This window comes from Haloarchaeobius caseinilyticus, from assembly GCF_051207395.1.
Lineage (GTDB): Archaea > Halobacteriota > Halobacteria > Halobacteriales > Natrialbaceae > Haloarchaeobius.
Genome location: NZ_JBPJZC010000001.1, coordinates 826,495 through 1,270,702 on the forward strand (window position 1 = coordinate 826,495; position 444,208 = coordinate 1,270,702).

The following is a 444,208-nucleotide window of genomic DNA, read 5'->3' on the forward strand; positions in this document are numbered from 1 at the left end:
GCGACTCGGTCGCGATTCCGCGGACTCGCTCGTCCGTCCGCATTGGCGGCCACCGTCAGGTCTCTATCTCTCTCACTCTCTCTAAGCACCGTCGCTACTGCCGTCGATGACCGTGTTCTCGAACGTCGAAGAGGCGGCCGTCTCAGGGTGCGAGACGGTTCTTTCGGTTACGCATCTTTGCCTCGTAGTACTCGAACGTGAGTGGACACCAGTCCGCGGCGAGGTCGAGCACCGACTCGGTCAGTTCGCGAATCTCCCACTGTGCGTCGGCGGCGGCGCGCATGTCGGCGACGTGCATGAGCATGCGGACGTTCATCGTCATCACCATGTTCACCTTCGTCCCGATGGGCAGGACGAAGCGGGCGTCCTCCGGCGGCATGCCGAGGTCGAGCAGTTCCTGGTACTCTTCGACGCTGCGCGTGACCGACTCGCGGAACAGTTCTTCGCGCTGTTCGATGGTGGCCTCGTCGACCGACCCACCCTTCTGGTTGCGGCCGATCCAGTCTGCATCCGTCGCCGACGGCGGCGTGACGACGAACTCGCCCTCGCCCACCTGCTCCGGGTCCACGTCGTCGAACGCCACGTAGCGCATCGACTGCACGTCGAAGCTGACGTGGCGGTGGCGCGTAATCTGCGCCATGCACGAGCGACTGATGCCCTTGACTGCGAACGTCGCGTTCGGGTGCTCGAACGGCCCGAAGTGGCCGTGGGTCATCAGGTGGCCGATGAGGGTGCGCTGTTTCTCTTCGATACTGTCGCCGTCGACACCCTCCATCACCGTCTCGAAGTCGTCCTCGCCGACGAAGTCCGCGTAGTAGTCGTTTCGTGCCCCTTTGCAGATCAGTTCCTCCGGGTTCGGCGTCGCCTCCAATAGTGTGACTTCCATGTGTGCCCCGTTGGCTACGTGGTCACGGTACTGGTTTTTGAATCTATGCTTGTGCGTCTGAGAGTTGTGCCGGGTCTAATTACGGGGAGGCGGAACAACGGTTCACGTCGCCGCTGGTGCTGGTTCCGAGAAGCAATTCGCGACTGCTGACGGAGCACGACCGCTGCGTGGCTCTGTCGTCGTCGCAGATTGTGGTTCCGGGGAGCAGTTCACGAATGCCGATGGAAAATACCCGCACCGCACCTCCCGCCCTCGCCACAACCTCCCCATCCGATTCGCTCGACTCCGTCTCACTCATCCCTCGCGCGATTTTCGCTCGCGGCCTGCGGCACGCGAGCCAGCGCGCGCCAGAGTGGAAGTTCAGATATCGACGACGACCGCCTGCGGAGAAAACGAGTCCTGCCTTACTTCCGGTCCAGACGCTGCAACCCGTGCCAGATTGCGTCGACCATGCGGTCTTCGCCCTCGCCGTCGGCGTCGTCCCAGCCGCGGGCGATGGCGTCTTCGAGAACCGAGAGCGCGTGGTTCTCGAAGTTGTTCATCCCGCGGAACGCTTCGAGAGCGTCGCGCTCGGTCTCGCCGAAGTCGTCCGTCGCGTCGCCGTCGTAAAAGCCGAGTTCGGCGAGCGTAGCGGTCACTTCGCGTGCGGTGTCGCCGTCGAGTTCGCGAGTGTCCTCGGGTTGCTCACGTGCGAGCAGGGTGATGTCGTAGAGCCGGAAGACGCGCTCCAGTTCGTCGATGGGGTGTTCGTGGTCGTCGACACGCACGTCGACCCAGCGGTCGTTTCGGCCGTCGTAGCCGCCCTCGGGCTTGGCGACGTAGAGCGCGGCCGACTGCTCGCCGCGGGAGTCGCCGCCTGCGTCGTTGCCGGCGTGGAGCGCGGCGATGAGTCGCTCCGGCAGGCCGCCGTCGGTCTCTTCGAAGGTCTCTGCCATCGCGGTCAGCGTTTCCTCGTTCTCCAGAATGTTGCCCTGCACGGTGTAGTGCTCGCCCTGTACGTCGCCACAGACGTCGAAGCAGTCGTCGCCGGTGAAGGCGTCGACCGAGCCGTCTTGTCCGACGACGCCGACTTGTCGCTGCGGCGCATCGGGGTCCGCGCCGGTGAGTTCGTCGACGACCGCCGTGGCGGTGCGACCGTCACGGAGCATGTCCAAACCGTCCGGGCCGTAGGCGACGTTGGCGTAGCTCTGTGTGGCGATGGCCCCGGCGTCGGCACTGACGAACGGGACGACCGCGCCGACGCTGATGAACTTCGACTGGACGGCGACGCCGACCGCGGCTGTCTCGGGGTCACGTGCAGCGATGGAGAACGTCGAGGGTCGTGGTTGCATACGGATGCACTTGCGATCGACCGGCAAAAGACTACGGCAGGCGGCAGGCTACTCGGTTGTCTGTGTAACACAGAACACGGTTCGACGTGGTTCGACGAGGCCTCAGTCCGCGGGCATCACCTCGGGGTTGGTTCCAGTCGTCTCTCCGTCGTCCGCGCCAGACTCCGCCTCAGCGGTCTCGGCTGTCTCTGTCGCCTCGCCTGTGTCACCGGACGGCGCTACCTTTCGAACCGTCAGCGGCTGGCGCGAGACCAGCTCGCAGTCGTAGTTCGGGTGTTCGGCGAAGTGCCAGACGAGCATGTGCCGGCGACCGCCGGTCAGGCCGGTTCGGCCGACGTCCTCGGCGGTGAACTCCTCGGGGAGGCGGTTAAACAACCGCTCACACTGTGTTTCAGTGTCGAACACCTTCCGGTGCCCGGCCGAGTTCGCGCCACGTCGTTCGACCACGTACCCGCCGTCGTCGCGGTGGGTACACGTCGTGTGGACGAACTCGTGGGTCTGCGTGAGTGCGTCGCTCAGTTCTTCGCGGAGCGCGGCCGCTTCGCTACGGGTCAGTTCGTACGTCTCGTCGCCGACGGCGAGTAACAGACCGCGGCTGTCGGCTACGACGGCGCAGCTATCGTGGTCGGGGAATTTCTCGACCAGCCACGTCGCCGTGACTTCCTCTATCCTCGTGCGAGTATGTAGACATCGCACTCTCTCGTAGGGAGTCGGTCGTGGTAAACGTGGTGGTCGTACAGGTCGGGACTGTCCGACCGGCCCGATGGGCTACTCTTCACTGCCGGTTTCCCGACGTTGATACACTGGACGAGCGAACGTGTCTGTATGGCATACACCAAAGCGAGCACCGCGGACGTGGACTCAGTTATGGACGAGGAGTACGGCGGTATGTGGTTCCTGCGTGACGCCCTCGACTGCGAGGCCGTCGGTGTCACCGTCATGGAGATGAAACCGGGCTGTAAGGGCAAAGAACACGACCACACAGGCGACGGACAGGAGGAAGTGTACGTCGTCGTCGCGGGGAAAGTCGACGTCGAACTCCCCGACGAGACGGTTACCATCGAGACGGACGAGGCCATCCGCCTCTCTGCCGACCAGACACGCCAGTTGCACAACCCGTACGACGAACCCACGAAGCTGGTGCTGGTCGGCGCGTCGGCCTGAGTCGTCGTTGCGTCCTCCTTCTTCGCCAAGCGACACCGCGAACGGAACCGTGAAACACCTCCCGCGAGTAGCACGAGGTAGATGATTTCGAACCTCGCTGCGGACGTGCAGGCGTTCACGAGCAACGTCTTCCTCGTCGACGGCAACCGGCGGGTCCTCGTGGACGCAGGTGCGAACTTCGACGTGGTGTCGAAGCTGGAAGACAGAGGCGGCATCGACGCCGTCGTCATGACGCACACGCACCCGGACCACGTCGGGAATCTGGAAGACGTGAAGGAAGCCTTCGGAGTCGAGGCGTGGGGCTTCGACACGGACCAACCCGGCGTCGACAACGCCATCGCCGACGGCGAACAGGTCCGTATCGGTGACCACGACTACCTCGCCATGCACACGCCGGGGCACAAGAACGACCACCTCTGTTTCTACGCCGAAGCCCCCGAGATTCTGTTCGCGGGCGACCTCGTCTTCCAGAACGGCGGTTTCGGTCGGACCGACCTCGCAGAGGGCGACCACGCCGCACTCGTCGAGAGCATCGAACGCGTCGCCGAAACGACCGACGAGAACCTGCGAGAGATGCACGTCGGCCACGGTCCCTCGATTACGAACGAACCGTACGGCCACGTCGAACTCGCCTTGCAGATGGCGAAGTCGTCGTTCCGACAGTGAACGAGCAGTAGTCGCTCGGAGAACGCGGAGTTACTCCTCTTTCAGACCGTAGTACCCCGGTTCGTCGTCGCTCCGGGGCGTCGCCACGACGAGGTCGTCTGCGTTGCGCATCACCCACGGGATGGCCCAGTCGAGCAGGATGTCCTCGGTGTCGCGGTCGATGTCCGCGTCGGGTTCGAGGCCTTGCAGGAGGCGGGCGATTTCGTAGACGGTGTACATCTCGTCGTCGTCGAACAGTTCCTCGGGTGTGTAGAAGTCACAGGGATGCAGCGCGTCGAATTCTGACTTCGGAACGGGCATACACGATGCTATGGCAGGTCGGTTCCTAAACCGTCCGGTCCATCGTCGTGTAGAAGGGTGGTTATGAAGGGAAATGCTACCAGCCTGCGAGTGATAGCACCCCACCGCCACCGATGTCGAGACACGGGATGACAGATTAGTTATGATGTGGTGACAGGTACCGTCGCGATTTTGCGCGACTCGTGTGTCTCGGACTGTCGGCATCTAAGAGAGGGCCAGCCCAGCCCATAAAACTGTCGAGAAGGATATATTTTGGGGGATGGTCCCCCTCGCATCGCTCGATACGTCACTGTTACACACGGGACTTCGCTGCAGAAATAGTGAGCCACAACCCCACCACACACCTTATTTAGTTCTAATATGTCTTTTATGATTCGTGTCTCACAGCGGCCAACGCACCTAATACGGAGAAACACCGTTCGAATGAACACACAATGAGTGGGTTGTTTACAATCAGTGGCGCGTCGTTCGGGGTGTACGACGTCGTCCTCGTCCTGTCGATGCTCGCGTCTGGAACGGTGGGCTTTCTGGCGTGGCAGAAGCGACGGAAGCCCGTAGCCAAACCACTGCTGGCGATGATGCTGGCGTCGGTCGTGTGGGGTGGCGGGACACTGGTGTATCGCTACGGCGTCCTGAGTGGGTCGTCCGAGTTGGCGATACTCGGCACGAAGCTGACCTACCTCGGCATTCCGGTCGTGGTGACGGCGTGGTTCGTCCTCGCACTGCGGTACGCGGGTCGCGACGACCTCCTCTCGACGGGGTTGTACGTCGTGCTGGGGGCCGCCCCGGTCCTCGTGAACCTCGTCGTCTGGACTGCGGAGATGCACACGCTGTGGTGGAGCGACTTCGGTGCCGGCACCTCGCAGGTCGTCACCTACGGCGACTGGGGCGTGCTGTTCTACCTGTACATGGCGTACGGATACGCGCTCACGCTCGGTGGCGCGGTGTTCGTCCTTCGGCAGGTCTCTCGCTCGAAGAACGTCTACCGCGGTCAGGCGTTCTCGATGGTCACGGCGGCTGTCGTCCCGCTCGTCGGGAACGTCCTCTTCGTCGGCCTCGGACTCGCCGGGTCGGCCGCACCGGACCTGACGCCGGCCGTCGCTTCGACGCGCGTGCCGGACTTCACGCCGGTCGCGTTCGCCATCAGTGGCGTCGCACTCGTCTTCGGCATCTTCCGCTTCGGGCTGACCGAAGTCGCCCCCGTCGCCCACGACACGGTCCTCGACAACATCACGGACGGCGTGTTCGTCCTCGACGCCGACGACCAGTTCGTCGAGGCGAACCCTCGCGCGACAGAGATTCTGGGTGTCGCCGACCAGCGAGTTGTCGGCCGTTCGTTCGCCGACGTGCTCGGCGACAACCCGGCCGTCTACGAACGGTACGCCGATGCCACCGACGTGACCGAGGAAATCGCCCTCGACACCGACGACGGCCGCCGGTACTACGAGGTCGAGGTGTCCTCGCTGTCGACCGACGGCGGCGAGGCCGTCGGCCGGTTGTTCATCGTGCGCGAGGTGACCGACCGCAAACAGCGCGAGCAGGAACTCGAACGCCAGAACGAGCAACTGGAGCGATTCACCACCATCGTGAGTCACGACCTGCGCGAACCGCTGGCGACGGCGGAGCAGAGTCTCGTCAGCGGCCTCAAGCAGGGCGACCGGGGACAGCTACGCCAGACGAGAGAGGCGCTCACGACCATCGACGAAATCGTCGACGACATGGTGACGCTCGCCCAGCAGGGCGAGACCATCGCCGACGACGACCAGGAGTTCGTCGCCCTGCGCGACGTGGCCCGCGAGGCGTGGAACAACCTCGACACGCGAGCGGCGTCACTCACGGTCGAGTCGGACCAGTACGTCCGGGCCGACCGCAGGCGACTCGTCCGCCTGTTCGAGACGCTGTTCCAAAACTCGGTCGAACACGCAGGTGAAGACGTGACGGTCCGCGTCGGTGGGCTGGGTTCGACTGGGTCGTTGCTCAACGCGGACGAACAGGGCTTCTTCGTGGCAGACGACGGGCCGGGCATCCCGCAGGCCGCACAGGAGCGCGTCCTCGAAGCGGGGTACTCCACCGACGGCGACACCGGCCTCGGACTGGCCATCGTCGCTTCGACGGCGGAAGCACACGGCTGGGGCGTGCAGGTCACGGCCGCGAGCGACGGTGGATTCCGCATCGAGTTCACGGGTGCCGTGGTCGACTGAACGACAGGCGTCGTCGACTGAGCGACGCTTCTGCAGCCTGTTGGTGATATCGACAGTCGACGCGTCGCTCTCGGAGCGAGCGACTGAAAAAATGGTCGTGGTTCGACGGAGTCAGCGCGTCCTTACTCGAAGTGCCCGGTGCACTTCTGGTACTCTTCTGCGACCTTGTCCCAGTTCAGGACATCGAAGAAGCCTTCGACGAAGGAACCGCGGTCCGGGCCGTAGTCGTAGTAGTAGGAGTGCTCCCAAACGTCACAGGCGAGGATGGGGTGTGCGCCCCAGAGCGCGCCCTGGTCGTGCTTGTCGACCTTGACGTTGCGAAGCTGCTTGGCGACCGGGTCGTAGACGAGGAGTGCCCAGCCACCGGCGGCGGAGGCAGCGGCCTCGAATTCGCCCTTCCAGCCCTCGTAGGAGCCGAAGTCGGCCTCGATACGGTCGCGGAGGTCACCCGACGGCTCGTCGCCACCCTCCGGGGACATGTTCTCCCAGAAGAGTGTGTGGAGGTAGTGACCACAGCCGTTGTGGGTCACGTTCCCGAGCGCACCGGCCGTCGAGGAGTAGTCGCCCGACTCACGGTTGTCGGCGAGTGTCTCCTCGGCCGCGTTCAGGCCGTTGACGTAGCCCTGGTGGTGCGTGTCGTGATGCCACGTCAGAACCTGCTCGGAGATCGAGGGTTCGAGCGCGTCGTAATCGTACGGAAGTGGCGGAAGTTCGGCGTTGGATTTCTCAGCCATTTGTATCACCCAGTATCGATATTCGGCCGACATCCGTTTAAAAGTATGGAAGCCCAATGTTCTCACGACACATCCGCCCGCTGGCGGGTCGCTTGCGGCGTCGAGGTGGCCGGGACGTGGACCGTGACCGCGTTACCAGTGTCGGCGTGGCTCTCGAAGTCGACCGTCCCGCCCATCGCACGAACGCCCCAGACGACCAGCCAGAGACCGAGGCCGCTGGCGTGGTCGAGCGGCGTCTCGGTCCCAGTTTGGAGGACCGCTCGCTCCGCCCGTGGGATGGGCGGCCCGTCATCGGCGACCGTCACCGAGACGTAGCCGCCGCCGTCGGTCGCGACGAAGACGCGGACGTTCGCGTCGTCGTGGGCCGCGCCGTGCTGGAGCAAGTGCCACAGCACGGGTTCGATGGTCTGGCGAACCTCGACCGCCTCGGGGACGGTCCACTCGACCGAGAACGTCGCTGTCGGATACTCCGACTCTGCCCGCGTCAACAGCACGTCGACCGCCTCGCGGAGGTCGACGATGGGTGCGTCTTCGGACTCGTCGAGCAGCCGTTCTATCTGGCGGGCGGTGTCGCCGAGCGAGGCGACCTCGTGGGCCGTGTCGGCGATGGTCGTCGCGAGTTCCACGTCGTCCTCGCCGACCCGAGTCGCCAGTTCCTCCGCACAGCCCGAGACGACGTTCATCTCGTTTCGCAGGTTGTGTCTGAGGACCCGGTTGAGGACGGTGAGGCGCTGTTCGTCCTGCTCTCGTTCGGTCACGTCGCGCATCGTGACGACCGTCCCGAGTTCACGGTCGTGCGCGTCGGTGATGGTAGACGTCTTGATGTCGAAGTACTGGACGCCGTGGGCCGTCTCCACAGTCACGGTGTCGCTCTCTGTCGAGTTCTCGTGGTAGCCTGGCACCGTCTCTATCGCGTCGAGGCCGGTGACCGTTTGCGATGGCAGTCCGATGACCGTCGATGCCGCCGAGTTCACGTCGACGATGCGACCCCGTGTATCGACCACCACGACCGGGTCGTCCATCCCGTCGACGACGAACTCCCGCGCGATGTGGTCGGGGACGGGCATCGCCTCGAACAGTTCCAGCCGCGAGAGGGCGACGTAGGCGGCGATGCCAGAGACGAGGAGTGCCATCGGCGTCGGGTCGATGCCGCCCAGAAAGTCCACGTCGAACAGATAAATCGCGTGCCCTACCCACGGCGCGAGGATGGCGACGAGTAGCGCCGTCGACTGTTCCCGGTGCGTCGCGCGGCGCTCTACGAGCATCGGAATGAGTACCGCCGACCCGACGAGGCTGCACGCGAACGAGTACGCCGCACTCGCGTAGAACGCCGGACCGAAGGCCTTGTCGACGACGTAGCCGCCTTCGGTCTGGACGACGGTCACCGGTTGCTGGTAGACGAGTTCGTGATGCTCGAAGGTGAACACGAGCACGAGAACGGCCGCTGGAACGACGAACAGGCTGGCGACGACCCGACGAGTGACGTACCGGTCACGGCCGGTGTACTCCAACGCGAACAGCAACCAGAAGACGGGAATCGCCGCGCTGGCGAGCCACTGGAGTTTCATCAGCGGTCGGCGAGTTGCGATGTCGGTTACGAGCAGTTCGAATGCGTAGAATCCCGCCCACCACGCGACACCGAGGAGGAGGAGCGTCAGCCACGTCGCTCCTGGCTTCGGTCGCTGCTGATACGCGAGCATTGCTACGAGTACCGCGACCACAGCCGTTGGCAAGAGCACACTCATAACGACGAGGGACGAAGACATCTTCGAATTGACGATTCAGCGTAACCATTGTTGCCCCCTGTCTTAACTGAACTGGTGATTTCGAAAGCTGTGCCGTTTACAGAATAAGCAACACACCAGCCAGCATGAGCGGGTATTCGGCGTTTCGCGCCGTCGCCAGGCGGGAGAGGTCGATGTCCCGACCGACCATCGCCGTCACGGCGAGCGAGAACCCGACTGCCGGCAGTAGCGCCAGCAACTGAGCGGTCCCGAGGACGCCAGTCACCGTGGCTGCGACGAGGAGTCCGACCGTCAGCGCGTCGATACCGTAGAGAGCTCGGCGCGCGCCGCCGACGCCGAACCGGGTCGACAGCGTCGAGACGCCCTCGCGCCGGTCGCCAGCCACGTCACGGGCGTTCATCACTTCGCCGGCGACGACCGTCTGCAGGAAGAAGAAGCCGAAGATAGTCAACGACGCGAGTCCCGGTACTTTGTCTGCGTAGGTGAGCGGCAGGAACGTCAGCGGGATGGCCCACGCCGCTGCGACGAGAACCGTGTTCACGAAGAGGACGTCCTTCAGGCGCGTCCCACCGTCGTTCGGGACCCACTCGACGCTGTAGAGGACGGCGGCGATACCCGGCAGCAACACGAGACCGAAACTGGCCACGCCCTCGACAGCCGCGAGTCCCAGTGAGAGCAGGTAGCTCCCGACTGTGAGTATCGTCAGTCCGCGACGGTGGCGCTCGACGAACGCCGCGCGGTCCGGGCAGTTCACCGCGTCTTCGTCGTCGACGAGTTTGTTCGACCCGTAGACTGCGATAGCGACGAGGAAGCCGTGTACCACCGACAGCGAGAACGGCAACGACAGGAGTAGACAGACCACGACGACCTTCGTCGCAGCGATAGCGCCATCGAACAGTGACGAGTGAATCGCGACCGCAGCCGCACTGGTGTCTTTATCCGACCGGTTCAGTACCCCACCGACGACGTGTCCCACCGAAAAGTGGTCGTTCGATTGACTCATAAGGCCAATGGAGATGTGTATCGGTATCGAGATAGTTTTCCCGGTTCCGGCGAGAAATAGTAATTCTAGATATTTCTACTTCCGAAGCTAAAATAAACGTTTTAGGAATTCGCATGGTGTGACGAGACGCCCCACATCTGTCGTCGTCACTACCCGGCTGTGCCACTCGAGCGTGGTCACTCGATGACAGTCCAGTCTCCACGTGGTAGCGGCGCTCGCCACTGCCGATACGCACTGGTCCGGAGAAAATGTCTTTCGACAGACTCGTCTTACTCGTCGCCGCGGGCCCGCTTGAACATCGACAGTGCTCGCTCGCGCCGGTCACCGTGGTCACAGATTGGTCCGGGATAGTCCGGCGCGCCCTGTTCGCGCATCATCTGAGACGCCTCGTGCCACCCGTGAATCAGGGTCGGGTCTGCGTCGCGGAGTTCGGGCACGTGCTCCTTGATGTACTCGGCGTCTTCGTCGTAGCGTTCGCCCTGCGTCATCGGGTTGAAGATACGGAAGTACGGCTGGGCGTCGGTGCCGGTCGAGGCGGCCCACTGCCAGCCGCCGTTGTCGTTCGCGGTGTCGTGGTCGGTGAGCTTCTGTCGGTACCAGTCGTACCCCTCGCGCCAGTCGATGAGCAAGTCCTTCGTGAGGAACGAGGCGACGATCATCCGGATGCGGTTGTGGACGTAGCCCTCCTCACGGAGTTGGCGCATGCCGGCGTCGACGATGGGGTAGCCCGTCTCGCCGTCTTTCCACGCCTGTAGCTCGTCAGGGTCGTCACGCCAGTCGATGGGGCGCTCGTACGACTTGTAGTTCGCCGAGACGACGTTCGGGCTGTAGAAGAGCACGTGTGTGTAGAACTCGCGCCACGCGAGTTGGCTCTGGAACTCTTGGACCGACTCGCGCTCGGGTTCGGTCTCGGCGACGCCCGCGGCCGCTTCAGTCTCCTCGTACACCTCTCGGATGCCGATTGTGCCCCACTTCAGGTCGGCCGAGAGCCGCGACGTGCAGCCCTCGGCAGGGTAGTCCCGCCGGTCGTCGTAGTCGTAGATTTGTCCGTCACAGAAATCGACGAGTCGCTCGCGGGCCGCCTCGGTACCCGCAGACTGGACCGTGGCTTCTGGCTCGTCGAAGTCGAGGTCGGCCAGCGTCGGGAGGTCCGGGTAGTCGACCGACAAGTCGTCCGCCGAGGCGAGTGAGTCAGCGGCCGGGTCGTCGTAGGGGTCGTGTTTGGGGCGGTCGCGCCACTTCTTCCAGAAGTAGGTGTACACCGAGTACGGGTCGCCAGCGTTCGTCGTGATGGAACCGGGTTCGTGGTGGATGGCGTCGTGAACAGCCACTCTGGCGACGCCCGCCGCGTCGAGCGCCTGCCGGACTGCCGCCTCTCGTTCCTTCGCCAGTCCGGAGTAGCCACGGTTCCAGCCGACGCGTTCGACATCCAAGGAGTCCGCGAGTTCGGGCAGCACCTCGCGCGGGTCGCCGTGGCGAATCAGCAGGTCGCTCCCGTGGTCGCGGTACCACGCCCGGAGTTCAGCGAGGGCATCCAGCATGAACGCCACACGTGGTGGTGACGCGTGTTCGAGAACGCCCGGGTCGAACACGAACACCGGCACGACCGGCCCATGCTCGTCGGCGTCTCGGGCTAGTGTCGAAAGCGCCCGGTTGTCGCTCACCCGCAGGTCGTCACGGTGCCAGTGAAGTTGCACGGGAGGAGGGACGGCTGGAAGGCGTATGAAGGCCGTGCCAACGGGCGGATAGAGGACTCAGACCTTGCGGTCCGGCGGCACGACGCGCTCACTGGCAGCACCTGCGAGCGGGTTGGTTCGGATACCCGCGCCGAGACCGACGAGCGCCGCAAAGACGGCCAGTGCCGGGCCAGCGTACGGCACGGCGACCGCGGCCGCACAGAGGAGGCCAGCACCCGCGACGGCGTAGCCGAGGTGGTCACGCCCGACACGACTCGCAGCGAGGTGACTCAACCCGACGAAGCCGAAGGCCGTCCAGACCAGCATGAGGACGAGCAGCGCGCCCAAGAACGGGAGCGCGATGAACGCCGCCGTCTCGTTGGTGGTCGCTGCGACCCACAACACGAGCGCGCTCGTACCGAATAGGCCACCGACGACGGTGCCGACGACGAGCGACCAGAGTGCGTGTTTCTTCACCCGCTCGACGCCCTGCACGCCGTAGTTCGGGAACAGGCCGACGAGGAGAATGGAGAGGACGACCATCCCGCCACCGACGACCACCGCTCGCTGCCAGACTGGTAACTGCCAGAAGCTGTCTACTCGTCCTGCTATCGTCGCGCCCGTGACGGCTGTGCCACTGCTCAGAACCGCTGTTGCCTCCCCCATGGGAACAACCCACACGGCCGAGTGCCATATATACAACACCTAATTTATTCTGATCGAAGTACAAGTATATAATATTCCGTTCTGTTTTAATACCTGTCCGGATTAGAGATGAATCCGAACCAGATCGACTCGGTGGCGCAGAACGGCCAACAGAGGACGAATTGAAGCACGTAGACCGCGAATGAGAGTGTATGGAAGGGGAGTACACACACGTCCTGATACCTGTCGACGGGAGCGACGTGTCGCTGCGAGCTGCGGAACACGGTATCGCCATCGCCCAGCGATTCGGGGCCAGAGTGACGGTGTTTCACGTCGTCGACGAGGACCTCCTCCCTATCGACGGGCGGAGCAAATTGCTCGTCGAGGGACTGGAAGCCGAAGCCGAGGAAATCGTCGCGGAAGTCCTCGACCACGCCCTCGAAGTCGGCATCGCCGCAGAGTCCGAAATCGGGCACGGCTCGCCGGCACAGGAGATTCTCGCGACCATCGAAGACACCGGGGCGGACCTCGTCGTCCTCGGTAGCCACGGCCGGAGCGGCCTCGACAAACTCCTCATCGGGAGCGTCTCAGAGCGCGTGATTCACCGCTCGCCCATTCCCGTCCTGACGGTCAGGAAGTAGTCAACAGTAGCAATAGCAGCAACACCAGCAACAGCAGTCCTACGCCCGATTCAGAGCGGTTCGTCGCCGTCGACGATGCGCTTCGCCCACTCGCCCAGCCGCGGCACAGCTTCGCGCATCTGCGGGTAGAGCGGGTCGTCGGCGTCGCCCGCGAGGTGACGTGCGAAGAACATCTCACCGAGTGCAGCCAGTTTGTACACCGCGAGCGCACGATAGAACCGGTCGTGCTCGTAGTCGATACCCGTCGCGGCCTCGTAGCGCGCGACGAGTTCGGGCCGACTCGGGTAGCCCTCGCGCTCGGGGAATCGGTCCAGCAGCCCCGGTGCAGCCGGGTCGGGGTCGCCGGGGTCGCGCCAGAACGCCAGCATCCAGCCGAGGTCGGTCAGCGGGTCGCCGAGCGTACTCAGTTCCCAGTCGAACACGCCCGCCAAGTCCGGGCCGTCGTCGCCCATCGAATAGAGCACGTTGTCCAGTTTGTAGTCGCCGTGGACCAGCGTGTGCTCGTAGTCCTCCGGAACGTTGTCCTGTAGCCACTCCAGCACGTCGTACAGCACCGGCACCTCGCGCTCGTCGCTCGTCTTCGAGAACGCCCACATCAGTTGCTCCGACCATCGTTTCACCTGTCGCTCGGTGAAGCCGTCGGGGTAGCCGAACTCGCCCAGTCCGACCGCCTCGTAGTCGACCTCGTGAATCGCCGCGAGCGTGTCCACGAGTTCCTCGCCGACGCGCTGGCGTGCGGCGTGGGTGGCGTACGCGTCGGGTTCCTCGCCGCGAAGGACTTCCCCGTCGAGTCGGTCCATCGCGAAGAAGTCACTCCCGAGGACCGCGTGGTCATCACAGGCGAGGACCGTGTTCGGCAGTGGGACCGCGGTGTCCTGTAGCGCGTCCATCACGCGATACTCGCGCAGCACGTCGTGTGCCGAGTCGGCGGTCTCGCCCGGCGGCGGTCGGCGGATGACGAGGTCGCGTTCGCCCCAGGTGCAGAACAGCGTCTCGTTCGAGTGGCCCTCTCGATGGCGCTCGACCTCGAACGTGTCCGCGTCGCCCAATTCTTCGCGGAGGTACGCTCGGAGGGCGTCTTCGTCGACGAGTCGCGCGAAGTACGCGGCGGAGTCGTCTGTCATACGCTAGCGGTCGACTCGTGGGCACGAATAGCCTCGGGTGTCGGGTATCGAGGCAAACTGTGGTCGGAGATGTTCCGTCGTTCTCGGTACCCTCGTCGACGACTCCGGATGCTGCTCCGGTCCGCGACTCTGAATTTTCAAACCACCAGTTCCCGAACGCCGACGGCAGATACCGAAGCCACACCCTCCCCATCCGATTCCGCTCCTCGCTCACCTTCGGTTCGCTGTGGTGCTCATCCACTGTGGAAGCAAGCTTCCACAAGCCGCCGTTCGCAGGCTCACGACGACCTCGCGCGATTTCCTGCTGGCCACCTCACAGTGTTCGGTGGCCAGCACAGCGCGCGCCAGAGTGATTGACCAGTCGCACATCGCAGCCCGAACCCACCGACAGTGCCGCCTCGCCAACCTACTTCCCGCGACGGCCCGAAGCCGGTGCCATGGAGTACCACGACCCCGAGGTCGGACAGGAGGTCGCCGCCCGAACACGCGAGTTCGTGTCCGAGGAGGTCATTCCGGTCGAGCGCGAGTGGCTCGGCAGCGAGTCAGTCCCGCAGTCGGTCGTCGACGACCTGCGCGAGAAAGCCCGTGAGTACGACGTGTACGGGCCACAGATTCCCGAAGAGTACGGTGGGCTGGGCCTCGATTTCCGGGCGATGTTGCCCGTGTTCGAGGAGGCCGGGCGCAGTCTGCTCGGTGGAACCGCCATGCGCTGTGACGCCCCGGACGAGGGGAACATGCACACGCTGGAAATGGTCGGCACAGAAGCGCAGCAAGAGCAGTGGCTGGAACCACTCGCGGCTGGCGAGGTGAACTCCGGCTTCTGCATGACCGAACCGATGCAAGGCGGTGGGTCGGACCCGAAGATGTTGCAGACGAGTGCGAGCAAGGACGGCGACGAGTGGGTCATCGACGGCCACAAGTGGTGGACCACGGGCGGCGGCGACGCCGACGTGTTCCTCGTGATGGCCCGCACGAATCCCGACGCGCATCCGTACGAGGGGACCAGCATCATCCTCGTCCCGCGCGAGACGGCGGGCGTCGAGGTCGTGCGGAACATCCCGCACGTCGGCGGGAAACCGGTCGGAGAAACCCACTCCGAAGTAACGTTCGACGGCGTCCGGGTCCCCGTCGAGAACACGCTCGGTCCCGAAGACGCTGGGTTCGCGGTCGCACAGAAACGACTCGGCCCGGCCCGACTCACACACTGCATGCGCTTCGCCGGGATGGCCGACCGCGCACTCGACATCGCCACGGCGTACGTTTCAGAGCGCGAGGGCTTCGGCGAGTCCCTCGCCCAGAAACAGTCGATTCGGTTCGCCATCGCCGAAGCCAGAACCGACCTCCACGCCGCGCGGACGATGGTTCGCCACGCCGCCGACGCCATCGCCGACGGGAGGGAGGCCCGCATCGAGGTCGCCATGGCGAAGGTGTTCACCGCCCGCGTCACCCAGCAGGCCATCGACGAGGCGGTCCAGTGCTGCGGCGCGAACGGTATCGGGAAGGACCTCCCGCTCGCCGACTTCTACGAGAACGTCCGGGCGTTCAGGATCATCGACGGGGCAGACGAGGTCCACCTGCGGAGTATCGCACGAGACGCCTTCGACGACCCGAACACTGACGAACTCGCTGGTCTGACCAGATTCGACGGCTGACGGTCAAAAGCGGACTTCGAACCGGGCACCGCCCAGTTCGCCCTCGGCGAGCGAGATGTCCCAGTCGTGCGCCTCGACGATTTTCGAGACGATAGCCAGTCCGAACCCAGTGCCGTCACAGTTGCTCGTCACACCGAGTTCGAACGGGTCCGTGTCGGTCGTGTCGCCGAACCCGGCACCCGAATCCTCGACGTAGAACCCTGCTACCTCGTCTGTCTCCCGTGGTTCGTCAGCCTCTCGTGGTTCGCCAGCGTGCCTGTCGTCGATTCCGCCGTCACTCATCGTCGCCCGTTCTGGTGCCTCTGGCCGGGTCACTGCGATGCTGCCGACGCGGACAGTCACTGCTGGCCCACCGTGTTCGACGGCGTTTCGGAACAGGTTCTCGAACGCCTGCTGGAGCCGTCCCGGGTCGGCCTCGACGACGGCGTCGGTCGGTGTTTCGAGCGTCGCGTCGGCCGTCTCGACGATAGACCACGCGTTGCGCGCGAGGACGCCGATACGGACAGATTCGCGCTCGCCGATTTCCTGGCCCTGTCTGGCGAGCGTCAACAGCCCCTCGATGATGGACTGCATTCGGTCGTGAGCGCGCTGCACGTCGACGATGTTCTCGTGGTCGGTGTCTTCCGCGATGAGGCTGAGATAGCCCTGTGCGACCGAGAGCGGGCTCTTGAGGTCGTGGCTCACGAGTTTGGCGAACTCGTCGAGGTGTTCCTTCTGGTGTTCGAGCGCCGCTTCACGCTCTTTGATGTCGGTGATGTCTGTCGAGATGCCACAGACACCAGTCGGGTCGCCCTGTTCGTCGGTCAGTGGCACCTTCACCGAGTAGTACACTCGCTCTTCGCCACCGAACTCGGCGGTCTCCTCGACTTCGATCGCTTCGTTCCGCTCGATGGCGAGCTGGTCGTTCTCCTGGACGCGCGCTGCGTGCGACCCCGGCTGTAGCTCACTGTCGGTTCGGCCGAGTATCTCGGACCGGTCGCGTTCGAGTTCCTCACAGAACCGGTCGTTGACCAGTTCGTACCGGCCGTCGAGGTCTTTGACGTAGACGTTCGCAGTCGTGTTGTGGAGAATCGCTTCTAACCGCTCGTTCGTCCGGCGGAGGTCACGTTCGGACTCCAGTCGGTGGACCGCCTGCGTCGTGTGTGTGACGAGCAACTCGGCGAGTTCGAGGTCGCTCGACGAGAACGCCCCGGGACGCGTAGAGATGGCCTGAAACACGCCGTACTCCCCGACTGGGACGCTGATAACCGAGGTGAACGACGGTCGGTCCGGCGCAGCGTGCGGGTTCGAGTCGGTGTCGGCGATGTGGAACGAGTCGCCAGTGCGATACGTCTCGCCGAGGATTCCTTCGTCGACCGTCGGCAGTGGACCCGCCGGGACGTAACTCTCCTCGGTGACCGGGACGAACGTCTCGTCGTCGACTCGGTAGATGCCACACACGTCGAAGTCGAGTATCTGGTTCGCCGCGTCGAGCGAAAGTTCGATAGCGGTCTCTACGTCCGACGCTCCGGCGATGTCGGCCGCACTCTCGTGCAGTCGCTCCAGTCGAGACCGTGTGTCTCGCATCGTGGTGGCCGACCGGTACTGGTCGACGGCGCTCTCGATGCGTTCCAATAGTCCGTCGTCTGCACGACCGTCGTCAGTCACGAGGTAGTCGGTGACGCCTGCCGAGATGGCTTCACTGGCGATCCGTTCTGACCCGTCTTCGGGGACGAGGAGAAACGGGAGCAACTCGTCGCGGTCACGGACTGAACGAAGGAGTGAGAGTCCAGTCTCGTCGCGGAGTTCGTAGCCGCTGACAAGACACTCTACCGTCGTTTCCTCCACGATTTCGAGTGCTGCTTCGACCGAGTCGGCAGTCAAGCACTCGACACTGTCCCCCGCTCCTTTGAGGAGTGTGGCCGTCGAACGCCGGAACTCGGCGTCGGTATCGACACAAAGAACAGTCAATCGAGTGAACATCTGTGCTACAGTTGAGCAGCCCCCCGAGCATCATGATTCTTGCGTTTCACGAGCGACTGGTACCACACGGTCCATCGCGCCGGTAGCTTCGACTGGGCAGGCGGGTCACTCGCTGTCGCCGCATCGCCCTACTCAGCCAGTAAATCAGCGATACTGTACTCTTCGGAATCGTCGGGCGAGAGAACCATATCCGCCAATTCCGCATCGAGGTCGGCGACCGATGCCTGCTCTGTCTCGGCTTTGAGTTCGGCGAACGCCGCTTCGGCGTCGTCGACCGTGTCGTCGTCTGCATCGTCGCCGTCCGCACCGTCGCCGTCCGTACCATCGCCGTCCGCACCGTCGCCGTCCTCGAACGATAGCCCGTCGTCGTCGTACTGCGTCGGGCCGAGTATCTCGATGCCGTCTGCATCGACCGCGTCCGAAGACGTTGGCGATTGGCTCACTGGCTCGAAGCCGTCGAAGTCGTCGAGACTGCTGGCGGTTCCGAAGTCGTCCAAACTGCCAGCGTCCCCGAAGTCGTCGACTGCACTCGTCTCGGACGTGGCTTCTGCTGTCTCGGTTGGAGCGTCTGTTGTCTCGGCTGTCGTGTCTCCCACCCCAGATGTGGTGTCTCCTGTGTCGGATGCAGCGCTTCCTTCGCGTGAGCTTGGCGGCATAGCCGTAATCGGCTCGTCGACCGAACTATCGGTGTCAGCAGCTACTGGCCCTGTGGCAGTAAATGGGGGTTCGCCTCGTTCCTGTGCGTCGGCTGCGTCGCTGCACGTCCCATCTACACTGGTCTCCTGCCCAGACGGCTTCTGCCCAGTGGCGGCCTCCTCAGCATTCTCGTCTGTGGCCGACTCCCCACCGAACATACTCGACGCGAGTTCGTCCGGCTTCGGGTCGGCTCGTGTCCCCGGTCGACGGGGTCGTCCGTCGACGATCGCTCCAGTCAACTCCGTGACGAGCAGCCCGGCGACACGGTGGTCGTCACCGAGTGCAGTGACGATGCGCTCGGCTTGCCAGTTCGTCCCGATGACCACGTCGAGCACTCGCCACGTGCCGCCGTCGCGGTCGTCAGCGTCGGCGTACAGCACCGACAACGCGTTCGTCAGGTCCTCCAACACGGAGACCTCTCGCGCGCCTCGACCGGCCGTCTCGACGGCCAGCCGAAGGTGGTAGAACCGGTCGTGTGACGGCACGGCTGCACCACCGACGACGGCGGCGACGACTTCGTCCAGGTCGCGCTCCGTCGGCGGCGTCAAGCCCTCTCCGGCTGCCGGCAGGTCACTCGTCTGCGAGACGCTCGCCCCGGTCGCACGGAGCGCGTCCGCTGGCACCGCAGCAGCGACGCCGTCACGGATGTCCGCGAGGCCCGGCTGTGGCGACTCGACGAACGTCTCGTCGAGGACCTGTGGCTCCGCGTCGTCGACGACTCGAACGGCTTCGACCGTCGGTGGATGCAACAGCGACGTCGCCGTCTCGGGCGAGTCGAGCCACACACCGACCACGGTTCGCCGATGCTCCCTCGGCCGAACGACGCCTCGCCAGACGAGTTCGCCGTCGTCGTAGCACGTCCAGTCGTCGGCACCCATCGCCGGATGGAGCCCGATACGGTCGGTCGAGAGCCCCGGTGGCAGCCGCTCGACGACGGTCACCTCGACCGGCTCGGCTCGCTCCGAGACCACGTCGAACGAAACCGCTGGCAGCGGCAGCGTCTCCACGTCCCACCGCTTCTCGACGACGACACCGTCCCGTGCGACCGTCATGCCGTGTCGCCGTGTCTCGTCTGGTCGGTTTACCATACACTCTCCCCCTCGATAGGAGAACCTTACGACGAGCCAGAGTTTATACTTGATTGTCAACATTCGGCCCGTGGTAGGTTATTTCAACGCAGGAACCCGCGAACGCTGTCCAGTTCCGGCCGACTGCGTGGGGTTGGTGTACGTTTATCCCCATCTAGCACCCAGCCCACCGTATGCGAAGTACACGCACGGAGGCTGTCCGATGACGACCGACCAGTTCAGCGTCGACGGCGACGTCGCCATCGTCACTGGTTCGTCGAGCGGTATCGGGCGCACTATCGCCGAGCGATTCGCCGACGACGGCGTCGACGTAGTGGTCTGTTCGCGCGAACTGGGGAACGTCGAACCCGTCGCGGACTGTATCAACGACAGCGACCGCGCAGGCAACGCGTACGCTGTCGAGTGCGACGTGACCGACAGAGAAGCGGTCGAAGCACTCGTCGAAGCCACAGTCGAAGAGTTCGGCGGTATCGACGTACTCGTGAACAACGCCGGGGCCTCGTTCATGGCGAACTTCGAGGACATCTCCGAGAACGGCTGGAAGACCATCGTCGACATCAACCTAACCGGCACGTACCACTGCGTCCAGGCCGCCGAGGACCACCTGAAGGAGGCGAGCGGGAAAATCATCAACCTCTCCAGTGTCGCTGGCCACCAAGGTGCGCCGTACATGAGCCACTACGCCGCGGCGAAGGCCGCCATCGAGAACCTGACGAAGACGCTCTCGTTCGAGTGGGCCGACGACGACGTGCGGGTGAACTGCATCGCACCCGGCTTCGTCGCCACTCCCGGCGTCGCCAGTCAGATGGGTGTGACCGCGGACGACATCGACCGGAGCGAGGTGAAGCGACGTATCGGGACGAGCGAGGAGATCGCAGACCTCGCGCAGTTCCTCGCCTCCCCCGCGTCGTCGTACATCGTCGGCCAGACAATCACGGCCGGTGGCGTCCCGAACATCATGGAGACGCCCGACGTCTGATTCGGTCGTCGAAAAGAAACTATCGAGACTACCAAACGCCGTTCAACTGAACACAACTTCCATCCCTCTTTTTGTTCACGGAGTGGCATCGATTCACAACGCATGACCGAACGACACGTCCACCTGCCGGTCGCCGCACAGGAGAGCGTCGACGACTTCGTCGAACAGGCCGTTCTGGCCGAAGAGCTGGGATACGACTTCGTCTGGCTGCCCGAGACGTGGGGTAGAGACGCCGTCACCATCCTCACGAGCATCGCCCACGCGACCGAGGAAATCGGCTTCGGCTCGTCCATCATGAACGTCTACTCGCGCTCGCCAGCACTGCTGGCGCAGACGGCGGCGACGCTCCAAGAGGTCTCAGACGGCCGATTCCGTCTCGGCATCGGTCCCTCCGGTCCGGCCGTCATCGGCGGCTGGCACGGCGAAGACTTCGGCAACCCACTCCGGCGCACTCGCGAGTACGTCGACATCATCAAGATGGTCCTCGCAGGCGAGGAACTCGACTACAACGGCGAGTACTTCAACGTCTCCGGCTTCCGTCTGCGCTGTGACCCGCCCGAACCCGAACCGAAGGTCGACGTGGCCGCGATGGGCCCGAAAGCGGTCGAACTCGCGGGCCGGTTCGCCGACGGCTGGCACGCTATTCTGTTCACGCCCGAGACGATGGCTGACAGACTCGAAGACTTCGAGCGCGGCGGCGAGATGGGCGACCGCGACCGCTCGAAGCAGCAGGTCACGCTCTCACTGACGTGCTGTGCGCTCGACGATGGTGACCACGCACGCGAACTGACCAAGCAACACTCCGCGTTCTACGTCGGCGCGATGGGCACGTACTACCGCGATTCGCTGGCGCGACAGGGCTACGAGGATGAGGCCCACGCCATCGCCGCGAACTGGATGAACGGCGACCGCGAGGCCGCACTCGACATCTTCTCCGACGAGATGCTCGACGACTTCTGTGCGGCCGGCACGGCCGAGCGCACGAGCGAGGAACTGGCGAAGTTCGAGGACATCGACGGCGTCGACGCGGTGAGCATCGGCTTCCCGCGGGCTGCGTCGCGCGAGGAGATTCACGAGACGCTCGAAGCACTCGCGCCGCAATAGGCTGGTCCCGTTCGACGACTGCCATTCTTTTACAGAAGACTGACACCGTGGCGAGCGACGAGTTCGAGGCCACCGAGGACGAGGAGGCCCACGGTGACCATCGGTCCGTACAGGACGTACAGGCCGATGGGGTCTGACTCACCCCGGACACCGAGGAAGACGTTCGTGAGGAACCACGTTACCAGGGCCAGAACTAGCAGCGGGACGACCAGCCCCCAGCGGACGTAGCCGTAGGCGGGAATCGCGGCCTGCAAACCGAGGACGACCCAAGCAGTGCTGACGAGCGCCACCGGCCACCGTGGGTCGTCGCGCAGGTCCCAGACGAAGTCGTCGGCCACGTACCGGGCCGCCGCCCAGACGGCCAGTAAGACGACGGCGTACAGCAGGCCGATACCGAGCGCGAGGGGGACCGCGGGGGCCGCGTCGCGAAGGAGCACGGCCGGCAGGAGCAGGGCGACGGTGAGGACGGCCGCGGTGCTGGCGTTTGCCCGCTGACTACCGAGTGAGGGTTCGGGCGTTCCGGGCACTACTGTCGCTGTTCGAGTCGGTGATAGGTAGCCCTTCTGCCGTCGCTAGCACGCGTGTGATTGCGAACAGGCGACACCCAATCCAAGCAGTTCCGTCCAGTGGTGTGTCGCACACCCGCCGTGTTCACCGGACGGCCGTTCTCACAGGATGGGTTGTCTGGGCGCGCCATCGTACTTGAACGTCGGCCCGGCGAGCGCTCGGCCGGAGTAACGACTTTGCCACCGCCCCGCATTGCACGAAGCATGTCAGAATCCTGCACGGGTGCAGAGTTGTTCGTCGACGCGCTCGAATCGTACGGCATCGAGCACGTCTTCGGCAACCCGGGCACGACCGAGTTGCCCGTCGTGAACGCCATCGGCGAATCCGACGTGGAGTACGTGCTGGGCCTGCACGAGGACGTGGCTGTCGGCGCGGCCGCGGGCTACGCCAGCGTCCGCCGCCAGTACGCCGACGAACTGGACGGGCTGCCGGCGGGCGTCGTCAATCTCCACGTCGCGCCGGGGATGGCCCACGGCCTCGGTAACCTCTACGGGGCCTACATGGCCGGCGCGCCACTAGTCGTCACGGCAGGGAACCACGAGCGACACTTCCGCCACGAGGAGCCGATTCTGTCCGGTGACCTCGTGACGATGACCGACCAGTTCACGAAGTGGGCCGACGAGGTGCTGTCGGTCGATGCACTACCGGCGATGCTCCGTCGGGCGTTCCGCGTCGCCTGTACCCCGCCGACCGGCCCCGTCTTTCTTGGGCTACCACTCGACGTGATGAACGAGGAGACGGACCTGTCGCCGGAGCCAATCGGCGGGACGATTCCGAATCCCGGTCGCGGCGACCCGCGAGCCATCGACGATGCGGCCGACGTGCTGGCCGAAGCGGAGAATCCCGTGCTGGTCGTCGGTGACCACGTGGGCCGCCATCGCGCGTGGTCGGGCGTCGACCCAGTCGAGGCGGCAGTCGAGTTGGCTGAGGCTGCCGGCGCACGAGTGCACGGCGAGATTCTGGGCTACGAAGTCAACTTCCCGACCGACCACGAGCAGTGGGTGAGCCACGTCCCGCCGAGCGAGCAACTGGCCCAGACGCTGTTCCATACGGACACGCTCGTCTTCGCTGGCTGTTCGACGAACACGACGCTGTGGGCACCCGACGACTCACTCGTCCCCCACGACGCGACCATCGTCGACCTCACCGACGAACCGTGGGAAGGGGCGAAGAACCATCCCGCGACGGTCGTCACGGGCGATTTGGGCCACGTCATGCAGGAACTGGCTGCAGAGGTCACGAGCCGCGTCAGCGACGAGACGCGCGAGGAACGACTCGTACAGGTCGACGCGATGAAACAACTCGCTAGCCAGCAGATGGACTCGATGGGCGACGACGAGGTGCCCGAGGGCACGATTTCGAAGGCAGACCTCGTGGACACGATGCGCTCGGTCGCCCCCGACGCGTTCGTGATGGACGAAGGCATCACCTCACGGTACGCTCTACTCACTCGCTGGGACTTCGAGTCGGGACAACGGATGGGCAACAAGGGCGGCGGCCTCGGCTACGGTCTCCCGGCGGCCGTCGGCGCGGCACTGGCCGAACGCGAGCGCGCTGCGAGTGGCCACGGCGACGGTGAGGAACGAACCGTCTACGGCTTCGTCGGCGATGGCTCGTACCTCTACTACCCACACTCGCTGTACACCGCGGCGCGCCACGACCTCGACCTGACCGTCGTCGTCCCCGACAACCGCAACTACCGCATTCTCAAGGACAACACGCTCGCCATGTTCGGCGGCGACGAGGACGACTACGAGTTCGTCGGGATGGACTTCGACCCGGCCGTCGACATCGCGGCCAACGCGGAGAGTCACGGCGCGTCTGGCTACCTCGTCGAGTCGGCCGACGACCTCGAAGCGACACTCGCCGAGGCTATCGACGAGTCTGGCCCATCTGTCGTCGACGTGGTCGTCGAGGACTGACCCACTGGCGCAAGGTTTTCTTCGCTCGACAGAAATTTCGGTGTATGAGCGACGACCACGACGACTTCTTCGAGAAGCTTCCCGCACTGATGGTGTTCGGGGTACTCGGACTGGTCATCGTCCTCGGAACGCTTGGGTTCGGCAACGCGGCAGGACTGGTCGCTGCCGTCGGGTTCGCCGTGCTCTTGCCGCTGAGCGCTATCCTGCAGGACGACCTGCGCCGGTGGTTCGGCCGCGACTCGCGGTCGCAATCGGTTCCGGAGGACGAACATGGACCACTCGAAGAACTGAAGAATCGCTACGCGGCGGGCGAACTCTCCGACGAAGAGTTCGAACGACGAACCGAACGACTGCTCGACAACGAATCACTCGGCGACGTCCGAGCACGGGTCGACCGGGACCGAAGAACGGACCGTGACCACGACCAGAAAACGGACTACGACCACGACCGTGAACTGGAGTACGATAACTGAATCTAACCGCCGAGTCGGCCAGCGCTACTCGTCTCTGACTCGCTTGCCCTCCATCGTCTCCGGGAACATCTTGCCCGGATTCAGTGTGTCTGTCGGGTCAAGCGCACGCTTCACCTTCCGCATCGCCTCGACGCTCGCCTCGCCGTATTCACGGACGAGGAACTCGCGCTTGCCGAGGCCGATACCGTGTTCGCCCGTCGAAGTTCCGCCGCAGTCGATGGCGAACTCGACGATTTCTGCGTACGCCCGTTCCCCGCGAGCGACCTCTTCGCGGTCGTTCTGGTCGACCAGTACCGAGTAGTGGACGTTCCCGTCGCCGGCGTGACCGAAGCAGGGAATCAGTAGGTCGTACTCCTCTGCGAGTTCTTTCGCGTAGCGGACGATGTCGGCGTACTTCGAGATGGGCACGGTCACGTCGCCAGGATGCAAGGGCGTCAGGTTCGGGTCGTAGGACTGGACGGCGTACGCGAGGTCTTTGCGGGCCTGCCACAACTCGGCCATCCCGTCGTCCTCAGGCGCGACCTCGAACTGGCGCACGTGGTGGGTCTCGAAGATGGATTCACAGAACTCGACCTCACGCTCGATGCCGTGGTCGGCGTGGAATTCGAGGAAGACCAGCGGACTGTCCGGCAAGTCCGTGCCAGAATACTGGTTCGCCATCGTCGCGCTCTCCGCGTCGACGAGTTCTATCTTGGCCACGTCGACGCCGGACTGTACCGCGTCGGCGACCGCCGCGGCCGCGTCGTCTAGCGAGTCGAAAACGGCGCGCCCGCCCCACACCTGCTCTGGGCGACCGGCCAACCGCAACGTCGCCTCGGTGATGACCGCGAGCGTGCCTTCGCTCCCGATGAACAGGTCGCGCAGGTTGTAGCCTGCAGATGTCTTGACTGCCTTCGAGCCAGCGGAGACGACGCTGCCGTCGGCGAGCACGGCCTCGATTTCGAGCACCCAGTCGGCAACCTCGCCGTACTTCACCGTCTGCATCCCGCTCGCGCCGTTGGCCAGCATCCCGCCGATGGTGGAGATGTCGCCGGACGACGGGAGTGGCGGGAAGAACAGCCCGGCTTCGCCCGCCTGGTCGTCGATGACGTAGCCCATCACGCCGGGTTGCACGTCTATTTGGAAGTCTTCAGGGCGAAAGTCGACGACCGCGTCCATCCGAGTCATGTCGAGACTGATGCCCGCGTGGGCTGGGACCGCGTTCCCTTCGAGGCCGGTCCCGGCGGCGTACGGTGTCACTGGTACGTCGTTCTCCGTCGCGGCTTCGAGTACGGCCGACACGTCGGCGGCCGACTCGGGGAACACCACAGCGTCGGGGACGACCTCGGCACTGTCCGGTGTGCCCCAGTCCGACGAGTGGCTCTCGCGTGTCGCGTCCACGAACGACACCTGGTCGTCGGCGAGCGAGAGTGCGGAGAGGAACGAGCAGTCGTGTGTCATGTGTGCCCGTGCGACGGGTGGTCGAATAAAGTTCCCTCTCAGAAAACGCTGAACTCGTGGAGGGTTTCGCCGGTTCTCTCGGACTTTTCATCGTCGGGCGGCTACCGAGATACCATGTCGATGCGTGTAATCGAGGTCACCGAGTACGGCGAGAGCGACGCACTGGAAGTCGTCGAAGACGAGATTCCGGAACCCGGGCCGGGCGAGGTCCGTATCGAAGTCGAGGCCGCAGGCATCAACTTCGCAGACATCATGCAGCGACGAGGCCACTACCCGGGCGGGCCAGACGTGCCGTTCCGGCCTGGTTTCGAGGCCGCCGGGACGATCGACGCCGTTGGCGAGGGCGTCGCCTACGAGGAAGGGATGCGCGTCGTCGGGATGGTCGGCGTCGGCGGCTACGCCGAGTACGCCGTCACCGACGCCGAGAGCCTGTTCCCGATTCCGGACGGGATGTCTTTCGCCGAGGCTGCGGGCTTCCCGGTCCAGTTCCTCACGGCCCACAACTGCCTGTTCGGCTGGGGCGGACTGGAAGAAGGCGAGTCAGTCCTGATTCAGGCCGCCGCTGGCGGCGTCGGCACGGCAGCAGTCCAGCTCGCCTCCCGCGCCGGGGCCGAAGTGTTCGGCACCGCGAGTACGCAGGAGAAGCGCGATCTCGCGGCCGAACTGGGCTGTGACCACCCCATCGACTACACGAGCGAGGACTTCGTCGAAGTCGTCCACGAGCACACCGACGGCGAGGGCGTCGACCTCGCGCTCGACGGTGTCGGGGACGACGTGTTCGACGGCTGTATCCGCGCCACGAAGGATTTCGGCCGCGTCGTTCCCTACGGCGCTGCCAGTGGTGTCCCGGGAACCATCGACACCACCGAGATGTTCTTCCGGAACCAGTCGATAATCGGCTACCACCTCGGCAAGGCGATGCAGACGCGACCGCAGAAGGTGCTCGAAGCCGTGCCCGACCTGACCGAGGGTCTGGAGTCCGGCGAACTCGAAGTCGTCGTCGGTGAGACCTTCGCACTCGAAGACGCCGCGAAGGCACACCAGTACATCGAGGACCGCAAGTCCTCAGGGAAAGTCGTCCTCGAACCCTGAGTCAGTAGCAGAAGCAGCACCCGTTTCAGGGTAGTTCGAGTCCATCGCGTCGCCCGTCGAGTATCGAAAATCGGTCTCCACGGCGCTGTTCTAACCAGTAGAGCAACCGTTCGGCCCACACCAGCTTCTTTCGTTTCATCGGGTCGACCGTCTGGTCGTCGAAGTCCCACCCGGGGAAGACGAGTTCGGCCGCCCCGAAGTGGTCCGCCAGAAACGCCGCCCGGTCGCCGTCGGTGAACCCACCGTAGTTGTGGACGTGTGCGACCGGCGCGGCCTGTGTCGTCGCCAGCACGTGGTCCCGGTCGAGTCCCGGAACTAGCGCGCGAATCGCCTCTCGATTGTCGCCGTGGGCGTGGACGACGGTCGGTATCCCTGCCGCAGACAGTTCTGCCGCGAGTTCCGGGTCGGCGTCGAGGTCCGTCACGTACACGTCGACGTGGATGTCCAGCGCTTCACAGACCGCGGCTGCCGACGACGCCGCGACGACACGGTCCACTTCGCCGGTGTCGAGTTCGGCGAGGTCCTCGCGTAGCGACGGGCCAGCGCCACAGACCGCGACTCGCGCACCGGAGAGTTTCGAGAGTCGTGACTCGTCGAACGGTGTCGTCAGTTCTGCGAGCAAGTCACGTGCCGCCTCGTCGCCCTCGCGGCCGAAACCGAAGTCTCGGAGGATTCGGTCGTACACTGGCTCGAATGTGCTGAACTCCATAGCTGTCGCTGTGCAAGTAGTTCCAAGATAACCGTTGGTGTGGGCCGGAATTGCCTCTTACAAGGTACCCCTACCCGAGAGGCCCTTCCGGCTTCCACCCGTTCGTTCTGAACCCACTGGTATAAGTTTTCTCTTTAGGAATCGAACGCGGCCGGGAAATACAAGGCCGGCGGCGAGTTCGGGGCGGTAAATCGTGGTGACGAGCACGTGAAGCGCCGGAAATCCGTAGATTCACGCTAACCGACTTATTCGGCGGAATCGACCGCTCCGGAACGAGTCAACATGCCAACAATCCCTCGGTAGAGTGTGCTGAACCCTTACTCGACAGTCGCGGCGACTGTCTCCAGCACCCACGCCAGCGTCTCGTCGCCAGGCGACTCGTCTGCGAGGCGAGAGAGCGCGCGCGCGGTCCCGACGAGCAACCCGGACGTTGCCGCTGCGTCCTCGGCAGGCGTCGTGCCGCTTGCGAACGTCGCGCTCGTCGCCGCCGCCAGCAACGACAGTCTGTCCGCCTGCCTCGGGGTGAGACCCGAAACTTCGAGGACGACCATCGTCGCGTCCGCAGCCACGTCGCCAGCACCGACGCGTTCCGCGTGGCGGGCCACGTCGTCGGTCGTCTGTACGTCGAGTTCTTCGACAGTCACGTCGCCGAGTTCGCCCCCGGTCGTCTCTCGGGTCCGCGCTGGTGTGAAGGCGTCGCCGACCGCCGCGGCGTCCACCGTCTCGCGAACGTCGTGCGTCCGAATCACGTGTGCGCCACGCTCGATGGCCATAGAAGTCGCCGCGAGCGACACCGACAGCGCCTGTTCGGTCGAGCGCTCGGTCAACTCTCGCAGGAAGTTCTTCCGGTTGATGGAGACGAGAATCGGCTGACCGAGCGCACGGAACTCGCGCAGGCGGCGGAACGTCTCGCGGTCCTGCTCGGTCGTCTGCGCCTCCGACCAGCCGCCGAACGCCGGGTCGACGATGGTCTTGTCCGTCAGCCCGTTCTGTTTGAGTGCTTCGTACACCATGTCGACGTAGTCCGCGGTGTCGGCCCAGCCTGCGCCCTTTCTCTCGTCCCACGGCGTCTCTTCGACCGCTCCGGGACGTTCGAGGTCCGGCGGACTCGCCATCTTCGCCACGGCTACGTCGTACTCCTCGCACACGCGCGGAAGCTCCGGGTCGGCGAAGCCACAGATATCGTTCACCATGTCGAAGCCGCCCTCGATGGCCGCCTCGGCGACCTCGTGATAGCGCGTCTCGATGGACCAGATTGCGTCGCCGCTGGTCGATTCGAGCGTTTCCAGTGCCAGGTCGAGGCGGTCGAGTTCCTGCTCGGCCGTCAGCACGTCGAACCGTTTGTTCGCGGATTCGAGACCCACGTCGACGATGTCCGCACCTTCGTCGAGCAGTTCCGTGTCCACGTACTCCGCGGCTTCGCCCGGGTCGTCGAACACGCTCGGGGAGTACGGCGACTCCGAACTCACGTTCAACACGCCCATGATTCGGGTCGGGTGGCCGTCCCCGATACCGAGTCCGGCGGCGTCTACGTCTCTCATTGGGAGAGCGTCGGGGTTCCGTCACTGAAAAGGGGCGTGTTCCCCGGGCGGTATGCCGGAAAGTCGCAGTCAGTTCTCGTCTTCGACGAATTCGACCTCGAACGTGGTCGAGCCTTCGGCAGTCTGGAACCCGTACCGGAAGTCGGTGTGGCCGTCACCGCGTGACTCCTCGTCGACCCACGTTCGGCTCAGCCGCTCCTCCTCGTACTCGATGGTCGTCGTCTCTCCGGCGGGAACTGATTCTGAGAACGACTGGACCGGCATCGACGCGACGCTCGGACCGTACCGGTTCAGCCCACCGACGAACTGTCCGGGACTATCGCCGTCGTTCGTCACCGTGATGCGGACGGTCGGGGCCGTCCCGGCCGGGACTGTCGCCGGAACTTCCGCGGTGGCGGAGAGATTGGGCGGCTTCGTCGCCAGTCGCGTCCGAACGTCGTCGGGGAGCGACCACTCGCCGCCGGGCCACGTGAGAGTCGCATCGTCTCTCGCGGCTTCGCTCGACCGCGGCAGGTCGAACAGGAGCAGCCCCGAACCGGTCTTCGCTGAGTAACCCTCATTGCCGTAGAACCGCCAGGCTCGGTACTGTTCGCCGGGGTCCCGCGGACGGAACGACTGTTCGCCGAGTCGCACCGAGAACTCGTCCCAGTTGGGCGCGTCACCGGTCACCGAGACTCGCAGAAAGAGGTATCGCTGGCCCCCGTCGTGCACCGTCAGGTAGTCGGTGTTCATGTTGACGAGCGATGGTTGTAGCGCGACGTGTTCTACCGAAACCTCCCGCGATGGCGTCGCAGTCGTCGTCTCGGTCGGGTCGGTGGGCGACTCGGTCGTCCTCGTCGTCGAGGTCGTCTCCGTCTCCGATTCGGTAGCTTGGTCTACAGTCGGTTCGTCACCCGACAGACAGCCAGCGAGCCCGGCGACGGTCGAGAGGGACAATGCGAGGTACGAGCGGCGGCGCATACCCTCGAATCAGTTGTGTCTGGTATATGTCTTGTGTGCAGTGCATAGCCGAATTTGGTCTGGTGCGACGTGAGCCGTCGGAGTCACTCTGGCGCGCGTAGACGAGCGTGTCGCACGTAATGTGCGACCGCGAGGACGCGCGAGGGATGAGCGAGACAGAGTCGAGCGAATCGGTTGGGGAGGGCGTGGCTGCGGTCATGTTCCACCGGCAGTAGTACACTGCTCCACAGAACCACCAGCGCAGGTAACAACCGAGCGTAACACCCAGAACTTGACCACGAGTGCTGAGAAAACAGACAACGATTTTCGACGGGAGACGCGTCGCTTTTATCCACAGACCCGATACTCACGTCTATGTCCAAGATCAGCATCGGCCTCCGCGGGTGGCGCTTCGACGAGGAGGAGGTGTTCACCGAGGACGGGGGTGTGGTCCCGTTCGACGAGATGGACGAGGACACGAAGAAACGCCTCGTCCGCCTCGGGGTTCTCTACGGCGGGCCGTGCGACTGCTGCTGGCTCATCCACGGCGACGCGAACCTGAACGAGTGCAACGCGTCCACGGTCGTCTACGGCGAACCGCTGAACGAAGTCGTCGTCTGCGACGAGCACGAACCGGACTTCATGTACTGGTTCCGTGAAGAGGGCGGCATCGACTTCGCCGAGACGAAGGCGTTCGAAGACGAGTTCCACGAGTGGTTCGTCGACGGCGGTCGCGCACCCGACGGGTACGAGGGCGTCGACTACGTCGACACTGACCCACGGGACCTCCCGAAACCGGACCTGCCGGACCCGTCCGACCTCGGCGACCACGCGGGCGTCGACGACGGGAAGCCGAAAGAGCGCATCGACATGCGAAACTTAGAAATCACGAAAGAGTACCCGACGAGGGACACATGACCGCGCCAGCAGTCGCCGTCGTCGACGGCAAGACGCCGGGCAACATCGGGACCATCGCACGAGCGATGAAGAACTTCGGGATGTCGGAGCTATTGCTCGTCGACCCGCCAGAGGGTGTCCAGAAGAAACACAGCGAGGCGTGGGGCTTCGCGGGCCGAGCGCGCGAGGACGTACTGGCGAACGCGAAAGAGGTCAGCTTCGACCACCTCGTCGAGAACTACTACACCATCGGCACGACCGCCACGACGAACGAGGACTGCCGCAAGCACGTGCGCTTCCCGTTCTTCACACCGGAAGAACTCACGGACCACCTCGGCGACGTCGAGGCCGAAACCGTGCTCATCTTCGGGCGCGAGGCCGACGGCCTGACGAACGAGGAACTCGCGCGCCTCGACGCGGTGTGTTCCATCCCGGCCAGCGACGAGTATCCGGTCTTGAACCTCGGCCAGTCCGCGACCATCACGATGTACGAACTTCGCGGGCTGACCGTCGACGAGATACAACTGCCGGACCGCGAACACGAACGCGCCGAGGAAGCGATGTTCGAACGCGTGTACGACCAGTTCGACGACTTGCTCGACGCCATAGACCACCCGGAAGAGAAACGTCCGAAGACTCTGCGGATGGCCCGCCGCGTGTTCGGTCGTTCGCACCTCACCCAGCGCGAAGCCCGGACCCTGCTCGGCGTGTTCCGCCGCGCGGCGAACCGGCCAGAGCGCGACGACCTCGGCCGCGAGGTCGAGCGCAACGACTGACCGGGACGACGGTTTTGGCGGCGTTGGTGGTTTCGGACCAATCAATCAAACGACCACTTTAGTAAACGACAGGAGTATGCTGGCGGGGGGCCTCTGTAATAGTCTGGTGAGTGAGCCCACCGTGACAGACTTACACCTTCGGTACAGCGACCTCCGTACCGAAACGATAATACGAAGTTGGCACAGTATCGATATGTAGAACTATGGAACAGCTACTGCCCTCCCTCTCGCCCGGGACGATGTTCTCGCTCCTCGTGGCTGTGCCCACGTTGCTGACGTTCGCCCTGGGCTTTCGGCTGTTCGTCCCCGACACCTCCCCACGTCGGTTCGTCAAGCAGTTGCTGACGACCGACTGGAAGTACCTCGGTCTGGCGTGGGTCGTCACGTTCGGCGTGAACACGCTGGCCCACCACTTCTACGCCGGCAGGGCGTACACCAACGTCATCTACAATTTAGAAGGCACCACCGTCATGGCCTTCCAGTCCTTCACGTGGGAACCGCTGACGTACGCGATGACGTTCGTCTACCTCATCTTGTTCCCGTTCGTCACGCTGTTCAGTTACTGGAAGATAAAGGCGCACGACCCCGAGCAGGCCCGACGCTACTGCGCAGCCTACGCCATGCTCGTGCTGATGGCGCTGCCGTACTTCCTCGCGTTCCCGGTCGCGGTCACCTCGGACTACCTCGGCCACACCGCGAGCGGTGGGCGAGTGATGCACGCGCTGATGTACGACCTCGACCCCATCATCACGCAGGGCATCACGTCGACGGACACGCTCGTCAAAGCGTTCCCGAGCCTGCACACCGGCATCTCCGCGCTAGCGGCGGTGTACTCTCGCTACAGCACGAAGACGTACGCCCGACTCACGGGGTTCCTTACGGTCTGCATCATGTTCTCGACGTTCTACCTCGGCGTCCACTGGCTGACCGACGCCGCCTTCGCGCTGGTCCTCGTCGGCATCGCGTTCTACGCCTCACAGCGTATCGCGGACCCCGCGACGTACGAAGCACGTATCAAGGAGGCGCTGCGAGCGAAGAACGACTCGGGCAGCGGTTATGGGCGCGGTGCAGATTGAGAAGCGAGAAGAACCGCTCTGAATCGCTCCGAACCGCTTACGACCGCTTCTGAATCTCCTCACGCAGCGCGGCACTGACGGTGTCCCCACCGGCCTTGCCACGCAGTGCGCCCATACACTCACCCATGAGTGCGGAGAACGCGCCCATCCCCTGTTCGTCGACCTGGTCCGAATTGCGTTCGACGACCTCGGCGACGGCTTCGCGGACTTCGTCCTCGGAGACGCCACCGAGTCCTTCCTGTTCGACGGCTTCCTCGGCCGATAGCTCGGGGTTCTCCGCGAGCGCAGTCAGCAGGTCGTTCAGCCCTTCGTTCGGGACCTCGCCGTCGTCGACGAGTGCGAGCGAGTCGCGCAGGTGGTCGTCCGTCAGGTGCTCGACGGCCACGTCGTCGCGGCGCAATTCCGTCAGGGTAGATTCGAGCGTGCCCGCGGCGAGCGTCGCGTCGATGCCGTCGGCGACGACGGACTCGAACAGGGGCATGCGACGGCCGTAGGCGACCTGTTCGGCGAGACCCGCGTCGAGGCCGAACTCGGACTGGTAGCGCTCCACCTTCTCGGTCAGGAGTTCCGGCGTGTCGACTTCGCTCGGGTCGAGGTCCACCGGTGGCACGTCAGTCTCGGGGTACATCCGGGCCGCGCCGGGCAGCGGGCGCATGTAGCGCGTCGTGCCGTCTTCGTTCGCGCCGCGCGTCTCCTCCGGGACGCCTTCGAGGGCCGTCTTCGCGCGCCCGGCGGCGGCCTCGATAGCCTTCTCTGCGACTTCGGTACTGGCGGCGACGATAGCGACTGCGTCCTCGTCGCCCGCACCGACTGCCTCACGGAGTGCGGCGACTTCGTCCTCGGTGACGCCGTAGGCCGGGAGTTCGTCCGTGTGGAAGATGCCACCAGCGCCGTGGCGCTTGGCGTGGTCGGAGAACTCGGTCCCGAGGCGGCGGTCGGGCTGAATCTCCCGCCCGACCAGTCCGTCGAAGCCGAACAGCGGGACGGCCGTGACCTTCCCGCGGGAGTCGAGCGCGCCGCGGATGACGCCGCTTTCGGAGTCTTCGAACACTGCAGTCACGTCCTGCGTCTCGCCGACGCTCGCGCCGCGGGCGTCGAGTTCGTCACGGATTTCGAGCAGTTCGACCTGTCGCCCGGCCTCGTTGCGGACGATGTCGTCGATGTCGTCGAGGCTCTGGACGCCTTTGACCTCCACACGCGCACCGTCGGCGATGGAGATGTTCACGTCCTGCCGGATGGTGCCCAGTCCGCGCTTGACGTGGCCGGTCGAGCGAAGGAGCATCCCGATGCGCTCTGCGGCCTCGCGGGCCTGTTCCGGCGTCGAGATGTCGGGCTTCGTGCCGATTTCGACGAGCGGAATGCCGAGGCGGTCGAGGCTGAACGTGACGCCCTCCTCGGTCTCCTCGACACGCTGGCACGACTCTTCTTCGAGCATCAAGTCGGCGATGCCGACTGCGCCCTCGCTGGTCGAGATTTCTCCCTCGGTCGCGATTTGCGTCGAACGCTGGAAGCCGGAGGTGTTCGAGCCGTCGACGACGATTTTGCGCATAACGTGTGCCGTGTCGACCGGAATCGCGTCGAGCAGTTGCGCGATTTCGAGTGCGACTTCGCGGGCCTCGTTGTCGAGTCGGTGCGGCGGTTCGTCGTCCTCCTCGACGAGACACGTCGAGTCGTACGCGAGGTAGGTGAACTCGCGTTCGACCTGACTCTCTTCGAGTGCAGCGTCGTCTATCTCGCCGAGTTCGGACTTCGTCGGGTGGAGATAGCGCGTGAACTCGCGTTCGGCGTCTTCCGGTTCCCGAAGCCGTGTCGGACAGCCACAGAACAGCTTGCTCGCCGTGTCCAGTTGCTGGTGGATTTCCAGCCCGGCGACCAACCCCAGTTCCTCGTAGTCGTAGTCGGTCATTGGCCACAGGTCCGCGTCGGAGGGGTAAAAAACCGTCCAGTCGCGGCCGCGATTGCGTCGTCCGACTCGCCCGCCATACGCACCGCTATCGCGGGGCCGTCGTCGTCCGTCCAGACGCCGTCGCTGGTGGGTCGTGATTTCGTGAGAACTACTGGCTCGTCGGGTTATTGCGTGGCTGCGCGAATATTTTCGATCTGAATAATGTCTTCCCCAAGTCCCTCGCCGTCGCAGTCGTCGTTCGGGCATCGATAGTGCCAGCCGTCTCGTGTGCTTACGCGCTCCGAGAACCGGTCGCCACATTTGTCACAGAACAGCTGGCCTTCCTCGCACGAGTCGAGGTGAAGCTCGAGTGCAAGCTCTGTGCTGAACGATTGGTTGCAGTTGCGACAGGTGTGCATATACTAATTTGGACCGCATTCCCCATAACACCCGTGGATTGTTCGCCGTCGCGCCGTCTATCGGTCACTTTCGGTAAGTTCGTGCCGTCTATCGATTTTCCTGCGGCTCGTCCGGCTACCACTGGGTAATAAAGATTTCCCCTGATATTCTGCTCGCGCCGCCGTGAGGTGTGTGAACGGCCCACCCGCGGAGGTTCAGTCGAAAATCGCGACCGAACCGTGACTACCGACTCGGTTCGTCGGTGGCTGGGCTCAGTCGTCCTGGCCGAGGATGCCGCGATGCGTCATCGCTTCGGGGTCGATGATTTCGTCGGCTTCCGCTTCGCTGAGGTAGCCCTTCTCGACGACGACCTGCCGGACGGTCTTGCCCTCTTTGAGCGCGGTCTTCGCGGCTTTGCTGGCCTTGTCGTAGCCGATGTGCGGGTTGAGCGCCGTCGCGAGCGCCATGGACTGTTCGACCTGCGTCTCGCAGTGCTCCTCGTTCGCTTCCAGTTTGGCGACGAACTTCCGGGCGAACACCTCGCTCCCGTTCGAGACGAGTTCGGCCGACTGCAGGAAGTTGTACGCACACAGCGGCTTGTACAGGTTGAGGTCTATCTGGCCTTCGGCGGCCCCGGCGGCGACGGCGGCGTCGTTGCCGACGACTTGCTTGTGAACCTGGTTCACCGCTTCGGCGACGACCGGGTTGATCTTGCCGGGCATGATCGACGACCCGGGCTGGTTCTCCGGCTGTTCGAGTTCGCCGAGTCCGTTGCGCGGACCGGAGGCGAGCAGGCGCAGGTCGTTCGCGATCTTGTTGAGGCTGCCGGCGACGGTCCGGAGCGCACCGTGTGCCTCGGACATGGCGTCGTGGGCGGCCTGTGCCTCGAAGTGGTCGTCGGCCTCGCGGAACTGGACGCCGGTCTCCTTCGTGATGTACTCTGCGGCGCGCTCGGGGAACTCGGGGTGGGTGTTCAGGCCGGTCCCGACGGCGGTGCCACCCAGCGCGAGTTCGGCGAGGTGTTCGCGCACGTTGTCCACGCGGACGAGGCCCTTCGCGATTTGCGTCTCGTAGCCACCGAACTCCTGACCGAGACGGACCGGCGTCGCGTCCTGCAGGTGTGTGCGACCCGTCTTGACGATACCGTCGAACTCCTCGGCTTTCTCTTCCAGTGCCTTGCGGAGGGTGTCGAGCGCCGGAATCACGTCCTTCTCGACGGCTTCGAGCGCGGCGACGTGCATCGCGGTCGGAATCACGTCGTTGCTGGACTGGCCGAAGTTGACGTGGTCGTTCGGGTGAATCTCGCGGCTGCCGATGTCGCCGCCGTAAATCTCGGTCGCACGGTTCGAGATGACCTCGTTCGCGTTCATGTTCGAGGAGGTGCCCGAACCGGTCTGGAACACGTCGACCGGGAACTGGTCGTCGTGCTCGCCGGCGATGACCTCGTCGGCGGCCTCGATGATACACTCGGCCTTGTCCTCGGGAATCATCTCGAGGTCGCGGTTCGCCTGCGCGGCGGCCTTCTTCACGACGCCGAGTGCGCGCACGAAGCGGCGACCGAACGTCAGACCGGAGATGGGGAAGTTCTCGACCGCGCGCTGGGTCTGTGCGCCCCAGTAGGCGTCGGCCGGTACCTGCATCTCGCCGAGGCTGTCCTGCTCGGTTCGGAAGTCGTCGGACATACCTGAGCCGACGGCTGGCCGGGGGGTAAAACCCACCGAATCCGGTTCGTCCCGCCGTCGGTCTCGCGCCGCCGAAGACACGTCGTCGAGCGGCGACTATCGCCGACTGACATGCCTGCCGTGCGTAACGTCCCCGAAAGAGCCAACGTTTCGAGACGAATCCACCGCTTTCCTCGACTATTTATCCGGTCCGCGCGGAGATTGTTGTGAACGATTTCATCATCTTCTCTGGACCGGTCGAAAATCGAGAGCCGGTAACGAGTTCCTGAAAATCTGCAACAACAGGCGTTGTACCGCTTCAAATTCACTCGTTAATGAATAAATTTGGGGAACTATTAAGTAAACGGCATCGGTATCGTTGTCTAGGTCTCACACCGTGAGACATGTGGTGGCATGACAGGTCACGATTCGAACCAAGACGTTTCGCGGCGCACAATGCTGAAAACGACCGGCGCAGTCGGCGCGCTCGGTCTCTCTGCTGGCTGTCTCAGCGGTCTGACCGGCGGCGACGGCGAGGACTCCGGCTCGCTCGAAGTCCTCCACGGCTGGGCAGACGGCGACGGCTCCGCTGCCTTCAAAGCCATGCTCGAAGGCTTCAAAGAGGCCCACAGCGACGTGGACATCAACGCGAAGTCCATCGGCGGCAGTGGGAACACGAGCCTCGACCAGCGCGTCAACACGCGCCTCGGCAACGACAGCCCGCCGGGGTCGTGGGCCGACTGGCCCGGAAAGAACCTGCTCCAGTTCACGAGCGAAGACCTCCTCGGCGACATCGAGGAGGACGTCTGGGGCAAGAACGACATGAAGAACGCCTACCTGCAGGGGCCGAAGGATGCGGCCAAGCCGGACGGCAAATTCGTCGCCGTCCCCATCAACATCCACCGGATGAACAACCTGTTCTACAACAAGTCGGTCGTCGAGGAGGCCGGCGTCGACCCGTCGTCCATCTCGGACGCCGCGTCGCTCACTGACGCGCTCAAGAAGGTCGACGAGAACACCGACGCCGTCGGAATGGCCCAGGGCGGCAAGAAACCGTGGCCGACGCTCCAACTGTGGGCGACGGTCCTCCTCGCACAGCAGGGCCCCTCCGGCTACGACAAGTTCGCCAAGGGCAACATGGGTCAGGAACCCATCGCCAAGGCGTTCGAGACGCTCGTCTCCTACAGCGACTACTACACCGACGACGTCGGGACCATCGGCTTCCAGGAAGCCGCTGGGAAGGTCGTCAACGGCAAGGCGGCGTTCATCCATCAAGGTGACTGGGTCGCGGGCACGTTCGCGAGTCAGGACTTCGCCTACGGCGACGACTGGGACTACGTGCCGTTCCCCGGTACGGACGGACACTACGCCCTGAACATGGACAGCTTCGTCTTCCCGAGCGGGTCCGCCGCGCCAGAGGCGGCGAAGAAGTGGCTCGCCTACTGTGGCACGAAGGACGCCCAGATTCGCTTCAACAAGGAGAAGGGCTCCATCCCGCCGCGGAGCGACGTCTCGCCGGACGAGTTCCCCGAGTTCCAGGCCAAACAGATGAAGGACTTCAAGAACTCCGAGGCCCAGCCGCCGTCGGTCGCACACGGCCTGGCCGTCTCGAAGGAAGTCCTCTCGAACCTGAAGGGCGCAATCAACAACGACTTCTCGGAGTACTCCGAGTCCTCCGCGAGCGCCGTCGCGAAGTCGTTCACGCAGGCCTTCTAACGAGGGCTGTCGTTTTTACGTATCATGAAATCCATACTACGAACCGTCCGCGGGGTCGTCGGCGACGACGACGAGGACGGCGAGCGGCCGGTCCGGACGGACGGGGGCACTGCCTCAGAGGGGCGGACACTCCCGGTGAGCCGAGAGTTCCTCGGCGCACTTCCGTTCTGGCTGCCGCCGTTCCTCGTCGTCGGGCTGTTCGTCTACGGCGCAATCGGCTGGAACGCGCTCATCTCGCTGACTGACTTACAGGCGTTCAACGACCCGAACTACGCGAATCTCGACTTCGAGATGTACGCACAGGCGTTCGGGGACCCGGCGTTCATCAGCGCGTTGCGGAACACGTTCGTGTTGATGCTCGCGTTCACCGTGGTCTGTCTGGTCGTCGGCCTCGGCCTCGCACTGTTGCTCGACCAGCACATCCGCTTCGAGAACACGCTTCGCACCATCTACTTGCTCCCGATGAGCCTGTCGTTCGTGGTGACGGCGCAGTTCTGGCTGTGGATGTACAACTACAACGACGGCATGGTGAACACCGTTACGACGACGCTCGGACTCGGCAGACACCACTGGATTACGAATCCCTCGCTGGTGCTCGGTGCGGTCGTCTTCGCGCTTATCTGGCAGTTCAGCGGCTACGCGATGGTCGTCTATCTCGCCGGCTTGCGTGCGATTCCGAACGAACACTTCGAGGCGGCCCGCGTCGACGGGGCGTCGACCGCGAAGATGTATTGGCGTATCATCATCCCGCAGTTGAAGGGCGCGACCATCAGCGCGACGGTCGTGCTGATGGTGTTCGGCCTGAAGGCCTTCGACTTCATCTTCTCGCTGACGGGGTCGTACTACCCGCCGAAGGGGTCGGACATCCTCGCGACGATGATGATTCGACAGGCGTTCGCCCAGAATCACCGGGCGTACGCGGCCGCCATCGGTATCATGCTGTTCCTGCTGGCACTGGCCATCGTCGCGCCGTATCTGGTCTACCAGTACCGCAGAGGTGAGCTATGAGTACAGAAACCACAGACACGACGACGACCGACGGCTACCTGGGCATCGGCACGAGCCGACTGCTCCTGTACGGGTCACTCGCCGCGATGACCGTGTTCTATCTCATGCCGATCGAGATCGGACTGGTCACGTCGCTGAAGTCGAACCCACTCGCGTCGGCACCGTTTCTGCCGCCGACGCCGGACGGATTCACCCTCGGCGAGTGGGAACGCGCGTTCTCGGCGTTGCAGAGCGGACTCGTGAACAGTGTCCTCCTGACGGTACCGGCGACGATTCTGTCGGCACTCATCGGGAGTATGGCCGCCTACGGCCTGACGAACGTGGAGTGGGACGGGAAGACGCCGATTCTCGCGCTGTTCATCGCGGGCATCTTCATCCCGTATCAGGCGGTCCTCATCCCGCTCTCGAAGTTCTGGGCGTCCTACGTCCCGCTTCGCGTGTGGCTGGAACCGTTCTGGCTACTGCCGGGGCTGACCGAAGCACACGGTGACCTCGTCGCACTCATCATCTCGCACGTGGCGTACGGTATCCCCATCTGTGTGCTGCTGTTCCGGACGTTCTACAAGAACCTCTCTGGCGAGATGATCGAAGCCGCACGACTCGACGGTGCGAGCACGGCGCGCATCTACCGGCGCGTCGTCCTCCCGCTGTCGGGGCCGATGTTCGCGGTGACGCTCATCTACCAGTTCACGCAGGTGTGGAACGACCTGCTGTTCGCGCTCATCGTCATCGGGCCGAGCGGCACCGCACCCGTGACGGTCCCGCTCGCGACGCTCGGGAACAGTCTGTCCGAAGTCGGCTTCGGCATCCGGATGGCCGGCGCGTTCATCACGGCGCTCCCGACCATCCTCGTCTACATCTTCTTCGGCGACCAGTTCGCCGAGGGGGTCGCAACGTGAACACGACTACCAACGAGACAACACGGAGGTACACCAATGGCTGAACTACACTTAGACGACGTAACGAAGGTGTTCGACGACGGCGGTGACGACATCGTCGCCGTCGACGAAGTGAACGTAGATATCGACGACGGCGAGTTCCTCGTCCTCGTCGGCCCGTCGGGGTGTGGGAAGTCCACGACCCTGCGGATGATAGCCGGTCTGGAGACGGTCACCCGGGGCGAACTCCGCCTCGCGAACGAGCGTCTCAACGACAAACAGCCCGCGGACCGAAACATCGCGATGGTGTTCCAGTCCTACGCGCTCTACCCGCACATGAGCGTGGCGGAGAACATGAGCTTCGGGCTGGAGGAGTCCACAGACATGAGCGACGACGCCATCGGCGAGAAGGTTACCTCGACCGCCCAGATGATGGGCATCGGTGACTTGCTCGACCGCAAGCCCGGCGAACTCTCCGGCGGGCAACAACAGCGTGTCGCGCTCGGCCGCGCAATCGTGCGCGACCCGGAAGTGTTCCTGATGGACGAGCCGCTGTCGAACCTAGACGCGAAACTGCGCGCGAAGATGCGCACCGAACTCCAGCGCCTGCAGGAAGACCTCGGCGTCACCACGGTCTACGTCACGCACGACCAGACCGAGGCGATGACGATGGGCGACCGCATCGCCATCCTCGACGACGGTATCCTCCAGCAGGTCGGCACGCCACTGGAGTGCTACCACGAGCCGAGCAACGAGTTCGTCGCGGACTTCATCGGCGAGCCGTCGATGAACTTCTTCGACGTGACCGTCGACGACGGCCAGCTCCACGCCGAGGAATTCACCTACCCAGTCTCGCAGGAGACCCTCGACGCCGTCGGCGACACGACCGACCTGCGCATGGGTGTCCGACCCGAAGACATCGAGATTCGTACCGAGGCAGCCGACGCCCACGACTTCGAAACGGTCGTCGACGTGGTCGAACCGACCGGCGACGAGAACAACCTCTACCTGACGTTCGACGAGAGCGCGGCCGACCCGGAGACGTTCATCGTCACCATCGGCGGGATGCAGCGCGTCGAATCCGGCCAGCCGGTCGTCGCACACATTCCCGAGGACGCCATCCACCTCTTCGACGCGAAGACTGGAAAAGCACTGAAAAATCGCTCGCTGGAGAACGTCGAAGCACTCGGACAGCCGGTCTGAGTTCGTCTCGGCGCAGAAACCGCAATTTCGTTTTTTCGCTGCGACTCACCCGTGCAGATGCGTCTGTAACCGCTCACGCAGCGTCTGCTGTAACTCGTCGACCGTCGTGGCGTCTAAGTCGAACGCGGTCGGCGCGGACCCAGTCAGGGTCGCCGAACTCGCCGTGTCGGCGACGAGCGTCGCCAGCGACAGGCGTCGCTGGAACACGGTCGCCTCGCTCACGACCGTCTGGAGGCGGTAGTACGGCACGATTTCGGTCTGGCGGTTCCAGAACCCGGACCGGACGACGACGTGGTCCTCGCCGACGTAGTAGCCACGGTTCGCCCACTTGTAGTGTGCCGCGACCGGCGCGAGCAGGTACAGCACCGCGAACAGGTACCAGAGCGTGAAGTCAGGGACAGCCTGCGAGACGCCCCACGCGAGGGCGAGCAAGACCGTGACGGCGATGCTGTACCGGACTGCGTACCGTCGCCGGGCCCGCTTCGGGGCGCGCTCGAACTCGACTCCAGACAGGTCGATGTCTGCGAGGTCGTCCGCGAGTTCGAGCACTCGTGCTTTCGGTGCGAGTGGGACCGCAGACTGACTCCCGCTCTCGGCCCGCTGTCCGGCGTATCCCGCCGTCTCGACGCCGAGCGCGGCGTAGCCGAGCGGTCGCATCACGACGGTTTCAGTGAGTGAGACCGTCTGGACCTTGTCGGTCGGAATCGACCCGGAGTAGCGCTGGAGCAGGCCACGCTCGTAGACGAGGTCCTCACCTCGGCGCGCCAGCTCGAACCCGTAGAACTCCTGTATCGAGACGACGGCGCTGACGACGTAGGACGCGGCGAGCACGAGCGGCGTCCCGACGATTCCGGTCACGAACACGTCGTTGGCCGTCATCGTGTCCGGGTCAAGCGTGGTCGGCCCGCCGAACGTCCCGAGCACCCGGAGCAGTCCGTCGATAGCCACGTCGCCGACGATTGGGGCGGCGATGACGAAGATGACGAACGAGCCGAACCGGAAGCGGGCCAGCGCGAGAATGAGGAGGTCGACCGGCGAGAGCGTGAACAGCGTTCGCTCGGCTTCCGCCGACGCCGTGCCCGTCTCTCTCGCGGGCGATTCACTGACCGACGTCGCGGTCTCGGTCGACTCGGCTGGTTCCGTCGGCGACGTGTCGGCTTCGGCTCCCGCCATGGGTGCGCCTGGACGGTCATCCGGGGCGGCACGGTCTGCCGGGGCGACAGTCTCGTCGGTCGTTTCAGTCCGCCCGGTCACTGCGGCCGCTTCTCGACTCCCGTTCCGTCGCGCCCGAATCTCGCGCTGGAGCCGGTCTGCCTCTTCCCGGGAGACGACCGAGAGTTCGGCCTCGGTTCCGCCGCCGCCCGCAGTCTCGATTCGAACGACCGCCACGTCGAACAGTCGATGGAAGAGGTTCTGTTGTACGTCGACGTTCTGGATACGGCGAATGGGAATTTCTCGCTCAGTACGGCCGATGACGCCCGAGGCCACGTCGAGCGTGTTCTCGGTGAGTTCGTACTCGAAGCGCGTGTAGACGAGGTAGCCGTACACGATGCCGACGACGAAGCCGACCGGCGCGAGGACGAACACGAGGTCGATGCTCGTCCCAGTCGTGTCGATGCCGAGGACTTCACTGAGGACGCTCCCGCCGAACAGCGAGAGGAAGAACGGAATCGAGAAGCCGTTCACCCCGTAGCGGAGCATCCGCGTCACGGCCGAGAGCGGATGCAGCCGCCTCATACCGCGTCCTCCGGCTCGGCGGCGACCGCGAGTTCGCGGAGTTTATTTCGGAGTTCGCGGGCTCGCTCGGGGACGAGGCCGGGCACGGTCACGTCTGCCCCACGTGACCCGGCGGTGTAGACGACGACGCGGGAGAGGCCGAGTGCGCGGTCTAACGGCGTTCGCTGGGTGTCGACGTGCTGGACCCGAACGTAGGGGACCGCTGTCTCGACGCGCGTCACGACACCGCGTTCGAGGTAGAGCGCGTCGTCCTGGAGTTCGAACCGCCAGTCGCGGTAGAGCGCGCTGGCGTGTCCGACACCGAGGCCGAGGACGACGACGAGGACACCGGCTGCTGCGAGCGTCTGCGGGAACCACGATTCGACGCTACCGAGGAGAAAGACCACGCCAGCGAGGACGACCCCACCGATGGCCGTTCCGACGACCCACTGGATGCGAACTCGCTCGTGGAGAGTTTCCATACCGTTTCAGAGACAGTCCGCCGACAAAAAGTGAAAGGCTCCGCGCCGGGTGGCGGTCTGGTCGCTCGCGCAGTACGGCGAGGCGAGCGACAGTGACGCGTGACAGTACCGCGCTACAGGTCAGCGTACTCCTCGGGTGTGTACGTCTTCAGTTCGAGCGCGTGGATGTCGGTCGTCATGTGCTCGCCGAGTGCGTCGTAGACGAGTTGATGCTGCTGGACCAGTGGCTTCCCCGCGAATTCGGGCGAGACGACGGTCGCGCGCAGGTGGTCGTCGTCGTGTTCGCCGCGAGCGCGTTCGACGGTCGCTTCGCAGTCTTCGATACCGGCCTCGATGAGATCGGCGACTTCGTCCGGAGTCATCTGTCTGTCCGGCAGTACGGCACTCCGTGCCTTACGGATTGCGTCATGGAGAGCGTCACCGGCTCAGGTCCACTGGTCGAGGCCGGTCTGGGTGACACCGGTCTCGATACGTTCGAAGCCGCGGCGAACTTCGTCGGGGTCGACCTCCCACTCCTCGACGACGTACTCGCGGGCAGCTTCCACGTCGGGCGAGATGGCCGTGTCGAACTCGTACTCGTCGGTGACGTTCGGGTCGCGAAACAGGGTGCGGACGAGGTCTGCGTTCTCGACGTACACGTCCTCTTCTTCGAAGACGGTCCAGATGTCGCCGTGTTCTTTGACCTTCTTCAGGGCAGTCTTCGGGCCGTAACCGTGGACGCCCTCGTTGAAGTCGGTCCCGCAGAGGATGGCGATGTCGATGAGCTGTTCGAGGGTCACGTCGAGGTCCGCGAGGGTCTCTTGCAGGTCCATGCGCTCCGGGTCGCCCTTGCTGGTTAGCTGGCGAAGCGTGACCGGCGCGCCGAACAGCAACGCGTCGTAGTCCTCGGTGCCGACGTAGTCCACGTCGCCGCGCTTGGCCATGTTGGCACACTGTGCCTCACCCTCGGCGGGCGCTTCGACGACCGGCACGTCGAGCAGGCGGAGGAGTTCGCGGCTCGTCTTCTGAATCACTGGTGTGAGCCGCTGTGTCGCCGAGTCGAGTCGGGCGACCTCCTTCGAGTCGCCCGCTTCCTTGGCTTCTTCGAGGCGTTCTTCCATCTTCTCGCGTTGCTCGCGCCGGTCGGCGATTTCGTCGGCCTTGAGTTCTGAGGGGCCGCCGTCGAACACCATCACCGGAATCAGGTCGTGTTCGAAGAACTTCGGCAGGCCCTGCACGATGCCGATGAGGTTCGCCACTTCCTCGCCAGCGTCGGTCGTGTAGCGGTGGTCGCTCGTCCACCTGACCGTCGTCGTCAGATAGCGATAGAGCCAGTTGTGCGCGTCGACCGCGACGACGCCGCCGCCAAGTTCGTCGAACGGGACTTCCTCGATGTGTGCGAGGTCCCGGAGGTCTGCGTTACCCATCGGCGGACCTAGGTGACCGAGCGTATCAACTCTAGGGATGTGGTTCGACGATGGGACCCACAGACTCCCGGTCGTTCTCGCCGACCGGACTACCCAGGAAACCCGGGTGGCCCACGTTCGCGTTTTTCGGCGACGAACGCCCGTTCCTGCTCGGTGAGGTCGTGGTCGTCGCCGGTGACGAACGCGTCGAGTCCAGCGCGATAGCTGTCCGCTCTATCGGTCGCGTAGCCGGGTGCGGGGTGTTCGAGGACGAGTTCTGCTAGGCCGGTTCGGTCGCCGGTGAATCCGAACCCAGCGGCGTACAGCGCCTCGTAGGAGTACGGGTTGTTGACCGCGATTCGGACGCGCTCGTAGCCGTGCTCGCTCGCCTGCTCGACGACGAAGCCGACGAGTTCCGGCGCGAGCCCCTCGCCGCGGTGGTCCTTGCGGACAGTCACGTATCGGAGCCAGAGCGTTCCCGGGTCGGTTCGGTCGGTGTTGAACGCGACGGCCGCGAGCACGTCCTGGTCGTACTCGTCGGCGTCCGGGAGTTCGGGCGGGAGGTCTCGGTCGAGCGTATCGGTCGGCGGGTCGCCGCGGATGACCGCCTTGCCAGTGCTCGACATCACGAACTTGCCGGCGTAACTGAACCGTCGGTAGTCGAGACGGAGTGTGGGACCTTCGGCCTCCCATCCGAGCAGTTCTGGCGTCTCCGCTGTCACGATAACAGGTGAGGGCGTCGGGGTATTACGCTCTTTCGTCCGATTCTGGCCCGGTGGTGCCTCCGACTGCAATCGAGCGAACTATGTGTCGGCATCAGAAGACAACCACTCATCCGGCCAGGTATATTTCCGTCGGCCATGGCCATAGACAGTTATCCCCGACGTGGCCCTGCCGTGGATTTCTTCGATTGTACGAACGAATTACCCGATTCTTTTAGTCGCCACCGGTACTGTGACAACTATTGTCTTGACGCCATCACATAGCCGATTTTATCAATGGTGGTTGTGGACGATTGACGTGTATGCGACGCTTCACAGCCGTCTTACTCGCGATATGTCTCGTCGCGTCGGGGATGCCCCTCGCCGCCGCGGGCGCGATAGACAGCACCGATACAGCAGTCACGGACACAGCAGTCGACGCACCGACACCGGCCTCGGCCGATGAGAGACTCCCGGCAGCAGTCGCCGACAGCACGGGGAACGCCGACACCGACGAGGCGAACGAGTCGGCGTCGACGACGGTGACCATCCTGTCGTACAACGACATCCAGACGGCGATGGCCGAGAACGGCACGGCCCCGCGGATGGTCCACCTCATCAACGAGCGCCGCGCCGCGCACGACAACCCGACGGTCGTCATCGGTGGCGGCGACGAAGTGAGTCCGCACTCGCTCTCGCCGCTCAGCCAGTGGGAACTGCCCATCGAGGTGCTGAACGTCATCGACCCCGACGTGGAGGGCATCGGGAACCACGACCTCGACTACGGCTTCGAGGCAGTCCAGAACTTCTCTGCCGCCTCCGAGTTCCCGTGGGTCATGGCGAACGTCGTCCAGAAGGAGTCCGGTGAACCGATTCCGGGCACCGAACCGTACCACGTCGTCGAAAAAGGCGGCGTGAAAGTCGGCGTCATCGGCCTCGCCGACGAGAAGATCAAGTCGAAGACCGCGGTCGACTTCGACGAAGAAGGGTACGAACTGCAGGACTACACCGACGTCGGCAACGAGTACGCCCAACAGCTCAAAGAAGAGGAGAACGTCGACGTGGTCGTCGTCGCCGGGCACTTCGGCGTCCCGGTCGCACAGGACCTCGCCGAGAACTCGGAGCGAATCGACGCCATCGTCGTCGGTGACGACGAGGTCGAGTACCCGCCCCAGGAGACCAGCGGCACGGTCATCATGGAGGCCGAGGCCCGCGCAGAACACGTCGCCGAACTCAACCTGACGGTCGAGAACGGCGAGGTCACGGCGTGGAACGGTCGCCTGCTGAACGTGACCGAGAACACCACGTACAACCAGACCGCCGCCGACATCATCACCGAGACGCGCGGCAGCGAACTCGACCGAGTCGTCGGTGTCACCGAGACGCCGCTCGACTCGCGCTTCTCGTCGAACTACCACGACGAGACCGCACTCGGGAACATGATTACGGACGCCTTCCGCTGGAAGGCGGACTCCGAAATCGCCATCACGAACGCTGGCGGCATCCGCTCGAACACGCAGTACGAAGCCGGCAACGTCACCGTCGGCGAGATTTACAACGTCCTCCCGTTCCGGAACTCGCTCGTCACGGTCGAGTTGACCGGAAGCGAGGTCAAGTCACTCCTCGCCAGTCAGATAGTCACGCTCGAAAGCGAGACCGGTTCGCAGTACGGTGCGGAACCGTCGCTGCAAGTCTCCGGTATCGCCTACGAGTACGTGCCGCACGAATCCGTCCCCGCCGAGCAGCGGATTCAGGACGCGTGGGTCGGCGACCAGCCGCTGAACGACTCGCAGACGTACACCGTCACGGTCAACTCCTACATGGCCGGCTGGGACGGCTCCGTCCTCGAAAACGCAACGCGCGTCTCCGAAACCCAGTCGCTCTACGGCACCGTGACGCTCGAATACGTGCAGGCGATGTCGCCGGTCTCGCCGACCGACGCCGACCGCATCCGCCGCGTCGACTACCTCGCCGGCACCGCGACGGCGACCCTCGACAGCGAGGGCGAGACGACACTCACGTTCAAGCAGCCGCCGAACGCGACTGAGTTCGACGCCGGGAGCTTCTACGCGACGACCGACACGAGCACGCGTGTGAACGCGACGGCCGTCGAGACGATGGAAGACGAGGTGGCAGTCACCTTCGACGACTCGGCACTGCAGACGCTCGCCGATGGCCCCGGAGCGGTCCAGATTTACGGGCTGTACGACGACTCGGGGTACAACCACAGCTACTTCGAGAAGTCCATCTTCGGTGGCGACCTGCAGGCGGCCATCGAGAACCCGACGACGACGACATCGACCACGACGCAGCCCCCGACGACGCAGCCGCCAACCACGGCGGACACGACGACCGGCGAATCGACCGATAGCACGGCGGCTCCAGGCGATTCGACGACGACCGAAGGCGTCAGTGACGGCACGCCTGGCTTCGGCCCCGCCGCCTCGCTCGTCGCACTCGCTTCGGTGGCGCTGCTCGCGTTCCGTCGGCAGTAGTCGCTGACAACGACTCCAGTCGATTTTCGTTTAAGCGTCTGTCCTGCATTCGGGAATATCGCACATTTCCGAACTTCTTTCTGATACGTTCGATATAGTCGAAAGGAAGACTATCGTTACTACTTATATTCGACCTCTAATTACAAGCGATGTATGCCCGGACTCTCCGCCATCGCTGGGGCTGTCGTCGACGAGACTGTCGAGCAGGCCCTGTCCTCCGTCTGTTTCACAGACAGATACGAGCGAACGACACGACTCGACACCGGGGGCTTGCGCGTCGCCGAGACGAGTTACGAGAGCTACCCGGTTCGGTCGTTCGAAATCGACGGCTATCGCGTGTTCTTCGAAGGCTACCTCTACGGCGTCGAGGACACGGCCGCGGCTGTCGCCGACGTGCTTCCCTCGCTCGTCGCGGACCGCCACAGAGCAGTTGCGGAGTGGATCGCGGCCCGCGACGGTGAGTTCGTCATCGCCGTGGTCGACCCAGAATCGGAGACGCTCTGGGTGTGTAACGACCAGTTCGCACGGCTCCCGTTGTTCCACGCCCGTGTCGGAGAGACCCACATCGTCTCACGCGAACTCGGATTCGTCCGAGAACTCGCCCGCCAGACGGACGACGGTTTCACCATCGACCGATTGGGGACCGCGCAACTGCTCCTCTTTGGGTACCCGCTGGGGACGCGGACACTGTTCGACGGCGTGACGATGCTACCACCCGGTGGCGTGTTGCGAATCGACGGTTCTCGGGAGGTAGAACGAGTGCAGCAGTTCGACCTCGGTGGGGACCGACACGCCGAAAAGGACCGCGAAACGAACGCGAAAGCACTCGAATCTCGGTTCGTCGAGGCGTGCGAAGCGCGAGCAGCGGCCGGCGGCCAGAACATCGTCGCGTTGAGTGGCGGGATGGACTCGCGCACTGCACTCGCCGGATACGAGGCGGCCGACGGTGTCGCCTTCGCAGCCACGTCCAGCCCGCCACACCGCGCCGAGCGAGGCGAGGCACGCGTCGCCAGCGAACTCGCAGACCGAGTCGGCGTGGACTGGCGCTGGTACGCGTCGGACCCGACCAATCGCCATCACGAGGAGTTGCTGGCCATGGCACAGGGGATGAACAGTCTGGCGAACGCGGCCGGCCTCGACTTCTGTGAATCGGTGGCCCACGAACACCCCGGCGCGACACTGGTCACCGGTGACGGCGGCGATAAAGCCCTCCCAGACCTCACGCCCGCGCACTCGCTCGACTCGAAAACGGACCTCGTTGACACGCTCTTGCGCTCGCAGCATCGGCTCTCCGTCGAGGACGCGGCCGGTATCGCGGGCATCAGTCCGAACCGACTGGTCGACAGCGTGGAGGCGCGTATCGATTCGTACCCCGAATCGGCCCTGGAGGACCGCTACGTCCACTTCCTCGTCCGTGAGCGCGGTATCAACTGGCTCAATCACGGCGAGGAGCGAACACGAAACCACCTGTGGGCGACGACGCCGTTCTACGCACCGGACTTCTTCTTCTACGCGATGCAGTGTCCCCCCGACCAGAAGTCTCGCCGGGACCTCTACCGGTCGTTCCTGCGCGAACTCTCCGACGAGGCCGTCGCCGTGGAGTACGCCGACTTCGGCGCGAGCATCGACTCGCTGGAGTTCCGCGTGAAACAGACCGCCTACGACGCGCTCGACCGCTTCCCGCGGGTCAAGACGACCGTGGTCGACCTCTTTCGAACGCTCGAACGGACCGAGTCCGACGTGTCGGCCGAGATTCGCCAACTCACCGACGCCGACGATGGAGACCAGTTCACGCCCGCAGCTGTTCGTCGCACGGTTCGAGATGGCAACTACAGCGATTCGGCACTCTACACGCTGTACACCGTCCTCGCGGCTCGTCACGGGGCTCTCGCCGACCGGCAGCCGAAATTCGCCTGAGATATCGCGGGGCTCTACGACGACAGTGCGCGGTCTGGGTGACGGTCGCAGACGAGCGGGACCCTTTTTCGTCGTCCCGGAGTGGGTTGGAGCATGACGACGCCCTCCGCCGACATCGACACCACTCGACTCGAATCGTATCTCGCGACGGAAATCGACACTGCCGTCGTCGAGACGACGGTTCTCAGCGACGGACTCAACCTCGTGTTGACCGTCACGACCGCCGATGGCGGCGTCGAGTACGTCGTTCGCCAGGCGAAGGAGCTCCGCGACACCGACGTGTTCAACGACCTGCGCGACGAGTACGCGCTCCTCTGTGAACTGGAGGACACCCCGATTCCCACACAACGACCGGTGCTGTTCTGTGACGACGAGTCGGTGCTGGGTGACGAGTTCTTCGTCACCACGTACGTCCCCGGAGAGCCGTTCCCCCGCGGGTCGTTCCTGCCCGAGCGGTATCAGGTCCCGGAGGCACGCGAACACATCGCCACCGGACTGGTCGACACGCTCGCCGAGATTCACTCGCTGCCGGTCGCGCAGTACGAGCCACACTGTTCGCGCTGGTCGCCGCTGAAGCAGGTCGAACGCGCGACTGCACGGCTCGACGCGACCACGGACGTGACCGGGCGCGAGATGCCCACGCTCCGGGCCGTTGGCGACTGGCTCCGGGAAAACGCACCCACGGAATCGGTGACGAGTCTCGTCCACGGTGACTACCGGGCCGGCAACGTCCTCTTCGCGGGTGACCAGCCAGAGATAACCGCGGTCCTCGACTGGGAGGCCGCACTCGTCGGCGACCCACTGACCGAACTCGGCTACCTCTTGCTCGACTTCCGGCGCGACGACGACCCGCGGCCGTCACTCGACGAAATCGAAGCGAAGTACCCTGAGGATGCGCTGACGGGCGTCAGAGAACTCCATCGAGACGGGCTCTCACCGTTCGGGTCGAAGCCTGGCAGTCCGACTCGACGCGAACTGGTCGACCGCTACGAAGACCGGACGGGGCTCACCTTCGACCACGAGCAGTTCTACCGCGCCCACGCGGCGTTCTTGCTCGCGTCGGTCTGGGCCGACCTCGGCCGGCAAGAGGTCGAAGCCGGCGGCGAGTCGTCCTACGCACCGATAGTCGACTACATGGCGCTCGTCGCGGACAGCATCACGAGTGGCGAGTTCCCGTTGTAAGTGCGTCTCCCGTCTCCTCACTCGCGGACTTCTTCCAGCACGCTCGACCCACCGCCGGCCTTCGACTCCCACTCCCACTCGTCTTCGATGCGGACTCGCCCGTCGTCGAGGAGCGTAACCGCACCGATGGAGTGGCCGGTAGCCGTCTCGCCGTCGTCGTGCAACTGGACGTACCGAATGTCTAATCGCTCGCCGTCGAAGGTTCCCACGAGGTGACCCTCGACGATGCTCCCACCGGAATACGTCGCGCTGACGCGGTCACCGTCCTGTTCGAAGCGCATCGTCGTGTCACCAGAAACCTCGCCGCCGTCGTTCTCGACGCCTGCGAACGTCCGGCCGCCGAGGGAGATGTCTGTCGGCATGACAGTCGGTTCGTCGGTTCCAGACCTAAAGCTAGCCCGAGAAACTGATAAATAGCGTTCATGACCTCCCTCTGGCTATGTCGTCGGCAGAACCGAGTGGGACGTGGAACCTCGGCTGGCTGGTCCTGACCGTACTGGTCGCAGTCGTTGCGTTCGCGGTCACGATGACCACGTGGACGCTCGTCGTCGGTGCGTTCGGCCGCGACCTCGCCGCCGTCGGTCCGATTCGGCTGCTGGCCGAAGCCGTCGCGACCCTCGCGTTCGTCGGGACGTTCGTCGCTTCGTTCGCGCTCTATCACCACCTCCTCTTGCGCGACGACGTCGACACCGAACGGGCGCAGACAGCGGTCGAACACACTGTTGGCTGGCTCCTGCTGTCGGTGGTCGTCGCGTTCGTGGTCGCCGGAGGTGTCTCGAACGTTCTCGGGCCGTCGTCGACGGGAAATACTGTCGGCGTAACTGCGTTCGTCGTGACGCTCCTCGCGTCGCTGTCGATGTTCTTCCGGAGACGACAGGCCGAACAGAGACGATGTAGTGACCGAGCGAAACGCCACGCCAGCCAGTCGCGGCGCTATTCGGTCGCGGTTACGAGAGAAGTGCACCAGCCGGGAATTGAACCCGGATCATTGGCTTGGAAGGCCAAGGTCTTGCCATTAGACCACCGGTGCGCGGTCTTCGCATTTGAACAGTCGCACCGAGGGGCACAAAACACTTCGGAATTTCGTCGACCGGCGACGAGTCGAGCGCCGTCGCTCGTGACGAAGTCCACAGCAGAAGTGCCTGCACGCGTCCGCGTTCCGGGGTCACTACGACTTGCCGGCGCACGAACGGGGCGACGCGGGATGCGACGCCGAGGACGCCGCGTAGAGCCGTGCGCGAGGGCCCAACGCGGCACGCGATTCCCACACCAACGGGTGTGCGCATCTATCGGTTCTCAGTCACGCCTTATGGGCTTTACTGTTCACTCGCCGTAATCGTCGCGTAACAGTTGCCGGAAGAAAGTTCGGAATGCAGGACAGTACAGTCGCTCGATTCGAGGTCCGCGTCGAACTCGTCGGGCGAGTAGATGTGGTAGTACCGCGGGACAGTGACGCCGCCGGGGAGCGTCCAGTCGACCTCGGTGTCGAACGACTCCTCGCGGTCGAAGGTGTCGTGCGCGGTCGACCAGACCGAGACGAGCGCCCGGCCGCCGGGTGTGAGCACGCGAGCGAGTTCGTTCAGACTGGCACGACGTGCCTCGCGCGTCGGCAGGTGGTGCAACGTCGCGACGTACACTGCGAGGTCGACGCTGTCGTCCCGAATCGGGAGTCTGGAGGCATCGCCCTGCACGAGGTCGACGGCGAAGTCGCGTCCCGTGGCGCGCTCGCGAGCAGTGTCGAGCAAGCCACGCGAGAGGTCGAGTCCGACGACGTGGTCGCACTTCGACGTCAGTACCTCGGCGTGGCGGGCGTTTCCGCAACCGAGGTCCAGTCCGCGTTCGCCAGCGGGCGCGTCGGCGACAAACGACTCGACCTCTGGCCAGGCGTACTCGCGCGTCTTCGCGAAGTGGGCCGAGATTCGGTCGTATGTGTCACGAGTCGTGCGCCGCGAGCGGTCCATGTCGCACTGGTCGCACCACGGCGAAGTAAGGGGTTCGACTCGAATACGCAGAGAGTGACTCCGGGTCCGGTATCGAGTCAGGGACCGGGAATCAGTACGAGGAACGTCGCGTACGCGAGCGCGACGAGGACGGCGGCGTGTTTCGCGCCGGTCCGCACGTCACCGGAGGAGAGTTGCCCCGCGATGAGGCCAGAGAGGAGCCCCTGCAAGACTGCCGCGTGGAAGAACACCAGCGTGTAGGCGTCCTTGTCGACGCTGCCAGCCTGCCCGACGCCAGCGACGGCCGGGACGTTCGCTGCGCCCGACCCGGTGCCGGCGTTGCTCGCGTTCAGTGCCGTCGCAGTGCCGCCGTCGGGGAGACTCGGGAGCAGCCACACCGAGAGGACGACGATGATGAACAGGAAGACGAAGAAGCCGAGGTAGACGACGACCATGTACGTCGACATCTCCTGTCTGCGGGTTCGCTGGAGTCGCCGGTCGGCTTTGGCCTGACTGGCCGCGATTCGCAACACGGTGGCGAGGTCGCCGCTGGCATTCATCGCCTTGGTCGTGAGCGTGACGACCCGAGAGATTATCTGCGTCCTGAGCCGGGCTTCGAACCGCTTGAGCGCGGTCTCGATGTCGGCACCCCACTTGATGTCGGCCCAAACGCGGTCCATCTCGGTGTCGAGCGCACCGAGTTCGGAGTCGCGGACGCGTTTGATGGACTCGACGACGGTCATCCCGGCCTCGTTGACGCTGGCGAGGCGGTCGAGCAAGTCCGGAACCGCGGCCTCGATGGCCTCGCTCCGACGGCGGTGCACCTCGAAGGCGATGGCGAACGTCCCGACGACGAACAGGAGCGCCTGAATGAGCACGTCGTCGAACGTCCGGATGTTGACCCCGGCCGGACCGAGGTTCGCCGGGAACCGGACCAACACGAGCAGGATGGCGAGCGGAACCGTTACCCAGAACACGGCGATTGGTCGCTCGACGACCGTCCGGACCGGGTTCCCGAGTTTGCCCCGGAGCCAACGGAACTGCCGATACGCGTCGAGACGCAGGCGATTTTCGGTCGCCGTCTCGTAGCCTCCGTCGGGCTGTACCTGCGACGGCCCGGCCCGCCTGATGCCCGCGAGGCCGTCGACGGGCGGGTCGACCTGCTCGTAGCGACGACCCACACCGAGCGTGTCCGTCACCGAGAGCAGGTAGATGATGAAGATGATGTTCCCACACGGGACGATGACGTAGACGAACACGCGAAGCGGGTCGAGCGTGTCGCCGACGGCGATGCCGAGGACGACGAGGATGGTGATGAGAAAGAGCGGAAGCGCGACGAGCGCCGTCACGTACACTTCGGCGAGCGTCGCCAGCCTGCTCAAGAGCTTCTCCTGTTGTGCCTCGGCTTCCTCCTGAAAGTCCTCGTACTGCTGGTGGAGGAAGTCAGAGAGCGACCGGCCGGACTGCAAGACGCTGGCGAGGTTCTCCGAGAACTCCTTGAACTGCCCACTCGGCGAGCGCCGAGCCATGGTGTGGATGGCAGTGATGAGGTCTTGCCCGAACATGTCCATGTTTCGGACTGCGACGTGGACTTCGTCGGCAGAGTCGCCGTAGATGTGCCGGTTCTCGGCGAGGATGCGCATCACCTTCGGGAACTCCATCCCGGAGCGAGACAGTGCGTAGATGAACGCGATGGTTCGCGGCAGCGACGCCTCGATGCGTCGTTCGCGCTCGTCGGCGACGTACTGCGGATACCACCAGCGGTACCAGTAGACCATCGCCCCGAACCCCAGTCCCAGCGTGAGGCTGGTGACGGCCATCAGCGCGAACAACTCGAACACGGAGATGGTCGGGAGGCCGACGAAGTTCGTCAGGAAGTGCAGGTTATCGGGGAAGACGGACCGAATCGTCTCCTCGTCGATGGCCAGCAGGATAAGTCCGAACCAGATGAAGTACATCCCGGAGATAGACCCGACGAGTGCGAACACGCCCGCGTACAGCAACGTCTTCGCCGAGTACGTCCGGTACGTCGTCGGGATGTGGGCCGCTCGCAAGAATCCTTTCCGAATCGCCTTGTTCCGACCGTGGAGACTCGCGTAGCTCCCGAAAATGACGAGCGCGAGCCTCGTGATGATGCGATTCGCCCGCACCGAGTACGGAGCCAGTACGACCGGCAGTGCGAGCGCGATGGCGACGACGAGCGGGACGTAGTTCGCCCAGGACATTTCAGTCGGTCTCCGCCATCTCGGCCTCCCCGTTCGCCCCATCCTCCCCGGCCGCCGAAGTCGAGTCGTCTTCGACCGTGTCGACCTGCGTCATCGCCCGTTCCGAGTCCGCGTAGTACTCGTTGATCATCGCGGTGAAGCGACGGTAGTCCGTGATGTCGTGCTCCCACAGGTATTCGAGGAACCGCCTGCGATTGCGCAGTTCGCTGAGCAGTTCCTGCTGGGTCCACCCGCGTTCGTCACGAATCTCGTCGAGGACTTCAGACCCAGACGAACCGAACGTGTCGTCGTTCGGGTCCCACGTGAACGCGGTCGAGTAATCGAGCTCGCCGGTCCGTTGGTCGATGCCCTCGATTTCGGCGATGGTCCGGTTCCGGCGGACCCGCTCACCGTTGAGTCGGGTGAGGCCCTGCACACAGAGGATGTCCAGACTCTGGACCATCGACCGTGGGACGTTGATGGGTTCGTTCTCCAGTCGATTGATGACCGTCCGCACCGAGTCCGCGTGCATCGTCGAGTAGGTGGTGTGACCGGTGTTCATCGCCTGGAACAGCGTGATGGCCTCTTCACCACGGACCTCCCCGACGATGATGTACTCGGGCCGGTGACGCAGTGCAGAGCGTAGCAGGTCGTACATCGTCACGTCGGTTCCTTCGTGGATGCGCTCACGAGTCACCGAGGAGAGCCAGTTGTCGTGATACAGGGCGAGTTCCCGGGTGTCCTCGATGGTCAACACCTTCGAACGTGGCGGAATGAACATCGAGATGGCGTTCATGCTCGTCGTCTTCCCCGACGCCGTCCCGCCGGCGAAGATGAGCGACTTGTTGTTCTCGATGGCGAGCCAGAGGTAGGCCATCTGGTCGATGTTGAACGTCCCGTAGTCGAGCAGGTCGATGGGCGTGAACGGCTCGTCGGCGTACTTCCGGATGGTGAACGCCGAGCCACGGGGCGTGACTTCCTCGCCGAGCGCGAGTTCGGCACGCGAGCCGTCGGGCAGCGTCGTCTCGACCATCGGGTCGCCGATACTGATGTGGCGACCGGAGTGCTGGGCGAGCCGGACGACGAAGTTGTCCAGTTCCTCTTGTGCGAACGAGACGTTCGTCTCGATGTCGGTGTAGTCGTCGTGGTAGACGAACAGTGGGAGCTCGTAGCCGTCACACGAGATGTCCTCGACGTGTGGGTCGTGCATCACGGGGTCGAGTTTCCCGTAGCCCCGGAACGCCCGCCAAAGGTAGTAGAACAGCTTGTGGTACGTCTTCATGTCCACGTCCGCCCCGTACTTTTCGAGATGGTCGTGTAGTGCGTCGTCCAGCACTTCCTCGGCGTCGCGGCCGTCCAAGTCGCGTCGGTAGACGAGCGGGTCGCGGATGTCCTCGAACAGCGTTTCGAGCAGGTCGTGTTCGTAGTCGTCGAGTTCTGGTTCGACGACGTGGTACAGGTGTTCGTTCCGTTTGTCGTCGTGGTTGATGCTGACGAAGGCGTACGGTGCGTTCACCCAGTACCGATTTCGTTCCTCGTAGCCGTCGAGGCCGTCGAACGAGACCAGCGGGCCGTGACTCGCTGGCGTGTACGGTTCGCGGGAGATGGTCGTCCCCTGCAGCAACTGGAGAACCGACCGAATCCGGTCGGTGAGCGAGGTCGGTTCGGCCCGGGCAGCCGACGCTGCTGCTCGGCTATCGCTGGCCGACCGACTCTCGTTTCCTGTCGTTTCACCTGACATTGTAACCGACCGGTCGGACCGGGGTCGAAACGAGACGAATCGACGACTCGGCGGGGGACGACCGGGTTATCGGCAACGTAAGCAGACCCGCGACTTAAATCAGATGGCCGTTTCGCGGACGAGATGTCCGCTCACGTCCGGTCTGCGAACAGGTTCAGCCCGCCGAGGACGAAGACGATGAGCGTTCCGAGCAAACCGATGGGCAGGAACTGCTGGAGCCCGAGAAGCTTCGTCCCCTGCGTCGCGCTCAGTTGCAGCGATGCCGCGGTGTAGACGACGCCGAGCAGGACGAGCAACGCACCGACGACGTACACGCCGTTGCCGGGGAGTGCCTTCGCTTCGTCGTATTCGAAGTACATCAGCAGGCTCACCACGAAGAGGACGAGGATGATTGCGGCGGCGACGACCCAGGCGAGATGCGCCGCTGCCTGTCCCGGGAGTTGGCCCGAGGTCTCCTGAAAGAATCCCCACGGCGTCTTCAACGTCGTCCCGTCTAAAATGCCCGACCCAAGGACGTATCGTAGCCCGAACAGCGGAAAACGCAGGATGACGACCGTCGTCTCCTTCTCGGCCCCACCCGTCACGGAGAGACGCCCGTAGGCCACCGACCACGGGAGCAACAGCGAGAGCCACGCCGAGAGGACGGCGAATTCCTCGCTGTACTCCGAATTTATCCATACCATACACCGACAGCGCGCACGGACCACCGTAAAACCTGTCGAACCGCCCCCGTCGAAGGGTGCTCACCGAATCACCGACCGGCCCCAGTCGTGGCCCGAACTGGCGTCCCGACACTTGAAAGCCTGCACATCGAGGTTCACGGTAGCGTCACGTTCTTACGCCATGAGTACTAATCCGCGTACGACTGATGAGGCGCGACTACTTCACCCTGCAGGTCAGCGACACTGCCTGGGTCGACGACGGTGGGGAACCGACGAAGCCGACGGTCACTATCGAGTTCGAAGGCCCCGTCTCGACACTCCGTGAGCGCCTCACGGGAGTCGACGACGAAGACCCGCTCGATGCCCGAGAGACTGACGTGGCGTTCAGGTTACAGACGAACGTCGACGCCGACGACGCTCGCGGCGTCGTGAGCGTCACGAACCGAGTCACGGGCGACTTTATTCTCGAACTGAACGAGGACGCCGACGACGTACTCCGATTTATCAGAGCGGCGCGACGCTACGGCGAGTCCGACGACGGTGACGGCCTGTACACGGTCGATATCGAGATAGAAGGTGAACAGTACGTGACCTACGAGAAACGAACGTTCCTCGTCTACGACCAGACGGGCGAGTTGCTGCGAGGCGAGAGTCTGATTCCGAGCGGCGTCGAACTCTGAGGAGGCGGCTCCGGCGACACCATTTTCGAGCAGTATCGACCAGCCTCAGCCGAGTCAGAACCGTTCCCAGTCGGTCGGCCCGTCACCGAGCCCGACGACACGCAGTTCTCGCCCCGCTTCGCCGTTTCGTGTCTCAACCAGTCCGTCGAACAGTTGCCGGACCGTATTGTTCGTCTGTCCGTCGTGTTGCGTCGCGTCGAGCGTCGCGAAGCCGACGCCATCGGCGGCGCTGATTCGGCCCGAGAGGATGTGGAGGAACCGAAACACGGTCTTCACGTCGGCCTGCCCGAGCAGCGTCGAGATGGAGTCGACGACGACGCGCGTCCGGACGTCTCGCTGGTCGAAGATATCGAGCAGTCGTGACGAAGACATACCGGCCGCGGTGAAGTCACCGGGCGAGGAGACGTAGCGCGTCGTGTGGTCGTCGGTCACGTCACGGCCTCGTTCGCGCGAGACGCAGTCGACGACGGCGAGCGGCGGCGTGTCCGCTGGTCGGTCCACGTCGCTTCGAACGTCGTCGTCCACGTGCTGCGTGGTGAGGAACAGGCCACTGTCACCGTGGCCGTGTCCATCTCGCAACAGCGCACAGCAGAGGTCGTACTTCCCGGTCATCGGCGGGCCGGTGACGAGGAGGTTCGTCCCCGGCCTGAGCGCCGCCACGGGAAGGACGTCGCTCACGTCGTACATCCCGACTCACCGGCTCCCTGTCGTGGCGGTATCCAACGCATCGTCCACTGGTTCGCCGCACTCCCGCATAAACCCGAGGTCGATATCGCTCGGTGTGTCGTCGACTGTCGGGCCGTCGAATCGGCCGAAATCAGGGCTCTCTGCCATGGCCGCAGCCCGAGTGGGGTGGAGCGACTGGATGCCAACACATACGTACTCCCCGGCAAAATCCCCGGCAATGACGCTATTCGGGACTGCAGGGATTCGAGGCCCCGTCGACGAAGTCGTCACGCCCGAGCTGGCACTCGCCGTCGGGCGAGCGGTCGGATTCGACGGAGGGGAGTTCGTCGTCGGTCGAGACGGCCGCGAGACCGGTCCAGCGCTCGCCGCCGCGATGGAAGCCGGGTTGGAGAGTGCGGGGGCAGATGTCTACCGTGTCGGGATGGTGCCGACGCCAGCACTCGCGTACGCCTCGAAGGGGCGACGCGGCGTGATGCTCACCGCCAGTCACAACCCGCCGACGGACAACGGTATCAAAGTGTTCGACGACGGTACCGAGTACGACCGCGACGCCGAGCTGCAGGTCGAAGACCGTGTCGCCGACGAGACGCCCACCGTGCCGTGGGACGAGTGGGGTGACAGCTATCAGCAGGCTATTCTCGACGAGTATCAGGACGCGATCGCAGACTACGCCCGCAGTATCGGTGACCAAGACGGCTCCGACGTCGACGCCGTCGAACCGCTGCAGGGTGTCAGCGTCGCCGTCGACTGCGGGACCGGCATGGGCAGTCTGGGCACGCCGCAAGTCCTGCGAAAGCTCGGTGCAGAGGTCGTCGCACTCAACGCGAACGTCGACGGGCACTTCCCGGCCCGCGAGTCGAAGCCGACCGCCGAGACGCTGACCGACCTCGTCGCCTTCCTCGGTCGGAGCGACTTCGACCTCGGGCTGGCACACGATGGCGACGCCGACCGCATCGTGGTCGCCACCGGTGACGGTGAAATCATCCACGAGGACACCATCCTCGCCATCCTCGCCGAGTTCTACGTCCGGCAGGCGACCAAAGCCGACCCCGTGGTCGTGACCACGCCGAACGCGTCTGCTCGCATCGACGAACGTGTCGAAGCCGCTGGCGGGCGGGTCGAGCGCGTCCGACTCGGCGCACTCCACGAGGGTATCGCCCGGGAGGAAGCGGCAGGTGACGAGGACACCGAAGTCGTCTTCGCCGCCGAACCGTGGAAGCACATTCACGTCCCCTTCGGTGGCTGGATAGACGGCGTCGTGAGTGCGGCGGTCCTCTCACGACTCGTCGCCGAACGCGGCAGCGTCGCGGCACTCAGAGCCCCGGTGAACGAGCGACCGTACCGGAAGGTCAGCGTCGACTGCCCGGACGACGCCAAGACGGGTGCGATGGAACGACTGGCGACGACGCTCCCCGAACAGTTCCCGGAGGGAACCGTCGACACCGACTACGGTGTTCGCGTCGACCGACCGGACGGCTCGTGGGTCCTCGTTCGCCCCAGCGGGACCGAACCGTACGTGCGCGTGTACGCCGAGAGCGAAGACGTAGAAGCACTCGTCGAGTCGGCCGTCGCCACGGTCGAGGAAGCGGTAACCGCGGCACAGTAACGCCCAACTCACTGCCGAAACCGGCACAAATTTATGAAAATTTTACGGCAATTTCGGGCTGTGGTTCCGGTCGCCGTCGGACAGATTTTCGGTTCCGGCGAAGTTGACAAGACAGACAGAAGCGCGTGTCTACCGACGGCCGACGCAAGCGTTAGTGCCAGCCTCCGGCCGCGAAGCAAATATATATTCCCCCTGGATATTGCGTACGAGTAGTAATATTTCACACTAATTATTGCTAAATATTTCTGTCCAGTTGGCGAGGTAGCGACTGTGCTCCGACGGGTTTAAATCACGGTCGTTCATGGTACACCGATATATGAAGGGTGACAGGCGGACGTACCTGAAAAGCATCGGAACACTAGGACTTGCAGGACTCGCCGGATGTATGGGTAGCTTCGGCGGCGGCAGTGGCGGTGCAGCAGCCAACATCGGCATGGTGTACGCCAAGGGTGGCCTGGGCGACAAGTCGTTCAACGACATGGCCCAGCGCGGCGTCAAGGACGCGAAAGAGGAGTACGACATCGCGTTCCAGGAGCGCCAGCCGGAGTCCGACCCCGACTTCAAGCCGGCACAGCGCCGGTTCGCCGAGTCGACCGACCCCGAGTACGACCTCGTCTGCTGCATCGGTTTCGCCCAGACGAAGGCACTCGAAGCGAACGCGAAGGACTACCCCGACCAGAACTTCATGCTCGTCGACTCCGTCGTCGAGTCCGACAACGTCGCGAACTACGTCTTCAAGGAGCACCAGGGCTCGTTCCAGGTCGGCTACATGGCCGGCCTCCTGACGAACCAGGAGTTCGAGACCTCGAAGGCGGCCACGAAGTCCGGCGAGTCGAAGGTCGGCTTCGTCGGTGGCGTCGAGGCTCCCCTCATCAAGAAGTTCGAGGCTGGCTACAAGAAGGGCGTCGAGCACGCAGGCAACGACGTGAGCGTCAGTTCCACCTACGTCGGCGACTTCGCCGACCCGACCGGTGGCAAGGAGGCCGCCCTCTCGATGTACGAAGACGGTGCGGACATCGTCTACCACGCCGCCGGTGCGACCGGTCTCGGCGTGTTCCAGGCTGCGAAGGAGAAGGGCCGCTACGCCATCGGTGTCGACGCGGACCAGTCCGAGAGCGAGGCCGACTTCAAGGACTACATCCTCGCGAGTATGGTCAAGCGCGTGGACGAAGCGGTCCTCACCGCCGTCGGCAACGTCGTCGACGACAACTACAAGGGCGGCGATGTCGTGACCCTCGGTCTCGACAAGAACGGTGTCGAGGCCGTCTACGGCCAGACGCTCGGCTCGGAGATTCCGCAGGGCGTCAAGGACAAGTTGAAGACCTCGCGTGAGGAGATCATCGCAGGCGACATCAGCGTCCCCACGGAACCGTAACGTAGCGTAGCACCTGACCAACGATGAGAGCCCTGAGGAGGAGACGAGATGAGTAAGAATTCCGCGGTCCGACTCGAGGACATCACGAAGCGGTTCCCCGGCGTCGTCGCAAACGATTCGGTGACGCTCGACGTCGAACGGGGAAGCGTCCACGCTTTACTCGGCGAGAACGGTGCCGGGAAGACGACGTTGATGAACGTCCTCTACGGCCTGTACGAACCGAACGAAGGAACGATATACGTCGATGGCGAGCCACAGCAGTTCGACACCCCAGCGGACGCCATCGACGCGGGCATCGGGATGATCCACCAGCACTTCATGCTGGTCGACACGATGACCGTCGCCGAGAACGTCACGCTCGGAAACGAACCGCGAAAGTGGTTCGGCACGACGGTCGACCACGAGCGGGCCCGCGAAGAGATTGCCGCCCTGAGCGAACGCTACGGCTTCGACGTGAGCCCGACCGAACTGGTCGAAGACGTGAGCGTCGGCGAACAACAGCGCGTCGAGATTCTGAAGGCACTGTACCGCGGTGCGGAAGTCCTCATTCTCGACGAACCGACTGCCGTCTTGACGCCACAGGAGATCGACGAACTCCTCGGCGTCATCGACGAACTCACCGACCGTGGCAAGAGCGTCATCTTCATCACGCACAAACTGAACGAGGCGATGGAGGCGGCCGACGACATCACCGTCCTGCGAGACGGGAAGGGTGTCGCCACGGTCGACGCGGCGAACACGACCCGCGAGGAACTCGCGGAAGCGATGGTCGGGCGCGAAGTGATGCTAGAAGTCGACAAGGACCCGGCCACACCCGGTGACCCTGTCCTCTCGACCTCGGACCTCGTCGTCGAGAACAGCGACGGGATGCGAGTCGTCGACGAACTCGACTTCGAGGTTCGCGAAGGCGAGGTGTTCGGCATCGCTGGTGTCGACGGGAACGGACAGGCAGAACTCATCGAAGCCGTCACTGGCCTCGACACACCCGACAGCGGTGTCATCGAGTTCTGGAACGAGGACATCACCGACATGTCTCGCCGCGAACGGATTCACTCGGGCATGTCCTACATCCCCGAGGACCGCCAGAAGCGCGGCCTCGTGATGGAGTACGACCTCGTCGAAAACGGTGTCCTCGGCAACCAGCACACCGAGGCGTTCACCGACGGCGAACGCATCGACTGGAAGCACGCCGAAGAGCACGCCTCCGACATCGTCGAGACGTACGACGTTCGACCACCGTCGACCGACGCGACGGCAGAATCCTTCTCCGGCGGGAATCAGCAGAAGTTCATCGTCGGGCGGGAGTTCGAGCGTGATCCGGACGTGGTCGTCGCTACCCAACCGACACGTGGTGTCGACATCGGTTCCATCGAATTCATCCACGACCGACTGCTCGACCTCCGGGCGGAGGGGAAGGCGATTCTGCTCGTCTCCTCGAAACTCGACGAGGTCCAGCAGCTCTCGGACCGACTCGCAGTCATCTACGAAGGACAGTTCATGGACGTAGTCGACCCGGACGACGTAACGGAAGAAGAGATCGGCCTCCTGATGGCCGGGCAGCAACTCGACGGCGGCCAGTCGACACAGACGGCCACGACCGACGGAGGTGACGCTCGATGAGCGACAGTGGCTGGAAAGCGTACCTCCAACGACTGCTGGACGCCTCCTACGGCGAACGACTGCTCATCAGTCTGGCCGCGCTGGCCATGGCAGTCGTCGTCGGCGGCGTCGTCGTCTTCCTCGCCGGCTGGCCCGCGTCGTGCGCGCAGGGACTGGAAATCGCCGGGCAGACGTTCTGTTACAATCCGGTGTACGTCTACATGCAGTTCTTCCTCGGCTCCGTCGGCTTGACCGGCGGCGGCTGGAGCCCGACGAACATCGCGATGGGACTGTTACTCCGCCAGACGGTCCTGCTGATGTTCACGGGCCTCTCCGTCGCGGTCGCGTTCCGCGCCGGGATGTTCAACATCGGAACGCAGGGACAACTCGTCCTCGGTGCGCTCGCGACGCCGCTGACGGTCATCGCGGTCGCACCGTACGCGCCGAGTGGTATCGTCGGAACGCTCATCCTCGTCCCCGTCGGCCTGTTCGCCGGTGCGGTCGCCGGCGGTATCTGGGGTGCGATTCCCGGAGCGCTCAAGGCGTACGCCGACGCGAACGAGGTCATCACGACCATCATGCTCAACTTCGTCGCGCTGAGTCTGGCGACCACGCTCGTCAAAATCTGGTTCCAGGACCCCGGCGCGAGCGGTCTCACGGCGACCAAGAGCGTCCCCGAGAACGCGATGATTCCGACCGTCTTGTTCGACTCGAACGACGGCGTCTCGCTGCTCGCACTCGGACTCGCCGTGGCACTCGCAGTGGGTGTCACGCTCGTCCTGACCCGGACTTCATTCGGGTTCGACCTGCGAGTGAGCGGTGTCCAACCGGACGCCGCGACGTACGGTGGCGTCGACGCCGAAAAGACGATGGTCTCCAGTATGGCCATCTCCGGCGCACTCGGCGGTATCGGCGGCGCGATATACGTCCTGATGCTGCAGGGCCGCTGGGCCTCTGCCATCCCGTCGCTCGGCTTCGACGGCATCACGGTCTCCATCCTCGCCGGGAACAACCCGCTGGGTGTGGGACTGTCGGCGCTGCTGTTCGGCGTGTTCAAGAGTGGCTCCGCGGCCATCGAGTCCTCGACGGACGTGCCGAGCGACTTACTCGGTGTCCTCACTGGCCTCATCATCCTATTCGTCGCCATGCCGGAGTTCTTCCGGATGCTCGGTCGTCGCTTCGTGACGCTCGACGACGACGACCGGGCCGTGGCTACCGATGGCGGTACTGCGACCAGCGGAGGTGAGTCCGATGAGTGAACTCGGTACCCGCGAACGCGTCGGTGCCGGACTCATCGGCCTCTTCGCCGTGTTGCTCGTGCTCGACGTCGTCGTCGGCGACACCATCTCTGTGGTGTTCGCCGAGGCCGCCATCGACGCACTCCAGCGGCCGACGACCTACGAGTCGGCGCTGCGACTGGCGACACCCATCGCGCTCGCCGCTATCGGCGGCATCTTCGCCGAGAAGAGTGGCGTCATCAACATTGGTATCGAAGGCCTGCTCATCGTCTCCGCGCTGTTCGCAGTCATCGTGACCCACCTGCTCGACACGAACGGTATCGTCGGCGGGACGGGCGCGATGTGGCTCGGTGCAGCCGGTGGCGTCCTTGCGAGTATGCTGCTCGCGCTACTGTTCGCCGCGGTCTGTATCGAGTTCAAGGCCGACCAGATTATTGCGGGCCTCGCCGTCTGGCTCATCGCCCTCGGCGTCGCGCCGTTCGCGATGATCGTCCTCTACGGACAGAAGACGACGCCGACGACGCAGTCCGTCGGCATCTGGTCGATTCCGCTGCTCTCGGACATCCCCGGTATCGGCCCCATCCTGTTCGAGGCGAACCCGTTCGTGTTCTTCATGATCGCGTCCGTCCCGACGGCGTGGTACGTGCTGAACCACACCTCGTTCGGCGCGTGGGTTCGCGCGAGCGGGGAGAACCCGAAGGCACTGGATACGGTCGGCGTGAGCGTCGACCGCGTCCGCTACAGTGCCGTGCTCCTGTCCGGCTTCTTCGCCGGACTCGGCGGCACGTGGATCGGCCTGAACATCGGTCGATACACGACGGGTGCGACCGGTGGCCGCGGGTTCATCGCCATCGCCGCGTTCCTGTTCGGGAACTACAACCCCATCGGCGCGTTCGGGGCGTCGTTCCTGTTCTCGGGCCTCACGGCACTCCAGCGCCAGACGCAGGATGCCGTGCCCGTCCCGAGTGACGTGTTCACGATGCTCCCGTACCTGCTGGTCATCGTGGTGCTGGTCTTCGTCGGGAAGACCCGAATCCCGGAAGCGGCCGGGGACCACTACGACTCCGGCGAGGAGTAACGCGACACTCCTCGACGGTTACGCGACTTCTACTTCCACTACTTCACCCTCGGAGTCCGCGCTCGGACCCCGTTTCATCCCGACGAGTGCCAACAGGACGAACAGCAGGCCTTCGAGCCGTGCCGAGGTCACTACCCACCGTTTGACTTCGAACTCTTCCGGCGTCTCGTAGGCGACTCGCGTCCAAAAGTCGACGAACCGTTTCGGGAAGAGGAACTCTATCAGTCCGAGACAGAAGACGAGTGCTCTGAACATACCTGACAGTACGGGCCTGTCGACCTTGAGCAGATATTCAGCGCGCTGGAGAGTCCCGGCAACGGCCCATCGCCGACGCTCCCGTCTCGGTGGCTACTTCAAACCCGTCGTCGTAGTTGTCGCTATGGATGACGACGACCTCGTCGCCGAAGCGCGCACGATGCTCGACCGAGCGTACGCTCCCTACTCCGAGTACACCGTCGGGGCGGCCATCGAGACGGCCGACGGGACGGTGTACCGTGGCTGCAACATCGAGAACGCGAACTACTCGAATAGCCTCCACGCAGAAGAAGTCGCCATCTCGCACGCGGTCAAAGACGGCCACACCGAGTTCGAGCGTGTCGCCGTGGCCTCCGGGAACCGCGATGGCGTCCTTCCGTGTGGAATGTGCCGACAGACGCTCTCGGAGTTCTGCGACGACGACCTCGTCGTGCTCTGCGACGAGGGCGAGGACGGCATCGCGGCGTACTCGCTGGGCGAGTTGCTGCCGAACGCAATCAGCGCCGAGACGCTCGGCCGAGGTGATTGAACAGACCTTTTTCGGTCCCCGCGAAATTTGGGGGCATGACTGGCGATAGCGAAGACCCGAACGCTGACGTGCAGTATCACCTCGAAGTCGGTCCCGGCGACGTGGCCGACACCGTGTTGCTCCCGGGCAACCCGGAGCGCGTCGAGAAGATCACCAGCTTCTGGGACGACCACGAAGAGCGAGCGTACCACCGCGAGTACCGAACCGCCACCGGCACCTACGACGACGCACCGATTTCGGTCACCTCGACGGGTATCGGCTCTCCCTCCGCGGCCATCGCGGTCGAAGAACTCGCTCGCGTCGGCGTGGACACTTTCATCCGCGTCGGCTCCTGCGGCGCAATCCAGTCCGAGATGGACGTCGGTGACCTCGTCATCACGACCGGCGCGGTCCGGCAAGAGGGAACCAGTGACGAGTACGTCCGCGAGGACTACCCGGCGACGGCCGACTTCGAAGTCGTGAGCGCGCTCGTCGCCGCCGCCGAGCGCCTCGGCTACGACTACCACACCGGCATCACGATGTCTGCGGACTCCTTCTACGCCGGCCAGGGTCGCCCCGGGTTCGAGGGCTTCATGGCCGAAGGCGGCGAGGAACTCGTCGACCACCTCAAAGAGGCGAACGTGAAGAATATCGAGATGGAAGCCTCTGCCATCCTCACCATCGCTAACGTCTACGGCCTGCGCGCCGGCGCGGTCTGCTCTGTCTACGCGAACCGCGAGACTGGCGAGTTCCGCACCGAGGGCGAATCTCGTGCCTCCGAGTGCGCGTCGCTGGCGACGAAGCTGCTGGCGAAGATGGACGCAGTCAAAGCTGAAGCTGGCGTCGACCGCTGGCACGCTGGGCTGTCCATCGAATAACGACTTTTCAGGGTTGGCGAACAGACGACGACGGCACCGCTCGCGCGGCGGTTCGTCGCACACCCGCCGAGTTCGCCGCGCGACCGTTTTCAGGTGATGCCGAGTGTGGCCGCGGTATCAGGTAAAAATCGTGGCGTGGAGGAGCGACCGGTGTCGAAGGCGAGCCTCCACAACGGCTCTGGCGCGCGCTGGCGAGCGAATCGAGTCGGTTGGGGAGGACGTGGCAGCGGTACTGTTCGGTGGTGGTCACGTTTCACCGGTAGTCGCACGCTGCTCGTCTGAACGAACACCACGAGATGCCGTGAAAAGAGCAGCCACTCTCGCACTCGAGTTGAAAGAGAGTAGGAAGAAACCGAAAGCTCGCCTACAGCCTGTTTACAGCGCGTCCCAGGACTTCCGTGCCTGGTTCCACGACGTAATGCTCGCCAGCCAGCGGGCGGCGATGAACTTCTTCAGGAACTCGGCGGGCATCCCACCGAACGTCGACATCGGCAGCATGTCGATGTCGTGGGCGACGGCCTCGTCGCCGACGGAGATGACGGTCCCCTTGTCGTCGTAGGTCCACGTCTGGAGACGCTGTCCGTTGATGGCGCGGACGACGTTCTCGGCCATGACCTCGGCGGCCTGCCAGGCGGCCTGTGCCGTCGGCGGCGCGGGCATGTCGCCGGGCTGCTCGACGACGGCGGAATCGCCAAGGGCGAAGACGCGCTCGTCGGAGGTCTGGAACGTCATGTCCGCGTTGACGCGGTTGTGCTCGTTCTCCAAGTCGACCTCGTCCATGCACTCGCGGCCGGTGACGCCACCGGTCCAGAGGAACACGTCGTAGTCGAGGGGTTCGCCCTCGTCGAAGTGGATGGTGTCCTCGTCGGCTTCGGTGATGGGGTCGTTGGTGAGAATCTCGATGTCCTTGTCCTCGAGGCGCTTTCTGAGCGCGCCCTGAATCTCGGCGTCGCCCGGCGGGAAGATCTCTTCCAGTGCTTCGACGAGGTAGATGTCCATCGGGGCGCGGTGCTTGTCGCGGAACTCCGCGATTTCACCGGCGGACTGGATGCCGGAGAGGCCGGCACCGCCGACGACGACCTGTGCGCGGTCGTCGCGGGTTGCCTCCTCGGCGGCCTGTTTTACCTGCTCGTGGATATCGAGCGCGTCGTCGAGCCCCTTGAGCGTGAGTGCGTTCTCGGCCATCCCGGGGATGCCGTAGAACGCCGTCTCACTGCCAAGCGCGACGACGAGATAGTCGTAGTCCACGTCGGCACCGTCTTCGAGTTCGACGACGCGCTCGTCCACGTCGACGTTCGTGACGGTACTCTTGATGAACTGCGTGCTCCGGTCGGCGACGTCGCCGACAGGGACGGTAATCTTGCTCTGGCGAGCGGGGTCGCGGATGCAGCGGTGCGACTCGTGGAGTACGAGGTGGTAGTCCACGTCCGCGATCCAGGTGAGTTCGACGTTCGGTCCGACCTTCTGTTGCAGGTCAGCGATAGTGCCGGTGCCAGCGTAGCCCGCACCGAGCACGACGACCTTAGTTGCCATACGGGAACGTCAGAAACCGACCGATACAAAGGTGTTGAAACCCCGGCAGGTGTGCGAGAGGTTGCCAGTCTAGTGTTCCGGCTCTTCAGCGGGCGCCTCCATCTCGTCGATGCGAAGGATAACGATGTTGCTGGTGTCGTCTTTTCCGTCGACGGTACCCTTGATTCGGAGCTTCGAAAGCGGCGTCGGCCCGACGACGACCGAATCACCCTCGTGGATGTCACGGACCGACCCCTGCAGATGAATCTCGGCACGGCAGAGTTCGGGGTGATGGACCGACGAGAGGTCGATCTCCTCGACGATGGCGTCTTCGACTTCCTCGCCCTCGTGTGTGAACGGGACGGTGGCCGGTTCGTCCATCTGCTGAATCTCCAGGGCCTCGTACGCGGCCGCGGTCGGCTTGTAGCCGCCCTTCGGCCCGGGGACACCTTCGACGAGCTGCAGGGCCTTCAGGCTCTGCATCTGGTTTCGGATGGTCCCGGGATTGCGGTCGACGCGCTCGGCGATGTCCTCGCCTTTGACCGCGTCTTCGCTCTTCCGATGGAGATTGATAAGGGCCTGTAGGATGTTCTTCTGGCTCGGGGTCAGCTCTATCGACGACATGAAGAGTGATTCGGTATTCGCGTTCTTAAATGCGTGGGATGCCGACGGCTGCTGATTCGCCGTCGCTGAGGGACCGACGTTGTGAGGACCGATAGAGATACCACGGTCCGACTTACTTGACTACATATGCAGGACAAACGCGTCCTCGTCACGGGGGGTGCGGGTTTCATCGGATCGAATCTTGCGAACCACTTGGCCGTCGACAACGAGGTGGTCGTCGTCGACGACTGTTATCTGGGAACGCCAGAGAACCTCGACGACAGCGTGGAGTTCCACGAGACGAGCGTCCTCGCCGACGACCTCCCGACCGAGGGTGTCGACGTGGTGTTCCACCTCGCTGCGCTCTCGTCGCTCAAGATGCACGAAGACTCCCGAGAGAACCTCCTAACGGGTCTTCGCGTGAACGTCGAGGGCTTCGCCAACACGGTCGAACAGTGCCGCCAGGACGGGTGTGACACGGTCGTCTACGCGTCGACATCGTCGATTTACGGCTCGCGAACCGACCCGTCGCCGGAGTCCATGGCCGTCGACGCCAACACCGGGTACGAAGCCTCGAAGCTCGCTCGCGAGCGCTACGCGGAGTACTTCGCCAACTACCACGACATGTCGGTCGCTGGCATGCGCTTCTTCTCGGTGTACCAGGGCTACGAGGGTGGCGCGGAGGAACACAAAGGCGAGTTCGCCAATATCGTCGCACAGTTCGCCGACTGGATCGCGAACGGCGAGGCCCCGGTCGTCTACGGCGACGGGACCCACACCCGCGACCTCACCCACGTCGACGACATCGTTCGCGGTATCGAACTCGCCGCCGACCACGAACTGACCGGAATCTACAACCTCGGCACGGGCGAGGCCTACTCCGCGAACGAAATCATCGAGACGCTCGCAGACCTCCTCGGTTCCGACATCGAACCCGAACACGTCGAGAACCCCATCGACGACGACGTGTTCGTCCAGCATACGATGGCCGACTTCTCGAAGATGCACGACGCAACCGGCTGGGAGCCGGAAGTCAGCTTCGACGAAGGGATGCGACGCGTCTGCGCGCCGTATCTGGACTAGAACTGAGCAACAACGTATTCTACTGTTCGGGGACGGTCGACGGTCGTCAGTCGAAGTCGCGGTCGTCCGTGATGGCTTTCCATCGCCGAGCATCGGCGCGTTCCTCGCTGTCCGCGCCGATGGTCATGATGCGGATGAACAACACCGGGATACCGAACATCATGAGCAGGTAGCCGCCAGCCACTGTCGCGACGATGGCGGTGACGTCGTGTCGGGCGAGGAACACAATCCAGTAGAAGAACGAGCCGAGAATCGAGAGCGTCCCCAACCGAATAGCGACCTGTTTGAACGTGAGCTGTTGAACGTCGTACAGCGAGTTGTTTCCGTAGAAGCGACCGAGGAGGATCGCAGCGAGGACCCAGACAGTGAACCGAAAGAGGAGACCCGGCTCGTTGCTAGCCGGGGTCGTGTTATCCACTCTCATACAGATGAGTAGTTCTCGTTCTAATTTAAAATTACTGCAATGTCAAATCCGTGCTGTCGCCAACCGCGTCGTTCATACGAGCGCCACGAGAAGCCGTGTATATGACGAGACAGGTCCGAATCATCGGGGCACCGACCGACTACGGCGCGAACCGACGTGGCGTCGACATGGGGCCATCGGCAATCCGCTACGCGGGACTCGCGGCTGAACTCGAAAAAGTGGGCGTCGAGTGTGTCGACACCGGCGACCTCCTCGTCCCGGCCGCGGAGACCCGCGATCCAACCGTCCGCGAACCCGACGAAGCCGGCCGGGACGCGAAGTTCGTCCGTGAAGTCGAAGACGTGTGTACCAGACTCGCCGACCAGGTCGCAGAGACCATCGACGACGGGTCGACGCCTGTCGTCCTCGGCGGCGACCACTCCATCGCCATCGGGTCGCTGAAAGGGGCGTCCCGTGACGCCGAAATCGGGACCATCTGGTTCGATGCGCACGGCGACTACAACACGCCCGAAACCTCTCCCAGTGGGAACATCCACGGGATGCCGCTGGCGGCCGCGCTGGGCTACCGCGACTGGGCGGACGTGGAATGGGCGAACTCGCCCAACTTGCGCGAGGAGAACGTCGTCTGGGTCGGCCTGCGCGACATCGACGAGAACGAGGCGAACGCGATCCGCGACAGTGCTGGGACGGCGTTCACCATGTCGGACATCGACGAGCGCGGTATCGCCAACGTGGTCGACGAGGCGCTCGAAATCGCCACGGACGGGGTCGACGGCCTCCACGTGAGCTTCGACCTCGACTGGCTCGCGCCGAACGAGGCACCGGGTGTCGGGACGCCGGTCCACGGCGGTGCGACCTACCGCGAAGCGCACTACGCACTCGAACGTGTCGCCGAGTTCGACCGCAACAACGACGACGTCCTTCGCTCGCTCGAACTCGTCGAAGTGAACCCGGTGCTCGACGAACACAACCAGACCGCGAAACTCGCGACCGAACTGGCGGCGAGCGCACTCGGCAAGCGAATCCTCTGAATCGGCCGCCGAGCATCGGGTATCCGAACTATCCGAATCCTTCTGCCTGCAAGTCGGCTTCGTCGACACCGACGGCTGTCACGGCCTCCGTCAGCGTCTGCACCATCGCGCTCACGCCGCAGGCGTACACTTCGACGTTGTCTGGGTCGATTCGCGCGTCGGTCGTCACTGCCAGTTTTTCGTCGAGGAACGGCCGCAGGTCTTCGGGGACGTCCCCAGACGAAATCGCGTCGCCGTCGAGATATTTGAGCAGCGTCTGCTGGACGTAGCCGTCTTCCCCGTCCCACGAACCGAGCAAGTGCTCCCGAGTGAGACAGGGGACGAAGTGAAAGTGCTCGTGTTCGTCGGCCAGCGTCTGCCAGTGGTCGTAGTACGGGGTGTCGTCCAGATAGGCACTCCCGAGGAACAGCCACACGTCGCGTGGCTGTCCGTCGTGCTCGTCGCGCCCCTCCTCGAACGTGAAGTCGATCATGCTCTTGAACGGGGCGACGCCGGTACCCGTCGACAGAAACACCATGTCCCGACCGCTCACTTCGTCGAGCACCATGTGGCCGTTCGGTCCCCGAACCGTCACGTCGTCGCCCGGTTCACACTCGACGCACAGCTCGCTCGTCAGTTCGCCGTCGGGAACCCGACGGATACACAGTTCGAGGTCGTCGGCGTTCGGCGAACTCGCTACCGAGTACGGTCTCGGCGTGTCGTTGAACTCGATGGTGACGTACTGCCCGGGCGTGAACGACAGCGACTCTGCTGGCGAAACGTCGAGAGTCACCAGCGACGGGTACGGACGGTCGAAGCGTTTTCGAAGCGTCTCGAACCGGTCGAGAATCGTGTCGGGGACGTCACTGTCTTCGACCCGAGCGAACAGTTCGTCCCAGTCGAACGCGGTGTCGTCACAGCTCTCGACCCAGTCGGCGTGGTCGTGAGGGGTGAGTTCCGTCCGAAGTGCATCGAGGACGTCACTTGTTCGGTTGTCGTCGAGTTCTCGAACCGCTGTCACCGTCGCTGGACAGGTGACGAGCGGTAGTTCCTCGGCGACCTCGTGCTGGTCGAGGTGCGAGGGGTAGTCCATGTCACCTGAGTAGCGAGGGAATCACCAAAACGTGTAACCTCTCCCTGTAGGGTCGAACCGACCCCACAGTATTCAGTCGGAAGACGGACGTTCCGCAGTCACGGCGACTGTACCGACGAAACCGAGTCGCCTGACGAAACCGAGTCGCTTCGGCCACATAGTAGACTCGGCACGTCGAGGTAGAGCCGTGACTCGGCGATTCGACCGTTCTCGAACGCGTACGTGACGACACCGTCTGTCGTCAGTTCGTCCCCATCACCGGAGACCCCAGCGAGGTCACCAGTCTGGGTCCCCTGCGCGCCGAAGCGAATCGAAGCGAAGTCGCCCTCGCAGATGACCGCACGGACGACGACTCGCAGGTTCGGAATCGCGTTCCGAACCGCATCGATTGCCGCCTGTGCCGTGTCGATGTCGTGCGGGCCACCCGGGAGCCCGAACGCTCGATATTCCTCCGTGACCAGTTCGGTGTCGAGTCGGCCGGTCCGCCAGCAGTGTTCGAAGAATCGGCAGGCGTGTTCGCGCTTCTCTCTGACCGTCTGTGCAGTGGGGGTGACTGTCGGCATGGTCTCTGTCACGCGGGCACTCGCGTGCCTTCTCCAAACGCGCCGTGGCAGGATAGCTAACGTGAGAATAGCCGCAATCTTGCGAAGAAAATCATCGGTTACGCCGGCGAGCAGTGGCCGTGTTTCGGCGCACCCCGGCCACCTGACTAGGTGCTTACTCGTCTACCTCGTCTGCGTCGTCGGCGTCGTCTTCTTCGTCCTCGGTCGCTGCCGGGAGGACGTCCACCGTCGCGACGGCGTCGTCAGCCGCTACGTCCATCACGGTCACACCCATGGTGTTGCGGCCCTGGAGCGAGATGTCGGAGACACGCGTCCGCATAATCTGCCCTTGTTCGGACATGACGATGGCGTGGTCGTCCTCTTCGACCGCCTTCACCGAGGTAACGCGACCGTTGCGCTCGTTCGTCTTGATGTCGATGAGGCCCTTCCCGTAGCGGGACTGGCGGCGGTAGTTCGACAGCAGCGTGCGCTTGCCGTACCCGTGCTTCGTGACGGTCAGCAGCGCGCGCTCGTCGGCTTCGTCCGTGGCGACCAGCCCGGCGACGTGGTCGTCGGCACCGAGTTTGATACCGCGAACACCGCGGGTGTTGCGGCCCATCGTCCGGACTTCGTCCTCGTCGAAGCGGATGGTCATCCCCTTCTCGGTGGCGACGACGAGGTCTTTCGTCCCGTCCGTGACCTCCACGTCGACCAGTTCGTCGCCGTCGTCGAGTTTGGCGGCGATGATACCGGTCGAGAGGATGTTCTGGAAGTCCTCGGTCTTCGTCCGCTTGACGTAGCCGTCACGCGTGGCCATCGTGATGGCCTCGTCCGCCTCGAAGTCGTCCGTAGTCACGACGGCGGTGATCTCCTCGCCGTCGTCGAGATTGAGGATGTTGACAGCACTCTTGCCCCGGGCCGTCCGAGACATCTCTGGTATCTGGTACGTCTTCAGCTGATACACCTGTCCGTGGTTCGTGAAGCAGAGCAGGTAATCGTGCGTGTTCGCGCGGAACACCTTCGAGACGCGGTCGCCCTCTTTGATGTCGCCGCCGATGATGCCCTTGCCACCGCGGTGCTGGGCGTCGAAGGCGTCGACTGGCATCCGCTTCACGTAGTCGTCCTCGGTGACGACGACGAGCACGTCTTCCTCCGGAATGAGGTCTTCGTGCGTGACCTCGCCGGTGTCCTCCACGAAGGAGGTGCGCCGGTCGTCGTCGTACTGGTCTTTGACCTCGCGCAGTTCCATCTTGATGACGTCGAGGAGTTTCTCCTCGCTGGCGAGCACCGATTCGAGGTACTCGATTGTGTCTTGCACGCCCTCGTACTCGTCCTCGATTTCGACGCGCTCCATGCTGGTGAGCGAGCCGAGTTGCATGCGGACGATGTGTTCGGACTGGTCCTCGGAGAGGTCGTACGTCTCTTCGAGTCCCGCCTTCGCGGCGTCACGGTCGTCGGAGTTCCGAATGAGTTCGACTACGTCGTCGATGTGGTCGAGCGCCTTGAGCCGGCCTTCGAGGATATGTGCGCGGTCTTCGGCCTGCTTCAGGTCGTACTGCGACCGTCGGCGGACGACCTCCTTGCGGTGGTCGACGTAGTGCGAAAGCGTCTCCTTGAGCGACAGTACCTTCGGCTGGCCATCGACCAGCGAGAGGTTGATGACGCCGAACGTCGTTTCGAGGTGGTGTTCGACCAGCTGGTTCTTCACGACCTCGACGTTCGCGCCACGTTTGAGGTCGACAACGACGCGGACGCCATTGCGGTCGGACTCGTCGCGCAGGTCCGTCACGCCCTCGATTTTGCCCTCGGTCACGTCGTCGGCGATACGCTCGACGAGGCGGGCTTTGTTCTCCTGATACGGAATCTCGGTGATGACGATGCGCTTTCGGTCCTTCTTCCAGTCCTCGACCTCGAACTCGGCACGGACACGGATGCGCCCTCTGCCCGTGGTGTACGCCTTTCGAACCGTGTTGCGGCCGACGATGTTCGCACCGGTCGGGAAGTCCGGCCCCTTGACGTGTTCCATCAGGTCGGTCACGTCACACGCCGGATTGTCGATGACCTCGATGGTCGCGTCGATGACCTCGCCGAGGTTGTGCGGCGGAATCTTCGTCGACATCCCGACCGCGATACCCGTACTGCCGTTGACCAGCAGGTTCGGGAAGGCCGCAGGGAGTACGTCGGGTTCTTGCAAGCGGTCGTCGTAGTTCGAGGAGAAGTCGACCGTGTCCTTCTCGATGTCTTCGAGGAGCGTCTCGGAGATGGGCGACATCCGGGCCTCTGTGTACCGCATCGCCGCGGCCGGGTCACCGTCCATCGACCCGAAGTTCCCCTGGCCGTCGACGAGGGGGTAGCGCATGGAGAAGTCCTGCGCCATGCCGACGAGTGTGTCGTAGATGGCCTGGTCACCGTGGGGGTGGTAGTCACCCATCGTCTCACCGACGATGGACGAACTCTTCCGGTGGCTCGTTCGACTCGTGATGCCCATCTCGTGCATCGCGTAGAGGATGCGCCGGTGGACGGGCTTCAGACCGTCACGAACGTCGGGCAGCGCGCGCCCGACGATGACGGACATCGCGTAGTCGATGTAGCTCTGCTCCATCTCGTCTTCGATGCGGACGCGCTCGACGCGGTCCGCCGGTGTGTCGGGGGATTCGGGGGCTTCTGAACTCATCTAGATGTCCACCCAGCTAGCCTCGGGTGCGTGTTCTTTGATGAACTGCTTTCGCGGTTCGACGGCGTCGCCCATCAGGACGGAGAACATCTTGTCCGCGGCGGCGGCGTCTTCGATGTTTATCTGCTTCAAGACCCGGCTTTCGGGGTCCATCGTGGTCGACCAGAGCTGTTTCGGGTTCATCTCGCCGAGGCCCTTGAACCGCTGGACCTGCGTCGGGTTCCCGTTACACTTCTCTTCGACGACCTTCTCGCGCTCGGCCTCGTTCATCACGTCGTACGTGTTGCCGTTGTAGCGGATGCGATAGAGCGGCGGCTTCGTCGCGTAGACGTAGCCCGCTTCGAGTAGCGGGCGCATGTGCCGGTAGAAGAACGTCAGCAGGAGCGTACGGATGTGCGCCCCGTCGACGTCGGCGTCAGTCGCCATGATTATCTTCTTGTAGCGAGCGTCCTCGATGTCGAACTCGTCACCGATGCCCGTGCCGATACCGGTGATGAGGTTACGAATCTGCTCGTTCTCCAGAATCCGGTCGAGGCGGTGCTTCTCGACGTTCAGTACTTTCCCACGGATGGGGAGCACTGCCTGGAACTCGGGGGCGCGTGCTTGCTTCGCGCTCCCGCCCGCGGAGTCACCCTCCACGATGAACAGTTCGGCCTCGTCCGGGTCGCGGGTCTGGCAGTCCGCGAGTTTGCCCGGGAGCGAAGTCGATTCGAGCGCCGACTTCCGGCGCGTGAGTTCCTCGGCCTTCTTCGCCGCCTTGCGTGCCTTGGCGGCCTCGACGGCCTTGGAGACGATGGCCGTCGCCGTGGTCGGGTTCTCCTCGAAGTAGGTGGCGAGATGTTCGTGCATCGCCGATTCGACGATGCCCCGGACCTCAGAATTGCCGAGTTTCGTCTTCGTCTGGCCCTCGAACTGTGGGTCAGGGTGTTTGATGGAGATGACCGCGGTGAGCCCTTCGCGGATGTCGTCGCCCTTCAGCGTGTCGTCTAAGTCCTTGAGCAGGCCGTTGCTCGACCCGTAGTCGTTGATGACGCGGGTGAGCGCCGTCTTGAACCCAGTGAGGTGGCTCCCTCCCTCGCGCGTGTTGATGTTGTTGGCGAAGGCGTGGATGCTCCCTTGGAGTTCGTCGGTCGCCTGCATGGCGACTTCGACCTGAATGTTCTCTTCTTCGTCTTCGAAGTAGATGACGTCGTCGTGCAGCGCCGTCTTCGTCTCGTTGAGGTAGCGGACGAACGCCCGAATCCCACCCTCGTAGTGGAACGTCTCGGACTTCGGCTCGTCGCCACGTTCGTCGGCCAGCGTGACGTTCACGCCGGAGTTGAGGAAGGCGAGTTCGCGGAGGCGGTTGGCGAGCGTGGAGTAGGAGTATTCGGTCTGCTCGAAGATGTCGGTGTCGGGCCAGAAGTGGATACGTGTGCCCGTCTCTTCCCCGTCCTCCATGTCGCGGACCTTCTCGAGGTCGCTGCGGGGGATGCCACGCTCGAATGTCTGCTTCCACACAGCACCGTCGCGTGTGACCTCGACTTCGAGCTTTTCAGAGAGCGCGTTGACGACGCTGACACCCACCCCGTGGAGTCCACCAGACACCTGGTACGATTTGTTGTCGAACTTCCCACCGGCGTGGAGGACGGTCATGATGACCTCCAGCGCCGGTTTCTCGTACTCGGCGTGCGTGTCGACCGGGATGCCGCGCCCGTCGTCTTCGACGCTCACGGAGTTGTCCTCGTGGACGGTCACCGTAATGTCGTCACAGTACCCAGCGAGTGCCTCGTCGATGGAGTTGTCGACCACCTCGTACACGAGATGATGAAGCCCCCGGGAGTCAGTAGAGCCGATGTACATCGCCGGTCGTTTTCGGACCGCCTCCAGGCCTTCCAAGACCTGGATTTGACCGGCGCTGTAATCACTTTCGTCGGACATGAAAACCTGTTCCGCAGTAGAGTGCGGGTACTTATAAAACTCACGTGTGCGCTCGCGCGCGAAAGCCAGACCGGGTCGAGTATAAGCGCAACCCATGACCAACACTGGAGGAGAACAGCGATAGCGACCTGCTCAGACGTCTTCGACGTCGTACGCTGTCAGCAGTTCGTTCCGCGTCTGCTGGTAGCCGCCGACGACGGCGAAGAAGACACCGAACGCCATGAGTAGCATGAGGCCCGAGGCCTCGCGGCCAGTCACCAGCGTGACCACGGCCAGCGCCGTGAGCAACACCGCGTTCACCTCGCAGAAGGCGATTCCCACGAGGAACCAGGGCCGGCTCCCGGTAGCTGACCACGGACTGTTCTTCAGTGTCCACACGGTCGCTGTCGACACCAGCAGTGCCGCGAACGACACCGCAGCGACGACGAACGTGTACTCCGCCCCCGTTGTCCCTGTCACTGGCATCAGTTACCGATTTGATACGATAGTCCTCCCTAAGACTCTACTGGCCGCCCCCTTCACTTTCACCGTGCCAGCACACGGTTTTTAACCACGCGGGGGGAACGGTAGCCCACAGAATGACCTCATTCCAGTCGTCACTCGGCGAGGAGGAGGGGATCGCCGAGGAGTTGGCCGAGAGCCAACGGGCCATCTCCATCGCCGAGTTCTTCGAGAAGAACAAGCAGATGCTCGGCTTCAACAGCGGAGCACGAGGGCTCGTCACCGCGGTCAAGGAAGCCGTGGACAACGCGCTCGACGCCGCCGAAGAAGCCAAAATCCTCCCCGACATCTACGTCGAGATTCAGGAGTCCGGTGACTACTACACCCTCATCGTCGAGGACAACGGCCCGGGCATCACCAAGGAGTCACTGCCGAAAGTATTCGGAAAACTCCTGTACGGCAGTCGGTTCCACTCTCGCGAGCAGTCACGTGGGCAGCAGGGTATCGGTATCTCCGCCGCCGTCCTCTACTCACAGCTTACCAGTGGGAAACCCGCGAGGATCACCTCTCGAACCGAGGGGGCCGCCGACGCGAACTACTACGAACTCATCGTCGACACCGACGAGAACGAACCCGAGATTCGTGCCGAGCGTACCGCGTCGTGGGACCGCCCGCACGGGACCCGCATCGAGTTGGAGATGGAAGGCAACATGCGCGCCCGCCAGCAGCTCCACGACTACATCAAACACACCGCGGTCGTCAACCCGCACGCCCGCATCGAACTGAAAGAGCCGCAGGAGCACTTCAAGTTCGAGCGCGCGACCGACGAACTCCCGGCCGAGACCGAAGAGATTCGCCCGCACCCGCACGGCGTCGAACTCGGGAACGTCCTGAAGATGCTCAAAGCGTCGGAGTCCCACTCCGTCTCCGGGTTCTTGCAAGGCGAGTTCACCCGCGTCGGTCGCAAGACTTCCGACAGCATCGTCGACGCGTTCCGCGACCGCTACTACGGCCGCGAGATGACGTGGACGATGCCCGACGACGAGGCACTCCACCACGCCATCGCGGACGCGGTGAACAACAAGCCCGCCGACGCGAAGGCCGCTTTCGCCGAGGGTGTCGTCTCTGGACTCCACGACCTCGCCAGCGACGACCGGGTCGCACATAACCACGTCGAAGCGGCCGTCGAGACCGCTGCCGAAGCCGACGCCATCAACACGACGTTCGGTAAGACAGTCCAAGAGAACGTCGTCGACGCGACGTGGCGCGCCATCACGGGCTACGGCGTCACCGAGGGCACGGACCGCATTCTCGACGACGTTCGCAAACACGCCGACGCCGCGACGAGCGTCCAGAAGGACGACGCGACCGTCGCCGCCTTCGGCGAACGCCTCGCCGCGAAGTTCGTCCCGGACGAGGACGAAGACGTTCGCAACCGACTCACCCGGAAGGAACTGCGCGAGTACGTCGACCGCGCGGCCGATATGACCGAAGAGCGTGAGGAAGCGACCTTCGGTGACACCGCCCGAGAGAACATCGTCGACGAAATCTGGGACGCGATGGTCACCGTCCCGGACGACCCACCGTTAGTCCGGGAACTCGCCGACGACCGCGACGGCACGAGCGACTTCGTCGCCGCGATGCGCGAGACGGACATCATGGCCCCGCCGACCTCCTGTCTCTCGCCGATTACGGCCGAACTGGTCGAAGCCGGCCTGCGGCAGGTGTACGACGCGGAGTTCTACGCCTCCGCGACACGCGACGCCGAAGTCCACGCTGGCGACCCGTTCGTCGTCGAAGCCGGTATCGCCTACGGTGGCGACCTCGAAGCCGAAGGGCAGGCCGACGTGTTGCGCTTCGCCAACCGCGTCCCGCTCGTCTACAAGCGCGGTGGCTGCGCAATCACGGGCGTCATCAAGGATATCGGCTGGCGAAACTACAACCTCGACCAGCCCGGTGGCCGAGGTGTGCCGAGCGGCCCGGTCGTCATCATGGTCCACGTGGCCTCGACGAACGTCCCCTTCACGAGCGAGTCGAAGGACGCCGTCGCCTCGGTCGAGGTCATAGAGGACGAGGTAGAACTCGCCATCCGCGAGGCAGCACGCGAGTTGAAGTCGTATCTGAAGAAGCAGCGCTCGATGCGAAAGCGCCAGAAGAAGCAGAACGTCCTCGCGGAGATTCTGCCCCAGATGGCCGAGAAAGTGGCCCACGTGACCGGCCAGCCGTCGCCGAACATCGACGACGCGATGGCGCGCATCATGAACAACGTCTTAGTCGAGCGCGAAACCGCGGAGAACGGCGACGGCCAGACAGTCACAGTCGTCGTCGAGAACCACTCCAGCACGAACGAGTCACCCGACGTGACCGACATCGTCACCGCCGAGCCATCGAACCTGTCCGATGGCGCGACCGTCGTCGAGATGGACGGCGAGTGGTTCGTCAAGTGGAACCCCACGGTGAAAAGCGGTGACGAGGCAGTCCTCGAATACACCGTGTCCGCCGACGCATCGTTCGACCTCTCCGTGAGCGAGGTCGAGGCAGCCAAACTCACCGTCAACCAATGAGCACCGATACAGACGCCCAAGCACGGCAGAAACTCATCGACCTCGCCGCAGAGTTCTACGACCAGTTCGAGGGGGGCCAGATTCCCGCGATGACGCTCCCGACGCGGACCAAGTCCAACATCATCTACGACGAGGACAAGCACGTCTGGGTGTACGGCGACCGCACCTCGTCGCGCTCGGCCAACTCCGTCCGCGGAGCCAGAAAGCTCCTCAAGGCGGTGTACACCATCGAGTTCCTCGCACAGCAACTCGACGAAGACCGCTCGTCGACCCTGCGTGAGTTGTACTACCTCTCCGAGTCGTGGGACAACGAGGAAGCGCAGTTCAACGGCCAGGACGAGTCCAACAAACTCATCGAGGACTTAGAAATCGTCAGCGAGGTCAAGCGCGAGGACTTCCACATGCGCCCGGAAGAGTCCGGCGCGAAACTCATGGGTCCCCTCAAACTCCGCGAGCAGACGAACCGCGGCGACCGCGAGATTCACTGCCAGTTGGACGTGGGCCAGGGCGGCTACCAGATTCCGAACAACCCAGACACCATCGAGTTCCTCGAGCACGACATCGACTTCGTCATGTGCGTCGAGACCGGTGGTATGCGCGACCGACTCGTCGAGAACGGCTTCGACGACGACTACAACACGCTCGTCGTCCACCTCGGTGGCCAACCGGCGCGCGCCACCCGGCGCATCACGAAGCGCCTGCACGACGAACTCGACCTGCCGGTCGTCGTCTTCTGTGACGGTGACCCGTGGTCGTACCGCATCTTCGGCTCGGTCGCCTACGGTTCCATCAAGTCCGCACACCTCTCCGAGTACCTCGCCACCCCGGACGCCCAGTACGTCGGCATTCGGCCGCAGGACATCGTCGACTACGACCTGCCGACCGACCCGCTCTCTGACTCCGACGTGAACGCACTGGAGAGCGAACTCTCCGACCCACGCTTCCAGAGCGACTTCTGGAAGGAACAGATCGAACTCCAGCTCGACATCGGCAAGAAGGCAGAACAGCAGGCACTCGCCGCGCGTGGTCTCGACTTCGTGACGGAGACCTACCTGCCGGAGCGCCTCACGGACATGGGCGTCATCTGAGGGAGGCCGTCTCCATCGGCGGCTGGTACTCGTAGAAAGTATTTACCGAACGGCGTCATGTCGTCGGTATGAAACCGAGTTCCTCCCGCCGGACGCTTCTCGTGCAGTGTGCGACAGCACTCGCAGTCGGCACAGCAGGCTGTCTCTCGGGTGAGGAAGGTGGACCGAGTAGCGGCGAAACTGCGTCGACGAGCGAGTCGACAGCAGCGGGCGACACGACTTCGCAGGCCGAGTCGACCACCACCGTCCAGACGACAGTCGACCCGGAACGTGCAGACGATGCCAAAGAGCGGGCGCTCTCCGCGGAAGCAGCGTACATACAATCCGCGTTTCAGAACGCCAGTTGCGTGACAGACTGGGGACTCGATGCAGTGACTGGAGAGAAAGAAGCGACAGTCGTCGAAGAGACCGGAGAGGGACTGTCTGTCGAGGTTCACCATCCGTACTGGTACGAAACAGAGAAAGACCAGGCAGACTCGATTTCGGTTGCCACCTACCGCGTGACCGAGGGCAGCGTCGAACGCGTCGACGGCGACACGAACCAGAATCCGTGTCCGTAAGGAGGAACCGAGTTCACGACGACTCGCCGTCGCTGTCGACTTCGAACACAGCGTCTTCCGGCGTTTTCTCACTGACCTCCGTTTCAGCGTCATCGACGTCGTCGTCGCCCGCAGTGGCCTCATCGCTGGTAAACTCGCTATCCGCCGATTCCGCAGTCGTGCTGTCGGCTGCTCGGTCGTCGTCTTCGACCACCGTCGGCGATTCGTCTTCGGTCGCAGCAGTCGACTCGTTCTCTGCCGCGGACCTCGATTCCTCTTGTCCGACCGATTCTGCCTCGCGCTCGTCGCGCACCGACGCTTCGTCGAGTTCGTCCTCGACCGACATGTCCGCGTTCCCGTCGGCACAGGACCGACAGTAGTGGTTCGTGCCGACCTCGTACGTCTTGACGGGGAAGCCAGCGAACAGATACTGGTCACGGTAGGTCCGCTCGACCCCCGTGTCGACGGGGTCGAGACAGGCGGTACACGGGCGGTCGGGGTCGGTGACGACTCGTTCGGAGACGTCTTTCGCCCGGCCGAACGCCGTGAACTCGTGGTCCGACGCGCTCGCCTTCGAGACGGCGAACGCAGCGCCGAGCAGCAGCGCGACGACGAACATCGCAGCCGCAATCTCACTGGAGAGTGCGAAGAAGACGAGCAGTAGCGGAACGAGCGTCACCAACAGCATGACACCGACGATGAACCCGGCGACGGTCACGAGCGACCCGCCGTCGTTCGACTGCTGGACGTCTTCGGTGACGATAGTCCCGTTTTGCGTCTCTCGCGACCTGATGATGAGGCGCTCCGCGTCGACGTAGTACTTGTACGCCGCATACGCCGCGTTACCGAGGCCAGAGGTCCACCAGACGGTACAGAGCGCGATAAGGACGTGCATTCCCGTGTCGCCGTAGGAGCGGTCGACCATGATGACGCGGTCGCCGTAATCGTGTTCGATCTCCCACCCGTCGACGAGTCGCGATTCGACCCGGTCGCGGAGGGAATCGAACCCGGGCGGTCGCTCGCGGCGTGGTGGCGTGCGCTCGGTCGACGTATCGCTGCGACTGGCGTCGGCACGGTCGCGCCACCCGTCGGTCGAATCTGCACCACGCATTGAGTCAGACCCGCGCGTCGACTCCGAACCGCGCACCGACTCTCGTGACCTCGCCCCGTGGTCGTCGTGCGCTGACTGTTGCGAGTCGCGCTCGCCGACGACCTGCGTCCCGCACTGCGGGCAGAACCTGACGTGAGGACCGAGCCGCGACCCACACTGTGAACAGAACGGTGGGGCGGTCGCGTCACCGCGGGAACTGCCAGAGTCCATACCGAAACGTGGCCACTGGATGGGTAAATCGTTTTGGTTGGAACAAAATCCTATTTTTTCTAATAATTCAGATTCGGCTGCCTGCGGTCGAAATCTCCGAGAACCCGATAGTCAGCAGACACAGCCTACAGCTCGCACAGCCAGCATACGTAATTTTATATCTATGTCTATCATACACGTTCCATGAATCGGAACCTGTTACTGGTGCTGGTGGTCTCGGCGTGTATCGTCCTCGCTGGCTGTACCGGTGGACTCGGCGGCGACGGCGCCGCTCAGGGTACTGCCGGTGGCAGCGGCGACAACGGTGGGAGCGGTGGGTCCGGCGACGACGCCGGTGCTGGCGCGGGTGACAGTTCCGCACTCCAATCCGGTGAGTGGGAGCCGTTCGACTTCGACGAGCCAGCGAAGTACACCTACGACGTGTACACCGAGGGCGACGGCGAGGGAACCCTCGTCCTCGACGTGCAGGAGGTCTCCGGCGACACCATCACGGTGAAGACCGTCTACGAGATGGCCGGGGAACGCTACGAATCGACGTTCACGGGCACGAAAGAGAACGTCCAGGGTCAGATGATGATGAACCCCGCAGGCATCATCCTCATGACGACGATGATTCAACCCGGTGCCTGGTACGCCGGACAGGACCTCGAAGTGGGCACCCAGTGGTCGTACTCCACGCAAGAGGGCTCGGCGAGCTTCGAGGTCACCGGCACGGAAACGGTCGCCGGCGTCGAGTGCTACCACTCCGAGATGACGGTCAACTCCTCGGTGATGTACGAGGGCTGCTTCGCGCCACAACTCGGCCTCGCACCCTACACGGCGTACTACGAGGAGGACGGGACGCTGTCGATGGAACTCGAACTCGTCAGCTACGAGAAGAACTGACGACAGGAATCACTCGCTGACGAGGTTTTTTGGCTACTGTTCGTCCAACACGACCGGGATTCCCCGCCGAGCCACGTCTTTGGCGAACTCGCCAGAGTCGGTGGTGAGGATGTCGATGGTGTTGTAGTGGACCGGCAACACGAGGTCCGGGTCCATCGCCTCCGCGAGTTCAGCAGACTCGTGGCGGTCCGAGACGACTGTCCCACCGATGTTCGCCAGAAACAGCGACACGTCGAGTTCCGCGTAGCCGTCTAGCGCGTCGGAGTCACCGGGCCAGAACACTGTGACACCGCCGAGTGCGACTTTGAACCCACAGCCGAAGCCCTCCGGGTGGGAGACGCTTCCATCGGCTTTCACGCGCGGCCCATCCGGTTCGTTGTACGCCGGAACGGTCCACACGTCGACCCCGGCCTCCGAGAGGTACGACTCGTCGCCGACCCGGACGACCTCGTAGGGCAGGTCCTCGACCGCCTCGACGTCGCGGTCGATGTTCGACGCGTCGACCGCCTCGTACACCACGAGCGTCGCATCCGACTTCGCCACGCGCGTGATGGCGTCCGAATCGTAGTGATGGTCGTGCGTGACACAGATCACGTCGCCGTCTTTCGGGTACTCGTTCTGCGGTTCGGGATGCGGCAGGTCCTCGTTCGTCGGCGAGGTCCACCCGCCCGACAGCACGCCGTAGCGACCCGGGTCGAGGTAGACGACTGTCCCGTTCGGCGCTTCGAGGCGTGTCGTCGCGTAGCCGAGCCAGTCCACTTGGAGGCCGTCGTGCCTGATGGTCATGCACGCGAGTTCGCGTGGCGATGGGAAAAGCGCGACGACGGCGGAAACGTATTCAACCCTGTATCGGCTAGTGAGAGTGACGAATATCCCGCATGTCACTGGAGTTCCGCCCGACGACGAATCCGACCGGTATCGAGGTGGTGGACACGCTGGCGCAGTCGAGTTTTCACCTGGGTACGTCGTCGAACGCGTTCACCGAGTACACCGACGACGTGCCGTTCTCGGACTACGTCACTGATGTCGTCGAATTCGAGACTGAGTACATCGAGTTCGACGAACCGTTCGGTGTCACTGTTAGAGACTCAGAGCTGCAAGTTCTCGACGACGCGGACTACAATCAGGAGAAGACGTATCCGCAGGATAACTACGTTTTCAAGACGAAGACGACGGTGAACTTCTACATACAGGTCGAAGGGAAGCCAACGCTAGTGCTCGACCCGCAGCAGACGAAACTCCAGTTCGGAACGACTCGGTCTGTCGTCGCTGGCTGTCGCTCCGTGTGGACGACACCACGTGAGCAGATTACGACGACAACCGAACCCGAGGACCTCGCGACTGCGTTGAGCGCACTTTCCAGTTCCCTCACAACAGTCTCGCCGGAACGGTCGTGGCCGTCGCTTCGTAATCACCCGCCTACGCTTGAGTTCGGTGACGAACTCTACATCCCTCCCACAGTCACGCCACCAGAGACGGGAATCACCATCGTCGTGCCCCCACGGTATGGGCCACTATTGACTGCGGCACCGCTCGCGTACTACCTCGGGGCGACGCTGGAACTCGGACGCGATGCGAGAATCGAAACGAGTGGATGCACTCGGCCGCTCGGTCAGGACCGTCCCTTCGAGGACGATGTCGTTCGGCTGGTACAGTCCACGTTCGTCCTCGACTGTCTGGTTCGGGGAGAGGGAATGTGTCCCCACTGGGAGTTCTACGACCCAGCAATCGTGGACCAGCTGCCCTTCGACCGTTCGTGGGCGTTCGACGCGACCCCAGCAGAACGCTTCGACGCCTACGAATCAGTCGGATATGAGACGCTAGAGGAGTTAGTACCCCGATGGTCTCTCGTTGCATACTTACCACCGACCACCGATTCGTTCCGAGCCCTTCCACACGTGTTAGACAGGCTTGGGCTGGTCCGAATTCCGAGCGGTGAGCCAGTGAGACCGAACGGTGAAGTGGTTTCCGGGTTCCTTCGCGAGACCAACGACATCCCATCAGGTTCGCGATCCAAAGTCCCGGCCATCGAACCGGCTCGGAGTGAGAACGCGGTTACCCATGCATGGTTCGGTCCGGGGACGCCGTTCGGGGCGAGCCAGGGAGCAGTTTCGAGCTACGAGAACGCCATCAGGAACCGGGCAGAGACAGATGTGTTGAACATCGCCGTCGTCTGTGCGGAAAAAGAGATGCTCGCCGAACGGGCCTCCATTGGTGGGCTCTACGATGGAACAGGTGGCTTAGAACGAGACGTGTCGTTCACGCTGGAGCCTACCGCAGACGAACTCGCTGAGCGATTGCGCGACGGTGATATCGACCTGTTTCACTTCATTGGCCATGCCACTCAGGATGGATTACACTGTGAGGACCGGTCGCTGGACGTGTTCGAGTTGGACAATATCGGACCACGGTTCTTCGTACTGAACGCGTGTGAAACGAACCGGCAAGCCATCGGACTCGTCGAGCGAGGAAGCCTCGCCGGAGTTGCGACGCACGCGAAAGTCGCAAACTCAGATGCGACTCGAATCGGCCGAAACGTTGCTGGGTTACTCGGCAGTGGATTCCCGATTAGCGGCGCCGTCGAACAGGGGACGATTGGTCTCGAAGCTGGGTCGCAGTATCAGGTCGTCGGCGACGGGAACGCCCGGGTCATCGCGAATCGGGGGACCCCGCCAGTTATCAAACACGTCGAACCCCGTGGTGACGAGACGTACGCGTACTCCATGGAATACTTCCTGACGAACGAGTATAAGATCGGGAGTCTCTTCACCCAATTCTGCCAAGGGGAGGAAGAGTTCTTGCTCGGCGCTGGCCTTAGTTCGGTTCGTCTGCTCTCACGCTCTCAGGTGTTCGAAGAGCTCGGCAGGTTGGTCTACCCAGTCCGTTTCAAAGACAGGCTCTACTGGCCAGAAACAGACGAAGACATCGAATCCATGCTGGAAGGCTGAGACATCTATATTCAATGCCTGCTGGAATCGCATTCGACGGCGGAAACGTATTCAACCGCGTAGCAAGTAGTCCAGGTGACGAATAACGACCATGGGACTGCAGTTCCGTCCGACGACGAATCCGACCGGTATCGAGGTGGTTGACACACAGGCACAGACAGGGTTCCATCTCTCACTTTCGTCCAACGAGTTCACCGTGAGTACTGCGAGAGTCCCGTTCGAGGAGTACGTTACAGAGAAGGTTGCGGTAGAGACGGACCACCTCACGTTCGACGCTGGGACCGATATCCACGTCAGAAACGAGGAGATGGAGGTCCTCGAAAGAGTGGGTTTTCGAGAGCAGACGTCGCTCCCGGCAGGCACGTACGTGTTCGATACGACCGGTCCATTGAAGTTCTATCTTCGAGTCGACGGAGCACCGACCGTCAGCCGGGAAGTGGAACAAACTCGAATAGTGTTGGAACGAGCTAAGTCAGTGGTCATCGGCTGTCGTTCGACGTGGACGACGCCGCAATCGACAATCGAAACCACTCCTGCACCGACCGACCTGGCACAAGTTCTCAGTGCTCTTTCTAGTTCGCTGACCACCCTCTCGCCGGAACGAGCCTGGCCGACGTTGCGAAATCATCCCCCGAAGATCGAATTCAGTGACGAGCTACGGATTCCTGAGGGAACGAACGCACCAGAGACAGGTATCCGACTCGTCGTCCCACCGCGACTCGCCCCCATGTTGACCGCTGCACCGCTTGTGTACTATCTCGGTGCTACAGTCGAGGTGGGTGATGAGCCCCTACTCGTAACAAATGAGAAATGCCACCATTTTGGTGGCTCTTTGGGGGATGAGTTCGTGCGATTACTCCGACACACGTTCATTCTCGACTGTATGGTTCGTGCAGAGGGAGTGTTCCCAGTCAATCCGTTCTTCGACGAGAGTATCGTGGAGCAGTTGCCGTTCGGCCTTGCCTGGGCCTTTGAGGCCGACCCTGCCACACGGCTCGATGCGTACCTCTCCGTCGCCCATTCGACGGTCGAACACCTAGTTCCACGATGGTCCGTCGTCGCATATCTCCCGCCAACTACTGAATCAGTCTGCGCACTACCGTACATAATCGACAAACTTGGCATCGTCCGGATGCCACACGGAAGACGCACTGAACACGTCAAGCAGACAGTTTCTGGGTTCCTCAGAGAGACAGAACCAAGTTCGGAGTTTCCGGGTAATTCCCAGCACTACATTGAGCCTATTCGCCACGAGGAGGCGGTCGAATATGCCTGGTTCGGCCCCGGAACACCGGTTGGCGGGACCTGCGGTACCCTTTCGGGGTACCAGCACGGAGTCGGTGAGAGACAGAAGCCCGACACTGTCGATATCGCCGTCGTCTGTACCGATACAGGGATGCTCGAAGAACACAGGTCGCTTGACGCCCTGTACGATGAGTCGAGTGGTATCGACAGGAACGTCACACTCCATACCGCGGCGAGCGTCGACGAAGTCGTCTCAGTTCTCACTGACGAATCGGTCGATCTCGTCCATTACATCGGTCACGCGACCGCAGACGGACTCCTGTGCACCGACGGGGAACTCGACATCGGGTCCATCGAGACCGTCAGCCCGAGGTTCTTCGTGTTGAACGCCTGTGAGACGTACAGCCAGGCGAAGGAGTTCGTCCAGCGAGGCGGCGTAGCTGGTGTCGCGACACACACACGAATTGCGAACGTGGACGCGACTCGAATCGGGAGAAACATCGCGCGACTACTCGGCGACGGCTTCCCGATGAGTGCGGCCGTCGAACAGGGAGCGACACGCCTCGAAGCGGGCTCTCAGTATCTCGTCATTGGTGACGGGAACGCTCGTGTAATTGCAAGTCGCGGTGCATCACCGACGATACTACACTTGTATGGGCCACAAGAAGGAACATACTCGTCTTCAATGGAGACGTATATGACTGGGGGGTTTCAGTTAGGTGGACAGTTTACTCGGTACATGGATAGTGGAAACGACTTCCTGTTGATCGCAGGGGAAACCCCCCGGAGAAAGTATAAAGAAGTAGATGTTTGTGAAGATGTGGTCGAACAAAAATTCCCAATACGCTACAAAGACAGACTCTACTGGCCGGAAACGCCCGAAGACGTCGAAGCAATACTCAAGGAGTGACTCTACTGGCCGGAAACGCCCGAAGACGTCGAAGCGATGCTCGACGACTGACTCACTCGACCTCCATCCACGAGCGGACGGTGTCGTAGTCCAGAATTTCGACGATTTCGTCCACTTCTTCGAGGTCTACCTCGAACGCACGTCGCAGTATTTCGTCGGCGACGTGGGCGTCGGCGGAGGCGACGGGGTTCTCGAATCGGACGGCGACACCGACGTCGCCGTCGACTTCGATGGTCATCTGTTGGTCGGCGGCGACGGCGTGGACCATCCGGCGGACGTCGCCGGAGACGTCCTGTGCGTAGTGGACGCCTTTGATGTAGTCGTATCTGCCGAGGGGGCCGTCGTACAGTCGGACGCGTGTGTGGTCTGAGACCATGGGGCGGGCGAGGTGCCCGTTGAGAAGTTTCGCGAGCCGTCGCCGACGGCCGTCGGGGGAAACGACCGCAGAATCGCTGTTTCGTTCGAGAAAGTCCCACACGACAGCGGGGGGAACGTCGAGTTCAGCGGAGCGTTGCATCACCCACTCCGTCTGGTCCGTTCCCATCCCGCCGGGGGGATGGCCGAAGCTCATACGCGAGAAAGCAATTCCCGAGGGTGAAAAAGATGTTGGCTCTAGCGCCGGTATGTTCAATACAGCAGGGTTTTCAGCCCGGGATATCCCACGTTTGTCAGAAAATGTGGTCTCCAGTGAATGAAGAGTGGTCTCCAGAAGATACTTCGGGACACACGGAGACGGGGTAGTCGATGCGTGAAGACGACTCGTTCGAACCGGCACTGCTCCGAGCGTTGCAGTATCCTGCTCGCGTCGCGATTCTGGCGACGCTCGTCGAGCATCGTGACGAATCACTGGGTGCGACGACCATCACGGCCGAGGCCGGTCTGGCTGCGAGTACGTTCCACTCGCACCGGGAGACGTTGTTGGATCTCGAACTGGTGGAGAAACACGAGGGTGATGGCTATCCCTCGTACTCACTCGCGGACACGGAGCAGGCTCGGCTCCTCGCCGACCTCGACGAGGCCCTGCAGCGGGCGTACGAGCGTCGTGACGACTTCGTCACGTCGGTCGAAGAGTTCGTCGAGTAGCAAGAACCGTTTTGCGTCTCGACCGGCAACGAGTCTGACATGGACCCAGAACGTGTCGCGTTCGAGCGACGGTTGGCCGGCGCGACGTTTCGGGATGCGGCGCAGACGGCGGATTTCTCCTCGGTCCTCGCGGAGTTCAAGCGACAGGGGTGTGGGATGCTCGTCTCGGGTACTGTCGGTGAAGCAACGCACTCGCAGGTGTTTCGCTTACTCGGTGGTGCGGCCGACGCGGACCGAAAGCGAATCGTCGTCACCGAGTCGAACCAGGCCGAAGCGAACCGGTTGCTCCCCAGCGACGTCGCCCCCGGCGACCCAGACGTACGCGTGTTGCAAGTGAGCGATTACGTCTCGCTCGATGGTCTTCGACAGGCCGTACTGGAGGCGGCCGTCGGCTTCGACACCAGAGCGGGTGGACTCGGCGCGGGCCAGTGTCGGCTGCTCGTTCCCGACCTGAAGTCGGTCGTCGACGAAGGGTCGCTCCTCGACTACGAGCCGTTCGTCAGGGCACTCGCGACCGTGATTCGGGGCGTCCGTGGGATGGGCTACTTCCACGTGCACACCGACGAGGTGCCGCCGGAGTTCGTCGAGGTGTTCGACGGCTGGATAGAGCTTCGTGAGGGGGCGACCGGTGCACAGCATCGATGGCACGTCCCGAGAGACGAGTTGACCACGAACTGGATGCGGCTGTGACGACGGACCACGAGCCGAAGGCACGGGATTCAAGAGTTCTCCACGCGGAGTGACGCCCATGCCGGACGACGACCTCGCCACCCGGGTCGAAGACGTTCTCGCGGTCGACGGAGAGACGTTCGAGGACCAGGTCATGGCGGACGCCGAGACCATCAAAGCCGAACTCGCGGCGGGGACGTTCGACAACCCGCAGGACATCGTGGGGTTCGAGTACGAGTTCTACGCCGTGGGGGACGACGACGCGGAGACAGCCGCAGCGTCGAGTCAGTACACGCTCAAGCGCGTCCCACGGCGACTACTGGAGTTCATCGGCTTCGAGAAGGAACTCGGCCTCCACAACGCGGAGATGTCGACCAGCCCGCAGCCGTTCAACCGCCACGGATTGCTCGCACAAGAGCACGAAGTACTGTCCCGACTCCGGACCGCCCTCGACTGTACGGAGTCGGAGGGGATGCGGCTCGTGAGCGACGGGATGTGGACCATCCCGCCAGAGGGTGAGACCGCACGGGAGTACCTCACCGACAGCGTGGAGGACCGCGGCGTCCGAATCGGGACGAACATGAGCGACTCCGCGCGCTACCACGCGATGGCCAACACTGAGCGCGCGACGGCGGCCGGGATGCGCCTCGACGCGCCCCACGTCGACCTCGACGCGGACACCGTCCTCCCCGAGAGCCTCATCACGTCCATCCAACCGCACTATCAGGTGTCTCACGCCGCGGACCTGCCGACGTACTTCCGGTACGCCATCCGCGTCGCGGGGCCACTACTCGCCGTCGGCGTCAACTCGCCCTTCTTCCCGCCGGACCTGTACGAGGACGGCGCGACGGCCGACGAGGTCCTTTCTGACGCGTGGATGGAACACCGCATCAGCGTGTTCGAGACCGTGCTGAACTCGAGGAACGGCACCGCCGGCAAGGTGCGGTTCCCGCGAGAAATCGACACCGTTGAGGATGCAGTCGACCGCATCGCCGAGGACGACACGCTCGTGCCGATGCCCGTCTCGACCTCCGACCGCTTCGACGACGAGTTCGCGCACTTCCGGACGAAACACGGCACGTACTGGCGGTGGGTTCGCCCGGTGTTCGACGGGCCGACGCGCTCGGCCGCGAACGCCCGCATCGAGTTCCGACCGATCTCGGCCCAGCCAACAGTCAGAGACTCTGTCGCCTTCCAGGCCGTCTTCGCTGGGCTGATGGCCAGCCTCCCGCAGGTCGAACACCCCGTCGCCGACCTCGACTGGCAACTCGCGCACGACAACTTCTACCGGGCGATGCGCGACGGCCTCGACGCCGACCTGACGTGGATTGCCAACGACGGCCACCAGACCACCGACACGGACACCATCTTCGCGGACCTCTTCGACCACGCCGAAGAAGGCCTGAAGCGTCGCGGCCTGAGCGACGACGAAGCCGCGCACTACCTCTACCCGCTCCGCACACGGGTCAGACAGCGGACGACGCCCGCCCGCTGGAAACACGAGCGAGTTCGGGAAGCGGTCGACGACGGTGCCGAGCTCGACGAGGCCATTTACTCGGCTCAGCGCGCCTACATCGACCACCAGCGCGAGACCCTGCTCGAAGGGACGTTCGCGGACTGGTTCTGGGAGGACCGGACGCAGGCCTGAGTGGAAACGGGCGGCGAAACCTGCTTTTCTGGCATCGACGGTTCCCGACCAGCCGGTCTGGCGCGCGCTGGTGAGCGTGGCCGAACGAAGGTGAGGCCCGCGAGTCGTAGTCGCGCGAGGGATGAGCCGTCTCGCCAGAGGCGAGCGGCGAATCGGATGGGGAGGTTGTGGCTGCGGTCACGTGCACCAGCATTCGAGAGTTGCCTGTCGAACCTGGCTCCTCCACGTCTACTGCCGAGCGTCACCAGGAAACCACACTGGCAAATTTCTCCCTCGGTATCGACGACGAACACAGAACACCTCAACGAACCGAGGGCCGGAACTGATTATATGCCCCACGCAGAACGGTCCCCGTATGGTGACGTTCCTCTCCGGTGGCACCGGCACGCCCAAATTACTGGACGGTGCCGCTGCCGCGTTCTCGCCAGCCGAGACGACAGTTATCGCCAACACCGGAGACGACATCGAACTCGGGGGGCTGTTCGTCTGCCCCGACATCGACACGCTCCTCTTCCAGGGTGGTGGCCTGCTCGACCGCGAGAAGTGGTGGGGAATCCGCGGTGACACGACCCGCACGCACGACGCGCTCCACGACATCGCGGACGCAGTGGGCCTCGAAACAGGGCCACAGTATCTCGACGACGAGTACCAGACCGCGGGCCGCGACCTCGCGCAGTGGCGGCGATTCTCCGGCGTCGCGGAGTTCATGGAGATCGGCGACCGTGACCGGGCGGTCCACCTGACGCGGACGAGTCTGCTCGATTCGGGCCACTCGCTCTCCGAGGTGACACGCAAGCTTGCGGAGGGCTTCGGCCTGCAACTCGACCTCCTCCCGATGACCGACGACCCAGTGTCGAGCCTCATCCACACGCCCGACGGGATGATGCACTTTCAGGAGTTCTGGGTGGGCCACGGCGGCGAACCCGACGTGACCAACGTGGAGTTCCGCGGCTCGTCGAAGGCCGAACCCGCGCCGGGTGTGCTCGACGCGCTCTCGGACACGGTGGTCATCGGGCCGTCGAATCCGGTGACGAGCATCGGGCCCATGTTGTCGATTCCCGAGTTCGGGGCCGCGTTGCGCGACACCACCGTCGTCGCCGTCTCGCCGTTCCTCGGCGACGAGGCGTTCTCCGGCCCAGCCTCCAAACTCATGTCGGCTGTCGGTGGCGAACCGAGTACGAAGGGACTCTCGGCGGCGTATCCCTTCGCCGACGCATTCGTCGTCGACGAGGACGACGAAGTCGACTTCGACGTGCCGACCGAGCGAACAGACATCCGTATCGACGACAGGAGCGACGCGGCGCGCGTTTGCGAGTCTGTCGCTCGCGCCATCGACGCGGCCGAATGAGGTCGTGGAGTGAGCAGTCGTGACTGACACATTCGAGCCCTTCGAACCACGCATCGCACTCGCCAGTCTGAGTGGCGAAGCCGACGCCGACTGGGCACGACAGGGCAGCGAGTACGCCGGACTGGCGTTTTTGGGTGGCATCGCACTCGACGACGGCTCCAGAGACGCCGCACGGAAACTGGTCGCGCGAGACCGGAACGAGTTCTTGCCCGACGACCCACTCGCGTTCGTCGACGACCAACTCGCCAGCCTCGCCGACGCACCGATTCGCGCCGGGTTCAACGTCCGGAGTGCGACGGCCGAACCCGTCGGCGAAGCGGCGGCCATCTGTGCCGACCACGACGCGATTCTCGAAGTGAACGCACACTGCCGACAGGACGAACTCTGTGCGGCAGGCTGTGGCGAAACCTTGCTGCGCGACACCGACCGACTCTGTGAGTACGTCGCCGTTGCAGCCGACGCTGGGGCGACTGTGAGCGTGAAACTCCGAGCTGAGGTGCCGGGCGTCGACCTCGTCGACACCGCCGCGAGAGTCGAAGCCGCCGGTGCGACCGTCCTCCACGTCGACGCGATGGACTCCGAGTTCGTCGTTGGTGACCTCGTCGACGCGACCGACTGCTTCGTCGTCGCGAACAACGGCGTCCGCGGGCGCGAGTCGGTCCACGAGTACCTCGACTACGGCGCGGACGCGGTCAGCGTCGGCCGGCCGAGCGACGACCCGCGAGTCATGAAGCGGGTGCGGCGAGCAGTCGACGAGTGGTTCGCGGCCGAAGTCTGAGCGAGGCTCGTTTTTCACTGCGGCCGGCGGTCCTCTCCGGTGGCGCGTCATTCTTCACGGTTCGCCGCGAACGCGCAGCCATGCGAACCGCCGCCCAGAACGCGGAACTGGCGCTCCTGCTGGAGGTCGCGGGGACGCCCAAACCGGGGAACGTCGACCGGCACCGCGACTTCGACGACCTCCGATTCGAACACTTCCTCGCGGGAGCCGTGGGGTCGAGCGAGGGGCTGCGAGCCGCCGAGCGCGGCGACCCGGTCGGCGAGGCGTTCGAGCAATCGGTCGCCGGGATGGCCGACCAGCGCGGCGGCAACACCCAGTTCGGCGCTCTCCTCTTGCTCGTCCCGCTGGTACGCGCCGCGAGCACTCGAAAACTGACCCGCGATGACGCCGCAGCCGTGGCCGAGGAGACGACAGTCGACGATGCGGCCGGGTTCTACCGCGCGTTCGACCACGTCGACGTGTTCGTCGACGACCCACCCGAGGACGCCGACGACCTCGACGCGCGACGCGGGAGCGACGCGATTCCGGCAGTCGAATCTCGAAACCTCACGCTGTACGACCTCATGACGATGAGCGCGCCCGAGGACGGAAACGCGGTCGAGTGGGCCGAAGGATTCCCTAGAAGCTTCGCGGTCGCGGACCGTATTGCGGCCGACGACGGACCGATTCCCGACCGCATCGCCGCCGCCTTCCTCGACCAACTCGCCGAGTATCCGGACTCGCTCGTGGCGAAACAGCACGGACTGGCCACAGCGGAGGAGGTGGCCGCGCGCGCCGCCGAACTGCGCGACGCCTCGGCCTCGTGCGAAGAACTCGACGCCTTCGGCGACGACCTCGTCTCGCGTGGCGTGAATCCCGGGACGACGGCGGACATCGTCGCCGCCGGGACGTTCGTCGCACTCGAACGTGACGAGGTGGTCGTCTGATGGCCCAGGATGCGGGCGACGATGTGGCAGAAACCGACGACTGGCCCGTCGACCTCACGGGCGTCACCGAGTCAGTCGTCGCCACCGAGGGACCGAACGGGAAGTGGAACCTCGCCGCACTCGGCCTGCACGCGGGCGAAGACGGCGACCCCGTCACCGCCCGGACGTGGGGCCGAACCAGAACCCGAATCAACTTCGACCGGCGCGGCGAGTGCGTCGTCCAGTTCACTCGTGACCCACTGCACTTCACCGAGGCCGCACTGGCCGTGTTCGAGCGTGACGACCCAGTGCTCGACAGCGCCGATGCGTGGGCGCGCTGTTCGGTCGAACACGTGACGACCGGTGACGACGGGACGACGGACTGGGCGGCGTGGAACCTCTTCCCCGAGGAGTCACAGGTCGTCCGCGAGTCGGTGACACCGATGAACCGCGCGACTGGTGCAGTCGTCGAGGCGACCGTCGCGGCGTCTCGACTCGACGTGCCAAACTACGACACGACGACGCTCCGACAGCGGCTCTCGTACTTCGAGGCGGTCGTCGACCGGTGTGGCGGCCCGCGCGAGCGCGAGGCCATGGCCCGCATCGGGAGCCTCACCGACTGGAAGACGGAGAACGAATGGTTTTAGGGGACGACTAGGAAACATCCGGGTATGGCAATCAAGCCCGACTACGTCAAGAAGACGGGGACCATCCTGCTGGAGCGGTACCCGAAGGCGTTCACAGAGGACTTCGACACCAACAAACAGAGCGTCCAGAAGCTCACGAACATCGAATCCAAGTCCGTCCGCAACCGCATCGCGGGCTACGTCACGCGAAAGAAGGGCGCGAACGGCGCGCAGTAAGTACGCAGCGAGTAGTTCTCTCTCCACTCGAATTCTCCGCTGACCGCTACACGTCCGAGTAGCGTGTCTTCCACGTGTCGTTCCCACCGCGGACAGCGACAGCGACACCGGAATAGCCGTTTTCGTAGTGCTCGGTCCCGACCACGACTATCGTCCGTGGGTGGCCTTCGGCGAACGACTCGGCGACGATGGCGTCGTCGAGTTGGTGTCGCCACGAGAGGTTTCCGTCTTCGTCGCCAGCGATGACGACCGTCCGGTCGTTGCCTTCCTCGGCCAGCACGGCCCAGCCGCCGTTGCCGAAGCCGAGCACGTCGTGGACATCGACGAAGTTGGGCGACGCCTCCCAGCGGGTGTCGCCGTCGCGCGTGAGCCCGCGGACACCCGACGAGATGGTCGACCCACCGGCAGCCGCGACGAAGCCGTCCGTCGTCGCGGCGACCGGTCCGAACGTTCCGGGGTCGAGTGTCCGCTGTGAGTCGAGTTCGCCGTCGGCGTCGAGGACACCGACCCACTTCTGCTGGACCGGGTCCTCCCGCGCGCCGACGACCAGTCCGCCCATGCTGGTCATCGCCACGCCCGAGACAGAGTCCGCGTCGAGAGTTGTCGGGGTCTCCCAGTCGTCCGCTCGCAGACGGGGTAAATGCCACAGCCGACCGGCCGCGCTCGCGGTGGCGACGGTGCCGACGGCGAACACCGAATCGTCCTGTGTGGCGAGGTCGGTGATGGCAGTCGTCCGTGACGGCCCGACCTGCAGGGACCAACGCCGTTCGCCGTGGTCGTAATAGCGCGCGGTGAAGGCCCGGTCGGTTTCGGGTTCCGTCTCTCGGTCGACGGCGACGACACGGCCATAGCCGGTGCCGGTGAGTGTTTGAATCAACTGCGAAGACTCGGGTTGCCGTCGTGCAGTGCGCTGGTGCCAGCGGACGCTCCCGTCTTCGTGTAGTCCGAGTAGGATTCGCTTGCCGTTGTCTTCGCCGACCACGACGAGGTCTTCACCAGCCTTCGTGACCGCCTCGAACCCACTGTTCGGTCCCTGAAACGGGAGAGAGAGTTCCAGCCCCGGAATCGTCGCGGCCCCGCCCGCGAGCAGGCCACCACCGAGCACGGCCGTGCCGAGGACTTCTCTGCGGATCCAGCCGTCGTCGTCGCTCGTGTTGACACCGATTGCTGCCTCCTGCTCGTCGTCGGGGTGCGTCTTCGTCGTCTGCCTGGAGGGCATCGATATAGCGAACCTTACGCTTCAGTTGACAAAACTCTGGCCCACGGGCTGCCGCCGTGCGAACGGTTTTTTGCGCGACCGACGAGGGTCCGACCATGAACACGAGAACGCTGGGGTCGACAGGATTCGAGGTCTCGGAAATCGGACTCGGGACGTGGCAACTCGGCGGCGGTTGGGGTGACGTCTCCGACGAAACAGCACAGGAAGTACTGGAGACGGCACTCGACGAGGGCATCAGGTTCCTCGACACGGCGGACGTTTACGGCGACGGCCGAAGCGAACAGCGCATCCAGTCGGTCCTCGCCGACCGCGACGAATCGCCGGTCGTGGCGACGAAGGCCGGCCGCCGACTCGACCCGCACGAGGCTGGCGGGTACGACTACGAACACCTCTCAGAGTTCGTCGACCGGAGCCGTGAGAACCTCGGCGTGGAGACGCTCGACCTCGTCCAGTTACACTGCCCGCCGACCGACGTGTACTACCAGCCCAGTACGTTCGAGGCACTTGCCGACCTGCGCGACGAGGGGAAAATCGACCACTACGGCGTCTCGGTCGAACGCGTCGAAGAGGCGATGAAGGCCATCGAGTATCCGGGCGTCGAGACGGTCCAGATAATCTTCAACCCGTTCCGACAGCGACCGACCGAGCGGTTCTTCGACGCCGCGTTGACCGAAGACGTAGGCGTCATCGTCCGCATTCCGCTCGCATCGGGGCTGCTCTCCGGAAACATGGAGGCCGACGCCGAGTTCCCCGAAGACGACCACCGCAACTTCAACCGCGAGGGCGAGGCGTTCGACGTGGGCGAGACGTTCGCCGGGATTCCGCTCGATGTCGGAGTGGAGGCGGCCGAAGACCTCCGGCCGGTGGTCCCCGACGACGCGACGATGGCCCAGTTCGTGCTTCGGTGGATTCTCTCGTTCGAGGCCGTCTCGACCATCATCCCGGGCACCACGTCGCCGACTCACGTCGCCGAAAACGTCGCCGCGGCCGACCTGCCCGCGCCGTCGTTCGAGGACTACGACCACGTCAAATCGGTGTACGACGAGCAGGTACGCGAATTCGTTCACCATCGCTGGTAAGTGTCGCTTCCACGAACGATGTTCACATCGTGAAATCGTATTTGGGGCGCGTTCACAGCCTGTTCAGCGCCAATTTCCGCCAACCCTAAGGTTATATAAATTTTGTTACTTTCAGCGCAGAAAGACTTTTGTCGAGGGACGTTACTCTGCATGGTATGCCAGGCGACAAACGGGCCGTCGGGGACACTCCCCGGCGAGCGTTGCTGAAGGCGATGGGCGCAGGGGCACTCTCACTCCCCATCGCGGGGTGTAGTTCGATAATCGACGACGGCGACTCGACGGCAGCACCGTCGGCGACCGAGACAGCGACTGACGATGGGACGGCGAGCGAGACGGACTCCACGGGAGGCGACGGTGATGACCCGGACGGAGACTCCGGGAGTGGGACAGTCGGCGACACGGCCGGGCTCGAACCGTGTCTGCGCTCGGAATCGAGTGACGACGAACCGATGGAAGTCGGCGGGGCTATCACGTCCGACACCACGTTCGGTGCCGAGACGAGCGAGTACACCGTCACGAACTCGCTGTCGGTCCAGGACGGCGCGACGCTGACCATCGAGCCGGGCACGCGACTCCGGTTCGCACAGGACGCAGGGCTGTCGGTGCAGCAGGACTCGGCACTGTCTGCGGTCGGGAACTGTGGCGCACCCATCGTCTTCACCGGCGAGCAGCAGTCGCGAGGCTACTGGAAAGGCATCCACGTCGACGAGGCTGACCAGACTCGCAGCGAACTCGTCTACAGCGTCGTCGAGTACGCAGGTGGGAGCGACTTCGGGTGGGCGAGCGCCGCCGCCAACGTCGCCGTGAGTCGGGGTGGACGACTCCGCATCGACAACTCCTCGATTCGTGAGAGCGCGGCGTACGGGGTCGCGTTCGGTGGAAATTCGACGGTCGACAGCTTCGAGCAGAACGTCGTGACGGCGAACGCCGACGGCGCGGGGCACGTCGCCGCGACCAGCGCGCAGTTCCTCTCGGACACGTCGACGTACACCGGGAACGACGTGGACGAGGTCCGGCTCGTCGGGAACACGCTCGGCACCAAGTACGAAGAGACGTGGGACGCTATCGACGTGCCGTACACCGTCCAGTCCGGGTCGACGGTGGAAATCGGTGGGCACCTCACCATCGACCCGGGTGCGACCCTCGAATTCGGCCAGCGGGCCGGGATGCAGGTGACCGGGGCCGGTCCCGGCGAACTCACCGCAGTCGGTATCGACCCCGATACCGAGGCGTCGAAGCCTATCACGTTCACTGGCGGACAGCAGACCCGCGGCTACTGGAAGGGCATTTCGTTCGACGAGAGCGACCGGGTTCCCAGTAAACTCCAGAACGTCGTCGTCGAGTACGGCGGCGGCGAGCAGTACGGCTGGGCGAATGCCGCAGCGAACGTCGCCACGGCCCGCGGGTCGCGGGTCGCTATCAGCAACTCGACGATTCGCGAGAGTGGTGCCTACGGATTCACGTTCGACGAGACCTCGACGGTCGACGCCTTCGTGGCGAACACCGTGTCTGCCAACGAGGAAGCCGCAGGACACGTCACGGCGAACGTCGCCCACTTCCTCTCGGACACGAGTACGTACACCGGCAACGACCACGACCACGTCTTCGTCGTCGGGAAGAAAATCGGTGAAGACCTCGAAATCACGTGGGACGCCATCGACGTGCCGTATCGCGTCCAGACGACCACGGACGTCGCAGTCAACGGGCACCTGATCATCGATCCGGGGTCGACCGTCGAGTTCGGCCAAGATGCCGCCCTGCGGACGCTCGGTTCGGGTCCGGGTCGAATCACCGCCGTCGGTATCGACCCCGAAACCGAGGAGTCGAAGCCCATCACGTTCACCGGCGAACAGCAGACCCGCGGCTACTGGCGGGGTATCAAGTTCGACGAGAGCAACCGGACCGAGAACCAGCTGAATAACGTCGTAGTCGAGTACGCAGGTGGCGAAGAGTTCGCGTGGGCACCGGAGCGTGGGAGCATCGTCGCGACCCGTGGCTCGCGAGTGCGTATCGACGGCTCGACCATCCGTGAGAGCGATTCGTACGGGGTCGTCGTCAGCGCGAACTCGCAACTCGACAGTTTCACGCGAAACACCGTCACGAGGAACGCCGACGGCCCAGCACACCTCGCCAGCAACCGGGCACACGAACTCTCCGACACGGGGACGTACACCGGCAACGACGACGACCGCGTCGTCCTGCAGGGGAACACCATCACCCGCGACGTGACGTGGGACGCACTCGATTCGCCGTACATGGTGAAGGCGAACACCCACGTCGAAATTCAGGGCCACCTGACCGTCGACCCCGGCACGACGGTCGAGTTCGGGCAGGACGCGAAGATGGCAGCCGTGGGCGAGGGCGACGGTCCCGGCGCACTGACCGCGAAGGGCTCCGCCGACGTGCCCATCACGTTCACCGGCGAGCAGAAGACGGCTGGCTACTGGTACGGGCTCGCCTTCGACGAGACGGCACGTGCGGAGAACGGACTCGAATTCGTCACCGTCGAATACGGCGGTGCCGACGCGTACTCGTGGGCAGACGACCCGGCGAACGTCTCGGTGATTCGCGGCTCGTCGCTCACCATGGAGAACTGCACTCTCAGCAACGGCAATGGGTACGCGGTCATCGCCGAAGACGGCTCGGTACTGAGCGAGACCGCGAACGACTTCGGTGGCAACGCGCTCGGCACGCAGCCCTGACCGCAGTCGGCACTCGGCTGTAGTTGCTGTCGGCACTCGGCTGTCGCTACTTTTTCGAGAATCAGTTCGACCTGTCGTCCCAGACTGCTGTATTACTCCCCGACAGATGACGACCGCGATTCGGTGCCCGCTGCTGGTTCGTCGTCTTCTCCGGGAACTGCATCCACGTCGGCGGTCGTGTCCGTGGTCGTGTCGGCGGTCGTCGCTCCGTCTTCTCCAGCCTCGATAGCGTCGGTTCCGCCTTCCACGTCGCCGTCTTCGCCATCGTCGTCACCAGCGAGTTCCGCTTCCTCGTCGTCTTCGTCCTGTAACGTCGCCGCCGTCGTCGCGGCGTCGGCGACCGTCGACGCGACCGAATTACCGGTTCGTCTACTCGCGACCGCGGCTGCAGTCCCGGCTTCGGTACTGGCCTCGGCCGCCCGCCGGACCTGCGCGAGCGAGACGAGGTGTCTGTCACAGCCAGCGATGCCGATCGTCGCGTACGACGCGCCGGAGAGGAGCAGTTCTCGGCGGTTCATCGGGAACGACCCCGACTCCTCGTCCTCGCCGCCGTCTGTGCGAAGCCGTCCGTCTCGCTCGTTCGGGTTCGGTGGTGTATGGTCCATGGGAGGTATCTCGGTCGTCGTGCCCGCGCCGTCCGGGAGAGCGATAGCAGCGTTTGCAGGTCGTGACACGCTCGACCGTACGACTGCGTGCAGTCGGTCGTGAAAACAGTTGCAAACGCTACTATAATTCGCTACCGAGGATTCGCTTGGGGCCGATAAACAAGTTCCGGCTCAGGGAGCCAACAGCCCGCAGTCGGTGCGTCCGCGGCACCTGCAACGTCTGACCCCACCCGAAGGATTTTGCCCGGGCGGGGCCGATTCCCAGCAACGATGACTGTACGCGTAGGTGTCCTCGGCGCGACCGGTGCGGTCGGCCAACGCCTCATCCAACTGCTCGAACCACACGACGACTTCGAAATCGCGGCCCTGACCGCCAGCGACGACAGCGCGGGCAAGTCCTACCGCGAGGCCGCGAAGTGGCGCGTCGACTCGCCGATTCCCGAGTCGGTCGCCGAGACGACCGTCACCGCGACCGACCCCGACGAAGTCCCCGACGACGTGGACCTGCTCTTCTCTTCGCTCCCGTCCTCGGTCGGCGAGGCGGTCGAACCCGCCTTCTGTGAGGCTGGCTACGTCGTCTCCTCGAACTCCTCGAACGCCCGGATGGCCGAGGACGTGCCGTTGGTCATCCCCGAGGTCAACGCCGACCACCTCGACCTGCTCGACGTCCAGCGCGACGAGCGCGGCTGGAACGGCGCGCTCGTGAAGAACCCCAATTGCTCGACCATCACTTTCGTCCCGACGCTCGCCGCCCTCGAAGCCGCGGGCTACGACCTCCGACGAATCCACGTCGCCACGCTGCAGGCCGTCTCCGGCGCGGGCTACGACGGCGTCACCTCGATGGAGATCATCGACAACGCCGTCCCGTACATCGGCGGCGAGGAGGACAAACTGGAGACCGAGTCCAGAAAGCTCCTCGGCGACTTCGACGGCGCGGAACTCTCGCTCAACGACTTCGAAGTCGCGGCGTCGTGTAACCGCATCCCGACGCTCGACGGCCACCTCGAAAACGTGTTCGTCGAAGGCGCAGACGATATCTCGCCCTCCGGCGCGAAGCAGGCGATGCGCGACTACCCGAGCCTCGACCTGCCGTCCTCGCCAGACCCGCTCATCCACGTGTTCGACCAGCCGGAGCGACCGCAGCCGCGTCTCGACCGGAACCTCGGGGACGGGATGGCCGTCGCCGCTGGCGGCTTCCGCGAGTCGACGTTCGGCCTCCAGTACAACTGCCTCGCACACAACACGATTCGCGGTGCGGCCGGTGCGAGCGTGCTGAACGGTGAGTTGCTGTTGTCGGAAGGCTACCTCTAAGAATCCTTTCCTGTACTGACCTGTCCTGTTACACCCCCCAGCAAAGCCCACAGTCTCAGTCAACCACGGTGGCTGAGGTGACGCCACAATACTGAAACGAATAGGACACGCTATCCAGCACCAAGAAATTGGATGGTCGAGCTCGACGTTACCGCTGGAAGAGATGAACTTGAGGACGGGCCAGATATGAACGAACCACGGAGGCGGTTCTACCTCTGGTATTCGAACACAACGGATTCAGAAGGAAGAGAAATAGAAGCCGGCCGGCTGACCCTCGCAAAGTCGATTGCTGAAACTCTCATGCACCCTGAGGGTCCTTTTTACGAATTGCAAATCGACATAAACGAGCCCTCTGAAGCCACGACCGTTACCGAGAAAGGTGGAACTTCGCTCAACGGTGTCCTCTACGATGTCCGTCGGAAACCGTACGACCATACCGAAGATGGAGAGGAATACACGTTCGTAGTAACTTCTGAGGACGCAACGGTTGAGGTCGGTACGTTAGCACTCAACGGCCAAAACTTCAGAGATAGTCTCGACCGAGCGGAACTGCCAAACGTTGGGGATGCGTGTGAGGTCAGAATTTCACTTCAGGACTGACATTTTCAATCTCGTGTGCGAGCGTGCTGAACGGTGAGTTGCTGCTGCGCGAAGGCTACCTCTGAACACAGGCTCGGCGGCTACTTCTCCCGCTCGTGCACCCGCATCTCGATAGGTGACCTCGGCCGCGTCGTGATGCTCGCCACGAGGTCGAGCGACGGGTCAGAGACCAGTTCGAGGTGGTACTCCTGCAGAATCTGGGCGAGTAGTAGCCGTGCCTCCATCATGGCGAAGCGGTCGCCGATACAGCGCCGCGGCCCGCCGCCGAACGGGAAGTAGGCGTACCGCGGCAACGCCTTCTCGAACGCGTCGGTCCAGCGGTCCGGGCGGAACGCCATCGGGTCGTCGTAGTACTCGGGGTCGCGGTGGACCGTCCACTGCGGCATCGAGATGGGCGACCCAGCGGGGATGCGGTAGCCGTCGAACTCCACGTCCTCGGTCGGTTCCCGAACGATTGCGTGGACCGGCGGGTAGAGTCGCATCGACTCTTTCACGACGCGTTCGAGATACGGCATCGCGGCGAGGTCGGCCACGGTCGGGGTGTCGCCGCCGAGCGTCTCACGAATCTCTGCGACGAGTTTCTCCTCCACGTCGGGGTGCTGTGCCAGCACGAAGAACGTGAAGGAGAGCGAGAGTGCCGTCGTCTCGTGGCCCGCGATGAAGAGCGTCATCACCTCGTCGCGGACCTGTTCCCGACTCATCGTGTTCCCGTCCTCGTCCTCGGCGGCGAGGAGGGCCGACACCACGTCGTCGCCGGGGTTCGCGCGACGTTCGTCGATGATGTCGTAGACGACCGTGTCGAGGACCGACTTCGCCGCCTGCGCGCGACGCTTGCTCGGGAGGGGCACCCAGTTCGGGACCATCGACGCCCGCAGGTTCTCGGCTTGGCCCATCACGGTTTCCAACGCGTCGGCCACGACCTCGGTTCGGTCGCTCACGTCGACGCCGAACAGCGACTGGGCGACGATTTCGCCGGTCAGTCGGAGCATGTCCTCGTGGATATCTCGAACCTGTCCCGGTCGCCACGTCGACAGCTCGTCCGCGGTCTCTGCGACCATGATGTCGGCGTAGTGCGAGAGCGCGTCGGGCCGGAACGACGGCTGGATGAGGTGGCGCTGTCGCCGCCACTGCTCGCCTTCGCTGGTGAGCAGTCCGTGGCCGACGAGCGGCGTCAGGAGCGTCTGGAAGACCTCGCCTTTGACGTACTTCTCGTTCTCCCGGACGAGCACGCGCTCGATGTGTTCGGGCGCGGTCAACAGGTAGAACGTCTGGTTCAGTACGTCGAAACTCGCGACCGGGCCGTAGGTTCGTGCCACCTTCGTCCGGAAGGAGAGCGGGTCGCGTCTGAAGTCGAGTGTACTGCCGAGTACTGGCAGACCACGGGGACCGGGCGGCTGCCAGTCCGTCGTCGGCTGAGACATGTCACTAGAGAGGTGCGCTGTGAGAAAAATCCTGCCGGCACGGTCGTGGTCGTCGTCGCAGGCAGGCGGTTACAGGTGAACCTCGTTCCGGAGTCCCTCGTACTCGCCGGTCTCGTCCACGCGCCGGACGTTCTCGGCGACGATGTCGGCCAGTCGCTCGTAGTACTCGGGCGTCAGCCCCGCGTTGTGTGGGGTAATCTGAACGTTTCCGAGCGTCCACAGGGTGTGGTCCGGCGGCAGCGGTTCCGGGTCGGTCACGTCGAGCGAGGCCCCACGAATCTCGCGCGTCTGGAGTGCGCTGACCAGCGCATCGGTGTCGACGACCGGCCCACGCGCGATGTTTACGACGACGGCCGACGACGGCATCGTCACGAACTCCTCACGACCGAGCAATCCTTCGGTCAGGTCCGTCAGGGGACACGCCAGTACGACGTACTCACTCTCGGCCAGTGCCTCGTGGAATGCCGCGCCGTCGAACCCGATGACCTCGTCCGTCGGGCCGCCTTTCTCCGGGGAGTATCGGACGCCAATCGTCTTGACGCCGAAGCCCTGCAATCGCTCGGTGACCGCCTCGCCGATTGCGCCGAGGCCGACGATGGTGACAGTCGACCCTTCCAGTTCGTACGCCTCGAACGACCGCCACTCGTTGCGTTGCTGCTGGGCGAACCCCTGGTGGAACCGCCGGGTGAACGCGAGGATGGCTCCGACGACGTGCTCACCGATGTTCGGGCCGTGGACGCCCGAGGCGTTCGTCAGCGTCACGCCCATCTCGGTGAGTCGGTCGCGCGGGAGGTGACCAGTCCCCGCGTAGGCGCAGGCGAACCAGCGCAGGTTCTCGGCGCGGTCGAGTCGGTCCTCGTGCAGTTGGTGCCCGGTCACGATTTCGGCGTCTTCGATGTACTCGCGCTCCTGTTCTGGTGTCCGCGCGAGGACTACCTCGTGCTCCGGTAGCCGCGCTCGGAGTGCCTTCGCGTACGCTTCGACCGGAATCCCGTGACAGCCCTTTCGCAGGACGAGTACGTCGGCCGTGTCGCTCATAGTTCATCATCACCGGGGACCGGCTAACTGGTTTCGAGACGTGCGGGTTCTTGCCGGTACTCTGCTGCGTCACGGCGGTAGAGGCTCGACAACCCCTCCCCCATATCCGCCATATCGCTTATCACGGGGTAACACATTGGACAGCCTATGTTTCGCACGGCGACTCGTGCGGTTCGGGTCGTAAACCGCCGTCCTGCCGTCCTCATGGCCGGATTCGGTCTGGCCGTCGTCGACGGACTCGCCATCGCCGTCGGTGCAGCAGTAGCGACGAGCGTCGACCTACCGGTAGGCGGCGGTGAGCTCGCGGGGTTCCTCGCAGCCAGCCTCGTCTGGTTGCTCCTCGCGCCGGCACCGATCGCCGCACTGTACGTTCTCGGGCGTGAGACCGTCGTCTACGGTCGCCGGGAGACGGACTGGCGTGAAGAGGCAGTGCGGGTGGTCGCGGTCGCTCGTGAGCACTATCGCCCACTGTTCGTCGCCACAGTCTCGTTCTCACTCCTCTCGTCACTCGGCAGTCTGCTCACCGTCGTCGCCCTCGCCGGCTCCGTACTCGTCTTCCTCACACCAGTCCAGTTCCTCGGCTACCACACGCCACTCACACCGCTACAGACCGCACCGAGCGCCTATCTCCTCGGTCTCGGCTTGCTCGTCGCCATCGCCCGCCCGCTCGGGTCGCTCCCGTTCCGCTTCTACGACACTGTGTCGCTGTTCTCCACCGCACGGCCAGCGACGGCGTGGGCTGCGAGCATTCGATTCGTACTGGCGTCCCCCGGTGCACTCGTCCGGTACGCCGTCGGCATCTGGCTCCCGGTCGCCGTGTTCGCGCTCGTGTTTCTCGCGACGGTTATGGCACTCCCTGCGCCAGCGACGGTCCCGTTCGGCCTGTTCGTCTACGTCGTCCTCGGCGGTCTGCTCGCGGCGTATCTGCGGAGCTATCACCTCGCGTTCTTCGAGTACACCGTCTCGCCGACGGTGTGTCGCCTGGCACCCGCGAGCGACACGCCGGTTCGGGTCGCTACGCGCGAGGAGTTGCCGCTACTCACCCAGAAACGACGGTACATCGCGGTCTGTCTCGTGTTCTGTGTCCTCGTCTCTGGCGTGACGGCGGTCCGAGTCGCGGACGTAGGCGGGGCGAACGCGCCCAGTCCAGATTCCCTCACCGCGTCGGGGTCACCTCCAGCAGACCTCGCAGTGGTCACTGCGGAGGCAGACACGAATCGGGGAGAGAACCCCACTCGGGCAACCGTCGACCGGGCGACTCCCGCCACGGACCAATGGGCGATAGAGTGGTTGTGGGACGTGTTACTCTACTGAATTGCGATAGCTGTCGCGGGACCGCCTACTCGCCCTCGAACGCTGGTTCTTCTTTCCCGAAGAACGCCGCGTAACCGCGCTCGTAGTCGCCGGTTCGAGCGAGGCGTGCGATGCCGTCTTTCTCGTCGGCGAGTTGTGTCGACAGCGACTGCTCGTCCGATTCGTTCAGGAGTCGCTTGCTCGTGGCGTACGCTTTGGTGGGGCCGGCCGCGAGGTCCGCGACGACTGCCTCGACGCGTTCGTCCCAGTCGTCGTCGCCGACGAGTTCAGTCGTCAGTCCCATCTCGACGCTCTCTGGTGCCGAGATCGGTTCGTCGAGCAGGACGATTTCGCGGGCTTTGCGGTAGCCGACGAGTCGCGGGAGGAACCACGTCGACCCACCGTCTGCAGAGAGTCCGATTCGTGGGTAGGTGAACTCAAAGCGGGCGTCTTCGTGCGCGAGGACCACGTCGCTCGCCAGTGCGAGACCGAGGCCGCCACCTGCCGCGACGCCGTCGACGGCTGCGACGGTCGGCTTCGGCGCGGTTGCGAGCGTCTCGACGGTTCGGTGAAGTCGCGTGGCGACGCGGTCGAGTCGACGCGCGTCGGTCTCGTCTCCCTCGAACGCGGAGAGGTCCGCGCCGGAACAGAACGCCGGCCCGTTGGCGGCGAGGAGGATGCACCGAATCGCGTCGTCGTTTGCGAGGTCGATGGCGGCATCGCGGAGCGCGTCGGCCGTCTCGACGTCCAGCGAGTTGTAGGATTCGGGGCGGTCGAGGGTGATGCGGCCGATGCCGTCGGTTCGCTCGACTATGATGGGCTGAGAGTCGGACATGATGCAGGCTGCGACCGGAGCCGAGAAAAAGACGGCGGGTGTCTCGGCGGGCACGTGTGTCGGCGGGTGTCTCGGCGGGCAAACTGGTCCGCATCGCTTCAGGGGGTTTAATAGGGCCTACCGAGAGCAATCGGGATATGAAGCGCGTAGACGTGGCCATCGTGGGCGGTGGTCCGGCAGGAACCTGTGCCGCCATTGAGGCGGCCGAGCACGGGGTAGACGCCCTCGTGCTGGAGAAGGGCGTCCCCCGTGCCGACCGCGAAGGACTCGGCCCGGATTCGACGGACGCGGCCGGGATGCTCGACTACTGGGTCGACATCATGCAGTTCGACCCGGCCGACTTCCCCGAGGGTGTGAAGCTGCAAGAACTCGACGCGGTCGACTTCGTCGGCCCGACCGAGACCTGCACCCTCGAAAGCACCGGCATCGACTCGTCGTACGACCGACTGGGCTACACCTTCCAGCGGGCGCGGATGGACGACTACCTCCGCGACCTCGCCGAGGAAGAGGGTGCGAGCTACGAGGTCGGTGTCTCGGTCAAGAACGTCGAGACTGACCTCGACGAGGAGTACCGCCACACGGTCGAACTGGCCGACGGCGAGAACGTCGAAGCGAAGTACCTCGTGCTCGCGGACGGCCCGCAGCGGACCATCACCATCCCGACGCTCGACCAGTTCGTCCCGGACGGCCAGAGCATCGCCGACGTGATGTCGCCGCCGACGGCGAACCACATCGCCTATCAGGAGCACCGCGAGGTACCCGAAGAAGTGTTCGAGGAGACCAACCTCAAGTTCTGGTGGGGCTGGATGCCCGGCGAGACCGCGTACCCGTGGGTCTTCCCGAACGACGGTAACGTCGCCCGTATCGGCCTGACGATGCCCATCGGGATGACCCTCGACGACGTCGAGAACCCCGAAGGGTACCGGCTGCTCGAATCCGCCGACGAGCGCCTGCCGCGCGCTGGCGAGTACATCCGCCGCCTGCTCGAAATCGAGTACGGCGACGAGTACGATATCGACGAGGACTTCCCGCTCGTCGAAGACCGCGGGAAAACCGGCGGCACCGAGACGTACCCCATCTCCTCGACCCGCCCCATCGACTCGCCGACCGAGGCGGGCATCGCCGTCGCGGGCGGCGCGATGGGCACCACCTCGGCGTTCCACGAGGGCGGCTACCACGTCGCCTGCCGAACCGGAAAACTCGCCGGCCGCCTCGCCGCCGTCGACTCGCTCCACCGGTACAACGACCTGTGGAAGGACGCCATCGGCGACGAAATCCTCCGCAACATCACCTTCGCGGACATCGTCGGCGACTACGACCCCGACGACTGGGACAGCACGTTCGGTGCCGCGCGCAAACTCATGAGCGACGGGAGCGACGGCTCGCTCGTCAAGAGCAAGCTTTCCGGCGGCTTCAGCGGAATGAAACTGCTCGCGAAGTACAAGCGTGAGAAGCGGTCCATCAAGAAATCGGGCTACGTGCAGTTCCGCGAAGACCAGTACACGGTCTGAGTCCGAGGCCACGGTCGGGGCTGGAAGGCGAGTCGCAAGACCTTACCCCACCGACCGGCTACGGTCTCCTGCGTGCCATTAGTCCCCGCTCCGAGCGGACCCATTTCGGCAGCGATGACGAAGCGGAGAACCCAGGTACGCGATATCGTTACTGCTGGCCGCATCCGCGGCCTGCCGAACAGGCTTCGGTCGGTTCGGAACGTCGACGGCTCTGGCAGCACCGTCCGCCCGGCACGAGGGTTTCCCGGTTGACGCGGCACGCCGCCACGGGATGATACCGGTCGTTAGTGTTCCGGGCGATATTCTACTCGGAGACGATTCCGTTCGAAAGACCCGCGACATCGTCACAGATTAATGTAGACAGAGGGAGTCATGCTAGAGTATGACAGGGGACGAAACGGTCGATAGAGAACTTCTTCTCGAAGTAGTCAGGCGAGCGCCGATGCTCGCGGCCCTCCGCGAAGGGCCGATGACTCGTCGGGAGTTAGAAGACCGACTCGGCGTCTCGAACTCGACGGTTCATCGGAACACGAGGTCGCTCGCTGACCGAGACATGCTCGAGAGATCCGACGGGAAACACACTCTCACTGCGTTCGGGCGGGCAGTCTCGGACGTGGTGCGGACGTTCGAAGCAGACATGCACGCAACTGCCCGGCTCTCACCACTGCTCGAAGCCGTTTCTGACACCGTTCCGGCGTGCCCAACTGGCGTCTTCGCCGATGCGACGGTCACGACTGCGGAGAGTGGGGACCCCTTCGGGCCGCTGGCTCGGTTCATCTCCCTGGTCCGCGAGACAGCGTCACTCCGCATGGTCGACTCGTACGCCATCGCACCGACCTACATCGACGAGATCCACGGACGAGTTCTCGACGGATTGGAGACGAACGTCATCGAGCGTCCCGACGTTGCCGCGGACGTCATCGAGAACTACCCCAAAAAGTGCGTCCAACTCTGCGCGAGCGACTTTCTCACGATGAAGTTGCACGACGACCTTCCCTTCGGGCTCGTCATCCTCGATGACCGAGTCGGCATCGGTGTTCGGGACGCAGAGACTGGTGTGCCTCGGATGTTTGTCGACTCTGAAGCTGACAAAGCACGTGAATGGGCCGAGTCGATTTTCGACTCCTACTGGAGCGAGGCGACCCAATTACATCGATTCAACCCGACAGGACTCGAAGAAGCCATCGGATCCGAGGCCGAGTGACACACGTCCCGGACCGCGCTTCGTCAGTGGTGAAAGAAATCGGGCGACTGGTTACGAGTTGGCCGAGCGGTACGGCCCGTCGACGGGGGTGCTTCGTCGTTCGATACGCGTCACGGGAATCCCGGCACAGTCTGCGTGGTCACGAATCGCGTCTTCGCTCTCGGCCTTGAAGTGACACACTGTGCCGGTCACTTCGTCGTCTTCGTTCGTCATTATCTCGGAGCGAACCCAGTCGATGCCGACGCCGCTCTCCCGCGCCGTCTCGGCCGCCGCGATGGACCGTTCGCTCGCACGTTCTCGCTCAGCGTGGGTCACCGGCTCATCCAGTATGCGAAGGATGAGGAAATCCACCAGTGCTTCTTCAGTCATGGATTCCCTCCTCGGTTCGCAACCGCTTTTCGGATGCTGTATGTGGCTACCGCGTTGCCTCGATGAGACATAGATAGTGGTACGCGAGTCTGGAATTTGTACTTATTTCCCGGAATTTTCCCGGGTACTGGGACTGTCCTGACTCTCGGGACGACGTCCGTGGTGACGGATCGGTATGTCGACCCGAGTCCCTCATCGCCAGTCGTCGATGCTGGGAACTACGAGTAGATTCTCGGTCGGTCGTGTTCCGGGCGACGTTCTACTCGTCTCGGAGACGGGCCTCGACTATTCGCACGGTTCAGACGGGGCGATGCAGTTCGGCCTGTCGACAGACGAGCGCTGCGTGGGTCTGTCGACGGGTCACCAAACCCAATCGAGCACTCACCAGCGCCCAGTCCGTGGAATACCCAGTGGTACGCGCACGTTTTTCCGGATTCGGTACCACTAGATATCATCCGACGATGGTATCGCTTCCTCGGTCACTTCGCAAACTGGAACCGAGCCGTCGAGTCCGACACGTCATCTACTACCTCACCGGACTCGTGCTACTCGTTCTCCTGTACACGGTCGCGTACAATTACGCGATGGCGCGACTGGAAGGCGTCGACCAGTCGATCTTCGCGTCCTTCGAGTTCGTCGTCCAGACGATGACCACTACGGGGTACGGACAGGACTCGGGCATCTGGAGTCACCCGTTGATGTTCCTGTTCGTCGCCTCGGTTCAGATCTCTGGCATCGCTATCGGCTTCTTCACCCTCCGCCTCATCATCATCCCCCTCTTCACCGGTGCGGAGGTCAATCTCGACGACCGACTCAGTCCGAAAAACGACCACGTCATCATCTGTGAGTACCGCCGTGACTCTGCGGTCCTCCTCGACGAGCTCAGAGAATTCGATATCGACTACGTACTCATTTCTTCCTCGCGTGAGGACGCCGAGGCACTCTCGAACCGTGGATACGCCGCGATACACGGGTCCCCACAGGAGACAGAGACGTTCGAGCGAGCGAGTATCGACACCGCACGGGCAGTCATCACCGACGCAGGTGACGCGAACGTCGACACGATACTCACCGTGCGGTCGGTGCAGCCTGACGTCGACGTCATCGCGCTGACCGACGACAGTGAAATGGAAGAGATACTGCACCAAATCGGTGCGGACACCGTGCTGTCGCCCCACGGTGTCCTGGGCTATCGCCTCGCCGAGAAGGCTGTCGCCTCGTTCAGTTCTGAACTCAGGGATACGGTCGAAATCGGCGGCGACACGAAGCTCATGGAACTGCCGGTCTCGGAGTCGAGCGAACTCGTCGGTCGAAGGGTCCGAGATACCAGAGTCAGGGAGCGAACGGGCGCGAATATCATCGGTGCCTGGATAGACGGCGAGTTACAGTTGCCCCCCAGTCCGGACGCCATCGTCCGTCCGAACACGGTCCTCTTGGTGTCGGGTAAGGAGAGCGCGCTCAAGGAACTGAGCGAGTTCACCCGACCACCTCGGCCGTTCACTGAACACGAACGTCTCGTTCTCGTCGGTCTGGGTGAGGTCGGTCAAGCCGCCAGGGCAGTCATCGAGGAGTCCGGCGGCGAAACCGTGACGATCGACCTCGCAGACAAGGCAGGGGTGGACATCGTCGGTAACGGTGGCTCCCGAGATGTCTTGAAAGAGGCAGGTGTCGAGAACGCTGGTGCCATCATCGTCGGCGTGCCCGACGATTCGATAGCCCTCCTCACGACGGTGTTGGCACAGTCTTTGAATCCAGATATCGAGGTTCTCGTCCGCGTCAGTGACGCGGATGCCACCCCGAAGGCGTTCACCGCCGGAGCCGACTACGTCCTGTCGGTTGCGCGAGTAAGTGCCAGGATGGTCGCCAAGGAACTTCGCGGCGAAGACGTGCTCGCGCCGGCGATTCAGATTCGCCTGGTCCGAGTGCCTGCCACGCCGTTCGCCGGGTCGACGCTCGCGGATTCGAACATATACGAACAGACCGGGTGTCGCGTCATCGCCATCGAGGACCACGACGGACAAACGATCACACTCGACCCGCAGTGGCAATTCACCGGTGACGAACGGATGACTATCGTCGGGTCTGACGAGGCAGTACAGACGTTTCTCAAGCGGTTCGACGTCTCCCCGACCGACCTGCCGTGACGGCAGTAGTCGCCGAGTGAACGCACGGGGACGATGGTCAGGTCGGCGGGCGCAGTTGTTTTGTCTTCACGATCAGTCGGTGCTAGCATGGCATCCGGTCTCCTCATTCCGGAGGATTTCGACGACTTCGCAGCGCTCGCCGAACGTGCAGAATCCCTCGGCTACGACGCCGTCTGGGCGACAGAGTTGTGGGGCCGAGACGCGTTCATCGCGCTCACTGTCGCCGCAGAGCGAACCGAGACGATAGACCTCGGGACGGCCATCGTCAACGTCTACGGTCGCTCGCCAGCGACGCTGGCACAGGCCGCAGCGACCCTCGCGGACGTGGCAGACGGCCGGGTCCGCCTCGGCGTCGGGACGAGCACGCCCAAAGTGGTCGAAGACTTACACGGGATGGCCTTCGACAACCCACCGCGGCGACTGCACGAGACCATCGAACTCACGAAGGCGTTCCTCACTGGCGACGGGCGGGTGAGCTACGAGGGAGAACTCTTCGACGTGGCTGACTTCCCCGCTCTCGGCTGCGACGTTCCCGTCTACGCCGCGGCGCTCGGTCCCGCGAACCGACGAGCGACCGGCCGCGTCGCCGACGGCTGGTTGCCGCACAACATCCCGTTCGACGAGTTGTCCGAGGCGTTCGAGACCGTGGCGAAGACTGCCCGGGAGGCGGGCCGCGACCCAGACGACATCGTGGTGTCACCGTACGTCCCATGTGCGGTCAGCGACGACGCTGACGAGGCAGAAGCGGCGATTCGGAACCACCTCGCGTACTACCTCGGAAGCAGTGACGGATACAAGAACGCGGCCGCAATGTCGTTCCCGGAACAGGCCGAGCGCGTCGCTGCGGCTTGGCGAGATGGGGACCGCGACGCGGCTCGGGCGGCGGTCACCGACGAGATGATGGCCCAGCTAGCGGTCGTCGGCTCGCCCGAGCAGGCACGTGAACAGCTCGACGACCTGACCGCTCGGGACGTGGTCGACGATATCCTCGTCGTCATCCCCATCGGCGCGAGCGACGACCTGCGTGAGCAGACCGTCGAGGCACTCGCACCTGCGGAGTAGCACGCCTGCTGAATAGCGTCCCTGCAGTGACGGCGGTTATCCAGACCCGAACCGCGGGGGGAGGACCCGCCAGGCGACACGGGGATGAGTAGACTGGTCACGGACTTCTCCAGCTGGAACACGCGGAAGAACGCTTCCGTCAGGTGCCCGTCGTCGTGGGCTCGCTGGATGAGGCGCGCGACGTAGGTGTTGAACAGGTCGGTTCCGACCGGCTTCGGTCCCGTCGTCTGGTCGAAATAACGCGGGGCCAACCCGTCGAGACCGTCGCTGAGTTCGTGATGGAGTGCGAGTGCGTCCAGTGCGGCGACCGACGTTCCCTGTCCGTACACCGGGTTGAAGCTGGCTATCGCATCGCCAGTGACAACCAACCCGTCCGGGAACCGGTCGAGGGAGTGGTAGTGTCTGCGGACGCTGGCCGGGAAGGGGTAGTGTCGAACCTCCTCCGAGACCCAGTCTTGCTCGCGGAGGTGCCGGGCGACTTCGTCGAGTGGGAGCGAGTCGGCCCAGTCGAGGAACGTGTCGCGGTCGCTCGGCGCTCGCTCACCGTGCAATCCCTGCAGGAGGACTTCCCAGCGGTTTCCTTCCGCGGGAAGCATCGCTGCACCTCGCGGTCGGTGTGGCTCAGGTGCGACGAGTGTCGCATCGAGCGTCGTCTCCGTGCCAGTCTCGTCTCGGAATCGGACCCCAGTCACCCGCCCTCCGGCGTCGTCGTGTTCGTAGTCGAGGAAGTGGCACCCGCCTCGTAGCTGGATAGCGGGACGGTCTCTGACGCGCTCGCGGACGACGTGTTCGAACAGGGCACGGCTCGCATAGAGTGCGCGAAGTTCGCTCGCCGCCGTTGTGATGGTCCCGCCCTGGTCGTGCCAGACCAGGTCCTCGGTCATATCGAGTTCCAGCCCACCGGCAGCCTGCACGTCGGCACTGAAGCCGGGGAAGAAGTCCTCCAGTGTCACCCGCCCCGCTTCGAGCATCGCGTGTGGCTGGCTGGTCTGCGGTGCGCCGTCGCGGGCCGTCGGCTCGCTCGGGAACTCGTCTCGTTCGAGTATCACGACCTCGTCGAATGCGTCGTCGAGGACGCGAGCGGCACAGAGTCCGGCGATGCTTCCACCGGCGACCACGGCCCGCTCCCCCACGGACTGCGTCCGGCTCTCGTCGTATCGGTCGACCTTCGCCAACGTCATTCGCTCGACTCTCTCTCTACAGAGCGTTCCGGGGTTCTGGTAGATAGTGTCTCTGAAACCCGAGTTACCGCCGCGGCCGAGCGGCGGACTCGTCCTCGTCACGGTCGCGGGTTCCTTTCTGGTCGCGTTCCACTTCGGCGAGTTGCCGCCGCCAGAACGGCTCGGGACCGGAAGACCTCGACTCCGTGAGGTCCCACTCGCCGGCCAGTGCACGGCCGAGGTCGCTGTCGACGTCTTCGAGGAGGCGGTCGCCCACGCGGCTGCTTATCTCCCCCCGCTGTATCGCCTCGCGGATTGCCCCGTGTTCTGCGACGAGGATACGGTGCTGAGCGAGGTGTTCTTCGTGTTCTCGGATGGAAGGGTATCGGTCGAGCAACGACTCGATGGCGGCGACGAGTTCGGTTCGCTCCTGTCGGTAGACGGCCGTCACGTCGTCGAAGACACTCGTCGAGAGTTCGTCGTTCTCGTGGAGTCGGGCGGCCGTTTCGAGGGCGGCGTCGACCCCGTGCAGGCGACCGACGAGCGCCTGATACAGTCGCTGCGGTGGCCGCTGGGTACTGATTCCGAGCCTGTCGATGAGTCGGCCCATCGTCGTGCCGTTGACGAGCAGCGTGCACGCGGCGACGCCGAAGACGAGCGCCGAGAGCTGTTCTGCGAGCGGGCCAGAGTACGTCTCTGAGACGCCGAGTACCAGTGCGATTGACGTAGAGGCGTGGATGCCGCTCCACGAGAGGACGTGCTGGTAGGCGAACGAGACCGAGTCGTCGAGCCACCGATTGAGGAGGCCGACGAGTGGGTAGACGACGACCGCCCGCGCGAGGAAGACGACGACGATCGCGGCGACGATTTGTGGGGCGTAGCTGAGGAGGAGGTCGAACGGCGTGACGATGCCGATAGCGACGAAGATGAGCGTGTTCGCGACGAGGGCCGCGTAGCCCCAGACGGTCTCGACGGTGAAGCGCGTCTCCGGTGAGATGCCCGTCGGCCCCTGTCGGGCCGCGAGGAAGACGCCAGCCGTGAGGGTGCCGATGACACCACTGCTGCCGAGGAGGTCGAGGAGCAGGTAGACGCCGTAGGCGACGAGTACCGAGGCAGCCACGGCCGTCAGTTCGTCGTCGACCGTGGCGATGAGTTCGTGGGCGACGAACCCGGCCGTGGCACCGAGGACCGCCCCGCCGACCAGCGCGCCGAGGATGCCGACCCCGACGTCGGCGAGAAACCCCGACGGAGTCACGATGGCAGTGGTTTCGACGCCCTGTGACTCTGCTTCGACGACGACCGCCAGCACGGTCGAGTAGACGACGATAGAGACGCCGTCGTTCAGCAGGCTCTCTCCCTCGACGAGGATGGAGAGTCGCTCTGGCACGCCGAGGTCTTCGAAAACCGCGAGCACCGAGACGGGGTCAGTGGGCATGATTATCGCGCCGAAGAGGACCGCGATAGCCAGCGAGAACCCGAACAGCGTGGCGCCGACCACGGCGATGAGCGCGATAGAGACGAGCAGGCCGACGACTGCCAGCGCGAGAATCGGGACGAGGTTCTCCCGGAACACGGCGAGGTCGATGTTTATCGCGTCGTTGAAGATTAGCGCCGGCAGGATAGCGAGCAGGATGAAATCGGAGGTAAGTTCGACCTCGACCGGAGAGCCGAGTATGGAGACCAGCAACCCAGCGAGGAGGAGTCCGGTCGTGTACTGCAGTCGCGGATATCGTTTACTGAGGATGCCGACCACGCCGGCTATCGCGAAGAGATAGAGCAGTTGGAGTAGTAGTTCTTCGACCCCCGACATCCCTGTCAGATAGGACACTCAAAAACATAAATTTTCGGTCAATTTCACCGAGTGACAGATGCGATTACACAGACAAAGACGGTACGATGCGGTTTCACCGGCTCTATCGAATCTGCCATATCGTTACCGTCGCGCGTCGCACGTTTCGGCGATAGACGCAGCACGCTCCCCGTCGGTATCGACCCGAGGGCGACCGTGTGGCGAGCCACTCGCTGCGACGAGTACTTAAATTTACTTACAGGTTAGCATACGACTCACCACGGTGGCGGGAGTTCGTCTCTACAATGGCAAACACGACATCCTCGAAGGAGTGGACCGCCGCGGACATTCCCGACCAGTCGGGCCGGACGATCGTCGTCACCGGCGCGAACAGCGGTCTCGGGTTCGAAGCGACGAAGGCGCTCGCCGCGAAGGGCGCACACGTCGTCATGGCCTGTCGCAGTCTCGAACGCGCGAACGAGGCCGCGAGCGAGATAGAGTCGACGACGCGCGGCGGGTCGCTCTCGACGCGAAAACTCGACCTCGGGAGTCAGGCGTCCATCCGGGAGTTCGTGACCGACTTCGAGTCGGACTTCGACCGCCTCGACGTGCTGGTCAACAACGCCGGTGTGATGATGCCGCCGTACTCGACGACGACGGACGGGTTCGAGTTGCAGTTCGGCGTCAACCACCTCGGCCACTTCGCGCTCACCGGCCTGCTGCTGGACCAATTACGCGAGACCGACGGCGACACGCGCGTCGTCACGCAGAGCAGTATGGCCCACACCAACGGCGATATCCACTTCGAGGACCTGAACCGCCGAGAGTCGTACGGCCGGGTCGAAGCCTACGGACAGAGCAAGCTCGCGAACCTGCTCTTCACCTACGAACTAGACCGACGACTCCGCGCCGCTGGTGCGGACACTATCGCCGTCGCCGCCCACCCGGGCTGGTCCGCGACCGGCCTCCAAGACGGCGACACTGAGCAAGGGGCATCGCTCCCTCGCCGGATCTTCGGGCGCGTGGCGAACGCCGTCTTCGCGCAGTCAGCCGCAGACGGTTCGCTGCCGGCCCTCTACGCTGCGACGGCCGCGAACGTCGACGGCGGCCACTACTTCGGCCCGGACGGGTTCAGAGAGATGCAGGGGCACCCGACCCGTGTCACCTCGAACGCGAAGTCGTACGACCACGAGACGGCACGCCGGCTCTGGGAGGTCTCTGAAGAGATGACCGGCGTGACGTTCGACCTCGAACCACGGCTCGTGGCGTAAGGACTCGCTGAAAAAGAGAGGGAAAAAGCGAGACGGTCGGGTGCTCTCGTCCGGTCTACTCCTGCCCGGTCGGCATGATGAGGAGTTCGTTCACGTTCACGCGTTCGGGCTGGCTCGTCGCGTACACGACGGACTGGGCGATGTCTTTGGCTTCGAGCGTGGGCAACTCCATCTCCCCGAACTGTTCGAGAATCTGCTCGTCGGTGATGTGCGTCGGCAGTTCGGTGTCGACTGCACCCGGTTCGATGATGGTCGTCCGGATGTTCTGGCTCGTGACCTCCTGTCGCACCGCTTCGGTGAAGGCGTTGACCCCGAACTTGGTCGCGTTGTAGCCGCTGAAGTTGGCGTTCGCTCGCCGGCCCGCGACCGAGGAGACGTTGACGATGTGCCCCGATTCCTGGTCCTGCATCACCGGCAACACGGCGTGGGTGAGGTTCATCAGGCCGAGCAGGTTGACCTCGACCATCTGGCGCAGGTTCGAGCGCTCGGCGCGTTCGAGAGGTTCGACCAGCATCACGCCGGCGTTGTTCACGAGCACGTCGATGCGACCGTATTCGTCGGTGACCGTCTCGACCAGTGCGTCGATATCGGCTTCCTCGGTCACGTCTGTCGGGACGACGAGGGCGTCGCCGCCGTCGGCTTCGATACGGTCCGCGAGTTCCTCCAGTTCCTCGACACGCCGAGCGGCGAGGACGACGCTCGCGCCCTCGTCGGCGAGGGCTTGGGCAGTCGCTTCACCGATACCGGAGGACGCACCAGTTACGATGGCCACGCCGCCGGCGAGTCCGTCTGTGTCACGTGTGTCGCTCGTCGAAGCTGTCTGGTCTGACATCACCAGTCGGTACGACCAGCAGCCACGAGAGTGAGACGCTAATTGGCAAGTGTGTTTAAGTACTGCTGCGGCCCGAGCGTTTGACTGAGGAGTTGCTGCTCGGCCCGACGGAGGAGGTCAGACGCGGATGGGCCAGCGATGCCGAGTTCGTCGGCGAGGTCCTGCGTCGACATCTGGCGGGGTGAGTCGTAGTACCCACCGGAGAAGGCCATAGAGAGGGCGGTGAACTGCCTGTCCGTGAGTCCGAACCGGTCGCGCTCGCCGGGGTTCTCGGGGTCTGAAGCGATGTTCAGTAGTTCGAACGGGATGTCGTGGACCTCACACCGGTCTCTGAGCGTGCTAAACGCCTCGAAATCGGAGAACACCTTCTGTTCTCGCAACCCGTCGCGGGTCACCGTCGCGTCTAGTAACACGCCCTCGAACGCCTCCGGGTCGTGGGCGGCGAACAGTGCGGAGTCGGTGTCGATAGTTACCTGATAGAACCAGCCATCGGCCGTCTGTCCAATCTCCGCAGCGTCCGTAATTTCCGATTGTGCGTCGAGCTCTCGGTCGAACGCGTCTCGGGAGTCTGTGTCGACCCTCACCGTGACGAGGTGCCTGCCGTCTTCGAGCGCGACCGAGTTCTCGACGTCGATTTCCCCACTCGGGAGTGCCTTCGCCAGTCCGACCAGTGGGAGTGTGTCGTCTGCGAGGAGAATCTCTGCGACGATTGCCATGGTCCGGCATTGGCCGCGAGACGGTTAAGCGCCGCCGTCGCGGAACGACTCGGGCAGAGCCGTACCAGACCAAAGCCAGTGTGAACGCCGCACTACTCAGGGAGGACCCGCCGAAGATGGTCCCCGTCAGGAATACCCTGTCCTGGGTCGCTCTCCCCGATATCGGGGAACAGCGGCATCTCGTACCCGAGCCAGAAGAACCGGCCTGTCGGGCCGTCGGCGTCGAGGCCGAGCAAGTAATCCACGGTCGGGTGACACTCGGTCGGCGAGAGTGGCCCGGGATACATCTCGGTGTCGCTCGGGCCGGGGCCCATGAGGTTTATCTTGATGTCCCGGTCGTCGTTCTCGAGCGCGGCCGCGACGCCGTATGCGTTCCGGGCCATGATTGAGGCGTACTGGGCGGCCCACCCGCCCGTCGGGACCAGCGACCCCGCACCCGAAATGTTGACGATGCGCCCGAAGTCGTGTTCGCGCATCGCGGGCAACAATTCTCGCATGACGTGGACGTGCGAGAAGGCGTCGACCTTCATCGCGTGCAGCATGTCCGCTTCGGTGAGTTCGAGGACTGGTTTCGGGTTCCACGCCCCGGCACAGTTGATGACGTACGGGATGTGTCCGTGCTCGTCGAGCAGTGCTTGCAGCAACTCCGCGATGGCGTCGGCGTCGGTGAGGTCGAGTTCGTACGGGTGGATGTACGGGTCGTCGCCGTACTCGGTCTCCATTCGGTCGATGCGCCGCGCCGCGGTGAGGACCGTGTACTTACCAGCGAGGTGGCGGACGAGCGAGGCACCGATGCCACTGCTCCCACCCGTGATGAACAGCGGCGGGGCGTCTTCTGCGACACTCATCGTCCGTTCCCTGGTTCAACGTCATCTGCAGACGCTACAGTCACCGGTTTGTTACAGTATGCTGTCGATTGCATCGTCGAAGTACAGGACTCCCCGCGACATGATAACTATATTCTGTATGATATTTTAGTCGCGGCGCTGTCTGAACCGGTGTTAAGATACTGTTCTGATACGTCCACAGACAGAGATACGTTTACTGTGTCTGTCAGTATCGTGAGCGTATGAACACGGATGGCGACGGACCCGAGCGCCCGACCCCGGAACAGGCGTTTACGGTCCTCGGTAATCGAACACGGCTCGAAACCCTGCGAGTCCTCGCCGACGCGGGCCGACCGGTATCGTTCACTGAGTTACGCAACCGCGTCGGCCTCTCGCAGGGGACGCAGTTCAACTATCACCTCACGAAACTCCTCGGGCACTTCGTGGAGAAGACCGACGCAGGGTACGAACTTCGTGAGCCGGGGAGGCGCATCGTGCAGGCTGTCCTCGCAGGTGCAGTCGACGAAGGGCCAGCCCTTGAACCGACCGCCATCGACTACGCCTGTCACTTCTGCGGCGACGACATCGAGGTCAGTTACGCGGATGGGCACGTCGCGTTGCACTGTCCAACCTGTGCCGGAAATCCGGCGACGCCGACGAATCCTGCAAACCCCGAGCACGGCAATCTCGCTCGTCTGCCGTTCCCACCGGCAGGAATGGTGGGTCGGTCGCCGGAGGCGGCGTTGCGCGCCGCCGCGACGTGGATTCATATGGACTCGCTCGCCGCCGCGAGCGGTGTCTGTCCCTCCTGTGCGGCGACCGTCAAGGTCACTATCGCCGCCTGTGGTGAACACGAGTCGGCGACACGCGACGGTCGCTGTACTTCCTGTGACCGAAATCGGGCGGTGCGAGTGACCTACGACTGTACCAACTGCGTGTTCACGTTCGACGGTCCCGTCGTGATGGCGCTGCTCGCCACGCCAGAGGTACTCGCGTTCGTCGGTCGTAACGGGCTCAATGTGACCTCGAAGGGCTTCGACTGGGGATGGGAGTACGACGAGACGGTAGTGTCGACGGACCCGTTCGAAGGCTGCTTCACGTTCACCATCGGTGACGACTCACTTACGCTGACAGTGGACGACGAACTGTCGGTCGTCGACGCGACACTGTGAGCCTCACGCTGGCCCGTCCACGTTCACGACCCACGGCTCGCCACCACAGAGCCAGATGATGCCGGTGTGAGCTTCGTCCGTGGGGTTCGTGTCTCGGTGGACTACACCCGGCGGGACGTGGAAACACTCCCCGAGTTCGATGCGGGCGACCTGTTCGCCGCCGGGGCCGTATTCTGTCTCGCTCGGCCCGTCGACCGCGTAGCCGAAGTAGACGTTGTTACCGTGGTGGTGCCAGCCCGCGGCTGCACCGCCCGCTGCAGTGACGCGCAACAGGAGGACGTCGTCCTCGGGAAACGGCGACTCTCGAATCAGGTGCGGCGACTGGACGGTCGGGAACAGTTCGTCCGAGCCGACGACGGCGATTTCTGCTCCGTCCGTCGCCGAGACCGTTTCCGTCGATGCTCTTCCGACGCGAACCCGCGGGTCGGCACTCGGCGTCGCCGACCCAGCCGCGGCGACCGCGAGGATTTCGAGCGGCACTGTGCCGGCGACGAACCTGTGCGCAGTATCGGCGGGAACGCGGACGAAGTCACCTGGCTCCAGTTCTCTGTCCGAACCCAGCCGTGACTGAACGTGGCCGCCACCGCCACGGACCCAGCCGTAGAGTACTCCATCACGTCGATGCCAGGCCGACTCGTCGTCGACCACGACCAAGAGGAGTCGAGCGTCTCCGACTCGTAACACCGTCCGCTCGACGAGGCCAGTGACCGATTCGACCTGCTCGACCGTCGCCGGGTCCACGACGCGGATTCGCTGGTCGAGGCTCATCGCTTCGCCTTCCGCCGGTCAGCACGTTGGTCGAGTCGCCCGGCGAGTTCGTCCGACACGCCCGAGAGGTAGGCCGTCCCGAACAGTGCGACGAGGAGACCGCCGAGCGTGTTGTACGTCAGATCGAGGACGGTGTCGTCGAGACCGTACTGCGTGAGGACCGACCCAGTGCCGAGCAACTGCGCGGCGACGCTGATGTAGAACTCGATGAGTTCCCAGACCACGCCGAACGCCATGACGAACGCGAGCAGGTAGACGAACATGAACCGCGGCGAGAAGTGGATGGCGTCGGTGTGTTCTTCGATGGCCCGCGCCGTGGCGTAGGCGACCGCAGCGACCAGCGACGACGAGAGCGCGTGGGTCAGGTGGTCCCACCACCAGGTCGACCCGTACAGTGTCGAGAAGTTCAGCCCCGGTAGCGGGAGCGTCCCGACCGCGTGGAGGAACATCGCGACGGTTATCCAGAGGACGAGTCCCACGTCCATCGTGAAACCGTAGTTCCTGCGGAGGAGCGCCGGCAGCATCGTGACGCCGAGGCCGATGCCCGCGTTGACGACGACACCAGCGTTGCCCAGCCAGAGGCCGATGGAGAAGATGCTGAACATGAGTAGCTGTAGCGCGTGGACCAGCGTGACTTCCCGCTTCGGCGTGAGGCCAACCCGACGGGCGACGCTCATGCCGTCCACCCCTCAGCTCCGGGCGTCGACCGAGCCTGCCGGCGGAGTTCCCGCCGGAAGTACAGCCTGAAGGCGAGCCCGCCGACGAGGCCACCCACCAGCGCGGCCGTGAAGATGTTCATCAGTTCCGTGTTCGTCTGCACGAAGGTCCCGCCGAAGTACGCCGCCTCGAACGCGGAGGAGACAGCCCACGCGCCCGCGAACGCGAGCGTCATCATCACGACGAACCAGACGGCGAACCCGGGCGTCATCCGGACCGCCGTCGTCAACTGCAGGTCGACGACGAGGAGCATCCCGAGTGCGGCGACACCCGCGCCGATGACGGCGAGTTTGAAGAACGTCGGGTCGAGCGACCCGACGAGAATCGGTAGCGCGGCGATGAAGACCAGCGGCCACGGAACGGTTCGTGTCCACGACCGGGAGACGACGGCCGGAATCGACGCGAGAACCACTGCGGTCCCGGCCAGTAACAGGTCGACCAGTCTAAAGTCGAGCAAGTTGTTCACCGCCGCGAGTACCAGTATTCCCGTGATAGTCCACGCGATGACTGCGTTCCACTTTCCGTCTGTGACGAACCACTCTGTCTGCAACTGTTGTGACATCTCTGACTCCCCCTGCGAGCGGTGGCACCGATAATCTCGACAGTACCCCGATTGCTCATAGAATCAGAGGGGACAGGCGTCGATAAGGATATATTTCGGATTCTGAGTGGATAGGCCGAGAACCACGGGAGCCAGGCTTTACTCGCCCAGTCCGACGACGTAGCCACCTTCCACAGCGACGTAGGCACGCGTCCCGTCGACGACCGGCCGCGACAGGTCCCCGCTGTGCCTGAACGACCAGCGTTCGCTGCCGTCTGCCCCGTACGCGTACACGCCCGGGACGGCCTTGCCGTGGGTCCACGTTACGACGCCGTCCGCGTTCGCCGACACACCGCGAGCGATTCCTTCGACGGTCTTCGTCCAGCGGGCCTCGCCCGTCTCGGCGTCGAGCGCGTGCAGCGTTCCGTCGAACGCCGGGACGTACACCGTCCCGTCGGCGACGGCGGGAGCGTTACGAGTCTCCGCGTCGACCGGGTAGGTCCACAGTTCGCTCCCGTCCGCGGCGTCGAGGGCGAACACCAGCCCACCGTACTCTACGCCGTAGACCGTCCCGTCGACGACAGTCGCGCCGGGGCAGACGAACGGTCCCTCGTCACCTTCGTCGCTCGTGTACCGCCACTGCTCGGTCCCGTCTGCCGCGTCGACCGCCAGCAACGGGTAGTTCCCGTCGTCGTCCTGCTCCTCCTGGTCGACGAGGAACCAGCCGTCGAACAGTTCGGGGCCGTCGTAGCCGACCGGACTATCGCCGCGCGACCACTCTTCGCTCCCGTCCGTGATGTCGTACGCGACGATGGTGCGCCCGCCGGGCGAGGCGATGAGGGTCCCGTCGTGGACCGTGCCGTCGTGCATGTCGCCCGACTCGACCGACCACTGCTGGCTCCCGTCAGCGCCGAGCGCGTACAGTGTCTCGCCCGACGTGCCGATGGCGTCGTCCCCCGTCCCGACGAACACCCTGTCCCCGGTGGTCCCGAGTATCGACAGGAAGCGGTCCTTCTTCGCGCTCGCCCATTGCTGCTCGCCGCCGGCGACGAACTCGACGCGCTGGTCCCGCCCCGACAGGCCGGTACTCCAGCCGGTCACGACGTACACGCCGTCGTCGGTCGCGATGGGGTCGTACACGCCCGCGTCGGCTGCATACTGCCACTGCTCGCTCCCGTCGGTCCCGAGCGCGTAGAGGTTCTGGCTGGTCGTGGGTTCGATGTAACCGCCGTCCGGCGGCGTCCCGTTCCCGTTCGTCCCACCCGTGACGTAGAGCGTCCCGTCGTACAAGACCGGTCCGTCGTTCAGCGGGCCGCCCAGTTCGAACGTCCACTGGACTGCCTCGCCTTCCGGCGGGTCGTCGCTCGGTTCCGTGGTGGTCGGGTCGTCGGTGCCGGTCTCGGACGGCGGGTCTTCGACGTTCCCCGTCGGCGTGTCGGTGTCCGACTGCGTCGCCGGGTCGTCTCCCTGTGAGGTACAACCTGCTGCGAACACGAGCGCCGCACTCGCGACGAAGTTGCGTCTGGAGGGCATCACCGGGAGTTGTTGGCTGCCCGGCATAAGCTTCGTTCTAGGTGAAAGAAGGATTTTGGGTGGATAGACATCGGCTGTAGTTCAGGTCGGGGATAAGGTGACCCGGCTGAATCGAACTACAACCACCGGTTCAAACTGTGAAACAGACCGAATTCGTGTCTCACAAAACCGGCGGGTTGGGGCAGATTTGAACTTTGGTCACTCCGCTCACTGCGTTCGCTTCGCTCCCGAGTTCAAACTGCCCAACAGAACAAATTTGTGCCTCACGAGTTGTTCGGCACAAAATTAATGGGTTGGGGCAGATTTGAACTGCCGACTTCCTCCGTGTGAAGGAGGTGTCATAACCGGACTAGACCACCAACCCGCGTACACCATCGGCTACCCGGTTACCAGACTTAAGGATTACGTATGGAACCGACAGTCGGCACGCTCCTGTCCTACGTGAGTAGCCTGCGACGCTACACTCCCCGAACCCCTACACCACCACGAAACAGCCGATGCCCGACGACGACCCGCCATCCATCGAACAGACGCTCTCGGACCTCCTCAAACGCGCCACGAGAGCCATCCAAGACGGCCAGCACGCCGGAAGGGCCGACGAGGCGAAACCGACCGTCGACATCGTCGAGGCCGGTGCGGACCCGACCGGCGACGAACCGATTGACCGAGTCCTGCAAGACGTCGCCGAACCGGAGGCCGTCGTCGCGTTCCCCCCCGGCCGGTATCTGGTCGGGTCACTGGGCGAACTCGCGCAGGACGGTCTCGAACTCCGGGGGACCGACGCGACGCTCGTCCCCGACGACCGAACCGACCCGGAGGCGTTCGTGACGTTGGCCGGGCGCGAGCAGGTCGTCGACGGCTTCGAGTACGAGGTTCACGGCTGTCGGGTCGCGCCGACGTGGCACGTCCGGACCGACGCGAGAATCAGCGACGTGACCGTGACAGGGGACGCGAGCGCCGGCCCCGAGTACGCACCGGCGGACAGCGGCAAGCGCGCGTGTTCGTTGTTCACCGTGAAGCAGGTGCCCGCAGGGACACAGGCACTGCTGCAAGACATCGCGATGCGCGACGGTGTCGCGAACGACCGGGACGCACGCCGGGGCTGGTTCCTCGAAGACAACGACGGCGCAGTCGTCTTCGACGACGTGGCGATGGCCGGCTGGGCGGAGAACACAGTGTACGGGACGTACTGCAACGGGCAGGACCCAGATGCTCGCGCGGTCTTTCGGGAACTCGAACTCAGGAACACGAACGTCGGCCTCCGGACGACCGGGGACTGTCTCGTCGAGGACTCGGTGTTCGTCCACGACGGGCCTGTCCCGGCCCAGCAGTGGAGCGGCGGCCGCCGCCAGCGCGGGGTTTGGGTAGAGGGCGGGAAGTCGGCGCACCCGGGCGGGACGACGGTCCTCCGTAACTGTGACTTCCGGTGGACGGCCGACGCGCCAGAGCACGCTGGGCAACCCGTGGTCGTCAACCCGCCGCCGAAGCGGGTCGTCCTCGATGGCCTCCGAATCGACAACCGCCACCCGTCGTGGCCGAGTGTCGAACTCGACCCGCACGAGGGGCCACCAGTCGAACTCGTCGTGCGTAATTTGCACGTCACCCAGCGCAACGACACGCCGGTCTTCCGACTCCGCGGCGAGTACGAACTCGTCGAGGCGAGTGGACTCCACGTCGACGCCGACGGCCCGCTCTCGTCCGAGCGAGTACAGCCGCTACAAGACGCGGTCGTGGACACAGCCCCAACTACGCCGCGAGTCGACTAACGCGACGAAAAAGCGAACCGAGCGAATCGAGCGATCTGAACCCAACCGGGCCGATGGACCGAGGGACCGACTGCCTCACTGCGCGCCTGGAAATCAGGCTCGCTGCTTTCGGTAGCCACCGATTTTCTTGCGGGCTTCGGCGGCGTTCGTCTTCACTTTGCCCTCGGCTTTCTTCTTCGATTCACGGAGGTCTGCCTGAATCTTCTCGACGCGAGTCGGTTCGGGTTCTTCCTCTATCCCTCGAAGCTCGTTCACTTTCTTCTGGATGCCTTCGAACTCTTCTTTGACTCCCGCTTTCGTGTGTTCGCCGGCGCGCTTGAGGTGGTACTGGGCGTCTTCAAAATGTCTGTTCATGCCTGTCAATACGCATGATTCGAGTTTAACCCTTTCTCATTGACAAGTGGCAGACAGGTTATCAGCCCCTCACTTTTAGGCAGACCAAAACCGCAGCACTTTTCTAATTGTTAGGCACACCTAAAACCACGGCCGGCGCACACACAACCAGACCAGCGCTCCCATAGCGAAGTCATGCTACGTGCGTCGTCGAAGGTGCGGCGCGCGCCGGGACTGCCGTGGGCATCACTTCGGTCGTCCCGACTCCAGCTTCTCGCCGGCCGACTCTCACACGCCGACGAGTCGCCACGCCCCCAAGCGTTTACCCGGGCCCGCAGAGAAGGAGGCGGTATGTTCGAACGGTTCCCGATTCCGACGCCGTTTCAGGTCGGTCCGGTCAACGCGTACCTCGCGGGCCGGACCATCGTGGACCCCGGTCCAGACAGCGAAGAGGCGTGGTCGACGGTACTTTCTGCTCTGGAGACGCGAGAACTCGCGCCCGAAGACGTACAGCGCGTCCTCATCACGCACCCGCACCCAGACCACTTCGGGTCGGCGCATCGATTCGCCGAACTGGGCGCGGAGGTGTTCGCCAGCCAGCCGTGTGCCGACATCGTCGCCGACTTCAGCGGCCGCTGGGAGTACGAACGCTCGTTCTTCGTCGACTTCTTCGAGGCGAACGGGATGGCGCGCTCGACTGCGGAGACGGTGACGGAACTCCCCGAGGTGTTCCTCCAGTACGCGCCAAACGTCGAGACCGACCGTGTGTTGGCAGACGGCGACGACCTGACCGTGGACGACACGCTCGTCGACGTGACCCGCGTCGAAGGGCACGCCCCCGGCGAAATCACGTTCTCCTACGAGCACGAGGGTGCGTACATCGGCGTCGTCGGCGACAACGTCCTCCCCGAGATTACGCCGAATCCCTTGCTCCAGCCACCGGGACAGACCGGTGGCGAACGACCGCACGTCCTGCCACGATACAACGAGGCACTGGCACGCCAGCGAGAGATGGGCTACGACCGCATGCTGCCCGGCCACCGCGAGATAATCACCGACCCACCGGGTCGAATCGACGAGATTCTCGAAGCCCACGAGTCCCGCTCGCAGGACGTGCTGGAACTCGTCGACGGCCCGACGACCGCGGTCGACGTGATGCACGGCCTGTTCGACGACCTCCCCGTGACCGAGCAGTTCTCGGGGATGAGCGAAGCCGTCGGCCACCTCGACGTGCTCGAAGAACGCGGCGACGTGACCCGCCGCGAAGCTGGCGGGATACACGTGTACGAACAGGCCTGAGCCCGAAAACAGTCAGCAGAAGTTCTGTGTGACGTACACCGACGTGTTGTCACCTTCTTCGAGGATGGCCACGCCGATGCCCTGTCGGTACCAGTGTTCCGCGAGCAGGTTCTGGCGGTGGCCAGTCGAGTTCATCCAGCCCTCCATGGCGCGTTCTGCGATGTCTTCGTTCGTGTAGCCCGCGCCACCGAACGTGATGACGAACACGTTCTCGCCGCCGTAGATGACGTCGTTCCCTTCGAGTCGGATACGACAGTCGTAGTCGAACCGCTCGTACCGGTCACGGACACCCTCGCCGTCGGGCGAGTCGTGGCCGATGTAGCCACGCTCGGCCATGTCGGTACTGTGGTACCGCCCGATAGCGGCGAGTTCGTCGTCGGAAACGAGCAGTCGTACCTCCTCAGCCAATCGTAGCTCGTTGACCTCGGCGTGGACGGCCGACTCGATGCCCGGGGCGTCGATATCGGCCTCGGGTGTGTCGAATCGGGCTTCCTCGGGGAGGTACGCTGGGTTCATCGCGAGCACGAACGAGATGGCTGCGAGGACGAGCAGTAACCGCGCCAGGGAACTCACGTTCGAACTGAGGTGTCGCGGATGAATAAGTTCGCCGTGGCCTCGCAGTAAGGCGGTTCTGCCGCCGGAACTCGGTCGGCACTCCGTAAGTCGGTCCGGCCCGAGAAACCGAGGAAGGTATCAGTACGTCGGGTTCTCCTCGGGAACGCCGTCGCGCTGGTTGACCACGCGCGCCCAGACGAACAGCCCGTCCGAGAGCCGGTTCAGGTACTGAATCGCGTCTTCGTTCACACGTTCGTTCCCGGCCATCGCGACCGCGCGACGCTCGGCTCGACGACACACCGCGCGGGCGTGGTGCAGGCGCGACCCCTTCTCGGAGCCGGTCGGCAGGATGAACGACGTGAGCGGTTCGAGTTCGTCGTCGTACTCGTCGATCCACGACTCGATGGTTTCGACGTGTTCCTCGTCGACAATCGGGTCGTCCTCGTCGGGGTCCGGGTTGGCGAAGTCCGCCTGCACGATGTGGAGGTGGTTCTGGACGCCTTCGAGTTTCTCGTCGACGTCGTCGTGCCCGGTTGGTCGGACGGTCCCGATGAGCGCGTTCAACTCGTCGACGGTTCCGTACGCTTCGATACGGGGGCTGGTTTTCGAGACGCGCGACATGTCCTTGAGGTCAGTCATTCCCTCGTCGCCACGACCGGTGTAGATCTTCATGTACGGGGGTTGGAGCGGTCGGTACTTAACTTGGAACGGGCAGCGGCCACTCGGTATCTCCGCGCGATGAGTGCGAGCAGAGAGGCCACCTTTTTGTCACCTCTCGCCGAACCGTCGAAACGGATTGAACAAGGTCTCTGGGCCGAATCAGGCACTCGTCGCGTCGTAGACGCGAAGACCCGGTTCGGCTGGCTCGCCGACTGTGGGCGAATCGACGACCCGAACGGACTCGACCGGTCGGCAACTCGTCGGCGCGTCACGCTGCTCGGCATCAGGTTCGCGCTCCGCTAGCCGTGCCTGTGTCTTCTTTGGTCACACAGTGCTCGCGGAGCGTCTGCCGTCTCGTTTCTGACCACTGAGCTGCCGAACCACCCAGAATGACGCGAACGCCGCCACGACAGGCGCACGACCAGCAGTATCGCTCCGAACCCACGACTCGGCGAACAGGACGACTCCGCACTTAGCAGTCGCCGGAGGTCGGTCGATGACCCGGACACCGGACGACCTCGCTCTCGAAGCGAGGGTCGACGCCGGTCCAGCGACCTATCGCTTCGCCACGGCCGACGGCCTCTGCTCGACCGATTCCTTCAGGCCATCCGAACTCGCCCTCCTGGACGCGCTCTGGGACGAAGAACTGGGTCACCTCTGCTGTCTCGAAGCGAACTATGGGGTCGTCCCGACGGTCCTCGCCGCCCAGGCCGACGCAGTCCATGCGACCGAAACCAGTGCCCGCGCGGTTCGACTCTGTGAGCGGAACAGCCGTGCGAACGACGCCGACGCAGCGGTCTCACTCTGTGCCGACCTCACGACCCCGAACACGACGTTCGACACTATCGCGTACGCGCCCAAGCCCTACACACCGATTTCGCTCGGGAAGCAACGTATCGCCGACGCGCTGACCACGCTTCGCCCCGGCGGGCAGTGCGTCGTCGCTGGGTCGACCGACACTGGTCTCACGCGATACGAAACCTGCCTCCAAGACATCGCAGCGCAGGTCGAAACGGTCACGACCAACGGAGGGGCCCGTGTCCTGCGAGCGACGCGACCCACGACACTCGACACACCCGCTTACGTCTCACCGACTGAACGACGCGCGACAGTCGACGGTACCGACCTCACGCTCGTGACGATGCCCGGGCTGTTCTCCGCTGGCGGCCTCGACGACGGCACCAGACTCCTGTTAAAGACGGTCACCGTCGAGGACGGCGAGCGAGTCCTCGACCTCTGCTGTGGCTACGGTGCAGTCGGAGCGTACGCCGGGGCTGTCGCCGACTGCTCCCTCTGGCTCAGCGACGACGACGCACTCGCGACGACCTGCGCACGTCGGACGCTGAGAGCCTCGAACGCCGAGGGCACCGTCGTCACAGGAGACTGTCTCGCTCGGGTGCGTGACCAGCGGTTCGACCGGGTGCTGTGCAATCCGCCGACCCATGCTGGCGATGGCGTGCTGACCGACCTGTTCGCGGGCATCGAAGCGGTGCTCGCTCCTGATGGGGACTGCTTCCTCGTCCACCATCGCGACCTCGACCTGCGGCCACACTTGCATCAGTTCGGAACGGTCGAGCGACGACGCACTGGTGCAGAACACGTCGTCCTCCGCGTAGCGCCGTAGCACCGACCTCGACAGCCGATTTCGGGCCTCGCACTGCTGTCGAGCGACACCATATTTTGTATCGTGGAATACAGTTTACCGCAGCCGATTGGCTCGCTGGCCCGTTCGAGAGCGAAGACCAGTCAATCCACTCGACAGAGCTTCGCAGGTCGAAACCGGCCATCGTCTGCCAATCGTCTGACGAAACTTGATGTGTGAGTGTCACGCACAGTCTCGATATGGCACTCCCGACCGGCCGCGCGGCCCCAGACGAGGTCTTCGAGACGTTCGCGGAGGACACCCCAGAAGAAGTGATGGCACTCGCCGACGCCGAACCCGAACCGGCACCGACGCCAGCCCCCGGTTTCGAGGGCTTCGTCGCGGGGGTTCGCACGGACACGACGACGGCCGTCGCGGAGGACGCAGACGACTCGATCGACGACCTCGACATCGACGAGCTGTTCGGGTGACCGCGGTCCGAACGAATCAAGTGCTGTCGCCACGGAGCGACGTGTATGAGCCTGGAAATGGAGCACTTCTGCCCCGAATGCGGGGACGACGAGACGTTCTACCGCGCGGCGAGTACGCTGATGCACCTCGGTCAGAAAGTCAAGTGGCACTGCACCGAGTGCGATTACGGCTTCGTCAAAATCGACGAAAACGTCGACACCAGCGAGTCTGAAGCCTGATTCTGGAGTTCGTTCTCTCTGATTACGTAGTTGTCTCCAGCGACTGCACCGCCTTCTGCAACCCGGTATCGACGGTGTACCACCACGATTTCTCCGGCTCTAACTCCGTTCCGTCGACGTAGAACGTCGGAGTTCCCTCGACGCCGAGGTCGACGCCACGTTGCCGGTCCGCTTCGACGACCGACTCGTACACGGCGTTTTTCGCGTCCGAGACCACCCGAGACGAGTCAGCACCGACGTCGCTCGCGATGTCACGAATCGTCGACCAGCCCATGTCGGTCTGTGCTTCGAACGCCGCCTTCGAAAAGGCGAAGAAGGCCGCCTCGCCCTCGTTCGCCTGGACGCTTCGGGCAGCGAGGGGGACGTTCCACGACCACTCGTTGAGTGGGATGGGGAAATCATGTTGCTCGTAGCGGACCTGCCCGGGCTCGATGTACTTCTCGACGATCTTTGGCACGACGTCGAGGTGGTAGGTCCTACAGTGGCTACACTGGTAGTCCGAGAACGAGGCGAGCGTTATCGGTGCGTCGACTGCACCAAGTGTCGGCACTGCGATTGCGGGGGCTCCAGTCACGCCCCGGCCCCCATCTGCCGTGTTCTCTTCGACCGTTCCCACACAGCCCGCCAGTGTCGTCACGAGTCCACCAGCGATTCCACGCATTAGCCACCGTCGAGAGGTTCGAACGCTCATATGACCATCTAGGAGATTTTTCTGTATAAGCGGTAATCGCGCCCCAGTGAGGTTTGTAAACTGCATGTTGCGATAGCAAATCTGGTTTCGTCGGCGAGTACGGGCGCTGGAGCACTGACGGGAGCAGGCCTTGAGCGTCGAGATTCTGGACATCGGCGGGAGACGACAGCCGCGGCTCGGCGACGAACACACGAAAAACCGCGAACGACCGGTTACGGATGAGACCGGACTACTCGTCGGTGAGCGCGTGCCACGACAGGCGCAGGTCGCGCGCCGCCGAGGTCTGGTCGATGCGCCGGGCGGTCGTCCGCTCGGGCGCGGCGTGGAGCGTGTCGTCGTCCTCGCCGGCGACCGCGTTGAACGCCTCGGCGAGCTGGTCGAGCGTCTCCTTGTTCTCGATTTCGGTCGGCTCGGTCATCAGCGCCTCGCTGACGATTTCGGGCCACTTCGTCGTCGGCGGATGGACGCCGTAATCGAGCATCCGCTTCGCCACGTCGGCCGCGTCCTGGTCGCCCGCGCTGGCGACGAACTCGTGGTGGAACGGTCCGTACGGGACCTCGTACTCGATTTGGCTGGCGAGGTAGTTCGCGTTGAGGACCGCCTTCGCGCTGGCGTCGCGCAGGCCGGGGTCGCCCAGTCGCGCGATGTAGGCGTAGGCCTTGACCAGCACGAGCCAGTTGCCGAGGTAGCCGTGGACCTTGCCGATGGAGTGTTCGGGGTCGACGAGTCGGTAGCCACCGTCGTTCCGTTCGACCTGCGGTCGCGGCAGGAAGTCGGCGAGGCGGTCGACGACACCGACCGGGCCAGCGCCGGGGCCACCGCCGCCGTGCGGGGTGGCGAACGTCTTGTGAACGTTGTAGTGCATGATGTCGAAGCCCATGTCACCGGGGCGGGCCTGTCCGAGGAGCGCGTTCAGGTTCGCGCCGTCGTAGTAGAGCAGTCCGCCGGCGTCGTGGACCATCTCGGCGACCTCCTCGATGTTCCGCTCGAACAACCCGAGCGTGTTCGGGTTGGTGAGCATGAGCAGGGCCGTCTCGTCGGAGAGGGCGGCCTCGAGTGCGTCAAGGTCGACGCGGCCGTCCTCGCCGCCGGGGAGTTCGACCACGTCGAACCCGGCGAGTGCCGCACTGGCGAAGTTGGTCCCGTGGGCGCTCTCGGGGACGATGATTTCCGAGCGGTCCTCACCGTTGTGTTCGTGGAACGCCTTGGCGACGAGGACGCCGGTGAACTCACCGGCCGCGCCCGCGGGCGGCTGAAGCGTCACGTCGTCCATCCCACCGATGCGGCCGAGGTAGTCTTGCAGGTCGTACAGGAGTTCGAGGCTCCCCTGCACCGTCTCGGGCGAGCGGTCCGGGTGGACTGCCCCGCTTTCGAGTGCGGCCACGTCCTCGGTGAACTTCGGGTTGTACTTCATCGTACACGAGCCGAGGGGATACGGACCGGACTCGACGCCGTAGTTCATCTCGGAGAGGCGCGTGTAGTGTCGCGCCAGTTCAGGTTCCGAGAGGTCCGGCAGTTCGAGTGAGTCACGGGTCAACTCGTCGGGGAGCGGCGAGTCGTCGAGGTCGGCCTCCTTCGTGTGCTTCTCGCTCAGGAGCGGTTCGTACCGGGTGTCGTCGTGGGTCCAGCGTGCCTGGTCGTACTTCATTTTGCCACCTCCGTGAGTGTCTCGACGAATCCATCCAACTGCACGTCCGTCGCACCAGTCACGCAGATCTGTATCTGGTGCTCGCCGACGACGTGGACCGCGTAGCCCTCGTCTTCGAGGTCTTCGGCGATTGCCTTCGCGGGCTGGTCGGTGTGGGCGACGAACTCACGGACGTGGTGGCGGTCGTGGACCGGAGACTGGACGCCGACGACCTCACCGACGCGCGAGGCGAAGCCTTCGGCCGTCGTTACGGACTCCTTCGCGAGGTCTGCGAGGCCATCCGGGCCGAGTGACGCCGCGTGCATCGCGGCGCGCAGGGCGACCCACGCCTGGTTCGTACAGATGTTCGACGTGGCGCGTTCGCGCCGGATGTGCTGTTCGCGGGTCTGGAGCGTGAGCGTGTACGCACGCATCCCACGGCCGTCCTCGCTCGCGCCGACGAGTCGGCCCGGCACCTGCCGGACGTAGTCCTCGCGCGTGGCGAACAGACCGAGGCCCATCCCGTAACTCGTCGGCATCCCGAGCACGTCTGCGGGGCCGACGACCACGTCGGCACCGACGCTCGCTGGCTCCTGCAGGAGTGCGAGCGAGACGGGGTCACTGCCGAGCGTGAACAGCGCGTCGTGGTCGTGTGCGAGGTCGCCGATGTCGGCGAGTCTTTCCTCGACACAGCCACGAACCGTCGGGTTCTCGGCGTAGAGCATGACGACGTCGTCGTCGACCGTCTCGGCGAGGGCTGCGAGGTCGACGTTGCCGTCGTCCATCGGATACTGTTCGACTGTGAGGTCGGTGCCGGCGACGTAGTTCGCCAGCACTTCACGGCGGCCTTCCTGCAACTGTTCCGGAATCAGGACGCGAGTACCGGACGTCTGGCGGAGTCGGTCCGCCAGCGTCGCGGCCTCACCGAGCGCGGTCGCGGCGTCGTACATCGAACAGTTGGCGATGCCGAGGCCCGTGAGTTCGACCAGCATCGACTGGTACTCGAACAGCGCTTGCAGGAAGCCCTGCGTGATTTCGGGCTGGTACTGCGTGTACGAGGTCAGGAACTCGGAGCGCTGAGAAAGGTGGTCGACGAGCGATGGGACGTAGTGGCCGTAGTGGCCCCGTCCCAGCAACTCGACGAGGTTGTCGTTTCGGTCGAGCGTCGCAGCGACTTCCGCTCGAACCGTTTGTTCGTCCCGCGCGGCGATGCCGAACTTGCCGTCGAAGCGGACCGAGTCGGGAATGTCGAAGAGTGCGTCTTCGTCATCGACACCGATTTCGTCGAGCATCGCGGCGGTCTCCGCCGGGGTGTGTGGCGCGAACGGACTGCCTGTCGTGTGGTTACCGGTCATAGTTACAAAGAAGCCCCCGCGGTCGAGGGGGATGTCGGTGACGGCGACCGTGCATCGACGTGCGCGCGTCGAGCAGGTCCCCGCTCACCGACGGTGGTCGTGGTCACAACGTTCGTGGCTTACGACCGGGGGGGTATGATAGATTTGGTTTCGAACCGAAATCGTGTCGGCTGCTGAGGCGTAGCTGTCCGGGAAACGACAGCGACGAGCCTACTCCTATTGGGAACGCAATATATACCGCATCCGTGTGAGTCTCTGGCTATGCGAAGCCTTCCCGTCGAGCCCGCGGCAGCAGCCACAGTCGTGAAACGTGCGATGGCGGCGTACGAACCCGTCGACGTCATCACGGAGTCTGAGACGCAGGTCGCCGGACGAACTCGCCGGCTCCAGCGCAACCACGAGGTCGTCGTCGACATCGGTGACGCCGAGTGGGGCCAACCAGACGAGACGGTCATCGCCGTGTTCGTCCGTGCCTCGACCGGCTACGCAGACGCCGTCCCGGTCGAGCGCTATCGCTCCGAGTTCCTCGATACGCTCTCACAGGTCGTCGTCTCGGAACAGTCCGGTGCGGTCGCGACACCCAGCGAAGTTACTCGACAGCACAACGAATCCTGACGCTTCTGCGGCACTGAAAGAAGAATTCTGACGCCGGACGCCGACTCAGGCGACCTGGTCAGCGTACTCGTCGGCACTCATCAGGTCGTCCAGCTCGGACTCGTCCGAGGGGGCGACCTCCAGCATCCACCCGTCGTCGAACGGGTCCTCGTTGACCAGTTCGGGCGCGTCGAACAGCGCTTCGTTCACGTCGGTGACCTCACCGGAGACGGGTGCGTACAGGTCAGAGACCGCCTTGATGGACTCGATGACGCCGAACGCGTCGCCCTGTGTAATCTGGTCGCCGACCTCGGGCAGTTCGACGAACACGACGTCGCCCAGTTCGTCCTGTGCGAAGTCGGTGATACCGATTCGGACGGTGTCCCCGTTCTGTAGTACCCATTCGTGCGATTCCTCGTACTTCCGGTCGTCTGGTGTCTCGAAGCTCATTGGTTGCGTTTGTAGAAGGGGAGTGATTCGACGCGGGCTTTCTTCGACCGGCCGCGGACCACGACGCGCAGGTGCGTGCCGGGGTCGGTGAACTCGGTCGGAACGTAGCCCAGGCCAATCGGTTCGTCCAAGGTCGGGCTCATTGTCCCGCTCGTGACCGTCCCGATGACGTGGTCGTCCGTGTCGGTGATGTCGTAGCCGTGCCGAGCGACGCCACGGTCCACCAGTCGGAATCCGACCAGTTTCTCTGCGACGCCGTCTTCTTCGGCTTCCTCGAGCGCGTCGCGCCCGACGAACTCGGTGTCGAGTTTGACGGTGAAGCTGATTCCAGCCTCGTACGGGTTGCGTGGCTCGTCGTCCGGGTTGAAGTCCTGTCCCGAGAGCAGCAGTCCCGCTTCGAGGCGGAGCGTATCACGCGAGCCGAGACCGCAGGGCTGCACGCCATCGAACGCCTCCCAAACGTCCTCGGCGGAGTCCCACGGCACCACGAGTTCGAAGCCGTCTTCGCCGGTGTAGCCGGTTCGCGCGACCAGACACTCGACGCCGTCGATGGGCGTCCGCATCGCGGTGAAGCGCGACAGGTCGGCCACGTCGCCCGCGGCCTCGTCGGCAACGAGGTCTTCGGCGTCCGGTCCCTGCACCGCGAACATCGCGTAGTCGTCGGTGCGGTCGTGGACGGTCGCGTCGAGGTCCCACTCGTCGCGGTGGTCGGTCCAGCGCGTGTGCATCTGCTCGTTGTGCCCCGCGTTGGGGACGAACATGTACGTCGGTTCGCCCTGCTCGTCGGGGTAGCGGTAGACGACGGTGTCGTCGATGATGACGCCGTCTTCCCGGCAGATGCAGGAGTACTGCGAGTCGCCGGGGTCCAGTCGCTCGACGTCGTTCGTCGTGAGCCGCTGCATCAGCCGGGTCGCGTCCGGCCCGGACACCTCGATCTCGCCCATGTGCGACACGTCGAAGATGCCCGCGGCGGTGCGAACGGCCTCGTGTTCGGCGCGGATACCCTCGAACTCGACGGGCATGTCCCAGCCGCCGAACTCGGTGAACTTTGCGCCTGCTGCGTCGTGTACTGTGCGCAACGGCGGTGTCCTGAGGGCCATGTGCAATCCGTCTCTCGCCGGCAAGTAATGTTTTCGTATCCCGGCCGACGACTCACTCGGTTGGGGAATCGCTGGAAGCGTTTCAGAGATACACCACGGGGCACTATACGAAATCGACAGGTAAGTGCCGAGCAGCGGCTCGAACGACCCGATATCCAAGCGCCTATTCCTCCGACGCACCACGTCTCTCCCACGACCACGCCATGACCCGTTTCGCCGCGACCAGCAGTGAAAACCGAATCGACCTCGTCGAGGACGCAATTGTGGCCCATCGCGAGCGACAGAGCCCTTACGCCGAGTTTACGACCGACCCGAGCGACGACGACATCGAACTCGGTCACGGCGCACCGTGGGTCCAGTACTTCGACGCGACACTCGCGCTCGACTGCACCGACTACGAACTCGACCACCTGAAGTCGCTCTGTGACGAGTTCCCGTCGATGACCGTCGACGAACTGGTCGAACCGGAAGAAGCCGAGGGGACGCACGCACGAATCACGGCGCGAACCGACGACGAACGCGTCGCCCAGTTCGTCGACCGCCTGTTCGCCGACGTGTACGGTCGACCGGACGACTACCGACTGTGGGTCGTCGGTGTCTGAATCGGGTCGCTGTCATCTAATTCCGGGAAAGAGAACTATTTCAGCAATGGGGTTCAATGCCACCCCATGCAACAACCGTATCGCGACGATAGCGTCATCACGCCATCACGGCGATGCAACTACTCCGTGCCGGGTGGGGGTGGTGGGTGATGTCGCTGTTCAGTCACGCTCTCGTACCAATCGCCAACGCTGACGACGCCGCGGCGACACTCGATTCTCTCTTTCCCTACCTCGACGAGGACGCCCACATCACGGTCGTCCACGTCATCGAGAAAGCTGGCGGTGCCCCGGACAAAGCCAGCGTCGAACAGCGCGAGGAACACGCGGAAGAAGCGTTCGAACTCGTCCGTCAGCGGTGTGCCGACGCAGGCGTCGACTGTGAGACACGGCTCACGTACGGGACCGACGTGCCAGAGACGGTGTTCGACATCGCCACGGAAGTCGACGCATCGGCCATCGCGTTCGTCTCCCGGCCAGGGAACCGACTCATCCGCTTCCTGTCGGGCGACAATGCACTCGATTTCGTGACGAAGGCAAACCTGCCCGTCGTCGCACTCCCCGGTGAGGACGAATGAGCGACGAGGAACTCGCCAAAGACCTCGGCCCGCTCGCGGCCTTGACCATCGGGGTCGGGACGATGATCGGAGCAGGCATCTTCGTCCTCCCCGGACAGGCGGCCGGAGAAGCAGGCCCCGCCATCGCCGTCTCGTTCATCGTCGGTGGCGTCATCTCGCTGTTCACCGCACTCTCCGCGTCGGAACTCGGGACGGCGATGCCGAAAGCAGGCGGTGGCTACTACTACGTGAACCACGCGCTCGGGCCGCTGTTCGGCTCCATCGCCGGGATGGGGAACTGGATCGGTCTCGCGTTCGCCTCTGCGTTCTACATGCTCGGGTTCGGTGACTTTCTCATTCAGTTGGTGGACGTCCCGAGCGTCGACCTCGCGGTTATCGCCCTGTCGTCGGAGCAGGTCGCGGCGCTGTTCGCTGGTCTCGTGTTCATCGGCGTAAACTACGCCGGTGCCAAAGAGACGGGACGACTACAGAATATCATCGTGTTGACGCTGGTAGCGATACTTACGCTGTTCAGCATCGTCGGTTTCTTCAGTGCCGATCTCTCGACGCTGCGCCCGTTCGCACCGCCAGAGACTGGTGGATACGGGGCGATTCTCCCGGGAACTGCACTGGTGTTCGTCTCGTTCCTCGGCTTTGCAAAGATAACGACTGTCGCCGAAGAGATACGCAACCCAGGACGGAACCTGCCACTCGCAATCGTCGGTTCGGTCGTCATCGTCACCGTCATGTACGCCATCATCATGGTCGTCCTGATGGGTGTCATCAACTGGGACATCCTCGCGAGTTCCGAGACGCCGGTGGTCGACGTGGCGGAGGTCGCGTTCGGCAACGCGTTCGAAATCGCCTGGCTCGGTGCAGGCCTCATCATCTTCGCAGGGTTGCTGGCGACTGCCTCCAGTGCGAACGCGTCGATTCTCGCCTCCTCTCGAATCAATTTCGCCATGGGTCGTGACAAACTCATCACGTCGAAGCTCAACGACATCCACCCTCGCTTCTCGACGCCGTACCGGTCGATCGTTGTCACCGGCATTTTCATCCTCGCGTTCATCGCGTTCGGGGACATCAAAATATTGGCAAAGGCAGGAAGCGTCCTCCACCTGGTGGTCTACGGCCTGTTGAATCTCGCGCTCATCGTGATGCGCGAGGCTAACGTCGACGAGTACGACCCGGACTTCACGGTACCGCTGTACCCACTTACGCCGATACTGGGCGCAATCCTCTCGTTCGGACTCATCTACTTCATGGACCCTGCCGAAATCGGTGTGAGCCTCGTCTTCATCGCGTTCGGTGTCGTCTGGTACTTGCTGTACGCCCGCTCTCGAACCGACAAACAGGGCATTCTCAGCCAGTACATCCTCCACCGGAGCGACGAGATGCCCGACGCTGCAGTCAGTGCCGCGAACACCGTCGCTCCCGACGGCGGCCAATACCGCGTGATGGTTCCGCTGGCGAATCCGGCCCACGAGAAAGACCTCATCTCGCTGGCGAGCGCCATCGCCAAACAGCGCGGTGGGACCGTCGTCGCGACCCACATCGTGCAGGTGCCCGACCAGACGTCGCTCTCGTACGCGAAGGACCACATCGACGAGCTCGACGCGACCGGGAAGGGTCTGCTCGACGACGCGCGTGAGCACGCCGAAGCGTTCGACGTGCCCGTCGAGACGCACACCATCCTCTCACACCGGTCGTTCGAGGAAGTGTTCGACGCGGCCGAGACCCACAACGCAGACCTCGTCGTGATGGGTTGGGGTAAGCATTCGCACGGCCGCGCCGAGTCCCGCGTGGACGAACTCACGCAGGACGTGCCGTGTGACTTCCTCGTGCTGAAAGACCGCGGGTTCGACCCCGATCGTGTCCTCGTCCCGACCGCTGGTGGTCCGGACTCCGACCTCTCGGCAGCGGTCGCCCACTCACTGCAGCGTCAGTACGACTCCGAAATCGAGTTGCTCTACGTCCGCCGTCCGGACGACGAGACTCACGACGAGGCCGAAGCGTTCCTCGACGACTGGGCGGCAGACCACGACCTCACCGACGCGACCTACATCGTCGACGACGGTGGCGACGTGGAGGAAGCAATCGAACGACACGCCCGCGACGCGTCGATGCTCGTCCTCGGGGCGACCGAGCGTGGCCTGCTCTCACGGCTGCTCCGTGGCTCGCTCGTCATGGAAGTCGTGAACGACGTGGACTGCTCCGTCCTGCTCGCAGAGAAACAGCGAAAGACGAGCGTCCGCCAGCGGCTGTTCGGTCGGAAGTAGTCGAGACGGGCCGACCGTCTCACCGCTGATTTTTCGATATCACACTGTCCGTACAGTTTCCGGTTACCACCAACTCGCTGGTATCCTCAAGCCGCCTGACCGTCTACTCTGCAGTAACGGGGGGAGAGAATGTATCGAAGAGAGCCAGAGCCATCTCGAAGAACCCGGCGTATCGTACTCGAAGCAACAGCAACGGTACCTGCACGAGCGGTGGTGACCAGCCCGTGATTGGGACACTCCGCCGTGGGACGAACGCACTGGTCGCGTGGGCGCTCGTCGCTGGCCTGCTCGCGCTCGCCGCGACGGCCTACGCGACCGCGGCGTACCACTGGGCGTCGCTCATCGTCGTGGTCGCCGTCCTCTCGGTCGTCCCGGCACTCGTCGCCCGGTCGCTCGCGCGGGTTCCGCCGTGGCCGCTGCTGGTCGTCGCGAGCGTCCCACTGACGGTCCGAACGCTCGGGGCAGCGACCGTCGGCGGGACCGCTGACGACGCGTCGGGCCGGGCGTTCGACTACGCCGCCGACGCTGGCCTCGAACTCTCGTGGCTGGTCACGCCACAGTTCGTCGGCGACAGTGTCGAACTCGTCGTGACGTTCGCCGACGCGGCTGCACTCGCGGCTATCGCGTTACTGGTCGTCGCACAGGTCCAGACGTTCACCCGGTTGCGGATGACGACCGGCTTCGGGATGCTGTTCGTCGTCGTGACGACGATGGGGCTCGCAGGGTTCTGGGCTATCGTGCGCTGGGCGACCGCCGACGTGTTCGGCCTCACTTTCGTCGCCACGAACGAGGCGCTCATGCACGAGTTCGCCACGACGGCGCTGGCGGGCTTCCTCGTCGCGGTCGTGTTCGGCCCCTACTTCTGTCGCGCGAGACCCGCACCGAGACGGCAGCCAGTGGGACAGCGCGGGGTGCGCCGATGAATCCACTCGGCCCGGTCGAACGTGCCGCAGGCTTACTCGTCCGCGTCCTCCAACTCGCCCTGTTGGCCATCGTCTTCGTCGGCCTCGACCAGTCGAGTCTCGGTATCGTCGTCAACGCGCTCGGCGCACTCGGCGTCACGCTCCTCCCGGCCGTCCTCCGAAAGGACCGCCGCTTCACCATGCACGTGTACCTCGTCCTGTGGGTGACCGGTGCGGTGGTACTCCACGCCGCCGGGACACTCGGTCCGTACGTCGAATACAGATGGTTCGACAACTTGACCCACGCTTCCTCGGCCTCCGTCGTCGCGGCCGTCGGCTACGCCGCCGCACGGTCGATGGACGTTCATAGCGAACACCTCCGGCTCACACCCGGATTCACGTTCGTCTACCTGCTCCTGTTCGTCATGGCCGCCGGCGTCTGCTGGGAACTCTTCGAGTACGGCGTCACGCTCGGTGCCACAGAATTGGGTCAGCCGACACCCCTCGTACAGAACAGCCTCGACGACACGGTCTCCGACCTCGTCTTCGATACCCTCGGCGCGCTCGTCGTCGCCCTGTTCGGGACGGTGTACCTCCGGGACAAGATGGGTATCAGACCGGCGACGACTTCCTCGGTGGGGCCGCGATAACCCCTCGGCAGTCTGCCGGTTTTGGCGTCAGCTCCATCTACGTCCCCGTCCTATTTTCTCGTAACCAAAGACATGTCCTCTACTACGAAACGTTCGGAAACTGCCACGGTCGATGCCAGCCGTCGACGCGCACTGCTCGCTTCACTCGCAACGACCACCGTCTACGTGACTGCGGGCTGTCTCTCCGGTGAACAGACGGACGACACCTCGCCAGCGGGCGACCCCGGTGTCGACAGCCCAGCGAGCTACGCCGACGACGCCAGCGTCTCGTTCGTCACCCCGACCGACGGGCAGACCGTCCGTGGCGGCGTCTCCGTCGTCATGCAGGCGGAAAACGTCGAACTGGAACCCGCCGGCCAGCCTCGTGACGGCGCGGGCCACTTCCACCTCATCGTCGACGGCGACCCCACCGCCGCGGGCGAAATCATCCCCGCCGACGAGACGCACTTCCACTACGGCGACGCGTCCACAGCCACTGTCCTCGACCTCTCACCCGGTGAACACCGCCTCGTCCTGCAGTTGGGCGACGGCAACCACCGCGCGACCGACCTCACCGACGAAGTCACCGTCAGAGTCGAAGACGACGCCATCGCGACCTTCACCGAACCCGAAGACGGCGCGACCGTGACGAGTCCCGTCCACTTCGCGTGGGAGACGGAGAACTTCGCCCTCGAACCGGCCGGTGAGATTCGGCAAAACTCGGGACACGCAGTTCTGCTCGTCGACAACGACCCAGTGCAGGTCGGGAAACAGATTCCGGACGACGAGGGGCACATCCACTTCGACGACGGTGAGACCGAAACGACGCTCGACCTCGAACCGGGTGAACACCGCATCGTGCTGCAAGTCGGCAACGGCCAGCACCTGGCGACGCCGCTGGTCGACGAAATCACAGTCACTGTCGAAGCGGCCGACGATACCGGGGAGAACACCACGACGAACGAACCCACTACGGCGACCCGTTCGGTTCACCGTCCCTAGAGAGGTTCCCGTCGATACAGTCAGACAGTTCCACATCTACCGTGTGTCTGAATCTATACACGTAACTCGTTCTTCAAGCTCTCTGGCGCCCTCTCTCCACATGGGTGAAACCCTATGGTGACAGTACTGGGAAGAGAGACGGTCGAGGACATCGAAGTCTGGAAGCGAGCGCTCCACGAATCCGCGGACCGACGGAAAGAACACGGTTCGATGGAAGCGTCGACGGGCTACCGAGTGTTCACCGTCTCGGACGACCCGAACGAACTCGTCTTCCTGTTCGAGTGGGACTCCATCGAGAACGCCCGAGCCTATTTCGACAGTTCCGAAACCGCTGTCATCGTCGAGGAAGCAGGCGTCCTCGAACGAGAGATTTCCTTCCTCGACGAGGCCGAAACGAAGTCGCCCGAACGACCGACCGCGTGACGGCAGTCGACTCGTCGCTGGCGTCGTCACTAGTCGTGAGAGAATAAACGAGAGAAGTGCTGTACGCGGTGTACAGCGATTAGTTGCCGAACATCTGGCGCATCATCGGGTGCATCTCCATGAGCTGCTCTTCGGCGATCTCCTCGTACAGTTTGTACGTGATGGAGACCGTCAGCAGCAGCCCGGTCCCGGTGACGCTCCCGACCGTACCGAGCATGTTCGCCATGACGGCGAGCAGCCCGACGAGGGCACCACCGATGACAGTGACTTGCGGAATGTACCGCTCCATCACCTTCTCGATGACGCCGACGTTCTGGCGGAAGCCGGGAATCTGCATCCCGGAGTTCTGAATCTGCTTGGCTGTGGACTCGGGACCCATGTCCGTGGTCTCGACCCAGAAGATGGCGAACAACGCGCCGCCACCGATCATGAACGTCAGGTCGATACCCACGCGCAGGAGCACCTGCCACACCTCCATCGAGGCAGCCGTCCCGGTCGTCGACCACCACATCCAGTCAGACGGCGACTGGATGGGTGCCAGGTAGTAGAACAGCCCACCGGTGGCCTGTCCGCTACTGTACTGACCGAGCCAGGCTGGGATACCGACCGCGCTGTCGAGACCGCGCCCGAGGAACTGGATGTTCGCCTGCAGGGCGCGGACGAGGATCATCGGCAGGACGGACGCGTAGATGAGCTTCACGGGGAAGCGACCACGCGCGCCCTTGACCCTCGCGTGACTGAGCGGAATCTCGACACGGACACTCTCCGCGTAGACGACGATCGTGAAGATGAGGATCGTCGTCGCGAGCGCGATGATGTGTCCCTCGTTGCCGAGGAAGTCGGCGAAGCCCGAGGTCGTCAGGATGTTGAAGCCGGCCTGGCCGGCCACGATGGCGTACCAGTCACCGAACATCTGGAGGATGCCGGTGACGAGGCTCTGGCTCACGCCTGCGATGATGAACAGGCCGATACCGGAGCCGACGCCCCACTTGCTGACGATCTCGTCCATGAACAGGACGAGGACGCCGCCCATGAATATCTGGGCGAAGATGAGCCACTTGACGGCTGCGCTCGCGTTCGCGGCTCCGACCATCCCGGCGACGGTCTGGGCTGCCGCACCTTCGACGGGCAGGATGCCCCCGGAGAGGAACACCATCGGGAGGCCCGTCAGACAGATCATCACCAGTACCAGCAACTTCTGGAGGCCCTGGTAGAGGATCTGGTCACGCGGATCGTTCGTGTCGAGACCGAGCAGATTCGCCCCGCCGAGCAACTGTAAGACGATGCTCGCCGTGACGATCGGCCCGATGCCGAGGTGCAGTATCGAACGATTCGCGCCAGCCAGTATCGACCGGAACTGGCCGAACGCGTCCCCACCTCCTGACCCCACCGGTTGCGTCCCGTAGACGGTGATGGTGGTCAAGAAGAAGTACAGTACCAGCACGCCAGCGGTCCATCCCAGCTTTCGCTTGAACGGGACGTGACCCTCTGGACGCTGGACTGCGGGCATTCGCGTCAGGACCGGTTCGGCAGCCTCCTTCCATCCCATGGCTTATTCCTCGTCTGACTCGGCTTCTTGAGTGTCTTCCGGTTCTTCCGCGCGGTCTGTCAGGACTGCCTCACCGCCGGCCTCCTCGATGAGACCGCGTGCGCTCGCGGTGAACGCGTCGGCGTGAACTTCGAGTTCGTTGCGAACCTGCCCGTTGCCGAGCACTTTCACAACGTCAGCCTCGTGACCGTCTTCGACGACATCGCGTGCGTCGATGACGTAGCGGTCGCCGTCTTCCTCAGCGAGGTCGTCGGCGACGTAGAGGACTGCGTCCTCGTCGAGCTTCTGGACGGAAATCTCGACGACGTCGTCCTGTACGCCCTGCGGGCGCTTGAAGCCGTGTTTTCCGAGCGGTTCGTAGTTGTGGAACTCGTGCTTGGATCGACCTGCGCGGCCGCGGCCACCGCGGTGACCGGCACCGCGCCGGTTCTTGTGCGTACCGCCACCGTGCGTGCGCGAGCCTCGCTGGCGTCGTTTCTTGCTCGTCATGGTTATCGCATCGCTTTGAGGAGCTTGTCGATCTCCTCTGTCGTGTGCTTACCGAGTTCGCCACCTTCCTTGGTCGGGTGCTTGACACCGTCGTGCCCCTTCCGCGGCGGGTGCAGGCGCAGGACCGGCGAGAGACCCTGCTCGCGCAGCGTCGTCTCCTCGGCCAGCAGCGCCTCGGCGAGACTCTCGAAGCTGTCGTAGTCGGTGTTCTCTGCGAGCCACTCCTCGTCCACGTCGCCTTCGCCCTGCTCGGGCTCGGCGCGCTTCGTGAGGACCGTCACGAGGACGTCCGCGCTCGGCTCGCCCATCGCGACGTAGTCGTTCACCTTCGTGAGCATGCCACGGTACGTGTCCGTCTCGGGGACGAGCGTGGCGTGGTTCACGCGGTGGACGTTGAGCATCTTCAGGGTGTCGTCGATGGAACCGGTCCGGTCGACTTCACCACGGAGCTGGACGACTGCTTGCATCAGTCAGCCACCTCCTCCTCGGCCACGTTTCGCGCGCGGCGAGACTGCGACGCGTTCTCCAGTGCGTTGAACGTCGCCTTGGCGAAGTTCACCGTGGTACGAGTGTTACCGTAGGACTTCGTCCAGGCGTCCTCGATACCGGCGAGTTCGAGCACCTTCGTGACCGTCTCGCTCGCGGCGAGTCCCAGCCCGAGCGGGGCGGGGATGAGGTCGACCTCGACGGACCCGGCCTTGCCGGACGTCCGGTGCGTGAGCGAGTGCGGCTTGGTGGACCGGTCCTCCCAGGAACCGGAGCCACGCGGCACGTCGATGATGTTCAGCTTCGCGATACCGATCGCCTTCTGGATGGCAGCGCCGACCTGGTCGTCGCGTCCTTCGGCGTATCCGACGTATCCGTCGCGGTTGCCGATTGCGACGACACAGCGGAACTTCACACGGCGGCCGGAGTCGGTCATACGCTGGACCATGTTGATGTCCAGCACTTCGTCGTCCATTCCGGGGAGGAGTTGGTCGACGACTTCGGGCTCCTTCAGCGGGAGACCCGAGTTGAGGGCCTGCTCCATCGAATCGATGTCGCCCTCCTGTACCATCTTGCCGAGCCGCGTGACGGGCTCCCAGCCGTTGTCGTAGTCGTTTCGGGCCATGTGTTTAGAGCTCCATCAGCGTTTCACGCACTTCGTCGAAGTGCGCGGGAAGGTCTGTTGCGTCGAAGTCGCCGCTGTACAGCGGCTCGTCGAGTTGCTCTGCGTACTCGGCGATGTGCTCACCGCGGTTTCGCTCCCAGTCGGCGAGCACGTCGTCGTTGTGCGGGATGTCGAGGCCAGCGTCGATTGCGCCCTCCTGCACTGCGAACACCTTCGAACCGGGTGTCGCCGTGTTGAGGCCGATGTCGAGCACTGCTTCCTCGACTCCTGCGTCGAGCGCGCGCTTGCCAGCCAGCAGACCGGTCAGGTAGGCCGCGGAGATGTTCCCCGTGGGGGCCTCCCAGCCGTGCTCTGCCAGGTCGGACGAGTGCGCACTCGCGAGTGTGTTGTCGCCGTCAGGTCCGGGGGTGACCAGCTGCGCCGTCATATGCTTGTTGCTCTTGCGAGCCACGAGCCGGGGTTTCCCGGACTTCAGCAGACGCAACCTCTGATGGTAATCAGTCCGGACCTCTCGGCGACGCCGCATCGGAACCTTGTATCGTGGTCCTGTCGCCATATTATTCGTCACCGTAGTTGTTGTCGATGTAGTTCAGCAGGTACTGGACGCTGCGGAACTCCCCACCGCGGGACTTGTTGTAGAGTTCACGGTACTGCGTACGCGTGAGCTCGCCCTCGCCGCGGAGTTCGTTGAGCTTCTTCCGCTGTGCGCGAATGCGCTGCTGCCAGTCCTCCTTCGAGTCCTGACGGCCGCCTTTCTTACCCTTGCGCTTGCCCGGGCCCTTCTGGTGGCCGTAGGCGCGCTTGGCTTTGCGCTCGCGGGAGCGTCCTTTCGAGTTCCCTTTCTTGTCCTTCGCTCGAATCGAGCCCTCGTCGACCAGTTCGCGGATGTCCTCACGCGTAATCGCTTCCGCGATGTCGCTCTGTGCGTCGGGGCTGAACCAGACACGGTTCTTGCCGACGTCGAGGACGTCCGACGCCAGTCGCTTCTGGGCGGAGAGGTCAGTCATTCGTCTACCTCCACTTCGACGTAGGTCGGGTTGAGAACCCGAATCTCGTTCTCTTCAGCCTGTTCTTCGATGCGCTCGCGCTTGCGAGCACCGACGGTCGAGGCGATACGGACCGCTTCCGTGTCACCGTCGACGCCGTCGAGGTCGTCCGTGTTGTGCACACGAACCTCCTCGAAGCCCGAGGGGTGCTTGCCGCGCACCTCGGTGGGCGTGCGGTAGCCAGCCTCGACCTTCGGGCCCTTGCCCTTGATACCGCGGCGCTGCTTGGACAGGCCACCGCGGGGCTTGCGCCAGGACTCGGGCGTGCGCTTCTTCTTGTGGTAATCCTGGCGCTTGAACGCCGGCTTACCGTCGCGCGCACGCTTCTGGAGCATCTGCTCCGTCTGCTCGTCGAGTTCGGGCGTCTTGTCGACCAGCCCACGTGGCTGGAGTTCGGTTTCGACGTCCTCGGCCGCCTCGGCCTCGGCTTCGTCTTCTTCCTCGTCGCCCTCGATCTCGGCCTCGGTGTCTTCCGACACTTCGAGGTCGCCGACGTCGGCCTTGATACGCGCAGCGAGCGCGTTCCCAATGCCTTCGACTTCGGCGAGGTCGGACTGCGAGGCCTTCTTGATGTCTTCGACGTTCTCGTAGCCTGCGTCGCGCAGGGCGTCGGCTTTTGCGGAGCCGACACCGCTGATGTCTTCGAGTTCCTGTGGTTCGTCAGCCATACGTTAGGCACCTCCCTTCGCGGGCTTCTGTGTGATATAGACGCCGTCCTGGAAGACACGGGTGTCCTTCCCGCTGACGCGGGTCAGCTGTTCGATGTCTGCGGCGGTCTGCCCGACGTGTTCCTTGCTGGGACCACTCAGGGTCAGCTCCTCGCCGTCGACATGAACCTCCGTGTCGCCGTGGATGGTCGTTCGTCGCGGTGCTTTCTCGCCGAGGAAGTTCTCGATAACGACCTCTTCGCCCTCGACTGCCACCTGCATCGGGAAGTGAGAGTAGTAAACCTCCATCTGGTACTCCCACCCGTCGGTGACGCCGTGGAACATGTTCGTGATGTGGCTCTCGAAGGTGCCGACGGTCGAACGCGTCTTCGCGTTCTCTTCGTCGGACTCGATGACCACTTGGTCGTCCTCGACGCTCACGGTGATGTCGGGGTACCAGAGGCGTCGTGTGACCGACCCCTCGGGACCGTCGACGGTGATGTCGAGATGGTCCATCTCGGCGCTTACTTCGTCCGGAATGTCCAGTTCTACTCGCATTGTTTAGTAGACGTATGCGACAACTTGGCCACCGACGCCCAGGTCACGTGCCTCGTAGTGGCTCATGACGCCCTCGCTGGTCGTCACGATGAGCGCACCGTAGTCACGTGCGGGGAGGTATCGCTTCTCCCACTTCTCGTACTCGTCGACACCGACGGAGTATCGGGGCTTGACGGCGCCGCATTCGTTAATCGCGCCTTTTAGTTCGACCTCGAACCGACCGGACTTGCCGTCGTCGACGAACTCGAAGCCGTCGATGTACCCGTGGTCGTAGAAGACCTCGAGGACGGAGCCGATCTGGTTCGAAGCGGGCTCAACTTCGTGGGTGAGATGCCCGACGCTCTCGGCATTGTTGACGCCGGAGAGCGCGTTGCTGAACGGATCGTTCGCTGTCATGGTTATCGGTACTTTTTGAAGCCCATGTCTCGGGCAATCTCTCGGAAGCACTGTCGGCAGAGCCAGATGTCGTACTTGCCTACGAGGCCCTGCTTACGGCCACAGCGCTGGCAGTCTTCGATCTGACCCGTGCGCTTTGCTGCGTGCTCACCGGTCTCTTCTTGTTCACTTTCACTCATCGTCAGTCACCTCTACGTCGAATTCGGATGCGATGAACGCGACGGCGTCCTCGGGGTCCAGGCGGTGGTTCGCCGGAATCTGGCGGGAACGCTTGTCGCGCTTGTTGACGCGGTAGCCCGGACGGACGAGGTTGACCGTCACGTCCAGTCCGAAAATACCGACGTTCGGGTCGTACTCCTGCGACGGGAAGTCGGTGTGCTCTTCGACACCAAAGCTGAAGTTCCCGGTCTCGTCGAACTGCGACGGTGTGACCGTCGCGAGCGGGAGCGCGGTGTCGAGGAACTCGCGAGCCGACTCACCGCGAAGGGTAACCTTCGCGCCGATCGGGTCGCCCTCACGGATACCGAAGTCCGGCAGCGTGGCCTTCGCCTGCGTGCGGACGGACTGCTGGCCCGTGACGGCCTCGAGGATGCCTTCTGCGTTCTGGAGCTTGCGCCCGCCCTCGCCGACGCCCATGTGGACGACGACCTTCTCGATGGTCGGGGTGCGCATCTCGTGGAACTCGGCTTCGCTCATTCGTCATCACCTGTGAAGTTCTCGTCGATGACGACGACGTAGTCCTCGATAGTCTCGAAGGAGTCCTCCTCACCCTCGACGAACACGGTGTTGTGGCCGGAGCCGGCTGTCACCTTGATCTCCGAAATCTCGCCGATTTCGCCCGCGTGACTGCCCTTGACGGCGGTCACGAGTGCGCCTTCCTCGTACGGGAAGTGGGCGACGATTTCGGTCGACTCGTTGTCGACGATGATGGAGTCCTTCGCGCTGTACTCACTGGCGTCTTCGAGCTGCAGCGTCTGGCCGTCGTGGAGCGAGAGCTGCGTCTCGCCACCAGTGACCTGGCGCTTGCCCGTGATCTTGCCGAGCTTCGAGTCTGCCGCGTCTGCCTCGATGGGCGAGAGGGCCAGTCGGCCGCCCTCGTCCGGGAAGACGCGGTAGTACTCGTTACGCTCGGTGAACGCGACGATGTCGAACATCCCGACAGGTCGCTGCTCGTCGGAGACTGCCTTGCCGTTGATCAGGACGCTGTCCTGATTCAGGGCGTAGCGGGCTTCCTTCTTCGAGTCGACGTAGCCGAGGACGTCGCGGAGCAGGATGACCAGCGGGACACCCTCCTCGCCGTGCGGGCCGGAATCGGCCTTCACGGTGAACGTCTCGGTCTTACGCTCGACCGGCCAGGACTTCGGAACGGAGAGTCGCTTCTGGTGTTTGGTCATTCGTCATCACCTTCCAGACGCGCCTCGCGACGCTCGTCTTCGAGGTCGAGTTCCGTGATACGGACGTTCGAGGGCTCCAGACGGCGGGGAACCTCCTCGCCGTCGGCCTTCTCGAGCGTGACTTCCTCGACCGAGATGGTCGCGGATTTGAGGTCGACGTCGAGGACTTCGCCTTCTTCGCCGGCGAAGTCACCGCGCATGACCTCGACCGTGTCGCCCTCGTTAACGCGGGCGCGACGACGGCCGTACTCCTCACGGAGGTCCTCGCTCAGCGTCGCGCGGACCTGCTTCTGCTTCTTGTGCAGGGGGGCGCGTGCTGCCTGGTTACGCTGTTTGCGTGGTTGTCGTGTCATACTATCATCGTAGCCGTGGACGCGATGCTTCCGAATCGCTCTGCGACTTCGCGTGCGATGGGGCCCTTGATTTCCGAACCCTGGGGCTCCTCGTTCTCGTTGATGAGGACGGCCGCATTGTCCTCGAACTTCACGCGCGTGCCGTCGGGGCGTCGGATGGGCTTGCGCTGCCGGATGATGACTGCCTCTTTGACCTGGCGACGCTCTTCGGGCGTCCCCTTGGTCACCGAGACGGTCACCTTGTCACCGAGACCAGCCTTCGGGTGGCGGTTCTTGGTGCCGTGGTAGCCAGCGACCGAGATGACCTTCACCTCGCGTGCGCCGGTGTTGTCGGAGCACGTCAGCAGCGAGCCTTTCTCGAGGCCCTGCGTGACGTCAGCCTTCAGAGCTTCCATCAGGCGTCACCTCCATCGGCGTCGATTACTTCAACGACCACGTGCGATTTCGTCTTCGACAGTGGTCGGCACTCTGCGATCTTGACCGTGTCACCGAGCTCGGGCTCGAGCACGCCCGGCACGTGTGCCGGGATGCGCGAGCGACGCTTCATGTACCGGTCGTACTTGGGTACACGAACGTCGTACTCTCGCTCGACGACGATGGTCTTGTCCATGTCCGTCGAGACGACCTTCCCCTCGAGGGTCTGCCCTCGAACGGAGAGTTCGCCGTAGAACGGACACTTCTCATAGTCGTACTCCTCCGGGTTGTCTGGTTCCGGAGGCTTTGTTACGTCAAGTCCTATCGCCATTTCGAATCACCTTTTGTTTCGGTGCGAAGAGCAGGTCGTGAGAGCAGTCTGACTCCATCCACCGTAACGTAGGCCACGTCGTCGCCGGTAGGGAGGCCCGGTTTCGACGTAGTCCCCGACTCCTTCTTGAAGTCGGCGGTTTCATCTGTGAGTCTGAACTGGAATACCGTTCCTTGCTTGGGCACCTGGCGCACCCGAGACTCCCCGTCCGCGTGCTCGACGGCGAACTCGTCGCCGTCTCGCTGCCGTCGCGCTTCGGGCGCGACGCACTCCACGTGGACTGTCTGCATCGTCTCGATGACGATGCGACCAGCTATCCCGACGAGGTCGGGGTTCGAAGCGTCGACGACCTCTACGTAGAGGCCGTTGAGTTCGTGTCGCGGGAGTGTTTCGGGTGTGAGCGCCATGTTGGTGGATTACTCTTCGTCTGCTTCTTCCTGCTGAATCGTCTTGATGCGCGCGATGGTCTTGCGCAGCTCACCGATGCGGCCCGGATTCTCCGGGGCACCACCGGCGGCCTGCACGGCCTTCGCGTTCAGCAGTTCCGTTTCGAGTTCGTCGAGTTCTTCCTCGCGTTCCTGCTCGGTGAGCTCTCGAATCTCGTCGGGGTGGAGAATCGCCATGGATTACTCCTCCTCCTCTTCGTCGTCTTCCATCTCTTCGACCATCGCGGCGGCCTCTTCCTCGACGGCGTCGTCGAGTTCGTCGAGTTCCTCCTCGATGTCCTCGTCGTCGCCGGGGAGTTCGACCTCCTCGTCGTCGAAGTCTTCAGGGGACTCGTCGAGGACTTCCTCGACGACTTCCTCGTCCTCGGCGGGCTCGGCAGCCTCGCTGGGCTCGCCCTCCTGGACCTCTTCTTGAATCTCTTCGAGTTCTTCCTCGGTCGGCTCGTCGAGGAGTTCCTCGACTGCCTCGTTGGCTTCGACGGCTTCGGGGGCGACTTCGTTGACGTCCTCGCCCTCGTAGATTTCGAAGTCGTCGGGGAGTTCGGCTTCCGGCGGGATGATTTTCACCGTGACACCGATGGTCCCGAGCTTCATGACGGCGACGCCCTGACCCTCGTCGACGATGGTCTCGGCGGGTTCGCCGTTGTGCTTGATGTAGCCGTCGTTGAACTTCTCGACGCGCGAACGCGCGCCGGTGACCTTCCCGGACAGGACGATCTCGGCACCGAGGGCGCCGGAGTCCATGATGCGTTCGAGCGTGGTGTGGCCTGCCTTACGGAAGTACCAGCCACGTTCGAGCGCGTTGGCGAGACGGTCGGCGACGATACGTGCGTTGAGGTCGGGTTGCTCGACCTCCTGCACGTCGATCTGCGGGTCGTCGAGGTTGAACTTCTCCTCGAGCATCGTCGTGACCTTTCGGATGTTCTCACCGCCCTTGCCGATGACCATACCGGGCTTCTCGGCCTTCAGGACGATCTGGGTGCCCATCGGCGTCTTGGCGACTTCCATGCCGCCGTAGCCGGCGCGACCGAGTTCCTCTGCGAAGAACTCGTCGATCTGGGACCGCTGCATACCGTCTCGGATGAACTGGTGTTCGTCTGCCATTAGTTCTCGACCTCCTCGACGACTATCTCGACGTCGACCTGGGGTGTGTTCCAAGCCGTCGCGCGACCCATCGCACGGGGCTTGCGGCCCGGCGACTCTCCGACCTTGTGGGCGGCGACGTGGACGATCTCCATCGTCTCACCGTCGAAGCCCTGGTGGTCGGCGTTGGCGGCGACGTTCTCCAGCAGGTCGAGGAACGCCTTGCTGGCCTTCTCGGGGTAGCGACCGGCGTCCCAGCCGTCGATGTCGCTCTTGTGGCCGACGCCGCTGTTGTGCTGCTTGAACGGGACCGAGCGGTCGCCCTCGATGACCGCATCGAGGTACTCCTGCGCCTCGGCGACCGTCTTGCCCTTGATCTCGCGGGCGATGGCCTTGCTGTGCTTGTTGCTCATGTGACGCTCCCGAAGCATGGCTTTCGCCGTCTTCTCCGGGTCTGCGTCGACGCTGTAGTTGATTCCCATGGTATCACTTCAGGGGCACGAACTTCGAGGAGCGCGTCGCACCGATACCGGCCTGTCCGTGCGTGACGGACGAGCGGGTGAGCTGGAACTCGCCAAGGTAGTGTCCGATCATCTCGGGCTGGACCTTGACGCGCTCGAACTCCTGACCGGTGTAGACCGCGAACGTGAGGTCTACGAACTCCGGGAGCACCGGCATGTCGCGCAGGTGCGTCCGAATCGGGTCGTTGGCGCTCTGTTGTTCGTCGTAGTCGCTAGCCTTCTCCAGGAGTTTCTCCTTCTCCACGGAGAGGCCGCGGACGATACTTCGCCGCTGTCGTGCGGGGAGCAGTTCTGCGACCTCGTCGAGGTCCATGTCCTGCAGCTCGTCGAGCGTGTGGCCACGGTAGGTGAACTCCTCGTCGTCCTCGCGGCCAGTTCTGTAATCTTGGCTCATTTGTTACCACCTCGGCCTGTGCGCCGAGATGCAATGTCACCGACCTTCCGGCCCGGCGGGGCGTCCCGCGAGACGGACTTGGGTCGGCCAGGGTGCTGGCGGCCACCGCCACCGAACGGGTGGTCGACGGCGTTCATCGCCACACCACGGACGTTCGGCCACTTCGTGCCGCGCGCTTTCATCTTGTGATACTTCGAACCTGCCTTCACGAACGGCTTCTCCGTACGACCGCCACCAGCGACCACACCGACCGTGGCGCGGCACTGCGGGTCGAGTCGCTTCATCTCGCCGCTGGGCAGTTGGACGACCGTCGAATTACGGTCGTGCGTGATGATGTCGGCGCTCGTCCCGGAGGACCGGGAGAACTTGCCGCCGTCACCGGGCTGGCGCTCGATGTTGCACACCGGGACCCCTTCCGGAATCTCGGCGAGCGGGAGCGTGTTACCCGGTGCGATCTCGGCGGACACACCGACTTGCAGTTCGTCGCCCACGGCGATGCCCTCGGGCGCGAGCACGAGGCGCTGGTCGCCGTCTTCGAACTCGACGGCCACGACCGGTGCGGACCGGGCGGGATCGTGTTCGATGTCGACGACGGTACCGCTGACGACGTCCGAATCTTCTGGCGTCTTGTGCTTGAGGTCAGACTTGTATCGGTGCGAGGGGGCACGGAACGTCGGCCCACCGCGACCACGTCGCTGACCCTGGATTCTTCGTCCCATTGTCAGAACACCCCGATTCGAGAGGCGACTTCTTGTGCGTCGTCGTCTTCTCCGAGTCGGACGACTGCCTTCTTGTGACCCTTCATGGTCATCTGCGTGTTGACCTTCGCGACCGACACGTCGAAGCGCTCCTCGACGTCGTTGCGAATCTCAGTCTTGTTCGCGTCCGCGTCGACGACGAACTGGAGCTTGTTCTCGAAGTCCATGTCGTTCATCGCTTTCTCAGTGACGAGGGGGAACTTGACGACGCTCATCGGTCGGCCACCTCCTCGACTGCGGCCTCGGTGAACACGGTCAGGCGACCGGCGTGTGCGCCGGGCGCGAGGTCTTCCACGTTCACGTTCTGGGCCGTGGCGACGTCGACGCCCGCGAGGTTACGTGCGGCCTTCGACTGGCCGGCCTCGCTGGACGTGACGAACAGGACCGACTTCGGGCGCTTGTACTTGCGGCCACGGGTCGTCCCGCGACCGGCTCGGACTTTCTTGCCGTCGTCCGCGCGCTCGACGTCGTCGTGTGCGCCGACTGCTTCGAGGAAGGAGACGACCTCCTTCGTCTTCAGCAGGTCCTCGAAGTCGTCGGAGACGACGAGGGGCAGGTCGAGGCTGTCGTCGAAGCGGTGTCCGCGCTCGGCGACGCGCTCTGCGTCGACGGTCGCGGCGAGTGCGCTCCGGAACGCGAGTTTGCGCTCTTTCTTGTTGATGGCCTCGCCCTGGTCTTTCTCTTCTTTCGGCGGGTGTGCTTTGCGACCGCCCACCGTCTGGGGGACGCGGGCACCCTGCCCGTTCGAGCGCGGTACGTGTGCCATACCGCGGCCCGAGCCGAACGATTCTGCGGAGGTACGCATGCCGGCGTAGTCGTCGGCACCGTACGGCTGCTTTCGGTTGGCCTGGGCGGCACGGACTGCGCGCTCGATGAGGTCGGGTCGGTACTGCGTACCGAAGACCTCGGGCAGGTCGAGCGAGTCGGCCTCGGAGCCGTCCAGGTCGTAGATGGTTGCCTGCATGGTTTATCCCTGATTCGATGCTGTGGAGACGAAGCGCACCTCGGGGTCGAGGCGCGGCTGGTCGTTCGGCCGGACGGCCGGGCGGAACCGGAGAAGACGCTTGTCCGGACCGGGCAGCGAACCCTTCACGAGCGTGAACGGGCCGCTGATTTCGCCGTAGTTGACGAAGCCACCGTCGACGTTGACGTCGTCGACAGCTTCGTCGTCGCCGATCTGGACGAGGCGCTTGTTGAGTTCCGTGCGCTGGTGGTAGCCCATCTGACCCTGCTGCGGAACGGTCGAGCGAACGCGGCTCGGGTTCCACGGGCCGAGGTTACCGATGCGACGCCGCCATCCCTGGCGGGCGTGCTTGCCCTTGCGCTTCTGGACGCCCCAGCGCTTGACCGGGCCCTGGGTGCCCTTCCCTTTCGTCACGCCGGAGACGTCGGTGTACTCTCCGTCGCGGAACTGGTCTTTCATCTCGTGAACGCCGCCCTCGGCGATGAGTTCGAGCCCGAAGTCGACGCGCTCCTGCACGGAGCCGCCGCCGATTCGAGTCTCCATCACGTCGGGCTTCTTCTTCGGTACGGAAGCGACGTCGCTCGGGACGGTGTGCGTAATCGCACGAACGTCCGAGACGTCACCGGACTCGACGGCCTCGCGGAGCTCGTCCGCGGCGGCCTCGGTGTCCGATTCCTCGGGAAGGTCCAGAACGCGGTCGAGTTCGTCGTGGAACTCGTCCGTCCAGACTTCCGTCAGCGGCTTCTTTCCGTACGGCGTGTCTTCGTACGCTCGCAGAGCGACCGCTCGCATTGGCGGTGTCTCCACGATGGTGACAGGGACGGTCTCCTCCATCCCTTCGCGGGGGGAGTTGGACTCGTCGTTGATCATCACCACGTGGGTCATACCGGCCTTGTAGCCAGCGAAGCCCTGCAGCGTCGGCTGTCCGTCGTCGTCCGGCCACGAGTTGAAGCGCGGGACCTCGGAGGTCGCACGCTTTCGTGGGCCGAACCCCATGGAGCCTTTACGTGGTCTGCTTGGTTGTGGCATCGTTGTTCACTCTCTGAGTGTCAGGCAGGCAAGGGTAGCGAACAGAGCCTCTTCCGTTCGCACGACCTTGCTGCCTTGTTGCGGAATCGAGTTCAGCCAAAGGTCGAACCCGCCGGCGGTGGGTTCGGTGGCGTCCTCGGTGTCCGTGGCCTGTATATCGGCCACGTCGATTCCGAGTATGTCAGGCAGTCCTCGACCTGGCGAACCGAACACGACGGTCATCCCGTCGTGCTCGATTTGCCCGACCAGACTCCCGAGTCGCCCCACGGAGAGTTCTTCCCCGTGGCGCGACGTCGCGATTCGGAGTCCGGCGTCGTTACGGTCGAGCGCTTCCTGGAGGTCCGTGCGTTCGACTGTGAACCCGGATATGGGCTCGTTGGCCAGTCGTGCACGGACCGGACGTCTCGAAGATACCCTGACGGTTACGCGCTCCCGCTCCCCGGGCACATCCATATCGGATGGCACGACGAGCGAGATCGGGTGTTGCAGTCCGCAATTGACCCGGACGCGCCTGTCAGGTCCGACCTCGGTCACGATTCCCTGTCTTATCGACCCCGAATCGTCTGATTCGGAGCCGGTCTGCGACGGTGCGCGCAGCGGCGGCAAGATACCGGCGTACTCCAGTTCGCTGCGTTGCCCCCACGCCTCCTTTCGGAGGTATGGCGGCGTCGCGGCGTATTCGAGTACGGTGCTTACGAACCCGCCGCCCCATCTGGTCTCGCCGTCTTCGTCGGGGAAGACGACCAGCCTGTCTGCCCGGAACACCGTCGCCGCGCGGGCGACGTAGCCGATCTTACGAGTTGCCTCGCGTTTGTCTTCGGCTTCCCGGACGAGGGACGACGGCACGAGCACGCTAGTGGTCATGCCGTGACGCTTGGACGCCTCGTCACTAGACTGTAGCGAATTTATTCTGACGATGGTTAAAAGGGTGCCGGATTCCATTTCCGGTTGTGATGGGTCCTCACGCCCGCTAGAGCGTGTTTGGCGTTGTCATGCTTGTGCAATCAGGCCCGCGTGCGTGCGGGAATCAAAAATTGGTGTGTTGGCACCGGGCTGTGGGGTGAATTGGCCTACCGCAGACCGCTCGATTCAGAAGTCTTATATCATCGCCGGCGGTTAGAATTGAGTGCAGACAGGCGCTGGTAGTGTAGTGGTATCACGTGACCTTGCCATGGTCACAACCTGGGTTCAAATCCCAGCCAGCGCATTTCTCCGAAACCAACGACGAGGAGCGAAGCGACGAGTCAGGTTTCGGAAAATCGCAGCTGGCGTTTTGAACGTTCGAGCGAACGCAGTGAGCGAGAGAAGTTCAAATCCCAGCCCAGTTCTCTTGGCGGCTCAAGTCGTTCACTTCATCGTCCTCCCGTACCGCGACGACGTCGACGAACTGCCTGAGTCACCCCGATTCTGCAGCGACACGACAGCGGCTTGTCTACTCAACGTGTCAACATATGCCCCCGCCGCGAGTCAGTCGTCAATGGAGACACGATGCGCTGGTAGTGTAGTGGTATCACGTGACCGTTCCACGGTCGAGACCTGGGTTCGACTCCTAGTCAGCGCACTTCTTTCGGATTCGTCGTCACGAGCTGGTGTTGTCCCTACCGATTGACCCCTCAATCACGCCGCAGTAACCGGTATCACCGATTCTCCCTTCTGTTCAGGTGAGATGACTTTCGAAGTCGCAACGGGTTGGCGGACGTACCTCAGGGACTTACTCATCGTCTTCGGTGTTCTCGTGTTCTTCAGCCTCGTCTTCGCCGGGTACGACACGTTCAGCATCCTCGCGATGCAGGCCGCGCGCGTGACACGGGACATGTTCTTCACGGACCTGAACGACGAGCTCGGGTTGTACGCACTCGCGGGAGTGTATCTGTTGCTCGAAGCACTCGTCATCACGACCGGTGTGTATCTGGTCCGTCGACGGCTGGCCCGGCTTCTCCGGCCGTCGCCACCGACGACGCCCTGAGCGGGTACGGGTGGTCGGTCAGTTCGCCTCGGTCGCCACAGTGACTGGGCAACGGTTTCTTCGCAGTTCACCGTCTCGTGGGACGCATGGACTGGCGAGACATTCGCCCGACGGCGCTCGGAATCGTCCGACGGGAAGGCGACGAGATTCTCGTGCAACGCTACGAAGACGACGGCGAGCAGTTCTTCCGGCCGCTCGGCGGCGGGCTGGAGTTCGGCGAGCGGGCAGCCGACGCGCTCGTCCGCGAGTTCGACGAAGAACTCGACGAGGCGGTCGTGCCGGGCGAGCGACTCGGCGTGTTAGAGAACGTCTTCGAGTTCGAGGAGACTCCGGGCCACGAGGTCGTGTTCGTCTTCGAGGCGCACTTCGCCGACAGGTCGGTGTACGAGTGCGAGGAACTAGCTGGCTTCGAAGACGACGGGAGCGGGGAGTTTACGGCGCGCTGGGAACCGATGTCTCGGTTTACCGACGGCGACGACACGCTCTATCCCGAGGGGCTACCGACCCTGTTGGCCGAGTGATTCCGGCGAGGGCGTCGACTCATATCGTAGGGTTTTAAAACTCGCGGGCCATCGGTCAGAATGTAGTCGCACTGCGCTGGTAGTGTAGTGGTATCACGTGACCTTGCCATGGTCACAACCTGGGTTCAAATCCCAGCCAGCGCATTTCTCCGAAACCAACGACGAGGAGCGAAGCGACGAGTCAGGTTTCGGAAAATCGCAGCTGGCGTTTTGAACCCGACGAGACGCAGTTCCGAACAGAGTGAAGAAACCGTCTCGGCTCGGTTCAAATCCCAGCCAGCGCACTTCTCTCGAAACAACTCCGTGAGCAGTCGCTCTGCGACTGCGAAGACGACGTTGTGAGAGGAAGTCGAAACGGTGGGAGTTGAACGTTCGAGCGAGTGCAACGAGCGAGAGTAGTTCAAATCCCAGCCAGCACTCCGGTCCTACCGTTTACGACGACTGACACCAGCACCGATACCCATCACCCGAAAAACATTCTCCACCAACCACTTCGAAATTTTCACATTCACTCCGCGGTCCGTCTTTTTATTCAGGCGCGTTCCGATGGCAGACGATGAGACTACTCCGGCGGATTACGGGCATCTTCGGGAGTGAGGAGACGGCCGAGGCGACGACGGGAACGGCCGGTCACCCCGGAACAACTGACACAGGCGAGGGAACGGCGACGACTGCAGCGACGACCAGTCCGAAGACACCGGGACAGAGAGAAGCGTCGGCCGACGACGACCGCACCGAGACGAGTGCGAGCGAGGCGGCTACAGATGACGACGCGGCAGCGGCCACTGACCGCGTCGAAGACGAACCGGACCCGCGCGACAGAGTCGACGTGTTCCGCGAACAGGCGACGGCCTGTGTCGAGCGCTGGCCGGCGTACGACCTCGACTACACGTTGGAGTCCCTCGCCAGACTGGACGACCTCGTGGACGACCTCGAGGCCAGTGGGGCCGACCAAGAACTCGTCCTCGCGCTCGGGAGTTACTTCGGTGAGACGCTGCTGAATAACGGAGACGGCGAGTGGGAGAAGCCCGCAGGCGGGAACTGGGCGGTCGTCCTCGACGGTGGTGAGACGGACGTAACGCTGAACGTGTTCCAACTCGCTGCAGGCGCGTTCCGTGGGACGAGTGGCTTCGCAGCGACGTATCGGGCGGTCGAGCAGCGGTTGTAGGAACTGGTCCTCCTGTTTTTCCTTCTCGGGAGACTACACGGCGTATGAAGCGACTCTCCCGGCCTCGGGTGTGGGTGTTCGTCCGCGAGTCCGTAATCGTTCGTTGGTTGGTGGCACCGATGTTGCTCCTCGGGACGTTCGCGCTCCTCATCGGACTGGCAGCGTCGCCGATGCCCCCGGCGCAGGTCGCGGAGGTGTCGATATACTTCGTCGCCATCGGGAGTGCGGTGATGTTCGTCGGGTTGTCGGTCGAGTACGTGGTGAAGCGACTGCTCGAATCGGACGACCAGCGTGAGTACTACTGACACGCGAAACCTCGGCTCGGCGCGGTAAGGTTTTTTTCACCCCCTCTCGAACAGTGGTCGATATGGAACGCGCACTCGCCGTCATCCGTAACGATTCAGACACCACGAAAGCCCTCGTCCGCGAGGCAGGAGAACTCGCCGCGGGCGTCGACGCGGACCTGGTGTTGCTTCACGTCCTCCCAGAAGAGGAGTACGACGAGATCATGTCGTCGCGACTGGAGACGAAGAGCAAGAGCTTCTCGCTGGACGAAGCGGAGATGGAGGCCGAACACTTCGCCACACAGGTCGGGAGCAAGGCGCTCGAAGACGTCGACATCGAGTACGAAATCCTCGGTATCGTCGGCCGCGAGGAGACGACCATCCTCGACGTCGCCGACGAGAAGGACGCCGACCACGTGTTCATCTCGGGTCGACGACGCTCGCCAAGTGGGAAGGCGCTGTTCGGTGACCTGACCCAGCGCGTCATGCTCAACTTCGAGGGGATGGTCACGGTGCAACTCCACGACGACGAATGACCGTCGTCGCATTCCTCTCGGTCGCGCCGGTCGTCGAGGACAGCATGGCCAGTGAGGTGGCGAAAGCCGTCGCCGCGCTCGACGACTTCGACGTGACGTACGAGACGACGCCGATGGGGACGACCATCGAAGCCGACGACATCGGGACCGTCTTCGCGGCCGCACAGGCTGCACACGAAGCGGTCGACGGCGACCGCGTCTCGACGTTCCTGAAGATAGACGACAAGCGGACGAAAGAGACGACGGCGGCCGACAAGGTCGCGGCAGTCGAGGGCCACCTCGGCCGGGCGGCACGAAGCGACGCCGACGAGTAGCCGCTACTGCCCCCGCTGACGGGGACCGGCCGCGACGAGAACTGAAACCCTTTACCCCGAGACGCACAACCCTCGCGCATGGAGAGTCTCAACCGGATGGCCATCGAACTCGTCGACGAGGCCATCGACTTCGCTGACGTGCTCGGGACAGGGGCGTACGAACTCGGAAACGAAGCGACCGTCCTCGACTTCGGCGTCGACTTCGACGGCGGCGTCGAGGCGGGTATCCTCCTCACCGAGATTCAGACCGGCGGACTGGCGACCGTCCAGAGCCGGATGGGCGAGGTCGCTGGCGCGCCGATGCGCTACGTCGAACTGTCGACCGACCACCCGGACCTCGCGCTGCTCTGCTCGCAGAAGGCCGGCTGGGAACTCAGCGTGCAGGACTTCGAAGGACTCGGCAGCGGCCCGGCCCGCGCGCTGGTCGGCACCGAAGACGTGTTCCACCGCGTCGGCTACCACGACGCCTTCGACCTGACCGTCCTCACCATCGAGTCCGACGCCCTGCCCGGTGAAGCCGTCGCCGAACAGGTCGCAGAACTCGCAGAGGTCAACGAGTCGAGCGTCTTCCTCGTCGGCTTCCGCACGGCGAGTATCGCGGGCAGCGTGAGCATCGCGGCCCGTGCCGCCGAACTGGCGGCGTTCCGGCTCACGGAACTGGGCTACGACCCGACCGACATCGTCTCGGCTTCGGGTACCGCACCGGTCGCGCCCATCGCCGCCTCGGAGGAGAAGGCCATGGCCCGGACGAACGACGCACTGGCGTACGGTGGCGAGGTCCAACTCACGGTCCGCGAGGACTTCGACCGCTTCGACGAGGTGCCCTCGGTCGCCGCCGAGCAGTACGGCGAGCCGTTCGCCGACATCTACGACACCATCGAGTGGGACTTCCACGAACTCGACGAGGGCGTCTTCGCCCCCGCGAAGGTCACCATCGACGTCATCGGCGGTCCGACGTACGTCCACGGCGAAACGAACGAGGAGCTGCTCGCGGAATCGTTCGAGCTGTGAAGGTCAAACACGTCCCCGCCGCGCCCGACTCGCTCGACTTCGTCGAGAGTGCCCAGCGTGCCGTCCCGTTGGTCCCAGGCAGCGAGGACGACTGCTGTGCCCGACTCATCGACCGGACGGACATCGTGGCCAGAGACGACGCGGCGACGTGGCTCACCTTCATGCGCGGGCTCGGATTGGCCGAGGAAGGCGAACGCGGCTTCTCACGGATTCGCCGCGAACCCACCGCAGACTACCTCCGCGAAGCCATCGTCGAGGGCATCTTCGGCGTCGCCGATGTGCTCGAAATCCTTCGCGAAGCCGACGACGCGGGCGACGGACCGCTGTCGCTCGACAGCGTCTTCGACCGGTTCGAGGACACCGTCCCACGCTGGGAACGACACAAGCACCCGAACGACTGGCGACACGTCTGGACCGAGAAGGTCGAACACGAACTCGACTGGCTCGTCCTGCTCGACCTCGCCGAGAAGACCGACGACGGCTATCGGGCGGTCTGAATCGGTTTCGCACCGGACAGTCTGAATCCGTCACACGGCGGGGTGTCCCGAACCATCTAAGCCCACCGAGTTTTCTCGTCGGCCAGCGTAGCACGAATCGATGCAGTCCCAGCCCGTCGACACGGTCCTGTTCGACCTCGACGACACCCTCTGTACGTACCGACGCGACCAGTCGGAACTACTCTCCGTCTCGTTCGACAGCGTCGGCGTCGACCCGTTCTTCGACGCCACCGACTACGTCGACCGATACGAGACGTTCGTCGACGACAGCGACGACATGCTCGACCTGCGTCGACGGTGCTTCGCCGACCTCGCCGAGAGCAGTGGCTACGACCCCACTGTCGGCCACGACGTCGCGGCCGCCTACGCCGAACAGCGTGACCACGCGAACGTCGACCCGATTCCCGGCGCGAACGAAGCCGTCGAGGCACTCGCGGCAGAGTACCGACTGGCGGTCGTCACGAACGGCGACCCGGAGATGCAGGCCGAGAAACTGTCCGCACTCCCGTTCGGGGATGCGTTCGAGTACGTCGTCTGTGCAGGCTACGACGCCCCGTCGAAGCCGCACCCGGGCGCGTTCCACCGCGTCCTCGACCTGCTCGACGCGGAGCCGGAACGGACGGTCCACATCGGGAACTCGCTTCGCTCTGACGTGGCCGGCGCGCAGGCCGCCGACATCCGGGCGGCGTGGCTCTCTGACGGGTCGACGCCGGACCCAGTGCCGACGTACGAAATCGACTCGATGACTGCACTGTTGACGCCACCGTGGAAGACGACCGAAGTCGGCCGGTAACGCCCTCGACAGGTCACTGAGTCCGCCGTCCGCCTCGCTCACTGAGTCCGACAGCTCACTGAATCTCGATTCGCTGCCACTCCGATTCGGCGCGGTCGACCAGTCGCTGGATTCGCTCCGACATCGGCGGATGTGTCGCCAGCAACTGACTCAGCGAGTCCTCTTCCTGCCCGTGGATGTACAGCGACGAGAGCAGGCCCCCCGGCGGTTCAGACGCCCGTTCGATGCGTGCGAGTGCCCGAGCCAGCGACATCGGTTTCCCAGTCACTGCAGCGGCCCGTTCGTCGGCGGCGATTTCGCGCCGTCGGGAGTGTGCCCGGAGCGCGAGCGTCAGGCCGAGCATCACGATGACGACGACGCTCGCGACCTGCGCGTGTGTCCGTCGCAGGTGCCTGACGAACGGTTCCGTCCGTCGACCCGTCATCCGGCGGAAGGCTCGGCGGAGGCCCGCGACGAACAGCCCCAGTGGGAACAGACAGACGAAGACGAAGCCGGTCGCGGTCTGTGCGAGGCTGAATCCGAGCGTCTGGACCAGACTGTCGCGACTCTCCAGATGTGCCAGTTCGTGTGCGACGATGGTCTCCAGTTCGACCGACGAGAGCAGGCGAAAGAGGCTCACACTGAGGACGACCACGCCGCCGTCTCGACCACCGATGGCGAGTGCGTTCGGGGTCGCCATCTTGGCGACGAGGACTCGCGGTGTGTCGACGCGCATGGTCTCGCACAGTTGGTCGATACGACTGTACAGTTGCGGTGCGCGTTCGCGCGGCAGTTCGGTCGCGTCCAGCGACGCGAGCAACTGGGTGGTGCCACCGCGATAGCTCAGATAGCCGAAAAGGAGCGAGGTGACGACGAGCGACCCGACGAAGACGAACGGGTCGACACCGCGTGTCCAAACCGCCACCACGAAGCTGACGGCTGCTGCGCCGACGAGGAGGTACGCGGCGAAGAGGACCACACCGGCGAGGGCCAGCAGGAGTCGGATGCCCAATCCACGTGACTGCATTCCTGAGTGTTCGTAAGTGTTGGGAGCGCAAACAGTTACCGGGACTCGGTGTCGGTCACGCCGAGATGCAGTCGGTCGTCGACTATGAAGGCAGCCACCACCACGACGCACAGTAGGTCGACGACTGTGAGCAGTGCCGCAGTCGTCGCGAACGACTGCTGTCCGTGGCCGTGGACCGATGCGACGTTATCCGCGCCGGGCAGCAGGTAGTGGAAGCCGGTTCCGACCGCGAGAGACCCGACCAGACCGACGAGAAGCACGGCGGGCGCTGCGGCGGCAGTGTTTCCTGCGGTCGCCCCGGTCGCCCGTCGTCGATTCCAGACGAGCAAGCCGAGTGCGACCACCGGCAGGACGAACACGAAGCCGCCGACGAGCGCGTTCTGCGTGTCGGTGAGTGGAGCTTCCGCCACCTCGTGTGCGACGCCGTGGGTCAGGCTGGCGAGGAGGTGGACGAGTGCGACGACCGCGAGCAGTCGACGACGAGTCACGTGGTCACCTGTTCGTCGTCGCGGTGGTCTGGAGCCGTGGCGTGGTGCGTCTCGCCGTGGTCTCGCCCTTCCTCGATCATCTGCGCGACCACACGGTCGAGTCCCTCGCGGTAGGTCGGCAGTTCGGGTGCCCAGTCGAACGCGGCACGGAACCGGTCGTTCGACGTCGGCATCGGTCGCGTGAAGAAGCGAACCGAGTCTCGGCCGGCGAGCGGTCGGGCGAGCCAGCTTGGAATCCGGTGCGGCGTCGGTGCGTCGAGGCGGTCCGCGAACGCACGGAAGAATTTCGCCGCGGTCACGGTTTCGTCGTCGACGACGTGGAACAACCCAGTCGCATCGCCCCCGACGGCCGCGACGAAGGCTCGGGCCGCGTCATCTGCGTGTAGTGGCGAGAGTTCCGCGTCGCCGCGGCCGAGCAGCCCACTCCCGATAATTGGCAGTCGCCGGTTTCTGAGGTTTTCGGCGATGAGTCGAGTGTGGGCTGCGTCAGCCCCGTAAAACCAGCCACAGCGCAGAATCGTCACGCCGAGGTCGTGCTCGTGCCCGGCGTCCCGGGCGAGTCGTTCCCCGTCGAGCGCGGCTTGCGTGGTCCTGTCTGGGTGTGGTTCGCTGTCCTCGTCGAATCCGGACCCATCTGGCTGTCTCGCCACCCAGACGACGCTCTGTTGGAGGTACCGGTCGGCGTCGGCCGCAACAGCGGCCGCGAGCAAGTTCTCGGTTCCCTCGCGTCGGAGGCGGTTCGTCGGCTCCCAGTCGGCCGCCGTCGTCTTCGTCGCGGCCGGGATGGCGGTCGCGGCGTGGATGATTACGTCAGGGTCGGCAGCGGTGACCGCAGCGTGGGTCGCCGCACTGTCGAGCAGATCACCGTCGACGGCCGTCCCACCCGCCGCCCGAACCACGGCCGCACCGGCCTCATCTCGCGTGAGTCCTGTGACGGCGTGTCCCCGGTCGGTGAGTCGGTCGACGAGTCGCTTCCCCAGTACACCGGTCGCGCCGGCGACGAACACGTGCATGGTGTGAAGATGGACGGGAACCGGCCTATCGGTGCTGCGCCAGTGGCGCGGGGGATTCAAGTACCGAGACGTCGACTCGCCCGTATGCGATTCGTGCGATTGCGGGTGCAAGTGCCACGAGGCGTCCACCCGGTCGTGGACTGCTGGACACACTCACCACACGTCGAGCGCGTGCAGGGCTTACACTGGAACGTCCACGACGACGGTGTCGCTATCATGGATTACGTCGAGGGTGACGAGGCGGTCGTGAAAGACGTGCTCGCGCGCGCTGACGAAGTCCTCCAATACGACGTAACGCCCGCGGGCGACGGCTTGTATGTGCACGTGGTCGACCGGACGACCCCCGTGACAGCGAGTATCTTCGCCGCGTTCACCAGCGGCAGTCTCCTCATCGTCCCGCCGGTCGAGTACAGCGACGGTGAGGTTCGCGTCTCGGTCGTCGGTGCAGACGAGGACTTACAGCACGCGGTGGACGCACTCCCAGACACTATGCCCACGACAGTCGAGGCCGTCGGCGAGTACGACCAGACCCCCGATTCGCCACAGTCTGTCCTCTCCGACAGACAGGACGAAGCACTCGCTGTCGCCGTCGCTGTCGGTTATTACGACGTGCCGAGGACGGGTGACATCGGCGCAGTGGCTGCCGAACTCGGCTGTTCGGCCTCGACCGCAGCAGAGCACGTGCAGAAAGCGGAGTCGAAGCTGATTCGGTCGGTCTATTCGGGATAGATACGCGTCACGGTCCCGACACCCTTCGACTGGCCCTCACGGAAGACGAACCGCTGGCCCTCCTCGACCATGTACGGTTTGAACTTGAACCTGACGCGAGTGCGGCCCTTGTCGCCGGGGAGCAACTGCCCGCCTTCTGGGTGGAAGACCGACGCTTCGCTGATGGTTTCGAGGTGGACGACCGGTTCGTAACCGTCGCCGATGTTCGTCGGGTGGTTGAGGACCATCACCTCGGCTTCGAACTCGCGGACGGTGGTCGGGTTCGCGTCCCGGGGGACGAGTGCCATCCCGCGCTGAAGGTCGGCCTCGGCGACGCCCTTGAGTGCGATACCGACGATTCGGCCGGCTTTCGCCTGGTCGACCCGGTGATAGTGCATCTCGATGGAGCGGACTTCGACCTCGCGCCACGTCCCGTCCGGCATCGGGCCGAGCAGGAGTTCGTCACCGGCTTCGACTTCGCCAGACATGATGGTGCCCGAGGCGACCGCGCCGACGCCGGTCACGGAGTAGCTCCGGTCGACGTACATCCGGAAGTCGCCGTCGACCCCGGCGGTCTTGGGCAGGCGCTCGAACAGTTCGTCGAGCACGTCGAGGCCCTCCATCGTGATGGAACTCGTCGTGAGGATGGGGACGACCATGTCGCTGATCTCCTCGATGGCGGCGTCGACGCCGTGTCGGTCGACCCGCAGCGGCGTCTTGCCCACGTCGCGAAGCAGTCGCTCGACTTCGCGTTCGACCTCCTCGAGTCGCTCTGGGCTCACGGCGTCTTGCTTCGTCAGCGCGACGATGGTCGGGAGTTCGGTCGCGAGGAGGACACCGAGGTGTTCCCGGGTGGTCTTCGTCGGGCCGTCGTCGGCCGCAACCGTCAGCAGGCCGTAGTCGAGTTTCTGCCCGACGAGACCGCGAATCGTGGTCCGGAGCCACGGCTCGTGGCCGACCGTGTCGACGAACGAGACGAGGCGGTCGGCTTCGGCGACGACACGCGCCCGGTCTTGCTTCCTATGCGGATTCTGCAGGTGAACCGGTCCGTCGTCGTTGAAGCCGTAGACCGCGTACGAGAGGTCTGCGGAGAGGCCGCGCTCGACCTCGTGCGGTTTCACGTCGAGGTAGGCCCGGGTCGCCCCGTTGCCGTCGTCGGCCTGTCCAGTCACGAGCGACCCGACGAGTGTCGACTTGCCGTGGTCGACGTGGCCGGCAGTCCCGACGACGATGTGCTGGTCGTCGGTCTCCAGTACGGCACCCTCACGAATCGAGGCGACGCCGACGAGACCGCCGCTCTCACCGACGCCCCACGTCTGCACGTCGGCGATGTGTGCACCCGCCTCTTCGGAGAGCAGGCTCAGTACGTCCAGCGATTCGGAGAACACTTGCGGTTCGATGCCCGCCAGTCCGCCGTCGTCTGTCACCCCGACGACGTACATCGCTTCGCCGTCACCCGAGAGCACTCGGTGGCGCAGTTGCGCCGCGAGGCTCTCCCGCCGACCGCTTGCCAGGTGGACGTTTCGGGTCAGCCGTTCCTTGAACTCGACGTTGCCGCCCTCTTGTTCACCGCGTTCGAGGGCCTGCTCCAACACGGCCCGGTCAGGGCTCATATGACGCGCTATAGGAGACTGACAGCAAAAGCCTTCTCGTCTTGTGACAACATATAACACAATATCGGTGAGTACTGCCGCGAACCGGTCTGTATGGCCGCGTTGACTTCGCGAGGAAACCCGGCAGTCGACAGAAAATTCGTCTCGACCGACGCGATAGGTCGGGCTTCGAATCGCTGTTTGGCCAGCGTTCAGCCGTCACTCGGACGGTCAGACCTCACACAGCCGTTCTGACGGTCAGTCCTCTCGTAACCGTTCGTACGCCTCGTTGACGCGCTTGAACCGGTCTTGGCTGCCGGTTTCGGTGTCGGGGTGGACCTCTTTCACTTTCGCCCGGTAGGCTGCTTTGATGGCCTGTTGGTCGGCACTTCGCTCGAGGTCGAGGACCGAGAGCGCTTCGGCACGCGTCGGACCAGTGTTCGGTCGCGGTGGTCGTCGCTGGCGCTGTTGTCGGCGCTGTCTGCGGCCACCACCGACCCCTCCGGCCGCCTGTGCCCGTGCCCGTCGTCGTCGTTCTTCGGCGGCGCGGCGGGCCTCGCGGGCGAACCGGCTCCGACCGCGGTTCGCGCCCTCTCTCGCCTTCTGTTCCGCGGCTCGACGACGCTCGCGTTCGCCGTCGAAGTGTGTCGCAGCTTGTACTCGCTCCATGAGGCGACCGCTCACCTGGAACCAGATGAGGTACGTCGTCGCCGCGAACGGAAGCGCGATGCCGAGGACGAAGAGCTGATGGGTCACGATAGCGACCACTGCCAGCACCGTCGTCAGCCCGGCGAAGACGGCCGCGAGGCCGAAGAGGAGGGGCGAATCTCGCACGCGATGTGCTACGTGCTACGCCATCCTAAACGACTCGGTGAGGTGGTGGGAACGGTCGTGGCTGCGGGTGCCCAAATCGGCGACAGGGGAACGGCTGCATACGCAGGTGCGGGAGTGAAGTGCCTTCGTGTGGTAACGGCTCGCATGAGTGTCGCCGGACTCTGCCAGATTTGTGAGGACGCCCGAGCGGAACAAGACTGCAACCAGTGTGGAGCGCTCGTCTGTGCCAGACACTTCGACAGAGAACACGGGATGTGTATCGAGTGTGCGACTCGCGCCGACCCGACCGGAACGCACAGCGATACGTATCAGTTCTGAGCCGACCGACGGACCGGAATCGTCCCGACCCCGTTCGCCTACCGATGGCGGTTCAGGCGCTTCTTGAGCCGACTGGCGGCCTGTCCGGCCGCGCCGAAGAACCCGTCCTCGTCGTGGGCGTTCTCACCGGCGAAGATGATGCCCCGCGAGGAGTTCACGAGGCCGACCCCGTCAGCGAGGCCGTACTCGACGGCTGCCTCGGCATCACCGCCCTGCGCGCCGACACCGGGCACGAGGAAGGGGAGGTCCGGCACCTGTTCGCGGAGTTCTTCGAGTTCGTCGTTGTTCGTCGCGCCGACGACCAGCCCGACGTTGCCGTGTTCGTTCCACAGGTCCGCGACGGCAGCGACGCGCTCGTACAACGGCTCACCCGTGGCGAGTTCGAGGTCCTGAAAGTCCGCACCGCCCGGATTCGACGTTCGACAGAGGACGAACACACCCTTGTCGGCCCGCGAGAGGAACGGGTCGAGCGAGTCGCGACCCATGTACGGGTTCACCGTGATGGCGTCGGCGTAGTCGAGCAGTTTCGCGTACTGGCGCGTCGTGTTGCCGATGTCGGCGCGCTTCGCGTCGAGCAGGACTGGCACGTCCTTCCCGTGGGCGTACGCCATCGTCTCGCGCAGGGCGGCCCAGCCGTCGTCGTCCTCGTAGAAGGCCGCGTTCGGCTTGTAGCAGGCCGCGTGTTCGTGGGTCGCGTCGATGATGCGACGGTTGAACGCCCACCGGGGCATGTCGTGGTCCGCGAGGAACGCGGGGATGCGGTCCGGGTCGGGGTCGAGGCCCACCGAGAGGACGGTCTCTTTCGTACGGATGCGCTCGCCGAGACGGTCGAAGAAGCTCATTTCCTGTGGGTGTGCAGGGGTCGACTAACAAGGTTGCTATCGCTTCCTGCTTGCGAGGGGAGTCGAGAAACCATTAGCAACCACGGGACCGGCTTATTCGCACGAATCGCCTACTTTTCGCATGCGACTCGTACAGGTCCTCGTGCCAAACGGGAAGCGGGCGAGTGTCCTCGACCGCCTCGACAAGGAAGGCATCGACTACGCCGTCTTCGAGGAGACGGGTCGGAGCGACTTCGAGGCGATGGTCCAGTTCCCCATCCCTTCGGGGGGCCTCGAACCAGTCTTGAAACAGCTTCACATCGCTGGGATTCGAGAGGATTCGTACACTATCGTCGTCCCGGTCGGGTTAGTCATCTCGCGGCAGTTCGAGGCACTCCAGGCGAAATACGCGAGCCTGCGTGTCTCCCGGGAGGAACTGCGCTCCATCGCCGACGAACTGGCTCCGGTCAACGAGACGTTCTTCCCGATGTTATTTCTGAGTACCATCATCGCCGCGACGGGGCTGTTTCAGAACTCGGCGGCGACTATCATCGGCGCGATGGTGGTCGCCCCGCTCATGGGACCGGCCATCGCGGCCAGTGTGGGCACCATCCTCGAAGACGCAGACCTCGCCAGTCGCGGCGTGTTCTTGCAGGTGACGGGCCTCGTCGGCGCAATCGCGCTCTCGCTCCTCTTCGCGTTCGTGCTGAAAGAGTCGGTCCTCGTCGAACCCGACCTCGCCGTCAGGCAGGTCGACCAAATCGCCGAACGTGGTTCGCCGAACATCCTCTCGCTCGTCCTCGCGCTGGGGTCCGGCGCGGCCGGTGCCATCAGCATCATGCGCGGGTCGGGGTCGACGCTCGTCGGCGTCGCCATCGCCGTCGCGCTCGTCCCGCCCGCGGCCGTCGCGGGTATCGGCATCGCCTACGGCGACCTGTTGTTAGCGATCGGTGCGACCGCCCTCGTCGTCGTCAACCTGCTGGCCATCAACCTCGCAGCAGTGGTCATCTTCTGGTCCGCCGGGTACCGGCCAGAACGGCTCCTGGAAGCGAAGCGGGCGAGGGCTGCGGTCAGAATGCGCATCGCGAAACTGGTCGTCGCCATCGCCGTGTTGTCGCTGTTGCTCGGACTCATCACCGTCACGACGCACGACCTCCAGACGATGGAGAAGGGAGTCGTCGCCGACCTCGACGAGACGTTCCAGTCCGGCGAGTACGGCCGGATGGCCTTCCTGGATGCGGACATCGAGTACCGGCCCATCGACTACCTCCTGCGCGAACCAGTCGCGGCACGAGTCGTCGTCGGCCACGCGGCCGACGTGGACCCACCACGAGACCTCGCGAAACAGCTCGCCGACCGACTCGAAGCCACGTACGACCGTGAGTTCCGCCTCGAAGTCGTGTTCGTCGAAGGCCAGCGCTCGTGGGTCGAACTACCGCCCGCCGAAGAGACGAGTGGTTCGGGTGCTAGCCAGCCGGTTCAACGAGCACGTCTCCACCGCGCTTCCCCCGTATTTCCCGGCGGGTAACACTTCCAGGGCGTGACTGTCGACGACGTATCCGGACCCTCAGTCGGACCACTCGCTGTGTTGCCAGCAGTACCGACCGGGTATCGTAACCGTCCGGTCACACGTCGTTCCGTCCTCACAGACCGCACCGCATGCCGTCTCATCTCCAGACCCTCCCAGTGACATGTATAGTGAAAATCACTCAATACTGGTAAAGTATGCGGAAGAGGCCACTGAAACGTACACTATTGGAAATTCCTGTCGGTGTATCCTGTTCAATGCACCCACGGGTCGGATTTATGTCTCGCCCAGTCGCCACTTCCAGTATGACGGTGTACGAGACGGACGTTCCGGGGGTCGGTCGAAAGTTCGAGGTTGAGCTCGACGACGACGGGCGACTGGTCGTACTGCTCCACCACGACGGCCGGCGTGAACTGTATCACCGAGAATCGCCCGAGGCGGACAGCACCAGACTGGCCAGTCTCTCCGGCGAGCAGGCCCGCCAAGTGGGTGCCATCCTCGGCGGTGCGTACTTCCAGCCGGTCGAGTTGGGGACCGCGCAGGTGCCACTCGGCGAGGCCATCATCGAGTGGGTGACCATCGACGAAGACTCGCAACTAGCGGGCCAGACGCTCGGTGGCTGCGGTGTGCGCACCGCTACCGGTGTGTCCATCATCGCGGTCCAGCGCGACGACGAAACCATCGCGAACCCCGACCCAGACTTCACACTGGAGGGTGACGACATCCTCGTCGCACTCGGCACACGCGAAGAACAGGGCAAGTTCCGCAGCTTCGTCCACGACGACTGATGGCGGCCCTCCTCTTAGAGGCCGGTGTCGCCCTGAGCGTGCTGGCCGTCGTCGGGGCGCTCGCCCACCGACTCAAGCAGTCGGTCATTCCGGCGTACATGGTCATCGGCCTCGTCGTCGGTCCGCACGCCCCCGTCGTCGGCGGCGTCTCGTTCGCACTCATCGAGCGCCGCGAGTTCATCGACTTGCTGGCCGAACTGGGTATCGTCACGCTGCTCTTCTTCATCGGGCTGGAGTTCAGCATCGACCAGTTGCTCGCCCGCCGCGAGAAACTGGCCACCATCGGCGCGGTCGACTTCGGCATCAACGCCGGTGTCGGCGTCGTCCTCGGCCTCGTCTTCGGCCTGACGCCGCTCGCGACCGCGTTCGTCGTCGGCATCGTCTACATCTCCTCGTCGGCCATCATCACGAAGTCGCTCATCGACCTCGGCTGGGTGGCCGACCCCGAGAGCGAGGCGATTCTGGGTGGGCTGGTCGTCGAAGACCTCGTCATCGCGGTGTACCTCGCCCTCCTCTCGGCGGTCGCGCTCGGCGGTGGTGGCTCACAGGCCGCAACCTCGGTCGCCATCGCGGTCGCGGTCCTCGTCGTGCTCGTCGTCGCAGCCAGATACGGCACGCCCCTTCTCCAGCGTGCGCTCGGGACGGACTCCGACGAACTGCTCGTCCTCGGCCTGCTCGGTGGTACGGCCCTCATCGCCGGCATCGCCCTCGAACTCGGCGTCAGCGAGGCCGTCGCGGCGTTCTTCGTCGGCACCGCGGTCAGCGAGACCGACGCGGTCCACCGGGTCGAACGGGTGCTGACCCCCGCCCGCGACCTGTTCGCCGCGGTGTTCTTCTTCGCCATCGGACTGGAGACCGACCTCGCCGTCCTCGACCAGCGCGCGCTCGTCCTGCTCGCCGTCGCCGTCGTCCTGACCACCGCGAGCAAACTCATCAGTGGCTACTGGAGCGGTCGGCTGTACGGGCTGAGCGAACGCCGGTCGGTTCGCGTCGCGCTCGGGATGGTCGCCCGCGGCGAGTTCTCGCTCGTACTCGCGGCACTGGCGTTGCAGGTCGGAACTGGTGACCTTGGCGGGCTGATTCCGGGCTTTGCCGTGGGGTACGTGCTCGTGATGAGCGTGCTCGGGACCGTGTTGATGCGGTTTTCGCCTGTGTTCGAGCGATATGTGGATTCGTCAGTCTGAGTCGTAGCTGTATTCAGTTGGTTCTGGAATTGCTGCGCTGGTATCTGTTGGGTCGTCATCGTTCTCGTCGATGGCGGGGAGACACAGGTCACGAATGCTGGTGTACATGACCGAAGCCACACCCTCCCCATCCGATTCCTCACTCGCTTCGCTCGCTCGTCATCACCGGAATCGACGATTCCGGTTAGCAGTCAGCGGCTCTGCCTCTGACGACATTGCCGGACTACGTCCGGCAGGCAGCCAGAAACGCAGTTTCTGGCCACATCCCTCGCGCGACTTCGAGCCGAGGTCTTCGACCGTCGGCTCAGCGCGCGCCACACGGTTGTCTCGAAATCGACGACACCAGTTGTCCGAAAATTCGCCGTTTTTGGCTCACTCTGCGGCCTGACTCGCCGCATCGAACACGTCCGTCGCGCGCTTGACCTCGGCCCCACTCTCGACGAAGACGAGCGTCTTCGGCGGGTCGGTCGCCTTCGGTCGGACCCGGAGGTCGCCCGCTTTGGCGGCCTCGACTGCGGCGTCGAGGCCCACTGTGAACTCGACTCTGATTCGGTCGGACTGCACGAACACGTCGGCGAACGGGTCGTCGTCGCGGGTCGCCCGATAGGCGAGCGCGCCCTCGTCGGTCGGTTCCACGTCCGGGTCGGCGTCGACCACGGCGAAGCGGTCGAACTCACCGTCTTCTCGCCCGTCGAGTTCCGAGGAGAGCAACTGAGCGATGCGGACGCCGTCGGTGACACGACGCTCGGTCATGCCTCCTCACCTCGGAGTTCTGCCGCGGCCTTCTCGCGAACGCCGCTCACGTCGATGTCCTGTTTGCGGGCGTAGACGAGCGCGGCCGCGGCGATGGTCACGTCCAGTTCCTGCTGGAGTTGGTTGATGGTCCCCACGACTTCGTGTTTCTCGTGTCCAGCCGCGACGAGGTCGTCGAGGACCTGCTCGAACGCCGAGCGCGAGCGAAGCACGTCGTCGCCGGGGACGAACTCTTCGGGAATCTCGGTCTCGGCGGGGTCGAAGGTACAGCGCAGGTCGTTCCCGTCACGTTCGAGCAATCCTTCGCCGGTGGCCACGTCGACCATGCGCTTCGCCTGGTCGGGCGAGAACCAGTCGCGGTCGAGCGAGAGGGCGACGACGAACTCGTTTTCCGGCAGCACGCGCTTGCCTCGCTGGCGAAACGGCGCGGCGACGGCGATGCGCAGACTCATGTCCATGCCGTGGAGAGTCGACGGCCTAAACGCTGCGATTCCGGCGTCACAAGTCGAGTGATTCAAGTAGCTCCTGAGACTTTTCCCCGATATGCAAGACCAGGGACGCTCTACCCGCAAGCGAACAGGTGGTCGCCGTCGTCCGATCAAGAAGCGCAAGAAGCACCAGCTCGGCCGTCTCCCGACCGAGACGCAGGTCGGCGAAGGCCGCTTCCGCACCATCGACACCCGCGGTAACACCGAGAAGGTCCGCGCGCTCTCGACCGACGTTGCCAACGTGAACAAGGGCGGCGAGACGGTCCACGCGACGATTCAGGACGTCTCCGAGAACGACGCCAACCCGAACTACGTCCGTCGTAACATCATCACGAAGGGCGCGGTCATCGTGACCAACGAGGGCAAGGCCCGCGTGACCTCCCGTCCCGGCCAGAACGGACAGGTCAACGCCGTCCTCCTCGACCAGTAAATCGTTCTGCATTTTCACCTTTCGAGCACCGAACCGGTGAGCGACGCGTCTGTTCGCAACTGGTCTAGCGCGCGCTGGTGAGCATGTGGACGGGGGGCGTGTGGGAGGTGCGGTCGTGTTCCGTCGGTGTGAGTGAACTGCTCGATTACGACACCCCCAGCGACGACAACACAGACAGAGAAGTCACGATACCGAACACGCAGACGACCACAGACAGAAACAGAAAAGACTGATTACGGGCGTGGGGCAGCCTTCTGCAGCGCGGTTTCGGCGATGTTGCCGGCGTAGTCGGCACTCCGCGAGAGCGAGTCGAGCACGAGACCGAGGGACTGGGCGGTCTGCGGGTCGTACTCGCGCAGGAGTTCGTCGATGGTTCGCGCGTGGTCGTCCATCTCCAGCACCATCTCGCGGGCCGCGTTCGCGTTGTGGGTCGCTTCGTCGCTGTCCTCGGCGAACAGTGCGTCCATCGCCTTCTCCAGCACGTCGTGTGCGTCGCTGTGGAGTTCCCGGAAGGCCTTGGCGAGGTCGTCGTCAATTTCTTCGGTCTGTGCCGCTGTGTTGGCGATCTTCGCGGCGTGGTCGCCGATTCGTTCGAGTTGGCGCGCACTGGAGTGGTAGTCGAAACAGACCTCGCGGGGGACGCCGAGTTCCTCGGCGGCGCGCGGGGAACGCAGCGTCGCGCGGAAGATACGAGAGACGACGTACCAGAGTCGGTCCACGTCGTCGTCGCGTTCACGCACGTCCTTCGCCATGTCGTCGTCGTTATCGATGAGCGCGGTGAGCGCGTCGTTGAGCATCGACTGCGAGATGAGGCGCATCCGGGTGACGGCGTTGTGGATGCTGAGTTCAGAGGAGTCGAGCAGGTCCTGAATGACGACGCTGTCACTCGTCTCTTCGAGGACTTCGACGCCGACGAGACTCTGTGTCGCAGTCCGAATCGCACGCCGCTGGTCGGTCGTGATGCGCCCAGCCTCCAGCGAGATGACGTCGAAGCCCGAGACGTACATCGTCATCACCGCGCGTGTGAGACGCTGCCCTTCGAGGTCGGAGACGTCCAGCGTGCCCTCCGTGCGCTGTGTCTCGCTCTTCGGTGTGAGGAGTAAGGAGTCCTCTTCCGGGTAGAACTCGACGGTCGTTCCGGCGGAGACGCCATTGTCGGTAGCCCACGACTTCGGCAACGAAACGGTGAACGTCGACCCACCCGTGACTTGCACCTTGCGCGTTTCCATGCTGGACCTTCAGTGGAGGGAGAAAATAAAAGTAATTGTTTCTATATAGCGCCAGACACGGCGAACCATTTGCGATTACCGTTCCATGACTACGCAAGCCCGACTGATTCGGAGGAGCTACGGGGAATCACGTTCAAGCAGAGGTGATGACAGTGCCACACGGTCCACCATACAGCTCTCTCGTGGGTTACGCCGCCGTTGGTGAACGTGGATTCGACCGGGACAGTGATAGTGGTATGTCGAGGTCCATTGTGGTATTTACGGATATATAGTTATCATAGTGAGGTATTTATTCAAAACAGGATGTCGTTTCGATGATGACCGAGAACACCGACACCCCCTTCGAGAACGTCTCGCGACGGAAGTTCGTGACAGCTGCCGGCGCTGCTGGGCTCGCCGGTCTCGCAGGGTGTGCGAAACGGACCGCATCCGGCGACGAAGGCGACGAGGGCTCGTCGCTCTCGGGGAACATCGCCATCTACGGTAGTTCGACGGTGTTCCCGCTGGCGACCGCGGTGAAGCAAAAGTTCAACGAAGACCACGAGGACGTGAAGATTACGGTCAGTTCGACCGGGTCCGGCGGTGGCTTCTCTAACTACTTCTGCAAGGGCAAGTCCGACTTCAACAACGCCTCGCGACCCATCAAGAAGTCCGAAGAGGAACTCTGTGGTAACAACGACGTCGAGTGGCTCGAGCTCAAGGTGGCCACCGACGCCCTCACCGTCGTCGTGAACAAGGAGAACGACTGGGTCGACTGCATCACCATCGACGAACTCAAGCAAATCTGGGAGCCCAACGGCGCGACGAAGTGGAGCGACGTCCGCTCCGAGTGGCCCGACGAGGAGTTCGAGCTGTACGGTCCGACATCCGCGTCCGGAACCTTTGACTACTTCACCGAAGTCGTCGTCGGCGAAGAGGACAGTCACACGCAGAACTACTCGGCGACCGAGCAGGACCCCCAGATTCTCAACGGTGTCAGTGGGTCGAAAAACGCCATGGGCTACCTCGGCTTCGCACACTACACCGAGCAGAAGGACAAGGTGAAAGCGCTCGCCATCGATAACGGGAACGGCAAGTGCGTCAAGCCCTCGCTCGAAACCGCCAAGAGCGGCGAGTACAAGCCACTGTCGCGCCCGCTGTTCACGTACCCGCGTGTGCAGTCGCTGGAGGAGAAAGAGCAGGTTCGCGCGTTCGCCGAGTTCTTCGTCGAGCAGTCGGCAGAGAAGTCCGTCGTCGCGGATACGGTCGGATACGTTCCGAACGACGAGGAGACGATGCAGAAGCAGATGGACAAGCTGTCGGAATATCTCGAATAACGCCGACGACAGAGCATAGAAGCGCTTTTTGGCGCATCTACATACCAACCTATAGAGACTGAGTTCAATGAGCACGGACAGGGTGACACAGGACATCACGGAGAGTGCGAGCGACACGCCCGAGGAGAAGGTGATGAACGCCTTCTTCTTCGGCTGTGCGCTCCTCTCGGTGATAACGACGGTAAGTATCGTTCTCCTGCTTGCCTCGGAGACGGTGAAGTTCTTCGAGTTGACGGCAGGACTCACAAGCTATGGCGGGGATGCAGTCTCACTCGGCGAGTTCTTCCTCGGAACCAACTGGGCCGCAGGCTTCCAGCCGTACGCCTTCGGTGTCGTCCCACTGGTGCTCAACACGCTCGTCATCACCATCGGGGCCGCCGTCGTCGCGATGCCGCTCGGCGTGGCCACCGCCATTTACCTGAGCGAGTACGCGAGCAAGCGAAAGCGCGCAGTGTTGAAGCCCGCACTCGAAGTCCTCGCCGGTATCCCCACCGTCGTCTACGGCTTCTTCGCCGTCGCGTACGTGACGCCGTTCCTCGGCGGCGTGTTCACCGCGCTGAACAACGACGTGCCGGTCCTCTCGGGGACGGTGTTCAACTTCCCCGAACTCGGGACGTTCAATGCGCTGTCCGCAAGCCTCATCGTCGGCATCATGATCATCCCGATGGTCTCGTCCATCAGTGAAGACGCGATGAGCGCGGTGCCCGACGACCTCCGCCGTGGTGGCTACGGCATGGGCGCGACGAAGTTCGACGTCTCCGTCGGCATCGTCGTCCCGGCGGCCGTCTCCGGTATCGCGTCGTCGTTCATCCTCGCCCTCTCACGGGCAATCGGCGAGACGATGATTGTCGCCATCGCGGCCGGGTCCAGCCCGACGATGCCGAACTTCGGTGAACTCTCGGTGCTCGGGATGCAGATTCCGTATCCGAACCTCGGCACGCTCGCCATCTACTTCGAGCCAGTGCTCCCAATGACCTCCGCGATGGTCAACATCGCGAGCGGGGACATGCCCCAGAGCGGTGTCGCGTATCACGCACTGTTCGCCGTCGGGTTCACCCTGTTCGTGATGACACTGGTCATGAACGTCGTTAGCGACCTCATCGCCAGCCGCTACAGGGAGGAGTACGAATAATGGCGACCGAACGCAAACATATCGAAAGCTTCGGGCAAGTGAGCCGCCGGACCGGGACCGTCTTCCGGTACCTGCTGCTCGCGTCGACGCTCCTCGGCATCGTCGCCCTCGGCGCGCTCCTCGCGTACGTCGGGGTACAGGCGATTCAGCCGTTCACGGCCGAACCGAGCTGGTGGGCGTTCTTCGCAGCCACGTTCGCCCTGCCGACGCTCGGAACGAGTGCTTGGGTCTGGAACAGACACCAAGACGCAGTTACGACCGCACTGGGCGGCATCGGCATCCCGTTCGCGGGCCTGTTCCTCGCCGGCGCGCTCGCGATGATTTTCCTCGACGTGCTGGCCCCAGACACCTGGCTCGGCTACTGGCTGGCCATGGTGCTCGCTGGTGGTACACTGGTGCTGTGGCGGCGCGTACGGGGTGCGACCAGCTTCCTCGGTGAAGTCATTGTCACGGGCGTCTCGTTCGTCGTGTTCGCCGCGGTGATTCCTGGTCTCGTCGCGGCCAGCCCGTACTACATGCTCCCGTGGGCCATCATGTGGGTCACGCTCACGCTGCCGATGGCAGCCGGTGTAGCCTGGTTCGTCGGCGGTGAACTCGACGACCCAAAGACCGGCCGTATCGCCGGTGGCGTCGCCGCCACAGTCGGCCTGCTCGCCGCGTTCGTCGGGCCGTACCTGTGGTTCTTCCCGATGCCGAGCGTCATCCTCGCGACGACCGTCGTCCTGCCGACGGCGGCGTACGCGTTCGTCACCATCCGCGACCGGCCCACGCAGGTCCCCGGTCTCGTGGTCGCGGCGACGTTCATCCTCGGCGTCCTCGGCATCCGGTATCTGGCACCGGTCCTTGGCCTCGCCGGGCCGGAATCGTGGGTCGACTGGGAGTTCCTTACCAGCCCGCACAACTCGACCGCGGAACTGGCCGGTCTCTACCCGGCTATCATCGGCTCCATCATGCTGATGGTCGTCGTCGTCGTGTCGTCGTTTCCCATCGGCGTCGGGGCTGCTGTCTACCTCGAAGAGTATGCACCGGACAACCGCCTCACCCACCTCATCCAGGTGAACATCTCGAACCTCGCGGGCGTCCCGTCGGTCGTCTACGGCCTGCTCGGGTACGGGGTGTTCGTCAACACGATGAACCTCACCATCGGGTCGGTGCTCGTGGGCGGGATGACGCTCTCCCTGCTCATCCTCCCCATCGTCATCATCTCCTCGCAAGAGGCAATCCGCTCCGTCTCCGACTCGACTCGGCAGGCGTCGTACGGCCTCGGTGGGACCCAATGGCAGACAGTTCGAAACGTCGTCCTGCCACAGGCGATGCCCGGTATCTTCACCGGGACCATCCTCTCCATCGGCCGCGCTATCGGTGAGACCGCACCCCTCATTTTCATCGGCTACGCGCTGGTCGCGCCCGAGCCGAGCGGCTTCATGTCGCGTGGGAGTGCCATCCCCATGCAACTGTACGCGTGGGCGACCCAGTACGCGGGCGAAGCGTTCTACACGACCGCACTGGCCGCGGGCGTCGTCGTGTCGCTCGTCGTGCTGCTAACCATGAACGGGGTAGCCATCGTACTGCGCAACAAGTATGAGCGAGAAACGTAACTATGACACGAGAAATGAGTAACGAACAGGCGGAATCGACCTCGACGAACGACCCGGTTGCAGACGACGCGGACTCGCTGCTTCAGACCGACGTGACCGCGGCGACCGACGACACCGCAGTCGCCGACGGTACCGGCCGGACCATCGTCGAAGCACAGGACGTGAACGTCTGGTACGGCGACGAGCAGGCCCTGCAGAACATCTCTATGCAGGTGCCCGAGAAGCAAGTCACCGCGATGATCGGCCCCTCGGGCTGTGGCAAGTCGACGTTCCTGCGGTGCATCAACCGCATGAACGACCTCATCGACGCTGCCCGCGTCGACGGTGACCTCTATCTCGGCGACAAGAACGTCTACGACGGCGACGTGGACCCGGTCGCGCTCCGCCGCCGCGTCGGCATGGTGTTCCAGAAGCCGAACCCGTTCCCCAAGAGCATCTACGACAACGTCGCCTACGGCCTGAAGATTCAGAACAAAGAGGGCGACTACGACAAGATCGTCGAAGAGTCGCTCCGCCGTGCCGCGCTCTGGGACGAGGTCAAGGACCGTCTCGACGAGTCCGGTCTCGACCTCTCCGGTGGACAACAGCAGCGCCTCTGCATCGCGCGTGCCATCGCTCCCGACCCGGAAGTCCTCCTGATGGACGAGCCGGCATCCGCGCTGGACCCCGTCGCAACTTCGCAAATCGAGGACCTCATCGACGAACTCGCACAGGACTACACCGTCGTCATCGTCACGCACAACATGCAGCAGGCGGCCCGTATCTCCGACAAGACGGCCGTCTTCCTCACCGGCGGTGAACTCGTGGAGTTCGCCGACACGAAAAAGGTGTTCGAGAACCCCGAGAGCGAGCGCGTCGAAGACTACATCACGGGCAAGTTCGGGTAGACGAACTGTCGTTTTCTCTGGCTATTCTGGCGATATTCACCTGGCTAGACGGAACGTTCTTTAGGGTTCGTCCAGTCGGCTTCGTCCATGCCACGCGAGAGCTACCAGAGTAAGCTCGACTCTCTCGAAGACGACGTTCTCTACATGGGTGAGGTGGTCCTCGACCGACTCCGCGACACGCTCGTCGCACTGGAGAACAAGGACGAGGAGACCGCAGACCGCATCATCACGACCGACGAGGAAGTGAACCAACTCTACCTCGACATCGAGAAGGAGTGCATCGACCTGTTCGCGCTCCAGCAACCGGTCGCGGGCGACCTCCGCTTCATCGCGGCGTCGTTCAAGATTATCACCGACTTAGAACGCGTCGGCGACCTCGCGACCAACCTCGGCCAGTACACGAAAGACGCAGAGCGCGACGCGTTCCCGGAAGTCGACATTCAGGAGATCGGGGCACAGACCATCGAGATGATAGAGGACGCACTCGACGCGTACTCCGAGTGGGACACCGAGGCCTGCTACGCGGTCGCCGCGCGCGACGACGAGGTCGACGAGAAGTGCGGGCGCGCGAGCGAAATCGTCGTCCGCGACCTCTTAGAGACGGAACACGACGCCGACATCGAGACCGTGATGAACGACGTGTCGCGGCTCCTCTTGACGATTCGTGACCTCGAACGGGTCGGTGACCACGGCGTCAACATCGCGGCGCGGGCGCTGTACATGATCGAGAACGACGACGAACTGATTCGGTGAGACGACGCTGCCCGTCCGGACGCGACGGATTCTGGCGGCCGCGCGGGAGCAGCCACACTCACCTGTAGAAGCCGTTCTCGACTCCGCTCACCGGAGCGGGGCAGTGACGACGTGGGCTGGTATCGGAACACGACGAACCGATAGCCACAGTGTTTTGCCAGTCACACCGACGCGAAGTCGCGACCCATCGCGTCGCTGTGAGACGGGTAGTCGACCGTGAGGACGATTTCGACGCCGCCAGTCTCGGCCTCAGTGAACTGGACCGACCCACCGGCCTGGTCGATGAGGATACGAACGGCCCAGAGCCCGATACCTTCCGAATGCGTCAGTGGGTCTTCGAGTTCCTGCAGGGCGAGTTCACGCTCGATTGCCGGAAGCCCGGGACCGTCGTCAGTCACGACCAGTTGGACGCCGTCGTTCGTCGTCGTGACGGCCACACTGGCTCGTGCAACCCCGGAATCGTTGTGTTCGACGGCGTTCTCCAGTAGTTCTTCCAGCAGCCACTCGAACGCGGATGGAAGCACGACGTTCTGTTCACTCTCATCGGCGAGGGTCGTCGAGATGTGTGCAGATGGAAACCGCATAGCGGTACGTTCGGCGGTTTCAGAGACGGCTTCGTTGAGTGCAGAAACAGTCCTGAGAACCGGCTCACGGTCGAGTTGTCTGTTGAGGTGAGCCGCTTTCTCACTGATCGTCTTCAGCTCTTCCACCGCTGTGCGAATCTCGTCAGTCGTCCCGGATTCCTCGTCGGCTAACTGTGGAGCGACGGCGTGGGTGAGATACCCATCGATAATCGTAATCTTGTTACGGAGATTGTGTCGCAGGATTCGATTGAGGATACTGTTGAGTTGCTTTTCTCGCTGTAGTCGCCGGTTGAACTCCCGGTTTTGTTCGGACTGCAACTTGATCAGCCCATAGATGAGGATACTCGAATAGACGACGAATAGACCGCCTTTAATCGACTGGAGGGTCGTAATCGTCGATTGGCTTCGAGCGAGTATCCGCACGAGATTGTCGCTAAAGACGATCCAGAGCCCCCCAAGAATAGCGTAAATCACTGCCCCCCTGAACGGGGTGACTTGGGGTATGCGCTCGTACCACGCCATACCAACGTCATTCCAGTATATTACATAAGTGTAACTTCCCACCGGACGGGGTCCCGAGCGGTATTCGCTACGCCGTCAGGTTGGGCACGCGAAACTACTGTCAGCGTTCTGTTTCGAGTCCAAACACCAATAGTTTGTCAGTGAGAATCGACGTGTATGCCCCGCGAGAGCTACCAGTCGAAGCTCGATTCGCTGGAAACCGAGGTGTCGTATATGAGTGACATCGTCGTGGACCGGCTCCGCACCGCACTCGTCGCCATGGAGGTTGGCGACGAATCGACTGCCTGGCAGGTGGTCAACGGTGACGACGAGGTCAACCAACTGTACCTCGACATCGAGCAGGAGTGTATCGACCTCTTCGCGACGCAACAGCCGGTCGCGGGCGACTTGCGCTTCGTCGCCGCCTCGTTCAAGATTCTCACCGACCTCGAACGAATCGGAGACCTCGCGACCAACGTCGGCGGCTACGCCATCGAAGCGAAGACCGACGCGTACCCAGACGTGGACGTGCCCGAAATCGGCACCTACGCGGCCTCGATGGTCGAAGCCGCCATGGCCGCATACGCGGACGAAGACGCCGAAGCGTGCTACGCGGTCGCCGAGCGCGACGACGAACTCGACGCGATGTGTGAGCAGGCGAGCCAGGCGGTCATCCGCGACCTCGTCGAGTCGGAGAAGTCACGGGACCGTTCGGCGGAAGTCGTCTTCGACGACGTGTCGCAGTTGCTCCTCACGATTCGGGATTTAGAACGCGTCGGTGACCACGCCGTCAACATCGCGGCGCGGGCACTGTACATGGTCGCGAGCGACGACGAGCTCATCTACTGACGAGAAACAGTTGGTCCGCCACTTGCACTGACGCTACTCGTGCTACTCGTCGACAGTCCAGTGGCTACGCTCGCCTGTTGGTGGAGTGACGCCGGGGAGTCGCGCAAGGCGTGGTTCGAGGAACGCGAGCCACGCCGACTCATCGTCGTAGCCTGCCGCGTGAGACCTGAAGACGCTAGCGCAGAGGTCGTCGGCTGTCGCTGGCGCGTTCTCGCAGAGGTGTTCGTACGCCGCGCGGACCGCGTCCCGTCGCCAGTCGCGCATCATCTCACTCGTTCCGGGGACCGACAACCCGGCCAGCACGTCCTCGACCGACTCCTGTGTGTCTCCAACTTCGTCGGTTGTCATCGGCCGATACCAGACCACGACGGTCTCCTGCTCCCCCTCCAATCGTTTCCGCTGAAGGTCGCCCCGGTCGACGAGGGCCAGACAGGCGGCTTCGACGCTCGCTGGTGGGGTCCCCATGGTGGCGGCCAGTTCGGCCGTCGTCTTCGGTTCGTTCCCGTCGAACTGGTCGTGGACGAGGGCCGGGGGCACCGACTCGGTCGACAGGCTGGTTCGCCCGTTCCCATCTCCCTGCATGTCCCGAACTACCGCACCGCACACACATCATATTTTCTGTCCACTCCTCTAGCAACAAAATACAGTCGAGGCGGAAACGACCTAACTTTTAGATAGGGTGCGACCGTGACTTACTCCGATGACAGACGCGAACGGACCCCGTGCGACGCCGACGAGGGCGACAGCCAGTGGGGTACCACGATGAGTTCGATAACCATCGAGGTCGAAGACCCCGACGAGGCGTACGAGAACGTGCAGGCGATGCTCGACGCCGCACCCGTCGATTTCTCGCGGGTCAGTTCGGTCCGCCTCGAAATCGAATACGATGCTGCGGCCGAGACCGAGGACACCTCGGCCGAGGCAGCACCCGCAATCGACGTGGCTGACGACGCCGGTGACGACGAGGATGGATTCGACGAATCCGCAGACGCGACCGGCGACGACAGCGACACTGCTGCGAAGGCTCCCGTGACGGACGCTGTCGAATCGCCACCAGTCAAATCACCGCCAGTCGAATCTCCAACCCCCTCCCCGACCGATGACGTCGACGAGACGCAGGATGACGCGGTCGAATCGCCCTCGATTGCGGATGCAGAGGGTGGAACCGTCTCCGGCGACGACGAAGCGTTCGAATCGACCGACGACGAGTCGGACGAGACGCTCGACCTGGAAGACGCCGCGGCGGAGATTTCGTTCGGGGCGGAGTCCACGGACGACACGTCGACTGCCGGTGACGACGCCGACGACGACGACGATACAATCTTCGATGCAGAGTCGACGGCGGGGACCGACACCCGAACTGGCGACTCCATCTTCGCAGCCTCGGGGACGACGACCGAACAGCGCGAGACGGAACCCGTCGACGAAACCGACGGACTGGACGGCGTGACCTTCGAAGAGTCGACGGACACGTCGACCACCACGTCGCCGGACCCCACCGACACCGAATCCGCGGATACTGACCAGACGCGAGCAGAGACGAGGACGCCGAACACGCCGGCTGGTGCAGAGGCGAACCGAGAGAGTGAAGCGGCAGAGCAGTCCGACGCCGCCTCGGCACCCATGCCGTCCCCACGGACGTACAACAAGGTGATGCGCCTGCTCCAGAACCGTGACTTCCCCATCGAGCGCGCCGAAATCGAGGAAGTCGCCGTCGGTGCCTACGATGTGGACCCAGACGAGTGTCGGGCTATCGTCGACGCCGCTATCGAGAAGGGACTCGTGGCACAGGACGGCCCGAAACTGGTCGACCCAAGCGGGTGACTCGACTCTCCGTTCGCGCCGAGTGACCTGAAAAATCGATTGCTGCCGTTACAGCCGACTGACAGCGCCGATAGCCGAATCGATTGGCGGCGCGTCGAACAGTTGCAAGCCGGTGTAGGCGTTCGCACCGGCAGTGTACATGTCGCTGGCGACGGCGAGTACGTCGTCGTCCAAGTGCTCGGGTTCGACCTCACAGAGCGACTTCCAGTCGGCGACGTTCTCGCGCTTCGCGCGTTCTTTCGCCTCGCGGACCGCTTCGACCCACTCCGGCTGGGTGCGCTTGTGGTACTGGCGGATGACCTCTTTCGAGAGTTGCGTACCTTCGTAGCTGAAGCGGTTCTCGTCGAACGTGCCGACCACGTCGGCGACGCGAATCTCGCCGTCGTAGTACAGACACTCGATTTTTCCGTCGTCGTGCGTGAGCCCACCGGATTCAGCTTGTTCGGTGACGATACGGTTCACGTCGCGCGCGACGGCTTCGAGGTCGGCGATGTCGGCCGTCCCGGCGATGGTGTCGGCTTCTTCGCGCGTGAGGTAGCGGTCGCCCTCCTCGTACTTCGTGGAGAATTCGACGATGGGTTCGTCGAGGTCGATGGCTTCGTCGGGCCACTCCTCGGCCTTGAGGCCGTGGTCTGCTGGCTTCGTCCGTCGGCGGAGACTCGACCCGACCGGGATGCGGTTCCGGAAGACGACTTCGAGCGGAATGAGGTAGTTGTCGCCCGCGGCGGCGTGGTACGCGCCGTAGTCGTAGTCGCGGCCCTCGTGCGGGAGGTCCGGCACTTGTGTGAGGTCGATGGCCATCTCCCACGGGGGACTGGAGGCGTCCCGGAGCGAGACGACCTCGCCACCGTCGACGACACCGCGGTAGTGCGTCGGGACGCCCTCGTCCTCTAGTAACTCGAAGTTGAACGCGCCCATCGAACAGAGCGACGCGCCCTTCTTCGGAATCTGGTCGGGCATCTTCCCCCAGTCGAACACGGAGTAGTCGTCCGTGAAGACGAACGACCCGCGGCCGAGGTCGTCGGCGGTCGCTGCCTCCTCGATACGGAACTCCTTGACCGATGTCATGCGAGTCGCCTCCTTCGAGGGTCCATACTGAGAGTGGCGACTAGAAGGGATACATAAGTACCGGTGTCGGTCCGACCGGCGGTCGCTCCCGTCTCCGTTTCACCGAAATTCGTGTCGAACCAGCCGGCCACATGGCTTAAATAATGGCCGTTCTATTCGATAGAAGAACATGACAGTGGAACTGATGGTGGTGCCGCAGTGAGCACGATTGGGACGGTACTGGGCTATGCGTCGCTTTTCGGGTTCGTTTTCGCGTGTGGTGGGTACTGGCTGACGATGCGAGACGCTCGCGTGGGGGCGGGCGTCGCGCTGGGCACGGTCGGTATCGCGCTAACGCTCCCGTTCGGCCTCCCAGCACTGGGTGCCGGGGCACTCGGTGCGGCGGCCGGCGTCGCCGTCGGGACCACCGACACGCGCATCGGCTGGAGCGTCGCCGCCGGGTCCGGTGGCTTCCTCGTCGGAACCGGCATCGCCGGCGCGATGCAAGGGACGGCAGTCGCCCTCGGCGTCGGCGCGGTCACAGGTGCGACCCTCGGTGTCGTCGCGTGGAAGTTCCCCCGCGGTGGTGTTCCCCTCGGAACGACCGGCGTCGGCGCGATGTTCGCAGGTGTGCTGCCAGCAGTCGCCGCGTCGCAGCCGCCCGCCCTCTGGAACATCCCGGCGGGAATGAGCGTGGGTATCGGCCTCGGTACATTCATCGGTCTCATCGTGCAGCCGTGGGCTGCCGAACTCGGCGACGACGTGCCGGCACTGTTCCCGCTGTTCTTCCGGCGCTGGTTCGACCTCGTCCCCGAAGGCGGCGTGAACGACGCGCTGTGTCCGAACTGTGGCGTCGACGTGAACCCCACGGCGGCGTACTGTCCGGACTGTGACGCCTCGCTCGTCGGCATGGTCGGGCCGGCAGACGACTCGCCGACAGGAGCCGTCGACCAGAGCACGGCGAAGGTCCCGGCCGACGCAGTGGCGGTCGACGTAGCCTGTCCGCAGTGTGGCGAGCGGCCTATCGAGGAGCGCGCGACCGGCGTCGGCCTGCTGGGCATGCTCCTGGCGTACCGCTGGCGAACCGAGTCCATGGTCGGGTGCCACAAGTGCAACCGCCGACGGCTGTTCGGAATGGCAGGGAAGAACGTGGTGCTGGGATGGTGGAGCGTCATCACGCTCTTCGTCAACCCGTTCACCATCACGTACAACGTCGGCCGCGGCCTGTACAACGCCGGGCCGAGCAACAAACTCGCCCGCGCACTCGACACGTCCGGCGTCGACTACGAGTGGCTGACCGACCGCGACGCGTTCGACCCGGTGGCCCACGGGGAGAACGAACTCACGCTTCGTGGTCTCCTGCGACTCGGGACGGCCGTCATGCTCGCCGACGGGTCGCTCAGCCACGCAGAGGCGAACACGATGCGAGACGCTGCCCTACAACTGTTTCCGGACCAGTCTGCTGACCGCATCGAGGAGCGCATCAAGCAGTACGCCGGTGAGGTGACGAACGCCGACAAGGTCGCCGCCGGCCTCGCGGACATGCTGACGGCCGAGGGTCGCAGCCTCGCACTCGTGTTCGCGGCACAGGTCGCGACGGCTGATGGCGAAGTCACTGACGACGAACGCGTCCTGCTCGGGCGCATCGCCGAGGGGCTCGAACTCGACAGCGAGGCGGTCGAAGGGGCACTGTCGACGGACGAGGACACGGCCGAAGTACCGACGGCGGCCTGACCGACTGTCACAGCCGGGACTGTCGTCCCGCGACGTTTTTACCGCTCCGCGTGGACTGTTTGGAGTAATGACGAGACCCGACATCTCCGCGGCCGACCTGCCGCGAGACGGGTTCGACTTCGAACACGTCCCCCAGACGGACCAGTCGTTCGAGAACGCACTGGCCGCGGCCCGGGACGGCGACCGGCTCACGGTCGCAGACGGTATCGAACTCATCACGACCGGCACGGACACCGAGGGTATCGACCAGGAGCGCAAAGAACAGGTACTACAGGTCGCCGACCAGCGCCGACGCGACGTCGTCGGCGAGGAGGTTACCTTCGTCGCCAACCTGAACAACAACGTCACGACGGCCTGCAACACCGGCTGTCTGTTCTGTAACTTCAAGAACACGGCCCATACGTTCGAGGAGGGCTACGAGGGCGAGAACGACGGCTTCACCAAGACGCCGGCGGAGTCCCGCAAAATCGTCGCCGACGCCGTCGACCGCGGTGTCTACGAGATTACGTCTGTCTCCGGTCTCCACCCGGGGTTCGCACTCGACGACGAACACCACGAGATTCTTCGGGACTCGAACTGGAAAGAGACGAACTACAAACCGCCCGAGCAGTACGTCACCGACCCCGGCACCTACGTCGAACAGATGGAGGCGATGTCGGTCGACGACGTCCACCTGCACTCGATGACGCCTGAGGAGGCGTACCACGCGAAGCGCGGCGCCGACTGGAGCTACGAGGAGGTCTATCAGCGACTCAAGGACGCGGGGCTCGACTCGGTTCCGGGAACCGCCGCCGAAATCCTCGTCGACGAAGTGCGCGACGTCATCTGTCCGGGCAAAATCGGCACCGGCGACTGGCTGGAGGCGATGGAAGCCGCGGGCAACGTCGGCCTCGGCCTGACCGCGACCATCATGTACGGCCACGTCGACAACGCGGCCCACCGGATTTTGCACCTCGAAAAGCTCCGTGACCTGCAAGAGCGCGTCGACGGCGCCATCACCGAGTTCGTCCCGCTCTCGTTCGTCCACGAACACACGCCGCTGTACGAACACGGCGTCGTCACCGAAGGCGCGAGCCGCGACGAGGACGAACTCATGATCGCAGTCGGTCGCCTCTTCCTTGACAACATCGACCACGTCCAGTCGTCGTGGGTGAAGTACGGCGACGAGTACGGGATGAAGATGCTCAACTGCGGCGCGGACGACTTCATGGGCACCATCCTCTCCGAGGAGATTACGAAGCGCGCAGGTGGCGCATACGGCGAGTTCCGGACCTTCGACCAGTACGTCGAGATGATTCGGGCCATCGGTCGCACGCCGGTCGAACGCTCGACCGACTACGAGCAGCGTCGGGTCGTCACCGGCGACGGGCCACACGGTCCGATGCTCGGCCCGAAGGCGGACGGGACGCCGCTCGTCGAACCGGGACAGATTCCCGAGACGGCGGGTGACGTGGCGAGTGCGGACGACTGAGGACTCGTGCGACACGAGACCATCGAAGGGTCGCGCGAGGACGTTCGCGCGTGGTGCAAGGACGCGCTGGAAGCCTTTGCGCCGATTCGGACCTATCTCGACGAGAAACGGCGACTCCGCGCGAGTACCAACGCCCTCCGGGCCGTCGACGCGGTCGAACTGACCGTGAAGTTCACCAGGACCGTCGACCACGTCCAACTCGCAATCGAGGCCACCGAGAGCAGTCGAACGCTATCCGTCCCCCTCGTCGGCGGGCCGACCGACGACCGTCTGGAGGCCATCGAAGTGGGCTTTCTCGAACACCTGCACGCTGCTGTCGACGGGCGACAGGGCGGAGACGGGCCGACGGAACCGCGGCGGGAGAAAGCGGTCGGCTCGGTCGCGTCGCTCCGAGGCGTCGCAGTCGGTGGGGCGCTCCTCCCGTGGTGGTGAGTCGAACGACACCCGTTTTATCGTCGGCTCACGAACAGCGAGGCATGAACACGCTCGCACCGGCCGAGACCGACGACGAGTGGCGACTGCCACAGCACGCGCACATCGTCGTGTACGAGCGCGACGGGGGCCGCGGGCTGGTGACTATCTACGACTGCGGCGCGGCACAGAAGCCGCCGTCGGCGCAGCTACTCGGTGACCTCGGCAGTGTCCGCGCCGACCACACGGTCCAGACGAACCCGACGGGCTACGTGGTTCGAATGCGTGAACCCTCGGTGCTGGTCCGAGACGGCGAGGGCCACTGGGTCGTCCGTCGTACGTAACCGTTCCGGGTACGCACGGCTGGGCGCGTCACAGCCGACCGTGCGACGACTCGGTCGCTCGCTACTCTGAATACCCTTCCTGCACGAACCGTGTACTCTCGTAGATGTTGAGTAACTCCTCGATGAGTTCCGGCACCGTCTCGTCCTCTTCGAGATGGGTCTTCAGGCGGGCGTACAGGTCACCGTCGAGTTCGATAGTGTGTGACATGGCCTCACTGCACACTATGTGGGCACCACAGAAGAAACTGTACTCGGTGTCACAAGCCGGTCGAAAAAACAGCGGTCGTGGTCAGGGCATCTGTTGCGGGCGTTGTACACCCTTGCGGAGTAGCACCCGCAAGCGCTGTTCGCCCGTCGATGTGATGCTGTAGAGTCCTCCTTCCCGGGCGCGAACGTGCCCCGCGCGTTGCAGGCGGAAGCACTGCCGGTCGACTGCGACAGGGTCGCTGTCGACGGCGCGAGTCAGTTCTTCGATGTGCATCGACGGGACGGCGTCGAGTGCGCTCAGAATCGCCTTCTCACTCGGAACGGCTGCTGTGATACTCTCTCCCATCCACGTAGAGAGAGGTGAGAATCATACATGAATTCGACTAGGAGCCGTATTGACATCTCGGGAGTTGCGACTATCGTCGTCGCTCCAGTCAGATAGTCGTCTCACGCGCCAGCACCGCCCGGTATCGGTTTCCGGCCGACGTGTCACCGGTCAATGCGTCGCGAATCGGGTCTGAGAGCCAGCCGTCACCGGGGGCCGGCTCGCCGTCGAAGTCGTCGGTTCTGAGTGCTGCTGGCAGGAATCGCTCGTACACTGGGAGTCGCTCGCGCAGCGGGACACCGGCTTCGTCGGCGATGTCGCGTAACTCACGCAGTGCAGGCCACTCGTAGTCCGGATTGATGTAGTCGTCCGTGATGGGTGAGACGCCGCCGAGGTCGTCGACACCGCAGTCGAGCAGCTCACGGGTCGGCGAGAGGTTCGGCGGCACCTGCACCGACACCGTCTCCGGGAGACAGTACCGCGCCATCGCGACGACCCGGCGCATCGTCTCCACGTCGGGTCGCTCGTAGCGCGAACGTTCGTTCGGGACGACGTTCTGGACGATGACCTCCTGAACGTGCCCGTAGCGCTCGTGGAGGTCACGAATCGCCAGCAGGCTCTCCGCGCGGTCGCGCCAGTCCTCGCCGATGCCGACGAGGATACCGGTCGTGAACGGCACCTGCAACTCGCCTGCGTTCCGAATGGTGTTGATGCGCTGCCCGGGCGACTTGACCCGGCGGCCAGCGTGTGCGTCTACGTCCGCTGTCGTCTCCAGCATCACACCCATACTGGCGTTGTAGGGCGCGACGAGCGCCATCTGCTCGCGGGTCTGGTCGCCCGGGTTCGAGTGCGGGAGGACACCCCGCTCCAGCGTGTGGCGACACACCGCCCGCAGATAGTGGTGAATGGAATCGTAGCCCCACGCGTCCAGTTGCTCGTGAATCTCGGTGTAGCGGTCGTCCGGGTCGTCGCCGAAGGTGAACAGCGCCTCCGTACAGCCAGCGTCCGCGCCCGTGTCGAGCGTCTGGTTCACGTCCTCGTCGTCCATCAGCGTCGCCTGTCCCGGCGGGTCGAAGAACGTGCAGTAGGTACAGGTGTAGCGACACGCGGTCGTCAGCGGCAAGAAGACGTTTCTCGCGAACGTGAGTTCCTCGGCAGGTTCCACGTCGTCGGGCGTCACTGCTAGCAGCGAGTCCACGTCGTCCTCGTCGAACGATAGCTGTACGTCGTACTCGTCGGCGCCCGGAATCACGACTCGTCGTCTATCCGCAACCGACAAAAACGTGTCTCACCACTCGTCACCGCCACCCAAGAAAGCCAAAAGGATGGTGGTGGAGTTTGCCAGAACACGAGGCCTCGTGCGTTTTACGCAACACGGGGTATATATAAAGAGACTCGTACTGGCTCAGCCGTCGACTCGACGGACGTTCACGCGCCCGTTTCCGCGTTCGAGTCGAAAGCTGTGTTCACGAAGCCACGCGGCCGCGCCAGTGTGGCCGTCGTCGTGGACGAGGACCTCGACGAAGTCCGCCGGTTCGTCCACGTCGGTCGCGAGGCGGTGCGAGTCGACGACGCGAAAGTCGGCGTCGACGGCCGCGGCCGCCGCTCGATGGTCGAGGAACGACGCGCCGTGATAGTCGACGCGGAACTCGGGGTGGCGGACGACGAGCGCGTTGGTTCCGCTGCCGCGCCCCGGCGCGACGACTACGTCGCCGTCGACGTCGAACAATCGGTTCAGGGATTTCGGCGTGGCCAGCGCGAGGTCGGCCATCACGACGGCGACCGGTTCCGTCGGTTCGCCAGCGGCCGCACCGGCTACCGACTCGGCCAGCACGCCGTTGACTGCCGCCGAAAGCGACCGGTCGTCGACCGTCACCGGGGCGTCACAGTCGACCTCCCGCGTCGAGAGGAGCTCAGGCTCGTAGCCGGTCGCTCGAATCGTGTCGAGCACGTCGTCGCGCATCGCCCGCGCGAACGCCGCACGTTCGTCGACGTCTAAGACGGGCGAGAGTCGAGACTTCGGCTGGTCTGGCGCGTACGGAACGACGACACGCATAAAAGGAAGTTGAGAATCCGCGCGACTCAGCCGAGGCGGCTGTAGTCGTCGCCCTGCTGGCTGTACCAGTAGATGCCACCGCCCACGAGCAGGAGCGCGACGAGCGCCGCAGCACCGTACATGATAAGCTGGTTGCGGCTCTCGTTCGCGGCCTTCGAGTCGGCCGAACTACCTGCTTCCTCACTGGCGCGGTTCGCCAGGGTCTGGGCGTTCTCGAAGTTCCCGTTCTCGTACGCCGAGACGGCGGAGTCGAACGAGGACTGTGCGTCGGAGACCGACGCGCCACTGGACTCGGCCGAGTCGATGCTCTCTTTGGCCGAGTTCAGTGCTTCACGCGCGGATTGACTCTCGCTCGTGAAGTGGTGCGCGGTCGTGGTCCCGATGTCGTTCGTCGTACCACCGTCGCGGACCTGCGTCAGCGAGGCGACCACGAACTGCTCCTCGTCGGCGTAGGTGTAGTTCGTGACTTCGGGCACCGTCCCGGTCACCTTCACCGTCACCTGATTCGTGTCGGTCTTCTCGGCGTCGATCTTCGTGTAGTTGAACGACTGCCCGTCGAACGACTGTTGGTCGATCTGACTGCCGGTGTCGGTGTCTTCCGTGACGACCGTCCACGTCACGTCCTGCAGTTCGGTTTCACCCTGCAGCGTCCAGTTCGTGTAGCTCGGGTTCTTGTACAGTTCGCTGAGCGTCACCGTCGCCGTGTACTGTTCACCCACCTGCTTCTCTTCGGGGACGTCCTCGTTGGTAATCGTCACAGCTGTCGCTGTGCCCACCGCCGCGACTGCGAAGAGCGCGACGACCGCGAGGATTGCCCACCTAGAAGAGCGGATCGAGTTCATCCTCGTCATCTTCGACCAAGTTCTGTAAGTTCTCTTCGCTTTCCTCGCGGATGGAATCGATGTTGTCCTGTGCCTCGATTGCGACCTGCTGCAGTTCCTTGATACGCGGGACGTTGTTGACGCCCGACAGGAGGATACAGGACGCGACCTGCGGTTCGTTGAGCGGGTAGTCCCCACCGCGAACCTCCATGGAACCGGTCTGCTCCTCGAGCCACTTCCGCCCGCGCTCTATGCCTTTCCGGTTGAGGTGCTTCGTCGGCCCTGCCATCACGAGCAGTGCGCGTTCGGCACCTTCGATTTCACACGGGAGTGTGAGGCGGCCGAGTGCGGCCTTGCGGACGAGCGATGTGATGCGGTTGGTCGTGTGCGCCGTGTCGACCTGTTCGTCGCCACTGCCGGTGAAGCGCGAGAGGAGGCCGCCGTCGTCGTCCATCTCGACGTCTTCTGTCGCGTAGCCGACTGTCGAGACACCGCCACCCGCGAGGGTGTTGATAATCTCTGAGGAGTCGACGACGCTCTCTGCGACTTCGTCGCCCGCGCCGATTTCACCGGCACCGAACAGGACGCCGAAGCGTCGCACGATTTCGTCGTTTATCTCGTCGTAGCCGCCCTCGACGGACTCGCCGGCCTGTCGCCAGGAGTCGTTGTCGAAGACGAGGAGGTTGTCGACCTCGCGCACGAACGTCTGGAACGAACGTGCGGCGTTGAGTGTGTAGATGCCACCTTCGTCCGACCCGGGCAGTACGCCCAGTCCGTACACGGGAATCGTGTAGATTCGCTTGAGGTGTTTCGCGAGGACTGGCGCGCCACCACTGCCAGTACCGCCGCCCATCCCGGCCACCACCAGGAAGGCGTCAACCTCGTGCGTCGGAATCGAGTCGATGGCACCCTGCACCTCGTCGATGTCCTCTTCGGCGATTTCCGCGCCGAGTTCGTTGTCTGCACCCACGCCGTGCCCTTTGACGCGAGATTGGCCGATGAGCACACGGTTCTCTTGCCTGATATTGTCCAGCCCCATCAGGTCAGCTTTCGCCGTGTTCACCGCAATTGCAGCACGTATGATGCCGCTTTGCGTCCGTTCGTCGTAATCGACGAAACGGTCGACGATTTTTCCACCTGCCTGACCGAAGCCTATCATCGCCAGTTTCATTGAAGGGGGGTCTCCGTTGACTCGACAAGAATGGGAAGAACACTATAAGCCTTTGGATGGTACGTCTCTCTAACATGTGTCAGTAGTAGGCACAAAACCGCCAGATGACCGCGCTATCGCCCGAAAACGCCGCCGTCAGACAAACGATTATTCCGTGACAGGTGTGCAGTCTATTTAAGCCGCAGCCGCACCCGGTTCGGCCGTCGCCTCGTCGCGGGCGATACCGAGATAGTCCGTAAGCGTCCGTAACTCGTCGGGTTCGACACCGAAGGCCGTCACGTCGTTGTCCGTAACGGTGTTGTCCATCTGGAGCGACCGGGCCTGGTCCGGACCGAACGGCACGAACGGAATCGGCCCGGCGACGGTCAGGCCGAGCTTCGCCATCGCCATCGGGATTGGGAGGATTTTGACCGACTTTCCGTCTGCCTCGTAGGCGAGATGGGTCACGTCGGCCAGCGTCAGCACTTCGGGACCCCCGATTTCGTAGGCTTGACCGACGTGTTTCTCGTCCTCGACCGCGTCGGCGAGCAGCGGAACCAGGTCGTCGATCCAGATGGGCTGGAAGCGCGTCTTTCCGCCACCCGGCAGCCCGGTGACGACCGGCGTCGAGAGCTTCTTCGTGAACGTGACGAACTCCCCGCCGTCGCCGAAGACGACCGAGGGCCGGAAGATGACCCAGTCGAGTGAGGAGTTGCGGACGATTTCTTCGGCCTGCCCCTTCGAGCGAATGTACGCCGTCGGCCCGTTCGAGTCGGCACCCAGTGCCGACATCTGGACGAGCTTCCGGACGTCGTGTTCCTCACACGCGCGGACGACGTTCTCCGTCCCCTGTCGGTGGACCGAGTCGTGGGTCGCGTTCCCCTTCGGCTTGAACAGCGGCGAGAGTGCGACGAGGTTCACCGCCACGTCCTGTCCCTCGAAGGCGTCCGCGATGGACTCGTACGCGCTCACGTCACCCATCACCGTGTTCACGGTGTTCGGTAGGTCCCCGTCGTCGGGGTGTCGCGCGAGTGCCGTCACCTCGTGCCCGCGGTCGGCCAGTTCCGCACAGAGTCGCTCTCCGACGAAGCCAGTCCCACCAGTGACGATTACTTTCATAACTGATAGATAGGGTGGTAGCTGGATAAAGGCATCCCCGAACAACGGGCGACAGTGAGAGACGGCGACGGGACCGACGCAAACACCCTGGCGCGCGCTTTCGAGCGTGTCGAACGAGAGCGAGGCGGCATCGCCGCCTCGTAGCGAACGGGGAACGGAGTGATCCGTGAGCCAGTGAGACCACGAGATGTAGCCGTGCAACGTGCGAGTCGACAGAAATCTCTGATTTCTGGAGAGGAGTCGGATGGGGAGGACGTGGCTGGGAGGATGCTGGGGAGGCGGTGCGGTCATGTTCCGCCGGCATTCGCGGGCTGCTCGGCAGAGTCAGCAGTCGTCGACGCGACCGGAAACCCGACTGAACCAGTAACTAACGACCCGACCGACCCAGCCCACGACACGACGAACAGGAGACGACAGACAGAAAGCCCCCGCGAGAATACCGCGAGTATGCTCGTCACACTGGAGGGACTCGACGGGAGCGGCAAGACGACGGTGTGGGAGGCGCTCCACGACACCTACCCGGACGCGACGTTCACGCGCGAACCCACGAACTCGTGGTACGGCGACGTGGTGAATCGGGCCATCGACGACGACGACTCCGATTCGCTCGCCGAACTGTTCCTGTTCATCGCCGACCACGCAGACCACCTCGAACGCGTGGTCAAGCCTGCACTGCGCGACGGCGATCTCGTCATCTCCGACCGGTTCTCCGACTCGCGCTACGCCTACCAGGGCGCGACGCTCGACGGCCGCATCAAGCGCCCGATGGAGTACATCCGCGGCGTCCACCAACCCTTTACCGTCCAGCCCGACGTGACCATCTATCTCGACGTCGACCCGCGAACGGCCATGCAGCGTTCGGGGGCGACGAACAAGTTCGAGCAGTCGAAGTATCTGACGAAGGTACAGCAGAACTACGAGCAACTTATCGAGTGGCAACCGGAGCGGTTCGTCCGCGTCGACGCGACCAAGTCTCCCGAAGAAGTGCTTGACCGCGTCGAGGACGTGTTCGAGACGATTCTGGCCGACGAGTAACACGAATAGCGTTGTCGCGGCGGGACACCACCGTTGCCACGTCGATATCTCAGTCGCTGGTCGCCGTGAACGTCGCGCCGAGTGCGTACTCCTCCCTTTAGTCTACTCTCGCGCTCTCGCTCGCTTGCTCGTGAGTCCCCGGTAGACGACCCGACACCGTCCGGGGTCGACCGAGCCACACACCGATACGCCGGAACCCGCCGAGTCGCTCAGCCCCTCCGCACAGGTCACGAACGACCACCCGAACCCCGCCCCGCTCGCGGTCGAGAACAACACGTGCCTGAATTCACGAATCCCCGATTATGACAGCATCAGAATCATATCTGACTGTGAACACCGGCCACGTGAAAATCCGCCCTGTTGTAACCAATCTCGATGTTATCGAATCAACCAATATCGCCCCATAGAGGGCTCTTACGTCAATTTCTGTACGTAGAGGGGCGCTCAGGCTTTATCAGTGCCTAATACCTTACTAGTTGGGAGTTCCGTTCAATCCGATGAGGTCCTAAGCGTCGTTGAGGTCGAAAATGACAGAAATACCACGTCGAACGGTCCTGAAAGGTATCGGTGCTGGAACAGCCATCGTCGCCGGCGCGACCGGCTCTGCACTGGGAGCCACTGCCGGAGCGGCCGAGGAGAACGCGGGTCTCAGAGTCGCACACGCGTCACCGGACGCACCCGCGGTCGACGTTCTCGTCGATGGTTCGGCCGTCGTCGAGGGACTGGAGTTCGGAACCGTGACGGACTACCTCGAAGTCCCTCCGGGCGAGTACGAAGTCGCGGTCAACGCCGCCGGCACAGACCAGACCGTCTTCGGGCCGGTCGCGGTCGAGTTGGAAGCCGCGCACTACACGGCCGTCGCACGCGGTGAAGTCACGTCCGAGGATTCCGAGTTCACCGTCTCGCTGTTCCAAGACACGTACGAGGGTGACCTCGGCGACGACGAGGCCCGGGTTCGCGCGATACACGCGTCCCCCGACGCGCCACAGGTCGACGTGACAGTGGACGACGACGCACTCACGGTGTTCGACAACGTCGCCTACGGAGAGTCGAGTGGCTACACCACCGTCCCGGCGGGGACCTACGACGTCGAAGTCAGACCCTGTGCAGGGGGTGACGCGGTGTTCGAGGTCTCCGACGTGCCGCTCGAAGGCGGTACCACGTACACCGTGTTCGCGATTGGCTACCTCAGCCCCGACGACGACCCGAGTGACGAGTCCTTCCGACTCAAGCCCGTCGTAGACGCGAGCGCACCCGGGGACGGGAGTGCCGACGAACGCGTCAGCACACCACGCCGCCGCGTCCGGCAGTCGCGGCTGGAGGAGATGCTGGCGCGTGTCGGTCGACCTTGGTAACCTCGCAGAACAGCACACTCGAACCAACCCCCATTTCTGAACCGGTCGTCACCGACTCTCTCGGTGCTGGAGAGCGGTCAGTCTGACGCACGATACTCGAGTCCAGCGCCCAGAAACGCCGAATCATGTCGACTCATCGCATCGTCTCGGGCAATTCCACGTCCTCCGGCGCCGGCATCCAGAAGAAGTCCACGGTGACGCCGAGGACCAGCGGGAGGGCGATAGCCACGAGCAGGGCGAGGTTCGTCGAGCCGAGATTGGTTCCGAACTGGAACGCGCCGGAGATGACCAGCGTCGTCGCCAGCAGGAGGACGGGCGTGATGACGACGACGTAGACGACCGACCCCCAGTCCGTGTCGAGGCGTTGCCGGAAGAACCGCGTCGAGACCGCCGCGACGAGGGTGTTGACCACCACGAGGATGACGAGGCCGATGACGCCGACCAGTGCTACCATACTCGCCCTAGGCAGTCGGCCCCCTTTTCGGTATCGGAACGGCTTTCACGTGGGCACAAATTGCAAGAAATATGCACCGAGTCATCGGAGAGCGCGACCTGTCGGAGACACCGTTCTCACCCGACGAGGCCCGCGCACTCTTTCGCGACATGGTTCGCGCGCGTCGCTTCGACGAGCGAGCCCTCGCGCTCCAGCGCCGGGGGTGGATGAGTGGATACCCGCCGTACAAGGGCCAAGAGGCCTCGCAGGTCGGCGCGGCACACGCGATGGCCGCCGAGGACTGGCTGTTCCCGACGTACCGCTCGAACGCGATGCAGATCGCCCGTGACGTCCCGATGAGCGACATCCTGCTGTTCCGGCGCGGCCGCGCCGAGTACGACTCCGGCCACGACGTGCCGGTGTTCCCACAGGCCGTCCCTATCGCGACACAGATTCCCCACGCCGCGGGCGCGGGCATGGCCATCAGCCACGAAGAGGACGACGCCGCCGCACTCTGTTACTTCGGCGACGGCGCGACCAGCGAGGGCGACTTCCACGAGGGACTCAACTTCGCGGGTGTGTTCGACGCCCCGGTCGTCTTCTTCTGTGAGAACAACAACTGGGCAATTTCACTCCCCCGGCGCAAGCAGACCGCCGCGCCATCAATCGCCGCGAAGGCCGAGGCCTACGGCTTCATGGGTGGACAGGTCGACGGGAACGACCCGCTCGCCGTGCGTGAGTTCGTCCAGAGCGCACTCGCCACCGCCAGAGACGGTGAACCGGTCCTCGTCGAGAGTCTGACCTACCGGCAGGGCGCACACACCACGAGCGACGACCCGTCGCGCTACCGCGGCGACGAGGACGACGACCTGCCCGAGTGGCGCACGGCTGACCCGCTGGAGCGCTACGAAGAGTACCTCCGCGAGCAGAACGTCGTCACCGACGAGTACGTCGAGACCATCTACGAAGAGGCAGACGAGGAACTCTCCGAGGCCGTCGAGCGCGCCGAGGCGAAAGAACCCGCCGACCCCGACGAAATCTTCGAGTCGGTGTACGCCGACATGCCGAAGAAACTCGTCGACCAGCGCGAGTGGCTCCGCTCGTTCACCGAGGAGCACGACGTGCAGGAACTGGAGCACTGAGGCTGGCAGCGATATCGAGAAACACGGCGGCCACGCGGTCGAACTGCGACCGCAGGTCGCGTGCGTTGGTTACTTCGACCGGTTTCGGCCTGGCTAGTGGTTTCGGACTGGTTCGTTTCAGACTGACTTTCTTCTGCTGGCTGTGGCTGTTTCGTCCCGTCGCATCGGCTCAGTGGAGCGCGATGTACGTCTTCGTGTCGGCGACGCCATCGAGCCCTTGTAACTTGCTGGCGACGGTGTGCATCACGTCGTACACCTCGTCCGCGTCGACCTCGGTTATGATATCGAAGTTCCCGGCGACGATGTGCGCCTCGCTGACGGACGCGAGACCCCGGATGGAGTCGAGGAGTTCTTCGGACTTTCCTGCGGCGGTCTTCACCATGATGAACGCGTGAACCATCCGAGATGTGGTACTCCCTGACACAGCAAAAAGGTTTGGACGACCACCACCGCCCTCTGGGAGTTTTCGGGTCGGCCGTGGGGCGAAACGTGCTGTATCACCGACAGTCTGTGAGTGTGGTTCAGAAGACACATATCGTCCGAGCGACCACAGAGTGACCGTCTCGATGGCCGAGCAGCGACTCCCGACGGACGCCGACGCTCGTTCCCGCCTGTGGCACGCGGTGAGCAGCCGGTTCGCCGTCGACGCACGAGCGCTCGCCGCCTTGCGGGTCGCACTCGGTTGTCTCCTGCTTCTGGACCTCTCGCTCCGTGCGCAGGACCTGGCCGCGTTCTACACCGACGCAGGCGTCATGCCTCGGGCCGTCCTTCGTGCGCAGTTCCCAGCGTTCGCGAGTATCTCACTTCACACACTCTCCGGGGAACTGTGGTTTCAGGGCTGCCTGTTCGTCGCCGCCGCACTGGCAGCCGTCGCCCTCCTCACCGGGTACCGGACACGGCTCGCCACCGCGGTTTCGCTGGTGTTGCTCATCTCGCTCCACGCACGGAATCCGGTACTGCTCAACGGTGGTGACTCGCTACTGCGGCGACTGCTGTTCTGGTCGCTGTTCCTGCCACTGGGTCGGTACTGGTCGGTCGACGCGCGACGGCGAGCGGCCACAGCCGGTGAAGCGCGAGTACTCGACACATGGGTCGTGAGCGTCGCCACGGCGGGCCTGCTCGTGCAGGTTACCACTGTCTACGTCGTGAACGCGCTGTTCAAGTTCCGTGGGGCGGCGTGGCCGTCGGGCGAGGCGGTCCGCATCGTCATGCAACTCGACGAACTGACGTACCTGCTCGGCGACGTCCTCGCGGGACAGACCCTGCTCCTCACCGCGGCGACGTACGCCTGGCTCGGTGCGGTCGTCCTGTCTCCTCTGCTCATCCTCGCCACCGGCTGGACACGTGCAGGGCTCGCTACCGTCCTCGCAGTGATGCACCTCGGAATGGCGCTGACGCTCCGACTCGGACCGTTCCCACTGGTCTCCTTCGCCGCGTTGCTGGTGTTCCTGCCACCGGGTGTCTGGGACCAGCTTTCGGCGCGCCTGTCGGCGGCGACCGACTCGATTCCTGTCCGGTCTAGCGAGGCCACCGACGGGACGGCCACTGCCGACACGACTGAGACGACTGCATCTCGGCGCGACTGGCGAACCGTTCGTGGCCACGACTGGACCCGAATCGGTTCTGCCTGCCTGGCCTGCCTCGTCCTCTTCATCGTCTTCTGGAACGCGGCGACCCTCGGCTACGTCGATGCGCCCCCAGCCGTCGAATCGACGCTCGACCCCGACGAACACAGTTGGGACATGTTCGCCCCGGAGCCGCGTCAGACCGGTAGCTGGTACGTCGTGTCCGGCCAACTCGAAACTGGAGCGCGAGTGGACGCCCGCCACGGCGGCCCGGTCGACTGGACGCGGCCAGCGGACACCGCGTCGACGTACCCGACCCATCGCTGGCTCGTCTACCTGTCCGACCTCCAGCGACCAGGATACGCAGCCCTCCGTCCCGCGTACGCGGACTACGTCTGTGGCCAGTGGGCGGCCGAACACGACCGTGACCTCGTCTCGGTCAGAGTGACGGTCGTCGACGAGCGAGTCATCCTCGATGGGCCGCACTCGACCCGCCGTGACGACCTCGGTCGCTACCCCTGTCCGGGTGCGAACGCGACAGCACAGCGACAGTGAAGGGTCCATAAATCCGGCGTATCAGCCGGTCGAAGCGGTCAAAGACGCCAGACGGGATGGGGATTCGACCGGGGTAAGTTATTCAAGGGGTGTGAGCGTATGGAGTGATATGCGGTTCGTTATCATAGGCGCTGGTCGAGTCGGTCTCCGCACGGCGCGTGTCCTTCGGGAGGAGGGACACGACGTCACGCTCGTCGAGACCGACGAGCGGAAGGTGAAGCGAGCCCGTGAGCAGGAGTTCACGGTGGTAGAGGGTGACGGTTCGCACGAGGACGTGCTGGATGAAGCGGGCATCACCGACGCCGACGCCCTCGGGGCGTTGACGGGTGACTTAAACACCAACTTCGCGGCGTGTATGATCGCCGACCACCACGGGGCTCGGACTATCATGCGCATCGACGAAGACTATCGCGAAGACATCTACCGGAAGTACGCCGACGCAGTCGACGAGGTGGTCTACCCCGAACGGCTCGGGGCCATCGGTGCGAAGAACGCCCTGCTGGGCGGAGACATCCGCGCTATCGCGGACATCGCCCAGAACCTCCAACTAGTCGAATTGACCGTCGCGGACGACTCACCGATGAGTGGCTACTCCATCGCAGAGGTCGCCCTCCCGAAAGACGCGACCATGATCGCCTTCGGCAAGAAGGACCAGCCGATGGAGATTCCAGACCCCGACGAATCGCTCGAAGCCGGCGACCGCGTCGTCGTCCTCGCGGACTTCGACGTGCTCGGAGACGTGCGCCAGCTCATCGTCGGTGACGCTAGCCGCGCAGCACCCGCAGGAGGACTCTGATATGCCAGTCACAGCGTACATCATGATCAAGGCGAACACGGGCGAGGCGGACAGACTCAGAGACAACGTCGAAGCCATCGACGGCGTCGTCTCCGCGTACATCGTCGCCGGCGACGTGGACATCATCGCCAAGGTCACCGTCGAGACACCGGGCGAAGTCAAAGACATCGCGGCGACCCAGATTCAGGGTATCCGCGGCGTCGAAGACACGCAGACGTACATCGCGATGGACTAGCGACGGAGAATCGAATAGCGGCGACGAATCGAACCGACGAATCCGAACGAATCGAACGACTCGGTCACGGCGCTGGGCCGCGCCCGTGGCGTTCAGTCGCGTTTTCGCTGTTCTGCACTGCGTTTTCGAGGAGCTGTGCTGCTGGCCCATGGTACTCGTAGCCCGGGACAATGCCCTGTGCGTACGTCCCCTCGACGAACTCGACGAGTGCCTTGGCGTCGTCGACACCGTCGCTCGCAGTCCACGAGACGAAGTCGAGTTCGACGATGACGACATCGTTCTCTGTCTCACGAGCCACCGTCGGTTCGTCGTGCGTGCTCGTCGTCGCCACGTCGAACGTGTCTTCGAGGCGGAGTTCGAGGGTCTCGAACCAGCCCGCTTCGACGGCCTCGTGGACCGTCTCCCCGGCGACCGCCGCGTCGAGCGTCGGGAGTCGAACCTCGACGTGGAACGACCCGTCTCGCTCACCGTCGGCTGGTCCGGCCGTCACGACCGCATCGAACACGGTCGTATCGAGTTCGAAGCCGTCGGTACTCGGCGTGAAGGCGTCGTGGCGGTCGAAGGCCCGCGTGACCACGTCTGGCGTATCCGTCATCGGCCGCTGGTAGGAAGTCAGCCCGGAAGGGCGTTGCGCTCTTTCAGCCCGTGTCGGTCGCTCAGTCTTCGACGTGGTCGAGGACGCCGCGGACTGCCATCGCCAACTCGTCGAAGTTCGACAGCGTCAGGCCGTCGGTCGTCACGAACACGCCCTCGCGTTCCGTCGTCACGCGGACGAGGAAACCGTTCTGGAACTTCCGAATCGTGTAGTCGTAGTCGCCGAGTTCGGAGGTCTCGTAGGCTGCTTGCGTGGTCTTGAACTCGCGCCACTCGTGGCCGACGAACGTCGAGAGGTCGGCGTCCTGTTCGAGGTCACTTCGCAAGTACAGTTGCCCGAAGTCGTCGCGTGTGAAGTACGTCACCGACCGGAGACTGTCGCCCACTGTCGTCCGACACGCAGTCACCAGTCTGTCCTCGTCACGTTCGCTCAACAACGTCGCCATGGACACAATCGCCCATCCAGGACCATAAGCGCGGTGTTGCACACGCGGACGATGGGGAATCGAATCGGTTCCGCGACAGTGGATGCAGATGACCTGTCACAAACCGGAATTTTTACTATTGATTAGACTCTGGTATGAAGTGGTTCCTGAGCGTTCGGGGGCCACGGCCAGAGCGGACGTCTGTCATGACCCTGTTCGCGTTGGTCGCTGCGACTACCCTACGCCATGCCCGGGTAGTCGCTTTCGGTGGGTGGCGGTTTCACGACCGCACAACCGATTCTCACGAAGCACTTCGTTCCGACTGAGCGACGCTGCCGACCAGTTCGCGTAGTTTTTTCACCTCACTCGCAGAAGAACCGACAGATGGAAGGCGTTCTCTGGCACTTGCTGGCGAGTTCGCGAGGTGGCCCAACGCGGGTCCGCATCCTCCGCGCACTCGACGCCCGGCCACGGAACGCCAACGAACTGGCGACCGAACTCGACATGGACTACACGACCATCCGCCATCACACGGATATCCTCGTGAAGAACAACGTCCTGCGGCGAACCGACGACGACTACGCCGCAGTCTACCTGTTCACGGACCAGTTACGCTCGAACTGGGACACCGTCGAAGAGATTCTCGCAGTCGTCGACACGGAGGACCCATGAGACACGATTCTGGACGAATTTTGGACAGCACATATACCGGCCGAGATGGAACGGTGAGACGATGACCCTGTGGCTGGAGGCTGCCCGCGTCGCCGCGGGCGTGAACGTGGTCGTCCTGCTCGCGCTCGGGTGGGTCTGGCTAGGGAACTACCGCCGACACGGTGCCCAGCACACGCTCGGCCTGCTCGTCTTCGCCGCGTTCCTCCTCGTCGAGAATTTGCTCTGGCTGTACCTCTACGTCCTCCACCCCGACTTCATCGGCTGGTTCGAAGTCGCGGGCACCGACGTGCAAATCGGTGTCACCATGCTCTGCGGGTTGGAACTGGTCGCACTCGCCTTCCTCGCTCGGCTGACGCTCCAGTGAGCGTCGACCCCTAGACGGCTGCCGATTGTGGACGAATTTTGGACGCAGTTCGGAAAACGCTCTTTCCCGTCCCTCACCTATGGTACCCCATGGCACGCACCCGACGCGCCGTCCTCGCGGCGGCGACGACCTCGCTCGTATTCACTGCTGGCTGTCTCGGCGGCGACGGTGACGGCGATTCGACCGACACCGACACCGAGACCGACAACTCGGACACCACGACCGACGGCGGCGAGATGACGACGACAGCCGGGGAGGGGACGACCACCACCGAGGGCGGCATGTCCGGCGCGACCGTCATGGTCAGCGACCACCCCGAACTCGGAGAAATCCTCGTCGACGGTGAGGGCATGACCCTCTACATGTTCGACAACGACACGAACGGATCGAAGGAGAGCACCTGCTCCGGTGGCTGTCTGGACGCGTGGCCTCCGCTCACCGTCGAGGGCGACGTGACCGGTGACGAAGGCGTCTCGGCTGCGCTCTCGACCTTCGACCGCGGCGGCGGGACGCTGCAGGTCGCCGCTGCCGGCTGGCCGCTGTACTACTTCGCCAGCGACCAGGCCGCCGGCGACGCGAACGGCCAGGGGGTCAACGACGTGTGGTGGGTTCTCCGACCCGACGGGACGCCAGTGAAAGGCGACGAGATGATGACCGAAACCGAAAGTGGCGGTAGCGGCGGGACGCCGACCGAACGAGACTACTGACAGGCCGGTTTCCGAACGCTAGCACCGATACGAAACACTTTCGCCCCAGTAATCTGCCACGATTTGTATGGACGAGTCAGCAATCGAGCAGGAACTCGCAGACATCAAACTGACGTTCGAGAAGGCATGCGAGGGGCAGGATTCGAACCCGCGAACCTCTACAGGAGCGGATCTTAAGTCCGCCGCTTTTGGCCAAGCTCAGCCACCCTCGCGCAGTCAACCGATTGACGACCCCGTTTAAAATCGGTTTCGCTTACGATGCGTCAGCCGGACAGCACGGTCGACTGAACTGCCCGGTTCGATTGTCGGTTCGGCCCGACTGTCGGACAGAACCGAAAAAATCGCTATCCTCGTCGGTCGCCTACCCTCGAACATGGCGTACACACGTCGGTCCGTACTGCTCGCGAGTGCCGCCTCACTCGGTCTCGTTGGAGGTGCCGGCGTCGCTGCCGGCGCGCTGGAAACCGTTCACACCGAGCCGCAGATGGCGACAGGTACCGAGACGCTCCAAACCGCGACCATCGACCCCCACGGAGAGATTCTCGTCGACGGCGACGGGATGACGCTCTACATGTTCACCGGAGACACTCAAGAGAGCGGCGAGAGCACCTGCACCGGAACCTGCGCTGAGAACTGGCCACCGCTGACCGTCGAGGGCGATGTGACGGCTGCGTCGACCGTCACCGCCAGCATCTCGTCGTTCGAGCGTGCCGACGGCACGACGCAGGTCACGGCCAACGGCTGGCCGCTCTATCGCTTCGTCGGTGACGAATCGCCGGGCGACGCGAACGGCCAAGGCATCAACGATGCGTGGTGGGTGGTCTGTCGCTGTGGCAACCCCATCCGGTCGTGAGTAGGAAGTGAGAACGATTTTTCCGAGATGCGTCTCTCCAGTGTTCGAGAATCGCAGAAGAGACGGCCGTCTACCAGTCCACACTCAGCGTTCCATCGCCGTGCGGATTCGGCGCGATTTCCTCGTCGGTTCGGCGGTCGACGATGTGGATGATGCCGGTGCCTTTCTTGGCTGGGCAGGCTTCCGCGGCCTTGAGGTTGTGTTCGAGTTCGTCTTCGTCGAAGAAGTACTCGTTCGGCCGGGCCAGCGCCGTCGTGATGTCCATCTCCCAGTTCGGGGAGACCTCGGCGCACTTGCCCGCCCCGAAGCACTTGTTCGCCTCGAAGATGAGTTTGTACGGCTTCTCGGCGACCGGCGGGGCGTTCCCCTCGCCAATCTCGCTCGGAACGTGGGCGTCGTCGGCGTCGCTCATTGGCGGGAGTTCGGGTAGCGAGGGACTTTCGTGTGTCGGTTGCTGTCGGGACCGGAGACAGCGATGTCACTCTTCGCCTCTGCACAGGAAAATCGGTCCTACTCGGTGAAACGCTTACTCGTCGTGGACTTCGATGGACTCGATGACGACGTCCTTCGTCGGCTTGTCGCGGGCGTCGGTCGGGAGATTGCCGATCTCCTCGACGACGTCCATGCCGTCGATGACCTTGCCGAAGACGGAGTGCTTGCCGTCGAGGTGCGGCGTCGCGTCGAGCGTGATGAAGAACTGGCTGCCGTTCGTGTTCGGGCCGGCGTTCGCCATCGAGAGGACGCCTGCGCCGTCGTGGCCGAGGTCGTCGTGGAACTCGTCGTCGAACTGGTAGCCGGGGCCGCCGCGGCCGGTTCCGGTCGGGTCACCGCCCTGAATCATGAAGCCCTCGATGACGCGGTGGAAGATGACGTCCTCGTACAGCGGCTCACCCTCGATGGTCTCGCCCGACTCCGGGTCACTCCACTGCTTCTCGCCTGTGGCGAGACCGACGAAGTTGTCGACCGTGTTCGGGACGCGCTCGTCGTACAGTTCGACCTCGATGTCGCCGCGGTTCGTGTGAATCGTCGCAGTCAGGTCGCTCATACCACCCCCCACGACCGGGTGGGGGGAAAACGTTGTGCATTGGCGGGGACAGAGATGGCAGACAGTAGACTGATAGCCCCTGTCGCGTCCCGTGGATTCAAGAGTTATCGCTCCGAAACCATCGAGCGAATGACCCGCTCGGCCCGCCATCGGAGAGAGCGCGTGACACTCACCAGACTCCCCTCCGGTGTCGAGGTCACGACGACGGTTCACAGCTACGAGGGGCCAGAAGACGGCCCGACCGTGTACGTCCAGGCGGCCCAGCACGGCCGGGAGATAAACGGCACCGAGGTGTGCCGACGATTGCACGACGAGTTACCCACCACTGAACTCACTGGACAGGTCGTGGTCGTCCCCGTCGCCAACCCGCTCACGTTCGACCGCGTGTCCTACACCACACCAGAAGTCCTCGACTCGGTGAATCCGAACATGAACCGCGTCTGGCCCGGTAACGAAGACGGTTCGCTTCACGAACGTATGGCCGCGGCCCTCTGGGAGTATGCGAGCGACGCCGACGTCATCGTCGACCTCCACACCGGAAGTCCGGACATGCTCACGCACACGGTGTTCATGGAGGGCGACGAGACGGCGCGAGAACTCTCCGAAGCGTTCGGGACCGACCTCTTACTCGCCGAACAGGCCGGCGACGACGCCCCCGAAGCGTGGCACCGCCGGAGCTTCGACGGGAAGTTACGCGTGGCCGCCGCCGACGCAGATATCCCGGCCATCACGCCGGAACTCGCTCACAACAAGCAAATCGTCGAAGTGGCCGTCAACACTGGTGTCCGCGGCGTCCTCAACGTCTGTCGGCACCTCGGTGTCCTCGACGGGCAAGCGATTCCGAGCGGCCAGCCTCGTGTCGCCCGGAACCACCTCGGTCGGGTGAACGCCACCGATTCGGGGCTGTTCCGGCCGAACCCGTCGCTCTCGCTCGGGCAGGAAGTCGCCGCCGGAGACGCCATCGGCACCGTCTACGACCCGACGACCTACCAGACGCTCCAGCGCGCCGAGTTCACGCAGGGCGGCATCCTCTACGCGATTACCCGCGAGGCAACCGTCAACGGCGGCGACCGACTGGCGAGCGTCGCCATCCCGCTGGAGGAATGAGTCGCTGTCGCGTCACGCCGAAATCACGCCGATTCCTCGGCGAACACGAGCAGTCCGTTTCTCTCGGCCGTGACCTGTCCCGTCGCGTAGAGTCGCCCGTGTCCCAGTGACAGCGGTGACTCGATTTTCGTCTCGCTGTGAGACCAGACGACTGTCCCGTCGTCCGGTGAGAACGCCCACAGGCCCTCGCCGCCGACGTAGATTCTGTCACTGCCGATGGCTGGCGCGGCCGTCGCGTTCGTGGACGGTTGCTCCCACACGACAGTCGCGTCGGCGAGGTCGACCGCGACGACACCGCGGAGACCCGCCGTGGTCACGAACGCCGTGCCGTCGCGGACGCTCGGCGGGCCGAGCGGCGTCCCATCCACCACTGAGAGTCGTTGAGTGACCTCACCCGAGGTGGCGTCGAGGACGAGGAGTGTACCGTCTTCGTCCGTACAGACGACGCGGTCGCCGTCGACCGCTGGGGCGTCCCAGCTCGTGAGACCGGACTGTTCCCACACTTGCTCGCCATCGTCGCGGGACAGTGCGAGGGTGGTGTGTGGCCCGTTTCGCCGACGGACCGAGACGTACACCCGGTCGTCGTCCAGCGCGAGGCCTTCGGGACTGGCACCGTCGCCGACGCTCGTTCGCCAGCGAGTCTCTCCGTTCCCGGTGTCGAGGACAGCCACGTCTTCGTCGACTCCCACCACGAGGGCGTTCCCGTCCGTCACGGGATCGGTCCGGAGTGCGGCTGCGTCGAAGGTCTGCTTCTGCCACGGCTTCGACCCGTTGTCCGGGTCGATGCGCAACAGCCCATCGTTCGACTGGACGAACAGGTCCGAACAGCCGAGTGTCAACGTATTCCCGCGACGCGACCCGCCCCTGCGCTTGTGGAACCAGCGTTCGACCTCGCCGCTCGGACTGAAACTACTGATTCGGGGCTGGCTGGTGCCGAAGATGCCGTGTTCGCCGACGACCCAGCCGGCCGGACTAGCGATAGTCGGGTGGGGGGTCGGTTCCGGTGCCGTGGCTGGGCCGGTCACGTCGGCCGCGTACCCAGTGTTAGCCGCGTCGTGTCTGACGCTCGGCCACGGGGGGTCACGCTGGCAGTCGAGGTCAGCAACCGTCGTCTGCGTCGGCGAGTCGGCGGGTTCGTCGTCGGTGGTCGCGCCGCAGCCGGCGAGAAACGTCGCACAGCCGGCGAGAAACGTACGTCTATCGGTGACGAGGGAGTTCGATAGCATCGGTGGAGGGCAGTCGTAATTCGTTCTGTGAATCGACACGACAAAAAGACTACCGTCGGTCGAGAGAGGCCGTCGCTGTGGCGATTTCCGGGGAACTTGCCGCTGAAACGGTGTGTGCGACTCAGACGCGGCCGGGCAGCAAGTCGGCGACGCTTGCCTTCTTCACGTCACCGTCTTTGAGGACGACGACGTCCATGTTCGCGTCGTAGTCGTACAGCAGTTCACGGCAGACCCCACAGGCGGGTGTCACCGCTGGGGCGTTCTCGGGGTCGTTCTCCGGGTAGTACACCGCGGCGGAGAGGTCGAACTTCGTGTGCCCGTCTTTCAGGGCGTTCGCGATAGTGACCGCCTCGCAGTGGATACCGGCGTTCTCGATGCGCGAGTTGACGTTGATCGCCGTGTACATCTCACCGGATTCGGTCCTGAGTGCGGAGGCCACGTCGTGGCGCTCCGGGTGATAGTGTTCTTTGAGGCAATCTTCGGCTTCGCGGATGAGGTCGTAGTCCGCAGCATACAGCGAACGTGCGTCCATGCCCATCCTTAGACAACCGCCGTTAAAAAGATACGAGGAGCGCGTCAGAAGGCCCGCATTTCGTCGAGAACCGCCGCAGCGTCGCCTGAATCGATGGTTTCGCGGGCGAGTTCGAGGCCAGCGTCGAGATTTTCCACGTCGTCACGGGCGTAAATCCGAAGTGCCGCGTTGAGTGCGATGGCGTCTGCGAACTGGTCGTCGCGCTCGCCAGCGAGCACTTCTTCGGTGATGGTTGCGGAGTCGCCGGCCACGTCGTCGACCGCGAGGTCTTCGGACTCGAAGTCCATGCCGAACTCTGCCGTCTCGATTTCGTAGTCCGACAGCTCTCCACCAGTCCATTCAGCGACCTTCGTGTAGCCGGGCCGGATGTCGTCGTAGCCTTCCATTCCCTGGAACATCACGACCTTGCCCACGTCCATCTGCTCGCTCGCGGCGAAGGTGTCACACACCTTCTTCGCGAACGCGAGGTGGTAGAACGAACCGAGGTGCACGTCGGCGTTGGCCGGGTTCGCCAGCGTCTCGATGGTGTTGACGAACGTTCGGACGCCCATCTGGTCGCGGCGGTCGAACAAAGCGTCGATGCCGGGGTTGAACGCGGGCTGGTAGTAGAAGCCGAAGCCGGTCTCGTCGACCATGTCGGCCGATTCCTGTACCGAGAGTTCGGTCCGAACGCCGAGTTCGTCCAGTACGTGCTTGTACGCGTCCTGTTTCTGCGTCGGCACGCGGTCGCCCGAGTGGACGACGATGGGCGTCCCGGCGGCGGCCGCGACGACGCCTGCACCGACGCCGAAGATGGCGCTTCTGCCCTTGCCGTCGTAGTTCGCACCACAGTCGACCGGGTCGCAGTCCGGTTCGGCCGTCACGACCGACTCCTCGCGCATCACGTCGGTGTACGCCGCGAGTTCATCCGGGTTGTTGCGCTTCCAGCGGTTCGCCAGCCAGAACGCGCCGAGCGTCGTGTGGTCGGGTTCCCCACCGAGGATTCGCTGGAACGCCTCGCGGGCCTGTGCCCGGGTCAGGTCGTCAGCGGATTTGTGACCGGAGCCACAGACCTCTGTCATCAGCCGTTTCAGCGGCCACTCGCCGTAGTCCTGTGTCGCCTTCGCCATGTGCGGGCGTTGGGAACGTCGGTGCAAAAGTCGCCCGGTCCGTCCGCACCGAGTCCATGGCGGTCCTCGTCACTCTGTGGTGTCGACACATTCGACGCCCGCGTCGGTCACCCGAACCCGAACCTCGTCGCCGTCGAGCGAGAATGCGACCGTCGACGACGACGGGTCGCCCGATGAGTCGACAGTCTCGGCGGCCGCGAGCGCGGTCACCAGTTCGTCGAACCCGTCTCGCGGGTTCGCACCGTGGGCAGCCAGAAACGCAGTCGCATCCGGCTGGACGAGTGCAGCCGCTGGGGCCGACAGCCGGAACAGGACGCCACAGGCGCGACAGGTGCCGGCGAAGCCATGGCTGGCCCAGCCAGTCTCGTCGTCCGTCGCACGCAAGGTGCAGTCGACTGGCCCATCGCAGAACGCACAGACACCAGCGAGTGCCGCTTCCGCGTCCTGCACCAGTCCGAGAGCAGCCACGTCGAGCATCTCGCCGAGGTCACGGTCGGTCGCCGCCGCGGGCGGGAGGAAGTTCTGCGGGACGACGTGCCCGGCGGGACAGGACACCGTAATCACGCAGTCCTCGTACGTCGCCGCCATCGGGTCGTCACAGATGGGGCAGGCCGTGTCGAGGTCGACCGGTCCGACCGACTCGTGCGGGGCGTAGGTGCCGGCGGCGAGGCGGCCGTAGGCCATCATCCCGAGGTACGTGAGTCGGTAGCCGTCGTCGACGTGCTCGACGAAGCGGTCGCACAGCTTCTGGAGGTGGTAGTTGAAGTTCCCCGCGTCTCGGCGACTGACGCGCTTTCTGAGTTCGGCGAACGGGAGTGCCCGAGAGTCGCGGTTGTCGCGCTGGTGTGCTGAGAGCGTTCGCAAGATGGCGAAGCGAGTGTCCTCGGCGAGCAGGTCGAGACCGGTAGTCGGGTCGTCGTCTGCGACCGGGACTGAGTGGGCGGTCGAGTCGTCGGCAGCCGAACCGTCACCGGTCGGCCCATCGTCGGACGAGTCGCCGTGAGTCACGTGTCACGTTCGTGAGCGGGAGGACAAATACGTTGGAGTGGCGTGAGACTACACTGTGACAGAAATTTTATAGTACCGTGGTATCGGAATCACCTATCACGGCTCCGACTCGTCATCTATCTATGCCGTCTTTGAACGGACTGCTTCGTGATTCCGCGACGAACCGCGTCCGCGCTGGCTGGCGACTCCTGCTCGGGGTGAGCGTCGGCCTGCCAGCCGTCCTCGTCTGCTCCTCGCTGGCGAACGCAGCCCTCCCCCTCCCGTTTTCGGTCACTGCGGCCAACGCCGCGGCGACAGTCGTCGTCCTCGCGCTCCTCGCCGGGCTGACGCGTCTCGACGGGCGCTCGCTCGCCGCGTACCGACTGGTCCGTGACCGTGGCTGGCGCGGCGACCTGCTCGTTGGCTTCGCCGTCGGTGCACTCGTCCACGTGCTCGCGCTCGCCGTCCTGCTGGCACTCGGCTGGGGACGAATCGATGGCTGGTTCGTCCCGGGCGATGGCTCGATTGCGGTCGGCTTCGTCGCCTTCGTGGCGGCGTTCTGTCTCGTCGGCGTCTGGGAAGAGGGGTACTTTCGCGGCTTCCTGCTGACCACGCTGACCGACCTCCTCCCCGTCTCTGAGCGGGCAGCGGTCTGGGCGGCAGTCGGAGCGAGTGGGACTGTGTTCGGACTGCTCCACTACGCACAGGCCGGAACCGGCCTCGCACTTCTGTTCTGGGTCGAGATGGGACTCGTCCTCGGGGCGCTGGTCGTCCTGACGGGGCGACTCTGGCTCGCCATCGGTCTGCACGCCGGCATCGACGTGTTCGCCAACGTCGGTATCTGGCGCTACGGCGAGACGCCCCTGCCGGTCGTCGTCGACGTGGCGGTCGATGGACCGACGTGGGCGACGGGCGTCGCGGGTGGTGTGAACGTCGCAGTCGGCAGCCTCTGCTCGATAGCGCTCCTGTGGTGGGCGAGCACGCGCAGACTGGCAGGCCGGGACGACTCGGGGAGTGTCGAGCACGATGGGCCGGCGACTGCTGACTGAAGCGCCGACTCCCGGCCGCACCGACCGCGACCCCAGACCCTACCAGTGTCGCGCTCGTCCGGACAGATATGGTCGACAAAGAACTCGGTCAGGCAGTCATCGTCTACGAAGACCCGGACGGCGAGACCGTCGAGAAGACGGTCGACAACGAGCACATCGCCTACTTTCAGGACCACTGGATTCTGAAGACCGGCGAGGACGACGACGGCCGAGACCTCGTGCGACGCATCCCGATTCAGCGCGTCCACTACGTCGAGCGCTCGGTCGAGAAGTTCGAAAACGAGGTGAATACGGTGCGGAATCAGGTGCAGTCGGTCGCCGACGACCTGCGCTCTAAGTTCCTCGGCAGCGACGAGGAGGCGGAGAGTTCGTCCCAAGAAGAGGCCATCCGCATCGACGTGACCGACGATTCCGACGACGACAGCACTCGCACCTGAACGGGAACTCCGACTCTTCGTATGCCCGAAATCGGCTGTACCACACAGTCCCGGCGCTTAGCAGACCAGTAACAAGGTACGTCACTGGCGTCGGTTCGAGTGAATGGGTTCGAACCGAACACGCCGTCGGTTTCTCGAACTGGTCGGTGCCGGGGCGGCAGTCGGCCTCGCCGGCTGTACCGGCGAGCAGTCGACCGGTGCCGCGACCGGAACCACAGTCACCGAGTCGGAAACCGAGACCGCGACCGACACGGCGACCACGACCGAGACCGAGACGACCGACGAGACCACTAGCGAACCCGAGGACCCGACGATGAGTACCGTCTTTCACTTCGCCAAGCCGCCGGAAGAACAGAATCACGCCGTCGCCAACGTCGCCAACCTGCTGGCCGACGAGTCGACGGACGTCGAAGAAGTCGTCCTCGTCGCCAACGGGAAGGGTATCTACCTCCTGACCGAGGGAGAGTCGAACCAGGCCGAGAAGGTGCGCGAACTCATCTCGAAGGGCGTCTCCTTCCGCGTCTGTGAGAACTCGATGGAGGCACTGGACGTGTCCGAGAGCGACCTCATCGCGGGCGTCGAGACCGTTCCTGCGGGCGTCGGTGAACTCACCAAACTACAGGCCAGAGACGGCTACGCCTACATCGAGACACCGTAGCCGCAGCTGCTTTCGTCCGGTGCGGCCTCGCCACGTCCGCTCGTCCCCATCCACGAGTCGAAACACGTACCTACCACTTCTCCCTAGACCGGGGCAATGAGCACTCCGTCCGGCGACTGGCGAAGCGACCTCGACGACGTCGACGCCCGACTCGTCGACGGCTACCAGTCCGGGTTTCCGGTCGAAGCGCGCCCCTTCAGCGCCGTAGGCGACGACCTCGGTGTCTCGGAAGCCGAAGCGTTCGAGCGCGTGCAGGCACTCCGCGATCGTGGCGTCTTCCGGCGCTTCGGTGCGGTGTTGAACCCGCCGGTCATCGGGTCGTCGACGCTCGCCGCGGTGAAGGCTCCCGAAGACCGCTTCGAGGAGATAGCCGCGGTCATCAACGGCTACCAGCAGGTGAACCACAACTACCGCCGCCAACACGAGTGGAACATGTGGTTCGTCGTGACCGCTGGCTCGCGCGAGACCCGCGACCGCATCCTCACGGAAATCGAGGAACGGACCGGCTGTGTCGTGTTGAACCTCCCGATGCTGACTGACTTCTACATCAATCTGGAGTTCCCCGTCGTGAACGCCGACAGATTCGCTCGTGAGTCACTGGACTCGACCGAGGTGTCGGCGACGCGCATCTCCGAGACGGCTGCTGGCGACCTCACTGCGTTCGAGGCCGACCTGTTGCTGGCGATTCAGACGGGTTTTCCGCTGTCGAAGACGCCGTATGCTGACCTCGCGGCCGAGCTCGACGCAGAAACAGACGACGTGTTGGCGGCCATCGACCGCCTGCGCGAGAACGGCTGCATCAAACGCGTCGGCTGCGTCGTCAACCACGTCGTCACCGGCTTTTCGAACAACTGTATGGTCGTCTGGGACGTGCCCGACGACGAACTCGACGAGCGCGGACTGGCCGTCGGCGAACTCCCGTACGTCACGCTGTGTTACCACCGGCCGCGTCGGCCCGAGCAGGACTGGCCGTACAACCTCTTCACGATGATTCACGGCCGCGAGGCCGAGGCGGTCGACGCGAAGGTGGACGAACTCGCGAGCGAACACCTCCCGTTCGACCACGAGCGACTCTACTCGACGGCGACGCTGAAACAGACGGGCGCGCAGTACGAAGACCTGCTGTCGTAGGACTGCTCTCGCGAGATTCCTCTCGCAGGGTTACTGTCGCAGCATTGTTGTCGCAGAGTTCGTGTCGTGCGCCGTGTTCGAAATCGAGACTGCGAGAAGACGGTGTGTGTACGGACCGCGTTACTTCCGGCCGATGACGAAGACCATCGGGCCGACCACGAGGAGTGCGACGCCGATGCTCGTGAACATCAGGGGAGCGAGCGTGGAGGGAGTGAGTACGAGCAACGCGCCGAACAGCGTGAGGTTGATGCCGAGAACCTTCATCGACTGGAGCACGAGCGCCGCGACAGACGCGAGAGCGAGTCCGGCGAGAAGCGCGTGCCCGACGTTGTAACTCAGCAAGAAGTTGTCTATCACTTGCAGTGGGAGCGCGTTCATCCTTGAGTGATACTCCCGACGAAGCGGTCTTAACGCTAACGAAAGGTGGCTACGACGGGCCGGTCAGGTCGAGTGGGCGAATCCAGCGGAACCAGAAGGCGAGGGCGACCCCACCGTAGCCCAGCACCCAGACGACCGTCCCGAGCGTGTCGTAGCCGACTGCAGTCAGCGCGTACTTGCCGATACCGGGAAGGATGACGCCGAGCGCGAGCGTCAGACCGACGACGAGGGCTTTCGAGGTCGGAATATTCGACTCCGCGGTCGATGTCTCTGCCATGACTATCTCTTCGAGTACAGAAGCGTCAAAGTCACGGTTCGTGGTCGGACAAGGGGTGGATGCACTCGCGGTGAACATGGAGCGTGCGCATCCGACAGTTGGTAACACGCATCGATGCAAAAATACCGTACCTGACTGGTCAGACGCTCAGTCGAGTGCTGCGGCCAGCAACTCGATGGGGGTCGGTGGCTCCTCGGTCGGACTGTCGCCCGCATCCTCGGCCAGTACGTCGCGGTCGCCGAGTTGGCTCCGACAGGACGCACCGGGCGCGACCACTCGGTCGCCCGGACTGTCGTCGACCTGTTCGTACAGAATCGACGCGATTCCCGCGCTCATGCCCTGGTGCTCTGCTTCGTAGCCGAAGTTCCCGGCCATCCCACAACACGTCGAGTCGAGTGGGTCGACCTCGTAGCCGGCGCGGCGGAGGACACCGACCGCGTGGTGGTCTTTCTGTGTCGCCTTCTGGTGGCAGTGGCCGTGGTAGGTGAGTGTCTCCGCGGGCGCGTCGAAGTCGATTGCTGCGTCGAGTTGGAACGCGTCGACGTACTCACAGACCCCGTAGGTGTTCGTGGCGACCTGTTCGACCGAATCGCCACCGAGCAAGTCCAGATAGTCCGACTGCAACATGACGGCGTTCGACGGCTCGACCAGCACAACATCCCAGCCGTCGCGGACACGCGGTGCGAGGGCCGCCACGTTCGTTCGGGCACGGTCTCTGGCCTTCTCGACGAAACCCTTCGAGAGCGGCGGGCGGCCAGTCCCGGTCACGTCGTCGGGAATCGCGACGTGGACGCCCGCTGCTTCGAGGACTTCGACGGCGGCCTTGCCGGACTCGGGGTCGTTGAACTCGGTGTGCGTGTCGGGAAACAGCAGGACCCGTCGCGTCGCCTCGTCTTCTGCGACCTGTGCCCCGCCGCGTGACTCGAACCAGTCGGTGAACGTCTCACGGTGGAACGTCGGCAGGGTCCGGTCGGCGGCGATGCCGGTCAGTTTCTCGCCGAGTTTCCGGAGCGGGCCGAGTCGGGTACCGAGGTTCGACACTGGTGCGAGTGCGCTCCCGAGTTTCGAGAGCGGGTGGATGTCTGCGAACAGTTTGTCGCGAAGGCTCGCCCCCTCACGCTGATGGTACTCGTGTTCGACTTCGGTCTTCAGCTTCGCCATGTCGACCTCGCTCGGGCAGTCGTGGGCACAGCCCTTGCAGCCGATACAGAGGTCCATGACCTCGTGGACGAACTCGTCGGAGAACACCTCGTCCTCGGGGAGGTCCCCGCTCATCGCCTGTCTGAGCATGTTCGCCCGGCCTCTGGTCGAGGTGACCTCCTCCTGACTGGCGCGGTAGGTCGGACACATCACGCCGCCGGTCGTCTCCTGTGGGCCGCGACAGCCGCCACAGCCGTGGCAGAGTTCGACCATGCCCTGCATCCCGTTCTCGTTGTCCCAGTCGAGAACCGGGTCGAAGCCAGCGTCAAAGTCGTAGTCGGGGCCACTGCGCAGGTTCTCGGTCATGTCGACGACTTCGGCCCGTCTCGGAACCGCCGCCGGGCGCTCCTCGTCGGGTGCATAGCCACATACCTGACCCGGGTTCAGCAACCAGTCGGGGTCGAACGCGGTCTTCAGGTCACGGAACACGCTCCAGAGGTGGTCGCCGTACAGCTTCCGGTTCCACTGGCTTCGGGCGCGGCCGTCCCCGTGTTCGCCCGAGACCGACCCGCCGAGCCCGACCACGAGGTCGGTGGCGGCGTCGGCGATGCCGAACAGCGTCTCGACGCCCTCGACCGTCTTCGTGTTCACCAGCGGTCGGATGTGCAAGACGCCGGGACCGGCGTGGGCGTAGAACGAGGCGAAGGTGTCGTGGTCTTCCAAAATCTCCTGGAAGCCCTCGACGAACTCGGGGAGGTTCTCCGGCGGAATGGCGGTGTCCTCGATGAACGAGACGTGTTTCGCGTCGCTCGTGCGCGAGAGCAGTATCGGGAGACCGGACTTGCGGAGTTTCCATATTTTGGCCCGCTCGGCCTCTGTGTGTGCTTCGAGGGCATCGAAGGCGCGAACCGGGGACGAATCGTCTTCGGCAGCGTCGTCCTCCTCTGCTGCCGCATCGCCAGCCAACCGGTCCGCCAGTAGTGCCTCGATTCGTTCCCGCCCCTCCTCGTCGTCCTCGGCGTAGAACTCCACGAGCAGGGTCGCGTTCGTCCCGTCTGGGAGTCGATTCGCCACGTCGGTGAACTCCGCCGTGTCGCGGGCTAAGTCGAGCAGTACCTCGTCGACGAGTTCGACTGCGGCCGGGTCGTGTTCGAGGATGGCGGTCACGTCCTCCATCGCCGTCACGAGGTCCGAATAGCAGAGCATCGCGAGCGACTTCGTCTCGGGGACTGGCTCCAGCGAGATTTCAGCCTCGGTGACGACGGCGAGCGTCCCTTCGCTCCCACAGACCAGTTTGGCGAGGTTGACCGTCCCGCCCGGTGCATCTGGTTCGCCGACATCACGTTCTGCGCCGAGCGCGTCCTCGACCAGCCAGTCGAGGTTGTAGCCCGAGACGTTCCGTTTCAGGTCGGGGTATCGCTCGCGAATCTCGTCGGCGTCCTCCTCGACGATGCGCTCGACTGCGGCGTAGATGCGCGCTTCGAGGTCGCCGTCGGGGTCGGCCCGAGCAGCCACCTCGTCGAGAGTCACCTCCTCGAACGTCGTCACGGTCCCGTCCGCGAGGACGACTTCGACCGATTCGACGTAGGCGTCGGTCTTGCCGTACTGCAGCGAGTGTGAGCCGGTGGAGTTGTTGCCGATAGCCCCACCGAGCGCGCTCTTGTCGCCCCACGCCGGGTCGGGGGCGAACTTCAGTCTGCGTTCACTGATTTGGGTGTTCAGGTCACCGAGGCGGACGCCGGGCTGGGCACGAGCGCGGCGAGCCTCGGGGTCGACAGACACTACGTCGGTCATGAATCGCGAGAAGTCGAGGACGACGGCTTCGTTCACGGTTTGGCCCGCGAGTGAGGTGCCGCCGCCGCGGGGGAGGACCGGCAAATCCACGGCAGCGCAGTACCGGACGACTGACGCCACGTCGGCGGTCGAGCGCGGGAAGACGACGCCGATGGGCGTCTGTTCGTAGATACTCGCGTCGGTCGCATAGAGCTGTCTGGAGTAGCTGTCGAGGCGCACCTCGCCGTCGACGCGCTCTTCCAGCGCGGCCAGTAGCTCCGGTCGCGCCACGTCGTCGCTCCGATAGTCGTAGTTCGCCCGGTCGTCGGCCGCGGCCGGGTCGGTTCCGGGGTCGGTCGCCATGTCCGGTCCTGCGAAGCCGAGCACGATAAAACGCCACGAGGCTGCAAATTATGGGGCGGGCGCTCCAATCGAGGATATGGATTCGACCAGTCGCCGCCAGTTTCTCACGCTGGCGGGCACCGCCGCGAGTGCGTCGCTGGCTGGCTGTGGCGGGACGCCGGTCGGTGAGCAGGGGGCGACGGGGACTCACAACTCGACCGACGACGGGACAGGAGAGAGCCCCCAGCACGCCGACAGTAGCGTCTACACCGACGTGTACGAACAGGCCATCAGCTCGGTCGGACTCGTAAAGGCGTTCCTTCCCGAGGGCCAGAGTCAGGGCTCGGCGTGGGTGTTCGACGAAGAAACGCTCGTCACGAACCACCACGTCGTGGCGAACGCGGAGGCCGTCGAAGTGCAGTTCCACGACGGGACCTGGGCCGTCGCGGAGATCCACGGGACGGACATATTCAGCGACCTCGCCGCCCTCGACGTGCCCGACGCGCCGGAGAGCGCGGCCCCGCTCTCGCTCATGGAACGGGACCCGCCAGTCGGCAAGCGCGTCGTCGCTATCGGCAACCCCTACGGGTTCGAGGGGTCGATGTCCGAGGGCATCGTCTCGGGCGTCAATCGCCTCTTGCCCAACATCAACGGCGTGCAAATCGCGGACACCATCCAGACCGATGCGGCGGTCAACCCCGGCAACTCCGGCGGTCCGCTGGTCGGCCTCGACGGCGAAGTCGTCGGCTGTATCAACTCCGGTGGGGGCGAGAACATCGCGTTCGCCATCTCGGCCCCGATGGTGAACCGCGTCGTCCCAGAACTCGTCGAACACGGCGACTACAGCCACGCCGCGATGGGCATCAGCATGGTCAACGTCACACCGACGGTCGCACGAGTGAACGAACTCGAGACCACCGACGGCGCGATGATCGTCGGCGTGGCCGACGGCGGGCCGTCGGACGACCTCATCCAGCCGGCGACGGAGACGACGAGTGTCGGCGGCGTCTCAGTCCCCGTCGGCGGCGACGTACTCGTCGCTATCGAAGGTGCGAAAATTTCGAGTCAACAAGCGTACGCGGCCTACCTCGCGCTCGAAACGAAACCGGGCGACACCGTGACCGTGACGCTCTTGCGCGACGGGCAGCGAATCGAGCGAACGGTCACGCTCGGTAGCCGCTCGGGCGTGAACTGACTCGGGACGACCGACCACCGACTCACTCGGCGTGGTGTCACTCTTGCTTCCGACGGCGCGCCAGTCCGAGGATGGCGAGTCCGGCACGTTCCAGCGCGTCGTAGTCGTCGCTCGCGACGGCGAGTCGCGCGGCGTCGACCGCGTCGTGGACCTCTTCGTCCATGTGTGCCTGTTGCACGCATCGGTACAAAAGCCCGACCCGTGCGGAGTGAAAGTGAAAGTGATTTTCGCACCGTTTCAGCCCGAAAAATTATATCAGAACCCGTCGTCGGCGGGTTTGTATGCGCTCGTTCGACCGCGTCAGGCGAGGGCTGCTGGCGGTCACCCACGGCCTGACAGGGGGAAGGGAAGAGACCTACGTCTGTCGCAGTTGCGAGACCGGGTACGACGTCCAACACCACGTCTGTCCGGAGTGTGGTGGCTACAGTGTCGACAGCGTCGAGTGGTGAGGTGGTGACCAGTGGGCACACCGTCGCGAGACCGATACAGTTGTTCCGTTCCAGTCGCGACTAACGTAGCATGCCCCGACCGCACGTCTTGCTCACGAACGACGACGGTATCGACGCGCCCGGGCTGGGTGCCCTCCACGATGCACTCCGGTCGGTCGTCGACGTGACGGTGGTCGCGCCGAGCGAGGACCGAAGCGGTGTCGGCCGCCGGAAGTCACACCGTGTCACACTCGCCGACCACGAGCGGGGAACGGCCGTCGACGGCACACCGGTCGACTGTGTCGCGGTCGGACTCCACCGGTGTGACACCCCACCGGACCTCGTCGTCTCAGGCTGTAACGCCGGGCCGAACCTCGGCGCGCACAAACTGAGCCAATCCGGGACCGTCGGTGCCGCGATGGAGGCCGCCTTCTTCGGCGTCCCCGGCATCGCCGTCTCCGCCTACGACCCCGAAGAAGGTGGCCTGCCCGAGTTCCATCCCGAAGACTTCGAACAGGCCGCTCGCGTCACGCGGTATCTGGTCGAGCGACTCGCCGACGCGACGTGGGTCACGGACAACTGGTACTTCAACGTCACCGTCCCGAACGAACCACCGGTCGACGACGAACTCCGACTCACCCGGCCTGCGGGTGGGTTCGACCGCCGTGTCGTCGACGCCGACACCGGCGACGAACTCACCTTCGACAATCGCTTCTACGACCCCGTTCGCCCCGACCGCGCGGCCGAACCCGACCCCGAAACCGACCTTGGTGCCTGCGCCGACCGAGTCGTCAGCGTCTCACCACTCCGAGCAGGTCCGGACACGGTCACCGACGACAGATTGGCAGCGGCGCTCGCAGGGTTCGGTTCAGAACAGGTAGACCGCGGATAAGCCGCCGTAGCTGTCTCTTATAGTGGCACCCACTCGTCCTCGGTCAGCGCCGACGGTGCCGTCAACACGGAGATAGTCTGCGTCCCGCGTTCGGTCGTGATAGTCAGCCGCGCCACGTCTTCACTTCCGAGCCCGATTGCCTGACTGCCACCCGGTCCACCCCGTATCTGTGCCACCGCGACGACGATGTGGACCGTGTCCGTCTCGTCGTTCAACACCGGCACAGAGCCGTCGTGGTCGATGGGCGCGACCGTCGTGAAGTTCGACGCGTTCGCGCCGGTCTCGTTCCAGTACAGCGTTCGGTTCACCTGCCCGTCGTCGTACTGTATCGTCGCGTTCGAGAGGTCCGTCTCGTTCATTCCCGCCCCGAGTCTGACCGTCAATCTGGCGAAGCCGACGCTTCCGTCGGACTGGTCGACTCGCCCGACTTCGTTGGTCACTTGGACTCCACCCGAAATGTGTTCGAACGCGCCTTCGGTCCGGTCTGCCGCGTCCTTGCGCAATTCGTTCGCGCCGCCGAGCAGCGTGCCAGACGCGAGTGCAGCGACGGCGACCATCGCCACGAACATGATGAGAATGCCGATGGAGACCTGCGAGCGCTCGTCTTCACCGACGGTCAGTCGCGGCACGCTCGACATTTGCAGTTCATCGTGTTGGAAGCCACATAGTTCTACCGAGCATGAACGTTCGGGTATCGAGACCGCCGTCGCGAATCACACCGAACTGGTCGGCTTATCGGTGCGATAGGCCCCGACGGCCCGTCGTATCGACTGTGCCTGTGTCCGGGCGTGTGACAGTGCCGGACTGATGAGCGTCGTCCGATACCGAAGCTTCGAACCACGTTCGCCGGAGGGAAGAACCGTGTTCGTGAGAGTCGCCAACAAGACACCGGTGTTAGAGCGATACTGTATCTTGTCGTCCGTCGTCGTCGACCGAACGTCGGTGACCTTCTTCACTATCTGTTCGTGGGCGGTGTCCTTATCGAGAGTAAGATAAACCTCGTCGTACCTCACGGTGAGTCACAGTACGTCGACCACGTAGTTAACACTCCTGGCGGAGCGAGTTGCGGTCACACGTGACAGTCCTCAAGTCGGTACACACCGGCGACTTACGGTCGTAGAATCGTGGAAAAGTGGGCCGACTCGGACGAACCAGAGGTAGACATTCCGGGATGCTCGCTTCGCTGCGCTTCCGGGCTGTGACTACCAGGGCTCAAATCCTCACGGATTCACTACTCACTGCTCGGCGTACTTACTACGTTCGTAGCTTCGCAGAGAAATAGTGGGCCGACTCGGATTTGAACCGAGAGCCTCCACCTTATCAGAGTGGCGCTCAACCTGATTGAGCTATCGGCCCGCCGTCGTTCGCATTTCCGAGTTGTGCGGTGGGAAGTATAAGGGTTTCTTTCTTACAGGGCTGCGTCAGTCAGTATCACTCGTCGTCGTCGAAGTCGATGCGGTACGAATCCTCACCGAGGTCGACCGTGTCGTCGCTGTTCGAACCCGAAGACGACGAACCGTTCATGCCGCCCATCGGGCCGTTGCCACCGTCGCCGGCACCTTGTCCGAACTCGCCGCCGGGGAAGCCGACGGTCCAGACCTTGCCGGAGGCGATGCCACCGGTCTGCTTGTCGAGGTACGGCGTGACGATGTACTTCTTCAGCACGGCCCGGATGGGCATGCGCGTGATGGGGATGGTGAGCAGCAGGGCGACGAAGTCAGTCACGAACCCGGGCGTGAGGAAGAACGCCCCGGCCGCGATGAGCAGGCCGCCGTCCATGAGTTCGTTCGTCGGTACCTGTCCCGACGCGAGCTGGCGCTGTATCTTCCGCAGGGTGCGTCGGCCCTCCGCGCGCACGAGGAGCATGCCGATGAGCGCGGTCAGGACGACGAGTGCGGCCGCGATGACTGCTGTCACTTCTGGGAGGAACAGCGTCATCGCCAACAGCAACGCGGCATCGAGCGTCGGGATGATGAGTAACAGCCCGATGTACCGGAGCGTTCGCATGGGCGGGAGTAACCGTCCCTGGTTCAAAGCCCTTGTTCCATCGCGCAACTCTTAGGCCCACGTGCCTGAACCCACGACTATGGACGAGTCAGCGGCCCAGACACGCGTCGAGTGGCACGAGTGGGGACAGGAACCGTTCGACATCGCCCGACGGACGGGAAAACCAGTTCTCCTCTCGCTGTCGGCGACGTGGTGTAGCCACTGTCACGAGATGGACCGCGAGACGTACGACGAACCGCGCATCGCGGCGAACGTGAACGACGGGTTCGTGCCGGTTCGCGTCGACGTGGACCGCCACCCGCGCGTGCGAGACCGGTACAACATGGGCGGGTTCCCGTCGACAGTGTTCCTGACCCACGAGGGGACGGTCATCTCCGGCGCGGGCTACCTCGGTGAAGGCGGGATGCGACAGGCCATCGACTCGGTACGTGAGGTGTGGGACGCGAAGGGCGCGAGCGCAGGCCGCGTCCCCCGCGCTGTGCAGGGGACCGAACCACCGGCGGGCGAATTGACCGACGACGTCGAGACGATGATGGACGGCCAGTTGCTCGCCAGCTACGACGAGCGAAACGGTGGCTGGGGCGAAGCCGAGAAGTTCCCCATGCCCCGGACCATCGAGTTCGCCCTGAAGCGTGAGCGAGAGCAGGCACTGCGGTCACTGAACGCCGTGAGCGCGAACTTGCTCGACGACTTCGACGGCGGCTTCTTCCGGTTCGCCGCCAACCCGGACTGGAGCGAGACGCACCACGAGAAGATGCTGGACACGAACGCGGCGCTGGTTCGCGCGTTCGCCAACGCCTACCTCTCAACAGGCAAGGAGGAGTACCGCCAGCCAGCCGAGCGCGGCGTCGACTTCCTGACGACGACGCTCTGGACTGGCGAGGCGTTCGCTGGCAGTCAGGCCGCGGGCGAGAATCGCAGTTACTACGCGATGGACCCCGAGGACAGAGACGCCGCAGACGAGCCGCCCGTCGACGAGACGGTGTTCGCGGACTGGAACGCACTGGCAGTCGACGCCCTCCTCACCTACTACGCCTACACGGACGAAGAGCGAGCGAGACAGTACGCCGAGCGAGCACTCGACTACCTACTCGACGAGTTGGTCGACGATGGCGTGGTGACACACTTTCAGACGATTGGAGACGGAGACGAAGACGACATCGGGGGCGGCCCCGAAACCGGTCTGCTCGTCGACCACGCTCGTGTCGTCGCGGCCCTCACCCGCGCACACCAGGTCCTCGGCCGCGACACGCTCGACACCGCGCAGGCGGTCGCCGACCACGCCATCGAGACACTACGCGACGGCGACTCCTTCGTCGACGGGCCGAGAACTGGCGCTGGGTTGCTCGACCAGCCCCTTCGCCCACTCGACGGGAACGTCGAGTTCGCCGACGCACTCTGTGACCTCGCGGTGTTGACCGGCGAGGACCAGTATCGAACTGTCGCGAGCGAGACGCTCGCCGACTTCGCCGGTGCAGCAGACCGCTTCGGCGTGCGCGTCGCGGGCTACGGGTCCGTCGTCTCGCGCCTGCTCGGCGACCCGCTCGTCATCGAGGTCACGAGCGAGGCCGGCAGCGACCTTCACCGCGCTGCACTCCGGATGGCCGACCACGAGAAGGTCATCGTGCCGGACGCCGGTGTAGTCGAGGACAGCGACGTCGAAGACGACGTGGCCTACGTCCACGTCGGCGACTACACGGCCGACCCCGCCGAGACACCGGCAGAACTCGCAGAGAGAGTTTCCGATTCGCTCCACTGACACCGCGTCGTCGGGACAAACTACCGTTGTGTTTATGGTTGTCCACTCTGATTTGGTTTATTATGGCGAGTCTCAGGGACCTCGGGTTGTCGGAGTACGAAGCGAGAGCATACCGCGCGCTGTTGAACACAGGCCCGACAACGGCCAAAGAGTTGTCACGGGCCAGCGACGTGCCCATGGGGCGAATCTACGACGTCCTCAACAGCATCGAACAGTACAACCTCGTCCGCAGTCAGACCGCGAGCCGACCCAAGAAATACGTCGCCGTCGAGCCGGCGACCGCGCTCGACCGACTGCTCGAAGACAAGAAACGAGAACTCGAAGAAAAAGCCGACCAGTACCAGTCTATCGTCGACGAACTCTCGGAGGAACTGGACGCGGCCGAACCCGTCGAAGAACAGTTCTGGACCGCAGCCGTCGGCCAAGAGGAGACGACCGACCTGTTGCTCGAACGTCTCACCGCGGCCGACCGCCACATCATCATGGTGGCGTCGACCCCCTCGCCGCAGTTCGACGTGACCGAACTGGGCGACCAGATCATCGAACAACTCGAAGCCGCACTCGAACGTGGCGTCGAAATCGACCTCCTGCTGACGCGTGAACTCGTCGCCTCGCTCTCCGAGGAAGTCGGCCAGCGATACCGCGAGCGACTGTCGGGCAACCCCGACTTCGAGGTCAGAACGAGCGAGGAGGTCACGGGCACCTTCAACCTCGTCGACGACATCGAGTGCGTCATTCAAGTGCCGAACCCGCTCGGCGACGGCGAGACGTTCGCGATGATAGACCTGAAAGACCCCGAGTTCGCCGCCGACGTGTACGGGGAGTTCAAGCCGACGTGGGACGAGGCGGAGCCGCTGAGTTTCTGAAGCCAGTCGTCACTGGTCGTTCTCTCTGCCGATAGCGCTGCGTGTCGGATTCGAGACCGACTCGACGCATCGAGTAGTTTCGTCAATCCGACTGGTCCGGCTGGTCGTCCCAGAGCGACATATCGGGCTGTACCGATTCCTGGCCGCTCCCCCACCCGAACGAGTCCTCGACACGCTGGCTGTCCGTCTCGACGTCGTCCCGTGTTTGCCCCACGGTCGGCGCGAGGTCGTCGGCCGAGTCGTCCTGCGTTGGCGGCTGATAGCGGTACAGGTACTCGCCGTGAACGACGTAGTACACGTCTTCTTCCGGGTCCTCGACGACCGCGTTGTCGGTGTCGATGGCGAAGTCGACGAGCGCCTGTAGCGACTCGGCCTCGGCGACCGGTCGGTCGAACGCTTCGGGTGGCAGCTGGATGGTCGAAATCCACTCGTCGAACTGCGTCCGTTCGCCCGCGAACGACAGGTGTTCGCGTTCGCCGTCGCTGAGACCCAGTGCGTCCTGTCGCCGAGCGACGACGAGGCCGGCGAGGGCGACGAGTGAGCCGACAGCGATGGTCGGCCCGACGACAGCGCCGGCGAGGCTTCGCTCGGGTTCGACCGGAACCGTCGTCGCCTCGGTGAACGCCTCGGACTGGGGCGACTCACCGGTGACCGAGTAGGTGTTTCCGCCGACCGTCAGGTCGAGTGGCTGGGTTTGCTCGTGCTGGACTGGCGCACTATTCACCTGCCCGTCGACGGTGACCGTCGCAATCACGGAGACGGTCGTTTCGCCGGGACTCCCAAGTTCCCGTGAGATGTTCGCCGCCCGCTCTTCGACCGCGGTCGTGTTCACCGAGAAGGGGACCTGTACGCGGTCACCCGGCGACAGCGACTCGACGCTGTACTGTTGGAGCTGTCGTCGTTTCTCCCAGTGGACGGTCTGGTTCTGGCCGTCACCGCCGCTGTCGACGCTGCGGAGCAACAGCGTGAGCGAAACCGTGCCCGAAACGTCACCGCTTTCGCGGGCGTCGTACTCGAAGAGATACTTCCCGTCGAGCCGTGGGGCGATTTTCGAGAGATAGACCGACCGATTCGAGAGCGTCGTCCCGACGGGATAGACCTCGTTCTCCTCGGTGACCGTCGCCGAGTGGTCGAACCAGCCCGTCGTCGACCACGCTTCTCGCTGGTCGAGCGTCGTCGTCGGCTCGTCGGTGGCACCGTACGCGCCGTACGTCATCCAGCCGCCGGCCAGTGCGAGCACGACCAGTACCACGACGACCGCCTGCAAATACCGGTCGAGAAACGCCCGGAGTCGAAGCGTTCCGTCGCTCATCGGCTATCGTGTCCGGTCGTCCCGTTCGTCTGGGTCGTCCCGTTCGTCTGGGTCGTCCCGTTCGTCTGGGCCGTCTCGTTCGCCTGGGCCGTCTCGTTCGCCTGCGTCACATCGCTTTGCTGCGTCGTTCCGCCGGGGCTGGCCGGTGTACAGGTGACGGTGAGCGACCGCTCGGCACTGTTCCCATCGATGGTCGCAGACACGTCGTCACCAGCGACTTCCACCGTGACGAGTACCGTCTCGGTCGTCGCTTCCTCACAGGAGACGGTCACGGTGACGGTGCCAGCCTCGCCGATATCGAGCGATGGCGGACTACTCACGTTCGAAATCTCGATGTCGTCGGCGTCGGCCGTCGCCGTCACGTCGTCCAGTGGACTGTGCAGTCGGTTCGTCACCTCGACGAGAGTGACCGTCGCACCCGATTGGACGGTCGCTTCGTCCCCGGCGTCGTAGCCGATCATCGCCTCGTCGTCGTTCACGACGTTCACCGACACGCCTCGGTCGGCCGACATCGAGGTGAACGCGACAGTGCCGCCAGCCATCGCGACCGCCGCAGCGACCGCGAGGACGACGCTCGTCGTCTTGAGTCGTCCCATCACTCTAACTCCGGTGGTTCCTCGGTCGACCCGATGGCCAGTTCAGTCACGTAGTGTCGATGCGCGACCGCAGAGCAGGTGAACGCGATGACGACGAACACCATCCACGACAGCGGTGAGAGCATCGTGAACGGCGGGATGCCGAATCCGACTACGGTCACCAGCGCCAGCGAGAGCGCCGAGAGCCCGAGGTAGTACTCGTTCCAGGGAATCTCGTTCCCGCGTGCGACGTCCAGATACAGGTCGACCTCCTCCAGCGCTGGCGTCGACTTGACGACGCCCCGGTCCTTGTCGAAGTCGACGACACCTGCCTCGTGCATCGTGGGCAAGTGCTGTTGCTGGAGTGCAGTGTACACCCGCTTTCGCTCCGTGTAGCCGACCTCGGCGAGGTCGATGCCGTTCTCCCACGCGGCTATCTGCTCCGCCATCGGCCCGATATCGACCGACCGATGCTCCTCTCGCTTCAGCACGTGGACGGCGTAGCGTCGCCGCCGGTTCGCCAACACGTCGAACAGTTCGTCTTCGGAGACCGACCGCTGCAGTCCTGTCTCCCCGTCCCCCGCTTGCGTTGCAACCCCCATACGTCGTCTACGACTCGTCGTACGAGAATAAAAAGCAGACAGACCTTTCAACCGAGATGAAAGAACTGTGGTGAAAATAAGAACGTATTATCGCCAGTCACGAACGGTTATGACGAGGATATCGACGCCCATGACCGGTGAACTGCCGGAATTTTGGATTGGGCTCGATTGCCGGAAAATGCAGCGATAGTGACTCGTTTGTTCGTTACGACCGACATAGTGGCAGGTCAGACCGAGCATGCCGCTCCAGGTTGGGCGTTCAAGCAGACCGAGATATTTCTGACGTCACGATACGTCATCGAAGCCTCCCTAATACAGTACGGGCCTCCACCGACGCTTCGCATAGGCGACTCAGTGTAGCACAACCATGTGGCACCGCCTCCGGGGGTATGGGGCGTTCAGTCTACACGGGGTCGCTCGGAAACCAACAATGGAACGACGAAAGTTCATCATCGGGATGGGATCGCTCGCTGCCGCCGGGGCAGCTGCAATGGGGACGGGTGCGTTCAGTCGAACGAGTGCGACCAGAGATGTCCGCGTCAGAGCGGCTGGTGACGCGAGCGCACAGTTGAAGCTACAACCGACGAGCGATTACGCCGGGTACAACAGCGACGGACTGCTGTCACTGCAGTTCGACGGTCTGAACGCGAACGCCGACGTGGAAATTACGGACGTCTTCAGAATCAAGAATCAGAGCGACCGGAACGTCGGTATCTTCATCGACGAAGGGAGCGCAAGCTACGCGTTCCAGAACGGGAGTGGGGACGCAGAACAACCGTCCGAGGCTGGCGCAGATGGGATGTACAACCAGCTTCAGAACGCTGGGTTCAACCAGAACGGCTGGTTCGACGACGACAACAGCACGGAGGACATCAACGGTCCGAAGGCACTCCCGAGTGCGTATCGGTCGTCACCGTCGAACTCGGCGAATCGACCGGGGCTCGACCCCAGTCAGTACGACCACGTGCTGGCACCGGGACAGAGCCTCAGCCCAGACTGGTACATCTTCGACACGCCAGCCGACCCATCGGACCTGAACGTGACGGGCGAAATCGTGGTTCTCGCGTACTCGCAGGACTACGTCGACGCTGGCAAGGGGCCCTAAGACGGACGACGGACCGAGCCGACACTGCACTCCCTCCACACGACTTTTTCGCAGGACCTCGCTGGCTCTGTTTCCTCGGACGACGAGTGGCCACAAACGGGACCCGAGCGGCTGGTGTGAAACCGGCTACGGTTGCAGGAGTATGGGGCGGTTATCCGCTCTCAGGTGTTCGCTGACGCTCCGCTGACCGAGTCGGAGGCGCCCGTTCACGACGGCAGACCTGTCCTGCTGCTCGGCAGACACCTCAATACAGTACCGGTATCTCACCTCTCTCGAATCGACGCGGCCCGGGACGACACCGCCCTCCGAAGGGGAGTATGGGGTCACGACGGGGTCGCCGCGAACGCGGTGAATTCAGAACCATGGAACGACGCAAGTTCATCATCGGTATGGGATCGCTCGCTGCCGGCGGGGCAGCTGCAATGGGGACCGGAGCGTTCACGAGCGTGAGCGCGGACCGGGGAATCAGAGTCCACACGCCGTGGGACAGTGACGCGCTGCTCGGACTGGCCCCGGAAGACTCGCCCAACTCGCAGTACGTCGTCGCCAACCAGGACGCGATGGAGATCGACTTCGGTGGCGGGACGAACCAGATCACAGACAACGGCGCGTACGGTGTCAACAACGAGGCGGTGACCATCGTGCGGGACATGTTCAAGATCACCAACCAGGGGACGCAGGACGTGTACGTCTGGATCGAGGGCTGCCCCGACGGTATCAGGTTCTTCCACGACGACCCGAGCGGCGAGAACTACAAGATGACCGGGACGGGGAACAACCAGGGGGCGCTCTCCGACACGTCCAACCTGAACCCGAACGACCCGGCGGACGCGAACGACCCCGCCAATCCCGGTGGCTACGAAGCAGCACCGCTGCTCAAGCCGGGTGACACCCTCAACGACGCGGGCATCATCATCGACACGCACCAGTTCAGCAACCTGCTCGACGGTGTCGACGTGACGGTCAAGGCCGTCACGCCGAGCGAACTGTAGTCGGCCACACTCGACCCACGTCGGCACCCGACTGACGGCGGTTCGACTCCGCCGGTGGGTCCTTCAGACGGAGAGTCTGCATTAGCGATGGCGCACACGAACACGACTGTCGTCGGGCGAGAGACTAAGAGGTCGTAGTGATGCGTCGACTGCGACTGGTTCTTGGCTGTGCCGTCTTTCTCAGCTCGATACTCGTGTTGCAAGGTACGGGCGCGTTCGAACTCACGCAGACCGACGAGGTCGGTGAGGGTATCGAACTCGCCCCACATCCTGGACCGAACGGGCAGTACGCGTACTACGACGCCGGCGGAGAGTTGGCGCTCGACTTCGGTCCCTCGAACCCGCACATCGCAGGCGACGGCCTCAACGTTCGAGCGCAGACGTACGCGGCAGACGTGTTCACCGTCACGAACAACGGTTCACACCGCGTGCAAATCTGGCTATCGGGCGGCCATCCACTGGGGAGGTTCGTCGCGCGTGGTAGTGTAATCGAGACCGAGACGAACGGCATCTGTCTCGACCCCGGCGAGCATCTCGCAGTCGGGGTCCGGTTCGACACGACCGACGAAGTCATCGTCGACGTGCGCGCGAGCGAGTTCACCGTGAACGCGGTCCGGGTGAACGATTCGGGAGCGCCGTCCCACGATTCGGCGACGGTCTTCGAGGGGCCGGCGACAGTCTCCGACGATCCAGTGTCGGATTCCGAAGGGCCGACAACAGTCTCCGACGACCCGGTGTCGGTCCCCGAGAATTCGGTGCCAGCGACAGACACGAGCGACGAGGGAGTCGAGGGCGACGATACCGCTCCATCCGCCACCGAGAACGCCCAGTCTGGCGCGAGACGCGGAGTCGTAGAGCGTGGAAGCGGCGGCGGCTTGCTGCCAGCCGTCGGCATCGTGGCCCTGTCGACGCTCGTCGTGTTCATCGTAGTCGCTCGACGTCTCGGCGTACTCGGTGGTCGACGACAGTGACGACAGGGGCACTCGGACTGGGGTTTCATTACAGCACGATACCATGTTACAGGACGACAATGGGGGGAGGGGGGTGGTGACGCTCCGACGCGTCGCGTCGCTAGGCGCAACCATACTGGTCGTGTTCGTCGCCGTCTCGTTACTCGCGGGATCGCTGCTCGGACAGCCAATTCTGTTGAGCTACGTCGAAACCGGCAGTATGCAACCGACGATGGACCCCGGCGACGGCTTCGTCGCGGTGCCGTCGCCAGTCGCGGGTGACGTATCAGCCGGCGACGTCATCGTGTTCCGAGCAGAGGAACTCCACGGCGGTGGGCTCACGACACATCGCGTCGTCGAGGAGACTGAGCGAGGGTACATCACGCGCGGGGACGCGAACCCGTTCACCGACCAGGACGGCGGCGAGCCACCGGTGAAAGACGCTCAAATCGTCGCCCAGGCCATGACGGTCGGTGACAGCGTGGTCGTCGTCCCACACCTCGGGACTGTCGTCACGTCGATACAGGGTGTCCTCCGCTGGACGCAGTTCCAGCTGGCCGGCCTGTTCGGGACCCGGTCACTGCTCGGGACGCAAGGGCTCGCGATGCTCCTGTTCGGACTCTCGGTCGTCGCGTACGCCCTCGACTGGTACGTCACCGACGACACTGGCCGCACCCGAACCCGGTCACGGAGCCGCGACGACGGCACGTCGACGCGACTACTCCTCGCGGGCTTCGCGCTGTTGGTCGTCGTCTCGGCCACGGCAGCGATGGTGGTCCCGTCCGGCACACAGCAGTACGGGGTCGTGAGTGCCGAATTCGACTCGGAACGACCGACAGTCATCAAACAGGGGACCGCGGACGACCTGCCGTATCGCGTCAGTAACAGCGGGCTGGTTCCGGTCTACGTCTACCTCGAACCGGCGAGTGAGGGCATCGACATCGCGCCCGGGCACCTCCGGGTCGACGGGCGCAGCCAGGCGAACGCGACGATGACGCTCGAAGCCGACGACGAGACGGGGTATCACCGCCGATTCCTCACGGAACGGCGTTATCTCGCGGTCTTGCCGACCTCGGTCGTCGACGGCCTCTATCGCGTTCATCCGTGGCTCCCCATCCTCGTCATCGACGTGTTACTTGGTGGAATCGTCTACCTGAGCGGCTCGCTCGCGCTGAAACACGGCCGGCTTCGGAGTCGGAGCCGTGACGGGCCGCGGCGGTCGCTCACTCAGCGATTGTTGGCGAAGAAGTAGTTCGCACCGAGTGGCCGTCTCGTCGCCCGATTCGTCTGTCGGTCGGTGCTGCTGTCTGCTCGGTTCCGCGGTCCGTTCAGGGCTGCTGTCCGTTCAGTTCTGCCCGGAGCGTCTCCAGCTCGACCAGTCGCTCAGCGTGTGCGTTGTGCTGGTGGATGGACTCGTCGTTCGACTGCTTCATGTGGACGACGGCGTCGTCCGGCAGGTCGGGGAACGTCTCGACGACGCCTTCGGCCATGGCTCGGACACAGTCCTCGACGAACTTCGCGTCGGCGTGGGCCTCGTAGGTCATGTGGTCTTCGTCGGGGCGCTTCGCGAGGTTGTAGATGCGCGCCGACATGGAGTCGCGGGCGACTTCGACGATGTCCATGAGGTCCACGTCGGGGCTGCCGTTCGACTCGATGGTGATGGTCGCGTGGCCGCGCTGGCTGTGGCCCGGTTGCGGGACACGGTCGAGGAATTCTTCGGCGGTGTCTTCGTCGACGCCGAGGTCGTCCAGCACGCGACGAGCACGGGCGGCGGACATGCCCTGCGAGCAGGGACAGACCGTCATCCCGACGACGTGTGCGCCGATTTCCTCGCGCGTGCCGTCCTCGGTCGCCGTCGCGCTGGCGATGATGTCGACGACGCTCTGGGTCTCCAGTCCAGAGGCGGGCGTCTCCTCGCGCGTGACGAGTTCGGCTTCCATCGACACTTCGGCCTTGCTCGTGTAGTCGTGCTTGGCCAGCAGGCGCTCTGCGGCGTCGCCACAGACGTCTTCGACGCGGAGGACTTCGTCGCGGGTGGCTGCTTCGAGCGTCTCGTCGATGACCTGCATGTTTCGGGACATGTCCGCGCCCTTGCGCCACGACGGCAGGTCGACGAACACCTCGAACTCGGCCATCAGCACGATGGGTCGCTTCCCGTCGCGGTGCAGTTTGACGAGTTTCTCGACCCCTGTGACCCCCACCTGACTCAGCCCGACGGTCACGTCGGGGCTGGACGCTTGCACGTCCGGCAGTTGCTCACTCATTGGTCGAAGGGTAGGAGAGGACCTGATTAGGGCTTTCGAAACTCGGGGGGATTGCCCGTATCGTGTGCTGGAGGTGGTGGTTGCGTGTTTCGTCCGTGTTTGTTCCGACGAACAAGTGGAGAGTTCGTTTCCAATGCTTTTCTCAGCCCTGCTCACAGAGAGTTTGGGCAAAAAAGAGGGACAAGGGAGTTTATAGCGATCCAAATGCCGAGAGAACGACTTAGACGAGGTAGAGTTAACTTTCCTCACAGCAGGATTACTGTCAGGAACTACACGACAGCAGAGACGACGTTGTAAGTCGAAGGGTCGTAAAAGAACTCGATGTGAATCTCGGAGACGGAGAATAATGGCACTAGACTCAATTGCGACGTATGCTCTCTATAGCGAACCAGAAGACAGTCTATTGTGTACCGTCGCTGAGGGACTCCTTAGTTCACATTGGGAACTAAAACGCATCTGGAGTGGCTCAGGGGAGATGATAATTGACCAATTCGATGAGACGCCGAGCAAAGATTCGGTCGTCCAGATACTCACATCCACTGAAAAACCGTTGTTCGTCATTCATAGAGAAAATTTCTCCATTTCGCTCTCCGAGGAGGATGAAATCTCTGGAGACAGTATTTCTATTAGCTATCCTTCAGTATTAGAATTGCGGTGCGACGAAGTCCAGCTGAGGGCCGGTAATCCCGGAATCGAATGGTATCTCGAGTTGGTCGAGACAATCACTCGTACAACAGATCCAGACTACGTGTTTGCGACTCACGCCTGGCCAGACAACAAGAGCGATGTTCCGACACTGGAAGACCTGCAATCTGGGAGAATTCCTGAGGTTCACTGGCTCAACGTCTTCTCGACAGCGACCGTCAACCGTCTGGGTCGGGAGGAAATACTCTCTGCTCCTGCGTGGGAAATCCGAGAGACCGGCTCTGACCACATCATGGTAGTTTCTCAGGATAGCCCGGCCAACCCAACGACAGAGTGGAAGTATGGAAGGGACGAAGTAAAGACTGCACTGTCAGAGGCAGAAATAGACATAAAGGACAGGACACACGAGGGCGAGTGGAGCGAAGCATCAGTCGCAAAGTGGCTCGTTCCGCCCTCAGATACCGAGGATGAGTAGTGGAACACGTGACATCGCTACCTTCGAAGTCGTCTAATTAGACAATGCCCCGGGAACTGATTGGTTGTCTGTCTCGACCAGCAGGTCCCGAACGCCGATTGAAAATTACCGCCTCCGCCACCGCGCCACACCCTCCCCAACCGATTGTGCGCCGAGTGCAGTAGCGACCGGGAAGTTCGGCCCTGTCGCTACTGGACCACCTTCGCGACAGCGCGTGATGAAATAACAAGCAGTTCCTGTCAGTCCAGCTTGTTCAGCGCCTTGAAGAACTCGCTCGGCGGGCCGGCCATCCGGACCGGTTGGTTGGCCCGTTCGACCCGGATGGTTTCGGGTGGTTCGATGACCTGCTGGGCGCGGCCGTCGCTGATGACGTAGGCTGAGTCGGCGTCGTCGACGCGAATTTCGACGACGCTGTCGGCGGCCGAGACGAGCGATGGCATCGACTCGCTGGCGCACATCTCGGTGACGACGACGCCGTCGACTTCCGGGCGGATGAACGGCCCACCCTCGCTCAGGTTGTAGGCGGTGCTGCCCGCGGGGGTCGCGATGAGGACGCCGTCACCCTGGCTTCCAGTGTACAGTTGGCCGTCGACGCGGACTTCGAACGACGCGCCGTTGCCGTGCCCGCGCTGGGGGCCCTGCACGACGATTTCGTTCACGGCCGCGTCGAGTTCCCAGTCGTCGCCGCTGGCTTGCAAGCGCATCATCTCGCGGATGCGCGGGCGGCCGGTCTCGCGGACGTGGGCGACCTCGGACTCGACGGCGGCGAGGGCGTCGTCGGGCGAGACGGCGTTCAGGAAGCCGACTTCGCCGAGGTTCACGCCCATGATGGGCGCGCTGCCGGCCCCGCGGGCCGTATAGAGGAACGTGCCGTCCCCGCCGATGCTCACGACGAGGTCGCACTCGCGCATCGCCGAGGGCGGGACACCGCCGGTGTCGACGTCGATAGCCTCGGCGGTCGCCTCGTCGACGAGGACGCTAACGTCACTCTCACTGAGACTCTCGCATATCTGCTCCGCCAGCTGGGCCGCGCGAGCGTTGTCTTTCTGGGCGACCACTCCGACCTGCATGCCCGTGGCTTCCCGCCACGAGACTAAAAACCCCCCGTCACCGACGGGTGATTCGTCGTGGGCAACAAGCTTCATTTACCAGCGGGGCATCGGTTGCGCTGAACGACCGCCGTGGCCACAGAGCGGCGGCACGACGCGACACCACACTCCAGATGGCAGACTCTCACCGCACCACCGATTCCACCGTCCTGCCCGCTACGCACGAGCGAGGCGGATTCACGACGACGACGGTGACGCGACGCCGTGCAACACGGGGGTGGCCATGAGCGACGACGACTGGTTCGAGCGGGCGATTCGCGAACGCGAGCGAGGAGCAGACGACGCCGGCGGCGCCGGCGAGGACCAGTCAGAGAGTGAGCAGTCAGGCGGCGACCGCCCGTCCGAACGTCCCAGCGAGAAATCACACGAACAGCCTGGAACACCCGCTACGGCCGAAGAAGCGGACGATTCCGAAGCAACCAAAGCAACCGAGGCAACCGAGGCAGCCGAAGCAACCGAAGACGACAGCGGTTCACTGTTCGACGACGACTTCGGCGCGGCCATGGGCGACGTGCAGATGCCCGACTTCGGTGACGACGAAGACGGCTCGGCCGGCCCCCCCGGCCTCGACATGGATGGGAAACTCGACGGCAACGTCGAGGACTTCGGCATGGGTGGTGGCGGCGGATTCGGTGGCGGTGGCGGCTTCGGCGGCGGTATGGACTTCGGCAGCGGCGGCGGCTTCGGCGGCAGCGAGTTCGACAACGACGAGTTCGACTCGGAGTTAGCCCGCATCGACCTCGGTATCGAGGGCCTCGACGAGATGATTCTGGGTGGCGTTCCGGAACGGTCCCTGATGGTCGCCGTCGGTTCCGCCGGGACCGGGAAGACGACGTTCGGACTCCAGTTCCTCGACCACGCGATGCGAAACGGTGAGCGAGGCATCTTCATCACGCTCGAAGAGAGCAGACAGCGAGTCATCGACTCGGCGACGGAGAAAGGCATGCCCTTCGACGAGTACGTCGAGGAGGACTTGCTCGCCGTCGTCGACCTCGACCCGGTCGAGATGGCCAACAGTCTCGGCTCGATTCGCTCCGAGTTGCCACGACTCATCAAGCAGTTCGGCGCGAGCCGACTCGTCTTAGACTCCGTCTCGTTGCTGGAGATGATGTACGACGAGCGGGCGAAGCGGCGCAACGAGATTTACGACTTTACGAAGAGTCTGAAGGAAGCCGGCATCACGACGATGATGACCTCCGAAGCCAGTGAGGATTCGCCCTATGCCTCCCGCCACGGCATCGTCGAGTACCTCACCGACGCCGTGTTCATCCTCCAGTACGTCCGGCCTTCCGACTTTCGCGAGACGCGACTCGCCGTCGAGATTCAGAAGATACGCGACGCGAATCACTCACGCGAGACGAAGCCGTACGAGATTACGGACGAGGGCATCTCAGTCCACCGGCAGGCGAACATCTTCTGAACCGGTGCAGTCGACGCGTCGATTCGCTAACTATCTGGGGTCACTGTCTATCCCACTTCGGCCCTATCTTTCTACTATGGGGGAGAAAGCACGAGCGACGACCTTACTCTCACGGAGTGAACTCGCCGACACACTCAGAGAACTCGCCGACCAGTTCGAGATGGAACGAGACACTGTCACGGTGCCCATCGCCAACGAGACGATGACCGTCCGGCCACAGGGCAGGGTCGGCTACGAAGTGGCCATCGTCGAAGGACAGTCGACACCCGACGGGCCGACGGAGACGCTGGCGCTCGAACTCTCCAGCGCCGGCTGAGAGACGCAATACACGACACGCGATACACAACACACGACACGCTGTCTGCGCGCCCGCACTGGCTGAACACTCGCGTTTTCGAGGATATCGAACACGACCTATTGCTGTTCGGCGCGTAGAACGTGTATGATTGCGTGTGTCGACACTCGCGTACCGACTGTGAACATCGGCAGTGGAGGTGAGTGACGTGGGACTCATCGACTCGCTCGTCGTCTTCTTCGTGAGCTGGCTGGTCGGAACGGTCGGTATCTTCCTCGGTGCGCGCGCCACCTTCGATACCGCCAACGTCTCCTTCGGATACGCGGCGTTGACGGCCGTCATCGGGGCCGTCGTCTGGGGCGTGTTGAGCTTCTTCCTCGGCTGGATTCCGCTCCTCGGACCCGTACTCCTACTGGTCGCGTGGGTCGGCGTCATCAACTGGCGCTACCCGGGCGGGTGGTTCGAAGCGATCATGATCGGTCTCGTGGCGTGGACCGTCGCGATAGTCGTCGTGTTCGTCTTCGGCCTCCTCGGGTGGGTCACGCTCGACGTGTTCGGGATTCCGGGCGTGTAAACGAAGCGGAAAACAGGCTACACTATCCGACTCAGTCGTCGTCGGCTGCGATGCCGTCGGCGGTTGCAGACTCCGATACCGACCCGCTTTCGGGGTCGAACGACTCGAAGTGGAGCACTTCCTCGGTCGGCCGGCGGAACTTCTGTGGCTTCTCCAGGTCGGCAGCGTCGTCTTCGGGGTAGCCGAGCGAGACGAGCATGACGACCTCGTAGTCGTCGGGGATGTCGAACGTCTCGTGGACGGCTTCGTTGTCGAAGCCACCCATCGGACACGAGGCGACGCCTTCGTCCCACGCCGCGTACTGGAGCGTCATCGCGGCGAGTGCCGTGGAGTTCGTCGTCCAGCGAACGCGTTCTTCCTCGGACTGTTCGGCCATGCCTTCGGCCGTCTCGACGAGGTTCGCCTTCGTCTCCTCGTCGGGGATGTAGCCCTTGTCGAGGAAGTCGGCGAAGACGCGCTCAGCGTGCGCCGACGGGTCTTTGTTGCCGAGGATGGCGACCGTCGCGGCGGCGTCCGTGACGTGTTCCTGGTCGTAGGCGCACTCGCGCATCTGTTCGAGTCGGTCGTCGTCCCGGACGACGAGGAACTCCCACGGCTGGAGGTTGTAGCTGGACGGCGCTTCTGTGGCCAGTGATACGATGTTCTCCAGTGTCTCGTCGTCGAGCGGTTCGTCAGAGTACTGGTGGACCGAGCGGCGACTCTCTATCGTCTGCTGGAAGTTCATCGGGGGCCTCTACCGGACTCACAGAAAAGGCAGCCACGGTGGCGGAAGTCTCGTCCGGGTTCGCGCGGGCCGCGCACGCCCGGTACGGGCTGTCTTGGCAAATTTCGCTGCTGTAACACGTTCCTGGCCAGTCGAGTGGTCACCGGACGACCGTCACCGGACAGTCTGCCTGCCGGATGACGGTCTCGGCGACGCTCCCGAGCAGGATTCGCGAGACCCCGGAGCGGCCGTGACTGCCCATCACGATGTGGTCACAGTCGTGCTCGTCGGCGTACTCGACGACCTGTCGGGCGGGGCGGCCGACGACGACCTCGGACTCGACAGTGATACCTTCGGTCGCGGCCCGGGCCTTCGCGTCGTCGAGTCGGACGGTCGCTTCCTCTTGCGCTCGCTCGTACCACTCCTCGGGATAGTTCGGGAGTGAGAGAGTCCGTTTGTAGCCAGCCTCGGCCGGGTCGATGATAGTCAACACTGTCAGCCGTCCCGCGTCGCCGAACTCGCGGAGCGCGAGTTCCAGCGCGTGGTCTGCCTGGGGTGAATCGTCGTAGGCGACGAGGACGTGGTCTGCCATTGGTAATAGATACCGCACGAGGTGGGTTAAAAGGTACCCAAATCCGGAACGAACCGTGTCACTGCGCGGAGATAAACCGGCTCAGCGACCGTGGTTCGTCACACAGGTCGAGAGACCGATACACTCGACGGGTTCGGAGTTGTCGGGCGAGTAGACGACCATCTGGCCCTTCTCCATGTAGGGGACCTTACTCTCCAGATTCGCGGGGATGTTGACGCTCTTGATGGCGTCCTCGTCGCCGAGGTTGAGGACGACCGTGGTGTTGACCTGCTTGAAGACCGGGTCGGCGATGTCCTGCGGGTCCTGCGTGATGAGGAAGAGCCCGAGTCGCTCTTTGCGCCCCTGTTTGGCGGCTTCCGTGAACTTCCCGATGACCTTGCGGGCCTGCACGGTGTCGGCGTCGGTGAGGAAGTTGTGCGCCTCGTCCATCGCCAGCACGACCGGCGTCTCTTTGATGCGGTCGTAGAACGGGTCGTTCGACAGTTTCTCGTCGACGAGCAGGCTGGACAGCGCGAGGACGACGACCTCGGTCGCCCGCGTGTCGTTGACGTGGTACGTCGGAACGACCGTGATGCCGCCGGGCCGGACGAACTCCGAGACGAGTTCGGTGATGGGCTGGGCGGCCTGGTCGAACACGCTCCCGAAGCCGCGAACACGGCGCACGATGGCGTCGAAGGTGGCTTCGTGGACGCGGCCGGATTCGTTTAGTTCCTCCTTGAGTGCCGGGTCGTCGAGGAACGAGAGGAACTGCTCGTAGGTGCCCTCGTTGCCGTGGGTGCGGAAGAACCGTGGCAAGAGTTCGTTCGTCAGCGCGGGGTACTGGTTCTCGTTCAGGCCGCTCCCAGCGACGAGCCACGGGTTCCCGCGAACCATCGAGAACGGGATAGTGAACTCGCGCTGTTCGGCGCGGTGGTGGTCGGCCGCGTAAGAGGAGTCGCCGATTTTCGGAATCAGGGCGAGCGTGTCGTCGACGCCACCGTGGGCGATGTCCTCGCGTTCGAGTTTTCGCGAGAAGTCGTCGGTCATGCCCGGATTGTCGTCGTGCATCTGCGCGTACTCGTCCTGCGGGTCGAAGACGACCATCGCCGGGCGCACGTCGCGGCCGTCTTCCATCGGGTACGAACGTTCCTCGGCGAGGTACTGCCGGAGGATGTTCTTCGCGCCGTGGGTCTTCCCGGACCCGGTCCCGCCGGCGACGAGGGTATGGCGGAACACGAGCGGGTCGCCCGCGTCGTAGTCATCTTTGAGACGGTAGTCGATGGTCGGCGGTTCCGCGTTCGTGCGGACCTTCTCGCCACCGACGGAGAGGTGGCCGAGGAAGACGCCGTCTTCGGGCATCTTCAGGCCTGTCTTGATTTCGGTGGTGTCTGTCGCTTCGCGCACGATGGTCTCCGGTTTCGGCACCCGGTCGACCATCCGGCGCTTCAACTCGCCCCCGTCCTCGAACAGGACGGCCATCGGGTCGAGCGTCGCCATGAACTTGTAGTCGGCCTCGTCGATGCCGTCGCGGCGCATGGCTCTGCGGGCGTGAATCTCGGTCGCGTCGTCGGCGTGGAACGCCTGAGCGTACTCCAGTCCGGTGATTCTGGCGAACAGTTTCTCGCCGTCGGGATAGGGTGCGAGCAGATAGCTGCCGATACGGACGTTCGGCCGGTTGCCCGTCGTCACGTAGGCTCGCAGGCGAGTGTCTTCCTCGCGTTCGGCGATTCGGAGGCCCTCGGAAACGGCCACCGTGCCGATGCCGCGGTCGCTTCCACGCGGAGACACGTCGAGTGTCTCGAAGTCGTCGCTCGCGGCCGTCGCGGCAGTCGCGTCCGATTCGTCGCCTGCGTCCGCACTCGCAGCGGCCGAGTCGTCGCCAGCCGCTGGCGTCGACTCGTCGTCCGCGTCGAAGTCCCCGAAGTCGCCGAGGTCGGTCATACCCGGGCCAATGCAGTGGGTCGTGAAACCGATTTCCCCTCCGGCCGCACCGACGGAGCTATCTCTCTCCCGGCACCGTCCCCGGAGGCCATTTACGTCCACGCTCCCTATTTCGAGTATGTTATTGGTCCGTGGCAGCGCCGCCGGTACCGAGCTGACGGGCACCATCTACGAACGTGGTGAGGATTCGCCACAGTTCCAGGGCGCACCCGACGAGGACGCCGCCTACGTCTGGGTCTGCGATGAGTTCTACGCCGTCGAGAGCGGCGGGTCGGTCCAGGAGGTGAACGGCGAGGAGATTCACGTCGCATTCGAGACGCCGATGCCCCGCGGGTTCGACACCAAAGACCAGGCGGTCACGGCCGCGAAGGAACACCTCCGAACGCAGTTCGCGCGAATCGGCGTCGACCCAGACACGGTCGACATCTCTGTGCAGAAAGCCGAGACAGTCTGATTCCGGCTCGATTCCGGTCCGTTTTCCGACTACTCGCCCCAGCGTGAGTCGTCGTAATCTCGCGTCTGTCTGGCGTCGAACGACTGTTCCAGCGTCTCGCCGAGCGCACGCTTCTCGTCGCGACTGATGCGTGCGAGTTCGTCGGCCTTGGCGACGGCCCGCGGCGGACCGCCTTCGGCGGCGATTTCTTGGAGGGCGTACAGTCGGAGGTCCTCGCGTGTTTCCTCGTCTTTCGTCACGGCGTAGGGCGCTTCGAGGCGGTAGACGAGGTCCTCTCGCGGGTCGTAGATGACGCAGAAGGTGACCTCGTACTCGGCCGCGTCCATGCGGCGGTCGACCCCGAGGGCGTCGCCAGCCGACGACAGCGGGTGGTCTGCCCCGCCGCGGGAGACGAACCAGTTCGTGCAGGTGAGCGCGCTCGTGTCGCGCTCCCAGCGCTCCGCGTCGTGGTCGAACTCGCCGCGTTCGAGGATTCGTGCGAAGAAGGCCGTGTCGTTCACCCACGGCGCGTGCCCGCCCTTTTTGCGGACTGCCCGGGTGAGAATCGTCGCGGCGGGGTTCTTCACGAAGCCACACAGTGGCACGTCTCGCGCGACGAACGTCTCGACTAGTTCGACGTAATTCTCGACGACCTCTTCGACCTGCTGCTCCTCTTCGAGCAGCGCCGCGAGTTCGGGGTGTCGGTCGGCCCACTTGAACAACCCTTTCGGGTAGAGTGGGCCGTCCAGAATCAGCAGGTCGTCGACGACCTCGGCCTGCGTGAGCGCGTGTTTCGACTCGGCGAGGTAGAGCGCCAGTGCGTGGACGACGCCCTCGACGAACCGATTCACGTGCGGGGCCTGGCGAATCTGCGAGCGGATGTACCCCTCGTCGGCCATGGCCCAGTCGGACTCGTCCATGTCGACCGTCGCGTCGTTCGTGTGGACGGTCATCACGAGCGTTCGTGCCCGGTGCAAGCCGAGGTCAGACGGTGTCGACGACATGGCTGCCTGTGCGATGTCGAGCACCAGTCCGTTCGTGAACGTCGTCGGGTTGATGGTCCCCGAGTCGAGGCCGTGGACCGTCTCGTACGGTACCTCGGCCAGCGCCACGTCTTCGACCGGCGCGACGTGGCGACCCTGTTCGTCGATAGGTTCCAGTAGCCGTGTTCCATCCACGACGAGTGGGTCGAGGAAGTCGGCCCACACCGTCTGTGCGAAGTCCCGGTGGTCCTCTTCGTCCACGTCGTATCGGATGCGACGCGCCAACTGCGCGATGCCCTCGAAGTGGACCGGGTCCAGCGTCATACCCCGACTCTCACTTCGCTTCCCGAAAAAGCCGACGGTTAACTCGATTCCGAAATAAGATTTTTCAAGAAATTTATACGTCTGGGCCGTGAAGCCCGAAACGATGCGGGAAACCGCCGAGACGAACTCCCCCGAGACCGAGCCGACGTACGACTGGACGCGGACCGACGACGGCGTGCGTATCCACGACCCCGAGAACCCCGACGCGTGGGTCCAGATGTCCTTCGAAGCGGGCGTGCCGCCGGAGAAGCGCCTGTTCATGGTTTGTGACGACTGTGGTGCCGTCGCGGCCCAGCGGACCCGACCCGGCACCATCTCCATCTGCGGCGAGTGCGACGCGTCGTTCGAACTGGAGTGAGCGACACGAGTTTTACGGGTTTTCGAACCGGTGATAGATTCTTCTGTGACAGTCTTGTATCGGTACGCGATGGTCTCGCACTCCACCACCGAGGACCTCGACCTCGACCCACCGGACTATCCCAAAATCTGTCTCGTCAACCGGGACCGACCGGAACTGTGTCTCAGTGCCGAGGTCACGGACGACACCGGTGAACTGGTCGCCTCCTACGAAGGGCGGCTGTACCCGTATCGGAGCGTCACGCTTGCGTGGGTACCACCGGACCAAAGGTACCGAATATCGGTCGAGTACGACGACGAACACCACGAGGCGGAGTGGAACCCCGAAGAACGGAGCGACGGGACGCACGATACCTTGTTCGTGCAGGTCATCGACGGAGAGTTCACCAGTAACGGTATTCGGTTCAAGTGACCGCTGGCGCGGTGTCTCAGTCGCATTTTGCGGTTCGACAGCGCTGACACAGCCGGTCTGGCGCGCGCTGACTCCCGTGCCGAAGGCCGGGAGTCGTAGTCGCGCGAGGGATGAGCACCGCAGCGAAGCGAGGAGCGAAATCGGTTGGGGAGGGTGTGGCTGCGGTCATGTTCCATCGGCGATAGTGAACTGCTCCCCAGCACCAACACTGCCAGCGACGACGACGGCACCAGCCGCCACAGCAACGACCGGCCGAACTCACGAAGATAGTTTACTTCAGACGTAAACCATCGAACGGACCGGACATACGGAAAATCATCGCCCCGAACGAACCTTTCTTGGCACCGACCCCCGACTCCACAGACATGAACGCGGCACTCGTCATCCTCGACGGCTGGGGCCTGAACGACGACCCGGGCGACCACCGGGACGCGGTTGCAGCGGCCCACACGCCCGTCTTCGACCGACTCACACGGACCGGCGCGGTCGGTCGCCTCACGGTCTCCGGCCGGCGCGTCGGCCTGCCCGACGGCCAGATGGGCAACTCGGAGGTCGGCCACTTGAACATCGGCGCGGGGCGCGTCGTGTTGCAGGAGTACACCCGTATCGAGGACGCGGTTTCGGACGGCTCGTTCTTCGACAACGACGCGCTGAACTCGGCGTTCGATTACGCCGACGAGCACGACGGTCGGGTCCACTTCATGGGCCTCGTGAGCGACGGCGGCGTCCACTCCGCACTGACGCACCTGTACGCGCTCATCGAACTCGCGGCCGAGCGTGAGGTGCCGGCGGTGACGCACGCCTTCACCGACGGGCGTGACACCGCGCCGGAGAGCGGCGAAGGCTTCCTCGCGGACCTCGACGCACACGTCCAACAGTACGGAACCGGCGACGTGGCGACCGTCTGCGGCCGGTACTACGCGATGGACCGCGACGAGAACTGGGAGCGAACGCGGCAGGCCTACGACGCCATCGTCGAGCGCGACGCACCGCACCACGCCGAAAGCGCCGTCGAAGCCGTGACCGAGAGCTACGACCGCGGCGACACCGACGAGTTCGTCGAGGCGACGACGGTCGGCGACCACGACGGGCTGAAGGAGGGTGACGCCATCGTCTTCTTCAACTTCCGCTCCGACCGCGCGCGCCAACTCGTCCGAATGCTCGGGGGCATCGACGCGCTCGACGACTGGCCCGAACCACCAGAGACCAGACTCGTGACGATGACCGAGTACGACAAGACGTTCGGCCTGCCCGTCGCGTTCGAGCCGAATCAGCCCGAGGACACGCTCGGCGAAGTCCTCTCGGAAGCGGGCAAGACCCAACTCAGGATGGCCGAGTCCGAGAAGTACCCGCACGTCACGTACTTCCTGAACGGCGGCCGTGAGGTCGAGTTCGAGGGCGAGCGCCGCGAAATCATCCCGAGTCCGGACGTGGCGACCTACGACGAGCAGCCGGAGATGAGCGCGAAGCAACTGACCGAGACCGCCATCAGTATCATCGAGAAAGAGGACCCCGACGTGCTGGTGCTCAACTACGCGAACCCGGACATGGTCGGCCACACGGGCGATTACCGCGCCGCCGTCGAGGCCGTGGAGACGGTCGACACGCAACTTGGGCGGCTCGAAAGCGTGGTCAAGTTGGCTGGCGGGCACCTGCTCGTCACGGCCGACCACGGCAATGCCGACGACATGGGCACCGAAGAGAGTCCGCACACGGCGCACACCTACAACGATGTCCCATTCATCTACGAGACGCCCGACGGCGACGCTGGCGGAAAAGTCGTCCGCGAAGGCGGCTCGCTCTGTGACATCGCGCCGACGCTGCTGTCACTGGTCGGGGTTCCGAAGCCCGACGCGATGACGGGCGAAAATCTGCTACGAGACGAGTAGGACGTCCTGCGAGTCGTTACTGAAACTGGTCTCTCTGTACGCTCTCTTCGTCGTCTTCACCGTCGCCGTTCTCGCCGTCCTCGCCGTCGCCACCGTCCATTCCTTCACCGTCACCGTTCTCACCGTCTTCGCCGTCGCCGCCTTCCATGCCTTCTCCATCGCCGTCTTCGCCGTCTTCTCCGTCTTCACCGGGCCCGGTGCAGCCGGCGACGAGCGCGAGCAATGTGGGTGCCGAACCAGCCAGAAGCTTGCGGCGGGAGTACCGTCGGTCCATACTCGAACATCGCAGGCTGGCGAGGTAAATTCGAGGGCAAGGTGTTTGGCCTTCGGGGCCACGACCACTGACCGATTCGTCACGGTCAGTCGGACGGTTCACTCGTCATCCCCGTGGCAGGTGCGAGCGTGACTCGTGCAGCCACGAGAGCCGTGAGTCCGACCAGCACGACACCAGCCACGCCCAGCGCCAGATACGTCGAGATATCGGCGACGCGCCCGACGGCCACGCCGAACGGGATGGCGACGACGGCGTTCACCATCGAGACGCCGGAGAGGACCGTCGCCCGACCGGCCGTCTCGACGCGGTCGTTGACGAACTGGGTCGCGATGGTGTTCGTCGGCGAGGTCACGGCACGGACCGCGACGAACGCCGGGAACGCGGCGAGCGGGGCGGCGAGGACGAGGGCGAGCGAGACGCCGAGCAGGGCAGGCGCGAGGGTCAGCCAGCCGGCGACGCCGAAGCGGTCGCGAAGCCACTCGGCGCGGTAGCTGGCACCCGCAGCGAGCAGGGTGAACCCGCCGTAGAGCCAGCCGAGCCACGCCTCTGGGACGCCCAGGTCGACCACGACTGGCTGCGTGAGCCGACTGACCGACGTGGCCACCGCGAGAACCACGGCGACCCAGAGTACGAACGCCCGGAGGTCGGTCGAGAGCAGTCGCTCACGCAGAACCGGGAGCGCGTCGGCCGCCGTGATTCGGTCGTCGTCCGCGACCGAGACTTTGGGGAACGTCACGAGGACGACGACGCCGACCAGCCAGAGCGCGCCGGTCGCGTAGAACGGCCAGCGGAGGTTCGCCGCGCCGAGGTAGCCGCCGACGACTGCGCCGAGCGCACCGCTCGCGAGCGTGAGCGACTGACCGCGGCCGCGGACCCCGGCGAAGGCGTCGGAGTCGTCGCGCCGGTCGAGTGTCTCGTAGAGCCACGCGTCGGTGCTGCCAGACTGGAGCGTCGACCCGAGCGCCCAGAGCAGGTAGATGCCCGCGAGCGCCCAGAAGGTGCCCGAGGCACCCATGGCGACGACGGCGACCGCCCGGAGCGCGTTGCCGACGACGAGGCTGTTCTTCCAGCCGACGCGGTCTCCGACGTAGCCCGTCGGAATCTCGCCGAGCGTGATCCCGACCCACCAGATGGCGTCTAAGACCATTATCTCGGTGAAGTTCAGGCCGTTCGCGCGGAGGAAGAGAACCCAGATAGGGACCGAGAGCCCGGCCGACGCTGTCGCCTTGTAGGCGTAGTACTTCAGAACCGGTGGGGAGGGCGGGGACCAGTGCACGCTCGAAGCCTCTCGGTCTTCGCCAAAAGGCGTTCCCTGAAACGGAATATTGTTTGGGGCCTGTTACTTCAGCGGATGAGTCGGGACGACTCGTCGAGACCGGTCCGAAACGCCGACACGATTTTGAGTGCCGCGAAGGCGAGTGCCAGCAGCAAGAGTACTGGCAGGAACAGTGCCACGGGCGTGGCCTCTCGTGCGAGTTCGGACACATACAGACTCACTGTGAGGTCGAGCAGCACGACCGCGACGGCACCGACGACCAGCCAGACAGCACCGAGTCGGACTGCGTGGCGCCGACCCTCGCCACGGAACACGTCGAATCCGCGAAACTGGACGTCGACGGCGAGCGATGCCGTGTACAGCGCGACGACGATAGCGAGGAGTCGGCCAAGACCGACCGCGATGGCACTGCTCGGAACCGCAGCGGGAAGCAAGTTGGCGACGACACCTGCCGCACCGACGAGGCTCTGATAGACGAGCGGTGCGACGAGGAGGAGGGCGCCGGCCGAGACCGCAAAGACGCGAGCGGCTTTCGACCAGTCGGTGGCGGACATGCATCCGCTTTGGAACCGCGCATCGATAAAATGTTCGTATTTGGACTAATTTGGGTCGATATCGAGAAAAATCACCAGACACGAACGTTCCAAGATGCAACTATTTCATTCTCCAGTTCGGAACGAATAGTCCAGACTCGCCGCAGAGTGGGTCAGACTCCCCATCGAGATGATGTCCACCCCAGTCGTCGCGTAGTCGGGGACCGTCGCCAGCGTGATGTCGCCGGAGGCCTCCGCGAGCACGCCACTGGGCAGCAGGTCGACGGCTTCTGTCGTCGTTTCGGGGCGCATGTTGTCGAGCAGGACGATATCTGCGCCGGCCTCGGCCGCCTTCGGGGCGTCTTCTGGCTCCTCGACTTCGACCTCTATCTTCGTCGCGAACGAGACACGCTCGCGGAAGTGAGAAATCGCGCCGTCGAGTCCCATCTCGGCGACGTGGTTGTCCTTCACCATGACCATGTGCGAGAGGTCGAGGCGGTGCGTGTCGCCGCCACCGGCGACCACGGCACGTTTCTCGATGCCGCGAAGTCCGGGCGTGGTCTTGCGCGTCGCCGCGATTCGCACGTCGTCGTCGACTTCGCGCGCCGCGTCGACCGCTTTGCGGGTTCGCGTGGCGACACCTGAGGCGTGGCCGACGACGTTGACCGCGATGCGCTCGGCCCGGAGTACGTCTCGTGCCGCACCGTCGACGCGGAGAACCACGTCCCCGGCGTCGATTCGGTCGCCGTCCTCGACGGTTTCGGTCACGTCGACGCCGACGTAGTCGAACACGCGGCGAGCAGCGTCCATCCCGGCGACGACGCCGGCTTCCTTGGCGACGAGTCGGCCAATCGTCTCGCCGGGCACGTCGTTCGTCACGTCGTGGTGGCCGAGGTCCTCGCGGAACCAGTTCTCGACCTGTGAATCGTGAATCATGCGTTAGTCGTCCGCGGGCGGTTTCGCCCCGGGTTCTTCGGCGTCTGCGTCGTCCAACACGAAGTGACAGCCGACGCTCTCCTCGTTCTGGGCGGCGGCCCGCGCGACGAGCAGCGCGGTCACGCTCGCGTGGCGCAGTTCGTACAGGTCGCGCGCAGTGCGGGTGCGGCTGTAGGCGTCGACTTCGCCCTTCAGTCGCCGGAGGACGGCCTGCGCGCGGCCGAGTTCGCGCGTGTCGCGCCGGAGACCGACCCGTTCGCTCATCACGCGGCGCAGGCGGTGGAACTTCTCGGCGGCGAAGCGCGGCGGCAGGTCCGGGTCGCTGTCCAGCAGTTCGGGTGCTTCGACCGGTTTCGGGTCGACACCGACCGCGTCCTCACCGGCTCGGAGGCCCCAGACGAGTCCTTCGAGCAGACTCGTGCTGGCGAGTCGGTTCGCACCGTGGACACCGGTTCGGGCGCACTCGCCGACGGCGTACAGTCGGTCGAGCGTCGTCTTTCCGTCGTGGTCCACGTCGATGCCGCCGCAGAGGAAGTGTTCGCAGGGCGCGACCGGAATGCCGGCTTCCCAGTCCACGTCGCGCTCCTCGCACTTCGCGGCGAGGTCCGGGAACTCCACTTCGAAGGCTTCGTCGAGCGTCGACACGTCGAGCGTGACCTCGCCCGTCGCGTCGATTTCGTCCTGCACAGCGCGGGCGACCACGTCGCGCGGCGCGAGTTCGGCGTCCGGGTGGTACTCGGGCATGAATCGCTCACCCGCGGCGTTTCGGAGGAGACCGCCTTCTCCCCGAACTGCCTCGGAGAGAAGGAAGGGGTCCTCACCTGCAAATGCGGTCGGGTGGAACTGCACGAACTCCATGTCTGCCACGTCTGCACCGGCGAGTGCAGCCATGGCGATGCCGTCGCCGGTCGAACCGCTTGGGTTCGTACTCCGGTCGAACAGGTCGCCGATGCCACCGGTTGCGAGAATCGTCGTCCCCGCGAACACCGGTTCGCCGGTTTTCTCGGTGTCGACCATCGCGCCGTGGACTCTTCCCTCGTGGGTGATGAGTTCGAGCGCGGCGGTGTCTTCCAGAATCTCCACGGACTCGTGCCCGTCGAGGTAGTTGAGGAACGGCCGCAGGATGTGCTTGCCCGTCGAGGCGTCGACGTGCAGGATGCGCTTTTCGGAGTGGGCGGCCTCGCGCGTGTAGTCGAACTCGTGGGTATCGGCGTCGGCGTCGAATTCGACGTCGAGCGTGTCGACGAGCACGTCTTCGACCGCGGCGTCGGCGTTTTCTACCAAAACATCGACTGCGGCCTCGTCAGCCGTGTGGGCGCTGGCTGCGACGATGTCGCGTTTGAACTGTACTGGGTCGGTTCCAGTCGTGGAGATGCCACCCTGCGCCCAGTCCGAGGAGGCGTCTTCGGGCCGCTTCGCCTTCGTGACGACGAGGACGTTCGCGCCCTGCCGGGCCGCACCGAGTGCGGCCGCACAGCCGGCGATGCCGGTGCCGACGACGAGGACTTCGGTCTGTTCCATGAGTCAGACCTCCAGCATTCGGTCGAGTGCGACTTTCGCCAGTTCCTTCTCCTCCGGCGCGACCTCGATGACGTTGCGCTCGCGCCCCTCGACCAGTTCTTCGAGCACCCACGTCAGGTAGTTGGGGTCGATTTGGCGCATCGCGTTGCAGTCCATGCAGGCGTCGCCACACAGTGGCAGGACGTTCACCTCGGGGTGCCAGCGCTGGAGGTGCTGAGTCAGGTGAATCTCGGTGCCGATGGCCCACGTGTCGCCCGGGTCTGCGTTCTCGATGGTCTCGCAGATGGCTGCCGTGGAGCCAGACACGTCGGCAGCTTCGACGACCTCGCGGCGGCACTCGGGGTGGACGATGACCTGTGCGTCGTCGTATTGCTCGCGGACCTGTTCGATGTGGTCGACGCGGAAGCGCTCGTGAACCTGGCAGTAGCCGTCCCAGAGGATGATGTCCGATTCGGCGACCTCTTCGGCGTCTTTGCCCTCGGGGTCCCACGGGTCCCACTTCGCGATGCGGTCTTCCATCCCCATCTGGTAGGCCGTGTTCTCGCCGAGGTGTTTGTCGGGGAGGAACAGCACCTTGTCACCCTTCTCGAAGGCGTACTCGAACGCGCGGTGGGCGTTCGACGAGGTACAGACCAGCCCACCTTGTTCGGCACAGAACGCCTTCAGGTCGGCGTAGCTGTTCATGTACGTGATGGGGATGATGGTCGAATCCGGCGCGGCGCTCGTAATCTCTTCCCACGCGGCGTCGACCTGCAGCGCCTCGGCCATCCCGGCCATCGGGCACGAGGCCTCCATCGACGGGAGGATGACGGTCTGGTCGTCGTCGGTGATGATGTCGGCCGATTCGGCCATGAACGTCACCCCGCCGAAGACGACGTATTTCGCGTCGGCGTTCGCGGCCTCGACGCTCAGCTGATACGAGTCGCCGATGAAGTCGGAGTGCTCGACGATTTCGCGGCGCTGGTAGTTGTGGCCGAGGATGACGAGGTCGTCGCCGAGTTCGGCTTTCGCGGCCTCGATGCGGTCGGTCCGTTCGTCTTCCGTAAGTTCGCGGTACTCCGGCGGCAGCTGTTCCAAGTTGTCGTACTTGAACAGACTCAGCTCCGTCTCGAAGTTCGCAGTTTCCATCTTTGGCACGATGTAGGCACCTGTAGTTATCTGCCACTCCGAAGCCCATATTGAAGAAATTTTCTCTTCGATACGACTTACTGGTGGAATACTACTCGTGAATTTCCGATAGCAGGTTCGGGACGCCGACAATCAGCAATATCGTCCTCGAATCGTTTGTGCTGGCGCGGGTCGTACAGAATCAAAGTCACACGGACGACTCTGCAAGGGTTCACCCGGCGAGTGTAGCGCGACGCGACGGCGCAGCGACGGAGCGTCGACCTCCCGTGCTCGGCGTCGAAAAGAGTACCAGCAGAGATTTCGTTGGCGTGTCGCCGACGATTACGGCTGTCTTCGCCAGCAACCGCAACGCTCAGACGCTGGCGTCGTACACGACCTCGCCGTCGACGACCGTCATCGCTACGTCGATGTCGCGAATCGCGTCCTCGTTCTCCCACGGCGACTCGTCCAGCACGACGAGGTCGCCCAGCTTGCCCGCCTCAATCGTCCCGAGCCTGTCCTCCGCGAAGCCCGCGTACGCACCACCGAGGGTGTACGCCCGGATAGCCTCGGTCACCGTGAGGCGCTGGCTCGGTTCCGGCGCGTTTACCGCGTGGTGGATACCGAGGAGCGGTCCCATCGGCATCACGTCGCTGGAAAACGCGAGGTTTACGCCCGCGTCGAGCAGGTCGCGGTAGCGATTCGTCTGTTTGCGCCGCTCGCTCCCGAGTCGGTGGTCGTACAGGCCGTCCTCGCCGGCCCACTGGAGGAAGTTCGGCTGGCAGGAGGCGATGATGCCGGTGTCGGCGAAGCGGTCGATGTGCTCGTCGGTGACCAGTTCGACGTGTTCGACGCGGTGACGTGACTCGCCAGGATTTCCGGTCTCCTCGAAGGCGTCGAGCGTCGCCGTGATGGCCTCGTCGCCGATGGCGTGGACGGTTAGCTGGAAGCCCGCATCGTCGGCCTCGCGCGCGATGTCGTCCAGTTCGTCGGGGTCGACGACCCACGTGCCGGTCTCCTCGGAATCGTCGGCGTAGGGTTCGGAGAGCTTCGCGGTCCGGCCGCCGAAGCTCCCGTCGGTGAACGACTTGATGGCTCCCGTCTCGACCTTCATGCAGCCGTGGTTCGTCCGGAGGCCAGCCTCGCGCACCGCACCGAGGTGGTCGCTCCAGTAGTTGATTCGCACTCGCAAATCGAGGTCGCCGGCGGCCGCCATCTCGCGGTACACCCGCGGGGCGTGGCTCTGGCGAACCATGTCGTGAACGCCGGTCACGCCGCGTTCGACCGCGAACGACTGTGCCGCGGCGAGCAGTTCGCTCGTCTCCTCGGGGTCAGGTTCGATGGCGTCCCACACCGGTTCGATGGCGTCTTCGACGACGACACCCGTCGGTTCGCCGTCGTCGGTCTGCACGTCCTCGTCGGGCATCTCGTCGCGGAGCATCGAGAGCGCGACCGAGTTCAGGGTTGCTGTGTGCATGTCGACGCGAATCGCCGCGACGGGCCGCTCCCCGCTCACTTCGTCGAGGTCGTCCCGGGTGAGGTAGCGGTCGTCGTCCCAGCCGGATTCGTCCCAGCCGAAGCCGAGTATCCACTCGCGGTCGTCGTGGGCGTCACTGGCGAGTATATCGGTCGCGTGGTCGGGTGAGTCGGCCTGGCTCAGGTCGGCGTGGACTTGATACTGGCCGAGTTCTCGCATGTGGGTGTGCGCGTCGACGAAGCCGGGCAGGACGACCCGCCCGCCGCAGTCGACCACGTCCGTCTCGACGCCGACGAGGAAGTCGACCTCGAACTCGTCGTCCACCCGGACGATGTGGCCGTCGCGAATCGCGACCGCCTCTCGTGTCTCGTCCGGGTCCGTAAGCGTGTGGACCCGCGCGTTCGTCAGCACGAGGTCCGCCGGTGCCGTCATACTTCGACAGGTGATTCGCGGGTGGGTAAACGTTTGGATGGGGCCGGCGACACCAATCGGTGTGTCGACGTTCAAGTAGGAAAGCGCAGCCACGGTCGGTGTGTCCTGACGAACTGCCGCCGGGCGGCCAGCGGGTGTGCGACACACCGCTCGGCGAGTCGAGCGTGTCGCCTGTCCGCAACACAGTGCGCTCCAGTGCACTCCTCAGGTGCACGCTTTAGCCTGCTCAGTTCGGTTCCTGGTCGCCTGGCTCCCGTTCACTCCCCTCGCCGAACCACTCTGTCGACGGCGGGAGGTAGCCCGCGACGACGAACGCCGCGAGCGTCAGGTACCCGGCGAGACCGCCCCACAGCACCGAGAAGACGACTGCCGGAGCGACGAACGCGCCGACGAGCGCGAGGACGACGGTCGCACCGACCGCGACCGGCCTGACGCTCGGCAGCGTCCAGAGTCGGCGTACGAGGTCGGCACGGAACGCGAGAACGACTTCGAGGACTAGCGCACCGCCGAACGCGGCGAGCAAGAGCGGCGTCGACACGTCGACGTCCGCGGCGAAGCCGATGGGGACGACGAGCGCCAGCGTCAGCGCTGCGAGGACAGCGTCGTCGGCACCAGACCCTCTCTTCATCACCTTAGTCGAGGTAGCCGGTCAGGATAAAACCGAGGCCGAGGAACCAACAGCCGACCGCCACGAGGACGACCGCCCAGTGGAAGACGAGGGCGGCCCCTGAGAGCGTCGTTGGTGACGCGACCGCGGCGGTCACCAGTCGGTCCACGGTCGCTGCTGGGGTGAGTGGGCCAGTCGAACCAGCGACGGCGATGGCGCCAGTTCCGACTGCGACGAGGCCCGCGACGAGCGCGAGTGCTGCACCACCTCGTTCCGCGAGCCAGCCGACTCGCTCGACAGGGTGGCTGGCGAGCGACAACTGAAACGGTGGTCGACTGGCTGCCATGCCAACACATAACGTTCTCCAGCGGCTTAACTACCGGGCGTACCTGTCGCTCTCGTTTTCGTTTCTGACTGAGAGGAGCGTCGTGCTGCCGGAACGTCGGTATCGTCGTCGATAGCGGAGGTAGTCTGTTCGCGTCTACCGGAAAATCTGTGCGCCCTGTCCGATGCTGGTCTGGTACGCTCGCGCGTCGACGCCATGGGACTCGAACGCATCGAGCATGGCGCTCGCGACCGCCCGCCGGTCGTCCGGCGAGCGACAGATGGCGAGGACGCCCGGGCCAGCGCCGCTGACCGTGACCCCGGTCGCACCGGCCTCGCTCGCGGCCGTCGTCGCGGCGTCGTAGCCCGTGATGAGGTCAGCTCTGGCCGGCGTAACGACCGCCTCTTCCAGCCCGCGACCGACGAGTTCTGGGTCGTTTCGCGTCATTCCGACGGTGAGCGTCGCGGCGCTACCGACAGTGTCGACCATCTCCGACATCGAGACGGTCTCGGGGACGACCTTTCGAGCGTCACGCGTCGAGACGACGAGGTCCGGCAGGCACGCGACTAACGGGAGCGACGCGTCGACCTGCGTGACGCCGTCGTCGCGGGCGATGGTGAAGCCGCCAAGGATGGCCGGCGCGACGTTGTCGGCGTGGGCCGCACCGGAGACGACCGCTTCGCCTTCGGCCGCGACGTGAACCAGTTCCTCGCGCGTGAGACCGCGGTCGTACAGTTCGCTGAGTGCGACTGCGGCGGCGGCCGCGCTGGCGGCCGACGAGCCGAGGCCGGACGCCGGTCGAACGCCCTTGTCGATGCAGATTCGCGCGGGTGCGTCGAGTTCTGCGGCGACGACGCCCGCGGTGTTCTGGGTTGGGTCTTCCGGGATGTACTGGCTGCCGGCACCGGACACCTCGATAGTGGTCTCGTCGGCCCGCTCGACGCGGACGACGTCTGCTGGCGCGTCGAGGGCCAGCCCGAACACGTCGAACCCACTCCCGAGGTTCGCGCTCGTAGCCGGTGCACGGACGGTGAGCATGCCACCGAATTGGCTCAGTCCGTGTAAAAAACTAGCGAACGACGCGGCTTTCGCGCACGCGGTTGCGGTGACTATCCGGCCGTGTCGGTTATCACGTCGAAGCGCGCACCGTCGTCCTCGTTCTCACCGGGATAGACCGCCCAGCCGTGGCTGTCGGCGATGGACGCGACGATAGCCAGTCCGAGGCCGGTGCCTGTCTCGCTCCCGGTGACGCCAGACTCGAAGACGTTCTCGCGGAGGTGCTCGGGGAGGCCGACGCCATCGTCTGCGACGTAGAACCCACGGCCGTCGTCGCGGACGCCGACCGAGACGGTCAGTGGTTCGGCCCCGCCATCGGTCGCAGGATGGGACGGTGGTACTGCTTGGCCGTGTTCTATCGAGTTGCGAAACAGGTTCTCGAACAGACGGAGGATGCGGCCACGGTCGGCCTCGACCTGCGTTTCTCCGCCTAGTTCGAGCGTCACGTCTTCGGCGTCGATGCTCTCCCATGCGCGGGCCGCTGCCGTCTGCACCGAGACGGGTTCGGTCTCGCCGAGGTCGCCGCCGTCGCGGGCCAGCGCGAGCAGGTCGTCGACGATTGCTTCCATGCGGTCGTGTGCGCGGACGACGCTATCGTAGTGGACTGACTGGCCTGTCTCGCGATAGAGGTCGAGGTAGCCTTCGGCGGCACCGAGCGGATTCCGCAGGTCGTGACTGACGACGCTCGCGAACTGGTCGAGGCGTTCGTTCTGTCGACGGAGTTCGCGCTCGCGCCGGACCCGGTCGGTCACGTCGCGGAAAACCACGAGCGTCCCGATGACGCGCTGGCCGTCGGTGAGGTCGGTCCGGGTCCGCTCGAAGTGGCGGTCCGCGCCGTCGTCGGTGACGGTGACCAGCGCCTCGTCGCTGTCGTCCTCGCCGCCAGTATCGAACGGAACGGCGGCGACCCTCGTGGCACAGTGGCCGACCGGCGCGGTCGTGAACAGCGCACTGGCTGCGGGGTTGCTGTCCAGCACGCGACCGTCCGGGTCGAGGACGACCGCCGGGTCGACCATCTGTTCGAGGGCCGTTCGGCGCGCGATTGGCGCGAGCGAGAGGAGTCGGTGCCTGCGGACCGACCACGCGACGGCCGCCGCAGTGACGGCGAAGCCGAAGGCGGTCAAGTTGAACTCGCGAAGCGGCGTCGGCCCGACGAGATACACGCCGCTGGCGACGAACGGAGCGAGCGACCCGACGAGCAGCCCGAGCGTCTGTCGGCGATAGAGACCGACCGACCCGGCGTAGGCGCGGACGAGCAGCGAAGTTGCGGCGAGCACGAGCGCGTAGGAGTAGGCGACGAACGCGTAGAAGGCGACGCCGTGCTCGTTGACGAGAACTGGGACTGGCCCGTCGGTCGCCAGTGACGCACTGGGCCAGAATTGGTGATGGAACGAGTTCGTGAAGACGACCACCGGAGTCAACACGGCACCGGCGACGATCAGTCCCCAAACTGCCCGCGGGACTCCGTCGTACCGCGTGAAACGGACGGTGTAGCAGAACCAGAGCCCCGGTACCGCGGCCATTCCGAGGTACTGCGCCATGTTCCACAGCACCTTGGCGTCGTAGACACCGGCTGTATCGGGTCCAGTGATTGCGAGTTCGACCGCGTACGTGAGCATCATCACGCTCACGGCGACGAGCAACGCGGCGGCGACGCGGGACCCTGGAACGTGTGCGTACCGTTCTCGTCTGCTGAGGACAGCGAGGGCGACGACGAGTTGGACACCGGCACCGAACAAGAGCGGCACGGCCAGCAGCGTCCACTGTAAGCCCATAGACTCGACAGTGGTTGACTGGCGAGACGGTTAACGCTGCTGGCCAGTATCCAAAAGACCCTTCGCTCGTCGCCCCGGAGTCGGTGGTAATGACAGTCGGCATCGTCGGCGGCGGTATCGCCGGACTCGCGGCCGCGCATCGACTCCAGCAGCAGGGGTACGACGCGCAGATATTCGAGGCGAGCGACGACCTTGGCGGCCTCGCGGCCGTCTACGAGACCAGTGGCCAGCCGATAGAGAAGTTCTACCACCACCTCTCGAAGTCGGAGGAGACCATCGTCGAACTCGCCGAAGAACTCGGCGTCGGCGACCGACTGGAGTGGCCGTACAAGTCCGACGCGTACTACGTCGACGGCGTCGTCCATCCGATGGACAAGGCGTGGGAAATCGCGGCGTATCCGCACCTCTCGCTCTACGACAAGTTCCGTCTCGGGATGCTCACCATGGAGGTCGACATCCGCGGCGGCATCCCGTCGTTCGACACGTACGAGCGACTGGAGGACTTCGAGCAGATTCCCATCAAGGACTTCGTCCTCGAACACACGACGAAGAACGTCTACGAGAGTTTCTTCGAACCGCTGCTGGACGCGAAGTTCGGCAGTCGGAAAGAGGACGTTTCCGCGGCATGGCTCCTCGGACGCATCAAGTTCCGCGGCGAGCGCGACCTGCTCAAGGGCGAGCAACTGGGCTACTTCGACGGCTCGTTCGCGGTGCTCATCGACGCACTCGTCGACGCGGTCGGCCGGGAGAACATCACCACCGGCGCACGCGTGACCGAGGTCGGCATGGCCGGCGGTGACGTGTCCTCGCTGACGGTCGTGACCGACGACGGGTTCGAGACGAAGAAGGTCGAGTCGGTCGTCGTCGCCGCGATGCCGAACGTGCTCGAAGACCTCACCGGCTACGAGTGCGACATCGACTTCCAGGGGACGGTCTGTTCCGTCTGGAGCATGGCCGGGTCGCTGACGGACACCTACTGGCTCAACATCAAGGACGAGGCACCCTTCGGCGTCCTCATCGAACACACGAACTTCATCGACGAGTCCCGTTACGGCGGCGAGCACCTCTACTACACCGCGAGCTACGTCCAGGACCCGAGCGAAGACCTGTGGAACATGGACGACGAAGAGGTCGAACAGTACTGGCAGGACGGGATTCAGGACCTCTTCCCCGACTTCGACCCCGAGATGGTCAACTGGGTCGAGACGGCGCGCAACCCGCGGACCGCACCCGTGTACGAACGCGGCTACCTCGACATGGTCGTCCCGTACGACCTCGGCGACGAGGTCGGCGATGGCGTCTACTACGCCGGGATGGCCTCGCTCGCGCAGTACCCGGAGCGCTCGCTCAACGGGGCAATCGTGGCAGGATACGAGTGTGCCGACCTCGCGTTGGAGCGTGCGGCTGACGAGTCGAAATCGTCGGTCGAGTCGTCGGTGGCGGAGTAGGCGGCACGGCGGAGCGCCGGCTCGGTGAAGAACAGACAGCGGCCCGAGACGCGAACTCGTCGCTCTCGGATGTAAAGAACGCAAAACCCGGAAACCACGGCTTGGACCCGGACGGGAAACGTTGTCCCCAGACCACACGGCCATGCCTGGCTTTCGTCGGAATTACACCGACTCAGTCGACCGAAGCCGACCTTGGCAGGATTCTCACCTGCATGCCGAGATATTCCCGAAGTCCCTTTACAGGTACTCCGATACTTGGCCTTCGCCTTCGACCGCCATGGCGGCCGAACACTGGTCCGGTACGGTCTTCCTTCGGAGTCGTGACCTCGTAATCGTGTTACGGATTCTTTGGTGTTGTCCCCTACTTCCGTCCGTCTCGTCCGGTTCAAGACCGGTTCGATCAGGGCGCGAAGCGTCCGGTGTGCCCCCGTGATTCCCGGTGGGCAAGTTAGTGTACGACCGGGGAGGACATAACCATTTTGTGCGGTAACATGGCACATGGTTCTGAGAACACGCAGGACAGAGGCGAGAGGCTGGTGAGAGCGGTTGTCGAGCGAATCGAGAAGCGGGCCGCCACGAACGAGCGTCGTCGAGAACGACGGGATTATTCGTCCGACGAGATGCCGAGCGTCTCTGACGGGTCCACGTCCTCCGGTTCGTCCTGCCCACCGACGACGATTTCGCCGTCGGCCGTCTCGACGTACACGTCGTCGGCGAAGCCGCCTTCGGCGTGGGGGTGTTCGGGGTTCTCCAGTTTCTCGGGCGTCGACGGTGCCTCGGCGATACCGTCGGCGGGCCGGAACGCGCCGAGCGGGTCGTCGATGGTGATGTCGTTCGCGCGGAAGAACGACTCGTAGCGCTCGTAGTGGGTCTCCAGTTCGTCGGCCGGGAACTCCATCATCTCGGTCCAGCCGTGGTTGTAGAAGTCGAAGTTACCCTGCACGTGCGTAATCTCGCGTGCCTCAGCCTCGGGGTAGTGGTCGAGCGCGGCGAGGTAGGTGTCGATGGTCGCCGCGAAGAAGTCGTCGAGGTGTTCGCGGCGTTCCTCGCGGTGGGCCTCGTCGGCCTTTTCGAGGAAGATGCGCGTGTGCAAGTCGACGAGTTTCTCGGTCGCGACGGGACCGAGGACCGGTGCGGACAGCGCCGCCTTGTACGCGAAGTGTTTGACGTTCTGGCGTATCTTCATCGTGGACGGGGTTGGGAGTGGACCGCCTTGAACGTCCCGCCACCAGCAGTACGAGAGGCGTAGCCATCCGATGTCGAGGTGACCGACGGACGGTCGACGACGAGTCAACGTGGTATCATATCACAATACGTCGCGGAAAACGACTGAATGGCAATCCACTTTAACCCCCGTACCGAACCCTGCGCGTATGAGTGAGTCGTACGTCATCATCGGCGACGGTATCGCCGGTGGTTCCGCGGCCAAAACACTCCGTGAGGAGTCACCCGACGCCGACATCGCCGTCCTGACCGACGAGGGTGAACCGCTGTACAATCGTATTCTCATCAAAGAGTACGCGAAAGGGAAAATTCCGATGGAGGACCCACTGTTCCTCCACGACGAAGAGTGGTACGAGGAGCGTGACATCGACCTCGAACTCAACACGCACGTCACGCGTGTCGATACCGACGCACACGTCGTCCACACCTACTCGGGCGACGAGTACGAGTACGACAGTCTGCTCGTCGCGACTGGTGGGACGCCGACGCAGCTCCCCGTCGAGAACTCAGACGCCGAGGGTGTCAACCACTTCTGGACCTTCCAGGACGCTCGTGCAATCGCCGAGCGCTCGGAAGCCGCAGACACCGGCATCGTCGTCGGTGCGGGCCTGCTCGGCATCGACTTCGCCGCAGTGTGTGGGGCCCGCGGCATCGACGCCAAGTACCTCATGCGTGGTGACTGCTGGTGGCGCTACGCCCTCAGCGAGGACGGCGGTGAAATCATCCACGAGGCCCTCCGCGAGATGGGCGTCGAACCCGTCTTCCAGTCCGGTGTCGACCACTTCACGACCGACGACGACGGCGTCGTCAACGGTGCGGTCGACCCGAACGGCGAAGCGTACGACGGCGACTTCGTGGGCGTCGCCATCGGCCTGAACTTCAACACCGAGTTCCTCCGTGGCTCCGGCATCGAGACGGACAACGGCATCGTCGTCGACAAGTTCATGGAGACCAACGTCGAGGACGTCTACGCCGCCGGTGACATCACGAAGTTCTACGACGTCATCCTCGAAGAGCACGCCCAGAACGGTTCGTGGGACTCCGCGAAGAAGCAGGGTGCCATCGCCGCGAAGAACATGGCGAACGACGAGCCCGAGGAGTTCCGGCACGTCTCTTCGTACTCCATCTCGCACTTCGACGACCTCCCGTTCGTCTCGTTCGGTCACCCGACCATCGGCGACGACGACGCAGAGCGCAAGTACTCCGATACTGAGTGGCGTCGTCTCACGTTCAAGAACGGCAAGCTCATCGGTGGCGTCCTCATCGGCGACCTGAAGCTGCAGTCGACGTTCAAGCGCATCATCCGCGAGGAGCGCGACCTCACCGGCCAGGAGGAGGTCCTGCTCGAAGAGGACTTCGACGTGGAGATGCTCGACGCGCCCGCACAGGAACAGTAAGTCCGACGCGAACTGGAGCTGAATTTTTCCGGTTGGTTGCTGCAGTAAGGCGAAGCTTTATCCCATAGTGTGACATACGTTACCACGACCTATGGCAGTTAGTGACACTTTATCGGGTAGTCTCCGTTTCACCGCAGTGGACGCCGTCCCTGCGGGAGCGACCGTTCGCCACGCCGACCAGCTCTCGGAGGAAGCGTTCGACCAGCTCGTCCGTGTACTGGCCGACGACGGCCCGAACATGCTACCGGATCGCCCAGCCGCCGACCTGAGAGACGGCGAAATCATCGTGTTCACTGAGTACCTGCAGGTCGAACTGCGCTAACCGCGCGAGCACCCCTACCCGAGAGGCCGTCGGTCCACTTCCGACACCGTTTTCCCGGCCCCGAAGCGACTCACAGGCATGAACGGCGGGAACTCTGGAACGATGACGCTCGCGTTCGAGCTGTCCGCACTCGAAGCGCTGGCCGACCCCGAAGTGGTGTTCGACGACGCACGACGCTGGAGCAAGTACGTCGGTGTCGTCTCGGACAAACCGACCTACGTCGTGACGAACTTCACGCGCAAGAACCGCATCCGACAGGACTTCTTCTCGGGACCGCGTGGCAAAGCAGAGAGTCTGGAGAGCGTCGGCGACCAGTTCGATACTGACCGCCACGTCTTCGTCTCGACCACGCAGGAGGACGCAGACCTCGCCGACGAAGTCGGCTGGGAGTACCTCCCGGTGACCGACGCGGCCGAGGCCGCAGGCTGGGAACTGGCGAGCGAAGACGAGGACGAAGACGCCGAAGAACCCGTGCGCGACGACTGGCCCTGAGACCGGAACCAGAGCGCGCCACTTTTTGCTCCCGGTCGCCGAGACCCCTGCATGAGCGAACCACGCGTACCGGGTGGGCCGGGGACCGAACTCTCCCTCCCGGACGGCCCGACCGTCGACGTGAGTACCATCGACCTCGGGATGCGCGAGTACGTCGAGGACGGCGAACACTACGCGGTCGTGATGGACGTCCACCCGCCCTCGCGCTTCTTCCCCGAGTCGCTGGTCCAGGTACTCAGAGAGACCGTCGAGACGGCCGACGAGTTCGACGAGTTCGGCACGCCACACCTCATGGGCATCGTGCTCGAAGAGTTCCCCGAGAAAGTCGCGAGTGCAGACGTTTCCGACGACGGGACCATCGGCTGTTCGATGGTCTGGCTCACCGAGTTCGACGCGGTGCGCCTCCACGAGATAATCGTGGAACTTGTCGTCGAGATGATGGAACACGCCGTCAGCCACGCTGAGGACGACGCGACGATGACGGACTTCGAACGCCAGATGCTGGAGTTCGACGTGAGCGAGTTCGTCGCCGAGTACCGCGAGCAGCGCGAGTTCACGTCAGAACACGACACCGCGCTCTGACCTATCGTCGTCTCTGTGTGACACTTGTCTGCATTGTACTGGGTTCGTTTTATGCCACTGGACGTTCTGTTCTCCCGTACATGCAAGACCGCCGGAGCGAGTTCGAGCGCATCAAGGCCGTCCTCGCGGAGGCGGACGCAGACGAGCCGTTGTCGGCGCGCGAAATCGTCGCCCTCCTCGAAGCCCACGGCGAAGACGTGGGGAGCGCTCACCGTGTCGCGACCATACTCGGTCGACACGCCGAACACGGAAACGTCGAGGTCATCCGCGAGCAGCCCTACCAGTATCGGATTCTCGAACAGTCGAACGTGTCGAACTGATTTTCGGTCGCGCGCACCGGCTACGAATCTCGTAACTCGTACTCGACTTCGACAGTGACGTGTGTCTCTATCGGCCCGCTTTCCGGGCCGGAACGCGATTGTTCCGTGTCCAGTACCAGTCCGGACCCCGTCTGCCGTGGTTGGGACCCACCGTCAGTCTGCATCTGTACTACCTCGCCGACGGTCAGCCCTTCAGCTGCTGCTGCAGCTTCGGCTTTTCCGCGTGCCGTTTCGACCGCGTCAGCAATGGCTTCGCGCTGCAGTGCCCGCCGGGTCGGCGTCTGAAACGTGAACGTCACGTCCCCGATTTCGACCCCAGCGTCGTCGACGGCGGTCGAGAGCGTCTCGCTCAAGTCGTCGAGTGCGTGAAGCGAGACGCTGACGACCTCGGTCGCGAGATACTGGTCCGCCTCTCGGTCGTCGGGTTCGTTCGGCGCAGGTCGGTGTTCTCGGACGTTGAACCGGACCGTCCGAGTTCGGTCGGCCGGGATTCCCCGTGCGTCGAGGAGTCGCCGAAGGTCGGCGGCCGTTTCGGCCACGGTACGGCGGGCACTGGTGATGTCGGGCTCGATTGCTGTGGCGGAGAACTGGATCGTGACCTCGTCCGGTGGTTCGCTCGCGACACCGACTGCACTGGTCGTGATGGAACGACTGGCCATGGTCGGGATTCAGCCCCAACCCAGAAGGGTGTTCGCCAGTGGTAGACAGGCGTCACCGTCTCGTCGACGTGCCAGTTGGGAAGGTACCTGTCGGAAGCGACGACGGCCAATCGGAAGTGACGGCGGCCGTTTCGACTGGTACTGGTACTTACTGGTATCGTCTTCACCTCGCGCATGCACGCGAAGGCGCGCGAACGGGCGAGAGCGGCGTCTACACGACTGAGAAATACGATAGCGACACGCGACGAGCCTTGTTATCGACCGACAAGTTCGAAATTCGAAAAACCACTACGTTTCTCGTAGGTAATCGTGGACCTTATTACGATGTACGAATTTGCACTGAACAGAGAAGCATGACCGGCGGGAAAACTGACGCAGGCGATGGACGTACTATCCTCCTCATCGGCAGCGGCCCAATCCAGATCGGACAGGCCGCAGAGTTCGACTACTCCGGCGCGCAGGCGTGTCGCGCGCTCCAAGAGGAAGGCGCACGAGTCGTCCTCGTCAACTCGAACCCGGCGACCATCATGACGGACCCGGAGATGGCCGACCGGGTGTACATCGAACCGATTACGACCGAAGCCATCGCGGAGATCATCCGGAAAGAGCGCCCCGACGGCGTCATCGCCGGACTCGGTGGCCAGACCGGCCTGAACGTCACGGCGGAACTCTCCGAGGAGGGCATCCTCGAAGAGTACGACGTGGAGGTCATGGGCACGCCGCTCGACACCATCTACGCGACGGAAGACCGCGACCTCTTCCGCCAGCGTATGGAGAAAATCGGCGAACCCGTCCCGAAGTCGACGACCATCCGCCTCGAAGAAGGCGAGAAAGTCTCCGAGTTGAGCGAGGAGGCAATCGCGGACCGCGTCGAGGCAGCAGTCGAGGAGGTCGGCGGTCTCCCCGTCATCTCGCGCACGACCTACACGCTCGGCGGGAGCGGGTCCGGCGTCGTCGAGGACATGGACGAACTAAAACGGCGCGTCCGCAAGGGGCTGCGCCTATCGCGCAACAGTGAGGTGCTGATTACGGAGTCCATCGCGGGCTGGGTCGAACTGGAGTACGAGGTGATGCGCGACGCCGACGACTCGTGTATCATCATCTGCAACATGGAGAACATCGACCCGATGGGCATCCACACCGGGGAGTCCACGGTCGTCACACCCTCGCAGGTCATCCCCGACGATGGCCATCAGGCGATGCGCGACTCCGCGCTGAAGGTCATCCGCGAACTCGGTATCGAGGGCGGTTGTAACATCCAGCACGCGTGGCGCGACGACGGCACACCCGGCGGCGAGTACCGCGTCGTGGAAGTGAACCCACGTGTCTCGCGCTCGTCCGCACTGGCGTCGAAAGCGACCGGCTACCCAATCGCCCGCGTCACGGCGAAGGTCGCCCTCGGCAAGCGCCTGCACGAGATTACGAACGAGATTACCGGTCAGACGACGGCCGCCTTCGAACCGGCCATCGACTACGTCGTGACGAAGGTGCCGCGCTGGCCGAACGACAAGTTCCCCGAGACGGACTTCACGCTCTCGACGGCGATGAAGAGTACCGGCGAGGCGATGGCCATCGGGGGAACCTTCGAGGAGAGTCTGCTCAAGGCCCTGCGTTCCACCGAGTACGACCCGGACGTGGACTGGGACGAGGTGTCCAACGAGGAACTCGACGAGCAGTACCTGATTCGCCCGTCGCCCGACCGCCACTACGGGATGTTCGAGGCGTTCGAGCGCGGCTACACGGTCGAGACGGTCTGTGAACTCACCGGCATCGAGGAGTGGTACGTCGAGCGCTACAAGAACATCGCCGACGCCGCGGTCGCCGCACAGGACGGCGACTTCACCGGCGCGGCCGCACTCGGCTTCACGAACGCGGAGGTCGCCGAACTCGCGGCCCCCGACGGCGGCGAGGCGACCGTCGACGACGTGGAGGAGGCAGCACCGAAACGCTCGTACAAGCAGGTCGACACCTGCGCGGGCGAGTTCGCTGCCTCGACACCGTACTACTACTCCTCGCGCGACCCCGCCGAGATGGGTGGGCGCACACGTAACGAAGTACAGGTCGACCGCGACGCGAAGAGCGTCGTCGTGGTCGGCGGCGGCCCCATCCGCATCGGACAGGGGGTCGAGTTCGACTACTGTGCAGTCCACGCCGTACAGGCCCTGCGCGAGATGGGCATCGACGCCCACGTCGTGAACAACAACCCCGAGACCGTCTCGACCGACTACGACACGTCCGACGGCCTGTTCTTCGAACCCATCACCGCAGAAGAGGTCGCCGACGTCATCGAGGAGACCAACGCCGACGGCGTGATGGTCCAGTTCGGTGGCCAGACCTCGGTCGACATCGGTGAGCCACTGGAGAAAGAACTCGCTCGCCGCGGTCTCGACTGCAAAGTCATGGGGACCAGTGTCGACGCGATGGACCTCGCCGAGGACCGCGACCGGTTCAACCGGCTGATGGACGACCTCGGTATCGCCCAGCCGAGCGGTGGCTCCGCGACCAGCGAGGACGAAGCACTCGACCTCGCCCACGACATCGGCTACCCGGTGCTCGTGCGCCCGAGCTACGTCCTCGGCGGCCGCGCGATGGACGTGGTGTACGACGACGACGAACTGAAGACGTACATGGAGGAAGCAGTCAGAGTCTCGCCGAACAAGCCCATCCTCATCGACGAGTTCCTCGCGGACGCGGTGGAACTCGACGTGGACGCGGTCTCCGACGGCGAGGACGTGCTCATCGGCGGCATCATGGAACACGTCGAGTCTGCCGGTGTCCACTCCGGTGACTCCGCGTGTATGATTCCGCCGCGCTCGCTCGACGCCGAGACACTGTCGAGAGTCCGTGAGGTCACGGAGGACATCGCCCGCGCGCTCGACACCATCGGGCTGCTGAACGTCCAGCTCGCCGTGAAGGACGGCGAAGTGTACGTACTCGAAGCGAACCCGCGCTCCTCGCGTACCGTCCCGTTCGTCTCGAAGGCGACCGGCGTCCCAATCGCCAAGTTGGCCGCGAAGGTCATGGCCGGCGACTCGCTGGCCGACCTCGACGCGAAAGAGCAGATTCCGGACCACACGAGCATCAAGGAGGTCGTCCTGCCGTTCGACCGCCTGCCGAACTCGGACCCGCGCCTCGGCCCGGAGATGAAGTCCACGGGTGAGGTCATGGGCACTGCGAGCGACTTCGGCATGGCCTACTGGAAGTCCCAGCAAGCCGCGATGAACGCGGTCGAGGAAGGCGTCGCGGTCGTCGACCTCCCGGTCGACGGCTTCGAGGAGTTCTTCGACGTCCAGACGTTCGACGACACACCGCAGGCAATCCGCGAAGGCAAGGTCCAGTTCGTCGTGAGCGACGAACTAGAGACGCTGAAGACGGCCGTCGACGAAGACGTGCCCTACCTGACGACGGAGGCGAGCGCACACGCCTACCTCGAAGGACTCGCCGCGAAAGACGGCGACCTCGAAGTGATGGCCGTCGCAGATCGCCCGCGCCGCGTGGCGCAGTGGGGCCTGTAAGTCGACCAGTAGCGGGCGGCCAGAACGTCTCGGACGCTCAGAACGTTTTCACGGCGCGAATGCCGACCAAGAGTACGACAGCCGCGACGAGGACACCGCCGGCCCCACCGACGAGTGGACCAGTAGCCGCAATGAAGAACTCTGCTGCCACCGACCCGACGAGGACCGCGAGGATTCCGACGGCGACGAGGAACTGACTCTGTTCGAACCGTCGCCAGAGACGGTCGAAGAGGTGGTCTGCCATAGCCCCTCTTCTCAGGACCGTGGCAAATCTCTTTTGCCAAAACGATCACTTCCAGCATCGCCGCACATCGCTAACTGTCTTGGCTGCAGTCCTACACGTGTCGATACCCAACTCGTCCACACGAATGGCAGGGAGCGAGAAGACACAGGACCCGGTGAAGCGCGAACTGGGCGGCAAGTACGAGGTCACCGACTGGGACGAGCGCAGCCGACTCGACGCCGTCGCCTCCTCGCTGCACACCGGCTTGACCGGCGTGGCGAAGTGGCTGGTCGTCCTCGTCGCGCTCGTGCTGTTCCTCGGACAGATGGGCCTCGTCCTCTACGCGCTCGCGGCCCGGCCCGGTCTCGGCGTGTTGACGCTGGCGTCCATGGTCCCGGCGTTCGTCCTCGTCGGCATCATCTGGTACGGTGACCCGACGATGCGCGAACCGGTGTGGACGCTCTCGGTGACGTTCCTGCTCGCGGTGTTGTTCGCCAGTTTCGCCGCGACGGCCAACAGCGCGCTCCAGCCGCTCGTCACGGCGCTCCCGTTCGTCGGGATGGTCGGCTTCTTCTTCCTCGTCGTCGCCCCCGTCGAAGAGACGGTGAAGTGGCTCGCGATTCGCTCGTACGCCTACAACACGGACGACTTCGACGCGGTCGTCGACGGCGCGGTGTACGGCGCGGTCGCCGGTCTCGGCTTCGCTTCCATCGAGAACGCGCTGTACATCTCGAAGGTACTCATCGAGGCGGGGACGCTGCAGGCGAGTCAACCGACGACTGCCGCCATCGGCACGGCGACCCAGCGCGCGTTCGTCGGCCCCGGCCACGTCCTGTACTCGGCAATCGCGGGCTACTACCTCGGACTGGCGAAGTTCGCGAACGACCACTGGGGACCAATCGTCGTGAAGGGACTGCTCGTCGCGGCGGTCGTCCACGCGACCTACAACTCACTGACAGCACTGCTGCCCTTTGGCGCGTTCGGCGGCGTCGTTAGCGTCGTCGCCTTCCTCGGGTTCGTCCTCGCGTTCGACGGGCTCGTGGGCTACTTCCTCTACCGGAAGATATCGCGCTACCGTGCGGCGTACAAGCGCGTCAGCGCGTAAGCAACGGACACCGGTTTTTCGCGCTGCTCGACCCATCGTCGGTCCGCTACCAAGGGTGTCGAACCTGCGCTGTTACGGACACCTGTTGAAACCCCAACGTGTCAAAGTTTTGGTGCGCGGAACGATTAACCGCTCGCACTCCGTACCGTGTGAGTGTGACCCACGACACCTATCGGATACTCGTAGCGGGGGTAGGCGGGGGCACTGGTGCTGCGCTTTTGGAGTACCTGAAGGGGACCGACTACACGGTGCGCGCGTTCGTCGACCAGCCGAATCCGAACGAATCGTTGCGTCGAAAGGGCGCGGACGAGGTCGTCGTCGGCGACCTGTTCGATCCGGACGATGTCGCGAGCGCACTCGCGGACGTCGACGGCGTCCTCTGTGCGGTCGACACTCGCTGGACTGACCTGCTGTGGGGCACCCCGGCCGTCGGCGCGGGTGCCCGGACACTCGTCGACGCTGCGGCCCGCGCGGGTGTCTCGTACTTCGTGCTGGAATCGACCATCGGCGTCGGCGACTCGCGCGCGCAGTTGTCGCTCCCACGGCGACTACTGTACCGACGCGTGTTGCGAGAACGAGAGAACACCGAACGAGCCTTGCAAGAGTCCGGGCTGCCGTTCACCGTCCTCAGATACGGCCGACTCGTCGGTGGCGAACGCTCCGAGGACGTGGTCGTCGCAGAGGGCGGCGACGCGGTCTCGGGACGCATCGCCACGGCCGACGCGGCGTGGCTCATGACGGCTGCACTGACGACCCCGGAAGCACGCAATCGAACCTTCGAAGCCGTCTCGCCCGACAGCGTCTCCGGAAGCGTCGAAGACCACGTGACGTTCGACTGGCGCGGTCCCGAGTCGGGACTCGTCGCCATCCGCTCTGACTACTCGATTCCGTCGTAAGCCGGTACGTCGACCACTTGCGCGTGGTCAGGCGGCCGAACGAGCGAGTTCCCATCTCTCCGCTTCTCGATAGTGCTACGGATGGAGAGTGAGAAAAATAGCGGCCAGACCGTTCGAAATCAGTCGTCAGCGACGGCGAGCGTCCGGCCACTCGTCGTGTCGACCATGCCGAGTACCTCGTCGAAGAAGCCGAAGGTGTCGTGCGGGCCGGGGTTCGCCTCGGGGTGGTACTGCCGCGTGAGGACGTTCAGTTCCTCGCTGTCGAGGCCCTCCGGCGTGTCGTCGTTGACGTTGAGCTGCGTGACTTCGAGCTTGTCACCGGGGTCGACGACCGTGTACCCGTGGTTCTGCGTGGTCATGACGACCTTCCCAGTGCGCTGGTCGCGGACCGGCTGGTTGACGCCGCGGTGGCCGAAGTCCATCTTCGCGGTGGTGCCGCCGAGCGCGCGGGCGACGATCTGCTGCCCGAGGCAGATGCCCGCGATGGGCACTTCGCCGACGAACTCGTCGACAAGATTTACCGCGCTTTCGAAATTCGCAGGGTCGCCGGGGCCGTTCGAGATGAACAGCACGTCCGGGTTCACGCCCTGTACGTCGTCGACGCTGGCGTCGTAGGGGAGGACGTGGACCGTCGCGTCCCGCTTGACGAGCGAGTCGATGATGGACTGCTTCGCACCACAGTCGACGAGCGCGACGGTCGGGCCGTCGCCGGTCTGGTTGTAGACGGTCGTGGTGTCTACGGAGACCTGTGCGCCGATGTCGGTGTGCTCGCTCATCGTCTTGCACTTCGCGAGTTCGTCGAGCGCGTCCTGCGGCGTCACGTCGTCGCCGACGGCGATGCCGCACTTCATCGCACCGCTCTCGCGGATGTCGATGACGAGGTCACGGGTGTCGAGGTGGTCGACTGCTGGAACGCCTTCGGCGGTCAGCCAGTCGGCCACGTCGTCCGTCAGTTCGCGAGCGACGACCGCACGGGGGTGGACGCGGTCGGACTCGAAGCGTTCGTGTCGGACACCGTAGTTGCCGATGAGCGGGTACGCGAAGGTGAGAATCTGCTCCTCGTACGAGGGGTCAGTGAGACTCTCTTCGTATCCGGTGTAGGCTGTTGTGAAAACCAGTTCGCCACGGGCTGTGCCTGGTGAGCGACCACGTGCCTCGACGACGTGGCCACCCTCCAGCGCGACGTAGGCATCCGTCATTACGAGATACGTATTCACCGAGCCCAATAAGTCTTACTTTCGAAATCTGATTACGATTTTCGTAACGGTCAAGTTTCGCCGGTCGCTACAATCGTATCTCCATGGACGAACTCGACCGACGAATACTGAACATCCTCCGACGCGACGCCCGCACACCGTACACCGAAATCGCCGAGAAAGTCGGGACGAGCGAGGGCACGGTTCGTAACCGCGTCGAGCGGATGACCAGAGAGGACGTCATCGAACGCTTCACCGTCGCGACCCGGACCGGGAACGTGAAGGCGATGATCGAAGTCGGCGTCGCGGTCGATGTCGACACGACCAACATCTCCGACCGGATGGCCGAGTGGGAAGAGGTCGACTTCGTATGGCAGGTCTCCGGGGAGGAAGACATCGTGCTCGTCGTCGACTGTGCCGACACACAGGGTGTTAATAGACTCATCACGCAGGCACGCGAGATGGAGGAAGTCGTCTCGACGAAGACTCGGCTGATTCTGGACGAGCGGCTTGGGTGAGTACCCCGTCGGGTGACGAGCGTCGTCGACGCAGCACCGTCGACGCAGCACGCCGGTCCGTCGCGCACACCGTGACTGGTGTCGCCGTGTGCTCGTGTCGCCGTGTACTGGTGTCGCGCGCAAATCAGAACATGACATGAGTCGCGCACAGTTGGGGAGTGGCAAACAGACGAGTCCGAAATTCGTGAGCCGCAAACCTCGTTTTCCGAACCGAACTGGCGGTCCAGTTTCGTCTTCGAAGAGTATCGGCTGTCGAGGGGAGAATCAGCAAAAATAGCCACAAGGTTCTTACGATAACGAGTGGCTAAATCGGTCTAACCTGCAATTACAGGCCGACGCAGTCTGGCGTTTTTACCGAAAGCGATGGCCAGAAATACTTTATACAGACCGATAATTAGTAGGAAACCAACAGATAGATATATTTGATGGCCAAGGAAAACCCCACTCGGTTCACATGGCCACCCCGAGCAAACGATTCGGTGACGACCAGGTCACTCTCGAAGCCAACGTCGACACAGGCGCTGCCTTCGTGATGCTGATGCTGGCACAGATGGTGTTACTGTTCACGTTCTGGATCACGCTGTGGCCGACCGCGTTCGGCATTCCGCAGGACGTTCGATTGATGTCGGCCATTGGCGGTTTCTTCACCGGGGCGGCCGTCCTCGGGCTGTATGGCGGTATTCGGACCCTCATGCAACAGACCGTCGAAGTGAGCGCGTGAACCACAGGAACTGAGACACGAAACACGGGGTTGGTGGCCATGTGGGGGTGCCGGGTGACTCCCGGCGATTGCGGTAGAGTGTCGCGTGGAATCGACGCTCGCGCCGTCGCGACGCGGCGGGCACGACAACGACTGGTAACAACGACTGGTAGCCGAACCGGCACGACTGACGTCGCACTGGATTCGGCAGCATCCCCCAGTGTCTGCCACGGTCGCGGCGGCGTTTTTCACACGCTTCTCACGGGTCGACAGTGCCCTCGCTATCCGCCATCACCGACGCTCAGCGGGTGGGAGGTGTCCCTTTCGTCTGTGGACCAGCGTGTACACCCGATTGAGCGCGTCGTGTATCGGCCCGAAATCGGTCTTCGCCGTGACACGCCCGTCTCGAATCGCCCCGACGACTGCACTGGCAGTCGGTTCGTCGGCGTCGACGACCGTGTAGGCGCGACCCACCTCGAACGGGAAGTGTGCGTCGCTGCCGCCGACCATCGGGATGTCACGCTCACGGGCGATGTCCTGCACCAGCGGCTGGTTCTCGGGGTGTTTCCCGTTCAACTCGACGGCGTCGAAATCCGCCGTCGAGTGGCGGATGTCGCCGTTTCTGAACGGGTGGGCCATCACTGCAACGCAGTCGCGGGCGTGGGCGAGGTCGACTGCCTCGGTCGGCGTGAGCGCGCCAGCGGTCGTCTCGCGGGGCGGGTCTTCACCGAGGACCAGGACGTGTCCGCGCGTAGTCGATATTTCGATACCGGGGAGTAAGACGGGGTCTCGACCCGAGAAGGACGTGTAGTAGTCGTGGTTCGTTAACGCGAGAGCATCGAGGCCACGCCGACGCGCCGCGAGCGAGAGCAATCGGACGCCGACCGGATCGAACCGGTCGCCGAGCCGACGGCGTCCGTGGAAGAACCGCGTGTGTGTGTGCAGGTCGAGCGTGAACACAGGCGGGAATCGCGGGCCAACGCCTTTGTCGTTGCCCCCGAACAGAGTCCTATGACCGACCGCGTCCTCGTGTTGAACCCCAAGAGTGGGGGTGGCAAACGTGCCGCCCAGACCCGCCGTCTCGCGGCCGAACACGGTTTCGTCGTCCGGGAGTCGGGCGGACCGGGCGAGACCCGCACCATCGCCGAGACGGCCGCCGCGGAAGGAGCGAAGATGGTCGTGGCAGCCGGCGGCGACGGGACGCTCAACGAAGTCGTCTCGGGAGTCGACGACGCCGAGGGTCTGTCGCGAACTGTCCTCGGCGTCGTTCCGGCGGGGACCGGCAACAACTTCGCCGAACGCGTCGGGATTCGTGACGTCGAACACGCGTTCGAGGTTCTCGACGCGGGCCGGCGTCGCTGGCTCGACCTCGGCGAGGCGAACGGGCGACTCTTCGTCAACTCCTGCGTCGGCGGACTGACCGCGGACGCGAGCGTGGCGACGACGCCGGAGATGAAGCGGAAGTTCGGCGTCCTCGCGTACGTCATCGCCACGATGCGCGAGTACCGCGACTTCGAGGGATTGGACGTGGACGTGCGCGACGCGGCGGGCGAGGAACTGTGGACCGGCGAGGCTATCGGCGTCCTCGTCGGCAACGGTCGGCGGTTCGTCGGCGAACTGGGCACGCAGGCGAACATGGAAGACGGACTGTTGAACGTGGTTCTCATCCGGGACCGACCGGCGAGTTCGCTGGCGACGGACGAGGCGATTCGCCGGTTCCTCCGTCGCGACGCCAACCACCTCACCAGGATTCGTGCGCCGTACCTCCACCTCACGGTTCACGACGACCGTGAGGCCCAGTTCAGTCTGGACGGGGAGGCGCTCGCGACTGACGAACTCACGGCGCGCTCACAAGTGGGCTGTCTGCGCTTTTGCGTCGGGGAGCGTTACCGCCCCGTCCCGTGAGGAAAGTCGACATTCATTTTTAGGGGGTTACCGATTGTTCAGCCATGAGTACACCTGACCGGTCCGAAGAGGCCGTCGAGGACCTGCCGCACAAGAACGCGGCACAGGACGTCATCGCCGTCGACTCCGACGACACCGAACAGGGCCTCGTCAACCGGCTCGACGCCCACACGGGCGAGGGTATCCGCCACCGTGCGTTCACCTCGCTCGTCTTCGACGAAGACGACAACATCCTGCTCGCCCAGCGCGCCGCCGACAAGCGCCTCTGGGGCACGTGGTGGGACGGTACGGTCGCCTCGCACCCGGTCGAAGGGCAGTCTCAGGAGGCCGCGACCCGCGAGCGACTCGAAGAGGAACTCGGCATCTCGCCCGACCAGTACGACAACCTTCGGCTCACGGACCGCTTCGAGTACAAGCGCTACTTCGAGAACGCAGGCGTCGAACACGAGGTCTGTGCGGTTCTGAAGCTGACCCTGACGAACACCGACCTCGACCCCGACCCGGAAGAGGTCGAGGGTCTGATGTGGGTCCCGTACGAGCACCTCCACGACCACCCCGAGTTCTACCGGCAACTCCGTCTCTGCCCGTGGTTCGAAATCGCGATGCGTCGCGACTTCGAGTAACGAGTTTTCCGTTTTCGGCACCTTATCGTCAAGTGTTAGCACAGCCCAAAGAGATATGTCCTCGTTAGTCGTTCCTCCAGATTGGGGAATCTCCCCGGAATCATGTCGACCGCACACGAACCACAGCCGACGACCACCACCGACCTCGGACTGACCCGGGCGGAGGAGTGGGTCGTCCACTACGTGATGGTCGAACAGCTCACGCGCGAGACGGCCATGGGTGAGCGACCACCGTGGTGGGCACACGACATCGTGCGAAAACTCGAAGCTGATTCGTGTACCTTCACACAGTACGAGGCGTGGCGGCTCCGACGAGACTTATTGACGTACGCAGCGGGGGATGCGACGCCAGCAGCCGACGTGACGCTCGCGACGACGGTCGCAGAACGATTGGGCGAGCGATACGGCGACCCGCCGCTGCCGAGTTAGGGCCGGGTCGTCGCCCACACCGCGACCGCGCCGAGCAGCAATGCAGGGAGCATCGGGAACGCGAGCAGGGCGACCCAGTACGGCAGAAACGGCGGTCGCAGCAGGACGATTGTGGGCACGACCAGCAGCGAAAGGACGAGTACCGCGACGACGACCCAGCCGCGACGACCAAACTCTCTGTCGACCGTCGCCGGGTGGACGTCGCTGGCGTCGTCCGGGCGATGCACGTACCCGCCGTCTGTCTCCTGCTCAGAGCTCACTATCTGGAATGACGACTACTTTGCCAAAGCCCTCACGGTTTTCGAGCAGCTCGTGCGCCCGCGCCGTCTCGCTCATCGGGAGCGTCTCGCGGATGCGCGGTTCGAAAGTGCCGTCCCAGACGAGCGAGAGTGCTTTCTCGGCCGACCCGTGGCTCGCCATCGTCGAGCCGATGACCGAAAGTTGGTTCCAGAAGATGCGGTTGATGTCGGTCTCGGGGCGGCCGCCAGTGGTCGCGCCGCAGGTGACGATTCGACCGCCCTTCGCCAGCGACTTCAGCGAGTCGTGCCACGTCGCGTCGCCCACGTGGTCGACGACCATGTCGACGCCGCGTTTGCCCGTCAGTTCCCGGATTTCGGCGGCGAAATCCTCGCTCTCGTAGTCGATGACGTGGTCTGCCCCGCACTCTTTCGCGTGCTCCAGTTTCTCCTCGGTGGAGGCCGTCGCGTACACCTCGGCCCCGGCGTGGGCCGCGACCTGGACTGCGGCGTGTCCGACACCGCCGGAGGCACCGAGGACGAGAACCTTCTCACCCTGCGTGAGGTCGCCGCGTTCGATGAGCATCCGCCACGCGGTCTGGAACACGAGCGGCGCAGCGGCCGCGGTCTCCCAGTCGACATGGTCGGGGACCGGCGCGAGGTTCTCCGCGGGGACGACAGCCTGTTCCGCGTGGACGCCTCGTGAGTGCTCGCCGATGATGTAGTAGCGCGCACAGAGTGCGGGTTCGCCCGAGCGACAGAACTCACAGTCGCCACAGCTGACGCCCGCGAGCAGGGCGACGTGGTCACCGGGTTCAAACCGTCGCACGTCGTCGCCGACTTCGACGACTTCGCCGGCCATGTCGCTCCCGGGGATGTGCGGCATCTCCAGGTCGATTCCCGGCAGGCCGCGACGTGTCCAGATGTCCAAGTGGTTGAGCGCGCCCGCCTTCACGTCGACGAGCACCTCGTCGGCGTCGGGCTCCGGGTCCGGGTAGTCGCCGTACTCGATGACGTCTGTGTCGCCGTGCTCGCTGAACTGAACGGCTTGCATGGAGAAGTCGTCACACGGACCAGTCAAAACCCTGTGTGTACGTCGAATGTCTTGCCAGTAGTTCGGCAGCTGTCGAACCACCCGCGGTTTTGTGCCCCGCGTGGCAATCCAACCGCATGAGCGACGAGGGACACGACGACGACGGCCACGGCCACGGAAACGCAGCCCACCAGCGCGAGAACCACATCGAACACGACCACGGTGAAGACGAGGACGGCGGTCACAGACACGACGAGGGGCACGAGGAAGACGATCACGGGCACAGTCACGACCATCACCACCACGACCTCACCGACATCGGCGTCGGCGTCATCACGGTCTCTTCCTCCCGCTCGATGGACGACGACCCGTCTGGTGACGCCATCGAGTCAGCCGTCGAAGACGCTGGCCACACGGTCGTGGTCCGCGAACTCGTCCGCGACGACTTCGACGGCGTGCAGGGGACCGTCGCGCGACTGGTCGAACGCGACGACGTAGATATCGTCGTCACCACCGGTGGGACTGGTGTCACACCTGACGACGTGACCGTCGAGGCGGTGCGACCGCTGTTCGACAAGGAACTTCCCGGGTTCGGCGAGTTGTTCCGCCGACTCTCCTACGACGACATCGGCACGACGGTCGTCGCCACGCGAGCGGTCGCCGGCGTCGCGAACGGCTGTCCCGTCTTCTGTCTGCCGGGGAGTCGAGCCGCGGTCGAACTCGGCGTCGAAGACATCGTCCTCCCGGAAGCGCCGCATCTGGCCGGACTCGCTCGGCGGGACGACGACGAAGAAGAGGAGTAATCAGCCGGGGAAGGGCGCGAGCGTCGCCGTGATAACGGCCAGTTCGTCGCCGTCGTTTCGCGCACCGTGGGCGACACCCCGGTCGTGGAAGACGACACCGGGTGCGGTCACTGCTTCTTCCGTGTCGTCCTGAATCACGGTCACTGTGCCTTCGACGACGTGGAACACGTTCGCCGACTCGGGATGTTCGTGCGGGGAGAGTTCGGCCCCAGGGCCGAGTGCGAACGCCTTCACGAGGACGTCGTCGGCGACGACGACCTCTGCATCGACGACTTCGCCGTCGTCTGGGTCGAGCGTGGGATAGCGGTCGAGTGCCATACCAGCGACTGCGTGACCACTCGACATAGGGATGGTGGTGCCACGCAGGAACGACTCGTTCTCTCGGGGATGAAAATGGGGGAATGAAAGTAGACACAGCGGCACGGTGGTGAGCCGTGTGGTGGGCCGCTGTGTCTGTGGTGGGAACCGCCCGCGGCATGGTGGGTGCCGCCGGCGGATGGGTGGGGGTGGTGCCTGTCGCGTGGTGGGGGCGACAGGCGACCGTGGTGGGTGGATGCGGCGGGTGCGCCGCAGTGTGGGATGGAGACGACAGGTGGTGTCGTCGGGAGGCCACTTGTCGTCGGAAGATGGCGGGGTGCCTGACGTTCGCGAGGTGGGTGACCTCCACTTCTCTCTGGGAGCCACACCTACTTGAACCGATGACACCGTCCACGAAATTTCACGGTGTTAAACCGTCTGAAACAGTTTCCCGCCACTTCAGCCCGGAAATAAATAATCTGCAACCGACCGCAATAGTCCCTGCTGAAGTCGAAAAAGAATGGTGAAGGCGGTACGTCTTCACTTCGTCTGACACCTCTTCGACTACGCAGTTGCCCGCGGCGACCGCTGGTGGTCGCCTGACGGGGCTCGGTGACGACGCAGTCGGCTGTCTGAGCGGAGTAGCTTAGCTCTTGATCCACTCGATGGTATCGCGACTCTTCGATTCGCCTTCTGCGGGCTGCCCTGCCGGAGTCTCGCCCTCGGAAGGTTGCTCAGCCGGAGTCTCACCCTCGGAAGGTTGCTCAGCCGGAGTCTCGCCCTCGGAAGGTTGCTCAGCCGGAGTCTCGCCCTCGGACGGCTCTTCTTCCGATGCCTCACCTTCGTCTTCACCCATCTCCTCTTCCTCAGCCGTCGCGTCCTCTGCGACGATGAGGGACAGGCCGGGCTGCTCGCCCTGCGGCTTGAGGAAGCCCAGCGCGAAGACGGTGTACGCGGTACCCGGTTCGAGGTCGAGGTCGAGCGTCGAGATAGCGTCCGCCTCGGTGTCGTCGGCCGGCATGACCTGTGCGACGCTGGTTCCGGCCGGGACAGTGAGATACTCGCTGATGTCACCGAACTCGAGCGTGTCGGTGCTCATCGTCTCTTCTTCCGTCGTGTCTTCCGACGCTGCTTCGTCGTTGGAGCCGCCGGCAGCCGGTGCCTCTCCGGTCTCTTTGCCTTCTTTGACACGACCGATGATGGTCTTGATGGCAGGGGCGTCGGGCGAGCCGTGGATGACACGCACGAGGGCGGCCTTCTTCTCCTTCGCCTCCTGCAGTTTCTCCGTCTCGACGGCTTTGACTACCAGCACCTGGAGCGAGCCATCCTCGACTTTGCCGATGGCGACGAGCGTGAACCGCCCTTCACCGATCTCTTTCTCGGTCGCGAATACTTCCGTCTCCGGTTCACCTGTTGGGGTGATCTTCAGCCGGTGCATCCCGGGTTCGAGACTCATGTATTCACTGACGGTCGTGAACGACACGTCCGACAGTACCTTGTTGTCGTCGACGAAGACGTCGACGTTCGGCGCGTCCGGCGAACCGTGGACGGCGCGGATGGCGAGGGCCTTTTTCACTTTCTCTTTTTTCCCCTCGTCCATTCCCTGCCCACCGTTCTCCTGTTCTTGCTCCTCCTGCTCCTGTGCGTAGGCGAAGCCACCGAATGCGACTGTTCCCCCCACGATACCGACAGTCCGAAGGACCGTGCGTCTGGTCGTTACCATAGCGAATGTAGGGAGGCGTGATGGCGGCATAGGTAAGCGGCCGTTCTCTTCGACGCGTCGAACAACTCATTTTCAGACAGATTATTTCGTTCGTGAATACGATAGACTGGGTTGGGAAAATAGTCGGGAACCGACTGAAAGAGCAGTTCTCTGTCAATTCTTTTTCGGTCGTTTTCGACACGGGTCGACGCCGTTCTGCCGACGTTGGTAACACGGCCGTCACGAAGGGACGGTGAACGGTCGGTACGCGATATGTTCTCGGCTACTGCCACCCCGTCAGCACGGATAACGACCAAGGGACGCGCACCGAATACGGCGTTCACGCCGCCGCCACGTCGGCCGAATCCCGGTCCAGTCGGGGGCAGTCGGTTCCTGCCACGTCACACTGCACCCACGACAGGACTGTGTGGGGAGGTGGTGCGCCGACTGGGTCGTTAGTCGCCACAGCCCAGTGGGCGAACGGAGAACGACGGGCGTGCTGTGGGCTCAGAACCACTCGCCGCCGCGGGGGAAGCGCCACCCGGGCCGACCGCGGCCGCGGTCCCCATCGTCGTCGTCCTGGTCACCTCGTCCGTCGTCACCGTCGCCCCAGCCACCGCGCCCGCCGTCTCTATCGTCGTTGTCCCAGCCGCCGCGACCGTCGTCGTCCCACTCACCACGGTCGTCTTCCCACCCGTGGCGACCACGACCACCGCGGCCACCGCGACCACCACGGTCGCCCCGTCCGCCGCGACCGTCACCGCCACCAGAACGCGGGTGGACGTTCGAGAGGAACGGCCGCTGACGGAGCGTGATGTCGTCGACGACTGGCAACAGGGTGAGCCCCTGTTCCCCACCGATCGAGCGTTCCCCATCCTCGTCGTAGAGGAACCCGACCACGAAGACGGAGTACGTCGCCCCGCCAGCCAGTGCGAGCGTGACCGGGAGCCGCTGTCTGTTCTCGCCGGGTTTCACCAGTACGAGGTCGACAGTTCCGGCGGGGACAGTCACGTAGTCCGAGTCGTCCTCGAACGCCAAGCCACGCGCGAGTCGGCCGTGACCGACGATACGGACGTTCACCTCACCGGCGTCGGGCGAGAGGTGGACCACCCTGACCTTCGCCTCGTCGTGGGCGACCGGCGAGTTATCGTCTTCGAGGACGAGGAGGTTTGGGTCCGGCCCACGCTGGATTGACCCGGTCGCAACGACCGTGTAGTCACCCTCGTCGAAGTAGTCGGTCTCGTCGATGCCACCGCGATTTCTCCGGCCACGACCCCGCCCCCGACCCCGGCCTGTGACCGCCTCCAGTTGATACAGCCCACTTCGGAGTCGAGCGTACGGGCTAATCTCTTTGAACGAAAAATCGTCCAGCACCTCGAAGTCGTTCAGCAACAGGTCTATCGCCGGTGCGTCGGGCACGGCATGGAGCGTCCGAACACTCGCTGTCTCGCCCTGCGCCGTCGATGCGACCGCGTTCTCGTCGGCTGCCCCGCTGACCCCACCGAACGCAGCTGCCGTTCCCACAATACCAACAGACTTCATCACGTCTCTGCGAGTAGCCATGACGTGCTGAGAGAAGCGTTGTAACTGGATAGGAATTTCTTCAGCGAACCACAGTTACGATAATAATATCCGGTGGGCTGAAAAATCACCCGGCCGAACGGTATGGGCGACGTACCCTCAGCCGTGTGCGAGTTCTTCCGCGACGGTCTCTGCGTCGAGGAGTGCCGGGTCGACGGCGAGGACTTCCTGCCCGCTGACGAAGTCCGGCAACGAGTCGGTGGTGTAGACGACCACACGAACGTCTTCGTTCATCGTCTTCGCGATGGGGATGGACGTGGCCTGTGCGGTGTCCGTGAGGACGAACAGGTCGGCGTCGATGATGCCCGCGTCTTCGAGCGCGGGACGGTTCGCCACGTCCGGAATCACGACGACCTCGATACCCTCAGCTTCGAGCGCCGCGACGAGCGCGTGCTCGTCGGGGCCAGTGAATACTGCCTTCGTCATCGTCTCACTCGTACTCGATGGTCGCCGGGGGTTTGTGCGTTACGTCGTACACGACACGGGCGACGCGGTCGTGGGTGCCGGTGATACGCGACTGGATGCGCTGGAGCGTCTCCCAGTCCAGTTCCTGTGCGCGGGCGGTCATGCCGTCGCGCGACTCCACGGAGCGAACGGAGACGACCCAGCCGTGGACGCGGTTGTCACCCTTGACGCCGGTCGCCTTGCCGATGACGGCGGCGAGCGCCTGCCACGGCTCGTACTCTTCGAGTTCGTCCTCGACGATGTGGTTCGCCTCGCGCGCGACTTCCAACTTCTCCTCGGTGATTTCGCCGATGATACGCACGGCGAGACCGGGGCCGGGGAACGGCATCCGTTCCGCGACGACTTCCTCCAAGTCCATCGCGCGGGCCACGTCGCGGACCTCGTCCTTGTACAAGTCACGGACCGGTTCGACGATGCCCTCGAAGTCGAGGACATCGGGCAGGCCGCCGACGTTGTGGTGGGACTTGATGCCGCCTTCAGACTCGATGCGGTCGGGGTAAATGGTCCCCTGCACGAGGTACTCTGCGCCGACTTCCTTCGCTTCGCGCTCGAACTCGCGGATGAACTGCTCGCCGATGATTTTACGCTTCTCCTCGGGGTCGGTGACGCCCGAGAGCGCGTCGAGGAAGCGCTCCTGTGCCTCCACGATGTCGAGCGAGTGCATGTAGTCGAACGTCTCGCGAATCTGGTCGGTCTCGCCCTTACGCATCAACCCGGTGTCCACGTAGATGGGCACGAGGTTGTCACCGATGGCCTCGTAGGCCAGTGCGGCCGCGACCGAAGAGTCCACCCCGCCCGAGAGGGCGATGATGGCCTTCGAGTCGCCGATTTCGTTCTGAATCTCTTCGACTGCTTCGGGAATGAACTCGTCTGTGTCTACCATTATGCTTCGACCTCTGTTTCGTCAGCGACGCGCTCCTCACCGAGGACGGCCTCGACGAGGCCGACGAACGGCGGCGACGCTCGACCCGGCCGCGAGCGGAACTCGGGGTGGAACTGGGTCCCGAAGAAGTACGGGTGGCCGTCCAGTTCCAGTATCTCCATGCGGTTCCCGGCGGTGCCGGAGAACACCATGTCCGAGGCGTCGAAGTCCTCGAAGTATTCGGGGTTGACCTCGTAGCGATGCCGGTGACGCTCGGTGCACGAGGTACCGCCGTAGACCGACTCGGCCAGCGTGCCCGGCTTGATGTCCGTCTCGTGGGCACCGAGGCGCATCGTGCCGCCCATGTCCGTGATCTCGTACTGCTCGGGCAGGATGTCGATGACCGGATGCGGCGTATCGCCGTCCATCTCGGCCGAGTTCGCGTCCTCGTAGCCGAGGACGTTCCGTGCGTACTCGACGACAGCCATCTGAAAGCCCAGACACAGACCGAGGAAGGGCACGTCGTTCTCGCGGGCGTGGCGAATCGCCTCTATCTTACCCTCGGTCCCGCGGGCACCGAATCCACCGGGCACGACGATACCGTCGCACTGGCGCAAGCGCTCGTAGTGCTCGCTGTCCTGTCCGTCGGCGGCGAGTTCGTCGGCGTCGACCCAGACCACGTTCACGTCCACGCGCTGGTCGAGTCCGGCGTGTTTCAGCGACTCGTGGACCGACATGTACGCGTCTTCGAGGTCGTACTTCCCGACGAGTGCGATGTCGACCTCGCCCGAGCGGTCTCTGGTGACGATGTTCCGCCACGTGTTGTCGCGTTCTCGCTTCGGCAGGGCGCGCGAGAACAGACCGAGCTGGTCCATCACGTACTCGTCGAGGCCTTCCTCTTCGACCATCAGGGGCACGTGGTAGATGTCCTCGACGTCCGAGTTCGAGAAGACGGCCTTCGTCGGCACGTCACAGAACAGCGCGATTTTCTCCTTCGTCTCGGGGTCGAGTTTCGTCTCACACCGCCCCACGAGCACGTCGGGCTGGAGGCCGATGCTCCGGAGTTCCTTCACCGAGTGCTGGGTCGGCTTCGTCTTCTGCTCGCCGTTTTTCGAGTACGGGACGAGCGTGACGTGGACGAACAGCAGGTCGTCGTCGGACTCCTCGTGGGCGAACTGACGCAGGGCTTCGAGGTAGGGCATGCCCTCGATGTCGCCGACGGTGCCGCCGATTTCGACGATACACACGTCGGTTCCCTTGGCTGCCTCGCGGATGCGCCGCTTGATGTCGTCGGTGATGTGCGGGATGACCTGCACCGTCTTCCCGAGGTAGTCGCCAGCACGCTCCTTCTCGATGACGTGCTTGTACGCCTTCCCGGTGGTCACGTTGTGGTCCGAGGTCATGTCGATGTCGAGGAAGCGCTCGTAGTTCCCCAAATCGAGGTCGACCTCACCACCGTCTTTCAGCACGTACACCTCGCCGTGCTGGAACGGATTCATGGTGCCAGCGTCGACGTTCAGATACGGGTCTACCTTGACCGCGGTCACGTCGAATCCAGCGTTCTTGAGAAGTCGTCCTGTACTCGCGGCCGTGATACCCTTGCCCAATCCGGACATCACGCCGCCCGTCACGAAGATGAACTTGTTCCCGAGTGTGGGGTCGTACCCCGTTTCGGAATCGGTCGGCATACTGACTGTGCGCGAGAGTTCCTCAAAACGGTTTCGGAGAGAGCCAGACTTGTGAACCGCTGTCTTTCAGCGGGACGAAAGGAACCGAGAAGACGGGGCGAAAACGGCGTGTGAGTCGGTCCCACAGGACCACCAGTTTCTCGTACTGGGCAGCGGAACACCCGGCCGTGTCCGACGACGTGACCCTCCGCGACGCGACTCGGGCCGACGCCGAGGCAATCCAGCGCGTCGCCCGCGACTCGTGCCACGCGGTGTACGATTCGATATTCGGCAGCGACCGGACCACCGAAATCGTCGAGACGTGGTACGCGCCCGAGACGCTGGTCTCCGACGACATCGACCCCGACGAGCGGCCGTTCTTCGTCGCCGAGGTCGACGGACGAGTCGTCGGTTTCGTCGAGGGTATCCCAGACGAAGACGGCCAGACCGCCAACCTCTACCGCATCTACATCGTCCCCGACCACTGGGGCGACGGCGTCGGCGGCGCGCTCCTCGACAGATTGGAGTCGGTCTTCGCAGCGCGCGGCTTCGACCGACTACTGGTGTCGGTCCTCGCCGACAACGAGACCGGCGTCGGCTTCTACGAGGCAGTGGGCTTCGAACACGTCGAGACGGTCCGAGACGAACAGTTCGACGTGAAGCGAGCGAAGTACGCGAAACCGCTCCCCTGAGTCGTGCTGGGACTCGACGACCTCCTGTCGCCGGTACTCGTCCAGCAGGGTGGTCTCACAGCCCTGGCCCAGTCAGCACGCGACGAACTGCGAACGCGGTTTCGGCAGCGAGCACTCAGAGACCCACCAATTCCTATCGCCGACCAGTTCGAACTGTACACGCGACTCACCGGCCTGCGAAACCGTGTCCGATACGACGCCGAGACAGAACCCTGGTCCTTCATCCACGTCGACCCCGCCGAGGTCGACCACTACACCACCGGTCTCGAACTCCCGTGGGGACTCGGCCGCGTGCAGGACGGCGACTGGGACCGCGACCGTCACTGCGACCACATCCGCGAGAACGCCAAATACCGCGGCCTCGTCGAACGCTTCGAAGAGGGCCACGACTGGGCTGACACCGAATACTACGACGACGTGAAATCGCGGTTCGAGGCGGGCGAGAACCCCCGCGGCTTCGCAAACTTCGAGACGTTCGAGAACGAGCGCCTGCCCGCGGTCGACGACCTGTACGAGTCCATCGCGGCCCACGGCTGGCGGCCGAACCACGAGAGAGACCACGAACCCGCCGACTGGACCGCCTACGCCAGCAGCCTCGACCCGCTGGTCGCCATCGGCCGCGAGGGCGACGTGCTGTGGTACGAGGGCTACACGCGGTTCATGCTGGCGGACGTTCTCGGCGTCGCCGAGATTCCAGTGCTGGTCCTCTGTCGCCACAGCGAGTGGCAAGCGACGCGGGACGCGGTCGCTACTGGCCAGTCTCTCGACCGGAGGCAGGTGGCAAACCATCCCGACCTCCGGATTCTTCGTACCTCGAAGCCGTAGTGTGAGCACGACAGAGACCCACGGCGTAGCAGTATCAGGTCTGATACTTTTCATGATGGCTACCGAACCATCGACGCATGCCTACCGTCCAACGGGACTCACACCGCGGAAAAATCTGCCAAGCACTCTCGAAAGAGGCGTGGATGACCTGTCACGACGTCGCGAACACCAGCGCGTACTCTGCAGGCGGGGCGTCGAGCATTCTGGCCGACGTGTACCGTGCTGGGTACGTCGACAGACAACAGACCGAACCGACAGCGGAGGACAGAGTCGAGTACGAGTATCGATTGCGAGAGAACGTGAGCTTCGACTGAGCGCTCAGTCGTCGCTCTGTGCCGTCGACTGCTCGACGGCCGATGCTTCGGCGTGTGACAGCGGGTCGCTGTCCCAGTACTCGTGAGTCGCGTCGAGTCGGAAGCACGTCGCCTCGTGGCGTTCGCCGACCTCGTACGCGGCCGGAGACTGCTGCGTGCAGGCCTCGGTGGCGTGCGGGCAGCGCGTGTGGAATCGACACCCTGACGGCGGGTTCCGGGGCGACGGAACGTCGCCGGACAGCACGTCGCCGCGGCGACCGTACTCGTCGACGCTCGGCCGCGGGACGCTCTCCAGCAGCGCCTGCGTGTAGGGATGCTGCGGGTCGTCGAATATCTGGTCGACTGGTCCGGTCTCGACGATTTCACCGAGATACATCACCGCCACGCGGTCGGAGATGTGCCGAACGACCGAGAGGTCGTGGGCGACGAACAGGTACGTCAGTCCGTACTCGTCTTGCAGGTCCTGTAGCAGGTTGAGCACCTGCGCCTGCACGCTCACGTCCAGCGCCGACACCGGTTCGTCGAGCACGATGAACTCGGGGTCGATGGCGATGGCCCGCGCGATACCGACGCGCTGGCGCTGGCCACCCGAGAACTCGTGTGGGTAGCGGTCGACGTGGTTCGCGGAGAGACCGACGCGTTCGAGCAGGTCGGCCGCTTCGGCCATCCGCTCCTCGCGGTTCGCGACGCCGTGGATACGCAGGCTCTCGGTGACGATTTCGCCGACAGTCATCCGCGGGTCGAGACTGGAGAACGGGTCCTGGAACACGATTTGGGCGTCCCTGCGGAACTGTTTCAGTTCGCGCTTGTCCATCTCGAACACGTTCTGTCCGGCGAACTCGACCGTGCCGCCCGTGGCTTCGCGCAGGCGAAGCACGGTTTCGCTGGTCGTGGACTTGCCACAGCCAGACTCGCCGACGAGGCCCAGCGTCTCACCCTCGTGCACGTCGAACGAGACGCCGTCGACGGCTTTGACGCTCTGTTTCTCGTTGCCGAGCATGCGGTCGAGCAGCGTGTCGTTCTCGTAGTAGTACTTCTCCAAGTCGGTCACGCGAAGCAGTGAGTCACTCATGGCTGGCACCTCCGGATTCGGCAGTCGCGTCGCCGCCAGGAGTGTCCTCGCGCTCGAAGTAGTCGTCTGCGAGGGCGTCGCTCGGGTCGAACTCGCCGTCTGCGAGCACGCATCTGGCGGTGTGGTCCGGGTCGCCGTCGACACTGTGGTGTTGCGGGTGACTCAGACACGACTCCATCGCCTGCGGACAGCGGTCGGCGAAGTAACACCGCTCGCCCATCTCGCTGTCGAGCAGGCTGGGGACGTTCCCCTCGATGGGTTGCAGTCGCGGGTCAGGTTCGTCGAGGTCCGGCAACGAGCCGAGCAGTCCCTGCGTGTAGGGGTGCGTCGGCCGGTCGAAGATGGCTTCGAGCGAACCGCGTTCGACGACTTCACCCGCGTACATGACGGCGACGCGCTCGCACATCCGCGCGACGACACCGAGGTCGTGCGTGATGAGCACGACGCTCATCCCGCGTTCTTCCTGAATGTCTCGCAGCAGGTCCAGAATCTGGGCCTGAATCGTCACGTCGAGTGCGGTCGTCGGCTCGTCCGCGATGAGCACGTCCGGTTCGCCAGCCAGCGCCTGGGCGACCATCGCGCGTTGGAGCATCCCACCCGAGAACTCGTGTGGGTGCTGTTCGGCGCGCTCGGCCGGGTCGGGGATACCGACCTGTTCGAGCAGTTCGACCGCGCGGGCGTGGCTCTCCTCTGACGTGTAGTCACGACCCGGGACGATGCTATCTACGAAGTAGCTGGCCAGGCCGTAGCCCTGACTCCGCGAGCGAGTGCTTCGCGGGTTCGACGACGCGCGTCGCTGGACCTCGACGGCCTCGGCGATTTGTTCGCCGACGGTGAGCGACGGGTTGAACGTGCTCATCGGGTCCTGGAAGATGGTGCTGAACGTCGGGCCGCGGAGTGACCGGCGCACACCTTCCGGCAGCTGTCGGAGGTCGACGTAGTCGCCGTCGACCGCCTCGGGACGGTCGCCGCGGAACTCGTCCGCGAGGTCCGGATTCCGGAGCCAGACCCGGCCGTCGGTGACTCGCCCCGGGGAGTCCACGAGGTCGATGACCGACAGCGCGGTGACCGATTTACCTGAGCCGGACTCACCGACGATACCGAGAATCTCGTTCTCGCGCACGTCGAATGAAACCGACTCGCAAGCGTTGACCACGCCCTCTTCGGTGAAGAAGCGCGTCGAGAGGTCCTCGACGCGGAGCAGGTCGTCCGCTCGCTGTGTCGTTCGGCTCATACGCCACCCTCCCCCTCGATACCGGGGTCGAGTGCGTCTCTGAGCCAGTCACCGACGAGGTTCAGGCCGACGACGGTGACGACGATGGCCAGTCCGGGCATGGCAGCGATCCACCACGCCGATGTCTGGTAGTCGCGTCCGAGGGCGATGTCGCCGCCCCAGGAGATGTTCGCGGCCGAGAAGCCGAGGAACGACAGCGCGCTCTCCAACAGGATGATGGCCGCGACCTGAATCGTCGCCAGCACGAGGATGGGCGTCACGGCGTTCGGCAGGATGTGCCGGAACAGAATCGAGCGGTCGCTCGACCCCATCGACCGGGCCGCCTTGACGTAGGACTCCTCGCGCAGGCTCAGTGCTTCGCCACGGGAAACCCGGGCGAACCACACCCAGTTCACCAGTGCGACGACCACGACGACGGTTCCCGGGACGATGGTCTGGTCGGGCATCTGGCCCGAGAGACCGACGAGGTCACGGAACGCCCCGGCCGCGCCGCTGCTGACGAACGGGTCGGGGACGGTGAGTTTCGCCTGTCCCCAGACGCCGACCAGCGCGATGGCCAGCACGAGCGAGGGGAACGCGAGCATCACGTCCGCGCCGCGCATCAGCGCGTCGTCGACCCGACCACGGTAGTAGCCCGCGGAGAGACCGACGGCGACGCCGATGACGGCGGCGAGCGTCGTCCCGAGGATGCCGACGAGCAGCGAGACACGAGCACCGTAGATGAGCCGCGAGAGGATGTCGCGGCCGTTCGAGTCCGTCCCGAGCGGGTGCGCCAGCGTGGCGTTCTCGTACACCGTCTGGTTCTCCGTCTGTATCACGCCGTTCTCGATGACGACGCTCCCGTTCTCGATGACCTGGACTTCCTCGGTCGAGGTCGTCGAGAACCCGAGCGGCGGCGACTGCGCCTCGTCGAGGTTCTGTTTCGTCGGCTGATACGGCGCGACGAACGGTGCGAACACCGCCGTCAACACGACCACCGCGACGATGGCGATGCCGACTTTGGCGAGCGCGTTTCGCCGCAGTTCGTTCTGCAAGTTCTGCTTCGTCCGGGCAGATGGGACGGCCGATTTCAGGCCCTTCCACACCGCACCGAGTATGTCGTCTCCAATCATCAGTCGTAGCTCACCCGCGGGTTGATGTACGCGTACAGCGTGTCGACGGCGATGTTCACGAGGACGAAGCCGACCGCGATGATGATGAGCGACCCCTGTACCATCGGCCAGTCACGGGCGTTGATGCTCTTGATGAGCACGCTCCCGAGTCCCGGCCAGGCGAACACCGCTTCGGTGATGACCGCGCCTCCGATGAGCGACCCCAACTGGAGGCCGACCACCGTGATGATGGGGATGAGCGTGTTCCGGAGCACGTGCTTGTACCGCACGAGCACCTCGGGCAGCCCCTTCGCCCGCGACGCGCGGACGTAGGACTTCCCGAGTTCGTCGAGCATCCCACTGCGCGTGAGTCGGGTGATGAGCGCGGTGAAGTACGTCCCGAGCGTGATGGCCGGGAGTGTGATGTAGCTGAGCCACTGAACGAATTTGGGAATCACCGACCCGAACTCGCCAGCGAGCAACACACCGACGACGGCCGGGAAGCCGACCTCACGGCCACTGGTGTGGAACCACTCGAACTGGACGGCGAAGACGATGACGAGCATCACACCGAGCCAGAAGTTCGGCGTCGAGATGCCGCCCAGTGAGAACAGCGTCGCTGCGTAGTCCGGCGGCTCGTGGCGTCGGGTCGCGCTGACCACGCCGAGCGGGATGGCGATGACGACCGCGACGAGCGTCGCCGCGACAGCGAGTTCGAGCGTCGCTGGGAGCGTCCGCCCGACGCGTGCTGCGACCGGGGTGCCCGTCGTCAGCGAAGAGCCGAAGTCACCCGTCGGGACGTCCAACAGGAACTGGAGGTACTGAACGTGCAACGGTTCGTTCAGCCCCAACTCCTCGATGACTTGCTGGCGAACTTCCGGTCCGACGTCTGGCGGTAACAGCACGTTCGCCGGATTGCCGGGTGCGATGACTCGCAGGCCGAACACGACCGTGATGACGCCCCAGACGACGAGCAGCCCTTGCAGTACTCGTTTGACGAGAAACCGGGCGAGTGACATGTGGTCAGTTGGGACTCATCGCGTAGGCGTCGATGCGCTCGTCGGAGCGTGGCTCCCACTGGACCCGGTCACTGACGCCGTAGACACTGAACTGCTGGTTCAGGAAGATCCACGGACACTCGTCGTGCGCCAGTTTGTTCGCCTGCTGGAGCGTCTGGATCCGGGCGTCGCCGGTCTGGCCCGCCGCCTGTTCGAGCAGCGAGTCGAACTCCTCGTTGTTCCACGTGGTGAGCGAGCCGTTGCTTGCGAGCAGCGCCTGCATCACGAGCGCGCCTTCGAACGTCGCCTCACCCCAGCCGATGAGGTACCAGTTCGGCTTGTCCGTAATCTCGCCAGTGAGCAGTTCGTCGACGAGCGACCCGAAGTCGCGCTGTCTGACCGTCGCGGAGACGTTCGACAGTTCGTCGATGTAGCCAGCGACCGCCTGTGCGATTTCTAAATCCTTGAGGTAGCGGCCCGAGGGCGTGTGGAGCTCGATTTCTACGCCAGCGTGTCCGCTCGCCTCCACCAGCGACTCGGCCTCGGCCTTGTCGTACGGATACGGCGCGACGTCCGAATTGTGGCCGACGAACTCTTGGAGCGTCGGCTGGCCGGTCTGTCTCCCGAATCCGCCGAGGATGTTCTTGACGATGCTCTCTAAGTCGATGGCGTAGTTCATCGCCTGCCGGAACTCTCTCGACGAGAAGGGTTCGACGTCGTAGCGCATCGCGTTGTAGAGGATACGCGTACTCGGGGCCGCCTTGACGGAGGTGCCGTCGTTGTTGTTCACCCGTGAGACCTCCTGTGGCGGGACGTTCACGACGATGTCGGTCTCGCCGGAGACGAGTTGGTTCACACGCGTGCTGGACTCGCTCGCCGCCTTGAACGTGAGCTTCGACACGTCGGCGTTCTCCTGCCAGTACTCTTCGTTGCGGACGAGGACGACCTGTTCGTCCTCGGTGTAGGAGTCGAGCTTGAACGGCCCAGTGCCGTTCATGTCCTGTGAAATCTCTGCCTTCTCCAGTCCCTCTATCCAGGATTGCTGGACGATGTCGCAGTACGTCGCAAACTCGGAGAACACGATGGGGTTGACCCCGTCGGTGTTCACGCGCAACGTCATGTCGCCGCTGGCGGTGGCCTCGGTCACACCCGCGAGTTGGTCGCTCTGCGGGCTGGCGAAGCCGACGTCTTCCTGGACGATGCGGTTGATACTGTAGGCTGCGTCGTCGACGGTGAACGAATCACCGTTGTGGAAGGTCACGTCCTCGCGGAGTTCGAACTCGACGGCCGGTTCGCCGTCGACACGGGAGTATCCCGTGGCGAGAGCTTCGACCATTTTGCCGTCTGCATCACGCGTGAGTAGTCCCTCGTACGCGTGGAGCATGACGACGTCCGTCGGCGTCTCACGGTGGTCGTGCGGGTCCAGCCCCGACGGCATGTTCCCCTGTGTAATCGCGACCTCGAAGTCACCTTTCACCTCCGTCCCGTCGTCGGTCATTTCGGTGCCACTGTCGGTCTCCTCGCCACCACCAGTCTCGGTCGGCGCGTCGGACTCGGTTCCCTCACTATCCCCACCGGTCGTGCAGCCAGCCAACGAAAGGGCGGCAGCACTGACTCCGGCACGCTTCAGGAACCTCCTCCGTGACGTGGTTTCACGCATCACGGCCGTAGATACCAGCAAGCGGTATTAAAAGGCAGTACTGTCCCGGCGGTATGTTTAGATTTCTCACATTATTTTTCCGGTCTAATCGGCAATTATTGCCTGCCGACGGAAACCGATTTGTCGGCAGCCACCCAGTCCTCCACTCGATGCGCGTCGAACACGTCGGTACGGGCGACCCGGTACTCGCGGTCGTGACCACCGTCCACGGTGACGAGGTGTGTGGGTCGAAGGCGCTCGAACGGATTCTGGCGGCCGACCCGACCGTACGGCGACCCTACCTCGCCGTCGTGGCGAACGAAGCAGCCCACGAGTTGGGTGTCCGGTTCGTCGACGAGGACCTGAACCGAGCGTTCCCGGGCGACCGCGACGCCGACACCCACGAGGGCCGACTCGCGGCCGAACTACTCGCCGAACTCGATGGCCTCCCCGTCATCGACTTGCACTCGACGCTCTCGACACCGCGTCCCTTCGCGCTGTACCAACAGCTTACGCCGACGACGCGGCGACTGCTCGCGGCGACCGGTCTCTCTGACGCGGTAGACATCAGCCACGTCCCCGGTGGACTCGTCGGCTGTGTCGACGGCGTCGCAGTCGAGTGTGGCCTGAAGGGCAGCGAGGCAGCCGTCGACGCCGCGGAAGACCTCATCTGGAACGTCCTCGCGGCGTTCGGCGTGGTCGACCGCCGCCACGCCGACGGTGACCCGACCGTCTTCGAAGTGACCGAGACGGTCGCTGGCACCGGTTACGAATTCCTCGGCGAGAACTTCACCGCGGTCGAGCGTGGGACGCCGTTCGCCCGGCGCGGCGACGACGAACTCGTCGCCGAGACGGACTTCTACCCAGTGTTGATGTCGACCGACGGCTACGACGACATGGTCGGCTTCGGTGCCACTCGGCTCGGTAAACTCTCGTCGCTCGGCGCGAACGAGCCCGATGCCGACGACGAGTGAGTTTTCTCGTCGGCATCCTATCGAACCGTCGAATCGAGTCGTTTTTTGCTGCGTACCCGGTGGATACACCCGATGCGAGTCGAACAGCTAGGCGAGGGTGAACCGGACATCGCGGTCGTCGCGGCGATTCACGGCGACGAGCCGTGTGGCGTCCACGCGGTCGAGCGACTGCTCGACGAGCGACCGCCGGTCCGAAAACCCGTGAAACTCGTCGTCGCCAACGAAGAGGCGCTGGCACAGGGTGTGCGGTATCTGGACGAAGACATGAACCGGGCGTTCCCGGGCGACCCGGACGCCGACACCCACGAGGGCAGACTCGCGGCCGAACTGTACGCCGCCGTCGAAGACTGCCTGACGTTCTCCATCCACTCGACCCGGTCACACGCCGAACCGTTCGCGGTCTTCGACGAGATGACCGAGTACGTGCGCGAGGTCATCCCCCGATTGCCGGTCGCGACCGTCGTCGAGACTGGCCCGTCGGTCGATGGCCGACTGTTCACGTCGCTCGACGTCGTCGAGGTCGAAGCCGGGCTACAGGGGAGTGACCGTGCCGTCGAGAACGCCGACCGCTTGACCCGGGCCTTCCTCACGGCGACCGGCGTGCTCCCGGGCGACGCACCGCCGAAACCGATTCCACACTACCGACTCCGCGAGCAGATTCCGAAACTCGAAGCCGACCAGTACGAGGTGTTCGTCGAGAACTTCGCGTACGTCGAACCCGGGACGACGTTCGCCGCCGTCGACGGCGAACCGCAAGTCGCGGACGAACCGTTCTACCCGGTGTTGCTGTCGGCCGACGGCTACCCGACCGTGTTCGGCTACACCGCCGACCGCATCGGCGAACTGACCGCCGAGGCCTGAACGTCGGCTCACCCACGTACTTTTCGCCGAGTCAGTCCCGCAGCAGCAGTGCGACCACTCCACCGAGGACGACGAGTCCGACGCCGAGGCCGACGAGTCGCAGGTCGAGCGTCCACGGTGCTGCGCCGCACTGTAGCAGCACGAGGTCGGTGCCAGTCACCTGTAGCTGGAACTGCCACGTGTCGAGTGCTTCGGCCCGGCAGCCGACGCCAGGCGCGAACAGCGCCCACAGTGAGACGAGCAGGCCGACGAACAGGGCGGAGGTAGCGAGTTCTGGCAGCCAGCGGCGAGCGACTCCGGTCATTGGCGGCGCTTCTCGGGGTCGGACCAAAGGCGTTCTGTCTCTGCGGGCATGCGGCTTCGGGCGGTCGTGTTCAGCGCGACGGCGACCCAACTCGGCCGGTCGACTTCCGTCGACCCGACCGCCCGGATTGACTGGTCGTAGTCGCGGACGTAGTCGGTGCCGTTTCGGCTAAACAGTGTGTGGACGGAGAGGCCCGCGACGACGCCTTTGTGGACTACATCGGCGGATAGCCGAAACTGTGACCGGTTGGGAAACACGGTGGGATACGCCGAGGCGAGCGAAGCGTTCACCGTGTAGTACGAGTCGCCGCTCCAGTACTGGGTCGTGACGTTCACCTGAGTCGCCGCCGCGAACGTCGTTCGAACGAGTTCTGCCCCGGTCGGGTCGTCTGGGACGCGCTGGCGACCGTCGAGCACCTCGTATCTCGCCTCACCACCGTCGTTTCCAGTCCGGACGGCGGTGACGGACCCGTTCGTCCAAATGGAGACGTTTCGTTCGAGCAGTCCGAGTTCGGCCAGTCGCTCGCCGCTCGACCAAATCGTGTAGAGCGCCGACCCGTTTGAACCGATGGAGAGGGTTCGAATCTCACGTTCACGGACTGTCCCGTTTCGGCCGGTAACAGTCGTCACGCGTTGGCGGACGTAAGAGGTGTCTTCGACCACGGCACGGTGTCGTGCCGCGAGTGCGGCCGGGTCGGTCACGCCCGTTGCGCGTAGCCCGGGAACGATTTCGGGCGCAGGCGGTTCGGTCGTCGTCGGGACATCGAACGGTTGGCGGGTCGTCGTCTGCTCGCCCGCGAACGACCCACACCCGGCGGTCAGTACGCAGCAGACGACACAGACGAGGGCCACCACCCGTCGCATCGTCCCCGGCTACGGGGCCGACCGAGTAGGCTCTTGGGATGCGGTAGAGACCTGCATCACGGAATCAGACCGAGAGTTTCGGAACGAGGAACCCGCCGACCACGTCGGCGACCTTCTCGTGCTGGCCGACGAAGTGGTGGTCCGCACCGAAGGCGTGCGTCTCGAAGCCCAGTTCGGTCGCCCGGTCGACGACGCGTTCCCAGTTCACGAGGTCGTCGCGCTCACCGTAACACACCTGTACCGGACACGAGATATCGCCCAGCGCGGCCACTGCGTCGAGGTCGCCGGCAAGTCGGTCCGCGGGGGCGAGGACGGAGACCGCAGTGATGGACACATCGGCGGTCGAGGCTGCCAACAGCGCGAGACAGCCGCCGAAGCTGTAGCCGAACAGTGCGACGCGGTCGTAGCGCTCGGCCGCCCAGCGGAGTGCGTTTCGCACGTCTTCGAGTTCGCCGTAGCCCTCGTCCCAGTCGCCGTAGTCGAAGCGCAGACAGTCGATACCCGCGTCGGTCAGTACGTCGCTCAGCGCGGTGAGTCGGCGGTCGGTCCGGTTCCCACCGTGCTGGGGATGCGGGTGACAGGTCACGACACAGGAATCTGCGTCGGTGGAAGCGGCGTCGAGAACCGCTCGAACGTCCCGCGCACCCGGGACGAGGATGTCATCGTGCATACCGATACATTCGTACAGTGACGTTTTTAAGTTCGTGGAAGCAAGGTAACGGTTATGGGAATACTGTCGCGGGCCTCGTACGTGATAAGGTCGAAAATCAACTCGGTCCTCAACCGGGCCGAAGACCCGACCGAGACGCTAGACTATTCCTACGAGCAGATGCGCGACCAGTTGCAGCAGGTCAAACGCGGTATCGCGGACCTGACGACACAGAAGAAGCGACTGGAGATGCAACAGCGCCGGCTCGAAGAGGACGTCGAGAAGCACAACCGACAGGCCCGCGAGGCGGTCCGCCAGGACCGTGAAGACCTCGCCCGCAAGGCGCTGGAGAAAAAGAAGACGAAGATGACCCAAATCGAGCAACTGGACTCGCAGATCGACCAGCTCCAGAACACGCAGGACCAGTTGCTCGACAAGAAGGAGAAGCTCCAGAACCGTATCGAGGAGTTCCGCACGAAGAAAGAGACGATGAAGGCTCGCTACGAGGCGGCCGAAGCGAGCAACCGTGTCTCCGAGGCGATGACCGGCGTCGGCGACGAGATGGAAGACGTAGGCATGGCCATCGAGCGCGCCGAAGAGCGCACCGAGGACATGGAAGCCCGCGCGGCCGCGATGGACGAACTGTACGACGAGGGTGCGTTCGACGACGCGCTCTCGGACAAGGACTCCATCGACCGCGAACTCGAAAACCTCGGCTCCTCCAGCGAAGTCGAAGCCGAACTCGACACCCTCAAAGCCGAGATGGGAAAGGGTGGCGAGCCGGCCGAAACCGACACCGAAAGCGAGGTGAGCGACGACGACGTGAGCGCGGAGCTCGACGAACTCGAACAGGAGATGGAGGCCGCCGAAGCGACGAGTGGCGGCAGCACCAGTGGCGGCGCAGACGACGTCGAGGCAGAACTCGACGACTTAGAAGAGGACGACGCCGAGACCCAGAAGTAAGCGAAATCGCTGCTGACGAAGCGTCGTCACGACGCCTTTTGCTTCTCGGGATATCGAGTCTGACGCTGGGAACGACGCTGGCGTATCGAAAGTCGGGGCCGACATCTGTTCTGACGGCGAACTAGCCACTTTAGTGACAGTAAGAGAGATTATCAGGGGGCGTTGCTAGAAACAATCATCTCCACTCCACACGTACGACTAGTGTCATGGCTGAGAGGGTCACAACGGGGGTGCAGGGTCTCGACGAAGTACTACACGGCGGGTATGTCAAGAACAGGAGCTATTTGGTACGCGGAGAGCCAGGCGTCGGGAAGACGCTGCTCGGCCTCCACTTTCTGGTCGACGGCGTAGAGAACGGAGAGTCGTCGCTGTTCATCAATCTCGGTGCCCCGGAAGCCGACATTCGGTCCGACGCGGCGGAAATCGGCCTCGACCTGACGGGCGTCGAAATTCTCGACCTGAGTCCCGCGTCGGATTTCTTCGTCGACAATCAGATGTACGACATCTTCACGGCTGCGGAGGTCGAACGTGGAGAGTTCACCGAGGTCATCTCCGATGCGGTGCGGAAACTCCAGCCGACCAGAGTCTTCGTCGACCCACTCACCCAGTTCCGCTACCTCTCGCCGGACGAGTATCAGTTCCGTGAAGAGGTGCTTTCGTTCCTGCAGTTTCTCAAAGAAGAAGGCTGCACCACGCTGTTCACGTCGCAGTCGACGCGGACCTTCCCAGACGACGACCTGCAGTTCGTCAGCGACGGGAACATCCACCTCTACTACGGCGAGGTGTTGCACCACATCGAGGTGACGAAGATGCGCGGCACAGAGTTCGAACACGGTCCGCAGACCCTCGAAATCGGCGACGGCGGGATGCGGGTGTTCTCGCTCTTGCGGCCGGGTCGGTTCCAGGTCGACTTCGAACCGGAACTGCTCCCCTCGACGAACGAAACCCTCGACGCCCTGCTCAACGGCGGCATCGAGCGAGGCACGACGACGCTCATCAGTGGCCCGACCGGTGTCGGCAAGACGACGGTGGCGATGCAGTTCATGATATCGGCTGCACAGCGCGGTGAACGAGCCGTAATCTACCTGTTCGAGGAGTCCGAGAACACGTTCGTCCTTCGGGCCGAGTCCATCGGTTTCCCCATCAAACGGCTCGCCGAAGAAGAGAAGCTGTCGGTCATGCAGGTGGAAGCGTACGAACACTCCGCCGAACAGTTCTCCGGACAGGTCCGTCGCGAGGTGGAGTCGAACGGCACCAAGTACGTGATGATCGATGGTATCGACGGCTACGTCGCGTCCATCAACGGTGGCGAAGAGGAACTCATCTCACGACTGCACGCGCTGGTCGGCTACCTCCGCAACGTCGGCGTGACGACGTTCCTGACGACCGAGATGGAGACCATCACGGGACAGTTCCGGCCAACCAGTCGCCGTGCGAGTTACCTCGCAGACAACATCCTCTTCCTCGGCTACTTCGAGTTATCCGCGAAGCTTCACCGCTCCATCGGGGTGTTGAAAAAGCGCGCCGGTGACTTCGACCACGACATTCACGAGTTCTACATCTCGCAAGACGGTATCCGAGTCGGCCGAAAACTGAGCAAACTCCACGGCATCCTCACCGGGACGCCACGCTGGGTCGAAGACATCCCCGAGATGGACGATATGTTCGCCGACGACAGTGGTATGGCCGGGGACGACTGATGGTCCGAGCGACGTACCACGAGGAAAACACAGAGGAGACGGTCGTCCTCCTCCTCGTCCACCGGCGGAATCGAGAACTGCTGTCCGAATGGCTCTCCGAACACTTCTCGGTCCAGATGCCAGAGGAGGGGGAACTTCCCGAGACGTTCGACCTCTGTATCATCGACTTAGCGACGCTCCGACACCACCACGAAGCACTCGAACGACAGAAGAAGAACGCTGCACCACTGTTTCTTCCGTATCTGCTCGTGGTGCGTGAACGCGAGCGGTCGCATCTGACCGACGATACGTGGAGACTCATCGACGACAGTGTCGTCATCCCGACGAGTCAGGCCGAACTCGGCGCACGGGTCAGCACGCTGTTGACCGCCCGCTGGCAGTCGCTCGAACTGCAGCAGATACGACAACAGGAGATAGAGCAAGAGCGAGCCTTCACCGAGAGCGCGCTCCGAGCACTTCCCGACGTGTTCTACGTGTTCAACGACGAACTCGAACTTACGCGATGGAACGACCGGCTGGCGACTGTTTCGGGCTACACCGACGAGGAACTCGCGGGGCTGTCGCTGGAGGAAATCGTCGCCGAGAACGACCGAGAGGTGGTCGTTTCGAGCTTCCAGCGCGTTCTCAGCGACGGCGGGACAGCACAGGTCGAGGCGACGTTCGTCGCGAAGAACGGACTGGATGTCCCCTACGAATTCACCGCTGCACGGTTGCAAAACAGTGGCGACGAGCGTCCTGCGGTCGTCGGGATGGGCCGTGACGTGACCGACCGTGCGCTCCGGCGCGAACTCACTCGACAGAACGAACGGCTGGAGAAGTTCGCCAGCATCGTCAGTCACGACCTCCGAAACCCCCTCACCGTCGCCAACCTCAACTTAGACCTCGGGCGCGACACCGGCGACGACGAGTACTTCGAGAAGGTCGACCGTGCACTGGGGCGGATGAACGACCTCATCGAGGACCTGCTCGCGCTGGCCCGGAAGGGACAGGTCGTCGGCGAGGTCGAACCAGTCTCACTCTCGTCTGCGGTCAAAACGTCGTGGTCGAACGTCGACAGCGGGACGGCGACGCTCGAACTGGTCGATTCGGCGGTGATTCTCGCAGACGAGCCCCGACTCAGTGACTTACTGGTGAACCTGTTCCGGAACGCTGTCGAACATGGTTCCACGAGCCCCCAGCAAGCTGAGGACGCTGTCGAACACGGTTCGAACGGAAGTCAGAACGAGTCCGCAGACACCACCGAACACGACGACGGTGGCAGCACCATCCGCGTGGGCCTGCTCGACGACGACTCCGGCTTCTTCGTCGAAGACGACGGGGTGGGGATTCCCGAGAAGGAGCGCGAGAAGGTGTTCGAGTACGGCTACAGCACCTCTGAGGAGGGGACTGGGTTCGGACTCGCCATCGTCCAGTCCATCGCAGAGGCCCACGGCTGGACCGTCTCGCTCACCGAGTCCGACACTGGTGGTGCACGCTTCGAGGTACGGGGTATCGGGTTCGCAGCAGAGACGGCAAACGACGAAGACGCAACCACGGGCGAACCGAGTGGAGCGTCGGTGACGGCTGCCGACGAATCACTCGAAGGCGAAACGGACGGACCGCGATAGGCTACACCCTTTTCGGTGTCGGTAGAGTTCCACCCGATATGGTAGACGACGGTGGTAGTGGCGACCAGCCGCGGGACACGATGCGACAGCGGGCGGACGCGAGTTCGCTGAAACTCAGACTGCTGATGGACGTGAACCGCCTGTGGCTCACTGCTGGTATCGCCGCGTTCGTCTTCGTCTCTCTCGTCGTCATCGGTATCCTCCATCCATCCGATACCCACGCGCTCTTAGCCGACGGTGACCCAATCGAGACGCTGTTTCAGGCGTTCGTCACGGCCATCATCACCGGGGTGACGCTCGTGCTGACGTTGAACCAGCTCGTCCTCTCGCAAGAGCTCGGGGCGGTCGGCGACCAGCGCGAACGGATGCAGGGTGCGATGGAGTTCCGTGACGACCTCGCCGACGTCGTCGAGGCTCCCGTCGCACCGGCCGAACCTGCAGCGTTCCTTCGGGCGCTCGTCGACGTGTCGCGCGAGCGGGCCGAAACGCTCCGAGACACGGTCGCCGACGGCGGCAACGAGGAGTTGCAATCACAGGTCGACCAGGTCGTCGATGGCCTCGTCGAGAACGCAGACGGCGTCGAGGAACGACTCGACGGGTCGAACTTCGGGACGTTCGACGTGCTGTTCGCCGCGCTCGACTACAACTACTCGTGGAAGATTTACGCGATTCGTCGGGTCAAACGCGAACACGTCGACTCCCTCGACGACGAGGCCGCACAGGCGTTCGACGACCTCGTGGACACGCTCGAACTGTTCGGGCCAGCCCGTGAGCACATCAAGACGCTGTACTTCCAGTGGGAACTCGTCGACCTCTCGCGCGGGATGTCGTACGCGGCGGTGCCCGCGCTGGTCGTGACGAGTGCGATGCTCGTCTTCTTCGACGCCGATGCATCGGCGTTCGCCGGGTCGATACTCGGCATCGACAAGTTGCTCCTGTTGCTCGCCCTGACCACGACTATCGCCATCGTCCCGTTCGCCCTGATGCTGTCGTACGTGCTGCGAATCGCGACGATTACGAAGCGGACGCTCTCCATCGGCCCGCTCATCCTCCGCGAGACCGACCGGACGGACGAAGTGGACTGGGACTGATACGTTTCGGAAGCGAGAAGCAGAGGCGGCAGGATTTTGTCCGTTCCGCGTGACGATGTATCATGCGACTGTTGTTCGTTCACTCCGACCATCTGTCGTTCGAAACCACGACCGAAGCGACGCCCGACGCGGAGACCGAGGGTGTCCCGACAGCGGGGGAACTGGACGACTGCCTGACGACGTTCATCAGCGTCGAAACGGGTGACGTGAGTGACCCGGAGAGCGTCGTCACGAACGCGGCCAACGAGTTGCGCGACGTTGCCGAACAGCTCAACACGCGCAAGGTGGTGCTGTACCCCTACGCGCACCTGAGCGACGACCTCGCGCCGCCGGACGTCGCCAAATCGGTGCTGCAGGGGATGGAAGACGAACTCGCAGGCGATTTCGAGGTGTTGCGTGCGCCCTTCGGCTGGTACAAGTCCTTCGAGTTGCACTGCAAAGGCCACCCACTGTCGGAACTGTCGCGACACGTCACGCCCGGCCGACCGGACGACGACGACGAACTACGTGAACCGAGCGAGTGGTTCCTGCTCACGCCTGGGGGCGACCTGCAGGACCCGCACGACGCGGCGGACGACCTGTCGGCAGACATGCAGGCGTTCGTCGCCGCCGAGGTCGACGGCGAGACGGCGAATCCGGGACAGGAACCGCCCCACCTCGAACTGATGCGCGAGAAGTCCATCGCGGACCACGACGACCTTTCCGACGTGGGCAACTTGCGGTACTACCCGAAGGGGAAACTGATTCGTGATGCACTGATGGCGTACGTCTCCGACCGTGTCGTCGATTACGGCGGAATGCCGGTCGAGACGCCCGTGATGTACGACCTCGGCGCACGCTGTGTTCGAGAGCACTCGGAGAAGTTCGGCGAACGCCAGTATCGCTTCGAGTCCGGCAACCGCGAGATGATGCTGCGCTTCGCGGCCTGTTTCGGTCAGTTCTCGGTGATGCGCGACATGCACATCGCCGACGCCGACCTCCCGCTTCGCCTGTACGAGATGAGCACGTACTCCTTCCGCCGCGAGCAACACGGCGAGGTCCAGGGCCTGAAACGACTCCGCGCGTTCACGATGCCCGACATGCACACGGCGGCCGCGGACATCGAAGGAGCCAAGACCGAGTTCGCCGCACAGGCACGCCTCGCACTCGACGCCAGCCACGACCTCGGACTGGACTACGTCGCCGCGATGCGCGTCACCAGGGAGTTCTACGACGCGAACGAGGACTGGGTCCACGACCTCGTCGCGGACCTCGACCAGTCCGTCCTGCTCGAAGTCCTCCCAGACCGTCACCACTACTGGTCCGCGAAGATCGACTTCGCCGCCATCGACGGCCTCGGGCGGCCAATCGAGAACCCGACGGTCCAGATAGACGTGGAGTCCGCGGAACGGTTCGAAATCACGTACACCGACGACGAGGGGGCACACTACCCGACGCTGCTGCACTTCTCGCCCTCTGGCGGTATCGAGCGCGTCATGGCCGCACTGCTGGAGCAAGCCGCGACGATGGACCGACCCCGCTTGCCCACGTGGCTCTCGCCGACGCAGGTCCGGTTCGTCCCTGTTCGCGAAGAACACCGCCATCACTGCGAGGCACTGGCGGACGACCTCGATGCCGCCGGTATCCGCGTCGACATCGACGACCGAACGGGCGAGTCGGTCGGCAAACGCGTCTCGAAAGCCGAGCGTGACTGGGTGCCGTACTACGCCGTGGTCGGCGACCGCGAAGTCGACGCCGACACCCTGAAGGTCGCGGTTCGAGAGACCGGAGCGGAAGCGGAACTGACGCCACCGGAACTTGAGCAGCGAGTGGCCGCCGAAATCGACGGACTTCCGCGCGTCCGGCGGTACCTCCCGCGCCGACTCTCACGGCGACCACAGTTCCCCGGCAACTGAGTCGGGAGACGAGAGACGGCCGTAACAGCTTTTTACCACGCTCAAATCGGCCGGAACAACTTATGTGGAGTACTTGGTTTCTCAAGGTGTATGCTGGGGAGCGCAATCGAGGGCGGCTTGCTCGCACTGCTCGCCATCGGCACGTGGCAGCTCCGTCGGACCAGACAGTCGACTAGTGGCGCGCACGACGAACTCTTCGCTGCACCACGGTTCGTGACGCGACGTGACCACGATTTCTCGTTCGACCCGAAAGTCACAGCGAACCTCGGAATCGCGTGGTTGGAGATGGTCGTCGTCGGCATCGCGGGAGCGTTACTCGGTGTCCTCCTCACGATGCCAGGCACCCCGCCGCTGCAGAAAGGACTGTTCACGGGGACGTTCCTCGTCGGGAGCGCACTGCTCGGCCACAGCCTGTACGTCAGACTCGGCTTCCCGGTTCGGGGCCAAACCGTCTCTGAGACGGGCCAGACTGCCGGCGATGCGCGAACCGACCTCGCCGCGACGGTCGGCGAACCGACGGCTACCGACTTCGACGCCATCCGCTCGGCGATGGCGACCGCACGCGGCGACGCCACTCCCGCACCGGACGTGCTGACCATCGGACTGCTCGCTTCGGCCTACAACGAGGACGACGTGCGCGACGTTCGGTGCTGGGCGGCCCGGACCGGGTTGGCGAGTCCGGCGACGTTCGACGCGCGGCGAGCCGAACTCGTCGCCGCAGGCGTGCTGGCCGAGGATAGTTTCCGCCTGCGCGTCAGCCGTATCGCGTCGACCGAACCGGCGGACGTGGCTGCGATGGCGACCTCGTTACTCGCATAACGACTGCTTCTCTCGGTGCAGGTCACGGTTCAAGTACGGAGCGGCGGCCACGCCCGTCGTGCCCTGACAGTCGTCGCGCGAGGGGCAACGGGTGTACGGCGAGTCCTCGCGCGAGCGTCGCCACTCGCCGTCTGTTCGTCACTGTCGGATAGCGACCGCCTCACCGATTCTCCACGTCGACCCGGTCGGTCGGCGTCGCATCGATTCGTGCGCCATCGCTTGCCAGCGCACAGACCCGAACCTCGCCACTGACGCCAGCAGCGTCGAGCGCGTGCCGTGCGGCGTCTTGGGCTCGGTCGACGTGTGCTGTGTCGGTCAGGCCGTACACCGTCGGTCCCCACGACGACTGGCCGACGCCAGCCACGGCGGGGTCGTCGCCGAACTGGGAGACGATGGTACCGACCGGCGGCCGGAACACGCCGCCTTGCTCGTCGGCGTACCACGCGCCGTTTCGTCGCTCGATGTCGGTGATGGCCGCACCGAAGGTGTCGAGGTCACCCTCTGCTGCGGCCGGGAGGAGTCGCCGAGTGACGACCCCAGCGATTTCGTCCGCGATGCTCGCATCCGCTCGCTCGACCACCGAGCGCATGCTCTCGTTCTCCCGGTCACCGCTGCGACCAGCAGGAACGTCCGGAACCGCGATGACGGCCCGCCAGTCGTCGGGCAGGTCGTGGCGGGCAGCGACCGCCGGGACCCGCCACTCGCCATCGGCTGGTGGCTCGGTCGTGAAGCGTTCGGTCGGATGTCCTGCGTCGACGACGAAGCCGCCGACCTGGAACGTGGCGACGCCGATGCCCGAGCGGCCGCCACGGCCAAGCTGGGGTGCGAACTCACGGACGTCCACCTCGCGGTCGTAGGCGGCCCCGACCGCGACCAGCGTGGCGAGCGCGAGCTGTGTCCCGCTGCCGAGGCCGACGTGTCGTGGGAGGTCCTCGACGACGGTCACGTTCGCACCGGGAACGTCGAGTACCTCGACGACCCGCTCGGCGTACGGCCGCACGTCGGGGTCAGCACAGCGAAGCGTGTCTGCACGTGTGGCCTCGACGCGCACCCGCGGCTCCGCGAGGCCGAAGCCGATACCGCCGTAGAGTCGGTCGTGCGCGAGCGAGAGGTTCTGGAACCCGACGTGTAGTCGGGCACCAGTCGAGACCACTGCCATACCTGTGAGTACGGTGGTGTATCAGAAACGGTTGCGGCGGTGGCAACGGTGTCCGGTGTCGGTAGCCGTGGCGCTGTCCTCTGTCCCGTAGCGACTACCGACGCCGCGCTCAGAGGTGTCGCAGGATGTGCTTGGCCGCGACTTCGTCGCCGTTCTCGAACTCGGGTGCTTCCGGCGGTTGCTTCACTGCGCGGGCGACGTGGGGCACCGAGTGCTCGACCTGAAAGCCACAGATACCCTGTTTCTCGATGACTCGCGAGACGCCGTGTTGTTCGTCGGTGAAGGGCCAGATGACGCACGGGGTACCAGCGACGGCCGCTTCCATCACGGTCGAGTAGCCCGAGCAGACGACCACGTCGGCGGCGCGGAGGTGTGGGAGCATCGCCGGGACGGCGTCCCAGTCGTCACCCCCGACACGGGTCACGTCGTGGCCGTCGGCTTCGAGGCGTGCTTCCAGTTCGTCGAAGCAGGCGGAGTAGTGACTCGGGACGAGCAGTGCATCGGTCGGGTCTGGGTCGGCCTCGCCGTCGCCTTCGAGGGCGATGGGCGGAATGTGTGAGACACCGACGGGGTCGTCTTCACACGGCGGCCACACAGCAGGGTAGAGGAATTGCTCGCCCGCGTTCAACTGGAACTTCGTGAGTAGCCACGTGAACAGCTCTTCGACGACCGCGTCGTAGAAGTGCGGCGAGTTGTGCGTGAGCACGTGCAGCGGCGTGTCGGTGATGGCGGCGGCCATCGCCGCGAACATGTCGTCGGTGACGATGGCGTCGGGTTCGAGTCGGCGCAGCCAGCCCACGTAGTCGAAGACGCGCTTGCCACTCATCGGGACGCTGTGCGTGAGGACGCGCAGTAAGTTACCACCGTCCTGATAGTCACCGATGTAGTCCACGACCGCGGGAACGAACTCCTCGTAGCCCTGCAGTTCGACGAACTTCTGGCCGGGGCCGCCTCCGGCGAGGTGAACCGTCACACCTTCGTCTTCGAGGGCCTGCGCCACGGCGAGCATCCGTGTGGCGTGGCCTGCTCCTTCGGGATAGTGGGCGACGGCGACGACGGGGTCCATGGAGGAACGTCACTTCGCGGTGCGCAAGAAGTTTTTGAATTCCGAGGCAAGTTCGGTGCGTCATATCCCCGCGCAGTGTGGGGATTTTGTCGGTGCTTACGTCGATTCCTACCCACCCGGTCTGGCGCGCGCTTGCGAACGTGCCTGAGCGAACGCGAAGGCCGTGAGGAGAACTCGCGCGAGGGGCGAGGAGGCAGAAACCTGCGATTTCTGACGACGAGTCGGATGGGGAGGGTGTGACTGCGGTATCTTCCATCGGCGTTAGTGGACTGATAGCCAACTGTTCCACCAACTGCCACGACTGTGGAAACGTCTCGGCCATGTAGTACAGCGGCTCGGCGAGAATCACTGCGCACCTATCGAATCGCCAGCAACATCTGTCCCGTCGGGGGGACTTATGACCCAGCGTGGCCACCTCCCGCACATGAGCGACCGACACGAGAAACCCGAACACCTCCGAAGCCGCGAGGTGACAGAGGGACCAGAACGCGCCCCGCACCGGGCGATGTTCCGCGCGATGGGCTACGACGACGCCGACCTCTCGTCGCCGATGATCGGCGTGGCGAACCCGGCAGCCGACGTGACGCCCTGCAACGTCCACTTAGACGACGTGGCCGACGCGGCCATCAACGGCATCGAAGCGGCAGACGGCATGCCCATCGAGTTCGGCACCATCACCATCTCCGACGCCATCTCGATGGGGACCGAGGGGATGAAAGCCAGCCTCATCTCGCGCGAAGTCATCGCCGACTCCGTCGAACTCGTCTCCTTCGGCGAGCGCGTCGACGCACTGGTGACCGTCGCGGGCTGTGACAAGAATCTGCCCGGGATGTTGATGGCCTCCATCCGGACCGACCTCCCGAGCGTCTTCCTCTACGGCGGGTCCATCATGCCTGGCGAGCACGAGGGCCGCGAAGTCACGGTCCAGAACGTCTTCGAGGGCGTCGGCGCGGTCGCCTCCGGCGAGATGACCGAGGACGAACTCGACGACCTCGAACGCCACGCCTGCCCCGGCGCTGGCTCCTGTGGCGGCATGTTCACCGCGAACACGATGGCCTCCATCGCCGAGACGCTCGGCATGGCCCCACTCGGAAGCGCCAGCCCGCCCGCCGAGTCCGACGAACGCTACGAGGTCGCCGAGCGCGCCGGCGAACTCGCGCTCGACGTGGTCGAAGCAGACCGCAAGCCATCGGACATCCTCTCGAAGGAGTCCTTCGAGAACGCCATCATGCTGCAGGTCGCCATCGGCGGCTCGACGAACGCCGTACTCCACCTGCTCGCGCTCGCGGCCGAGGCAGGCATCGACCTCTCCATCGAGGAGTTCGACGAAATCAGCCATCGGACGCCCAAAATCGCCGACCTGCAACCCGGCGGCACGCGCGTCATGAACGACCTGCACGAGGTCGGCGGCGTGCCGGTCGTGCTGCGCCGACTGCTCGACGGCGGCTACCTCCACGGCGACGCCATGACCGTGACCGGTCGAACGATGGCCGAGGAAATCACCCACCTCGAACGCGAGGGTGACCTCCCCGACGACGAAGCCATCGACGTGGACTTCCTCTACCCGACCGACGACCCGCTCCACGAGGAGGGCGCAATCAAGATTCTGACCGGGAATCTGGCACCCGACGGCGCGGTCCTCAAGGTCACCGGCGAGGACAACTTCCACCACGAAGGCCCGGTTCGCGTCTTCGAGAACGAAGAGGAGGCGATGCAGTACGTGCAGGAAGGCCACATCGAATCGGGTGACGTCATCGCGATTCGGAACGAAGGACCCCGCGGCGGCCCCGGCATGCGCGAAATGCTCGGCGTCACCGCGGCCGTCGTCGGCGCGGGCCACGAAGACGACGTGGCGCTGCTCACAGACGGCCGGTTCTCCGGCGCGACCCGCGGCCCGATGGTCGGCCACGTCGCCCCCGAGTCCTACGTCGGCGGGCCAATCGGCGCGCTGGAAGACGGGGATGTCGTGACTGTGGACATCCCGAACCGAGAACTCTCGGTCGACCTCTCGGACGACGAAATCGAGGAACGGCTGGACGCTCGCGACGAGCCAGAACCGGCGTACACCTCCGGCGTGCTGGCGAAGTACGGCCGCGACTTCGGGTCCGCCGCGAACGGTGCGGTGACGAACCCGGCCGTGAAACGGGACTGAGTTCGGGTCCTTTCTGTTCGATGGGAGGTTTCACAGCCGGTTTGGCGCGCGCTGTCTCAGAATCGCTCTGCGATTCTGATGGCCAGTGAGAGCCTGCTCTCACGCTGGTGAGCGTTCCTCGCGCAGTGAGACCGCGAACCGTAGCCGCGCGAGGGATGAGACGCGCCGCTTGCGGTGCGTCGAATCGGTTGGGGAGGACGTGGCTGCGGTCATGTGCACCAGCATTCGTGACCTGTTTCTCTATCTTGTGAACTGCGACGACGCTCTCCACCGCCTGAACTGGGACGACGACTGAGAATCGCGACCGAGAGAAAGCTTACTTCCACGACACTCATCTGACACGGCAGCATGCGACAACTATCGCGGCGTGCCCTCCTCACGAGCGCCGCAGCAGCGACGGCCACCGCCACACTCGCAGGCTGTCTCGGCGGCGGTGACGACGCGCCAGAGTCGGTCAGACTGACTGAAGTGTACCTGAAGAACGAGAGCGAGACAGCACATACGCTCCACCTCGAACTGTCCCGCGACGACGAGCGCCAGTTCGAAGAATCGATTCCCGTTCGCGGCCGAACCGACGAGCAAATCTACAACGCGAACGTCGCCCCGCCGGACTTCGAGTCGGTCGCTGGCCACTGGGTAATCCGGGCACGACTCGACGACGAATCGACCGCACACGAGCTCACCAGCGACCAACTCACGGCGAAAGACGGCTGTGTTCGGGCGCTCGTCTCGGTCGAACGTGACGACAGCGTCGCCTACGCCTCCGGAATCGGCCCGGACCAGTGTACGGCCGACGATTCCTGGCGCGACGACGATTAGCGGGCTTCTTCCCAGTCGACCACACGCGCCGCCAACACGACACTCCCGACACCCAGTACGACACCCGCAGCCACGTCCGTCGCCCAGTGGATGCCGAGGTACATCGTCGCCACACAGACGCTCACCGCGCCGAAGACGCTCATCCACGCCCAGCGGGGGTAGCCGTCCCGATGCCGAATCGCGAGCGTCGCCGCCGTCACCGACATCGACGCGTGCAGCGACGGGAACACGTTCGAGTTCGAGTTCACCTCGCCGGTGAGTAGCTGGGTGTCCGGATACGTCGAGTACAGCAGCGGGTCGACCATGTCCGGGAGCATGTTCCGCGGCCCGTACGAGATGAACAGGATGTAACAGACCAGCCCGATGGAGTAGTTCAGCGTGTACGAGAGGATGGTCTCTTTGAGCGGGCGCGGGTCGCGCAGTGCGACGTAGAGGACGACGGGGAACGTGAGCAAGAACACGTAGCCCGGCAGGTAGATGAACGAGAAGTAGCTAGTGAGCCACGGTGTCTGGATGGACTGGACGGTGGCGACGAGCGTTCCCTCGACGGCGTACAGTTCGTCGGTGACGTTCCAGCCGATGACCCACGAGAGGTCGGGACCGGCTTCACGGGCGACCCGATTGACGAGCAAGACGACGCCGAGCACGACGAGGTAGGGCACTAACTCGCGAACTTTCGTCCGAATCCCGCCGCGTGCGACGTCCAGTGACCGTCGGTCGAGCAGGACGACGCCGACGACGACGTACAGCAACAGCGTGCCGAGCAAGACGCTCCCCGTGACGGCGAGGAGACTCATCGTGGCTCACCCGCCCGCCCCGTCATCGTGAGAGCAACGCCCCGTTGTTGGAGTAGCGATAGCCGGCGTCGACGAACGCCTGCTTCGCTCGCTCGACGTTCAGTTCGCCGTCCTCGCCCGGGAACGGGAAGTTCGGGTCGGTGCCAGACCACTGGAGCGATTTCGGGACCAGTTGGTCCATCGGGAGCGGACTCACCGTCGGTTGGGCGAAGCCGCCCATGAACTCGTCGACGATGTACGACCGGTCGAGCAACGCGGCGACCGCCTGTCGGAAGCGGATGTTACTGAACGGAGCCGAGCGCACGTCGAAGCCGACGTGGTACGGCGACGGCGAGTTAGTGACGCGGAGTCGCACGTCGGCTGCACCGCCGACTGGTTCGACCGCCTCAGCCGACAGCGACGTCGCAGACACGTCGGCCTCGCCGCGGAGGACGAGTCGGCGTGCGACGGCCGTAGAGGGGACCACCCGGAAGTGGAGTTTCTCGAAGTCGAACCCGTCGACGCGGTCGGGGAGGCCAGTACGGTCCTCCCGGTGCAGGAAGTGGTCGTCGTTGCGCGAGAGCGTGAGTGAATTCCGGGTGGCGTGCGACTCGTAGCGAAGCGGGCCACTGCCGACCGGGTTCATGTTCTCGCGGACGAGTGCTCGCGTCACGGGACCGTTCTGGACGCCCGGAACGTTCGCTTGCTCGCTCGCGCGTTCCCAGTCGTGTTTCGGGAGGACCGGGACGGTCAGTGCGCGCCAGGCGACGCGCGGACTGCACTCACCGAACGACAGGCGGACCTGCGAGTCGCCGATCGCCGACGCCGACTCGACGAGGCTGACTCGGCCGCGGAACGCGGGTGCCGGCAGTGGACTCTCCATGCGACCGAGCGACGTGTCCTGTAGGAACTCGTAGGTGAACGCCACGTCCTCGGCCGTCACCGGTTCGCCGTCGTGCCACGCGCACTCGTCGCGGAGGGTGACGATAGCGGTCGGCGTCCCGGCCGCCGAGTTCTGTTGCCAGTCGATGCTGTCGGCGAGCCACGGACGGAACTGTCCGCCGACCTCGCGTGCGAGCGAGTCGTACAACAGACTCGGAACGACCCAGTCGCCACGGTACTCGGTCGCGATCGGGTTGAGGTTCTCCGTCGGCCGGCCGTCGTCGAGCGTCGCCGTCAGGGTGTCACCGCCGGCGGCGTCTCCGGCGTCGAGGGTACAGTAGCCGACCGGCGAGTGGAGGAGCCCGTCGCTCTCGTAGTGGACGCGCTCGTTTCGCACCGCCCGGACCTGGTTCGGGAACGCGATGGGGACGAACGGGAGCGAGCGCGCGAGCCGCTGTTGCAGCGTCGCGAGCACGGACCCGCGTCGCGAACCAGTGAGGCGACGCTGTCGGTCGAGCAGGTCGTCGACACCGAGGGTCGAGTAGCCGAAGGGGTTCTGCCACCCCGGTTCGACGACGAACTTCGAGTGCAACAGTGACCAGAGCGCGTCCGGGTCAGTGATCGGTGGGAATCGCCAGACGTAGCAGTCGAACGACTGCTTGAACAACACGTCGATGAGCAGGTTCTCGCGACGCATCAGTTCGACCGAGGCGTCGATACCCACGTGTTGGAGTCGCGTCGCCAGATAGCGCGCCATTCGCGTCGCAACCGGGTCGTCGTCGGCTGGGACGGTCTTGACGGTGAGCGATACCTGACTCGGGTCGGACCGGTTGAGCATCGAGTGTGCTTGCTTCGCACAGCCGGCGCTCGACGCGGCACCCGCAGTTGCGAGGCCGGCGAGTACGCGACGACGACTGACCGCCGAGTCTACCGATGGAGGGGAGGTGAACGGGTTCTGCATGGATTCAGAGGAAATCGAGGAGTGGCCACACTACCGCGGCGGTCCAGCAGACCACCCCAGCAGCGAGGAGTTCGTTCGCGCGCCAGTGCCGTTCGTGCCGGACGCTGCCGGCCGCTGCGACGGCGGTGAGTGCGACCACGAGGGCCAGTCGCTGGACGATAACGTACCGGGGAATCACCGCGATTCCCATGTGGCCGTAGTCGAGGACGACGCCAGTGAGGAGCCCAAGTGCTGCGACGAGGGCACTCTCGGCGAACCCGAGTCCGGCCGCGAAGTGGTACGCACATATGGGTATACCCAGTACCAGCAGGGGGTAAAAAACGGCGGCGATGTACTTTGGGTTCTCGACGAGTTGCCACGTCTCGACAGTGACGCTGCCAGCCCGGACGGCCAGCGGAAATACGGCCAGCGTTCCGAACAGGAAGACGTGGTTGCGAGTGACGCTCCACTCGGCACGGAACTGTTCGAGCGCGTCGGTCGCTTCCTGCTGGAGGTCTCCCAGTCCGGTCTGTAACTCGTCGAGTTCGTCGGTGGCCATGCCCAGTCCGAGCGTCGCGCCCGTGAGGACGAACAGCGACCACGCACCGTGACTGTCGGTCGACTGGGCTGGCCCGTCACGGACACCTGCTGGCTGGTCGGTGGCGACCACCGACTGCTGGTTGCCGGTCGCGTCGACACCGATGGGTGGGACGCTGCCGTCTCGCACATCGACGACGGTGACCCAGCCGTCCGAGTCGAGGATGCCGCCGTTGGCGAATCGTTCGCGGCTCACGCGCTCGACCGTCGGAACGCCGTAGAACTGCTGTTCGACGTACACCTGTCCGGCGGCGGTGCTGCCGACGGTGTGGCGCAGTCGAAACCAGTCCCAGTGTTCGTTGTGGGCCTGAATCGCGGTCGCGCCCGCCCCGTCGGTCGGCACCTCGTACAGGCGGACGTGCTGCCGGCTGCCGAGGTAGGACCCGACGTGGAGTTGGCTGTACTCTTCGGCCCAGGTACCGGTTCCGTCGTCCAGTTGCCGGACGTACGTGTAGCGGGTCGCACCGTGGGTCGCGTCCCACGCTGCGCCGTCGAGCGCCGGCAGCACGCTCTCGTTCGAGGCCTCGTCGACGGTCGCGTCCGGGAGTTGCCGTGTCAACATCGCCTGAACGAGGTCGGGGTCTTCGTGGACCAGTACGTTCAACGGCAGCGTGAGCGTCTCGAAGCGTTGTGACCGACTCGTGTAGGGCCACAGGGCGTTCTGGCCGTCCTCGTGGACCGTCACGAGCTTCACGTCGTCGGGGGACTTGTACTCGTCCGAGTTCGCGGTCGACCCGCTATCGAAGCTAACCATCGCGACAGCCACCAGCAGCGCGAGCAGCAACACTAACCGGCTGCGGGAGACACGCGATGACCCTGTCATCTGTTCGCAGTCTACCAGTGGGAGGGGGATAATTATGTAGGGGTTAAGTGTTAGGTCCGTCCCGACCCACCCCTCTACAATGCCTCCATCACGCCCATCGACTTTCGTTTCTCCCGATGTTATCGACTCTATAGTAAACCCCGGCGCGCGCGTCTAGTCATATAGATGCCGTCGAGACGAGCCCTCCGTATCGTCCTCGGAGCAGCCTTGCTGCTCTCTGTGGCGACTGTAACGTTCGGACTGGTGACTGCGGACACCGAGACAGACCTCGCGACGGCCGACGCAAACGTGTCGGCTGCCGAGCCACGTGACGGAATAACCGTCGTTGCAACGGATTCCAACAGTTGGCTCGGGGATGCGAGCGGTGGTCCCCGCTCGCGCGCCGAGCTCGTCGCGTTCGCACCCAACGGGAGCGTCATGTACTACAACGATTCGCACACTCGGTACTGGGACGTTGACCCGGTCGAGGGAACGAACGCAACCGTCGAGTACCTGTACGCAGACCATCTCACGCCCGAAGCGTGTGACGCCGAAACCGTCTGTACCGAGAACGGTATCGAGCGCGTCAACCTCACGACCGGCGAAGTAACAGACATATACTCGCGAGTAACGCCGGGCAAACACTCGACCCGGTGGCACGACGGCGACCGCATCTCCGAGACGGAGTACGCCATCGCCGACATCGCCAAAGACCGCGTGTTCGTCGTGAACACGAGCACGGAACTCGTCGAGTGGTCGTGGGACGCCCAGGCCGACTACCCGCTCTCCGGCGGCGGTCCCTACCCCGAAGACTGGACGCACGTCAACGACGTGGAAGTCCTCGAAAACGGGACGCTGATGGCCAGTCTGCGTAATCAGGACCAGGTCGTCTTCCTCGACCGCGAGACCGGCCTCGTCGAGAACATGACGCTCGGCGAAGACGGCGACCACGACACCATCTACGAACAGCACAACCCGGACTACATCAACGAGTCGAACGGCGGGCCGGCCGCCATCGTCGCCGACTCCGAGAACAACCGCATCATCGAGTACCAGCGCGGTGAGGACGGCAACTGGACCGAAAGCTGGCGCTACACCGACGCGCGACTCCAGTGGCCCCGCGACGGCGACCGCCTCCCGAACGGGAACACACTCATCACCGACTCGAACGGTAATCGCGTCCTCGAAGTCGACCAGAACGGCAACATCGTCTGGAGCGTCGACATCGCGTTCCCGTACGAGTCAGAGCGCCTCGGCACCGGTGACGAGAGTACCGGCGGCCAGAGCATGCAGTCGCTGAACGGCGAGTCCCGAACCGAGGACGACTCGGACGGGAACGTCTCCGCGAGTGCCGGGAACATCGCCGGCGCCAGCGCCAACAGCGGCACCGGCGGCGAGAGCGGCGTCTTCGCCAGCATCTGGGGCGGCATCAAGGACGTCATGCCGTCGAAGGTGTCGCAGGCGGTCTCGTACGTCAAACCGCTCTGGATGGGCCCGGCGGAGATACTCGCCAGCCTACTCGCCATCGTCGTACTGCTCGTCTGGGTCCCACTCGAACTGTACTGGGCACCCTACAGCGTCTCGCTGCACAGTCCCCTCAGACTCCACCGCGACTGACACCGTCGCGGTTGCTTCGCAACCTCGCAACCCCACCCCACCCCGCTCCGTATGGCACACCGCTCGCACGAATCCCGCACGAACCGCATCGGCACACGACTGGCGACCGTTTCGCTCAGTCAGCGAACGTGGCTCGCCATCCCGCTACTGGCAGCTATCGTCGTCTACGTCAGCTATCTGGCGACCCACCCGTATCCGGCATTCGGCGCCGGCCTGTACGTCGAAATCGCGGACACCATCAGCGCGAACGGCTACGCACTGCCCGCGACGGTACCGGGCTACACCGAGGGTGGCGTCCCGGCCGCGTATCCGCCACTGATGTTCTACCTCACGGCAGTCGTCCGTGACCTCACCGGGGTCGACGCGATGCTGTTCGCCACGATCTTCCCCGGACTCGTCGTCATCGCGACGGTCGTCCCGTACTTCTACGTCGCTCGTGAGTTCCTCGCGACCGACCGACGCGCAGCGTTCGCCACGCTCATCTTCGCCGTCGCGCCGCCGGTGCTCCAGTGGCACCTCTCCGCTGGTGGACTCAACCGCGCGCCGGCGTTCTTCCTCGTCGTCACGGGCGTCTACGCCGGGATTCAACTGTTCCGCCACGACGACCTGCGCTGGCTCGGTCCGGCACTCGGCCTGTTCTCGCTCACCATCCTGACGCACCCGACCTACGCGGTCTGCTTCGGGCTGAACTACCTGCTGCTGTACGCCGCCTTCGACCGGACGTCCCGTGGTCTCGTCCACGGCGCGGTGGTCGCACTCGGCGGCGTCCTCGTCACCGCGCCGTGGTGGCTCACCGTCGCCGGCACGCACGGGTTCGACGTGTTCACGGGCGCAGCGGGCACCCACTCGGGCCTCGGCGGCGGCACGGGCCGGCTGTACGACGAGTTCGTCCAGCCGATTACGGACAAGAACGTCGAGACGCCGTTCTTCCTCGCAGCGTACGCTGGCAGCCTGTACGCACTCGTGAAGCGTCGGTTCTTCCTTCCCGTCTGGCTGTTCGTCTCGGCGTACGTTCTCGGGAAACTCCGCTTCCAGTTCCTCGCGGCGAGCCTGCTCATCGCGATTCTCGTCTTCGAACTCGCGCCGCGCCTCGCCGACCGGGTGGACGACTACGCCATGCCCGACTGGCGCGCAACCCTCTCGTTCGTCATCGTCGGACTCGTCGCGCTCTCGGCTCTCGTCGCCGGGTCGGCCTACGCGGCCGGGGCCGTCGACGCCCACGCTGGCTCCCCCTCGCAACCGGCATTCGTCGACGAGCACGACGTCGACGCGATGGAGTGGGCCGCGGCGAACACCGTCGAAGGAGAGGACTTCGTCGTGTTGGGTGACGCCGCGGAGTGGTTCCCGCTGTACACCGACCGGACCATCCTCGTCGGCCCGTGGGGCGTCGAGTGGACCACGCCCGCCCAGTACGAACACCACCTGAATATGTTCCGCGACACGTCGACCTGTAACCGGGCAGCCTGTATCACCAGCCAACTCGAGGACTCTGGGCACAACCCGGAGTACATCTACGTCCCGAAGGGCCACTACACCGTCCGCGGGATGTCGCACCAGCAGTCCTCGGGAATGGTGCACTCACTGGAGCAGAGCGACCGCTACCAGAAGGTGTACGAGAACGACGGCGTGCTCATCGTGAAGGTGACTGTCAGCGACGACGCCGCGGCAGGCACCGACCGTGTCGAGCAGTCCGCTGCACTGGCCATCGAGAACCTACGCGCACCGGCCGACGACTCGCCCACTCGGCCGACGGCAGACCGTCCGCGTCGGTCTCGGACGAGTCTCCACGACTCATCACTGCCCGTAGTGTCGACTCCACAATAGTCAGGGAAAGCCACTAAAACGCCACAACGTCAGTCAGTCACCCGGTTTATCGGACGTTGTGTTCAGAGTTCGGTAGTTCGCTGGTCGGTACGACGTTTACTCGATTGTCGTGAGCCGTGTCCTGTATCCATTCGAGGTCGAACCCGACACGCCGGTATACCCGCGCCGAGCGCGGGGACCAGTCCGACTCGGTCTCCAGTCGGACGGTCAACGTCTCGGTCGGGTCGAACGTGACGGTTTCTCCCCCGAGGACGAGACGAACTTCACCGTCGCGCTCGAACTGGTCGGCCAGTACGCGGAGACACGCGGCGATTTCGGCCCGGGACTTTTGCTCCTCGGTTTCGATTTCAACCACGTGATTACCTAGTCCTCATTCACATATAAGCCAGCGCGTGTCTCAATTTACCGAGTTGACCGGCCGAGTCAGCCGTTTCTGGGCCGGTACTCACGCGTCGGCACTCGACGGCGATGACGTCGAAGCGAGCGTCATCCAACCGGTCGGCGCGCCATCGATTCCCACACAGCGGACCTGGCGCTGGCCGTTGCGACGGCGAACCCGAATCATGCCGTCGAACAGGTGTTTGAGGCGTTCGAAGTCGGTCCCGTCGGTGACGTTCGTGTAGATGGGAAACAACGTACACGCTTCGCGCGATTCCGACAGCAAGAGCAACTGGTGGGCGTAGCGAGTGACCGTCTCCGAGTCGGCCGAGACGAGCAACGTCGACAGCGAGTCGAACACGAGATGTCGTCTGTCGACGTCGCGCTTCCACAACGTCTCCAGACACTCGTGGACGGCCATACTCGTCCCAGTCAGGTCGGTCGGCGACGGGACGCTCCAGTGGAGGTCACGCGGCGACGACCTGACCACGTCGTGCGTCGGCGTACAGTCGACGACGCCGAGGCGGTCGCGCCCGAGCGTCGTCGCCGCACGACTCATCCGGTCGAGGACGGTCCTCGGGGCGTCGCGTGTCGTGACGAGGACGGCACCGTCGCCCGGTTCAGCCGCTCTGTCGAGGAGGCGACTCGGGACGGTTCGGACGGTTTCGGGACTCGGCCCGGCGACCAACAGGTTCCGGTGGCGCGCGAGCGTCTCGTCTGAGAGAACGTCGGTGAATCGATGCGTCGATGACACGTCTTGCCTCGGTCGAAGCTGTTAGATAGAGGACTGCTCAGCGTCTTAGCACTGTCGGTGAGTCACTGCTCGTTCGGCCACCATCCGGCCTCACTGCGCGTCGAAGGACACCGAGACGACCGCCGCGTCGTCGTACTGTTTGAACCGCGGATGCTGCTCGCACTCGGGGTCGTTTCGCTCGATGGTCCGGATGCGGTCCATCGCCGCAGCCGGTCCCTCCTGTCGGATGAACGCGCTTGCCTTCCCCCAGTCCCTGAACACGTCGTAGGGGCGGACCAGCGGTTCGAACCCATCCGTGAACAGACAGCAGTCGCTCACACCGGGTCGCTCGCCCGAGCGAGCGTGGTCGACCGCGTCGGGGTCGAGACTCAGCGTCCAGTAGCCATCGAGTGTGTTCTTCGCCCGGCGCATCGTCTCGAGGGTCGGCAGGATGGCCTCGAACGCCTCGGCGTGGGTCTTTCCGTCTGCAGTCTTCCGTCGCTCCAGTTGTATCAGCGCCGACTCGTCCATGTGTCGCGGTCCCTGCCCGAACGTCGCGTCGAACTCGCGCCCGCGCCGAACCACGAAGCTCGCGTCGCCGAGGACGACGAACTCGACACCCTCCTCGTCCCACCGAACGAGGGCGATGGCTGCCGATGGCTCGTCCGCCGCGTCGACCGCATCTGGGTCGTCGACCAGCGCGGCGAACTCGGCGGCGACGTGTTCGACACAGTCGCGCAGAATCTCGGTCAGCGGTGCGTCGTCGCAGGCGTGCGCCCGGAGGTAGGCGTCCACCTGCTTGACGTACCACGTCGCGTCCGTTTCACACGGCGTATACTGTTCGTCAGTCAATCCCGTCGCGCCGTCTAACACCCACGCCGCGTCGTTCGTCAGTGTCGCAACGTCTTCGTTCACGCCCACCCCGGCGTCAACGTATGCGGTTCCCGAATCGAAGTGCACGAGCGACGGGTTGTGTTGCTCAGCCAAGTACTTGATGGCAGAATTGCCCAACGTGACACTCGAGCATCACTGTCGCGTGTGGTGGTTTCACAGACACACTGGCGCGCGCTGGCGAGCGTACCTGAGCAAATGCGAAGGTCGCGAGTCGGCATCGCGCGAGGGACGACGAGCGAGTCGAACCAGAGGTTCGTCGCGTGAGGAGTCGGTTGGGGAGGTTGTGGACGCGGGGAGCGGGGGAGGTGCGGTGCGGTCATAGACTGTCGTGATTCGCGGCTTGCTCGTCGACGCCAGCAGTCACAGCGACGACAGCCACTCACCCGAAGTGCCAACTAAACAACTACTTGTAGCCTTCGCAAGATTCAGTACAGAAACCACGGCCAGCGAGTGACTTACGGTGTTCCGGTGAGAACGACCGCCCGATGATTACGGACCCCCGGGTCCTCCGCGACGAGTGGGTTCCCTCGGAGGTACGCCACCGCAACGCCGAGTTGAACCAACTCTCGACGGCGTTGCGGCCCGTTGGCGAGGGCGACGACCGACCGGGCAACGCCTTCCTGCACGGCCCGCCGGGGACGGGCAAGACCTGCTCTGCGCAGTACATCGTCGAGCAGTTCTGCCGCGAGGTCCCCGACGTCGACTCCCAGTACGTCAACTGCTGGACCGACTCGACGCGATTCGCGGTCCTCGAACGCGTACTGGAAAACGTCGGCGACACGACCGACCTCCACCGGCAGACGACGCCGGTGGACGAACTCGTCCGGCGACTGCGCGACCACGGCGAGCCACAAATCGTCATCCTCGACGAAGTGGACGTGTTGCGCGACACGGCCGTGCTGTACGACCTCTACCAGTTGCCGGCCGTCTCGCTCGTCCTCGTCGCCAATCAGGAAGAGGAGTTCCTCGCCAGTCTCGACCCACGACTCCAGAGTCGCTTTCGCACGTGTACGACCATCCGGATGTCGCCGTACGCGACCGACCAACTGGTCGCTATCCTCTCCGACCGGGTCCGACTCGGCTTCGAGCCCGAGGCCGTCTCGACCGAGCAACTGGAGCGAATCGCCGACGCGGCCGCCGGCGACGCCCGCCTCGGTATCGGCATCCTCCGAACCGCCGCCCAGACCGCACAGGAGCGCGGGGCAGAACGTATCGTCGCCGAACACGTCACGAGCGCGGTCCCGGCGGCCGAACACGACGTTCGCCGCCAGACGCTCTCGAAGCTCACGGCCCACCAGCGCGTGCTCTACGAAATCGTCCACGACCGCGGCGAGGTGGCGAGCGCGGCCCTTCACGAGGCGTACGAGTCGCGCGTCGACGAGCCACACGTCGCCAGAACCCGGCGAAAACACCTGAACAAACTCTGCGAGTACGACCTGCTCGCCAAGTCGGGCGAGGGCCGGGCCCGGACGTACCGGGTCGTCGAACCCGCGCCGAGTCCGTGACTGGCGACGGGTGAAACTGCCCCGCGGCACCGACCTGCCACAGGCGGAACCTTTGTCGTGCCGCGGTCATACGCTACGGGTATGGACACTGCGGACGACGACAACAAATGGCGTTGTGCCAGTTGTGGGCACATACACGAGTCGTACAACCCGCCCTGTCTCCGCTGTGCCGGTGAGCGACTCGTTCGCGTGGGTGCAGACGGGGACGCCACCGGCGGCGAATCCGCCGCCAGCGACGAGTTCGGTGGCGACACCGCCAGTGGGCACGGGCAGGACCGCGAGGAATCAACGCAGTCGGAGTGGGACGACTCCCGGTTCGAGTCGGTCGCCACGAGCGACACGAGTGACACCGGCTGGGGGACAGGCGACACCCAGCAGACGGTGACCGAACAGCAGCCGGCCGACCCGTCGGTGCAGTACCTCTGCAAGGAGTGTGGCGAGTTGCACCAGCACGAACACCCGGTCTGTCAGAACTGCGGCGAACCCGACCTCGCGGCGATTCGGGAGGTCACCGAAACCGCCGGCGACTGGGAGGACCCGGCACCGTCGTCGGGCGGATTGTTCGGCGTCCTTTCGGGGCTGCTCGATACCCTGTCGACCGTCGTCGCGTGGGCGTTCGGCCTACTCGCGCTGTTCACCGGCGTGAGCGTGTTCATGTTCGGGGTCGGGGAACTGAGCCTCGGGCTGGCGATCTCTGGGCTCTTCGCGACGAGTGCAGGCACGATTTCGCTCCCGCCGACGCGCCGACGACTGCTCACTCGCCGTGGTATCAACCTCCCGCGCTGGGCGGTCGTCGTCCTCGTCACCACGCTGTGGGTCGCCAGCAACCTCACGTTGTACGTCACCGACAACGTGCCAGCTGGCGCGATGTAGGGTCGGGTCGACGAACGGCCGTCGACGGCTTCCGGAGGATACGTCGTCGTATCTGACCTACCCGGACGAACTCACCTAACGTAAAGGAACTCGGTGGTTGCCGGGTTACCTCCACTTCGCCGCGAGGCTATTCTCGCCAGTCGCGTACCTCACAGTGAGGGGGAGTACCTCTTCCAGAGCCATGAACCAACGAAACGTCACGAGGAGAGACCTCGTTCGAGCAATCGGTGTCGGGAGTATCTGTCTGGGGCTGGGTAGCGGCGTCGTCGCCGCCGAGGCTGCAGGCGGTTCGAACCCGGTGTCGCCACAGCAACGACGATCAGGGTTGCAAGGGTGTCAGTACAACAGTCGACTCGACGCGTACATCTGTCGGCAGCGCCCCATCGACCCGGAGTTCGGCGGGTTTAGCTGCCAGTACAGTCGTCGCTTCAACGCGTACATCTGCCGCGGTGGCTGGGACAACGACGGTGGCACGGGCATTCGCGGCTGCCGGTACAACTCACGGCTGAACGCGTACGTCTGCCGCAGACGGCCGTACGGCCCTGATTCGAGAGGGTTCCAGTGTGAGTACAGCCGGCGCTACAACGCGTTCATCTGCCGTCGCCGCGGCGGTGGTTCCGGTATGCGCGGCTGCCAGTACAACCGTCGGTTGAACGCGTACGTCTGCCGGAGACGACCGTACGGGCCGGACGCGAACCGGTTCAACTGCCGGTACAGCCAGCGCTTCAACGCGTACATCTGCAGCCGGCGTCGCGGAGAGCCTGAACCACGACCACGGCCGCGGCCAGAACCGCGACCGCAACCGAGGCCGCGTCCGCAGCCCGGCCCGCAACCGCGACCACGTCCGCAGCCCGGCCCGCAACCGCGGCCACGGCCCCGGCCCGGTCCAGGGTCGACCCAGAACGACGACTACTGAGCGGCGCCGAACCGAGTGACCAACTGAGAGCCGTCGTCTCGGCCGGAATCACTTCCGGAATTTTTCCGGAACGCTTTCCGGCCCCTTTCCGGAACGCGGCCGTTCCGGTTTTTCGTGGCCCTGAAACGCTCGTTTTCGGCGGTTCGTGGACTTCCGGAACTTCCGGAACGCACACTCTGTAGCTTTTGTGATAGCTCGACCTCCCCCTTCGCATGGATCCCAGACCGACCCTGGACACCGGGGTGACCCTGCTCGAAACGCCCGGCCAACGCTCGACCGCACTGCACCGACTCGTCGTCGAGACGGCGACGACCGACACCGGCCCAGTCTACTGGGTCGACGCTCGAAACACGGCCGCGGTCGCGGTACTGGCCGACCTCGCCGACTCGCGCCGACTCCTCGCCCGGACGAAAGTCGCCCGGGCGTTCACCGCCTATCAGCACCACGAACTCGTCCGCCAGCTCGTTCGGCGGGTCGATTCCCGGACCAGCCTCGTCGTCTGTCCGAACCTCGGCGCGCTCTACCGCGACGACGACGTGCCAGAGACCGAATCGGCGCGACTGCTCGACGCCAGTGTCACCGTGTTGGCCGACCTCGCCACCGCCTGTGACGTGCCGGTCCTCGTGACCGCTCGAGGTGGTTCGTACGAGCGCGTCGCCCGCGTCGCCGACTGCGAACTCAACTGTACCCGGACTCGGTTCGGCTTCCGGTACGAGGGTGACAGCTTCGAAACCGAAGTGTACCCAGTCGACGGTGGCTGGCAGACGACCATCCCGTACTGGGTCGACCTGTGCGGGGCCGTCACCGAATCCGGCATCGCGCTCGACGCCGACCCGAGCGTCGCGGAGTTGCTGGGGGTAGCCTAAGATGGGCCGCACGAACCCGACCTACCGCGACCACCTGCGGGACTTCGAAGACCGGTACCAGCCGTTCCGCCGGGCACTCCGGCGACAGTACCGCGGCGACTTCGACCGCCTGTTCGAACGCGCCGACGGCCACGCTCACGCCGCGGGCTACCAGCACGGGACCGACCACGAGGTCGACGCGCTGCTGTCGATGCTGGTCTCGCACGAAGCCGAGATTCGGGAACTCCGCGAGCGACTGACCGAACTGGCGGAAGAGACGGCGACAGTCGAGAGCGACGAGGTGACCGACTGATGTTCACTGTCGACTTCCTCGACGACCGAGTCGTCGAGTGGCACCGGACCGCTGATGGCGTCGACGCGGTCGAAGTCGAGGACTACCACCCGACTATCTACGTCGCCGGCCCGGCAGAAGCCCGTGCCGACCTCGAAGCTGCGCTCGCGGCCGACCCGAAGGTCGTCGAGACGGTTCGCGTCCCGAACACGTGGCACCTGGACCTGCACGCCGACGAACCGAGTCCAGTCCTGCGAATCGACTGCGCCAGAGTCGACGAGGTGCGAACACTCGCTCGCGAGATTCGCCACCACCACGAGCGCGGGTCGTACGCGCCCGGCACACTTCGGCTGTACAACGTCGACTTCGCGCCGCAGTTCCGCTACTGCCTCGAAACCGGCACGTCGCCAGTGACGCCGGCCGAGCACGAGTTGCGGACGCTCCGGCTGGCCATCGACGACCAATCGCTGGCGCACGGCGACCTCGCCGCGCTGCGAATCGAGGACGAACCGGCCGGCGGGACCGACACCGCCGCCTTGCGAACGCTCGCGCGGCGACTCGACCGGGTCGACCCCGACGTGTTGCTGGTGAGTCACGGCGACCTCGTCCCGGCCCTCTACGACGCCGCGACCGACTGCGGCGTCGACCTCGATCTCGGCCGCCGGCCCGGCTGGACCCGCCTCGCCGGGGAGAACACGTACGAGAGCTACGGGCAGGTCGGCTACTCCGCCGCCCGGTACGACGTGCCGGGGCGGGCGCTCCTCGTCACCGGGAATAGCTTCCTCTGGAACGCCGCGGGCTTCCCCGGCATCGAGTACATGGTCGAAAAGTCGTGGCGACCGATTCAGGAGACGGGCTGGGCGAGCATCGGGACCGTCCTCACCGCGATGCAGACCAAGAAAGCCTACGCCCGGAAGGTCCTCGTCCCGTGGAACAAGTGGGAGCCGGAGACGTTCAAAGACGCCCGAACGCTGGAACGGGCAGACCGCGGCGGCACCACGCTCGCACCCGAAGTCGGCCTGCACGAGGACGTGCACGAACTCGACTTCGCCTCGCTCTACCCGAACGTCATCTGCCAGCACAACATCAGCGCCGAGACCGTCGGCTGTGCCTGTCACGACGGGCGCGAGGACGTGCCCGTACTGGGCTACAGCATCTGCGACGACGACGGCTTCCTCCCCGAGGTCCTCCAGCCGTTGCTGGACGACCGAGCCGCGGCGAAACGGCGAATCCGCGAGGCAGCAGCCGACGAGGACACGAGCGCGGACGAATCGCGGTCGGCCGCCATCAAGTGGGTGCTCGTCTCCTGTTTCGGCTATCAGGGCTACCGGAACGCGAAGTTCGGCCGCATTGAGTGTCACGAGGCCATCAACGCCATCGCCCGCGAGATACTGCTCGACGCGAAGGACGTCCTCGAAGCCGGCGGCTGGCGACTCGTCCACGGCATCGTCGACTCACTGTGGGTGACCGCCCGGGAGGGCTGCGAGCAGCAGCCACTCGACGAACTCGCCGCCGAAATCTCTGCGGAGACCAGCATCGAACTCGAACACGAGGCCGCCTACGACTGGGTCTGCTTCGTCCCGCGTCGAGGGACGAACGCAGGTGCACTCACCAAGTACTTCGGCCGAACCGAACACGGGAACACGAAACTGCGCGGTATCGAGGCCCGCCAGCGTTCGACCCCGGAGTGGCTCGCCGACTGCCAGCGCGACCTCGTCGACGTGCTCGACGAACAGCGCGAACCCGGCCCCGTCATCGACCGACTGCGGGTCCACCTCTGTGACCTCCGGGCGGGCCGAGTCGACCCAGAATCGCTCGTCGTCACGAAACGCGCCGGCAAGCGACTCGCCGACTACGACCAGGCGACCCACACCGCGGCCGCGCTCCAGCGCTACGAGCGCCACGGCGTCGACCGAAACCCGGGGCAGGCGGTCCGGTACGTCGTCGTCGCGAACGAAGCCAGAAACGCCGAACGCGTCCGCCTCGACTTCGAAGCCCCCGACGAGTACGACGCCGACTACTACGCGGAACTGGCGCTCCGGGCGGCCGAGAGCGTCGTCTCGCCGCTCGGCTGGGACCGCGACGACATCCAGCGCTACCTGCGTGAACGCCGGGACGCCGCGCTATCGGCGTTCCTGTGAACCGGAGAAGGGCGACGTGAACCGCAACAACCGGCTTGGCGCGCGCTTGGGAGACGCGCGAACGACCGTGAGCGTGTCTCCCGGTAGTCGCGCGAGGTCTTCGTGAAATTGTGAAGGAAGGCTTGTGGAAGCTTGCTTCCACAGGGGGCGACGAACGAACCGAAGGTGAGTGAGGAGTCGGTTGGGGAGGGTGTGGCTGCGGTGCTGTGCGGTGGCGGTCATGTACCGTCGTGACTCGTGAACTGCTTCTCGAAGCCAGCACTCACGACGACGACCAGTCGAGAATCACGATTCCGTCCCAAACAGACCACGACGATTGCAACTTTCGAAGAAAAGTAATCGAGAGAACTACACGAGGGCAGTGTCCCCGAGTCTACTCCCCGTCTAGTCCCATCACCTCGTCGAAGTCCCGACTCGTGTCGACCGGTTCGGAGAACGTCAGGTCGTACCCATCGGGACTCGTAAGCGTGACCTCGCGCGTGTTCCACGCGGTCTCGGTCGGGCCGTCGACGCCCGGCCAGTCGGCATCGTGGGCGCGCTCGGCTACGTCGGCGACGGTTTCGTCCACGACGTTGAAGCAGAGGGTCGCGCCGCCACTCCCGACCTGCTCGTCGCCGCTCGCCGGGGCGAGCAACACGTCGGCGTAGCGGCGATAGCGCAGGTGCGAGAGGCCGGGCATCGAGAACACCGTCTCGAAGCCGGCGACCGTCTCGAACCACTCGGCACTCTCGTCGAGATCGGTGCAGGCGAGGCGGGTGAACGCCGGCATCGGGTAGACGTCTGGGTCGTCGCGCTGGTCGCTCATCGGCGTGCCTCCGTCTCGTGGTCGGTGTCGGTCCGACTCACGGTCGCTGCGTCGGTCGTGTGCTGTGCGTCGTGCGTCTGTCGCGTGTGGTGTCGCATCTGTTTGGTCCGTATGTCGTGTGTGGTTCCGCGCCGCCAGCGGTCGCTGGGTGAGTGCTCGCGGCACGGGCCGACCCGATGGCTGGCGCTCGGCCCACGGCGAGTGGCGTGCTCACCGCAGGGCGGGCGAAGGAAGCGAACGGCGCGTTACCGGGTCATCATTGGTGGTGACGACGACGAGCGACGACTTAAAAGAGCGTGTCGAGTGCTACCAAGCGACGTTATCTGTCGGGACCTTCCCACGAGTCCAGCACGTACGACTCGTCGGTGTCCGGGTCGTCGTAGACGAGGACGACGCTGGCGGAACTGAGGTCGAGGTTGTAACCCGGGTTACCGACGGCGGTCGACGACGCGGTGATATCTTCGTCGCCGTTCAGGGGCGGGTCGGTCCATCTGTAACGACCGTCTGCCGAGGTTCCACCGTTCACCGTCGCGCCCGTTACGACGACGTACACGTTGTCACCGTCGACGGTATCGCCACCCTGGTGCGAGACGTTCAGCGTATCGCTCGTCGCGTCCGTGTACTCGAACTCGAACACCGCACTCGGCGACGGCTCCTTCAGCGCGTCGTCAATGTCGAAGACGAACACGCCGACCGAGACGGCCATGATGAGCACGACAGCGACCATGAGCACGGTCGAGATGACCGACGAGATACCCCGGGACTCCCCAGTCCGTGAACCCCAGTTCATATCAATTATTGAAACAGTATCTGATGATGAACGTTGTGGCCACTGTGTGAGGGTATTCCTGACTAGCAGTTCGAGCAGACCAACGACGCCGGGACTCACGACGCGAATCGGCCCAGCCCGGGCAACACGACACCGGCGACGAGGCCGACCGCGTGGGCGACGAGGTTCGTGACGTGGGAGGTCTCGGTCACGTCGGCCGGAAACAGCAGGTAGACCACGAGCAACAGCGTGACGACGACGTAGCTCACCACGACGACCGTCATCCGGTGGTCCCGAAGACCAGCGAGCGGGTCGGGTTCGTCGGTGAGCAAGCCAGTCACGGAGAGCAGGACACCGACGCCGACCAGTCCGGCGTGCAACGCCACGACCCCGCCAGTCAGGCCAGCGAGCATCACGCCCGCGACGACGAGGGTGAGCGCCTGTGCGACCCAGTACGCGCGGCGGAGTCCGTACGACTCGGCGACGAACGAGACGACCGCGGCCAGTCCCAGTCCTGCGAAGGCGGCGACGACACCGGAGAAACCCCGCGAGACGGTGTCGGGGCCGAACCCTTGCGAGTCGAAGTAGACGACGCTCCCGACGTTGACGATGGGCGGGACCACTACGAGCGTGACCGCGACCGTCACCCAGAACGCGCGTCGGCGGTTCCAGTGGAGGTAGAGCAGGTACGTCGGGACGGCGGCGAGGCTGTACCCCAGGAGGTTCGAGTAGAGGTGGGCGTCGTTCGCGTGGACGAACGCCGACGACCACAGCGTGACGACGGTGAGGTCGTCGTGCCGGAGCGCGAAGACGTCCCGGGCCGCGGGCGTGGCGACGTGGAGCGCGCAGAGGAGCAGCGGGACCGCGAGGAGACCGAGCAGGTCTGCGAGGTTCCCACTGGTGGACTGGTCGGTGCGCACTGTCGACACGGGTTCGTCCGTGCTTCGGCCGTCGGGGACAAAAGACTATACTCGACTGTTTGGTCGCCCGCGTGAGGGAGTGTCACGCCGCCCGAACCCTTTTGCTCTCGCTGTGGGAATCCGACAGCCATGGACCTGTTCCCCGCCACCTTCGAGACCGAACGCCTCCGTTACGAACGACTGGATAGAGAGACAGTCGACCTGTTCGACCTGTACGGGGTGATGAGCGACCCCGACTTCGAACTCGTCGCCAGACACATCTCGAAGAAGCGCCACCACACGCCGAAGGATACGTGGGACTACCTCCGTGAGTCCGAAGAGAAGTGGGACGACGCCGAGCGTGCGAACTGGGCGATGTTCCCGAAAAACGACGAAGATGGCGCGGGCGAGTTCGCCGGCGTCGCCTCGCTCATCCCGCTGTGGGACCGCCGGACGGCTCGCCTGGGAATCTGGCTCCGCGAGGAGTTCTGGTGCCGTGGGTACTCCGGCGAGCGCGCCGACGCACTGGTCGAACTCGCGTTCGACCGCCTCGACTTGGAACTCGTCGCGGCCGCGCACACGACCGAGAACGAGGGCTCGAAGCGCGCCATCGAGAAATACGTCGAAACGTGGGGCGGCCAGTACGACGGTATCCTCCGGAACTGGGTCGTACTCGACGACGAACCGCGTGACCTGCATCGGTACACCATCACCCGCGAGCAGTACGAGGACGCCGACGTGACGGTCGACCTGACCGTCGGTGACGGCAGTGGCGACGGTGGCGAGAGCGACGGCGAGGAGTGAATCGAGCATGCCCGACCTGTTTCCCGCCGAAATAGAGACCGAGCGCCTGCGCTTCGAGCGCGTGAGTCCAGACACACTCGATGCGCACGAAGTGTACCCGTACTACAGCACAGAGGACGGTATCGAGGAGGCCACCCGCTACATGACGTGGGAGCCACACCAGCACCCGAAGGAGACGTTCGAGTTCGTCCAGCACATGGGCGAGGCGGCCGCGAAGGCCGAGGGAGCGGTGTACGCCGTCTACCCAAAAGCGGGCGAAGACGGCGCAGGCGAGCTCGCCGGCACCGCGGGTTTTCACCCAAACTGGGAGAAACGCAGCACGACATTCGGTATCTGGCTCAGGAAGAGATTCTGGGGACGAGGCTACTCCGGCGAGCGCGCCGACGCGTTCGTCCCCATCGCGTTCGACCGCCTCGATTTCGACCTCGTCGCCGTCGCTGTCGTCGACGAGAACACGCGGTCAAAACGCGCCATCGAGAAGTACGTCGATAGCTGGGGTGGCCAGCACGACGGCTACTTCCGGAACTTGCAGGTTCACGGCGACCGGCCCGTGGGAGTCCACCGGTTCACCATCGCCCGCGAGCAGTACGAGGCTGCGGTCGCTGGTGGCCGAGACATCGAGGTGGCGGTGCGTGAGTGAGGTAGGTGAGGTACGCGAGGTTACCAGTCGTGAGTAGCCTGTTTCCCGAGCGAATCGAGACTGAGCGCCTGAACCTCGTCCACGAGTCGCTCGCCGAGACCGACGTGTTCGAGCGCTACGAACCGATGAGCGTCCAGAACGCCGACCCCGACGAGTACGAACACATCCCGGTCGAACCGTTCGAGACGCCCCACACCGCCCGCGCCTACGTCGCCTCGCGGAACGAGCGCTGGGACAGCGGCGACTCGGGTATCTACGTCGTCCGGCCGAAAGACGGCGAAGACGGCGCGGGCGAACCAGCCGGCGAAGCCGAACTCGGTGCGATGTGGGACCGCCGCGCGGCGTACTTCACCTTCGGCCTCAGGAAGCGATTCTGGGGCCGTGGCTACTCCGGCGAGCGCGCCGACGCCTTCGTCGTCTGCGCGTTCGAGCGACTCGACCTCGACCTAGTTCGGGTATCACACACGGTCGACAACGAGAACTCGAAACGCGCGATTCGGAAGTACGTCGACCGCTGGAACGGCCAGCACGACGCCAGAGTCCGCAACTGGCCGTCGCCCGACGGCGGCGACCCGGTCGACCTCCAGCAGTACAGCATCACACGCGAAAACTACGAGTCGGCGACCGTCGACCCGACGGTGACGTTCCACGACTGAGGCGAGGGGACAGGGACCGACACAGACCGACATGACCGACTTCGACTGGGACGACGGCCTCTTTCCGACGCGCATCGAGACGGAGCGACTGGTCCTCGAACGCGTCGACGACGCGACCGAGGCCCTCGACTTCTACCGCGCGTTCTCGAAAGAAGCCGACGCAGAGCGCGTCTTCGAACACGTCTCGCCGACGCTCGTCGCTACGCCGAACCGGGCACGCGACCTGCTCCAGTTCTTCGCCGAGAGCCAACGCGAAGGAACCGCCGTGGCGTACGTTCTCCGACCGAAACCCGGGCAAGCCGGTGCTGGCAGATTCGCGGGGTTCGTGTCGTTCCGGCCGCTGTGGGACCAGCGACTCGCCGAAATCGGCGTCATGCTCGGGACCGACTTCTGGGGCCGGGGCTACAGCGAGGAGCGCGCCGTCGCCCTCCTCGAACTCGCGTTCGAGTCCTTCGACTGCGAGCACGTTCGGGTGACGACCCGGGTGGACAACGAGCCGTCACAGTGTGCCATCGGGAAGTATCTGGCACGGTTCGACGGCCAGCGCGACGCACTCGACCGCAACGAGGACGTGGACTCGACGGGCGCGTACGACGTGTACTGCTACAGCATCTCGCGGGCAGGGTACGAGTCGGCGGACGAGTGAGTACCGACAGTGGAGTCAGGGTAGAAAACGGGGATAAGCAGGGTAGATAGGTCGTGGCACGACCGACCGGGTGATGCCCACGGCGGTCGGCCGGTCGCAGTGGCAGTACGAGGCTGACGTAGTCAGCCAGTCAGTCGGCAGTCCTACTCGAACTGGCCGACGAGGTCGGCGTAGCGGCTGGCCGGCTCGTTCCAGTCGACGACCGAAAAGAACGCGTCGACGAAGTCGCCGCGGGCCGGGCCGTAGTCGTAGTAGTACGAGTGCTCCCAGACGTCCAGCGCGAGGATGGGGTGTGCGCCCCAGAGCGCGCCCTGGTCGTGCTTGTCGACGACGACGTTGCGGAGCTGGTTGCTGAAGGAGTCGTAGACGAGGAGCGCCCAGCCACCGGCGTTCCCGGCGGCGGCGCGGAACTCGCCTTCCCACGCCTCGTAGGAGCCGAAGTCGGCCTCGATTCGGTCACGGAGGTCGCTCTCGGGCGCGTCGCCACCCTCGGGGCTCATGCTCTGCCAGAACAGGTCGTGGAGCACGTGACCGGAGCCGTTGTGCGTGACGCTGCGAATCGCACCGGGGGACCCGTCGAAGTCGCCTTCGTCGCGGTTCGCGGCGAGTGTCTCGTCGGCCGAGTTCCAGCCGTTCACGTAGCCCTGGTGGTGGGTGTCGTGGTGCCAGGTGAGGACCTGTTCGGAGACGTGCGGTTCAAGAGCGTCGTAGTCGTACGGCAGCGGCGACAGTTCGTAATCCGTCATGTGCAAGTGAGGCGAGGCCTCGCAGCCACAAGTATATAAGCTGAAACGCATTCAAGTAACTGAATTGAGAATTTTCCCGAGTTGCATAGGGACGAGATTCTTTTCTTCACAACGGAAGAGGGACGATACGATGTCCACCGACAGCAGACACACGACACAGGCGACTCGCACCGGTCTCGACGCAGCGACCGCCGCGAAGAGCGCCGGCATCGGTGTTGGCGCGTTCGTAGCGAGCTACCTGCTTTCGTTCGTGCTGTGGGCGATGACCGAACTCCCACAGCCCGACTCGCTGGGCGAAGCGTTCGAACAGGCCATCGTCTCCAGCGTGCGCGACAACGTCGCCACGTGGAAGGCCGCCGGGATGGTCCTGTACAACGGCCACTTCGTCGATTTGGCCTACGAGGGCCAGTTCACCAGTGGGTCGTTCAACCTCGTCGACCTCGCGGGCGGCGGTCTCGTTCAGTTGGTGTACGTGGTCGTCCCGCTCTTCCTCGTCGTCGCGGGCCTGCTCGCGGCCAGAGCGAGCGGGCTGACCGACGACCTCGCCAACTCGGTGCTCGCGGGCGCACTCGTCGCCGTGGGCTACCTCGTGCTGGTAGTCGTCGGTGCCGTGCTGTTCGCGGCGTCGAACGACGGGACCACGCTCTCGATTCCGCTCGGCAACGCCGTCGTCGTCGCCGGCGTGGTGTACCCGCTACTCTGTGGCGGCCTCGGCGGGTTGGTCGCCCATCTGAGCGCGTAACTGTCGGCGGACCACCCGCCCGTTTTCTCACCGAGAAATAGCGACGAATCGACCGGCCGCAGTACGATTTTCCCGACGAAGCACCTAGGAGGCGCATGTCGTTCGAACGCGGCAAGCAGCGTGACGTGACCGAATCGGCGGCCCGCGTCGACAAGGCCGCTGTCCTGCGGAGTGCCGCCCTCGGTGCCGGGTCGTTCGCCGTCACCTACGTCCTGACGTTCCTCGTGTGGACGCAGATGGAACTCCCTGAGAGCAACTCGGTCCAAGACCTATTACTCCGGGGTGCGGTCGCACTCATCCGGGCGAACGTCCCCGACTGGATGGTCACCGGGATGCTCGTGTACAACGTCCACTACGTGGACCTGTTCTACGATGGCCGGCTCATCGCCGGGTACGTGAACGTCTTCGACTTCGCCGGCGGCGGCCTGATTACGCTCGTCCACCTCGTGCCGCCGCTACTGCTGTTCGGCGCGGGTTTCCTCGCGGCCAGAACGACTGGCCTCGCCGGGACGGCCTCGACGGCGGCGACGAGCGGCGCGCTCGTCTTCGCCGGCTATCTCCTGCTGGTGCTCATCAGCGCACCACTGTTCGCGTATTCGGCCGGACCAGCATCGCTGTCGGTTCCGGTCGTCAACGCGGTCATCATCGCCGGACTGGTCTACCCGGTCGTCTTCGGTGCGCTGGGTGGACTGACGGCGAGCCTCGTCGAGCAGTCGGTCTGAGTGCCGCGTGAGAACAGAGTCTACAGTTTTCGCGCGACCATCTCGCCCCAGTGGTCGAACCCGTGACGGTCGTAGAACGCCTTCGCCCTCGCGTTCTCGCGGTCCACGTCGAGGACGAGGCGGTCGAGTGGGAGCGACTGGTCGCGCGCCAGGTCGACCGCGGCGGCCATCAGGTCGTCCGCGAGGTCGGTCCCGCGGTAGTCGGGCGCGACGTACAGTTCGTTGAGGACGGCGGCATCCCAGACGAAGGCGAGTCGCTCGGGGAGGACGAACACGTAGCCGACGAGGTCGCCGTCGTCCTCGGCGACAGTGACACAGCGCTCGTCGTCGGCGACACAGCGACCGACCCAGTCGAGCCAGTCCGCACGGTAGTCGTCGGTGAGTTTCTCCTCGTACAGAGACTGCTTCTCGTCGCCGCCAGTGCCCGTCCCGAGGCCGAGTTCGAAGCCGCGTTTCAGCGACCATAGCGCCTCGGAATCGGTGTCGGGGTCGTACGGTCGTGGCATACCCCCGCTTCAGGCCGCGTCTTCCTCACGGTTGCGGTCGGTCGCGCTGGTGGCAGTCGTTGCGGTTGCAGCGTTCGACCGGCGCTCCTCCCAGAGCCGAGAGCCAGAGACGAACGCGCCAGTCGCGACGATGAGCAACTGCATCCCGGAACTGACGACGGGGAAGATACGTTCTTTCACGACCGGTTTCCCGGTCCGGCCGGGGTCGGTGTCGACGCCGGTGTAGTACTGGACCTCCTTCGTCGACCCGCGGGCGACCGACTCCGCGGGCTTGCCCTTGTCGAACTCGATAAACGTCTGGACGATGCCCTGCTGGTCCGAGAGGTGGAACTTCCCGGTGAAGGCGTAGAACTGGTCGTGCAGCGGCCAGAACAGGTTGACACCGTTCGTCATCAGGTCGGGGCCGATGGCCGCGAACGTGACCGCGATGACGGAGACGAACCCGGTCCGCGTCGCGTGCGGCCCGAACCGGTCGAGCAACCACGACCGTTCGCGTCGAGAGATATCGTAGTACAGTACCACGAGCAACACTGCTGGGAACAGGAGCGTGTGAAACGCGGCGCGGTGCGCACCGACCACGGCGAACCCCACGAGGACGTCGAGGTCGACGAACACCGTCACCGCCAGCACCACCAGCAACGAGCGTCCGGAGAAGGCCGGCCCGAGCAGTGCACACCCCACGATGGCAGCCAGTGCCACGTGAACCACTGTCGAAGGCATATACGTTACATTCTGGCATGCGGCAAAGTGTTTCGGGTTCGACATGCGTCGAACCCAAAGTTCGATACGCTTTTCCCCCGTGTCACTCGACTGCACGCCGATGACAGATAGTCCACGGCAGAACCTCGCTACGAAGATCGCCGGCGAGGTGACGCTCTCGGACGACCCCGGCGCGACCCTCAGGAAGTGGCGTACCGACTTCGGCGTCTCTCAGACCGACCTCGCGGGCGAACTCGACGTGTCGTCGTCGGTCATCTCCGACTACGAGAGCGGGCGACGCGAAAACCCCGGCATCGGCGTGGTCAGCCGCGTCGTCACCGGCCTGCTCGACATCGACGAGACCCGCGGCGGTGGGCACATCCGCCAGTACGCGCGGGTCATCTCGGCCGGCTTCGAGAGTGACATCGTCCACGACCTGCGCGAGTACCCGGCGACCATCCCGCTGTCGCGCTTCTACGACGCCATCGACGCGACGGAGATAGAATCCGGCGGTGAGGGCCACATCTCTGGGCACACCGTGATCAACTCCATCGCGGCCATCACCCGCCTCTCATCGGAGGAGTTCTACCGCCTGTACGGCCAGTCCACCTCGCGGGCGCTCATCTTCACCGACATCACCCGCGGTGAGTCCCCGCTGGTGGCGATGCGCGTCGTCACGCCGACGCCGAACGCCGTCGTCCTCCACGGTATCGAGGAGGAGAACCTGTGGCGACACGCGAAGAAACTCGCCCGCGCCGACGGCTTCTCGCTCGCCGTGACCCAGATGTCGACCGACGAGATGGTCGAGGCGTTGCGGCAACTGCCCTGAGGCGGGCGTTCAGGCGTCGCCGTCCAAATCTGCGTAGTGCCGGATGAGGCCACACTTCGGACAGACCATCACCGTCGCCCGTACCTTCTCCTTCGCGCCGAGACCACCGAGTATCCCCGGTCGCGGTTCGTCCGTCATCAGATAGAGCGCGAACCCATCACCCGTCCGCATGTCCATCTCGTCCAATCGTACGTCGCAGTCGGGACAGCGTCTCGTGGACTGCATCTCGTGTCGGACCGACGACGCGAGTGGAGATAACCGTGCTGTCCGTGAATACTGCCAGTGCTGGAAAAAGCAGCTGTGTCTCTCGTTCTTACGTCGTCGGCCTGGCCGTCTCGCGCGTCTCACGCGTCGCCAGCCAGTGTTCGAGCGACAGTTTCCCGGGACTGATGCGGGTCAGCGCCGTCGCGACGAGGAACAGGAGCAGCGGGAACTCGTAGTCCGAAAAGCCCTGCGGCAGGTGGACGAGGACGATCGCGCCGATCATCACGAGCGCGATGCCGGCCGCCGCGACGCGACTGAACAGGCCGACGAGGACGAGCAGCCCACCGAAGAACTCGACGAGCGCGACGACCCACGCTGCCACGAGCGGAAGCGGGACACCGAGCGACCCGAGCATCCCGGCGAAAGCGTCGATACCCGAACCGGAGGGACCCATGCCGGTCAGCTTGCCGAAGCCATGGACCATCATGATGGTCCCGAGGCCGAGGCGCAGTAGCAGTGTACTCACGTCGTAGTCCGACGGCGCGTCGACACCGAATCGATTGCGGAGTGATTCCATACGCGTAGAATCGTTCTGGTCAGTTATCTGTCGAACTGCTGCACGCTGAGGGGTCAGATTTCGACACTTCTCAGCGTCGTGGACCGCGTCAGCCGTCACGTACCGCATCAGCCGCCACAGACCATGTCAGACACTACAGGTTTCGGCGTAGTGGCGGTGAGTCGTCTCGGGGAAGGTGAACCCTCGCTCGTTCAATCGGTCGGTAGTCGTCGCCGAGAGGAAATCCCGTGGGCCAGTAGCTGAACCGGAGAGCCACCCGCGCTCGGTGTGGCCGCCTTCACCGACCTGTCCGGCCACGCTGTGGAGCAGTTCGTGCGTGACGACGCCCGCGACGCCGTTCCCGTCGTGGGCGTACCACGGCGTGTTTCGGTGGACGAGGCTCGCGTAACCGGGCGCGTCGGCGAAGCCGAGGTGGTCGCCGTCGTCGATGCTCCCGAGGGTGACGCCGTAGTAGGTACAGAAACCGTCACCGAGTCGTGTCTCGGTGTACTGTCCGCGAACGTCCCCAGCGGAGACGTTCTCGTAGGCGACCGGTTCGCCGAGTGCCTGTTGTGTCACGACGTGCAGGTCGATACCGGTCGTCCCGTCGGGGTTCTCGACGGGCATGTCGGCCCAGAGTCGTTCCAGTCTGGCCAGTTCGGTGGCGGAGAGCGGGTCGACGTTCGCGCCGTAGGCGATGTGGACGTAGACGTCCTTTCGGTTCGGGTCCGCGTCGGGCAACGGCGCGCCACTGGGCGTCTCACCTGCGCGCTCCCAGTCGTCGGCGAGGAGGTCGCCGTCGGCGTCTGGAGTGGGTGCTGTCGGGCCGAACAGCGCGAAGTCGGCAGTGGGGGGACCAATCCCGAGAACGAGAGTCCAACAGAGCAGGGCGACGAGCACACCGAGGAGAAACGCGACCGCGAGACCGACTGCTCCCCTGTCGGTCTCGTGCCCGTGCATGGAACACGGATTCAGGTGGAAGGGTGGAATACGTTTCCCAAGCGGTCTGAGAGAAGCAGCGAGAAAGAAACCAGTGGCCAGTCGGAGAGACTTACTCGACGAACCGGTACTTGCGCTCGCCCATCCGGCCCCAGCCGTCGAAGACGAACTCGGAATCGGGCGCGGTGAACTCTTCGAGGTCGGAGTCCTTCTCGTGGTTGTGGCGGTCGTGGACCTCCTCGTACTCGTCCCACGAGAGGTCGTAGCGCGCGGCGACCTGCTCGTCGATGTCGAGCGCCTCTATCTCCTCACGCCAGTGCTCTCGCACCGTCTCGGTGTGGATCTCGGCCTGCGCGCCGGAGCCGTAGGAGCCGACGAGCAGTTTGTCGCCTTCGAGGTCGCGGTCGTTCGCGACGGCGTGACGGAGCGCCGAGATACGGGCGATGTGGACCGACCCGGTGTACCAGTTACCCACGTCACGGGAGACACCGAGCGTCGGCTCGATGGCCTGTGCGTACCAGTTCTGGTACGCTTCGGTTCCCTTCAGCGAGTCCATGTAGTCACGGAGCGCGTCGGTGAACGACCCCTCGTCGTCGAACTCCTCGCGGCGGGGCTGGCGGCCGATTTCCGCCGCGAGTTCCTCCTCGATTTCGGTGTCGCGGATGGTGTGACGGTACGCGAGCAGGGCGGCCTTGCGGACCATGCCCGGGAACGGCGTGTGGAACGGCCCGTAAGCGAAGTCGTCGGGGTGGATGCGGCCCGCGACGGACTCGTAGTCTTCGAGTGCCTCGCGCATTCGGGCGAGGTACACCTTCACCGAGCGCTTCCCGTCGACGCTGGGGAACTGCTGGTTCGGCTTGAGGAAGTCCGTCTCGTCTGCAGAGCCGTAGCCCTGATTCGTCGAGAGCGCGACGAGGTCCGGGCCCTCGTCGATGAGCATCGCGACTGCACCTGCGCCCTGCGTCGCCTCACCGGCGTCGCCCCGGGCGTACAGCGCGGTGTCGGTGGCGATGACGAGCGCGGCACGGCCACGGTTGCGGCCCGCGCGAATCCAGTTGTACGCGTCGTCGATGCTCTGGGTCCCGGCGATACAGGCGAACTTTCGCTCGCCCTTGTTTGCGTGGTGGAAGTCACCCTCGTACACCTGTTCGAGACAGCCCGCGATGTACGTCGAAATCGGCTTCGAGTTGTCGAAACTCGACTCCGTCGCCACGTCGATGCGACCGATGTCGTCGGGTTCGAGTCCCTTTCGGTCCAGCAGCTTCTTCGCCGCGTTCGCTCCCATCGTCACGATGTCCTCGTACGAATCCGGGAACGACGAGGCGTTCAGGCCCAGTCCCTTCGTGTACTTCTCCGGGTCCTCGCCCTTCTCCGGTGCGAACGTGTTGGGCAGGTCGAGTTTCAACTTGCCTGTCCAAACCTCGACTGCGTCGATACCGACGGTTGTCATGCTACTACCGTCTGAGTGCAGGGGCTATAAGTTATTGTCGACTAAGAGTTCGACGGTCGTCGAAATGTCTCGTCTCTGCTGTAGTTTCAGGCTGTACACACCGGGCCTCAGCACGCGGTCGGCCCATGGGCCGTGACAGTGAACGCCGTCTGCGTGCCATCAGAGAAGTATAGCGTCACTTGGACGGTCTCGCAAGTCATGTCGAACTCGTTGCTGGCACCGTCGGTGAACTGGTAGAGAGAGAACGTCGCCACTTCGTCCGCCGGAATCACGGGTTCATCGTTCGCGTTTCCTGCCGTGCTCAGGTCGACAGTTCTCGGGACACTGAACCCACCAGCGAAGTCGGTGGTGTAACCGGTACCGTCGACTTCGACGTAGAACTCGCTGCTGTACTTCCCTTCGCCGACGATCGGGTCGTCGAGGCGAGCGACGTTCGAGTTCGCGGGGTCGACACGGATATCTGTCACCCGAACGGCGGTCGCTCGACCGTTTCCAACGTGGAACTGGACGGCAGAGCGTGAACCCGACCCATCAGTGTCAACTGCGGTCCCATCGCCGACTAGGCCGACATCCGGCCCAGACGGTTCCAGCCCGACTCCGGCCAACCCCTCTGCGCCGTAGGTGACGGCGTTCCGGAGAAGTACGTCTGCGTCGTCGGTGTAATCGTCGTTCTGAACGTCGGGCTCGCGGCCCAACGAGGCGAGCAGTATCGTCCGGTCGTGCTCGTCGACTGCCACCGCCGGACCAGACAATCCGTTAGAGTCGCCGGACCGTGCGAGCGTCACGTTGTTGAACCCGTTGAACCAGGCGTGGTCTGAGTAGTACGCGTCGTGGACGGTGAACGTGTCACCAGCGGACCCGATACCATCGAACAGCGGGTGGTTCCGGTCGATGTGCATCACTGCCACGAGGCTGCCCCCGGCCCCGTACCGCTGTCCCGTACTCGATGGGTTCCCGGTCGTCGCAGAGAGTTCGGAGATGGCGTTGCTGTTCTCTGGGTTGTATCCGTCGTCGCTCCACTGGTCGAGGTAGACGACGGCAGTGTTCCGGTCGTCGGTGGCATCGACGAAGGCCTGTACGGCGGTACCGTCGCTCGGAAGGTCCTGTGCGACGACGACCTCGTAGGCGTCCGGATTCGCGGTCACCTCGTTCAGCGTCGCCTGAACGACGGAGTAGTTCGTGGGGAGCTGTTGGGCCAGCGCAGACACAACCTGGTCGCCGTATCCACCAGAGTCGTCGACAACAGCGACACGGATGCGGTCGACAGTCACCATCGTGGACGCCGTCGTCGTCGCACCGTCGTCGTCGGTCACGGTGAGCGTAATCGTGTAGGTGCCGGGAGTGTCGTAGGCGTGACTCGGGTTCTCGACGGACGCGTTCGGACTCCCGTCGCCGAAGTCCCACTGGTAGCCGACGACCGAGCCGTCTTGGTCGCTCGCCCGTGCCACGAACGAGATATCGTCGGCCGTGGTCGGGTCGCTCGTCGTCGCAGTCGGCGACGTACTCGGAGCGACGTTTTCGACCTGCACGGACTGGGTTACGGTGTCGGTCGCGCCGGACACGTCCACCACAGTCAGCGTGACATCGTACGTCCCGTTGTCGACGAACAGATGCGTCGTCGTTGCACTCGTCGTGTTCTCGTCGACGGTGCCATCGCCATCGAAGTCCCACAGGAAGGAGTCGATGCTACCGTCAGGGTCAGACGACCCACTGGCGTCGAACTGAACGTCGTCGGCCGTGCTCGGGTCGGCCGGAGAGGTAGTGAAGTCGGCGGTCGGTGGCGCCCCACTCGCCGTGTCCGATGGACAGGCTGTCGACACCGACTGTCCGCTCGACCCATCCGGTTTGACCTCGACGCCGGAGAGGCACGGACTCAGTCCCGGATGCGTCGAGTTCATCTCGACGACCAGCCGGAACCGGTCGGAGAGCGTGCCGAGCGAGCCGTCGCCGACCGCGTAGGACCGCTGTCCGTCGACGATGGTGACGGGTGCGCTCCGATTCCACGTCCCGTCGGCCTCGGGGTCGGATTCGAGGAAGACCGTGAGGTCGGTCTGTGGCGGCACCGACGCGCTCACGTTCTCCAGTCTGACGCGCTGTGGGTCGACCGGTGCGTCGGTCGTCTTCGCGCCGGTGGTGAGCGTGCCGTTTCGGGTCGCCTCGTACAGCGCCCGCGCCTCGCCGTCGGAGATGGCCCGGTCGTAGAGTCGCACTTCGTCGAGTCGCCCGTCGAAGTATTCGGGCGTTCCACCCGTGTCTTCGATGACGCCGAGACTGGCGAACGCAGAGTTCTTCGCCCCCGTCTCCGAGGCGGCGGTGTCTTCCAGCACACCATCGACGTACACCCGCGTCTGTCCAGAGGTTGCGTCGCGCACGAGGACGACGTGATGCCATCGGCCGTCGTTCACCTCGGTCGAACTCTGTGCGCCGTAGTCGTTCCCGGCCATTACGCCGATGTTGCCCGAGGCGTCGAGCCACCCGTAGAACACATCGTTCCCGTCCCCGTTGCTCTCGACGCCGACGATACCGGGTGCCTGCCACATCGTATCGGAGCCCGTCTGCGTCGTCTTCACCCACGCCGAGACGGTTCCGCTGGTGCCGAGCGACGGCGCGAGGTCGGTCGGCCCGACGACCGCGTCGTCGACGCCGTCGAACTCGTACGACGAGGTGTTCAACACGCCGGGTCGCCCCTGTCCCGCCCCGTTCACGGTCCCGTCGTTCCCACCGGTCGTGTCCGTGGCGGTCGACCCGCTGTTCTCGTCAAGCGGGTAGTACGCGACGAGGCCGGACCCAGACGACGGGTAGCCCAGTTGGACCGCCCGCGCGTCGTGGTCGCCGTAGTTCTCGTGGACGACGTTCGACTCGGCCGCGGCGGCGTCCCAGTCGCCCGGGGTCTCCCACAGGAGTGACTCGACGGCACCGCTGAGAACTTGCACCAGCACGCGGTCACCGGTGCCACCGCCGGTCACGTACGCCAGGAACGACGACCGGCCCGTGAGGTCGTACGTCACCGCCGCCTCGCCGGTCCCGTTCGTCTGCGCGTCCTGCGACTGGACGCTCACGACCGAAGAGTCGTTGACGACGAACGAAATCGGCTGGTTCGCCAGTCCTTCAGCGATTCGGGCGGTGAGCGTCACCGACTGCGTCGTCGAGTAGTCGACCGTAATCGTCGACGGGCCGTCCCACTCCGTGATGTACGCGCTATCACTGCTTCCACCGCCGCCAGCACCGCCACCGCCGCCGCCACCGCCGCCGCCACCACTTCCAGCGTCCGAGACGAACAACCGCGCAGACGCGTTCTTCGGTGCGCTGCCGTCGAACCCGACCTCCGGGTCGCCGGTGAGGCTCATGTCGATGTCGACGGTCTGCAAGCCGGACACGTCGTTCGGTGCGGTATAGGTCAGGGTCACGCGGCCGTCCTGCGTCTGAAGATTGGAGAGGTCCGTGCCGCCGTCGTGCGACAGCGTGCCGACGCCGTCGAGCGTGACGTTCACCGTCCCGTCGATGGGGTTCCCGTACCGGTCACGCACTTCGAACGTCACCGTCTGGTCGTCTGCTTCCTCGACGACGCTCTCGTTCCCTTCGACCGGCAGCAGGTACGCTGGCGGCGGCGATGCCGCCTGTGCACCCGACGACGTTCGCTGGAGCGTCACCGTCGACACCTGCAACTGGTAAGATTCGTTCGGGACGAGCCTGACGCCCACGCGGTGGAACCGCTCGCTTCCGATAGTCAGCGAGCCAGCGTCGACCACGCCGTCGACGTAGCCACCGTCACTCGCCAGCTCCCCACCTTCGTCGAGTAACTTCGCCCACCGGCTGGCCGGGAGCCGAGAGGTTACCGTGAGCGTTATCGGCCCGCTCCGGTTGGTCAGTGTCACCGTGTTCGTCGACGAACTCGTCGGTTCGACCCGAAGCGGGACCGACGACGACCCGCCCGACCGCGCGACGCTCAGGTTTCCCTGCACCAGCGAGAGCGAAAGCTGGTTCCCCTGTACGAGTGACTGCGTGGTACGGGTCAAGTTCGCCGACCGGTATCGGTCGTACAGCAGCGTGTTGTCGAGGTACGTCGTCGGTGCGTTCTGGTACTCGCTGTACGACGGCTGATAGGCCAGCAGCGTCGTGTCGTACGAAATCAGACTCCCGTTCCAGAAGTCGCCAGCCTTCCCCGCCGCCGTCGCGTTCGTCACGTTCGTCGTCACGTTCCGCCCGCTGACGCCCCAGAGCCGCCCACCCGCCGGTGGCGGGTTCAGGTACAGCGTTCGGTCGGGGTAGGCCGTCCCGAGTCTGACCGGCACTTCCCGGTTCGTCGCACCCGGTGAGACGACTGCACTTCGCAGTTGCTGGAGGTCGTCGTGGACCTGCTGATTGTGGTTGTACTCGACCTGTTGGTTCTGGTCGGGCACGACCGACACTTGCCACGCCGTCGCGGCGAGCAACAGGAACGCGAACAGGAGGATGAACCCGATTTGAGCCGTGACCGCCCGGTCGTCGCTCGGGTTCCGAATCATTCGTGAGTGCCGTCGAGGGGTCGCGGCGACGTGGGCGTCGCCCACGCGCGCTCACCAGTCAATCCACTCCCCCTGTACCCACGACTCCGCATTTGGCAGTTGTTGTGCGGTCGAAAGTATAACCGTTGTTGCCGTTTGCCGCTCAGATGTTGGCCCTCACGGCGGCGTGAAGGTGAACGTCTCGCTGGTACCGTCGCTGTAGTACACCGTGACCGAGAGTTGCTTGTCAGAGACGCTCCTGCTGTTGCCGCCGTTGTTCTGGAACTGATAGAACTCGATAGTTGCACTGTCTCCAGCGTTGATGGTTGCCGAGTCGGTGAGTGTGACTGTCGTTCCGAGTTGCAACGGCGCGCCGTTGTCGTTGTGGTACGGTTTCCCACCCGGTTCGTACGCGCCATCGGTCGACGCGTCGATGTACACCTCGTGCTGGAACGAGTTGAGAGAGCCACCGTTACCCTCTTGCACACGGCTGATGCTGCCCCCACCACTTACATCGACGGCGATGTCGGTGATGGTGACTGCACTCCCACCGGTGTTCTCGACAGTGAACCGGGCACCGGAGCCGCCACCGAAGGCCGCCCCGCTTCCCCCGACCTGGTCGACGGCGTCCGCCGAACTCCCGCCACCGCCACCGCCGCCACCCGGCAGACCGCTCACCTCGAACCTGATGTTGTCCCCGCCAGCACCGCTAGTCGTGTAGACGACGACGGTCCCGTTCTCCGCGAGCGAGAGCGTCGTCGCGTTCTCGCCCGTTCCGTTCGTGGTGCCCGACGTCCGGGAGAGACTGCTGACCATCGAGTTGTTGACGGCGTAGGTGACGCTCGCGCCGTCGGCGGTCGGGTTCGTGTTCATCACGAGGTCCACGGTGGTTGTCCCACCAGTGATGGTACAGGTGGCGTCCGGCCCACTCGGGCAGTCCACGCCAGATTGGCCAGACGGGTCCTGCCACTGCACCTGATACGCGCCGTTGCCGCCGCCACCACCGCCGCCGGTCGCCTGGACGGAGACGGAGAAGTTGACCAGTTCCCACGATTTGGCCCCGCCGGAGATGTTCATCCGGACTTCGGCGGTGCCCGCGCTCGCTGGTGCCTGGTAGGTGAACGTCGCCCGGCCGTCGTCGCCGGTTTCGACTTGCGTCGGACTGGCGACCGAGCCACCGCCCGAAACGACACTCGCGTTCACGGTCACGCCGCTTTGCGGGTTGTTGAAGCGGTCGCGGACCTGCACGGTGAGGGTCTCAGACCCGCCCGTCGGTGCCTGTCTCGACGTGGAGTCGACTGGGGCGAGGTAGGCCCCGTCTTCACGCGTGGTGACGCCGGAGCCGACGCCGACTTTCGCCAGCCGGAGGCTGTACGTCTCGTCTGCTTCCATCACGATGTCGACGAAGTGGAGTCGCTGGCTCGTCCCCGGAACGGTCGTACTCCCGTTGGCCCGGACTGCGTGGACGTACGCCTCGTTACTCGACGAACCGGTCCCGTCGTACTGGCCAGACTCCGAGAGCAGGGTCTGCCACTCGCTCGCGGACAGGGTGGACGGAATCGTCACTGTGAGCCGCTCACCGGACGTGTTCCGCACCGCGATTCCCGCCGTCGACGCGCTCACCGGTCGCACGGTCACCGACGCCGTTCCCGAGCCCTCTCGGAGGCTGCCGTTCACCGCGACGAGCGTGAGTCGCTTCCCGTCGACGACGGTCTGGCCCGTCAGGGTGAGGTTCGCGCTGTCGAAGCGGTTGTACAGGAGCGAGTTCTCGTAGACGGTCGTGGGCGGGTTCTCGTAGGCGTGATAGTTCGGCGTGAAGACGAGCGCGCCCGTCGAGAAGGCGTGTGTCGACCCGTTCCAGTAGTTGCCGACTTCGGCGTCCGTCGCAGTGGCGTTCCCGATGGCGAACGCGACGGAGTCGTTCGTCGTCCCTACGGTAGAAAGTGTTCCGCCAGGAGGTGGTGGATTCACGAAGATAGAACGTGCTGGATACGTCGTCCCGAGTGGCACCGAGACCGCCCCGCCAGAGCCAGTCGCCGGGACCGAGACCAGCACGTCCCGGAGGTCTTGCATCCGCTGCTGGACCTGCTGATTGTGGTTGAACTCGACTTCTTCGTTCTGCGCTGGGACGACCTGCGTCTGGTAGGTCGTAATCGCGATGACGACGAACGCGAGTAAGATGACGGCACCAATCTGTACCGTTACGGCGCGCTCATCCCCACGGATACCCATTTGCGGACTCTTTCCGCGGGGAGACTAAAACCCTTATTGCCCTGACCGCTTCACTCGTCTTCTTCTTCGACGACTTCGGGGTCCTCCATGGCGGACTGGAGGCTGGCGAGACCGTTGAGCCACTCGGCGACCGGGCCGAACTCGATGTCTTGGCCGACCTCGGGCGAGAGCTTCTTCCCGTCGATGACGAGCGTGCCCGCCTTGACGAGGTAGCCGCGTGCGCTCTCGATGTCCTCGTTCGCTTCGGCGTCGGCGGCGGCCGCGACGTAGTCTTCGATGGTGGCCTCGTCGGCCGCGCCCGCGTGAATGTATTCCATGCAGGAGTGGAGGACGATGCTCAGGCTCTCCTGCACGCTGCCGACGAGGAACAGTTTGTCCTCGTCGCCGAAGTCGGGCTCGGTGAAGACGATGTCGCCGATTTCGTTGATCTTCTCGGAGGCGCCTTCCTCGTCGAGTTCACCGTCGTCGTGCGAGGAGACGATTTTCGCGGCCGCGATGGCCGTGTCGTCCTGCATGAGGTCGAAGACACGGGTGGTGTCCTGGTCCTCCGGGTCGATCTCTTCGTCTTTGATGCGGTCGATCCAATTCTGCCAGCGTTCCTCCGAGTAGTACTCGGTCGGGGGCGTGCTCATGCTTCAACGTTCCCCGGCTACGTCAAATGCCTTTCTCTCGTCGGACTCCGTGCGGTGACGACACACATCGGCCTTGAGGCGACCCATCAGGGCTTATTCAGGCTGTAACGTGTCAGTCGTCTCGATATCGTAGACGAGCTTCGGCGTCTCGACGTGGGCGCGGTGAACGGCCTCGTCGTAGCCCTCGTCGAGCAGCCAGCGAACGCGGCGGGGGACAGTCTTCGGGCCGAGGACGGCACCGGGGCGGTCCGGGTCGTCGACGAAGTCGGTCTCCATGAGGAAGGGGTCGTCGCGGTTCGCGGCGACTTCGAGGCGGTCTTTCTCGCTCATCACGCTGGGGACCGGCCCAGCGAGTTGGCCGCCAGCGTAGTGTTTGACCACGCTCGTGCGGTCCATCCCGGCGGCTTCGGCCCACTCGGCGACTTCGGTGAGGTCGTCGCTGCCCTCGGTGTGGAGCTGGACCGCACAGCGGTTCTCCGCGCCGAGGTGGAACGCGTGGCGCATCACCTCGTTCGAGGCGTCCCACACCGCGTCGGACACGTCGTAGTGGGGGCGGCCGGACTTGAGCGCGAGCGCGCTCCCGTCGTCCACGTACTCCGCGGCGAGGTCGAGCCCGGCACACATGGTCTCGCGTGCCTGTTTCGGCGAACGGCCGGCGTCGACCAACTTCGAAACGAGGCCGGGGTGGACGCCGAGGACGGGCCACGCGCGCCCGGGGAGAACCTCCGTCGCGTCGCGCACGGCGGCGATAGTCGTCTCGAACACGTGCCGGAAGTCCGAGCGCTCGCGCGGGAGGTCACCGAGGTGCCACGACGGCTTGTTCACGACGAGGAGGTGTGTCCCGCCGACGTTGGCGAAGTCTTCGACGGCGGCGATACCCCTGCCGTGGTCAGGGTCGAGGTGCAGGTGGTTGTCGAGCACCGGCGTGTCGAACTCGGGGTTTGTCATCTCTCGTGTGTGCGCGAGCGCGGGTGAAAAATATAAGTACTCGACGGCGGCCAGCACCAGGCTCGTCGCCGCCACCGTTCCGGGCATGCAGGACCAGTCCGTGACGAATGGGACGTTCGTCCACTCAAAGAAATTCCAGCAATATTTGTTGCAAATACAGTGCCCGATTCGATATAATTTTGAATCAAATGAGAAAATATAAATGGTAATCACCAGTAGCTCCAATTGGTCATGGCAGACGATAGCAACCACGAACAGACCGACAGACGGACGTTCCTGAAGACGACTGGCCTCGCCGCGGGCGCGATGGCGCTCCCCGGCCTCGCGACGGCGACGACGCCCGGGCGAACACCCGGCCCCAAGGAGAACGAACTCCTCGTCGGTATCGCCGCGAGTACGAGCGTCGCCGACGCGCGCTCGCAGGTCGAGCGCGAACTCCCCGGCCACGCCAACGTCGTCCACGAGAACCGCGACCTCGGCTACATGGCGGTCTCGGTCGACGAGGACGTCGTGACGACGATGGCGTCGGTGCAGTCGTCCATCGAGCGCGCGAACGCGGTCAAGTACGTCGAGCGAAACGAGACGCTGACGACGATGGCGACACCGAACGACCCGCGCTTCTCGGACCAGTACGCACCCCAGCAGGTCCGTGCACCCTCCGCGTGGGACACCGAGATGGGCGACGGCGTGACCATCGCGGTCATCGACCAGGGCGTCGCGTACGACCACCCGGACCTCTCGGCGCAGTTCGGGTCCAACAGGGGCTACGACTTCGTCGACGACGATTCCGACCCCTACCCCGAGGGCCTGAACGATTCGGATGCGGGCAACCGCGGCATCCACGGCACCCACGTCGCCGGCATCTGTGCCGCGACCACTGACAACGGCACCGGCGTCGCGGGCATCTCGAACGCGACGCTGCTCTCTGGGCGCGCGCTCTCGAACGAGGGCAGCGGTTCGACCGCAGACATCGCGGACGCGGTCCAGTGGGCCGCGGACCAGGGCGCGGACATCATCAACATGAGCCTCGGCGGTGGTGGCTACACGAACACGATGAAGAACGCGGTGAGCTACGCCGTCAACAACGGCGCACTCCCTATCTGTGCGAACGGGAACGCCGGCAATTCGAGCGTCGACTACCCGGCCGCGTACGACGAGTGTGTCGCGGTCGCGGCCTCGCGCGAAGGTGACGAGTTCGTCGACGACTGGACGAACGCGCCCGGTGGCTCGAACTACGGGCCGAAGACGGACGTCATCGCGCCCGGCGAGCAGGTCCTCTCTACGTGGCCGGACACGCCGCGCGGCGTCGACTACTACACCATCTCTGGCACCTCGATGGCGACGCCCGCCGCAGCCGGTGTCGCGGCGCTCGGCCTCGCGGCCGACCCGGAGCTGACGCCGACGCAACTCCGGAGCCGACTCAAGCAGACCGCCGTCGACATCGGCGAACCCGCGGACAAACAGGGTTCGGGCCGCGTCGACGCGAAGAACATCGTCGACGCCGCGGGCGGTGGTGGCGACGATGGCGGTGACGACGGTGGCTCCTGCGGGGACACGTCCTCTGGCGGGTCGGCGAACGGCTCGCTCTCGGGCTACTGGGACAGTTCCTCGTACACGTACACGCTCAGTCTCGACACGCCGTGCCAGGTCACGGTGTCGCTCTCGGGCCCGTCGGGCGCTGACTTCGACCTGTACGTGACGACCGACGGCCGCACGCCGTCGACGAACGACTACGACAAGCGCTCGGTCACGCAGGACAGTCAGGAGAACGTCGTCCTCGACACCGTCTCCAGCGGACAGGAACTCGGCATCCTCGTCGACTCCTACTCCGGCTCTGGCAGCTTCACGCTCGACGTGGAAGAACTCGGTAACTGACGGCGCGCAGCGGTCGGTGATGGCGCGCGGTATCTGTCGGGGTTACGCCGTGTGACACCCTCGACATTCCGGGTCCATCACCCGTTTTCGTTCCCGGATTCGGGACAGTCGTCACGTTCAAGTGAACCTGACTGATAGCCGACGCCACTCCCGCACGAGACGTGCGAGCGAGTGTCGTGGCCCATACAAATAAGTGCCGCTGGTGAGCTCCACTGGATATTGTATCCACAGGCCTGCTCCGCGGCGATTTCGCAAAACCGAGAGAGAGTTTTGAATAGTTGCCACCATCAAAGTTACACAATTTTTGGCTACCCATAGCACAAATTGTTTCAGTTCGGCATAAATTTACGCCAGAATCATAAAAATATAAATGGGGTAAGCGAGTCTGTTGTGGTGTGTCATGACAGGCGATAACAGCCAATCTTGGGCACGACGTACCTTCCTGAAAGCGACCGGTGCAGTTGGCGCTGCAGCAGCGGTGACGGGCATCACCGCCGCGACACCCGGCCGCTCTCCAGGACCGAAAGAGAACGAACTCCTCGTCGGGATCTCGGCGTCGACCAGTATGTCGACGGCGGAGGCCGACATCATGGACGCCGTTCCTGCCAACGCCAAGGTGTCGCACCGCAACGACAACCTCGGCTACATGGCCGTCGAACTCCCAGACCAGGCATCGGCGCAGGCCAACTCCGCCGTGGCATCGGCGATGAAGAACAAGCCGGGCGTGAAGTACGTCGAGAAGAACACGACGCACCACGCGCTCGCGACGCCGAACGACCCGGACTTCGGTGACCAGTACGCCCCGCAGCAGGTCCGCGCGCCCTCCGCGTGGGACACGACGCTGGGCGACTCGTCGGTCACCATCGCTGTGGTCGACCAGGGCGTCATGTACGACCACCCCGACCTCTCCGCGCAGTTCGGCTCCGACAAAGGGCAGGACTTCGTCGACTCTGACTCCGACCCGTACCCGGACTCGATGGCAGACGAGTACCACGGGACCCACGTCGCCGGCATCGCAGCCGGTACGACTGGCAACAACGAGGGCATCGCAGGTATGTCCAACTCGTCGCTCCTCTCTGGGCGGGCACTCAGTGAGGAGGGCAGCGGTTCCACCGCAGACATCGCAGACGCCGTCGAGTGGGCAGCGGACCAGGGCGCGGACATCGTCAACATGTCCCTCGGTGGCGGTGGCTACACGAACACGATGAAGAACGCCGTCTCGTACGCGGCCAACAACGGCGTCACCATCATCTGTGCGTCCGGTAACGACGGCGCGAGTTCGGTCTCGTACCCGGCCGCCTACGACGAGTGTATCGCCGTGGGTGCGGTCGACGAGAACGAGAACCTCGCGAGTTTCTCCAACTACGGGAGCAAGCAGGGCGTCGTCGCCCCGGGTGTCGACATCCTCTCCGCGTGGACCGAGAACGTCTCGCAGTACGGCGGGTACTACAACAAGATCTCCGGCACGTCGATGGCGTGCCCGGCAGCGGCCGGCGTCGCGGCACTCGGTCTCGCCGCGAACCCCAGCTGGTCGAACACGCAGCTTCGCTCGAAGCTGAAGGAGACGGCCGTCGACATCGGCCTCTCGTCGAACCAGCAGGGTTCGGGCCGCGTCGACGCGCTCAACCTCGTCAACGCCGGCGGCGGCGGTGGCGGCAACTCGTCCCCGACCGTCGACATCAGCGCGTCCTCGGCGACCATCACGGTCGGCGACGACGTGACCTTCGACGGTACCGGCTCGTCTGACTCCGACGGCTCCATCAGTTCCTACTCGTGGAACTTCGGCGACGGCGCGACGGCCTCCGGGTCGACCGCGACGCACGCCTACGCCAGCGCGGGCGACTACACCGTCTCACTGACCGTGACCGACGACGACGGCGCGTCCTCTTCGGACACCGTCTCGGTCACCGTCGAGTCCAGCGGTGGCGGCGGCTCCTGTGGCGACACGGAGAGTGGCGGCTCCGCCGACGGCTACCTGTACGGCTACTACGACTCCGCGTCGTACACCTACACGATGGACCTCGCGAACCCGTGCCAGGCCACGGTGTCGCTGTCCGGTCCGTCGGGCGCTGACTTCGACCTGTACGTGACGACCGACGGCCGCACGCCGTCGACGTACGACTACGACAAGCGCTCCATCACGCAGGACAGCCAAGAACAGATCATCCTCGACGACATCGATGCCGGCCAGAGTATCGGCATCCTCGTCGACTCCTACTCCGGCTCGGGCAACTTCACGGTGTCCGTCGAAGAGCTCGGGCAGTAAGTTCGTCGCACGCGCGACGATTTCCCCGTCACACGCGAATCGGAATCGATAGACTCGTCATCTGGGGTTCACGCTCCCACTTCGCGCTTTTTTGCGGTGTGTACTGTATCAGTGAGTGCTAGCTGCTGCTGGCAGTGTTCACGCTCGGGAGGCAGGTCAGGAGGCGGTACCGAGGGACACTGCTCGCTGCGACGAGCAGACCACGAATCACGACGGTACATACCGCGGCCACATCCTCCCCAACCGATTCGTCACTTGGCTCACTCCGTTCGCCTCGCTCCTCATCCCTCGTGGGAACGAGTTCCCACTTGTTGTGGGCGAGTGCTTCGCACTCGCAGCATCCCACAAATCTGTGATTTGTGAGGACCCTGTTCGCAGGCTCACGGCGACCTCGCGCGATTTCGGCTCGCAGGCCTCACGTTCGTTCGGCCATGCTCACGGGTCGCTCCGCTTCCCGTTCGCACCGAGGCGACTGCGTCGCCTTGCACCGCTCGCCAGCGCGCGCCAGAATGACTGCGCCGAGTGGCGTCGCAACCCAGAAAATTCCCTGCCTGACAGCCTATTCGTCCAAGACCATCGCATCGTTCGCGGCGTTTTGAAGCGCGTCGGAGCGGCCGTACTCACCGGGCGCGATGGCGATGGTTCGCAGGCCGTGGCGGCCCGCGGTCTCTAACACGGGCTTGAAGTCGGTGTCGCGCGAGGCGATGGCCAGCGCGTCGATGGATTCGAGGACGGCGGCTTCGGTCGCGTCGATGGCGAGTTTCACGTCGACGTCGCCGCTGGTGACGACGACTTCGTAGCCGCGTGCTTCTGCCGCCTGGATGAGCCCCGGCGTCGCGTGTTCGTCGAGGTACAGGCGCGTCACGGCGAGGTCGCCCTCGCGCTTTGCGGCCTCGCGCACGTCGTCTAAGTCCACGTCGAACTCGTCGCGCAGCACGTTGGGGCCGTCGACGAACAGGCCGATTCGGGGTCTGGGGTACGGTTCGGTGCCCGGGAGGAGCCGTCGAAACCGGTCGTTCATTGGCCGGAGTTGCGCGCTGACGGGGAAAGCCGTGGCGGTTTCCGTCGTCGTCGGGGCACGGACACTGACCGTGGACGCCGAGCGAACTCGTGTCGCTCGGCTGTGAAAGCTGTTCTCACGGTTGGCGTGACCGAGGCCCAAAGTCAGGGAAGTGACGACGACGGCGTGCCATCGCCCCAGTGAGAAAACATGATTTCGAGGATACAAACGCCACGACACCAAAATTCAGTTTGGTAGCTAACTAAAATTAGTAGGTAAAAATAGATAAATTTAAGCCCAGTGGTCGTGTCGTGACGTATCGTATCATGGCAGAAGATAGCAGCACTGACTGGGGGCGGCGAACCTTCCTGAAGGCGGCTGGGGCCGCTGGCACGGCAGCAGCACTCGCGGGCATCACGTCGGCACAGCCGGGTCGGGCACCGGGCACGAAGGAAGACGAGATTCTCGTGGGCATCACGAACTCCGCAAGCGTCGCGAGCGTCGCGACGGAGGCGCAGGACGACGACTACCTGCCGCAGGGCGCGTCGGTCGTCCACCGGAACGAGGAACTGGGCTACATGGCGGTCAAACTGCCAGAGGTCTCGATGCAGGCGAAAGAGAACGCGAAGTCGTCGATGGAGCGCCATCCGAAGGTCAAGTACGCGGAGGACAACCACACGGTTCACGCGCTCGCGACGCCGAACGACTCGCGCTTCGGCGACCAGTACGCACCGCAACTCGTCAACGCGCCGCAGGCGTGGGACACGACGCTCGGCAGTGACGACGTGACCATCGCGGTCATCGACCAGGGTGTCAAGTACGACCACCCGGACCTCGTGGACCGGTTCGGCTCGAACAAGGGCTACGACTTCGTCGACGACGATTCGGACCCGTACCCGGACTCGATGGCGGACGAGTACCACGGCACCCACGTCGCCGGCATCGCCGCCGCGACGACGAACAACGGCGACGGCATCGCGGGCATGTCCAACTCCTCGCTCCTCTCCGGGCGCGCGCTCAGTGAGGAGGGCAGCGGTTCCTCCGCGGACATCGCAGACGCAGTCCAGTGGGCCGCGGACCAGAACGCCGACATCATCAACATGTCCCTCGGTGGCGGTGGCTTCAACCAGACGATGAAGAACGCGGTGAGCTACGCCGCGAACGCGGGCGTCACACTCATTTGTGCAGCCGGCAACGACGGCTCTGGCTCGGTCTCGTATCCGGCGGCCTACGACGAGTGTATCGCTATCGGTGCCATCGACGAGAACGAGAATCTCGCGAACTTCTCGCAGTACGGGCCGAAACTGGAACTCGTCGCCCCCGGTGTCGACGTGCTCTCGTGCTGGACCGACCAGCCCTACCGCAAGATTTCGGGCACCTCGATGGCGACGCCCGCCGCGGCCGGTGTCGCAGCGCTCGGCCTCGCCGCCCACCCCGAGTGGTCGAACACCGAACTCCGGAACAAGCTGAAGGAGACGGCCGTCGACATCGGCCTCTCCGAGAACAAGCAGGGCTCGGGCCGCGTCGACGCGCTCAACCTCGTCAACGCTGGCTCGAACCCCGACCCGGACCCGCCGGAAAACGAGGCACCTGTCGTCGACCTCTCGGCCAGCGCGGTCGCCGTGCAGGTCGGACAGGACGTCACGTTCGACGGCTCCGGGTCGTCCGACAGTGACGGCTCCATCGCCAGCCACCAGTGGACGTTCGGCGACGGCGCGTCGGCCTCGGGCGCACAGGTCTCGCACGCGTACGCGAGCGCAGGTGAGTTCACCGCGACCCTGACCGTCACGGACGACGACGGCGCGTCTTCCTCGGATTCGGTCGCCATCACGGTCACCGAGGCCGGCGGCTCCTGTGGTGACGCCTCCTCGGGCGGTTCCGCCGACGGGTACCTGTACGGCTACTACGACTCCGACCGCTACACGTACTCGCTGGACCTCGACGAGCCGTGTCAGGTCACCATCTCGCTCGAAGGCGGCTACTGGTCAGACTTCGACCTGTTCGTGACGACCGACGGCCGCACGCCGTCGTCGTACGACTACGACAAGCGCTCCATCACGCAGGACAGCAACGAGCAGGTCGTCCTCGACGACGTGTCGCCCGGACAGCAGTTGGGCGTCCTCGTCGATTCCTACTCCGGCTCGGGTAGCTACACGGTGTCCGTCGAAGAACTGGGTCGGTAATCGCTCGGCTCCGCGCGCCATCGGGACCGACGAGCGTTTCTACACACTATTTCCTAATTTTTCCCCGATACTACTAGCAAGAATAATGTGTCCTTGGTTGGCAAACGTTGCCTTTAAGCATCTGAAAGATATCGCCATTGGAAATTGCATATGTCCATCACCGATAGCACAAATTTTATACACCTCCATCCAGTCAGCCAAATCGTCTCATGGCAGACGATGACAACCGCGGACTTGGCCGTCGTGATTTCGTAAAAGCAACCGGTGCAGCAGCGGGCGCAGCCGCCCTCGGTGGTGTCGTGAGTGCGACACCTGGACGCAAACCCGGCGCGAAAGAAGACGAAGTTCTCGTCGGGGTTTCGGCGAGCGTCGCCGACCGCAAGGCGAAAGTGCTCGACGCCGTCCCGGGCAAGGCAGAGATCGTCCACGAGAACGACAAACTCAGCTACGTCGCGGTGAAGTTCCCGAGCGAGGCCTCGGACGTGGCCCGCGAGAACTTCATCTCGACCGTGACGAAGAAAGACGGCGTGAAGTACGCCGAGAAGAACGAGACGCACACCACGATGCTCTCGCCGAACGACCCGCAGTTCGGCGACCAGTACGCCCCACAGCAGGTCCGTTCGGACCAAGCGTGGGACGAGACTCTCGGTGACTCGTCGGTCACCATCGCAGTGGTCGACACGGGCGCACAGTACGACCACCCGGACCTCGCGGGCAACTACAAGTCGAACCCCGGCAAGGACTTCGCCGACGACGACTCCGACCCGTATCCGGACGTCCCGAGCGACGAGTACCACGGTACGCACGTTTCCGGCTGTGCGGCCGCAGTCGTCGACAACGGCACGGGCGTCTCGGGTCAGGGCAATTCCTCGCTCATCAACGGCCGCGCGCTCGACGAGGGCGGCAGCGGTTCGACGGCCGACATCGCGGACGCGGTCCAGTGGGCTGCGGACCAGGGCGCGGACGTCATCAACATGAGCCTCGGCGGCGGTGGCTACACGTCCACGATGAAGAACGCCGTGAGCTACGCACAGAACAACGGCTCGCTCATCATCTGTGCAGCCGGGAACAACGGTTCCGGCTCGGTCTCGTACCCGGCGGCATACAGCGAGTGTATGGCGGTCTCCGCGGTCGACTCCAACGAGAACCTCGCCAGCTTCTCGCAGTACGGTAGCTCGGTCGAAATCTGTGCGCCCGGCGTCGACGTCCTCTCGACGACGACGGAGACCCGTGGCAGCTACGAGAAGCTCTCGGGCACGTCGATGGCGACCCCAGTCACCTCCGGTGTCGCTGGGCTCACGCTCGCGAAGTGGTCGAGCCTCGCGAACAACGAACTCCGTACGCACCTGAAGAACACGGCAAAGGACATCGGTCTCTCCTCGGACCAGCAAGGTAGCGGACAGGTCGACGCCTACGCCGCAGTCACGACCGAACCAGGCAGCGGTGGCGGCGGTGACGACCCCGACGACCCCGGCAGCGGTGACTCGACGACCGAGACGGTCAGCGGGTCGCTCTCGGGCTACTGGGACTACGACGACTACTCGTGGTCGTGGACCTACAGCTCCCCGAGCCAGATCAAGATCGAACTCTCCGGCCCGTCGAGTGCTGACTTCGACCTCTTCGTCAACGAGGGCACGACGACCGCGGCCAGCCCGTCGAACTACGACTACTCCTCGACGAGCACCAACAGTCAGGAGACGGTCACCATCGACAACCCCGACACGTCCACCGACCTCCAGATCGACGTGGACTCCTACTCCGGGTCGGGCAGCTACGACCTGACCATCACGGAGTACCAGTAACGACCGCGAACAGCTGCATCCCCTACCAGCTGGAACAGCCTGTCACCACCCATGCACCCGGGCGGTCTCACAGTCCGTCCAACCGTCTACCGCTCCATTTTCGCTGCCTCTCCGGCAGCCGCTTTCTTTAATTCTTTATGCAGGGGTCGTGTTGCCCCCCACATGAGCAAACCGCACATCCTCATCCTCGGCGCACCCGGGGCCGGTAAGGGCACACAGTCGAAGCACATCGTCGAGACGTTCGGCGTCGAACACGTCACGACCGGTGACGCGCTTCGCGGGAACAAGGACATGGACATCAGCGACATGGACACCGAGTACGACACGCCCCGCGAGTACATGGAGCAGGGCGACCTCGTCCCCGACGCAGTGGTCAACGCTATCGTCGAAGAGGCGCTCTCGTCGGCGGACGGCTACGTGCTCGACGGCTACCCGCGCAACCTCGACCAGGCCGAGGAACTCGCCGGGATGACCGACCTCGACGTGATTCTCCACCTCGACGTCGACCGTAGCGAACTCATGGACCGGCTCACCGGCCGCCGCGTCTGCGAGGAATGCGGGACGAACTTCCACGTGAAGTACAACCAGCCCGAGACCGAGGGCGTCTGTGACGAGTGTGGCGGTGACCTCCACCACCGCGACGACGACACCGAGGACGCGGTCGCCAACCGCCTCGACGTGTTCGAGGAGAACACCGTCCCGGTCATCGAGTACTACGAGGGCGACGACGCGTTCGTCGCAGTCGACGGGAATCAGGCCCCTGACGCCGTTTGGGCGGACGTCCGCGAGGCCATCGAGTCGAAGGCGCAGTAACAACGTTTGTAACCGACGGTTCCCTACTCAAATCAAATGGCTCGGACAGCGAAGGACGTCGCATCCTTCCTCGACGACAACCCGGAACTCGCCACTGCGCTCTCTGTCGTGATGGACGTGAGCGACGACGGTGACGAGACAGTCGAGTGGAAAGACGTCAAAGACGAAGGTGGAATCGACAGCGGCGCGTGGGGCCGGCTCATCCAGACGGACATGCTCGTCGAGCGCGACGACGGGTTCGCCGTCAGAGACCCCGACGCCGTGCGCGAGGCACTGGACGACGACCTGACGATTAGTTCGTCGCCGCCGACGACCTCGTCAGACACTGGCGATTCCAGTTGGCGAACCGAAGACAAACTGGCTGGCGTGGTCGCCCTCGCAATGATGGCTGGCTACTACGTCAACTCCATCCGCAACGCCGTCGGCGAGGTGATGAACATCGTGTTCCAGCCACTGGACAGCGTGTTGCCGTTCTACGCCGTCATCCTCGCCATCGCGCTCATCACTGGCCTGTACTCGACGCTGCTGCGCGCCATAATGGTCGACCAGAGCAAGATCAAGGGCGTCCAGCAGAAGATGCAGGACCTCACCGAGCGCGAGAAAGCCGCCAAAGAGCGCGACGACGACGCCGCACTGGAGAAGATTCAGGAAGAGAAGATGGCCGCACTGGGGGACCAGGGCGAGATGATGAAGGAGAACTTCCGCCCCATGGCGTGGATCATGCTCCTCACCATCCCCGCGTTCCTCTGGATGTACTGGATGATCCTCGACGGCCACGTCTCCGCCGCGGAGACCACGATGGTCCTGCCCATCTTCGGCGAGCACGAGTGGATGGGTGGCGCGCTCGGACCGATGCCGGCGTGGATCGTCTGGTACTTCGTCTGCTCGATGGGGTTCAACCAGCTCATCATGAAGACGCTCGACCTCGACGCGACGCCGACGTAAGGCGTTCCTTCGGCCGTTCTTCTGCGTTTTCTGACTGCAACCGCGAGTGACAAGCTTTGTATTCGGTGGTTTCTAAGCCGTGTCCAGATGACCTGGACAGCCGACGACGCGACGTCGTTCCTCAAAGACCACCCCGACATGGTCGAGCCACTCACCGTCGTCGTGGACGAGAGCAACGGCGGCGAGCGGCCCATCGAGTGGAAGGACGTCAAAGACGAAGACGGGATGGACAGCGGCGCGTGGGGGCGGCTCATCCAGACCGATGCGCTCGAAGAGCGCGAGAACGGCTTCGCACTGACCGACGCTGATGCGGTGGAGGAGGCGCTCGAACGGAACCGCACCGCAAGCAGCGAACCGACGGTAGACGACGAGGGCGACGACGACGCCGACGACTCCAGTTGGCGTACCGCCGACAAGGTCGCTGGACTGGTGTCGCTGACGCTGATGACCGGCTACTACTTCGAACCGATTCGCGACACGGTCGGGAGCACCATCGACGTAGTGTTCCAGCCGCTGAACGCCGTGATGCCCTTCTACGCCGTCATCCTCGCCATCGCGCTCGTCACCGGTCTGTACACGACGCTGTTGCAGGCGAACATGGTCGACCAGAGCAAAATAAAGGGCGTCCAGCAGAAGATGCAAGACCTGACGAAGCGCGAGAAGGCCGCCAAAGAGCGTGACGACGAGGCTGCACTCGAGAAGATTCAGGAAGAGAAGATGGCCGCACTGGGTGACCAGGGCGAGATGATGAAGGAGAACTTCCGCCCCATGGCGTGGATCATGCTCCTCACCATCCCCGCGTTCCTCTGGATGTACTGGATGATTCGCGATGGCCACCTCGACACGGCCGTCGAGGGAAGCTTCATCGTGCCTATCTTCGGCGAGCACGGCTGGCGAGACCCGCTCGTCGGACCGATGCCGGCGTGGATCGTCTGGTACTTCCTCTGTTCGATGGGGTTCAACCAGTTGCTCCGCAAGACGCTCGACATGGACGCGACGCCGACGTAAGCGCGACAGTGACGGCCAGTCGTGGGCCAGTCGAAGTCACAATTCCTTTTACCGCGACCGACCGAGCAGAGGTATGTTACTGACCGTCTCCGGCCCGCCCGGCTGTGGTACGAGCACCACCGCGAAGGGACTGGCCGACGCGCTCGACCTCGACCACGTCTCCGGCGGCGACATCTTCCGTGAACTCGCCGCCGAGCGCGACCTCTCGCTCGCCGAGTTCAACGAACTCGCGGAGGAGGACGACCAGATCGACCGCGACCTCGATCGACGACTGCGCGAAATCGCGGTCGAACGCGACGGCGTGGTCCTCGAATCCCGACTCGCGGGCTGGCTCGCTGGCGACGAGGCTGACTTCCGCTTCTGGCTCGACGCCCCGCTCGCAGTTCGTGGCGAGCGTATCGCCGACCGCGAGGAGAAATCGGGCGAGCAGGCCGCAGAGGAGACCGAAACTCGTGAAGCCAGCGAGGCGACGCGGTACAAGGACTACTACGGCATCGACATCGGCGACCTCTCCATCTACGACGTGTGTCTGAACACCGCCCGCTGGGACGCAGACACTGTCGTCGACCTGCTCGTCGACTGCGTCGAAGCACACGACCCCGCGACGGACGAAGGAACCTACCCCGTCGCCGTCGACTACGAGTTCTGAGATGAGTCTGCGCGCACCGCCAGACGACCGCTCGCCGGAAGAACTGCTGGAGTTCGGCGTCGTCAACCTCGACAAACCGCCCGGGCCGTCGGCCCATCAGGTCGCGGCGTGGATTCGCGACGAAGTCGGTGTCGACCAGGCGGCCCACTCGGGCACGCTCGACCCGAAAGTCACCGGCTGTCTGCCAGTCTTGCTCGGCGACGCGACCCGCATGGCACAGGTGTTCCTCGAAGGCGCGAAGGAGTACGTCACCGTGCTCGAAATGCACGGCACCCCGCCCTCGGACCTCGACGCGACCGTCGCCGAGTTCGAGGCACCGCTGTACCAGAAGCCGCCGCGAAAGAGCGCCGTCTCCCGGCGACTCCGCGTGCGCGAAGTGTACGACCTCGACCTGCTCGAAGTCTCGGGGCGGCAAGCCCTGCTCGACGTGCGTTGTGAGTCCGGCACCTACATCCGCAAGCTGTGTCACGACATCGGGCTGGCGACCGGGACCGGCGGCCACATGGGCCACCTTCGGCGCACTGCGACCGACCCCTTCAACGACTCGACGCTACACACGCTCGAAGACCTCTGGGACGGCCTCGCGTTCTACCGCGAGGATGGCGACGACTCGTGGCTCCGCGACGTGGTCCTGCCCGCCGAGCGCGCCCTCGAACACATCCCGCAGGTGACTATCGCCCCCAGCGCGGCCGAACAGGTCGCCAACGGCGCACCCGTCTACGCCCCCGGCGTCATCGAGGCCGACGACGCCGAGCAGGGCGACCTCGTCGCCTGCTTCGCACCGCAAGGCAGCGCAGTCTGTCTCGGTACCCTCGTCGGCGACCCCGACGCCGACGCCGGTGAAGTCGTCGCACTGGAGCGCGTGCTCGTCTAAGTGCGGTACGCGCGGTCGTGGCATACGGCCCTCGAAACGACACCCTTAAACGGCAGACGGCTATTGGTTCACATGCACCCTGGGACCGTGGGGTAGTGGTATCCTCTGCGGATGGGGTCCGTAGGACCCGAGTTCAATTCTCGGCGGTCCCACTTCCGATTATCTAAGTGCCTAAATCCGAGAGTCTTAGGTACTCAACGAGCCAAAATTCTCAATTCTGAGCGGTGCAACTATCTTGGGGGTGAAGCATGATTCCGGGCGGCGTTCTCGCCCCCGGAACCGACGAACTCGAACGTCGGTACGAAGCGGCCGATGGCTGCATTGCCGCGGTCGCTCAGCACTACGAAGCCGACTACCGGACCGTCCGTCACTGGCTCATTCGCGCTGGCGTTCACGAACCGCGTAGCGACGGTCGCGCAGAACGACTCGCCGACCAACTCGCAGACACCGACTGGGACGACCTCGTCGGAGGTGACGACTGATGTCCGGGAGTTCCCACCCCGGCTGGGACCCCGACAGCGAGAGCATCCATTTCGCGGACCTCTTCGCCAGCGTCGAGCGCGGAATCGTCCTTGCTGTCCCGTTCGGCAGCCGCCCGCTCACTGCTTACACGCGCTCGATGGGGCGTGACCAGTACGACGTCCTGCTCGTCAACGAGCACAGCGCTCTCTGCTGGCGCGAGACCTGGCCGAAGCAAGAGACGAAGCGGTACTTCGAACAGAAGGTCGAGAAGGCTGAGTCCGTCCACCTCGACAAGTACCGCGACCTCTGGCCAAGTCGCTACCAGCGCGGAGGTGGTTCGCGATGAGTACGGACGCCACTGGGCCCGTCGCTCGCAACAAGCAGGCCGGCTCGAACGCCGAAAACGCCTGTGCCGCCCGCTACCCGCCGCTCCACCTCGTCCCTGATGAGGTCTCCGAGCACTACGACGCGATTCTCACCTCCGTCCTGTACCCACGGCCAGACCTCCGATTCGTCAGCGTATGCGTCCTCGAACCCGGAACCCGCGTCGAAATCAAGAGCGCAGTCGTCCGTCTATCGAGCGGACGGCGCGGAAAGTTCTACCTCCGACCGAACCAGCACAAGTTCCTCGTCGAGGCGAACGCTGCATATCTCTTCGCAGTCTGTGAAGGCGCGGATACCGAGCGCAACATCGTCGCCGCGAAAATCGTCCCAGCCCGCACTCTCGATTACTTCCTCGACGAGAGGCGCTGGCTCGACGGCGGCGAAGGTCGCAGTGACTACGCACAGATAGCCTGGAGTCGCATCTTCGACCCCACGGAGGTCGAACGATGAGAGCCCGCCTGCTCCTCGCAGTCGCGCTCCTCGTCGGAACGCCCACCGCGCTTTTCCTGTGGGTGGTGCTCGGATGAGCCAGACGACTTCGAGCCCGCACGAACTCGAAGGGTACCTCAAGTACCCACAGTACGGGCTCGGACCATACTGGATGCTGGCTAGCGCCATCGTCGGCCGCTTCGACGGTTACGCCGAGTTCTCAACGGAGATCGACGGCGAAACGTGGGACATTCAGTGCAACTACTCGAAGACCGGAATCGCACCACGACCCACAGACAACGTCAGCGGCGATGTGCTCTACTCGTGGGACATCACCTGTCGCGGCGAAGGAGAACGCAAGTTCACACCGATGATAGAGCCGCGCTTCCACGGGATGCGACACCGCGATACCGGTGAGCCACTGGGATTCGGTAAACGCTGGTGGCAGCGATTCGGCTGCGAGGGCGTCGATGTCGAGCTAAAAGCCAGCAACGTCGACCCCAGCGAAGTCCCGAAGCTCCTCCACGGCGTCGTCAACGCGGTCGCGCAGAAAGCCGGCCTCTCGATGAAATCGAGCTACTTCCGCGACGAACCACACCCGCAGCACTCGCGCGTCACCGCGTACGAGCGCTACATCCGCATCCGGCGCTCGATGGCGTCGAAGCTCCTCGCCAGCGGCACCATGATGAAAGTCATGCACCTGCTCGCGAACCGCGAAGGCTCGAAGGCCGAGTACAAAGCGGACAACGAGAAGGTCGAGGGCTATATGCACAGACTCTGGGTCGGCCCGACCGACGCACGCGAACTGATTCCCCGCCACCGCTACGGCTTCCAGTTCAAGCACTACCACCCGAAGCACGTCCACAGCGACCCGACGGACCCGCTGTACCATCCGAAGGTCGGCGTACTCATCAACCAGCAACGGAACGGTGGCAACCCCATCACCTGGGCGGACCTCGACGACGCCGAGCAGGAAATCGAGGAGAATCTGCTGAACTTCCTCGCCTGGGGGAACGTGCCGACTGAACCCGACGCGACGACGTTCATCGCTGACGACCACTTCGAGCCGACGGCTCGCGACGACCGCATCGCGATGTACGACGACCCGACGCCACAGATCGAGGCCGAACAGGAACACATCCTCGTCACCTCACTTCGGGACATGACCGACGCGGACGTCGATGTCCTGGAGCAACTCGTCACGGACGGTGGCGGCCAGCACTACACCGAGATTTCAGAGGGAACCGGCCGCGGCGTCAGCACGATCTACCGCGCGCTCCAGCGACTCAGTGCTGTCCTCGACAACGAGAATGGCACCGTCTCGTTCGCCTCGCGCAAGTTCCACGACGAACTCAAGGCCATCCTCGAATCGGCCGAGCACCACGTGAAGAACGCTGCTGACCGAGCGGCGAAGATTCTCGGGATGGACGCACGACAGGCGTCGAGCAGCGCGTTCCAGCTCTGGCTGAACAAGTACGGCGCTGAGGTCGAGGTCGACGACGACGGGAGTGTCCAGACTGTCCGAATCGACACGATGCTCTCGCAGTTCAAGTCCACGAACAACCCGCGTATCGACGACGTGCTCGCCGAGGGACGGACGGCGTGGCACAAGAGCGGGTACGACGTTGTCGACCTCTACGGCTCAACGGTCATCGCGAAGGTCGACGGCGAGAAGACCAGCGGGGTGTTCGGCGCGCTCACCGGGTAACGCGCCGACGGCTGAGAGGCATCTCTTTTCTGCACCTTCTTTTCAACAACCCAGATTGTGGCTGTTTGCGTTCAGTACGACTGTAGTTGTTTTACGGCCCCTCCGGTTCCAGTGGAGTTCCTCGACCTCGACGAGCCCACCGGCTCCGTTCCCGCCCACCGGGAACATCCCCTTGGACAGTGTGGCCAAGGCCACAAGGCCAAAAAAATACACAACCCCGCCCCTACCTCCGTAGTCACCGCTCCAGATGAAACAGATGAAGTTGTGGTCTCTCTTTGTGTGAGTGCGGACTACTACTTTCGCCCTGTTCTCGTGTAGTCTTTAGCCGAATTGAACAGCGTTGGTTGACAGGAGTAGGTTCATTACACCACGCCCTCATGCGACAGTCATGTTGTATGATGTTACAATCCTCCGATCACGGATCAGGGGCAAGTTCCGGGACCCGAACCGGAGATTTTCGGGGACCAGAAGCACCGGCCAGCTAGGAATTGTCCTTGTCGGTGAATAATGAAGAGCGAACGAACACTCTCGAAAGAGATTCTATCGCTCCTTATCTTCCTAACCGTGATTGCAGTGGGTGTGTTATTAGTCGTGTTCTCATTTTCTAATGGGACGATATCTGCAGATCTTGCAAGAATTTTGATTGTCGCGGTTAGTACGCTCTCAAATGTGGTTCTTGTGTCAGCCTATGTTGTCACGCTTATCCAACAACGAAAGCACTCCCAACGTGATCGGGAACGAGAGGTGCAGCGAGATATCTTAGCCGACATTGTTTCTGCATCAGTACAAATCATCGAGAACAACCAAGGGAAGATATTGAGTCCACGAAGCAACAAATTCCTCGGGAATGGTGCAGGTAGACTCGAATTGCTCACACTCGAATTCACGTTTGAAAAGATTCCGTATTTCGTACAATCTCGTGAGAGAGACTGGAAGGGCTATTATGAATATTTTCAGGAAGAGCACCCGATTGCGTTCCAGAGAATGCGATACCATGATGAATTACTCGTAGAACTCCTGAAAGCTGAGATGGCTCTCTTAGAAGAGATTTACTCCATGGGCATAGATGAACAAAAGTTGAAAGAGCATGAAGAACACGACGAATTTTCTATTAAGAAGTCACTGATTGTGGCGATCCGAGAGATTCGCCTGCGTCCCTCCTTCATCCAAGACGAATTTGAAGAAGACATTGAGGATAATTTCGTACATTCGTTAATTGAACAGGAACTCAAAGATGAATTCCGAGAGTATTCAGAGTTACAAGGTAGGTACTATGACACTGCAGATCTCGCTAAGGATGCAGTACTTGATGTTGAATTAGATATTAAACAAGAGTATGGCATTTCGAGGAGAGATTACGAAGTCGGCGAAACCATGTGAGTCTGATTATCTGAGCAAGAAGTATCGAAAGGGGACCCAGGAATCAAAATTCGGCCAAATTATTTTTATTCGGGTATGTCACTCTGATTATTGACTCCTATGACAAAACCTGATACGCGACCAAATTCTGGCAACAGTTCATTTGACACAGCCGAGTTCTTTAAAGAATGGTCACCGTTGTTTGCTATCTCCGGCGTCTTTGCAGGATTAGCAATATATATCTCAAAGATACCTGTTCCAGATGAAGGGAGTATTGAGCTTATTTCCAAGGCAGGTTTTGTATCTTCATTTTTAATTTCATTATTGGTCTTGTACATGATATATGGGAAAATGGCAGAACAGGCCGGTTCGTTCCACCAATTGCTCCACGAACATACGTACTTAGATAATCTATCTCTATTTCTATTCACTTCACTGACTCTCGTTCTTGTCACCTCACTCTCTAATTTACTACTTATTCAACAAGATGTATTCTTCATGATCCTTTTACTAGTCTTCACCTTCGTAGTGGTCGCATTCACCCTCCGATTCTTAGGATTCCTTAGTGACACTATCCCATCGAACCCAATAGTTCGAATCCCGATATTGTTCTTAATTTGCCTTGTACTGAGTTTCGCTTCGCGGTACACACAATACCAACTAACTCAAGAATTCACTCTCACTACTCTTCAGAACTTGAGTTTTTCAGAGCCAGTACCAATAATAATTGACCTTGCTATCATCGCGAATTCTGTTATCGTCAGTTTCGCATCCATTGGTGTCTTGGCATCAGTTGTCAGCATTCCAGTTGTGATCCTAGATTGGGTTCGCGGAACTGGCTATTACAATTAGAGCCCGGCTATTTCCACTTCAATGAACCTCTAACGTCTGCTCTGGAAGGCCACCCAAACCAGAGCAGCACGAAGAACGCCAGCACACGCGCGACCGACTCGCCGACACCGACCGTTGGCGACACCATCCCCGCGACGAACCAGTCCGAGTACCAGACGAGGAGCGCCAGCGCGACGAGAGACGGCGCGAGTGCAGTCGTGAACACTTCGACGCGCGATGGGTCGCGCAGGTCCACGTCGACGCCGAGGCGGCCGTCCTCGCGCCGCTGGAGTGACGCACTCCCACCGCACGCCACACCGACCGCCGCGTGCGCCGCCTCGTGCGCCAGTGTCACCGGTAACGCCACCTGCTCGACGACGTTTGCCTCCGACTCCCCGCGCTCAGGTAGGACGCCCCGATCGACGAGTGTGGCCATACCGAGCCCTGCGAAGAACTGCAACGCTGCGAGCAGCCCGAGCCAGCGCGCCGAGTACGTCAGGAACGCCGCATCAGAGCCCGGCAGGAACGTCCGAGCGCCGAGCAAGCCCGCGGCGACCACCATCAGTCCGACAGTGAACTCCGCCGCGTCACGAACCATCTCACGCGCTTCCGCTGTCTCTATCGCCATCGCTATCGCACCCGCATGTACAGCAGGAATAGCAGCGTCCCCGAGACCGCGACGGCGAGTTGCATCGACAGTCGCGCTCCGAGTGCTGGCAGGTACGACGAGACCATCCCCGCCACGATGACCGTCACGACCGCTGGGAGCGTCACCTGTCGCGTGTACACGGCCAGCATCGAGAACATCCCGAACGCCATCAGGATGAGCCACGTCGCCCCCATCGCCTCCGTGAACGGACACACCGTCCCGCCGATGAAGTCACCCGCGAGCCACGCGTCGTGCCCACAGGACTCGATGCCGAGTACGAGCAGGTCTCCGGTCATAGCCGGAACCTCACGACGACTGCGACCAGTGCAAGTGCCATCGCCACCGCGAGGGGCGAGGTAATCCAGTTCGCCACAATCACGGGGACACCGAGGTTCACGAGAATCCGGTCCGCGTTCCCCAGATTCCGGAGAATCTTCGACACTTGGTCAAGCGCGGACAGCGGCGATGCCTCCCCGTTTTCTGAGAGGCTCGCGTCCGACGAGGTGACGTTGTCGTTCGTCTGTTCGATGTTCTCCTGCTGGCCCGTCACCATGTCGAATCCGAAGACGGGTCCGAGTGCCGTCGTCACGAACGTCGCCGACGCGACGAGGATAATCAACCCGATGGCGAGATTCGTCGCCCGCATCAGACACCACCTCCCGTGCCCGTCTTCGAGACCATGAACCCGATGACGGCGATGGTCAGTGCGAACACGACGGCCGCTCCCGGCAGGTCGAGGACGCCCATCATGTGGAAGAGTGCGGCCATCCCCGCGGTGACGATCGAGCCCATCGGCGCGTGAACGAACCCGAACACGCCACCGATGAGGATGATGAACCCGCCGACGAACAACATCTCGTACTCCGGTGGGAGGAACGTCTGCAGTGCCTGGCCGCGGATGTCGACGATGTCGGAGTCCTCGACGACCTCGCCGTTCACCGTCGCATCCCACGCGACCACCCACGTCTGGTTCGCCTCCGTCGCGTTGAGCGGGAACGACCCCGAGTACGAGCCGACCTCGCCAGTCACTTCGACTTCTTCGAGGATGTTGCTCTCGTTGCCGCGTTCGTGGATACGGATGTGGAGGTCTTCGACGGTCGCGTCGCCCGGCTGCATGTCGAAGTATATCTTCCCTTCACCAGCGAACGACTGCGAGTCGATGCGCTCAGCACTGACTTCCCAGCGGACGATGCCGCCCTGGTCAAGCGAGAGCGACACACCCTCCACGGTCAGACTGATAACCTGCTGGCTGAACCCACTATCGCCAGTGAACCCACCGAGTGCGCGCCGATCACCGCCGCCGTCCTCGACGAGGAGACGGTACTCGGTTCCATCCTGCATTCCAACGCACGCGACGTTTGCTGCACCGAAGTACGACCCACCAGCGTCCCGCCACGAGTCATTGATGTAGCTCTGCATGATGAGCCACGTCTGGTCCGGTGCGAATCCTGCTCCCTTCGAGTCGAGCGCGAAGCACTGCTCGAAGGACTCGCTTGACGAGTTCGAGTACAGGACCGTGTGCCGGTCGACCTTCGAGTACGGGTCATTGATGATGACCTGCCGGGGCTGGTACCCACTCGCGTTCAACCGAACCATCAACTGCTCGTTTGGGACGTTCTCGAACGCTATTTGTCCGTTCGTCACCGTCCGCGTGTCACGGTAGTTCGAAGACTGTGCCGTCCCGAATATCTCCACGTCGATCTCCGACGTGACCAGCGTCGACGTGTCACTACCCTCGTGAACCTGTAGCGTTAGCGGCGACTCGAACGTGAACGTCTCCGACTCCGACGTGAGGCCATACTCGTCCTCGAACTCAACATACCACGTGTGCAGCCCGCCATCGTCGACAGACACGTTCGTCGTGACAGTCCCATTCGTCGTGATGGTCTGCGTATCCACTGTTTGCCCGTCCAAGATGACTGTCGCCTCGACCGAGTCACCACTCGCCTCGTCGAAGTCCCGGTCAGTCACCGGTACCGAGAGCGAGATAGCCTCCGACGGATACGGCTCTCCGTCCCGTGGCGATGCTGCCGAGTTGTTCACAACAGGCGCATAGTGCAGTACCTCGAAACTGAACGTCGACGAAGTAGCCGTCTCACCGGCCGAGTCAGTAGCCGTCACGTACCACGAGTGCGACCCATTCGAGAGTCCGGACACAGTAAACGAGGCCGTCTGATTCGAGGATATCGTGGTCGAATCGTACTCGGCACCATCTACGTGCAGGTCGACGGTCACGTTTTCGCCCACTGGGTCTGCGAAGTTTGGGTCTGAAACTGGAACCGAAACTTCGACAGTCTCGTTGTTGAACTGAGTTCCAGACTGGGGGGTTGCTTGGGTGTTGTCGACCTCCGGTGGGTAGTTTTTCACCTCGAAGCTCCACGTCGAACTCGTCCCTGAGTTCCCGTACTGGTCAACCACCTCTACGTGCCACGTGTGATTGCCAGTTGAGAGTTCAGTCACCGATGCCGAAACCGTCTGGTTCGACGACACCGACTGCGTCTCGTACAGGCTCCCATCGACGTAAAACTCAACATCGAGCGAATCGCCCTGAACAGTCGAGAAATCCGCATCTGAAATTGGAACAGAGAGATTCACATCCGACGAATCCACCGACGTTCCGTTTGGAGTCGCAGTCGCCTCTTCAACCTCTGGAATCGACGACTGGAATTCAATCCCTTCCGAGTTGAGTGAGGCCACAGCAGATTGGCCAGTTGCCTGAAAATCGACCTGAACCCGCCACTTCTCGTAGCTCGTGCCCGAAATATCGAGCGAGTAATTCCCCGACGCGCTCTTCGTGTCCGTTGCCACGGTCGTCCACGATGACCCACTCTCAGACCCTTCCACACGTACCGTCGCGTCAACATTCGAGAGCGAGAGGTCTACGAACGCCTGCTCCGCATTCGAGACGTCGTGAACTCCACCAACGTACTGTCCAGAATTCGAGAGCCCACCGTCCCCGGAAAGTTCGTCAAGGTACAGGTCGCTGTCGTATGCCCAACTGCCGATTCTGGTCGGTGAATACGTTGAATCAGTGGTAGTGAGAGGCCCTGCAACTGTGTTCCCTGCCGTGTCTTCTAACCTGACAGTGTATTCGTTACCACCGTCGTGCTCCAAGAATACTTTATACCACGTATTCTTGCTAAGAGAAAGACTGCTCGTGTCTACTAACTCCGTCTCATACGTATTCGACCCGCTCACCCGCCCGATCGACAAGCCACCACTACCGCCAGTATACGTCGGGTCGACGTACCCAATGTACCCGTTACCCGAGCCATCAGACAGAAAGACGCCACCACGAGGATTATTGTCGTCACCGTGGTAATACCATACTGAGGCCGTCTTTGACTCAGCAGCACTCCAAGTATCTGAGTCCGAGTACACTCCATGGTGCGCATGGTCTCCACTGTTTTTTGAGAGGGAGTACGACCCGAGATACGCTTCACTCGCAGTCGTCTCGAACACACCTGTTTGGCCAGCGTATCCGCTCAACCCAGTCTCGAATCCGTCCGAGAACCCACTCTGGAAAACGACACTCGCGTCGTCCCCACTACCCGACACAGTCAGGTTCGTCAGCGTACTCGCCTGCTGGAAATCAGACGCGTTCGTGTGTATCGAGCCAGTTGCCAACGCGCCAGCAGCCGCGGACGCGGGTACCTGCGTGACGACGAGGAACGACGCGAACAGCGCGAACACGACGATAGAACGCTCTCGCATCTCAGACCACCCCCACGTACGCCAGCGCAACCAGCAGCGCGAGCAACGCCCACACAGCCACGCTCCCGATTACCAGCGTCGGAATCTGGACGAGCGCGATGCTCCCCGCCTGGTCGACGTAGCCGTCGCCGACACTGAAGCCCTGTCCGTCAGTGCCTTCGCTGTCCTTCGCGACCTCGCCGATCGGGCCCAATATCGCGGGCCCAATCAAGAGGTACATCATCACCGAGAAGATGACGAAACAGAGGACGATGAACGGGCGAAACGGCGACGACGCACGGGAACGAGTGTGAATCATACTCTTGAGGATAGGACGATTGCCGACACGACCCCGAACACCACCGCCATCAGCGTCCCGATGACCGGCAGTAGTGAGAACGCCTGCCACGTGCGCTTGGTCATCTCGTGGGTCTGGTTTTCGTAAATCGATCCCTCTGCCTGCTCCTCGGCGACAGCCTTCGTGTCCTCCATCGGCGACAGCAGGAACGCCATCGTGAGCGCGGCAACCGCTAAGAACAGGAGCATCAGAATCGCCTGCACCGCGATACCACGCTCACCCCTCATAGCTCGAAGTCCAACACCTCGTCAGCCGACGCGATGTCGTTCTCGAACTGCTTCGACCACTCACCACCGAACCCAGCCCACGAGTCACGGTTCCAAGGGTCTTCTTGGCCGGGGAGGTTGCCTTCGTTCTCCCGTTCCTGTTCCGTTTCGTATTCGAACTCGAACTCCTGCTCCAGTTCAGTCTCCAGCTCGAACTCCAGTTCGCGTTCCAGCTCACGCTCCAGCTCGAACTCCTGCTCCAGTTCAGTTTCCAACTCGAACTCTTGCTCGACCTCCAGTTGGCGCTCTATCTCCTGCTCCAGTTCGAGTTCGCTAACCATCTCAGAACCGACGACCTGGTCCAGCAACGACTCCATCGACGCCTCGCCCATCGACTCAACGAACGCCTGCTCAGTCACTTCTTCCGGCGTGAGCATCTCAAACTGCCGGGCGTGGACTTCAGCCTCTGCTTCCACCGCAGTTTCCGATTCGGCTTCGAGGTCGCGCCACATCGCGGATTCTGATTCGAACGCCTTGATGCGGTACTCTGCTCTCGACAGTCGGCGCTCAGACCCGCGTAGGACAGCCTCACTCTCATCGAGAATCCGAGCGAACTCCGAGGGCGTGAAGTCACCCTCCGGCGAGAACTCAGCCGCCTGCTTCCCTGGCTCTGGGTAGTCACCCGTCTCACGAGGGTCACGAACCGGCGGCTGGTCGTCGATTTCGATGCCCAGCGCCTCGTTCATCTCGCGGATATCCGTCCGCGGGACAACCGTGCCCGGCTCGCCCAGCACGATTTCTGGCATCTCACCACTGTCGCCGCCCTCCCACTCGCTCTCGGCATCAGCAGGGCGTTCGCGCTCAATCGTAATCGCGGACGAACCTCCGAGTTGGCCGCGTTCGTCGCCCATATTCAGAGCGGCTTTCTCCAAGTCGACGCGCACCCGCGTCTGCTTCAGGCCACGATACCCACTTTTGAGTTTCCCGCCCGCTTTCTGCGCGAGTAGAATCCCGAGTTCCTCGTTGTCGAGCTTTCCACCCGGAATCTTCGAGATGAGACGTGACCCAGTCGCCGTCCGACCGACGACCGCGTTCGCGCCACCCCAGAACAACTCCTCACCCGGTTGGATAGCATACCGAGCGGCGACTCCCGCACGAGGAGATATCTGCGCTGCTTTCCCCATTATCGCGTACGAGCCAGCGAGCGAACCGCCGAGCATCGCCGTCGATTCTAGCGGCCGTGACATGAACGCGTTCTGGGCGTGCGTTCCTGCTTTGTCGACGGCCGCGTAGGTTTCACCAGCAAACGACGCTATGTCCCCGTTCTGTGCTTCGAAGTTGTCGAACTTCCGCAGACCAATCGACGACAAGTTTTCTGCCCCAAATTCGCCCACATCACGTCCAAAGTCGGTTGACGTGACTCCTTCTGCCGCGGCGTATCCGATAAATTCCCCAGCCTCATCGAGACCACTCACAGCACCGGGGACGTTGAGCATCTGCGCTGCGCCCTGTGCACCTGCAACGGCCGTCCGCGAGAACGGATTTTTAATTCGAACGTTTGTGAGACCTGCGAGAGGCCTTGCTGCGAGGTCGAGAGGGACACCAACTGTGAGGCCAGCACCTTTTCCGAAGGCACCGAGTAGCTCACCAGTGAATTCCGCTGCGTCGTCTACCGGCTCTTCTAACCCCCCGATACCGAACAGACGCCCTCCGTCGTCGCCGAACTGCTCGGCGCGCTCGATGTCGACCGACAGCGACCCACCCGCGTCTTCCGTCACCGACACCGACTCGATCTCCTCGGCGCGGTCGCTCGACATGATGCTGTCGACGACCATCCGCTTCCGCGACTCCGAGTTGAACGTCAACAACACGTTCCGGTCAGCCAGCACCGTCGACGAATCCAACGACAGACCGTCCTGTCCTTCTGCGCGAGCGATACGCGCCATCCCCGGCGACAGTTGCTGCGCATCGACCTCACCGGGCCGGGCCGACGTACCCTCTACCGCCTGCTGCTCGGCGAGCTTTTCCAAGCCCGACTCCCGGTACTGAACGCTCAGGCGGTCGTCCGACCGAACGACGGTGAAGTCCTCACCGCGCTCCAGCGACGACGCCGCCTCGACCTCGCTCGCGAGCCGGTTCATCCGCTGCTCGATACCCGCCTCCTGGGCTTGGCGCTGCTGCACCGCAGGACGAACCAGTTCCGTCGTCTCGTCCTCCAACCGGCCGTCCTCGACGGCACGCTCCACGTCGCCACCAGCCGTGTACTGCTCGTACGGGTCCGTACGCTTCTCGTACGTCACACCACCCGAGCCGTCCACGTCGACGCCAGTCTGCGTCTCGATGGTCTCCGCACTCGCACCAGCCCGTTCCATCTCCCGAGCGAGGTCCTCCGCCAGTTTCTGTTGGCCCTCCTTCGTCACCGACGTCGACACCTCGCCTTCGTCAGTCTCGAAGCGCCAGTCCTTCCCCTGGCTCAGGAGGTCGCCGTACTCCTGCTGCATTCGCTTCTCCAGCAACTTCTTCTGGCCCGACACCGCGAACTCGACGCTGTACGAGCCTTCCTCGCCCCGAACGATGTTGTAGTCCTCACCCGGGTCGAGTGCACCGTACTCTTCCAGCAGCGACCGCTCGACGACCGCGACCTCGTTCACGTCCGCGGAAAACTCCCACGTCGAGGTTCCCGTTCGCTCGGCACGAACCGCGACATCATCCTCCGTCACGCCATCGGTCGAGCCGACGATTTCCGCCTCGATCTCCTCTGCCCGGGTGGTGACATCCGACGGCGCACCACCGTCCTCCACGCCCTGCTCGAACGTCTCCGGGCCGTCCTCGACGCCGGTCTGCGGGTCGATATCGTCCTCACCGCGCTGGATGACCGCACGGCCACTCTTCGCGCCCGCGAACGGCCCCGACCGCGTCGTCTGGTTCGGGTTCGTCTGCGTCTGCTCGGTCGACTGCGCCCGATTCTCCGGTCGCTCCACCGACGCTGTGTCAGACTCCCGGCCAGCGGAGTCCATCTGGTCGCGACCAACACCACGCCCCGTGTCGCTCCCGAACTGCGAACCCTCCGGCGTTCGCTGCTGGTCGGACTGTGACGACCCAGACCCCGAGTCCTCGCTGGAACCGCCAGTGCCGTCCGAGTGCGTCGTATCACGGCCAGCACCACCGACGATCTCTTTCCCGGTGCCACCGCCCGCGAGTGGGTCCCCCGACCGCGAGCCCGAGTTCGAGTTCGAACTCCCACCGTCGACGGGCTGCGACAGCGGGTCGGCTTGGTCCGGGCGCGGCACCGACCGCCGACGCTGGTCCTGCTTGCGGCGACGAACCGCTTCCTCGTCGCTTACCTGCTGGCGAGCCTGCTCGCGGGCCTTCTCCCGGGCCGCCTCCTCGGCTTGCTCACGGACCTGTTGGTCGCTCGTTGAGCCGTCGTCACGAATCCGCGGCATATCACACCACCACCGTCAGCACGTCCATCGCGACGGGTGCGACAGGGCCGAGGTCGACGAAAGGTAGGATGTCAGGCGGAGATACGGACGGAATCGGCGCACTGAACCCACCACCGCCACCGCCGCCACCACCGGCAGTCTGGCCGTTCAGACGCGGCGAAATCGCACCGAGCAAGAACGCGAACAGCAGACCGAGGATACGCCCGAGAGTCGTTCGGTCCGTGAACTTCGAACGTGCCTCATACGCCGCGTTCTGCTGCTTCCGCGTCGACGTCCCGTCCTTCATCGCGAACGGGTCGTAATCCGCCAGTCGAGCGGCGCTCACAAGCGTCGAGTTCCGCGTCGACACACACGTCTTCTCGTCCTCACCAGCACCAATCTTCATGCCACGCTCCTCAGCCGCGTCCTTCGCGCGCAGGATTTCCGAGGTCGCCGGGTTCCACAGGCCCTCCATCCCGTGGATGTCGAACGCGACGCTGACGTTCCAGCGCTTGAAGAACGACCCAGCGCCGTTCGCCGCCTTGAACTCGTCACCGACGACGACGCCGTCTTCGGGCTCGCTCACTCGCTTCATCTTCTTCGGTGCCAGGTTCCCCGACGAGTCGACGTGGACGCTCGTTGCGCCCTGCATTCCCAGTGCTGCGAAGAAGCACAGGAACGCCAGCTTGTGCTTGAGAGCCTTCGTCTTCCCGTGAACGAGCAGTTCCGGCGTATCTCCACGAATGTCGGCGAGGAGGTCGTGGTCGACCTGGAGTGCTGCGGGCGTCAGCAGTGACTCCATGTCGGCAACGTGAATCGCGATTGGCGTGTTGTACAGACTGAAGTAGCTCCCCGGACCGTCATCAGGGACGAACTCGCCGTCGACGATGACGCCGTCCTTGTCATCGAGGACGGTCATCGGCAGGAACCGAATCAACCGACCGTCGATCTGGATGCACGTCGGGCCGTTCAGGAGAATCGCGATGAACCACAGCGGCTTCATCAGGACCTCCCAGAGTTTGTGGAAAAACGATGCTTTCAGCGATGGTAGACTTCTGAACATGATTTCTTACTTGAACGCCTTCTTCAGACGGCTGGTGAGACCGTTCGACGATTCGATGGTGTCCCGACGGAGCGACTGCTCCTGGCGCATCTCCTTGATGAGCTTCTGCTGCTCCATCCCACGCGACTGCGTAATCCGAGCCAGGAGCACCTCTTCGAGAGCCATGACCTCCCGAGTCTCCTCCGCAGACATCGACCCGTTCGAGTCTCCGTAGACGAGCTGGCGGAACGACCCCTGCATCTTCGAGCCCTCCGGCGGGAACTCTTCGAGGAACGCGTTGGTCCGGAAGCGAATCAGCCACTTCGCCTCGTACACCTCCTCTTCTTTCCGGTACGCGAGGACGTGACTTCGGTTGAACTCGGGTTTCATCCGCTGGAGGTACTGCACGCCGATCTCCGACTCGACAGTCCGCATCACCTCCTGCAAGAAGTCCGTGTCACCGTCACGGCCCGAACTATACCCCGAGAGAATCTCCCGAAGCTCCTGAGCGACGGGCTTCTCCTCTCCTGACTGCGATTTGGTTTGAGTTTGGCTCATCGGTTGTTCCCTCTGATAAAGTCGGTCGCGCCGCTGCCGGCCTCAGCGATGTTCTCGACCTCCGCGACGACGATGAACAGTAGCATCACGAAGGCCATCGCGCCCCACAGCAGCACGAGGTACTCGTTCGAAACACTGGTCAGCGTCCCGCCAACGTCCTTCTGGATGTTGACCGAGCCGACCGACACGAGTACGTATGTGAAAGTTGCAAAGCCAGCGCTGATATACGTCTCAGCCTCACTCTTCCGCGATTTCCGAATCGCGTTGTAACTGGCGAGCGTGGCGAGGAGAATCAGCAACTGGTAGATTTCGACTAGCATGTCTGAAAACTACGTACTTGCCACCGCGAGCCCGATAATCAGCGCCAGTCCCGCGAACGTTGGTGCGTAGCTGGCGAGCGTCCCGCCGATCTGTCCACTCGTGCGTGCGATTTCGTCGGCGTTCGTGTTCGACGTGTTCGACACCTCTTGGTCGACAGCCGCAGGCGCGGCTATCGTCATCGTGAGGACGAGTATCAGCAGTCCGACTGCCCCGGCGAAAGTACGTAGCGTCATGTATGGAAGTGGGAGTGTGGGAGTTGCCGCGCTTTACATCCGGCTCGCCATGATGCCCAGCACGAACAGGGCGACGAGCAGGAACGGGACGAGGTTCAGGAAGTCGAACGTGTCCTGCGACTGCGTCGAGACAGAGTTCGACGTCTCATTCCACCCACCGCTGAGGTCGGTACCGAAGCCGTCGATCTTCCCGAGGACGACGACTCCGATCATCAGCGTCGCCATGATGCCCATCGCCACACCGACGATGCCCTGTGCGCCCTGGTTCAGATGCAGGCCAGTCGTGTCCTCGATGGAACCGACCGCTGCCTCCGTCTTCTCAGCCTGCCAGCCCTCGTAGTAGTCCGCGATGCGCCGGACATCGTCGACGACTTCGTCGTCGAGGACTTCCGTGAACCACGTCGCGAGACGCCCCTCGGGTTTCCGTTCCGTGCCTCCGGCCTCAGCCTCCGGTTCCGGCTCGCTCCACTCCTGCGTGTAGCCGGTTGGAAGGTCCTCGAAGAGCGATCTCGTGTTCTCTTCGACGAGGTCGTAGGTCTGGTTCTGTTCCACCGAAGGTCCCGCTCTCGCGAGTGCCTCCGAACTGTCGACTGTCGCTGATGCGACCGACATACCAACTCGATACATTCCCGAATCCAAAACAATATCTTGGGTTTGACACATCGTTGGTGCGCAGTGTTCACCACTGCTACACATCGTCCAAGATAGCGATTTCCAGCCCCACGCGTATAACAAGCCCATGGCGAAAAATCACGATTCCGAGGCAAACTTCCGAGCGAAGAAATCGCTCTCATCCATCCACGAAGCACGCGAAGCCGCCGACGAAGCCGTCGACGACCTCCTCATGGCCCACCAACACAACCTCAAACAGGACACCATGAGCGACCGCCAGCAAGACCTCCACGTCGCCGTCATGATGTTCTACAACCGAATCCGACCATACCTCGCCCACGTCCCAGAACTCGCCAAAACGAAGACCCTACTCCTCGAAACCGACGAAAACGGACAACCGAAGACGCAGCAGGTCCGCGACGGAAACGGTGGCATCGAGGAGAAGCACGTCGGCATCTTCGGCCTTCGGTCACTGGACGAGTGGCGACTCGCGAACACCACAGTCCAGAACTCAACCCCCGTCCTCGGTGGTGAGGACGAGGTCGAGGAGAGAGAACACCCGATTCACATGCCGACCGAGGTCGCGCTCAACGCCTACGACGCCCTCAACGAAGCACTCGTCCAACTCGAATTCGGCGCAGAACCCGGCAGCGACGTCCCCGTCGGCAGCCTCGACGACGCACCCGACGACGTGAGCGGCGAATTCCCCGAAGTCGGCGAACCCGGCCCAGGAACCGCCGCCAGCGACACCGGAGGTGAACCCGCCGATGACTGACGACACCGTCGACGTCTCCGACTTCATCACCTACGACCAGCAACTCCCCGCGATGACGCCCCGGTCACCGATCGGCCCGCCACAACCCACCGTCGAAACCCCACGCGCTCCAACGTCAACCGTCCCCGAGCAGTTCGTCGGTGTCGAGCCGACCGTCGACGAACGAACGCCGTTCCACAAGCTCCCGTTCTGGGAGGACTTCATGAAGCGGGTTCGGCAGAATCAGGACATTCTCATCCTCATCAGCGACTACCACAACGACCGCGGGACCGGGAAGACCGTCCTCACCATCGACCTCTGCGACAAGATGGACCGCTCCGAGGAAGGCTTCATCCCCTCGAAGGCCTCGATACAGCCCGAGAACCTCATCGACGGCTACACCTCACACCCTCGCGGTTCGTCTCTCGCCCTCGACGAAGCCGAAGCCGGCATCGGTGCCCGCGAGGCCATGACCAAAATCAACCGGATGCTCTCGGAAATCGTCTCGATGGCGAGGGTCGAGGAGAAGTACGTGGTGCTGAACATGCCCGCATCGAACCACATCGACAAGAACATCCTCGACCTCGCGCACTACTGGATACTCGTCCAGCGCCGCGGACTCGCCCGTGTCTACCAACTCAAGAACAACCCCTTCGAGCAGAAGATGTACCCCACGCCAGTCCAGCGCCTGGAGTGGAGCGACATCGAGAACGGACACCCAGTGTACGACTCGCTGACCCAGGAGAAGCAACAGCGTCTGCGAAACCCCGGACAGAACGGCGAGCAAGGCAACTTCGTGGCCCGCGAGGACCACGAAAAGATACTCCAGAAGCAGGCCACTGAGATTCGTCGCGAGGTCCGCGACGACATCATCGCTCGCGCCCTGGAGCATCCCAAGTTCGCCGATATTCCGCAGTGGGCCATCGGCGATATCGCCGACGTTTCGCAAACCACCGTCGGAAACGTCAAAAGCGACAGAGGGCTCTAAGGTCACGACTATCGAGAACCACTAAATTGGTCAACGGTGTACCCTGCATCACCGCTACGTCCTGCGATTATTGAACAGCAACCAACAACCACACCGACTTAACCTATAATAATATACACGCGTAAGGCTTCTCGCGGCGGGATTGGCACGTCGAGGGGGGTGGTCGACCCCGACCGGTCCGCGCCGATCTCGGCTCGAAAAACTCTGTTCTGGCTCGACCAGCAGCTCGGCTCGCTCGACGACAACTTGAGTTCTCCCGACGACCAGTCCGCTCAGAAAATCAGCGCAGTCGATTCCCGAACTCACGCAGGATACAGTACCCACGGTACGCGGCGACCAGCGGCGACGCCAGGAACAAGTAGACGAACACGACCGCGAGTGCGACCACGATTTTCTTCGCGGACTCGTAACAGCGAAGCCAGATATCACGTCCCCAGTCAGCGTCGTATCTCTCGCCGCTCTCCTCCGCCCAGCGCTCAACAGCAGAGACACGGTTGGACAGCACAACCAGAGCCATCACTCCCTTTCCCGCGTACGCGCGAAGCTGAACACCGACGCCTGCCACCCCCACCCCGACATGGTGCCAGTACAGACTCAGTATCGCCGAGACCACACCGAGCCCGACGATGTTCTTCGCCGCGAACAACGCGAGCTGCACCGGGCCCGCCCGCGCCGTCGCCACGACCTCGAGTACGGTCAGGTGCGTGAGGACCCCGACCAGCCCTGAGACGATACCGGTCACGACGAAGAACGACGGCGACGCGTCCTTCCCGTTGTCCAGGGCCGTCCCGATCGTGGCGCCCGCGGCCAGCCCCATCGACGCGGTCGCCGTCACCGGCAGCCTCGACGTCGACACCGCCGCGAGCACACACCCCGCAACACCAAACGCGAGGGCGTGGCGACGACGAAACCAGATACTGTGGTCAGTCACTGGCCTTCATCCTCATCGTGTCTCGCCACCAGACTACGATTCTCAGAATGACGTACAGCGCGAACCACAGCACAGCGACATAGAGCGGCAGCTCACCGGCGTAGTCCAGAGCCTCCGAGAACGAAAGTGGATTTGCAGTCGATTGCGATTCGCCACTACTCATCGAGAGCCCACCTGACCAACGGCTTCACTGACCACGCGAATAGCACGGTGACGAACACTGCCTCAGTCGGTGCGAGGTTCAGCACCTCCTGTAGAAACCCCACAATCAGCACAGCAAAAGCGACCCCGCCGAGAAACGCGACAGATTTCCGTTCGATACAGAAGTTCTCTTCGAGGCCGTTCTCGTATGCTCCCCTGAGTTCGTTTTCGTCCCCTTCACTCATACCGCCATCACCACATGGTAAACGACGTACGTGAACAGCAACGCCATCACCGCGAGTGCGATTGGCAGCGTCTCAACTCTCACCTGCCCACGGTCTGAACGGCTTGCCTCTGAACCACCGCTCATAACTCTCGATTCACCCACGACATCATCATCGTAGACAGGATTATCAGAATTACCAATCCCGGAATCGCCGATGCAAACTCCGCCGCGAAAACGCTGAACGGAGTGACCTCTGGCTCCCCTGACGACCCGTCAGCGCTCGGCTGTTCAGGCTCCGGTATTTGGACTGGTTGACTGTTGGCTAATTCTGAGAGAACATCGAGTGCGATGATTCCAGCCAGCAGAAGTCCCCCGATACATACCACCCACGGCAGTGCTGACTTCGCGACCCGAGCCCAGCTAACGCTTTCGAGCGTGTCGACGACGACCTCCTTCTTCGAGCGCTCGAACGACACTCCCCAAATCTCTTCTGCACACCCGATACATGCGATGTCGCTGTGAGACCCGTCACCACCTGAGAGGTCAACCTGTACGAGTTCCTCCTCGGGATACTCCCTCGGGCACAGTGGACAGTCGTAGACGGTGGTTTCGACTTCGGTCGTCTCGTAGTCGATGACCGTCGTCTCGACCTCTTTCGTCTCGAAGTCGACACGAGTCCGTTCGCGTTCACTGCTCATCGCCACTCCCCAACTCGATTGGCCGCGGTGGGCGGGCAGCACGCACGCGGGCTTTCAGTCTCACGTACCCAATGACTCCGAAACCGATGATGAGACAGAGCGCGATACCTCCATACTGGGCCGCCGGTTCCACGTCTGGAAGGACGCTCGGAAACGCCAGTCCGTAGATACCGTTCGCCAGTAGCCAGCAGCCGAACAGGAACTGCCACACGTCCCGGCGACGATGGCCCTTCATTCGGGGGCCTCCACGAGGTCAAGGACGAGTCGGCCGTCGACGACCTTCGACTTACTCGCGAGCCAGACGACTTTGTCGTCAGAACTCATCTCACCCGGTTCGATGCCGAACTCCCGGCACACGTCGACGCCGAGAATCGCTCGCAGCGACCCACCGTTCACTTTCCCACTGACCCGTTCGATTGGTTCCTCGTCGAGGTCGTTCACCGTCGCACCGCGTTTCGCTGCCATGGCAGTGATGAGTATTGTTCAACACTTGGCCACGATGTTGAACAAGGGGGTAGATATTCACGGATTGGTGAACGATGTTCACCAACCGGGCACGCTGTCAGGCATTGCACGTTTGCACACAAGCGTGAAAATGCGACAGTAGCCGGACCGTCAGACCCTCGATTTCCGCTGTATTCTATCCACCCCCCTGTTCAACCACATCGCGATGTTGCACCTTTCCCAAGAGAAGGGCGAAGGATGACGCCCGAAGACCAGCAACACCTCGACAACGCGAAACGCGCATCCAGCATCGCACTCAGCATCAGACAGAAGGACACCATCTCCGAGGAAGACCGCGAGTGGCTGAAAGACCAGATGGAGAAGAAGACCGGAACCCGCGACCTCGACGAAGCGAACCGCCGAATGGATGTCGTCTGGGGCTGGCGGCTGGAGAGGGACGACGATGCGAACTGAGCGCAACAAGGACAGCAGTTGGAACGTCTGGATGACTCGCGACGAGTACCGCGAACTCCCACGCGCTGCCGAAGACTTCGAGCACGAAATCGCCATCCGACTGATGGGCGACTGCGGCCTCCGCGTCGCCGAAGTCCTCGATGTCGAACCCCAGCACATCGACCGGATGACCGACGGCCGCAGCTACGAACTCGAAGTCGTCGCCGGAAAAGACACGACTGGGGAATACACGGGTGGGAAGCACCGCGAGACCTGGCTTCCAGTAGAACTGGAGCGACTCATCAACCGCTACGTCCAAGAGCGCGACCTCGACCGCGACGATCTACTCGTCGACCGCTCGAAACGCACCTTGCAGAACTGGGTCGAGAAGGCCGCCAGGCGAGCCGCCGAGACGACCGGCGACGCCGACTACCAGCGCACCTCCAGTCACGACCTCCGGCGCTGCTGGGCGAACCATCTCCTCGTCGAGGAAGGCGTCAGCCCACGCATCGTCATGGCACTCGGCGGCTGGAGCAGCTACGACGCCATCGAACCCTACCTCGCCGCACCGACCGAAGAGAACATCATCGACTCGATGACCAGCGTCAAGCTATAAACATCTCGAAATCAATCATGTCGCAATGGCCGCCCAAGATAACGAAATCCGATTCCAGAACTTCGAGGACGGACTGGAATTCATGCTCGGGTACGTCGTGTGTGGCGCAGGACTCGCACTCACGCTTAACTCCCGTATTGCCGGTCGTTGGGAGATGGTTTCGTGGGCTCTCGATAGGCTCTTCAACGACATCGTCTCGGATGGCTCCCTCATGATAGCAGGTGCAGGAATCGTCTCGATAATCGCGGTCTTCGTGGCATTTCTCCTTTTCTCGATGGCATACTACGCTGTTACGACATCGGTCGTCCGCGTAGTCAAACCAGCCTCGGGGAACCAGTTATTGGCTATTCGGTTCGCTTGCGGCATGCTGGTATCTTGCCTATTCTGGCTCGCGGTTTTTTCAGAACCTGCCGCCAGACTCATCATCGACCTGGCCCCACCAGTTCTCCCCGGCTGACCACTTTCACCCTGCCCGGCTAACTGTTACCTGTCCTGTCTTTGTACCGTGTCGACATGATAGACGACGCGCGGGCACTCCGTGACCAAGTTGTCCCGCACGACCTCTACCACCGGGACGGCGAAATCGACGTTCTCACAGCCGCACTCTCCCCACTCGTCGACGGCGGCCACGGCGACCACATCCTTCTCACCGGCCCCAGCGGCACCGGCAAGACCACGCTCGCGAAACACACCTGCGAGCAGCTCGAACGCGAAACCTTCGACGTGTCTTGGGGCTACGTGAACTGCGTCACCGAATCGACGAAAGCCTCCGCACTCTACTCGCTACTCAGAGATGGCGGACTCGGCGGCGATCTACGCAAAGAAGGCACGCCCGCCTCGACGTTCGTCGAGCGTCTCCGCGAGTTCGATGGCCAGTTCGTCGCCGTCATCGACGAGGTCGACGTGCTCGACGACCCGACCGTCCTGCTCTCACTCTACGAGCTACCGAACGTCTGCCTCTTCCTCGTCTGTGTCAACGGCGACGCGTTCTATCGAGGCGCCGAACAGCGTGTCGTCTCCAGACTTCGCTCGTGCGTTACGGCTGACCTCGACCCATACACGACGAGCGAGATGTTCGACATCCTCTGGGCCCGTGCAAAGTGGGCGTTCACACCCGGCGTCGTCAACCGCGAAACCGTAGAGTACGTCGCCCTGCTCGCAGGAGGCGACGCCCGCCTCGGAATCGGCATCCTCCGCCGCGCTGCTCGCCACGGTCGCCGAGAGGGACTGGCGACCATCGACATCGACGTGATAGACAGCATCGTCGACGACGCCCAGAAGGAAATCGCCACGCGCTACGTCGAGAAACTCAGCACGCACCAGCGACTCATGTACGAAATCATCCGTGAACATGGCCCGGTCGGCGCGACCGAGTTGCATGCGACCTACATCGAACAGGCCACGAGCCCGCGGGCGTCCTCGACGCGGCGCGGCTGGCTCGCCTCGATGGAACGCGAAGGACTCATCGAGACGGAGGGCCGCGGTCGCGGGAAGACCTACGACACCGCCTACAACACCTGATTCGAGAACGGATTGAGAGGGTGCCGATGGCCGGGTGGCATCTCCGGCCAGAAAGTCCTGAAGATTTTCGTCTGGATCGCCGCTGCTGCTCGCACAGCGGCATATCACAGTAGTGTCCGGAACTAGAAAAGTGTACTCCCAGACAGAGTTCTCGTCCGTTTCCGTTGACGGGAAAACCGCAAGACGGCGGCCTTCCGTTGACTTCCGATGATTTCCGTTGACGGCAGTAGACGGCTCCTACTGCCAGCGAACACGCGCGAGAGCCATTATCGGGTGTTTTCCGTTGACGCCCGCCCTTTGCCTTTTACGTAGGGTCTCTGACTCCCGGTCGAAATGTACCGAGAGACGACGCTCACTGTGTCGGACAAGCGCCGCGACCGCCACGACCTCGATGTCGAAATCCTGCCCGACGACGGCCGCGGGTACGACGCCATCGTCCGCATCGAGAACGACGGCCGTAGCTACGAGTTCGGCGTTTTCGAGAACTCACAGGGCCGCATCGCCGACAAACTCACCAGCGGCGACGTGCCCGCCTGGGGAGAAAACGCACTGCGACAGCTCGGACTGGAGGGACTCGCGTGAAAGCCCCTTCTTCAGACGAGTTGCCAGTAAAGCAGGACTGCAACCAGCCCAACGAACGCCGTGGCTGCGAACAGATAGACCAGCCTCTCGGTCCAGTACGCAACCTTCTCGACCCGGTCCGAGTACTCAATATCGGCCGGTGGGGGTGGCGTCGAGGACACTGTCCCCGCCTGCGACTCCGTCGCCGGTCGCTCGCGATACTGCGTCAAAATCGTCGAATCACAGTTCTTGCACTCCGACGGATTCGCCGAGTGAACTTCACTGCACGCGTCGCATATCCACTTCATCCGACGTTAGGGGACGCCGACGTACTGGTGGCGGTTGTACAGGTACGACACCGAGACCGCGAACGACGACGCCACGAACGCGAACACTGCGAACGCGAAGGCAACATCTGCCCCCCAAATTGCTGCCTTCCCCGCGAAGTACACGACCAGCGGCGCACCAAGCCCACCGGCCATGTACTTCCACCACTCCGGCTTCCAACGGGCGCGGGTTCCACGAAGGTACGCCGAGTCCTTGAACAGCGCCGGGTAGATCGAGAGCGACACGACCGCGAGCCCGAGCATTATCACACCCGAGAACATCCCGGCGACGCTCGAATTCGGCGACCCCGACAAGACCCACGCGATGTATGCCGCTGCAAGGATAGTACCGGCGGCGTGGCCCGCCAGCGTGTACCAGTATTTCTCGCCCGTTCCCTCCCGAACTGTCACTTGATGCGTACTACGTCGCGCCATGCGCCGACACTAGTATCAATTTGGTATAAATTCACCGGGCGTTATCAAAACCGATGCCCGGTGCGTGTCACTCTTTGTCGTCTTCCAGTTCGTCGGCGTCGACGAGGCCCTTCAGGTACGCTCTGCCGAGGTCGGTCAGTTTGTATATCGAAGCAGACTCGTCGTAATATTCCACGAGCCCGTGTTCTTTCAGTTCAAGGAGATGCCTTCGAACGGTGCTTCGCGCGTAATCAGTGTTGTCTGAAATTGGCCGGGGGGCAAGGACAAGTTCTGCGTTCCCCTCGTTCTTCAGCCGTTCCAGAATGGCTCGATCAACTGGAGTCATCCACGAAGCGAGACGAGGGCGCATTAAGCCACAGTGCAGAATCGGCCGACATTATTATTCTCATGAACGGTTTCATGAGCATCTATCTGTATCGCAGAAGCATAGAACTGTTCCTAAGAATTATATACCCCGAATACAGTTCTGTGCTTAACGAAGGTTCCGCGCGGACCCGCCGCTCTCCGAGCACGGGTTCGCAGGAAAATTGCGGGCCCGATGTTAGAGCATCGGCCTGCGTGGGCCTTCGTGATACAGGCACGAAAGCCATGTACGCAAACGACCCAGCGGGTCTTGAATCGCCCGCATCGACCGACAGCGCACAGACTGAGAACGACGACGACGCAGTGATTCTCGTCGAGGACGGTATCCTCATCGCGGACGGCGGCCGTGAACTCTCCTCGAAGGAACTGAGCCTGCTCGAAAACGACTACGCCAGCCAGTGCCCCGAGTGCGGTGGCGTCGTGTTCGAGTGGCAGGACGCCTGCACCGACTGCGACGCGACCACGACCGACAGCACCGAACAGACCACGCTCACCGACGGTGGCACGCCGATCCCCGAACACGCGAGTGACGAGTACGGGACGTGTGATGACTGCGGGCGGACGCGACTGCGGGCCGGACTGCGCGAGTTCGACGGGCGCGTCGTGTGCCCGAGTTGTCTGCGGCTCGAACGCCCGCACCAGTTCCGAGCGCGGTTCGTGTTCGCCGACGACGTGCGTGCGTACCAGACCGCGCACGACCACGGCAGTCTCGACGACCACACCACCACGGTCGACATCGACGACCGAACGTGGGCGGTCACGGTCGAAACCGTACCGAGCGGACTCGCCACCACACAGGCCCCCGAGCACGAACTGCCCGCGTTCCAGTTCAATGCCGAACACCACGGCCAGCACGCCCTGTTCGGCCTGCGACCATACTCCCCAGGGCACGTCGCGTACGAGACCGGCGACCCCTACCAGCCCGCGGGCGAGTTCGCCGCGAGCGTCCTCCTCGTCGAAACCACGCACGTCCCGCCCAACGACCACCTCAGCCTCGCACGCGGAATCATCCGCGGCGTGCTCGGCGACGACACGCTCCTCGACGTCGGACTGCACGACACAACCAGCGTTCACCGCTGTGAGAAAATCGTTCGCGTCGACCCCAGCACGCTCACGCTCACGGAGGACACCGCGTGAACGCCCTATTCCGCACGGTCTCGAAGCCGCGACACGTCCAACTCCGCCAACACCGCCCGGTACTGCTCCGGGCGGACGCCATCGAGTCGAATGAACTCGTTCACGCACGGCTCGCAAAGCGGCGCACCCAGCAAACCACCTGGCGGCCGCGGGCCGCCGTGATTCTCGGCCAGGTACGTCACGTCGTGCATCCCCAGGCGATGCTCAACGACCGCCTCTCGCTCATCGCATCGCGCGCACGGACCACTCACAGCAGACATTCAACGAACACCATGAGTCAAACCACCGACACCACTCGCAAAGAACCTACCGACCACCAGCAGATTCTCGCCGACGGCGGCGTCGCGTGGAGTGACCTGACCGGATTCCAGCGTGACCTCCTCGATTCGATCTACCGGATGGAGTCCGACGGTGAGACGCCCTACGGCCTCGCCATCAAGGACGAACTCGACGACTTCTACGCCGAGGACATCAACCACGGCCGACTGTACTCGAACCTCGACGCACTCTACAACCTCGCGCTCATCGAGAAGACGGAACTGGACAAGCGAACCTACGAGTACACTCTGAACGACGAGTCCCGCGAACTCGTCGAGAACCGCACGCGCCACCTCGCGGACACCTGCGGCTGGACCGTGCGCGAGACCGCGACCGACGGCGGCAGAGAGTACGCCGGGACGCTCACCGCGGACGAACACAGGCTCTACCTCCCCGAGAAGTACATCGAGGCACCGAACCTCGTCGTTCGTCTCCGGTACGTCACCAGCGACATGCGAGGCTGCGACGGCGAAGACTACGCCATCCGCACTCGAACGAGCGACGACGAAGACCGCAATCCGACGAACCCTGAACTCGACCAGAACGAGGCTCTGCTCAAGATTTACGGCGAAGAACCCGAACTCTACCGGGTCGAAGAAGTCGCAACGGACGGCGGCCACGAACGCGAGCGACTGGCCGACGCAGCCGAGCGACAGGCCGATGCCCTGGAAGATGTCGCGGACATGCTGTCCTACCAGAACTCGCTGCTGACCCACCTCGCCGAACAGTGGACGGCTGGCGGGTGGACCGACGAGGCCTTCGTCGGCGAAGCAGCACGCTTCGAACGCGAGTTCGACGACCGGCACCCATTCTTCACCGATGGAGGTGAGAACTGATGGCGGTCGACGAGTTCCAGCGCGCGAGCGACTTCGACGCCCATCCTGCGCCGGCTCACCCGGAGAACGACTACCGTGACCCGGCAGGCATCCAAACGCTCACCACGGGCTACGAGGTCGCCGTCGAGTACCACAGCAACAGCGGCAACGTCGTCACCGAGTACGGCACGGTCGCCGACCTGAACGAGACCACGATGGGCGCGCGCCCGCTGTCGAGCGTCGAAGTCGACCTCGAACTCCGGCCGGTCCGCATCATGTGGGACGGCGTCGTCAGCGAGCTGCCCGAGACCGACGACGGCATCGAGACGGAACTCGGCCGGTGGGCGACCGTCCGGCGCGTCGAGACCGACGGTGGGAAGAAACTCACGAGCGGTATCCTGGCCAGCGAGGCCGGACACCGCTCGAAGGGCACGAAACACGAACGCCACCCCTGCCCGCACTGTGGCGAAGAGTTCGGGAACATGCCGAACCACCTCCCCTGCGACGGCGCCGGAGGTGACGACCAGTGAGCGACCGACCTGAGTGCCGGGCCACGAACGTCAGAGGCGACCGCTGCGGTAACCCGGCTATCCCCGCACTCGGCGTCTGTCACCGCCACGTCGACCAACTCGACGAGGCCGAGGAGGTGACCGCGTGATGTACGACAGCAACGAGGACCGCATCCACGACCTTGAACAGCGCGTCGAGGAACTGGAGTCCATCATCAACCGCGAACTCGGCTACTCCCTCGGCGTCTCGAACATCACGCCAGACACAGTCGACTGCGACTGCGGCGAACAGTTCACCGTCGACCTGCAGAACGGAGTCATCTGTCCCAACTGCGGACAGAACGCAAACGAGCGAGGTGAGGCCTGATGTCGCTCGACTGGCCCGCCAGCCTCGGCGACCGCACGCCACCCGGCGAGCGTTCCCAGACCAGCAAGTTCAGCGCGTCGCTCGGTTCGACGACGAAGGACCTCGCGACAGAACTCGACCGGCTCGACCCCGACGACTGGCGGTGCTCGACCGGCAACCAGCACACGAAGTCGAACGGTCTGCCGCTCCACAACGCGCGCCCCGACGACCCCGGGTTCGTCCTCCAGTGGAGCAAAGACGGCGAGCAGTACGCTGTCGGCTGCGACGACTACGCCGACCTCCGCGACAACGTCCGCGAGGTCTACCTCTGGCTTCACGAGACGCGGATGCGCGCCCAACGCCCCGTGCGCACGGGTGAAGACGAGTACGCCGCGGCACGACTCCCCAGCGCTGGTGAAGACGCCATCGCAGGCGAACCCCCAGCGCACGCCGTCCTCGGCGTCGATCGAGATGCTGGGCCCAGCGAGGTTCGGTCCGCGTACCGCGAACGCGTCGCCGAAGCACACCCCGACGCGGGCGGCAGCGAAGACGAATTCAAACGCGTGCAGACCGCGAAAGACGCGCTTCTGGGTGATTCCGCATGAGCGACTCGACCGACGACAGGCCCGTCGACATCCTGTCGATTACGCCCAGCGGATACAACCGTGCCCTCATCGAGTGCGACCTCTTCCGTGGCGTCCTCGACGCCTACCGCGGAGACATCGAGGCCGGAATCGAGATTCACCAAGACGGCCCCGACATCGGACTCAGCGCGGGAACGACCTACTCCGAAACCGAGCAACCGAGCCTCTACTCGTACCACGGACTCACTCCTGAGCAGGCCCGCGAAATCGCTTCAGCCCTCGAAGAGGCAGCAGAAAAAGCAGAAGCCGCCGAACAACCCCCCGACAGAACTGAGCCCGGTAAGTCGCTCATTCGGAGGTTGCTGCCATGAGCGAGTCACGCTGCGCTATCGCACGAGAACACCTGCTCGGTGCGACCGTCTGGGCCTACGGCGCCGGAGCCGCCGTCGTCCGACCCTGGACTCGTCGAGAGGATTTCTCGCGGTTCCGGAGGGCCGTCCATGTCTAACGAACACGGCAAGGCGCGCATCGAGAAGATGCAGCGCGAGATAGACGAGCACAACGAGCAGGTCCTAGAACAGAAGATGTGCCGCACCTGCGGCCGGGATGTTCCCGACGAGGACCACGACCACAAGTTCATGCAGGCGGGCGGTCTGCTGAAAGGGCCATACTGCAACCGGGACTGCTACTGGAGGGCGATTTACGATGACTGACTCTCACGCTGAGTCGACTACATCGACGAACAGTACCGAGCGCCCGACGCTCGACGACGTCGACGAGTCGACTGCACTTCGCGTCTACGACTCACAGTTCGAGAACTGTCCCGACGTGAACGCCGAGGAGGACCCACGCCCGTGCCTCTCGTTCTACATAATGACGGACTTCGGTGTTGCGTGTCTCCGTTCGTCGTTCCACGACGGATTTGGAAACGAAGCACACCGTCTCTGCATCCCAAACCTCGGAAAAGTCCCGGACCGAAACCGAGAGGCAATTGGGCGGCTCCCGGGCAAGAAGACGCTCACACTCGTCGATGCCGAAGACCTGCCAAGTCAGCGGGACCCACATGGAAAAGACCCCGTGACGGGTCTTTCGATTGAGGTCACGGGCTTCGGGTTCGATGTCAAGCCGTGGTCTCAACGCGAGTGCGCCCGCTGCGGGCTGCCTCTCGATGCGACCTGCGCCGACCGCTCCCCTGACGGCTGGCTCCACGAGGACTGCAACCCGTCGAACTGGGGCGATGCCAGTCTGATGGAGTTCGCCACCGACGGAGGACGAAGCCAATGACCGACTCCAACTGTGCGTCTGCCACCGCGTGGGACGTGTTCCTCGACGGCGACCTCGTCTGCCGAGTAGAAGACGAGGCGCTTGCCCGTCGTTTCTCCGCTCGGTCAGCCTATCTGGTCGAACCTTCCGAGAAGGCCCACGTCGTCGACCATCGGGGTGGTGCGTGATGTCCGACGACGCTCCGCCTCGACCACCGACGCGCGACCTCTCCGAACTCCGCGACTCGCGAATCTTCAGCGAACTGGAACCCGGTCACGCAGTCCACGACTCACTCACGCGACTCTGGCAGGCCGGACTTCTGAACGCCTGGTGGGACGAAGACGCCGGAGAGACCGCGTGGGAACTCACCCCGTTCGGCGAGTGGCTCACCGAACACCGCCGCGTCCAGTGGTACCTCGACCACTTGGACCACTTCGACGACGATGACGACGGCACGCCTGCCGCGATGGAGGTGCTTCCGCGATGAGCGACCTCGAACCCATCAAGCCGCGCGAGGCGCTCGAAATGTGGCTCGACCACATGGCAGCGACGCGGTCGGAGCAAACGATCAGCAGCTACCGCTACCGTCTGGCAGTGTTCATCCGCTGGTGCGAACAGGAAGGCAACGTCGACAACCTGAACGACCTCACCAGCCGAGACATCTTCCGGTACGACTCCGCCCGACGCGCCGAGGGACTCGCTGCCTCGACGCTGAACAACCAGATGGGGACGCTCAAGCGCTTCATCCAGTTCTGCGCGCGCATCGACGCTGTCGACGACAACCTCCCAGCAAAGGTCGAGGTCCCGTCGGCCGACCTCGCAGACCGAGTTTCCGAGGAGAAGCTCCCACACGAGCGCGCGAAGACGATCCGAAAGAAGCTGGCGCGCTACGAACGCGCGTCTCGGAAGCACGTGCAGTTCGAAACGGTCTGGCACACGGGCTGCCGACTCGGGGGCGCTCGCGCACTCGACCTCGACGACTGCTTCTTCGAGGAGTCCGACCTGGAGCGACTCCAGCATCAGGACGACATCGACGCCGAAGCCCTGCAGAACGTCGAACTCCCGTTCCTCTACTTCCGGCACCGCCCGCCGGAGACGCCGTTGAAGAACAAGTTCGACGGTGAACGCCCTGTCGCCCTGTCGCGCGAGGTCGCCGACTGGCTACAGGAGTACATCGAGGTCAACCGCGTCGAACGTACCGACGAGGATGGCCGTCGACCGCTATTCACGACGGAGAAGGGCAAGAACGCGCGTGTGTCGACATCGAGCATTCGGAGGGAGGTCTACATCATGACCCAGCCGTGCCACTACGGAGTGTGTCCGCACGGCCGAGACACCCAGACCTGCGAGGCGTTAGAGCACGGTCTGGAAGCCCAGTGCCCGTCGAGCCGTTCCCCGCACCCGATCCGGTCGGGCGCGATTACTCACATGCGGGACGAGGGCTGGCCGCCGGAGGTCGTCGCGGAGCGTGTGAACGCGACGCCGGAGGTCATCCGGAACCACTACGACCACCCTGACCCGCTCCGCCGGATGCAGTCTCGTCGCGACTTCCTCGACGACGGAGGTGACGAGCAGTGACCCGCGAGAGAGGACGGTCTGCGCAGAACCCGAACTGCGGACCTCGGCGGTCCCACTAACTTTTGCGGCGAACAGTTTCGTAAGCGGCAGGTTTGTACCGTGGTACAACCTTCTGAAGCCGATTTTTGACCGGACGACGAGCAGTGCCGATCCTCGATGGCGACAATTCTACGTCCGAGCGTCGTCACAGCCCGGCAGAAAGCCCGTCGTCGACGCCGACCTGCACAGACGCCGGTCGTGTGTGCCGAGGGGTCTTCTCAGAACGTGCAACTACTGTCACCCCATTATGTGTATGGCCACTACCAGTAGCAATGGGCGGGGGCGTATCCATGCAACCTCGCTATCGTATCCCACACGATATTTTCACCCGTCGCTTTCGTGGTGCAACATCAGACGAGTGACGACACCGCTCCGCGCGCGAGTTATTGGCCAATCAGCAGTTCGAGCGTATAATTAAGCCTGTCGGCCGTGGGCGAAAGTAGTCAATCGTCGCATCATTCACGGCGACTGAAGTTATCACAGTCGATAATAATGCGGTTTCCGGGGTGTTAAACTATCTATCTGCATTTCAATGGGGGCTTGACGGGACGCAAGTGGGTGCTGAAGGTGGTTGCTAATGGGCGATTACCGTCAGTAAGATTTCATACTTCGGTACCTTTATCCCGAACGAATGGCGTGGACTGGATAACACCTGACGGTGCGAGGTGGGATACCTGCCTCCTTCCCCTTGGCAGGAACTCGCAGCCGCGAAGGTGTGGGATACACGCAAACATGGAACTCAAAAACCTCTTCACTGAGGACGACGCTGTTTCGCCGGTTATCGGAGTTATCCTGATGGTCGCGATTACGGTCATCCTCGCAGCAGTTATCGGCGCATTCGTACTAAACATCGGCGGGAATCAGGAGTCGGCTCCGCAGGCCCAGCTTGACTTCGCCTACCCGGGCGGTAACAACGTTGAAATCACCCACGGCGGCGGTGACACGCTGAACACCGACCAGCTTTCGGCTACTGGCGCACTCTCCGGGAACTGTGACCTCGACCAAGGCAGTGTCTCTGCTGGTGGATTCCTGAACACCAGTGCCTGCACCCACGGCGGCGCATCCTCTGGTACCACTGTGAGCGTCACCTGGACGGCTAGCTCCGGAGACTCCAGCCAAATCATCGCTGAATCGCAGGTTCCCTGAAAATGGAACTCCGTAACGTATTCACCGAAGAAGATGCGGTTTCACCCGTTATTGGTGTTATCTTAATGGTTGCTATAACAGTGATCTTGGCCGCAGTCATCGGGGCGTTCGTGCTCAACATCGGCGGTAATCAAGAGAGTGCACCCCAGGCCAACTGGGAATTCTCGTACGATAAGAGTGCAGGAGCAGACTCAGCGGCTTGGGACGCGGCTGGTGAAACGGTCACCATTAAGCACAATGGTGGCGGTACTGTGGATAATTCCACGCTCACCTTCAGCGTCTCTGGAACGACGGTGAACTCTACCGCAGGCGAGACCCGTTGGGCGTCCTCGCCCGGTATTACTAGCTGGTCAGCAGGCTCGAGCGCTACCGTAGAGCACGCTAGTGGTAGTGACTGGAGCAGTGGTGATAAGGTAATCATCACTTGGACCGCCAGTTCGGGTGACTCCAGTCAGATTATCGCAGAAGACCAGCTCCCGTAATCACGGGAACACTTTCCTTCATTTTTCACGCCGATTAGCGGCAGCGCTGACGACCTACAACCACTTCATCTTCCCACGCTCTCTCAACTGCGCCTCTAGCGAGTGCGTCTCTCTTAGTGGTCGAGGAACGTCTCTAAGTCGTTCCAGCCGTCCCCAAGTCGCAGGCAACCATAGCCTCGCCGTCAGCCGACGTGAGAGAAATGGCCCAGGTCCGACGAAGATCGTGCATCTCGACGTGCTGCCAGCCGGCGTCGTCGGTCTCGTCGAGGAGTGCGTCGGTCGCGGTCACGTATCACCGCCAGTATGCGACCAGCGCGACGGTAAACACGAGCATCAGCGGAATCACACCGAGTATGGATTCGAGCGGCGCGATGAACAGCACGAAGACGCCCAGCAGGACGAATTCGAGCGCGACGAGGACGCTGATCACTTCTCTCGCGGAGGCCATGCTTCGCGATTGCGGCCGAGTACGTGAAAATCCTTGGAGGTGTTTCGTCTGTCGTCCTCGGCGGGACGCCATCGCGACGGCGAGCGCGACGCGCACACGTCGGCGACGGCACGCGCAGCCGACACCGATTGGTGCCCCAACAGCGGAGTATTCCACGGACCAACCGAAACCATCCGAAATCACCAATAGAACGCCTCAATCCCCCGAATTCGGACGTTCCAGACATTTCGGCCCAGAAATTATTCTAAACAGTTAGAGTCGGGTTCCGGAAAGCACTCATCAATTAGAATCAATCGTTAATGCCCTGCTTGCCATAGGAGTAATTGGCAACACAGCATTGCGCTGTCGCCACCCCCATACTCCCCCCAACCCCCTTCCTGAGGACCCAACACTCGAGAGACGTGGCTGTCGCGACGTGCGTCACGTCTGGAGTGGCAACGCTCATTGGTGCAGGTCAGTTACCGTCGGGCATGCCGAAGACGCATACGGCCGAGTCCGTCCCAGTCTGTCGAAGCGCCGAGGAACACGAAGCGGCCTTCGAGGAGGCAGAGCGAGCGGGCGAAGCCCTGTTCGTCGTCGACGAGGAGGACGCGGGCTACTCGCTCGCGTACGACCTGCTGCCGACGGGCAAGCGCCTGACCGACGACGCGAAGGCGCGGCTGCAGGACATCGCAGCCGAGGAGGTAGAGCGCATCGTCGGCGATTCGTCGAACCCGGTGACGGAGGTGCGCCACACGTTCGGGGCGACGATGGGGAGCTGTTACTACCTACACGACGAGGCGACGGCGCGCGAGTTCGCGGCGATGGTCTCGACGGTCGTACTGGACGAAGCGAACTGGGAAGACGACCCAGAGGGTGGTGACCGGCTGGATTTACTCGGACAGTGACGGGCGCGAGCGACGACAGAATCAGGTGACGAACAGTCGGTCGCGCGCTTCTTCACAGGCGTGGGCGAGGGCGTCACTGCGCGAGCAGTCGTCCACCCAGTCCACGTGGTCGAGTTCGCCAGGACCGCCGAGCGTGCCGAGTGCGTAGATGGCTTCGCGGACGACGCGCTGGGGGTAGCGCGTCGGGTCGGCGAACTGGCGCGTGAGGACGACCGGGTCGCCAGAGAGGGGTACGTCGTAGCCGTGCCGGGCGAGCGTGGCCAGGCCGACGACGCCGGGCAGGCGCGCGGGGCCGTCGCGCTCGGCCAGCCAAGTAAAGTGGTCGACGCGACGTGCGCCGAGTTCGGGCGTCGAACGCGTCAAGATTGCGAGGGTGACGCCGGCGAGGAAGGAACAGCCGGGGTCGTCGTCGGTGACGCACGCGGCGATGCGGCCGGTGTAGGCTTCGACGAGGTGAGGGTGCGAGCGGGCGAACTCCCGGAGCGCGGAGAGGGCTTGCTCGCGCGAGTCTGCGGCATCCTCGTCGAGCATGGTGACGAGACGGGGGACGACCGCGCCGTCGTCCACGTCGAGGAGCGCGTCGGGGCGTTCCCACGCGAGCGAGGCGATGGCGGCCGCCGCGGACTGGCGGATGGGTGCGTCATCGTCCGCGAGCGAGGCGACGAAGCGTTCGCGGACCCGACTGTCGATAGTGCCGAGGTGGGTCAGGACGGCCGTCACCGGCTGGAGGAACTCGCGTGAGACCACGATAGCGCCGCGCTGGGACTCCCACGCAGCGAGCAGGCTGTCGACGACTGGGCGGACGGCGTGCGGGTCGTAGGCCGCGATTTCGGTGAGCCGTCGGGCTGCGCCGGTCGGGAGTTCCTCCGCGTCCAACCGTTCGGCGAGGTCGAACGGTTCGTCGGGCGTCGGCGGTTTCGGCTCGCTACTGGTCGCCTCGACGAAGCGGCGGTGGGCCTCGCGGTGGTGTTTCTCACAGCAGACGACGATACTCGCGGTCCCGTCGACGAGCGAACAGTCACGCAGGTCACAGTCGTCGCACTCGGCGGCGGTGTCGAACACCCACTCGCGCGTCGCCTCATGTCGCCAGTAGTCGGGGCGACGGGTGGACTGGAGGTCGGCTCCGGCGCGAGCGTACGCCTGCACGACGCGAGTGAGTCCGGTCAGTTCGTGCTGGTCCCCGGGGTGGGCGTAGCGGGCGTACGCCGGCGACCACGAGAGCGTCTTCAGTCGGTTCGCGATGCGGTGGAGGGCGTCATTGTCGAGTGTCCGGTCGAGTTCGGTCGCTAGCTCCCCCCGAAAGAACGCGGCGTAGGCGTCGCGGAAGGCGTCGCCGTCACGGACGCCGACCGCCGTCGCGGGCGGGTCGAACGACACGGCGGCGCTGGCCGGGACGTCCCAGCCGGTGTCGTAGGCCATATCGGACCGGTTCGCCGGGCCAGCGCATAACCGCTACGGCACGACCAGCAAGGACGACAGTAGCGAACGAAGTCGAAGAACTGCACCCACGGCGAGACTCGCTCGAACTCAGTTGGCGGTGGGCGTCTTCGGCGTCACGTCGATGCGGTCCGCTCGCTCCGGGTCCGCGTCGGGGCCGTGTTCCAGTTCCTCGGCCGCTTCGTAGCCCATCGCCACGAGGTACTGTGGCTGCGTGATGCTGAAGCGATGTACGTCGTGAACCACGTCGCCGTCGGGGAGACGGTTGCGCAGGACACCATCGTACTGCCCGTCGAACACCTCGGTCATGTGCGTGAAGATGGTGTACCCGCGGTCGTTCCCGTCGATGGCGTCGGCGATCATCAGGTCGAGGTCTAACTCACAGAACGCGAGGTCGTAGATGGCCCGGCCGTACTCCGTCATAAATCCCTGATTCCAGTACGCCCGGCGCGTCCACATCACCATCTCCCCGGTACGACGCGGCCAGAAACAGTCGAGGTAGGTCAGTCCGACGATGTCACCTTCGTCGTCGAACCCTGGACCCAGCCGGATGACGTACGTCGCGCGGTCGCGCTCAGCCCACTGCTGGCTGCACTCGGCGACGTACTCGTGTGTCTCTTTCAGTGTGCGGTGTGGCTCCCACGGGAGCCAGCGAAGTTCGTCTTCGACACGCTCCCGGTCGACGGTGAACAGGGCGTCGTGCAGCGTCCGTACGTCGACCGTCTCTGCGGTGAGTGCCGTCAGTCGAAGCCGCGGCGTCTCCAGCGTCTCGGGGAACATACGTAACACCCACTGTAACACGAAATAAAATTTATCCCGCGTGTTCAGAAATCTTCCGTCGATCAGTCGTCAGACTTCGCTTCTGCTCGCGCGCCGATTTCGGTCGGGCGGAGCCGGAAGAACCGGAACGTCACCTCGCGTGGGTCCCGGTCGAACACGTCGACCAGCGGGAGTTGGATGCGCGCCATCCGGTCGAGAATCTCGTTTCCGACCGCGCCTTCGGTCACTTCGTTGAGCGTCCCCGAGGCGACGACACTTCGCCAGCCGTCGTCGGTACGGTCCGAGACGACGAGCGAGACCGGGCGGTCGCGGTCGACGAACTCGGTCTTCCCGTGGTCTTCACCCATCGCGAGTCGGAAGTAGAACGTCGTCTCCTCGGCGTCGTACCCGTACGACACCGGAATCGTGTACGGCGGCTGGTCGACATCGCTGGCGAACGACAGGACACCCGTTCCTCCACGACCCAGGAATTCGTCTCGTGCCTCGTCTGACAGTCGGACCGAACGCATGTCTTCCATACGATGTGTTGGTTCCGAAGCAGCAAAAAGTCGCCTGTGGGCAGGCTCCCCAGCGCGTGGTCTCTACAGCGGGTCCGTCTCCAGTTCGTACGGGACTGGCTGGCTCCCGTCCGTGTCGCGGAAGTCGTATTCGCGGGCGAGGTCGCCGACCTTGTAGATGCCGCCGGTCTTCGTCAGCACGTCTGAATCGGCCGCCAGCGCGACGATAGCCCGGCCGACGAATTCGACCGAGTGCGTGTCCGAGGGAAGCGGTTCGTCGACCGATTCGAACGACGCGACGACGCGCTCGGTCCGGGTGAACCCTGGGTAGAGGACCAGCGACGTTACGCCGTCCGGTTCGAGTTCGTACGCCATCCCCTGATGGAGGCGGTCGACCGCGGTCTTGGCCGTGTCGTAGGGCACGCTTCCGCGGAACTTCTGGCCGTCACCCGCCGAGATACCGACGATGAGGCCCGACCCCTGTTTCCGCATGAGCGGCGCGGCCAGCCGACTGGCCGTGAAGTGCGCCCGGACGCCCGCGTCGAACATTCGGTCCCAGCGGTCGAGTGGCTGTTTCCAGAACGGGAAGCCGAACGTCTCGTCGTGTGCCTCGTAGCCGCCCCAGACGTTGTTCACGAGCAGGTTGAGACGGTCCTGTTCGGACTCGATTCGCTGGAACAGCAACTCGACGGCCGCGTCGTCGGTGTGGTCGCACTGGACCGCGATGCCCTCGCCGCCGGCCTCGGTGACGAGTGTCGCCGTCTCGGTGACGGTCCCGGGCATGTCTTCGGTCGTGTCGCCCGCGACACTCCGGCCGGTGACGTAGACGGTCGCGCCGGCCGCCCCGAGTTCGACCGCGATACCCCGGCCGACGCCGCGACTCGCACCGGTCACGAGCGCGACGGTGTCCGATAGGTCAGTCATACTGTGTATACGGTGGGAACTGGCAAAAACCCGTCTCGGAACACTGGACACCGACTCACCGGTCTATCGTCGACTCGGTCGGGCCCGGAGCCGCCTCGACGAACGTCGCGAAACCGTCGGCGAAGCGGTCCACGTCGTCCCAGTCGGTGTACTCGTAGTCCCGCGAGGTGTCGATGTCGCCGGTCGCGTCTTTCGCGAGACGCTTCATGAGCACGCGCTTGAGCAGACCGTACTCGGAGTAGCGGAGCGCGCCGCCGAAACTGGCGACCCGGTCGGGGTGCCAACTCGTCTCCGCGACGAACGACTCGACGTATCCCTCGGCCTCACGTCGTCGCTCGTCGTCGTCGACGGCGCTGGAGAGGCACACCTGGAAGAACGCGGACGGCCGTGCGGAGAGCGCGGGCCGGTTCGCACGGACGAACGCCGCTACGCTGTCCTGGTGTTTCCCCATGTGGATGGAGGCGCCGACGACCACGGCGTCGAACGCTGCCACGTCGAGGGTCGGTGGCAACTCGGCGATGTCGACCGTCGTGACCGCGTGGCCGTGGCTCGCGAGGTCGCGTTCGATGGCGGCCGCGACGTTCGCCGTCTGTCCCTCACCGGTTGCGTAGCTGACGAGGATGGTAGCCATGCGTGTAGCACCAGTCGATACGTCTCTCTCGACGACGATGAATCCGTGATAGGATTCTCTACAGGTGAGAACGAAACCGACTGCCAACTATCCAGAAGACGCGAATCGTTTTCTGATACGACCGCCTCTAGAACTGGCATGCCGAAGGTGGCCGAGTACGAACGCGCCGAGACTAGTCGACTCGTCGCCTTCAGCGACGGCGTCATCGCCATCGCGATTACCTTACTCGTATTCGACCTCACCGTCCCGAAGCTTCCCCCGGGCACGTCGGACAGTGTCCTTCCGACGCTCGTCTTCGATCAGCGCCACGAACTGTTCGGCTACGCCCTCAGCTTCCTCGTCATCGGCCTGTACTGGATGCTACATCGTCGGGTGTTCATCTACGTCACCGCTCACGACCGCAAGCTCCTGTGGCTCAACCTCTTTTTCCTGATGTTCGTCGCGTTCCTCCCGTTCGCAACCGACCTGTTCACCGACCACCCGAACCGCTTTGGCGTCTCGTTCTACGCGGTGACACAGGCCGCGACGGGCTACACCCTCGCCCTGCTGTGGCTGTACGCGGGCTGGAAGAATCTGGTCGAAGACGGCCTGACCTCTCGACTCGTCTTAGCGCGGGCGGCGCGGTTTCTCGTGACGCCGACGGTGTTCCTCTGTTCGATCGCCGTCGCGGCGGTGGACGTCGATCTGGCGATACTCAGCTGGTTGCTCATCGTCCCACTGAACGCGCTGTTCGAGTTACGGGTCGTGCGCATCGCCGAGGACGAAGTCTGACCGCGACACTCGAACTCGACTCTCGCGTCGGCGTCTCCGCAACCACTAAACGCGGTTCACTCCAATCACCGCCAATGACCGACTGGACGGAGAAATACCGGCCATCGACGCTGTCTGCGGTCCGGGGCAACGACAAAGCCCGCGGACAGCTCAAGAAGTGGGCGGACTCGTGGGACAGCCACCGGAAGGCGGCCATCCTCCACGGCTCGCCCGGGGTGGGCAAGACCTCGGCGGCGCACGCACTGGCCTCGGACATGGGCTGGCCGGTGATGGAACTGAACGCGAGCGACTCGCGAACCGCCGACGTGGTCGAACGTATCGCGGGCGAAGCGGCGAAGTCCGGTACGCTGACCGGCGGGACCGGCGGCCGACGGCTCGTGATTCTCGACGAGGCCGACAACTTCCACGGGAACGCGGACTACGGTGGCTCGCGCGAGGTGACGAAGGTCGTAAAGAGCGCCAACCAGCCGATCGTCCTCATCGCGAACGAGTTCTACGACATGAGCAACGGGCTGCGAAACGCCTGTGAGGACATCCAGTTCCGCGACGTGTCGGCGCGCTCTATCGTCCCCGTCCTGCGCGACATCTGTCGGCAGGAAGGCATCGAGTTCGAGAAGGAGGCCCTGCGCAAAATCGCCGACAACACGAGCGGCGACCTCCGCTCGGCCGTGAACGACCTGCAGGCTGCGGCAGAGCCGGGCAAGCCGCTGACCGTCGACGACGTGGTGACCGGCGAGCGCGACACGACCGAGGGCATCTTCGACTTCCTCGACGACGTCATCAAGAACAAGGGCGCACAGGAGTCGCTGTACGCGGCCTACGACGTGGACGAGACGCCCGACGACCTGCTCAACTGGGTCGAGGACAACGTCCCGAAGGACTACCGCGGCGACGAACTCGCCGACGCCTACGACTACCTCTCGCGGGCCGACATGTGGCTCGGGCGCGTCCGGGCGACACAGGACTACTCGTTCTGGAAGTACGCGACCGACAACGTCGCCGCGGGCGTCGCGGCCGCCCGTCGTCACGACCACAGTGGCTGGACGCGCTACGGGCCGCCGAGCTACTGGTCGAAACTCGGCCGGTCGAAGGCGACCCGGAAGAAGCGCGACGCCATCGCCCGGCGAATCGCGGAGACTGGCGGGTTCAGCATGGCGACGGCGCGGCGAGACGTGCTACCGTTCCTCTCGACGATGACGCATCACTGCAAGCCCCGGGAACTCACGGTCCAGATGGCGGCGGCGTACGAACTGAACGCCAAAGAAGTGTCGTTCATCACGGGCAGCGGCGCGGACACGAACAAAGTCCAGTCCATCGTCGAAGACGCCGAAGAACTCCGCGAGGAACTCGCCGTCGAACACTCCGGCGGCGCATTCGAGGGCTTCGCCGAGGGGTCGTCGCGTGCCGAAGACGCGTCGGCGGCCGACGGCGAAGACGAATCCGCCGGGGGAGACGACGGCCAGGCAACGCTCGGCGGCGCGGACGCAGATGGAGCAGGCGACGGCGACGACTCCGACGCGGAAGAAGACGAGACTGACAAAGCAGAAGCGGCAGCCAAAGACGACGGGCAGTCCGGTCTTGGCGACTGGATGTGAAGTAGGAACATAGTAAAACTTCCTACCAGTTCCATGTGAAATTTTATCGCAAGACTCAAGTCCTCAAACTCCTGTTTTTCAAGGTAGTTTTCCGATGAAACGACCGCTGCTCGCACTGACGTTGGCCCTCATGCTGCTGGTTGCAGGCTGTAACACCGGCTCACAGGGGACCTCAGCACCAGAGTCGACCGCTCCGACCGCAGACGAGACGTCGGCAATGACCACGTCCGAGACCACCGACGGTGGCTCGGATACGACCGATTCCGCGACGACGACCGAACAGCAACAGGCGGAAGTCTGTGAGTACTCCGGGTCCGGCGACGACGACATCGTCCAGGAGTCCGGTACCTGTCTCGGCTTCGACGCCGACCAGGTGTACCGGAACGTGCTGGAGATGGCGGGCTCCGACCTCGACAAGGGGCCGTCCATCCAGTCGAAGACGCCCGAACAGACCAACCCCTACTCCGCCGAGGCACTTGGCCTCAGTGAGGCCTCGTTCCAGTCCGTGATGGGCATCGCACCGGAGTCGACGCCGCAGGTGTACGTCGCTGGCTACGCACAGCCCCAGACCGGCCCCGACGGGAGCGTCGAGGTCAACGTCGTCATGCGCTACATCGCGAAGCAAGACGGCGCGCCGGCCCCCGAGCGCGTCCAGAACGCGAGCGAGGCCGAGATTACGGCCGCACACGAGTTCCTCCACGCGATTCAGTTCTACCAGGGCAGTCAGGACCGTCTGGCGAGCAACCTCGTCAGCGAGGGCGTGAACCTCGGTGACGTCGAAACCTCCCTCGTCGAAGGCAGCGCAGTCTACTTCGAGAGCGAGTACCAGGAGGAGTACATGGACCGCGAGGCCACCTCTCGCTCCGTCGAAGAGTGGTCCGACGCCTCCGCGTTCTCGATGTACACGCTCGGCCCGTACGTGATGGGCGAGCGCTACACGAAGTTCCGCGTCAACTCCACCGCCCAGTTCGAGACGCTGTACGACAACCCGGCGATCTCGATGGAGCAGATCATGCACAACAAGATGCCCGACGAGGACCGCCCGAAGGAGCTGTCGGTCCAGCAGGGCAGCGACTCCGTCTGGAACCAGTACTCCAAGGCGACGAAGGGCGAACTGTTCCTCCGCTCGTCGCTCACCGCCGAACTCGACGGTGACACCGCTGCCGCCGCCGCAGAAGGCTGGGGCGCGGACAAGGTGATGGTGTTCCAGAACACCAGCTACGCCCAGAGCTACAAGAAGGGCTTCGGCTGGACGCTCCGCTTCGACGATGCGTCCGAGAAGGACGAGTTCCAGTCCGCGTACCAGTCGTGGATGGAGAGCCGTGGTGAGGACATGGGTGGCTACTACCAGATGGACGAAGACCACACCTACCGGATGGTCGAAATCAGCGACGAGACCGTCGTCGTCCTCGCTGGCCACGAGCAGTTCGTGACGCAGGCGACCGCGTCCGGCTCCACCGCCGACGTGACCATCACGATGACCGGCTCCGACCAGACCGCGTCGGTGCAGGCAGACGACGACAGCGACGAATCGCTCGTCGCCACGTCGCTCTCGGCACCCGTCGCAGCGTAAGTACAGCAACAGAGCAGTTCTTTTTCGGTCGCAGTCGTCGATGCCGAGTCCCGACACTCAGAGAAGACCGACTTCCTCACCAGCCGCGCGGAACGCCTCGATGCAGTGTTCGATGTCCGATTTCGAGTGTGTCGCCATCGGAGCCACGCGGAGTCGGCTCGTTCCCTCGGGGACCGTCGGCGGACGGATGGCCGGGACGACGACGCCACGCTCGCGGACTGCTTCGGCGAGGGCGAGTGCATCACGCCGGTCACCGACGAGCACGGGGAGGACGTGCGTTTCGCCCCAGACCTCGTAGCCCAGCCCGCGCAGACCAGCCCGGAGTTGCGTGACGTTCGACCAGAGTCGGTCACGACACTCGCCGTGTCGGGCGATGTGGAGTGCTTCGCTCGCTGTGGCGGCAGCAGGCGGTGCGAGTCCCGTCGAGAAGACGAACGGGCGCGCGGTGTTCACGAGGTGTCGAATCAGTTCCTCGCTGCCGGCGACGTAGCCACCCTGGCTGGCGAGTGCCGCCGAGAGCGAGCCGACTTGAATGTCGACACGCTCAGAGAGCCCTTCGCGCTGGACGATACCGCCGCCGTCGACGAACAAGCCCGTCGCGTGCGCTTCGTCGACCATGACCCACGCACCGTACTCCTCGGCCAGGTCGCAAATAGCGTCGAGGGGCGCGACCGTCCCGTCCATCGTAAACACGGAGTCGGTCACGACCAGCCACGAATCGTCCGGGTCGGCCATCACGGCACGGGCGTCGAGACACTCGCGGAGGCTGGCCGGGTTGCAGTGGTCGTACACCTCCACGTCGGCATCGGAGAGTCGGCAGCCGTCGACGATGCTCGCGTGATTCAGGGCGTCGGAGAACACCACGTCGGGCGAGAGGGCCGCGATGGTGCCGACGTTAGCGGCGTAGCCGGAGGAGAACGTCAGTGCCCGCTCGGTCCGCGTGACCTCCGCGAGGCGTGTTTCGAGGTCGCGGTGGACGAGCGTGTCGCCAGTGACGAGGCGGCTGCCGCCTGCGCCCGTCCCGACCACGTCGGCGGCCTGTGCCGCGGCTGTCTGGACCCTGTCAGACTGCGTCAGACCGAGGTAGTTGTTCGAGGCGAGGACGAGTCGCTGTTCGCCGTCCAGTACCGCCATCCCTGCCCCCGGGTCCGGCGCGAAGTAACTCCGCTCGGCCACCCGGTCGACGGGGGCCATATCGCGATAGAGGTCTGCGTCCCTGCGCGTCGTGACGCGCGCTGCGAGGTCGAAGCCGCGCTCACTCATCTGCCCACATGTTCTCACATCGGGTCTTGAACTGTTCGGAATCCGGAGCAAGCAGTCCGAGGGAGTGAGAGTCTGTCAGACTGAGCAAATAGTTCGCGGAGGGTCGACGCGCCGCCGGAAGTCACCGAATCCGGTCGAGTCGTCGCGCCATCTCGGCTGTGACCCAGTCGGCCAATTCCTCGCGCGATTCGTCGAGGTACTCGACGTAGTTCTCGAAGTGCCCGGAGTACGCCAGCAGTCGGACCGCGTCGTAGATGGGCGTCCGCGCCTCGTACCCGTCGGGTAGGCCGCCAGCCCGAGCACGGTAGCCGTCGTAGAACGCCGTCGTCATCCGTTCCGGGTCGTCGGTACTGGACTCGGTGAACTGCTGGTCCTGCGTCCGGTACACGTCGCGGGCCGGGTCGCCGACGTGGGAGATCTCCCAGTCGAGAAAGCCGACACCCGCATCGGTCTGGAAACAGTTCGGCATCGCCGGGTCGCCGTGGAGCAAGACAGCCGGTGTGTCGTCCAGCAGGTCGCGGTTCGTCTCGATGGCGGCCGCCACCTCGTCGAAGTGGTGGTCGAATCGGTCCGATGGGGCACGCGTCTGCATCTCACCGATGGTGTCCACGAGCACGTCGGTCCACGATTTCGTGTCGAGGTCGATACCTGACGCGCCGCCGCCGACCACGTGCCCGTGCGCGTCGAATCGGAGTTCGTGGACCGTCGCCAGTGCCGTGCCGACCTCACGGGCCATCGCGGCACGCGCCGGTTGGTCTGCTTCGCCCCAGTCTCGGTGCAGAAGCCGGCCCTCTACCTCCTCGGTCGCCAGATACGGGACGCTCGCTGAGGGGTCGCAAGCGGCGATAGTCGGGACGGGTACCGAACTGTTCGCTCGCACGAACGCCAGTACCGCCGACTCGCGGGCGATTCGTGAGCCGTCGCCGTCGAGCGCGACCTTCAGGTATATTCTGTCGCCGTCTTCGAACTCGACACCGACCGTCTCGTTCTGTTCGTTCCACGATGGCCCGGACGCGCCCGTCGAATCGACCGTCCGGTCCGGGAAAGCGTCGTGGAGTGCCGACCTGAGCCGCTCGTCCATAGTCGTTGGCGACTTCCAAGACCGAGTAAAAGTGCTTTCGGGCGCTGTGTGCCGCGGTCTCAGTTACCGAACTTCGCCCGGTAGTCCGCCGTCAGGTCGGCGGCCATCACGAAGTCGGGTTCGTCGGAGATGCCCGCGCGACAGAGCGAGGCATCCGAGACGGCGTCGACCGTCTCGGGGATGAGGACCCGCGTCCGGTCCGCACCGAGGTCGGCCGCGTCTCGGCGAATCGCGGCGAGCAGTTCGCGCAGGGCGTCGAGGTCGTCCCAGCCGGCGACGCCGTACTCGACCCAGTGCTTCAGCTCGTCGTTCTCGTCGGGGCGCTCGTAGTCGCGAACGCGGTAGGTGACCCCACGAAGGCCGTCGCCGCTGGTGACGGCTGCGAGCAACTGTTCGGCCGCAGCGCGCTCGAACCGAGATTCGGTCAGTTCGACCACGGCCCACGACTCGTCCATCGCGAGGCCGAGTCCGTTGAGGTAGTCGCGGGCGTCGCAGTCGGTCCAGTACGTCCACGCCGCCGCCGGGTCGTCGGTCGTGTCGAGCGGCCCTGACGCGTCTGCGTCGGGGTCCGGGTGCATCCAGCGGAACTCGGTCGCCGGGCCGAAGCCGACGCCGCGGGAGTGGCCCAGCCCGGCCATGTTCCACGAGAACACCATGTTGCGGGCGACGGTCGCGCCCTGGTCGCGCGCCCAGTCCCACATCTGGTGGGTCAGTTCGAGACCGATGCCCGTCCCGCGATAGTCGGGGTCGGTCCGCATCCCCTGACACCACGCCTCGTGGCCGGAGAGGAGGACGGTCTGAGCGATGGAGACGACCTGTCCGTCGACCTCGGCCGCGCAGGTGAACTGGCGGTCGTACTCGTCCTCGTCTTCCAGCCAGTCGTGGTAGATACGCGGGATGTAGTCGCTCCCGCCGCGGTCGGCCCACGTGTCCTGTGTGAACCCGACCACGTCGTCGTGGTCGTCGTGGGTCGCCCGCCGGTAGGTCACGTCCTCTGGCATCAGGCGCTCCAGGGGCGGGACTGCTCGGTGATTTCGCCCGCGAGCGGTTCGCGCATCGCCTGCGCGACTTCGCTGTCGTCGCGGTTCGCCAGCACCCACATCAGCTTCACCTTCGCCGTCGCCGGGAGCAGGTCCTCGCCCTCGACGATACCCGCGTCGAGCAGGTCGCGGCCGGTGTCGTACACGCGGTCACAGACGCGGCCTTCGAGACACTGGCTGGTCATGACGACCGTGGTGCCATCGTCGACCAGTTCCTCGATTTTCGGGATGAAGTCCGTGTGGACGTGCCCGAGGCCGGTGCCCTCGATGACGACGCCGGATTTGCCCTCGCAGACGTCGAGGAAGCCGGGGTCCATCCCGGGCGTGAACTTCACGAGTTCGACATCCGAGTCGAGGTCTGCCGCGATGTCGAGGTCGACCGAATCACGCTCGGCGTATTCGCCGTGGTACTCGACGGTCTCGGTGTCGTAGTCGACGATACCCAGTGGCTCACCGCCGATGGTCTGGAAGGCGTCACGGCGCGAGGTGTGGTTCTTGCGGACGCGCGTGCCGCGGTGCAGGGCGCACACGTCGTCGCTCTCGGAGCCGTGCATGCAGACCATGACCTCGGCGGCGTCGGCCTTTGCGGCCTCGACGGCACAGACCGCATTCATCACGTTGTCCGAAGACGGGCGGTCTGCCGAGCGCTGGCTGCCAGTGAAGACGATTGGGACCGGCGTGTCGAGCATGAACGAGAGCGCCGACGCGGAGTACTGCATCGTGTCCGTCCCGTGCATGACGACGACGCCGTCGGCGCCGTTCTCGATTTCCTCGTGAACGGCCTCCGCAAGGTCCTGCCAGATTGGCACCTCCATGTTCTCGGAGAGGATGTTGGCGACGACGCGCCCGCGGTAGTTCGCTCTGCCCGCGAGGTCCGGTACCGCCCGGAGCACGTCCTCCGCGTCGAACTGCGCCGTGACCGCACCGGTCCGGTAGTCGACCGTCGACGCGATGGTTCCCCCAGTGGAGATGAGCGCGATGGTCGGGAGGTCCGGGTCGAACTCGACTTCGCTCGTCTCGCCCGAGTCCTTCTGGGCCTGCTCTATCTGGTAGACGTCGTGTTCGAGAACCTCGACGTCGCTGTCTTCGCGGTCGATACCGACGTTGTACCCACCGTCGAGTTTGACCACCAGCTGGTCGGCCGTCGACGAGGGCAAGAGGACGCCCTCGTACTCGCTCGCCGCCCGCGTGACGCGGATGCGGTCGCCTGGATTCATGCGAGGCGCTTCGCTACGGTCGCACCTAAAGGCATCCTTCTCGGCGACAGTCGCGTTTCGGCGTGGCAGTGGTGGCGTGTCAGTGGTGGCAGTCCTCGGGTGTTCGCGTAGGAAATACGTCGCTGTCTGTCCTGGCGTCGCCGCGTCCCGTTTCGACAACAGGAGGACGACTGCTGGTGTGCTGGTGTACACGACCGCAGCCACACCCTCCCCAACCGATTCGCTCCACTCACTTCGTTCGTGTCGCTCATCCCTCGCGCGTGAATTCACGACACGCCACACTGCCGTGTGGCGGTCGCTCGCTCGCGCGCCACAGTGGATGGTTCACAGAATCGACGCGGGCAGAATCAGTCACCAGACACACCGCGGTTCGCCTGTCACTCGACCACGAAAAGGCTCTTGTCAGTTCCCGCACTACTCTGGGATATGTCCGAGCGCTCCGGCGAGAAGACGAAAGAGAAGTCCACCGAGGAGATTCTCGCCGAGACCGACAAGTTGCTCTCCGACCTCGAAGGCGGCGACACTGGGTCGGCTGACCAACAGACCGGCTCGAAGCGAGATAAACGGAAGCAAAAACAGTCCCGCAAATCGCAGGCCGACGACGGCCTCGACGTGGACCTCGGTATCGGTGGCGACAGCCGCTCGAAGGCGACGAAGCAGCAGTCCTCGTCGAGCGGTGACGCTGGGTGGAAGCACTACTTCAACCCGAAGTCGTTCCTGCTGGTCGGCCTCCTCCTCACCGTCGGCTTCGTCGCGGGCGGGTTCGCCCCACTCGGCGGTATCGGCGCGTGGTTCGGCATGGTCATCGCCGCGTTCGCCTACGGGTTGGGTACCTCGAACGGCCGGTATGCGGAAACGGCAGTGGCCGGAGGTGGTGTTGGCCTGCTCACCGCACTCGTCAACAACATGCAATTCGCGTTCCTCCCGAACGGCCAGTGGTTCCTCGCCTTCGGCGCGTTCCTCGGCCTGCTCGGCGGCGTCGTCGGGTACTACTTCGGGAGTGACCTGCGAAACGGCCTCACGGGGGACCCCGACGACTTCGACGACGAACCATCGTGGTGAGTCAGGACGGCATCCGACGATTCTGCTGGAGGAACGTCCAGATAGCGTAGGCCAAGACGACCGTGACGCCGACGGCCAGAAGGAAGTGCGCAGTGTCCGTGAGAAACGTGACCAGCAGGGCTGCCCACCAACCGAGAAGTGCCAGCCGACCGTTTTCGGTCGGATTCCCGCGCCAGTACTGGAAGGGAAGCCAGATGGCGAGCACCACGAGCAGGCCAAGGAGTAGTTCGGTCCAGACGACCGTCAAAACGAGGACTGCGAGTGTGAGGAGGGCACCGACTGCAGCGACGACGCGACCGTTCATGTCTGTTCTTGTACAACTACCCCGATAAGTCTTCGCCGCGCGAACGGAACTGTGTCCGACTCAGTCCGCCAGCGTCCAGCCCTCGGTCGAGTACCGGACCAGCCCGTTCTCTTGCAGGTCTGCGAGGATCTCCTCGACCATCGCCGGTGGCGCGTCGACAGAGTTCGCGATTTCGACGACGGACTTCGGGGACGAGCGAACCGCGAGGAGGACGTCCGCGTACAGGCGCGAATCAGCACCTGCGCCGACCGTCTCGGTGATTCTGTCCAGCACGTCGGTCATCCGGCCCTGTACCCAGCGCTGGGCCATCGACAACTCGTTCTCCAGTTCTTCGAGGCGGGAGAGGTCGGCGATGAGGTCGCGCGGTTCGTGCTGGTCCTCGGTGTACTGCACGTCGAGTTTGAGGTGGCGACACGTCGTCATGTCGAGGCTCTTCGACGCCGGATACGCACTCTTAGTGGCGAAGCCGTACGGCGAGACGTTCACTTCCAGTCGGAGGTTGCGTGCGATGTGGAAGTACTTGCGACGCTGGTCGTCGGTGTGGCTCTCGATGAGTCCCGCGTCTTCGAGCTTGCGAAGGTGTTCGATGACGGCTTTGGGACTCACGTTCAGGTATTCGGAAATCTCGGTGACGTAGCAGGGTTTGCGTGCGAGCAGTCGGAGGATACGCCTGCGGTTTTCGTTCCCGAGGAGATCGAGCAGCGCCGCTGAATCCATCTAGGTCACCGTTGGCGAGGGGCGCGTAAAAGAATGACTGTGCTATCGTCGGGTTTCGATGGGACGGATCAGCACGTCGGAACCGTTGCCGTTCCCGCCGCCGTTACCGTTCCCACCGTTTCCATTGCCGCCGCCGTTACCGTTCCCACCGCCGTTGCCGTTGCCGTTACCGTTGCCGCCGCCGGTCGTGTTACCGTTGGCAGGCGCGTCAGTCGGCGGTCCCTGTCCGCCACTGGCGTTACCGTTCCCCGGCGTGCCACTCTGGCCCGGGGTGTCGTTCCCGTTTCCCTGCTGGACAGACTCGTTACCAGCACTTCCGTTGTTGCCACCGGGGCCATTCCCGGGCGTGTCGGCCGGTTTGCCCTTGCCTGGCAGGTTCACCGGCTTACCCTTGCCGCCGAGTTCACCGGCCATCTCGGCGATTTCGGGGCCGGTGAGGTTACCAGCTTGCGAACGGAGCTGGTCGAGTCGCGTCGTGTTGGCACCGACCGTCTGTGCACGGTTTTCCGTCTCGTTCAGGCCGTCGGCGATGGCCGACAGCTGGCTGGTCAGCGCGGCCAGCTGTGCACGATACGCGACGGGGTTCAGCTCGTCTTTCCGCTCTTTCAGGCGCGACAGGCGCTTCTGGATGGCCTGAATCCGCGCATCGAGTTCGTTCGTCCGCTCGGTGACGAGCGCCTCGCGCGAGACGTTCTCCGACTGGTTCCAGGCTGCGTCCCACATTCCGGCGTCGACCGAATTGTTCGCGTCGGTCGCGCTCGACTGCATGAACGTCGACATCGCATCGCCCATCGACTGGTTCGGCTCGTTCGCACTCGACTGTTCCATCTCGGCGACACCATCACTACTCACACCGACTCCCACGTCGGGCTGGACCTCCGTCGCGGCGACCGAGACGGCCCCGAGGACGAGGGAGAGACTGAGCACCACGGCGAGTATGCTCCGCATCGTCCATCCCTACGACAGCCGACCCTAAAAAGAGGGGATACTGTTCTGACCGTTCAACCACAGCGTCCACACCGTTCAGCCACAGCGTCAGAACTGTTTACCCCTGCTAAGTGGGTCGTTCTAACCGACGAACATCACCGACGACCACGAAAATCGGCTGGCGAGTCGAATTGCGAGTCCACAAGTAATTAGCCCATCAGGCTTTTGTGTGTCATTGCCTACCATAGAATCGTACAGCATGTTCGAGGAGTTCTCGCGCGGCTACTACTTCGGGCGGATGTACGTCGTTCCGTACGACGGCGACCGTCCAGTGATGCAACGCGACCAGTACGCACACGTCCGTCGGCAGGTGTACCCCGACGAGACTTGCGAGTCCGACGAGCGAACGCTTCCCGCACCCGCGGGCGACGACCCGCTCGTCATGAAAGTCGACCAGAGCCATCTCGCCGTCACGGGCGAGGCCGCCGTCCCGGCGGACACACTCGCCGTACCGCGACGGATCCTCGACCGAACCAGCGTCGATGGCCCCCACGAGCGCAAGGAGGTGTTCCTCGCGAAGGCCGACCGCGCCGACCAGTTGCTCGAACTGACCGGCTACCGTGACGTGGAACCCTTCGGCATCGACGAATCGAGCGATGGCTTCGACCGCGACCGCTTCGGCGGGAGCGTCGGAACCTAGAAGTCGGCGGCAACCACTTTTCGAGTCGATGCTGGACGAGTTGCTCGGGCGCGCCGAGTTGAAAGAGCGCATCGACGAACTCGAAGCCGAGAAACACCATCTGGAGCGCCAGTTGGAGGCCGAACAGGAGCGACGGGCCGACGCCGCGAGCGCCAGACAGGACGCCGAAGAACGCGTCAACCGGCTCGAAGACCGCATCGCCCAGTTGGAGGGTGACTTAGACCGAGCCGACAGCGACGACGAGACGGTGTCGCTCGACTTCCGCCGACAGGAATCGCTCTCGGGTGAACGACTCGACGAAGTCCTCGACCGATTAGAGCGCGTCGCAACCGGCCCGGAAGGCGCGCTGTCGGCGATGGTCGCAGACGAAGACGAGGTGCCCGAGGCTGTCCGCGACGAACTCGGTTCGCGCGCGGAACTCGTCGCCCGCGCTGCGCCGTGTCTCGTCTACACCGACGACGCAGGGCTGGTCAGTGCCACGCTGGAACCGGCCGTGGCTCCGGACGACTTCTGCGAGTGGAACGACTCGTTTCGGGTCGACCGGTCGTGGTTCGAGCCGGTTGGCACCTTCTCGCTAGCGCTGGTCCGCGCCGACCTGTTCGCGCTCGGGACCTACGACGGCCGCGAGCGCATCGAGTTCACGGGGTTCGAGACGGACGTGAAGAGCAAGCACTCGAAAGGCGGTTTCTCGCAGGCGCGCTTCGAGCGCATCCGCGACGAGCAAATCGAGTTACACCTCGACGACTGCCGCGAGGCCATCGCCGACCGCGAGGCGTCGCGCCTCTTCGTCGTCGGCGACCGCCGACTCGTGAGTGAGTTCGCCGACGAAGCCGAGATCACTGTGGCAGTCGACGCGACTGGCAGCCCACGAGAGGCGCTCGACGACGCGTTTCACGACCTGTTCACCGTGACGCTGTCGTCGGTCTGAGATTGTAAGGGTCGGTAGGAGACCACCGGACTGGCCGCCACGAAACACGTCACAAAATCACCCGTATCGCGTAGCCTTTTCTCCCGGCACGGTGAACGCAGAGCCATGCGAATCGCGATTCTCGCGCACGAGAAGTTCCCCGACCGGGCGAAGACCGCGCTCGGACTGCTTCGCTACTCCGACGACGAGGTCGTCGCCGTCCTCGACCGCGACTCGGCCGGGTCGCGCGTCGCCGACCACGTCTCGGACGTACAGGACGCCCCCATCGTCGACTCGATGGCCGAGGCCGACGAGTGCGACGCACTGGTCGTCGGCATCGCGCCCATCGGTGGCGGGTTCGACCCGACGTGGCGCGACGACGTGCGAACCGCGCTCGAACGCGGCTGTGACGTGATTTCGGGACTGCACTACTTCCTCGAAGACGACGAGGAGTTCGCGAGTCTGGCGGCCGAACACGGCTGTGACCTCTGGGACGTGCGCAAGCCCCACGAGGACCTGACGGTCGCACAGGGTATCGCGAGCGAGGTCGACGCCGAAATAGTCCTGACCGTCGGGTCGGACTGCTCGGTCGGCAAGATGACCGCGACGATGGAACTGTGCGAGGCCGCCCGCAACGCAGGTCACGACGCCGCGGTGATTCCGACCGGCCAGACGGGTATCATGATAGAGGGATGGGGCAACCCCATCGACCGCGTCGTCTCGGACTTCACCGCGGGTGCGGTCGAGGAGATGATCCTCGAAATCGGCGACGACCACGACTACCTGTTCGTGGAGGGGCAGGGCGCGATTACCCATCCAGCCTACTCCGCGGTCACCTGTGGCATCCTCCACGGTGCCCAGCCGGACAAACTCGTCCTCTGTCACGCCGCCGGACGCGAGACGGTCCACGGCTACGAGGACTACCCGTTGCTACCGATGGACCGCTACGCGGACCTGTACGAGGCGCTGGCTGCACCGGTCCACAACGCCGAAATCGTCGGCGGCGCGCTCAACACCGTGAACGTCGATTCCGACGAGGCCGCCCGTGAAGCGGTCGACGAGTTCGCCGAGGAACTGGACGCCCCCGCGACCGATATCGTCCGGTTCGACCCCGACGAACTGCTGGAGGCGATTCTGTGAGTCTCGACCTGTCGGTCGAGCGCATCGAGATGGAACTCGCCGAGACGTTCACCATCTCGCGTGGCTCGCAAGACGTAGCCGAGAACGTCGTCGTCCGACTCGCGGACGGCGAGTACGAGGGCGTCGGCGCGGCCGCACCGTCGGTCCACTACGGCGAGTCGGCGGCGACCGTCGAAGCCGCGCTCTCTGAGCTTCGGCCGCGAATCGAGGAAATCGAGGACCCGTTTCAGGTCGAACGAATCGAGGCCGAACTTGCCAGCGCGCTCCGCCGAAACCCGGCCGCGCGCTGTGCCGTCTCCATCGCCCTGCACGACCTCGTCGGCCAGCACCTCGACCTCCCCCTGTGGCGGTACTGGGGACTGGACCCTGAGTCCGCGCCCGACACCTCCTACACGGTCGGCATCGCGGATCCGGAGACGATGGGCGAGAAAGCGTCGCGAGCCGCCAGCGCAGGCTACGACACGCTGAAGGTCAAAGTCGGCACCGACGACGACCGGGCGCGAATCGACGCCGTGGCCAGCGCCGCACCTGATGCGATTATCCGCGTCGACGCGAACGAGGCGTGGTCGCCGAAGGAAGCCGTACAGAACGCCTACTGGCTGGCGGAGTACCCGGTCGAATTCGTCGAACAGCCTGTCGCCGCGGAGGACCCCGAGGGCCAGCGCTACGTGTACGAGCACGCGCCGCTTCCCATCGCCGCGGACGAGTCCTGCGTCGAACTCGACGACATTCCACGTATCGCGGACCGCTGTGACGTGGTCGTGCTGAAACTCATGAAGTGCGGTGGGCTGGTCGAAGCGCGCCGGATGGTCGCCACCGCACGCGCGCATGGACTCGAAGTCATGCTCGGCTGTATGGTCGAGACCGACGCGGCCATCTCCGCCGGCGGCCAACTCGCCCCGCTCTGTGACTACGTCGACCTCGACGGGTCGCTCTTGCTGGCCGACGACGCCGACCCGTACGAGGGGCCGGTTCGGTCCGGTGGCGACATCGACCTCGACGACGCGCCCGGTATCGGCCTTCGCGGGCGCTGAGCCGGGCCTCGGTCGGTTAGTCGGAGGTCCACCAGTTCTTCGACCACACGGCAACTGCCGTAACGCTTTCTTCGGCCCACCGCGACTCCCGGGACATGGACCGCTTGCCGCTGGGGATTTCGCGGCTGGATTCGATGATCGGCGGGGGCGCACCACCGGGCAGTGTCGTCCTCCTCGCCGGCGAGGTGGGTGCGGGCGCACGTGAGTTCGTCTACACGAGCATCGCGATGAACGGGCTGGCACAGACGAACGCCGAGTTGTTCGACCTCTACTACGGGAGTCTGCACAGTGACGCGGCCGTGCCCGAGGAGATCCACTACGTCTCGTTCACCGCCGAGAAGGCGGCGCTGGTCGAGGAGATGCGGTACGCGATGGACGACGAACTCGTCACGGCCGGGACCGGGCCGGTCGACTTCGCCGACCTCTCACAGCCGTACTTTCAACTCTCGCAAGTACCCCGCGAGTGGTACTCGAAGAAGACGAGCGACATCACGTCACTCGGTGACCGCGACCGCCGCAGCACGCTCGACGCCCTCGGCGACCACCTGAACGAACACGCGCCGGGGAATCTGGTCGTCATCGACTCGGTGACCGACCTGTTGAGCGCGGCCGAAGAGCAGATGGACTGGAACCAGATTACCCTCCTGATGAAGGGGCTGAAGAAGGCGTCGTACCAGTGGGGTGGCCTCATCCTCCTGCTGGTCAACACCGAGGCGCTGTCGGAGCGCCAACTCGGCGGCCTGATGGACGCCGTCGACGGCTCACTCTTGTTCGAGTGGGAGACCGGCGGTTCCGAGCGCGCTCGGACGCTCGTCGTCAAACAGTTCCGCGGCGTGCTCTCTCGGCTCGAAGACGAGAACATCATCCAGTTCGAGACGGAGATTCACGACGGCGGGTTCGACATCAGCGACGTGCGCAAAATCAGGTGAAGGCGACCGCTTTGTTCCGGTTCGGTTGGCGACAATCCTTAAGGGTATTCCCCACTAACTCCGGCTGAATGGCGAGCGAGGAGCAGGTCGACCTCTCGGTACGGCTCCCGCCAGCGTTGGGGGAGTGGGTCCGCGAGCACGCGACCGAGCAGGACGCCGAACCGGACGAACTGGTTCAGCAATTGCTCTCGGCGTATCAGACCGTCTCCTCGCACGCGGAGACGAACGGTGGCATCGACTTCGACACACCCGGCGGCAACGAGGCGCTCGAAGAACGCATCGACGCCCAGCACGAGGAGTTCATGGACCACGTCGAAGACGTCCGTGACCGCGTGATTCAGGTAAAGTACGAGGCCGACGACAAGGCCCCAGCCGACCACAACCACGCAGACCTCTCGGCGAGACTCGACGACCTCGACGCGGACATCGATGCACTCGAAGACGACCTCGGCGAGGTCGAAGAGACGGTCGAGCGCGGCTTCGAGAACTTCGAGGACATTTTGGAGTATCTCGTCGACACCAGCGACGACCTCGACGCGAAACTCGTGAAACTCGCGCGAGTCACCCTCGACGTTCGCTCGGAGGTCTCACGACTCGCCGCGGCGGAGGCACGCCGCGCCGAGGTCGAAGCGCTCAAACTCGCCGCGAACCGGTCCGGCGTCGAGCGCGCCAAGTGCGACGAGTGCGAGACGAACGTGACGGTCGCGCTCTTGACAGAGCCGACCTGCCCGCACTGTGCGAGTTCGTTCAGCGACGTAGAGCCGAGTTCGTCCTTCGGCCCGTTCGGCACGCATCGACTGCTTACCGGCGACCCACCGGCGCTGCCCGAGGGAGCTGAGCCCTCGATGGACGAGCAACTGGCCGAGGAGTTCCTCGACGAAGCGGGCGACGACAGCACTTTCGAGGCTGAGACGCGATGACCGACGAGCACACCGAAGACGGCCACCGGACCGACGACGACGTCCCGGCCGAAGGCGACCAGTCCGACGAACCGCTCTCTGGGCTCCGCGAGGAACTCACCGCCGACGAGTCCGAACAGCACGAAGCGTCCGAGACGACAGCGTCGATCGACGCCGCCGAATCGACCGAATCGACCGAATCGACGGCCGACGAGTCGGCACTGCCCCAGCTGGGAACCGAGGCCGACACGAGGGACCGCCGCCGTGATGGCCCACTTGGTGACGTGGCCGCCGAACTCGACGGCCGTAGACGGCGACGCGACGCGACCGACGACGACCTGTTCGAGTCGGTCGACGTGGGCGAAATCGACACGGACGAACTGTGGGACCAGGTCGCCGCCGACGAACCGGTCGGCCCGGCCGAAGCACCCTCGGAGACGCGCCGGACGGTCGCCAAGGCGAAATACTGCCAGCGGTGTGAGTTCTTCTCGGCACCGCCCGAGGTCGGCTGTGGCCACGACGGAACGCGCATCGTCGAGGAGGCCGACATCGACCACTTCGAAGTGGCTAACTGCCCGAAAGTACGAGAAGACGAAGCACTCGAGAACGTCTGAATCATGCAATTTTGCGACGACTGCGGTTCGATGATGAAAGCACAGGGCGACGACTGGGTCTGTTCGAACTGCGGCGCGTCAGAAGGACGTGACCGCGACGACGAGGCCGACATGGTCACGACCGAAGCACAGACCGACAGCGAGGTCATCGAGACCGACGCGAACGCGGAGTTCGAGGGGAAACCCACCGCGACCGACGTGAAGTGCGACCAATGTGGTACCCAGAAAGCGTGGTACTACATCCAGCAGACCGCCTCCGCCGACGAGCCGCCGACTCGGTTCTTCAAGTGTACCGAGTGCGGGAACCGGTGGCGCGGCTACAACTGAGTCGACCCGAACTATAGTTTACTACAAACCGAGTGGCAAATTTCTCCAGGTAACTCGACAATTATACGGCCCGACCACGTACCGCGTGGTATGACGTTACACGGCAGGGACGTACGACAGGACGTCAGGGAGCTTGGCGCACTTCTCGGCGACGTACTCGAAGGACAGACCTCCCGCGCCGCGTTCGAGACCGTCGAATCGGTCCGAACGGGGGCTATCGACTACCGACGCGGCGACATCGACTCCCGCGCAGCACTCGAACGCGAACTGGACACGCTGACGCCGGAGTTAGAGACCGTCGTTGCACGCGCGTTCACTACCTACTTCGAACTCATCAACCTCGCCGAAGAGCGCGAGCGCGTCCGAGCGGTCCGGCGTGACCAGCAAGAGGGTGCGCTCGAAGACGGCGTCGAGGCCGCCGTCGCGGAGTTGGCCGAGGCCGACGACGCGACCATCCAGCAGGTCTTAGACGACGTACTCATCGAACCGACGTTCACCGCCCACCCGACCGAAGCGCGCCGGAAGACGGTAAAGGCGAAGCTCCGGTCGGTCGCGGGCCACCTCGAAACGCTGGACGAGCGCCGACTCACCGACCAGGACGAACAGCGGGTCGAGCGTGACCTCGCGGCGGAAGTCACGAGTCTGTGGCAGACGCCGCAGGTCCGTGAGCGCCGTCCGCACCCGACGGACGAGGCGCGAAACGTCCAGTGGTATCTGGAGAACACGCTGTTCGACGTGGTCGGTGACGTGTACGACGACTTAGAAACCGTGCTCGGCGCGGAGGTCGGCGACCTCGACGTGGAGAAACTGTTCGAGTTCCGCTCGTGGGCCGGCAGCGACCGCGACGGGAACCCCTTCGTCACGCCTGAAGTGACGACCGACACGCTGGAACGCCAGCGAAGCGTCGTGCTGGACCGGTATCGACGCGAGTTGAAGTCGCTCTCCGGCGTCCTGAGTCAGGACGGCGACCGGGTCGAGACGGGGCCGCGGTTCGAGAAGTCGCTGGCAGCAGACCGCGAGCGATTGCCCGGCGTCGCAGAGACGGCACAGGAGCGCTATCCCGACGAACCCTACCGCCAGAAGCTGAAGTTGATGCGCGAGAAGCTCGACCGCGTGACCGACGTCCGTCCCGGCGGCTACGACGAGGCCGACGAACTCGCCGACGACCTCGACGTTCTCGTCGAGAGTCTGGAAGCGAACGGGGCCGAGTCGGTCGTCCGAGCGAACGTCCAGCCGCTGTGTCGGAAGGTGGCGACGTTCGGCTTCTCGCTCGCGAGTCTCGACCTGCGTGACCATCAGGAGAACCACACCGAGGCGGTCGCACAGGCGCTTGCCAGAAGCGGGGTCGACTACCACGACAAGTCCGAAGCCGAGCGCGTCGAACTGCTGACCGAAGCCATCCTGCAGGAGGAGTCGGTCGTCGACGTGACCGACACGAGCGATCTCTCCGACACTGCTGCACGCGTTCTCACGCGCTTCGACCACCTCGCCGACTGGCAGTCCGAGTACGGCACGCAGTCGGTCGACACCTACGCAATCTCGATGACGGAAGAACCGTCGCACGTCCTCGAAGTGCTGTTCCTCGCGGACCAAGCCGGGGTCGTCGAACTGCCCGAGTATTCGGGCCTCGACGTGGTTCCCCTGCTGGAGACCGAGAGCGCTCTCTCCGGCGCTCGTCGTATCATGGGCACGCTGTTCGAAAACGAGGCGTACGCCCGGTCGCTACAGGCTCGCGGCGGTCGCAGCGCGGAGGCCGACGCGGAAGCCACCGAGGACGGCCTCGGTACGCAGGAGATCATGCTCGGCTACTCCGACTCGAACAAGGAGAACGGCTTCCTCGCGGCGAACTGGTCGTTGTACGAGAACCAACGCAACCTCGCCGACATCTGTGACGAGTACGGCGTGACTCTGCGCCTGTTCCACGGGCGCGGCGGCTCCATCTCGCGCGGCGGTGGCCCGATGAACGAGGCACTGCTCGCGCTGCCGAACTCCACTGTCACGGGACAGGTGAAGTTCACCGAGCAAGGCGAGGCAATCGCAGAGAAGTACGCGAATCCTAGAGTAGCGAAGCGCAACATCGAACAGATGCTCAACGCCCAGTTGCGGGCGCGAAAGCGGTCCATCGAGGAACCGGAGGAGACGGTCCACGACGAGTGGGTCGACGCGATGGAGACGATGGCTGACGCGGCCCGCGACGAGTATCGTGGCCTCCTCGAAACCGATGGCTTCGTGAGCTACTTCGAGCAGGCGACGCCCATCACCGTCATCGAAGAACTCAACCTCGGTTCGCGCCCGGCCTCGCGCTCGGGCGAGCGCACGGTCGAAGACCTGCGAGCCATCCCGTGGGTGTTCTCGTGGACCCAGTCGCGCTGTATCCTGCCCGGCTGGTACGCGCTCGCGACCGGTATCGACGCCTACCTCGATTCGGGCGGCGACGTCGAGACGCTGCAGGAGATGTACCAGTCGTGGCCGTTCTTCCGGTCGACGCTCGACAACGCCGCGCTCTCACTGGCCCGGACCGACCTCGACGTGACGGAACACTACGCCGCTCTGGCCGACGCCGACCTCCGCGAGCGCTTCTTCCCGCGCGTCAGCGGGGAGTACGAGCGCGCGACCGACCTCGTGACGACCATCGCCGACCGCGAGTCGCTGTACGTCCGAGACTGGTTCGGCGAGAGTCTCGACCGCCGGAATCCGTACGTCGACCCGCTCAACCTGCTCCAGACGCGCTTGCTCGACCAGACGCACCGAACCGACGAAGAAGAGCGGACGCTCCGCCTGACGGTGAAAGGTATCGCAGCCGGAATGAAGAACACCGGATAGCCGCCGTCTCCTCCCGCTTTTGAGGGGCACCCCGAACCAAGTTGGGAGAACAGTGAATATCGGTCATCGCCAAGGCCGCCGTAGAGAGTCAATTCCCGTCAGATGAGACAGATAAATATGGGCCGACGAACCGGTGGTCACTGGGGGAACACACGCGGGGACGGCGATGAGTGAACCAGCGGTCGTTCTCGCCGACCCGGCCGGGGTCGAGTGGGCTGCCGAACTGCAGCGAGCCACCGGTGTATCGGTCGAGGCCGTCACCGACGCCGAGGAGGCCATCTCGCTGCTTTCTCCATCCACCGAGTGTCTCGTGACGGCGACGACACTCGACGGCGAGCGCGATGGAGTCGAACTGGCGAGTACTAGCAGGGAACAGTCGCCCGCGGTACCGGTCGTCCTGTTCGGTCCGGCCGAACCTGACGACTGCGGTCCCGTGAACGCGGTCGTCTCGGCACCGACGCTCGCGGCCCGACGCGCGCTCGTGACGATGCAGGTGGAGCGCCGTGCAGACCTCCGTGAGCGGTACACCGACCGCGCCGACCCACTCTGTATCCTCGACGACGAGCGCCGATTCAGCTACGTCAACGAGGCGTTCGCCAGCGAGTTCGGGTACGAACAGGTCGAACTCGAAGGCGCGTACTGGGACGCCGTCGCCGACGAGGACCGCGACACCGCCGAACTCCTGCAACGAGTCACCGAAGAGGGGGAGTGGCACGGCCCGATGGCGGCGACGCGGCGGGACGGGACGGCCGTCACGGCGAACAGTTCGCTCCGGCGGACCGCCGACGGTGGCGTCGTCGCGACCGTCAGAGAGATATCTCGTCGGCCGGCCGAGGCGAACGCGCTGCAGGCACTCGGCGAAATCGCTGAGTCGCTGGCGACGGTCGACAGCGAGACCGAGGTGTGTCGTATCGTCGCCGACACGGTGGCGACGTTGGACGGCGGCCCGAGCATCGTCCTCTACCTGTTCGATGAAGACGCACGGTCGCTCGAACCCGTCGCGGCCGGGGGACAACTGGTCGCCGACCCACCGTCGTTCGAGATAGACGGAGAGAACCCGGTGACGGAGGCGTTCTTCACCGACGAGGCCGACCTGACAGAGACGACGCTCGGGCGACTGTTCACCGACGAAGCTGACGCCGGGCACGCGCAGGCACTCGGCAACGCCGGCGTCTGCGTCTCGGCCAGCGACGCGAGAAGCGGGGACGCGGCGCTGGACCTCGTCTCCCCGTTCGCCCGAACGGCCAGTGCGGCGTTCGACCGAATCCAGGCCCAGACGAAACTCGACGACCGCGACGGCGACGTCCGGAGTCTGTCCAACCGGGTCGACCAGCTCACGAACGTCACGAAGGTCCTCCGTGCGGTCGACGAGTCGTTGGTTCGCTCGCGCACACGCGAAGCGGTAGACAGGAACGTCTGCGAGGCGCTGGTGTCGTTCGCCGGCATCGAGTTCGCGTGGGTCGGTGAACGCGACGGCGACGGTGTCGACGTTCGAACGTGGGTCGGCGCAGAAGACGGCTACCTCGACGCGATAGACTTCCACGGCGACGAACCGACGGTCAACACAGTGCAGACCGGCGAACCCACGCTCGTCACCGACGTGGGAACCGACTTACACGCCAACCCCTGGCGACGTGGCGCGCTCTCGCGTGGATTCGACGCGGTCATGAGCGTGCCACTCAAGCATCGCGACATCGAGTACGGTGCGGTCACCGTCTACGCGTCGAGTAGCGAGACGTTCGACGACGTGGTCCAGTCGGTCCTGGTCGAACTCGGTGCGAAGGTCGGTCACGCGCTCAACGCGGTCGAGACCCGACTCGCGTTGTTGTCGGACCGGGTCGCCGAACTCGAACTCTCGTTCACCGAACCGGACACCGCGTTGTTCCGACTCGCAGAGACCAGCGACACGCCACTAGTCTTCGACGAGTTCGTCCCCCGGGAGAACGACGACTTATTCGTCTACTGTATCGTGCCGAACGACGGCGTCGATACGGTCGTGACGACGGCTAAGTCACTCGTGGGTATCGACGATGTATCCGTCATCGCAGACGACGCGGACGACGAGTCGCTCCTCGAACTACAGGTGAGCGGGCTCACCGTCGCCGTCGTCGCTGGTGACTTCGGTGCCCGTGTCCGACGCGCATCTGCCGACGGGTCGACGTTGACCCTGCGGGTCGAACTCCCTCGAGAACTGCAGGTCCGGGAGTTCGTCGGGTACCTCCAACGCCACTTTTCCACGCCAGAATTATTGGCCCGTCGAGACATCGACCAGCCGACCCGGACGCGACGCGAGTTCCGCGCGGCGCTCGAAGAAGCGTTGACCGAGAAACAACTGGAGACACTCAGGACTGCGCACACCAGTGGCTACTTCGAGTGGCCTCGGGAGAGCACCGGCGAGGAAATCGCCGAATCCCTCGGCGTGACCCAGCCTACGGTCAATAGACACCTCCGTGCTAGCGAACGAAAACTGTTCGAAATGTTGTTCAAACGCTGACATTTTATATGTATAGACTCGGGCGTACCTAACTGGTTACACAGATAGGTGCAATCCTTAGGCTGACGCAGTGAATAGAAAGAAGTGAGGAAAATCATGGACCCTGCAGACACAAACAACGTTCCAGCCGACACGGAGCGAGCCACGGACGCCTCGTGTGAGGTCTGTGGGGACTCAGTAGAGACGACAGAATGGCATCCAGCCGCGACACAGAGCGACGACGAGGGTAACATCCAGATCCTCACGTTCTGTGACGAACAGTGTCGCGATCACTGGTTGGACGAAGACTAAGCTGGCTGGGTCCCGAATCGGGCTTCGGCACACCACACACAGGCGGTCCTCAACGAACGAACCCGGTGGTCTACTGTGACCACCAGGCACCCCCCTTGGCAGACATCCCATTCTCTTCGAGAGCGTATAGCACGTCGGTCGACAATGGTCACTCCGCAACAGACAGTTACTCACTCCGCGACAGACAGTTGCGCCGATTCGTGAGTGAACGAGGCCGAACGAAGTCGGCGGAATCACGCGTGACTCCTGTTCGACGCGTCGCTGTCGAGTGTACAGGATGGGATGGAAAGAGAGAGATGTGGGCTTCGACCTTCCTAACGGAAGGTAGTAGCTTGCAGGCGGTGGGGTGGTGGGTGCCTATCGCCGGGTGGCTCTCTCCCGGCGCATGATGCTACGTCGAACCATAGCAATAGCGTATTCCCTATATGTTTAGGAGCCGGTGTCGGCCTACTCCACGTCGTGTGCGTATTTCATCTCGCCAGCGAAGAGGTCGGTGAGTAGCTTCTCCTGTGCGGCCCGGAGATGTTCGTGGAACGTCGGCGACGAGATACCGAGGGCGTCTGCGATGTCTTCGGCGTCGTTGCGCCGCGGCCACTCGAAGTAGCCAGCGTTCATCGCGGTCTCGATGACCTCGCGCTGGCGGTCCGTGAGCCGGTCTTCGAGCGCAGACCGGTACTCAGAGACACGTCGCTCCGGGCGCTTGTGTTCTCGCTTGGCGAGTAACTCGGTCCGCTCGAACAGGGCGTCACAGGACTCGACGAGCGAACGAATCGGGACCGAACGAGGCAGTTCGGCGACGACGAGACAGCCGTCTTCCGTGAACTCTAGCTGGGAGATGCTCCCGCCGTGTTCCGCGAACAGGGTCGAAATCGGTGGGTCCGAGACGGTCATCGTGACGAGCGTCTCGTCGTCATCCCGGTCGAGGATGGCGACGTCGTCGACCCCGTCGAGTGCCTCGAACGCGGACTTGAACGCCGGAAAGTCGTCGAGACCGACTGCGGTGAAGTAGTACGTAAAGGTGTGGTCGTCGACCGCCGTCGCGCCGTCGACTAGTAACGCGATGCCGAGGTCATCGGTGGTGTCGAGGAACTCGATCGACGGGTCCTGAATCCGCAGTTTGAGTTCGACGCTCTGGTCTGCGATGAGCGCAGCACGGCGTTCGTTCGAACTCAGTGCGAGACCAACGACCGTGCCGAGTCCCGAGAGGACCTCGACGATATCGTCGGTGAACACGTTCGGGCGGTCGGCGTAGAGGCAGATGACGCCATAGAGCGTGTCTTTGAACACGATGGGGACGGCGGCGGACGAGCGGAATCCGGTGTCGAGTACCTGCTCACGCCACGGCTCGAACGACGGTGCCTCCAAGATGTCGTTCTCGACGGTGACCGTCCTGGACTCGACGGCTCGACCGGCGGGTCCCTGCCCGGTCGGGGAGCCGTCCGTCGTGACGGTGATATCGTCGGCGTAGGTCTGGTCACCCGCAGTCGCGGCCGGGTCGAGAACGTCGGTCGGGGTCGACCCTCGCGCGAACCACGCGTAGCTGAACAGCGGCGATTCGACCAGTCCGTCACAGACCAGTTGGGCGATTTCGGCCCAGCCCGTGGCGGTAACCAGCGAGTCGCTGATGTCGTCGGCGAGTCGGTCGAGTTCGACGACCGTCTCCAGTTCGTCACGTTCTCGGGCGAGTTCACGCTGCGCGGTCACGTCCTGAAAGTGGACGGTGAGCCCCTCGTTCGAGGGGAACACCTGCACCGAGAGCCACGCATCGAACGCGTCGACGTACGCCTCGAAGCGGTCCGGTGTCTTCGTCTCGAACGCGCGTTCGAGGTGCGCTCGGAAGCGACTCGGTTGCGTCTCGGGAACGAGTTCCCAGAGCTGTTCACCGGCTGCAGTGTCGGCGTCGAGACTGAGCGTGTCGGCGGCCTCCAGCGAGAGCGTTCGAACGCGATAGTCGTCGTCGAGTGCGACGAACGAATCGAGCGTACGTGGTGCCCAAGAGTCGGCCTCAGCTGCCGACTCAGGCTGTCTGGGACGGACGATACCGACGTAGTGGCGCTCGTCAGCCCGCTCGAACGTTCCGAACGTGGCGGCCACCGGGAACTCCTCACCGTCAGGCTGTCTAGCCGTGAGTCGCGTCGACCGCCACTGGACTGGTGTCGTGTCGTCCGAGTCGAACGGTGGCACGCCCGGTCCCGGACTGCCGTCCGGTGGGAAGACGACCGAGAGGGGTGCGCCGACCAACTCCTCGGGTTGCGAGTCGAGAAGGGTAGTGGCGCTCGGGTTCAGCCCACTGATGTTGCCGTCTGCATCGATGGTGACGACGGCGTCGGTGGCGTGTTCGGCGAAGACGCCGAAACTGCCAGCGGTCATCGCACTGTCCGACCGAACCGCAGTCGAGGGAAGCGTCGTGAACCCGTCAGCTGTTATCTGTGGCCCGCCGTCCTCCACGGCACTGCCGGAGACCGGTTCCGTGACCACACCGTTTCCATCACCCGAGAGTACGACGAACGGTGTCTTCGGAAAGCGTTCGCAGGCCGCACGTAGCGTCTGCGCTCCGCTGTCCGGGTCGACGTCGATACCGGCGACGACGCAATCGAACTGCCCGGACGCGAGTCGCTCACCGAGTGCAGCGAACGACTCCTCGGTGACGACGGAGGGGTGCCCATCTCCCCCGGGGTCGGGGGTCGTTCCTCGCTCCCCCGTCGTCAGGTAGAGGACGCTAAATTCGTCGGCCATATCCTACTCCGTCTTCACACGGCCAGCGGGTTAAATCCATCGTGCTGGCAGTGTCGCTGAGCGGGTGATAGGAGGCCTCTATAGCTTGTTTCTAGCAAATTGGGCGGTGGATATTACCGGCCAAATTCGACGTTTGGGTATAAAAGGCTGGGAGATTCCGGGACAGAGTTAAGACAATCTCGTCTCGCACTCGAACAGTTCGTCGAACTCGCCGCTGTCGACTCCGTCGACGTCCTCGAGTGACGCTTCCAGCGCCGCGCGCTCGCGCTCGACCTGGTGGCGGAGTTCGACCAGCCATTCGGGTGCCTCGGATGGAGTCGGCGCAGCGCTCTCTTCGGCGGCGACGAGCGTCGACTGTAACGAGTAGTAGCTGCGAATCTCTTCGTCGAGGGAGGCGAGTACGAGCAACTCCTCGACGGTGTCTCGTATCTGGTCACGTCCGACCGGTTTGACGAGATAGTCGTCGAACCGCATCTCGACGATGTCCACGCTCGGTTCGACCGCGGTCACCATCGCGACGCGGACGGCCGGGTCTTTCTCTTTGAGCCTGTCGAGCGTTTCGTCACCCGCCATCACGGGCATCCGCCGGTCGAGCAAGACGACGTCCACCTCGTCGCCGTACGTTTCGAGCGCCTCTTCGCCATCCGTCGCGACTCTAACGTCGTACTCGTCACGGAGCCAGAAATCGTAGGTCTCCGCGAGGTCCTCGTCGTCTTCGGCCACGAGGACGGTCGGATTCTCAGGCAGGTCGATTGCGTGCGTGCTGGTCATGGGGGAAGCGTGTATCACTGCGTGAATCGGTGGGCTGTGCTACCGAGAGTAGCACATACAGTCACCTCGAAGGTCGGCCTAAGTGAATTGGAAACGCACTCGTGGCCTCGGCTGGCGAGACCGTGTGACCTTTCTGCGTGGCACCCGGAATCGACATCGATGGACGACAGCCGTCGTGTCGAGGTCCACCCCGGCCGGGAAGCCGTGGTCGAATTCGACCCCGACCTGACGTTCGAGTGCGTCGAGGAGTGTACCTGGTGTTGTACCCACGGCGTCTTACTGTACGAACCGGACTTCTTCGGCCTCGCCGAGCGGGCGAACCTCAGCGATGCGACGACCGAGTTCCGCGGCCACGACTTCGTCACGACCGAGCAGAAAGACCGCGACGACCACGTCGACGAAGACGGCCGTGCCTGCTACTTCTTGAACGAAGACGGCCTCTGCTCGCTCCACCTCGAACACGACTGGAAACCGGCGCGCTGTTCGGTGTACCCGCTCGCCGTCACCATCGAAGACGGCGACATCCACGTCGACATCCGCGAGACAGCCCACGAACACTGTGAGGGATTGAACGTCTCCGAGCGGAAGGTCATCGACAATCTGGACGCGTTCTTGCCCGAGGTGCTGTGGGAAATCGAGGACCCGACGAGCGACGTCGCACTGTAGCCAAACAGGAATAGGCCGGTTCGTCTCGTTGCTCGGGGCCGAAGTTCGACACATGACTACGAGCAGCGACGGTTCACACGACGGCTCGACGGCCACTGCTGACTGGTCTCCGAACGACCACTCCGGCGACGAGTTCGAACACGTCGGCCTGCTCTCGCAAGGGACGAACGTGTACTACGACCGGGACCTATCGATGTTCTTCTACTCGGACACTCCCGAGGCGGACGGTTCGGAGACCGGCTTGGACGACTCGGGTCGTGCACTCGAACCGACCGAGACGCTCGGCGAGGCCATCGAGGCCATCGGCGAGAAGACCGGCTGGGACTCGCTGTCCGACTGGGCGAACGAACACCTCACAGCCGACGAGAACGGAAACGGGGACGACTTACCCGACCAGTAGCCACGCGACGAACACGACGACGCCACCGAAGAACGTACTCACGACCGCGTGGACACGAAGCCGGTCGAGCAGGTGGTGGGCGTTGTTCGACACCTGCGCGACCTCGTACACTTCGCCGCCGAGTTCACACTTCGGCAGGAAGTCCATCGCCACGTGGAGGAACACGCCCGCGGCGAAGCCGAAGACGGCCGCGGTGACGAGTGGGTCGCCCGAGAGGTCGAAGAAACTCGCTGGGATGGCCGTCAGACCGACGCCACACGCGGGGACCAGTAGGGCGGTCGCGTCCTTCCCGTTCGACGCGAGGCGACGCGCCGCGGCGTAGCCGGCCGGCCCCTTGTGCGAGACGATGGCGAGACCGAGACCGATGCCGAGCGGCGGCATCGTCCCGTAGACGATACCGATGATGACGCCTGCTGCGAGTGCGTGCGCCGTGAGTTCGACTGCGGTGTGGTCGAAGCCCACGTCGATGTGTGCGAACCGGTGTCCGATGGTGTGCGAGCCGAAACCGGCGAGTAGCCCTAGTGCGACGCCTGCGCCAGCGTACTTCATCCCGACGGCGGGATTCGCCGCACCCTGTGCCAGCCCGAAGGCCTGTGGCAGCAGGAACATCGCGGCGCTGACGACCATCGCACCAGAGGCCAGCCCGTAGCCCCACACCAGTCGCTTCGCGTGCTGGTCTTTCGCGCGGACGCCGAACGGAATCGCCACGGCCATCACACCGAAGGCGACCCACGCGATGCCGACCGGCTTCAGCTCGTTCGTCGATTCGGCGATGGCCCACGCGCCCACCGAGAGCGCGACGAGCAGCGCAGTCGCCCCCAGCCCCAGCGAGGACATCCCACCCTTCTGATTGTTAGTAACTGACTCTGTCGTACCCATGTTGTTAGTAACAAAAATACCACGGTTAATAACTGATTCGGTCGGTCAGCGTGTCGCCGACTTCCACTCTCGCAGGCCGACGACTTGCCCGTCGAGGTCCGCCGCGGGACAGTCGCTCGCGGCCCACGCGAACAGCGGCGCGATTTCGGCGGGGTCACGCCCACCGGGACCGGAGAGGTCAGTCGCCACCTTCCCGGGGTCGACCAGCCCGACCGTGTACTCGGTGTCGGCTGCGAAGCCGCGGACCACGGCCTCGGCGGCTGCCTTGGAGACGGCGTAGGAGCCGATTCCGGGTTTGGTCTCGCGGGCGACCGACCCCGTGGGAACGACGATTCGCGCACCTTCGTTCAGGTGCGGCAGGGCCTCTTTGATGGTGGCGAAGACGCCCCGAGCGTTCGTCCGTACGTGTTCGTCGAAGGCCGTGTAGGAATCGGCAGGTGTGGGTGACTCGCCCGGCGTCCCGTGGAAGACGCCCGCGTTGGCGACCACAGTGTCGACGCCGCCGTTCTCGCCGGCGCGAGAGGCGGTTTCGAGCAATCGTTCCATATCGAACTCGTCTCGCACGTCGGCGCGCATGCCGGTTGCTGCGCCGCCCTCGTTCTCGATGTCTTCGACGAGCGCCTCGACCGCGTCGGCCTCGCGCGAACAGACGACGACGTGCGCCCCCTGCGCCGCGAACTCGTGTGCGACCGCTTCGCCGATGCCACGCGTCGCCCCGGTGACGACTGCCGTTGTGTCTTGCATGTTTGCGGTATAGGAGGGGACGGAGAGGAAAGCATCGGTCGCGGTGGTCCGAACTGGGTGCCCGGCGAGTTTATCCCACTCTCGTCACAACACACCCACATGAACTCTCTCTCGGACCAGTCTGCCGTCGTCGTCGGCTCCGGGTTCGGTGGCCTCTCGACGGCGTGTTACCTCGCTGATGCGGGGGCGTCCGTCACCGTGGTGGAGAAGAACGAGCAACTCGGTGGGCGCGCGTCGGTCCTCGAACGCGACGGCTTCCGGTTCGACATGGGGCCGTCGTGGTACCTCATGCCCGACGTGTTCGAGCGCTTCTTCGGCGCGTTCGACCGCACACCGACCGACTACTACGGGCTGGAACAGCTCGACCCGCACTATCGCATCTTCTTCAAAGACGGCGACGAGGTGGACATCACGCCCGACATCGACCGAACCAAGCGCGTGTTCGAGTCCTACGAGACCGGCGCGGGTGATGCCCTCGAAGACTACCTCGACAAGTCCGAGGTGAACTACGAAGTCGGGATGGAGCACTTCGTCTACGAAGACCGCGCCTCGTTCCGCGACTTCATGGACATCGACGTCGCCCGCCAAGCGAGAGGACTGTCGCTGCTCGGGTCGATGCAGGACCACGTCGAGAAGTACTTCGACCACCCGAAGCTCCAGCAGATAATGCAGTACACGCTGGTGTTCCTCGGTGGCTCGCCGAAGAACACGCCCGCGCTGTACAACCTCATGAGTCACGTCGACTTCAACCTCGGCGTCTGGTACCCCGAAGACGGGATGGGCGGCGTGGTCGACGGTATCGTCACGATGGCCGAAGAACTGGGCGTCGAGTTCGAAGTCGACCAGCCGGTCACGGCCATCAAGGGTCGCGGCGGTGGCTTTCTCGTCGAGACGGAGCCCGGAAGCAAGTACACGCCCGACATCGTCGTGAGCGACGCGGACTACGCCCACACCGAACAGGACCTGCTCGACGAGGAGAAGCGCCAGTACGACGCCGACTACTGGGACTCGCGAACCTACGCCCCGTCGGCGTTCCTCATGTACATGGGCGTCGAGGGTGACGTAGAGGAACTGGCACACCACTCGCTCGTGCTGCCGACCGAGTGGGAGCGCCACTTCGACCAGATTTTCGAGGACCCGGAGTGGCCCGAAAACCCCGCGTACTACCTCTGTGTCCCCTCGAAGACCGACGACTCGGTCGCACCCGAGGGCCACAGCAATCTGTTCGCGCTGGTCCCCATCGCACCCGGACTGGACGACGACGAAGAGACCCGGGAGTGGTACCGCGAACTCGTGCTCGACGATATCGCCGAATTCACTGGTACCGACCTGCGCGAGCGCATCGTGACCGAGGAAATCTTCTCGGTCTCGGAGTTCGGCGAACGCTACAACTCGATGCAGGGGTCGGCGCTCGGGATGGCCCACACGCTGCGCCAGACCGCGCTGTTCCGCCCGCCCCACCGCTCGAAGAAGGTCGACGGGCTGTACTTCACCGGGTCGTACACCACGCCAGGCATCGGCGTCCCGATGTGCCTCATCAGCGGCGAACTCACCGCCGACGCCGTGCTGGCGGACCACGACGCGCGATGAGTCAACTGGCGACGCGACTGGGCGACGTGGCGAGTCGACTGAGCAGCGCGCTTCCGGCCGCCGAGACGCTCTCCGGCTACATCCTACGTCTCTCGCGTCCCCGGTTCTGGTTCTACCTCGCCGGCCCGGTCGTCGTCGGGGCGAGCTACGCCGCTGCGAATCCGGCAGAGCTGTTCAGCCCCGTCGCCGTCGCACTGTTCCTGTACTTCACGCTCCCCGCGAACGTGTTCCTCTACGGCGTCAACGACGTGTTCGACCACGACGTTGACGAACACAACCCGAAGAAATCAGGCAAGGAAGTCAGATACCGCGGCAGCCGTCTCGTCGACGGCATCATCCTCGCCAGTGGCCTGCTCGGTCTCGTGTTCTTCCTCGTGCTCCCAATCGAGGCCGCCATCGCGCTCGTGGCGTACTACGTCCTCGCCATCGAGTACAGCGCGCCGCCGCTCCGGTTCAAGACGAACCCGTTCCTCGACTCGCTCTCGAACGGGCTGTACATCCTGCCCGGCGTCGTCGCGTTCGCGGCCATCGCTGGCGAGTTCCCACCCGCGCTGGCCATCCTCGGCGGCTGGCTGTGGACCATGGCGATGCACACCTTCTCCGCGATTCCGGACATCGACCCGGACCGCGAGGCCGGTATCGCCACCACGGCTACGTTCCTCGGCGACTCCCGAACCTACGCCTACTGCGGCGTGGTGTGGCTCGCTGCTGCGGTGTCCTTCGCGCTGGTCGACTGGCGACTCGGCGCGCTGCTGGCCGTCTATCCCGTGTTCGTCACCGGCATCGCCGTCTCCGACGTGGCGGTCGACCGGGCGTACTGGTGGTTCCCGTTCGTCAATACGGTCGTCGGGTTCCTCATGACGATGGGCGGGCTCTGGGTGATGCTCTATGGGTGAACTCGACCGACGAGAGGTCGAAGGCCGACTGGACGAACTCGTCAGGGAACATCGTTTCACCATCGCGGTCGTCTTCCCACTCGTCGGCGCAATCACGCTGGTGGCGAGTACCGAGGGCTTGCTCCCAGAATTTCTGACGTACAACGCCTTCTTCATCCTGTTCGGCGTCGTCGTGATGCGCCTCCCGCTCGTCGCTGGCCTACTCCCGCTGGTCGGTCGCAAGGCGGTCGCGAGCCTCGGCCTGCTCACCCTCTACGCTTACGCCATCGAACTGCTCGGCGTCAGAACCGGCTGGCCGTACGGCCACTTCGAGTACGAAATCTCGCTCGGGCCGATGCTGTTCGGCGAGGTACCCATCGGGTTGCCCGTGTTCTTCTTCCCACTGGTCCTCAACGCCTACTTGCTCGTCTTACTCCTCCTCGGCGAGCAGGCAGCCAGTGCGCTTCGCCGAGTCCCAGCCACCATCGCGGCCGTGCTCGTGACCGACCTCGTCCTCGACCCGGGCGCGGTCGCGGTCAACTTCTGGGAGTACGCGGCGTACCCCGGCGGCGTCGGCGGCTACTACGGCGTGCCGGTCTCGAACTACCTCGGCTGGATGCTCTCGGCGACGGTCGCCGTCGTCCTGTTCGACGTGGCGTTCTCCAGAACCGCCCTGCTCACCCGCCTCGACTCCTGTGACTTCATGCTCGACGACCTGGTGAGCTTCGTGCTCCTCTGGGGCGGTATCAACGCCGTCTACGGGAACTGGGTCCCGACTGCGCTCGCGGTCGGCCTCGGCGTCGGCCTGCTCCAGACCGACCGCTTCGACTTCGCGGTCGGTGATAGTGCGCTGGTGAAGACGGTTCGACGTGGGTTTTGAGAGTAGGGACTTCTACAGCCTCCGTCTCGGCGTCGACCCTGTCGACTGATTCTGCGACGACGAAAATACGGTTCGTTCCAGTTCTCCGTCTCACCCAGTACTTCGATGCGTTAGCGGATCGCCGCACCTGCAGGCGCCGCCCGCCGCGCATCGTACGCGAGAGACCCAACGAGCACCAGAATCGCACTGAAGGCGATGAGCGACAGGTTCGGGATGGTCAACACGCCGAACAGCTGATACTGCACCGTCGTACAGAAGCCCGAACACACGAGCGTGTTTCCTACCACTTGCGCATAGGAGTGGTACGCGGCGATGACCCATCCCAGTGCCGCGAGCGGGAGGACGATGCGATATATCTCCGCCCGATTCTCGGCGACTGCGACGCCGAGGACGACGACGAGCGGGTACATCAGGACTCGCTGGAACCAGCAGAGTTCGCAGGGGAACAGCCCCATGCCGAAACTGAAGTAGAGGCTTCCAGCCGTCGCGATGGTTGCGACGAGCGCGGCGGCGCCGAGAACACGTCGCTGCGAGTCAAAGGGATTCATCGAGTGTAGACTAGCCACGATGGTAAGTATGGTTAACCTCACGAAATTGCTCGTTCTGCCGGGGTTTACCCGGGTGTGTCTCCGTAAATCGGAGTCACCACGGCGAGGTCAGCGTTCACGAACGACAGTGAGAACGAATTACCGCGTCGGCAGCCAGCGCATCCACCCTTTCCCGTGCCCGTGGTGGTCGGCGTCGTCGTTGTCGGGCACCGCACTCACGCGGTGGAAGACGGCTTCAGGGTCCTTGTTCCACAGCCAGTGCCAGCGAGTCTTGGCGACCAGCGAGAGTTTCCGGGCGAGCGAGAGACTCGGTTCGTGCGTGACGGTGTCGTAGTCGACGGCACGGATGGGCCGGTGGTGTTCGGCGTAGAGGACGGCCGAGAGCAACACCGCGAACTGGCAGTCTTCGGGGAGGTACCGAATCCCGGCGACGCCTTCGCGGTAGAGGTCCTCGGCGCGGTGCAGTTCTTCACGAACGGCCGCACGCGCGCCGTCGCTCGGTTCGAGTGCCAGAATCTCGTCGATGCTGACGCCGTGGCGGTGGAGCGTCTCGATTGGGAGGTACACCCGGTCGCGGTCGACCACGTCCTCGCGCACGTCCCGCAGGAAGTTCGTCAGTTGGAACGCCTCACCGAGTTTGATGGCGTGTGGGAGCGCCCGCTCGTACTCGCGCTCGTCGAGTTCCATGATGTCGGTCATCATCACGCCGACGGCCGCGGCCGACCCGCGCATGTACGTCTCGAGGTCGGCGTAGGTCTCGTAGTAGTCGGTGTCGATGTCCGCCGCCATGGCGTCCATGAACTCGTTCACCCACTGGTCGGTGATGTCGTGGCGCTCGCGGAGTTCGGCGAACGCGGTGAGCACCGGGTCGTCGGTCTCGACGGTACCGAGGGCCTGCGCCCGGATTTCGTCGAGTCGGTCGGCCTGTTCTGCGGGTGTGGCGTCGCCCGGGTCGTCGACCACTTCGTCGGCGATGCGGAAGAACCCGTAGAGTACGTACGTCGGATGGCGGATGCGTTCGGGGAGGAGCTTCGTGGCGATGTGGAACGTCTTCCCCGTCTTTCGCTGAATCGCCTTCCCCGTACTGACCTGTGTGTCGTTCATTGTCTGACTGAGTCGCGAAAAGCCCAGAGGGCGTTGCGTAGTAAACGATACGACAGGAAAGGAAATAGCCTGCGTGCACAACCTGTTAGGTACCCACTGCCAGTCGGTGCATCGGCTACTACTCCGCCCGTCATCGGAGGTATCCCCACGAGTGGAGTCGGTCGCCGTCGTCGACCCAGCGGTCGCCGATGTCGTCGCGGTAGTACATGTTCGGGAGGATGATATCTTCGATGCGGCGGTAGGCCTGCGCCTGTGCCGCGCGCATCGATGCCCCCCGGCCGATGACGACCAGTGGGATGCCGGAGGTCCCGGCGACACGCCACTGGCCGTCGGCCGGGGTGACGCCCTCGGTCGAGCCGTCCGGGCCGACGCGTTTCACGTCCTCGATGTGGACCCCCGGTGGACGTTCGCCTTCGAACGCCTCACGGAAGACGACCGCCGCGTTCTTCGAGTTCTCGACGAACGTCGCCTCGTCGTCGAAAGGAAACGGCGGGAGACACACCCTGACGCCGACCTGAAAACCACGGTGGACTTGCAGGTCGGGGTCCCGCCCGTTGGCGATGTCGGCCAGCAGCCGGGAGAGTGGCGTCTTCATCCCTGCTTGCTGGATAAAGATGCCCGGGTAGCCAAAGCGGGAGGTGAACTCCAGTGGGTAGATGCCGCGGCCGTTGACGATGCAGTTCAGGTCGATGTAGCCGACGTATCCCTCCTCAGCGAGTGTGTCCTCCAGTGGGCGTAAGGTCCGCTCGAACAGCGCCGTCGGTTCGGTCCAGAACATCGAGGTACCCATCTCGCCCGTCGCCGGGCCGACGTTACCCGGGAACAACTTCTTGTGCTCGAAGTTGACGTTCACCGGTTCGACGAACGCGTCTCCGTCGAAGAACGCGCCGACGGCCACCTCGACGCCGTCGGCCCGCCGCTGGAGTTCGAACGACTTCATCCGATGGCCCCACGCCTTCTCGTACGCCTGTAACACGTCGATTACGTCGCTGCCGTCGTCGTCCTGCCCGACATAGACGAGGCGCTTTACGTTCTGAACCTCACCCGACGGTTTGACCACGTACCGCGCGGGGTTGTCGCGGACGAACTCGACGGCCTTGCCGAAGTCACTGAACTGGCGTCGCGGGAGGATGTTCACCCCGTGGTCAGCGAGTTCTTCCTGTCCGAAGCCCTTCTCTTCCTCCAGTCGGTCGGTGTACGCCGTCCCGCCGACGACGGCTTTCCCCTCGGCTCGAAGGCGTTCCGCGTTGGTTCCGTGCCCGAACACGTCGTCGAAGACGATTACGTCCGCCCACGGCACGTCGGCCTCCCAGTCGTCGGTCTTGGCAACGAATCCGTCGGCGATGTCGCCCTCGTCTTCGTTGTCGATGGCGTAGCGAACGTCGTGGCCCTCCTGTCGAACCTGCCACGCGAGGTCACCGACGAGGCCGTCGATGGAGACGAAGAGGAAGTTACGGCGGTCCATGCTCGTTTCCCCTCGTGGCTAGCGCGTAAATGTTTGGGAGGTTATGATACTGACCGAGAACACCGGTTTGACCAGCCAGAGTCCGAAATCCCGGCGAAAATACTGGCCCGAATTGCTAATTCTCGGAAGCGAACCCTTTGTCTGTTGGGCCTCGCTTTTCCGATATCGGGAACGTGTGTCTAACTGTCATGCAATACCTGCTGGCGACAGACTCGGCGCGAACCACCGCAGCGGCCTGTGAGTACCTTTCAGCCCATCTGGAAGCCGACGACGCCGTCCACGTCGTCGGGCTGGGCGCGGACGAAGACGCGACCGCCACGACGGCGTCGGCCGCGGCGACCATCGAAGGCATCCGCACCGACATCGAGGTGACGACGGCGCACTGGGACGGCCAGACGCTCGACGACCTGCTCGCGGTCGCCGACGACGTAACCGCGGACGAGTACGTCGTCTGTTCGGCGAGTACTGACGCGGCCGCCGACGGTGGGCTCGACCGGCACGTCGGTTCGCTCCTCCAGCGGGCGGACTGTCCAGTCCGAGTCGCGACGGCCTGAGAACGCCGAGTCGCCGGCCACGACGAGACTGGTCACCACGACACCGGTCACGTGCTATTTTCTTCGGAACAAGAATCATCCAGCAACAGCGACAGAACCAGCGAAATTTAAGTGAGTACGGGAGTGACACAGAGCCGATGCGACTGACAGCCATCGTAGCAGGTCTCCTCCTGCTCCTCGCACCGGCCGCGTCGGTGGCGGCCACAGCAGATGCTGGTGGGGCCGCAGACGTGACGCTCCGGGTGACGGTCGTCAACGCGAACGGCGACGGCCTGGGTAACGCCGAGGTGACCATCACCTACGGCGACGAGAGCGACACGAGAGAGACAGTATCGAACGGTGAGGTACTCTTCGACGTTCCGCAGGGATCGGACGTGACCATCGAGGTGTCACACCCGTCCCTCGTGCGGAACCACCCGAAGACCCTCTCGAACGTACAGGGCGACACGGACGAGACCGTGACGATGTACAAGAAGTCCACGGCGACGCTGACCGTCGAGGACGGTGACGGCACGGTCTCGGGTGCGGTCGTGACGCTCCAGAAGTCGGGACAGTCCGTCCCTGCCGCCCAGAGTAAGACCGGTGACAACGGCGTATTCACCGCGACGGACCTCGAGGCTGGCGATTACACCGTCTGGGTGCAGAAGGCTGGCTATCTCGACCGTCGGACGACCCTGACACTCGACGGCGAGACCAACCAGACCATCGACGTCGAACAGGGCCGCGTGAGCGTCGAATTCAACGTCGTCGACCCGCGAATAGACGGTAAGCCGCTGCAAGCGCTCGTCGAGGTCGCCGACGACTCGGGCACCGCTGGCTCCGTCCGAACCGACGCGAACGGCGGCGGCGCACTCACGCTCGACGTGAACACCAAGTACACCATCACGGTGACGAAGGACGGGTACGAGACGCGAACGCAGGAACTGAACGTTCGCGAAGACGACCGCACCCTGACGTACGAAATCTCACGGACCCCCGAACTGACCGTCGAACCAGACAACGACCAGGTGGTCGTCGGGCAGACCGTCCGCGTGACGGTCACCAACGAATACGGTGACGTCGTCGAAGGCGCAGAGGTCACTGCAGGTAGTTCGTCTGCGACGACGGACGCAGACGGCGAAGCGGCCGTCACCATCGAATCGGCCGGTGACGTCCAACTCGTCGCCAAGAACGGCTCCGTGACCGCTGACGGCGTGACCGTCGAAGGAATCGAGGCGGGTTCGGGCGACGGCGGCGACGAAGAAACGTCGGAGACGACGACCACGGCGCAGTCGACGACGGCGCCGACGACGGACACTGTCCAGTCGACGACCGAGACTGCGACGGACGAGAGCGAGGACAGCGGCGGTTCGCCGGGCTTCGGTGTCGGCGTGGCGCTCGTTGCACTCCTCGGGGCGGCACTCGTCGCTCTTCGGCGAGACTGACTGACGAACGATTCTGCCGCGCGTCGATTCAGGTGGGAATCGACCCGGCATCCCCTTCTTTCAGAACGAGTCTGGCAGTAGTAGCGACTGCAGGCGACGGCCGGTGCCGACTCAGTCGCGAGAGAACAGGTCCGCGTGTCTCGACGCGAGGTCGGTGTACGCTCCCGACGAGTACGCGTCTGCGATCTCTTCGGGGTCGATACTGGTCTCAGAGAGTGGGACGACCTCGGCGGGGACGCCTCTGACGAACGATTCGTCCGGGATGGAGTAACCGTCCGGGACGACCGTCCCGGCCGCGACGATACACCGTTGGCCGACCTCGACGTCCGAGTTGAGCACCGCGTTGATACCGACGAGCGAACCGCTCCCGACGTCTGCGTCGTTCAGGACTGCACCGTGTCCGACCATCACTCGTTCGCCGACTCGCGAGTCGTGGAGGACGGCGGTGTCGCCGATGTGTGACGACGCACCGACGCGAACCGGGCCGACGTCGCCACGCAGGACGACACCGGGCCAGACGCTCGCGTCTGCTTCGACGGTCACGTCGCCGACGAGCGTCGCGTCGCGGGCGACGTACGCATCTTCGTGGACGGTCGGTGCAGTTCCCTCGAACTCGTAGTGGCGACGGTCTGCCATGCAACAGTGGAGGCGCGCCAGCAGCAAAACCCTTAGCCCCTGACTTGTCCACTGTGTTAGACACCGTGGCGACTCACGCCAGTGTGATGAGCGTCGCGCCCGCGACGACCAGTACCGCACCGACAGCCAGTCTGCGTGTCACACGTTCGAGGTCGCCGAGCAGCAGTGCCGTGAACACCGCGACGAACAGCGGTGCGGTCCCGAGGAGCGACGAGACGACGGCGACGTTCCCCAGCGAGAGCGCCTGAAAGAACAGGAACAGCGATGCGGCGTTGAACACGCCGGCGACGAGGAACACGCCGAGGGCCCGCCGCGGAATGTCGATGGCCTCACGACCGACGCGAACGGCGAGGATACCGACGAGCCACAGGACACCCCACGTCTCGTGCAGTGCGACCGCTTCCAGCGGTGAGACGGCCGTCTCGGTCAGACCGAAGCGCCGAACCACGTCGCTGCCGCCGTAGGCGACGGCCGCCAACAGCGGGAAGGCGAGTTCCCACGGCTCCCAGCCGGAGAGGTCGCCCCCATCCGAGAGCGTGAGGACGACGAGACCGACGACGAGGACGACCATTCCCACAACGGTCAACTCGTTCACGACCTCGCCGATGGCGAGGAACGCGAGGACCGCGGCGAAAAGCGGCCGAGTGGAGATACCTGCCGAGTTCACACTCGCGCCGACGCGGTCGATGCCGACGAACGAGAATAGCCGACCGACGGCGGTGCCTACCGTCCCCGAGACGAAGAAGATTCCCAGCACGAACAGCGTTATCGGTGGCGTGTGGCCGGTCGTGACGGTGATGCCACCGATGACCGTCCAGTAGCAGACGGCGTCCACGACCGCGACGATGAGTGACCCCTGCAAGACGGTGCCGCCGGCGGCCAACCCTCGCTTCTGGAGCGTCATCGAGAGTGCCCAGATGCAGGCGGCGGCAATCGCTAGCCCGGAGACGAGAAACTCGTCGCTCACGCCGAGGTCGACGGTCCGTCCAGCCCTTAGCCTACCGGAAGCGGCGAAGACAGTAACGAAAGTGCTACTTTCTTTCTGCGCAGAAAGTGCTATAGTCCTTCACGTCGTTACACTCACATGTATTCTCGACTGGAGGAGTGGGGAACCTCCCGAGTCATCGCGGTCGTCGTCACCGTCTTGCTCGTGAGTTCTCTCGTCACCGTCACGCAACTGGACACCGTCTCGACGGCGAACGCACAGGTAGAACGCGACCACGCGACGCAGGTCGCTTCGGAGTTCACGGCACTCCACGGCAGCGCCTACCGCGTCGCCGGAAGTGGGGCACCGGAAACCGCGACAGTCACGCTCGGGACGACGTACCCGTCTCGGCTGTTCTTCTCGAATCCTGCTCCGTCGTCGGGGTCGCTCACGAGTGCCGAACTCGGCGTCGAACTCCAGCACGCGACCGCACTGGACCCCGACGTGGCCGAGTACCTCGCGTCGGTCGATGGCACCATCAGGGTCGACTCCAGCGCACTCGTCTACGAACCGCACTACAACGAGTACCGTGACGCCCCGGCGACGGTGTACGAACCTGGTGTCGTCTTCACGCGCGATGGCTCGGGTGAGACGACGCTCGTTGCCGACGAAGGCTTCATCAGCGGCAACAGACTCACGCTCGTCGGTGTCGACGCCGACATCGCTGCTGAGGGCGTCGACGCGGCACAGTTCAGCGTCGGGCCAGTCAGTGCACCCGCACGGGAACTCACCGTCATCAACACGGTCGGCGAGCGACTCACGCTGACCGTCCAGACCACGCTCGACGAGGCACGCTGGGACGACATCCTCGCGAGCGAACTCGTCAGTAACGGTGGCAACGTCGCCGACTACACGTTCGAGTCCGGCGAGTCGGTCAACACGCTGACCGTGACGCTGGCCGACGGGAAGTTCTACAACCTCAGACTGGCCCGCGTGCAGGTCGGCGACAGCGACACGCCGGCCGCGGCCGGTGAGCCGGCCTACATCGTGAAACAGGCCGGTGGCGACCGCTTCGTCCCCGCCGGGTCGACCGAACAACTCGTCGTACAGGTGCTCGACGCGTACAACAACCCGGTCGAAGGCGTCATCGTCCGAGGCACCTACCCGACCGGCGAATTGACGCCGAACAACTG

Annotated in this window: 463 protein-coding genes, 8 tRNA genes and 1 pseudogene (1 of these 472 cut by a window edge); 234 read left to right on the forward strand and 238 right to left on the reverse strand. The window is 64.0% G+C overall.

From position 1 onward, the window contains the following. Positions 1–142 precede the first annotated feature (142 nt). The 3 genes from thyX to ACSC1P_RS04395 form a co-directional block, all read right to left on the reverse strand. Entirely contained in the window at positions 143–886 is a 744-nt protein-coding gene (gene thyX, locus ACSC1P_RS04385) for an FAD-dependent thymidylate synthase (protein ID WP_435358913.1), read from the reverse strand. Positions 887–1,290: 404 nt separating this feature from the next. Further along, positions 1,291–2,217, reverse strand: coding sequence for a DUF1028 domain-containing protein (locus tag ACSC1P_RS04390; RefSeq protein WP_435358914.1), 927 nt, complete (start codon positions 2,215–2,217; stop codon positions 1,291–1,293). A 102-nt stretch (positions 2,218–2,319) separates the two neighbouring features. Then, positions 2,320–2,913 carry a DUF7528 family protein gene (locus ACSC1P_RS04395; protein WP_435358915.1) on the reverse strand — a complete coding sequence of 198 codons (594 nt, stop codon included), beginning with the start codon at positions 2,911–2,913 and terminating at the stop codon, positions 2,320–2,322. 129 nt (positions 2,914–3,042) lie between these two features. Between ACSC1P_RS04395 and ACSC1P_RS04400 the strand changes: the two genes are divergently transcribed. Further along, entirely contained in the window at positions 3,043–3,381 is a 339-nt protein-coding gene (locus tag ACSC1P_RS04400) for a cupin domain-containing protein (RefSeq protein WP_435358916.1), read from the forward strand. A gap of 81 nt (positions 3,382–3,462) precedes the next feature. Then, complete coding sequence (locus ACSC1P_RS04405) at positions 3,463–4,047, forward strand: MBL fold metallo-hydrolase (RefSeq protein ID WP_435358917.1); 585 nt, start codon at positions 3,463–3,465, stop codon at positions 4,045–4,047. Positions 4,048–4,077: 30 nt separating this feature from the next. Here the strand turns inward: ACSC1P_RS04405 and ACSC1P_RS04410 are convergent, their stop codons facing one another. Further along, positions 4,078–4,347 carry a DUF5827 family protein gene (locus ACSC1P_RS04410; protein ID WP_435358918.1) on the reverse strand — a complete coding sequence of 90 codons (270 nt, stop codon included), beginning with the start codon at positions 4,345–4,347 and terminating at the stop codon, positions 4,078–4,080. A 434-nt stretch (positions 4,348–4,781) separates the two neighbouring features. On the opposite strand from ACSC1P_RS04410, the gene ACSC1P_RS04415 reads away from it, so the two are divergent. Next, positions 4,782–6,548, forward strand: a complete 1,767-nt coding sequence (locus ACSC1P_RS04415; RefSeq protein ID WP_435358919.1) for a histidine kinase N-terminal 7TM domain-containing protein — start codon at positions 4,782–4,784, stop codon at positions 6,546–6,548. Positions 6,549–6,670: 122 nt separating this feature from the next. Here the strand turns inward: ACSC1P_RS04415 and sod (ACSC1P_RS04420) are convergent, their stop codons facing one another. From sod (ACSC1P_RS04420) to ACSC1P_RS04440, 5 genes are all read right to left on the reverse strand, one after another. Next, the gene (gene sod / locus ACSC1P_RS04420; RefSeq protein WP_435358920.1) at positions 6,671–7,282 is read right to left on the reverse strand and encodes a superoxide dismutase [Mn]; all 612 of its coding nucleotides are present in this window, start codon (positions 7,280–7,282) and stop codon (positions 6,671–6,673) included. Positions 7,283–7,344: 62 nt separating this feature from the next. Beyond that, a complete protein-coding gene (locus ACSC1P_RS04425; RefSeq protein WP_435358921.1) occupies positions 7,345–9,027 on the reverse strand; it encodes a histidine kinase N-terminal 7TM domain-containing protein in 1,683 nt (560 codons plus the stop codon). Between the two features lie 97 nt (positions 9,028–9,124). Next, positions 9,125–10,030, reverse strand: coding sequence for a UbiA family prenyltransferase (locus ACSC1P_RS04430; protein ID WP_435358922.1), 906 nt, complete (start codon positions 10,028–10,030; stop codon positions 9,125–9,127). A 269-nt stretch (positions 10,031–10,299) separates the two neighbouring features. Beyond that, a complete protein-coding gene (locus tag ACSC1P_RS04435; protein WP_435358923.1) occupies positions 10,300–11,727 on the reverse strand; it encodes a cryptochrome/photolyase family protein in 1,428 nt (475 codons plus the stop codon). 57 nt (positions 11,728–11,784) lie between these two features. Then, a complete protein-coding gene (locus tag ACSC1P_RS04440) occupies positions 11,785–12,372 on the reverse strand; it encodes a hypothetical protein (protein ID WP_435358924.1) in 588 nt (195 codons plus the stop codon). Between the two features lie 191 nt (positions 12,373–12,563). On the opposite strand from ACSC1P_RS04440, the gene ACSC1P_RS04445 reads away from it, so the two are divergent. After that, a complete protein-coding gene (locus ACSC1P_RS04445; protein WP_435358925.1) occupies positions 12,564–12,992 on the forward strand; it encodes a universal stress protein in 429 nt (142 codons plus the stop codon). Positions 12,993–13,042: 50 nt separating this feature from the next. On the opposite strand, the gene ACSC1P_RS04450 is transcribed toward ACSC1P_RS04445, so the two are convergent. Further along, complete coding sequence (locus ACSC1P_RS04450) at positions 13,043–14,116, reverse strand: phosphotransferase family protein (protein ID WP_435358926.1); 1,074 nt, start codon at positions 14,114–14,116, stop codon at positions 13,043–13,045. 437 nt (positions 14,117–14,553) lie between these two features. Here ACSC1P_RS04450 and ACSC1P_RS04455 point away from each other — a divergent pair, with 437 nt between their 5' ends. Continuing rightward, positions 14,554–15,768, forward strand: a complete 1,215-nt coding sequence (locus tag ACSC1P_RS04455; protein ID WP_435358927.1) for an acyl-CoA dehydrogenase family protein — start codon at positions 14,554–14,556, stop codon at positions 15,766–15,768. Positions 15,769–15,771: 3 nt separating this feature from the next. Here ACSC1P_RS04455 and ACSC1P_RS04460 read toward each other — a convergent pair whose 3' ends face one another. Beyond that, entirely contained in the window at positions 15,772–17,730 is a 1,959-nt protein-coding gene (locus tag ACSC1P_RS04460; RefSeq protein ID WP_435358928.1) for a PAS domain-containing protein, read from the reverse strand. Positions 17,731–17,858: 128 nt separating this feature from the next. Next, positions 17,859–19,514 carry an ICP22 family protein gene (locus ACSC1P_RS04465; RefSeq protein WP_435358929.1) on the reverse strand — a complete coding sequence of 552 codons (1,656 nt, stop codon included), beginning with the start codon at positions 19,512–19,514 and terminating at the stop codon, positions 17,859–17,861. 202 nt (positions 19,515–19,716) lie between these two features. Between ACSC1P_RS04465 and ACSC1P_RS04470 the strand changes: the two genes are divergently transcribed. Further along, positions 19,717–20,493, forward strand: coding sequence for an SDR family NAD(P)-dependent oxidoreductase (locus ACSC1P_RS04470; RefSeq protein ID WP_435358930.1), 777 nt, complete (start codon positions 19,717–19,719; stop codon positions 20,491–20,493). 102 nt (positions 20,494–20,595) lie between these two features. Next, complete coding sequence (locus ACSC1P_RS04475; protein ID WP_435358931.1) at positions 20,596–21,597, forward strand: TIGR04024 family LLM class F420-dependent oxidoreductase; 1,002 nt, start codon at positions 20,596–20,598, stop codon at positions 21,595–21,597. A 29-nt stretch (positions 21,598–21,626) separates the two neighbouring features. Here the strand turns inward: ACSC1P_RS04475 and ACSC1P_RS04480 are convergent, their stop codons facing one another. After that, positions 21,627–22,124, reverse strand: a complete 498-nt coding sequence (locus ACSC1P_RS04480; RefSeq protein ID WP_435358932.1) for a hypothetical protein — start codon at positions 22,122–22,124, stop codon at positions 21,627–21,629. Between the two features lie 243 nt (positions 22,125–22,367). Between ACSC1P_RS04480 and ACSC1P_RS04485 the strand changes: the two genes are divergently transcribed. Then, positions 22,368–24,086 carry a thiamine pyrophosphate-binding protein gene (locus ACSC1P_RS04485; protein WP_435358933.1) on the forward strand — a complete coding sequence of 573 codons (1,719 nt, stop codon included), beginning with the start codon at positions 22,368–22,370 and terminating at the stop codon, positions 24,084–24,086. Between the two features lie 44 nt (positions 24,087–24,130). Continuing rightward, the gene (locus ACSC1P_RS04490; RefSeq protein WP_435358934.1) at positions 24,131–24,559 is read left to right on the forward strand and encodes an SHOCT domain-containing protein; all 429 of its coding nucleotides are present in this window, start codon (positions 24,131–24,133) and stop codon (positions 24,557–24,559) included. A gap of 24 nt (positions 24,560–24,583) precedes the next feature. On the opposite strand, the gene ACSC1P_RS04495 is transcribed toward ACSC1P_RS04490, so the two are convergent. Continuing rightward, positions 24,584–25,999, reverse strand: a complete 1,416-nt coding sequence (locus tag ACSC1P_RS04495; protein ID WP_435358935.1) for an FAD-binding oxidoreductase — start codon at positions 25,997–25,999, stop codon at positions 24,584–24,586. A gap of 120 nt (positions 26,000–26,119) precedes the next feature. Between ACSC1P_RS04495 and ACSC1P_RS04500 the strand changes: the two genes are divergently transcribed. Then, a complete protein-coding gene (locus ACSC1P_RS04500; RefSeq protein WP_435360259.1) occupies positions 26,120–27,091 on the forward strand; it encodes a quinone oxidoreductase family protein in 972 nt (323 codons plus the stop codon). A 25-nt stretch (positions 27,092–27,116) separates the two neighbouring features. Here the strand turns inward: ACSC1P_RS04500 and ACSC1P_RS04505 are convergent, their stop codons facing one another. The 3 genes from ACSC1P_RS04505 to ACSC1P_RS04515 all read right to left on the reverse strand — a co-directional run bounded on the left by ACSC1P_RS04505 (position 27,117) and on the right by ACSC1P_RS04515 (position 30,301). Further along, positions 27,117–27,800 (reverse strand): 6-hydroxymethylpterin diphosphokinase MptE-like protein, encoded by a 684-nt coding sequence (locus ACSC1P_RS04505; RefSeq protein ID WP_435358936.1) that lies wholly within the window; start codon positions 27,798–27,800, stop codon positions 27,117–27,119. Between the two features lie 317 nt (positions 27,801–28,117). Further along, the gene (gene folP / locus ACSC1P_RS04510; protein WP_435358937.1) at positions 28,118–29,341 is read right to left on the reverse strand and encodes a dihydropteroate synthase; all 1,224 of its coding nucleotides are present in this window, start codon (positions 29,339–29,341) and stop codon (positions 28,118–28,120) included. A 69-nt stretch (positions 29,342–29,410) separates the two neighbouring features. After that, positions 29,411–30,301 carry a hypothetical protein gene (locus tag ACSC1P_RS04515; RefSeq protein ID WP_435358938.1) on the reverse strand — a complete coding sequence of 297 codons (891 nt, stop codon included), beginning with the start codon at positions 30,299–30,301 and terminating at the stop codon, positions 29,411–29,413. A 354-nt stretch (positions 30,302–30,655) separates the two neighbouring features. Here ACSC1P_RS04515 and ACSC1P_RS04520 point away from each other — a divergent pair, with 354 nt between their 5' ends. From ACSC1P_RS04520 to ACSC1P_RS04530, 3 genes are all read left to right on the forward strand, one after another. Further along, positions 30,656–31,198: a DUF8114 family protein gene (locus tag ACSC1P_RS04520; RefSeq protein ID WP_435358939.1), complete on the forward strand. Its 543-nt coding sequence runs from the start codon at positions 30,656–30,658 to the stop codon at positions 31,196–31,198. After that, complete coding sequence (locus ACSC1P_RS04525) at positions 31,195–31,953, forward strand: RNA methyltransferase (protein WP_435358940.1); 759 nt, start codon at positions 31,195–31,197, stop codon at positions 31,951–31,953. Before ACSC1P_RS04520 ends, ACSC1P_RS04525 begins: the two co-directional genes overlap by 4 nt. A gap of 203 nt (positions 31,954–32,156) precedes the next feature. Next, positions 32,157–33,029: a phosphatase PAP2 family protein gene (locus tag ACSC1P_RS04530; RefSeq protein ID WP_435358941.1), complete on the forward strand. Its 873-nt coding sequence runs from the start codon at positions 32,157–32,159 to the stop codon at positions 33,027–33,029. Positions 33,030–33,066: 37 nt separating this feature from the next. Here ACSC1P_RS04530 and gatE read toward each other — a convergent pair whose 3' ends face one another. The 3 genes from gatE to ACSC1P_RS04545 all read right to left on the reverse strand — a co-directional run bounded on the left by gatE (position 33,067) and on the right by ACSC1P_RS04545 (position 36,995). Next, positions 33,067–34,935, reverse strand: coding sequence for a Glu-tRNA(Gln) amidotransferase subunit GatE (gene gatE, locus ACSC1P_RS04535; protein ID WP_435358942.1), 1,869 nt, complete (start codon positions 34,933–34,935; stop codon positions 33,067–33,069). A 164-nt stretch (positions 34,936–35,099) separates the two neighbouring features. Next, entirely contained in the window at positions 35,100–35,333 is a 234-nt protein-coding gene (locus tag ACSC1P_RS04540) for an HVO_2901 family zinc finger protein (RefSeq protein WP_435358943.1), read from the reverse strand. A gap of 252 nt (positions 35,334–35,585) precedes the next feature. Continuing rightward, on the reverse strand, positions 35,586–36,995 hold the full coding sequence (locus tag ACSC1P_RS04545; protein WP_435358944.1) for a class II fumarate hydratase: 1,410 nt from the start codon (positions 36,993–36,995) through the stop codon (positions 35,586–35,588). Between the two features lie 435 nt (positions 36,996–37,430). On the opposite strand from ACSC1P_RS04545, the gene ACSC1P_RS04550 reads away from it, so the two are divergent. From ACSC1P_RS04550 to ACSC1P_RS04565, 4 genes are read left to right on the forward strand one after another with little or no spacing between them, the layout of a single operon-like run. Next, positions 37,431–38,690 carry an ABC transporter substrate-binding protein gene (locus tag ACSC1P_RS04550; protein WP_435358945.1) on the forward strand — a complete coding sequence of 420 codons (1,260 nt, stop codon included), beginning with the start codon at positions 37,431–37,433 and terminating at the stop codon, positions 38,688–38,690. A 24-nt stretch (positions 38,691–38,714) separates the two neighbouring features. Then, on the forward strand, positions 38,715–39,698 hold the full coding sequence (locus ACSC1P_RS04555; RefSeq protein WP_435358946.1) for a carbohydrate ABC transporter permease: 984 nt from the start codon (positions 38,715–38,717) through the stop codon (positions 39,696–39,698). Further along, on the forward strand, positions 39,695–40,597 hold the full coding sequence (locus ACSC1P_RS04560) for a carbohydrate ABC transporter permease (protein WP_435358947.1): 903 nt from the start codon (positions 39,695–39,697) through the stop codon (positions 40,595–40,597). Before ACSC1P_RS04555 ends, ACSC1P_RS04560 begins: the two co-directional genes overlap by 4 nt. A 36-nt stretch (positions 40,598–40,633) precedes the next feature. Further along, entirely contained in the window at positions 40,634–41,779 is a 1,146-nt protein-coding gene (locus ACSC1P_RS04565) for an ABC transporter ATP-binding protein (protein WP_435358948.1), read from the forward strand. 45 nt (positions 41,780–41,824) lie between these two features. Here the strand turns inward: ACSC1P_RS04565 and ACSC1P_RS04570 are convergent, their stop codons facing one another. The 5 genes from ACSC1P_RS04570 to ACSC1P_RS04590 form a co-directional block, all read right to left on the reverse strand. Beyond that, positions 41,825–43,516, reverse strand: coding sequence for a PH domain-containing protein (locus ACSC1P_RS04570; RefSeq protein ID WP_435358949.1), 1,692 nt, complete (start codon positions 43,514–43,516; stop codon positions 41,825–41,827). Next, positions 43,513–43,977, reverse strand: a complete 465-nt coding sequence (locus ACSC1P_RS04575) for a PH domain-containing protein (RefSeq protein ID WP_435358950.1) — start codon at positions 43,975–43,977, stop codon at positions 43,513–43,515. The genes ACSC1P_RS04570 and ACSC1P_RS04575 overlap by 4 nt, the downstream gene beginning before the upstream one ends. A gap of 113 nt (positions 43,978–44,090) precedes the next feature. Continuing rightward, a complete protein-coding gene (locus ACSC1P_RS04580) occupies positions 44,091–44,339 on the reverse strand; it encodes a BolA family protein (RefSeq protein ID WP_435358951.1) in 249 nt (82 codons plus the stop codon). Between the two features lie 63 nt (positions 44,340–44,402). Continuing rightward, on the reverse strand, positions 44,403–45,383 hold the full coding sequence (gene fen, locus ACSC1P_RS04585) for a flap endonuclease-1 (protein ID WP_435358952.1): 981 nt from the start codon (positions 45,381–45,383) through the stop codon (positions 44,403–44,405). A gap of 89 nt (positions 45,384–45,472) precedes the next feature. Next, complete coding sequence (locus ACSC1P_RS04590) at positions 45,473–46,084, reverse strand: GNAT family N-acetyltransferase (RefSeq protein ID WP_435358953.1); 612 nt, start codon at positions 46,082–46,084, stop codon at positions 45,473–45,475. Between the two features lie 302 nt (positions 46,085–46,386). Here ACSC1P_RS04590 and ACSC1P_RS04595 point away from each other — a divergent pair, with 302 nt between their 5' ends. The 3 genes from ACSC1P_RS04595 to ACSC1P_RS04605 all read left to right on the forward strand — a co-directional run bounded on the left by ACSC1P_RS04595 (position 46,387) and on the right by ACSC1P_RS04605 (position 51,657). Further along, entirely contained in the window at positions 46,387–48,558 is a 2,172-nt protein-coding gene (locus ACSC1P_RS04595; RefSeq protein ID WP_435358954.1) for a 5'-nucleotidase C-terminal domain-containing protein, read from the forward strand. A gap of 153 nt (positions 48,559–48,711) precedes the next feature. Further along, positions 48,712–50,475, forward strand: coding sequence for an asparagine synthase-related protein (locus ACSC1P_RS04600; RefSeq protein ID WP_435358955.1), 1,764 nt, complete (start codon positions 48,712–48,714; stop codon positions 50,473–50,475). Between the two features lie 93 nt (positions 50,476–50,568). Continuing rightward, positions 50,569–51,657, forward strand: coding sequence for a phosphotransferase family protein (locus ACSC1P_RS04605; RefSeq protein ID WP_435358956.1), 1,089 nt, complete (start codon positions 50,569–50,571; stop codon positions 51,655–51,657). 17 nt (positions 51,658–51,674) lie between these two features. Here ACSC1P_RS04605 and ACSC1P_RS04610 read toward each other — a convergent pair whose 3' ends face one another. From ACSC1P_RS04610 to ACSC1P_RS04635, 6 genes are all read right to left on the reverse strand, one after another. Then, positions 51,675–52,019: an avidin-fold protein gene (locus tag ACSC1P_RS04610; RefSeq protein WP_435358957.1), complete on the reverse strand. Its 345-nt coding sequence runs from the start codon at positions 52,017–52,019 to the stop codon at positions 51,675–51,677. A gap of 597 nt (positions 52,020–52,616) precedes the next feature. Beyond that, positions 52,617–52,687, reverse strand: a tRNA-Gly gene (locus tag ACSC1P_RS04615). Positions 52,688–52,973: 286 nt separating this feature from the next. After that, on the reverse strand, positions 52,974–53,618 hold the full coding sequence (locus ACSC1P_RS04620; protein WP_435358958.1) for a class I SAM-dependent methyltransferase: 645 nt from the start codon (positions 53,616–53,618) through the stop codon (positions 52,974–52,976). Between the two features lie 77 nt (positions 53,619–53,695). Next, a complete protein-coding gene (locus ACSC1P_RS04625; RefSeq protein ID WP_435358959.1) occupies positions 53,696–55,822 on the reverse strand; it encodes a type II secretion system F family protein in 2,127 nt (708 codons plus the stop codon). 1 nt (position 55,823) lies between these two features. Next, entirely contained in the window at positions 55,824–57,542 is a 1,719-nt protein-coding gene (locus tag ACSC1P_RS04630; protein ID WP_435358960.1) for a type II/IV secretion system ATPase subunit, read from the reverse strand. 131 nt (positions 57,543–57,673) lie between these two features. Next, the gene (locus ACSC1P_RS04635) at positions 57,674–58,225 is read right to left on the reverse strand and encodes a DUF7549 family protein (protein ID WP_435358961.1); all 552 of its coding nucleotides are present in this window, start codon (positions 58,223–58,225) and stop codon (positions 57,674–57,676) included. Positions 58,226–58,410: 185 nt separating this feature from the next. On the opposite strand from ACSC1P_RS04635, the gene ACSC1P_RS04640 reads away from it, so the two are divergent. After that, positions 58,411–58,884: a DUF5793 family protein gene (locus tag ACSC1P_RS04640; protein WP_435358962.1), complete on the forward strand. Its 474-nt coding sequence runs from the start codon at positions 58,411–58,413 to the stop codon at positions 58,882–58,884. A 54-nt stretch (positions 58,885–58,938) separates the two neighbouring features. Here ACSC1P_RS04640 and ACSC1P_RS04645 read toward each other — a convergent pair whose 3' ends face one another. Next, positions 58,939–59,571, reverse strand: coding sequence for an RAD55 family ATPase (locus ACSC1P_RS04645; protein WP_435358963.1), 633 nt, complete (start codon positions 59,569–59,571; stop codon positions 58,939–58,941). 217 nt (positions 59,572–59,788) lie between these two features. On the opposite strand from ACSC1P_RS04645, the gene ACSC1P_RS04650 reads away from it, so the two are divergent. The 5 genes from ACSC1P_RS04650 (at position 59,789) to ACSC1P_RS04670 (ending at position 66,467) form a co-directional block, all read left to right on the forward strand. Further along, the gene (locus ACSC1P_RS04650; RefSeq protein WP_435358964.1) at positions 59,789–61,177 is read left to right on the forward strand and encodes a phosphopentomutase/phosphoglucosamine mutase; all 1,389 of its coding nucleotides are present in this window, start codon (positions 59,789–59,791) and stop codon (positions 61,175–61,177) included. 316 nt (positions 61,178–61,493) lie between these two features. Next, positions 61,494–62,552, forward strand: a complete 1,059-nt coding sequence (locus tag ACSC1P_RS04655) for a BMP family lipoprotein (RefSeq protein WP_435358965.1) — start codon at positions 61,494–61,496, stop codon at positions 62,550–62,552. A 48-nt stretch (positions 62,553–62,600) separates the two neighbouring features. Next, positions 62,601–64,172 carry an ABC transporter ATP-binding protein gene (locus ACSC1P_RS04660; protein WP_435358966.1) on the forward strand — a complete coding sequence of 524 codons (1,572 nt, stop codon included), beginning with the start codon at positions 62,601–62,603 and terminating at the stop codon, positions 64,170–64,172. Then, positions 64,169–65,410, forward strand: a complete 1,242-nt coding sequence (locus ACSC1P_RS04665; protein ID WP_435358967.1) for an ABC transporter permease — start codon at positions 64,169–64,171, stop codon at positions 65,408–65,410. Before ACSC1P_RS04660 ends, ACSC1P_RS04665 begins: the two co-directional genes overlap by 4 nt. Next, positions 65,403–66,467 carry an ABC transporter permease gene (locus ACSC1P_RS04670; protein ID WP_435358968.1) on the forward strand — a complete coding sequence of 355 codons (1,065 nt, stop codon included), beginning with the start codon at positions 65,403–65,405 and terminating at the stop codon, positions 66,465–66,467. Before ACSC1P_RS04665 ends, ACSC1P_RS04670 begins: the two co-directional genes overlap by 8 nt. 18 nt (positions 66,468–66,485) lie before the next feature. On the opposite strand, the gene ACSC1P_RS04675 is transcribed toward ACSC1P_RS04670, so the two are convergent. After that, positions 66,486–66,722, reverse strand: coding sequence for a hypothetical protein (locus tag ACSC1P_RS04675; RefSeq protein ID WP_435358969.1), 237 nt, complete (start codon positions 66,720–66,722; stop codon positions 66,486–66,488). A 124-nt stretch (positions 66,723–66,846) separates the two neighbouring features. On the opposite strand from ACSC1P_RS04675, the gene cdd reads away from it, so the two are divergent. Continuing rightward, entirely contained in the window at positions 66,847–67,251 is a 405-nt protein-coding gene (cdd, locus tag ACSC1P_RS04680) for a cytidine deaminase (protein WP_435358970.1), read from the forward strand. 35 nt (positions 67,252–67,286) lie between these two features. Continuing rightward, complete coding sequence (locus ACSC1P_RS04685; protein WP_435358971.1) at positions 67,287–68,108, forward strand: nucleoside phosphorylase; 822 nt, start codon at positions 67,287–67,289, stop codon at positions 68,106–68,108. 375 nt (positions 68,109–68,483) lie between these two features. On the opposite strand, the gene ACSC1P_RS04690 is transcribed toward ACSC1P_RS04685, so the two are convergent. Beyond that, positions 68,484–69,641 carry an NAD(P)/FAD-dependent oxidoreductase gene (locus ACSC1P_RS04690; RefSeq protein ID WP_435358972.1) on the reverse strand — a complete coding sequence of 386 codons (1,158 nt, stop codon included), beginning with the start codon at positions 69,639–69,641 and terminating at the stop codon, positions 68,484–68,486. Between the two features lie 69 nt (positions 69,642–69,710). Next, positions 69,711–70,244, reverse strand: a complete 534-nt coding sequence (locus tag ACSC1P_RS04695; protein ID WP_435358973.1) for an Rrf2 family transcriptional regulator — start codon at positions 70,242–70,244, stop codon at positions 69,711–69,713. A 126-nt stretch (positions 70,245–70,370) separates the two neighbouring features. Here ACSC1P_RS04695 and ACSC1P_RS04700 point away from each other — a divergent pair, with 126 nt between their 5' ends. Next, positions 70,371–71,306, forward strand: coding sequence for an NAD-dependent epimerase/dehydratase family protein (locus ACSC1P_RS04700; RefSeq protein WP_435358974.1), 936 nt, complete (start codon positions 70,371–70,373; stop codon positions 71,304–71,306). Between the two features lie 46 nt (positions 71,307–71,352). On the opposite strand, the gene ACSC1P_RS04705 is transcribed toward ACSC1P_RS04700, so the two are convergent. Next, positions 71,353–71,730, reverse strand: coding sequence for a hypothetical protein (locus tag ACSC1P_RS04705; protein ID WP_435358975.1), 378 nt, complete (start codon positions 71,728–71,730; stop codon positions 71,353–71,355). 101 nt (positions 71,731–71,831) lie between these two features. Here ACSC1P_RS04705 and rocF point away from each other — a divergent pair, with 101 nt between their 5' ends. Continuing rightward, on the forward strand, positions 71,832–72,761 hold the full coding sequence (rocF, locus tag ACSC1P_RS04710) for an arginase (RefSeq protein ID WP_435358976.1): 930 nt from the start codon (positions 71,832–71,834) through the stop codon (positions 72,759–72,761). A 28-nt stretch (positions 72,762–72,789) separates the two neighbouring features. Here the strand turns inward: rocF and ACSC1P_RS04715 are convergent, their stop codons facing one another. From ACSC1P_RS04715 to ACSC1P_RS04735, 5 genes are all read right to left on the reverse strand, one after another. Next, entirely contained in the window at positions 72,790–73,833 is a 1,044-nt protein-coding gene (locus ACSC1P_RS04715; RefSeq protein WP_435358977.1) for a ferredoxin--NADP reductase, read from the reverse strand. A gap of 98 nt (positions 73,834–73,931) precedes the next feature. Further along, positions 73,932–74,396 carry an ester cyclase gene (locus ACSC1P_RS04720; RefSeq protein WP_435358978.1) on the reverse strand — a complete coding sequence of 155 codons (465 nt, stop codon included), beginning with the start codon at positions 74,394–74,396 and terminating at the stop codon, positions 73,932–73,934. Between the two features lie 154 nt (positions 74,397–74,550). After that, entirely contained in the window at positions 74,551–77,049 is a 2,499-nt protein-coding gene (gene gyrA, locus ACSC1P_RS04725) for a DNA gyrase subunit A (protein ID WP_435358979.1), read from the reverse strand. After that, positions 77,050–78,969, reverse strand: coding sequence for a DNA topoisomerase (ATP-hydrolyzing) subunit B (gene gyrB / locus ACSC1P_RS04730; RefSeq protein WP_435358980.1), 1,920 nt, complete (start codon positions 78,967–78,969; stop codon positions 77,050–77,052). A 132-nt stretch (positions 78,970–79,101) separates the two neighbouring features. Further along, positions 79,102–79,428 (reverse strand): hypothetical protein, encoded by a 327-nt coding sequence (locus ACSC1P_RS04735; protein ID WP_435358981.1) that lies wholly within the window; start codon positions 79,426–79,428, stop codon positions 79,102–79,104. A gap of 119 nt (positions 79,429–79,547) precedes the next feature. Here ACSC1P_RS04735 and ACSC1P_RS04740 point away from each other — a divergent pair, with 119 nt between their 5' ends. The 3 genes from ACSC1P_RS04740 (at position 79,548) to ACSC1P_RS04750 (ending at position 83,622) form a co-directional block, all read left to right on the forward strand. Next, positions 79,548–81,974: a DNA topoisomerase VI subunit B gene (locus tag ACSC1P_RS04740; protein ID WP_435358982.1), complete on the forward strand. Its 2,427-nt coding sequence runs from the start codon at positions 79,548–79,550 to the stop codon at positions 81,972–81,974. Next, entirely contained in the window at positions 81,971–83,062 is a 1,092-nt protein-coding gene (locus ACSC1P_RS04745; RefSeq protein ID WP_435358983.1) for a DNA topoisomerase IV subunit A, read from the forward strand. Before ACSC1P_RS04740 ends, ACSC1P_RS04745 begins: the two co-directional genes overlap by 4 nt. 68 nt (positions 83,063–83,130) lie before the next feature. Then, positions 83,131–83,622 (forward strand): hypothetical protein, encoded by a 492-nt coding sequence (locus tag ACSC1P_RS04750; protein ID WP_435358984.1) that lies wholly within the window; start codon positions 83,131–83,133, stop codon positions 83,620–83,622. A 13-nt stretch (positions 83,623–83,635) separates the two neighbouring features. On the opposite strand, the gene ACSC1P_RS04755 is transcribed toward ACSC1P_RS04750, so the two are convergent. Next, positions 83,636–84,922: a zinc ribbon domain-containing protein gene (locus ACSC1P_RS04755; RefSeq protein WP_435358985.1), complete on the reverse strand. Its 1,287-nt coding sequence runs from the start codon at positions 84,920–84,922 to the stop codon at positions 83,636–83,638. Positions 84,923–85,105: 183 nt separating this feature from the next. Here ACSC1P_RS04755 and ACSC1P_RS04760 point away from each other — a divergent pair, with 183 nt between their 5' ends. After that, entirely contained in the window at positions 85,106–85,807 is a 702-nt protein-coding gene (locus tag ACSC1P_RS04760; protein WP_435358986.1) for a hypothetical protein, read from the forward strand. A 33-nt stretch (positions 85,808–85,840) separates the two neighbouring features. On the opposite strand, the gene ACSC1P_RS04765 is transcribed toward ACSC1P_RS04760, so the two are convergent. Further along, on the reverse strand, positions 85,841–86,593 hold the full coding sequence (locus ACSC1P_RS04765; protein ID WP_435358987.1) for an MBL fold metallo-hydrolase: 753 nt from the start codon (positions 86,591–86,593) through the stop codon (positions 85,841–85,843). A 92-nt stretch (positions 86,594–86,685) separates the two neighbouring features. Between ACSC1P_RS04765 and ACSC1P_RS04770 the strand changes: the two genes are divergently transcribed. Both ACSC1P_RS04770 and ACSC1P_RS04775 read left to right on the forward strand, forming a co-directional pair. Further along, complete coding sequence (locus ACSC1P_RS04770; protein WP_435358988.1) at positions 86,686–88,755, forward strand: hypothetical protein; 2,070 nt, start codon at positions 86,686–86,688, stop codon at positions 88,753–88,755. A 91-nt stretch (positions 88,756–88,846) separates the two neighbouring features. Next, the gene (locus ACSC1P_RS04775) at positions 88,847–90,910 is read left to right on the forward strand and encodes a hypothetical protein (protein WP_435358989.1); all 2,064 of its coding nucleotides are present in this window, start codon (positions 88,847–88,849) and stop codon (positions 90,908–90,910) included. Positions 90,911–90,962: 52 nt separating this feature from the next. Here the strand turns inward: ACSC1P_RS04775 and ACSC1P_RS04780 are convergent, their stop codons facing one another. Further along, positions 90,963–91,481 carry a hypothetical protein gene (locus ACSC1P_RS04780; RefSeq protein ID WP_435358990.1) on the reverse strand — a complete coding sequence of 173 codons (519 nt, stop codon included), beginning with the start codon at positions 91,479–91,481 and terminating at the stop codon, positions 90,963–90,965. A 173-nt stretch (positions 91,482–91,654) separates the two neighbouring features. Between ACSC1P_RS04780 and ACSC1P_RS04785 the strand changes: the two genes are divergently transcribed. The 8 genes from ACSC1P_RS04785 (at position 91,655) to ACSC1P_RS04820 (ending at position 98,204) form a co-directional block, all read left to right on the forward strand. Further along, a complete protein-coding gene (locus ACSC1P_RS04785) occupies positions 91,655–91,993 on the forward strand; it encodes a hypothetical protein (protein WP_435358991.1) in 339 nt (112 codons plus the stop codon). Positions 91,994–92,032: 39 nt separating this feature from the next. After that, a complete protein-coding gene (locus ACSC1P_RS04790; protein WP_435358992.1) occupies positions 92,033–92,683 on the forward strand; it encodes a DUF7504 family protein in 651 nt (216 codons plus the stop codon). Positions 92,684–92,741: 58 nt separating this feature from the next. Beyond that, positions 92,742–94,310 carry a glutamate-cysteine ligase family protein gene (locus tag ACSC1P_RS04795; RefSeq protein WP_435358993.1) on the forward strand — a complete coding sequence of 523 codons (1,569 nt, stop codon included), beginning with the start codon at positions 92,742–92,744 and terminating at the stop codon, positions 94,308–94,310. 355 nt (positions 94,311–94,665) lie between these two features. Next, on the forward strand, positions 94,666–95,658 hold the full coding sequence (cofD, locus tag ACSC1P_RS04800; protein ID WP_435358994.1) for a 2-phospho-L-lactate transferase: 993 nt from the start codon (positions 94,666–94,668) through the stop codon (positions 95,656–95,658). Positions 95,659–95,677: 19 nt separating this feature from the next. After that, positions 95,678–96,436 (forward strand): tRNA-dihydrouridine synthase, encoded by a 759-nt coding sequence (locus ACSC1P_RS04805; protein WP_435358995.1) that lies wholly within the window; start codon positions 95,678–95,680, stop codon positions 96,434–96,436. A gap of 80 nt (positions 96,437–96,516) precedes the next feature. Then, positions 96,517–97,362 carry a triphosphoribosyl-dephospho-CoA synthase gene (locus tag ACSC1P_RS04810; protein WP_435358996.1) on the forward strand — a complete coding sequence of 282 codons (846 nt, stop codon included), beginning with the start codon at positions 96,517–96,519 and terminating at the stop codon, positions 97,360–97,362. After that, entirely contained in the window at positions 97,362–97,988 is a 627-nt protein-coding gene (locus ACSC1P_RS04815) for a DUF447 domain-containing protein (protein ID WP_435358997.1), read from the forward strand. The genes ACSC1P_RS04810 and ACSC1P_RS04815 overlap by 1 nt, the downstream gene beginning before the upstream one ends. 24 nt (positions 97,989–98,012) lie before the next feature. After that, positions 98,013–98,204 (forward strand): 30S ribosomal protein S17e, encoded by a 192-nt coding sequence (locus ACSC1P_RS04820; protein WP_435358998.1) that lies wholly within the window; start codon positions 98,013–98,015, stop codon positions 98,202–98,204. 46 nt (positions 98,205–98,250) lie between these two features. Here the strand turns inward: ACSC1P_RS04820 and ACSC1P_RS04825 are convergent, their stop codons facing one another. After that, the gene (locus ACSC1P_RS04825) at positions 98,251–99,423 is read right to left on the reverse strand and encodes a hypothetical protein (RefSeq protein ID WP_435358999.1); all 1,173 of its coding nucleotides are present in this window, start codon (positions 99,421–99,423) and stop codon (positions 98,251–98,253) included. Positions 99,424–99,518: 95 nt separating this feature from the next. Between ACSC1P_RS04825 and ACSC1P_RS04830 the strand changes: the two genes are divergently transcribed. Beyond that, positions 99,519–100,502 carry an aldo/keto reductase gene (locus tag ACSC1P_RS04830; RefSeq protein WP_435359000.1) on the forward strand — a complete coding sequence of 328 codons (984 nt, stop codon included), beginning with the start codon at positions 99,519–99,521 and terminating at the stop codon, positions 100,500–100,502. A gap of 155 nt (positions 100,503–100,657) precedes the next feature. Beyond that, on the forward strand, positions 100,658–103,204 hold the full coding sequence (locus ACSC1P_RS04835; protein ID WP_435359001.1) for a right-handed parallel beta-helix repeat-containing protein: 2,547 nt from the start codon (positions 100,658–100,660) through the stop codon (positions 103,202–103,204). 92 nt (positions 103,205–103,296) lie between these two features. Here ACSC1P_RS04835 and ACSC1P_RS04840 read toward each other — a convergent pair whose 3' ends face one another. Continuing rightward, a complete protein-coding gene (locus ACSC1P_RS04840; RefSeq protein WP_435359002.1) occupies positions 103,297–103,809 on the reverse strand; it encodes a hypothetical protein in 513 nt (170 codons plus the stop codon). Between the two features lie 270 nt (positions 103,810–104,079). On the opposite strand from ACSC1P_RS04840, the gene asd reads away from it, so the two are divergent. Both asd and ACSC1P_RS04850 read left to right on the forward strand, forming a co-directional pair. Next, a complete protein-coding gene (gene asd, locus ACSC1P_RS04845; RefSeq protein WP_435359003.1) occupies positions 104,080–105,120 on the forward strand; it encodes an aspartate-semialdehyde dehydrogenase in 1,041 nt (346 codons plus the stop codon). A 132-nt stretch (positions 105,121–105,252) separates the two neighbouring features. Continuing rightward, a complete protein-coding gene (locus ACSC1P_RS04850) occupies positions 105,253–105,720 on the forward strand; it encodes a hypothetical protein (protein WP_435359004.1) in 468 nt (155 codons plus the stop codon). Between the two features lie 80 nt (positions 105,721–105,800). Here the strand turns inward: ACSC1P_RS04850 and ACSC1P_RS04855 are convergent, their stop codons facing one another. Both ACSC1P_RS04855 and ACSC1P_RS04860 read right to left on the reverse strand, forming a co-directional pair. Beyond that, positions 105,801–107,141, reverse strand: coding sequence for a cytochrome P450 (locus tag ACSC1P_RS04855; RefSeq protein ID WP_435359005.1), 1,341 nt, complete (start codon positions 107,139–107,141; stop codon positions 105,801–105,803). Between the two features lie 69 nt (positions 107,142–107,210). Continuing rightward, the gene (locus ACSC1P_RS04860) at positions 107,211–108,179 is read right to left on the reverse strand and encodes a D-2-hydroxyacid dehydrogenase (RefSeq protein ID WP_435359006.1); all 969 of its coding nucleotides are present in this window, start codon (positions 108,177–108,179) and stop codon (positions 107,211–107,213) included. A 147-nt stretch (positions 108,180–108,326) separates the two neighbouring features. On the opposite strand from ACSC1P_RS04860, the gene ACSC1P_RS04865 reads away from it, so the two are divergent. Further along, complete coding sequence (locus ACSC1P_RS04865; protein ID WP_435359007.1) at positions 108,327–109,493, forward strand: hypothetical protein; 1,167 nt, start codon at positions 108,327–108,329, stop codon at positions 109,491–109,493. 25 nt (positions 109,494–109,518) lie between these two features. On the opposite strand, the gene ACSC1P_RS04870 is transcribed toward ACSC1P_RS04865, so the two are convergent. Further along, the gene (locus ACSC1P_RS04870; RefSeq protein WP_435359008.1) at positions 109,519–110,307 is read right to left on the reverse strand and encodes an enoyl-CoA hydratase/isomerase family protein; all 789 of its coding nucleotides are present in this window, start codon (positions 110,305–110,307) and stop codon (positions 109,519–109,521) included. 137 nt (positions 110,308–110,444) lie between these two features. Here ACSC1P_RS04870 and ACSC1P_RS04875 point away from each other — a divergent pair, with 137 nt between their 5' ends. Together ACSC1P_RS04875 and ACSC1P_RS04880 are read left to right on the forward strand one after the other, a co-directional pair. Then, the gene (locus ACSC1P_RS04875; protein WP_435359009.1) at positions 110,445–111,818 is read left to right on the forward strand and encodes an NAD(P)/FAD-dependent oxidoreductase; all 1,374 of its coding nucleotides are present in this window, start codon (positions 110,445–110,447) and stop codon (positions 111,816–111,818) included. A 382-nt stretch (positions 111,819–112,200) separates the two neighbouring features. Continuing rightward, positions 112,201–113,022, forward strand: coding sequence for a helix-turn-helix transcriptional regulator (locus ACSC1P_RS04880; RefSeq protein ID WP_435359010.1), 822 nt, complete (start codon positions 112,201–112,203; stop codon positions 113,020–113,022). Between the two features lie 51 nt (positions 113,023–113,073). Here the strand turns inward: ACSC1P_RS04880 and ACSC1P_RS04885 are convergent, their stop codons facing one another. After that, on the reverse strand, positions 113,074–113,391 hold the full coding sequence (locus ACSC1P_RS04885; RefSeq protein WP_435359011.1) for a nickel-binding protein: 318 nt from the start codon (positions 113,389–113,391) through the stop codon (positions 113,074–113,076). Positions 113,392–113,852: 461 nt separating this feature from the next. Here ACSC1P_RS04885 and ACSC1P_RS04890 point away from each other — a divergent pair, with 461 nt between their 5' ends. Next, positions 113,853–115,535, forward strand: coding sequence for a potassium channel family protein (locus tag ACSC1P_RS04890; RefSeq protein WP_435359012.1), 1,683 nt, complete (start codon positions 113,853–113,855; stop codon positions 115,533–115,535). Between the two features lie 87 nt (positions 115,536–115,622). Beyond that, positions 115,623–116,597 carry an LLM class flavin-dependent oxidoreductase gene (locus ACSC1P_RS04895; RefSeq protein WP_435359013.1) on the forward strand — a complete coding sequence of 325 codons (975 nt, stop codon included), beginning with the start codon at positions 115,623–115,625 and terminating at the stop codon, positions 116,595–116,597. Positions 116,598–117,842: 1,245 nt separating this feature from the next. Here the strand turns inward: ACSC1P_RS04895 and ACSC1P_RS04900 are convergent. Beyond that, complete coding sequence (locus tag ACSC1P_RS04900; protein ID WP_435359014.1) at positions 117,843–119,567, reverse strand: cation:proton antiporter; 1,725 nt, start codon at positions 119,565–119,567, stop codon at positions 117,843–117,845. Between the two features lie 284 nt (positions 119,568–119,851). Between ACSC1P_RS04900 and ACSC1P_RS04905 the strand changes: the two genes are divergently transcribed. Continuing rightward, the gene (locus ACSC1P_RS04905; protein ID WP_435359015.1) at positions 119,852–120,817 is read left to right on the forward strand and encodes an oxidoreductase; all 966 of its coding nucleotides are present in this window, start codon (positions 119,852–119,854) and stop codon (positions 120,815–120,817) included. A gap of 55 nt (positions 120,818–120,872) precedes the next feature. Here ACSC1P_RS04905 and ACSC1P_RS04910 read toward each other — a convergent pair whose 3' ends face one another. The 3 genes from ACSC1P_RS04910 to ACSC1P_RS04920 all read right to left on the reverse strand — a co-directional run bounded on the left by ACSC1P_RS04910 (position 120,873) and on the right by ACSC1P_RS04920 (position 123,213). Next, positions 120,873–121,649 carry an SDR family oxidoreductase gene (locus ACSC1P_RS04910; RefSeq protein ID WP_435359016.1) on the reverse strand — a complete coding sequence of 259 codons (777 nt, stop codon included), beginning with the start codon at positions 121,647–121,649 and terminating at the stop codon, positions 120,873–120,875. Between the two features lie 38 nt (positions 121,650–121,687). Continuing rightward, a complete protein-coding gene (locus ACSC1P_RS04915) occupies positions 121,688–122,365 on the reverse strand; it encodes a helix-turn-helix domain-containing protein (RefSeq protein WP_435359017.1) in 678 nt (225 codons plus the stop codon). A gap of 92 nt (positions 122,366–122,457) precedes the next feature. Continuing rightward, a complete protein-coding gene (locus ACSC1P_RS04920) occupies positions 122,458–123,213 on the reverse strand; it encodes an SDR family NAD(P)-dependent oxidoreductase (protein ID WP_435359018.1) in 756 nt (251 codons plus the stop codon). 221 nt (positions 123,214–123,434) lie between these two features. Between ACSC1P_RS04920 and ACSC1P_RS04925 the strand changes: the two genes are divergently transcribed. Then, entirely contained in the window at positions 123,435–124,364 is a 930-nt protein-coding gene (locus ACSC1P_RS04925) for a winged helix-turn-helix domain-containing protein (protein ID WP_435359019.1), read from the forward strand. Between the two features lie 3 nt (positions 124,365–124,367). On the opposite strand, the gene ACSC1P_RS04930 is transcribed toward ACSC1P_RS04925, so the two are convergent. The 5 genes from ACSC1P_RS04930 to ACSC1P_RS04950 form a co-directional block, all read right to left on the reverse strand. After that, positions 124,368–125,132 (reverse strand): cupin domain-containing protein, encoded by a 765-nt coding sequence (locus tag ACSC1P_RS04930; RefSeq protein WP_435359020.1) that lies wholly within the window; start codon positions 125,130–125,132, stop codon positions 124,368–124,370. After that, positions 125,129–125,809 (reverse strand): DUF2238 domain-containing protein, encoded by a 681-nt coding sequence (locus tag ACSC1P_RS04935; protein ID WP_435359021.1) that lies wholly within the window; start codon positions 125,807–125,809, stop codon positions 125,129–125,131. The genes ACSC1P_RS04930 and ACSC1P_RS04935 overlap by 4 nt, the downstream gene beginning before the upstream one ends. Beyond that, complete coding sequence (locus tag ACSC1P_RS04940) at positions 125,806–126,411, reverse strand: hypothetical protein (RefSeq protein WP_435359022.1); 606 nt, start codon at positions 126,409–126,411, stop codon at positions 125,806–125,808. The genes ACSC1P_RS04935 and ACSC1P_RS04940 overlap by 4 nt, the downstream gene beginning before the upstream one ends. A 138-nt stretch (positions 126,412–126,549) precedes the next feature. Continuing rightward, a complete protein-coding gene (locus ACSC1P_RS04945) occupies positions 126,550–127,923 on the reverse strand; it encodes a PQQ-binding-like beta-propeller repeat protein (protein WP_435359023.1) in 1,374 nt (457 codons plus the stop codon). 289 nt (positions 127,924–128,212) lie between these two features. Then, positions 128,213–128,287, reverse strand: a tRNA-Val gene (locus ACSC1P_RS04950). Between the two features lie 133 nt (positions 128,288–128,420). Between ACSC1P_RS04950 and ACSC1P_RS04955 the strand changes: the two genes are divergently transcribed. After that, positions 128,421–129,689, forward strand: coding sequence for a hypothetical protein (locus tag ACSC1P_RS04955; RefSeq protein ID WP_435359024.1), 1,269 nt, complete (start codon positions 128,421–128,423; stop codon positions 129,687–129,689). A gap of 93 nt (positions 129,690–129,782) precedes the next feature. Here the strand turns inward: ACSC1P_RS04955 and ACSC1P_RS04960 are convergent, their stop codons facing one another. Further along, positions 129,783–130,043, reverse strand: coding sequence for a DUF7553 family protein (locus tag ACSC1P_RS04960; protein WP_435359025.1), 261 nt, complete (start codon positions 130,041–130,043; stop codon positions 129,783–129,785). Positions 130,044–130,373: 330 nt separating this feature from the next. Between ACSC1P_RS04960 and ACSC1P_RS04965 the strand changes: the two genes are divergently transcribed. Continuing rightward, positions 130,374–131,321, forward strand: coding sequence for an MBL fold metallo-hydrolase (locus ACSC1P_RS04965; protein ID WP_435359026.1), 948 nt, complete (start codon positions 130,374–130,376; stop codon positions 131,319–131,321). A 12-nt stretch (positions 131,322–131,333) separates the two neighbouring features. Here ACSC1P_RS04965 and ACSC1P_RS04970 read toward each other — a convergent pair whose 3' ends face one another. Then, positions 131,334–131,894 (reverse strand): CAP domain-containing protein, encoded by a 561-nt coding sequence (locus ACSC1P_RS04970; RefSeq protein ID WP_435359027.1) that lies wholly within the window; start codon positions 131,892–131,894, stop codon positions 131,334–131,336. Between the two features lie 120 nt (positions 131,895–132,014). Beyond that, positions 132,015–132,548, reverse strand: coding sequence for a cob(I)yrinic acid a,c-diamide adenosyltransferase (locus ACSC1P_RS04975; RefSeq protein WP_435359028.1), 534 nt, complete (start codon positions 132,546–132,548; stop codon positions 132,015–132,017). A 66-nt stretch (positions 132,549–132,614) separates the two neighbouring features. Between ACSC1P_RS04975 and ACSC1P_RS04980 the strand changes: the two genes are divergently transcribed. From ACSC1P_RS04980 to ACSC1P_RS04995, 4 genes are all read left to right on the forward strand, one after another. Beyond that, positions 132,615–132,839 carry a hypothetical protein gene (locus ACSC1P_RS04980; protein WP_435359029.1) on the forward strand — a complete coding sequence of 75 codons (225 nt, stop codon included), beginning with the start codon at positions 132,615–132,617 and terminating at the stop codon, positions 132,837–132,839. A 193-nt stretch (positions 132,840–133,032) separates the two neighbouring features. Further along, positions 133,033–134,160, forward strand: a complete 1,128-nt coding sequence (locus ACSC1P_RS04985) for a methyltransferase (RefSeq protein WP_435359030.1) — start codon at positions 133,033–133,035, stop codon at positions 134,158–134,160. A 218-nt stretch (positions 134,161–134,378) separates the two neighbouring features. Continuing rightward, positions 134,379–134,609 carry a hypothetical protein gene (locus ACSC1P_RS04990; protein WP_435359031.1) on the forward strand — a complete coding sequence of 77 codons (231 nt, stop codon included), beginning with the start codon at positions 134,379–134,381 and terminating at the stop codon, positions 134,607–134,609. Between the two features lie 45 nt (positions 134,610–134,654). Then, the gene (locus ACSC1P_RS04995) at positions 134,655–134,828 is read left to right on the forward strand and encodes a DUF7838 family putative zinc beta-ribbon protein (RefSeq protein WP_435359032.1); all 174 of its coding nucleotides are present in this window, start codon (positions 134,655–134,657) and stop codon (positions 134,826–134,828) included. A gap of 22 nt (positions 134,829–134,850) precedes the next feature. Here the strand turns inward: ACSC1P_RS04995 and ACSC1P_RS05000 are convergent, their stop codons facing one another. The 3 genes from ACSC1P_RS05000 to gcvPA all read right to left on the reverse strand — a co-directional run bounded on the left by ACSC1P_RS05000 (position 134,851) and on the right by gcvPA (position 138,501). Beyond that, positions 134,851–135,519 (reverse strand): DsbA family protein, encoded by a 669-nt coding sequence (locus ACSC1P_RS05000; protein ID WP_435359033.1) that lies wholly within the window; start codon positions 135,517–135,519, stop codon positions 134,851–134,853. A gap of 229 nt (positions 135,520–135,748) precedes the next feature. Beyond that, the gene (gene gcvPB, locus ACSC1P_RS05005; RefSeq protein ID WP_435359034.1) at positions 135,749–137,167 is read right to left on the reverse strand and encodes an aminomethyl-transferring glycine dehydrogenase subunit GcvPB; all 1,419 of its coding nucleotides are present in this window, start codon (positions 137,165–137,167) and stop codon (positions 135,749–135,751) included. After that, positions 137,164–138,501 (reverse strand): aminomethyl-transferring glycine dehydrogenase subunit GcvPA, encoded by a 1,338-nt coding sequence (gene gcvPA, locus ACSC1P_RS05010; RefSeq protein ID WP_435359035.1) that lies wholly within the window; start codon positions 138,499–138,501, stop codon positions 137,164–137,166. The genes gcvPB and gcvPA overlap by 4 nt, the downstream gene beginning before the upstream one ends. 261 nt (positions 138,502–138,762) lie before the next feature. Between gcvPA and ACSC1P_RS05015 the strand changes: the two genes are divergently transcribed. Then, positions 138,763–139,116, forward strand: coding sequence for a hypothetical protein (locus ACSC1P_RS05015; RefSeq protein ID WP_435359036.1), 354 nt, complete (start codon positions 138,763–138,765; stop codon positions 139,114–139,116). 45 nt (positions 139,117–139,161) lie between these two features. Here ACSC1P_RS05015 and gcvH read toward each other — a convergent pair whose 3' ends face one another. Together gcvH and gcvT are read right to left on the reverse strand one after the other, a co-directional pair. Then, on the reverse strand, positions 139,162–139,545 hold the full coding sequence (gcvH, locus tag ACSC1P_RS05020; RefSeq protein WP_435359037.1) for a glycine cleavage system protein GcvH: 384 nt from the start codon (positions 139,543–139,545) through the stop codon (positions 139,162–139,164). Then, positions 139,542–140,645, reverse strand: a complete 1,104-nt coding sequence (gene gcvT, locus ACSC1P_RS05025; RefSeq protein ID WP_435359038.1) for a glycine cleavage system aminomethyltransferase GcvT — start codon at positions 140,643–140,645, stop codon at positions 139,542–139,544. Before gcvT ends, gcvH begins: the two co-directional genes overlap by 4 nt. A 203-nt stretch (positions 140,646–140,848) precedes the next feature. Here gcvT and ACSC1P_RS05030 point away from each other — a divergent pair, with 203 nt between their 5' ends. From ACSC1P_RS05030 to ACSC1P_RS05060, 7 genes are all read left to right on the forward strand, one after another. Next, on the forward strand, positions 140,849–141,247 hold the full coding sequence (locus ACSC1P_RS05030; RefSeq protein WP_435359039.1) for a DUF7975 family protein: 399 nt from the start codon (positions 140,849–140,851) through the stop codon (positions 141,245–141,247). Between the two features lie 149 nt (positions 141,248–141,396). After that, positions 141,397–141,822 carry a universal stress protein gene (locus ACSC1P_RS05035; protein ID WP_435359040.1) on the forward strand — a complete coding sequence of 142 codons (426 nt, stop codon included), beginning with the start codon at positions 141,397–141,399 and terminating at the stop codon, positions 141,820–141,822. Then, the gene (locus ACSC1P_RS05040; RefSeq protein WP_435359041.1) at positions 141,819–144,080 is read left to right on the forward strand and encodes an amino acid permease; all 2,262 of its coding nucleotides are present in this window, start codon (positions 141,819–141,821) and stop codon (positions 144,078–144,080) included. The genes ACSC1P_RS05035 and ACSC1P_RS05040 overlap by 4 nt, the downstream gene beginning before the upstream one ends. Before the next feature lie 224 nt (positions 144,081–144,304). Continuing rightward, positions 144,305–145,003: a hypothetical protein gene (locus ACSC1P_RS05045; RefSeq protein WP_435359042.1), complete on the forward strand. Its 699-nt coding sequence runs from the start codon at positions 144,305–144,307 to the stop codon at positions 145,001–145,003. Further along, entirely contained in the window at positions 145,000–145,632 is a 633-nt protein-coding gene (locus tag ACSC1P_RS05050; protein ID WP_435359043.1) for a DUF2238 domain-containing protein, read from the forward strand. The genes ACSC1P_RS05045 and ACSC1P_RS05050 overlap by 4 nt, the downstream gene beginning before the upstream one ends. Before the next feature lie 72 nt (positions 145,633–145,704). Further along, positions 145,705–146,613: a DUF4399 domain-containing protein gene (locus ACSC1P_RS05055; protein ID WP_435359044.1), complete on the forward strand. Its 909-nt coding sequence runs from the start codon at positions 145,705–145,707 to the stop codon at positions 146,611–146,613. 114 nt (positions 146,614–146,727) lie between these two features. After that, positions 146,728–147,036, forward strand: a complete 309-nt coding sequence (locus ACSC1P_RS05060) for a hypothetical protein (RefSeq protein ID WP_435359045.1) — start codon at positions 146,728–146,730, stop codon at positions 147,034–147,036. Between the two features lie 79 nt (positions 147,037–147,115). Here ACSC1P_RS05060 and secY read toward each other — a convergent pair whose 3' ends face one another. The 25 genes and pseudogenes from secY to ACSC1P_RS05185 form a co-directional block, all read right to left on the reverse strand. Next, a complete protein-coding gene (secY, locus tag ACSC1P_RS05065; RefSeq protein WP_435359046.1) occupies positions 147,116–148,585 on the reverse strand; it encodes a preprotein translocase subunit SecY in 1,470 nt (489 codons plus the stop codon). Positions 148,586–148,588: 3 nt separating this feature from the next. Continuing rightward, on the reverse strand, positions 148,589–149,074 hold the full coding sequence (locus ACSC1P_RS05070; RefSeq protein ID WP_435359047.1) for an uL15m family ribosomal protein: 486 nt from the start codon (positions 149,072–149,074) through the stop codon (positions 148,589–148,591). Positions 149,075–149,076: 2 nt separating this feature from the next. Further along, complete coding sequence (locus ACSC1P_RS05075) at positions 149,077–149,541, reverse strand: 50S ribosomal protein L30 (protein ID WP_435359048.1); 465 nt, start codon at positions 149,539–149,541, stop codon at positions 149,077–149,079. Further along, positions 149,541–150,185: a 30S ribosomal protein S5 gene (locus ACSC1P_RS05080; protein ID WP_435359049.1), complete on the reverse strand. Its 645-nt coding sequence runs from the start codon at positions 150,183–150,185 to the stop codon at positions 149,541–149,543. Before ACSC1P_RS05080 ends, ACSC1P_RS05075 begins: the two co-directional genes overlap by 1 nt. Before the next feature lie 4 nt (positions 150,186–150,189). Then, positions 150,190–150,741 (reverse strand): 50S ribosomal protein L18, encoded by a 552-nt coding sequence (locus tag ACSC1P_RS05085; protein WP_435359050.1) that lies wholly within the window; start codon positions 150,739–150,741, stop codon positions 150,190–150,192. Position 150,742: 1 nt separating this feature from the next. Further along, entirely contained in the window at positions 150,743–151,192 is a 450-nt protein-coding gene (locus ACSC1P_RS05090) for a 50S ribosomal protein L19e (RefSeq protein WP_435359051.1), read from the reverse strand. Then, positions 151,189–151,899, reverse strand: a complete 711-nt coding sequence (locus ACSC1P_RS05095; protein WP_435359052.1) for a 50S ribosomal protein L32e — start codon at positions 151,897–151,899, stop codon at positions 151,189–151,191. The genes ACSC1P_RS05090 and ACSC1P_RS05095 overlap by 4 nt, the downstream gene beginning before the upstream one ends. Before the next feature lie 3 nt (positions 151,900–151,902). Then, the gene (locus ACSC1P_RS05100) at positions 151,903–152,436 is read right to left on the reverse strand and encodes a 50S ribosomal protein L6 (protein WP_435359053.1); all 534 of its coding nucleotides are present in this window, start codon (positions 152,434–152,436) and stop codon (positions 151,903–151,905) included. A 3-nt stretch (positions 152,437–152,439) separates the two neighbouring features. Beyond that, positions 152,440–152,832: a 30S ribosomal protein S8 gene (locus ACSC1P_RS05105; protein WP_435359054.1), complete on the reverse strand. Its 393-nt coding sequence runs from the start codon at positions 152,830–152,832 to the stop codon at positions 152,440–152,442. 2 nt (positions 152,833–152,834) lie between these two features. Further along, positions 152,835–153,011, reverse strand: coding sequence for a 30S ribosomal protein S14 (locus tag ACSC1P_RS05110; RefSeq protein ID WP_435359055.1), 177 nt, complete (start codon positions 153,009–153,011; stop codon positions 152,835–152,837). Continuing rightward, a complete protein-coding gene (locus tag ACSC1P_RS05115) occupies positions 153,004–153,528 on the reverse strand; it encodes a 50S ribosomal protein L5 (protein ID WP_435359056.1) in 525 nt (174 codons plus the stop codon). The genes ACSC1P_RS05110 and ACSC1P_RS05115 overlap by 8 nt, the downstream gene beginning before the upstream one ends. Continuing rightward, positions 153,525–154,226 (reverse strand): 30S ribosomal protein S4e, encoded by a 702-nt coding sequence (locus tag ACSC1P_RS05120; protein ID WP_435359057.1) that lies wholly within the window; start codon positions 154,224–154,226, stop codon positions 153,525–153,527. The genes ACSC1P_RS05115 and ACSC1P_RS05120 overlap by 4 nt, the downstream gene beginning before the upstream one ends. Further along, positions 154,223–154,579, reverse strand: a complete 357-nt coding sequence (gene rplX / locus ACSC1P_RS05125) for a 50S ribosomal protein L24 (RefSeq protein WP_435359058.1) — start codon at positions 154,577–154,579, stop codon at positions 154,223–154,225. Before rplX ends, ACSC1P_RS05120 begins: the two co-directional genes overlap by 4 nt. Continuing rightward, a complete protein-coding gene (locus ACSC1P_RS05130) occupies positions 154,576–154,974 on the reverse strand; it encodes a 50S ribosomal protein L14 (protein ID WP_435333476.1) in 399 nt (132 codons plus the stop codon). The genes rplX and ACSC1P_RS05130 overlap by 4 nt, the downstream gene beginning before the upstream one ends. A gap of 26 nt (positions 154,975–155,000) precedes the next feature. Continuing rightward, positions 155,001–155,324: pseudogene (locus tag ACSC1P_RS05135) on the reverse strand (30S ribosomal protein S17); the annotation flags it as partial. Continuing rightward, on the reverse strand, positions 155,315–155,731 hold the full coding sequence (locus ACSC1P_RS05140; protein WP_435359059.1) for a ribonuclease P protein component 1: 417 nt from the start codon (positions 155,729–155,731) through the stop codon (positions 155,315–155,317). The gene ACSC1P_RS05140 and the pseudogene ACSC1P_RS05135, both read right to left, overlap by 10 nt. 9 nt (positions 155,732–155,740) lie before the next feature. Next, complete coding sequence (gene rpmC / locus ACSC1P_RS05145) at positions 155,741–155,947, reverse strand: 50S ribosomal protein L29 (protein ID WP_435359060.1); 207 nt, start codon at positions 155,945–155,947, stop codon at positions 155,741–155,743. 3 nt (positions 155,948–155,950) lie between these two features. Beyond that, the gene (locus ACSC1P_RS05150; RefSeq protein WP_435359061.1) at positions 155,951–156,874 is read right to left on the reverse strand and encodes a 30S ribosomal protein S3; all 924 of its coding nucleotides are present in this window, start codon (positions 156,872–156,874) and stop codon (positions 155,951–155,953) included. Continuing rightward, positions 156,874–157,335, reverse strand: a complete 462-nt coding sequence (locus tag ACSC1P_RS05155; RefSeq protein ID WP_435359062.1) for a 50S ribosomal protein L22 — start codon at positions 157,333–157,335, stop codon at positions 156,874–156,876. Before ACSC1P_RS05155 ends, ACSC1P_RS05150 begins: the two co-directional genes overlap by 1 nt. A gap of 4 nt (positions 157,336–157,339) precedes the next feature. Beyond that, positions 157,340–157,768, reverse strand: coding sequence for a 30S ribosomal protein S19 (locus ACSC1P_RS05160; RefSeq protein ID WP_435359063.1), 429 nt, complete (start codon positions 157,766–157,768; stop codon positions 157,340–157,342). Next, on the reverse strand, positions 157,765–158,487 hold the full coding sequence (locus ACSC1P_RS05165) for a 50S ribosomal protein L2 (RefSeq protein WP_435359064.1): 723 nt from the start codon (positions 158,485–158,487) through the stop codon (positions 157,765–157,767). The genes ACSC1P_RS05160 and ACSC1P_RS05165 overlap by 4 nt, the downstream gene beginning before the upstream one ends. A 2-nt stretch (positions 158,488–158,489) precedes the next feature. Continuing rightward, a complete protein-coding gene (locus ACSC1P_RS05170) occupies positions 158,490–158,741 on the reverse strand; it encodes a 50S ribosomal protein L23 (protein ID WP_435359065.1) in 252 nt (83 codons plus the stop codon). Beyond that, positions 158,738–159,490, reverse strand: coding sequence for a 50S ribosomal protein L4 (rpl4p, locus tag ACSC1P_RS05175; RefSeq protein WP_435359066.1), 753 nt, complete (start codon positions 159,488–159,490; stop codon positions 158,738–158,740). Before rpl4p ends, ACSC1P_RS05170 begins: the two co-directional genes overlap by 4 nt. Before the next feature lie 3 nt (positions 159,491–159,493). Beyond that, positions 159,494–160,519, reverse strand: a complete 1,026-nt coding sequence (locus ACSC1P_RS05180; protein ID WP_435359067.1) for a 50S ribosomal protein L3 — start codon at positions 160,517–160,519, stop codon at positions 159,494–159,496. 6 nt (positions 160,520–160,525) lie between these two features. Then, positions 160,526–161,383, reverse strand: a complete 858-nt coding sequence (locus ACSC1P_RS05185; protein WP_435359068.1) for a putative RNA uridine N3 methyltransferase — start codon at positions 161,381–161,383, stop codon at positions 160,526–160,528. A 272-nt stretch (positions 161,384–161,655) separates the two neighbouring features. On the opposite strand from ACSC1P_RS05185, the gene ACSC1P_RS05190 reads away from it, so the two are divergent. The 12 genes from ACSC1P_RS05190 (at position 161,656) to ACSC1P_RS05245 (ending at position 167,609) form a co-directional block, all read left to right on the forward strand. Next, positions 161,656–161,726, forward strand: a tRNA-Gly gene (locus tag ACSC1P_RS05190). A gap of 283 nt (positions 161,727–162,009) precedes the next feature. Continuing rightward, a tRNA-Gly gene (locus ACSC1P_RS05195) sits at positions 162,010–162,080 on the forward strand. A 105-nt stretch (positions 162,081–162,185) separates the two neighbouring features. After that, positions 162,186–162,485 carry a hypothetical protein gene (locus ACSC1P_RS05200; protein WP_435359069.1) on the forward strand — a complete coding sequence of 100 codons (300 nt, stop codon included), beginning with the start codon at positions 162,186–162,188 and terminating at the stop codon, positions 162,483–162,485. Positions 162,486–162,571: 86 nt separating this feature from the next. Next, on the forward strand, positions 162,572–163,006 hold the full coding sequence (locus tag ACSC1P_RS05205) for an NUDIX hydrolase (RefSeq protein WP_435359070.1): 435 nt from the start codon (positions 162,572–162,574) through the stop codon (positions 163,004–163,006). 73 nt (positions 163,007–163,079) lie between these two features. Further along, positions 163,080–163,150 (forward strand) — tRNA-Gly (locus tag ACSC1P_RS05210). Between the two features lie 412 nt (positions 163,151–163,562). Then, entirely contained in the window at positions 163,563–164,174 is a 612-nt protein-coding gene (locus ACSC1P_RS05215; RefSeq protein WP_435359071.1) for a hypothetical protein, read from the forward strand. 44 nt (positions 164,175–164,218) lie between these two features. Further along, a complete protein-coding gene (locus ACSC1P_RS05220) occupies positions 164,219–164,479 on the forward strand; it encodes a hypothetical protein (RefSeq protein ID WP_435359072.1) in 261 nt (86 codons plus the stop codon). Between the two features lie 62 nt (positions 164,480–164,541). Further along, positions 164,542–164,994 (forward strand): universal stress protein, encoded by a 453-nt coding sequence (locus ACSC1P_RS05225; protein WP_435359073.1) that lies wholly within the window; start codon positions 164,542–164,544, stop codon positions 164,992–164,994. Beyond that, positions 164,991–165,308, forward strand: a complete 318-nt coding sequence (locus ACSC1P_RS05230) for an MTH1187 family thiamine-binding protein (protein WP_435359074.1) — start codon at positions 164,991–164,993, stop codon at positions 165,306–165,308. Before ACSC1P_RS05225 ends, ACSC1P_RS05230 begins: the two co-directional genes overlap by 4 nt. 78 nt (positions 165,309–165,386) lie before the next feature. Continuing rightward, positions 165,387–166,319, forward strand: a complete 933-nt coding sequence (gene mch, locus ACSC1P_RS05235) for a methenyltetrahydromethanopterin cyclohydrolase (protein WP_435359075.1) — start codon at positions 165,387–165,389, stop codon at positions 166,317–166,319. Continuing rightward, positions 166,316–166,816, forward strand: a complete 501-nt coding sequence (locus ACSC1P_RS05240) for a double winged helix-containing putative transcriptional regulator (protein ID WP_435359076.1) — start codon at positions 166,316–166,318, stop codon at positions 166,814–166,816. The genes mch and ACSC1P_RS05240 overlap by 4 nt, the downstream gene beginning before the upstream one ends. A gap of 100 nt (positions 166,817–166,916) precedes the next feature. Continuing rightward, positions 166,917–167,609: an HAD family hydrolase gene (locus ACSC1P_RS05245; RefSeq protein ID WP_435359077.1), complete on the forward strand. Its 693-nt coding sequence runs from the start codon at positions 166,917–166,919 to the stop codon at positions 167,607–167,609. Between the two features lie 55 nt (positions 167,610–167,664). On the opposite strand, the gene ACSC1P_RS05250 is transcribed toward ACSC1P_RS05245, so the two are convergent. From ACSC1P_RS05250 to ACSC1P_RS05260, 3 genes are read right to left on the reverse strand one after another with little or no spacing between them, the layout of a single operon-like run. Further along, on the reverse strand, positions 167,665–168,615 hold the full coding sequence (locus tag ACSC1P_RS05250) for a M48 family metallopeptidase (RefSeq protein WP_435359078.1): 951 nt from the start codon (positions 168,613–168,615) through the stop codon (positions 167,665–167,667). 35 nt (positions 168,616–168,650) lie between these two features. After that, on the reverse strand, positions 168,651–169,103 hold the full coding sequence (locus tag ACSC1P_RS05255; RefSeq protein ID WP_435359079.1) for a hypothetical protein: 453 nt from the start codon (positions 169,101–169,103) through the stop codon (positions 168,651–168,653). Beyond that, positions 169,100–170,116: an NAD-dependent epimerase/dehydratase family protein gene (locus tag ACSC1P_RS05260; RefSeq protein ID WP_435359080.1), complete on the reverse strand. Its 1,017-nt coding sequence runs from the start codon at positions 170,114–170,116 to the stop codon at positions 169,100–169,102. Before ACSC1P_RS05260 ends, ACSC1P_RS05255 begins: the two co-directional genes overlap by 4 nt. An 84-nt stretch (positions 170,117–170,200) precedes the next feature. Between ACSC1P_RS05260 and ACSC1P_RS05265 the strand changes: the two genes are divergently transcribed. Then, positions 170,201–170,845, forward strand: coding sequence for a helix-turn-helix domain-containing protein (locus tag ACSC1P_RS05265; protein ID WP_435359081.1), 645 nt, complete (start codon positions 170,201–170,203; stop codon positions 170,843–170,845). Here the strand turns inward: ACSC1P_RS05265 and ACSC1P_RS05270 are convergent. Together ACSC1P_RS05270 and ACSC1P_RS05275 are read right to left on the reverse strand one after the other, a co-directional pair. Further along, entirely contained in the window at positions 170,833–172,437 is a 1,605-nt protein-coding gene (locus ACSC1P_RS05270; protein ID WP_435359082.1) for a GTPBP1 family GTP-binding protein, read from the reverse strand. The genes ACSC1P_RS05265 and ACSC1P_RS05270 overlap by 13 nt on opposite strands. Before the next feature lie 237 nt (positions 172,438–172,674). Beyond that, positions 172,675–173,250 carry a J domain-containing protein gene (locus ACSC1P_RS05275; RefSeq protein WP_435359083.1) on the reverse strand — a complete coding sequence of 192 codons (576 nt, stop codon included), beginning with the start codon at positions 173,248–173,250 and terminating at the stop codon, positions 172,675–172,677. A gap of 144 nt (positions 173,251–173,394) precedes the next feature. Here ACSC1P_RS05275 and ACSC1P_RS05280 point away from each other — a divergent pair, with 144 nt between their 5' ends. Continuing rightward, the gene (locus ACSC1P_RS05280) at positions 173,395–173,568 is read left to right on the forward strand and encodes a hypothetical protein (protein ID WP_435359084.1); all 174 of its coding nucleotides are present in this window, start codon (positions 173,395–173,397) and stop codon (positions 173,566–173,568) included. A 38-nt stretch (positions 173,569–173,606) separates the two neighbouring features. On the opposite strand, the gene pyrF is transcribed toward ACSC1P_RS05280, so the two are convergent. Continuing rightward, the gene (gene pyrF / locus ACSC1P_RS05285; RefSeq protein ID WP_435359085.1) at positions 173,607–174,410 is read right to left on the reverse strand and encodes an orotidine-5'-phosphate decarboxylase; all 804 of its coding nucleotides are present in this window, start codon (positions 174,408–174,410) and stop codon (positions 173,607–173,609) included. 121 nt (positions 174,411–174,531) lie between these two features. Between pyrF and ACSC1P_RS05290 the strand changes: the two genes are divergently transcribed. From ACSC1P_RS05290 to ACSC1P_RS05300, 3 genes are all read left to right on the forward strand, one after another. Beyond that, positions 174,532–175,917 (forward strand): TIGR00341 family protein, encoded by a 1,386-nt coding sequence (locus tag ACSC1P_RS05290; RefSeq protein ID WP_435359086.1) that lies wholly within the window; start codon positions 174,532–174,534, stop codon positions 175,915–175,917. Positions 175,918–176,222: 305 nt separating this feature from the next. Next, positions 176,223–176,705 (forward strand): cation:proton antiporter regulatory subunit, encoded by a 483-nt coding sequence (locus tag ACSC1P_RS05295; RefSeq protein WP_435359087.1) that lies wholly within the window; start codon positions 176,223–176,225, stop codon positions 176,703–176,705. Next, positions 176,705–177,889, forward strand: coding sequence for a cation:proton antiporter (locus tag ACSC1P_RS05300; protein ID WP_435359088.1), 1,185 nt, complete (start codon positions 176,705–176,707; stop codon positions 177,887–177,889). Before ACSC1P_RS05295 ends, ACSC1P_RS05300 begins: the two co-directional genes overlap by 1 nt. A gap of 372 nt (positions 177,890–178,261) precedes the next feature. Here ACSC1P_RS05300 and ACSC1P_RS05305 read toward each other — a convergent pair whose 3' ends face one another. Both ACSC1P_RS05305 and ACSC1P_RS05310 read right to left on the reverse strand, forming a co-directional pair. Beyond that, positions 178,262–178,642: a DUF7993 family protein gene (locus tag ACSC1P_RS05305; RefSeq protein WP_435359089.1), complete on the reverse strand. Its 381-nt coding sequence runs from the start codon at positions 178,640–178,642 to the stop codon at positions 178,262–178,264. Continuing rightward, positions 178,639–179,094 (reverse strand): DUF2240 family protein, encoded by a 456-nt coding sequence (locus ACSC1P_RS05310; protein WP_435359090.1) that lies wholly within the window; start codon positions 179,092–179,094, stop codon positions 178,639–178,641. Before ACSC1P_RS05310 ends, ACSC1P_RS05305 begins: the two co-directional genes overlap by 4 nt. Positions 179,095–179,185: 91 nt before the next feature. Here ACSC1P_RS05310 and ACSC1P_RS05315 point away from each other — a divergent pair, with 91 nt between their 5' ends. Then, the gene (locus ACSC1P_RS05315) at positions 179,186–179,560 is read left to right on the forward strand and encodes a 30S ribosomal protein S8e (RefSeq protein ID WP_435359091.1); all 375 of its coding nucleotides are present in this window, start codon (positions 179,186–179,188) and stop codon (positions 179,558–179,560) included. Between the two features lie 233 nt (positions 179,561–179,793). Here ACSC1P_RS05315 and ACSC1P_RS05320 read toward each other — a convergent pair whose 3' ends face one another. After that, entirely contained in the window at positions 179,794–180,789 is a 996-nt protein-coding gene (locus ACSC1P_RS05320) for a PhoU domain-containing protein (RefSeq protein WP_435359092.1), read from the reverse strand. A gap of 317 nt (positions 180,790–181,106) precedes the next feature. Between ACSC1P_RS05320 and ACSC1P_RS05325 the strand changes: the two genes are divergently transcribed. From ACSC1P_RS05325 to phoU (ACSC1P_RS05345), 5 genes are all read left to right on the forward strand, one after another. Then, a complete protein-coding gene (locus ACSC1P_RS05325; protein ID WP_435360260.1) occupies positions 181,107–182,105 on the forward strand; it encodes a PstS family phosphate ABC transporter substrate-binding protein in 999 nt (332 codons plus the stop codon). 67 nt (positions 182,106–182,172) lie between these two features. Next, positions 182,173–183,237, forward strand: coding sequence for a phosphate ABC transporter permease subunit PstC (gene pstC, locus ACSC1P_RS05330; RefSeq protein WP_435359093.1), 1,065 nt, complete (start codon positions 182,173–182,175; stop codon positions 183,235–183,237). Next, the gene (pstA, locus tag ACSC1P_RS05335) at positions 183,237–184,835 is read left to right on the forward strand and encodes a phosphate ABC transporter permease PstA (RefSeq protein WP_435359094.1); all 1,599 of its coding nucleotides are present in this window, start codon (positions 183,237–183,239) and stop codon (positions 184,833–184,835) included. Before pstC ends, pstA begins: the two co-directional genes overlap by 1 nt. Positions 184,836–184,849: 14 nt before the next feature. Further along, complete coding sequence (gene pstB / locus ACSC1P_RS05340; protein ID WP_435359095.1) at positions 184,850–185,722, forward strand: phosphate ABC transporter ATP-binding protein PstB; 873 nt, start codon at positions 184,850–184,852, stop codon at positions 185,720–185,722. Between the two features lie 87 nt (positions 185,723–185,809). Then, complete coding sequence (gene phoU, locus ACSC1P_RS05345) at positions 185,810–186,475, forward strand: phosphate signaling complex protein PhoU (RefSeq protein ID WP_435359096.1); 666 nt, start codon at positions 185,810–185,812, stop codon at positions 186,473–186,475. Between the two features lie 161 nt (positions 186,476–186,636). On the opposite strand, the gene ACSC1P_RS05350 is transcribed toward phoU (ACSC1P_RS05345), so the two are convergent. Then, on the reverse strand, positions 186,637–187,377 hold the full coding sequence (locus ACSC1P_RS05350) for a sensor histidine kinase (RefSeq protein WP_435359097.1): 741 nt from the start codon (positions 187,375–187,377) through the stop codon (positions 186,637–186,639). Positions 187,378–187,737: 360 nt separating this feature from the next. Between ACSC1P_RS05350 and phoU (ACSC1P_RS05355) the strand changes: the two genes are divergently transcribed. Further along, positions 187,738–188,409, forward strand: a complete 672-nt coding sequence (gene phoU / locus ACSC1P_RS05355) for a phosphate signaling complex protein PhoU (RefSeq protein WP_435359098.1) — start codon at positions 187,738–187,740, stop codon at positions 188,407–188,409. 42 nt (positions 188,410–188,451) lie between these two features. On the opposite strand, the gene ACSC1P_RS05360 is transcribed toward phoU (ACSC1P_RS05355), so the two are convergent. Further along, positions 188,452–188,991: a hypothetical protein gene (locus tag ACSC1P_RS05360; RefSeq protein WP_435359099.1), complete on the reverse strand. Its 540-nt coding sequence runs from the start codon at positions 188,989–188,991 to the stop codon at positions 188,452–188,454. Positions 188,992–189,171: 180 nt separating this feature from the next. Here ACSC1P_RS05360 and ACSC1P_RS05365 point away from each other — a divergent pair, with 180 nt between their 5' ends. Then, positions 189,172–190,233 carry a hypothetical protein gene (locus tag ACSC1P_RS05365; protein ID WP_435359100.1) on the forward strand — a complete coding sequence of 354 codons (1,062 nt, stop codon included), beginning with the start codon at positions 189,172–189,174 and terminating at the stop codon, positions 190,231–190,233. A gap of 48 nt (positions 190,234–190,281) precedes the next feature. On the opposite strand, the gene ACSC1P_RS05370 is transcribed toward ACSC1P_RS05365, so the two are convergent. Next, the gene (locus ACSC1P_RS05370; protein ID WP_435359101.1) at positions 190,282–191,301 is read right to left on the reverse strand and encodes a phosphoribosylaminoimidazolesuccinocarboxamide synthase; all 1,020 of its coding nucleotides are present in this window, start codon (positions 191,299–191,301) and stop codon (positions 190,282–190,284) included. A 276-nt stretch (positions 191,302–191,577) separates the two neighbouring features. On the opposite strand from ACSC1P_RS05370, the gene ACSC1P_RS05375 reads away from it, so the two are divergent. The 4 genes from ACSC1P_RS05375 to ACSC1P_RS05390 all read left to right on the forward strand — a co-directional run bounded on the left by ACSC1P_RS05375 (position 191,578) and on the right by ACSC1P_RS05390 (position 195,240). Continuing rightward, complete coding sequence (locus ACSC1P_RS05375) at positions 191,578–193,014, forward strand: TerB family tellurite resistance protein (RefSeq protein WP_435359102.1); 1,437 nt, start codon at positions 191,578–191,580, stop codon at positions 193,012–193,014. A 67-nt stretch (positions 193,015–193,081) separates the two neighbouring features. Further along, positions 193,082–194,485 (forward strand): 7,8-didemethyl-8-hydroxy-5-deazariboflavin synthase subunit CofH, encoded by a 1,404-nt coding sequence (cofH, locus tag ACSC1P_RS05380; protein ID WP_435359103.1) that lies wholly within the window; start codon positions 193,082–193,084, stop codon positions 194,483–194,485. 6 nt (positions 194,486–194,491) lie between these two features. Continuing rightward, positions 194,492–194,917 (forward strand): hypothetical protein, encoded by a 426-nt coding sequence (locus tag ACSC1P_RS05385; RefSeq protein ID WP_435359104.1) that lies wholly within the window; start codon positions 194,492–194,494, stop codon positions 194,915–194,917. A gap of 44 nt (positions 194,918–194,961) precedes the next feature. After that, a complete protein-coding gene (locus ACSC1P_RS05390; RefSeq protein WP_435359105.1) occupies positions 194,962–195,240 on the forward strand; it encodes a hypothetical protein in 279 nt (92 codons plus the stop codon). A 61-nt stretch (positions 195,241–195,301) separates the two neighbouring features. On the opposite strand, the gene ACSC1P_RS05395 is transcribed toward ACSC1P_RS05390, so the two are convergent. From ACSC1P_RS05395 to ACSC1P_RS05425, 7 genes are all read right to left on the reverse strand, one after another. Beyond that, entirely contained in the window at positions 195,302–195,448 is a 147-nt protein-coding gene (locus ACSC1P_RS05395; RefSeq protein ID WP_435359106.1) for a DUF7557 family protein, read from the reverse strand. A gap of 81 nt (positions 195,449–195,529) precedes the next feature. Further along, positions 195,530–195,793, reverse strand: a complete 264-nt coding sequence (locus ACSC1P_RS05400) for a hypothetical protein (RefSeq protein WP_435359107.1) — start codon at positions 195,791–195,793, stop codon at positions 195,530–195,532. Between the two features lie 88 nt (positions 195,794–195,881). After that, positions 195,882–197,024 (reverse strand): 7,8-didemethyl-8-hydroxy-5-deazariboflavin synthase subunit CofG, encoded by a 1,143-nt coding sequence (cofG, locus tag ACSC1P_RS05405; RefSeq protein WP_435359108.1) that lies wholly within the window; start codon positions 197,022–197,024, stop codon positions 195,882–195,884. Between the two features lie 153 nt (positions 197,025–197,177). Then, positions 197,178–197,828: a 2-phospho-L-lactate guanylyltransferase gene (cofC, locus tag ACSC1P_RS05410; protein ID WP_435359109.1), complete on the reverse strand. Its 651-nt coding sequence runs from the start codon at positions 197,826–197,828 to the stop codon at positions 197,178–197,180. Between the two features lie 26 nt (positions 197,829–197,854). Beyond that, positions 197,855–198,670, reverse strand: a complete 816-nt coding sequence (locus ACSC1P_RS05415) for a hypothetical protein (RefSeq protein ID WP_435359110.1) — start codon at positions 198,668–198,670, stop codon at positions 197,855–197,857. Continuing rightward, the gene (locus ACSC1P_RS05420; protein WP_435359111.1) at positions 198,648–199,820 is read right to left on the reverse strand and encodes a tubulin/FtsZ family protein; all 1,173 of its coding nucleotides are present in this window, start codon (positions 199,818–199,820) and stop codon (positions 198,648–198,650) included. Before ACSC1P_RS05420 ends, ACSC1P_RS05415 begins: the two co-directional genes overlap by 23 nt. 174 nt (positions 199,821–199,994) lie before the next feature. Further along, entirely contained in the window at positions 199,995–200,918 is a 924-nt protein-coding gene (locus tag ACSC1P_RS05425) for a complex I NDUFA9 subunit family protein (protein WP_435359112.1), read from the reverse strand. 447 nt (positions 200,919–201,365) lie between these two features. Between ACSC1P_RS05425 and tmk the strand changes: the two genes are divergently transcribed. Next, entirely contained in the window at positions 201,366–201,953 is a 588-nt protein-coding gene (tmk, locus tag ACSC1P_RS05430; protein ID WP_435359113.1) for a dTMP kinase, read from the forward strand. A gap of 527 nt (positions 201,954–202,480) precedes the next feature. Further along, on the forward strand, positions 202,481–203,308 hold the full coding sequence (locus ACSC1P_RS05435) for a DUF4397 domain-containing protein (protein ID WP_435359114.1): 828 nt from the start codon (positions 202,481–202,483) through the stop codon (positions 203,306–203,308). Between the two features lie 133 nt (positions 203,309–203,441). Here the strand turns inward: ACSC1P_RS05435 and ACSC1P_RS05440 are convergent, their stop codons facing one another. Next, entirely contained in the window at positions 203,442–203,762 is a 321-nt protein-coding gene (locus ACSC1P_RS05440) for a DUF7991 family protein (RefSeq protein WP_435359115.1), read from the reverse strand. 71 nt (positions 203,763–203,833) lie between these two features. On the opposite strand from ACSC1P_RS05440, the gene ACSC1P_RS05445 reads away from it, so the two are divergent. Next, positions 203,834–204,883: a thiamine pyrophosphate-dependent dehydrogenase E1 component subunit alpha gene (locus ACSC1P_RS05445; protein WP_435359116.1), complete on the forward strand. Its 1,050-nt coding sequence runs from the start codon at positions 203,834–203,836 to the stop codon at positions 204,881–204,883. A 169-nt stretch (positions 204,884–205,052) separates the two neighbouring features. On the opposite strand, the gene ACSC1P_RS05450 is transcribed toward ACSC1P_RS05445, so the two are convergent. Then, positions 205,053–205,283 (reverse strand): Lrp/AsnC family transcriptional regulator, encoded by a 231-nt coding sequence (locus tag ACSC1P_RS05450; RefSeq protein WP_435359117.1) that lies wholly within the window; start codon positions 205,281–205,283, stop codon positions 205,053–205,055. A 166-nt stretch (positions 205,284–205,449) separates the two neighbouring features. On the opposite strand from ACSC1P_RS05450, the gene ACSC1P_RS05455 reads away from it, so the two are divergent. The 3 genes from ACSC1P_RS05455 (at position 205,450) to ACSC1P_RS05465 (ending at position 208,034) form a co-directional block, all read left to right on the forward strand. After that, positions 205,450–207,003 (forward strand): HTTM domain-containing protein, encoded by a 1,554-nt coding sequence (locus ACSC1P_RS05455; protein WP_435359118.1) that lies wholly within the window; start codon positions 205,450–205,452, stop codon positions 207,001–207,003. Between the two features lie 109 nt (positions 207,004–207,112). After that, positions 207,113–207,799, forward strand: coding sequence for a potassium channel family protein (locus ACSC1P_RS05460; RefSeq protein WP_435359119.1), 687 nt, complete (start codon positions 207,113–207,115; stop codon positions 207,797–207,799). Position 207,800: 1 nt separating this feature from the next. Beyond that, positions 207,801–208,034 (forward strand): Lrp/AsnC family transcriptional regulator, encoded by a 234-nt coding sequence (locus tag ACSC1P_RS05465; RefSeq protein ID WP_435359120.1) that lies wholly within the window; start codon positions 207,801–207,803, stop codon positions 208,032–208,034. 64 nt (positions 208,035–208,098) lie between these two features. Here ACSC1P_RS05465 and ACSC1P_RS05470 read toward each other — a convergent pair whose 3' ends face one another. Together ACSC1P_RS05470 and ACSC1P_RS05475 are read right to left on the reverse strand one after the other, a co-directional pair. Continuing rightward, a complete protein-coding gene (locus ACSC1P_RS05470) occupies positions 208,099–208,629 on the reverse strand; it encodes a DUF5813 family protein (protein ID WP_435359121.1) in 531 nt (176 codons plus the stop codon). A 61-nt stretch (positions 208,630–208,690) separates the two neighbouring features. Beyond that, complete coding sequence (locus ACSC1P_RS05475; protein ID WP_435359122.1) at positions 208,691–209,074, reverse strand: DUF7522 family protein; 384 nt, start codon at positions 209,072–209,074, stop codon at positions 208,691–208,693. Between the two features lie 363 nt (positions 209,075–209,437). Here ACSC1P_RS05475 and ACSC1P_RS05480 point away from each other — a divergent pair, with 363 nt between their 5' ends. The 3 genes from ACSC1P_RS05480 (at position 209,438) to ACSC1P_RS05490 (ending at position 210,796) form a co-directional block, all read left to right on the forward strand. After that, on the forward strand, positions 209,438–209,725 hold the full coding sequence (locus ACSC1P_RS05480; protein ID WP_435359123.1) for an ArsR/SmtB family transcription factor: 288 nt from the start codon (positions 209,438–209,440) through the stop codon (positions 209,723–209,725). Positions 209,726–209,786: 61 nt separating this feature from the next. Beyond that, a complete protein-coding gene (locus tag ACSC1P_RS05485; RefSeq protein ID WP_435359124.1) occupies positions 209,787–210,089 on the forward strand; it encodes a DUF8036 family membrane protein in 303 nt (100 codons plus the stop codon). An 89-nt stretch (positions 210,090–210,178) separates the two neighbouring features. Continuing rightward, a complete protein-coding gene (locus tag ACSC1P_RS05490) occupies positions 210,179–210,796 on the forward strand; it encodes a COG4315 family predicted lipoprotein (RefSeq protein ID WP_435359125.1) in 618 nt (205 codons plus the stop codon). 127 nt (positions 210,797–210,923) lie between these two features. Here the strand turns inward: ACSC1P_RS05490 and ACSC1P_RS05495 are convergent. Further along, positions 210,924–211,008: transfer RNA gene (locus tag ACSC1P_RS05495), tRNA-Leu, on the reverse strand. A gap of 161 nt (positions 211,009–211,169) precedes the next feature. Between ACSC1P_RS05495 and ACSC1P_RS05500 the strand changes: the two genes are divergently transcribed. Beyond that, positions 211,170–211,649, forward strand: a complete 480-nt coding sequence (locus tag ACSC1P_RS05500) for a COG4315 family predicted lipoprotein (RefSeq protein WP_435359126.1) — start codon at positions 211,170–211,172, stop codon at positions 211,647–211,649. A 70-nt stretch (positions 211,650–211,719) separates the two neighbouring features. On the opposite strand, the gene ACSC1P_RS05505 is transcribed toward ACSC1P_RS05500, so the two are convergent. Continuing rightward, complete coding sequence (locus ACSC1P_RS05505) at positions 211,720–212,061, reverse strand: ferredoxin (RefSeq protein ID WP_435359127.1); 342 nt, start codon at positions 212,059–212,061, stop codon at positions 211,720–211,722. A gap of 114 nt (positions 212,062–212,175) precedes the next feature. Beyond that, positions 212,176–212,694 carry a peptidylprolyl isomerase gene (locus ACSC1P_RS05510; protein ID WP_435359128.1) on the reverse strand — a complete coding sequence of 173 codons (519 nt, stop codon included), beginning with the start codon at positions 212,692–212,694 and terminating at the stop codon, positions 212,176–212,178. Between the two features lie 129 nt (positions 212,695–212,823). On the opposite strand from ACSC1P_RS05510, the gene ACSC1P_RS05515 reads away from it, so the two are divergent. Continuing rightward, positions 212,824–213,801: a succinylglutamate desuccinylase/aspartoacylase family protein gene (locus ACSC1P_RS05515; protein ID WP_435360261.1), complete on the forward strand. Its 978-nt coding sequence runs from the start codon at positions 212,824–212,826 to the stop codon at positions 213,799–213,801. Positions 213,802–213,824: 23 nt separating this feature from the next. On the opposite strand, the gene ACSC1P_RS05520 is transcribed toward ACSC1P_RS05515, so the two are convergent. The 4 genes from ACSC1P_RS05520 to ACSC1P_RS05535 all read right to left on the reverse strand — a co-directional run bounded on the left by ACSC1P_RS05520 (position 213,825) and on the right by ACSC1P_RS05535 (position 217,676). Then, the gene (locus tag ACSC1P_RS05520; protein WP_435359129.1) at positions 213,825–215,027 is read right to left on the reverse strand and encodes an outer membrane protein assembly factor BamB family protein; all 1,203 of its coding nucleotides are present in this window, start codon (positions 215,025–215,027) and stop codon (positions 213,825–213,827) included. A 121-nt stretch (positions 215,028–215,148) separates the two neighbouring features. Beyond that, complete coding sequence (locus tag ACSC1P_RS05525) at positions 215,149–215,559, reverse strand: cytidine/deoxycytidylate deaminase family protein (RefSeq protein WP_435359130.1); 411 nt, start codon at positions 215,557–215,559, stop codon at positions 215,149–215,151. A gap of 44 nt (positions 215,560–215,603) precedes the next feature. Next, positions 215,604–216,668 carry an anthranilate phosphoribosyltransferase gene (locus tag ACSC1P_RS05530; RefSeq protein ID WP_435359131.1) on the reverse strand — a complete coding sequence of 355 codons (1,065 nt, stop codon included), beginning with the start codon at positions 216,666–216,668 and terminating at the stop codon, positions 215,604–215,606. A 69-nt stretch (positions 216,669–216,737) separates the two neighbouring features. After that, positions 216,738–217,676, reverse strand: a complete 939-nt coding sequence (locus tag ACSC1P_RS05535; protein ID WP_435359132.1) for a DUF7351 domain-containing protein — start codon at positions 217,674–217,676, stop codon at positions 216,738–216,740. 122 nt (positions 217,677–217,798) lie between these two features. Between ACSC1P_RS05535 and ACSC1P_RS05540 the strand changes: the two genes are divergently transcribed. The 4 genes from ACSC1P_RS05540 (at position 217,799) to ahbB (ending at position 220,930) form a co-directional block, all read left to right on the forward strand. After that, complete coding sequence (locus ACSC1P_RS05540) at positions 217,799–218,704, forward strand: CPBP family intramembrane glutamic endopeptidase (protein ID WP_435359133.1); 906 nt, start codon at positions 217,799–217,801, stop codon at positions 218,702–218,704. 68 nt (positions 218,705–218,772) lie between these two features. Beyond that, positions 218,773–219,141: a hypothetical protein gene (locus ACSC1P_RS05545; protein ID WP_435359134.1), complete on the forward strand. Its 369-nt coding sequence runs from the start codon at positions 218,773–218,775 to the stop codon at positions 219,139–219,141. 103 nt (positions 219,142–219,244) lie between these two features. Then, the gene (locus ACSC1P_RS05550) at positions 219,245–219,799 is read left to right on the forward strand and encodes a DsrE family protein (RefSeq protein WP_435359135.1); all 555 of its coding nucleotides are present in this window, start codon (positions 219,245–219,247) and stop codon (positions 219,797–219,799) included. Between the two features lie 96 nt (positions 219,800–219,895). Further along, positions 219,896–220,930 (forward strand): siroheme decarboxylase subunit beta, encoded by a 1,035-nt coding sequence (gene ahbB, locus ACSC1P_RS05555; protein WP_435359136.1) that lies wholly within the window; start codon positions 219,896–219,898, stop codon positions 220,928–220,930. Between the two features lie 120 nt (positions 220,931–221,050). On the opposite strand, the gene ACSC1P_RS05560 is transcribed toward ahbB, so the two are convergent. The 3 genes from ACSC1P_RS05560 to ACSC1P_RS05570 all read right to left on the reverse strand — a co-directional run bounded on the left by ACSC1P_RS05560 (position 221,051) and on the right by ACSC1P_RS05570 (position 224,861). Continuing rightward, a complete protein-coding gene (locus tag ACSC1P_RS05560) occupies positions 221,051–221,308 on the reverse strand; it encodes a DUF8006 family protein (RefSeq protein WP_435359137.1) in 258 nt (85 codons plus the stop codon). A 49-nt stretch (positions 221,309–221,357) separates the two neighbouring features. Continuing rightward, a complete protein-coding gene (locus tag ACSC1P_RS05565) occupies positions 221,358–221,585 on the reverse strand; it encodes a DUF7996 family protein (protein WP_435359138.1) in 228 nt (75 codons plus the stop codon). 147 nt (positions 221,586–221,732) lie between these two features. Then, the gene (locus ACSC1P_RS05570; protein WP_435359139.1) at positions 221,733–224,861 is read right to left on the reverse strand and encodes an FAD-binding and (Fe-S)-binding domain-containing protein; all 3,129 of its coding nucleotides are present in this window, start codon (positions 224,859–224,861) and stop codon (positions 221,733–221,735) included. A gap of 76 nt (positions 224,862–224,937) precedes the next feature. On the opposite strand from ACSC1P_RS05570, the gene ACSC1P_RS05575 reads away from it, so the two are divergent. Next, positions 224,938–226,035: a S1C family serine protease gene (locus ACSC1P_RS05575; protein ID WP_435359140.1), complete on the forward strand. Its 1,098-nt coding sequence runs from the start codon at positions 224,938–224,940 to the stop codon at positions 226,033–226,035. Positions 226,036–226,072: 37 nt separating this feature from the next. On the opposite strand, the gene ACSC1P_RS05580 is transcribed toward ACSC1P_RS05575, so the two are convergent. Then, positions 226,073–226,198, reverse strand: coding sequence for a hypothetical protein (locus ACSC1P_RS05580; protein ID WP_435359141.1), 126 nt, complete (start codon positions 226,196–226,198; stop codon positions 226,073–226,075). Positions 226,199–226,316: 118 nt separating this feature from the next. On the opposite strand from ACSC1P_RS05580, the gene ACSC1P_RS05585 reads away from it, so the two are divergent. Continuing rightward, on the forward strand, positions 226,317–226,484 hold the full coding sequence (locus ACSC1P_RS05585; RefSeq protein ID WP_435359142.1) for a hypothetical protein: 168 nt from the start codon (positions 226,317–226,319) through the stop codon (positions 226,482–226,484). 70 nt (positions 226,485–226,554) lie between these two features. Beyond that, positions 226,555–227,355, forward strand: coding sequence for a 5'/3'-nucleotidase SurE (surE, locus tag ACSC1P_RS05590; protein ID WP_435359143.1), 801 nt, complete (start codon positions 226,555–226,557; stop codon positions 227,353–227,355). Positions 227,356–227,372: 17 nt separating this feature from the next. Here surE and ACSC1P_RS05595 read toward each other — a convergent pair whose 3' ends face one another. The 4 genes from ACSC1P_RS05595 to ACSC1P_RS05610 form a co-directional block, all read right to left on the reverse strand. Next, positions 227,373–227,993 (reverse strand): hypothetical protein, encoded by a 621-nt coding sequence (locus tag ACSC1P_RS05595; RefSeq protein WP_435359144.1) that lies wholly within the window; start codon positions 227,991–227,993, stop codon positions 227,373–227,375. A 75-nt stretch (positions 227,994–228,068) separates the two neighbouring features. Continuing rightward, positions 228,069–228,368 carry a hypothetical protein gene (locus ACSC1P_RS05600; protein WP_435359145.1) on the reverse strand — a complete coding sequence of 100 codons (300 nt, stop codon included), beginning with the start codon at positions 228,366–228,368 and terminating at the stop codon, positions 228,069–228,071. Positions 228,369–228,637: 269 nt separating this feature from the next. Further along, positions 228,638–228,711: transfer RNA gene (locus tag ACSC1P_RS05605), tRNA-Ile, on the reverse strand. A 75-nt stretch (positions 228,712–228,786) separates the two neighbouring features. Further along, complete coding sequence (locus tag ACSC1P_RS05610) at positions 228,787–229,362, reverse strand: FxsA family protein (RefSeq protein WP_435359146.1); 576 nt, start codon at positions 229,360–229,362, stop codon at positions 228,787–228,789. Between the two features lie 79 nt (positions 229,363–229,441). Here ACSC1P_RS05610 and ACSC1P_RS05615 point away from each other — a divergent pair, with 79 nt between their 5' ends. Further along, entirely contained in the window at positions 229,442–231,121 is a 1,680-nt protein-coding gene (locus ACSC1P_RS05615; protein WP_435359147.1) for a DUF255 domain-containing protein, read from the forward strand. Between the two features lie 62 nt (positions 231,122–231,183). After that, positions 231,184–231,987, forward strand: a complete 804-nt coding sequence (locus ACSC1P_RS05620; RefSeq protein ID WP_435359148.1) for a TrmB family transcriptional regulator — start codon at positions 231,184–231,186, stop codon at positions 231,985–231,987. Between the two features lie 82 nt (positions 231,988–232,069). On the opposite strand, the gene ACSC1P_RS05625 is transcribed toward ACSC1P_RS05620, so the two are convergent. The 3 genes from ACSC1P_RS05625 to ACSC1P_RS05635 are packed head-to-tail and all read right to left on the reverse strand — an operon-like array spanning position 232,070 to position 234,476. Continuing rightward, positions 232,070–233,299 carry a DUF5305 domain-containing protein gene (locus ACSC1P_RS05625; protein WP_435359149.1) on the reverse strand — a complete coding sequence of 410 codons (1,230 nt, stop codon included), beginning with the start codon at positions 233,297–233,299 and terminating at the stop codon, positions 232,070–232,072. After that, positions 233,296–233,895 carry a hypothetical protein gene (locus tag ACSC1P_RS05630; protein WP_435359150.1) on the reverse strand — a complete coding sequence of 200 codons (600 nt, stop codon included), beginning with the start codon at positions 233,893–233,895 and terminating at the stop codon, positions 233,296–233,298. Before ACSC1P_RS05630 ends, ACSC1P_RS05625 begins: the two co-directional genes overlap by 4 nt. After that, on the reverse strand, positions 233,895–234,476 hold the full coding sequence (locus tag ACSC1P_RS05635; protein ID WP_435359151.1) for a DUF7344 domain-containing protein: 582 nt from the start codon (positions 234,474–234,476) through the stop codon (positions 233,895–233,897). Before ACSC1P_RS05635 ends, ACSC1P_RS05630 begins: the two co-directional genes overlap by 1 nt. Positions 234,477–234,906: 430 nt before the next feature. On the opposite strand from ACSC1P_RS05635, the gene ACSC1P_RS05640 reads away from it, so the two are divergent. From ACSC1P_RS05640 to ACSC1P_RS05655, 4 genes are all read left to right on the forward strand, one after another. Continuing rightward, a complete protein-coding gene (locus ACSC1P_RS05640) occupies positions 234,907–235,581 on the forward strand; it encodes a hypothetical protein (RefSeq protein WP_435359152.1) in 675 nt (224 codons plus the stop codon). Between the two features lie 362 nt (positions 235,582–235,943). Then, a complete protein-coding gene (locus ACSC1P_RS05645) occupies positions 235,944–236,573 on the forward strand; it encodes a hypothetical protein (RefSeq protein ID WP_435359153.1) in 630 nt (209 codons plus the stop codon). A gap of 140 nt (positions 236,574–236,713) precedes the next feature. Next, a complete protein-coding gene (locus tag ACSC1P_RS05650; RefSeq protein WP_435359154.1) occupies positions 236,714–237,544 on the forward strand; it encodes a hypothetical protein in 831 nt (276 codons plus the stop codon). A gap of 76 nt (positions 237,545–237,620) precedes the next feature. Further along, positions 237,621–238,775 (forward strand): signal peptidase I, encoded by a 1,155-nt coding sequence (locus ACSC1P_RS05655; RefSeq protein WP_435359155.1) that lies wholly within the window; start codon positions 237,621–237,623, stop codon positions 238,773–238,775. A 76-nt stretch (positions 238,776–238,851) separates the two neighbouring features. Here ACSC1P_RS05655 and mptA read toward each other — a convergent pair whose 3' ends face one another. Continuing rightward, positions 238,852–239,787, reverse strand: coding sequence for a GTP cyclohydrolase MptA (gene mptA / locus ACSC1P_RS05660; RefSeq protein ID WP_435359156.1), 936 nt, complete (start codon positions 239,785–239,787; stop codon positions 238,852–238,854). A 475-nt stretch (positions 239,788–240,262) separates the two neighbouring features. On the opposite strand from mptA, the gene ACSC1P_RS05665 reads away from it, so the two are divergent. After that, positions 240,263–240,907, forward strand: coding sequence for a hypothetical protein (locus ACSC1P_RS05665; RefSeq protein WP_435359157.1), 645 nt, complete (start codon positions 240,263–240,265; stop codon positions 240,905–240,907). A gap of 239 nt (positions 240,908–241,146) precedes the next feature. Here the strand turns inward: ACSC1P_RS05665 and ACSC1P_RS05670 are convergent, their stop codons facing one another. After that, positions 241,147–241,977 carry an NAD(+)/NADH kinase gene (locus ACSC1P_RS05670; RefSeq protein WP_435359158.1) on the reverse strand — a complete coding sequence of 277 codons (831 nt, stop codon included), beginning with the start codon at positions 241,975–241,977 and terminating at the stop codon, positions 241,147–241,149. Positions 241,978–242,239: 262 nt separating this feature from the next. Here ACSC1P_RS05670 and ACSC1P_RS05675 point away from each other — a divergent pair, with 262 nt between their 5' ends. The 3 genes from ACSC1P_RS05675 to ACSC1P_RS05685 all read left to right on the forward strand — a co-directional run bounded on the left by ACSC1P_RS05675 (position 242,240) and on the right by ACSC1P_RS05685 (position 244,305). Continuing rightward, positions 242,240–243,436 (forward strand): KaiC domain-containing protein, encoded by a 1,197-nt coding sequence (locus tag ACSC1P_RS05675; protein ID WP_435359159.1) that lies wholly within the window; start codon positions 242,240–242,242, stop codon positions 243,434–243,436. Between the two features lie 76 nt (positions 243,437–243,512). After that, a complete protein-coding gene (locus ACSC1P_RS05680; RefSeq protein WP_435359160.1) occupies positions 243,513–243,752 on the forward strand; it encodes an amphi-Trp domain-containing protein in 240 nt (79 codons plus the stop codon). A 187-nt stretch (positions 243,753–243,939) separates the two neighbouring features. Next, positions 243,940–244,305: a hypothetical protein gene (locus ACSC1P_RS05685; protein ID WP_435359161.1), complete on the forward strand. Its 366-nt coding sequence runs from the start codon at positions 243,940–243,942 to the stop codon at positions 244,303–244,305. 31 nt (positions 244,306–244,336) lie between these two features. Here ACSC1P_RS05685 and ACSC1P_RS05690 read toward each other — a convergent pair whose 3' ends face one another. The 3 genes from ACSC1P_RS05690 to ACSC1P_RS05700 form a co-directional block, all read right to left on the reverse strand. After that, a complete protein-coding gene (locus ACSC1P_RS05690) occupies positions 244,337–245,029 on the reverse strand; it encodes a nitroreductase family protein (protein WP_435359162.1) in 693 nt (230 codons plus the stop codon). Positions 245,030–245,168: 139 nt separating this feature from the next. Then, positions 245,169–245,600, reverse strand: coding sequence for a universal stress protein (locus tag ACSC1P_RS05695; RefSeq protein WP_435359163.1), 432 nt, complete (start codon positions 245,598–245,600; stop codon positions 245,169–245,171). 81 nt (positions 245,601–245,681) lie between these two features. After that, a complete protein-coding gene (locus ACSC1P_RS05700; RefSeq protein ID WP_435359164.1) occupies positions 245,682–247,520 on the reverse strand; it encodes an ATP-binding protein in 1,839 nt (612 codons plus the stop codon). A gap of 118 nt (positions 247,521–247,638) precedes the next feature. Between ACSC1P_RS05700 and ACSC1P_RS05705 the strand changes: the two genes are divergently transcribed. Further along, positions 247,639–247,974, forward strand: coding sequence for a DUF7113 family protein (locus ACSC1P_RS05705; RefSeq protein WP_435359165.1), 336 nt, complete (start codon positions 247,639–247,641; stop codon positions 247,972–247,974). A gap of 29 nt (positions 247,975–248,003) precedes the next feature. Here ACSC1P_RS05705 and ACSC1P_RS05710 read toward each other — a convergent pair whose 3' ends face one another. Next, a complete protein-coding gene (locus tag ACSC1P_RS05710; RefSeq protein WP_435359166.1) occupies positions 248,004–249,260 on the reverse strand; it encodes a DNA double-strand break repair nuclease NurA in 1,257 nt (418 codons plus the stop codon). A gap of 103 nt (positions 249,261–249,363) precedes the next feature. On the opposite strand from ACSC1P_RS05710, the gene ACSC1P_RS05715 reads away from it, so the two are divergent. From ACSC1P_RS05715 to gpmI, 3 genes are all read left to right on the forward strand, one after another. After that, positions 249,364–249,618, forward strand: coding sequence for a DUF7331 family protein (locus tag ACSC1P_RS05715; RefSeq protein WP_435359167.1), 255 nt, complete (start codon positions 249,364–249,366; stop codon positions 249,616–249,618). A gap of 69 nt (positions 249,619–249,687) precedes the next feature. Beyond that, positions 249,688–250,029: a hypothetical protein gene (locus ACSC1P_RS05720; protein ID WP_435359168.1), complete on the forward strand. Its 342-nt coding sequence runs from the start codon at positions 249,688–249,690 to the stop codon at positions 250,027–250,029. A 365-nt stretch (positions 250,030–250,394) separates the two neighbouring features. Next, complete coding sequence (gene gpmI, locus ACSC1P_RS05725) at positions 250,395–251,918, forward strand: 2,3-bisphosphoglycerate-independent phosphoglycerate mutase (RefSeq protein WP_435359169.1); 1,524 nt, start codon at positions 250,395–250,397, stop codon at positions 251,916–251,918. A gap of 16 nt (positions 251,919–251,934) precedes the next feature. On the opposite strand, the gene ACSC1P_RS05730 is transcribed toward gpmI, so the two are convergent. The 11 genes from ACSC1P_RS05730 to ACSC1P_RS05780 form a co-directional block, all read right to left on the reverse strand. After that, on the reverse strand, positions 251,935–252,192 hold the full coding sequence (locus ACSC1P_RS05730; RefSeq protein ID WP_435359170.1) for a hypothetical protein: 258 nt from the start codon (positions 252,190–252,192) through the stop codon (positions 251,935–251,937). A gap of 85 nt (positions 252,193–252,277) precedes the next feature. Further along, a complete protein-coding gene (locus ACSC1P_RS05735; RefSeq protein ID WP_435359171.1) occupies positions 252,278–253,468 on the reverse strand; it encodes an MFS transporter in 1,191 nt (396 codons plus the stop codon). 68 nt (positions 253,469–253,536) lie between these two features. Then, positions 253,537–254,022 (reverse strand): hypothetical protein, encoded by a 486-nt coding sequence (locus tag ACSC1P_RS05740; RefSeq protein ID WP_435359172.1) that lies wholly within the window; start codon positions 254,020–254,022, stop codon positions 253,537–253,539. Positions 254,023–254,127: 105 nt separating this feature from the next. Beyond that, positions 254,128–254,937 (reverse strand): carboxylating nicotinate-nucleotide diphosphorylase, encoded by an 810-nt coding sequence (gene nadC, locus ACSC1P_RS05745; protein WP_435359173.1) that lies wholly within the window; start codon positions 254,935–254,937, stop codon positions 254,128–254,130. A gap of 3 nt (positions 254,938–254,940) precedes the next feature. Continuing rightward, positions 254,941–256,458, reverse strand: coding sequence for an L-aspartate oxidase (locus tag ACSC1P_RS05750; protein WP_435359174.1), 1,518 nt, complete (start codon positions 256,456–256,458; stop codon positions 254,941–254,943). A 3-nt stretch (positions 256,459–256,461) separates the two neighbouring features. Beyond that, positions 256,462–257,595: a quinolinate synthase NadA gene (gene nadA, locus ACSC1P_RS05755; protein ID WP_435359175.1), complete on the reverse strand. Its 1,134-nt coding sequence runs from the start codon at positions 257,593–257,595 to the stop codon at positions 256,462–256,464. A gap of 343 nt (positions 257,596–257,938) precedes the next feature. Continuing rightward, on the reverse strand, positions 257,939–259,474 hold the full coding sequence (locus ACSC1P_RS05760) for an amidohydrolase (protein ID WP_435359176.1): 1,536 nt from the start codon (positions 259,472–259,474) through the stop codon (positions 257,939–257,941). Between the two features lie 226 nt (positions 259,475–259,700). Beyond that, on the reverse strand, positions 259,701–260,102 hold the full coding sequence (locus ACSC1P_RS05765) for a hypothetical protein (protein ID WP_435359177.1): 402 nt from the start codon (positions 260,100–260,102) through the stop codon (positions 259,701–259,703). 4 nt (positions 260,103–260,106) lie between these two features. After that, positions 260,107–260,427, reverse strand: a complete 321-nt coding sequence (locus ACSC1P_RS05770; RefSeq protein ID WP_435359178.1) for a hypothetical protein — start codon at positions 260,425–260,427, stop codon at positions 260,107–260,109. Positions 260,428–260,562: 135 nt separating this feature from the next. Further along, on the reverse strand, positions 260,563–261,444 hold the full coding sequence (locus ACSC1P_RS05775) for a homoserine kinase (protein ID WP_435359179.1): 882 nt from the start codon (positions 261,442–261,444) through the stop codon (positions 260,563–260,565). A 71-nt stretch (positions 261,445–261,515) separates the two neighbouring features. Beyond that, on the reverse strand, positions 261,516–263,237 hold the full coding sequence (locus tag ACSC1P_RS05780) for a histidine kinase N-terminal 7TM domain-containing protein (RefSeq protein ID WP_435359180.1): 1,722 nt from the start codon (positions 263,235–263,237) through the stop codon (positions 261,516–261,518). An 89-nt stretch (positions 263,238–263,326) separates the two neighbouring features. Here ACSC1P_RS05780 and ACSC1P_RS05785 point away from each other — a divergent pair, with 89 nt between their 5' ends. Continuing rightward, positions 263,327–264,685: an NAD(P)/FAD-dependent oxidoreductase gene (locus tag ACSC1P_RS05785; RefSeq protein ID WP_435359181.1), complete on the forward strand. Its 1,359-nt coding sequence runs from the start codon at positions 263,327–263,329 to the stop codon at positions 264,683–264,685. 604 nt (positions 264,686–265,289) lie between these two features. Here ACSC1P_RS05785 and ACSC1P_RS05790 read toward each other — a convergent pair. Continuing rightward, a complete protein-coding gene (locus ACSC1P_RS05790) occupies positions 265,290–265,871 on the reverse strand; it encodes a DUF6149 family protein (RefSeq protein WP_435359182.1) in 582 nt (193 codons plus the stop codon). Positions 265,872–266,058: 187 nt separating this feature from the next. Here ACSC1P_RS05790 and ACSC1P_RS05795 point away from each other — a divergent pair, with 187 nt between their 5' ends. The 5 genes from ACSC1P_RS05795 (at position 266,059) to ACSC1P_RS05815 (ending at position 269,022) form a co-directional block, all read left to right on the forward strand. Then, the gene (locus ACSC1P_RS05795) at positions 266,059–267,306 is read left to right on the forward strand and encodes an NAD(P)/FAD-dependent oxidoreductase (protein ID WP_435359183.1); all 1,248 of its coding nucleotides are present in this window, start codon (positions 266,059–266,061) and stop codon (positions 267,304–267,306) included. A 91-nt stretch (positions 267,307–267,397) separates the two neighbouring features. Next, positions 267,398–267,628 carry a hypothetical protein gene (locus ACSC1P_RS05800; RefSeq protein ID WP_435359184.1) on the forward strand — a complete coding sequence of 77 codons (231 nt, stop codon included), beginning with the start codon at positions 267,398–267,400 and terminating at the stop codon, positions 267,626–267,628. A gap of 78 nt (positions 267,629–267,706) precedes the next feature. Further along, the gene (locus ACSC1P_RS05805; RefSeq protein ID WP_435359185.1) at positions 267,707–268,120 is read left to right on the forward strand and encodes a DUF7124 domain-containing protein; all 414 of its coding nucleotides are present in this window, start codon (positions 267,707–267,709) and stop codon (positions 268,118–268,120) included. Between the two features lie 51 nt (positions 268,121–268,171). Next, positions 268,172–268,702, forward strand: coding sequence for a DUF5815 family protein (locus ACSC1P_RS05810; RefSeq protein ID WP_435359186.1), 531 nt, complete (start codon positions 268,172–268,174; stop codon positions 268,700–268,702). A gap of 80 nt (positions 268,703–268,782) precedes the next feature. Continuing rightward, positions 268,783–269,022 carry a hypothetical protein gene (locus tag ACSC1P_RS05815; protein WP_435359187.1) on the forward strand — a complete coding sequence of 80 codons (240 nt, stop codon included), beginning with the start codon at positions 268,783–268,785 and terminating at the stop codon, positions 269,020–269,022. Between the two features lie 20 nt (positions 269,023–269,042). Here the strand turns inward: ACSC1P_RS05815 and ACSC1P_RS05820 are convergent, their stop codons facing one another. Further along, positions 269,043–269,681: an SIMPL domain-containing protein gene (locus ACSC1P_RS05820; protein WP_435359188.1), complete on the reverse strand. Its 639-nt coding sequence runs from the start codon at positions 269,679–269,681 to the stop codon at positions 269,043–269,045. A gap of 353 nt (positions 269,682–270,034) precedes the next feature. On the opposite strand from ACSC1P_RS05820, the gene carB reads away from it, so the two are divergent. Beyond that, entirely contained in the window at positions 270,035–273,196 is a 3,162-nt protein-coding gene (gene carB, locus ACSC1P_RS05825; protein ID WP_435359189.1) for a carbamoyl-phosphate synthase large subunit, read from the forward strand. A 37-nt stretch (positions 273,197–273,233) separates the two neighbouring features. On the opposite strand, the gene ACSC1P_RS05830 is transcribed toward carB, so the two are convergent. Continuing rightward, positions 273,234–273,440 (reverse strand): hypothetical protein, encoded by a 207-nt coding sequence (locus ACSC1P_RS05830; RefSeq protein ID WP_435359190.1) that lies wholly within the window; start codon positions 273,438–273,440, stop codon positions 273,234–273,236. A 124-nt stretch (positions 273,441–273,564) separates the two neighbouring features. On the opposite strand from ACSC1P_RS05830, the gene ACSC1P_RS05835 reads away from it, so the two are divergent. Together ACSC1P_RS05835 and ACSC1P_RS05840 are read left to right on the forward strand one after the other, a co-directional pair. Continuing rightward, complete coding sequence (locus tag ACSC1P_RS05835; RefSeq protein ID WP_435359191.1) at positions 273,565–274,524, forward strand: PrsW family intramembrane metalloprotease; 960 nt, start codon at positions 273,565–273,567, stop codon at positions 274,522–274,524. 155 nt (positions 274,525–274,679) lie between these two features. Then, the gene (locus ACSC1P_RS05840; RefSeq protein WP_435359192.1) at positions 274,680–275,420 is read left to right on the forward strand and encodes an SDR family oxidoreductase; all 741 of its coding nucleotides are present in this window, start codon (positions 274,680–274,682) and stop codon (positions 275,418–275,420) included. A 119-nt stretch (positions 275,421–275,539) separates the two neighbouring features. On the opposite strand, the gene carA is transcribed toward ACSC1P_RS05840, so the two are convergent. Beyond that, positions 275,540–276,619 (reverse strand): glutamine-hydrolyzing carbamoyl-phosphate synthase small subunit, encoded by a 1,080-nt coding sequence (gene carA / locus ACSC1P_RS05845; RefSeq protein ID WP_435359193.1) that lies wholly within the window; start codon positions 276,617–276,619, stop codon positions 275,540–275,542. A 101-nt stretch (positions 276,620–276,720) separates the two neighbouring features. On the opposite strand from carA, the gene ACSC1P_RS05850 reads away from it, so the two are divergent. Continuing rightward, positions 276,721–277,134: an Lrp/AsnC family transcriptional regulator gene (locus tag ACSC1P_RS05850; protein ID WP_435359194.1), complete on the forward strand. Its 414-nt coding sequence runs from the start codon at positions 276,721–276,723 to the stop codon at positions 277,132–277,134. 454 nt (positions 277,135–277,588) lie between these two features. After that, positions 277,589–277,855, forward strand: a complete 267-nt coding sequence (locus tag ACSC1P_RS05855) for a hypothetical protein (RefSeq protein WP_435359195.1) — start codon at positions 277,589–277,591, stop codon at positions 277,853–277,855. A gap of 270 nt (positions 277,856–278,125) precedes the next feature. Here ACSC1P_RS05855 and ACSC1P_RS05860 read toward each other — a convergent pair whose 3' ends face one another. Next, positions 278,126–278,794, reverse strand: a complete 669-nt coding sequence (locus ACSC1P_RS05860; protein ID WP_435359196.1) for a PHP domain-containing protein — start codon at positions 278,792–278,794, stop codon at positions 278,126–278,128. 51 nt (positions 278,795–278,845) lie between these two features. Between ACSC1P_RS05860 and ACSC1P_RS05865 the strand changes: the two genes are divergently transcribed. The 3 genes from ACSC1P_RS05865 (at position 278,846) to ACSC1P_RS05875 (ending at position 280,791) form a co-directional block, all read left to right on the forward strand. After that, positions 278,846–279,739, forward strand: a complete 894-nt coding sequence (locus ACSC1P_RS05865; protein ID WP_435359197.1) for a diacylglycerol/lipid kinase family protein — start codon at positions 278,846–278,848, stop codon at positions 279,737–279,739. 44 nt (positions 279,740–279,783) lie between these two features. Further along, positions 279,784–280,362, forward strand: coding sequence for an NUDIX hydrolase (locus ACSC1P_RS05870; protein WP_435359198.1), 579 nt, complete (start codon positions 279,784–279,786; stop codon positions 280,360–280,362). Positions 280,363–280,464: 102 nt separating this feature from the next. Further along, complete coding sequence (locus ACSC1P_RS05875; protein ID WP_435359199.1) at positions 280,465–280,791, forward strand: DUF7853 family protein; 327 nt, start codon at positions 280,465–280,467, stop codon at positions 280,789–280,791. Here ACSC1P_RS05875 and ACSC1P_RS05880 read toward each other — a convergent pair. Both ACSC1P_RS05880 and ACSC1P_RS05885 read right to left on the reverse strand, forming a co-directional pair. Then, positions 280,788–281,051, reverse strand: coding sequence for a DUF7977 family protein (locus ACSC1P_RS05880; RefSeq protein WP_435359200.1), 264 nt, complete (start codon positions 281,049–281,051; stop codon positions 280,788–280,790). The genes ACSC1P_RS05875 and ACSC1P_RS05880 overlap by 4 nt on opposite strands. Beyond that, on the reverse strand, positions 281,041–282,081 hold the full coding sequence (locus ACSC1P_RS05885) for a zinc-binding dehydrogenase (protein WP_435359201.1): 1,041 nt from the start codon (positions 282,079–282,081) through the stop codon (positions 281,041–281,043). The genes ACSC1P_RS05880 and ACSC1P_RS05885 overlap by 11 nt, the downstream gene beginning before the upstream one ends. Before the next feature lie 116 nt (positions 282,082–282,197). On the opposite strand from ACSC1P_RS05885, the gene ACSC1P_RS05890 reads away from it, so the two are divergent. Continuing rightward, a complete protein-coding gene (locus ACSC1P_RS05890; RefSeq protein WP_435359202.1) occupies positions 282,198–282,863 on the forward strand; it encodes a MogA/MoaB family molybdenum cofactor biosynthesis protein in 666 nt (221 codons plus the stop codon). Here ACSC1P_RS05890 and ACSC1P_RS05895 read toward each other — a convergent pair whose 3' ends face one another. The 6 genes from ACSC1P_RS05895 to pyrG all read right to left on the reverse strand — a co-directional run bounded on the left by ACSC1P_RS05895 (position 282,864) and on the right by pyrG (position 289,458). Next, on the reverse strand, positions 282,864–283,181 hold the full coding sequence (locus ACSC1P_RS05895; RefSeq protein WP_435359203.1) for a cupin domain-containing protein: 318 nt from the start codon (positions 283,179–283,181) through the stop codon (positions 282,864–282,866). A 625-nt stretch (positions 283,182–283,806) separates the two neighbouring features. Continuing rightward, complete coding sequence (locus ACSC1P_RS05900; RefSeq protein WP_435359204.1) at positions 283,807–284,883, reverse strand: DUF4397 domain-containing protein; 1,077 nt, start codon at positions 284,881–284,883, stop codon at positions 283,807–283,809. Between the two features lie 486 nt (positions 284,884–285,369). After that, on the reverse strand, positions 285,370–286,425 hold the full coding sequence (locus tag ACSC1P_RS05905; RefSeq protein WP_435359205.1) for a DUF4397 domain-containing protein: 1,056 nt from the start codon (positions 286,423–286,425) through the stop codon (positions 285,370–285,372). A gap of 117 nt (positions 286,426–286,542) precedes the next feature. After that, the gene (locus tag ACSC1P_RS05910; protein ID WP_435359206.1) at positions 286,543–286,869 is read right to left on the reverse strand and encodes a DUF7126 family protein; all 327 of its coding nucleotides are present in this window, start codon (positions 286,867–286,869) and stop codon (positions 286,543–286,545) included. A gap of 4 nt (positions 286,870–286,873) precedes the next feature. Then, positions 286,874–287,791, reverse strand: coding sequence for a glutamine-hydrolyzing GMP synthase (gene guaA / locus ACSC1P_RS05915; RefSeq protein WP_435359207.1), 918 nt, complete (start codon positions 287,789–287,791; stop codon positions 286,874–286,876). After that, positions 287,791–289,458, reverse strand: coding sequence for a CTP synthase (pyrG, locus tag ACSC1P_RS05920; protein ID WP_435359208.1), 1,668 nt, complete (start codon positions 289,456–289,458; stop codon positions 287,791–287,793). Before pyrG ends, guaA begins: the two co-directional genes overlap by 1 nt. A 167-nt stretch (positions 289,459–289,625) precedes the next feature. Here pyrG and ACSC1P_RS05925 point away from each other — a divergent pair, with 167 nt between their 5' ends. From ACSC1P_RS05925 to ACSC1P_RS05935, 3 genes are all read left to right on the forward strand, one after another. Beyond that, complete coding sequence (locus ACSC1P_RS05925; protein WP_435359209.1) at positions 289,626–290,129, forward strand: GNAT family N-acetyltransferase; 504 nt, start codon at positions 289,626–289,628, stop codon at positions 290,127–290,129. A 3-nt stretch (positions 290,130–290,132) separates the two neighbouring features. Next, entirely contained in the window at positions 290,133–290,954 is an 822-nt protein-coding gene (locus tag ACSC1P_RS05930) for a hypothetical protein (RefSeq protein ID WP_435359210.1), read from the forward strand. A gap of 77 nt (positions 290,955–291,031) precedes the next feature. Further along, on the forward strand, positions 291,032–291,268 hold the full coding sequence (locus ACSC1P_RS05935) for a hypothetical protein (RefSeq protein ID WP_435359211.1): 237 nt from the start codon (positions 291,032–291,034) through the stop codon (positions 291,266–291,268). 4 nt (positions 291,269–291,272) lie between these two features. Here the strand turns inward: ACSC1P_RS05935 and ACSC1P_RS05940 are convergent, their stop codons facing one another. The 5 genes from ACSC1P_RS05940 to ACSC1P_RS05960 are packed head-to-tail and all read right to left on the reverse strand — an operon-like array spanning position 291,273 to position 297,323. After that, a complete protein-coding gene (locus tag ACSC1P_RS05940; protein ID WP_435359212.1) occupies positions 291,273–292,340 on the reverse strand; it encodes an ABC transporter ATP-binding protein in 1,068 nt (355 codons plus the stop codon). After that, positions 292,333–293,574 carry an ABC transporter ATP-binding protein gene (locus tag ACSC1P_RS05945; protein WP_435359213.1) on the reverse strand — a complete coding sequence of 414 codons (1,242 nt, stop codon included), beginning with the start codon at positions 293,572–293,574 and terminating at the stop codon, positions 292,333–292,335. Before ACSC1P_RS05945 ends, ACSC1P_RS05940 begins: the two co-directional genes overlap by 8 nt. Then, the gene (locus tag ACSC1P_RS05950; protein ID WP_435359214.1) at positions 293,571–294,686 is read right to left on the reverse strand and encodes an ABC transporter permease; all 1,116 of its coding nucleotides are present in this window, start codon (positions 294,684–294,686) and stop codon (positions 293,571–293,573) included. Before ACSC1P_RS05950 ends, ACSC1P_RS05945 begins: the two co-directional genes overlap by 4 nt. Then, positions 294,686–295,684 carry an ABC transporter permease gene (locus ACSC1P_RS05955; RefSeq protein ID WP_435359215.1) on the reverse strand — a complete coding sequence of 333 codons (999 nt, stop codon included), beginning with the start codon at positions 295,682–295,684 and terminating at the stop codon, positions 294,686–294,688. The genes ACSC1P_RS05950 and ACSC1P_RS05955 overlap by 1 nt, the downstream gene beginning before the upstream one ends. Before the next feature lie 4 nt (positions 295,685–295,688). Beyond that, complete coding sequence (locus ACSC1P_RS05960) at positions 295,689–297,323, reverse strand: ABC transporter substrate-binding protein (protein WP_435359216.1); 1,635 nt, start codon at positions 297,321–297,323, stop codon at positions 295,689–295,691. A gap of 149 nt (positions 297,324–297,472) precedes the next feature. Between ACSC1P_RS05960 and ACSC1P_RS05965 the strand changes: the two genes are divergently transcribed. Then, on the forward strand, positions 297,473–298,276 hold the full coding sequence (locus tag ACSC1P_RS05965) for a M14 family metallopeptidase (protein ID WP_435359217.1): 804 nt from the start codon (positions 297,473–297,475) through the stop codon (positions 298,274–298,276). 72 nt (positions 298,277–298,348) lie between these two features. Continuing rightward, entirely contained in the window at positions 298,349–299,137 is a 789-nt protein-coding gene (locus tag ACSC1P_RS05970) for a M14 family metallopeptidase (protein WP_435359218.1), read from the forward strand. A 31-nt stretch (positions 299,138–299,168) separates the two neighbouring features. Here the strand turns inward: ACSC1P_RS05970 and ACSC1P_RS05975 are convergent, their stop codons facing one another. The 3 genes from ACSC1P_RS05975 to ACSC1P_RS05985 all read right to left on the reverse strand — a co-directional run bounded on the left by ACSC1P_RS05975 (position 299,169) and on the right by ACSC1P_RS05985 (position 300,974). Continuing rightward, on the reverse strand, positions 299,169–299,441 hold the full coding sequence (locus tag ACSC1P_RS05975) for a hypothetical protein (protein ID WP_435359219.1): 273 nt from the start codon (positions 299,439–299,441) through the stop codon (positions 299,169–299,171). Beyond that, positions 299,438–300,304, reverse strand: coding sequence for a hypothetical protein (locus tag ACSC1P_RS05980; protein WP_435359220.1), 867 nt, complete (start codon positions 300,302–300,304; stop codon positions 299,438–299,440). Before ACSC1P_RS05980 ends, ACSC1P_RS05975 begins: the two co-directional genes overlap by 4 nt. A gap of 64 nt (positions 300,305–300,368) precedes the next feature. Next, on the reverse strand, positions 300,369–300,974 hold the full coding sequence (locus tag ACSC1P_RS05985; protein ID WP_435359221.1) for an alpha/beta hydrolase: 606 nt from the start codon (positions 300,972–300,974) through the stop codon (positions 300,369–300,371). A 54-nt stretch (positions 300,975–301,028) separates the two neighbouring features. Here ACSC1P_RS05985 and ACSC1P_RS05990 point away from each other — a divergent pair, with 54 nt between their 5' ends. From ACSC1P_RS05990 to ACSC1P_RS06015, 6 genes are all read left to right on the forward strand, one after another. Next, entirely contained in the window at positions 301,029–301,916 is an 888-nt protein-coding gene (locus ACSC1P_RS05990) for a PspA/IM30 family protein (RefSeq protein WP_435359222.1), read from the forward strand. Between the two features lie 206 nt (positions 301,917–302,122). Continuing rightward, complete coding sequence (locus ACSC1P_RS05995; protein WP_435359223.1) at positions 302,123–303,616, forward strand: ATPase domain-containing protein; 1,494 nt, start codon at positions 302,123–302,125, stop codon at positions 303,614–303,616. Continuing rightward, complete coding sequence (locus ACSC1P_RS06000) at positions 303,616–305,223, forward strand: ATP-binding protein (protein ID WP_435359224.1); 1,608 nt, start codon at positions 303,616–303,618, stop codon at positions 305,221–305,223. The genes ACSC1P_RS05995 and ACSC1P_RS06000 overlap by 1 nt, the downstream gene beginning before the upstream one ends. A 38-nt stretch (positions 305,224–305,261) precedes the next feature. Next, positions 305,262–306,314, forward strand: coding sequence for a DUF7972 family membrane protein (locus tag ACSC1P_RS06005; RefSeq protein ID WP_435359225.1), 1,053 nt, complete (start codon positions 305,262–305,264; stop codon positions 306,312–306,314). A 62-nt stretch (positions 306,315–306,376) separates the two neighbouring features. Beyond that, positions 306,377–308,209 (forward strand): threonine--tRNA ligase, encoded by a 1,833-nt coding sequence (locus ACSC1P_RS06010; RefSeq protein WP_435359226.1) that lies wholly within the window; start codon positions 306,377–306,379, stop codon positions 308,207–308,209. A gap of 90 nt (positions 308,210–308,299) precedes the next feature. Further along, positions 308,300–309,028, forward strand: a complete 729-nt coding sequence (locus ACSC1P_RS06015) for a hypothetical protein (protein ID WP_435359227.1) — start codon at positions 308,300–308,302, stop codon at positions 309,026–309,028. A gap of 160 nt (positions 309,029–309,188) precedes the next feature. On the opposite strand, the gene ACSC1P_RS06020 is transcribed toward ACSC1P_RS06015, so the two are convergent. Both ACSC1P_RS06020 and ACSC1P_RS06025 read right to left on the reverse strand, forming a co-directional pair. Further along, entirely contained in the window at positions 309,189–310,187 is a 999-nt protein-coding gene (locus ACSC1P_RS06020) for a beta-ribofuranosylaminobenzene 5'-phosphate synthase family protein (RefSeq protein ID WP_435359228.1), read from the reverse strand. A 109-nt stretch (positions 310,188–310,296) separates the two neighbouring features. Continuing rightward, the gene (locus ACSC1P_RS06025) at positions 310,297–311,253 is read right to left on the reverse strand and encodes a glycosyltransferase (protein WP_435359229.1); all 957 of its coding nucleotides are present in this window, start codon (positions 311,251–311,253) and stop codon (positions 310,297–310,299) included. Between the two features lie 424 nt (positions 311,254–311,677). On the opposite strand from ACSC1P_RS06025, the gene ilvD reads away from it, so the two are divergent. Together ilvD and ACSC1P_RS06035 are read left to right on the forward strand one after the other, a co-directional pair. Further along, positions 311,678–313,405: a dihydroxy-acid dehydratase gene (gene ilvD / locus ACSC1P_RS06030; protein ID WP_435359230.1), complete on the forward strand. Its 1,728-nt coding sequence runs from the start codon at positions 311,678–311,680 to the stop codon at positions 313,403–313,405. Positions 313,406–313,753: 348 nt separating this feature from the next. After that, positions 313,754–314,224 (forward strand): hypothetical protein, encoded by a 471-nt coding sequence (locus ACSC1P_RS06035; protein WP_435359231.1) that lies wholly within the window; start codon positions 313,754–313,756, stop codon positions 314,222–314,224. Here the strand turns inward: ACSC1P_RS06035 and ACSC1P_RS06040 are convergent. Genes ACSC1P_RS06040 through ACSC1P_RS06050 form a run of 3 tightly spaced genes read right to left on the reverse strand, consistent with a single transcriptional unit; the run spans position 314,221 to position 318,242 of the window. Then, complete coding sequence (locus ACSC1P_RS06040; RefSeq protein WP_435359232.1) at positions 314,221–315,021, reverse strand: phosphatase PAP2 family protein; 801 nt, start codon at positions 315,019–315,021, stop codon at positions 314,221–314,223. The two genes, ACSC1P_RS06035 and ACSC1P_RS06040, sit on opposite strands and share 4 nt — an antisense overlap. 22 nt (positions 315,022–315,043) lie before the next feature. Next, positions 315,044–316,843 carry an ABC transporter substrate-binding protein gene (locus ACSC1P_RS06045; RefSeq protein WP_435359233.1) on the reverse strand — a complete coding sequence of 600 codons (1,800 nt, stop codon included), beginning with the start codon at positions 316,841–316,843 and terminating at the stop codon, positions 315,044–315,046. Between the two features lie 4 nt (positions 316,844–316,847). Continuing rightward, positions 316,848–318,242 (reverse strand): hypothetical protein, encoded by a 1,395-nt coding sequence (locus ACSC1P_RS06050; RefSeq protein WP_435359234.1) that lies wholly within the window; start codon positions 318,240–318,242, stop codon positions 316,848–316,850. A 165-nt stretch (positions 318,243–318,407) separates the two neighbouring features. Here ACSC1P_RS06050 and ACSC1P_RS06055 point away from each other — a divergent pair, with 165 nt between their 5' ends. After that, a complete protein-coding gene (locus ACSC1P_RS06055; protein WP_435359235.1) occupies positions 318,408–319,838 on the forward strand; it encodes an arylsulfotransferase family protein in 1,431 nt (476 codons plus the stop codon). Between the two features lie 51 nt (positions 319,839–319,889). Further along, positions 319,890–321,662, forward strand: a complete 1,773-nt coding sequence (locus ACSC1P_RS06060) for an ArnT family glycosyltransferase (RefSeq protein WP_435359236.1) — start codon at positions 319,890–319,892, stop codon at positions 321,660–321,662. 46 nt (positions 321,663–321,708) lie between these two features. Here the strand turns inward: ACSC1P_RS06060 and ACSC1P_RS06065 are convergent, their stop codons facing one another. The 3 genes from ACSC1P_RS06065 to ACSC1P_RS06075 all read right to left on the reverse strand — a co-directional run bounded on the left by ACSC1P_RS06065 (position 321,709) and on the right by ACSC1P_RS06075 (position 323,760). After that, on the reverse strand, positions 321,709–322,017 hold the full coding sequence (locus ACSC1P_RS06065) for an amphi-Trp domain-containing protein (RefSeq protein WP_435359237.1): 309 nt from the start codon (positions 322,015–322,017) through the stop codon (positions 321,709–321,711). A 90-nt stretch (positions 322,018–322,107) separates the two neighbouring features. Then, positions 322,108–322,794, reverse strand: coding sequence for a DUF7504 family protein (locus tag ACSC1P_RS06070; protein WP_435359238.1), 687 nt, complete (start codon positions 322,792–322,794; stop codon positions 322,108–322,110). Between the two features lie 90 nt (positions 322,795–322,884). Further along, entirely contained in the window at positions 322,885–323,760 is an 876-nt protein-coding gene (locus ACSC1P_RS06075) for a hypothetical protein (protein ID WP_435359239.1), read from the reverse strand. A 392-nt stretch (positions 323,761–324,152) separates the two neighbouring features. Here ACSC1P_RS06075 and ACSC1P_RS06080 point away from each other — a divergent pair, with 392 nt between their 5' ends. The 6 genes from ACSC1P_RS06080 (at position 324,153) to ACSC1P_RS06105 (ending at position 330,239) form a co-directional block, all read left to right on the forward strand. Beyond that, on the forward strand, positions 324,153–325,172 hold the full coding sequence (locus ACSC1P_RS06080; RefSeq protein WP_435359240.1) for a Cdc6/Cdc18 family protein: 1,020 nt from the start codon (positions 324,153–324,155) through the stop codon (positions 325,170–325,172). Between the two features lie 81 nt (positions 325,173–325,253). Further along, positions 325,254–326,045 carry a hypothetical protein gene (locus ACSC1P_RS06085; protein WP_435359241.1) on the forward strand — a complete coding sequence of 264 codons (792 nt, stop codon included), beginning with the start codon at positions 325,254–325,256 and terminating at the stop codon, positions 326,043–326,045. Between the two features lie 181 nt (positions 326,046–326,226). Continuing rightward, the gene (locus ACSC1P_RS06090; protein ID WP_435359242.1) at positions 326,227–326,961 is read left to right on the forward strand and encodes a hypothetical protein; all 735 of its coding nucleotides are present in this window, start codon (positions 326,227–326,229) and stop codon (positions 326,959–326,961) included. A gap of 212 nt (positions 326,962–327,173) precedes the next feature. After that, positions 327,174–327,827, forward strand: coding sequence for a hypothetical protein (locus tag ACSC1P_RS06095; protein WP_435359243.1), 654 nt, complete (start codon positions 327,174–327,176; stop codon positions 327,825–327,827). A gap of 1 nt (position 327,828) precedes the next feature. After that, positions 327,829–328,119 (forward strand): DUF8156 family protein, encoded by a 291-nt coding sequence (locus tag ACSC1P_RS06100; RefSeq protein WP_435359244.1) that lies wholly within the window; start codon positions 327,829–327,831, stop codon positions 328,117–328,119. Continuing rightward, on the forward strand, positions 328,119–330,239 hold the full coding sequence (locus ACSC1P_RS06105; RefSeq protein ID WP_435359245.1) for a type B DNA-directed DNA polymerase: 2,121 nt from the start codon (positions 328,119–328,121) through the stop codon (positions 330,237–330,239). The genes ACSC1P_RS06100 and ACSC1P_RS06105 overlap by 1 nt, the downstream gene beginning before the upstream one ends. Positions 330,240–330,612: 373 nt before the next feature. Here the strand turns inward: ACSC1P_RS06105 and ACSC1P_RS06110 are convergent, their stop codons facing one another. From ACSC1P_RS06110 to ACSC1P_RS06120, 3 genes are all read right to left on the reverse strand, one after another. After that, positions 330,613–331,044, reverse strand: a complete 432-nt coding sequence (locus ACSC1P_RS06110; protein WP_435359246.1) for a VOC family protein — start codon at positions 331,042–331,044, stop codon at positions 330,613–330,615. Between the two features lie 319 nt (positions 331,045–331,363). Further along, the gene (locus ACSC1P_RS06115; RefSeq protein WP_435359247.1) at positions 331,364–331,834 is read right to left on the reverse strand and encodes a type IV pilin domain-containing protein; all 471 of its coding nucleotides are present in this window, start codon (positions 331,832–331,834) and stop codon (positions 331,364–331,366) included. Positions 331,835–331,929: 95 nt separating this feature from the next. Beyond that, positions 331,930–332,742, reverse strand: coding sequence for a hypothetical protein (locus ACSC1P_RS06120; RefSeq protein ID WP_435359248.1), 813 nt, complete (start codon positions 332,740–332,742; stop codon positions 331,930–331,932). 120 nt (positions 332,743–332,862) lie between these two features. Here ACSC1P_RS06120 and ACSC1P_RS06125 point away from each other — a divergent pair, with 120 nt between their 5' ends. Genes ACSC1P_RS06125 through ACSC1P_RS06140 form a run of 4 tightly spaced genes read left to right on the forward strand, consistent with a single transcriptional unit; the run spans position 332,863 to position 335,458 of the window. Beyond that, positions 332,863–333,516: a GNAT family N-acetyltransferase gene (locus ACSC1P_RS06125; protein WP_435359249.1), complete on the forward strand. Its 654-nt coding sequence runs from the start codon at positions 332,863–332,865 to the stop codon at positions 333,514–333,516. Between the two features lie 7 nt (positions 333,517–333,523). After that, entirely contained in the window at positions 333,524–334,156 is a 633-nt protein-coding gene (locus tag ACSC1P_RS06130; RefSeq protein WP_435359250.1) for a GNAT family N-acetyltransferase, read from the forward strand. Between the two features lie 29 nt (positions 334,157–334,185). Further along, a complete protein-coding gene (locus ACSC1P_RS06135; RefSeq protein ID WP_435359251.1) occupies positions 334,186–334,812 on the forward strand; it encodes a GNAT family N-acetyltransferase in 627 nt (208 codons plus the stop codon). Positions 334,813–334,843: 31 nt separating this feature from the next. Further along, complete coding sequence (locus ACSC1P_RS06140; RefSeq protein WP_435359252.1) at positions 334,844–335,458, forward strand: GNAT family N-acetyltransferase; 615 nt, start codon at positions 334,844–334,846, stop codon at positions 335,456–335,458. A 143-nt stretch (positions 335,459–335,601) separates the two neighbouring features. Here the strand turns inward: ACSC1P_RS06140 and sod (ACSC1P_RS06145) are convergent, their stop codons facing one another. Further along, on the reverse strand, positions 335,602–336,204 hold the full coding sequence (sod, locus tag ACSC1P_RS06145) for a superoxide dismutase [Mn] (protein ID WP_435359253.1): 603 nt from the start codon (positions 336,202–336,204) through the stop codon (positions 335,602–335,604). Positions 336,205–336,334: 130 nt separating this feature from the next. Between sod (ACSC1P_RS06145) and ACSC1P_RS06150 the strand changes: the two genes are divergently transcribed. Both ACSC1P_RS06150 and ACSC1P_RS06155 read left to right on the forward strand, forming a co-directional pair. Next, complete coding sequence (locus ACSC1P_RS06150) at positions 336,335–336,946, forward strand: DUF7978 family protein (RefSeq protein WP_435359254.1); 612 nt, start codon at positions 336,335–336,337, stop codon at positions 336,944–336,946. Between the two features lie 95 nt (positions 336,947–337,041). Further along, positions 337,042–337,668, forward strand: a complete 627-nt coding sequence (locus tag ACSC1P_RS06155) for a DUF7978 family protein (RefSeq protein ID WP_435359255.1) — start codon at positions 337,042–337,044, stop codon at positions 337,666–337,668. Positions 337,669–337,688: 20 nt separating this feature from the next. Here the strand turns inward: ACSC1P_RS06155 and ACSC1P_RS06160 are convergent, their stop codons facing one another. Next, positions 337,689–338,174: a GNAT family N-acetyltransferase gene (locus ACSC1P_RS06160; protein ID WP_435359256.1), complete on the reverse strand. Its 486-nt coding sequence runs from the start codon at positions 338,172–338,174 to the stop codon at positions 337,689–337,691. A gap of 9 nt (positions 338,175–338,183) precedes the next feature. Further along, positions 338,184–338,894, reverse strand: coding sequence for a metal-dependent hydrolase (locus ACSC1P_RS06165; RefSeq protein WP_435359257.1), 711 nt, complete (start codon positions 338,892–338,894; stop codon positions 338,184–338,186). Between the two features lie 100 nt (positions 338,895–338,994). Between ACSC1P_RS06165 and ACSC1P_RS06170 the strand changes: the two genes are divergently transcribed. Next, positions 338,995–339,702, forward strand: a complete 708-nt coding sequence (locus ACSC1P_RS06170; RefSeq protein ID WP_435359258.1) for a helix-turn-helix domain-containing protein — start codon at positions 338,995–338,997, stop codon at positions 339,700–339,702. Between the two features lie 9 nt (positions 339,703–339,711). Here ACSC1P_RS06170 and ACSC1P_RS06175 read toward each other — a convergent pair whose 3' ends face one another. The 8 genes from ACSC1P_RS06175 to ACSC1P_RS06210 all read right to left on the reverse strand — a co-directional run bounded on the left by ACSC1P_RS06175 (position 339,712) and on the right by ACSC1P_RS06210 (position 351,147). After that, complete coding sequence (locus tag ACSC1P_RS06175; protein ID WP_435359259.1) at positions 339,712–339,927, reverse strand: hypothetical protein; 216 nt, start codon at positions 339,925–339,927, stop codon at positions 339,712–339,714. 88 nt (positions 339,928–340,015) lie between these two features. Continuing rightward, the gene (locus tag ACSC1P_RS06180; protein WP_435359260.1) at positions 340,016–340,483 is read right to left on the reverse strand and encodes a DoxX family protein; all 468 of its coding nucleotides are present in this window, start codon (positions 340,481–340,483) and stop codon (positions 340,016–340,018) included. A 126-nt stretch (positions 340,484–340,609) separates the two neighbouring features. Then, positions 340,610–341,422 carry a hypothetical protein gene (locus ACSC1P_RS06185; RefSeq protein ID WP_435359261.1) on the reverse strand — a complete coding sequence of 271 codons (813 nt, stop codon included), beginning with the start codon at positions 341,420–341,422 and terminating at the stop codon, positions 340,610–340,612. Between the two features lie 91 nt (positions 341,423–341,513). Further along, positions 341,514–342,851, reverse strand: a complete 1,338-nt coding sequence (gene hmgB, locus ACSC1P_RS06190; protein WP_435359262.1) for a hydroxymethylglutaryl-CoA synthase — start codon at positions 342,849–342,851, stop codon at positions 341,514–341,516. Between the two features lie 107 nt (positions 342,852–342,958). After that, a complete protein-coding gene (locus ACSC1P_RS06195) occupies positions 342,959–347,356 on the reverse strand; it encodes a PKD domain-containing protein (protein ID WP_435359263.1) in 4,398 nt (1,465 codons plus the stop codon). Positions 347,357–347,512: 156 nt separating this feature from the next. After that, positions 347,513–349,567, reverse strand: coding sequence for a hypothetical protein (locus tag ACSC1P_RS06200; protein ID WP_435359264.1), 2,055 nt, complete (start codon positions 349,565–349,567; stop codon positions 347,513–347,515). 50 nt (positions 349,568–349,617) lie between these two features. Continuing rightward, positions 349,618–350,199 carry a DUF2150 family protein gene (locus ACSC1P_RS06205; protein WP_435359265.1) on the reverse strand — a complete coding sequence of 194 codons (582 nt, stop codon included), beginning with the start codon at positions 350,197–350,199 and terminating at the stop codon, positions 349,618–349,620. A gap of 93 nt (positions 350,200–350,292) precedes the next feature. Then, on the reverse strand, positions 350,293–351,147 hold the full coding sequence (locus tag ACSC1P_RS06210) for a TatD family hydrolase (RefSeq protein WP_435359266.1): 855 nt from the start codon (positions 351,145–351,147) through the stop codon (positions 350,293–350,295). A 231-nt stretch (positions 351,148–351,378) separates the two neighbouring features. Between ACSC1P_RS06210 and ACSC1P_RS06215 the strand changes: the two genes are divergently transcribed. Together ACSC1P_RS06215 and ACSC1P_RS06220 are read left to right on the forward strand one after the other, a co-directional pair. Beyond that, positions 351,379–353,022 carry a S8 family serine peptidase gene (locus ACSC1P_RS06215; protein WP_435359267.1) on the forward strand — a complete coding sequence of 548 codons (1,644 nt, stop codon included), beginning with the start codon at positions 351,379–351,381 and terminating at the stop codon, positions 353,020–353,022. A gap of 400 nt (positions 353,023–353,422) precedes the next feature. Next, on the forward strand, positions 353,423–355,288 hold the full coding sequence (locus ACSC1P_RS06220) for a S8 family serine peptidase (protein WP_435359268.1): 1,866 nt from the start codon (positions 353,423–353,425) through the stop codon (positions 355,286–355,288). A gap of 559 nt (positions 355,289–355,847) precedes the next feature. Here ACSC1P_RS06220 and ACSC1P_RS06225 read toward each other — a convergent pair. Further along, the gene (locus ACSC1P_RS06225; RefSeq protein ID WP_435359269.1) at positions 355,848–356,309 is read right to left on the reverse strand and encodes an NYN domain-containing protein; all 462 of its coding nucleotides are present in this window, start codon (positions 356,307–356,309) and stop codon (positions 355,848–355,850) included. A gap of 305 nt (positions 356,310–356,614) precedes the next feature. On the opposite strand from ACSC1P_RS06225, the gene ACSC1P_RS06230 reads away from it, so the two are divergent. The 13 genes from ACSC1P_RS06230 to ACSC1P_RS06290 all read left to right on the forward strand — a co-directional run bounded on the left by ACSC1P_RS06230 (position 356,615) and on the right by ACSC1P_RS06290 (position 368,925). Beyond that, the gene (locus ACSC1P_RS06230; RefSeq protein ID WP_435359270.1) at positions 356,615–358,471 is read left to right on the forward strand and encodes a S8 family serine peptidase; all 1,857 of its coding nucleotides are present in this window, start codon (positions 356,615–356,617) and stop codon (positions 358,469–358,471) included. Between the two features lie 209 nt (positions 358,472–358,680). Further along, a complete protein-coding gene (locus tag ACSC1P_RS06235; RefSeq protein WP_435359271.1) occupies positions 358,681–360,273 on the forward strand; it encodes a S8 family peptidase in 1,593 nt (530 codons plus the stop codon). 162 nt (positions 360,274–360,435) lie between these two features. Beyond that, positions 360,436–361,086 (forward strand): adenylate kinase, encoded by a 651-nt coding sequence (locus tag ACSC1P_RS06240; RefSeq protein ID WP_435359272.1) that lies wholly within the window; start codon positions 360,436–360,438, stop codon positions 361,084–361,086. Between the two features lie 36 nt (positions 361,087–361,122). Continuing rightward, positions 361,123–362,031 (forward strand): DUF106 domain-containing protein, encoded by a 909-nt coding sequence (locus ACSC1P_RS06245; protein ID WP_435359273.1) that lies wholly within the window; start codon positions 361,123–361,125, stop codon positions 362,029–362,031. A gap of 87 nt (positions 362,032–362,118) precedes the next feature. After that, positions 362,119–363,039 (forward strand): DUF106 domain-containing protein, encoded by a 921-nt coding sequence (locus ACSC1P_RS06250; protein ID WP_435359274.1) that lies wholly within the window; start codon positions 362,119–362,121, stop codon positions 363,037–363,039. A 73-nt stretch (positions 363,040–363,112) separates the two neighbouring features. Next, entirely contained in the window at positions 363,113–363,688 is a 576-nt protein-coding gene (cmk, locus tag ACSC1P_RS06255; RefSeq protein ID WP_435359275.1) for a (d)CMP kinase, read from the forward strand. 1 nt (position 363,689) lies between these two features. Then, positions 363,690–364,562, forward strand: coding sequence for an RNA-guided pseudouridylation complex pseudouridine synthase subunit Cbf5 (locus ACSC1P_RS06260; RefSeq protein ID WP_435359276.1), 873 nt, complete (start codon positions 363,690–363,692; stop codon positions 364,560–364,562). Positions 364,563–364,643: 81 nt separating this feature from the next. After that, positions 364,644–364,714, forward strand: a tRNA-Pro gene (locus ACSC1P_RS06265). Between the two features lie 96 nt (positions 364,715–364,810). Next, complete coding sequence (locus tag ACSC1P_RS06270) at positions 364,811–365,044, forward strand: hypothetical protein (protein WP_435359277.1); 234 nt, start codon at positions 364,811–364,813, stop codon at positions 365,042–365,044. Further along, positions 365,044–365,370: a hypothetical protein gene (locus ACSC1P_RS06275; protein WP_435359278.1), complete on the forward strand. Its 327-nt coding sequence runs from the start codon at positions 365,044–365,046 to the stop codon at positions 365,368–365,370. The genes ACSC1P_RS06270 and ACSC1P_RS06275 overlap by 1 nt, the downstream gene beginning before the upstream one ends. Then, the gene (locus ACSC1P_RS06280) at positions 365,367–365,858 is read left to right on the forward strand and encodes a PD-(D/E)XK family putative nuclease (RefSeq protein ID WP_435359279.1); all 492 of its coding nucleotides are present in this window, start codon (positions 365,367–365,369) and stop codon (positions 365,856–365,858) included. Before ACSC1P_RS06275 ends, ACSC1P_RS06280 begins: the two co-directional genes overlap by 4 nt. A gap of 73 nt (positions 365,859–365,931) precedes the next feature. Next, positions 365,932–367,545, forward strand: coding sequence for a DUF7845 domain-containing protein (locus tag ACSC1P_RS06285; RefSeq protein ID WP_435359280.1), 1,614 nt, complete (start codon positions 365,932–365,934; stop codon positions 367,543–367,545). 507 nt (positions 367,546–368,052) lie between these two features. Next, positions 368,053–368,925 (forward strand): hypothetical protein, encoded by an 873-nt coding sequence (locus ACSC1P_RS06290; protein WP_435359281.1) that lies wholly within the window; start codon positions 368,053–368,055, stop codon positions 368,923–368,925. Positions 368,926–368,990: 65 nt separating this feature from the next. On the opposite strand, the gene ACSC1P_RS06295 is transcribed toward ACSC1P_RS06290, so the two are convergent. The 13 genes from ACSC1P_RS06295 to ACSC1P_RS06355 all read right to left on the reverse strand — a co-directional run bounded on the left by ACSC1P_RS06295 (position 368,991) and on the right by ACSC1P_RS06355 (position 380,832). Next, positions 368,991–369,359: a hypothetical protein gene (locus tag ACSC1P_RS06295; RefSeq protein ID WP_435359282.1), complete on the reverse strand. Its 369-nt coding sequence runs from the start codon at positions 369,357–369,359 to the stop codon at positions 368,991–368,993. Between the two features lie 404 nt (positions 369,360–369,763). Continuing rightward, positions 369,764–370,363, reverse strand: a complete 600-nt coding sequence (locus ACSC1P_RS06300) for a hypothetical protein (RefSeq protein WP_435359283.1) — start codon at positions 370,361–370,363, stop codon at positions 369,764–369,766. 2 nt (positions 370,364–370,365) lie between these two features. Then, positions 370,366–370,680, reverse strand: coding sequence for a hypothetical protein (locus ACSC1P_RS06305; RefSeq protein ID WP_435359284.1), 315 nt, complete (start codon positions 370,678–370,680; stop codon positions 370,366–370,368). Next, positions 370,677–371,030 carry a hypothetical protein gene (locus ACSC1P_RS06310; RefSeq protein ID WP_435359285.1) on the reverse strand — a complete coding sequence of 118 codons (354 nt, stop codon included), beginning with the start codon at positions 371,028–371,030 and terminating at the stop codon, positions 370,677–370,679. The genes ACSC1P_RS06305 and ACSC1P_RS06310 overlap by 4 nt, the downstream gene beginning before the upstream one ends. Then, positions 371,030–374,098 carry an Ig-like domain-containing protein gene (locus ACSC1P_RS06315; RefSeq protein WP_435359286.1) on the reverse strand — a complete coding sequence of 1,023 codons (3,069 nt, stop codon included), beginning with the start codon at positions 374,096–374,098 and terminating at the stop codon, positions 371,030–371,032. Before ACSC1P_RS06315 ends, ACSC1P_RS06310 begins: the two co-directional genes overlap by 1 nt. Position 374,099: 1 nt before the next feature. After that, entirely contained in the window at positions 374,100–374,396 is a 297-nt protein-coding gene (locus ACSC1P_RS06320; RefSeq protein WP_435359287.1) for a hypothetical protein, read from the reverse strand. Further along, positions 374,393–374,662 carry a hypothetical protein gene (locus tag ACSC1P_RS06325; protein WP_435359288.1) on the reverse strand — a complete coding sequence of 90 codons (270 nt, stop codon included), beginning with the start codon at positions 374,660–374,662 and terminating at the stop codon, positions 374,393–374,395. Before ACSC1P_RS06325 ends, ACSC1P_RS06320 begins: the two co-directional genes overlap by 4 nt. Further along, positions 374,659–378,087, reverse strand: a complete 3,429-nt coding sequence (locus ACSC1P_RS06330; protein ID WP_435359289.1) for a hypothetical protein — start codon at positions 378,085–378,087, stop codon at positions 374,659–374,661. Before ACSC1P_RS06330 ends, ACSC1P_RS06325 begins: the two co-directional genes overlap by 4 nt. Before the next feature lies 1 nt (position 378,088). Beyond that, on the reverse strand, positions 378,089–379,069 hold the full coding sequence (locus ACSC1P_RS06335; protein WP_435359290.1) for a hypothetical protein: 981 nt from the start codon (positions 379,067–379,069) through the stop codon (positions 378,089–378,091). A 66-nt stretch (positions 379,070–379,135) separates the two neighbouring features. Continuing rightward, on the reverse strand, positions 379,136–379,666 hold the full coding sequence (locus tag ACSC1P_RS06340; protein WP_435359291.1) for a hypothetical protein: 531 nt from the start codon (positions 379,664–379,666) through the stop codon (positions 379,136–379,138). Continuing rightward, positions 379,663–379,986 carry a hypothetical protein gene (locus tag ACSC1P_RS06345; RefSeq protein ID WP_435359292.1) on the reverse strand — a complete coding sequence of 108 codons (324 nt, stop codon included), beginning with the start codon at positions 379,984–379,986 and terminating at the stop codon, positions 379,663–379,665. The genes ACSC1P_RS06340 and ACSC1P_RS06345 overlap by 4 nt, the downstream gene beginning before the upstream one ends. Before the next feature lie 9 nt (positions 379,987–379,995). Next, positions 379,996–380,220 carry a hypothetical protein gene (locus tag ACSC1P_RS06350; protein WP_435359293.1) on the reverse strand — a complete coding sequence of 75 codons (225 nt, stop codon included), beginning with the start codon at positions 380,218–380,220 and terminating at the stop codon, positions 379,996–379,998. A gap of 33 nt (positions 380,221–380,253) precedes the next feature. After that, positions 380,254–380,832 carry a hypothetical protein gene (locus tag ACSC1P_RS06355; protein WP_435359294.1) on the reverse strand — a complete coding sequence of 193 codons (579 nt, stop codon included), beginning with the start codon at positions 380,830–380,832 and terminating at the stop codon, positions 380,254–380,256. A 127-nt stretch (positions 380,833–380,959) separates the two neighbouring features. Between ACSC1P_RS06355 and ACSC1P_RS06360 the strand changes: the two genes are divergently transcribed. After that, on the forward strand, positions 380,960–381,607 hold the full coding sequence (locus ACSC1P_RS06360; protein WP_435359295.1) for a hypothetical protein: 648 nt from the start codon (positions 380,960–380,962) through the stop codon (positions 381,605–381,607). After that, a complete protein-coding gene (locus ACSC1P_RS06365; protein WP_435359296.1) occupies positions 381,600–382,574 on the forward strand; it encodes a hypothetical protein in 975 nt (324 codons plus the stop codon). Before ACSC1P_RS06360 ends, ACSC1P_RS06365 begins: the two co-directional genes overlap by 8 nt. Positions 382,575–382,854: 280 nt before the next feature. On the opposite strand, the gene ACSC1P_RS06370 is transcribed toward ACSC1P_RS06365, so the two are convergent. From ACSC1P_RS06370 to ACSC1P_RS06395, 6 genes are all read right to left on the reverse strand, one after another. Then, positions 382,855–383,442, reverse strand: a complete 588-nt coding sequence (locus ACSC1P_RS06370; protein WP_435359297.1) for a hypothetical protein — start codon at positions 383,440–383,442, stop codon at positions 382,855–382,857. A 55-nt stretch (positions 383,443–383,497) separates the two neighbouring features. Next, on the reverse strand, positions 383,498–383,668 hold the full coding sequence (locus ACSC1P_RS06375) for a hypothetical protein (RefSeq protein ID WP_435359298.1): 171 nt from the start codon (positions 383,666–383,668) through the stop codon (positions 383,498–383,500). Further along, the gene (locus ACSC1P_RS06380; protein ID WP_435359299.1) at positions 383,661–383,891 is read right to left on the reverse strand and encodes a hypothetical protein; all 231 of its coding nucleotides are present in this window, start codon (positions 383,889–383,891) and stop codon (positions 383,661–383,663) included. The genes ACSC1P_RS06375 and ACSC1P_RS06380 overlap by 8 nt, the downstream gene beginning before the upstream one ends. A gap of 121 nt (positions 383,892–384,012) precedes the next feature. Beyond that, the gene (locus ACSC1P_RS06385) at positions 384,013–384,612 is read right to left on the reverse strand and encodes a hypothetical protein (RefSeq protein ID WP_435359300.1); all 600 of its coding nucleotides are present in this window, start codon (positions 384,610–384,612) and stop codon (positions 384,013–384,015) included. Next, a complete protein-coding gene (locus ACSC1P_RS06390; RefSeq protein ID WP_435359301.1) occupies positions 384,560–384,805 on the reverse strand; it encodes a hypothetical protein in 246 nt (81 codons plus the stop codon). Before ACSC1P_RS06390 ends, ACSC1P_RS06385 begins: the two co-directional genes overlap by 53 nt. Beyond that, on the reverse strand, positions 384,802–385,035 hold the full coding sequence (locus ACSC1P_RS06395) for a hypothetical protein (RefSeq protein WP_435359302.1): 234 nt from the start codon (positions 385,033–385,035) through the stop codon (positions 384,802–384,804). The genes ACSC1P_RS06390 and ACSC1P_RS06395 overlap by 4 nt, the downstream gene beginning before the upstream one ends. 237 nt (positions 385,036–385,272) lie before the next feature. Between ACSC1P_RS06395 and ACSC1P_RS06400 the strand changes: the two genes are divergently transcribed. The 5 genes from ACSC1P_RS06400 to ACSC1P_RS06420 all read left to right on the forward strand — a co-directional run bounded on the left by ACSC1P_RS06400 (position 385,273) and on the right by ACSC1P_RS06420 (position 388,186). Beyond that, entirely contained in the window at positions 385,273–385,488 is a 216-nt protein-coding gene (locus ACSC1P_RS06400; protein WP_435359303.1) for a hypothetical protein, read from the forward strand. Further along, positions 385,478–386,083: a site-specific integrase gene (locus tag ACSC1P_RS06405; RefSeq protein WP_435359304.1), complete on the forward strand. Its 606-nt coding sequence runs from the start codon at positions 385,478–385,480 to the stop codon at positions 386,081–386,083. Before ACSC1P_RS06400 ends, ACSC1P_RS06405 begins: the two co-directional genes overlap by 11 nt. 25 nt (positions 386,084–386,108) lie before the next feature. Continuing rightward, complete coding sequence (locus ACSC1P_RS06410; RefSeq protein ID WP_435359305.1) at positions 386,109–386,540, forward strand: hypothetical protein; 432 nt, start codon at positions 386,109–386,111, stop codon at positions 386,538–386,540. Positions 386,541–386,596: 56 nt separating this feature from the next. Continuing rightward, positions 386,597–387,604 carry a Cdc6/Cdc18 family protein gene (locus tag ACSC1P_RS06415; RefSeq protein WP_435359306.1) on the forward strand — a complete coding sequence of 336 codons (1,008 nt, stop codon included), beginning with the start codon at positions 386,597–386,599 and terminating at the stop codon, positions 387,602–387,604. 333 nt (positions 387,605–387,937) lie between these two features. Beyond that, positions 387,938–388,186, forward strand: a complete 249-nt coding sequence (locus ACSC1P_RS06420; RefSeq protein WP_435359307.1) for a hypothetical protein — start codon at positions 387,938–387,940, stop codon at positions 388,184–388,186. Between the two features lie 293 nt (positions 388,187–388,479). On the opposite strand, the gene ACSC1P_RS06425 is transcribed toward ACSC1P_RS06420, so the two are convergent. After that, positions 388,480–388,926 (reverse strand): hypothetical protein, encoded by a 447-nt coding sequence (locus ACSC1P_RS06425; RefSeq protein WP_435359308.1) that lies wholly within the window; start codon positions 388,924–388,926, stop codon positions 388,480–388,482. Positions 388,927–388,993: 67 nt separating this feature from the next. Beyond that, positions 388,994–389,275 carry a helix-turn-helix domain-containing protein gene (locus ACSC1P_RS22115; protein ID WP_492764733.1) on the reverse strand — a complete coding sequence of 94 codons (282 nt, stop codon included), beginning with the start codon at positions 389,273–389,275 and terminating at the stop codon, positions 388,994–388,996. 239 nt (positions 389,276–389,514) lie between these two features. Between ACSC1P_RS22115 and ACSC1P_RS06435 the strand changes: the two genes are divergently transcribed. From ACSC1P_RS06435 to ACSC1P_RS06505, 15 genes are all read left to right on the forward strand, one after another. Further along, positions 389,515–390,426 carry a DUF7845 domain-containing protein gene (locus tag ACSC1P_RS06435; protein WP_435359309.1) on the forward strand — a complete coding sequence of 304 codons (912 nt, stop codon included), beginning with the start codon at positions 389,515–389,517 and terminating at the stop codon, positions 390,424–390,426. Then, entirely contained in the window at positions 390,423–391,580 is a 1,158-nt protein-coding gene (locus ACSC1P_RS06440; RefSeq protein WP_435359310.1) for a helix-turn-helix transcriptional regulator, read from the forward strand. Before ACSC1P_RS06435 ends, ACSC1P_RS06440 begins: the two co-directional genes overlap by 4 nt. After that, complete coding sequence (locus ACSC1P_RS06445) at positions 391,580–392,089, forward strand: hypothetical protein (RefSeq protein ID WP_435359311.1); 510 nt, start codon at positions 391,580–391,582, stop codon at positions 392,087–392,089. The genes ACSC1P_RS06440 and ACSC1P_RS06445 overlap by 1 nt, the downstream gene beginning before the upstream one ends. Then, the gene (locus ACSC1P_RS06450; protein WP_435359312.1) at positions 392,086–392,217 is read left to right on the forward strand and encodes a hypothetical protein; all 132 of its coding nucleotides are present in this window, start codon (positions 392,086–392,088) and stop codon (positions 392,215–392,217) included. Before ACSC1P_RS06445 ends, ACSC1P_RS06450 begins: the two co-directional genes overlap by 4 nt. Beyond that, entirely contained in the window at positions 392,217–392,435 is a 219-nt protein-coding gene (locus ACSC1P_RS06455; RefSeq protein ID WP_435359313.1) for a hypothetical protein, read from the forward strand. The genes ACSC1P_RS06450 and ACSC1P_RS06455 overlap by 1 nt, the downstream gene beginning before the upstream one ends. Further along, entirely contained in the window at positions 392,435–393,019 is a 585-nt protein-coding gene (locus ACSC1P_RS06460; RefSeq protein ID WP_435359314.1) for a J domain-containing protein, read from the forward strand. Before ACSC1P_RS06455 ends, ACSC1P_RS06460 begins: the two co-directional genes overlap by 1 nt. Next, a complete protein-coding gene (locus ACSC1P_RS06465) occupies positions 393,016–393,369 on the forward strand; it encodes a hypothetical protein (RefSeq protein ID WP_435359315.1) in 354 nt (117 codons plus the stop codon). The genes ACSC1P_RS06460 and ACSC1P_RS06465 overlap by 4 nt, the downstream gene beginning before the upstream one ends. After that, positions 393,366–393,506 carry a hypothetical protein gene (locus ACSC1P_RS06470; RefSeq protein WP_435359316.1) on the forward strand — a complete coding sequence of 47 codons (141 nt, stop codon included), beginning with the start codon at positions 393,366–393,368 and terminating at the stop codon, positions 393,504–393,506. Before ACSC1P_RS06465 ends, ACSC1P_RS06470 begins: the two co-directional genes overlap by 4 nt. Further along, on the forward strand, positions 393,499–393,711 hold the full coding sequence (locus ACSC1P_RS06475; protein ID WP_435359317.1) for a hypothetical protein: 213 nt from the start codon (positions 393,499–393,501) through the stop codon (positions 393,709–393,711). Before ACSC1P_RS06470 ends, ACSC1P_RS06475 begins: the two co-directional genes overlap by 8 nt. Continuing rightward, positions 393,704–394,282 carry a hypothetical protein gene (locus ACSC1P_RS06480; RefSeq protein ID WP_435359318.1) on the forward strand — a complete coding sequence of 193 codons (579 nt, stop codon included), beginning with the start codon at positions 393,704–393,706 and terminating at the stop codon, positions 394,280–394,282. The genes ACSC1P_RS06475 and ACSC1P_RS06480 overlap by 8 nt, the downstream gene beginning before the upstream one ends. Beyond that, positions 394,279–394,449 carry a hypothetical protein gene (locus ACSC1P_RS06485; protein ID WP_435359319.1) on the forward strand — a complete coding sequence of 57 codons (171 nt, stop codon included), beginning with the start codon at positions 394,279–394,281 and terminating at the stop codon, positions 394,447–394,449. Before ACSC1P_RS06480 ends, ACSC1P_RS06485 begins: the two co-directional genes overlap by 4 nt. Further along, the gene (locus ACSC1P_RS06490; protein ID WP_435359320.1) at positions 394,449–394,748 is read left to right on the forward strand and encodes a hypothetical protein; all 300 of its coding nucleotides are present in this window, start codon (positions 394,449–394,451) and stop codon (positions 394,746–394,748) included. Before ACSC1P_RS06485 ends, ACSC1P_RS06490 begins: the two co-directional genes overlap by 1 nt. Continuing rightward, complete coding sequence (locus ACSC1P_RS06495; RefSeq protein WP_435359321.1) at positions 394,745–395,839, forward strand: tyrosine-type recombinase/integrase; 1,095 nt, start codon at positions 394,745–394,747, stop codon at positions 395,837–395,839. The genes ACSC1P_RS06490 and ACSC1P_RS06495 overlap by 4 nt, the downstream gene beginning before the upstream one ends. 771 nt (positions 395,840–396,610) lie before the next feature. Further along, entirely contained in the window at positions 396,611–397,024 is a 414-nt protein-coding gene (locus tag ACSC1P_RS06500) for a type IV pilin domain-containing protein (RefSeq protein ID WP_435359322.1), read from the forward strand. A 2-nt stretch (positions 397,025–397,026) separates the two neighbouring features. Then, entirely contained in the window at positions 397,027–397,506 is a 480-nt protein-coding gene (locus ACSC1P_RS06505) for a type IV pilin domain-containing protein (RefSeq protein ID WP_435359323.1), read from the forward strand. A 133-nt stretch (positions 397,507–397,639) separates the two neighbouring features. Here ACSC1P_RS06505 and ACSC1P_RS06510 read toward each other — a convergent pair whose 3' ends face one another. Continuing rightward, a complete protein-coding gene (locus ACSC1P_RS06510; RefSeq protein WP_435359324.1) occupies positions 397,640–397,795 on the reverse strand; it encodes a hypothetical protein in 156 nt (51 codons plus the stop codon). Between the two features lie 3 nt (positions 397,796–397,798). Beyond that, positions 397,799–397,954: a hypothetical protein gene (locus tag ACSC1P_RS06515; RefSeq protein WP_435359325.1), complete on the reverse strand. Its 156-nt coding sequence runs from the start codon at positions 397,952–397,954 to the stop codon at positions 397,799–397,801. A gap of 470 nt (positions 397,955–398,424) precedes the next feature. Here ACSC1P_RS06515 and ACSC1P_RS06520 point away from each other — a divergent pair, with 470 nt between their 5' ends. Then, positions 398,425–398,841, forward strand: coding sequence for a hypothetical protein (locus ACSC1P_RS06520; RefSeq protein WP_435359326.1), 417 nt, complete (start codon positions 398,425–398,427; stop codon positions 398,839–398,841). Positions 398,842–398,862: 21 nt separating this feature from the next. Here ACSC1P_RS06520 and ACSC1P_RS06525 read toward each other — a convergent pair whose 3' ends face one another. The 5 genes from ACSC1P_RS06525 to ACSC1P_RS06545 form a co-directional block, all read right to left on the reverse strand. Next, positions 398,863–400,260: a hypothetical protein gene (locus ACSC1P_RS06525; protein ID WP_435359327.1), complete on the reverse strand. Its 1,398-nt coding sequence runs from the start codon at positions 400,258–400,260 to the stop codon at positions 398,863–398,865. Between the two features lie 108 nt (positions 400,261–400,368). Then, positions 400,369–401,058, reverse strand: coding sequence for a GNAT family N-acetyltransferase (locus ACSC1P_RS06530; protein WP_435359328.1), 690 nt, complete (start codon positions 401,056–401,058; stop codon positions 400,369–400,371). 62 nt (positions 401,059–401,120) lie between these two features. After that, entirely contained in the window at positions 401,121–401,576 is a 456-nt protein-coding gene (locus tag ACSC1P_RS06535) for a pyridoxamine 5'-phosphate oxidase family protein (protein WP_435359329.1), read from the reverse strand. Between the two features lie 63 nt (positions 401,577–401,639). After that, positions 401,640–402,479, reverse strand: coding sequence for an SDR family NAD(P)-dependent oxidoreductase (locus ACSC1P_RS06540; protein WP_435359330.1), 840 nt, complete (start codon positions 402,477–402,479; stop codon positions 401,640–401,642). Between the two features lie 55 nt (positions 402,480–402,534). Continuing rightward, entirely contained in the window at positions 402,535–403,110 is a 576-nt protein-coding gene (locus tag ACSC1P_RS06545; RefSeq protein ID WP_435359331.1) for a flavodoxin domain-containing protein, read from the reverse strand. A 138-nt stretch (positions 403,111–403,248) separates the two neighbouring features. Here ACSC1P_RS06545 and ACSC1P_RS06550 point away from each other — a divergent pair, with 138 nt between their 5' ends. The 3 genes from ACSC1P_RS06550 to ACSC1P_RS06560 all read left to right on the forward strand — a co-directional run bounded on the left by ACSC1P_RS06550 (position 403,249) and on the right by ACSC1P_RS06560 (position 407,049). Then, positions 403,249–403,881 carry a TMEM175 family protein gene (locus ACSC1P_RS06550; RefSeq protein ID WP_435359332.1) on the forward strand — a complete coding sequence of 211 codons (633 nt, stop codon included), beginning with the start codon at positions 403,249–403,251 and terminating at the stop codon, positions 403,879–403,881. Between the two features lie 74 nt (positions 403,882–403,955). Further along, a complete protein-coding gene (locus ACSC1P_RS06555; RefSeq protein ID WP_435359333.1) occupies positions 403,956–405,476 on the forward strand; it encodes a replication factor C large subunit in 1,521 nt (506 codons plus the stop codon). 94 nt (positions 405,477–405,570) lie between these two features. After that, the gene (locus ACSC1P_RS06560; RefSeq protein WP_435359334.1) at positions 405,571–407,049 is read left to right on the forward strand and encodes a hypothetical protein; all 1,479 of its coding nucleotides are present in this window, start codon (positions 405,571–405,573) and stop codon (positions 407,047–407,049) included. A gap of 57 nt (positions 407,050–407,106) precedes the next feature. Here the strand turns inward: ACSC1P_RS06560 and ACSC1P_RS06565 are convergent, their stop codons facing one another. From ACSC1P_RS06565 to gatD, 4 genes are all read right to left on the reverse strand, one after another. Continuing rightward, entirely contained in the window at positions 407,107–408,312 is a 1,206-nt protein-coding gene (locus ACSC1P_RS06565) for an aminotransferase class I/II-fold pyridoxal phosphate-dependent enzyme (RefSeq protein ID WP_435359335.1), read from the reverse strand. 121 nt (positions 408,313–408,433) lie between these two features. Beyond that, positions 408,434–409,393 carry a phosphotransferase family protein gene (locus tag ACSC1P_RS06570; protein WP_435359336.1) on the reverse strand — a complete coding sequence of 320 codons (960 nt, stop codon included), beginning with the start codon at positions 409,391–409,393 and terminating at the stop codon, positions 408,434–408,436. A gap of 59 nt (positions 409,394–409,452) precedes the next feature. Further along, complete coding sequence (locus tag ACSC1P_RS06575) at positions 409,453–410,394, reverse strand: GNAT family N-acetyltransferase (RefSeq protein ID WP_435359337.1); 942 nt, start codon at positions 410,392–410,394, stop codon at positions 409,453–409,455. Next, positions 410,394–411,650 (reverse strand): Glu-tRNA(Gln) amidotransferase subunit GatD, encoded by a 1,257-nt coding sequence (gatD, locus tag ACSC1P_RS06580; RefSeq protein WP_435359338.1) that lies wholly within the window; start codon positions 411,648–411,650, stop codon positions 410,394–410,396. The genes ACSC1P_RS06575 and gatD overlap by 1 nt, the downstream gene beginning before the upstream one ends. 426 nt (positions 411,651–412,076) lie before the next feature. Between gatD and ACSC1P_RS06585 the strand changes: the two genes are divergently transcribed. Further along, positions 412,077–412,712: a DUF8526 domain-containing protein gene (locus ACSC1P_RS06585; RefSeq protein WP_435359339.1), complete on the forward strand. Its 636-nt coding sequence runs from the start codon at positions 412,077–412,079 to the stop codon at positions 412,710–412,712. Position 412,713: 1 nt separating this feature from the next. Here ACSC1P_RS06585 and ACSC1P_RS06590 read toward each other — a convergent pair whose 3' ends face one another. Genes ACSC1P_RS06590 through ACSC1P_RS06600 form a run of 3 tightly spaced genes read right to left on the reverse strand, consistent with a single transcriptional unit; the run spans position 412,714 to position 414,681 of the window. Further along, on the reverse strand, positions 412,714–413,016 hold the full coding sequence (locus ACSC1P_RS06590) for a hypothetical protein (RefSeq protein WP_435359340.1): 303 nt from the start codon (positions 413,014–413,016) through the stop codon (positions 412,714–412,716). 60 nt (positions 413,017–413,076) lie between these two features. Beyond that, positions 413,077–413,733, reverse strand: a complete 657-nt coding sequence (locus tag ACSC1P_RS06595; RefSeq protein ID WP_435359341.1) for an ArsR/SmtB family transcription factor — start codon at positions 413,731–413,733, stop codon at positions 413,077–413,079. Positions 413,734–413,775: 42 nt separating this feature from the next. Next, positions 413,776–414,681 carry a hypothetical protein gene (locus ACSC1P_RS06600; protein ID WP_435359342.1) on the reverse strand — a complete coding sequence of 302 codons (906 nt, stop codon included), beginning with the start codon at positions 414,679–414,681 and terminating at the stop codon, positions 413,776–413,778. Between the two features lie 238 nt (positions 414,682–414,919). Here ACSC1P_RS06600 and ACSC1P_RS06605 point away from each other — a divergent pair, with 238 nt between their 5' ends. The 11 genes from ACSC1P_RS06605 (at position 414,920) to ACSC1P_RS06655 (ending at position 426,818) form a co-directional block, all read left to right on the forward strand. Further along, positions 414,920–415,360 (forward strand): DUF5802 family protein, encoded by a 441-nt coding sequence (locus tag ACSC1P_RS06605; protein ID WP_435359343.1) that lies wholly within the window; start codon positions 414,920–414,922, stop codon positions 415,358–415,360. Positions 415,361–415,388: 28 nt separating this feature from the next. Further along, entirely contained in the window at positions 415,389–416,288 is a 900-nt protein-coding gene (locus ACSC1P_RS06610) for a Vms1/Ankzf1 family peptidyl-tRNA hydrolase (RefSeq protein WP_435359344.1), read from the forward strand. Between the two features lie 105 nt (positions 416,289–416,393). After that, on the forward strand, positions 416,394–417,407 hold the full coding sequence (locus tag ACSC1P_RS06615) for an N-acetyltransferase DgcN family protein (protein WP_435359345.1): 1,014 nt from the start codon (positions 416,394–416,396) through the stop codon (positions 417,405–417,407). Next, the gene (locus ACSC1P_RS06620) at positions 417,404–418,441 is read left to right on the forward strand and encodes a dipeptide epimerase (protein ID WP_435359346.1); all 1,038 of its coding nucleotides are present in this window, start codon (positions 417,404–417,406) and stop codon (positions 418,439–418,441) included. The genes ACSC1P_RS06615 and ACSC1P_RS06620 overlap by 4 nt, the downstream gene beginning before the upstream one ends. A 95-nt stretch (positions 418,442–418,536) precedes the next feature. Then, positions 418,537–419,370, forward strand: a complete 834-nt coding sequence (locus ACSC1P_RS06625) for an RAD55 family ATPase (RefSeq protein ID WP_435359347.1) — start codon at positions 418,537–418,539, stop codon at positions 419,368–419,370. 68 nt (positions 419,371–419,438) lie between these two features. Then, the gene (locus tag ACSC1P_RS06630) at positions 419,439–420,290 is read left to right on the forward strand and encodes a hypothetical protein (RefSeq protein ID WP_435359348.1); all 852 of its coding nucleotides are present in this window, start codon (positions 419,439–419,441) and stop codon (positions 420,288–420,290) included. Then, entirely contained in the window at positions 420,287–420,883 is a 597-nt protein-coding gene (locus ACSC1P_RS06635; RefSeq protein ID WP_435359349.1) for a DUF8135 domain-containing protein, read from the forward strand. The genes ACSC1P_RS06630 and ACSC1P_RS06635 overlap by 4 nt, the downstream gene beginning before the upstream one ends. A gap of 3 nt (positions 420,884–420,886) precedes the next feature. Then, on the forward strand, positions 420,887–421,210 hold the full coding sequence (locus ACSC1P_RS06640; RefSeq protein WP_435359350.1) for a transcription factor S: 324 nt from the start codon (positions 420,887–420,889) through the stop codon (positions 421,208–421,210). A gap of 90 nt (positions 421,211–421,300) precedes the next feature. Next, positions 421,301–424,033 carry a phosphoenolpyruvate carboxylase gene (gene ppc / locus ACSC1P_RS06645; protein ID WP_435359351.1) on the forward strand — a complete coding sequence of 911 codons (2,733 nt, stop codon included), beginning with the start codon at positions 421,301–421,303 and terminating at the stop codon, positions 424,031–424,033. Positions 424,034–424,199: 166 nt separating this feature from the next. Then, complete coding sequence (locus ACSC1P_RS06650; protein WP_435359352.1) at positions 424,200–426,527, forward strand: bacterio-opsin activator domain-containing protein; 2,328 nt, start codon at positions 424,200–424,202, stop codon at positions 426,525–426,527. A gap of 96 nt (positions 426,528–426,623) precedes the next feature. Continuing rightward, positions 426,624–426,818, forward strand: coding sequence for a DUF7576 family protein (locus tag ACSC1P_RS06655; RefSeq protein WP_435359353.1), 195 nt, complete (start codon positions 426,624–426,626; stop codon positions 426,816–426,818). A gap of 447 nt (positions 426,819–427,265) precedes the next feature. Here ACSC1P_RS06655 and ACSC1P_RS06660 read toward each other — a convergent pair whose 3' ends face one another. Together ACSC1P_RS06660 and ACSC1P_RS06665 are read right to left on the reverse strand one after the other, a co-directional pair. Next, positions 427,266–429,554 carry a bacterio-opsin activator domain-containing protein gene (locus ACSC1P_RS06660; RefSeq protein WP_435359354.1) on the reverse strand — a complete coding sequence of 763 codons (2,289 nt, stop codon included), beginning with the start codon at positions 429,552–429,554 and terminating at the stop codon, positions 427,266–427,268. Positions 429,555–429,722: 168 nt separating this feature from the next. Next, positions 429,723–430,325: a response regulator gene (locus ACSC1P_RS06665; protein ID WP_435359355.1), complete on the reverse strand. Its 603-nt coding sequence runs from the start codon at positions 430,323–430,325 to the stop codon at positions 429,723–429,725. A 159-nt stretch (positions 430,326–430,484) separates the two neighbouring features. On the opposite strand from ACSC1P_RS06665, the gene ACSC1P_RS06670 reads away from it, so the two are divergent. After that, positions 430,485–430,991: a hypothetical protein gene (locus ACSC1P_RS06670; RefSeq protein WP_435359356.1), complete on the forward strand. Its 507-nt coding sequence runs from the start codon at positions 430,485–430,487 to the stop codon at positions 430,989–430,991. A 52-nt stretch (positions 430,992–431,043) separates the two neighbouring features. After that, positions 431,044–431,391: a hypothetical protein gene (locus ACSC1P_RS06675; protein WP_435359357.1), complete on the forward strand. Its 348-nt coding sequence runs from the start codon at positions 431,044–431,046 to the stop codon at positions 431,389–431,391. Here ACSC1P_RS06675 and ACSC1P_RS06680 read toward each other — a convergent pair. Both ACSC1P_RS06680 and ACSC1P_RS06685 read right to left on the reverse strand, forming a co-directional pair. Continuing rightward, the gene (locus ACSC1P_RS06680; RefSeq protein ID WP_435359358.1) at positions 431,377–432,270 is read right to left on the reverse strand and encodes a ZIP family metal transporter; all 894 of its coding nucleotides are present in this window, start codon (positions 432,268–432,270) and stop codon (positions 431,377–431,379) included. The genes ACSC1P_RS06675 and ACSC1P_RS06680 overlap by 15 nt on opposite strands. A 45-nt stretch (positions 432,271–432,315) precedes the next feature. After that, the gene (locus ACSC1P_RS06685) at positions 432,316–433,014 is read right to left on the reverse strand and encodes an SDR family NAD(P)-dependent oxidoreductase (protein WP_435359359.1); all 699 of its coding nucleotides are present in this window, start codon (positions 433,012–433,014) and stop codon (positions 432,316–432,318) included. Between the two features lie 99 nt (positions 433,015–433,113). On the opposite strand from ACSC1P_RS06685, the gene crtID reads away from it, so the two are divergent. The 3 genes from crtID to cruF are packed head-to-tail and all read left to right on the forward strand — an operon-like array spanning position 433,114 to position 436,359. Next, a complete protein-coding gene (gene crtID / locus ACSC1P_RS06690; RefSeq protein WP_435359360.1) occupies positions 433,114–434,604 on the forward strand; it encodes a bifunctional phytoene desaturase/3,4-desaturase in 1,491 nt (496 codons plus the stop codon). Next, positions 434,601–435,500, forward strand: a complete 900-nt coding sequence (locus ACSC1P_RS06695) for a prenyltransferase (RefSeq protein WP_435359361.1) — start codon at positions 434,601–434,603, stop codon at positions 435,498–435,500. Before crtID ends, ACSC1P_RS06695 begins: the two co-directional genes overlap by 4 nt. Further along, positions 435,493–436,359: a bisanhydrobacterioruberin hydratase gene (gene cruF / locus ACSC1P_RS06700; RefSeq protein WP_435359362.1), complete on the forward strand. Its 867-nt coding sequence runs from the start codon at positions 435,493–435,495 to the stop codon at positions 436,357–436,359. The genes ACSC1P_RS06695 and cruF overlap by 8 nt, the downstream gene beginning before the upstream one ends. 110 nt (positions 436,360–436,469) lie before the next feature. Here cruF and ACSC1P_RS06705 read toward each other — a convergent pair whose 3' ends face one another. From ACSC1P_RS06705 to ACSC1P_RS06715, 3 genes are all read right to left on the reverse strand, one after another. After that, a complete protein-coding gene (locus tag ACSC1P_RS06705) occupies positions 436,470–436,907 on the reverse strand; it encodes a disulfide bond formation protein B (RefSeq protein WP_435359363.1) in 438 nt (145 codons plus the stop codon). Between the two features lie 138 nt (positions 436,908–437,045). After that, a complete protein-coding gene (locus tag ACSC1P_RS06710) occupies positions 437,046–438,011 on the reverse strand; it encodes a phytoene/squalene synthase family protein (RefSeq protein ID WP_435359364.1) in 966 nt (321 codons plus the stop codon). Between the two features lie 130 nt (positions 438,012–438,141). Beyond that, complete coding sequence (locus tag ACSC1P_RS06715; RefSeq protein ID WP_435359365.1) at positions 438,142–439,476, reverse strand: phosphoribosylamine--glycine ligase; 1,335 nt, start codon at positions 439,474–439,476, stop codon at positions 438,142–438,144. A 188-nt stretch (positions 439,477–439,664) separates the two neighbouring features. Between ACSC1P_RS06715 and ACSC1P_RS06720 the strand changes: the two genes are divergently transcribed. Continuing rightward, entirely contained in the window at positions 439,665–440,030 is a 366-nt protein-coding gene (locus ACSC1P_RS06720) for a hypothetical protein (RefSeq protein WP_435359366.1), read from the forward strand. A gap of 137 nt (positions 440,031–440,167) precedes the next feature. Continuing rightward, entirely contained in the window at positions 440,168–441,454 is a 1,287-nt protein-coding gene (locus ACSC1P_RS06725; RefSeq protein ID WP_435359367.1) for a carboxypeptidase regulatory-like domain-containing protein, read from the forward strand. A 111-nt stretch (positions 441,455–441,565) separates the two neighbouring features. Here ACSC1P_RS06725 and ACSC1P_RS06730 read toward each other — a convergent pair whose 3' ends face one another. Both ACSC1P_RS06730 and ACSC1P_RS06735 read right to left on the reverse strand, forming a co-directional pair. After that, positions 441,566–442,090 carry a gamma carbonic anhydrase family protein gene (locus tag ACSC1P_RS06730; protein WP_435359368.1) on the reverse strand — a complete coding sequence of 175 codons (525 nt, stop codon included), beginning with the start codon at positions 442,088–442,090 and terminating at the stop codon, positions 441,566–441,568. Between the two features lie 73 nt (positions 442,091–442,163). Then, a complete protein-coding gene (locus ACSC1P_RS06735) occupies positions 442,164–443,057 on the reverse strand; it encodes a DMT family transporter (RefSeq protein ID WP_435359369.1) in 894 nt (297 codons plus the stop codon). A gap of 117 nt (positions 443,058–443,174) precedes the next feature. Between ACSC1P_RS06735 and ACSC1P_RS06740 the strand changes: the two genes are divergently transcribed. Next, positions 443,175–444,208 carry the 5' portion of a hypothetical protein gene (locus ACSC1P_RS06740; protein WP_435359370.1) on the forward strand. It continues 541 nt past the right edge of the window, so the window shows 1,034 of its 1,575 coding nt (coding positions 1–1,034); its start codon is at positions 443,175–443,177; its stop codon lies off the right edge, out of view.

Bases quoted from the DNA above. Each gene is read 5' to 3' on its own strand.
- thyX (WP_435358913.1), bottom strand. From the start codon at position 886: ATGGAAGTCACACTATTGGAGGCGACGCCGAACCCGGAGGAACTGATC.
- ACSC1P_RS04390 (WP_435358914.1), bottom strand. From the start codon at position 2,217: ATGCAACCACGACCCTCGACGTTCTCCATCGCTGCACGTGACCCCGAG.
- ACSC1P_RS04400 (WP_435358916.1), top strand. From the start codon at position 3,043: ATGGCATACACCAAAGCGAGCACCGCGGACGTGGACTCAGTTATGGAC.
- ACSC1P_RS04405 (WP_435358917.1), top strand. From the start codon at position 3,463: ATGATTTCGAACCTCGCTGCGGACGTGCAGGCGTTCACGAGCAACGTC.
- ACSC1P_RS04410 (WP_435358918.1), bottom strand. From the start codon at position 4,347: ATGCCCGTTCCGAAGTCAGAATTCGACGCGCTGCATCCCTGTGACTTC.
- ACSC1P_RS04415 (WP_435358919.1), top strand. From the start codon at position 4,782: ATGAGTGGGTTGTTTACAATCAGTGGCGCGTCGTTCGGGGTGTACGAC.
- sod (WP_435358920.1), bottom strand. From the start codon at position 7,282: ATGGCTGAGAAATCCAACGCCGAACTTCCGCCACTTCCGTACGATTAC.
- ACSC1P_RS04425 (WP_435358921.1), bottom strand. From the start codon at position 9,027: ATGAGTGTGCTCTTGCCAACGGCTGTGGTCGCGGTACTCGTAGCAATG.
- ACSC1P_RS04430 (WP_435358922.1), bottom strand. From the start codon at position 10,030: ATGAGTCAATCGAACGACCACTTTTCGGTGGGACACGTCGTCGGTGGG.
- ACSC1P_RS04440 (WP_435358924.1), bottom strand. From the start codon at position 12,372: ATGGGGGAGGCAACAGCGGTTCTGAGCAGTGGCACAGCCGTCACGGGC.
- ACSC1P_RS04445 (WP_435358925.1), top strand. From the start codon at position 12,564: ATGGAAGGGGAGTACACACACGTCCTGATACCTGTCGACGGGAGCGAC.
- ACSC1P_RS04450 (WP_435358926.1), bottom strand. From the start codon at position 14,116: ATGACAGACGACTCCGCCGCGTACTTCGCGCGACTCGTCGACGAAGAC.
- ACSC1P_RS04455 (WP_435358927.1), top strand. From the start codon at position 14,554: ATGGAGTACCACGACCCCGAGGTCGGACAGGAGGTCGCCGCCCGAACA.
- ACSC1P_RS04460 (WP_435358928.1), bottom strand. From the start codon at position 17,730: ATGTTCACTCGATTGACTGTTCTTTGTGTCGATACCGACGCCGAGTTC.
- ACSC1P_RS04465 (WP_435358929.1), bottom strand. From the start codon at position 19,514: ATGGTAAACCGACCAGACGAGACACGGCGACACGGCATGACGGTCGCA.
- ACSC1P_RS04470 (WP_435358930.1), top strand. From the start codon at position 19,717: ATGACGACCGACCAGTTCAGCGTCGACGGCGACGTCGCCATCGTCACT.
- ACSC1P_RS04475 (WP_435358931.1), top strand. From the start codon at position 20,596: ATGACCGAACGACACGTCCACCTGCCGGTCGCCGCACAGGAGAGCGTC.
- ACSC1P_RS04485 (WP_435358933.1), top strand. From the start codon at position 22,368: ATGTCAGAATCCTGCACGGGTGCAGAGTTGTTCGTCGACGCGCTCGAA.
- ACSC1P_RS04490 (WP_435358934.1), top strand. From the start codon at position 24,131: ATGAGCGACGACCACGACGACTTCTTCGAGAAGCTTCCCGCACTGATG.
- ACSC1P_RS04495 (WP_435358935.1), bottom strand. From the start codon at position 25,999: ATGACACACGACTGCTCGTTCCTCTCCGCACTCTCGCTCGCCGACGAC.
- ACSC1P_RS04500 (WP_435360259.1), top strand. From the start codon at position 26,120: ATGCGTGTAATCGAGGTCACCGAGTACGGCGAGAGCGACGCACTGGAA.
- ACSC1P_RS04505 (WP_435358936.1), bottom strand. From the start codon at position 27,800: ATGGAGTTCAGCACATTCGAGCCAGTGTACGACCGAATCCTCCGAGAC.
- folP (WP_435358937.1), bottom strand. From the start codon at position 29,341: ATGAGAGACGTAGACGCCGCCGGACTCGGTATCGGGGACGGCCACCCG.
- ACSC1P_RS04515 (WP_435358938.1), bottom strand. From the start codon at position 30,301: ATGCGCCGCCGCTCGTACCTCGCATTGTCCCTCTCGACCGTCGCCGGG.
- ACSC1P_RS04520 (WP_435358939.1), top strand. From the start codon at position 30,656: ATGTCCAAGATCAGCATCGGCCTCCGCGGGTGGCGCTTCGACGAGGAG.
- ACSC1P_RS04525 (WP_435358940.1), top strand. From the start codon at position 31,195: ATGACCGCGCCAGCAGTCGCCGTCGTCGACGGCAAGACGCCGGGCAAC.
- ACSC1P_RS04530 (WP_435358941.1), top strand. From the start codon at position 32,157: ATGGAACAGCTACTGCCCTCCCTCTCGCCCGGGACGATGTTCTCGCTC.
- gatE (WP_435358942.1), bottom strand. From the start codon at position 34,935: ATGACCGACTACGACTACGAGGAACTGGGGTTGGTCGCCGGGCTGGAA.
- ACSC1P_RS04540 (WP_435358943.1), bottom strand. From the start codon at position 35,333: ATGCACACCTGTCGCAACTGCAACCAATCGTTCAGCACAGAGCTTGCA.
- ACSC1P_RS04545 (WP_435358944.1), bottom strand. From the start codon at position 36,995: ATGTCCGACGACTTCCGAACCGAGCAGGACAGCCTCGGCGAGATGCAG.
- ACSC1P_RS04550 (WP_435358945.1), top strand. From the start codon at position 37,431: ATGCTGAAAACGACCGGCGCAGTCGGCGCGCTCGGTCTCTCTGCTGGC.
- ACSC1P_RS04555 (WP_435358946.1), top strand. From the start codon at position 38,715: ATGAAATCCATACTACGAACCGTCCGCGGGGTCGTCGGCGACGACGAC.
- ACSC1P_RS04560 (WP_435358947.1), top strand. From the start codon at position 39,695: ATGAGTACAGAAACCACAGACACGACGACGACCGACGGCTACCTGGGC.
- ACSC1P_RS04565 (WP_435358948.1), top strand. From the start codon at position 40,634: ATGGCTGAACTACACTTAGACGACGTAACGAAGGTGTTCGACGACGGC.
- ACSC1P_RS04570 (WP_435358949.1), bottom strand. From the start codon at position 43,516: ATGAGGCGGCTGCATCCGCTCTCGGCCGTGACGCGGATGCTCCGCTAC.
- ACSC1P_RS04575 (WP_435358950.1), bottom strand. From the start codon at position 43,977: ATGGAAACTCTCCACGAGCGAGTTCGCATCCAGTGGGTCGTCGGAACG.
- ACSC1P_RS04580 (WP_435358951.1), bottom strand. From the start codon at position 44,339: ATGACTCCGGACGAAGTCGCCGATCTCATCGAGGCCGGTATCGAAGAC.
- fen (WP_435358952.1), bottom strand. From the start codon at position 45,383: ATGGGTAACGCAGACCTCCGGGACCTCGCACACATCGAGGAAGTCCCG.
- ACSC1P_RS04595 (WP_435358954.1), top strand. From the start codon at position 46,387: ATGCGACGCTTCACAGCCGTCTTACTCGCGATATGTCTCGTCGCGTCG.
- ACSC1P_RS04600 (WP_435358955.1), top strand. From the start codon at position 48,712: ATGCCCGGACTCTCCGCCATCGCTGGGGCTGTCGTCGACGAGACTGTC.
- ACSC1P_RS04605 (WP_435358956.1), top strand. From the start codon at position 50,569: ATGACGACGCCCTCCGCCGACATCGACACCACTCGACTCGAATCGTAT.
- ACSC1P_RS04610 (WP_435358957.1), bottom strand. From the start codon at position 52,019: ATGCCGACAGACATCTCCCTCGGCGGCCGGACGTTCGCAGGCGTCGAG.
- ACSC1P_RS04620 (WP_435358958.1), bottom strand. From the start codon at position 53,618: ATGGACCGCTCGCGGCGCACGACTCGTGACACATACGACCGAATCTCG.
- ACSC1P_RS04625 (WP_435358959.1), bottom strand. From the start codon at position 55,822: ATGTCCTGGGCGAACTACGTCCCGCTCGTCGTCGCCATCGCGCTCGCA.
- ACSC1P_RS04630 (WP_435358960.1), bottom strand. From the start codon at position 57,542: ATGTCAGGTGAAACGACAGGAAACGAGAGTCGGTCGGCCAGCGATAGC.
- ACSC1P_RS04635 (WP_435358961.1), bottom strand. From the start codon at position 58,225: ATGGTATGGATAAATTCGGAGTACAGCGAGGAATTCGCCGTCCTCTCG.
- ACSC1P_RS04640 (WP_435358962.1), top strand. From the start codon at position 58,411: ATGAGGCGCGACTACTTCACCCTGCAGGTCAGCGACACTGCCTGGGTC.
- ACSC1P_RS04645 (WP_435358963.1), bottom strand. From the start codon at position 59,571: ATGTACGACGTGAGCGACGTCCTTCCCGTGGCGGCGCTCAGGCCGGGG.
- ACSC1P_RS04650 (WP_435358964.1), top strand. From the start codon at position 59,789: ATGACGCTATTCGGGACTGCAGGGATTCGAGGCCCCGTCGACGAAGTC.
- ACSC1P_RS04655 (WP_435358965.1), top strand. From the start codon at position 61,494: ATGAAGGGTGACAGGCGGACGTACCTGAAAAGCATCGGAACACTAGGA.
- ACSC1P_RS04660 (WP_435358966.1), top strand. From the start codon at position 62,601: ATGAGTAAGAATTCCGCGGTCCGACTCGAGGACATCACGAAGCGGTTC.
- ACSC1P_RS04665 (WP_435358967.1), top strand. From the start codon at position 64,169: ATGAGCGACAGTGGCTGGAAAGCGTACCTCCAACGACTGCTGGACGCC.
- ACSC1P_RS04670 (WP_435358968.1), top strand. From the start codon at position 65,403: ATGAGTGAACTCGGTACCCGCGAACGCGTCGGTGCCGGACTCATCGGC.
- ACSC1P_RS04675 (WP_435358969.1), bottom strand. From the start codon at position 66,722: ATGTTCAGAGCACTCGTCTTCTGTCTCGGACTGATAGAGTTCCTCTTC.
- cdd (WP_435358970.1), top strand. From the start codon at position 66,847: ATGGATGACGACGACCTCGTCGCCGAAGCGCGCACGATGCTCGACCGA.
- ACSC1P_RS04685 (WP_435358971.1), top strand. From the start codon at position 67,287: ATGACTGGCGATAGCGAAGACCCGAACGCTGACGTGCAGTATCACCTC.
- ACSC1P_RS04690 (WP_435358972.1), bottom strand. From the start codon at position 69,641: ATGGCAACTAAGGTCGTCGTGCTCGGTGCGGGCTACGCTGGCACCGGC.
- ACSC1P_RS04695 (WP_435358973.1), bottom strand. From the start codon at position 70,244: ATGTCGTCGATAGAGCTGACCCCGAGCCAGAAGAACATCCTACAGGCC.
- ACSC1P_RS04700 (WP_435358974.1), top strand. From the start codon at position 70,371: ATGCAGGACAAACGCGTCCTCGTCACGGGGGGTGCGGGTTTCATCGGA.
- ACSC1P_RS04705 (WP_435358975.1), bottom strand. From the start codon at position 71,730: ATGAGAGTGGATAACACGACCCCGGCTAGCAACGAGCCGGGTCTCCTC.
- rocF (WP_435358976.1), top strand. From the start codon at position 71,832: ATGACGAGACAGGTCCGAATCATCGGGGCACCGACCGACTACGGCGCG.
- ACSC1P_RS04715 (WP_435358977.1), bottom strand. From the start codon at position 73,833: ATGGACTACCCCTCGCACCTCGACCAGCACGAGGTCGCCGAGGAACTA.
- ACSC1P_RS04720 (WP_435358978.1), bottom strand. From the start codon at position 74,396: ATGCCGACAGTCACCCCCACTGCACAGACGGTCAGAGAGAAGCGCGAA.
- gyrA (WP_435358979.1), bottom strand. From the start codon at position 77,049: ATGAGTTCAGAAGCCCCCGAATCCCCCGACACACCGGCGGACCGCGTC.
- gyrB (WP_435358980.1), bottom strand. From the start codon at position 78,969: ATGTCCGACGAAAGTGATTACAGCGCCGGTCAAATCCAGGTCTTGGAA.
- ACSC1P_RS04740 (WP_435358982.1), top strand. From the start codon at position 79,548: ATGACCTCATTCCAGTCGTCACTCGGCGAGGAGGAGGGGATCGCCGAG.
- ACSC1P_RS04745 (WP_435358983.1), top strand. From the start codon at position 81,971: ATGAGCACCGATACAGACGCCCAAGCACGGCAGAAACTCATCGACCTC.
- ACSC1P_RS04750 (WP_435358984.1), top strand. From the start codon at position 83,131: ATGAAACCGAGTTCCTCCCGCCGGACGCTTCTCGTGCAGTGTGCGACA.
- ACSC1P_RS04755 (WP_435358985.1), bottom strand. From the start codon at position 84,922: ATGGACTCTGGCAGTTCCCGCGGTGACGCGACCGCCCCACCGTTCTGT.
- ACSC1P_RS04760 (WP_435358986.1), top strand. From the start codon at position 85,106: ATGAATCGGAACCTGTTACTGGTGCTGGTGGTCTCGGCGTGTATCGTC.
- ACSC1P_RS04765 (WP_435358987.1), bottom strand. From the start codon at position 86,593: ATGACCATCAGGCACGACGGCCTCCAAGTGGACTGGCTCGGCTACGCG.
- ACSC1P_RS04770 (WP_435358988.1), top strand. From the start codon at position 86,686: ATGTCACTGGAGTTCCGCCCGACGACGAATCCGACCGGTATCGAGGTG.
- ACSC1P_RS04775 (WP_435358989.1), top strand. From the start codon at position 88,847: ATGGGACTGCAGTTCCGTCCGACGACGAATCCGACCGGTATCGAGGTG.
- ACSC1P_RS04780 (WP_435358990.1), bottom strand. From the start codon at position 91,481: ATGAGCTTCGGCCATCCCCCCGGCGGGATGGGAACGGACCAGACGGAG.
- ACSC1P_RS04785 (WP_435358991.1), top strand. From the start codon at position 91,655: ATGCGTGAAGACGACTCGTTCGAACCGGCACTGCTCCGAGCGTTGCAG.
- ACSC1P_RS04790 (WP_435358992.1), top strand. From the start codon at position 92,033: ATGGACCCAGAACGTGTCGCGTTCGAGCGACGGTTGGCCGGCGCGACG.
- ACSC1P_RS04795 (WP_435358993.1), top strand. From the start codon at position 92,742: ATGCCGGACGACGACCTCGCCACCCGGGTCGAAGACGTTCTCGCGGTC.
- cofD (WP_435358994.1), top strand. From the start codon at position 94,666: ATGGTGACGTTCCTCTCCGGTGGCACCGGCACGCCCAAATTACTGGAC.
- ACSC1P_RS04810 (WP_435358996.1), top strand. From the start codon at position 96,517: ATGCGAACCGCCGCCCAGAACGCGGAACTGGCGCTCCTGCTGGAGGTC.
- ACSC1P_RS04815 (WP_435358997.1), top strand. From the start codon at position 97,362: ATGGCCCAGGATGCGGGCGACGATGTGGCAGAAACCGACGACTGGCCC.
- ACSC1P_RS04820 (WP_435358998.1), top strand. From the start codon at position 98,013: ATGGCAATCAAGCCCGACTACGTCAAGAAGACGGGGACCATCCTGCTG.
- ACSC1P_RS04825 (WP_435358999.1), bottom strand. From the start codon at position 99,423: ATGCCCTCCAGGCAGACGACGAAGACGCACCCCGACGACGAGCAGGAG.
- ACSC1P_RS04830 (WP_435359000.1), top strand. From the start codon at position 99,519: ATGAACACGAGAACGCTGGGGTCGACAGGATTCGAGGTCTCGGAAATC.
- ACSC1P_RS04835 (WP_435359001.1), top strand. From the start codon at position 100,658: ATGCCAGGCGACAAACGGGCCGTCGGGGACACTCCCCGGCGAGCGTTG.
- ACSC1P_RS04840 (WP_435359002.1), bottom strand. From the start codon at position 103,809: ATGGACCATACACCACCGAACCCGAACGAGCGAGACGGACGGCTTCGC.
- asd (WP_435359003.1), top strand. From the start codon at position 104,080: ATGACTGTACGCGTAGGTGTCCTCGGCGCGACCGGTGCGGTCGGCCAA.
- ACSC1P_RS04850 (WP_435359004.1), top strand. From the start codon at position 105,253: ATGGTCGAGCTCGACGTTACCGCTGGAAGAGATGAACTTGAGGACGGG.
- ACSC1P_RS04855 (WP_435359005.1), bottom strand. From the start codon at position 107,141: ATGTCTCAGCCGACGACGGACTGGCAGCCGCCCGGTCCCCGTGGTCTG.
- ACSC1P_RS04860 (WP_435359006.1), bottom strand. From the start codon at position 108,179: ATGAGCGACACGGCCGACGTACTCGTCCTGCGAAAGGGCTGTCACGGG.
- ACSC1P_RS04865 (WP_435359007.1), top strand. From the start codon at position 108,327: ATGTTTCGCACGGCGACTCGTGCGGTTCGGGTCGTAAACCGCCGTCCT.
- ACSC1P_RS04870 (WP_435359008.1), bottom strand. From the start codon at position 110,307: ATGTCCGACTCTCAGCCCATCATAGTCGAGCGAACCGACGGCATCGGC.
- ACSC1P_RS04875 (WP_435359009.1), top strand. From the start codon at position 110,445: ATGAAGCGCGTAGACGTGGCCATCGTGGGCGGTGGTCCGGCAGGAACC.
- ACSC1P_RS04880 (WP_435359010.1), top strand. From the start codon at position 112,201: ATGACAGGGGACGAAACGGTCGATAGAGAACTTCTTCTCGAAGTAGTC.
- ACSC1P_RS04885 (WP_435359011.1), bottom strand. From the start codon at position 113,391: ATGACTGAAGAAGCACTGGTGGATTTCCTCATCCTTCGCATACTGGAT.
- ACSC1P_RS04890 (WP_435359012.1), top strand. From the start codon at position 113,853: ATGGTATCGCTTCCTCGGTCACTTCGCAAACTGGAACCGAGCCGTCGA.
- ACSC1P_RS04895 (WP_435359013.1), top strand. From the start codon at position 115,623: ATGGCATCCGGTCTCCTCATTCCGGAGGATTTCGACGACTTCGCAGCG.
- ACSC1P_RS04900 (WP_435359014.1), bottom strand. From the start codon at position 119,567: ATGTCGGGGGTCGAAGAACTACTACTCCAACTGCTCTATCTCTTCGCG.
- ACSC1P_RS04905 (WP_435359015.1), top strand. From the start codon at position 119,852: ATGGCAAACACGACATCCTCGAAGGAGTGGACCGCCGCGGACATTCCC.
- ACSC1P_RS04910 (WP_435359016.1), bottom strand. From the start codon at position 121,649: ATGTCAGACCAGACAGCTTCGACGAGCGACACACGTGACACAGACGGA.
- ACSC1P_RS04915 (WP_435359017.1), bottom strand. From the start codon at position 122,365: ATGGCAATCGTCGCAGAGATTCTCCTCGCAGACGACACACTCCCACTG.
- ACSC1P_RS04920 (WP_435359018.1), bottom strand. From the start codon at position 123,213: ATGAGTGTCGCAGAAGACGCCCCGCCGCTGTTCATCACGGGTGGGAGC.
- ACSC1P_RS04925 (WP_435359019.1), top strand. From the start codon at position 123,435: ATGAACACGGATGGCGACGGACCCGAGCGCCCGACCCCGGAACAGGCG.
- ACSC1P_RS04930 (WP_435359020.1), bottom strand. From the start codon at position 125,132: ATGAGCCTCGACCAGCGAATCCGCGTCGTGGACCCGGCGACGGTCGAG.
- ACSC1P_RS04935 (WP_435359021.1), bottom strand. From the start codon at position 125,809: ATGAGCGTCGCCCGTCGGGTTGGCCTCACGCCGAAGCGGGAAGTCACG.
- ACSC1P_RS04940 (WP_435359022.1), bottom strand. From the start codon at position 126,411: ATGTCACAACAGTTGCAGACAGAGTGGTTCGTCACAGACGGAAAGTGG.
- ACSC1P_RS04945 (WP_435359023.1), bottom strand. From the start codon at position 127,923: ATGCCCTCCAGACGCAACTTCGTCGCGAGTGCGGCGCTCGTGTTCGCA.
- ACSC1P_RS04955 (WP_435359024.1), top strand. From the start codon at position 128,421: ATGCCCGACGACGACCCGCCATCCATCGAACAGACGCTCTCGGACCTC.
- ACSC1P_RS04960 (WP_435359025.1), bottom strand. From the start codon at position 130,043: ATGAACAGACATTTTGAAGACGCCCAGTACCACCTCAAGCGCGCCGGC.
- ACSC1P_RS04965 (WP_435359026.1), top strand. From the start codon at position 130,374: ATGTTCGAACGGTTCCCGATTCCGACGCCGTTTCAGGTCGGTCCGGTC.
- ACSC1P_RS04975 (WP_435359028.1), bottom strand. From the start codon at position 132,548: ATGAAGATCTACACCGGTCGTGGCGACGAGGGAATGACTGACCTCAAG.
- ACSC1P_RS04980 (WP_435359029.1), top strand. From the start codon at position 132,615: ATGAGTGCGAGCAGAGAGGCCACCTTTTTGTCACCTCTCGCCGAACCG.
- ACSC1P_RS04985 (WP_435359030.1), top strand. From the start codon at position 133,033: ATGACCCGGACACCGGACGACCTCGCTCTCGAAGCGAGGGTCGACGCC.
- ACSC1P_RS04990 (WP_435359031.1), top strand. From the start codon at position 134,379: ATGGCACTCCCGACCGGCCGCGCGGCCCCAGACGAGGTCTTCGAGACG.
- ACSC1P_RS04995 (WP_435359032.1), top strand. From the start codon at position 134,655: ATGAGCCTGGAAATGGAGCACTTCTGCCCCGAATGCGGGGACGACGAG.
- ACSC1P_RS05000 (WP_435359033.1), bottom strand. From the start codon at position 135,519: ATGAGCGTTCGAACCTCTCGACGGTGGCTAATGCGTGGAATCGCTGGT.
- gcvPB (WP_435359034.1), bottom strand. From the start codon at position 137,167: ATGAAGTACGACCAGGCACGCTGGACCCACGACGACACCCGGTACGAA.
- gcvPA (WP_435359035.1), bottom strand. From the start codon at position 138,501: ATGACCGGTAACCACACGACAGGCAGTCCGTTCGCGCCACACACCCCG.
- ACSC1P_RS05015 (WP_435359036.1), top strand. From the start codon at position 138,763: ATGCGAAGCCTTCCCGTCGAGCCCGCGGCAGCAGCCACAGTCGTGAAA.
- gcvH (WP_435359037.1), bottom strand. From the start codon at position 139,545: ATGAGCTTCGAGACACCAGACGACCGGAAGTACGAGGAATCGCACGAA.
- gcvT (WP_435359038.1), bottom strand. From the start codon at position 140,645: ATGGCCCTCAGGACACCGCCGTTGCGCACAGTACACGACGCAGCAGGC.
- ACSC1P_RS05030 (WP_435359039.1), top strand. From the start codon at position 140,849: ATGACCCGTTTCGCCGCGACCAGCAGTGAAAACCGAATCGACCTCGTC.
- ACSC1P_RS05035 (WP_435359040.1), top strand. From the start codon at position 141,397: ATGTCGCTGTTCAGTCACGCTCTCGTACCAATCGCCAACGCTGACGAC.
- ACSC1P_RS05040 (WP_435359041.1), top strand. From the start codon at position 141,819: ATGAGCGACGAGGAACTCGCCAAAGACCTCGGCCCGCTCGCGGCCTTG.
- ACSC1P_RS05050 (WP_435359043.1), top strand. From the start codon at position 145,000: ATGAATCCACTCGGCCCGGTCGAACGTGCCGCAGGCTTACTCGTCCGC.
- ACSC1P_RS05055 (WP_435359044.1), top strand. From the start codon at position 145,705: ATGTCCTCTACTACGAAACGTTCGGAAACTGCCACGGTCGATGCCAGC.
- ACSC1P_RS05060 (WP_435359045.1), top strand. From the start codon at position 146,728: ATGGTGACAGTACTGGGAAGAGAGACGGTCGAGGACATCGAAGTCTGG.
- secY (WP_435359046.1), bottom strand. From the start codon at position 148,585: ATGGGATGGAAGGAGGCTGCCGAACCGGTCCTGACGCGAATGCCCGCA.
- ACSC1P_RS05070 (WP_435359047.1), bottom strand. From the start codon at position 149,074: ATGACGAGCAAGAAACGACGCCAGCGAGGCTCGCGCACGCACGGTGGC.
- ACSC1P_RS05075 (WP_435359048.1), bottom strand. From the start codon at position 149,541: ATGCAAGCAGTCGTCCAGCTCCGTGGTGAAGTCGACCGGACCGGTTCC.
- ACSC1P_RS05080 (WP_435359049.1), bottom strand. From the start codon at position 150,185: ATGGCCCGAAACGACTACGACAACGGCTGGGAGCCCGTCACGCGGCTC.
- ACSC1P_RS05085 (WP_435359050.1), bottom strand. From the start codon at position 150,741: ATGGCGACAGGACCACGATACAAGGTTCCGATGCGGCGTCGCCGAGAG.
- ACSC1P_RS05090 (WP_435359051.1), bottom strand. From the start codon at position 151,192: ATGACTGACCTCTCCGCCCAGAAGCGACTGGCGTCGGACGTCCTCGAC.
- ACSC1P_RS05095 (WP_435359052.1), bottom strand. From the start codon at position 151,899: ATGGCTGACGAACCACAGGAACTCGAAGACATCAGCGGTGTCGGCTCC.
- ACSC1P_RS05100 (WP_435359053.1), bottom strand. From the start codon at position 152,436: ATGCGAGTAGAACTGGACATTCCGGACGAAGTAAGCGCCGAGATGGAC.
- ACSC1P_RS05105 (WP_435359054.1), bottom strand. From the start codon at position 152,832: ATGACAGCGAACGATCCGTTCAGCAACGCGCTCTCCGGCGTCAACAAT.
- ACSC1P_RS05110 (WP_435359055.1), bottom strand. From the start codon at position 153,011: ATGAGTGAAAGTGAACAAGAAGAGACCGGTGAGCACGCAGCAAAGCGC.
- ACSC1P_RS05115 (WP_435359056.1), bottom strand. From the start codon at position 153,528: ATGAGCGAAGCCGAGTTCCACGAGATGCGCACCCCGACCATCGAGAAG.
- ACSC1P_RS05120 (WP_435359057.1), bottom strand. From the start codon at position 154,226: ATGACCAAACACCAGAAGCGACTCTCCGTTCCGAAGTCCTGGCCGGTC.
- rplX (WP_435359058.1), bottom strand. From the start codon at position 154,579: ATGACACGACAACCACGCAAACAGCGTAACCAGGCAGCACGCGCCCCC.
- ACSC1P_RS05130 (WP_435333476.1), bottom strand. From the start codon at position 154,974: ATGGAAGCTCTGAAGGCTGACGTCACGCAGGGCCTCGAGAAAGGCTCG.
- ACSC1P_RS05140 (WP_435359059.1), bottom strand. From the start codon at position 155,731: ATGGCGCTCACACCCGAAACACTCCCGCGACACGAACTCAACGGCCTC.
- rpmC (WP_435359060.1), bottom strand. From the start codon at position 155,947: ATGGCGATTCTCCACCCCGACGAGATTCGAGAGCTCACCGAGCAGGAA.
- ACSC1P_RS05150 (WP_435359061.1), bottom strand. From the start codon at position 156,874: ATGGCAGACGAACACCAGTTCATCCGAGACGGTATGCAGCGGTCCCAG.
- ACSC1P_RS05155 (WP_435359062.1), bottom strand. From the start codon at position 157,335: ATGGGAATCAACTACAGCGTCGACGCAGACCCGGAGAAGACGGCGAAA.
- ACSC1P_RS05160 (WP_435359063.1), bottom strand. From the start codon at position 157,768: ATGAGCCAAGATTACAGAACTGGCCGCGAGGACGACGAGGAGTTCACC.
- ACSC1P_RS05165 (WP_435359064.1), bottom strand. From the start codon at position 158,487: ATGGGACGAAGAATCCAGGGTCAGCGACGTGGTCGCGGTGGGCCGACG.
- ACSC1P_RS05170 (WP_435359065.1), bottom strand. From the start codon at position 158,741: ATGAGCGTCGTCAAGTTCCCCCTCGTCACTGAGAAAGCGATGAACGAC.
- rpl4p (WP_435359066.1), bottom strand. From the start codon at position 159,490: ATGCAGGCAACCATCTACGACCTGGACGGCTCCGAGGCCGACTCGCTC.
- ACSC1P_RS05180 (WP_435359067.1), bottom strand. From the start codon at position 160,519: ATGCCACAACCAAGCAGACCACGTAAAGGCTCCATGGGGTTCGGCCCA.
- ACSC1P_RS05185 (WP_435359068.1), bottom strand. From the start codon at position 161,383: ATGACCACTAGCGTGCTCGTGCCGTCGTCCCTCGTCCGGGAAGCCGAA.
- ACSC1P_RS05200 (WP_435359069.1), top strand. From the start codon at position 162,186: ATGACTTTCGAAGTCGCAACGGGTTGGCGGACGTACCTCAGGGACTTA.
- ACSC1P_RS05205 (WP_435359070.1), top strand. From the start codon at position 162,572: ATGGACTGGCGAGACATTCGCCCGACGGCGCTCGGAATCGTCCGACGG.
- ACSC1P_RS05215 (WP_435359071.1), top strand. From the start codon at position 163,563: ATGAGACTACTCCGGCGGATTACGGGCATCTTCGGGAGTGAGGAGACG.
- ACSC1P_RS05220 (WP_435359072.1), top strand. From the start codon at position 164,219: ATGAAGCGACTCTCCCGGCCTCGGGTGTGGGTGTTCGTCCGCGAGTCC.
- ACSC1P_RS05225 (WP_435359073.1), top strand. From the start codon at position 164,542: ATGGAACGCGCACTCGCCGTCATCCGTAACGATTCAGACACCACGAAA.
- ACSC1P_RS05230 (WP_435359074.1), top strand. From the start codon at position 164,991: ATGACCGTCGTCGCATTCCTCTCGGTCGCGCCGGTCGTCGAGGACAGC.
- mch (WP_435359075.1), top strand. From the start codon at position 165,387: ATGGAGAGTCTCAACCGGATGGCCATCGAACTCGTCGACGAGGCCATC.
- ACSC1P_RS05245 (WP_435359077.1), top strand. From the start codon at position 166,917: ATGCAGTCCCAGCCCGTCGACACGGTCCTGTTCGACCTCGACGACACC.
- ACSC1P_RS05250 (WP_435359078.1), bottom strand. From the start codon at position 168,615: ATGCAGTCACGTGGATTGGGCATCCGACTCCTGCTGGCCCTCGCCGGT.
- ACSC1P_RS05260 (WP_435359080.1), bottom strand. From the start codon at position 170,116: ATGCACGTGTTCGTCGCCGGCGCGACCGGTGTACTGGGGAAGCGACTC.
- ACSC1P_RS05265 (WP_435359081.1), top strand. From the start codon at position 170,201: ATGCGATTCGTGCGATTGCGGGTGCAAGTGCCACGAGGCGTCCACCCG.
- ACSC1P_RS05270 (WP_435359082.1), bottom strand. From the start codon at position 172,437: ATGAGCCCTGACCGGGCCGTGTTGGAGCAGGCCCTCGAACGCGGTGAA.
- ACSC1P_RS05280 (WP_435359084.1), top strand. From the start codon at position 173,395: ATGAGTGTCGCCGGACTCTGCCAGATTTGTGAGGACGCCCGAGCGGAA.
- pyrF (WP_435359085.1), bottom strand. From the start codon at position 174,410: ATGAGCTTCTTCGACCGTCTCGGCGAGCGCATCCGTACGAAAGAGACC.
- ACSC1P_RS05290 (WP_435359086.1), top strand. From the start codon at position 174,532: ATGCGACTCGTACAGGTCCTCGTGCCAAACGGGAAGCGGGCGAGTGTC.
- ACSC1P_RS05295 (WP_435359087.1), top strand. From the start codon at position 176,223: ATGACGGTGTACGAGACGGACGTTCCGGGGGTCGGTCGAAAGTTCGAG.
- ACSC1P_RS05300 (WP_435359088.1), top strand. From the start codon at position 176,705: ATGGCGGCCCTCCTCTTAGAGGCCGGTGTCGCCCTGAGCGTGCTGGCC.
- ACSC1P_RS05305 (WP_435359089.1), bottom strand. From the start codon at position 178,642: ATGACCGAGCGTCGTGTCACCGACGGCGTCCGCATCGCTCAGTTGCTC.
- ACSC1P_RS05310 (WP_435359090.1), bottom strand. From the start codon at position 179,094: ATGAGTCTGCGCATCGCCGTCGCCGCGCCGTTTCGCCAGCGAGGCAAG.
- ACSC1P_RS05315 (WP_435359091.1), top strand. From the start codon at position 179,186: ATGCAAGACCAGGGACGCTCTACCCGCAAGCGAACAGGTGGTCGCCGT.
- ACSC1P_RS05320 (WP_435359092.1), bottom strand. From the start codon at position 180,789: ATGGAAACGCGCAAGGTGCAAGTCACGGGTGGGTCGACGTTCACCGTT.
- ACSC1P_RS05325 (WP_435360260.1), top strand. From the start codon at position 181,107: ATGACCGAGAACACCGACACCCCCTTCGAGAACGTCTCGCGACGGAAG.
- pstC (WP_435359093.1), top strand. From the start codon at position 182,173: ATGAGCACGGACAGGGTGACACAGGACATCACGGAGAGTGCGAGCGAC.
- pstA (WP_435359094.1), top strand. From the start codon at position 183,237: ATGGCGACCGAACGCAAACATATCGAAAGCTTCGGGCAAGTGAGCCGC.
- pstB (WP_435359095.1), top strand. From the start codon at position 184,850: ATGAGTAACGAACAGGCGGAATCGACCTCGACGAACGACCCGGTTGCA.
- phoU (WP_435359096.1), top strand. From the start codon at position 185,810: ATGCCACGCGAGAGCTACCAGAGTAAGCTCGACTCTCTCGAAGACGAC.
- phoU (WP_435359098.1), top strand. From the start codon at position 187,738: ATGCCCCGCGAGAGCTACCAGTCGAAGCTCGATTCGCTGGAAACCGAG.
- ACSC1P_RS05360 (WP_435359099.1), bottom strand. From the start codon at position 188,991: ATGCAGGGAGATGGGAACGGGCGAACCAGCCTGTCGACCGAGTCGGTG.
- ACSC1P_RS05365 (WP_435359100.1), top strand. From the start codon at position 189,172: ATGAGTTCGATAACCATCGAGGTCGAAGACCCCGACGAGGCGTACGAG.
- ACSC1P_RS05370 (WP_435359101.1), bottom strand. From the start codon at position 191,301: ATGACATCGGTCAAGGAGTTCCGTATCGAGGAGGCAGCGACCGCCGAC.
- ACSC1P_RS05375 (WP_435359102.1), top strand. From the start codon at position 191,578: ATGCGAGACGCTCGCGTGGGGGCGGGCGTCGCGCTGGGCACGGTCGGT.
- cofH (WP_435359103.1), top strand. From the start codon at position 193,082: ATGACGAGACCCGACATCTCCGCGGCCGACCTGCCGCGAGACGGGTTC.
- ACSC1P_RS05390 (WP_435359105.1), top strand. From the start codon at position 194,962: ATGAACACGCTCGCACCGGCCGAGACCGACGACGAGTGGCGACTGCCA.
- ACSC1P_RS05395 (WP_435359106.1), bottom strand. From the start codon at position 195,448: ATGTCACACACTATCGAACTCGACGGTGACCTGTACGCCCGCCTGAAG.
- ACSC1P_RS05400 (WP_435359107.1), bottom strand. From the start codon at position 195,793: ATGGGAGAGAGTATCACAGCAGCCGTTCCGAGTGAGAAGGCGATTCTG.
- cofC (WP_435359109.1), bottom strand. From the start codon at position 197,828: ATGCGTGTCGTCGTTCCGTACGCGCCAGACCAGCCGAAGTCTCGACTC.
- ACSC1P_RS05415 (WP_435359110.1), bottom strand. From the start codon at position 198,670: ATGAACTCGATCCGCTCTTCTAGGTGGGCAATCCTCGCGGTCGTCGCG.
- ACSC1P_RS05420 (WP_435359111.1), bottom strand. From the start codon at position 199,820: ATGAAACTGGCGATGATAGGCTTCGGTCAGGCAGGTGGAAAAATCGTC.
- ACSC1P_RS05425 (WP_435359112.1), bottom strand. From the start codon at position 200,918: ATGAAAGTAATCGTCACTGGTGGGACTGGCTTCGTCGGAGAGCGACTC.
- tmk (WP_435359113.1), top strand. From the start codon at position 201,366: ATGCTCGTCACACTGGAGGGACTCGACGGGAGCGGCAAGACGACGGTG.
- ACSC1P_RS05435 (WP_435359114.1), top strand. From the start codon at position 202,481: ATGACAGAAATACCACGTCGAACGGTCCTGAAAGGTATCGGTGCTGGA.
- ACSC1P_RS05440 (WP_435359115.1), bottom strand. From the start codon at position 203,762: ATGGTAGCACTGGTCGGCGTCATCGGCCTCGTCATCCTCGTGGTGGTC.
- ACSC1P_RS05445 (WP_435359116.1), top strand. From the start codon at position 203,834: ATGCACCGAGTCATCGGAGAGCGCGACCTGTCGGAGACACCGTTCTCA.
- ACSC1P_RS05450 (WP_435359117.1), bottom strand. From the start codon at position 205,283: ATGGTTCACGCGTTCATCATGGTGAAGACCGCCGCAGGAAAGTCCGAA.
- ACSC1P_RS05455 (WP_435359118.1), top strand. From the start codon at position 205,450: ATGGCCGAGCAGCGACTCCCGACGGACGCCGACGCTCGTTCCCGCCTG.
- ACSC1P_RS05460 (WP_435359119.1), top strand. From the start codon at position 207,113: ATGCGGTTCGTTATCATAGGCGCTGGTCGAGTCGGTCTCCGCACGGCG.
- ACSC1P_RS05465 (WP_435359120.1), top strand. From the start codon at position 207,801: ATGCCAGTCACAGCGTACATCATGATCAAGGCGAACACGGGCGAGGCG.
- ACSC1P_RS05470 (WP_435359121.1), bottom strand. From the start codon at position 208,629: ATGACGGATACGCCAGACGTGGTCACGCGGGCCTTCGACCGCCACGAC.
- ACSC1P_RS05475 (WP_435359122.1), bottom strand. From the start codon at position 209,074: ATGGCGACGTTGTTGAGCGAACGTGACGAGGACAGACTGGTGACTGCG.
- ACSC1P_RS05480 (WP_435359123.1), top strand. From the start codon at position 209,438: ATGGAAGGCGTTCTCTGGCACTTGCTGGCGAGTTCGCGAGGTGGCCCA.
- ACSC1P_RS05485 (WP_435359124.1), top strand. From the start codon at position 209,787: ATGACCCTGTGGCTGGAGGCTGCCCGCGTCGCCGCGGGCGTGAACGTG.
- ACSC1P_RS05490 (WP_435359125.1), top strand. From the start codon at position 210,179: ATGGCACGCACCCGACGCGCCGTCCTCGCGGCGGCGACGACCTCGCTC.
- ACSC1P_RS05500 (WP_435359126.1), top strand. From the start codon at position 211,170: ATGGCGTACACACGTCGGTCCGTACTGCTCGCGAGTGCCGCCTCACTC.
- ACSC1P_RS05505 (WP_435359127.1), bottom strand. From the start codon at position 212,061: ATGAGCGACGCCGACGACGCCCACGTTCCGAGCGAGATTGGCGAGGGG.
- ACSC1P_RS05510 (WP_435359128.1), bottom strand. From the start codon at position 212,694: ATGAGCGACCTGACTGCGACGATTCACACGAACCGCGGCGACATCGAG.
- ACSC1P_RS05515 (WP_435360261.1), top strand. From the start codon at position 212,824: ATGACCCGCTCGGCCCGCCATCGGAGAGAGCGCGTGACACTCACCAGA.
- ACSC1P_RS05520 (WP_435359129.1), bottom strand. From the start codon at position 215,027: ATGCTATCGAACTCCCTCGTCACCGATAGACGTACGTTTCTCGCCGGC.
- ACSC1P_RS05525 (WP_435359130.1), bottom strand. From the start codon at position 215,559: ATGGACGCACGTTCGCTGTATGCTGCGGACTACGACCTCATCCGCGAA.
- ACSC1P_RS05530 (WP_435359131.1), bottom strand. From the start codon at position 216,668: ATGGCGAAGGCGACACAGGACTACGGCGAGTGGCCGCTGAAACGGCTG.
- ACSC1P_RS05540 (WP_435359133.1), top strand. From the start codon at position 217,799: ATGCCGTCTTTGAACGGACTGCTTCGTGATTCCGCGACGAACCGCGTC.
- ACSC1P_RS05545 (WP_435359134.1), top strand. From the start codon at position 218,773: ATGGTCGACAAAGAACTCGGTCAGGCAGTCATCGTCTACGAAGACCCG.
- ACSC1P_RS05550 (WP_435359135.1), top strand. From the start codon at position 219,245: ATGGGTTCGAACCGAACACGCCGTCGGTTTCTCGAACTGGTCGGTGCC.
- ahbB (WP_435359136.1), top strand. From the start codon at position 219,896: ATGAGCACTCCGTCCGGCGACTGGCGAAGCGACCTCGACGACGTCGAC.
- ACSC1P_RS05560 (WP_435359137.1), bottom strand. From the start codon at position 221,308: ATGAACGCGCTCCCACTGCAAGTGATAGACAACTTCTTGCTGAGTTAC.
- ACSC1P_RS05565 (WP_435359138.1), bottom strand. From the start codon at position 221,585: ATGGCAGAGACATCGACCGCGGAGTCGAATATTCCGACCTCGAAAGCC.
- ACSC1P_RS05570 (WP_435359139.1), bottom strand. From the start codon at position 224,861: ATGGCGACCGACCCCGGAACCGACCCGGCCGCGGCCGACGACCGGGCG.
- ACSC1P_RS05575 (WP_435359140.1), top strand. From the start codon at position 224,938: ATGGATTCGACCAGTCGCCGCCAGTTTCTCACGCTGGCGGGCACCGCC.
- ACSC1P_RS05580 (WP_435359141.1), bottom strand. From the start codon at position 226,198: ATGGACGAAGAGGTCCACGACGCGGTCGACGCCGCGCGACTCGCCGTC.
- ACSC1P_RS05585 (WP_435359142.1), top strand. From the start codon at position 226,317: ATGCGCTCGTTCGACCGCGTCAGGCGAGGGCTGCTGGCGGTCACCCAC.
- surE (WP_435359143.1), top strand. From the start codon at position 226,555: ATGCCCCGACCGCACGTCTTGCTCACGAACGACGACGGTATCGACGCG.
- ACSC1P_RS05595 (WP_435359144.1), bottom strand. From the start codon at position 227,993: ATGTCGAGCGTGCCGCGACTGACCGTCGGTGAAGACGAGCGCTCGCAG.
- ACSC1P_RS05610 (WP_435359146.1), bottom strand. From the start codon at position 229,362: ATGCGAACGCTCCGGTACATCGGGCTGTTACTCATCATCCCGACGCTC.
- ACSC1P_RS05615 (WP_435359147.1), top strand. From the start codon at position 229,442: ATGGACGAGTCAGCGGCCCAGACACGCGTCGAGTGGCACGAGTGGGGA.
- ACSC1P_RS05620 (WP_435359148.1), top strand. From the start codon at position 231,184: ATGGCGAGTCTCAGGGACCTCGGGTTGTCGGAGTACGAAGCGAGAGCA.
- ACSC1P_RS05625 (WP_435359149.1), bottom strand. From the start codon at position 233,299: ATGAGCGACGGAACGCTTCGACTCCGGGCGTTTCTCGACCGGTATTTG.
- ACSC1P_RS05630 (WP_435359150.1), bottom strand. From the start codon at position 233,895: ATGGGACGACTCAAGACGACGAGCGTCGTCCTCGCGGTCGCTGCGGCG.
- ACSC1P_RS05635 (WP_435359151.1), bottom strand. From the start codon at position 234,476: ATGGGGGTTGCAACGCAAGCGGGGGACGGGGAGACAGGACTGCAGCGG.
- ACSC1P_RS05640 (WP_435359152.1), top strand. From the start codon at position 234,907: ATGGAACGACGAAAGTTCATCATCGGGATGGGATCGCTCGCTGCCGCC.
- ACSC1P_RS05645 (WP_435359153.1), top strand. From the start codon at position 235,944: ATGGAACGACGCAAGTTCATCATCGGTATGGGATCGCTCGCTGCCGGC.
- ACSC1P_RS05650 (WP_435359154.1), top strand. From the start codon at position 236,714: ATGCGTCGACTGCGACTGGTTCTTGGCTGTGCCGTCTTTCTCAGCTCG.
- mptA (WP_435359156.1), bottom strand. From the start codon at position 239,787: ATGAGTGAGCAACTGCCGGACGTGCAAGCGTCCAGCCCCGACGTGACC.
- ACSC1P_RS05665 (WP_435359157.1), top strand. From the start codon at position 240,263: ATGATAATTGACCAATTCGATGAGACGCCGAGCAAAGATTCGGTCGTC.
- ACSC1P_RS05670 (WP_435359158.1), bottom strand. From the start codon at position 241,977: ATGCAGGTCGGAGTGGTCGCCCAGAAAGACAACGCTCGCGCGGCCCAG.
- ACSC1P_RS05675 (WP_435359159.1), top strand. From the start codon at position 242,240: ATGAGCGACGACGACTGGTTCGAGCGGGCGATTCGCGAACGCGAGCGA.
- ACSC1P_RS05680 (WP_435359160.1), top strand. From the start codon at position 243,513: ATGGGGGAGAAAGCACGAGCGACGACCTTACTCTCACGGAGTGAACTC.
- ACSC1P_RS05690 (WP_435359162.1), bottom strand. From the start codon at position 245,029: ATGAACTTCCAGCAGACGATAGAGAGTCGCCGCTCGGTCCACCAGTAC.
- ACSC1P_RS05695 (WP_435359163.1), bottom strand. From the start codon at position 245,600: ATGGCAGACCACGTCCTCGTCGCCTACGACGATTCACCCCAGGCAGAC.
- ACSC1P_RS05700 (WP_435359164.1), bottom strand. From the start codon at position 247,520: ATGACCGACCTCGGCGACTTCGGGGACTTCGACGCGGACGACGAGTCG.
- ACSC1P_RS05705 (WP_435359165.1), top strand. From the start codon at position 247,639: ATGTTATTGGTCCGTGGCAGCGCCGCCGGTACCGAGCTGACGGGCACC.
- ACSC1P_RS05710 (WP_435359166.1), bottom strand. From the start codon at position 249,260: ATGACGCTGGACCCGGTCCACTTCGAGGGCATCGCGCAGTTGGCGCGT.
- ACSC1P_RS05715 (WP_435359167.1), top strand. From the start codon at position 249,364: ATGCGGGAAACCGCCGAGACGAACTCCCCCGAGACCGAGCCGACGTAC.
- ACSC1P_RS05720 (WP_435359168.1), top strand. From the start codon at position 249,688: ATGGTCTCGCACTCCACCACCGAGGACCTCGACCTCGACCCACCGGAC.
- gpmI (WP_435359169.1), top strand. From the start codon at position 250,395: ATGAACGCGGCACTCGTCATCCTCGACGGCTGGGGCCTGAACGACGAC.
- ACSC1P_RS05730 (WP_435359170.1), bottom strand. From the start codon at position 252,192: ATGGACCGACGGTACTCCCGCCGCAAGCTTCTGGCTGGTTCGGCACCC.
- ACSC1P_RS05740 (WP_435359172.1), bottom strand. From the start codon at position 254,022: ATGTCCGCCACCGACTGGTCGAAAGCCGCTCGCGTCTTTGCGGTCTCG.
- nadC (WP_435359173.1), bottom strand. From the start codon at position 254,937: ATGATTCACGATTCACAGGTCGAGAACTGGTTCCGCGAGGACCTCGGC.
- ACSC1P_RS05750 (WP_435359174.1), bottom strand. From the start codon at position 256,458: ATGGAACAGACCGAAGTCCTCGTCGTCGGCACCGGCATCGCCGGCTGT.
- ACSC1P_RS05760 (WP_435359176.1), bottom strand. From the start codon at position 259,474: ATGACGGCACCGGCGGACCTCGTGCTGACGAACGCGCGGGTCCACACG.
- ACSC1P_RS05765 (WP_435359177.1), bottom strand. From the start codon at position 260,102: ATGAAGAGAGGGTCTGGTGCCGACGACGCTGTCCTCGCAGCGCTGACG.
- ACSC1P_RS05770 (WP_435359178.1), bottom strand. From the start codon at position 260,427: ATGGCAGCCAGTCGACCACCGTTTCAGTTGTCGCTCGCCAGCCACCCT.
- ACSC1P_RS05775 (WP_435359179.1), bottom strand. From the start codon at position 261,444: ATGCTCACCGTCCGTGCACCGGCTACGAGCGCGAACCTCGGGAGTGGG.
- ACSC1P_RS05780 (WP_435359180.1), bottom strand. From the start codon at position 263,237: ATGGGCTTACAGTGGACGCTGCTGGCCGTGCCGCTCTTGTTCGGTGCC.
- ACSC1P_RS05785 (WP_435359181.1), top strand. From the start codon at position 263,327: ATGACAGTCGGCATCGTCGGCGGCGGTATCGCCGGACTCGCGGCCGCG.
- ACSC1P_RS05790 (WP_435359182.1), bottom strand. From the start codon at position 265,871: ATGAAGATACGCCAGAACGTCAAACACTTCGCGTACAAGGCGGCGCTG.
- ACSC1P_RS05795 (WP_435359183.1), top strand. From the start codon at position 266,059: ATGAGTGAGTCGTACGTCATCATCGGCGACGGTATCGCCGGTGGTTCC.
- ACSC1P_RS05800 (WP_435359184.1), top strand. From the start codon at position 267,398: ATGGCAGTTAGTGACACTTTATCGGGTAGTCTCCGTTTCACCGCAGTG.
- ACSC1P_RS05805 (WP_435359185.1), top strand. From the start codon at position 267,707: ATGAACGGCGGGAACTCTGGAACGATGACGCTCGCGTTCGAGCTGTCC.
- ACSC1P_RS05810 (WP_435359186.1), top strand. From the start codon at position 268,172: ATGAGCGAACCACGCGTACCGGGTGGGCCGGGGACCGAACTCTCCCTC.
- ACSC1P_RS05815 (WP_435359187.1), top strand. From the start codon at position 268,783: ATGCAAGACCGCCGGAGCGAGTTCGAGCGCATCAAGGCCGTCCTCGCG.
- ACSC1P_RS05820 (WP_435359188.1), bottom strand. From the start codon at position 269,681: ATGGCCAGTCGTTCCATCACGACCAGTGCAGTCGGTGTCGCGAGCGAA.
- carB (WP_435359189.1), top strand. From the start codon at position 270,035: ATGACCGGCGGGAAAACTGACGCAGGCGATGGACGTACTATCCTCCTC.
- ACSC1P_RS05830 (WP_435359190.1), bottom strand. From the start codon at position 273,440: ATGGCAGACCACCTCTTCGACCGTCTCTGGCGACGGTTCGAACAGAGT.
- ACSC1P_RS05835 (WP_435359191.1), top strand. From the start codon at position 273,565: ATGGCAGGGAGCGAGAAGACACAGGACCCGGTGAAGCGCGAACTGGGC.
- carA (WP_435359193.1), bottom strand. From the start codon at position 276,619: ATGACGGATGCCTACGTCGCGCTGGAGGGTGGCCACGTCGTCGAGGCA.
- ACSC1P_RS05850 (WP_435359194.1), top strand. From the start codon at position 276,721: ATGGACGAACTCGACCGACGAATACTGAACATCCTCCGACGCGACGCC.
- ACSC1P_RS05855 (WP_435359195.1), top strand. From the start codon at position 277,589: ATGGCCACCCCGAGCAAACGATTCGGTGACGACCAGGTCACTCTCGAA.
- ACSC1P_RS05865 (WP_435359197.1), top strand. From the start codon at position 278,846: ATGACCGACCGCGTCCTCGTGTTGAACCCCAAGAGTGGGGGTGGCAAA.
- ACSC1P_RS05870 (WP_435359198.1), top strand. From the start codon at position 279,784: ATGAGTACACCTGACCGGTCCGAAGAGGCCGTCGAGGACCTGCCGCAC.
- ACSC1P_RS05875 (WP_435359199.1), top strand. From the start codon at position 280,465: ATGTCGACCGCACACGAACCACAGCCGACGACCACCACCGACCTCGGA.
- ACSC1P_RS05885 (WP_435359201.1), bottom strand. From the start codon at position 282,081: ATGCAAGCCGTTCAGTTCAGCGAGCACGGCGACACAGACGTCATCGAG.
- ACSC1P_RS05890 (WP_435359202.1), top strand. From the start codon at position 282,198: ATGAGCGACGAGGGACACGACGACGACGGCCACGGCCACGGAAACGCA.
- ACSC1P_RS05895 (WP_435359203.1), bottom strand. From the start codon at position 283,181: ATGGCACTCGACCGCTATCCCACGCTCGACCCAGACGACGGCGAAGTC.
- ACSC1P_RS05900 (WP_435359204.1), bottom strand. From the start codon at position 284,883: ATGGTAACGACCAGACGCACGGTCCTTCGGACTGTCGGTATCGTGGGG.
- ACSC1P_RS05905 (WP_435359205.1), bottom strand. From the start codon at position 286,425: ATGGCTACTCGCAGAGACGTGATGAAGTCTGTTGGTATTGTGGGAACG.
- ACSC1P_RS05910 (WP_435359206.1), bottom strand. From the start codon at position 286,869: ATGACGAAGGCAGTATTCACTGGCCCCGACGAGCACGCGCTCGTCGCG.
- guaA (WP_435359207.1), bottom strand. From the start codon at position 287,791: ATGGTAGACACAGACGAGTTCATTCCCGAAGCAGTCGAAGAGATTCAG.
- pyrG (WP_435359208.1), bottom strand. From the start codon at position 289,458: ATGCCGACCGATTCCGAAACGGGGTACGACCCCACACTCGGGAACAAG.
- ACSC1P_RS05935 (WP_435359211.1), top strand. From the start codon at position 291,032: ATGCCTACCGTCCAACGGGACTCACACCGCGGAAAAATCTGCCAAGCA.
- ACSC1P_RS05940 (WP_435359212.1), bottom strand. From the start codon at position 292,340: ATGAGTGACTCACTGCTTCGCGTGACCGACTTGGAGAAGTACTACTAC.
- ACSC1P_RS05945 (WP_435359213.1), bottom strand. From the start codon at position 293,574: ATGAGCCGAACGACACAGCGAGCGGACGACCTGCTCCGCGTCGAGGAC.
- ACSC1P_RS05950 (WP_435359214.1), bottom strand. From the start codon at position 294,686: ATGATTGGAGACGACATACTCGGTGCGGTGTGGAAGGGCCTGAAATCG.
- ACSC1P_RS05955 (WP_435359215.1), bottom strand. From the start codon at position 295,684: ATGTCACTCGCCCGGTTTCTCGTCAAACGAGTACTGCAAGGGCTGCTC.
- ACSC1P_RS05960 (WP_435359216.1), bottom strand. From the start codon at position 297,323: ATGCGTGAAACCACGTCACGGAGGAGGTTCCTGAAGCGTGCCGGAGTC.
- ACSC1P_RS05965 (WP_435359217.1), top strand. From the start codon at position 297,473: ATGCGCGTCGAACACGTCGGTACGGGCGACCCGGTACTCGCGGTCGTG.
- ACSC1P_RS05970 (WP_435359218.1), top strand. From the start codon at position 298,349: ATGCGAGTCGAACAGCTAGGCGAGGGTGAACCGGACATCGCGGTCGTC.
- ACSC1P_RS05975 (WP_435359219.1), bottom strand. From the start codon at position 299,441: ATGACCGGAGTCGCTCGCCGCTGGCTGCCAGAACTCGCTACCTCCGCC.
- ACSC1P_RS05980 (WP_435359220.1), bottom strand. From the start codon at position 300,304: ATGCGACGGGTGGTGGCCCTCGTCTGTGTCGTCTGCTGCGTACTGACC.
- ACSC1P_RS05985 (WP_435359221.1), bottom strand. From the start codon at position 300,974: ATGCACGATGACATCCTCGTCCCGGGTGCGCGGGACGTTCGAGCGGTT.
- ACSC1P_RS05990 (WP_435359222.1), top strand. From the start codon at position 301,029: ATGGGAATACTGTCGCGGGCCTCGTACGTGATAAGGTCGAAAATCAAC.
- ACSC1P_RS05995 (WP_435359223.1), top strand. From the start codon at position 302,123: ATGGCTGAGAGGGTCACAACGGGGGTGCAGGGTCTCGACGAAGTACTA.
- ACSC1P_RS06000 (WP_435359224.1), top strand. From the start codon at position 303,616: ATGGTCCGAGCGACGTACCACGAGGAAAACACAGAGGAGACGGTCGTC.
- ACSC1P_RS06005 (WP_435359225.1), top strand. From the start codon at position 305,262: ATGGTAGACGACGGTGGTAGTGGCGACCAGCCGCGGGACACGATGCGA.
- ACSC1P_RS06010 (WP_435359226.1), top strand. From the start codon at position 306,377: ATGCGACTGTTGTTCGTTCACTCCGACCATCTGTCGTTCGAAACCACG.
- ACSC1P_RS06015 (WP_435359227.1), top strand. From the start codon at position 308,300: ATGCTGGGGAGCGCAATCGAGGGCGGCTTGCTCGCACTGCTCGCCATC.
- ACSC1P_RS06020 (WP_435359228.1), bottom strand. From the start codon at position 310,187: ATGGCAGTGGTCTCGACTGGTGCCCGACTACACGTCGGGTTCCAGAAC.
- ACSC1P_RS06025 (WP_435359229.1), bottom strand. From the start codon at position 311,253: ATGGACCCCGTCGTCGCCGTCGCCCACTATCCCGAAGGAGCAGGCCAC.
- ilvD (WP_435359230.1), top strand. From the start codon at position 311,678: ATGAGCGACCGACACGAGAAACCCGAACACCTCCGAAGCCGCGAGGTG.
- ACSC1P_RS06035 (WP_435359231.1), top strand. From the start codon at position 313,754: ATGCGACAACTATCGCGGCGTGCCCTCCTCACGAGCGCCGCAGCAGCG.
- ACSC1P_RS06040 (WP_435359232.1), bottom strand. From the start codon at position 315,021: ATGAGTCTCCTCGCCGTCACGGGGAGCGTCTTGCTCGGCACGCTGTTG.
- ACSC1P_RS06045 (WP_435359233.1), bottom strand. From the start codon at position 316,843: ATGCAGAACCCGTTCACCTCCCCTCCATCGGTAGACTCGGCGGTCAGT.
- ACSC1P_RS06050 (WP_435359234.1), bottom strand. From the start codon at position 318,242: ATGACAGGGTCATCGCGTGTCTCCCGCAGCCGGTTAGTGTTGCTGCTC.
- ACSC1P_RS06055 (WP_435359235.1), top strand. From the start codon at position 318,408: ATGCCGTCGAGACGAGCCCTCCGTATCGTCCTCGGAGCAGCCTTGCTG.
- ACSC1P_RS06060 (WP_435359236.1), top strand. From the start codon at position 319,890: ATGGCACACCGCTCGCACGAATCCCGCACGAACCGCATCGGCACACGA.
- ACSC1P_RS06080 (WP_435359240.1), top strand. From the start codon at position 324,153: ATGATTACGGACCCCCGGGTCCTCCGCGACGAGTGGGTTCCCTCGGAG.
- ACSC1P_RS06085 (WP_435359241.1), top strand. From the start codon at position 325,254: ATGGACACTGCGGACGACGACAACAAATGGCGTTGTGCCAGTTGTGGG.
- ACSC1P_RS06090 (WP_435359242.1), top strand. From the start codon at position 326,227: ATGAACCAACGAAACGTCACGAGGAGAGACCTCGTTCGAGCAATCGGT.
- ACSC1P_RS06095 (WP_435359243.1), top strand. From the start codon at position 327,174: ATGGATCCCAGACCGACCCTGGACACCGGGGTGACCCTGCTCGAAACG.
- ACSC1P_RS06100 (WP_435359244.1), top strand. From the start codon at position 327,829: ATGGGCCGCACGAACCCGACCTACCGCGACCACCTGCGGGACTTCGAA.
- ACSC1P_RS06105 (WP_435359245.1), top strand. From the start codon at position 328,119: ATGTTCACTGTCGACTTCCTCGACGACCGAGTCGTCGAGTGGCACCGG.
- ACSC1P_RS06110 (WP_435359246.1), bottom strand. From the start codon at position 331,044: ATGAGCGACCAGCGCGACGACCCAGACGTCTACCCGATGCCGGCGTTC.
- ACSC1P_RS06115 (WP_435359247.1), bottom strand. From the start codon at position 331,834: ATGAACTGGGGTTCACGGACTGGGGAGTCCCGGGGTATCTCGTCGGTC.
- ACSC1P_RS06125 (WP_435359249.1), top strand. From the start codon at position 332,863: ATGGACCTGTTCCCCGCCACCTTCGAGACCGAACGCCTCCGTTACGAA.
- ACSC1P_RS06130 (WP_435359250.1), top strand. From the start codon at position 333,524: ATGCCCGACCTGTTTCCCGCCGAAATAGAGACCGAGCGCCTGCGCTTC.
- ACSC1P_RS06140 (WP_435359252.1), top strand. From the start codon at position 334,844: ATGACCGACTTCGACTGGGACGACGGCCTCTTTCCGACGCGCATCGAG.
- sod (WP_435359253.1), bottom strand. From the start codon at position 336,204: ATGACGGATTACGAACTGTCGCCGCTGCCGTACGACTACGACGCTCTT.
- ACSC1P_RS06150 (WP_435359254.1), top strand. From the start codon at position 336,335: ATGTCCACCGACAGCAGACACACGACACAGGCGACTCGCACCGGTCTC.
- ACSC1P_RS06155 (WP_435359255.1), top strand. From the start codon at position 337,042: ATGTCGTTCGAACGCGGCAAGCAGCGTGACGTGACCGAATCGGCGGCC.
- ACSC1P_RS06160 (WP_435359256.1), bottom strand. From the start codon at position 338,174: ATGCCACGACCGTACGACCCCGACACCGATTCCGAGGCGCTATGGTCG.
- ACSC1P_RS06165 (WP_435359257.1), bottom strand. From the start codon at position 338,894: ATGCCTTCGACAGTGGTTCACGTGGCACTGGCTGCCATCGTGGGGTGT.
- ACSC1P_RS06170 (WP_435359258.1), top strand. From the start codon at position 338,995: ATGACAGATAGTCCACGGCAGAACCTCGCTACGAAGATCGCCGGCGAG.
- ACSC1P_RS06175 (WP_435359259.1), bottom strand. From the start codon at position 339,927: ATGCAGTCCACGAGACGCTGTCCCGACTGCGACGTACGATTGGACGAG.
- ACSC1P_RS06180 (WP_435359260.1), bottom strand. From the start codon at position 340,483: ATGGAATCACTCCGCAATCGATTCGGTGTCGACGCGCCGTCGGACTAC.
- ACSC1P_RS06185 (WP_435359261.1), bottom strand. From the start codon at position 341,422: ATGCACGGGCACGAGACCGACAGGGGAGCAGTCGGTCTCGCGGTCGCG.
- hmgB (WP_435359262.1), bottom strand. From the start codon at position 342,851: ATGACAACCGTCGGTATCGACGCAGTCGAGGTTTGGACAGGCAAGTTG.
- ACSC1P_RS06195 (WP_435359263.1), bottom strand. From the start codon at position 347,356: ATGATTCGGAACCCGAGCGACGACCGGGCGGTCACGGCTCAAATCGGG.
- ACSC1P_RS06200 (WP_435359264.1), bottom strand. From the start codon at position 349,567: ATGGGTATCCGTGGGGATGAGCGCGCCGTAACGGTACAGATTGGTGCC.
- ACSC1P_RS06205 (WP_435359265.1), bottom strand. From the start codon at position 350,199: ATGAGCACGCCCCCGACCGAGTACTACTCGGAGGAACGCTGGCAGAAT.
- ACSC1P_RS06210 (WP_435359266.1), bottom strand. From the start codon at position 351,147: ATGACAAACCCCGAGTTCGACACGCCGGTGCTCGACAACCACCTGCAC.
- ACSC1P_RS06215 (WP_435359267.1), top strand. From the start codon at position 351,379: ATGGCAGACGATAGCAACCACGAACAGACCGACAGACGGACGTTCCTG.
- ACSC1P_RS06220 (WP_435359268.1), top strand. From the start codon at position 353,423: ATGACAGGCGATAACAGCCAATCTTGGGCACGACGTACCTTCCTGAAA.
- ACSC1P_RS06225 (WP_435359269.1), bottom strand. From the start codon at position 356,309: ATGAACGACCGGTTTCGACGGCTCCTCCCGGGCACCGAACCGTACCCC.
- ACSC1P_RS06230 (WP_435359270.1), top strand. From the start codon at position 356,615: ATGGCAGAAGATAGCAGCACTGACTGGGGGCGGCGAACCTTCCTGAAG.
- ACSC1P_RS06235 (WP_435359271.1), top strand. From the start codon at position 358,681: ATGGCAGACGATGACAACCGCGGACTTGGCCGTCGTGATTTCGTAAAA.
- ACSC1P_RS06240 (WP_435359272.1), top strand. From the start codon at position 360,436: ATGAGCAAACCGCACATCCTCATCCTCGGCGCACCCGGGGCCGGTAAG.
- ACSC1P_RS06245 (WP_435359273.1), top strand. From the start codon at position 361,123: ATGGCTCGGACAGCGAAGGACGTCGCATCCTTCCTCGACGACAACCCG.
- ACSC1P_RS06250 (WP_435359274.1), top strand. From the start codon at position 362,119: ATGACCTGGACAGCCGACGACGCGACGTCGTTCCTCAAAGACCACCCC.
- cmk (WP_435359275.1), top strand. From the start codon at position 363,113: ATGTTACTGACCGTCTCCGGCCCGCCCGGCTGTGGTACGAGCACCACC.
- ACSC1P_RS06260 (WP_435359276.1), top strand. From the start codon at position 363,690: ATGAGTCTGCGCGCACCGCCAGACGACCGCTCGCCGGAAGAACTGCTG.
- ACSC1P_RS06270 (WP_435359277.1), top strand. From the start codon at position 364,811: ATGATTCCGGGCGGCGTTCTCGCCCCCGGAACCGACGAACTCGAACGT.
- ACSC1P_RS06275 (WP_435359278.1), top strand. From the start codon at position 365,044: ATGTCCGGGAGTTCCCACCCCGGCTGGGACCCCGACAGCGAGAGCATC.
- ACSC1P_RS06280 (WP_435359279.1), top strand. From the start codon at position 365,367: ATGAGTACGGACGCCACTGGGCCCGTCGCTCGCAACAAGCAGGCCGGC.
- ACSC1P_RS06285 (WP_435359280.1), top strand. From the start codon at position 365,932: ATGAGCCAGACGACTTCGAGCCCGCACGAACTCGAAGGGTACCTCAAG.
- ACSC1P_RS06290 (WP_435359281.1), top strand. From the start codon at position 368,053: ATGAAGAGCGAACGAACACTCTCGAAAGAGATTCTATCGCTCCTTATC.
- ACSC1P_RS06300 (WP_435359283.1), bottom strand. From the start codon at position 370,363: ATGGCGATAGAGACAGCGGAAGCGCGTGAGATGGTTCGTGACGCGGCG.
- ACSC1P_RS06305 (WP_435359284.1), bottom strand. From the start codon at position 370,680: ATGACCGGAGACCTGCTCGTACTCGGCATCGAGTCCTGTGGGCACGAC.
- ACSC1P_RS06310 (WP_435359285.1), bottom strand. From the start codon at position 371,030: ATGCGGGCGACGAATCTCGCCATCGGGTTGATTATCCTCGTCGCGTCG.
- ACSC1P_RS06315 (WP_435359286.1), bottom strand. From the start codon at position 374,098: ATGCGAGAGCGTTCTATCGTCGTGTTCGCGCTGTTCGCGTCGTTCCTC.
- ACSC1P_RS06320 (WP_435359287.1), bottom strand. From the start codon at position 374,396: ATGATTCACACTCGTTCCCGTGCGTCGTCGCCGTTTCGCCCGTTCATC.
- ACSC1P_RS06325 (WP_435359288.1), bottom strand. From the start codon at position 374,662: ATGAGGGGTGAGCGTGGTATCGCGGTGCAGGCGATTCTGATGCTCCTG.
- ACSC1P_RS06330 (WP_435359289.1), bottom strand. From the start codon at position 378,087: ATGCCGCGGATTCGTGACGACGGCTCAACGAGCGACCAACAGGTCCGT.
- ACSC1P_RS06335 (WP_435359290.1), bottom strand. From the start codon at position 379,069: ATGAAGCCGCTGTGGTTCATCGCGATTCTCCTGAACGGCCCGACGTGC.
- ACSC1P_RS06340 (WP_435359291.1), bottom strand. From the start codon at position 379,666: ATGAGCCAAACTCAAACCAAATCGCAGTCAGGAGAGGAGAAGCCCGTC.
- ACSC1P_RS06345 (WP_435359292.1), bottom strand. From the start codon at position 379,986: ATGCTAGTCGAAATCTACCAGTTGCTGATTCTCCTCGCCACGCTCGCC.
- ACSC1P_RS06350 (WP_435359293.1), bottom strand. From the start codon at position 380,220: ATGACGCTACGTACTTTCGCCGGGGCAGTCGGACTGCTGATACTCGTC.
- ACSC1P_RS06355 (WP_435359294.1), bottom strand. From the start codon at position 380,832: ATGTCGGTCGCATCAGCGACAGTCGACAGTTCGGAGGCACTCGCGAGA.
- ACSC1P_RS06360 (WP_435359295.1), top strand. From the start codon at position 380,960: ATGGCGAAAAATCACGATTCCGAGGCAAACTTCCGAGCGAAGAAATCG.
- ACSC1P_RS06365 (WP_435359296.1), top strand. From the start codon at position 381,600: ATGACTGACGACACCGTCGACGTCTCCGACTTCATCACCTACGACCAG.
- ACSC1P_RS06375 (WP_435359298.1), bottom strand. From the start codon at position 383,668: ATGAGTAGTGGCGAATCGCAATCGACTGCAAATCCACTTTCGTTCTCG.
- ACSC1P_RS06380 (WP_435359299.1), bottom strand. From the start codon at position 383,891: ATGAGTGAAGGGGACGAAAACGAACTCAGGGGAGCATACGAGAACGGC.
- ACSC1P_RS06390 (WP_435359301.1), bottom strand. From the start codon at position 384,805: ATGAAGGGCCATCGTCGCCGGGACGTGTGGCAGTTCCTGTTCGGCTGC.
- ACSC1P_RS06395 (WP_435359302.1), bottom strand. From the start codon at position 385,035: ATGGCAGCGAAACGCGGTGCGACGGTGAACGACCTCGACGAGGAACCA.
- ACSC1P_RS06400 (WP_435359303.1), top strand. From the start codon at position 385,273: ATGACGCCCGAAGACCAGCAACACCTCGACAACGCGAAACGCGCATCC.
- ACSC1P_RS06405 (WP_435359304.1), top strand. From the start codon at position 385,478: ATGCGAACTGAGCGCAACAAGGACAGCAGTTGGAACGTCTGGATGACT.
- ACSC1P_RS06410 (WP_435359305.1), top strand. From the start codon at position 386,109: ATGGCCGCCCAAGATAACGAAATCCGATTCCAGAACTTCGAGGACGGA.
- ACSC1P_RS06415 (WP_435359306.1), top strand. From the start codon at position 386,597: ATGATAGACGACGCGCGGGCACTCCGTGACCAAGTTGTCCCGCACGAC.
- ACSC1P_RS06420 (WP_435359307.1), top strand. From the start codon at position 387,938: ATGTACCGAGAGACGACGCTCACTGTGTCGGACAAGCGCCGCGACCGC.
- ACSC1P_RS06425 (WP_435359308.1), bottom strand. From the start codon at position 388,926: ATGGCGCGACGTAGTACGCATCAAGTGACAGTTCGGGAGGGAACGGGC.
- ACSC1P_RS22115 (WP_492764733.1), bottom strand. From the start codon at position 389,275: ATGCGCCCTCGTCTCGCTTCGTGGATGACTCCAGTTGATCGAGCCATT.
- ACSC1P_RS06435 (WP_435359309.1), top strand. From the start codon at position 389,515: ATGTACGCAAACGACCCAGCGGGTCTTGAATCGCCCGCATCGACCGAC.
- ACSC1P_RS06445 (WP_435359311.1), top strand. From the start codon at position 391,580: ATGGCGGTCGACGAGTTCCAGCGCGCGAGCGACTTCGACGCCCATCCT.
- ACSC1P_RS06455 (WP_435359313.1), top strand. From the start codon at position 392,217: ATGTACGACAGCAACGAGGACCGCATCCACGACCTTGAACAGCGCGTC.
- ACSC1P_RS06460 (WP_435359314.1), top strand. From the start codon at position 392,435: ATGTCGCTCGACTGGCCCGCCAGCCTCGGCGACCGCACGCCACCCGGC.
- ACSC1P_RS06465 (WP_435359315.1), top strand. From the start codon at position 393,016: ATGAGCGACTCGACCGACGACAGGCCCGTCGACATCCTGTCGATTACG.
- ACSC1P_RS06470 (WP_435359316.1), top strand. From the start codon at position 393,366: ATGAGCGAGTCACGCTGCGCTATCGCACGAGAACACCTGCTCGGTGCG.
- ACSC1P_RS06475 (WP_435359317.1), top strand. From the start codon at position 393,499: ATGTCTAACGAACACGGCAAGGCGCGCATCGAGAAGATGCAGCGCGAG.
- ACSC1P_RS06480 (WP_435359318.1), top strand. From the start codon at position 393,704: ATGACTGACTCTCACGCTGAGTCGACTACATCGACGAACAGTACCGAG.
- ACSC1P_RS06485 (WP_435359319.1), top strand. From the start codon at position 394,279: ATGACCGACTCCAACTGTGCGTCTGCCACCGCGTGGGACGTGTTCCTC.
- ACSC1P_RS06490 (WP_435359320.1), top strand. From the start codon at position 394,449: ATGTCCGACGACGCTCCGCCTCGACCACCGACGCGCGACCTCTCCGAA.
- ACSC1P_RS06495 (WP_435359321.1), top strand. From the start codon at position 394,745: ATGAGCGACCTCGAACCCATCAAGCCGCGCGAGGCGCTCGAAATGTGG.
- ACSC1P_RS06500 (WP_435359322.1), top strand. From the start codon at position 396,611: ATGGAACTCAAAAACCTCTTCACTGAGGACGACGCTGTTTCGCCGGTT.
- ACSC1P_RS06505 (WP_435359323.1), top strand. From the start codon at position 397,027: ATGGAACTCCGTAACGTATTCACCGAAGAAGATGCGGTTTCACCCGTT.
- ACSC1P_RS06515 (WP_435359325.1), bottom strand. From the start codon at position 397,954: ATGGCCTCCGCGAGAGAAGTGATCAGCGTCCTCGTCGCGCTCGAATTC.
- ACSC1P_RS06520 (WP_435359326.1), top strand. From the start codon at position 398,425: ATGCCGAAGACGCATACGGCCGAGTCCGTCCCAGTCTGTCGAAGCGCC.
- ACSC1P_RS06525 (WP_435359327.1), bottom strand. From the start codon at position 400,260: ATGGCCTACGACACCGGCTGGGACGTCCCGGCCAGCGCCGCCGTGTCG.
- ACSC1P_RS06530 (WP_435359328.1), bottom strand. From the start codon at position 401,058: ATGTTCCCCGAGACGCTGGAGACGCCGCGGCTTCGACTGACGGCACTC.
- ACSC1P_RS06535 (WP_435359329.1), bottom strand. From the start codon at position 401,576: ATGGAAGACATGCGTTCGGTCCGACTGTCAGACGAGGCACGAGACGAA.
- ACSC1P_RS06540 (WP_435359330.1), bottom strand. From the start codon at position 402,479: ATGACTGACCTATCGGACACCGTCGCGCTCGTGACCGGTGCGAGTCGC.
- ACSC1P_RS06545 (WP_435359331.1), bottom strand. From the start codon at position 403,110: ATGGCTACCATCCTCGTCAGCTACGCAACCGGTGAGGGACAGACGGCG.
- ACSC1P_RS06550 (WP_435359332.1), top strand. From the start codon at position 403,249: ATGCCGAAGGTGGCCGAGTACGAACGCGCCGAGACTAGTCGACTCGTC.
- ACSC1P_RS06555 (WP_435359333.1), top strand. From the start codon at position 403,956: ATGACCGACTGGACGGAGAAATACCGGCCATCGACGCTGTCTGCGGTC.
- ACSC1P_RS06560 (WP_435359334.1), top strand. From the start codon at position 405,571: ATGAAACGACCGCTGCTCGCACTGACGTTGGCCCTCATGCTGCTGGTT.
- ACSC1P_RS06565 (WP_435359335.1), bottom strand. From the start codon at position 408,312: ATGAGTGAGCGCGGCTTCGACCTCGCAGCGCGCGTCACGACGCGCAGG.
- ACSC1P_RS06570 (WP_435359336.1), bottom strand. From the start codon at position 409,393: ATGGACGAGCGGCTCAGGTCGGCACTCCACGACGCTTTCCCGGACCGG.
- ACSC1P_RS06575 (WP_435359337.1), bottom strand. From the start codon at position 410,394: ATGCCAGAGGACGTGACCTACCGGCGGGCGACCCACGACGACCACGAC.
- gatD (WP_435359338.1), bottom strand. From the start codon at position 411,650: ATGAATCCAGGCGACCGCATCCGCGTCACGCGGGCGGCGAGCGAGTAC.
- ACSC1P_RS06585 (WP_435359339.1), top strand. From the start codon at position 412,077: ATGTCCGAGCGCTCCGGCGAGAAGACGAAAGAGAAGTCCACCGAGGAG.
- ACSC1P_RS06590 (WP_435359340.1), bottom strand. From the start codon at position 413,016: ATGAACGGTCGCGTCGTCGCTGCAGTCGGTGCCCTCCTCACACTCGCA.
- ACSC1P_RS06595 (WP_435359341.1), bottom strand. From the start codon at position 413,733: ATGGATTCAGCGGCGCTGCTCGATCTCCTCGGGAACGAAAACCGCAGG.
- ACSC1P_RS06600 (WP_435359342.1), bottom strand. From the start codon at position 414,681: ATGCGGAGCATACTCGCCGTGGTGCTCAGTCTCTCCCTCGTCCTCGGG.
- ACSC1P_RS06605 (WP_435359343.1), top strand. From the start codon at position 414,920: ATGTTCGAGGAGTTCTCGCGCGGCTACTACTTCGGGCGGATGTACGTC.
- ACSC1P_RS06610 (WP_435359344.1), top strand. From the start codon at position 415,389: ATGCTGGACGAGTTGCTCGGGCGCGCCGAGTTGAAAGAGCGCATCGAC.
- ACSC1P_RS06615 (WP_435359345.1), top strand. From the start codon at position 416,394: ATGCGAATCGCGATTCTCGCGCACGAGAAGTTCCCCGACCGGGCGAAG.
- ACSC1P_RS06625 (WP_435359347.1), top strand. From the start codon at position 418,537: ATGGACCGCTTGCCGCTGGGGATTTCGCGGCTGGATTCGATGATCGGC.
- ACSC1P_RS06630 (WP_435359348.1), top strand. From the start codon at position 419,439: ATGGCGAGCGAGGAGCAGGTCGACCTCTCGGTACGGCTCCCGCCAGCG.
- ACSC1P_RS06635 (WP_435359349.1), top strand. From the start codon at position 420,287: ATGACCGACGAGCACACCGAAGACGGCCACCGGACCGACGACGACGTC.
- ACSC1P_RS06640 (WP_435359350.1), top strand. From the start codon at position 420,887: ATGCAATTTTGCGACGACTGCGGTTCGATGATGAAAGCACAGGGCGAC.
- ppc (WP_435359351.1), top strand. From the start codon at position 421,301: ATGACGTTACACGGCAGGGACGTACGACAGGACGTCAGGGAGCTTGGC.
- ACSC1P_RS06650 (WP_435359352.1), top strand. From the start codon at position 424,200: ATGAGTGAACCAGCGGTCGTTCTCGCCGACCCGGCCGGGGTCGAGTGG.
- ACSC1P_RS06655 (WP_435359353.1), top strand. From the start codon at position 426,624: ATGGACCCTGCAGACACAAACAACGTTCCAGCCGACACGGAGCGAGCC.
- ACSC1P_RS06660 (WP_435359354.1), bottom strand. From the start codon at position 429,554: ATGGCCGACGAATTTAGCGTCCTCTACCTGACGACGGGGGAGCGAGGA.
- ACSC1P_RS06665 (WP_435359355.1), bottom strand. From the start codon at position 430,325: ATGACCAGCACGCACGCAATCGACCTGCCTGAGAATCCGACCGTCCTC.
- ACSC1P_RS06670 (WP_435359356.1), top strand. From the start codon at position 430,485: ATGGACGACAGCCGTCGTGTCGAGGTCCACCCCGGCCGGGAAGCCGTG.
- ACSC1P_RS06675 (WP_435359357.1), top strand. From the start codon at position 431,044: ATGACTACGAGCAGCGACGGTTCACACGACGGCTCGACGGCCACTGCT.
- ACSC1P_RS06680 (WP_435359358.1), bottom strand. From the start codon at position 432,270: ATGGGTACGACAGAGTCAGTTACTAACAATCAGAAGGGTGGGATGTCC.
- ACSC1P_RS06685 (WP_435359359.1), bottom strand. From the start codon at position 433,014: ATGCAAGACACAACGGCAGTCGTCACCGGGGCGACGCGTGGCATCGGC.
- crtID (WP_435359360.1), top strand. From the start codon at position 433,114: ATGAACTCTCTCTCGGACCAGTCTGCCGTCGTCGTCGGCTCCGGGTTC.
- ACSC1P_RS06695 (WP_435359361.1), top strand. From the start codon at position 434,601: ATGAGTCAACTGGCGACGCGACTGGGCGACGTGGCGAGTCGACTGAGC.
- cruF (WP_435359362.1), top strand. From the start codon at position 435,493: ATGGGTGAACTCGACCGACGAGAGGTCGAAGGCCGACTGGACGAACTC.
- ACSC1P_RS06705 (WP_435359363.1), bottom strand. From the start codon at position 436,907: ATGAATCCCTTTGACTCGCAGCGACGTGTTCTCGGCGCCGCCGCGCTC.
- ACSC1P_RS06710 (WP_435359364.1), bottom strand. From the start codon at position 438,011: ATGAACGACACACAGGTCAGTACGGGGAAGGCGATTCAGCGAAAGACG.
- ACSC1P_RS06715 (WP_435359365.1), bottom strand. From the start codon at position 439,476: ATGGACCGCCGTAACTTCCTCTTCGTCTCCATCGACGGCCTCGTCGGT.
- ACSC1P_RS06720 (WP_435359366.1), top strand. From the start codon at position 439,665: ATGCAATACCTGCTGGCGACAGACTCGGCGCGAACCACCGCAGCGGCC.
- ACSC1P_RS06725 (WP_435359367.1), top strand. From the start codon at position 440,168: ATGCGACTGACAGCCATCGTAGCAGGTCTCCTCCTGCTCCTCGCACCG.
- ACSC1P_RS06730 (WP_435359368.1), bottom strand. From the start codon at position 442,090: ATGGCAGACCGTCGCCACTACGAGTTCGAGGGAACTGCACCGACCGTC.